Consider the following 452,676-nt stretch of genomic DNA (forward strand, 5'->3'; position numbering starts at 1 on the left):
ATGACGGGTTATAAGTTGTGAAACGTTTTCTGAGAGTAAGCATATTCGCCGGCAGCGTGCTGTTGCTGACTGGCTGCGGCAGTATTATCAGTCGCACCATGCCCGGACAAGGGCATGGCAATCAATACTATCCGGGGGTACAGTGGGACGTGCGCGACAGCGGCTGGCGTTTCCTGAAGATCCTTGACCTGCCGCTGTCGCTGGTTATTGATACGTTATTGCTGCCAATGGATGCGCAGCATGGGCCTTACGAGTAAGGGATCAGGCCCAGCGATCGGAGTCGCTGTTATCATCTTCCCACTCTGCGGCAGCCGCTTCGCCTTCTTCAGTATCAATGGGCGGCTCAAGCTGGAATTCACCCTCATCCCATTCATGCAGCGTGTTTTCCGGCAGCCACTCCTGACGCAACTCTACTTCATCAAAATCGCCGTCCCAGATCGCCTGGGCCGCTTCGCCGGTACGTACCGGATGGAATTCCCCTGGCTCGCTTTCGTCAGCGAAGAATTCTGCCTGCCACATAATATCGCCATCCTGCATCACATATTTTTGCAGGCCGAACTGGCTGACAGACGCATCTTCTCCTTCCATTTCCGGATGATTGGCGAGAAATTCTTCGCGCGCTGCGTCAATGGCCTCTTCCAGGGTACCGTACATGCTCATCTGTTCTCTCCTTGCCTGTTTAACGGGATTCCAGAGAAGGATAGTCCAAAATCGGGAGGGGTAAAAAATCTGAGGAGTAAAGTCGGCCCGGCCAGCGGGAAGTTCCTTTTCCCGCGCGGCGAGGTTAATGCATTTTCTGCGGGAAGTGCAGCACTGGTCTGACCGTCTCCCTGATAACCGGCGCGGAGTAGCGAATACAGCATTTAATACAGGGTTTCACTTTCTTAAAATTGATCCGGGCGATAGATAAGGCCTGATTGAGATTATATAAGGTACCGATGAAGATTACTTCCTCCTTTTCAGGCAGTCTTTTACACTCTTTCCGATGCAGATAATGATAATTGTCCTGATCGGTGCCGATCGTTACGTAATAATAGATGCCTTTATTCATTTTGTGGATTCCTGCGAGAGATTTGCTGTGTGTAATCTTATTTTTATTTTTTTGAAAGTCAGGCAATTACCTGACAAAAGCGAAAGTACCCATAATAAAAACATTATACAAATTCCATAATGATATAAGAAATCATTTAAAGCTATTATTCCTGTCTATAGATAAAGTGCAATAAGACAATGCCTTGTAAAATAAGTTAAAATTCCTGCACTGATTAGTGACAGGAATGAATTTTATTAAATTAAATAAGAAAAGCCCTGGAGGAAATAAATTTCAGCGCCAGCAGCTATAATTTTGATATATTAATATTAAAATGCTGTTTCATGTAAAAATCAGTCTGTTAACGGATGTTACGGTAAAAAGAGTTAACCCTGTTTAACTGTTTTTCATGTTATTCTGTATTTGATAAGCCCTGCTTTATTTAACTCTGGCTGCAATCCATTATTCATCATCAGTAATAACTGGTTCATAGCAGGCGATCCTGCTGAAATGAGAGGAATTAACAGCGTAGCGAGGGAATTCTGACGCGGTATGGTAGTGGATCTGAAAAGAAATTGATAAGGTTTCAACACTTTTGTGTAAAGCCGGACAAAAAACAGTTGCCCGGCTTTAGCATTAATAGCGTGAAGGCTCGCCTTCCGGGCGGGTTTTAAAACGGCGATGTAACCACATATACTGTTCCGGCGCTAACAAGACACCTTCTTCTACTACCTGATTCATGCGCGTGGCGGTGGCCAGTTCGCTTTCCAGCGGCATGCTGGCGGCAACGTCCGGCATGATCATCAGCTCATAACCCTGGCCGTGCGGCAGACGACGCGGCACGAAAGGCACAACTGCGGGCTTTGAGCTGCGGATAAGCACATAGCTGCCCACCGTGGTAGCAGCCTTTTCAACGGCAAAGAAGGGGGCAAATACGCTGCTGCGTGGGCCGTAGTCGTGATCCGGCGCATACCAGATGATGTCGCCGCCTTTTAGCGCACGGATCATCCCTTTGAGGTCTTTACGGTCCAACATACTTTTATTGGAACGCATGCGGCCCCAGGTTTGCAGCCAGTCGAGCAGCTTGTTGTCGTTCGGACGGTAAACACCGATGCCGGGGTTGTGGATGCCAAAAATGCGCGCGCCCAGCTCCAGGGTCAAAAAATGCATCCCGATAAGCAAGACGCCTTTTCCTTCTTCACGGGTTTTCGCGATATGCTCCAGGCCGGTAGCGCGGCACCACTTATTGATGCGCCAGTCGGGCCAGAACCAGGCCATCCCGGTCTCAATCAGACCCATGCCGACCGATTCAAAATTGTGCTTCACCATCGATTCACGTTCGCTGACCGGCATGTCAGGGAAGCAAAGCTCGAGGTTGCGTCGGGCAATCTCAACACGGCGTTTCATAAAGCGCATCCCCAGACGGCCAATTCTGCAACCCAGCACATAGAGCAGAGGGTAGGGCAGCAGTACCAGAATGTAGAGCGCAGAAATGCCCAGCCAGGTTAACCAGTAGCGGGGATGGAGGAGTTCACGATTGAATTGTGGCAGTTGGGTCATAAGAAATGGATGTATCCTGCTTGGCGCACCGGGCGCGTTTATCCTGTTGATATTTCCTATTGTGCCAGCTTTTTCCCCACTCTTAAATAAAGCTGAATCCGCCTGCAGCAGCAGGCGGATAACGATCACGATTTAAAGATGCCTTTTACGCCATGCGGCTCGCTGCGCCAGTACTGCTCAGGACCCTGCACCTGTGCGCCCAGTTTGGCGGCGGCGTGCCAGGCCCAGTGCGGATCCCACAGCATTGCGCGCGCCAGCGCGACGGCATCAGCTTCATGCTGTTGCAGTATCGATTCAGCCTGCTCCGCGTCGGTAATCAGACCCACGGCGATAACCGGCATTTTCACCGCCTGCTTAATGGCAGTAGCAAACGGCACCTGATAGTTAGCGCCTACCTTGATCTGCTGCTCAACAGAGAGGCCGCCGCTGGAAACGTGAATATAGTCGCAGCCCAGCGCATCAAGCGCTTTACTGAGCGCCACAGATTGCTCGATATCCCAGCCGCCCTGCGCCCAGTCGGTGGCTGAAATGCGCACGCCTACCGCTTTATGACGCGGAAGAACGCGTCGCACTTCCTGGTAGATTTCCAGCACCAGACGCATACGGTTTTCCAGCGATCCGCCCCAGCCGTCCGTGCGCTTGTTAGAGAGCGGTGACAGGAACTGATGCAGCAGGTAGCCGTGGGCGGCATGAATTTCCACCAGATCAAAGCCCAGCCGATCGGCGCGCTTAGCCGTCTCAACAAAGGCCTGTTTGATCTCGGCGATGCGCTCTTCGGTCAGGGCGACGGGTGTGGTATCGGAATCGGAAAAGGGCACGGCAGAAGGGGCCGAGGTCAACCAGCCACCCTGTTCTGGCGTCAGATTTTTCCCGCCGCGCCAGGGCACATCGCTGGAGGCTTTACGTCCGGCATGAGAGATCTGGATACCCAGCGGAATTTTACTCCATTGGCGAATGTCGGTAACCACCTGCGCCAGCGCCTGTTCGCAGGCATCATCATAAAGTCCCAGATCCTGCGGCGTGATGCGCCCATCCGCTTCTACCGCAGTGGCTTCCGCAATCAGCAGCCCGGCGCCAGAGAGGGCTAACTGGCCGAGGTGAATGCGGTGCCAGGACGTTGCGCGCCCCTGTTCGGCTGAATACTGACACATCGGCGCAATAATAATACGGTTTTCCAGCGTCAACCCGCCTAACTGCAGGGATGAGAACAGCTGACTCATGGCGTCTCCTTTGTTTTCAAGGGCAATAAAGAGTGTGCAAACATACAGCCTTGCAGAGATCGCCCGATCAGGCCATGTCGTTTTGTGCGTTTGGCAACAATTTTCCACCTGCGCTTTGCTTCAGCGCGGAATCAGGTATGATGTGCGCGCAAATTTTTCTTATTGATAACAGGAACGAACACCATGCCAGTGTTACATAACCTTGTTTCCAATAAAGAGCTGAAAGCGCGCATGCTGGCTGAAACCGAGCCGCGTACCACAGTCTCTTTTTACAAATATTTCCACATTGCCGATCCGAAAGCGTTCCGTGACGCGCTCTATCTCGAATTAACCAAACTTAAGGTTTTCGGTCGCGTTTACGTCGCTCATGAAGGAATTAATGCCCAGGTCAGCGTGCCTGCCAGCCTGTATGAGCAGATGAAAGCCACGCTTTATGCTTTCGATCCGGCACTGGACAACCTGCGCATGAACATTGCGCTGGATGATGACGGTAAATCTTTCTGGGTGCTGCGCCTGAAGGTGCGCGATCGCATCGTGGCGGACGGTATTGAGGATGAGAGCTTTGACGCCAGCGACGTGGGTGGCTATCTGAAAGCGGCTGACGTCAACGCCATGCTGGACGATCCCGATGCGGTATTTGTCGATATGCGCAACCACTACGAATATGAAGTGGGCCATTTTGATAACGCCATGGAGATTCCGGCGGATACCTTCCGCGATCAGCTGCCGATGGCGGTGGAGATGCTGAAGGAGCAGAAGGACAAGAAGATCGTCATGTACTGCACCGGCGGTATTCGTTGTGAGAAAGCGAGCGCCTGGATGCGCCATAACGGCTTCGACAACATTTATCACATCGAAGGGGGCATTATTGAGTATGCCCGCCGCGCCCGTGAGCAGGGTTTACCGGTACGTTTCAAAGGCAAAAACTTTGTTTTTGATGAGCGTATGGGCGAACGTATCTCTGATGATGTGCTGGCGCACTGCCATCAGTGCGGCACGCCCTGCGATACCCATGTAAATTGCGTAAATGACGGTTGTCATCTGCTGTTTATTCAGTGCGCGCAATGTGCGGAAACCTTTCAGAACTGCTGCAGCCCGATCTGTATGGAAGAGTCTTCTCTGCCGCCGGAAGAACAACGCGCCCGCCGCGCTGGCCGGGAAAACGGCAATAAGATTTTTAATAAGTCGCGTGGCCTGTTAAATATGACCATTCCTGCGCCGCTGAAGAAATAACAGAACGCGCCTGAAGCGTAACTTCAGGCGCGTTTTACTTTGCTGTTACTGACGAACCCCTTCCAGCGAGATCATCAGCTCTACCTTTTGCGATGCGGGTCCTAAATCTTTCGTGATATTAAAATCTTTCAGGTTAATTTCGCCTTCCGCTTCAAAACCAGCACGGTAACCGCCCCAGGGATCTTTCCCCTGGCCTAATAATTTCGCTTCCAGCGTGACCGGTTTGGTGACGCCGTTCAGCGTCAAATCACCGATAATATCGAGCTCATCGCCATCTTTTTTCACCGACGTCGATTTAAAGGTCGCCTGAGGATATTTGCTGGCGTTGAGAAAATCAGCGCTGCGCAGATGCTTATCACGCTCCGCATGGTTAGTGTCGAGGCTGTTAGTATTGATAGTGACATTGACTTTATCGGCGGCGGGATTATTTTCATCAAAGCTAAAGCTGCCGTCGAAATCTTTAAACGTACCGTAAATCCAGCTATAGCCTAAATGCTGAATGCGAAACTGAATAAAGGCGTGTTGACCTTTTTTATCAATACTGTAATCGGCAGCCTGTGCCGATAAAGAACCCAGCAGCAGGGCGGCGCCGGTCAGGGCGAGCAAGCTTTTTTTCAGCATGGTTATTTCCTTTTCAGAGGTTAAGGGATGCGGTGGTGTCCCAACATCCTTTTCAGGGTAATATCGCGATCGATGAAATGATGTTTCAGCGCGGCCAGACCGTGCAGTACAGAAAGCACGACGACGCCCCAGGCGAGCCAGAGATGAATCTCTCCCGCCAGGTCCGCCTGTTCTCCGGCGCCGCTGATCAGAGCAGGCAGATCAAAAAAACCAAATACCGAAATGGGTTGGCCGTCTGCGGTAGAAATAAGATAGCCGCTGATCAGAATGGCCAGCAGCAGGCTGTAAAGCAGCCAGTGCATGGCTATTGCGCTGTAGCGTATCAGCGGGGTATAGCTTTCTAACGCCGCAGGTGGCGGCGACAGGATGCGCCAAATCAGACGCATAATAAGCAGCATAAACAGGATTACGCCGACGCTCTTATGGATCTCCGGTGCGTTGTGATACCAGCTGTCGTAATAACCCAGACCGACCATCCATAAACCCAGCGCGAACGTGGCGTAGATGGCCAGCGCCATTAACCAGTGCAGCAAAATTGAAAAATGCCCGTATTCATGCGATGAATTGCGCCATGTCATAATAATTCTATCCGCTGAAATAAATAGTAATAAGGATCTACATAATGAAACAGGAATGCAATCATGCTTACTTTTCTATAAATAATTTTTTTTGCGGGGAAAGATTTGCTTAATACAGGGCGTTAATTTCAGTAAAACTGAACGGGAGGAGGCGGCAGAAAAAAAGAAAAGCCAAAATAGCGCGGAAGCGGAGAATAAATCAGCGGTTAAATGCTGATGTGTCAGATTAAGCCAACTAATGTCAATTTTTGTAAAACAAAGGGACGCTGTGAAACACAGCGCCAGCCGGAAACTATTTAGCGAAACGGGAAAGCGAGAACGGGGAAAGATTAAACGCGAAAGGTTTATCCTGGGCAAACTGAGCGGCTATTTCACCCAACACGCTGGCAAATTTAAATCCATGCCCGCTCAGGCCGGTAATGATAAGTCGATTCGCATCGTCCGGCAGCGTATCAATAATAAAATCTTCATCAGGCGTATTATCGTAGCTACAGGCTTCGCCGTGAAGACAGACGCCGATACCGGGCAGGAACTGGCGTAGAAAGCCAAAGGCTTCACTGCCGTCCGCCGCAATGGCGCCAAAGGGTTTCCGGTCTGAGGGTTGCGTCATCACCTGACCGCCATTGTGGCGACCCACCTTGAGCGCATTATTTTCCGCCGGAAAGCCGTAGAACTGGTTGCCGTCCGGCATTTCTACCGCAAAGCCGGGGAAGTGATTGTTTTCACTATAGCGTCCGTCCGCCTGATGCCAGGCGAAAACTTTACGTACCGGCGTAACCGGCAGTCCCGGAACCAGCTGGCCGACCCAGGTTCCGGCGCTAATCAACAGCTTGCGCGCCCGGAAAACGCCGTCAATGGTGGTCACCTGCTGCAAATCGCCATGGCGGGTAATTTGCGTAACCGGACAGTTGAATAGCTGCGCACAGCCCGCTTTTTCCGCCAGCTGAATCCAGCTGCGTACCGCCTGCTCACATTTCAGATAACCCGATTGCGGCTCAAACACGCCAATATAACCATCCGGCACGCTGAACTGGGGCCAGCGCTTACGCACTTCATCAGCCTGCAGTATCTGCACTTTAAGCTGCCAGGTTTTGGCGCTGTCGATAACATTTTGAATAAAAGAGGAAGTGACGGGCGCCAGGTTCAGCACGCCGCTGCGGTGCATAATGCGTTCGCCGCTCAGCTTTTCCAGCTCATCCCAGAGCGCCTGCGCGCGCAGCACCAGCGGGACATAGCGTTCGCCTTCACCATAGGCGTGACGAATCAGGCGCGTTTCACCATGGTGCGTGCCCTGTTGATGGGGAGGATGACCGCTGTCGATCATTAATACATTTAAGCCGGCCTGCGTGGCATAAAAACCGGCGGCTGCGCCCACCGAGCCGCTACCCACCACAATCAGATCATAAATCATTGCGCCTGAACTCCTGAAACAGTCATATCGATCAGCAGCATAGCAAAAGATAGCGCCCATGAAAAAGGCACCCTGCAGGGTGCCTTAATCGCGATGCAATTTAATGCTTTTTATTATCACGATCCAGTAGGTCGGTTGACTCTATTTTTGCAATGCCAGCTTCAAGAATGGAGATAAACTGTCTCGCTACATCCGTTGTCAGCCAGTAAGTTGGCCCGACGTCGGCATCTTCTTCTTTCTGATCTTGTGATGATACTGAGTGCAGGCGGATCATCATAGCATCGTAGCTGTCAACGGTACTGATATCCCAGCCTACCAGGGGGTGGGTCTGGATGACATCTTTATTTATATCCATTATAACCTCCTTATTACTCGTTAAACGAAGTGTATGTTGAGGTTCAATGCGGCTTTTCTTCAAAGAGCGAGTTAATTATAACATGGAACAGGCTGATCATTAGATAAAAAATGCGTTGAGCAGAAAGGCAGCAAAATTAATTCTTTTCCAACGCCGCTTTCACTGGATAAAAAAGGCCTGTCAGCGCAGGCTTTTCTGTCGGGAACACGTAATAAAAGGATAAAAAAAACGTCATGAAAAAAGATTACAATAAACGATCAGGACAATTCTTAATTGCGCTACCAAAAAAACAATATTACGCCATCAGGTAGTCACGACAAAACAATTACGCTTCCGGGAGTTGCTGCGTCCCTGTGCGCTTTTGAATCTCTTCCGCCAGGTGAGAAAAATGGTGCTGAAGCGGCTCATCATAATTCTGATTTTGCGCTTCCAGTTGCAGATGATGAACAAGCAAATGATGCGCGCGATCGTCAAGACAAAAGCACAGGTTGGTGAAAACATTTTCCAGCACCGTCAGACGACGTTGTTGTTCGCCAATCAGTGCCAAAAGTTCACCAAAGGTCATCGCCTCTTCCGGTTTATCGGTAGTCATGAAAATACACCTCCTGTTAAGCAGAACGAGCGTCCAGATAGGGGATCCTTTGGACAGTCTAGATGCAGCTGCTTTTTCTGGCGAGAGGGGACAAAAACAAAAAAGCCGGATGGCGACACCCGGCAAAAACAGCGCAGCGGCAGTTAATCAGTAATGAACCAGTCATCAGCGCTTTCCCAGGTTTCCTGCAGAATGTCGCTGACCTGATCGCGTAGCTCTTTATTTCCCCCCATCACCGTCAGGTTATTGGCGCTGGCATATCTGACGCTGACGCGATTATCGCTTTCGGGAAAGTGTTTATCGATTCGTTTGGCAAGTTCCTGGGTTAAGGCTTCGATCGCGCCTGCAGGAAGAGGTCGGGTTTTGGCAACGGTAACTTCGACACGCATAATAGCCTCCGGTAGATATACTGTCTATTTGTACAGTATAAGCTGCGCGGAGGCAAGCGAATTTAAGGGATCAGACTTTGACGCGCCAGTTCAGCGTTTCACCGGCCAGGAACGGCACCAGGGTGTCGTCGCCGAGGCTAACGGACTCTTCCACACACCATGGCTCGCGTACCAGGGTGATGGTGCCTTCATTCAGCGGCAGGCCGTAGAAGCGCGGACCGTTTTCTGAGCAAAAGGCTTCGAAATGCTGCAGGGCGTTCATCTCTTCGAATACCGTGGCGTAGGCCGGGAGGGAAGAAGGGGCATTGAACACGCCGGCACAGCCACAGCTCGCTTCTTTACGATGACGCAGATGGGGCGCGGTATCGGTGCCCAGGAAAAAGCGTGGATGACCGCTGGCAATCACGTTGCGCAGCGCTTCCTGATGCACATTACGTTTCAGAATCGGCAGACAGTAGAGGTGCGGACGCACACCGCCCACCAGCATATGGTTGCGGTTAAACATCAAATGTTGCGGCGTGATCGTCGCACCGAGCAGATCGTTCGCCTCTTGCACATAGGCCGCCGCTTCTTTGGTAGTGATATGTTCAAACACCACTTTCAGCGCCGGGAACTGTTTACGTAGCGGATCCATGACTGAATCGATAAAGCGCGCTTCGCGGTCGAAAATATCGATGTGGGCATCGGTAACTTCGCCATGAATCAACAGCGGCATGCCGATTTTCTGCATGCGCTCCAGCACGCTGGCGATAGCGGCAATATTGGTCACGCCGTGGCTGGAGTTGGTGGTGGCATGCGCCGGATAAAGCTTGGCGGCGGTAAAGACGCCACGCTGAAAGCCGCGCTCCACCTCGTCGGCATCCAGCGAATCGGTGAGATAGCAGGTCATCAGGGGCGTAAAGCGATGTTCTGCGGGCAGAGCAGCGAGAATACGGTCGCGATAGGCTTCAGCCGCCGCGACGCTGGTTACCGGCGGCACCAGGTTCGGCATGACGATAGCACGACCGTTCACCGCGCTGGTAAAGGGCAACACGGCCTTCAGCATATCGTCATCACGCAGATGGATATGCCAGTCGTCAGGGCGGCGGATAGTGAGTTGCTGAGGTTGTGCAGTCATCAGTGAAGCTCCGGCTTGAAAGGAAACGAATGGCACGTTTTGGCCGGGTACCAAGCATAAGCATTCAGGCAACCGTTTGCACCTGCTTTTTACATCAGCCGCTGAAAACCGCGCCGGAGGACGCGGTATAAAAAGAATTTAATCGGTAAAGGGAATAATCAGCTCTCCCGGCTTCACTTCCAGCGCTTTGGCGAAATTTTTCGCCAGCGCTTCGGTCGTGCTGCGATCTTCGCTCAGCACATAAGCGGGCTTCTGATTAAAATAGCTCTTCAGCGACTGGTTAAGATAGGGCGTCAGGGTTTGCAGCACCGGCTGCATTTTTTTCGGCTGTACCTCGGCATCGACAATCTCCAGGTCGCGCAGGTAGATTGCGCCCTGCTGCTTATCAAACACCGGTTGCGCTTTCATCTTCAGCTGCATCTCCGCCTGTTGCGGACCAAACAGCGAGCTAACGTTGATGCTGGCCTTGCCGGAAAGGGTGATCTTGCCCGGCTCTTCCCGGCCAATCTGGCTGCTGAGGTTGCTGAGGACGATATGCGCATTCACCAGCCCGGCTACGCCAATATCTTTCTCATAGTTGTTACGCTTTTGCAGCGCCTGGTTCACTTCCTGTTCCGTAATGGTGTACTGGGTCAATGGGTTACAACCGCTTAACAGCACGGTAAACAACAGGGCGAACAGCCCAAAACAAGCCTTTGTCATGAATTCCTCTAAACCTGAACAATCCTGTAAAGAGGCGATAGCTTGCCTGAGAGGCGGGCGGGTGTCACGAGATGCGAGATGAGAAACGCCGCAACGTTTCTCATCGGTTGAGTGAAAAATCAGATCGCAATGGAGGAGAGCAGGTTTACCTGCGTCTGTTTAGCCATGTTGTCGCGATAATCCGTTACGCGGCTTGGCCAGTCGATACCGGCAACCAGGGTCAGCGAGCGCAGCAGCGGAAAGAGCTGAATGTCATCTTCCGACAGCTCGCCATTCACTGCATTCGGCTTGACGATCAGCTTGTCGAGCTGACGTAAATCGCCGCTGACGTTTTTGATCAGGCCGGGCGAATGCTGTTGCAGCTCGGCAAAGTCGCCGATAGTGGCCTGTTTTTTGCTGCGAAAATAGTTGCGCGCTTCCGGCGTGGCGAACTCTGCAAACTGCGCTTCAGCAACGCGCGGCAGGATCAGCTTGTTGACGTAGCTGTTCATATGGCGCAGCCAGTCGCTGATAGCGGGATTGGTTTTGCCGGTAATCAAGGGTTCGCCATCCAGTTTGTCGACGTAACGGACGATATCCATGCTTTCCGCCATGGCGCTGCCATCTTCTTTTTGCAGAATGGGCGCCATTTTCTGCCCGATTAGCTTCCCGGGCGTTTTTTCGTCATCGTTCAGCATCACTATCAGCTCAACCGGCAGGTTTTTCAGGCCGAAGATCATGCGCGCCTTTACGCAGAAAGGACAGTGATCGTAGATATAGAGTTTCATCCCGCTTCTCCTTATTGATGTCCGTTACCGCAAGATGAAAATTCACCCTGATTTACAGACCAGCAAAAAGTATGGAAGAGAACACCCTGGAGGGCAAACTCAGTTGCTGAGCAGCGCAGGGCCCGCCGTGCGCGGTTGAAACTGCCACCAGAGCGCCAGCAGCGTCGCCAGGCCGATAGCGCTAAGCAATATCCACGGTAAGCCGGGCAGCGCCAGCTGCTGGCCCAGATCGAACATCCAGCCGCCGCCGCTGTAGCCGACCATCCCGCCAAGCGCCAGACCCAGGCGGCTGAAGCCCATATAGCTGCCGCGGGCACGTGAGCTTGCCAGCGAGGCGCTTAGGGTTTCCCGTGCCGGTTCAGCGATAATCGAGCCGAGATAGAACAGGGCGATCAGCATAAACAGCGCGGGCAGCGTGCTGGCGAGGCCGACAGGCAGCAGGCTGAAGCTCATCAGGAAGAGTCCTGTCATCAGGCGCTGTTCAAGGCGAAAACGTTTTTCGCTCCAGCGCGCCAGCGGATAAAGCAGCGACAGCGACAGCAGCGCCTCGATGGCATACATCCATTTCACCGCTGCAGGCGTGCCGGCGATCTGATTGACCATAACCGGCAACATCAGCATCACCTGTACCGCCAGAATGTAATAACCGGTCAGGGTAAAAACGTAAAGGCGAAAACGCTTGTCCTGCCAGACGCGCTGCAGCCCGGCGCGCATGGCGATGCGCTCGGTGGAGATACGCCAGGCGGGCAGCCACCAGAAGTTGAACAGCGCTGCGGCAACAAACACTCCGGCGCCAACCCAGCAGACGAAGCGAAAATCCCAGGCGAGCAGCCAGCTGCCGATCAGCGCGCCGATCACTGCACCCGCGCTGTCCTGCATCATCAGCAGGGAGAAGAAGCGTCCGCGCTCGCGCGCAGGCACCAGCTTCACCACCAGCGCGCTGCGCGGCGGATCGAACAGCGTGCCGCCCAGGCCGGAGAGCAAACAGGCGAGCCACAGTACCCAGGGCTCCTGCGCCAGCGCCATGCAGGCGAAACCGGCGGCGCGCATCAGCATGCCGATCACCACCAGTGGTTTCGCGCCGAAGCGGTCAGCAATCGCGCCGCCAAACATGCCCAGCCCCTGTTGAATCAGCTGACGTAAGCCGAGAGCGATCCCTACCGTCAGGGCCGCCCAGCCAAGCTGATCGACAAAATGCACGGAGATGAGCGGGAACACCACGAAAAAGCCCAGCACCACCAGCATGTTATCCACTAACAAAAAAATCTTACCAAGGCGTCGTGCCTGCGCAACCCGAGACATGCTGTTTCCTGAGCAATGGGGAGGAAAAGAGACCAGTTGGTCTATTTTCCTCCGCAGCCAGCGGGAATGACAGCAGATCCAGGATGATATTTTTTCATCGAAACGGCCACTTTATAGAAGAAAATCAACCTCTTTTTCATACAAGAAAGCGTAACGTTTTACCGCAGCACAGGGGACGGTTATAGTGAAGAGAGATGAATTTGCCAATCGCACCTCGTGAGGCGGCTGACGGGTTCATTAATATCTTTTATCAGCCACCGATTTCAGGAGTAATGATGTTTGGCTATCGTTCTGCCGCGCCGAAGGTGCGACTGACCACCGACCGGCTGGTGGTGCGTTTGGTACACGAGCGCGACGCCTGGCGTCTGGCTGATTACTACGCGGAAAACCGCGTGTTTCTCAAGCCCTGGGAGCCGGTACGCGATGAAAGCCACTGCTATCCCTCCGGCTGGCAGGCGCGCCTCGGTCTGATCAATGACATGCATAAACAGGGATCGGCCTTCTATTTTATTCTGATGGATGCCAATGAAACGGAAGTGCGCGGCGTGGCGAACTTCAGCAACGTGTTGCGCGGCTCGTTTCATGCCTGCTATCTCGGCTATTCGCTCGGCGAAAAATGGCAGGGTCAGGGCATGATGTTTGAGGCGCTGCAGGCGGCGATCCGTTATATGCAGCGCCAGCAGCATATTCATCGCATTATGGCCAACTACATGCCGCATAATCAGCGCAGCGGCGATCTGCTGGCGCGCCTCGGGTTTGAAAAAGAGGGCTACGCCAAAGATTATCTGTTGATAGACGGGCGCTGGCAGGATCATATCCTGACGGCGCTGACATATCGGGAATGGACGCCGGATCGGCGTGGTTCATAGCAGTGAGACTCCTAAAATGAAGATGGCATTATCGCCGCAGGCGCTGCGCGTGATCGGCTGCCTGCTGGAGAAGCAGGTCACAACGCCGGATCAATATCCGTTATCCCTTAACGGCGTGGTCACCGCCTGCAATCAGAAGTCGAACCGCGAACCGGTGATGAATCTCAGCGAAAGCGAGGTGCAGGCGCAGCTGGACGCGCTGGTGAAAAAGCACCTGGTCACGGCAAACAGCGGTTTCGGCCAGCGTGTCGCAAAGTATGAGCAGCGTTTTTGCAACTCCGCCTTCGGCAATCTGCGTTTTTCTCCCGCTGAGGTGGCGATCCTGACTCTGCTGTTTTTGCGCGGGGCGCAGACGCCCGGCGAGCTGCGTACGCGCAGCGGCCGTCTGCATGAGTTTGCCGATATGAATGAGGTCGAGCAAGCGCTGGAAGGTTTGCAGGCGCGGGAAGAGGGGCCGTTTGTCGCCCGGCTGCCGCGCGAACCCGGCAAACGGGAAAGTCGCTATATGCACCTGTTTGGCGATGAAGCAGCGCCGGAAGCAAACGAAGCGATGGAAAACAGCACGCCGCGCGCTGACGATCTGACCGCCCGCGTCGCCGCGCTTGAAAACGCTGTTGCGCAGCTGCAATCGCAGCTGCAACAGTTGATAGCAGAAAAAGGAGCCTGAGATGCCATTGCGAATCGGTGTGGTAGGGTTGGGCGGCATTGCGCAAAAAGCCTGGCTGCCGGTATTAACCCAGGCGGAGAGCTGGCAGCTGGCAGGCGCTTTTTCACCCAACCAGGCCAAAGCCAAACCGCTGTGCGACAGCTACCGCATGCGCTGTTATGACCGGCTGGACGCGCTGGCCGCCGACTGTGACGCGCTGTTTGTGCACAGCAGCACCGCCAGCCACTATGAGGTAGTAAAGGCGCTGCTGCTGGCGGATAAGGATGTCTGCGTAGACAAGCCGCTGGCAGAGACGCTGCGTCAGGCGGAGGAGCTGGTGGCGCTGGCCGATCGGCGTAAGCGCAAGCTGATGGTGGCGTTTAATCGCCGCTTCGCCCCCCGTTATCAGCAGCTCAGGGCGGCGATGACTAACCCGGCCTCGTTGCGAATGGATAAACACCGCAGCGACAGCGTTGGTCCGCACGATTTACGCTTCACCCTGTTGGATGACTATCTGCATCTGGTCGATACCGCGCTCTGGCTGGGCGGCGCAGAGGCCAAAACGCTGCACGGTCATATCGAAACCAATGAACGCGGCGAAATGCTCTACGCCGAACACCACTTTGCCGCAGGCAACACGCAGATTACCACCAGTATGCATCGCCGCGCCGGCAGCCAGCGTGAATTTGTCACGGCGATTTGCGACGGCACCCTGATTCAGATAAACGACATGCGCGACTGGCAGCAGGAAACCCAGGGCAAACTGCTGATCGATCCCGTTCCCGCCTGGCAAAGTCTGTTAACCCAGCGCGGTTTTGTCGGCGCGGCGCAGCATTTTATCCAGTGCGTGCAAAATCAGACTATGCCTGAAACCAGCGGCGAACAGGCGCTGTTGGCGCAGCGCGTAATAGAAAAATTGTGGCGTGATGCGGAACAGGAATAACCCCTTGTAACAATCGCCGCTGGTCATTTCCCCGTGTGGCAGTAGACTATCGCCGGGCATCGCCGGATGCCCTTTTAAGTCACTCATTTTGCCGACTCTTTTCAGGATGCGCCGCCAATTATGAATTTATTGAAATCGCTGGCAGCGGTCAGTTCTATGACCCTGTTTTCCCGCGTGCTGGGCTTTGCCCGTGACGCCATCGTGGCGCGGGTGTTTGGCGCCGGAATGGCGACCGACGCTTTTTTTGTCGCCTTCAAGCTGCCTAATCTGCTGAGACGTATTTTTGCCGAGGGCGCTTTTTCTCAGGCATTTGTTCCGATTCTGGCCGAGTACAAAAGCAAGCAGGGCGAGGAGGCGACGCGGCTGTTTATCGCGTATGTCTCAGGCTTGCTGACGCTGGCGCTGGCGCTGGTCACGGTGCTGGGCATGTTTGCCGCGCCATGGGTGATTTTGATTACGGCTCCTGGTTTTGCCGATACGGCGGACAAGTTTGCCTTAACTTCATCGCTGCTGCGCGTCACCTTCCCCTATATTTTGCTGATCTCGCTCGCCTCGCTGGTCGGCGCGATTCTCAATACCTGGAATCGCTTTTCCGTACCCGCTTTCGCCCCGACGCTGCTCAATATCAGTATGATCGGTTTCGCCCTGTTCGCCGCCCCGCATTTCCATCCGCCGGTAATGGCGCTGGCCTGGGCGGTAGTCGCGGGCGGCGTGCTGCAGTTGGGCTATCAGCTGCCGCATCTGAAGAAGATCGGTATGCTGGTGCTGCCGCGTATCAATCTGAAGGATGCCGGCGTCTGGCGCGTGATGCGGCAGATGGGACCCGCTATTCTCGGCGTCTCGGTGAGCCAGATTTCCCTGATCATCAATACCATTTTTGCGTCGTTTCTGGTTTCCGGTTCGGTCTCGTGGATGTACTACGCCGATCGCCTGATGGAGTTTCCCTCCGGCGTGCTGGGCGTGGCGCTCGGCACCATTTTGCTGCCGTCGCTGGCGAAAAGTTTCTCTACCGGCAATCATGACGAGTATTCGCGCCTGATGGACTGGGGGCTGCGCCTCTGCTTCCTGCTGGCGTTGCCCAGCGCCATCGCGCTCGGCATCCTCTCCGGCCCGTTAACTATTGCGCTGTTTCAGTACGGCAAATTTACCGCCTTTGATGCCGCCATGACTCAGCGCGCCCTGATTGCCTATTCGGTGGGGCTGTTGGGATTAATCGTGGTGAAAGTGCTGGCGCCCGGCTTTTACTCGCGTCAGGACATCAAAACGCCGGTAAGGATTGCCATCGTCACCCTGTTGATGACGCAGCTGATGAACCTGGCCTTTATCGGCCCGCTAAAACATGCCGGACTGTCGCTGTCGATCGGTCTGGCAGCCTGTCTGAATGCCGCGTTGCTTTACTGGCAGCTGCGTAAGCAAAAAATCTTCCATCCGCAACCGGGCTGGGCCGCGTTCTTGCTGCGCCTGGTGGTGGCGGTAGTGGTGATGGCCGCCGCGCTCTGGGGATTATTGCAGGTGATGCCCGCCTGGGAAGAGGGGAAAATGGTCTGGCGTCTGCTGCGGCTGGCGCTGGTCTGTGCCGCAGGGGGGGCTGCCTACTTCATTATGCTGGCGCTGATGGGCTTTCGTCTGCGCGACTTCGGCCGCCGCACCAGCGCATAAAAAAAAGCCGCTGGTGTGAGCCAGCGGCTTTTTTCACGCCTTGCGACTCAGGGTCGCATTGCCTTTACCCAGCCCGTCCGGGCCATAAAACGCCTGAGTCTGATGCGGTTTTAACACCGTCAGCGCCTCATCGGTATAACGAATCTGATGCTGCAACAGAATGCCGTTATGCACGTTGGCGTCGCGCAGACGTTGGGTATGCTGCTGGATCGCCTGCCAGCGGCGTGTCATATCACTCTGACCACGGTAAGGCGCCTGCACGCCACTGCTTTTTTCGCTGGTGCGGCGCATCTCATCCAGATAATTCAGCGTCGAGAGCAGCGCGCTTTTGTCTTCAGTAATGCGCTGCAACAGGTTGCTGTTGATGAAACCGGCAGAGAGCTGCTGTTGTTCTTCATTCATCACCTCTGCCAGTGAGGAAAGCACGGCCTGCATCTTATCCAGTGTGGTCAGCAAATCGTTCATGGGGGATTAGTTACCCTGTAAATAAGCCTTGGTATCGGCGATCAGCGCGTCGGCAATCTTACCTGTATCCATTTTAAGGTCGCCGTTACGGATCGCGGTTTTCAGTTGCTCAACGCGCGCCACATTAATGTCTTGCGCGCCGGGCTTGGTTAATTGCGACTGCGCATCGCTCAGACGCACCTGCGCACCGCTCTCGGTGGTAGCCGGGGTCGCGCTCTGGCGTACTTTGCTGCTGCTGTTATCGCTGCTGTCGCGGGTTTGAACAGTGCTAACCGGTTGTAAAGGTTGAGTTCTGTCGATGCTCATAGTCGGGCTCCTGTAAAATCAGACGGATCGTGCCGCCTGCATCAGCGTAGAGTAGTATCAATGTTGCTTTCTCTATCGGCAGAACAACAGGGTTCTTTAGCGCTTTATAGCGATATAAGAATATTCCCATCACCATCGACCCGGCCGCTGACAACCTGGCCGTTCCCCATACGCACCCGCACCGATTGCGCCGTGGTGGCGTTATTCAGCGCGCGTCCCTCACCGCTGGCGTTAAAGCCGTTGCCGCTGGCAATCACAATCACATTCTGTCCCGCCTTGACCCGCCAGGGCTGGCGCAGCATCGACAACGTGACCGGCTGTCCGGGCAGGATATCGCGCATCACCACCGCATCGGCCACCGCATCGCTGTTAAACAGCGCGCGTGACGGCAGGGTATCAAGCCTGCCGCTTTGCAGGCGGAAATCCTGCGCCGTGACGCTGCTGCCGCGGGTTAGCGGGTGGGTCGCCACCAGATAACTGCCGGTCACCTGCACCTGTACCTGCAAATAGCGACGATTTTCCCCACAGCTGGCGGCCACGCTCATATTTCCCCACAGGCGACTGTTGCCCGGCAGGCTGAACTGCGGCGTCTCACAGGCGGGCCATTGGGTATCGGGCGTGCGCACCACCACCGTCATGCCGGCGGCATGTTGCGGATCGCGCGCCTGGAAGAAATGGTTGAGCTGAGCAGTGAGATCGCCGGCACAGACGGGCAGGGCGATCAGGACCAGCAGACTGGCCAACAGGGCTGTGTATCCACGCATGGCGCTATTCCTTAAAGATGATGGCGCTGATTCTACCCAGGCGTGTGTGAATTCAAGGCGAAAAATAACAGTGATTTTAGGCGTTATTCAGACGATGGCTCTTGCTTTTTACCGCTTAAGCTGTCAGCTCGAAATTCTCATACGCGGAGGAAGCATGCTCGACAAACTGGATGCGGCGCTGCAATTCGGTACCGAAGCCCTCAACCTGCGTGCGCAACGTCAGGAAATTCTGGCGTCCAATATCGCCAACGCAGATACCCCCGGCTATCAGTCGCGGGACATCGACTTTGCCAGCGAGCTGAGTCGTGTGATGGAAAACGGGCGCGCTGAAGGGCGCAGCATCGCGCTGAAGGTAACCTCGGCACGGCACATCGAAGCGCAAAACAATTCGCAGCCCGCGATGGATCTGCTCTATCGCATTCCCGATCAGCCTTCGGCGGATGGCAACACCGTCGATATGGATCGTGAGCGTACGCAGTTCGCGGATAACAGCCTGAAGTATCAAACCGATCTCACTCTCATCAGCAGCCAGATTAAAGGCATGATGAGCGTCCTGCAGGGGCAATAAGCATGGCATTGCTGAATATTTTTGACATTGCCGGTTCAGCGATGACCGCGCAATCCCAGCGTCTGAACGTCAGCGCCAGTAACATGGCGAACGCCGACAGCGTCACCGGTCCTGATGGTCAACCTTATGTGGCCAAACAGGTGGTATTTCAGACCGATGCGGCACCCGGCGCGGCGACCGGCGGCGTACGTGTGGCGCAGGTGGTGGACGATCCCACTCCGGCCAAACTGGTCTATGACCCGGGCAATCCAATGGCGGATGAAAAGGGCTACGTGAAGATGCCGAACGTAGATGTGGTGGCGGAAACGGTGAATACCATGTCCGCTTCGCGCAGCTATCAGGCCAACGTCGAAGTCCTGAACACCGTGAAGTCAATGATGATGAAAACCCTGACCATGGGTCAATAACGGAGAATAACGATGGGTATCTCGGTAGGCGTTAACGATTCGCTGGATCCAACCGTACTAAGTTCCAGCAGCAGCACTTCCACCAACAGTGCTGAAGATTTGCAGAACCAGTTTCTGACGATGTTGGTGACGCAGCTGCAAAACCAGGATCCGACCAACCCGATGGATAACAGCCAGCTCACCACGCAGCTGGCGCAAATCAATACCCTGAGCGGGATTGAGAAACTGAACACCACGCTGGGTTCGATCTCCGGTCAGATCAGCACCAGCCAGTCGTTGCAGAGTTCCACGCTGATCGATCACGGTGTGATGGTGGATGGCAGCCAGATTCTGGTCGGCAGCGGCACCACGACGCCGTTTGGCGTGGAGCTGACCACCGCGTCAACCGCGACTACCGCCACTATTAAAGATTCCAGCGGCACCGTGGTACGCACCATCGATCTCGGCGCGCTTTCAGCAGGAGTCAGTACGTTCTCCTGGGATGGCACCCTGACCGACGGCTCTACCGCGCCGGATGGCAAATACAGCGTCTCCATTGCCGCCAGCAACGGCACGGAGCAACTGGTCGCGCAGCCGCTGAACTACGCCTACGTCAATGGCGTGAGCACCAGCGACGGCACCACCACACTTAATCTCGGCACCATGGGCACTACAACCCTGGATGAAATTCGTCAGATTCTCTGATTAACCTTTAAGCAGGAGAAATAACATGTCATTTTCCCAAGCGGTGAGCGGCCTGGGTGCTGCCTCCAGTAACCTCGACGTTATCGGCAACAACATCGCCAACTCCGCCACTGCCGGCTTCAAATCCAGCACCATCTCCTTTGCGGATATGTTTGCCAGTGGTTCAGACGTCGGTCTCGGCACCAAAGTGGCCGCGGTGATCCAGAACTTTAACGACGGCACCACCACCACCACCAGCCGTGGTCTTGACGTGGCGCTGAGCGGCAACGGTTTCTTCCGTATGACCGACACCAGCGGCGCGGTTTACTACTCGCGTAACGGCCAGTTCACGCTGGATGCCGACCGCAACCTGGTAAACACCCAAGGTCTGACCGTGACCGGCTATCCGGCCAGCGGCACGCCGCCGACCATTCAGACCGGCGCCAACCCGGTAGCGCTGAGCATTCCCACCACCCAGATGGCGGCGCGCGCGACGACCAGCGCTTCGCTGGTAGCGAACCTGAACTCCACCGATTCGGTGCCGGACACTACCCCGTTCGACGCCAGCAATGTGGATAGCTATAACGCGAAAAGTACCATGACGGTCTATGACTCGCAGGGTAACGATCATCAGCTGGATCTCTACTTCGTCAAAACGGCCGATAATAACTGGGACGTACATGCGGTTGACTCTACCACCGGCGACAGCGCAGGTGAGTTCGCAATGGCGTTTGACAGCAACGGCAACATGACCAGCGTTACCCCCAACGGCGGCACCGTTACCGCAGGCACCACCACGACCAGCCTGACTATTCAGGGCGCCAATGGCGCGGCGGCTAACCAGACCATTTCGCTGAACATGCTCAACAGCCTGCAGCAGAACACCGGCACCACCACCTTCGGCAACCCAACGCAGGATGGTTATGCGCCTGGCGATCTCAGCAGCTACGCGATCAACGATGACGGCACCATTACCGGTACTTACTCAAACCAGCAAACTCAGCTGCTGGGTCAGATCGTGCTGGCCAGCTTCTCTAACCCGGAAGGTTTGCAGTCTGAAGGCGATAACGTCTGGTCTGCGACCAACTCTTCCGGTCAGGCGGCGATTGGTCTGGCTAACACCGGCACCTACGGTTCACTGACTTCCGGCGCGCTGGAAGCCTCCAACGTGGATATGAGTAAAGAGCTGGTAAACATGATCGTGGCGCAGCGCAACTACCAGGCGAACGCCCAGACGATCAAAACCCAGGACCAGATTCTCAACACCCTGGTTAACTTACGTTAATACGCTAACGGGATTGCTCTATGGATCACGCGATATATACCGCGATGGGCGCGGCCAGCCAGACGTTGGATCAGCAGGCGGTCACCGCCAGCAACCTCGCCAACGCCTCCACGCCGGGCTTTCGCGCCCAGCTCAACGCGTTGCGTGCGGTGCCGGTCACTGGCTGGTCGCTGCCCACACGTACGCTGGTGACGGCGTCAACGCCCGGCGCCGATATGAGCCAGGGCGCAATGGACTATACCGAGCGTCCGCTGGATGTCGCGGTGCAGCAGGATGGCTGGCTGGCGGTGCGTACGGCGGATGGCAGCGAAGCCTATACCCGCAACGGTAACATGCAGGTCAGCCCGACCGGCGTGTTGACGATCCAGGGCAACCCCGTGATGGGCGATGGCGGTCCTATCGCCGTGCCGCAGGGTGCCCAGTTGACCATCGCCGCTGATGGTTCCATCACCGCGCTGAACGCCGGCGATGCGCCGAATGCCACCGTGCAGCTCGGTCGCCTCAAGCTGGTCAGGGCAACGGGCAAAGAGCTGACGCGCGGCGATGACGGCATGTTTCGCCCCTCGCCAGCCGCGCAGGCGCAGCGTGGCGCCACGCTTGCCAACGACGCAACGGTGCAGGTGATGCCCGGCGTACTTGAGGGCAGCAACGTCAAGCCGGTAGAAACCATGGTCGATATGATCGCCAACGCCCGACGTTTTGAGATGCAGATGAAAGTGATCACAAACGTCGATGAAAACGAACAAAAAGCCAACCAGCTGCTGAACATGAGCAGCTAAGGCGCGAGGAAACAAGATGATTCGTTCTTTATGGATCGCGAAAACCGGTCTCGACGCACAGCAAACCAATATGGACGTTATCGCCAACAACCTGGCGAACGTCAGCACCAACGGCTTTAAACGTTCGCGTGCGGTATTTGAAGATCTGATGTACCAGACGCTGCGTCAGCCGGGCGCCCAGTCGTCCGAGCAAACCACGCTGCCTTCCGGTCTGCAGATCGGTACCGGTGTGCGTCCGGTGACCACGGAACGCCTTCACAACCAGGGTAACCTTTCCCAGACCGACAACTCGAAAGATGTGGCGGTAAACGGTCAGGGTTATTTCCAGGTGCAGATGCCTGACGGCACCTCTGCCTATACGCGCGACGGCTCGTTTCAGGTGGATCAAAACGGCCAGCTGGTGACCAATGCCGGTTTCCCGGTACAGCCGGGGATTACCATTCCGGCTAACGCCCTGAGTATTACCATCGCGCGCGATGGCGTGGTGAGCGTGACACAGCAGGGCCAGACTGCGGCGACGCAGGTCGGACAGCTGACGCTAAGCACTTTTATCAACGATTCCGGTCTCGATAGCGTGGGTGAAAACCTTTACCAGGAGACGCAGGCGTCGGGTGCGCCGACAGAAAGCACGCCGGGTCAGAACGGCGCGGGTCTGCTCTATCAGGGTTATGTAGAAACCTCTAACGTCAACGTGGCGGAAGAACTGGTCACCATGATCCAGACGCAGCGCGCTTATGAAATCAACAGCAAAGCGATCAGCACCTCCGATCAGATGCTGCAGAAACTGACCCAGATCTAATCTCGGGCGATAAGGGCCAGCGCAGGCTGGCCCGGATAAATTTTTGAATAAGGTCGTGATTCCGTGGCGAAGCAACTGATTATCAAGCCTGGACATTGGTGGGTCGCAACGCTGCTGCTGACCCTGAACGGTTGTGCGTTAGTGCCGCGCACGCCACTGGTGGAAGGGGCAACCTCGGCTCAGCCGCTGCCCTCTGCGCCGCCGGTGGTAAACGGCTCTATTTTTCAGGGCGTAGCGCCGCTCAACTACGGCTACCAGCCGCTGTTTGAAGATCGCCGCCCACGCAACGTCGGCGATACGCTGACGATTACGCTGCAGGAAAACGTCAGCGCCAGCAAAAGCTCGTCCGCCAACGCCAGTCGCGATGGCAGCAACAGTCTGGCGCTTAACGTGGTACCCACAGGGCTGGCCGGACTGGTCGGCGCCAGCGGTGAGAAGGCGAATCTCGACGCAGAAGGCAAAAACGATTTCGCTGGCAAAGGCGGCGCTACGGCCAACAACACCTTTACCGGCACCATCACCGTTACCGTCAATCAGGTGCTGTCGAACGGCAACCTGAAGGTGGTCGGTGAAAAACAGATCGCCATTAATCAGGGCACCGAGTTTATCCGCTTCTCGGGCGTGGTGAATCCGCGCACCATTAGCGCCAGCAACGCGGTGGTCTCAACGGCGGTGGCCGACGCACGTATTGAGTACGTTGGTAACGGTTATATCAATGAGGCGCAGACCATGGGTTGGCTGCAGCGCTTCTTCCTGAACATCTCGCCGATGTAAGAGGGTACGATGAAAAAAATCACATTGTTAGTCCTGAGCCTGCTGCTCGGCTTGACCAGCCTGGTTGCTCATGCCGATCGCATCCGCGATCTCACCACGGTACAGGGCGTACGTGAAAACCAGCTGATCGGCTATGGTCTGGTGGTGGGCCTGGACGGCACCGGCGACCAGACCACGCAGACGCCGTTTACCACTCAGACGGTGAGCAACATGCTCTCGCAGTTGGGCATTACGGTGCCGACCGGCACCAACATGCAGTTGAAAAACGTGGCGGCGGTAATGGTCACGTCAAAGCTGCCCGCTTTTGCCCGCCAGGGGCAGACCATCGACGTGGTGGTCTCCTCACTGGGTAACGCCAAAAGCCTGCGCGGCGGTACGCTGCTGATGACGCCGATGAAAGGGGTTGATAATCAGGTCTACGCGCTGGCGCAGGGCAATATTCTGGTCGGCGGCGCAGGCGCCCAGGCGGGCGGCAGCAGCGTGCAGGTTAACCAGTTGAACGGCGGTCGCATCAGCGGCGGCGCGACCATTGAGCGCGAGCTGCAAAGTAACTTTGGCAGCCAGAACGTGATCAACCTGCAGCTGAACAACGACGACTTCACCATGGCGCAGCGCATCGCCGATGCGATTAACAGCCGCGGCGGCTACGGCTCGGCCCAGCCGCTGGATGCCCGCACCGTACAGATCCGCGTCTCGCCGAACAACAGCTCTCAGGTTCGCCTGCTGGCGGATATTCAGAACATTGACGTTTCCGTGCCGCTGGAGGACGCGAAGGTGATTATCAACTCGCGTACCGGCTCGGTGGTGATGAACCGTGAAGTGACGCTGAATACCTGCGCCGTGGCTCAGGGTAACCTGTCGGTCACCGTTAACCAGCAGCAGAACGTGAGCCAGCCGGACACGCCGCTGGCGGGTGGACAGACAGTGGTGACGCCGCAAACGCAGATCGATCTGCGCCAGAGCGGCGGCGCGCTGCAACGGGTCAACGCCAGCGCCAACCTGAACAACGTGGTGCGCGCGCTGAATGCGCTGGGTGCATCGCCGATCGAGCTGATGTCTATTCTGGAATCGATGCAGACCGCGGGCTGTTTACGCGCCAAACTGGAAATTATCTGATGGCTGATACGCAATCGCTGATGAATGCGGCGTATGACAGCCGCTCACTGAACGATCTGAAACGCCAGGCAAGCAGCGATCCGCACGGCAAAGCGCTGCAGGTGGCAAAACAGGTCGAAGGCATGTTCGTGCAGATGATGCTGAAGAGCATGCGCGCCGCGCTGCCGCAGGATGGCATGCTAAGCAACGATCAGACGCGGCTCTATACCTCGCTCTACGATCAGCAGATTGCGCAGGAAATCGGCAATCACGGGCTGGGCCTGGCGGATACCATCGTCAAACAGATGCAGCCCGCTAAAGCGCCGGATGAAAAAGCGGGCACCGTGCCGATGAAGTTGGATGACAACTTTATTATCTCCAGCATGGCGCCGGTGCAGCTGGAGCAGATGGTGCGCAAAGCATTGCCGCGTCTGCCGGTGTCGCCAGCGGATCTGCCCGGCGACAGTAATGAGTTTATTGCGCAGCTGGCGCAGCCGGCGAAAATCGCCAGCGAGCAGAGCGGTATTCCCCATCATCTGATTCTGGCGCAGGCAGCGCTGGAGTCTGGCTGGGGCCAGCGCCAGATTCTGACCCGCGACGGTAAGCCGAGCTACAACGTTTTCGGCATCAAGGCCAGCGGCAACTGGCAGGGCGAAACCACCGATATCATGACCACCGAATACGATCATGGCGAGGCGAAGAAAGTGCGCGCCAGCTTCCGCGTCTACGGTTCCTATCTGGAAGCCATCACTGACTATGTGAAGCTGCTAACCAATAACCCGCGCTACGCCGCAGTGAGCAGTGCGCAGACGGCGGAGCAGGGCGCGCATGCGCTGCAGGAGGCGGGTTACGCCACCGATCCGCGCTATGCGCAAAAACTGGTCGGAATGATTCAGCAATTCAAGAGCATGGGCGAGAAAGTGGTCAAAGCCTACAGTCAGGATTTAAGCACGTTGTTCTGATTTTCAGACTCAAGTTTCACTTAAGCACGCCGATAACAAAGAGAGGCCGCGAGCGTTTTCGCGCGTTGGCAACCGCATTGAGACTGCCAGCCCGGTTAACGGGAACTAAGGAACCGAGATGTCCAGCATAATTAACTCTGCCATGAGCGGGCTCAGCGCCGCGCAGGCTGCATTAAGCACCACCAGTAACAACATCAGCAACTACACCGTGGCAGGTTACTCACGCCAGACCATCGTGCTTTCTCAGTCGCAGAGCACCCTGAACGGCAATACATACTACGGTAACGGCGTAACGGTTTCCGGCGTGCAGCGCGAGTACGATGAGTTTATTACCTCTCAGTTGCGCAGCGCCAGCGCCACCAGCAGCGCCGTCAGCACACAATACAATCAAATTTCCAATATTGACGATCTGCTCTCTACCTCGACGACCAGTCTCTCTGACTCGCTGCAAAGTTTCTTTACCAACCTGCAGAACGTGGTGAGTAACGCTGACGATCCGTCGGCGCGTCAATCGCTGCTCAGTGATGCGCAAGGACTGGTGAATCAATTTCAGACCACCTCGCAATACCTGACCAATATGCAGAGCAGCGTCAATACCGATATTTCCTCGAGCGTTGATCAGGTCAATACCTATACCAGTCAGATTGCCGACCTGAACAAGCAGATCGCCAAACTGACCACCGGCGACGGCACGGCGCCCAATGACCTGCTGGATCAGCGCGATCAGCTGGTTAACGATCTGAACAATGTGGTTGGCGTAACGGTTTCCCAGCAGGATGGCAGCTATATCGTCTCCATGGGCAGCATGACGCTGGTAAACGGCAATAAATCTAACGAGTTAGTGGCAATGCCATCCAGCAGCGATCCCACACGTACCACCGTGGGCTACGTGGATAAAACGGCCGGTAACGTCGAAATAGCAGAAAAAACCATCACCACCGGCTCCCTTGGCGGCCTGCTGGCGTTTCGCAGCCAGGATCTGGATACCGCGCAGAACCAGCTGGGCCAGCTGGCTGCCGCCTTTGTTACCAGCTTTAACGAGGTGCATAAAGAAGGCTACGACAGTAATGGCGACGCCGGCACCGACTTTTTCAACATTGGCAGCCCGACGGTATTGAGCAACAGCAAAAACAGCACGGATACTACGGTCACCGCCAGCTGGACTGATACCAGCGCGCTTAAAGCTTCTAATTACACTGTCACTTATGACGGCAGCAACTGGTCGGTTACGCGTCTCTCTGACAACGTGAAGGTGACCCCGACTCAGGCGACCGATGCCGACGGCAATACCACCCTGAGCTTCGATGGCCTTGAGCTGACGGTTGACGGCGCTCCGGCTGCCAAAGACAGCTTCCTCGTCAAGCCGGTACAAAACGTTATTGGTGATATGTCCGTCGCAATCACTGACGAATCGCAAATTGCGGCGGCCGGTGAGCCGGGCGGTGAAAGCGATAACCGCAATGCTCAGGCGCTGCTTGACTTGCAGGATGCCAACGTGGTGAACGGTAATGCGACGCTGGCACAGGCATACGCCAGCCTGGTCAGCACCGTGGGCAACAAAACCAATACACTGGAAACCACCAGCACCACGCAGGATAACGTGGTAACGCAATTGAGCGACCGACAGCAGTCCGTTTCAGGCGTTAACCTCGATGAAGAGTACGCCAACCTGACCAAATATCAGCAGTTCTATATGGCTAACGCCCAGGTTTTGCAAACGGCCAGCACTATCTTTGATGCGCTGCTGAGCGCCACCCAGTAAAGCACGGAATAAGGACTGACTATTATGCGACTCAGTACCAATATGATTTTTAACCAGCAGGTGCGCGGCATCACTGACTCTCAGTCTTCATGGCTGAAAGTGGGTGAGCAGCTCTCCAGCGGCAGACGCGTGACCAACCCTTCTGACGATCCGATTGCGGCGTCACGCGCCGTTGTACTTTCTCAGACCCAGGCGCAAAGCAGCCAGTATGCGCTGGCGCGCACCTTTGCTAATCAGGGTTTGTCGATGGAAGAGAATACCCTCAGCAGCGTGACCAGCAGTATTCAGGACGCGCAGACGCTGATCGTTTATGGCTCCACCGGCACACTGAGCGACGATGACCGTAACTCTATTGCGACCCAGCTGGAAGGGATCCGTTCACAGCTGCTGAACCAGGCGAACAGCAAGGATGGCAACGGGCGTTACATTTTTGCCGGTTATAACACCGATACTGCTCCCTTTGTCGATACTGACGGCAGCGTTAGCTACGTAGGCGGCACGCAGGCGCTTACGCAAAAAGTTGATACCAGCCGCACCATGACCGTGGGTCACACCGGCGATGACATTTTTATGTCCATTACCGGCAATGCCACCGCCGAACCGGACGGCAGCGCCAGTGAAACTAACCTGTTTAACATGCTGGACAGCGCGATTGCCGCACTACGCACGCCACAGGAAGATGCGGATGAAGCCACGCAGCAGACCTTCCAGGACACGATGGACAAAACCAATCGCGGGCTGAGCAACTCGCTGAATAACGTGCTGACCGTGCGTTCTGAAATCGGTACTCAGCTTTCTGAGCTCGATACGCTGGATGCGCAGGGCGACGATCGCGATGTGATTTTAAGTAGCGAGATGAGCGATCTGGTGGACGTGGATTACACTTCCGCCATCTCCAGCTACACCATGCAGCAGACCGCGCTGCAGGCTTCTTATAAGACATTTACCGATATGTCTCAGATGTCATTGTTCCAGCTGAATTCTTAACTGATCTGAATCTTTGAGCGTGCTTAAACCGGGTACGCTTACTTTTCCCACGGGCTTGTGCAAAGCGCGTGGGATTTTTTTTGCTGGCAGATTACAGACAATAAAAAACCCCGGCATGGCCGGGGTTGATACTTAGCGCGATGTGATTAGCGGCTTTCTGGTTTGGTTGCCGGGGCGGTGGCCTGATGGCTGGCGCTATGGCCACCGGCAGCGCCTTTGCCTTCAAAGTTGAACGGCGGACGCACCCAGTCGCTGTGACGAGCCGGTTCAGGCTGCCAGGCGGGCGCAGGCGCTTTGGTCATCGGCGCGGAGGCATAATGCTTCCAGCGTCCGGCTTCCTGCTGCTGCGGCGCGATATCGCGTGCCGCAACCGGCGCATGCGGTTCTGAAACTGGCGGCTGCGGTGCGTCAGCGGCAACCGGCGCGTTGAGCACCTCAGCAACCTGCTCTTCGCTTTCCGGCGTCACGTCAGAAGGCGCCTGCTGCGCGATGGCGACGGCTTCCTCTGGCGCGGCTGCGGGCTGTTCAGGCTGAGCTTGCGCTACCTCTGCTTCCGCGGAGGCGACTTCGCGCGCAGGTTCTGCTTCGGCTGCAATCTCAGCCGCGTGGGCTTGCTCTGCGGCCGGGATTACCGACGGCTCTTCATTAACCGGCACCTCAATCGCGGTGGTGTCATCGGTATTGACTAACGCAACCGGGGTTTCAGCCTGCGGCTCAACGTCATGAACGGCATCGGCTGCATCCTGCGTGGTCAGCGTATCCTGCGGTGCCTCGCTTGCAGCGGGCAGCGCAACGGCGGCTGCCGTTTCTTCACGGCTGTAATCCGGCGCTTCGTTCGTTTCCTGCAACGCAGGTTCAGCGTTTTGCGCAACCGGATAGCGGATCCAGACCTTGCCTGACGCCATTTCCGGCGAGGCGGCAGCCGCTGCCAGTGGCATGGCTGACTGGGTTGGATAACGCTCGTCACGGTAGCGACGACGACGCTGTCCGCTGACGCGCAGATGACGCGGGGAACGACGCGAGCGGCGCGGCATATTGCCGTTTTCACGCGCTTCGTTGTCATCCTGCTCATCATTCGCTGACGGCGCAACGGCTTCCGCGACGACAGGGCGGAGATCTGCGCTATCTGCGTGGGTCGGTTCCGCGCTTGCCTGCGGCTCAGAAGCAGTGACTTCCTGCTGTGCGGCATCCATCACACGCACTTTCTGGCTCAGCTGGCGCGGTTTGCGGCGCGGCAGCGCCTGTATGCGTTCCTCTTCCTCCGCCTGCGGCTCTTCGCTTATCACGGGCTGTACGGCCTGTTCAGCAGCTTTCGCCTCCTGCTGCTGGGCGCGTTTCTCTTCCTGACGACGGCGCTGGCGCTCCGCACGCTGTTCGCGACGTTGCTGCTGCTGCTCTTCACGTTGCTGGCGCGCTTCTTCGCTCAGCGGCGCTGAACGCTCTTCACGCACTTCGGCGACCGGAGCCTGACGTTTATTACGACGATTTTCATCGCGGTTTTCACGAGGCTCGCGCGCTTCACGAGGCTCACGCGCGTCACGTGGCTCGCGTGCTTCGCGATTCTGCGCGGCTTCACCGTTACGCGGCGTGCGTTCACGGCGCGGATTGCGACGGTTGTTACGACGATCGTTACGCTGCGCGTTGTTCTCTTCGCCCGGTTCCGCTTGCTTCTCCTGCGTTTCCGCAGGCGTAGCCGGTGTGGCGGCTGCTGTCTCTTCGCCAGCAAAGAGCTTTTTCAAACCGCCGAACAGACGACCAATAAAACCGCCCGCGGCAACAGGCGCGACTGCGGGTTGCGCAGCGGGCTTAGCGACAGGCTGAGTCACCACAGGCGCGCTTTCAGGCGCCACTTCGGTCGGCGCAGGCGGTGCATCCGGCATCACGAAGGCGGCCAGAGCAGGCTGCTCAGGACGACGACGTTCGGCGTGCTCTTCTTCAGAAGGCATCGCCATTTCCGCTTCGTGCAGTTTCGGCAGGTGGTAGCTGAGGGTTTGCGTCTCTTCGCCTTTGCGTACGCGCAGCACGGAGTAGTGCGGCGTTTCCATACGGTCGTCCGGCACGATAATCGCACGCACGCCGCCCTGACGTTTTTCAATGGCGCTCACCGCTTCACGTTTCTCGTTCAGCAGGTAAGAAGCGACCTGTACCGGCACGATAGCGTGGACTTCTTTGGTGTTCTCTTTCAGCGCTTCTTCTTCAATCAGACGCAGGATAGAGAGCGACAGCGATTCGTTGTCACGGATGGTGCCGGTGCCGCTACAGCGTGGGCAGACATGATGACTGGATTCGCCCAGCGACGGGCTAAGGCGCTGACGTGACATCTCCAGCAGGCCAAAGCGGGAAATATGGCTGATCTGGATGCGGGCGCGATCCTGACGTACCGCTTCGCGCAGACGGTTTTCTACCGCGCGCTGATGGCGGACCGGCGTCATATCGATAAAGTCGATCACGATCAGGCCGCCCAGGTCGCGCAGACGCAGCTGACGGGCAATTTCATCCGCCGCTTCGAGGTTGGTATTGAAGGCTGTCTCTTCGATATCGCCGCCGCGCGTGGCGCGTGCGGAGTTGATGTCGATAGCCGTTAGCGCTTCCGTACTGTCTATCACGATTGAGCCGCCGGAAGGCAGGCGTACTTCGCGCTGGAAGGCCGATTCAATCTGCGATTCAATCTGGTAATGGCTGAACAGCGGGATCTCGCCAGTGTAGAGCTTGATTTTGCTGCTGAAGTCGGGACGACCCAGCGCAGCGATATGCTGACGCGCCAGTTCGAGGACTTTCGGGTTATCGATAAGAATTTCGCCGATATCCTGACGCAGGTAGTCGCGGAAAGCGCGTACGATCACGTTGCTTTCCTGATGGATCAAGAAGGGCGCAGGGCGATTTTCCGCCGCTTTTTTGATCGCTTCCCAGTGCTTGAGGCGAAAGCTTAAATCCCACTGCAGCGCTTCGGCCGATTTGCCGACGCCTGCAGTGCGAACAATCAGCCCCATGCCGTCAGGCAGCTCCAGCGAAGAGAGGGCTTCTTTCAGTTCGGTGCGATCGTCGCCCTCGATGCGGCGTGAAATACCACCGGCGCGCGGGTTGTTAGGCATCAGCACCAGATAGCTGCCCGCCAGACTGATAAAGGTAGTCAGCGCTGCGCCTTTATTGCCGCGCTCTTCTTTATCAATCTGTACGATCACTTCCTGACCTTCACGCAACACATCTTTAATGTTGGGACGGCCATGGGCATTGTAGTTAGCCGGGAAGTAATCGCGGGAGATTTCTTTCAGAGGGAGAAAACCGTGACGCTCAGCGCCGTAATCGACAAACGCGGCCTCAAGGCTGGGTTCAATGCGGGTGATTTTACCTTTGTAGATGTTGGCTTTTTTCTGTTCGTGTCCAGGGCTTTCAATATCCAGATCGTACAGACGTTGTCCGTCAACAAGGGCAACGCGCAACTCCTCCTGCTGAGTTGCGTTAATTAACATTCTTTTCATCGTGACTTACTCGTTATTCTCACATGAGTGACAAAGCTGCGGGCATAGTTACCCTGGACGAGTGTCAACCGATGGCCCCGTGTCTTATCGCAATGACGTCAACCTCACGGTTGTCGGCCGCTCGAGGGGCGCAAATAGAGTCGGTGGCCTGCTTTTCATAAGGAAAAACAGCGCCCGATGGTGGAAATGCCACAAATATTCCGTGAAAACCTGTGCATCCCAGTCTTTCGTCCAGGCCGTAACCCGCAGCCCGCTAAGTGCCTGATTTAACAATACGTCTTACGCCATTGCTGCGTGTCTGTTCAATCCGGCAAAATGACTTATTTCGCTCTTTTTCTGGCCTGAAACTTGTCAGACAAGAAACAACAGCATTATTCCACTGCTAACCTGCATATAGCAAGGCGACTTTTGCCGCCCGACAAACTTTATTTCATCTTAACCCGTTAATTTGCAGGGCTAATAACCGCATTGATGAAAAAGCCATCATTCCGGCCTGTTTTATCATGCGATCAGCAGTGAGTTAAGCACAGAAAAAGGGGTGGCGCTATGCAGAGACACTATTTAGAATCGCCGCCATGAAAACTGAGACTCCCGGCGTACAACATGTCGCCATCACGGCTGAAAATGCCGGACAACGCATTGATAACTTTTTACGCACCCAATTAAAGGGCGTGCCGAAAAGTATGATTTATCGCATCCTGCGCAAAGGCGAGGTGCGGGTAAATAAAAAACGCATCAAGCCGGAATATAAGCTGGAGGCGGGCGATGAAGTGCGCATCCCGCCGGTACGCGTGGCGGAACGCGAAGAGCAGAATTTGTCGCCGAAGCTGAGCAAAGTCGCCTCGCTGGCCGATGCGATTCTTTATGAAGATGAATCTATTCTGGTGCTGAACAAGCCGTCGGGCACGGCGGTACATGGCGGCAGCGGTCTGAGCTTCGGCGTTATCGAGGCGCTGCGCGCTCTGCGCCCGGAAGCGCGCTTCCTTGAACTGGTTCACCGCCTCGATCGCGATACCTCCGGCATTTTGCTGGTGGCGAAAAAGCGCTCTGCGCTGCGTTCGCTGCATGAGCAGCTGCGCGAAAAAGGGATGCAGAAAGATTACCTCGCGCTGGTGCGCGGCAACTGGCCATCCCATCTCAAGGTGGTGCAGGCGCCGCTATTGAAAAATATTTTGCAGAGCGGGGAGCGCGTAGTGCGCGTCAGCAGCGAAGGCAAGCCGTCGGAAACCCGATTCAAGGTGGAAGAGCGATTCACTTTCGCTACCCTGATCAAAGCGAGTCCGGTGACGGGACGTACGCATCAGATTCGTGTGCATACGCTGCATGCCGGTCATCCCATCGCCTTTGACGATCGCTATGGCGAGCGCGATTTCGATCGTCAGCTGACGAATACCGGATTGAACCGTCTGTTTCTGCACGCCGCCGCCCTGACGTTTACCCATCCGCAAAGCGGCGAAACGTTACGGTTCGAAGCGCCGCTTGATAAGGGTCTCAGGCAGTGCCTGGCCGCATTACGCCAGCATAAAGCGTGACGCGCGCGGGCGTTACTCCCGCAGGGGATTAATGCCCGCTGCGCGCAACATGCCGCTGAGCGCTATCAGCGGCAGCCCCACCAGCGTATTGGGATCGCGGCCTTCCAGGCGATCAAACAGGCAAATTCCTAATCCCTCGCTTTTAAAGCTGCCGGCGCACTGCAACGGCTGCTCTTTATTCACGTAGCCGATAATTTCCTCATCCGTTAAGTTGCGGAAGTGAACAATAAAAGGCTCGCAGCACTGCATTAATTGATTTTCGCGTGGGGAATAAAGCGCCAGACCGGTATAAAAAGTCACGGACTGGCCGCTGGCGGCACGTAATTGCGCACAGGCGTTATCCACCGTATGCGGCTTACCCGTGATGGCGCCGTTTATTACGCAGACCTGATCGGAACCGATAATCCAGTGGTGCGGATAACGCGCCGCCAGCGCCTGCGCTTTCGCCACGGCGAGACGCTGCACCAGCGCAGGCGCGGATTCATTCGGGCGCGGCGTTTCATCGACTTCAGGCGCAGCGGTAATAAAAGGCAGGCCCAGTTTATTTAATAAGGCCTGACGAAAAGGCGAGGTGGAAGCCAAAAGAAGTAAAGTCTGCATTTTTTTACGGAATAGATAGCGAATTGGATTCAGTCATTTTAAACTGTGCGCCGCACTGGATGCGAGTAATGGGTGAAAGATGCTGTAAAACGGCCTTTTTCTTTGACTCTATGACGTTACAAAGTTAATATGCGCGCCCTATGCAAAAGGTAAAATTACCCCTGACGCTGGACCCGGTTCGTTCCGCACAAAAACGCCTGGATTATCAAGGTGTTTATACACCTGAACAGGTAGAGCGGGTGGCCGAGTCGGTCGTTAGTGTGGACAGTGATGTGGCATGTGACATGTCGTTTGCGGTTGACAGCCAGCGCCTTGCGGTACTGAAAGGTACTGCCGAGGTGCAGGTAACGCTGTTGTGTCAACGCTGCAACCAGCCCTTCCCGCATCACGTTCACGTAAGCTATTGCTTCAGTCCTGTCTCAAGTGATGAGCAGGCCGAGGCACTGCCGGAAGCCTACGAGCCGATCGACGTCGATGATTTTGGCGAAGTTGATCTGCGGGCAGTGATCGAGGACGAAATCATCCTCGCGCTGCCAGTGGTTCCGGTGCATGATTCTGAACACTGTGAAGTGTCCGAGGCGGACATGGTCTTTGGCAAACTGCCTGCAGAGGCGGAGAAACCAAACCCATTTGCCGTATTAGCCAGTTTAAAGCGTAAGTAATAGGAGTAAGGTCCATGGCCGTACAACAGAATAAACCCACCCGTTCCAAGCGTGGTATGCGTCGTTCGCACGATGCGCTGACCACCGCCACTCTGTCCGTAGATAAAGTTTCTGGCGAAACGCATCTGCGTCACCACATCACTGCGGACGGTTACTACCGCGGTCGCAAGGTCATCGTTAAGTAATTCTTGCGGCTTCGCAAGGCGTTACTTTGATACGTTTGACCCTGGCAGTTGATGCCATGGGCGGGGATTTCGGTCCCTGCGTGACAGTGCCTGCAGCTTTGCAGGCACTGACCTCTCATTCGCAGCTGTTTATCCTTCTGGTCGGCGATCCCGACATAATCACGCCATTGCTTGCTAAAGCGGATTCCTCCCTGTTGGGGCGTTTGCAGGTTATCCCTGCGGAATCGGTTATCCCAAGTGATGCCAAACCTTCTCAGGCGGTGCGCAACAGCCGGGGTAGCTCTATGCGTATGGCGCTGGAGCTGGTAAAAGAGGGCAAGGCTGAGGCCTGCGTCAGCGCCGGAAATACCGGAGCGCTGATGGGGCTGGCTAAATTATTGTTAAAACCGCTGGACGGCATTGAACGCCCGGCGTTGATGTCCGTTTTGCCGCATCAGCAACAGGGTAAAACCGTGATGCTGGATCTGGGGGCGAATGTCGGATGCGACAGCGCCATGCTGGTGCAGTTTGCGGTAATGGGCGCGGTGATGGCGGAAGAGCTGTTGGGCATTGCTCAGCCCCGCGTTGCTTTGCTGAATATCGGTCAGGAAGAGACCAAAGGTCTCGATACGATTCGCGAAGCGGCGGCTATTCTGCGGGAAAGCCCTCAGATCAACTATATTGGTTACCTTGAAGGTAACGATTTACTCACCGGCAAAACAGATGTGTTGGTTTGTGATGGTTTCGTCGGTAACGTCACGCTGAAGACCATGGAAGGCGTGGTAAGAATGTTTCTTTCTCTGCTCCGAGCGTCGGAGGAGGGGAAAAAGCGGTCATGGTGGCTCAGGTTGCCCGGGCGCTGGATTCAGAAACGCCTGACGAAGCGCCTCGGGCATCTCAACCCCGACCAGTATAATGGCGCTTGTCTGTTAGGATTGCGCGGAACAGTGATCAAAAGTCACGGCGCGGCAAATCAACGTGCGTTCGCCGTGGCGATAGAACAGGCAGAGCAGGCGGTGCGGCGGCGGATTCCCATGCGAATTGCCGCGCGCCTTGACGCTGTATTAGCCAGGAGTGACAAAGCCTAGATGTTTACCAAAATTATCGGTACGGGCAGCTATTTGCCCAGCCAGATCCGCACCAATGCCGATCTGGAAAAAATGGTAGAGACGTCGGACGAGTGGATTGTCACCCGTACCGGCATCCGTGAGCGTCGCATTGCGGCGCCGGAAGAGACCGTGGCCAGCATGGGCTTCGCCGCTGCGCAGCGCGCGTTGGAAATGGCGGGGATCGATAGCCAGGAAGTGGGCCTGATTATTGTCGCAACGACGTCGTCAAGTCATGCCTTTCCCAGTTCGGCCTGTATGATCCAGCAGATGCTGGGCATTAATGACAGCGCCTCTTTCGATCTCGCAGCGGCCTGTGCCGGCTTTACTTACGGTCTTAGCGTTGCCGATCAATACATCAAAAGCGGCGCGGTGAAATATGCGCTGGTCATTGGCTCCGATGTGCTGGCGCGTACGCTCGATCCCGCCGATCGCGGTACCATTATTCTGTTTGGCGACGGCGCAGGCGCCGTAGTGCTGGGCCAGAGCGAAGAGCCAGGCATTCTCTCCACGCATCTGCATGCCGACGGTCGCTATAGCCAGCTGCTGTCGCTGCCTTATCAGGATCGCGCCCGCCAGGATCAGCCAGCCTACCTGACGATGTCCGGCAATGAAGTGTTTAAGGTTGCGGTCACCGAACTGGCCCACATCGTCGACGAAACTCTGCGGGCGAATAATCTCGACCGTGAAATGCTCGACTGGCTGGTGCCGCATCAGGCGAACCTGCGTATTATCAGCGCCACAGCGAAAAAGCTGCACATGGGCATGGATAAAGTGGTGATCACGCTTGACCGTCACGGTAATACTTCGGCCGCCTCGGTGCCTTGCGCGCTGGATGAAGCGGTACGTGACGGCCGCATCAAACGCGGACAATTAATTTTGCTGGAAGCCTTTGGCGGCGGTTTCACCTGGGGTTCCGCACTGGTTCGTTTTTGATTGACAGGAATTCAACATGACGCAATTTGCTTTTGTTTTTCCGGGACAGGGTTCACAAACCCCAGGCATGCTGGCCGAGCTGGCTGCTGCTTACCCTGAGGTGGAAGCCACCTTCAGCGAAGCTTCCGCAGCGCTGGGCTACGATCTCTGGCAGCTGGTTCAGCAAGGACCGGCGGAAGAACTGAATAAAACCTGGCAAACGCAGCCTGCGCTGTTGGCCGCCTCGGTCGCGATTTATCGTGTCTGGCAACAGCAGGGCGGTAAACAGCCTGCGCTGATGGCAGGTCATAGCCTGGGCGAATACTCGGCGCTGGTGTGCGCTGGCGTGCTCGATTTCGCCGACGCGATCAAGCTGGTTGAGCTGCGCGGTAAGCTGATGCAAGAAGCGGTGCCGGAAGGCACGGGCGCCATGCAGGCGATTATCGGTCTGGATGATAATTCTATCCGCCGCGCCTGTGAAGAGAGCGCGCAGGGACAGGTTGTCTCGCCGGTAAACTTTAACTCGCCGGGCCAGGTTGTTATCGCGGGCAACAAAGAAGCGGTTGAACGTGCGGGCGCAGCCTGTAAAGCCGCCGGGGCGAAACGCGCTCTGCCGCTACCCGTCAGCGTGCCTTCTCACTGCGCATTAATGAAACCGGCAGCGGAAAAGCTGGCGCAGGCGCTGGAAGCGATCGCTTTTAACGTACCTGCTCTGCCGGTCGTCAATAATGTGGACGTGAAGTGCGAAACCCGCCCGGAAGCGATTCGCAGCGCGCTGGTTCGCCAGCTTTACAGTCCGGTACGCTGGACGGAAAGCGTAGAATTTATTGCCTCACAAGGCGTTACTGCGTTGATGGAGATCGGTCCGGGCAAAGTGCTGACCGGCCTGACTAAACGCATTGTTGACACCCTGACGGCGAGCGCGGTAAATGAGCCGGCCTCATTGTCAGCGGCGCTTGAACAAGAGTAAGAGGATGAACATGAGCTTCGAAGGTAAAATCGCGCTGGTTACCGGTGCAAGTCGCGGTATCGGTCGTGCTATCGCTGAAACGCTGGCCGCACGCGGTGCGAAAGTGGTAGGCACCGCCACCAGTGAAAGCGGCGCCGAAGCGATCAGTGCTTACCTGGGCGATAAAGGTAAAGGACTGATGCTGAACGTGACCGATCCCGCATCGATCGACAGCGTTCTTGAAAAAGTTCGTGCTGAATTTGGCGAAGTTGATATTTTGGTCAATAATGCAGGCATTACGCGTGATAATCTGCTGATGCGCATGAAGGAGGATGAGTGGCAGGATATCCTGGAAACCAACCTCTCTTCTGTCTTCCGCCTTTCCAAGGCGGTGATGCGCGCGATGATGAAAAAACGCGTGGGCCGTATCATCACCATCGGTTCCGTTGTTGGAACCATGGGTAACGCGGGTCAGGCAAACTACGCTGCAGCCAAGGCGGGTTTGATTGGCTTTAGCAAATCACTGGCGCGTGAAATCGCGTCACGTGGCATTACCGTAAACGTCGTGGCGCCGGGCTTTATTGAAACGGACATGACGCGTGCACTGAACGAAGAGCAACGTTCTGGCATTTTGGCGCAGGTCCCGGCGGGTCGTTTAGGCGACGCGCAGGAAATCGCCAATGCTGTGGCATTTTTAGCCTCTGACGAAGCAGCCTACATCACAGGTGAAACGCTGCACGTCAACGGCGGAATGTACATGGTCTGATAATCACGAAAATCAGTTGCATTATTTGCGGTGAAAACCGCAAAATAGCGTAAAATCGTGGTTCGACCAGCCGGGATTTTGTTGCATCTTTTTCAACATTTTATACACTACGAAAACCATCGCGTAAGCGAGTTTTGATAGGAAATTAAATAGTATGAGCGATATCGAACAACGCGTTAAGAAAATCATTGCAGAGCAACTGGGTGTTAAAGAAGACGAAGTGACTAACTCTGCTTCTTTCGTAGAAGACCTGGGCGCTGATTCTCTTGATACCGTTGAGCTGGTAATGGCTCTGGAAGAAGAGTTTGATACTGAAATTCCAGACGAAGAAGCTGAGAAAATCACTACCGTTCAGGCAGCGATCGACTACATCAATAGCCACAACAACGGCTAATGAATATCTTCAGGCGGTCATTCGACCGCCTGAGTTTTATGTCCGTCCCACATAGTTCATATTTTCCCCTCCCTGGAGGACGAACGTGTCTAAGCGTCGTGTAGTTGTGACCGGTCTTGGCATGTTGTCTCCTGTCGGCAATACCGTAGAGTCTACCTGGAGTGCTCTCCTTGCCGGTCAGAGCGGCATTAACCTGATCGACCATTTTGATACTAGTGCCTATGCAACACGCTTTGCTGGCTTAGTACGTAATTTTAATTGTGATGATTTCATCTCGCGCAAAGATCAGCGCAAGATGGATGAGTTCATCCAGTATGGCGTTGTCGCTGGCATTCAGGCGATGCAGGATTCCGGCCTGGTTGTTACCGATGAAAATGCAGGTCGCATTGGCGCGGCAATTGGTTCCGGCATCGGCGGTCTGGGTTTGATCGAAGAAAACCACAGCTCGCTGGTGAAAGGCGGACCGCGTAAAATCAGTCCGTTCTTTGTTCCCTCCACCATCGTAAACATGGTAGCGGGCCATCTCACTATCATGTATGGCCTGAAAGGCCCGAGCATCTCAATTGCTACGGCCTGTACGTCCGGCGTGCATAACATCGGTCATGCGGCGCGTATTATTGCCTATAACGACGCGGATGTGATGCTGGCTGGCGGTGCGGAAAAAGCCAGTACGCCGCTGGGCGTTGGCGGCTTCGGCGCGGCGCGCGCGCTCTCTACCCGCAACGATAATCCTCAGGCGGCAAGCCGTCCGTGGGATAAAGATCGTGATGGTTTTGTGCTGGGTGACGGCGCAGGCATCATCATGCTGGAAGAGTATGAGCATGCGAAAAAACGCGGTGCGAAAATTTATGCTGAGATCGTGGGTTTCGGCATGAGCAGCGATGCTTACCATATGACTTCTCCGCCGGAAAACGGTGCGGGCGCGGCGCTGGCGATGGTCAACGCACTACGCGACGCTCAGCTTATGCCGGAGCAGATTGGCTACGTTAACGCCCATGGCACTTCCACGTCGGCCGGCGATAAAGCAGAAGCGCAGGCGGTTAAGTCTGTGTTTGGCGCGGCAGCTGAAAAGGTCATGGTAAGCTCCACGAAATCGATGACCGGCCATCTGTTGGGCGCGGCAGGCGCGGTAGAATCGATTTTCTCGATTCTTGCTCTGCGCGATCAGGCCCTTCCGCCCACCATTAACCTTGATAACCCGGATGAAGGCTGTGATTTAGACTTTATTCCTCATACGGCGCGTCAGGTCAGTGGACTGGAGTACACGCTGTGCAACTCCTTTGGCTTTGGCGGCACCAACGGCTCGCTGATTTTCCGTAAGGTTTAATCACTTTCTGCTCGTTCTGAGGCCCGCTATGCGGGCCTTTTTTTATTTTCACCACGCCTGCTGAATCTCTCCGCGCATATCGGTAAGCCTGGTCTGACTGAACAGTGAGATACGCAATGATATGGATTAACGGACGCGAACAAGCGACGCTTTTTGCCGGTGACCGCGCGGTACAATTTGGCGACGGCTGTTTTACCACGGCGGCGGTCAACAACGGGCGCATTCTGCAGCTCAGCGCCCATATGCAGCGCCTGCGGGAAGGCTGCCAGCGCCTGCTGATTGGCCAGGTTGACTGGCTGCAGCTCGGGCAGGAGATGCAACAGTTAGCGGAACCGCAGCAGCAGGCGGTGTTAAAAGTGATTATCAGCCGTGGACAGGGCGGACGCGGTTACAGCATGACTGGCTGCGGCGAGGCGACGCGCATCCTGTCACTGGCCCCTTATCCGCAGCACTACCAGGCGCTGCGCAGCACCGGCGTCAAGCTGACCTTAAGCCCGATCGCCCTGGCGCGCAGCCGGCTGCTGGCGGGCATTAAACATCTTAACCGGCTGGAACAGGTATTGATCCGCGCACATCTCGACCAGAGCGATGCCGATGAGGCGCTGGTGCTTGACACTGAGGGCAGGGTGGTGGAATGCTGTGCGGCCAATTTATTCTGGCGCAAAGGCGGCCAGGTTTTTACCCCGAGCGTGGAACAGGCCGGGGTTGATGGCACCATGCGGCGTTATCTGATGGCGCAGATGATGCAGTCCGGTCAAACTTGTCACGTCGTCAGCGTCGGGAAAGACGTGGTTCTGGATGCCGATGAAGTGGTGATCTGTAATGCGCTGATGCCCGTGCTGCCGGTAAGAGAGCTTGACGACAAACGTTATACGGGCAGAAGCCTTTTCGACCTGCTTTACGCCAGCTGCAACAAAATGGAAGCAAAATGACCCGAACAATAAAGTTTATCGCCGCCGCCACGGCGATTTTAGCGCTCGCCCTGCTTTTTAGCGCATGGCAAATCAAGCGCTTTGCCGCAACGCCACTTTCCATTCACCAGGAAAGGATCTATACGCTGCCCGCCGGAACCGGACGTGTGGCGCTGGAAGCACAGCTGGAGAGCCAGCAGATTATTCCACACAGTATCTGGTTCGGCGGCTTGCTGAAGCTGGAGCCAGAGCTGGCGCGCTTCAAAGCGGGTACTTATCGACTGGAAACCGGCATGACGGTACGCGACCTGCTTGAGCTGTTGTCCAGCGGCAAAGAAGCGCAGTTTCCCGTGCGCTTTATCGAAGGTTCGCGCTTGCAGGAGTGGCTTGCTCAGCTGCGCACCGCGCCTTATCTCCGCCATACGTTGAAAGATGATAGCTTCGACACGCTCGCGGCGGCGCTGAAGCTGGATCGCGCCCGACTGGAGGGTTGGTTCTGGCCGGATACCTATCTCTATACCGCGAACACCACAGATGTGGCGCTGCTGCAGCGCGCCCATGAGCGCATGGAACAACAGATTCACAACGCCTGGCAGCACAAAGATGCCAATCTGCCCTATAAGAGCGAAAACGATCTGGTTACTATGGCCTCGATCATCGAAAAAGAGACCGGCGTCAGCGAAGAGCGCAGCAAGGTCGCCTCGGTATTTATCAACCGACTGCGTATCGGCATGCGCCTGCAAACCGATCCCACTGTGATCTATGGCATGGGCAATGCCTGGAACGGTACGCTGACGCATAAAGATCTTGAGACGCCGACCGATTACAATACCTATATCATCAGCGGCCTGCCGCCGGGACCGATTGCGATGCCGGGCAAGGCATCGCTGGAAGCGGCCGCGCATCCGGTAAAAAGCAATTACCTCTATTTTGTTGCCGATGGTAAAGGCGGTCACACCTTTACTACCAACCTTGCCAGTCATAACCGCGCAGTACAGGCATATCGACTGGCCATGAAGGAAAAGAATGAAAAGTAAGTTCATTGTGATTGAGGGCCTGGAGGGCGCGGGCAAGACCACGGCGCGTGAAGCGGTGGTCGACGTGTTAAAGGCCCAGGGCATCAACGATCTGGTGTTTACCCGTGAGCCGGGCGGCACCCCGCTGGCGGAGCAGCTGCGGACGCTGATCAAGCAGGGTATTGAAGGCGAGCAGGTCACGGACAAAGCTGAACTGCTGATGCTGTATGCCGCGCGCGTACAGTTGGTAGAGACTATCATCAAACCGGCTCTGGCGCGCGGCGCATGGGTGGTTGGCGATCGTCACGATCTCTCCTCGCAGGCCTATCAGGGCGGCGGGCGCGGCCTCGATACGCAACTGATGCAGACTCTGCGCGCGGCGGTGCTGGGCGATTTTCGTCCTGACCTGACGCTTTATCTCGATGTCACGCCGGAAATCGGCCTGCAGCGCGCACGAGCTCGTGGCGCGCTGGATCGGATTGAACAGGAATCGCTGCGCTTTTTTGAGCGCACGCGCGAGCGTTATCTGGCGCTGGCGGCAAGCGATCCCACGATTCGCACCATTGACGCGACGCAGTCGCTGGACCAGGTGACGTTGTCACTGAAAGCGACGCTGCAGGCGTGGCTGGCGGAACAGGCGTGATGAACTGGTATCCCTGGCTGAATCAGCCTTACCGGCAGATTATCGCCCAGCATCAGGGCAGCCGTGCGCATCATGCACTGCTGATCCAGGCGCTGCCCGGCATGGGTGATGATGCGCTGATCTGGGGCGTCAGCCGCTGGCTGATGTGCCAGCAGCCGGAAGGGCTGAAAAGCTGTGGCCACTGTCATGGTTGCCAGCTGATGCAGGCCAATACGCATCCCGACTGGTATCGTCTCGAAGCGGAGAAAGGCAAGTCGACGCTGGGCATTGATGCGGTGCGGCAGGTCACGGAAAAACTCTATCATTTTGCCCAGCAGGGCGGCGCTAAAGTGGTGTGGCTGCCCGATGCGGCGCAGCTGAGCGAAGCGGCGGCCAACGCGCTGCTGAAAACCCTTGAGGAGCCGCCAGCCAACAGCTGGTTTTTCCTGACCAGTCGCGAGCCTTCGCGCCTGCTGGCGACGCTGCGCAGCCGCTGCATGACGCTGCACCTTTCGCCGCCCGAGGAAAAACAGAGCCAGCAATGGCTGGCGAAGCAAAGCTCGCTGGATGAAGCGGCACGGCTGGCGGCGCTGCGTCTGTCGGGCGGCGCGCCCGGTGCCGCGCTGGCCTTGCTGGAGACGGTTCCCTGGCAGGCGCGTCAGGCGCTCTGTGCGGCGATTCCCGGCGCGCTTCAGCAAGACATTATGCAACTGCTGCCGGTGCTGAATGGTGAGGACGCCGCTGTGCGCATCGGCTGGCTGTTGACGCTGCTGGTTGACGCGATGAAATGGCATCAGGGCGCAACGCAGTGGTTAACCAACTGCGATCGTACCGATGTGGTCACTGTGCTGACGCAGCACCTGTCCGTCAGCGCGCTGAGTGAAAGCGCGCACCGCTGGATGCAGTGCCGTGAGCGCCTGCTGCACGTACAGGCGGTAAACCGAGAATTACTGATAACCGATCAGCTGTTGGCATGGGAACAACTGATGAAACCCGCCATGATTGGTTAACGCTGGAGAGAATAACTATGTTTATTGTTGATTCCCATTGCCACCTTGATGGTCTGGATTATGAGAAAAATCATCGTGATCTGGATGATGTGATCGCAAAAGCCGCCGCGCGTGACGTGAAGTTTATGCTGGCCATTGCCACTACGCTGCCAGGCTTTCATACCCTGAAGGCGCTGGTGGGCGATCGCGAAAATATCGCGCTCTCCTGCGGCGTCCATCCGCTGAATCAGGAAGCGCCTTATGATGTCGAAGAGTTTCGTCTTCTGGCGGCCGATGAACGCGTTGTTGCGCTGGGCGAAACCGGACTTGATTACTACTATCAGCAGGAAACCAAGGCGCAGCAGCAGGCCTCATTTCGCGAACATATCCGCACCGGCCGCGCGCTGAACAAGCCGATCATTGTACATACCCGTGAAGCGCGTGAAGACACGCTGGCGATTCTGCGCGAAGAAAAAGTGGAAGAGTGCGGCGGCGTGCTGCACTGCTTTACAGAAGATAAAGAGACGGCGGCGAAACTATTGGATATGGGCTTTTATATCTCTTTTTCCGGTATTGTCACGTTCCGTAATGCGGAAGCGCTGCGTGACGCTGCACGCTATGTGCCTCTGGATCGTATGCTGGTAGAGACGGATTCTCCTTATCTGGCCCCGGTGCCTTATCGCGGCAAAGAGAACCAGCCTGCCTGGACCCGTGATGTGGCAGATTACATGGCGGTATTGAAAGGGGTGGATATTGAAACGCTGGCTGCGACCACTACGCAAAACTTTTCGCGTCTGTTTCATATCCCGCTTTCGCGTCTCGGCTCTTGAAAAAATGGTTTAATTCACTCTCTGTAATTAATCATCAAAGCAGCCAAAGTGCTCCGCTTATTGTAGCGGAGCCGGTTTTTTTGCTGAAAAAAAGCACAGGGAAGTCAGAAATTTCCCGCGACTTTGCCGCTTGTAAGAGGAAACGTGATAAGCGTCAAAGTAACACCCGGTGATTTATTTTACCCTTCGTAATAAATCAGAAGGCGCTAAAACGCCACCCCGGTAAAGGTCTTTCCTCTTTACCACGCACTGCGCGAAACGCACTCATACTCAGGAGCTTCAGGCTATGTTTAAGAACGCATTTGCGAACCTGCAAAAGGTCGGTAAATCGCTCATGCTGCCGGTATCGGTTCTTCCGATCGCCGGCATTTTATTAGGTGTAGGCTCAGCGAACTTTAGCTGGCTGCCTGCGGTGGTGTCTCACGTTATGGCGGAAGCGGGCGGATCGGTTTTCGCCAATATGCCGCTGATTTTCGCCATTGGCGTGGCGCTTGGCTTTACCAATAACGATGGCGTCTCCGCGCTGGCTGCGGTTGTCGCTTACGGCATCATGGTGAAAACCATGGCGGTGGTTGCGCCGCTGGTGCTGCATCTACCTGCCGCTGAGATCGAGGCGAAGCATCTTGCCGACACCGGCGTGCTGGGCGGTATTATCGCCGGTGCCATCGCCGCCTACATGTTTAATCGCTTCTACCGTATCAAACTGCCGGAATATCTCGGCTTTTTTGCCGGTAAACGTTTTGTGCCGATTATCTCCGGCCTGACGGCGATTATTCTCGGCGTGCTGCTCTCCTTTATCTGGCCGCCGGTCGGCGCGGCGATTCAAGAGTTCTCTCAGTGGGCGGCTTACCAGAACCCGGTTGTGGCCTTTGGAATCTACGGCGTGGTTGAACGTGCGCTGGTGCCTTTTGGCCTGCATCATATCTGGAACGTGCCGTTCCAGATGCAGATTGGTGAATTCACCAACGCAGCGGGTCAGGTATTCCACGGCGATATCCCGCGCTATATGGCGGGTGACCCGACGGCGGGCAAACTTTCCGGCGGTTTCCTGTTTAAAATGTACGGTCTCCCGGCCGCTGCGATTGCTATCTGGCACTCGGCGAAACCGGAAAACCGGGCAAAAGTAGGCGGCATCATGATCTCTGCGGCGCTGACCTCGTTCCTGACCGGCATCACCGAGCCGATTGAATTCTCTTTCATGTTCGTCGCGCCGATTCTGTATGTTATCCATGCGATTCTGGCTGGCCTGGCATTCCCGATCTGTATTTTGCTCGGTATGCGTGACGGCACCAGCTTCTCGCACGGCCTGATCGACTTTGTGGTACTGAGCGGCAACAGCAGCAAAATCTGGCTGTTCCCGATTATCGGTATCCTCTATGGTCTGGTCTATTACAGCGTGTTCCGCGTGCTGATTGTGAAGCTGGATCTGAAAACGCCGGGTCGTGAAGAGAACGCGATCGAGCAGAGCACGGCGAGCGGCAACGAAATGGCCGGCAAGCTGGTGACGGCATTTGGCGGCAAAGAGAACATTACCAACCTGGATGCCTGTATCACTCGTCTGCGCGTGAGCGTGGCGGATGTGGGCAGAGTGGATCAGGCGGAGCTGAAAAACCTCGGCGCACGCGGCGTGGTAGTGGCTGGCTCCGGCGTGCAGGCGATTTTCGGCACCAAGTCCGATAACCTGAAAACCGACATGGATGATTATATTCGCAGCATGTAACCGCGGTTCATCCTGCTTAAAAAGCCCCGTAAGGGGCTTTTTTTATGCTCAAAGGTAAACGCGCAGGTACTCAGTCAGGCAGAGCAGGGCCATCGCCTGGCCGTAGGGCATTGAGGTCAGCGGCACCTGACGGTAATAGTCCAGATCGCTGCCCATGGCGGTGCCGAAAGAGACCTGCTTCAGCTCGCCGTTGCCGTCAATATTGTTGATTACGCCGCGCAACGCATTTTCCGCCATCGGCAGATAGTCGCGGGAAAGGTAGCGCTTACGCACCGCCTTGAGAATGCCGTAGGCGAAACCGGCGGTAGCGGAGGCTTCAGGATAGCTGTCGGCATCGTCCAGCAGGGTATGCCACAGGCCGCTGCGGTGCTGACAGCGCTGTAACGCCTTGACCTGGCTCTCCAGCACCTGCAAAAGAAAGCGGCGCGTGGCGTGATGCTCCGGCCAGTTCATCATCTCCAGAAAATCGGGAATGGCGATGGTCAGCCAGCTGTTGCCACGCGCCCAGCGCGCATTGGCGAAATTATGGCGACCCGCAAAACTCCAGCCGTGAAACCAGAGACCGGTTTGACGATCCATCAGATATTGCGTATGCAGCAGGAACTGATAACTCGCTTCTTCTACCCATTCATCGCGCTTCAGCAGCTGACCCATTTTTGCCAGTGCCATCACACTCATCATCAGGGTGTCGTCCCATAACTGCTCGCTGTTTTCGCTGTTATAAACGATATGCTGCAGGCCGCCCTGTTCGGTGCGCGGCATCTCATACATTACCCACTCCGCCCAGCGCTCAAGCACTGGCCGCCAGGCGGGGTTGCGCGTCTCTTCGTAGCGGTACGCCAGGGTGAGAAACGGGCAAACCGTATTGACGTTTTTTGTTGGCGTGCCTTCTTCCAGGCGGGCGCTGAACCACTCATCGATGATCTGCAAGGTAGTGCGATCGCCCGTCTGCTGGTAGTAGTGCAACATACCGTACAGCCCGATGCCGTGCGTCCACTCCCAGCCGGACCAGCCTTTGGTATCAATAACGCGACCGTCATCAAGACGCAGCAAAAACTCGCCGGTTTCGTCGTTGATATTAATCAGGTTCTGCGTCAGCTGGTGGATCAACTGCACCAGCTCGCTGCGCGGCAGCAGATAATCGGGTTGGCGCAGCAGCGCGCTCTGTTTCACAGGAAATACAACCATGGTTCACTCCTGACGTTTTAACGTTGAAGATAAAGGCGAAAGTGCCGGACGGGGTGCCGCCAGCGCTGGCGCGGCTGGCTTATGGCGATTCAAAAAACCAATGTTGTTATTGCCCCACAGATTTTCATAAGGCAGGCCCGCCAGCGTTTCCACAATCTCACGTGCCTCCGGCGTAACGCTTTCGGGCATTACCCGGCCCGTCTCCCGCATTTTCAGCGTCTCTGCGCGCAGCACCGCATGCGTATGGAGATCGAGTTTGAAGCGCAGGGAGATAATAAAGCCGCAGATCAGTACGCAAAGGGTGCCGATGCTGAGAATGGCAAGAATGGTATGGCCGACGGCGGGCGCCTGTATCGCCTGGCCAGAGACGAATCCGGCAAGCTGCAACAGGATCCCCACCAGCATGACCGCGCCTGCCTGCGAAGCTTTACGCGTCAACGTCATGATGCCGGCAAAGATGCCTTCGCGCCGCTGGCCGGTAATCACCTCATCCACATCAGCAATGTAGGTGTAGATGTTCCACGGCACATAGTTAATGCCGCCACGGCCCAGGCCCGCCAACGCAGAGATCAGCACCAGCAGCGCGAAGTGGTCGTTCATGCCGCTATACCAGAGCGCGGCGTAAGAGAGCGCGCTCAGGCCGAACAGCGTCACCACCAGTCGGTAAGAGGCAGCGGGTCCCAAGCGAATACAGAGCGGAATCATCGCCATCACCGCAATAAATTGCAGTACCGCCATGGTGCCCATCAGGCTGGAAGCGATCCGGGCGCTCTGCATCAGCACAAACACCACGTACCAGGTGAATACCGCATTAAATACATCCTGCGCGATATAGCCGCCGAGATACATACCGAGATGCTGACGGAAAATACGGATGCGCAGCGTGGAAGCCAGCTCAACATAGAGGCGCTTCAGGCTTTGCGGCAAGGTCAGTTGGCGCTTCTCCTCTTCGGCGCGGCGCGATTCCGCCGAGAAATCCTCTGCCGCGCGCTCCCAGGTAAACAGCCAGACCAGCGTCAGAACCAGCGCGCAGATCACCGAGAACACCAGGCTGGCGTAAAAGAAGGAGTGGGGATTATCTTTGCCGAACCAGCCGATCAGCACGCCCGGCAGAAAGGCAGCCAGAATGGCCGACAGCTGCGCCAGCGCGATGCGCGCGCCGGAAAATTTCGTTTTCTGTTTAAAGTCATCCGTCATTTCCGGCACCAGGGTTTCATAGGGCACCAGAATCATGGTATAGACCACGTCGAACAGCAGATAGGTGAGCAGATACCACCAGAAGCTCATATCGCTAATCCACATCAGGCTGTAACTGAAGACGCAGGGGATGCCAAGCAGAATAAAAAACTTGCGACGGCCAAAGCGTGTGCCCAGCCAGGTAGAGCCAAAATTATCGGTGAGGAAACCCATCAGCGGGCTTACCACCGCGTCCAGCACGCGCGCGGCGGCAAAAATAAAGGTGGCTTCGATGGGCGTCAGCCCGCAGAAAGTGGTGTAGAAATAGAGCAGCCAGGCGGCGGTTAACGCCGTGGTGCCCGCTCCGAGAAAATCCCCGGAGCCGTATGCCAGATAGTGGCCCAGACCAATCTTACGTGAGCGCATCAGGGTACTCCTTGTCAAAAATATGTGTAAATCCCTAATCACTCCGGACATCTCACTCGGATTGGAGAGAAGGTAGAGCGGACAGAAAGGGTAAACCTTCATAATTTGGCAAGGCGGAAAGTCAAAGTGGCAAAAATGCAAAGAAAAGCAGGGCGCAAATCTAATTTTTAAAACACTGTTTCATTTTTTCAGGTTGCTGGCGCGGCAAAACAGGCGACCGGCGATAACCAAACAGGGGAGGAAAAAAGTGGCGCAAACACAGGCGATTGATGAAAGAAATGTGGTCCTGAGGTTGAAAGAAAACAATTTTCTCCCTCATACTCCTTTACTGACATTCAGGCTCAAGGAATTGCATCATGGCTGAAGAAACCATTTTCAGTAAAATTATCCGTCGCGAAATCCCGGCCGACGTGGTTTATCAGGACGAACTGGTCACCGCCTTTCGGGACATCTCGCCTAAGGCGCCTACCCATATTCTTATCATCCCCAATGTACTGATCCCGACCTGCAATGATGTGCTTGAGGCGCATGAGCATGCGTTGGGCCGCATGTTTACCGTTGCGGCGAAAATTGCGCGGCAGGAAGGCATTGCCGAAGATGGCTATCGTCTGATCATGAACTGCAATCAGCATGGCGGACAAGAGGTCTATCATATTCATATGCACCTGCTGGGCGGCCGTCCACTCGGACCGATGCTTTCACACTGATGGCAAAATGGAACCTTGCTATGCGCTTACAGCTGATTAGCCTGGGGTTGCTGCTCAGCCTTGCTGGCTGCAGCAGCGATAAACCGATGATTAACACTTCACAATCCCTGGTGATGGAGTCATCGGTGCTCTCTGCCGGGATCATCACCGATGAACCAACGCTGGCGGAGCGTGACGGTCAGAAGCGCGCGTCCAGCGTGCTCTACAACCAGCGTGAAACGCCGGTTACCGTGCATTACCGCTTCTACTGGTATGACGATAAAGGGTTGGAAATCGAGCCGCAGGAGCCGCCGCAAACGTTCACCGTACCCGCGCACGGCAGTGCAGAGGTGATATCCCAGACGGGAAACCTGACCGCCAGCAAGGTGCGTCTCTATCTCTATCTCTGAGGAGTACTACGTGATTCGCAGTGTAAAACTTTCCGGGGCGTTCTTTTTCGCGCTCCTGCTTTCCGGCTGCGTAATAAAGCAGCAACAGCCTGCGCCGGTCGAACCCACGCAGCCCGCGCCGCCCACCGAGCCGGTGCCGCCGCCACAGCCGCCACAGCCGCAGCCGGGCGAAACCGTGCCGTCGCCGCCAAAACTGAAATCCATTAACTGGGATGCCAGCGTGCAGCCGCTGGTGGCAAATATGCTGCAATCTTCCGGCGTCACGCCGGGCAGCGTGCTGCTGGTGGATCGGGTAAAAAACAGTACCAACGGCAACCTGCAAAGTGAAAAGGCCACCAGCGCCATTCAGAATGCGCTGGCCAACAACGGCAAATTTACCCTGGTGACGGACGATCAGCTGAGCCAGGCCAAGCAGACGCTGGGCCTGCCGCCGGATGACAGCCTCAACTCGCGCAGCAAGGCGATTGGCCTGGCGCGCTACCTGAACGCGCAGTACGTGCTCTACAGCAATGCGCAGGGCGAGGTGAAGGCCCCGACTCTGCAAATGCAGTTGATGCTGGTGCAGAGCGGCGAAATTATCTGGTCAGGCAACGGTGATACAAAGCATTGACCCTGCGCTGCAGCGGCTGCTCGACCACATCCAACCGGCAGCGCAACCTGCCGGTTGTTTTTTGCCGCTCGACGGGCTGACCGGACAGAGCGGCAAAGTGGAAACCGCCGCCGGACCTTTGCTGGCGCGCCGACAGCCGCTGCTGCCGATTCCCTTTGTGAACCGGCAGCGCGAATATCGCATCCTGAAAAAACTGCGGTCTTCCGGTCTCGCGCCGCAGCCGCTGGCGGTGAATCCGCACTGGCTGCTGCTGCGCTGGCAGTCGGGCGCGCTTATCTCTGCGGATGAATTCACTCAGCGGCAGGATGAGGTGATTTCGCTGCTGCATGGTCTGCACCAGCAGCCGCTCACCGGTTACCGGCTCAGCCTGACGCCGCTATTGCAGCACTACTGGCAGCTATGTCAGCAGCGCAACCTGCGTTGGCAGCGCGCGCTGCGACGGCTGATGCGGGAGGGCGAGCCGAAACCGCTGCGCCTGGCGCCCGTTCATATGGATGTCCACTCCGGCAACCTGCTCGCAACGCAGCAAGGGCTGCGTCTGATCGACTGGGAATATGCCGCGGATGGCGATGTGGCGCTGGAAATCGCTGCGCTCTGCGCCGCCGATCCCGTGCAGCAGTCGCGCTGGACAGCGCTTTATGCTGGCGCCGCCAGACTGCCGCTGTGGCAGCTGGAAGCTCAGGTCAGGCGCTGGCAGCCCTGGCTGCGGCTGTTAATGGCGAGCTGGTATCAGCTGCGGGCGGAGCAGAGCGGCGACGCTACGCTGCGTCAGCTGGCCGCAGAGAGCTGGCAATCTATTTAGCCCGTGCGTTCTGACGCCGGGGATCAACAGGAAACAGAATATGACGACATTGTTACCCGGTCCGCTGATGCTGGACGTTGAAAGCTACGAGCTGGACGCCGAAGAGCGGGAAATTTTACAGCATCCGCTCACCGGCGGGGTGATCCTCTTCGCCCGTAACTATCACGATCCGGCGCAGCTGGCGGAGCTGGTGCGCCAGATCCGCGCCGCGTCACATACGCGGCTTGTCGTGGCGGTGGATCAAGAGGGCGGGCGCGTCCAGCGTTTCCGCGACGGCTTCACGACATTACCCGCGATGCAATCTTTTGCCGCGCTGCACGATCTTACCGACGCAGGCGAGCTGGCGCAGCAGGCGGGCTGGCAGATGGCCGCTGAGATGATCGCCATGGATATCGATATCAGCTTCGCGCCGGTGCTGGATATTGGTCACATCAGCGCGGCGATTGGCGATCGTTCCTTTCATGCCGATCCTGCCATCGCCCTGCAAATCGCCCGCCGCTTTATTGCCGGTATGCATGAGGCGGGAATGAAAACCACCGGCAAACACTTTCCGGGGCATGGCGCGGTCAGCGCCGACTCGCATAAAGAGACGCCCCGCGACGAGCGCGATGCGGCCAGGCTGCGTCAGCACGATATGGCGATTTTCCGCCAGCTCATCGAAGAGCAGGCGCTGGATGCCGTGATGCCCGCGCATGTGATCTATACGCAGATCGATCCGCTGCCCGCCAGCGGCTCGCCGTACTGGCTGAAAACGGTGCTGCGCGGCGAGCTGGGATTTGAAGGGATAATTTTCTCCGACGATCTCTCCATGGAGGGCGCCGCAGTGATGGGCAGCTATGCGGAGCGTGCGCAGCAGTCGCTGTCGGCGGGCTGCGATATGATTCTGGTGTGCAACCAGCGTCAGGGGGCGATTGCCGTACTGGATAATTTGACCGAGATCGAAGCTACGCGCGTGCCACAGCTGTATCATCAAGGACGTTACAGTCGTCAGCAGCTTCAGGAGAGCCGTCGCTGGAAAGAGAACCAGCAGCAGCTTAGCGCTCTTCAGGCGCGCTGGCTGGCGCATAAGGCGTCGGGCTAACGCTTAGCCCGGCACGCATTATCATCATCGGTAAGGATAACCATGATCATTTATCTGCACGGTTTTGATTCTACCAGTCCGGGCAACCATGAAAAGGTGCTGCAACTACAGTTTATCGATCCTGACGTCAGGATGATCGGTTACAGCACCCGCCATCCCAGGCATGATATGCAATTTCTGCTGAAGGAGACGGACAAAATGCTGAAGCTCAGCAGCGATGAGCGCCCGTTGATTTGCGGCGTGGGGCTCGGCGGCTACTGGGCTGAGCGTATCGGTTTTCTCTGCGGCATACGTCAGGCGATCTTCAATCCTAACCTTTTTCCTTATGAGAACATGGCGGGAAAAATTGACCGCCCGGAAGAGTATGAAGATATTGCGACCAAGTGCGTCAGTCACTTTCGGGAAAAGAATCGTGACCATTGCTTAACGTTTTTGTCACGTCATGACGAGGTGCTTGACAGCCAGCGTAGCGCCAGCGAGTTGCAAAACTATTACCAAATCATCTGGGACGAAAACCAGACGCATAAATTCAAAAACATTGCTCCGCACCTTAATAAAATTAACAGCTTCAAAACAACGGGTTAGGTGATTTTTCACGCATTTCCCGGCTGATTGTTTTCGTACAATTCTGAGTTTGGTCAGGAGGAATTGATGCAGATCAATTTTGGTATGACCAACTCACCTCAGCATGTTATTCTGCCCCCAGATCGCGATTTAGCTTCGCCAACCTTATGTTAATTAAGGTTTTTATTTAACCTTTTATTAACGACTGGTTTACTTTTGAGGGGGTCTTGTTGACTACATCCATGAAAAAAATCGTTATTGTTGGAGGGGGCGCCGGCGGGTTAGAGCTGGCTACTCAGCTCGGCCATAAGCTGGGCCGCAAAAACAAAGCGGAAATTATTCTTGTTGACCGTAACCACAGCCATTTATGGAAGCCGCTACTGCATGAAGTGGCGACCGGATCGATGGACGAAGGGATTGATGCCCTGAGCTATCTGGCCCACGCGCGCAACCACGGTTTTCGCTTCCAGCTCGGCTCGCTGACCAGTATCGATCGCGAGAGAAAGTGCATTCAGCTTAGCGAAGTGCGTGATGCGCAGAATGACGTGCTGGTGCCGGAGCGCGAAGTGCCTTACGACACCTTAGTGATGGCGCTGGGCAGCACCTCGAATGATTTCGGCACCCCAGGCGTAAAGGATCACTGCATTTTCCTCGACAATCCGCACCAGGCGCGCCGTTTTCACAACGAAATGCTTAACCTGTTTCTGAAGTTCTCCGCCAGCGAAGGGCGTCTGCACAAGGTCAACATCGCCATTGTCGGCGGCGGCGCAACGGGCGTGGAGCTGTCGGCTGAACTGCACAACGCGGTAAAACAGTTGCACAGCTACGGCTATCAGGGTCTGGACAGCGATGCGCTGAACGTGACGCTGGTGGAAGCGGGTGAGCGCATCCTGCCCGCGCTGCCGTCACGCATCTCTGCGGCGGCGCATCATGAACTGACCAAGCTGGGCGTGCGGGTGCTGACGCAAACCATGGTGACCAGCGCCGACAAACATGGCCTGAATACCAAAAACGGTGAGTTTATCGAAGCCGATCTGATGGTCTGGGCGGCAGGCATCAAAGCGCCCGACTTTATGAAAGGGATCGGGGGGCTGGAAACCAACCGTATCAACCAGCTGGTGGTGAAAGATACCCTGCAAACCACGCTGGATGATGACATTTACGCCATCGGCGACTGCGCCTCCTGCGCGCTGCCTTCCGGCGGTTTTGTGCCGCCGCGCGCCCAGTCTGCGCATCAGATGGCCTCGCGCGTACTGGAAAATATTCTGGCCCAGATGAGCGGCAAAACGCTGAAGGCCTATGTCTATAAGGATCACGGCTCGCTGGTGTCGCTTTCACGCTTCAGTACCGTGGGTAGCCTGATGGGCAACCTGATGCGCGGCTCGATGATGGTGGAAGGGCGCATCGCCCGTTTTGTCTATATTTCTCTTTACCGTATGCATCAGATTGCGCTCCACGGATACTTCAAAACCGGCCTGATGATGGTGGTGGGTAGCCTGAACCGGGTAATACGTCCGCGTCTGAAGCTGCACTAATGAATCAGGGCGGGTTTTCCCGCCTTTCACTCTTTTAACCTGCCTTAAGGTCATGACACTCATGTGCTTTTCTTTAGCGTTTCGCTGAAAAGAGCCGGGATCGGAACTCTCCTAAAAGGCCCTCCCGCTTGCTGTTGCCGCTATTTCCTCCATTTTTCTGATGTCGTAAAAGCGGTCCATCTGTAAAACTTCATTTCACGAACACGGCGTGTCGCGCACGCCGGTCATGCCTCAGCTGCACAGGAATTTGCAGCGGCAGGAATGCGCGGTAACAACAATCAGGAGGATATTCCTGTGAATAAATCAATGTTAGCGGGTATCGGTATCGGCGTGGCAGCTGCTCTGGGTGTTGCCGCCGTCGCCAGCATGGATGTGTTTGATGGCGGTCCACAGTATGCTCAGGTGTTGGCTGCGACGCCGATCAAAGAGACGGTAAAATCACCGCGACAGGAGTGCCGCAATGTCACGCTGACGCATCGTCGCGCAGTACAGGATGAGAACCGCATTACCGGTTCAGTGCTGGGCGCGGTCGCTGGCGGCGTGCTCGGCCATCAGTTTGGCGGTGGACGCGGTCGTGACGTCGCGACCGTCGCGGGTGCGCTGGCAGGCGGCTATGCCGGTAATCAGGTGCAGGGCGGTTTACAGCAGCGCGACACCTACACCACCACTGAGCAGCGATGCAAAACGGTTTACGATAAACAGGAAAAGATGCTGGGTTATGACGTGACCTATAAAATAGGCAATCAGCAGGGCAAAATCCGTATGGAAAACGACCCTGGCGCCCGCATCCCGCTGGACCGTAATGGTCAGCTAATCCTGGCTTCTAATCAGGCTTGATTGGGCAAAGATTACGCCGCAAATGCGGCAACACAGCAAAGTAGCAAAGACAAGGCGCATCGATTGATGCGCCTTTTTTGTTGCGGGAAAAACCTCTCTGTCAGGCAGCGTTAGCCTGAAGCTGCTGCATAAATTCCCTTACCCAGCTCATGCGCAGTTTGCGTTCGGCCAGCTCGCGCGAGAATTTCAGACGCGTCGGGCCGTCCAGCTTCCACTGCTGCGGTTCTTTCTGCAACAGGCCGATCAGCCAGGCGGGATCGACCCGGTTCTTCTCGGCAAATTCGAAGAAGCCGCCTTTGTCGCTGGCCTCAATACGCCGCACGCCGAGCGCACGGGCAATCAGCCGCAGCGCGGCAACATCGAGCAGGTTGCGCGCGGGATCGGGCAACATGCCGAAGCGATCAATCATCTCCACCTTCAGCTCCTCCAGCTCCGCTTCGCTGTCGGCGCTGGCGATACGCTTGTAGAGCGAAAGGCGTGTGTTCACATCGGGAATAAAAGCTTCCGGCAGCAGGGCGGGCATGCGCAGCTCGATATCGGTCTGGTTGCTGGTGAGATCCTCCAGCGAGGGTTCGCGTCCCTCTTTCAGCGCGTCAACGGCGTTTTCCAACAGCTCCATATAGAGGGTAAAGCCGATGGTCTCCATCTGACCGCTCTGATCTTCGCCCAACAGTTCGCCAGCGCCGCGAATCTCCAGATCGTGGGTAGCGAGGGCGAAACCGGCGCCCAAATCTTCCAGCGAGGCGATCGCCTCCAGACGCTTCTGCGCGTCGGTGGTCATCGCTTTCGGCGGTGGCGTCAGCAGCCAGGCGTAGGCCTGATGATGGGAACGGCCCACGCGACCACGCAGCTGGTGCAGCTGCGCCAGGCCGAAGTGATCCGCACGCTCGATAATGATGGTATTGGCAGTGGGAATATCAATACCGGTTTCGATAATGGTGGTGCAGACCAGTACGTTAAAGCGTTGATGGTGAAAATCGTTCATCACCCGCTCCAGATCGCGCTCGCGCATCTGGCCGTGACCAATGGCGATACGCGCTTCCGGCACCAGCTCCGCCAGACGCTGAGAGGCCTTTTCGATATTCTCCACGTCGTTGTAGAGGTAGTAAACCTGGCCGCCGCGCAGGATCTCACGCAGGATCGCCTCGCGCACCACCAGCTTGTCATACTCACGCACAAAGGTTTTCACCGCCATACGACGCGCTGGCGGCGTGGCGATGATCGAGAGATCGCGCATACCGCTCATCGCCATGTTCAGCGTACGCGGAATTGGCGTTGCGGTAAGGGTCAGAATATCGACATCGGCGCGCATCGCCTTGATACGTTCTTTGTGACGCACGCCGAAACGGTGCTCTTCATCTACGATCAGCAGTCCCAGGTCGCGCCACTTCAGATCGCTCATCAACAGTTTGTGGGTGCCGATCAGAATATCGATTTTGCCTTCGCTCGCCTGCTCCAGAATCTGAGCCTGCTCTTTGGCGCTGCGGAAACGGGAGAGCATCTCAATGCGCACCGGCCAGTTGGCGAAGCGATCGCGGAAGTTGTCGAAATGCTGTTGCGCCAGCAGCGTGGTGGGCACCAGCACCGCCACCTGCTTGTTGTTTTCCACCGCAAGGAACGCGGCGCGCATCGCCACTTCGGTTTTCCCGAAGCCCACATCGCCACACACCAGACGATCCATCGCCAGCGGCTGACACATATCGCTCAGTACCGCGTTGATGGCGTGCTCCTGATCCGGCGTGGTTTCGAACGGAAAGCCTTCGCAGAACAGCTGATACTGATCGCGATTGTGCTTAAAGGCGTAGCCCGCTTTGGCGGCGCGCTGCGCATAGATATCCAGCAGTTCGGCGGCCACGTCACGCACTTTCTCCGCCGCTTTTTGCCGCGCGCGCGACCAGGCATCGCTGCCCAGCTTGTGCAGCGGCGCGTTTTCGTCGGCGCCGCCGGCGTAGCGGCTGATCAAGTGCAGCGAAGAGACCGGCACATAGAGTTTGGCGTCGCCCGCGTAGGCGAGCATCAGATATTCCGCCTGGATGCCGCCCGCCTCCAGCGTGGTGAGGCCAATATAGCGCCCCACGCCGTGCTCAAGGTGCACCACCGGCTGGCCAGGATGCAGCTCCGCCAAGTTGCGAATCAAAATGTCGGGGTTGATGGTGCGGCGCGTATCCTGTCGGCGGCGGCTGACGCGCTCGCCCAGCAGATCGCCTTCGCAGATCAGCGCGCGCTGTCGCGGCGCGTCGATAAATCCGCGCTCGCTGGATCCAAGCATTAAATAGTGACCGCTGCTTTCGGCATCATCGAGACGATGAATCGACTGCGGCCGCAGCTTGATGCGCGCCAGCAGCTCCTGCAAACTTTCGCGGCGGCCTTCGCTCTCCACCGAGAAGATCACCGGCCCGGTAAACTGCTCCAGGAACTGACGCAGGTTATCGAGCGGCGCTTTCGCCTGCGCCTGTACCGTGAGTTCCGGCAGTGGCTCATAGCCCAGATTGGTATTGGCCGCTTTTTCCGGCAGCAGCTCGTTGCTCATGCGCATACGCGGCCAGGCTTTCAGCTCGGCGAACAGACCATCAGGACGCAGCCAGAGCGTTTCCGGCTCCAGCAGCGGGCGCATCGGATCGACACGGCGATTCTCATAGCGCGCGTTAACATCCTGCCAGAAACGGTTGGCGCTGCCTTCCAGGTCGCCGCAGTTCAGGATCAGCGCGTTTTTCGGCAGATAGCTGAAGAGCGTCGGCAGCGGTTGTTCGAAAAACAGCGGCTGCCAGTATTCGATGCCCGCCGGTAAGGTGCCTTTGCTCACCTGCTGATAGATATGCTCCGCTTCGCGACGCACGTCGAAGGTTTCGCGCCAGCGGCTGCGGAACAGCTCAATCGCTGCTTTATCGCTGGGAAACTCATGGGCAGGCAGCAGGTTAATTGCCTCAACCGCCTCCAGCGTGCGCTGACTATCCACGTCGAACAGGCGCAGGCTGTCGATTTCGTCGTCGAAAAAGTCGATACGGTAGGGCTGGTCGCTGCCCATCGGAAAAAGATCGAGCAGCGCGCCGCGCGTGGCGTATTCCCCGTGCTCCATCACCTGATCCACATGACGGTAGCCCGCCTGCTCCAGCTGCTCACGCAGACGATCGCGCGACAGTTTCTGTCCCTGCTTCATCACCAGCGCATGACCATGCAGGAAGCTGTGCGGACAGACGCGCTGCATCAGGGTATTTACCGGCAGAATCAAAATGCCGCGTTCCAGCGTGGGCAGCTGATAAAGGGTAGAGAGACGCGCGGAGATAATATCCTGATGCGGAGAAAAGCTGTCGTAGGGAAGGGTTTCCCAGTCGGCGAGGTTAGCGATCGGATAATCGGTAAACTGGCGGATCTCATCCTGCAATCGCAGGGCGGTTTGCATATCTGGCGTCACCAGCAGCACCGGGCCAGGATGCCGTTCAATAATGTCGGCACACTCTACCGCATGCGCGGCGCCGATGAGCTGACCCAAATGGCGCAGGTCGCCAGCTTTGGTGGGCAGGGAATAGCGGATCTGTTCGGACATGGGAATTTGACGTTCTCTCCATTTTTTCCAGGGCGTAATGATTCCATATTACGCCCTGTGGATCACCTGCCGCAGCGGAATTTTCCGCCGCGCGGCCTGAACGTCAAAAATAGCCTATTTTGTCGATTGTCGGGTGTAATGCATGCGCGGACGGTCAACATTAGCCCAGCAAAGCTCGTTTTCCAGATGGTAGCTGTGGTTACCATCGTCCCACTTCACGTAATAGCCCGTCGGAACATCGCCCTGTTCAAAGACGTTAACGATTTCACCTTTAATCTCTCCCGATTTGTGTTTCACAATGCTGCCTTTGGGAAATTTGAACATGGTACGCACTCCAGCGCCTGCTGCGCGATAAAGAATCCCTTACGGATAAGGTGAGTGTAGTTTACCTCACAGGCTGGCGAATAAACGTACGATCTGCGTCATCATTTTGTCGCATTTTTATGCAGTCACGCCGCGCTGAAGGGTTTTGACGCAACTTTGCCGCACACTCAGAGGGTTAGAGGTTTCATAAAGCAGGCCGCTCCATTATCATCCTTCTACTTAATTTCAGGCCACTGTCCAGGACGGATTACATGTATCAACCTGTCGCGCTGTTTATCGGTTTGCGCTACATGCGCGGACGTGAATCAGACCGTTTCGGTCGCTTTGTCTCCTGGCTATCGACCATCGGGATCACGCTCGGCGTGCTGGCGCTGGTGACGGTGCTTTCCGTCATGAACGGCTTCGAACGCGAGCTGGAAGGCAATATTCTGGGGCTGATGCCGCAGGCGCTGATCGTTAGCGAGAAGGGCGCCATTGATCCCCAACAGCTGCCGGCGCAAAGCCTGCATCTGAACGGCGTCAGCCGCGTTGCGCCGCTGACCACCGCCGATGTGGTGCTGCAAAGCGCCCACAACGTCTCGGTCGGGGTGATGCTCGGCATCAATCCGGATGAAAAAGATCCCCTGACCCCTTATCTGGTTAACACCTCGCAGAGCGTGCTGCAGGCGGGCCAGTATAACGTCATCCTCGGCGAACAGCTGGCGACCCAGCTTGGTGTTAAACGCGGCGATCGCCTGCGCCTGATGGTGCCTTCCGTGAGTCAGTTTACCCCGATGGGCCGCGTGCCCAGCCAGCGTCTGTTTATCGTGGCCGGTACTTATGCCGCTAACAGCGAAGTCGACGGCTATCAGATTCTGGTCAATCAGCAGGATGCGTCGCGCGTGATGCGCTATCAGCCCGGTCAGATTACCGGCTGGCGTCTGTGGCTGGATAAGCCGCTGGAGGTGGCGAGCCTGAGCCAGCAGACCCTGCCGTCCGGCCTGGTCTGGAAAGACTGGCGCGAACGTAAAGGCGATCTCTTTCAGGCGGTGCGCATGGAGAAAAACATGATGGGGCTGCTGTTGAGCCTGATTGTCGCCGTGGCCGCCTTCAATATCATTACCTCGCTCGGCCTGCTGATTATGGAGAAGCAGGGCGAAGTGGCGATTCTGCAAACTCAGGGGCTGACGCGTCGGCAGATTGTGATGGTGTTTATGGTGCAGGGTGCCAGCGCCGGGATTATCGGCGCGCTGCTCGGCACGCTGCTCGGCGTGCTGCTAGCCAGCCAGCTGAATCACCTGATGCCGGTGCTGGGCCTTTTCCTCGATGGCGCGGCGCTGCCGGTCGCCATCAATCCGTGGCAGGTGGCCACCATTGCCGTCACAGCAATGGTGGTGGCGCTGCTTTCAACCCTTTATCCTTCCTGGCGCGCCGCCGCCGTACAACCCGCTGAGGCTTTACGTTATGAGTAACACCCCCTTGTTACAGTGTCACAACCTGTGCAAACGCTATCAGGAAGGCAGCGTGCAGACGGATGTGCTGCATAACGTCACCTTTTCTGTGCAGCCGGGCGAAATGATGGCGATCGTTGGCAGCTCCGGCTCGGGCAAAAGTACCCTGTTGCACCTGCTGGGCGGGTTGGATGCGCCCACCTCCGGCGACGTGATTTTCAACGGCCAGTCGCTGAACGCCATGTCCTCCTCGGCGAAAGCGGAGCTGCGCAACCGCGAGCTGGGCTTTATTTATCAGTTCCACCATCTGCTGCCCGACTTCAGCGCGCTGGAAAACGTGGCGATGCCGCTGCTGATCGGCAAGCTGAATAAGAGTGAAGCGCAGTCGCGCGCGCTGGAGATGCTGGCGGCGGTAGGGCTGGAGAAGCGAGCGGCGCACCGGCCTTCAGAGCTGTCCGGCGGGGAGCGTCAGCGTGTCGCCATCGCCCGCGCGCTGGTGAACCGACCGCGTCTGGTGATGGCCGATGAGCCGACCGGCAACCTCGATGCGCGCAACGCCGACGCCATTTTCGATCTGCTCGGCGAGCTGAACGTCACTCAGGGCACCGCGTTTCTGGTGGTTACGCACGATCTGCACCTGGCGAAACGGCTGAGTCATCAGATGGAGATGCGCGACGGCCAGCTTAATCCTGAAGTGACTATGGCAGGAGCGCGTTAATGGCTTCATCGTTATCCTTGCTGTTAGGACTGCGCTTCAGTCGCGGCCGCCGTCGCGGCGGCATGGTCTCGCTGATTTCAGTGATTTCTACGGTGGGCATCGCCCTTGGCGTGGCGGTGCTGATTGTCGGCCTGAGCGCCATGAACGGCTTTGAACGGGAACTCAACAGCCGCATTCTGGCGGTAGTGCCGCACGGCGAAATCGAGCCGGTTAATCAGCCGTTCCGCAACTGGCGGCAGCTTATCGCGCCGGTTGAGCAGGTGAAAGGCATTGCCGCCGCCGCGCCCTACGTGAATTTCACCGGGCTGATTGAGAGCGGGGCGAAGCTGCAGGCGATTCAGGTAAAAGGCGTGGATCCCGCGCAGGAGCCGCGGCTCAGCGCGCTGCCGCAATTCGTCCGGGACAATGCCTGGTCACAGTTTGCCGCTGGTAAACAGCAAATTATTTTAGGCGGCGGCGTCGCCAGCTCGCTGAAGGTTAAAACCGGCGACTGGCTGACCATCATGATCCCCAACAATGACGGGGAGAATAAGCTGCTGCAGCCGAAGCGAATCCGCCTGCAGGTGAGCGGTATTTTGCAGCTTAGTGGTATGCTCGATCACAGCCTGGCGCTGGTGCCGCTGGCGGATGCGCAAAATTATCTCGATATGGGTGACAGCGTCACCGGTATCGCGGTGAAAATGCAGGACCCGTTTCAGGCAGTGAAGCTGGTACGTGACGCCGGTGAGGCAACGCACTCTTATGTCTATATCCGCAGCTGGATCGGCACTTACGGTTATATGTACCGCGATATTCAGATGATCCGCGCCATTATGTATCTGGCGATGGTGCTGGTGATCGGCGTGGCCTGTTTTAACATCGTTTCCACGCTGGTGATGGCGGTCAAAGACAAGAGTAGCGACATTGCGGTGCTGCGCACGCTGGGAGCGAAAGATGGCCTGATCCGCGCCATTTTTATCTGGTACGGATTGCTGGCGGGCCTGCTGGGCAGCGTCAGCGGCGTGGTGGTGGGTGTACTGGCCGCGTTGAACCTGACGGCGTTGGTGAGCGGCATTGAGAAACTCAGCGGACATCAGCTGCTGGCGGGGGATATCTATTTTATCGATTTTCTGCCGTCGGAGCTGCACTGGCTGGATGTGGTCTCGGTGCTGGCGACCGCCATCGTGCTGAGCCTGGTGGCGAGCTGGTATCCGGCACGTCGCGCCAGCCGCATCGATCCGGCGCGGGTGCTCAGCGGACAGTAAATAACAGACAATTGTCATCTCCGGCGGTTATTATCGGGCAGGCAACAGCAGCGAAATTAAGGAGCTTTTATGCGCACACCGCGTCGCCGTTTACGACTCGCCCGTGATAAAAAAAATCGGCGTAAAGTGCATCAGCGCTTTCGCCAGCGTATTTTCGAGCGAGACCGTATGGTAGAGCTGGCGGCGCATCCGCTGCCGCATGTGGTGGTGTTGACCGGGGCAGGCATCTCCGCCGAGTCCGGCATTCGCACCTTTCGCGCCGCTGACGGGCTGTGGGAAGAGCATCGGGTTGAGGATGTGGCGACGCCGGAGGGCTTTCGCCGCGATCCGACGCTGGTGCAGGCATTTTATAATACCCGTCGCCGTCAGCTACAGCAGCCAGAGATTCAGCCGAACGCGGCGCATCGCGCGCTGGCGGAGCTGGAGTCCATGCTGGGCGATCGCTTTCTGCTGGTAACGCAAAACATCGACGATCTGCACGAGCGCGCCGGCAGCACGCGGGTGCTGCATATGCATGGCGAACTGCTGAAGGCACGCTGCGCCACCAGCGGGCAGGTGATCGACTGGAAAGGGGATCTTACGCTGGAAGAGCGCTGCACCTGCTGTCAGTTTCCCTCGGCGCTGCGTCCGCATGTAGTCTGGTTTGGTGAAATGCCCATCGGTATGGATCGCATCTATACGGCGCTGGAAAAGGCTAATCTTTTTATCGCTATCGGTACTTCCGGGCATGTTTATCCCGCAGCCGGATTTGTCCATGAGGCGAAGCTGCAAGGCGCGCATACCGTGGAGCTTAACCTGGAGCCGAGCCAGGTCGGCAATGAGTTTGCCGAGAGTCATTACGGGCTGGCCAGTGAAGTGGTGCCTGAATACGTTCACAGCTGGTTGCAGAAGCTGCATAAATAATCGGCTTTGAAAGAAAAGAAAAAAGCAATGAATTCCACCCTGTGGCTGTTGCTAAGGTGCCTGCGCGGGTAACACCGGCAGATCGTAAAGACGCAAAAGACGTCATCCCTGACCGCTCGGCCCGCGCCATCCCTGGCGCGGGACGCTTTACTCTTCTGCCGGTGTTACCCGCGCTTCAGGCTTCTGTGCGCGGTTTACCGTGCTTTAGCTTTTGTGCGGTCTGCTGTGCCTGTCCCACTCTTTGCGCTACTCAGCCTGGCCTCAGTGTCCCGCTTTCAGCTTCTGAAACAGCGTCTCATACTGCACGCTGGCATCGCCGACATCGTTCTGCCATTCGCCGTTTTTGATCACTTCCGCTGAGGGATAAAGTGAAGGATCGTTGGCGACCGCTTCCGGCAGCAGCTTTTTCGCCGCCAGGTTCGGCGTAGGATAGCCGATGGTTTCCGCCACTTTCGCCGCCACATCCGGGCGCAGCAGGAAGTTAATAAGCTTCAGCGCCCCCGCTTTGTTCTTCGCATTGGCCGGAATCGCCAGATTATCCATCCAGAAGATGCCGCCTTCTTTCGGCCAGACCACCTGCAGCGGCGTACCCGCCTGGCGCGCCACGTAAGCGGAGCCGTTCCAGATCATCCCCAGATTCACTTCGCCTTCCATAAAGGGATTGCCGGGATTGTCGGAGTTGAACGCCAGCACGTTCGGCATCAGCTTTCTGAGCTCTTCGTAAGCGGCGTTGATCTCTTTCGGGTCGCGCGTGTTGCCGGAATAACCCAGTTTACGCAGCGCCACCTGGAACACTTCGCGCGCGTCGTCGGTGAGCAGCAGGCTCTGCTTATACTCCGGCTTCCAGAAATCCGCCCAGCTGGTAACGCTTTTCGCATCGATGGCGTCGGTGTTCACGCCAATCGCCGTCGCACCCCAGATATAGGGGATCGAATAGTCATTTTTGGGATCAAACGGCTTATCCAGCAGGTTGGGATCGAGATTTTTGAAATTGCTGAGCTGTGATTTATCGATCTTCTGCAACATGCCTTCGTTGCGCATTTTGGCGATGAAATAGGTTGAAGGCACCACCAGATCGTAAGCGCCATCTTTCCAGGTTTTCAGCTTGGCATACATGCTCTCGTTGGACTCATAGGTGGAGTAGATCACCTTGATGCCGGTCTCTTTGGTGAACTGCTCCAGCAGTCCCGGCGGCACATATTCGGTCCAGTTGTAGAAGTAGAGCGTTTTGCCGTCGTCAGCCTGCGCGCCCTGCATGCTCAACGTCAGCGCCCCAGCCGCCAGCCAGTGAGACCATTTTTTCATCGGTAATCCTCTATTGGGTTTTATCACGAAGCAATAACTGGCTGCCTACCACCAGCAGCAGCGACAGCACCATTAAAATCGTCGCGAGCGCATTCACTTCCGGTGACACGCCCACTTTGACCATGGAGTAGATCTTCAGCGGCAGGATCTCAAAGGTCGGTCCGGTAACAAACGAGGAGACCACCACATCGTCCATCGACAGGGTAAAGCTCAGCAGCCAGCCCGCCGCGACCGCTGGCATCGCCAGTGGCAGGATAACCTTGCGCAGAATGGTGGTTTCGCTGGCGCCGAGATCTTTCGCCGCCTCCAGCATGCGCACATCAAACCCCTTCAGCCGCGAATAAACGGTGATGACCACAAACGGCAGACAAAAGGTGATATGGGAGAAAAGCAGCGACCAGAAGCCCAGCGAGATACCCAGCAGCATAAACAGCACCAGTAGCGAAATCGCCATCACGATGTCGGGCGACATCATCACCACAAACAGCATGCCGCTGACGAAAGGCTTTCCGCGAAAGCGATAACGGTAGAGCGCCACCGCCGTAAGCGAGCCGATCAGCGTGGCGCAGCTGGCGGAGAGTACGCCCATAATCAGTGAATGCTGCGCCGCCTGGATCAGGCTGTCGTTATTCACCAGCAGCGCGTACCACTGCGTGCTGAAGCCCTGCCAGTTAATGCCAAAACGCGATGCGTTAAACGAGTTAACGATCAGGATGATGACAGGAATATAAAACCAGGCGTAAATCACGGCCATAAAGCCGCCGCGTAACCAGCGCGCCATCATTCCAGCTCCACCTTTTTATTCAGCAGGCGCGCGACGCGCCAGTAAAACAGCAGCATCAGCCCCATCAGCAGCGTCATGACGATGCTGGTCGCGGCGCCAAACGGCCAGTCACGAATATTCAGGAACTGGCTTTTAATGATGTTGCCTATCAGCAGGTTTTTTGCGCCGCCCATCAGATCGGCGACGTAGAACAGGCCCATCGCCGGAATCAACACCAGCAGCGAACCGGCGACGATGCCGGGCATGGTGAGCGGCAGAATAATGCGGAAAAAGGTCTGCGTCTTGCTGGCACCCAGATCGCGCGCTGCTTCGAGGAGCGGTTTATCCAGCTTTTCCAGGCTGGAGTAGAGCGGCATCACCATAAACGGTAGCAGGATATAGATCAGACCGAGGATCACCGCTTCCGGGGTATACATAATACGGAACGGCTTCTCGATCACCCCGAGCCAGAGCAGAAACTCATTCAGCCAGCCGCGCGTACTGAGAAAGATCTTCAGTCCGTAGATGCGGATCAGAGAGTTGGTCCAGAACGGCACGATAAGCAGGAACAGCATCAGCGGGCGCAGGCGCGCCGGCAGCTTTGTCAGGCACCAGGCGAAGGGGTAGCCCAGCAGAAGACAGCAAAGCGTGGCGATAATCGCCATATTCAGCGAGTGAAGCAGCACCTCGGCGTAGAGCGGGTCCAGCAGCCGCGTGTAGTTGCTGAAAGTGAACACCATACTGACGAAGCGGGCATCGTCGCGCATCAAAAAACTGGTGACGAAAATCATCAGGTTCGGCAGGAATACAAACAGCGTCAGCCAGCCCACAATCAGCGCGGTAACGATTTTCTGGAAACGATTACGCATCAGCTTCATAAGGCAGCACAACCTCCCAGCTTTCTACCCAGTTCACCGCCATTTTCTGGTTCAGCGAATGGTCAAAATCGGGATCGTCTTCGTTAAAGAATTCGCTGACGGTGACCAGCTTACCGTTTTCCAACTCCAGGGTGGATTCCAGCGTCATGCCTTTGTAGTTGCGCTCACGAACGTAGCCAATCAGTGCTTCGAGATTGCTGTCATCGTGGATCTCCTCGACGCGCAGATCTTCCGGGCGCAGCAGCACATGCAGCTTATCGCCGGGCGTGACCGGGAAAGGGCAAAAAATGTCGCATTCGCGCCCTTCAACCCTGGCGCGCACCCGCTGGCCGTCCAGCAACGCCATCACCTCGGCGTCAAACACGTTAATCTCGCCGATAAAGCGCGCCACGAACAGGTTGGCAGGCTCTTCGTAGATCTCGCGCGGAGTGCCATCCTGCTCAATCTTGCCGTCGCGCAGCACCACGATGCGATCCGACATGGTAAGCGCCTCTTCCTGATCGTGCGTGACGAACACAAAGGTGATGCCCAGCTTGCGCTGTAGCGCCTTCAGCTCGTTCTGCATTTGCTTGCGCAGCTTATAGTCGAGGGCGGAGAGCGATTCATCCAGCAGCAGCACCTCAGGGCGATTCACCACCGCACGCGCAATGGCGACGCGCTGCTGCTGGCCGCCGGAGAGCTGATGGGGACGGCGATCGGCGAAGGGAGCGAGCTGCACCATCGCCAGCGCCTCGTTAACGCGCGTGGTGATTTCCGCTGTCGGCGTTTTCTGCATGCGCAGGCCAAAAGCGACGTTGTCAAACACTGACATATGCGGAAACAAGGCGTAGCTCTGGAACACGGTATTCACATGGCGGTGTTCGGCGGGGGTAGCGCTGATATCCACGCCGTCCAGCACTATCTGCCCGCTGTCCGCCTCTTCCAGCCCGGCGATAAGACGCAAAATGGTGGTTTTTCCGCAGCCGGAGGGGCCGAGCAGGGTAATAAACTCGCCGTGACCGATTGTCAGATTGAAATCGGTGATGATTGACTTGCCGTCGAAAGCTTTACTGATGCCAGAAAGCGTAACCAGCGCCTGCTGCGCGCGTGTTTGCGTCATTTTAGTCACTCAGTGTGAGACCAGAATCAGGTTACAGCATAGCCGCAAAGCGCGACCCGCTATGATGAAGGGCGGGATGATACCTGAAAAACCGGGCAATGCCATGTTTTGCCTCAGTTTCACTATGAAAAGGGTGCAATTTTGCGCACTCGCGTCAAACATCTCACTCTTTTTATCAATGCTGCTTCCTGAACAGGGGCAGAGAAGGCTAACCTGAGTGAATATGACCTGACGCAATTTCGCGGCACAGGCGACGAGCGACAATATTCGACGAGTCTTTTGAGGGATGAACTATGGATCAGCTACTTGAGCGTTTTTTGAGTTATGTGGCGGTAGAAACGCAATCTAAACCCCAGGCGCGTCAGGTGCCAAGCAGCGAAGGGCAATGGACGCTGGCGCGTCAGCTGCAGGAGGAGTTGCTGGCGCTGGGCTTCGTCGATGTCAACCTGAGCGACCACTGCTGCGTGACGGGCACGCTGCCAGCCAACGTCGACTGGCCGACGCCGGTGATCGGCTTTATCTCCCATATGGATACCTCGCCCGATTTCACCGCGAAACAGGTGAAGCCGCAGATTGTGGAAAATTATCGCGGCGGCGATATTGCGCTGGGCAGCGGTGACGAAGTGTTGTCGCCGGTCATGTTCCCGGTGCTGCATCAGCTGATCGGGCACACTTTGATCACCACCGACGGCACGACTCTCCTCGGTGCCGATGATAAAGCGGGCGTGGCGGAGATCATGACGGCGATGGCGCGGCTGGCGAAAAGCGACGTCCCGCACGGTGCCATTCGTGTCGCCTTTACCCCGGATGAAGAGATTGGTCGCGGCGCCAGCCATTTTGACGTGGAAGGGTTTGCCGCCGACTGGGCTTATACCATTGATGGCAGCGGGCTGGGCGAGTTTGAATTCGAGAACTTCAATGCCGCCTCCGCCACGGTAAAAGTCACCGGCAACAACGTGCATCCTGGCTCGGCCAAAGGGGTGATGGTGAATGCGCTGGAGCTGGCGATGCGTTTCCATGCCGAAGTGCCGGCGCAGGAGAAGCCGCAGCTGACCTCGGGCTACGAAGGTTTTTACCATCTGCATCAGATGAAAGGCACGGTCGAGCAGGCTGAGCTGCAATATATTATCCGTGATTTTGACCGTGATAGCTTCGCCGCCCGCAAACAGCTGCTGCAGGATATCGCCAAACGGCTGAATCGGGGGCAGCAGGCGGAGTGCGGCATCGAACTTACCATCACTGACAGCTATTTTAACATGCGGGAGAAAGTCGAGCCGCATCCGCAGATTATCGAGCTGGCGTTACAGGCGATTCGTGATTGTGGCATCGAGCCGGAAGTGAAGCCGATTCGCGGCGGAACCGACGGCGCGGCGCTCTCTTATCTCGGGCTGCCCTGTCCGAATATCTTTACCGGCGGCTACAACTACCACGGCAAACATGAGTTTGCTTCGCTGAATATCATGGAGAAAGCGGTGCAGGTGATTGTGCGTATCGCCGAGCTGGCGGGGCAGAAAAAAAACACTACAGAATAAAAGATTAACGCTTGCCCCTGGCCGCAGCGTCCAGGGGCAAGCCGAACGCATTACTCTTCGCTGAAGTACCAGTAGCCGCTGTTGACCAGCGCGGCCAGCTGCGCCAATAGCGACGGGTCGTCGAGCGCCTCGCCCAGATCCTCCAGACCAAGCACCTGACGGTGCGCCAGCGCGGCCAGCACTTCAGGGTAAGCACACTCAACGCGTTCGCCGTTGACATACACCGCATCGTCCAGCGTCAGCACGCGCAGACCGCCCAGACGCGTCAGCTTGTCGCCCTGCTGCAACGCATCGTAGATCTCATCGGGCTGATAGGGCGGCTCCGGTGGCGCGATATCCAGTTCATGGCGCGACTGGGAGATAAACTCGCCGAACCAGCGATTGAAATGCTCTGGCTGATTAAGCACGTCCAGCATGGTCTGACGCAGGCCGTCCAGCTCCTGCGGCAGAATCTGTGAAGGGCAGTCACGGGTCGGCACCTGCGGATCGCTGTAGCGCAACCCACCCAGCTCATGGGCCAGAACATAGTCGGCAAAACCGCTGATCAGCTCGCGACCGCTCGGCGCGCGGAAGCCCACCGAGTAGTTCAGCGCGTTTTCCAGCGAGTAGCCTTCATGAGGGAAACCTGGCGGAATATAGAGGATATCGCCCGGCTCCATCTCTTCATCGATAATGGCGTCAAACGGCTCTACCTGCAGCAGATCGGGATGGGGGCAGTGCTGCTTCATCGGCACTTTTTCACCCACACGCCAGCGACGGCGGCCGGTGCCCTGAATAATAAACACGTCATACTGATCGAGATGGGGACCCACGCCGCCGCCCGGCACGGCGAAAGAGATCATCAAATCGTCAATACGCCAGTCGGGCAAAAAGCGGAACGGACGCATCAGCGCGGCTGACGGCTCATGCCAGTGGTTAACCGCCTGCACCAGCAGCGACCAGTTATTCTCGCCCAGGTGATCGTAACTCTCAAACGGGCCGTGGCTCACCTGCCATTTGCCCTCTTCGTGGCTGACGAGGCGGCTATCCACCTCGTTTTCCATCGCCAGCCCGGCCAGCTCATCGGGAGAGATAGGATCAATAAAGTTTTTAAAACCACGTTTTAACACCACCGGGCGTTTTTGCCAGTAGCGTTGAATAAAGTCGGGCCAGTTAAGATCGAGCTGATAGTCCATAAAAGCGTTCCGGTAAGGGCAGTAAATGCCTGCAAGTATAACAGCCCGCGCGGCTTTCTACTCGCGGCGATGTTCCACTTCCTGGCGCTGGAAGATCACTTCCATGCGTGCGCCGCCCAGTGAACTGGTGGTCGCGACGATCTCGCCCGCATACTGCTCAAGGATATCGCGCGCGACGGCCAGTCCCAGCCCCTGGCCGGGCCGCAAGGTATCGGCGCGCTGACCACGTACAAAAATCAGATCGCGCTTACTCTCAGGAATGCCAGGACCGTCATCCTCAATAAACAGATGCAGCGCTTTGTCGGTCTGTCGGGCGCTGACCTCAACAAATTCCAGGCAATATTTGCAGGCGTTATCCAGCACATTCCCCAGCACCTCCATAAAGTCGTTCTGATCGCCAACAAACAGCAGTTCAGGCGAGATATCCAGCGTAATGGAGATGCCTTTGCGCTGGTAAACCTTGTTCAGCGCCGAGCAGAGACTGTCGAGCAGGGCCGAGACGGAGTGAAAATCGCGCTGCAGCGGGTTGTGATCCGCCTGCATGCTGGCGCGATGCAGGTAATAGCCGATCTGCTGGGAAATACGGCTGATCTGCTCCAGCATTACCGGTTCCGCCTGTTCAATGGTCAGCGCTTTGCCACCTCGCAGCGAGCGTAGTGTGCTTTGCAACACTGCCAGCGGCGTTTTCAGGCTGTGCGTGAGATCGGAAAGCGTGGTGCGATAGCGCGTATAGCGCTGTCGCTCGTTGAGCAACAGCAGATTAAGATTGCGCACCAGGCTGCGCAGCTCCTGCGGCGGATTGTCGTCGAGGTTCTCACGCTGGCTGGTTTCCAGTTCGCGCACTTGCGCAGTGAGATGACCAATGGGCTGCAGACTCCAGTGCGCCGCCAGCCAGAGCAGGGGAATAATCAATATCAAATTGACCGCCAGCACATAGCTGAACCACGACCAGACCACGTCGGAGTGCTGCAGCTCCTGCGGAATGGAGTCAATCACCACGATAGTCAGCGCTGGCAGATTGGTGGTGGCATCGTAACGATTCACCGCCACCGAATGGGTAAAAGTGTCGTCATTGTCGGTGTCCCAGGCGTGCAGCGCGCGCTGCGCGGCCTGGTCGTTGCCCATCGCCGCCAGACTGGTGCGGTTGCTGGTGTCGATCTCATAGAAATCAGGCTTCAGCAGCCATTCGCGGCGGATTTTTTTACGAATCGCCGGTACGTCGCGCTGTTGCCATAATAGTTTACCGTGCTCGTCGTAGATAAATACCAGCGTAGGGAAATTGAGCGTCATGCGCTCCGGCTGCGCGATGGTCAGCTGATTGTTCTGCCACTGCGCCAGGGTGAAAAACAGATTGCTCTCGCCGCGCATCACGCGATAGGTGTTTTTATCGAAGCTTACGACATAACCGATGACGGCAACCATGCCGTAAGAGAGCGAAAGGATGAGCACAATGGCGGCGGTCGCCATCAGAAAACGGGCGCGCAGCGAGAAAGGTTTAGAGCGTTTAAACCATGACATTATTTAAAGATCGAACCGGTAACCCTGGCCGCGCACTGTGGTGATCACCTCTTGTGCATGCAGGGCCTGGATTTTTTTACGCAGACGCCCCATCAGCACATCGATTGTGTGACTCTCACGCAGTTCAGCATCGGGATAAAGTTGCAGCATCAGCGACTCTTTGCTCACCACTTTACCGGCGTTGCGGATAAGCGTTTCCACAATGGTGTATTCGAAGGCGGTCAGCTTGACCGGCTGGTCATGAATAATCACTTCACGGCGTGAGAGATCCACCTGAAACGGCGGCAGGGAAATCAGCTGTGAAGCATGACCGCTGTTACGGCGCATCAGCGCCTGCAGACGCGCTGCCACCTCTTCTATGTGAAAAGGCTTGGTGACGTAATCGTCGGCTCCGGCTTCCAGCGCTTCCACTTTTGCCTGCCAGCCTTCGCGCGCAGTCAGGACCAGGATAGGCTGGCGCACACTGTCGCTGCGCCAGCGACGGATCAGCGACATGCCGTCTTCATCGGGCAGGCCGAGGTCGACCAGCGCGATATCCGGCGCATGTTCCTGCAGAAAATAACTCGCTTCTTTAGCGTCTTCAGCGGCGTCAACCTGATGGCCCATGTCACGGAGTTGCACCGCAAGGTGATGACGCAGCAGAGCATTGTCTTCCACTACCAGAACACGCATAGGTTTACCTTTAAATCAAAACGGGGGACATAAGATGGGGCGAAGTATAAACAATCTGAGCTAAACAGCAGGTTAACGCAGGCCGACATGTTATCGGCCTGCGGACAGGCTTATTTCAGGTCGTCAACCATCTGAATGGCGCGACCGATATAGTTGGCTGGCGTCATCTGCTTCAGGCGCACTTTCTCCTCTTCCGGCAGATCCAGCCCCTCGATAAAGGCCTGCATACCGGCCGCATCCACGCGCTTGCCGCGGGTCAGCTCTTTGAGTTTCTCATACGGCTTTTCGATGCCGTAGCGGCGCATCACCGTCTGAATCGGCTCAGCCAGCACTTCCCAGTTGTGATCCAGCTCGTCCAGCAGACGGTCGCGGTTCACTTCCAGTTTGGAGATGCCTTTCAGCGTCGCCTGATAGGCGATCAGCGCATAACCCACGCCGACGCCGAGGTTGCGCAGCACGGTGGAGTCAGTGAGATCGCGCTGCCAGCGTGAAACCGGCAGTTTGCTCGCCAGATGCTGCATCACCGCGTTCGCCAGACCGAGGTTGCCTTCGGAGTTTTCGAAGTCGATCGGGTTAACCTTGTGCGGCATGGTGGAGGAGCCGATTTCACCGGCGATGGTTTTCTGTTTAAAGTGATTCAGCGCGATGTAACCCCAGATATCGCGATCGAAATCGATCAGGATAGTATTGAAGCGCGCCATGCAGTCAAACAGCTCGGCAATGTAGTCGTGCGGCTCAATCTGCGTGGTGTAGGGGTTCCAGGTGATGCCCAGCGAGGTAACGAAGCTTTCGCTCAGCTGGTGCCAGTCCACTTCCGGGTAAGCGACCATGTGCGCATTGTAGTTGCCTACCGCGCCGTTGATTTTACCCATGATCTCAATGCGTGACAGCTGGCGCAGCTGGCGCTCCAGGCGGTAGGCCACGTTTGCCATCTCTTTGCCCATGGTGGAGGGCGTGGCAGGCTGGCCGTGGGTGCGCGAGAGCAGAGGGATATCGCGGTATTCGTTCGCCAGGCGTTTGGTTTCGTCAACGATCTGCCGCCAGTAAGGCAGAACCACTTCGCGACGTGCGGTTTCCAGCATCAGCGCGTGGGAAAGGTTATTGATATCTTCGGAGGTGCAGGCAAAGTGGATAAATTCGGAGACGGCGTGCAGCGCCGGGACCGATTCGACTTTCTCTTTCAGAAAGTATTCCACCGCTTTCACGTCGTGGTTGGTGGTGCGCTCGATGGTTTTGATGCGCGCCGCGTCATTTTCGCTGAAATTTGCCACAATCGCGTCGAGGAAAGCGTTTGCGTCGGCGTCAAAAGCAGGAACTTCCTTGATCTCTGCAGTCGCGGCCAGTTTCTGTAACCAGCGAACTTCAACCTCTACGCGAAACTTCAGCAAACCATATTCGCTGAAAATCGCACGCAGCGGGCTGACTTTGTCACCGTAACGACCATCGACAGGTGAGACGGCGGTCAGAGAGGATAATTCCATCAGTGCAACTCCTGAATCATTTAATAAAGCTGTCTTACCGGCTCAGTAAACCGGTGACAGACGGGATAAAATCGTTTTCGCCTCGCGCACCAGGCGCTGGCGAGAGAACATCAACTGCAGGCGTCCACCGCCCACCTGCTGCCATAACACCGCCGAGCGGATTCCGGCCAGCAGCGTGGCGCGCACCTTGCTCTGCACCTGCGCATTTTGCAGCACGGCAGGAGAGCCGGTGACCTGAATGCGCGGGCCGAGAGGGCTAATCACATCCACATAGATCCCCGCCATGGCGCCGGTAATGGTTTGCGATTCCAGTTCGTAATGCGCCAGCTGACGATCCAGCTGACCGATGCGCTGCGCCAGTGTTCCCAGCGCCGCTTTGTTGCTGCTGAGCTTGCGCTCCAGCACCATCAGGCTGAGGGTATAGCGTGTCAGCTCTGCGCCTGCCCCCTGACGGCTGCTGCTGTTCAGCACCGCCATCAGCGTTTCCAGACCGAGGCGCAAGTTCGCCTCGTCGTTGCCGTAAACCGCCAGCGTCGATCCCGGATTGAGGTCAAGCAGGCTGCGCAGCGAAACCTGCAGAGCGTCAGCGTGACACTGTCCCTGATGCGCCAGCTGCTGCACCAGATGCGCCGCCTGGCAAATCCCGGCCAGCGCCAGCGTAATGTCATAATAATTTTTAGCCACGGTTACTCCTGTATACGCGTCGGCAGCGCCGACCTTATGCGGCTACCCACGGCAGGCGCTGTTCAATAATGCCGCCGCCGAGGCACACTTCGCCAAGATAGAACACGGCGGACTGACCGGGAGTGACAGCGGCGACCGGCTCAAGGAAGCGTACTTCAATACGATCCGCATCCAGCGGGATGATTTCACAGTCGATATCGCCCTGACGATAGCGAGTTTTCACCGTGCAGCGCAGCGGGGCGGTCAGCGGCTCGCGATCGACCCAGTGCAGCTGCTGAGCAATCAGGCCTTGCGACATCAGGCGCGGATGGTCGGCGCCCTGCGCCACGATCAGGCGATTGCGCGCCACATCTTTATCCACCACATACCAGGGATCGTCATTGCTCTCTTTCAGGCCGCCAATCCCCAGCCCTTTGCGCTGGCCCAGGGTGTGATACATCAAACCCTGATGTTCGCCAACAATTTTGCCGTCAACGGTTTCGATCTCGCCAGGCTGGGCGGGCAGATAGCGACCCAGGAAATCACGGAATTTGCGTTCGCCGATAAAGCAGATGCCGGTGGAATCTTTTTTCTTCGCGGTGATCAGATCCAGCTGTTCGGCAATGCGGCGCACTTCCGGTTTTTCCAGTTCGCCCACCGGGAACAGGCTCTGGGCAATCTGCTGATGGCTCAGGGTGTAAAGGAAGTAGCTCTGGTCTTTATTGCCGTCCAGTCCGCGCAGCAGGCGGCTTTTGCCTTCCACATCCTGACGACGGACGTAATGGCCGGTGGCGATGAAATCCGCGCCGAGATCTTCTGCCGCGAACTCAAGGAACGCTTTAAATTTGATCTCTTTGTTGCAGAGAATGTCGGGATTGGGCGTGCGTCCGGCTTTATATTCTTCAAGAAAGTGCTCAAAGACGTTGTCCCAATACTCGGCGGCAAAATTGACCTTATGCAGCTTGATGCCGAGCTTGTCACACACTGCCTGTGCATCCGCCAGATCGTCCGCGGCGGTACAATACTCCTCGCCGTCGTCTTCCTCCCAGTTCTTCATGAACAGGCCTTCTACCTGATAGCCCTGCTGCTGCAGTAACCAGGCGGAAACGGAAGAATCGACGCCGCCGGACATACCGACGATCACTTTTTTCTGGCTGTTGTCAGACATGACGCACTCACAATAGGTATAAAAAACTGGCGGCGCATTCTATCACGCGTCGGCGCAGTGCGCACCCTCATGAAACGGCCACTGGAACGCGCCGATCAGATGCAGCGGGTAACGCGCGCCGCTTTGCCATAGTCGTACGCTTTCCGCTACCAGCGGCGATCGCAGGTTAGCCGCCTGGATAATCGCTTCCGGCGTCAGCCACCAGCAGCGATCGATATCGCTGTCCTGCGGCGCGGTGGGTTGTTTTGTCGCCAGGTCAAGCGAGAAAAGAAAGCGCACAAACGGCGTGTTATCGGGTGCGATCCACTGCTGCACGCCTAAAAAATGCTGAACCGGCGCATCAATGCCGGTCTCTTCGCGCAACTCACGTTGCGCCGCCTGCTGCAGCGTTTCATCCGCTTCCAGATGTCCGGCAGGCTGATTCAGGGTAGGGCGGCCATTTATACGCTCTTCAACTACCAGCAGATGACCTTCAGCTTGTACCAGACAGGCCACGGTGACATGAGGTTTAAACATCGATCCTCCCGGATTGTTAACCTGTTGTTATGAAAGCGGCGAGCGATCTCACAGCCGATCGCTGATATCGCGCCATTCGCCGGGCGCGAGATCTTCCAGCATCATGGTCCCCATGGCATAACGGATCAAGCGCAATGTCGGAAAGCCGATATGGGCCGTCATACGGCGCACCTGACGGTTGCGGCCCTCATAAAGGGTGATTTTCAGCCAGCAGGTCGGGATGTTTTTACGCTCGCGGATCGGCGGCTGACGCGGCCAGAGCCAGGCAGGTTCAGGCACTTTTTCCACTCCGGCAGGTAGCGTCGGGCCATCTTTCAGATTAACCCCATCCCGCAACGGTTGCAGATCCGCTTCCTGCGGCTCGCCCTCGACCTGAACAAAATAGATTTTCCCGGTGCGCTTGCCCGGCTGAGTCAGCGTCGCCTGCAGCGCGCCGTCGTTGGTCAGCACCATCAAGCCTTCGCTGTCGCGATCGAGGCGACCAGCGGCATAAATATCCGCAAGGGGGATAAAATCTTTCAATGTGCGCCGGCCCGCTTCATCGGTGAACTGTGGCAGCACATCAAAGGGTTTGTTAAATAAAATGACGCGGCGCGGACCCGTCGGTCGCGGTCTGGCGCGGGCCGGGCGGCTGAATCGTTTATCCTGGTGAATTCGTTGAGAAGTTTTACGCATGGGCTTTGCAGTCAGAAACAATCGGCGCATTATACCGCGAAACTGCGGTGATTGGCGCGGCGGAAATATTCAAGTAGTATTGACGCGCATCTTACAAATCATTAACAAAAAATCGCTCGAAGGAGAGGTTAATGGAAAGCAAAGTAGTTGTTCCGGCGGAAGGTCAAAAAATCACCCTGGATCAGGGCAAACTGGTCGTACCCAATAACCCGATCATCCCTTACATTGAAGGTGACGGCATTGGCGTTGACGTTTCGCCAGTGATGCTGAAAGTGGTTGATGCTGCCGTGAAGAAAGCCTACAACGGCGAGCGAAAAATTTCCTGGATGGAAATTTATACCGGTGAAAAATCTGTAGAACTTTATGGCGCAGATACCTGGCTGCCGCAGGAAACCCTGGATTTAATTAAAGAGTACCGCGTTGCCATCAAAGGTCCGCTGACGACCCCGGTTGGCGGCGGTATCCGTTCACTGAACGTGGCGCTGCGTCAGGAGCTGGATCTCTACGTCTGCCTGCGTCCGGTACGCTACTACAAAGGCACGCCGAGCCCGGTTAAACGCCCTGAAGAGACCGATATGGTGATCTTCCGCGAAAACTCCGAAGATATCTACGCCGGTATCGAGTGGAAAGCGGGCACGCCGGAAGCGGACAAAGTGATCAAATTCCTGCGCGAAGAGATGGGCGTGAAGAAAATTCGCTTCCCTGAGCAGTGCGGTATCGGCGTGAAGCCGTGTTCGGAAGAGGGTACCAAGCGTCTGGTACGCGCTGCGGTGGAATATACCATCACCAACGATCGCGATTCACTGACGCTGGTTCACAAAGGCAACATCATGAAGTTCACCGAAGGCTCTTTCAAAGACTGGGGTTACCAGTTGGTGAAAGAGGAGTTTGGCGGCGAACTGATTGACGGCGGCCCGTGGATGAAGTTCAAAAACCCGAACACCGGTAAAGAGATCATCGTGAAAGATGTGATTGCCGATGCGTTCCTGCAACAGATCCTGCTGCGTCCGGCGGAATATGACGTTATCGCCTGTATGAACCTGAACGGTGACTATATTTCTGATGCCCTGGCGGCACAGGTAGGCGGTATCGGTATCGCACCGGGCGCCAACATCGGTGACGAATGCGCGCTGTTCGAAGCCACGCACGGTACCGCTCCGAAATATGCCGGTCAGGATAAAGTGAACCCAGGCTCGGTGATCCTTTCTGCAGAGATGATGCTGCGTCATATGGAATGGTTCGAAGCGGCTGACCTGATCGTGAAAGGCATGGAAGGCGCTATCGCCAATAAAACCGTGACCTACGATTTCGAACGTCTGATGGACGGCGCTAAGCTGCTGAAATGTTCAGAGTTTGGTGACGCGATCATCGAAAACATGTAATTCGTTTTTACCGCTAACACTCCGGTTTTGGCTCCTAATGCCGGAGTGTTTTCCTTCCTGAAATTTCTTCTGCAAAACTCCTGCAAAACCCTTCTGCAAAACTGTACATAATGTGAGCTATTTTAGACCGCAACTACTGTCCATTCCTTGCCTCTGTCATCGTTGTATTTGTCAGTCTGCAGCTGATTCTTATGCCCTAAAAGCTGTTGAGTGTTAAGCCCTTGTTCGCGATAAAGGCGTTCAGAAAGGGAGCGTTGCTCATGAAAAGTTGGCGGCGTCCCGTTGCTCCATCTCAGGTTTGTTTTATTCCGTGCTTGTTTGAATCCTCCTGTAATAGTGTTGCCCATTACAGGACCGCCACGAACCGCCTGTGCAGTCGTATGGTGGTGGTGGATAATGAATTTACTTACGATACGATCCCTGCACCGTGTGATAATTTCTTCAAGCGTTATGTTGAGAGCTTCACAGCGTAACGAAAGAGGAATCGCCAATTTTGCTCCCGTTTTCATTTGATGAATATGCAGATGACCGTCCCAAATGTCCTTGAATTGCATTTTTGCTATATCGCCTAAGCGCTGACCTGTTACTACTGCAAGCAGCATGGAATTTTGAATATAGTTCGGCATATTTTCTGCGGCCTCAAATATCTTGTGCCATTCTTCCAGGCTTAACCGTTCCCGCTGAATTCTGCTACGTGGTTGTTTTGTTGCGCTGGCAGGGTTATATCCAGGTGGTACTTCCCCGGCGTGTTGTGCTTCTTTATATACATCAATCAAAACCATACGAACTATTTGTGCCATCCGATTCTGGCCTCGCTCTTTATAATCTTCTATAAGTTCTGCAACGTCCCTCACCGTGATCTCATCAATGCCTCTCAGGCCATACGAAGAAACAAACGCTTTTACTGGAGCAAGTTTTTGCTTATATGTGTTTAGCTTTATTTCGCCAGTATTCAATCTTTCATTCTGTATTTTAAGATACTTATCGACCCAGGTTGTGACGCTGATACCTTTGCTTTGAGAACGACTGATTTCGTTTCGGACTTTTAATAGCTGGTTAACTTGTTGTGCAGCGAGGCGATTGTTCGCCTCGGTTGCTATGGTTTTCGCTTCACTTTCGTCAATACCCAGCCCGTGAAATTTACCCGTAACTGGATGTTTATAACGCCAGTAAACCTTTTTTGTGCGAGCATCCATGTAACAGGAGAGGCCGGGAATATTTATATTATATTTGCGCGGTCTGGCCATCTTCGAGAATCCTTTTCAGAAGAGGGTTATCGCTCTCTTTGATAAGTGGTTTTTCAATTCCTATAAAGCGAGCGCTTCTTTCAACACGCCATCTGTTTCCCACTTTTTTTGGTAAAGGAAATATCATCCCGTTCTTGGCATACTTACACAAGGTGGCTTTGCTCGGGATCGGCTCGTCAAACTCCTCCCTGGCCCACGTTGTTAAAGTAACCATGCGTGACACGTTTTTTTCCATAAAGTACTATCCATTCAAATAGGCTGTGTTGGTCTACTGTTTATGCCTCATGTTGTGAGGAAACAGCTGGCGTACAGTTTGTATCATGTTGGCATTCCCGGTTCAGCTTCCGGTGTTCATTGATTAAAGATTGCAGTTCTTCCAGTTCGTCAGGTGACAGAGAAAGAGAGGCAGAATCTTTAAGACCGGAATCGATAATCGCTACTACGCGGCGCGCTTTTTTGATGCTGATTTCCGGCGCGATAATACTCCGGGTTACTTTTTTCTTCCCTGCAGCTGTGGCCGCGGCTTTGTCTTTCTCCAGTACTTTTCCGGCGTTCTCACCGTGCTGTTTCACCCGGTCAACGGCTACGTCGACAGATACCTCTCCGGCCTTAACGCTCTGCTGAACGTCATGATTCGCTGTGCTCAGCGTCAGTAGCTTTTCGACAGTAGGGAGGGATTTATTAACCAGCTTTGCTATCTCCGCCGTGGTCAGGTTAAAGCCCGCCAGCTCTTTGATGACAGCAGACTGCTCAAGCGGAGAGAGCGGCAACTGATTGTTGGATGTTATAATGCGGGCCAGGCGTTCAACATCATTCCCGGTGAAGGGAACAATGTGAATTCTGTTTACCGGCTTACCTGCTGCGCGACAGCGTTCGTAGCAACGGCGGCGGCGGTGACCTTCAACTACCCAAACACCGCCATCATCCTTAGCAATAACTTCCAGAGGAGGGACGATGCCGCCGCCCAGCAGGAATTCAAAAAGCGCATCATCAGCCTGGCGGGTGCGCTCATCATCTTCGCGCTTGTTGAATCCCGGCTTTACATGAATATCATCCAAGCTGATAAACATGCCGGAATCGCTGCGTTTAATGACTCCGGCTTTGATCATCTGTTTAAAAGAATTGGCCATCATTTTTCCTTTTCAATGAATCGTGGCGCGATTGAGTTCCTCTGCCTTACGCTGGGCCTTTAACGGATTTTTTATCACTGTGCCGTCCGGCAACAGCCAGCCGTAAAAAAGCTGGCTCCAGGGTAAGGTGATATGACCTACGGTTATGTCATCATCAGGCTTTCTCATCTGACATTCTCAGCACCTGTTTAAGGCGGTTTGCATACCATTCCCGGTAACGGTATTCGTAAATGTCATCTTCTCGCTGAATCCACATATCCGGAGCTGTAGCGAAAGCTATCGCTTCCCGCATTGCTTCGTTCTGTTCCGCCGATTGCCTTAGCGCCTGCGCCAGCCTGCGTACCAGTTCCCGCTCAACAGGTGGCAGTGTAACGGCAACCTGTACGGCTTCGGCGACGAGCGCGCTTACGTTTGGGTTTCTCATCAACTCTTACCTCTGTAACTTTTACCGGAGCAGGGCGCGTTTCACGGGTCCCGGCATGTGTGCGCCAGTTAGTGCGCATCTGCCAGATAATTATCTGCGTGTAATCACAGCCGTCATCTGGTGTCCAGCGCGCAGGAAAAAGCAGTCCGTTGTTCTGACTTTCTTCGCACATGTTCAATCCCTACCGCACAGACAATGTTTGCGGGCTGCTTTCCAGACGGGCACCGGGAACAGGATTGGTGAACTCTTTCGGCACGGCTTCCCCGCGTTTCTCAAACTCGGCAATCTGCTTTGCCGCTTCCTGCAGGGTTTGTTTGATCTGATCCCTGAGCGGGGTAATGATGATTTCCGTCCGTGCTTCGACAAACTCATCCGGGACCGCATCGATGTTGTCGATAACGAGTCTCTGAACTCCCTTTCGGGCGGTGAAAGTATTGAGGGTGGTTTTTAACGTCTGCCGTTCAGAAATAATCAGGCAGTCCAGCAGATATTTTTTGAGTGCAGCCGCCTGGCGTTCCCAGTGCTTTTTACGTTCGGTCAGGCGGTTGGCTTCACTGGCGCAACCTTCGGCCTGCAGCTCAAACTGACGGATGACTGACATCGTTGCGTCGAATTTATCTTCCAGCATTCCTTCGAGGCCATCGAGCGTATCAGCGATCATCTCGGGGGTAAGCTCACCGCCATCAGTAGCCAGAGCCTGAAGCTTTTTGATCTCGGCGGCGATATCCATTGTCCGGTTGCTCATGATGCTGCCTCCTGCAGTTTCATCAGACATTCAGCTTTGACTTCTTCCAGGCGGCGCAAACGACCCTCAAGGTATTTTGCATAATCGTTGTTGCCTGTTTCCCTGGCAGATTTGAGGTGTGTACTTACGGTGCGGGTGAGCGACGTTGCGATTTTTGACACTTCATTCTGCGTAACGGCATGACGCATCGTCTCAACGTTCTGTTTGAACTTCTCATCGAGTTCTGCGCGTATCCGGGTGGATTCCTCCGCGTTTCTGCTCGCGTTTTTAATATCGAATTCAATCTCGATCTCTTTCTTATACTCGGGCATGTCATACAGGCCGAGCCAGATATCAGCTGAGAACCCGAGCAGGGAGAGGGCTTTCTTGATCGCATCAGTCAGGGATTTTTTCTGTGCTTCGCCGTCGCACTTGATGCCCTTATTTGCGTGGTACAGATAAGGTGTGGCGCCATAAGCTTCGACTTCGCCGCGCACATCCCCTTCAATGAGATACCATAGCCGGATTTTAATGCTGTGATTCTGCTCAGTTATGAGGCTGCCGTCGGCGTCACGCAGTAACCGTTTACCGACAAACTTATTATTTTCATATATGGCCTCGCTCATTGGCGCACCAGGCAACATACGATCCTCTAAAACCTCAAATCCCCAGCCTTCGCCGATTGGGCCGAAAAGCTCTGTCGCACGCATGAACATATACTCGGCGTTGATGGATGTGCCTTCATAACCTGTCCCGTTTAACGGCTTTGTAAAACGTGGATCAGTACGCATCACCTGGCGCCAGATTTTCAGATTGTCGTGTGCTGAACCGTCTTTGTTTTGCAGCTCTTTTTCGAGAACCTCACCGACCTGTTGGAAATTATTTGTGACCTGAACAAACTCTGTTGCCGGCACAACCTTTTCAACGGCAATTACCTGTGCCTCAGCTTCCATCCCCGACGGCTTTCCTGCTGATTCTGCTGAATCAACAGCCATTGCTTCAGCCGGTTCCGCTGTAGCTTCCATAAACCCTGCTGCGTGCTGTGATGACGCTCCTGCTTCTTCATCCTGAATTTCCTTTTCATCCCGCTGCCCACAGGCAAGCGCTACAATCCTCAAATCGGGTTTGGCATGATCCGTTTCAGTCAGTGTCCGGTTGATATAGTCCTGTAAGGCGCCGGGATTATCAGGGATGTCAGCCGGAGCCGTTTTCACGCAACAGATAATCATGGCGCGGGAATAATCGAGAATACCGGGCGTCTGACGGAGCGCATTACTCCACGCGGGAAAAGGCTTTTCCTTGAGACTGACAATGTCGCGGGCACGTTTAAAAATGCTGCTGGAAATGTTGTAGATATCGAAATCCTGAGAACGTCCCATGATGCCCAGAGCTATTTCGAGATCGAGAGTCGAAAAATCATGTTTTAAATCCGGGCTGCGATCCGTTTCCTTGCCTCCGCCAGCCAGCGTGCCGGATGCGGTGCGTAATTTGTCATTACGGTCGCCGCGCAGGTCATTTACCCATTTCTCTGCGAAAGCTTTCATCTGCGGCCAGGTGTCGTTGTGGTCGAAGCAATCGCGCAGATCATGGATCAATTGCAGAATCCGCTCCGGGTACATAGCTGCGGCAGATGGAGTTTTTATCAGCGCCTCAGTGATATGGTCATCAAATGTTTGCGGTGTGTCCTGCATAAGCGCCAGGGCATCCTCAAGCTGTGTCCGCGTAACCTGTGACGTTCCGTAACGAACAAGAACGGCAATGCGCATGACTGAAGACAGATTGTTAAATTCGATCGGTTCCCCAGGTTCATTTGCAGCGGAAACCGCTTCGAGTTCTCTGGTCTGTTCGTTCCAGACGTGTGTATCCATAAAACTGTCGTCCAGAACATTCAGGGCAGGGAGAGGCAGGCCGGGACGGTGAGCATAAATCTTCGGTGCGAAAAAATGCTCGCTGCTTTCCGGCATCTCTTCTTCAAGCTTCACGACTGCCATCGCAGCCGCCATTTTCAGAGAGTTCGCTTCGATGGAAGTCGCAAGAGATTTGGCGCCGTATTTTTCTGCTGCTGTTTTTTTTGCATGATATACAACAACAAATAAAGACATGATTATTCTCCTTTTTCGATAAAAGAATAAATCTCATTTAGTTTATTGAGTGTTTCTTTTGGAAGAATGCGAGTCAGGTTTTCTTTATCGCAATTTTTTATCTGAGCGGTCATTTCCTCTGCTATATCGCTTAAGTTTAAATATCCTTCACTTATTAATATGCGGACATGTTCTTTCAAATCGTTTACTGTTAAAGAGACAGAAGCTTTTTCTCCGTTATGGATAGTAATTGCCCTGAACGACAAAGATATAACTGCCATGATTATTTCCTCAAATGAGGTAATAGGGTGGCCGGACTCGAACCGGCGACCTCCCGCATTGCTGAATTTAAAGGCGGGTGCTCTTCCTCTGAGCTACACCCCCGGCCACTTAATGAATTTCAACGCTAAACACAACGGGCTCCTGACCCGCTCTGGTCGCACGCAGTTTTGCCTCCGCTGCTTCTATCAGGAAAGTTAAATCCGTAATTGCTTCAATAGCACAATAAGGACAATCGTAAACGCCGAGATTATATTGCCCGTCAATAACAACAGTAGTAACACCGTCTTTTTCCAGGTGGATAACACCGCTTACCTTATTGTTGCAGTTGAAGCTTGCAAGCGATTTATTAAGCGGTCTGATTTTGAAATCGTAAACTTTCATATGCATTCCTTATTTAAGATGAGTACTTTCCTGCCGGTTTAGCGGCATATTTTCCCTGGTGTTGCATTTTTAATTGGTCTGGATTACAGACCCGGTAAGAATTGATTTATAAACTTCTGCGTGTGTATCAGTACACCGGATTTGCTCATGAGGTCGATGTAAATACAGCCCTTTATTTGAATTTACTGATGCGCGCCAGAGCTTGCCACGGTATTCAACAAGCATTCCCGGCTTGATTTCGCTGCGCGGAATGACAGTTGTCGCTTTCATTCAAATAGCCTCAGTCAGACTTAATTTTCGTAAGCTGGCTGAGGCGTCAAACGCTGTCGCCAGCTTTCCAACGAATCCCTCTGTATGAGCAGGGCGGTATTTACTCCATGTACTGTTTTTCTTGCCGGTAACGCTGGCCAGCGGAACGTTTGTTAAGTAACTGCTGTGCAAATCAATAAAAACACACTGCCGTCTCGTTCATACGCCTCAGGCTGGCTACTTTGCTCTGGCTGCAACACAGATAACTCATGCGTTTGTCTGGTTGTATTCAGCGGTTGCTGTGTGCTTCTGTAGCTGAATTTACTAAATGCTAAACGGAATGTAAAGTGTTAAGTAAACGCAGAGCGCAAAAAAAACACCGCATCCCGGCAGGAGGCGGTGGTTTCAATCAAAAAAGACTTATTTTAACGGGTTTTGTCGGAGCCTCATCAGTTCGTCAAAAAGCGCATCGTATTCCTGCACTCTTTCATCGGCACTTTGAAGCATCTCCTTTTTGCCTGCGTCAGGCAAACGGCGAAAAAGCTCTATAAGAGTTTTTTCCTGCTCATCGAGTTCGATGACCGGCGCCTCGTCTTTGTTCCCGTAAGGCGTGTCCAAGAAGGAAAGGGGCATACCGTAGTCGCCCTCGATTCTTCTGGCCGCCTTTTCTCCAAATGAGGATTTGCCGTTCATGAGCTGAGACAGATAGCTTTTCTCACGTTCGGGCAGAGATTTTCCGGCGAACCATTCTTTCAGGCGCTGACGCCTTATTTCTTTAATGTCCATTGAAGCATTATTGCTTAGTGTTTATTTGATTAGCAAAAACTTGACGCTTTGGTTTATTTTTTAGTAAATTTGCTTTACCTAAGGAGGGACCATGCATCTTAAAATTTATCTTGAAAATGCGAAACGTGGTGAAGCAACACGCTTAGCCAGGGAACTACATATCTCAACATCATACCTTTCTCAACTAGTGTCAGGTGCGGCGTCAGTATCTCCGGCCCGTTGCATTGAGATAGAAAAAGTGACGGGAGGAGCTGTTACACGAGCCGATATGCGCCCTGACGACTGGCATAAAATCTGGCCTGAATTCACAGTAAGTTAAACCTCAGCAGGCCTGAGATGAGATATTAACACTTCTGCTAAGGAGAGTGTGAAACATGGAAATCAGCAGTCTGGTTGTTCGTAACGTGGCAAACAAGTTAGAAGAATGGGCTGCTGAAATCTCCTGGAAATCTGCAGGCGCAAAGGTAGCGGAGGCATATCATCATTTCGGTCGCGGCGAGCTGTTGCCAGCCGTAAATACAGAGAATGATATTCGTAATGCTGCACAGCGATTGAGGCGCATATTCAGGCGGGAGGGGCAATACCGAAAGATGGCCAGACAGTTGATCCCGGCTGTACTGACTGCAATGCCAGTAATCCGGCGCGCAAAACTGGAACAATCGCTTAACCCTGTCAGGTTAGCTGCGTTAGAAAGCGTAGAAGCCGTAAACGCAGTCCATCTTGGCGCACCCGCGCAACATATTATTCGTGAAAGAGACGAGGCGATCGCAGCTCTTCAGGCAATGCGATTTGCGGTTTTAAGCAGTACCGGCGGACGGTTATCTGCGTCTGCTGGAATATAGACAGGCATAAACATGGCTAATTCATGGCTCAGGTTATGGCATGACATGCCGAACGATCCGAAATGGCGAACTATTTCGAGAGTCTCCGGCGAGCCGATTGCGCTCGTACAGGCAATCTATTTGCAGTTACTCGTGAGTGCGTCACAAAACGTAACGCGTGACGAAAACGGCGTAACGTTACACTCCGTGACGGTAACGAACGAGGATATAGCGAGCGCACTCGACGTGACGGAGCGTAACGTTGAGTCTGTTATTTCTGCCATGCAGGGGCGCGTTTTAGACGGTAACAGGGTTAAAGGATGGGATAAGCGACAGGCTACTTCAGCTAATGCCAGAAACGGCGGAAAGCCTGCAAAATCAGGGGCTGAGCGGGCACGTGAATATCGTGAAAGGAAAAAGCAGCGTGAGATGGGATCACAGAGCGTAACGTCACGTAACGTTACGTCATGTGACAGTAACAGCGTAACGCCACAGATAAGAGAAGATAAGAAAAGAAGAGATATAAATAATAAACCCCCTGTAGTCCCCCACGGGGATGTGACACAGGGATCTGATTGTGACGCGGTTACGCCGACGTTCGAAGCGTTCTGGGAAATTTATCCGCAACGTGCAGGTAGCAATTCAAAAACCAAAGCCCTGAAAGCCTGGGATAACAGGCTGAGTGAGAATATCCCCCCTGATAAAATGATTGCAGGTGCTGCACGTTACGCTGCGTACATCGCCGCAACGAGAAAAACGGGAACCGAATTTGTTATGCAGGCATCAAGGTTTCTCGGTTCAGGCCATCATTTTGAAGAAAATTATTTAATTCCCGGTAATGGTTCCTGTGAAATTTATACCGGTACAAATTATCCAACTCCTGAGGGCTGGAGAAGCGAGTGAATAAATTTTGCTCGTAACTACTCGGAGTTATATTCTTAAAGGGTGAGCGAGATCATGGAAGGTTTTATCAGCTTAATCCGGTAGTTTACTTGCTGTAAACGCACCTGTATTAAAGTACAGCTGGCAGGGAAAAGGTAAGGATGGTATGGCGACGCAACGAAAATTTATGAAATGGATATTTTAAATCATCTTTCATTAGAAATGCCTGAGGAAGGCCGCCTTGTGGTTACCATGAAAAACGGTAAATATTATTCATCAAGAAAACTCAACGATAATGAATATATTGCCAGTTTAAACGTTTTTCTTGAGCTGGCTCAGGCTGCCGGTTACAAGGTTGTTTGTCCTGACAAGTCAGATTATAATAGCAAATAAGGCCTGAACAGCCTGCTGAGTAATTGCTGTGCCACCGGAGGTTATGATGGCGCAGATATATTTAATAAAAACTTCATCAGAATTTCTGGCCCCGGCTAACCCCGGGGCCACAGAATATATACAGGGTTTAAAATCCGGTGTCTGGCTAAACTGCGATGTTCGCCAGGCGCGTAATTATCTTTTTCACAAACGCTTTTTCAGCTTGCTGAAATTTGGTTACGAATACTGGACGCCATCAGGTGGCGCCCTTACACCTGAAGAGCAGCATCTTTTAAACGGGTTCGTCAGTTTCCTGTGCAAAGCTGCGGGCACCGGTTATAAAACCGCTCTGGCTGATGCTGCTGAGCACTACCTGAATGAAGTAACTTATAACCGCACAAAAGATATGGCACTGCTGAAGTCATTCGATGCGTTTCGCGAGTGGGTCACTGTCCAGGCGGGATTTTATAGTGAACATATCTACCCGGACGGCAGCCGTGGACGTCGGGCAAAATCAGTTTCATTCGCTCAGATGGATGAGCCGGAGTTTCGCCAGCTTTATAAATCCGTTCTGAACGTTCTGTGGAACTACATTCTGTTTCGTAAATTCCCTTCATACCAGGCAGCAGAAAGCGCCGCCGCGCAGCTGCTGGAGTACGCGGCATGAGCAAAAAGTTACGCAATGCTGCGCGTGGCCGTGACTGCCAGATACGCATACCGGGCATCTGTAATTTCAATCCTGAAACTACTGTGCTCGCTCATTACCGGCTGGCCGGTACCTGTGGTGCAGGTTTGAAACCGGATGATGAGCAGGGCGCCCACGCCTGTAGTGCCTGCCACGATGCCGTAGACGGGCGAATCCGTACCTGTTTCACCCGTGAGGAGCTGCGCCTGTTTCATGCTGAAGGCGTTTTACGTACACAGGCTTTACTGAGGAAGGAAGCAAAATGATTTATCCCTCTACCTGCGGCAAAGCTGACGGAAAAGAGATACGCCTGCGAACGCTGGAAAGTGTCTGGATACAGGGAAAGCTGAGAATGTGGGGAAGATGGTCCTATATTGGCGAAGGAAAGACAGGCAATGTTTTTAACCAGCTCCTGAGCACGAAAAAGGTAACTAAAACGGCCTTAGCCCAGGCTCAGAAGTACCTGAAAAACTCAGGGCTGAGTAAATCAGAGCTGGCGCTTTACCTCAGTGATTTACTGAGTGCCAGGCAGAAAAGCAGCTTAGCTTACTGTACTGATGCAGAAGCGCTGCTCATTGATCGGGTGATAAGTGGCGTTCTGGAAGAGCACAGGGGCCTGTTATACATCATTCATGATCGCTATATCGGGCGCGGTAAAAGCAAGAAGCAGATGGCGCGGGAGCTTAATGAAAATCATCCTGAATGGTGCCTGAGAACATGCGAAAGCCGGATTGATACCTGGCTGACCTTTGCAGAGTATTTGTTGTATCAGCCAATGTGCGAAGCTTTTGGTGTAAATGTCAAAAGGTTCAGGTAACGATGAGTTTTATTAATAATTATTTTTGTATCAAATGTTTGTGTAAATATAATTTGAATAATGAATATTTAATTATCATTGAATGATGGCTGTCGTTACCGTATTTAATTGATTTTACTAATCGCAATATATAATATTGTGGCGGGTGCTTGAGGCTTTCTGCCTTAAGCATTTGCAGACGGCAGAAAGAGAAAAGCCCCAGGAGACTTTAAATCAACCTGAGGCCCGTCTTTATGTCCAACAACGTAAAGGTAGCCTCTTACGAGCTGAAAAGCAAGGAGAAGCAACCATGAAGCAGCGCAGGGCGATTTTTATCGCCTCTATTCTGATAGCAGCGATTTTTGTTATCGCTTTGGTAATGCGAAAGGATCTCTGTGAGGTCCAGATCAAAACCGGTCTGATAGACGTTGCTGTTTACATGGCTTACGAATCCATTAAGTAAGAGCAACCGGCGGGGAGCAATCCCCGCCACTCTTTATGCGGTTGTGGCATAATCTCAACGCACCCATTCTTTAATATTTAATATGATTAGCCTTCTATTTATAAGTTTGTTATCAAACAGGAGCGATAAAGCAGGTATTGCTTTCTTGCGCGAAAGTTGATTCAATTGCGCTATGCTTCGCAAAGCTGTAAGCAAAAGCGATTAAATACCAACCCTGCTAACGCGGGGTTTTTTTATGTCTGCAAAACGTGCAGTAACTCATTCTCAATTAAAAAAGACTTACTCCGGTGAGTCTTTTTTTTACATTCAGACCGGAGATATTAATGAACCATACACCGCCCGGAGGGTGGGAACAGCTGGAAAACTGGCTGTCAATATATGCCCCATCAATCTATGCGGGACTGACTGCGCTGGGCATTTCTGCACTTTGCGATATACGTTCCGGTAAACCCTGGCTGTACACCGCTACCGGCGCTCTTATCTGTGGCATTTTCGCCGTTGCAGTGTCCGCACTCTTGGAACATATGGGCCTTCCGTATAACAGCGGCGCTTTTGCCGGGGCGCTGGTTGGTTTCGTCGGTGCCGATCGCTTGCGTGATATGGCGCTCGGGCTGGTATACCGGCGCGCAGGAATCGAACGTAAGGAGAATGCGAATGAAACTGAGTGAACATCAGAGAAAGTTTACCCGGATGATCGGGCGGCTGATTACTTGGGCATACGGCAATGGATATGAGCTGACATTTGGTGAGGCTTATCGGACACCCGAACAGGCCCAGCTCAATGCGAGACAGGGAAAGGGCATCGCTAATAGTTTGCATACCCGCCGTCTGGCAGTAGATTTCAATCTGTTTATTGATGGTGAATACCAGACCGACAGTGCGGCTTATGAGCCTCTCGGTAAATACTGGGAATCAATCGGCGGCAGCTGGGGTGGGCGGTTCAGTAAGCCTGACGGAAATCATTTCAGCCTGGCTTATCAGGGCGTTCAATAATTTGTGGTTCAAATTACTTTATGAGGCTTGGTTATGAGAAGATTTATTTTGCAATAAATTTTTCATTTCAAAGCTTCCTGCCTATCATGCGCAAAGCTTCATCGCACATTCGCATTTTCAACACTGAGTAAAGCATGACCAATTTGAGGCGGTTAGGCGTGCCTTTATCAGTAAAAGAAAGTGGTTCTCCGCCCCTAATTTGGATTTGGAATTCGTTAACAGCAAGTAAGTTATCTGGATAGTGTTGGCTGGCGAGAGACGTTAAAGATTCGATTTCGGGATCAGTCAAAGCAAAGCTATCTATCTGATGAGCTCTAACATTTCTAATTTTATTAAATCTTTTAATTAACTTGTTAAGTGATTCACTTAATCCGAAGTTAAAGGCAAGCTGATTTTTTGCTGAAAAGTCTAGGTTAAGATTTTCGCCGAATCCTCTAAATATATTATTGTTTTGGGATGCACATATGCACCAAGCTTCAAGATCTTTTTCAAGCATTAAGTGTAGCCTTAACACTACGCCTATATCATCTTCTGTTTCACAAGCAGCCATGAATTTATCATGTTGACCTGTATGAAGGGTTAAAAATTCAAAGTGAGAGAAATTGAAGGTAAGTGGTTGGCTTGAAATTTCCATCTGTTTATTGCCCTTTGGGTGATTTTTTATATTGCTTACAGGCAAATATATTGCCCTGCCTTGAGTTTTTATAAATAGAAGCTGCTGTTTATATAAGCATATTTACTGGAAAAATCAATTGGGTTTATTGGTTTTGGCAGTAAAAGTACGATAGATATTATTCTTTTTATTTTCCTTAAGTGCCCTCTAGATCATTTGCAATAAAAACAATCAGTTATTGCAATTGCTGATTGGTCTGATTGAAGTTTCATTTGCAATTGCCGATAAATTTTCAACCCTTACTTTTTTGGTGTTAAAGCAATGAATGAAACTGTTGTTACTACAAAAGAAGAGCTTAAGAAAGCAAAGGATAAAAAGGTTGAAATCATCTTAGTTGAAGGTGAGCTGGCCAAAAATCTCAGGAGAAGTAAAAAAATTGGAATAGCAACCGGAGGCTTGTCTGTTGTGGCAGTTGCGGCTTTAGCTGCTTCACTTGCTGCGGCACCTGTCAGTGGTGGTGCTTCTCTTGCAGGATTCGCAGCTGTCGCCCCTACTGCCGCAGCAGCTTTTTCTGGGTTTGAGATATCGGCAATTATTGCAGCATCAGCAATAGGATTAACTCTTCTCATAGCAATTTTCAAAGACTATGAAGAGGTAGAAGCTGGTCCTAACGGAGGTATCAAGCTAAAAAGGAAACAGCGAAAGACTTGATTGCCTGCGAATCAACATTATTGACCTATCAATTTTGGTAAACAGTTTTACTGGAAGCCATTGTATGAGTTGCGATATGCTTTCGGTACACTCTTGTTTACGCTAAATAAAAATCCTAAAAAGGTTTGGACGTGTCTATGAAAAAGAATTTATTGGCAGGGATCCTATCGCTTGCATGTATGGCCAGTTTTAGTGCTCATGCTGATTGGGATGCGAAAGTAGAAGATGATATTTTTTCAGGTGGCAAACAGGCGATGCTTGTAGGAATGATTTCTATGAATAATGGAATCATTTTCGATTGTACCAAAGATTCTTTGAGTATGGCTTATGTTGAAAAGGGTGATTACAAAGCAGCAGAATCTCTCCCTGTCACTATGATTGTTAAGGTTGATTCAAACGACCCGGTAAGCTTGCAGGGTAATTTCTCTAAGCGCAATGATGAATATCTTCAAGCTGCAACTACACAAGATGGGCTTGTAAATATTTTGACTCAGCTCAAACAAGCGCAATCTAAAGTATTAATTGGTCTTAATGTCGAGGCTGTTAACAAAAAGATGAGCTTTAGCGCGGATGCGGTGGGATCAACTAAAGCTGTCACCGATTTCGCTACTGCTTGTGGTATCAAAGTTTAAGTAATATCAAAATCATTCAAACCGCCTTCGGGCGGTTTTTTTATGGCCTAAACATGCTAAAAATGACCAACGTGCCGGTAATTGGCGGCACAGGGAAGAAGGGCATCTGGATGGCAGGTGCTTTCACCATCGGTGTTCAAAAGCACAACGATTGTTTTATCGACCTTACCTCCGACTCAACAGATCCCCGCATAAAATATACCGGCCCGCCACATTTTTACTGGGACAGCGATGGCCATCTGCATCTTTCCGATGAGAATGAATGGCCGGTTGAGTACAAAGATGGACTGCCTATTGGCAGACACGCCCCGGAGCCTGCAGCTGTCAACCTTCAGCCTGAAATGCGTGGAGACACGGCTCGGATTAACGGTAGTACTGGCAACTTCATTTACACCCCTACGTCCGGTTACGCCGTTGCTGAAGGTCCAGACGGTGGCCCTATCGCAAGCGTTAACACGGATGAATTGCTCTACGGCATTTACGACCAGACATCTTCGGCATGGCTTGAAGCGCCTGCTCCGATAACGGATTTGTCGAGCTGGACACGCGTTATTTCTACATTGCGTGCAGAAGGGGCGGTTCGTACTTACGTCGGACGCAGGGACACAGCGAATTATCTTTATGCCCTCTGTCAGTTGCCTGTTGCGGATACCTACACGTTTTCACATTACAGAAAGCTGGGCAGTTCATTACTGACAGGTTTTGTGCAGGTAGAAGCAGGAACTATTGCGACCTCACCGATTCTGACGGGTACAGATAAAGTGACCAGAAACGCCGCAACAGCAATTATTGCGACAGCCGGTATCAACAGGCTGACAGTTAGCTGGAGCGACGGCGCGTCAGATACATACCAGACGCCTGAGGATTCTTTTTCTCTGCCGCTTTCGGCCCATCACTGGGGAACCCGTTACATGCAAAGCATTACGCTGGAGGAATAATGCCAACCACCAATATCACGGTTTATCAGGAATGGGCACTGGTTACAGCCGGTGCCGATACGGCCTTGCTGAGCGCTGTCAGCGGTTACGGTGAGATATGCGAATCAACTGGCACTCCTGACCGTTCCCTTAAAGGACATTACATCGCTGCCGGAAAAGAGGGACCTGCCTACCAGGTTAGCGGAGATATTTATGCCCGCGCTTCGCCGGGTTCAAACAGCCTGGTGCTTGCGCTGACCTGACATCCAAAAAGTACCGTTATCAATTTTCAAATTTGGCTTTCCTGATTCGATATTTTTCAGACCAGAGGATTTTTCTGCGTGAATAACAAAAACAGGCTTCAGGTGAAATACCTGCACTTAGAAGCATTAATACCATACGCACGTAACGCGAGAACACACAGCACAGAGCAGGTCGAACAGCTTGCTGCCAGCATTCAGGAGTTTGGCTGGACCAATCCTGTGCTGGTGGATGAAAGCGGTGAAATCATTGCCGGTCATGGCCGGGTTATGGCGGCGGAGCAGCTGGCGATCGATGAAGTGCCATGTATTACCCTGGCAGGGCTGAGTGACGTCCAGAAACGCGCTTACCGGCTGGCAGATAACCGCCTGCCGCTTAATGCCGGCTGGGATGAATTCCTGCTAAAAAATGAGCTGGTCGATCTGCAGGCTGAAAACTTTGATTTGCTGCTGGCGGGGTTCGATGACCGCGAGCTGGATGATCTGTTGGGTGAGCATCAACCCATCGATTTTGAAAAGGATGAGGATAACGCGGGCGTCGATATCAATTACCTGACATTCAGCCGGAAAAAAATACCGCTGTCAGAAACTGAAGCCTCCGGGCTGATGAACGCGCTGAATGATTACGTTGAAGAAAATGGTTCGTTTTTCGGATTCGTAAATCACCTGTTGGGGAACAGTCATGCTGAAGCTTAACTATGACATCTCCGCGCTACGTGGCGCCGAATATAACCCGCGTTTCATAGGTGAAGAGGATTTATCCGTCCTCGCTGAAAGTATTCAGGTTCTCGGGCTGGTGAAGCCTCTGATAGTCCGGGGCGATCTGCTGGTGGCCGGACACCAGCGAACCCGCGCACTGCGTAAGCTCGGAGTAACCAAAGCTGCCGTTTACGTTCTGCCGGTCGAGACAACTCTTTACGATGAGCTGCGCTTTAACCAGCTGCATAACGGCACCGATCAGGACTCCGGCGATGAAAGGTGTGTGATCACCGGGCTGAGTAATAAATCGGGGTTTTGTGTGGTTCAGCCCCAACAGCTCACAGGTAATTTTCGTTCGCGTATGGCGTATGTCCGCCGCGAAATCTCAGAGATGATCCTCCGTTTCGGTCCCTGGGGCGGTTGTGTGGCTACCCGTTCGGGCGAGGTCATCCATTGCGCTCAGTATGCGCTGGCTTCTCGTAGTGTTAATGCACCGCTGACGGTTTACGTTATTCCTGACGAGAAGAAAGCACTTTACAGAAAGTATCTGCAGCGCACCTACGGGGTATTTAGCTACAACCATCTCGAAAAGCATACCTACGTCCAGACATATGCTCAGATGATGCGCCTGCGTTCCGGCAGGAGCAAAGAAAACCGCTCCCGGCTATATGAAGGGCTGGTTCTTCCCTGGCTTAGTTCGCATCAGGATGGAAGAGCTTTAAGGGGTATCGACTTTGGATCAGGTCAGGGCGATTACGCCAAAAGGTTGCGTCAGGCAGGATTCAATCTGTTGGACGTAGAACTTTTCCGCAGGCTTGGCGCCAGCAACATTTTGGATATCACCAGTATTAACCGGATGATTACTGATATGTGTGATTCGCTGACAGAGCATGGCCTCTTTGACTACGTCATTTGCGACAGCGTACTCAACAGTGTGGATTGCCCCGAGGCAGAAAAAAGCGTCCTGCATTTCATCAGAGGGTTATGTAAACCCGGCGGAATGCTGTTCTTCTCCGGGCGACGGCTGGAGTTTGAACTCGCTGCGTTAAACCTCAAAAAATCTGCCTCAAAAAAATCGAAGCTGTTTTTTCTTGATGAAAATAACTTCACAGCGAAATACAGAAAAGGGCACTGGTTTTATCAAAAATTCCATTCTGAAAAAGACATCATGCAGATCGTTGCTGACTACGACCTGAAACTCATTTCGCTGGTGGACAGTAAATCATCTTTCCAGGTACAGGCTGTTCCTCAGCAGCCATCAAAACCGGACGATTTGAAGAAGGCGATCAGCTATGAGTTCGAGCTTGAATTGCCCGGTAACAAGCGAATCGGGCGTTCAGCTGACGTCCTGAGAGCATTCAAACTGGAGTAATGAATGTCTGACCTGAATTTAGAAAAGGTTCAGGGATGGGCGGCCAGGCGGTTAACAGAACAGCAGATTGCAGATGTACTGGCAATCAATCTGGAGGCGCTGAAAAAGGACAGGGAAAATATACGTCAGTTCAGAGAAGCGATTCGTATAGGCAGGGCCAAAGGCGAAGCGGAATTAAGAGACGCGCTTTACAAGCGAGCTAAAAACGGTGACGCCTACGCCTATACGAAGTTGATGAGGCGAGAGCAAGAGCAGGACAGTAGTTGATGAACACGCCGGATGAGAAAGCAATCGAGCGAGATTATTGTGATGGTGTGCTTTCCCTTCAGGCTATAACGGAAAAGTACGGTATCACCGTAAAAGCCTTACGCTACATGGCCGATAAAAAAGGCTGGAAGCGAATTAAAGGGGCAAAAAAGGGGCAAAAAAATGGGGCAAAAAAAATTTTTGCCCCTGAAAGCGACACCGCCAAAAATAACCATGAACGATCACCTTTTTCAGAGCAGCATTTCCTTTCAAAAAACTCCGTTTCTGCAAAGACTGAAAACGGCTTCGATCCGGAAGAATTCGGGATTTCAGAGCAGCAGGCGATTTTTGCTGAGTATCACGCGGCGGGGAAATCGCTCGTTGAATCTTACCGTCTGGCTGGCTATCAGGCAGAGGGAAACGCAACCTACGCGGCGGCCTCCAGGCTGTTAAGGAATGTTAAGGTCTCGCGGGCTGTTCGTTACCTCAGAGAACGGCGCCAGAAACGCCTTTCATTTGCTGAGGATGAAATTATTCATCAGCTGGTATCCATAGCCAGCGCAGATCCGAATGCACTGGTTCAGTACCGCCGTGTGAATTGCCGTCACTGTTGGGGAGAAAAATTCCTGTATCAGTGGCGCGATATCGATGAGTACGACAGAGCAGCAGAAAAAGCATACCGCAGCGACAAAGCTGAGCCTGAATATGGCGGCATAGGTTTCGTTGCTAATGCCATACCTAACCCTGACTGTCCCCGCTGTTGTGGGGAAGGCGAGGGCGAAGTTTTCATTGCCGATACAGATACCCTGGAAGGCCGCGAACGATACCTGTATGCCGGGGTAAAACAGACAAAGTTCGGCCTCGAATTACAGCTGGCCAACCAGGAAGCTGCGCGCCGTGACCTGTTGCGGTATTTAGCACTGAGGGAAGGCGGCAAAACATCTTTGCCTCCCGTTCCTGAAGAAGATTACCAGTTACATAGTTTGAACCCCGATGAACCACCTCCCGGTAAGCCAGTCCTTTAACGGTTCGGTCAAACTCACGCCAAAGCAGGCAAATATATACGTCTGGGGATGGCAAAAAGAGGCTCGTTTCCGTGATGCAGTCTGTGGCCGACGATTCGGCAAAACTTTTCTTGGCAAAGCTGAGATGCGCCGTGCGGCAAGGCTGGCGCAAAAATGGGACGTCAGTATTGAGGATGAAATCTGGTACTGCGCGCCCACGCTGAAACAGGCTAAACGTGTTTTCTGGCGCCGTCTGAAACAGGCTATTCCGCCGCACTGGCGTGAATCGAAACCCAATGAGACGGAGCTTTCAATAACGCTGATGAGCGGACACGTAATCCGCTGTGTTGGCCTCAACAATTACGACGATCTTCGCGGTTCGGGTCTTTTCTTTGTTCTTGTCGATGAATGGGCCGACTGCCCGTATCAGGCCTGGGAAGAAGTTCTTCGCCCGATGCTGTCGACCTGTCGTTATGCCATTGAGGGTGTCCAATACATCGGTGGCCATGCTCTGCGTATTGGCACACCGAAAGGCTTTAACCATTGTTACGACACCTGGCTGGCTGGACAGGATGGCCGGGAGCCGGATCATAAAAGCTGGCTCTATACGTCCGTTGATGGCGGAAACGTTCCGCCCGAAGAGCTGGAAGCTGCGCGCCGGAAAATGGATCCGCGAACGTTTCGCCAGGAATACGAAGCGTCATTCGAGAACTATCAGGGGGTTGTGTACTACTGTTTCGACCGGCGCCAGAACCATACTGACGACACCGTACAGCGGGGCGACATCCTGCATATCGGAATGGACTTCAACGTCAGCAAAATGGCTGCGGTTGTTTATGTCATTCGTGATGGCCTGCCGCGTGCGGTGGATGAATTTATGAATGTTTTCGACACCCCGGCCATGATTAAACAAATCAAGGCCCGCTATTACGGACACGAAATTGTTGTTTACCCCGATGCGTCCGGTAATAACCGAAAGTCCAGCAACGCCAGCGAATCCGATATTGCTTTATTGAAGACTGCTAACTTCACGGTTCGGGTAAACAACACGAATCCGGCAGTAAAAGATCGCGTCAACTCCCTCAACGCCATGCTGTGTAACACCTATGGCGAACGGCGGATGCTGGTCAATACGCAAAAATGCCCGAAATTTACTCAATCTCTGGAGCGTCAGATTTATAACGATAAAGACGAGCCGGATAAAAAAGCAGGCTTCGATCATCCTAACGATGCAGGCGGATATCCGATTGTATTTCTTTATCCCATTGCGAAAGCCACCGGAACGGTTACCAAACTGCGAATTTAATCATGCCAGATATTTCTACCCCCAATCTCGATTACAACGACATGGTCGAAGCGTGGGATATCAACGATGCCCTTATGGGCGGCACGCTTTATATGCGCCAGCTCGGCGAACGGTATATGCCACGCTGGCCTAACGAAGATAAAGAGGATTACAAAAAGCGCTTAGATGTGGCAACGCTCCTCCCTGCTTACGAAGAAACGATAAAACAGGATTGCGGTCGTGTATTTGCTGAGCCGGTTCAGCTAAGTGAAAACATGCCGGAGCAAATAGCAAACCTTACGAAAGATTTTGATATGTCCGGTACCCGCCTTGACGTCTGGGCACAGGAGCTTTTCAGTCTTGGATTACAGTACGGACTGGCTCATGCGCTGGTGGACTTTCCCCGGATGGATTCAGCGCAAATACGAACGCGTGCAGATGAGCTTTCAAGCGGTGCCCGACCTTATGCCACAATCGTTAATCCGCGGCAGGTGATTGGCTGGCGTTCAGCCATAAAAAAGGGAAAAGAAATTCTGACCCAACTCAGGATCCGGGAAATCGTAGTGGTCGAAGGTGAAAACTTCGAACAAAAAAAGATTGAGCAAATCCGCCACATTATGCCGGGAAAGGTGGAAATCTGGCGCCGGAGTGAAAACTCAGAACGTATCAGCGTGTGGACTAAATACGATGAGTGGAAAACAAGTCGTGAAGATATTCCTCTGGTGACGCTCTACACCAAACGTACCGGGTTTATGCGCGGCAGGCCTCCATTACTGGAGCTGGCGCATCTGAATATCAAGCACTGGCAAAGCCAGAGCGAGCAGGACAACATCATGCATGTTGCGCGAGTGCCTATTCTGGTTACCTATGGGCTGGAAACAGGCCAGGTGCTGACGATTGGCGCATCCAGCGCGACAAATTTCAGCAGCCGTGAAACGCAGGGCGTCGAATATGTGGAACATACGGGTTCGGCTATCGGCGCAGGTAAAACGTCGTTAAATGATTTAGAAGACCAGATGCGCCAGGCTGGCGCGAAGCTGGTGCGCCCGGAGAATACGTCGACAAAATCCGTTGATCAAACCCATGAAGAAAAAATGCAGGTGAGTTCACCGCTTTATACCATGGCAAACTCTCTTGAAGATGCGCTCGATAATATCCTCCAGATTATGGCCGAGTGGGTTGGTCTTGAAAGCGGCGGGAATGTTGATGTTCGTACAGAGCTGGATGTGGCTGAGCAAACTTTCGATGCGTCTGCCGCACAGGCTATACAGTCGTTGCGTCAGGGGGGCGATATTCGCCGGATAGATGCGGTTCGCGCGCTTCAAAAACTGAAAATTATCGATCCGGATGCAAAAGCCGAAGATGTCATTGATGAGCTGCTGAATCCCTCCCCGGATATGACAGGCAGCTGACATGGCGACAATTAATGAGCAACTTCGTGACGAATCCATTGCTCACGCTATCTGGATCAGTCGGTACAGTACCGGTGTCGCTAACCGGATGACAAAGTTACTTAATGAAAGCGACGCAGAGCTGACTTCGCGCTTGCTGATTGCACTGGATAGCCTGGAACCCACCAGCTTTACCGTTATGCGTCTGGAAAGTTTGCTCGCCAGCGTACGTGATATCAATAGAGAGGCGATTTCCTCAATGCAAAGCAGCCTTATGGCTGAATTAGGGCAATTTGTTTCTCATGAAACCGGTTATCAGCTGAGCCTTTTCGATGCGCTTTTGCCAGATGTGGTTAAAAGCCATTTTCCTTTACAGGCTGTCTCGCCAGATATGGTTTATGCCGCGGCGATGTCGCAGCCTTTTCAGGGACGGCTGTTGCGCGAGTGGGCCAGCCAGCTGGAGGCGGACAGAATGGCCCGTATCGTTAACACAGTACGCCAGGGCTATTTGCTCGGCGATACAACCCATAGTATTGCGAAGAAGATGCGGGGACACGCTAACAAAGGGTATCAGGACGGAGCGCTGCAGCTGTGTCGGAGCAATGCTTTCAGCATAGCCAAAACAGCCGTAAGTCATATAGCAGCGGCGGCGCGTAACAGCTTCGCCAACGCTAACAGCGATATCCTGAAAGGTAAACAATGGCTTTCCACGCTTGATATACGCACAACCCGACTTTGTATCGTCCGGGATCGACTTAAGTACACGCTGGACGGTAAACCTTTAGGGCACAAAATTCCTTATTTACAGGGACCGGGGAAAATTCATTTCTGCTGTCGCTCTACCGAAACCTTAATCCTCAAATCCGCTAATGAGCTTGGCATTGATGTGCGCGAGCTGTCAGAGAGCGAAAGGGCAAGCATGGATGGCCAGGTGGCCGCAGATACCACTTACAGTGAATGGTTGCTTCGCCAGCCATTCATTCGTCAGAAACAAATTCTCGGTGAGAAAAGGGCGCGCCTGTTACGTGACGGTGGTATGACGCCGGATGAATTTTACAACGATAAGGGAGAGTGGCTGACGCTGGAGCAATTGCGCATCTACGACAGCAGGGCATTTGCCGACGCGGGAATTTAACCCTCCATTTTGATTACAGGTCGCTCAGGCGGCCTTTTTTATTTCTGCGCTCAGGAAAAAGCGTAGAGCCTGACAAAAAGGTAAGAACATGAAGCTGAAAATAACTGAAATAAACGGCCAGCAGTATGCAGTCGTCGATAATCACGGCAATCCCGTTTATGTGCATGAGGATGGTAAAGAGATTGGGTTTGATGCGACACAGGCTGTCGGGAAAATCACCGCGCTGAATAGCGAAGCGAAATCTCATCGCGAAGCCAAAGAAGCGGCCGAGGCAAAACTCGGGAAATTCAGCAGTATCACTGATCCGACTAAGGCCCTTGAAGCGCTGGAAATGATGGCAAAAATCGACCAGAAAAAACTCATCGATGCCGGTGCGGTTGACCAGGTCAAGGCTGAGATCACGCAGTCTTTTCAGGCGAAACTCGAAGAGGCAGAGAACCGCAGTAAGACCCTTGAAAGCCAGCTGTATGAAGCCAAAATCGGCGGCAGTTTTACAGCTTCAAAATATATTGCCGAGAAAATGGCCATCCCGTTCGACTTTGTACAGGCCCGCTTCGGGCAGGCCTTCAAAATCGAAGACGGCGGCATCGTAGCTTATGACGGCTCGGGCAATAAGATTTACTCCCGCGCTAAGCCAGGTGAGCTGGCCACTTTTGATGAGGCACTGGAATTTCTTGTCGAACAGTACCCGCAGAAAGATCACATCCTGAAGGCCAGCGGCGCCAGCGGTAATGGTTCTCAGGCAAGCCAGCATTCTCTCGGTCAGAAGACCATGAAACGAGCTGCGTTTGAATCCCTCGATGCGACGAGCAAACAAGCCGCTCTCAAAGACGGTATGACCATCGTTGACTAAACAATTTTGCCAGTTTCCGGATGGTGCTGGCGCCAGAGCTGGATAGCTCAGAAACCTGTCTCTTTTTTTATTTCCAAGGAAAATCACAATGTCGAATACCCTCACAGGGTTGATCCCGACTATCTATACCGCTCTGGATACCGTTTCTCGCGAACAGGTCGGTTTTATCCCTTCGGTTGCCCGTAATACCAAAGCGGACGCAGCGGCCAAAGGCCAGACCGTAACCGCACCGGTCGCGCCGGTCGCCACCACGGTCGATATTGTTCCCGGCGCCACCGCCCCAAACGATGGCGACTCGAATATTGGAAACGTTGACGTAAAAATCACTAAATCCAAGATGACACCGGTTAAATGGAACGGGGAGGAACAGCTGGCGCTGGGTCCGACAGGAACCTACAACACTATCCTTGCTGACCAGTTTAAACAGGCGTTTCGCGCATTATCTAACGAAGTTGATGCTGATTTGGGAGCGCTTTATTTCCGTTCTTCCCGTGCCGTGGGCGCCGCTGGCGTCACGCCTTTTGGTATCAAAGACGAGCTGACTGATGCCGCGCTTGCACGGCAGGTACTGGAAGATAATGGTGCGCCTACGACCGACCTGCAGATGGTTCTTGGCTCTACGGCTATTGCAAATCTGCGCGGTAAGCAATCAGTACTGTTCAAGGTAAACGAGTCTGGTACCGATCAGTTGTTGCGTGAGGGGGTGCTGGGCCGTCTGGAGGGATTCAACATCCATAATTCAGCAGGTGTTGTCAGAGTGCCGGCTGCAGCTGCAAAAGGGTATCTGGTCAACGGTAATAAATCAGAAGGTGATGTGCTCATCGCTATCGATACCGGCACCGGTGCCATTCCGGCAGGCTCCGTTGTGAAATTTGAAGGCGACGAGCACCAATATATTGTCGCTGCATCAACCGCAACCTTCATAACGATTGCCGCTCCGGGGCTGCGTAAGCCATTAGCGGACAATACCGCAATCACCGTGCTTGGCGGATTTGCCGCGAATATGGCTTTTGACCGCAACGCGCTGCTGCTGGCATCCCGTACGCCAGCAATGCCTCAGGGCGGCGATACAGCTGATGACGTGATGAACGTTACGGATCCGATATCCGGGATCACATTTCAGATCGCTTTATACCGTCAGTACCGCCAGGTGCGTTATGAGGTAGGTCTGGCGTGGGGCGTGGCTTCCGTCAAACCGGAGCACGCAGTTCTGCTGCTTGGCTGATTATCCGGGGCTTCGGCCCCTTTTTTCATAATGGAGAAAAAAATGGCCGGACTTACTAAAGAGCAATGTGCTTTGCGCGAAGCAGCAAAGCAAGAACAGGCGAAGCAGGAAAATACCAGCACCTCACAGCCACCATTAACACAGGGAGCGAACAACAATTCCGAAAACGGAGCGGGGGAAACCAGCAGCGCCCCGGACGCTGCAAAAGAGTATGGCCAGGATCTGGTCGCTATGTTCATCGATGCCCCTGCTTTTCCTGGCGGGCCGCAAACGGCCGATGTGCATCCTGATGAGGTAGATAACTGGAAATCAAACGGCTGGAAAGAAACATGATTACCTATGTCACTGTTGAAGATGTGGACAGGCTTCTTGGTCAGGAATGGGCTAATGACAGCGCTAAATCAAAAGCTGTGCTCATGGCTAATGCATGGATGAACACATTCAGTCTTCGCGGCTTTTCTCCTGACGATATTCCCGAAAACGTGAAGCTGGCTGGTGCTTACGCTGCATCGGTAGCTGCTGAAGGTAAGTTATTTCAGCAGAAAACAGACTCAGGTGTGCTCACCAGTAAATCGGTGGAAGCTGACGGCGTCGCGGTATCTAAAACGTTCACTGAAATCAGTGCGGCGGATGCCTCGCTGTTACCAGCTGATTTACAGCTTGCGATTGCGCTACTCAAACCCTGGGGAGCAAGCAATTCTCAGTTACGCGTAGAGCGAGGCTGATGATGGGGATACGCGAAGAAATCCAGACGGAAATCGCTGCGGCTTTCAATGAAGAACTCGCCGATGCAGTAGTTGATTTCAGTGCCTGTTATGTCGTTCGCTCAGGCTGGGATCCGGTTACTGAAACCGGCAATGAAACCATAGTCACATATGGAGGCCGGGGAATCCTGGCGGCTTATGCACTCAGCCGGATCGATGGCGTCAATATCCTTAAAGGGGACGTGCGACTCATAGCGCTAAAAAACGAAGTGTCTGCTGTACCGAAGGAAGGTCACACCGTGACAGCCCCGGATCTCATCATTGGCATGCATCAGGCTTATACAATCATATCGGTAAAAGTTGATCCTGCCGCAGCAAGTTACGTCATTCAGTTACGGAGAACATAATGGCTAAGGGATGGAATATCGACCCGTCAGCCTTTGCCGGGCTTGTAAAAGAAGCGGTGGGGAAAAAATTACGCATCATTTCAATTCAGCTTTTAAATGAAGTCGTGATGCGATCACCTGTCGATACCGGGAGATTTCGGGCCAATAATTATGTCAGTGTCGGGGCTGCTGATTTCTCAAAGCTGAGTGAGGCAGACAAAACAGGTACAGAAACCCTTCAACGCGGTTGCGCAGTGATAAATGCCACCAGTCCTTACGCGGTGGTTTATATCCAGAACAATCTTCCATACTCCGAAGCACTTGAGGGTGGTCATTCTCAACAGGCTCCGGCAGGTATCTATGCGGTTTCCTTTCATGGCGTGGTTCAGGCATACAAATGACCTTCACAGAAATAAGAGATGCCGTTATCAGCAGGATTACGGCACAGACTGCTATTCCCGCTGACTCGGTCACTTACCCTAACGGGCCGACATTTAACCCTGCAGGACGCCCAGTATGGGCACGTCTTACCGATGTTCCCGGACTCGCAGGCGTAACTGAGATCGGACAGGGACCGGTTGTGCATCGCACCGGCATTATCATCATTCAGATTTTCGTTCCGGCAGGCTCCGGCACACGGCTCATCACCGAAACGGCTGATCAAATACGTGAATTATTCGAGTTCCGGTCGGATGGCCGTCTCGATTATTTCGCTGTTTCAGTTGTTCCAGCCGGAGAAATTTCAGGTTGGGCGCAGCGTAATCTGCATATCCCTTATCGCGCGCTGTAAAGCGTTCAACTTCAAGGAGGCTCCTGTGAGTTCAGGTGCAAAGGTCGTTACGGCCTATATTCGGGAAAAAACTACAGGTACTACACCTGATTCCGGCTCATGGAATCTGCTTATACGCACCAGCTGGGGCATCGGCCCTAAACAGAACACCAGCGACAATGACGAAATCGGCGGTACGCGTATGGCTCAGGGCAAGAGCACCGGCACAGTCGATGTCAGCGGCGATGTCGGCGCTAAATTTCGCTGGGGACAGCATGACGAGTTCCTTGCGTCATGTTTCGGAGCGGAGTGGGTGAATAACGTACTGACTATGGGCAACGAGCGCATCACATTCAGTATGGCGACCTATGCCTCCGATATTGGTGTGGCTTCTATTGTTCGGGGTTGTCAGATTGGGGCTTTTAAAATGGAGATCCCCAATGATGGTGACGTGACCGCCACAATAACCGTTGCAGGGCTGGGGTGGGATTCAAACGCTGCGGATAAAAGTTATTTCAGCGAGCCGGTAAATGGTTCGGGAGAACTGCGTTATTCCTTCAAAGAAGTAACCAAAATAAGCCTTAATGGCATCGATGGCGGAACTGGCTTTTGTATCGATTCGTTCAATATTCAGTTCGATAACAATCTGCAAACCCAGCGGTGTATTGGTACCGGCACACCCTATGCCGGGGCAAATATTCAGACCACATTTACACCGACAGGCTCGATCACACTTTCCTGGTCGAAAGCAGCATGGGACGTATGGAGCAAAACGCTTACCGGGGCGACTGTACCGTTCAGTTTTACGTTAGCCAATGAAGAAGGTTCTTACATCTTCGACTTTCCTAAAGTGCAGGTTTCGGGCGACTGGCCTGATGGTGGCAATACTGAAATCATTCAGGTGCAGCTTGATATCACTGCTGCGGATGTTTCACCCACTATTACCCGCGCTGCAGCAGTAACCACGCCTGAACGCCGGAACAAAACCAACGCCTCTAAAGCTTAATGCCCCTCATAAATACTTTCGGGGTTATTCAATAACCCTAGGTAAACGACCCAGCACTGCCGCTCATTAAAAGCGGGAACCGTAATTACAGCCTCATGAAGGAAATATTGATGATCATTATCACGCCTGAACTGGATACAAATGGGGAACGATGGATCAACCCGGTAAAAGGGCTTCGCCTCAAAGTCGCATCTATTGAAAACGACCAGTTCAGGTCTCGTAACGCACTCGTTCGGCGCCATATCGATAAACTCGATGTGCATTATAAAGTTGGCACCAGTGAGTTTGATCCGGCTGAAGTGGGAGAAACAGATGCCATTGATGACCTGCTGATTGATACGGCTGCACGCTTCCTGCTGCTGGACTGGGAAGGCGTTGGGATCATGGAAAATGGCAAAGAAAAAGCAATTCCTTATACGCCTGAAAGTGGTATGGCATTTCTTAAACAACGTCCTGAGTTCTACTGGCTGATTTTGGCCGCTGCTGCTGATATCGCACACCGCAAGGAGGAACAAATCAAGGAAACTGTGGGAAAGCGCTCGAAGCGCAAAAATGGCTCAACCTCAATAGCGGTGAGAAGGGCGAAAAAAACAGATGGAAGCGTGAACGGCTAGGTCTGGAGTCATTGCCAGAGCCTGAAATTGATGCGGTCACGGGGGAAATCCTGAAAGCTTATGGTGTTATTTCCCGCTCGCGAAAATTTGCAGGTATGTCTGCCGTTCCATTGCCTTTAACGCTTGCCGACATCGATCGCTATCTTTCGTCGCGCACCTTACTGATTGATCGCCAAGAACTCGACACTGCTATTTTCGCGCTTGATGATGCCTGGCGCGATGAGTGGGCAAAGGAGCAGGCGCAGATAGCGAACAACCCGCAAAGTAACAAATCCGGCTGAAGCCGGTTTTTTATTGCCCGGAGAAAATTATGAGTGAACAGGAATCCAGGCTTGCGATCATTATTGACAGCACTGGCGCAGAAAAAAACGCTGATAGCCTGACTGTTGCCCTTAACAAAATGACGCAAGCCGGACAGGAATCGGTTGCCAGTACACAGCAATTAACGAAAGCGACGGAAGAGGAAAAGCAGGCGCTGGCAAAACTTCGGACCGTAATCGATCCCGTAGGGACGGCAATCGATAATGTGGGCAGAAAATACACTGAGTTAAAAAAATATTTTGATAAAGGGTTAATCGACAAAGAGGAATTCAATTTTTTGAGCCAAAAGCTCAATGAAACTACTGCTGAATTAAGCGGAGTGGCAAAAGCTGAGCGTGATGCTGCAAAAGCGCATGAAGAGCAGCGTGCATCTTTGCAAAGGCTCATCGCACAGCTTGATCCCGTCGGTGAATCCTTTCGTCGTATAGAGCAGCAACAGACAAAGCTGGCAAATGCAAAAGCTAGTGGAATGCTGTCTCCTGAGATGTACGACACATTATCTGGCAAGCTGGCAGAAATGCGCTCACAGCTTGAAAAAACCAACCAACAGATAGCTAAGGGTGCGATTTCGTCAGGTCAGTATAAAAATGCTTTGCGGCAACTACCTGCTCAAATTACCGATGTTGTTACCTCTGTTGCTGGTGGAATGCCTCTCTGGACCGTTTTCATGCAGCAGGGCGGGCAAATCGCTGATTCATTTGGTGGTTGGGGTTCACTACTTAGCATCATAAAAACAGAGCTTCTGGGAATGACGTCAGCCAATGACGAAGCTGCCGACTCTTTGTCAGGAAGTGCTAACAGCCTCGCTGAAAATGTCGAAAACGGAAAGAAATTACTCGGTTTTCTGACTCCGGCCAGGCTTGCACTGGGCGGCACAGCGGCAGCGGCAGCTGCACTTGCCGTTGCTTATTATCAGGGTTCGAAACAGCAAACCGAATTTGCTAAATCACTGGCGCTGACAGGTAATTTACTTGGTACCACAACTGGCCAACTCGCAGATATGGCTGAGAAACTGGCTAAGGCTACCGGCGCCACAACATCCGATGCCGCTAATGTCCTTAATCAGCTGGTAGGCTCCGGCAAGGTTGCAAAAGAATCGCTCGGTGCAGCTGCTGAAGCAATTCTGAACCTCAATGAAGCGGCAGGAATTTCCGTTGAGAAGCTGGTGGCAGATTTTAATGCTATTGCTGAGGATCCGGTTGCGTCTATCAGCAAACTGAATGACCAGTATCACTTCCTGACTCTCTCTGTTTATGAGCAGGTAAAAGCGCTTCAGGAGCAGGGCCGCGAAGAAGATGCAGCACGCATAGCCAGCGAGGCTTTCTCAACAGCCATAAACCAGCGATCGGCTGAAATTCAGGGCAGTCTGGGCTTACTTGAGCGAGCCTGGAAAGCTGTAGCAGATACGGCAAAAAGCGCCTGGGATTCGATGCTTGATATCGGCAGAGAAGGCACCATTCAGGACAGGATTAATTTCTTACAGAACAGCATAGATCAGCTTAACAGCAATTCGAGACCGGGGATTTTTGGGCTGGGTAGCGCTGGTGATGTCGGGGGAAGGGACAAGCAGTTATCTCAGCTTAAAGAGGAATTGCAAAACCTGAAAGCAGAAGCGGCAACGCAAGACGTCCTCAACACTGCTATTTCGGATTACCAGAAGCAGCAGGATAAAGCTATCAAAACCCAGCAGGAGGCTGACAGAGTAAATCAGCAATACCTGACCAATGCACAAAAGCGGGCAAAGGCTATAAAGCAGCAAAATGATTTTTTAAAAGCCGGGGCCGTTACGCAACAGCAGTACGCCAGTAACCTTGCACGCATTAATGAAATGTATAAAGACCCGAAACAGCCGAAGGGCAGGGTATATACCGAAGATGCCGGGGCACGCTTACTGGACCAGATTAAACAACAAACAGCTGCATTACAGGCACAGTATGTGGCATCTCAGAAACTCAGTAGTGCGGCACAGCAGCGTATCAGGTTTGAACAGCAAATTGCTGATATGAGAACCAAAACACATCTTACCTCTTCTCAAAAATCCTTGCTTTTACACTCTGATGAAATCGTCAGCGCTTACAAAGCGCAGGAGGCACTGAGTGACCAGATGAAGACGTTGGACGATTATCAGAAGCTACAGGATAAGGTGAAAGATAAGGAACAACGTAGCAATAACCTGCTGAAGGAACGTCTCGATTTACTGGCAAGGGTGAAGGCTATTGGTCAAGTTAGCGATACGGATATTGCAGCTACCAGAGCCAGTGTTCTTGATAATACTCCGGTTCAACTGCCTTCTGACGTAACTCGTGTAACCGGAAGTCTCATGCCTTCCGGGGGGGAATTATCGGGGTCATGGAGTGGAGTCAATCAGCAGCTTCAGCAAATCAGGCAGGCAAAACAGGCGCTTGATGAATGGCAAAACAATCAGCTGGCTGCTTACCAGCAAATGGATCTGACAACAAGCGAGTACGAACAGAAGATGTATGAGACGCGTAAAACTTACGCTACTCAGTATTCACTTCTTAATGCCCAGGCAAGCCAGATTCAAACGTCTGCCATGCAGTCCATGATGGACAGCATGGTAACAATCACAAAATCCGGCTTCGAAGAACAGTCTGGTATCTACAAAGCAATGTTTGCTGTCAACAAAGCCTTTGCTATAGCCCAGTCGCTGATTTCTATTCAGCAGGGAATTGCGATGGCCGCTGCAAACCCGTTTCCCTACAACCTGGCGGCAATGGCTTCAGTTGCTGCAGCAACAGCAAGCATTGTCACTAATATTTCCGCAATCGCGGGGGTAGGTTTTGAGAAAGGGGGATACACCGGCAATATCGACACCAAATCTGTCGCAGGTGTCGTACATGGTAAAGAATTTGTCTTTGATGCCACATCAACAAAAAAGATAGGCGTTTCAAATCTGGAAAATCTTCGGCGGAATGGCCTCGATGCAACGCTATCCCGTCCCGGTTTCGGTACAGGAGCGCAGAATATTTCCGGAGATAACGTCACCAGTGAACAGAACTTCCACTTCACCGGTGCGCCTATCACGATTAATGGCAACCCTTCAGATACTACTCTTGCCCTGGTGAGACAGGCGCAAATTGATGGTGCGATGCAGGGATATCAGATGGTTGCTGATCATCTTGCATCAGGAAGAGGAAAAGTTTCGAAGGCACTCAGCAGTGGATGGGCAACGCGAAGGAGAGCGAGCTGATGACTGATATTTATTACCCCCATGATTTTCTGCCTATGCCCCAGATGGATGGCTATGGTTTTAAACCCGTCAGTCCGTTGTTAAGAACAAAGATGACATCAGGTCGGGCGCGTCAGCGTCGCCTTTATGTTTCAACCCCCACCGAGGCATCGATTAAATGGCTTTTCACGAACCAGGGCGCTGCGCAGTATTTCGAACTGTGGTATCGCCATATTCTCAATGATGGTGCGTCGTGGTTTTTCATGAAGCTGCAGACGCCTGCAGGTCTGGATACATTCAAATGCAGATTCACTGATATCTATGAGGGACCCACACTGGTTCCACCTTATTACTGGCAATTCACCGCAACGCTTGAAATCTGGGATCGGCCTGTCATTAGCAATGCATGGGCAGAGTTCCCGGATTTTGTTGTTAATGCGGATATTATCGATTTAGCTGTTAACAGGGAGTGGCCGAAAAAATGACAGTTCTTAACCGGCTTTATGCCTCGGCCGGTCGTGAAGTGATTATTGAAACACTTCAGATAAACGTGGATGGCCAGACGTACTGGCTTACCAAAGGATGGACCGATGTTCCTGCAATTCTCGAAAATGGCGTAAAAGTCACTTTTAGCGCCTGTGGAATTGATATCGCTTTGCCAGCGCGTAATGCTGATGGCACGCAAGATCTGAAATTTGCGATCTGCAATATTGACGGCCGGGTATCCGGAGCTATCAGAAACGCCCTTAAAAATCTGAGTAACGCCACACTGACTTATCGCAGCTTCATATCTACTGACCGCTCTGCGCCTGCAACAGCTCCCTGCACACTGGCAATCAAATCCGGATACTGGACTGCGACAGAGGTGCAGATTACCGCTGGCTACATGAATGTCCTCGATACAGCCTGGCCTCGCTATCGTTACACCCTCCCGGCCTTTCCCGGACTACGTTATATCTCGTAAGGTTCACCATGTTTAATCCTGATAAATACCGTTCAGTTCTCTGGCTGAAAGGCGGACGCGTTTATCCTGAACTCGACTGTTTTGGCCTCATTAACGAAATCAGAAGGGATCTTAACCTGCCGCCCTGGCCTGAATTTACCGGGGTGACAAAAGATGACGGCGGGCTTGATCGTGAAGCTCGTGAGCTTATGAAAAGCCTGCGACGCTGCGAACCACACGAGGGTGCGGGCGCAGCCTGTTATTCAGGCAGTACTGTAACCCACGTTGCCGTCGTGGTTAACATCAGTGGCATGCTGCATGTGGCTGAATGCAATCCTGGTCTTAACGTGACCTTTTTACCGTTGAGCCGTTTTATCAGGCGTTTTGTCAAAGTGGAATTCTGGCTGTGACAATCAAAATTTATCCTTCCCGACTTCCTGGCGAACCGCTTGAAACGCATGAGCATGACCGCACTACGCTACATGCCTGGTTCAGAGAAAACGTGACTGATTACAGGCTGGAGCGGGATCATCCTGTAGTTGTTGAGGTAAACGGACATGCTATCGCACCGTCTGCATGGCCTGAATACAGCATCAAGCCTGATGACGAGGTGAAAATTTATCCTGTTCCTTATGGCTCCGTTTTTGTCATTGCGGTTTGGGCCGTTGTCTCAGCAGTGGTCGCAACCACTGCTTATGCCATGTTTGCTATGCAGGGGGAGGGAAACGCGTTCAGCAGTATCGGAAGTGGCAAATCTCTGGAACTTAGTCCTGCAAAAGCTAACAGCGTGGCGTTAGGTGATCCGATTCGTGAGGTTTTTGGTAAATACCGTATTTACCCTGATTACATTATGTCTCCCGTAGGACGCTACGATGCAAACGATCCGGAAAAGTATGTCATGCACCTTTTTCTTTGCCTTGGCGCCGGAACATTTTCTTTTTCTGAAGGGGATATTCGTGTCGGGGCAACTCCGGTTGGCTCGCTAAAGGATAATTTCAGCTACAGGCTGTTTACACCAGATACGAACGTCACCGGGGATTCGCGCACAGAAAACTGGTACACCTCATCAGAAGTAGGCGGAACAAACAGCAGCACAGGTCTTGATATGGGCACCACTGCGCCAGATATGGAGGACATCAATGCGCAGGCTGTGACAGTATCAGGAGCGACGGTATCATTCACAGGATTAACGACAGACGATAACGCAGTCAGTAATAAATTACCTGAGAGCTGGACGGTAGGCGCAACGATTGAACTGGTTGTGCCTGACAGTTTCAGTGTCACCACTGACGGTCAGTTTGATGTTATTTCGGGTAATACCTTGGCGGAAATTGCACCTTATGTGGGTATGCCGGTCGCGCTGACTTATAACAGCATCACCTATACGCTTTTTATTGCCGGTTATACGCCAGCTGCAGAGGGTATCGCAGCATCAGTAACACTGGCTTATGGCAGTGCCACCGGCACGGCTTTTTCAGGTATCCCTAACGGGATACAGCAACTCGCGATTAACCATCTTGGTAATCAATACAAAATTCTCAATATAGATGGCACAAGTCTAATCCTTGCACGCATATATAACGGGGCGGTTGATAACATCTGGCCAGGCTTCAACAGCCGCACGGCGCTTGATTTTCAGGCTACAGGGATAAACGACAGCAATAGTTGGCTCGGTCCGTTTCTGGCTTGCCCGGAAAATGAAAAAACCGACTGCTTTGAGGTTAATTTTTCTTTTCCCTCGGGCATTTGCGGTTTTGACAAAAAAGGGAAAAAGAAAAACAGGACGGTCAATATCGAGCTACAGTATCGCATCTACGGTTCCGGTGAAGGCTGGACAACAAAAGCTATCAACTACACCAATAAATCTATCAACGGACTCGGTTACACGGAAAGGATCGCGTTACGCAAACCGGGGCTGGTTGAAGTCAGATGCAGGCGTACAAACGAGCAGGGTAAAGACAACAGTCGTGACAGCGCATACTGGCAGGCGCTTCGCTCGCGATTGCCGGCGCGGCCGTCTTCTTATGCCGGAGTAACCACGATGGCTGTCAGCGTAGTGACAGGCGGGAAGCTGGCCGCGCAATCTGACAGGCGAATTAATGTTGTGGTTACCCGAAATTACAGGCGAGGTACTGCGCGAACGATTTCTGGCGCGCTTTATCATGTTCTGGATGGGTTAGGCTTACCGATCGATACCCCAACGATTGAATCCCTTGAGGCGTCGTTCTGGACGCCCAGAGCGGAATACTTCGATTACTGTACGGGGCAAGAAAGTACCACCGTGCTCGAAATGCTCAGAAAAATAACCAATGCCGGTATGGGTTATTTTTTGCTGTCAGACGGGCTGGCTTCGGCTGGCAGGGAAGGTATCAAAGCCTGGACCGGAGTTATCAGTCCGCAGGAAACCACGGAGCCGCTTCAGACAGCATTCTCAATGCCCTCTAAGGACGATTTCGACGGCGTGGATGTCTGTTATATCAACGGCACAACATGGGCTGAGGAAACAGTGCATTGCCGCACCAGCGATAACCCCACACCGGAGAAAGTAGAAAGTTATAAGCTGGACGGGGTAGTGGATACCGACAGGGCTTATCGTATCGGTATGCGTCGCCTGATGGGATATAAGCACCAGAAGCTGTCACATTCAATGACCACAGAACTGGACGCGCTCTGTTACCAGTTTATGGATCGTATCGTACTGACTGATGATATTCCCGGCAGCGATACCATAAGCTGTCTGGTCACTGAGGCGAAACAAACTGACTCAGTTATCCGGCTCACAGTGACAGAACCTCTAAACTGGAGTTTCAATAACCCCCGTTGCCTTCTGAGGCTTCAGGATGGACGAGCGACCCCCTTGCTTATACCCGCCAGAGTCGATGAGTTTACACTGACCATACCGCTCACCAGTGAGCTGTATTTCAACGAATGGATTATGGATGATCCCAATATTGAACCGCCCCGACTGATATTCTGCAGCTCTGAACATACCGGATATGATGCGCTAATCAGCGATATCTCGCCTTCGCCTGACGGTACTTGTGAAGTTTTAACAGTACAGTATACCCCTCTCAAATATCAGTACGACGACGCTCACTATCCCGGCGATAAAACCTGAATTATTAATCCGCTTCGGCGGGTTTTCTGTTTATGAGGCACAGATGACAACATACAGAACCGGAAATCCGCTGGGTTCTTCTGCTGCAAAAGATCTTTATGACAATGCTGAAAATCTTGACCATTTTGTGAATGATCTTGATGCGGTCGAATGGGCAGACAGGTTTAACGTGAGACGTCAAACCTGGGCGGGAATGGAAAAAGAATTCACCGTACAGCTGCAGGACCAGGCCAACCGATTTGATACTTTCATTCAGAACTCTGGCTATGAAGTTATCGGTGATTACACTGATGGCCCGTTAACCATCCTGGAATACAACCAGCTAATTCGCTATGAAGGCGAATTGTATAAAGTCACTGCTGCGACGGATCTGCCGTGGACAACGACCGGCAACGACGCAGCGTCATGGGCCATTGATTCAGAGCACTTTGTCTCAGTGGGTGATGCTGCATTGCGGCAAGAGATTACCCGTTACGACGGCCTGAAAATGATTGGCCAGTGTCCAGATATAACAACCCTGAGAACTGTCGAGCCAGAAGCAAACGGCCAAAAAATTTTCGTTAAAGAATACAAGGTTGGCAGTGGTATGGGCGGCGGCGTCTTTGTTGCTGTTGCCAGCGATACCGCCTCAGAAGACGATGGAGGCTACTGGATCGTAACTACCGGCGGCAGACGCTGGAAGCGTGACTGTAGTCCTGAGATGCTGACTGTCGTTCATTATGGCGCGGTGATGGACGGCATCACGGATGACATGCCAGCAGTAAAGCGAATGCATGTCGGCATGCGTAACTTCATGCCCTCCAATACGGTTGGAATTGTCATTCCCGCAGGGAAAATTGCGCTCTCATCCAGTTTTGATGACTCAATAAAAGCAGAGCAGCCAATATTTCGCCTGAGAGGGCCAATGGTCGAAAACGGTGCAAGCCCGCTGACACGGGTTTATTTTCTGGATGCTTTGTCACATACGCCTGTTTTTCAGGTAAATGCACGTCGAATGGAAATCTCAGGTCTGCACCTGATGGGTGCCGGTACAGTTACGCCGTTTTATAAAAATGTTTGTCCGGCTGGCCAGTATATTCGGGTGAAAGCGGTGCGTTGCGAAGGCAATGGCGGGCTGGTCTTTGATGTAATGGACACCATCGATACCAAATTTGACCAGGTTTACTGCTACCGCCTGTCAGGTGGGTTCCTGAGATCGCTCTGGTCAAATACTGTGGCTGGGGGTTGGAACCACTCTACCGCTATAGAAATCACTAACTCAAACTTCACTTCATGTACCACTGTTGAAGCCATTTCTGCCATCAGGGCAACGCAGTCACGCATGGTTAACGTCTGGTTTTCCAGTAATGAATATGCCTTTGACGTCTCACAGGGCGGCTGGCTTTTTGATACAGTCATTCAGGAAGGCTCGAAATACCCGTCAAAAATCAAGTACGCAAAAATTGTGTATATCGACTGCCGGTTTGAGCAGGGGGCAACGCTCAGTGACGCCCTGTCAGGGTATAACCCGGATATGGATAACGGCGCCAGGCTTCCTAACTGGGTATCAAATTCTTTTGACCAGGGTTCCGTTCGGATCAATTCCAACGGCTCCAGATTCAAGTCTGGTTTCGGCTCGCAGTTCACTTACCCGACGACAATTCTTCAGAACGGCAATAATGCCGAAACGTGGTTTTATGTCGGGAAAATGATGTTGCCGGGTCTGGGACGCACAGCGATTGTCAGGTTGGCTGGGGCGAAAGGCTGGGACAGTGCATCCTCTTCAATGGATCGTCCGGGAGGAGCGAATTTTGGTGCGGGTGAGGCAAAGATTTTCATTGAGATGAAACAGCCTAACACTGAACTCACACAGTCTGTAGAAGCGCACTGGCACGGTGAGGGCACTTGCCCTGTAAACGAAGTCAGGATCGTTCACAACTGGCAGACAATCTATCTCTACGTGAAAGTGGCTCAGTATGCACGTTACGTTGGTGTGTTTATTGAAACCAATGGCATTCCCCGTTCCGACACAGGTAACCCGTTTTTCTTTGTCGAATCCAATACCCAGATAACAGATATCAATACTGTCGCGAACGCAGTTGTCGTCCCTTGTCGGTGGGCAATCAATAAAGGTTCTTTCGATGGCAATGGCTTTGGTATGGATCTGGACAGCGGTGACCTGCTGTACTTTTCGAGCAGCCTGCGGGGGACCGCGGCGGCAACCTATATCCAGGCTTATATCAACGGAGAAAAAAGATTCATTCCCTATTACAAAAATACAGGTTCCATTCTTATCCCGCGCTATGCCTATGCGGATTTGCCATCTCCGGCCACGCATGTTTACGGTCTCGTACTGTGTACGAACACCAGACTGAAACCTACAATGCAGCCCCTTTTTTCTGACGGCAGTAACTGGTACCCCGTATCCGATCCCGGTGCATCCTGGAAACCAGTTTGAGGAGCTAAGCATGACAATTACCGCAAAACTGAACCTCATGTCAGATGAAGAGTATGGGGATATCGGGGATGCTGACGAGTGGGGATACCGCGACGTCATATTTGATTTCGCTGAGCTGACAGAAGTTGTTAATGATCAACAGGTATGCACATTCACAATGACCGTTAACGGAACCTTGCTCAACGCCTTGTTCAGTTTAGGTTTTTCCTTAAATGGTGTGGCGTTTTCTGCTGAGCTGGCAGAGGCTGCGCTCGGTGATTACCTTCGAAAAATGCATGTTGCTGCGACTGGTACTCGGAATTGATCGATATAAACGATCGGTAAGCAGAAATTGATCTGTAAAACCATTTTGAATTACTAGCACCATGCAGGTTAATTTATAGCCGCTGTATGAATATTCTCCTGAATAACGGGCATAGGGAAATGCGACGTTCTACTGTTTGGATAATCCTGCTCAGCGGGTGTCTGGTTTTCTGGTTATGTTGCGTCACTGCCTTTTTGCTCCTTTAGATTGATCTCAATACCAGGGTAAGCATAAGCCGACACTTAAGGGTGTCGGCTTTTTTTATAGCTGCAACAGAATATCGATGGTTAAGACGATTATTTCAATACAGTAAACAGATGATGGTAAGAAAAGACTGGCTGATTGCTTAAGACATCACAGAGTTGCATCAAACAAGATAGAACTGGCCAGTTATTTTTTATTGGATCAGGCTTGATGACCAGTATAAATTATCCCCTGCCATCATATGGCCGATGTTCATTACTAAGGAATGGGAATGATTTTATGGATATTTATTCAGGTTCTAATAATAGATTTTCTAGTTATTATGCAGCGATAGGGCAATCTGCCGCTCAGGAACTATTAAGGACGGCTAACATTATTGCTTCTCGCCATATCAGAGACGCCATGCTCAATGTGCGTTTTAGAGAGGAGGTAAAAAGATTATGCGAAAGCAATCTCAATTTAATTCGTAAAGCAAAAACTGAGTCGGAGTGTAAGTTAGCTTTAAATAATCTTCAGAAAGAGCGTGCAAGCATTAAGAAACAAGGCGCAATGCTTTTGTCTGCTTCTCCTAAGACGTACCTTTCCCTTAAATTTAGTCAGGATGAGAAAGGTGCCTGGGGATACGTCATTGATGGAATAACTATCATTATCGGCACGTTGCAATTTGCAGCTGGCTTTGGAGTCGCAGCTGCGTCTCTCGGTACCGGTACTGTTGTTGGTGTTGCATTCGGGGCAATGCTGGTTCTGCATGGTACTAATGGAATTGAGGAAGGATTAACTAACCTGATAACAGGAGAGTCAGATTCCAGCGGATACCTTAAAAAAGGATATGTTTCGGTTGCTAAATTTCTTGGCTTTAGTGAAGGAATCGGTGAAATTTCATATAGCGTAATGGATACCGGCCTTTCACTATACGGCATGGGACGTCTCGTATTGAAACCAGATGCCTGGAGATTATTTAGATCCCTGCCTTCAGATAAGATAAGAGCGATAAGAACTATGAGCGCGACCGAATTGCTTATAGAAACTTACAGTAATGGTCAAAATATAAAGTCAGTATATGAAAAAACAAAAATCAGTAATTGAGTTTTTTTAGTATCCTGGTGGCTTTGTAAGCCAGTTTTGCTGGCGTGAGTATATATAACAGTGTTGAGCAAATCAGCACTGTTATAGAAAATACGATAATTTCACTTTGGTTTCCTGCCATGAATTTGTATATTAAAACTATAAGTAGCATGAATATTATAGATAAAGAAAAGAACAGTCTTTTTTTTAGCTCTTTCAGTAGTGAAAGATAATTGGTGTTATCTTTGACAATATAATCTTGTAAGATACTTATCTCTTCTGCACTAAACCCATTCTCATAAAGTGCATCCTTCCATTCTTGGTTGTTCAACTTGATACCTCCCTAATGTTAGCTTCCTGCCATTTATATAATATAGCTACTTTGACCCTTTATCAACTATATGCAAAGTGAGCCTGATAACTATCTGCCGAAGTAATAATAACTATGGCAAATTTGAGTCCACCGATTCTAAATTATTTCTTTAAACATTATTTAATTTTTAATAATAAGAATAGAAAAGAAGATGAATGCTGTTTCTTAAAAATTTATGAGACGTCTCGCATAAAAAACGGTTTCTATATGAAATACGTCCGTCGTGAATGTATCGTTAAGTCTCTAAACAAAGGAGGTGTTATGAGCGGAGATTTCTCAGAACAGGCATACCAGGCAATGTGTAGTCTGATTGGCTCAGCGGCTTATCAGGTTCTGGCCGAAGGCAGGCAACTTAGCAACGAGTCAATAGCCGAAATGATCCGGTTGCTTTCTGACGATGAACCGGATCTTGCAGAGGATTTTGCTCTCAGCCTGCTACGCGGGTAAGTCTGAACCCGACGGCAGCGCCGGGTCATTACAATTTCGATTCCTGAGTGATATTTTTTGTGCATATTGTTCGAAAAGTATTCATTAAAAAACACCCCCGCAAAACTTCCCCTCAATGCGTTTGCCTTAACTTCGCCGCGTGAAATTAAATTCTCATGTTTATCAATAGTTTTACAATTTCTCATCACCGCTTCGCTTGATCATCATTGGCTTTTGATATTACTGTAAATATATACAGTAATATTATCAGGTCGTTTGTTATGGAATTCATCAGACCAGCAGAACTCCGTGCCGTCATGCAACTGCCGTTGTTTATAGAGCTTGTGCCATGCGGTTTTCCTTCTCCTGCTCAGGATTACATTGAGCAGAGAATCGATCTCAATGATCTCCTCGTTCAGCGTCCCAGCGCGACTTACTTTGTCCGGGTTAGCGGTGATTCCATGATCGAAGCGGGTATCAGCGACGGCGATATGCTGGTTGTTGACAGCTCGATGACCGCAGAGCACGGACATATTGTGATTGCAGCCGTACACGGGGAATTCACCGTTAAACGCCTGCAACTGCGTCCTTCCGTTCAGCTCATTCCCATGAATCCGGCATATCAACCCATCATCATCCGCAGTGAGGATGATCTGGAAATCTTCGGGGTGGTTAACTACATCATCAAAGCGGCGAATTAACTATGTTCGCCCTGGTTGATGTAAACAGTTTCTATGCCTCCTGCGAAACTGTTTTCCGGCCTGACCTGAAAGGCAGGCCGGTTGTGGTGCTTTCCAACAATGACGGCTGTGTAATTGCCCGGAGCGCGGAAGCAAAGCGGATCGGCATCAAAATGGGCGATCCGTTTTTCAAAATGCGAAATGAGCTGCGCCGGCACAACGTGCAGGTGTTCAGCTCGAACTATGCCCTGTATGCGGATATGTCGCTCCGGGTGATGACCACGCTGGAAGAAATGTCGCCCGCCGTGGAAATCTATTCCATCGATGAAGCGTTCATGAACCTGACCGGTGTCAGGAACTGCATGTCGCTGGAGCAGTTCGGCAGGGATGTCCGGGAGCGTGTGCTGAAAGATACACACCTTACGGTCGGGGTTGGTATCGCCCAGACAAAGACGCTGGCCAAACTGGCAAACCACGCCGCGAAGAAATGGACCAAAACCGGGGGCGTGGTTGATTTATCGAATGTTGAGCGGCAGCGGAAGCTGATGCGCCTGGTGCCGGTGGAGGATGTCTGGGGGGTAGGGCGGCGCATCAGTAAGAAGCTGAACGCTATGGGCATCAAGACTGCTCTCGACCTTGCGGAGCAGAGTACATGGATTATGCGTAAGCATTTTAACGTGGTGCTGGAGCGAACAGTGCGGGAGCTGCGCGGCGAACCCTGCCTTGCGCTGGAAGAATTCGCTCCGGCCAAACAACAAATTGTCTGTTCCCGTTCTTTCGCTGGCCGTATCACGGATTATGAGGCGATGCGGCAGGCGGTCTGCGCATATGCCGAAAGGGCAGCGGAAAAGCTGAGAGAGGAAAAACAGTACTGCCGCCAGATATCGGTATTCGTACGCACCAGCCCGCATGCAGCCGGAGAAACCTTTTACGGGAACCAGTCAACGGGAAAGCTTCAGACGCCATCCTGCGACACGCGGGATATTATCAGGGTGGCGATGGATGCGCTGGACAGGATATGGATTGAAGGACATCGCTATATGAAAGCAGGCGTGATGCTGGGCGATTTTTACAGCCAAGGAGTGGCGCAGCTCGATCTGTTCGCTGAAAACCAGCCACAGGCCAACAGCGAAGCGCTGATGCGGGTTGTTGATGGGATCAACCAGAGCGGGAAAGCTAAGCTATGGTTTGCAGGGCAGGGGATACAGAAAGCATGGACGATGAAGCGGGAGATGTTGTCGCCAGCTTATACAACTAAGGTAAAAGATATACCAATAGCCAAATAATACTTTCAGCTATGGGTACGTAGCAGGTCAGGCTCAAGGGCTGTTAGGTCTGCTATGAGCGAGAAGCGGAGGTTGACACTTTCAACCTCCCCAAAACTGATTGCAGAAGGAATGGCTATTCAGTTCTCAACGAATTGTCTTGGAAACGACTCTGCTTTTCAATTCAATGTCCAATCTCGATAACTGGTCATTCACTTTTTTAGAAAGAATCTTATAGTCTTCAGTAACCTGCTCTTGGCTCTTGTTTGCAAGAAAAAATAAGGTACCTGACATCGCTTTCAGCAAGAGAATAGCGTGATCTGTATTACTGAGATCATTGTTATTAGACCATCGGTCTATGGCTTTCTCTGTCAGACTTAACAACGGTTCACGGAATAACCCTGAACCATTGACTATTTTTAATGCTTCTCTTTGAGCTTTGATTCTATTATTAAACTCACTCATGCTTGTCACCAATTATTTTTATTTTTTCTCGCATCCAAGACTCAATTAAGTCTAATTGGGATTTGACTTTTTTAATGTCATCAGCATTCAGGATTTCACCAGTACCTCTGGTACATAGCACTCTGGCCCTTTCAAGTAATTGATAGGTCGAATCACAAACTGGTATGCTGTGAATGCCTAAATTACGCGCAGAATTTCGCGAAAAGTCGGGCCTTACATCGCAATCTAAAGAAAAACATGTCGCAAAATTTCGTATCGACAGAAACACTGAAGATAGATCGAAAACCTCAGTAAGTACAGATGCTTGAATGGAATTTTTAGCGCTGATGAAGATCTCCAGAAACTTTTCACAATCAGCTAAGCCTGAATTATAATTACTCGGTTTACCTAAGTTCCGTAAATAATCAACGCTATCAGGTGAATAAATAAGCATGGATTCCAAAAACAGATGCCAAGCGAATGGATTACCTTCTTTCCAGAGTTCATTTATCCGTTCATACGAGTAAATTGAGTAATCTTTCGGATTAAACCTTTCATCCCGACCGCTGACGATAGCTAGCATGTCAACGTCTGAAAATGAATCAATCTCCCCGCGACATATCGAACCAAAAGCGTAAATATGCATAATTATCGCCTATTGAACCGTTTAATTATTATGGACATAAAGAAACCAAACATAATTAACCTTACTAAAACGACTATTGTCAGAAATGATGCTGAATATTGAGGAGGTAACAATTTCCCCAGAAATATCTGTGGGGAAATTGCTAGCGCGTCAAAATATGAGCTAACTAGTTTTGGGTCACCATAGTTAAGGACGTGATGTGAAGCTATAATACACAGAATAATAATGACAGCCCTGCATAATTTAAAAGCAGACTCTCCGTTTCCCCAGATAAGATCTAGTGCCTTGAACTCAAACCATTCGCCAAACATTTTTAAGCGGTCAAATCCTTTATATTTCTTTCGATAATAAGATTCTTTGGATTTCCATGCCTTATGAAGGTGCGCTCCTGTAGCCTGTAGTTCGATTGCTATAGCTTTGTTTGCTGATTTTGAATCACCTATTTGCTGATAATTCAAGCGTAACGAACGCGCAAATTTGAGTTTAAGGTTGTCCAGTCCAGGGCACCCATTTTCGAGAATGTCATTATCAATGTGAGATTTATCAAAAGTGGCGTACTCAAATTTGCAGCCACTAAAGCTTGAACCCATTAAGTTGCAATTTAAAAATCTGCAACCGGTAAAGTCACAATCCTGAAAACTACAGTTTCTGATGTAGGCAGCATCGAAAATACAGTAGCTGAAGTTCACATTTTTGAATTCAATATTTAATGCAACTAATCGTTCAAATAATTTATTAACAAACTTATCCTTGGCTACTAAAGAGTCAAATCTTTTGTCTGACAGCTTTTCTCTTCCGCTATCTTTTATCATTTTTTTCTCTATAAGATAATAAACTAAACTTTATGAATTATAATGGCTTCTTTGGCTGATTTGAAGCCATGCTGACCTGCTATAGCACCTTCCGCTTTTGGCACAGAGCAGACATGCGCGCAGGGCAAGGTCCGCTTTGAGCGAACGGGAGACGTTTCACTCATGATGACTGAGTATTTCAGTCACATTAAACATAACATCCCGGTCACGCACCGGACGGACGCCGCCTTATCTCAACCCAGAAGTAACGACCAGGAAATGGCTGCGTGGCTTTTCTGATGCTTACCGGTTTCTTTTTCCCGACTGTTTGGTGTAGGTTCATCGTTGGGAAAACCGATAAAACTTCATTAAAATAAAGGGATGATGATGATTAAGCTGACTGGCCGTTTGGTGTGTAAAAGCGCAGAAGAAGCGGATCTTGTTCGCCAGTACCTTCCTGAACACAAGGAACTGACCAGGGAAGAAACCGGATGCGTGTCATTTGAGGTCACGGAAACGGCAGACCCTCTGATTTGGCAAGTTGATGAGCTTTTTACAAACCAGGCTACTTTTGACGCTCATCAGAAAAGAACCAAGGCATCAGTCTGGGGAAAAGAAACCGGCGCGATTGCCCGAGAGTATGAAATCTCCGAGGTTGAATAGCCGTAACGCTTGCGAACTTTTCAAAAAAAGCCGCCCATGGCGGCTTTTTAACACCTGCATCTATAGCTGAATTTACCATAACAGTGCTGTTGCGAATCATGGCTAATACGCTTATAAAATCAGAAATCCATATGGAAATGAGGGCACTATGAATATCTTAATCAGAAAATTACTGCCGCTTGAATGGGCTCATGCTTACAATCTGATTTCACAGCTACGGAATATTTCCAAAGAGAAATTTATCGAAAGCGTCAGAATTCAGACAATGAACGGTTATGAACTTGTTGGCGCATTTGGCGATGATAAAATGCTTGGCTTGATGGGCTTTCGTCCCGTTCATACTCTGGCCAGAGGGTCACACCTCCATATTGATGATTTGGTCGTAGATGAGGCATCAAGAAGCACGGGGATAGGGAAAAAACTGCTGGATTTTGCCACCGCTGAATCAGAAAGCAGGGATATGAACTTCGTGTTCCTCGATGCCCGAAAAGAAGCGATACCGTTTTACGATCGGAATGGTTTTGTGGCTCATACATCACCTTCAATGAAAAAGCCTCTCAGATAAAACCAGATAGCCTGTTCCCGGGCATTTGCCAATGTTGCCCGGACTTAACATAAGACTACTTGCCCGCCCCCGAAAGGCCATCAGCGCGATCCTGCGGCGGGATGGCCGTTTCCGGCACCTTTTCCTGTCCAAAGGATTGGAAAACGCCCCTGATAAGTTTTGCGCATTTGCATAGGCATGCACGGAAGTGAATGGCAGCGGGTTAGAAAAGATATCTATAGCCAATACGCCATTTAAGCAAAATTTCATCACATGTTAGTTAATGTGTGATTTGCTACTTCAGCTTCTCGCACAGAGCGGACATGCACGAAGGAAAAGGTCCGCTATGAGCGAAAAGCAGAAGTTCGAAATTCATCACTGTCGAAGTTGCACTAATCAACAGAGAGCAGGGTACACGATCAACAGCTTGTTTGATTGCTTCAATTTATAAACTCTTCGGGATAAAGCTTACCGTTTATGAACTTCTTTTTTAAGCCATTTCAAACTACTCTAGGGTGTTTGTTAAACCCGTGGGGGATTCAGCTTGGGTTTTGTTTTGTATCTTGAATCTTAAACAATTACTTTCTTATAACAGTGTGTTAAATTTTCGAAAACGAATTCAAAAGACTAAAAGTTTATTATCACTTCTGCATGGAGGTCGTGGTGGTAGAGAAGATCAAACAGAATTCTGGTTCTACGCTTGGCAAACTTTCTGCGCCAACAACGTGGCCGGGTGTTAATGCTCGCCTGCTTGGCTTAGGGGTAGGGCTTCCTATAGCTCCCCTGGATCGTCTGGCACAGTTTAGTGCCGCCGAATTTGAAAGGTTTACACTCGAATGGGCTTCTGAATACTTAGCTGGTCAGCAATATGTTAACGAAGTGCAACAACGTGGCGGGGCGGGAGATAAAGGCAGAGATATTGTTGTATGGCTTGATCCATCTGATGTTGTTCCCCGACGATGGCACTTATATCAATGCAAGCATTATGATGCCAATTTAGGCCTTTCTAAGGCAGGCATCGAAATCGCAAAAGTTCTTTACTATACTTTTATCAAGGACTACACAGTACCTGCAGAATACTATTTTGTTACTCACAGAGGGGTAACATCGCCATTCCAAGACCTTCTGGATGATCCAAAGAAGCTCAAACAGGAAATGCTTTCTGGGTGGACAACTTTCTCAAAGTCAATTACATCGAAACATAGCATTGACCTGACGCCTGACCTTGAAATGTATATCAAGGCGTTTGATTTCAGTATTTTTCATGCAAAACAGCCTATTGAGATACTCACCGAACACAGTGAAACCTCTTTTCATCTTATGGTCTTTGGCGCACCTTTGATTGAGCGTGACCTACCAGCAAGACCTCCATCATCTGTGGCCCCGATTGAGACTGTCTATATTGATCAACTTTTTTCAGTTATCAGCACCGATATTAAAACCCAAGTGCGAGATTTCGCTGATTTTCAATCAAGTATCAGCCATGTAAAACTCTTTGAACGGTCTCGAATAACCTTTTATTGCGCGGAAGGACTAAAGGAGCTCGCCAGAGATCAGATGGCGAATCAAGAATTCTTTAATTCTTTACTGGGAGAGTTTGATGACGGCCTGTATCACTACACTTCAGAGCTAACAGGAACCCCACTCATTCGGTTAAAAAATACTGTCAAGGCCGCTCAGACACTGCAACTTGGTGCGCACCCACTTGCCATTCACGTAACGAGTAAGGATCGTGAAGGTATGTGCCATCAACTAGCCAATACAAACTTGATTAATTGGTGCAATCCATGATCGAAGTGCCAGTAACTGAGGGAAACTTTGAACAAAGACCTTTTAACTCCCCACTAGAGTATGGATTCCGAGCGCTGTTCATATTGTACGCAGCGGACAATGTGGCCCTGGACTTACAAAGGGTAGTTTCATATGACTACCTTCTTGTGCATACCAGCGATGTAATTGGGGGGCCGCAAAGCCTTCATCCAGCAGTCCCTCATCGGGGATCCGAGCTTCTTGTTAAGCGAAGTGCAATTCAGGCAGGGCTGCATTTAATGCTCTCGCGAGAATTAATTAAGGTTGTTTTTGCTTCCGAGGGGATTTTGTATCAGGCTTCTGAATTAACAGAAAGGTTTGTGCAGCTTTTAAAGTCACCATATGCAAAAGAGCTTGCAGAACGTGCCTTCTGGGTAACAAAGCAATTCTCTGAATACACGGATGAAGATCTTGCTTCATATATGTCGCAGAACGTGGGGCAATGGGGTTCTGAATTTGACCGATTGACCGCAATAGACTTACTGGATTTGTAAAATGCTTCGTATAAGAAAAATACTTTTACGCGGAAATGGCGTTCAAGACGCTTATGTGGATTTCAATAAGGGCGCGAACATTCTAGCAGGGGAATCCGATACCGGGAAAAGTTACCTTGTTAGTTGCCTTGACTACATTCTTGGTGCCGAAAAACTCAAGAAAAAACTGAAAGAGGCTGCCGATTACACCCATCTTTATGTTGAGTTCGAAAATGATAAAGAGGGGTTCTTAACCCTCAAACGCGATCTAGAGGGCGGAAAATTAGAGGCACACGATGTCCCGATTCACGACATCAGTGGAGAAGGTAAAACGATTGCCCCTGTCCGTAAAGGAACGAGTCAGGGACCAGACGTGACCTCCATACTTTTCCCTTTCGCGGGGATCAAGGAGGCAAAGTTACGCAAGAATGCTCGTGGCAAAACGCAACGTTTTTCCATCCGAACGCTGGCTCCTATATTTTTAGTGGATGAAGTATCCATCATCGACGAATATTCGCCAGTAACTGGACGCTCCGGTTATGACGACACTGTTCGAAAACGCATGTTTTCATACCTCCTTACCGGCCACGATGATGATGGTGTTGCCGCAGAGGAAAAGCCTGAAATTGTAAAGGCGAGATTGATGGCGAAGCTTGAATTCATACAGGATATGATTCGACCCCTTGATGAACGCTTTTCAATTTATTCTTCTAAGCGCCCATTAACGTCCCCAACAGATGATTTATCAGATCAATTAATCGCCAAGGCGATTGACGAAGTGGAGAGGGCTACAGCCGCTATTTCCGACTTGCACGAGGGAATAAAGAGGGAGACAGCGTTTACGTTAAAAACAGAATCTCAGTTAATGGGGGTAGCTGAAATCCAATCGAGATATAGCCTGCTCAAAGAACGTTACCACTCTGACCTGAAACGACTGGATTTTCTTGCGGAAGGTTCGCACTACTTTACGTCTCTCCAGGAAGTTCCATGTTCTCTCTGTGGCCAAAATTTACCACACTCACACAGTGAGAATGCAAAAACACTGATGAACAGTGATGAAGTCCGACGATCTGCATCAGCTGAAGCCGCAAAAATTCATGCTTACCTTGCAGACCTGCAAAAAGCAATGGGTGACCTTAATCGAAGAAAAGAAGCTCTGGATAAAGACAAAAGTAAGGCATTAGAAAGTTTAGAAGGGATGAAAGACCAGATTAAAAATACTTTTGAACCTATTCTTGTCCTTACCAAAGAAAGCCTTGATATTGCTATTGAGCAGCGAGCCGAAAGAGACGCCGAGTTGATTGATCGGCAACGTTGGCTTGAGTTACTTAAACATCAAAGGGATATAGAAACACTGCTTGAAAACAGTAGTCAACAAAGGCTCGGATGGGAGGGATTACCTACCCATGCACTGGCTGAACTTTGTACAGAAATTGAAACTGTTTTGAAAGAGTGGAAATGGGGTGTTGAGCCTGATGTTTCCTTCAATGAAAAAGAGTATGACATCATTGTTGATGGCCAACCTCGGCAGTCTCACGGTAAAGGTGTTCGTGCCATTCTCTATTCAGCTTTCATCATCGGGTTATTGAAATATTGTGTGGAAAAAGGGCGTCCGCATCCTGGGCTAGTCGTTATTGACTCACCATTAACGAGTTATAAGAAGAAAGGAGCAGCTACGGTATCGGGCTCCGATGAACCCATATCGGCTGGTATCGAAGAAGGCTTCTGGCATTCACTGACCCAGTTGCCAGATACCTTACAAATCATTGTTATTGAGAATAAAGAACCGCCGGTTTCAATCATGAATAACGTTCATTACGAATGGTTTGCGGGTGAGCATGCCAAGGACGAAGAGCGTGCAGCCCTTATCCCAATTCCCCAAAAAAGATAAAGCTATTTGGATCATGTGACTTCGGCTGAGCTGCCTTTGCATTGCAGATATTTAATTTGGGTAAGTTGTAGAAAGCGGTAATTTTTATTACCGCCAGATTGATTTTGCACATACTCAGCTCACATCGCTGCAACTCAGCCTGCGTTGGAACTCCCCCGTCAACTAAGGCAAGCCGCTGTAGAAACTTCCGCTTTTGGCCATAGCAAACTTTCAGGTTCACTATTTCGCAGAACAGCAGACAGCATAGATTAAACAGGAGCTAATGCATTTCAACGCAAAAATTTCCATTAGATCCAAAAATAAGCGTCGCCCTTTGTCTTATTTTTTCGCATAAATGTTTATAATATGGCCTATTTGTCATATTTAATAGCATGGTTTAAAAGAAGTTTACTCGTTGCTTTTATTATGAAGAAAATTCTTAATTGTTTGATTTACTTATAAAAAAATCACGATTCAAAATCCGTTGTGTCCCCCGCAAATAGTTAAACCAGATTGCATATAACTTTAAGCTGGAAGACGCTCAAGCTCTTCTGCAAAACTTGTAGCAACGTATTAATATAAAAGATAATTCATAGTCTGAATTTTTTATGATTTTCATTCCAATTTTTCCAAAAAATACAATATAAAACAATTGTTTGGCTAGTTATAAGCCATGTAATGCTGCGTCATATGGAATGGTTCGAAGCGGCTGACCTGATCGTGAAAGGCATGGAAGGCGCAATTGCTAACAAAACCGTGACCTACGATTTCGAACGTCTGATGGACGGCGCTAAACTGCTGAAATGTTCAGAGTTTGGTGACGCGATCATCGAAAACATGTAATTCTTTTTACCGCTAACACTCCGGTTTTGGCTCTTAATGCCGGAGTGTTTTTCCTTCCTGAAGTTTCTTCTGCAAAACCCTTCTGCAAAACTGTACAAAATGTGAGCTATTTTAGACCGCAACTACTGTCCATTCCTTGCCCCTGTCATCGTTGTATTTGTCAGTCTGCAGCTGATTCTTATGGCCTAAAAGCTGTTGGGTGTTAAGCCCTTGTTCTTTATAAAGCCGTTCAGCCAGAGAGCGTTGCTCATGAAAAGTTGGCGGCGTCCCGTTGCTCCAGTCAATATCTGTTTTATTCCTGTTCAACAATGCAGGCCTGGGGATTGCCGAGCGCCGGGACTGGCGCCATTGTCCGTGCAGTGCTTGCGGCGGTGCCGGGGGTAATGTGTCAGTGCGTGGAGATGCACGCAGCGCTGGCTGAACATCTCAGCGCGACCCTTCCTAAAGCCACGCGGTTTTTCTCGTTGTGGCTAATTCGCCAAACTCTCTCTATGATGGATTTTTTCCCGGGTGTTTATCGGGAACGATCAACGAGTTATGGAAGTACCCTCGCGATGACCTTGTTAAATGACCTCGATCTGCGTCAGCTGGAAGCCTTCTCGGCGGTAATTTCTGCGGGCAGCGTCACCGCGGCAGCCAAAGCGCTGAACCGCTCGCAGCCCGCCGTTTCCCGTCTGATTCAAGAGTTAGAGCAGTCGCTGGGCTACCCACTGTTTATTCGCAATGGCCCGCGCATTCATCCGTCAGAAGAGGCGTTACAGCTGCATCAGTATGTGCAAAAAGCGCTGCTGTCATTGCAGCAAATCCGCTTACGCGCACAAGAGATCGCGCATCAGCAGCATCGTCCACTCAGTATTGCTGCTACGCCCGCGCTGGCTGCCGGATTGCTGCCGCAGGCGCTGGCCGCGCTGAACCTGCAAAACAAAGTGCAAATCATCAGTGAATCTGCCGTACAGACGGCGCATGCGGTAATCACCGCAGAGGCTGACATCGGTTTATGCAGTTTGCCGCTGGAGCATCACGCGGTCGAGCTGCACTGGATTGGGCAGTCGCAGTGCGTGGTTGCGCTGCCGGAAGAAGATGAGCTGGCGGCGAACAGTGAGCTATCGCTGAGCCAGTTGGCAGGCCGCCGTTTAATTGCACCATGGAGCCCGCAGCGCTTACGAGGGCGCTATGAAAAAGCGCTGAAGAAGGTCAAAGCGCCGCTGCTGGAAACCATCGAGACCAACTCGTCGGCGAATATTCTGGGCTGCGTGCGGGCTGGATTAGGCGTGGCGATCCTCGAACCTGTTACTGGTTGGGGCATGCCGCTGGCCGGTGTGGCTATCCGCCCGATTCAGGAAGACATTCCTTACTTCTTTGGCGTGATCACCCCACAAGGCCGCCAGATTTCGAGCGCGGCGCAGGCGCTGGTGGAAGCGTTGGCGGATGCCGCCGCGCAACTGTTGCCGGGGTTTGAACGTCTGACAGCCAGTGAACATCCGCGCATTATGCGAATCATCAACCAGGATTGATATCGGCTAGCATGTCACGGTCACCATAGAGGGTGACCCTCCCGTCTCGCAATAATGTTTGAGGGTACGCGTTAAGGTACAACCGGGCACCACGCTATAAAACAGTCCCTTCACTTTTAATGCTTATAACTTTTTCGGCATAAGATATAAGAAATCTATCGGTCAAATCCTGAGCGCAGTTCTTGACTCCGATTTTGGGCAAGAGGATTATGCGAAAACTTAGCTACTATTATGCAAATTTATAATTGTCGGCTGCCTATTATGCATTTTTCGGATAATAAAAAAGGCAGGTTCATCGGCGCGTTTTAACCGTTTTCGTTCGCTTTCAAGCGATCGCTGATATCAGGGAACTCTCTATGACATATGCCGCCAAAGGTCTTGCCGCGCTAGAAGCTCAGCTTCAGCAGGATCTGGAATTTCTGGAACTGCCCGCCAAATCCTGGGTACCGGAACGCACCTGTCAGGGTGCACCGGTACGCGATGTGGTGGTGATCGGTGCGGGTATGTGCGGTCTGGCAGCGCTCGCCAAATTACAGTTCACCGGCATCAGCAATGTGGTGGCCTATGACGCCGCACCCGCAGGGCTGGAAGGGCCGTGGATCACCTTTGCGCGCATGGAAACCCTGCGCTCGCCGAAAACGCTACACGGTCCGGCACTGGGTCTCGCGCAGCTGACCTTCCGCGCGTGGTTCACGGCGCAGTGGGGCAAAGAAGCATGGCAAGAGCTGGACAAAATCCCTAAGGCGCAGTGGATGGATTACCTGATTTGGTATCGCAAGGTGCTGAATCTGCCGGTGCAGAACAACGTGCGCGTCAGCAATATCTCCCAGGCCGGGGATGTAATTGCGCTGGAGCTGGAGGGTGCCGAAACCGGCCGTGTCTACACACGCCGTTTGGTGCTGGCCACCGGGCGTTCAGGACTCGGCGGTTTTGCCGTACCGGATTTTCTGCAAGGCATTGACCGCCAGTTCTGGGCACACTCCGCCGATGACATCGATTTTGCGGCGTTACAGGGCAAACGCGTTGCGGTGATTGGCGCAGGCGCGTCGTCGATGGATAACGCTGCCACCGCACTGGAGCAGGGCGCTGCAGCGGTCGATCTGCTGATTCGTCGTAAGGAGATGCCGCGTATTAACAAGATGACCGGCATTGGCAGCCAGGGCGTGGTGCACGGCATGCATCAACTGCCGGACGCGTGGAAATGGAAGTTTGTCGAATACACCGCCGCGACACAAACCCCGCCGCCGCGTTCTTCAACCCTGCGCGTATCTCGTCATGACAATGCGCGTTTCTTCCTCGACTGCGGCATTAACGCCGTCAAGCAGGAAGCAGATGGCTTGCTGATTGAAACCACCCAGGGCGTACTGCGCTACGACTTCCTGATCGCCGCCACCGGCTTCACCAACGATTTCCACGGCCGCCCGGAGTTTGCTGCCATCGCGCCGCATATCCGTAGCTGGTCCGACGGCCGCTATCAGCCTGAGATGGGTAATGCGCGTAGCAGCCTGCTGGAAGCGCCGGATCTCGGTCCTTCGTTTGAGTTCCGCGAATTGACGCCAGGTGCCTGCCCGATGCTGGCACACATTCACTGCTTTAACGATGCCGCGATGCTGACGCACGGCAAAGTCTCCGGCGATATTCCGGCAGTGAGCGCTGGTGCCGATCGTCTGGTACGCGGCATTACTGCCTCGCTGTTTGCCGATGACGTCGAGCAGCACTACGCCAACTTACAAGCTTTTAACACCCCTGAATTGCAGGGCGATGAATGGGTGGATTCAACCCCGCTACTAAAACAGGAGAACGCGTTGTGAGCGACGCTATTGATCAAGCAGCCGGATTAACACCAGAAGAGGCGTTGTATCAGACGCGCCGCATGCGTCCCGAATTTGTTGAAGGCGCGGAAGCGTGCCGTCTGTCAGTGCTAACGCCGGAAGACGAACAGGGTTTGCCTGCGGATCTGCGCCTGGCGCTGGCCCAGCGAATGGCGGTATTGAACTACGATGCGCCACTGCAACGTGATTATCAGGCACAGCTGGCGGCTTTAAACCCGTCTCAAGCGCTGCTGGTGCTTGCTGCTGGCGGCATTGTGAGTGAAGAGCCGCTGGCAACTATTGCACGCCATGCCGACATGGTGACACAGCAACCGATTCAGGCTACCGAACAGCATATTCGCTTGCTGGAGCAGGCCGGTTTAAACAATCCGCAAATCGTCGCGCTCTCTGAACTGATCGCCTTTGTTAACTTCCAGACGCGCGTCGCGGCTGGCTTACGTTTGATGAGGTCCGCATGATTCCGTCAGTTAATCTCAAGCCGCTGCACTGGCATCCGTATATTACGCCAGTGGATGTTGAACAGGCGACGCCGGCGCAGCTTGATGCGATGAAAGTGACGCCGTCCAACAAGAAAATCTCAGAGTACGTGCGCACGCTGGTACACGATCCAGAGAGCTATACCGCACGTACCGGATTGTTCAACGCCATTATGTATGTTGAAGGTGGCCTGGATCGCACGGATCGTGAGCTGGGCGCACTCGGTGCTTCAATCGTTAACGGTTGCCGCTACTGTGCGGTGGTGCATGCGCGCCGTCATGCACAGTTGGCCGACAGTGACGCCGTGGTCAGTGCCATCTATTTTGATAGAGCGGATGTGTTAGGTGAACGCGACGCGGCGATCTATCACTTTGCTCGTCGTTTATCGGTCACGCCGTCTGAAGCGACGCCGGAAGATGTCGCCGCTCTGCGCGCCGTCGGCATGAACGATCAGGAGATTATCGATCTGATCCACGCTATCGCCATCTTTGGCTGGGCCAACCGTCTGATGCATGTGCTCGGCCATGCTGACCTGAACAAATAAGGGCTGCACCGGATGCTACAACTCAACAATATTACCCTCGCTTACGGCAGCAATCCGATTTTGAAAGGCGTCGATCTGTCGGTAAAACGCGGCGATGTGGTGTCGATCATCGGGCCAAGCGGTACCGGGAAAACCACGTTGCTGCGCTGCATTAACTATCTGGCGAAGCCGTCAGCCGGGACGATTCAACTCGATCAGATCCGCATGGATTATCAATCACCCGACAAAGCGGCGATCCAGGCGATCCGTCTGCGCACCGCCATGGTGTTTCAGCAGTTTAACGTGTTCAAAAACATGACGGTGCTGGAGAATGTGATGGATCCGCTGATCGTCATCCAGCGTAAAACCAAACAGCAAGCGCGCGACATCGCCGTGCAGGAGTTGGAGCGCGTAGGCCTGGGAGCTAAGCTCGATCACTATCCGTCGCAGCTGTCTGGCGGCCAGTTACAGCGTACCGGTATCGCCCGTGCTTTGGCGGTGCGTCCGGATGTAATGCTGTTTGATGAACCGACCTCATCGCTCGATCCCGAGCTGGTGGGTGAAGTGCTTAAAGTGATTAAAGATGTGGCGTCATCCGGCATTACCTCACTGCTGGTGACGCACGAGATGCAGTTCGCGAAAAGCATTTCGAATCGGATCGTGTTTATGGATCAGGGTGTGGTGGCTGCGCAGGGGACTCCAGTAGAGATGTTTGATAACCCGACGCTGCCGCGCCTTGCCCAGTTCCTCAACTCAGAAAAATCATTCTAATAATCAAAGGAATCAGAGACATGCCTGCAATCAAAACCACATTACGTCGCCTGACCGCGCCTGGCATCATCGCGCTGGCCCTGATCAGCGGTAATAGCTTTGCTGACGCCGTACGCACCATCAAAATCGCCACCGCAGCAGAATCCAAACCGCTGTCATGGGGCGCAATCGGCCATGAGCCAGAAGGCTACGAGCCGGACGTGCTGAAAGCCATCAACGCTAAACTGCCACAGTACAAATTTGTGATGGAAGGCGCGGCGGACATCGCGCAGGAAACCGGCCTGGTGACCGGCAAATACGACATGGCAACGGGCGGATACTACAAAGCGCCTGCGCGCAGCAAACAGTTCCTTATCCCGGATGCACCAATTGGTGCCAGCCTGATGAAGATCTACAGCCGCAGCGATAGCAATATCAACGGCATGAAAGATCTGGTCGGTAAGAATATCGTACCGGTGACCGCAGGCGGTGGCGTATATAAGTTCGTCACCCAGTGGCAACAGGATAACCCGAACGACAAAATCACCATCAAAGCTTCCAGCGCCGGCGTGCCTTACCCGGATCGTCTGAAAGAAGTGCAGAACGGTAAATATGACGCGCTGATCCTGCCTTCAAATCTGGGTGAGCAGACGGTGATCGACAACCAGAAGCTGGCGATCAAAGCCAGTGAGCCGGTGGTGATCAACAACACCTATGTGCTGATCCACCGTTCTGCCGAGAATCAGGCATTGAATGATGACATCACCAAATCCCTGCAAGAGCTGAAGGCAGACGGCACGCTGGATAAGCTGGCGCAGAAGTGGTTTGGCGAAGAAGTTACGAAGTACATGAAGTAACAGATTCACTGCGCCCGGTGTTGAACCGGGCGCATGCTGTCCTTTTTAGCAGGAGTGTTTCACCGTGAATCTATCCTCCATGATTCCAGAACTGCTGTCGGCGCTGCCTTTGACGCTCGGCATCATGTTTGTAGCGATGATTATCGGGTTCTTTCTGGCGCTCATCGCGACGTTTTTCCGCGTGCGCCGTATTCCCGTGATCAGCCAGCTGGCCGATCTCTATGTTTCCTACGCGCGCAGCGTGCCCGTGGTGCTGCAGCTGTTTGTAGCCTTCTACGGCATGCCACTGATTACCGATAACTTTGGCTTTGGCGACTTCTTCACGGCCAACGTGGCGGCGATGATCGGTCTGAGCCTGTATCACGGCGGTTATCTGTCGGAAGTGATGCGCCCGGCGTACCTTGCGGTTGAGCGTGGTCAGCATGATGCCACCGACAGCCTTGGCTACAGCTTCCGCCAGAAAATGCTGCGTGTCATCGGCCCACAGGCCGTGCACTTTGCGCTGCCGGGTTACGGCAATGCAATTATCTATCTGATTCATAACGTGGCGCTGGTGATGTACATCGGTGCAGCAGATGTGATGGCGACCGCGCACCTGATCATGGAACGCGATTACAACCAGTATCAGTTCGGCACCTATCTGGTGTTGGCCGTGCTCTATTCGCTGCTGTGCGGTGTGGCGTGGCTGGTTATCCGCTTCTTTGAACAACGTCATGCGAAGTACAGCTCGAAGTCTGCGCCGCGCGTGAAGTTCACCACCAGCGTCTGAGTGAGGGAGAAAAACCATGTTTGATGCTGAGGTTTTGCTGCCGGACTTCTGGAGCATTCTTGATGCCGTGCCGGTGACGCTACTGATGGCGGTGACGGTGTTTATCTGTTCAACGCTGTTGGGCGGGCTGTTTGCGTTTATTGAGCATCGCCGCATTCCGGTGCTGCGCCAGTTGGTGATCACCTACAAAATCGCCTTCAAAGGCGTGCCGATGGTGGTGGTCATTTTCCTCGCCTATTACGGCTTGCCGCCGGCGCTGCACTTTGTTGCCACGCTGTTCGGCGTGGAGGTCAATGCCCATTCACTGCCGAACTGGGTGATCATCATTGTGGCGCTGAGTGCCTGTGTAGCGGCATTCCAAACTGAAGTGTGGAAAGGTGCACTGAACTCGTTCGACAGCGGACAATCGGATGCCGCCTTATCGCTCGGCTACAGCGGTGGACAGCTATTTCGTCGGGTGATGTTCCCGCAGATTATCGTGGCGGCGATCCCCGATCTGGCGAATGCTTTTATGGTGATCATGAAAGCCCTGTCGCTGGCGTTTGCCATCGAAGTGGTGGATATCTTTGCCCAGGCACAATTAACGGCAGCACTGAACTTCTACTACCTCGAAGCCTTCCTGATTGCGGTGGTGTTCTACATGGTGATTGCATATGTGGTCACTAAGATTGCCGACAAGATTGAGGCAGCGCTGCGCGTGCGCACCTGATGATTATCGCGTTGTAATGAAACGGCAGCCCAATGTGGCTAATGCCGATCAGTTAAGAATCAGTTGAACGATTCAGTGGCTGTGTAAGAATCCGGAAACGATTCGTTTCCGGATTTTTTATGCAGCTCAGTCAGGCCCTTGATAGCGTCTCTCGTGACGATTCTCTCTGTATTCCTCTGAATACGCTTGCGGATTTTCTTGACCCTGCGTTCATCAGCCACTGCCTTGAGGAAGCTGGCACGGTCACGCTCCGTAAGCGCAGACTCACTACAATATGATGGTCTGGTGTCTCATCGGCCTGGCCCTTGAGCGTAAAAAACCTCTTCACGCTATCGTTAATCGCCTTGATATTCTGTTACCAGGAAACCGTCCTTTCGTTGCGCCCAGCGCCGTGGTGCAGGCAAGGCAGCGGCTGGGGACGACGCTGTATTACGGGTTTTTTAACAGAGCAGCGAGCTCTGGAATGTACAGGCTTCTCACCCTGATTAGTGTGGTCTGACGCTATACGCTGTTGATGGCGTTGTCTGCCGCATGCCAGAAAGTCCCGATAACGACAAAGTCTTCGTCCGTTCAGAAACGGTGGCCGGCGCCCGCCTTATCCGCAGGAACGGTTCGCCATGCATCCGGAGTGGCAGTCTCTTCTGACCTGATTAAGATTGCATCAGAGGCAGGCATGACGCTTGATAAGCCACCAGAACCGAATATCGTGCATTCTGGCTTCAGAGGTGAAACATTACGTTCCGCCCCGGTAAACGAGTGTCCTCAATGACTGAATGCCCGGACTATCGATCTCCGGAATCGGTCAGTGTAGCCCTCAGGTGAGGAAGACTCTGCGGATAATTTTGCTGAATAAACTCAATCATTTTCTCCCGCACGTGACAGCGTAAATCCCAGGCGGTAGGGGAGTTCTGCGCCGTCATCAGCATCCTGATCGTCATGGTTTTGTCATTAGTGTCGGTAACCTGAAGCACCTGAGTGTGCTGATCCCAGAGTTTTGTTTCACTGAGTACTTTTTCAAAGTGCTTGCGGAGAGGTTCTAATGGCATGGAGTAATCAAGGTAAAGAAAAACAGAGCCTAAAATTTGTGCATTATTACGCGTCCAGTTCTGGAACGGATTTTCTGTAAAGTAGGTAATGGGCAACACCAGTCGGCGCAGGTCCCAGAGACGCACCACCACATAGGTCAGGTTTATCTCTTCAATCCAGCCCCATTCTTTTTCAACGACCACAGCGTCATCAATTTTTATCGGTTGCGTAAAGGCTATCTGAATTCCGGCAAACAAGTTAACAAGCGACTTCTGTAGGGCAAAGCCAATTATTATTCCGGCAACTCCGGCACCTGCCAGTATTGTTGTGCCAAATCTTCGCACGCCAGGGAAACTGAGTAAAATCAGGGAAAGACAGAACGTCACAAGTATGACGATAGCGACCTTTTTAACATACATTATTTGTGTGCGAATTTTTCGGGCGCGAAAATTATTCGAAAGATTAATGTCATAGCGTATAAATAGCATATCCTGAGCGACATTAATTAATCTAACCAGAACTGAGCAAAATGATAATATAATAAAGACATGCATGATTGTTATAATAAAATTAAGAGATTCAGGTTCAATGTTTACATAATTAGCTCCTGAACTTATTAACAGCAAGGGAATAAAAAGAAACATTGATCCACGAAGGTGCTTTTCAAGTGATTTGAAGAGTTTTCTGTCACGATTTTGCCAGTAGCGGATGAATCTGAGAAATATAAATCGCGCCAGAAAACCCAGTGCGAGCGAGAGAGTGACGAGCAATACTGCAGGCGCCCATGATGGGAAGCCAGATAACTCACCAAATAGCAATGGCATTACTTTCCCTTATATTAAGCCAACAACCTTTCGTTGTCAGACAAGTCAAAAATCAGTAACCATTCTCTTCCAGGTTATCTGCGGATTACCTGAATCACGTGTATGAGTATATGAAAAATCTAATAAACTGGCCTACTCAGAGGGTAAAAATTTCCGGCAATGTTGAGTAAACGCTTCCTGCGGGCGGTAAGCACAGGGTCTCTTCGGTTTACCGCGTTTGCTGTTTCAACGTGTCAGAGTCCGCTTCTGGCACAAAACGGACATGCGAGCAGGGAAAGGTCTGCTTTGAGCGAAAAGCAGACGTAAAGTCATATCCGTTTAAGCTAGTATGCTGCAAACTATCTTCTTAGCATTACCACTTGATGGATAATGTCTTTATCATCATTTGTTTCCAGCCTGACAAAGACTATTGAAAGGATACTGGCATGATAACAGTAGAGAAATCAGATCCGCTTTCTCCAGATTCTCGTTATTTAATAGAAAAACTGTCAGCAGAGCTCGCTTCTATTACTGGTGATAGTGGCAAAAGCACTTTCACCATTACTTCAATGGATGAAGAAAGAGCTCTTTGGGCGTTGGCAAAGGACCGCAAGGGTAATGCGATAGGATGCGGAGCTATTCGACCGTTAACAGAAAACATAGCTGAACTCAAAAGGATGTATTCGGACCGAAGCTCTCCCGGCATTGGTAATGCTTTACTTACTTTTCTGGAAGCATCCGCGAAGAGTTTGGGATATGACGAACTATGGCTTGAAACCCGTCATGTTAACCAAAGAGCCGTAAATTTTTATAAGAAAAACGGATACATACGCATCGAGAATTACGGGCCATACGTAGGACGGGAAGAGGCTGTATGTTTCGCGAAGTCATTGCAAAGCTGACATGAAATTTACTTAATATAAGCTTGCCAGGCTCATCTCCAGCATCAAAACCGCGTATCAAAGTCCGCTTCTGGCACAGAACGGACTTAGCTGTGTCCTGAACAGATTTTGACAGTTTTAGTTAATAGGGGTCCGCTTGGAATTCGGAAATTATCCTACGTTAAGCAGTTTAAGCTTAACGGGTGATTTCTTTCTATTGAGCAGAAACTTCTGACCGTAAGTAATGTAGAGAACTATCAGGATACTGGTTTGTGGTTTTGCAGAGTTTTAGATACGGAAGTATTGAAGTGATTGCCTGAGTGCGTCTACACTGCAAGGACTGTATTAGGTATCTGCGCTCTGCGATAGCCAGTTATCAGGTTAAGCAGTTCCCCAACTGACTTAACCTTCGAAAAACCACCTCCCAGGTGGTTTTTCGTTTTCAGAGCAAAGGATTACGGCGAGATCAAATGGATCTCAAAAATTCCTTAACCCGATGCCCATCATCTACCTTTCCCTGCTTCCTCTACAAAAAATAAGCACAAAACAAACAAGCCACCTTGCGGAAAACTGCTAGATTAATGTTCAATTTTTGTTCAACAGAGTTCGTTCAACATAGTTCGTCCAACACAGGATGCATAATATGAAAGCTATGGTTTATTATGGAGAAAACGATATTCGGTTTGAAGAACGACCAAAACCGGAAATTATAAATCCTAACGATGCTGTTATACGCATGACTAAAACAACCATCTGTGGAACAGACTTAGGAATATTAAAAGGAAAAAACCCGGAAATAGAAGAAAGCTCAAAAAATAAGAACGGGATTTTTAATGGTCGGATATTAGGTCATGAAGGGGTTGGCATAATTGAAGAAGTGGGATCAGCAGTAAAAAACTTCAAAAAAGGTGATAAGGTAATCATATCTTGTATAAGTCGTTGTGGCACCTGTGAAAACTGTCAAAAGCAACTCTATTCCCACTGCAGAAATGGAGGCGGTTGGATAATGGGTTATATGATTGATGGTACACAAGCCGAGTTCGTAAGGACACCTTTTGCAGATAACTCCCTTTATTTATTACCGGAAAGTCTGGACGATGATTCCGGAGTTTTGCTTTCAGATGCTCTTCCAACAGCACATGAAATAGGTGTTCAAAACGGATCAATTAAACCGGGTGATTCTGTCGCAATAGTTGGCGCAGGACCTGTTGGAATGGGGTGCTTGCTGACAGCGTTACTTTATTCTCCATCTCAAATAATTATGATCGACATGGATGAAAACCGTTTGAAAATGGCTAAAGATATGGGAGCAACAGAGGTAATAAATTCAGCAAAAGAAGATGCTATCAAAAAAGTGATGGACCTTACTCAGCAAAGAGGGGTGGATTGTGCAATTGAAGCCGTTGGCATCGAGCCAACGTGGAACATTTGCCAAAATATTGTCAAAGAAGGCGGGCATTTAGCAAATGTTGGCGTACATGGTAAACCTGTGAAATTTTCGATAGACAAACTTTGGATTAAAAATCTAACCATTACCACGGGTCTTGTTAACGCCAACACTACAGACATGTTAATAAAATCATGTTGTTCCGGAAAGCTTCCAACAAAAAAACTTGTCACTCACCACTTCAGTTTCGATAATCTTGAAAAAGCATACGATGTTTTTAAACATGCGGCTGAAGAGAATGCGATGAAGGTTATAATCGACTTCTGATGCAAAGATTGAGAAATAAAATTTGTGGCATCGCAACTGCATTTGCTTATCAAACATATTGCGATGCCACATAATTTATCCTAAAAAGTCTAAAGGTGATTTGCCATAACATCCGTTGGCCGCACCCCCGGTGAGAACCTCAGCGCATTTCGGCCGCCAGCGGACCGTTTCCGGCATCTTTCCCTGTATGTATCATGAAAAACGTCCCTGATGATGCCTGCGTGCGTGCATGGCTACGCACGAAGATAAATAGCGGGCGGTTAGTACAGATATTTATAACCAATACGCCATTTAAGCATAATTTCATCACACGTTAGTTAACCTGTGATTTGCTACTTCAGCGTCTGGCATTAAGCAACCTGGCACAGACTCATAGTCTGCTATGAGCGAAAAGCGGACTTACAGGGCGGGATGAATATTGTTCTGTCGCAATAAATTATTTTGAACTACTTTCCGATCCCTACGTTTTCCATCATGTGGTAGAAGCCATTTCACCGCTTTAGCTTCATTTCCGGGGCAACCTGTGGATTACCCGGACTTACCATAACACCCGTATTAATCCACAGCACTACGTCCACTTTTGGCACTAACCTGTCCGTATGTGAGGTAGTAGTGTCGTCTGAGAGCGAAAAGCTGACATGTTATTGTCGTGTTTTGATCAACACGGGGCAGCAAGGTTGAGTTTGCAAGCTGATCTTGTACAGGTGCTTTCAATTGTAGAGCAACCGATCTACAATTGAGATTCATTACAGGAGAATCGAATGAAAGCATCTGCTGGCAGACCCAGAGAATTCGACCCGAAAGACTTTCTTGACACTGCGCTGGAATGCTTCTGGCAGAAAGGATATCGGGCAACGTCTATGTCTGATCTTATGAAAGCATCAGGCCTGGCAAGCGCCAGTATTTATAAACTTTATCCGGATAAGCGAGCTATCTACCTTGCAGCCTTGCAGCAATATATGGATGAAGGCGTTTCCAGAGGGGGGGAACGTGAAGCGAATTTATCGCCAGAAGCTGCATTGCGTGAAACACTCGAATTTGTGGCTCTGTTGTCATCAGCTCCTGAAGGAGAGAAAGGCTGCTTTACCATAGCTGCCGCCAGCGAGCTCTTACCCGGTGATGAAGAGGTCAAAGGCAAAGTTGTTTATAAATTTACCAATATAATAAAGCAATTAGAAAACATATTAAGCAAAGGACAGGCACAGCAAGTCTTTCGTCAGGATGAAGAGGCGAGAGTAATGGCACTGAATATTTTTATGATGCTGGAAGGGATGCGTGTTTATGGAAAAATTCAGCCAAATATTGAAGAACTTAGAAAGAGTAACGAGTTTATTATCAGATCCGTGCTTTTAAACACATGTGTTGATGACAAGAATTTATCAGTTAAGGCATCAACATGATTGAAGTGGGCACAATTGTTCGGCGTCGAAAAAGAAAAAGGACAATGGTTGTGCTCGAATGCGAGGACGGCATGGCCTTATGCGGTTGGGTCGATAAAGGACGGATTTTCAAAAGATGTTTTCCAGTTTCTCAATTAAAGATATGCGTACCTTATTCAAATTTCTGGCCCCTTACCTGAAAGCACATTGGCAGTGAAATTACTTGTTAGTTGCAAATACTAACATCAGCGTTATCTATTCTAATTGAAAACACAGCACGATTTAAAATCCCTTCGCTGTTGATCGCCTCAATTGCAGCAGCGAGGGGAGCTATTATGATTGAAGTTAAAGTTGGATCTAACCATGTGAAATCAGTTATCAAACCTAACAATACTCCATCAAAATCAGATGGTTACGATGTAGCTAGTTGGTATGGTTTGATTGCGGTTTTTCGGTTAAATCGTTTTATAAACAGAGAGATACACAGCGGATACGAATATAACGCTGCGTCATATGGATTGGTTCGAAGCGGATGACCTGATCGTGAAAGGCACGGAAGGCGCTATCGCTGCCAAAAACATGACCTACGATTTCGAACGTCTGATGGATGGCGCTAAGCTGCTGGAATTTTCAGAGTATGGTGACGCGATTATCGAAAATATGTAATCAACGTCAAAGAGAACACTCCGGTTTTGCCTCTCAACGCCGGAGTGTTCTCGCTTCGTAAAATTTCTTATGTAAATCCCCTTTATAAAACTGTACAAAATATGAGCCAATTCAGACCGCAATTACAGTCCACTCCTTGCCTCTGTCATCATCTATAAATTTAACAGCATAATAACATTCACATATCCATGAGCGATGGTGGTCATGGTTATATGTTAGGGTTATCATCAATCGTTGCTTATTACCTGAAATTATTCTGTTTTACAGAATAAGTAGTAACGCAGTTTCCTGCTCCAATACTAAGTATATTTATTGCTTTTCAAACTATAATTTTAACTGGCTTCCTAAAATAATATCTGCTTCCTGTAAGGTGACATCCAGTCCCGCTGAAGGGGTAAACGTCAGTTCACCAAAAATAACGTTACTATTTAGCAGATAGAAATCAGCCCGGACAAATTTAAAATCAGAAGCTAATTTCATAGCATAGCCTTTCATTTTATTAAAACCATCAGGCATTTCTGGGTAATCATTTTTATTTATTAACTCTATCGTATCCTCGAAAGGAAGAGGATTCCAGTTCATATCAAAATAATAAAATTTAGGCGTTCCTTTTTCTCGCCCTTTGCAAACCATTACCGCGTATGGTTTTCCATTAAAGCAGTAAAACTTATAATCGTCAGGGAAACCGCCGCTTTCATTCTCAATATATTTTTCACATAAAATTTTTCTTTCTATTTTTTTATACTGCGGCTCAATAAAAAGTGAAGAGAAATCCTGCCGTAACCACTTAGTTAATTGTTTGTTTGTTTCTTCAATATCTATTGATGATTTATTATTACATATTATATTATAACCTGCTCCATGATTGCATTTAAGTGCAAACCTTTCGGGTAATACATCATAGTCAATATCTTGTGGATCATCATACACTCCGTATAGTTCATTAAGGATTTCACCACATCCTTTAGATGAAACATACTCCCTGACCTTATATTTATCAGCGCACAATGTGTAAATAGCATTATTCAGTTCGTTGAACTTAAGCCACTGTATTTTTTCATTAAGATTGGTAGGGTTTGTTAAGTCTAGTTTTTTCTTGAATTTAATAAAATAATGAGCTTTAGCACAAGACTTAGGGAAGATGTTAGCGCTGATTTTTAGCGCTGATTTAACTGTTTGTTTTATCATTTTAACTTAAACTCTCTCGGTTTGAAAATGTTGAGGTGCATTTTGATGATTGTTTTATTCTTGAAGAAGTAATTAAGTAAGGTGCAAGATAAAACCTCTACAATCAAAAAACAATATGCAGCGCCATTAATCCCGAATGCATTAATCATTACCCAAGATAATGGTATTGTTAATACACAGCATAAAAACATTTTTTTAGCCAGATAACTGTATCCAGATTCTTTTATCATATATCTATAACAAATTGTTCCTAATGAAGAGAACATTGTGCCAATAATTATTATGGGAATTATATTGACCGAAGCCATATACTTATCGCCATATAATAAGTGTATAAAAAAATTGCCAAAAAGGTAGAATCCGCCTAAAGCAATAAGAGATAGCAGGATTGCAATCCGATTGATTTTAATGAGTAATTTATCAATGGTGATTTGATTTTTTTCACTATATATCTTTGAGAAGAAACTGGTTATTAATGACAGCACAATAAATGACCAGGCGCTTCCTATTGTTAACGCTACGCTATAAATCCCCAGATTAGAGTAGGAAAGTATTTTCGCCAAAAAAATACCAGATATCTGAGTGTATATGTCTGCTGATAAACTTGATAAAATTAACGCCCCTCCGGTATATAACATGTATCGGTTATATATCTCGCCGCCCTTACTATTTTCTTTTATTCTGGTTGTATATTTAAAGTAAATGAGGCGCATGATGTAAGGTATGAGAGGAATTACGATGATGGGTATTGTGAAGTAGTAAACTGGCATTTTAAAGTATGATATGTAGAATCTTATCAACAGAGCAACAGACAGCCCGATTACATTTGTTATTGTATTTATCTTTGATTTTAATTGAGTGTTATTGTAAATGGAAAAGAAGTCCATCACAATATAATATGTGGCAACACAGTTGGCTACACCAAATAAGAATACAATTAAATCAGTAAAAAAATACAGATAAATTAAAACCAGGCTTGATGACAGGAGAAAGAAAACACGGCGTTGATTTTGAGTGTGCATCGCCATTGCGATTCCAGACTTTGTATTTTCGCTCATGCGTTTAAATATAATGCTCTGCCCGCCAAACCATGATAATGTTTGCACGAATATAAAAATCGAGGTTGAAATGTTTATTTTACCAAAGTTATCAGGCCCAATGTACTTTGCCATGAGGGAATTAATGTATATCAACCCAATAATATTGACTGACTTTTCTAGCATGATCCATATTGCGTTAGAGTACATTTTATTTCTCACATACAGATGGTTTTTGATGTTATTATCTTTGATTTATGATCTATCTAAATAAACACTCGCCATTATTTATTGTTTTATACATTCATTTTTATTAAGTTGATAGTGTGACTGTTTATATAAAAATAGTGAAGGCCTTTTTTAATGAATCAGATTAGTGGCAAGCTTTTTCGAATAATGATTCCACTTATAATTAATGTTTATGGTCAGATAATGCGGAAAATGGAACAGTAATCATTGGTTTTTTGTTGGGTGGCGCCAGTATGGCCTGTACATGCATTCATCGTAAAAAGCGAAGAGAGAACGCGCATCATTAACGCCCTGTCAGGTGCATGCGCTGGGCTGCTTATCCATAGCGTGTTTTATCGAATGTCCCAACGGGGGAGGCGGCAGGTTTGGCCCTGGTGTTGGCTGGTCGCGCTCCCCCGTCCACATAATATTTATCGGCAGCGGCTGACAGAGCCACATTATGTTATGTTTAAAAGTGTGATGTCGCGAACATGAAAGACTATTTGTTAAAACAGACGTTTTACCGAGCGCAGAAGTAAACAGCCCGGTAATTATCTGCTATCAGCTACTTAGGTATATAGGACAGGTAACCTGCCACACCGCCCACGCCGCCGTCTTTGGGATGATTAACCCCATCCGTTACCTTTACAGAGGCAAAGTCAAATGGCGATACCTCTTCTATACAGGCGACATTGACACCATATTGTTCAGGATTAGAACGACTTTGATGGAATGTGTAGATACCGCATACTGAACAGAAGTGATGAGCAACTTCTCTGGTATTAAAGCGATACTCAGTAAGCTTATCTTTTCCTTTTATTACATCAATTTTAGTGGCTGATACAACCACGGCGCCACGCATACGGCAAAATGAACAATTACAGCGGCGGACAGTTTCAAATCCGTTAACGAGTTCGACATTAAAAACCACAGCGCCACAATGGCATTGAGCAGACAATTTATCTGGCATGGCAATCTCCTTAGGTTTGTTCGCTGGCATTAGCATTTCATCTGCTTGTGACCCTCCTACAGCTTCAGCGCTTTGTATGCAGCTGGTGCCTGAACGAGTCGAATAAGCAGGGAAGGCCTTATTGGTTCCAGTCTGACCGGATAAGGGTATCTTACAACCTGGTCGATGATGCAACCAGAACGATTCGATACATTTGCATTAAACAATGATTCAACCTGCCGGACCCCGGACTTTAACTCTGCTTCTATCAAAATTTTGCTGGCGAAAATGAAGCTGGAACGCGCGGATTAAATGCTTATCCAGCTTTCGATACCTCACGCTGAGATATCATATCCATAGCGAACCCGTTTAGTGACAATATCAAATCACTGCCCGGCGTGTTTAAAAGGAAAGTATTTAATAAGGTAAAGGTTAACACAGATAAAAAAGCCCCGAGGCCAGACAGGCATACAGTTTTGCCCGAGGCATGTTGAGTCATAAAAGAGCTTGGCTACACCAGTTCTGAAATATATCTTCCTTTTATTTTTATCGCCAAATCCTGACTGCCCTGAACACTTCCTTCTGCTTCAAAACCCTCTTCAGTATCGCTAAAAGTCAGATCTACATCGACATTTCCGCTAATTTCAAAAACGGAAATTACCTGAGCATTATGCTGCTTTACCTGCAGAGTGGTTTTGCCATCATTGATAATTCCCTGACAGGTATATTGGCGATGTAAACAAGTAATAAGCTCACTTAAGAAAAAATATAATTAAAGCGAGCGGGGAATGTGGCAATAATTCCCTGAACGTTAGTTATAGTATTATTTATATCGTTGCCTGACGAATTTGATTCTCTTGTTTAATTGGTTTAATTAGGGCTGTTATATAGTATTGTGGCGGGTGCTTGAGGCTTCTGCCTTAAGCATTTGCAGGAGGCAGAAACATAAAAAAACCGGCGCAAGGCCGGTAAGTGAATCATTTTGAATTCTGGAGGGTCGCTAAACCACAACCTGGGAGTCAGGTTATCTTCCAGATAAGTTCTTTATCGGCAGCGGTTTCATTTTCTTTAGAGACCAGCAATCCAATCCGGGCAGGCGGTCATTTCACGTCTTTTAAATGAGCCTCTTCAGGGATCCGTTCAGGCCACAATAAGGTTTTTCCCTTTTGCTTTCAGCTACTCAATTGCCTTATTCGGCGCGTCTCTGTCGGCAATGGCGATGTCGATTTCTTCGACGGGAAGCATCACGTTGCATCCTTTACGTCCAAATTTTGTGGAATCCTTTACCACGATTACCTGTTGCGCCGCCGCCATCACGGCGCTGATGGTATCGCCTTCGTTAATATCCATAACGTCAATACCATAAAGATGACAGCGCTCAGGCAACAGTCAGACTGTCATCTTCCCTCCCTCGTCTGATCATTCCTTTCAGAAACAGAAATAATTTGCAATATTTAATTTGAATCAAATTACGCTTAATTGTTGAGTACATTAATTTATAGTAAAAAAATGCTTTAAATTGTTAACTATCTGGTTAAAATAAACCTTCATTTTTTCAAATATTGTTCATAGTAATTACTAACATGTCACAAGCAAGTAAGTTCGTTCCCGCTTTATCTCTCATCGCAATGCTTGTCAGTTCACTTGCACATGCCGAAGACACCGAAAAGACCGACGTCCTGTTGATTGGCGGCGGTATTATGAGCGCCTCTCTGGGTACATTACTGGAAGAACTCCAGCCCGACTGGAAACAGCTGATGGTTGAAAAGCTGGATGGCGTCGCGCTCGAATCTTCTAACGGCTGGAACAACGCCGGTACCGGCCACTCCGCCAACATGGAGCTGAACTACACGCCGGAACGTCCGGACGGTTCTATTGATGTCAGCAAAGCGCTTGAGATCAATGAGTCCTTCATGATTTCGCGTCAGTTCTGGTCATCGCAGGTTAAGCGCGGCGTGTTGCAGAATCCACACTCTTTTATCAACTCCACGCCGCACATGAGTTTTGTCTGGGGTGATAAAAACGTCGATTTCCTGACCAAACGCTATGCGGCACTGCAGCAAACCACGCTGTTCCAGGGCATGAAATTCTCTACCGATCAGAATCAGATCAAGCAGTGGGCGCCGCTGGTTATCGCAGGACGCGATCCGCAGCAGAAAGTGGCTGCCACCTGGACGCCGGTGGGTACTGACGTTAACTACGGCGAGATCACCCGTCAGCTGGTGGGCAGCCTGAAGACCAACGACAACTTCAGACTGGAAACCTCTGCGGAAGCGACCGACTTCAAACGCAACAGCGACAACTCCTGGCATGTGACCATTACTGATGTGAAAAGCGGTAAAACGCACGCGGTTGATGCGAAATATGTCTTTATCGGCGCAGGCGGCGGCGCGCTGAAGCTGCTGCAGAAAACCGGCATTCCGGAAGCGGATAACTATGCAGGCTTCCCGGTCGGCGGCTCCTTCCTGGTAACAGAGAATCCGGAGATTACCCGTCAGCATGCCGAGAAGGTTTACGGACAGGCTTCGGTCGGCGCGCCGCCGATGTCGGTACCGCATCTGGATGCCCGTTTCCTGGACGGTAAGCGCGTGGTGCTGTTTGGACCTTTCGCGACTTTCTCCACCAAGTTCCTGAAAAACGGGTCGTTCTTTGATCTGCTGAGCACCACCACCACCAAAAACGTGATCCCGATGACCGATGTGGGCCTGGATAACTTCGATCTGGTGAAATACCTGATTGGTCAGGTGATGTTAAGCGATGAAGATCGTTTCGAGGCGCTGAAAGCGTACTATCCGTCAGCACGTAAAGAGGACTGGAAACTGATTCAGGCGGGTCAGCGCGTACAGATCATCAAGAAAGATGCAGAGAAAGGCGGTGTGCTGAAGCTGGGAACGGAAATCGTGACCGATCAGCAGAAAACGCTGGCTGCGCTGCTGGGTGCCTCGCCGGGCGCCTCTACCGCGGCACCTATCTCCATTAACGTGATGAAAAAGCTGTTTCCGGAGCAGTTTAACTCGCCGGAGTGGCAGAGCAAAATCCGCGCCATCGTACCGAGCTATGGTCAGAAGCTGAACGGCAACGTTTCGCTCACTCAGCAGGTATGGGACGAAACGGCTGCGACGCTGCAGCTGACCAAACCGCCGGTGATTCAGATGCAAAACCGCGAGCAGAAAGCGCCAGAGGCTCAGCCTCAGCAGGCGAAACACGCTGAAAACGCTCAGCATGATATGGCCCTGTAAGCATTTTGCTTAACGAAAAAGCCCCCGCCGTTTAACGTCGAGGGCTTTTTTATTTTATGGCTGACACCCGATCGCTGTCTGCTTTCCGCCCCTATCCACTGCGCAGCGGCGATTAAGCAAGCTGTTAATTTCACATAATTTTTTTCGCAAAATAAAATTGCCTTCACTATCAATCCCTTTACAAATTTTTCCTGCCGCTACGCTTGATCATTATTAGCATTTGATATTACTGTAAATATATACAGTAAATTCATCAGGTCGTTTGTTATGGAATTCATCAGACCAGCAGAAATTCGTGCCGCACTGCAACTGCCGTTGTTCACAGAGCTTGTGCCATGCGGTTTTCCTTCTCCCGCTCAGGATTACATTGAGCAGCAGATCGATCTCAATAAGCTGCTTATCCAGCATCCCAGCGCCACCTATTTTGTCAGGGTCAGCGGTGACTCAATGATTGACGCCGGCATCAGCGATGGCGATATGCTGGTGGTGGATCGCTCGCTCACGCCGGTGCATGGCAACATTGTTGTTGCCGCGGTCGAAGGGGAATTCACCGTAAAGCGTCTGCAACTGCATCCGCGCGTCAGCCTGGTGCCGATGAACAGCGCGTATTCGCCCATTTTAATCAGCAGTGAAGATGCGCTGGAAATTTTTGGCGTGGTGAACTTTGTGATTAAAGCGATAAATTAGCGCATGTTTGCCCTTGTGGATGTAAACAGCTTTTATGCCTCCTGCGAGGCAGTATTCCGGCCCGATCTTAATGGCCGACCAATCGTTGTGCTGTCCAACAACGACGGATGCGTTATCTCGCGCAGCCCGGAAGCCAAACGGCTCGGCATCGCCATGGGCGCGCCTTATTTTAAGTTAAGGGATGAGCTGCGCCGCCACCGGGTTCAGGTCTTCAGTTCCAATTACACCCTGTACGCGGATATGAGCCACAGGGTGATGATAACGCTGGAGGAGATGTCGCCCGCAGTAGAGATCTACTCTATCGACGAAGCCTTTCTGAACCTCACCGGCGTCAGCCGCTGCGTGCCGCTGGAAACATTCGGGCAACAGGTCAGAACCCGGATATTAAAGGATACCGGGCTAAGCGTTGGGGTCGGCATTGCTCAGACCAAGACGCTGGCCAAGCTGGCTAACTATGCCGCCAAGCGTTGGCCCGGCACGGGCGGGGTAGTGGATCTGTCAAACGTTGACCGTCAGCGCAGGCTGATGAGCCTGGTGCCGGTGGAAGAGGTGTGGGGCGTGGGCCGCCGCATCAGCCAGAAGCTCAATCTGATGGGGATCTTCACGGCAAAAGATCTGGCTGAGCAGAGCGCGTGGATTATCCGTAAGCATTTTAACGTGGTGCTGGAGCGCACCCTGCGCGAGCTGCGTGGCGAGTCCTGCCTGGGACTGGAAGAGTTTTCGCCAGCCAAACAGCAAATTGTCTGTAGCCGCTCATTCAGCTATCGCATCACCGACTATCAGGAACTGCATCAGGCGGTCTGCGCCTATGCCGAAAGGGCAGCGGAAAAGCTCCGGCAGGAAAAACAGTACTGTCGGCAGATCGCCGTTTTCCTGCGCACCAGTCCCCATGCGGCAGGAGAGGATCTGTACGCCAACCAGGCGACGGGAAAACTGCTGACGCCCTCTAATGACACGCGCGATATTATTCGCGTGGCGACAGAGGCGCTGGATCGTATCTGGATAGCAGGGCATCGCTACATGAAAGCCGGGGTCATTTTAGGCGACTTTTTCAGCCGGGGCGTGGCGCAGTTCGAGCTGTTCGATGACGTTAAGCCGCAGGCCAACAGCGAGGCGTTGATGTGCGTGATGGACCAGGTTAACCAGAGCGGAAACGGAAAGTTATGGTTTGCCGGGCAGGGGATTCAGCAAAGCTGGGCGATGAAGCGGGAGATGCTTTCTCCGGCTTATACCACAAGGTATTCAGACCTGCTGGTGGTGAAGTGAAAAAACAAACAGGGGAGCGGCTCCCCTGTTTTGTGGCGCAGTGTCAGGCTTATTTACGGCCTAACAGATAGCCGATAAACACACCCACACCGGCTGCAACGGCCAGACCGGCAAACGGGTTGGCCTGCACCTGATCTTTCACGGTGTCAGCAACGTCACGCGCCGCGTAACCCGCCTGTGCGGAATATTTACGTGCAGCACCTTTCACTTTGTGATCGGGTGAATCAGTAGCATCGCCCCAGGTTTCCTGTGCTGCGCCAGCGGCTTCTTTCAATTTATCTTCAGCTTTTCCGTACATCATTATCTCCTTCGCTTTTTGAAAGTTAATTAAAAGCATAGCAAAGTGCGGCCAGGCTGCCGGAGCAAGAGGAGAAAGCGGTGAAAAAAAGCCCGCTCCGGGGGTGGGCGGGCGAGAGTCCATTTACGATTGCGGCTGGCCGACCGGGCCGCTGCCGCCGGGCGCAACTGGCGGCTGTTGCCCGCCAGGCGCGGGCTGCGGAGCGGCTCCGCCCTGTTGAGCACGCGGTGCGCAGGCGGAAAGTGACGCGGCGCTTAATACGGAAAGCAAAATCATTACGATCTGTTTCATAAGGCTCCCGGATGGCGATGAGTGGTCAGATTTTAGCGTATTGGCGAATTGCGGCGGCGGAGAATCCTGTCTACTGTTTCCCATGGCTGGGTGTATGAATGCTCATGTTGACGCCGCTTTATCCACACACAGGAGAAAAAATGAAACGCGATATTCTGAATGAAGACGATTACGATGAAGTGTGCCGGGTAATAGGCGATGCCGTGATTGTGCTGGCTGAGTGCGGTCATGAGACCAAACGGGCCGAGATTACCAGCCTGCTGAAGCGTACGCGCCTGCAGCGCGCCCACAGCGAACGGGACGAACAGCGCATGCTGGAACATGCCATTCGTCTGGTAAAACCTGACGCCTCATAACCGGCCCGGCCCGGTTCCTCTTTTCTCCGGCTGGCCGCTCAGGTTTGCGCAGTGCGCCAGGCGGGATACCAGCTGACCAGAAAATGACGCAGATGATCGAAACACCATTCTGCATCTTCCGCCTGCTGGCAATAAAACTGAATGGTCACCTTCTCATACGACTGCTGGCGCAGGCGCAGCGGCGAGTAACTCCAGTCAAGCACCGAGCGGGCGTAGTTGACCAGCGCATCGGCAGCTATGTTGTGCTCGGTTTCCTGCTCGCCAAGGTAGCACCAGAAAGCGCGATCCAGCTCCAGCACTCCGGCTTTCAGCGCGGCGGGAAATTCAGGACGGATGGCGACATCAAGGAATCCGCACACGGCGTCCGGGCGCTGTTGCCAGTCACAGGCCAGCGTCATAAACATGCCTTCCTGTAAATTCACCTCTTCCAGCAGACGACGCAGATTGGCGGCATGGCGGCAAACGGCGATCTCTTCTATCCGGGCGGTTTCCAGCGTCAGATCGATGCCGCCGGGATTCACCGATCCGTCGGCATTGGTTGTAGCCGGGAAAGGGAAATCGATATAGCCGTTGTTATCCAGACTTTTTTCCATCACGTGATCCCTGTCACTTTACCTATCCCGACAGTAAACCATCTGGCGACAAGAATCATCTGTTACGGACATGTCCAGGTGATCATGGTGTTCTGATAAGGATTAATCAGGCGAAACTGCTTATCGGAAAGACGCTGGGCGTAATAGCCTTCGCGCGTAACGGCAGAGGGGATATATCTGAAACGGTCGAGGGAAGTAAGCGTCCCGCTTTCCACCTTCACCTCATCGCGGCTGACGGAAAAAGAGCGCACCAGATCGTAAATGCGCCCTTGGGTAGAACCCAAAGACTGACCGTAAATAGTCGCGACTTCACCGGGGCAGGTGACGCCTTTGGGCGCTGAACTGCAACCAGCGAGCAGCAAAATCAAAACGATAGAAAAGAGTCGCAACATTATCCTGTACCTGATTCATTCCCTGGGTTTTCAGTGGCGCTAATTTTTCTGTCAAACGTCAATGATACCTTGATCATAGCAGGTCCGGGGTGAGTTCCCATTTGGCTTTTGTTCAAAGGTTAAGCAACAGGAATGTCAGGGAGTGACTTTCATAGCTGATAAACGGTATTCTTGCCAGTGTTGTGCGCCAGGTAAGCAAAAGAAGGGATAAATAATGAAAGAAGAAGAAGCCAGTCTAATGATTATTCGTCATGCGATTGAGAAGCTTGAACCAGAAAAAAAGCAGCAGGTGATGGCCTGCGTGGCCTCGATTCATGAGGTTATGCAAAAATTCGATCCAGAAGATGCTGGTGTGGCGTTGATGTTGGTCGCCGCAGAAGTAGCGGCAGAATAAAGCAACGCCCGCCCGAACGTGACCTCCGGCATCGCAGGATGCGATGCTTCCTTGTTTAGCCCCTCTTAACGATTCATTTCCCCGCTCGGGCACGCTATCCAACGCGATAAGTCCCATCGCTCGGGGAACATTCCTGGATTCAAACGGCTGAGGCTGTGCTACACCTGTTAGAGAGCTAACCCAAGGAGGAAAGATGAAAAAGACGCTGATGCTGGCTTCCACATTGTCACTCGGTCTGCTGCTGGCCGGGTGTGCGAATGACCATATCATGCACACCCATGACGGCCACACCATTGTGACGGTCGGCAAGCCGGTGGTGGATGAAGATACCGGCATGATTTCCTACAAAGATATCTATGGCAACGAACAGCAGATCAACCGTAACGAAATTAAAGAGATGTCTTCGGTTGGAGAATGATTGTTCCGGGCTGGCAGCCTCGTCGGCCCGTTTTCCTTTCTTCCCGACAATCCTGTGTTAAGCTGACAGCGAAAACCCCAACGAAATCATAATAAAACCTCAGCGGAGACCCCAATGAAGGCGACTGTTATTGCCGTTGGCCTGCTGGCTTGCCAGATTGCACCTGCCCACAGCGAAACCGAATTTCAGATCAACTGTCCGGGCCGCCCCACCATGACGGTGTCACGCGCGGCTTACGGACTCAGCACCCTGATGTGGCCGCAGCATCACTTCCAGGTGGCTGCCGGACAGAAACGCACCCGCCTTGATGACGGCGATAAGATTGCCATTACCCGTTTCCGCAATGGCGATCAGTTAATCGCTAACAAAAACAGCGGTGAAATATTTTTTGTCTACAGCGGTAGCGAAGAGCTGCTGCCCTGTAGCCGCACGGAGATGCGTGATAACAGCGTAATGCCGCTGGAACGTTACGACGCCAGCCAGCACGACGCTTCTTAATCCTCAGCCCCCGGAGACGCTATGCAACTGAACGTGACGGATAATCTGACGCATCAGGATCTGGATGAGGTCCGCCTTGGCCTGAATGCCTTTAACAGTAAATTCATTAACATCGACGAGATGAAGTCGATCGGCGTGTTTGTTACGGATGAGCGGGGCAAGAAGCTGGCAGGACTGACCGGCTCCACCAGCGGCAACTGGCTGCGCATCGATATGCTTTGGGTGAGCGACGCGCTGCGTGGCAAAGGAGTGGGTAGCCAGCTGATGCTGGCGGCGGAACAGGAGGCGCGGCAACGCGGCTGTCTCTACGCGCAGGTCGATACTGCCAGCTTTCAGGCGCGTCCGTTCTATGAAAAGCTGGGCTACAGCCTGCGTTTCAGCCTTGATCACTACCCGCGCCATCATCAGCGCCACTATCTGAGCAAAACGCTGTAGTCAGAAAATCGGCCGCTGGCGCAAATCCAGCGGCGACTGCTCCGCTTCATCAATGGCGGCCAGCCATTCCGGCAGAGTAACCGTTTGCCAGGAGAGGTGTCCGCGCGTGGTGGTCATCAGAATCACGTCAGGACGCAGGGTGCGATAGAAATTGAGCGACTGCTCAAGCTCGCTGAGATTACTGTCCGGCACCAGCACGGTAATCCAGCTGTCGTGGGCGCGCGTCACCGTGTCGCCGACAAACAGATAGCACTTCCCCAGCGGGGAATGATAAAGGTAGCTGCAGCTGCCAGGAGTGTGACCGGGCGTCGGCAACAGGTAAAAATCGCCGAAATGCACCTCTTCAGCGGTGAAAACGTCATCGGGCTCCAGAACCTGACTGACGGGACCCAGCGCGCGCGCATGGCAATAAAGCCCGCTGTTAAAACGCTGCTGGATCGCCAGCGCGCCGGGCGCGGCTTCATGCCAGTGGGTTAAATAATGGCGGATCACGCCGCCGGCATCAGCCAGCACTTCCTGGTCCAGCGGATTTTCTACCCGGCCAATCAACAGATTGCCGCGGGGATGGCGCAGCATAAAGCCGTGCATCATCAAATCGTTCACGGTGTCTTCCACCGGAAATTCAGGCGTAGAGATCCACAGATCGTCATACAGCGGCTTCATTGTCGATCTCCTGCGGCCCCAGGCCATTAACGCAGCGTGGGATGTCCGGTTATGCTTATGCGCGCGTCGCCTTCCGTGACCTGAAGTCGGGCGCTGGCGCCCAGCGGCAGCGTCACGGTTTCGGCGTCATGTCCGAATGCCAGATCGGTGATGACCGGGAGCTGGCAGGCGTCGCGCAGGCGCTGCCATACGGTGGAAAAATCAAAGCCATTATCATAGTCAGAGAGCGCAGTGCTGGTGAAGCTACCGGTAATCACCGCGCGCTGACGGGCAAGTATCCCGCTCTGCTGTAGCTGTATCAACATGCGCTCGATGCGGAAGGGGTGTTCGTTAACATCTTCAATCACCAGAATACCGTCTTCAAACTGCGGCAGCCACGGGGTGCCAATCAACGAGCAGATCATCGCCAGATTGCCGCCCCACAGCGTGCCTTTCCATTCACCGCTATCCGTCGTCTGGCTTTGCCAGCTGATAGTGACTGTAGGTGATGTCAGCGCCTGCCAAAAGTGACCTGCGGTAAATTCAGATAAAATCCCGGCGCCGAAATTTCCTGCCAGCATCGGCGCGCTGAAGGTGATCAGGCCGGTTTGCGCCAGCAGCGCCAACTGGATGGCGGTAAAGTCGCTGTGTCCGCACAGCGCGACGGGCTGATTAAGCAGGCGGCGCTGTAGCGCTATGTAATCGATGCGGTCCAGCAGACGGCTGGCGCCGTAGCCGCCGCGCACCGCCAGAACCACATCCGGCAGAACGGGAAGCGACGCCAAATCGTTAATATCCGCCAGACGTTCGGCGTCATCACCGGCGAAACGCTGAAAACGGCGGGTAATGGCCGTAAGGTTTTGCAGCTGATGCCCCTCGGCCTGCAGGCGCGCCACGCCACGCTGCGCGGCGGGCTGATTGTGACAGTAACCTGATGGCGCAATCAGACGTATCGTACGGGGTTCGACCATAACTTTTTCCTGCTGTTGGCGTGCTTCATGCTGGCCCGATAATGAAGAAAAGCGTAGCTGAAGTCACGGCTTCGCCATGTTTTTTATAAAATTCAGATTTTTGGTCATTTTCCCGGAAAACGGACCCGGTATGATGTCATGCGCCGACTACTTTCCGGGAAGTTAACTGATTGAAAATTCGATTGCTTGTGCTCTCAGCCCTGTTGCTGGCTGGCTGTGCCAGTGAACCGACAACAAACGTTGCCACGCAAAAAAATACGCCGCTGACGCAGGCGCCGCCGTCAAATGTGAATGATGCCTGGTCGTTGTTTACCGAGGATGCCGCCAGTCATTACGGCGTTGATGAGAAGCTGATCAGCGCCATTATCAGCGTGGAATCCGGCGGAAATCCCACGGTAGTGAGCCGCTCTAACGCCGTTGGCCTGATGCAGATCAAGGCTTCCACCGCCGGGCGCGAAGTCTGGCGCGTGCGGGGACGCCACGGCCAGCCTTCCAACAGCGAGCTGCGCGATCCGGCGAAAAATATCGATATCGGCACCGCCTATATCAAGCTGTTACAGGATTCTGCCCTGGCAGGCATTCGCGATCCGCTGACCCTGCGTTACGCCACCATTGTTTCTTATGCCAACGGCGCCGGCGCGTTGCTGCGCACCTTCGCGCGCGACCGCGACCGCGCCATCGCGATGATTAACGCCATGACGCCGGATGAGTTTTATCATCATGTGCAGGAAAAACACCCGGCGGCTCAGGCACCGCGCTATCTGTGGAAAGTGACCACGGCCTACAGGACGATTTAACCGCGTCGGGTTTGAGGGGCAGAGCACGGCCCGCCAGGTTGAATACGTTTGCCGCCCCGGTGTCAGCGGAGCGGAAGCCCGCTTATCCCTCCAGCAAGGCCCGTGCAGTAGGATAATCCACAATCAGCACCTTCACATAGCCACCGCGCAGCGCGCCGCGAATGGCGTTGGCTTTCTCTTCCCCGCCCGCCAGTGCCACTACCTGCGGGCAGCGTTTCACCTGCGCCAGCTCCATGCCGATCACCGGATCCTCCTCCGGCCGCAATACCGGCTGACCGTCGGCGTCAAAATAGTGCAGACAGATATCGCCCACCGCGCCGCGCCGCGCCAGCGTGCGCAGCATCTCCTCATCATAATAATTGCCGGAGTTGCGCAGCAGCGGCGACGGCTCCAGATCGCCAATGCCGACGATCGCCAAATCCACCTCTTCAAACTTTTGCAACACCTCCGCCACCTCGGCGTTCGCTGACAGCCGCTGACGCTCATCCACCGAACGCTCAATCGACTGCGATGGCAGCAGCCAGGCCGGGCAGCCCAGCAGCGCCGCCAGATTCTGCGTCAGAATGGTCGCCTGCACATTGCCGTTCGCCCCGACGCCGCCCAGCAGCTGAATCACGCCGCGGCAGGGGGCGCTCAGCGGATGCAGGGCGTCGACCATGGCGCGGATAGTGCCGCTCCAGGAGGAGATGCCGATCAACTCGTCGGCGCGCAGGCGCGTTTCCAGATAATGCGCCGCCGCCGAGCCGATCGCCTGCTTGATCTGACTCGCGGAGGCGTTTTCCGGCACATCCACCACAATCGCCTGAGAAATCTGATAAGCCTGCTCGATCTCTTTTTCCAGCTGCGGAAAAATCGTCGCGGGCTGGACCACGCTAATCTTCACCACACCCTCTTTCACGCAGCGGTTCAGAATGCGTGAAACAAAAGATTGCGACAGTTTCAGCAGCTGCGCGATCTCCGATTGTTTCCTGCCTTCGGCGTAATAAAGGGTGGCGATTTTCACCATCAGCCGCTGTTCATCCTGTTTTGCCATGGTTTTTTTCCCTCTCTGATTCTGCCCGGTATTGTTAACCAGCGCGGGTGAAATAACAACGCAGGTCAATTTGTGATCGTTTTCGCTTTTCCACGATCTGCCATTGGACGCGGCTGATTCACAGGCGCATAGTCATTATGCATATAAAATCGCATTTGAATATTTATTCAAGCGGAGAATAATCAATGAAGCCTTACCTCGTAAAAATTACCCTGCTGGCCTCGCTGTTAGCGCTCTCCGGATCCGCCCTCGCTGCGGAAAAAGGTTTGCTGGCCATTATTACCCCGTCACACGATAACCCGTTCTTTAAAGCAGAAGCCGATGGCGCGCTGGAGAAGGCCAAAGCGCTTGGCTACACCACGCTGGTGGCGTCCCACGATGACGATGTGAACAAGCAGAACCAACTGATTGAAACCGCCATCGCTCGCAAGGCGAAAGCGATCATTCTGGATAACGCCGGGGCCGATGCCACGGTCGGGCCGGTGCAGAAAGCGAAGGACGCCGGAATCCCCACTTTTCTCATCGATCGTGAAATTAACAAAACCGGCATTGCAGTGGCGCAGATCGTTTCCAACAACTATCAGGGCGCACAGCTTGGTGCAGAGAAGTTCGCCAAACTGCTGGGCGGCAAAGGAGATTATGTCGAGCTGCTGGGCAAAGAGTCCGACACCAACGCAGGCGTGCGTTCGCAGGGCTATCACGACGTGCTGGATGACTATCCCGACATGAAGATGGTGGCGCAGCAGAGCGCGAACTGGAGCCAGACCGAGGCCTTCAGCCGGATGGAAACCATGCTGCAGAAAAATCCCAATATCGTCGGCGTCATCTCCGGCAACGACACCATGGCGCTGGGCGCGGAAGCGGCGCTGAAGGCAGCCGGTAAAAGCAATGTGATTGTGGTGGGATTTGACGGCAGCGATTACACGCGCGACTCGATCCTCAATAAAGGCAATATCAAGGCCACCGTGCTGCAACCCGGCTGGGATCAGGCGCAGATGGCGGTGGTGCAGGCGGATTCCTACCTGACGCACGGCAAAGCGCAGAAAGAAGAGAAGCAGCTGATGGACTGCGTGCTGATCGATGAAAGCAACGCGTCGAAGCTGAAAAACTTCAACCTGGCGAAATAGGGCGGAGGGGGCATGAAGGCAACGCGAGCGGGAAACAGGTTAATCACGGCAGTCGTCGTGCTGCTGCTGAGCGGCTGCACGGTGGTGGATCTGGACGCCGACGGCAACCCGATTTTGCCGAAAGATCCCAATGCGAAAGCGAGCTTCAGCAGCCAGACGCCACAGCAAATTGCCGAATCCAACTGGCAGAGCAAAGTGATGGATCCCGCCCGGCAGAAAGGAATGAGCTGGGCGGATATGAAAACCAAAAGCGCCACGGTGAAAGCGGGCGGCAGCGAAAGCGTTTTCGTGCAGGCGAGCGGGACGGTGAGCGCTTTTGATGAGAGCAACAGCCGCGAGCGCAGCCTGACCATGACCATTAACGGCGAGCCGGTGAAGGTCCTTGTCGGGCCAGTGTTGCGCAGCAATGCGATTCGCGATGCGGCGGGGTTTCGCTTTGAGCAGTTTACCAATCAGGTGCAATACGCGCAGCTGACCCGGGCGCTGAACCGGCACGCGGTGAAGCAACTGCCGCCGCTGGATGCCAGCTGGGTGAATAAAAATGCCCAGGCGCTGCTGGCGGTGACCATGGGCCATAACAGCGTTCAGGACGTGGTCGCTGTCAGCCTGACGCAGGGGAACCCCTGATGCGCGACGAAATTATTCTGCATACGCAACAGGTGTCGATGCTTTTTCCCGGCACCCTGGCGCTTGACCGTATCGATTATCGCGTCTGGCGCGGCAAGGTGAATGTAATCATCGGTGAAAACGGTGCGGGCAAATCGACGCTGATGAAAATCCTGGCTGGCGTACAGCAGCCAACCAGCGGAGAGATTTTCCTCAACGGTGAAAAAGTGGCGCTGAGCAGCACGCGCGATGCGGCCCGGCTGGGGATTGGCATGGTGCATCAAGAGCTGAACCTGTTTGAGAACCTTTCGGTGGCGGAAAACATCTTTCTTGGCCGCGAGCTGCAAAAAGGGCTGATGCCGATCAACGAAGCGGAGCAGATACGGCGCACCGCCGCTCTGATGCAGCGCCTCGATCAGCCGATTTCGCCCAAAGAACTGGTCGCCAATCTCAAGGTGGGGCAGCAGCAGCTGGTGGAGATCGCCAAAGCGCTGGCGGAGGATGCCGACATCCTGATCCTCGACGAACCCACCTCGGCGCTGAGTAAAACCGAAGTGGAGATTCTGTTTCGCGTTATCCGTGAGCTTACCAGCCAGGGCGTTACCCTGATTTATATCTCTCACCGGCTGGAGGAGCTGATGGCGATTGGTGACGTCATCACCATTCTGCGCGACGGTCGCTTTCAGGCAGAGGCGAAGGTCAACGAGATTGACGTGCCCTGGATCGTGCGTGAAATGCTCGGCAGCGAGCCGGTCAGTAATTTCCTGCCTTCCGGCCGTGAGTTTGGCGCGCCGGTGCTGGAGGCGGAACATATCACCTGCGTCAGCCCCAACGGCAACACGGTGGTCAATGATGTCAGCTTTCAGGTGCGCGCCGGGGAGATCGTCGGTATTTACGGCCTGATGGGCGCCGGACGCACCGAGTTGTTTGAGTGTCTGCTTGGCAGTCAGCGTAATTACCTCGGCAAAATCTGGCTCGACAGCAAGCCGGTACCGGCGCGGCTGCCGCCTGCTGAGCGTATCCGCATGGGCATGAGCCTGGTGCCGGAAGATCGCAAGCGCGCCGGGATTTTTCCGGTGTCGTCGGTCGCCAGTAATCTCACCATCGCCAGCCTCTGGCGTCGTTTATCGTACCGGTTCGCCATCGGCGAACAGGCGGAGCAGCAGGCGGTGGCGAACACAGTAGGCAATCTGGCAATCAAGGTTTCTTCACCGGAGGTGGCGATCAACGCCCTGAGCGGCGGCAATCAACAAAAAGTGGTGATTGGCCGTTCGCTGCTGACCAATCCGCGCCTGCTGCTGCTGGATGAGCCGAGCCGCGGCATTGACGTCGGGGCAAAAGCAGAGGTGTTTCGCATGATGGTGCAGCTCTCGGAGCAGGGGATTGCGGTGCTGTTTTCTACCTCCGATCTGAAAGAGATCATGGCAGTATCAGACCGCATTCTGGTGATGTCCGGCGGCAAACTTACAGCTGACCTTCCGCGTGAAGCGGCGGAAGAGGCAGCGCTGGTTAAAGCAAGCGCACAGGGGTTCTGAAGATGAAAAGCAACGGTTCCGTGGCGCTCGCCACCCGGCCCGCTAAAGCGTTTAACTCACGCGAAAGCCTGATTTTGCTGCTGCTGAAAATGCGCACCTTTATCGCGCTGATTCTGATCGTAGGTTTTTTTGCCATTACCGTACCGGACTTTCTCGCCGTGGGCAGTCTGGTGATCATGGTTAAACATATCGCCATCAACGCCTTTCTCGCCCTCGGTATCACCTTTGTGATCATTACCGCCGGGATCGATCTCTCCATCGGCGCCACCCTCGGGCTGTGCGGCATGATCGCCGGCTGGCTGATTACCAAAGGGATTGTGCTACCGATGTTTGGCATCGCCATTTTTCCCAGCGTCTGGGTGATCGTGCCGCTGGTGCTACTGGTCGGCGCGCTGGTAGGGGCGGGCAACGGCTGGATCATTACGCGTTACAACGTCGCGCCCTTTATCTGCACGCTGGGCACCATGTATATCCTGCGCGGCGCGGCAATGCTCACTTCTGGCGGTGAAACCTTTCCCGGACTCCAGGGCAATCCGCTGCTGGGCAATACCGGCTTTGACCGCATCGGCGCCGGCTATTTTCTCGGCCTGCCTTACGCCATCTGGATGATGGTGGTGCTGGCGCTGGTGATCGCCTATATCGCGCGCCGTCTGCCTTTTGGCCGTCAGGTTTACGCCATCGGCGATAACGAACGCGCCGCCGAACTCTCCGGGGTCAAGGTGAAGCAGGTCAAGATTCTGGTTTATACGCTTTCCGGTTTCTGCGCGGCGATCGCCGGGATTGTGGTGTCGTCGCAGCTGGTCGCCAGCCACCCGGCTAACGGCACCTCGTTTGAGATGAACGCCATCGCGGCGGTGGTGCTGGGCGGCACCTCGCTGGCGGGCGGTCGCGGCACCATTCTCGGCACCCTGATCGGCGCCTTTGTGATTGGTTTTCTCGCCGATGGCCTGATCATGATGGGCGTCAGCGAATTCTGGCAGATGGTGATCAAAGGGATCGTCATCATCATCGCGGTGATCATCGACCAGATGCAGAACCGCATGCAGCAAAAGGCTGCCGTCGTGGCGCAAAAGGCGCTGATAGAGGAGGGTGAGGCCAAAGGTTAACGGTGGCGGTGCAGGCCCGATTTGCCTGTACCCCTTTTTTTACCCTGTCTGAATAAATATTCATGACTGCTTTAAAATTCAGAGGTGTACTTATGAATCCTTTCAAATTACCGGTAGCCGACCTGGAACGCACGGCGCGTTCCGTGCGCCGCCGCATCATTCAGCTGAATGCCGGCAGTCCGGCAGGCGGTCATACCGGCGCCGATCTTTCTCAGGTAGAGATCCTCACCGCGCTTTATTTCCGCTTCCTGAACTGCGCGCCGGATCGCACCGGCGATCCCGACCGTGATATCTACATCCAGTCGAAAGGACATGCGGTCGGCGGCTATTACTGCGTGCTGGCCGAGGCGGGCTATTTTCCGGAAAGCTGGCTACCGAGCTATCAGCATTCCGATTCCCATCTGCCCGGCCATCCGGTGCGGCAGAAAACGCCCGGCGTGGAGCTGAATACCGGTGCGCTGGGTCATGGTCTGCCGGTTGCCGTAGGCATCGCGCTGGCGGCGAAAAAAGATAACAGCAAGCGGCGGGTGTTTGTGGTGACCGGCGATGGCGAGCTGGCGGAGGGGAGCAACTGGGAAGCGGCGCTGGTCGCCGCGCACTACGGCCTCGATAACCTGATTATCATCAATGACAAAAACAAGCTGCAGCTGGCGGGCAGCACCAAAGAGATCATGAACACCGATCCGCTGCCGGATAAGTGGCGCGCGTTCGGGCTTGAGGTCACTGAATGTAACGGCAATGACATGGCGGCAGTGGTAGAAACTCTGGAAAACCTGCCGGTAAACGGCAAGCCGCAGGTGATCGTCGCCCATACCGAAAAAGGCTACGGCATCTCCTTTATTCAAAGTAAACCGGAGTGGCATCACCGGGTGCCGAAAGGGGAAGAGATTGCGCTGGCGCTGGAGGAGTTAAAAGATGAGTAACGCACAACATTTGGCCAGCGTCATGGTGACGGCCTTTATCGACGCGGTGAACCGCGGTATCGATCTGGTGCCGGTGGTGGCGGATTCCACCTCAACGGCAAAAATCGCGCCCTTTATTAAAGCCTTTCCTGACCGTCTGATAAACGTCGGCATCGCCGAGCAGACGCTGGTCGGCACGGCCGCCGGGCTGGCGATTGGCGGCAAGGTGGCCGTAACCTGTAACGCGGCGCCGTTCCTGATTTCGCGCGCCAATGAGCAGGTGAAAGTGGACGTCTGCTACAACGACACCAACGTCAAGCTGTTTGGTCTGAATGCGGGAGCCAGCTACGGGCCGCTCGCCAGTACCCACCACAGCATTGACGATATCGCCATTATGCGCGGCTTCGGCAACATCCAGATTTTCGCCCCTTCCTGTCCGCTGGAGTGTCGGCAGATCATTGATTACGCCCTCGATTATATCGGCCCGGTCTATATCCGCCTTGATGGCAAAGAGCTGCCGCAGCTGCATGACGACAACTATCAATTTGTCCCAGGTGCTATCGACGAACTGCGCAGCGGTGAGCATATCGCGCTGGTGGCGATGGGTTCGACGGTTCATGAGATTGTTAACGCTGCGGCGCAACTGGCTGAACAGGGGATCTCAGCGGGTGTGATCGCCATTCCATCGATTCGACCTTGCGATATCGAACAGTTGCGCAACCTGTTAAACCAGTACCCGGCGGTGATTACCGTTGAAGAGCATAACGTCAACGGCGGCGTCGGCAGCCTGGTAGCCGAGGTGCTGGCGGAAGGCGGCTGCGGCATTCCGCTGTTGCGTCTGGGCATCCCGGACGGACAGTACGCCATCGCCGGGGATCGCGCCTCAACCCGTGCGCGTCACGGCATTGACGCCGCCAGCGTGGTGAAAAGTGCAGTGCGCATCTGCGCGGGAGCGTAAATATGGCGGGCCCGGTAATTCTGGCAATAGATGAAGGCACCACCAATGCAAAAGCCATTGCGGTGGATCGCGCAGGTCAGGTGGTGGCGCGCGGCAGCTGCGGATTAACGCTGCATCATCCGCAGCCGGGGTTGGCGGAGCAGGATGCGGAAGCGATCTGGCAGGCGGTGAGAGCGGCGGCGGAAAGCTGCCTGGCGGGCTGCGCCAACGCCGAGGTAGTGGCGGTGGCGATCAGCAACCAGCGCGAATCGGTGCTGATCTGGCAGCGGCGCGACGGGCAGCCGCTGACGCCGCTGGTGAGCTGGCAGGATCGCCGTTCAGAAGCCTTTTGTCGCGATCTGCGCGCCGCCGGAAAAGCGCCGCGTATTACCGGCCTGACCGGGCTGGCGGTGGACCCGATGTTTCCCGCCGCCAAGCTCACCGGCATGCTGGCCGCCATTCCCGATGGGCTGGCGCGGGCGCAGGCGGGGGAGCTTTGTATCGGCACCGTGGATAGCTGGCTGAGCTGGAAGCTGAGCGCGGGCGACTGTTTCGTCACCGATCACGCCAATGCGGCGCGCACCCAGCTTTACAGCCTGCACGGCAGCGACTGGGATGAGGAGCTGCTCGCTCTGTTTAACATTCCGCGCGCGGCGCTGCCCGCAATCGTCCCCTCCGCCAGCGCGCAAGGCGTGGTTGCCACCACTGACATTGCCGGTTTGCCGCCGGGCACGCCAATACTGGCGCGCATCGGCGATTCCCACGCGGCGCTACAGGCACAGCGTCGCGGCAGCGAAGAAGTGGTAAAGGCGACCTACGGCACCGGCTCGTCGCTGATGATGTCGATGACGACACCGTTGCTCACCGAGAACGGCCTCAGCACCACCGTGGCCTGGCACGACGGCCTGATCCGTTACGCTTTTGAAGGCAACATCACTCATACCGGCTCCGGCGCGGCCTGGCTCGGCCGCATGCTGGGCATTGACGACCCGCGTCGCCTGACGGCGCTGGCGGAAAGTAGCGCGCATAACCAGGGCGTCTATTTTGTTCCGGCGCTCTCCGGCCTGGGTGCGCCCTGGTGGGATTTGCAGGCGCGCGGCATGGTGTGCGGCCTGACCGATGCTGCCACGCCCGCAGTGCTGGCGCGCGTGGCGCTGGAGTCGATCGCCTTTCAGATTGCGGATGTTTTCTTCGCCATGGAACAGGCGAGCGGTCTGCGGCTGCCTGCGCTCTGCGTGGATGGCAGCGCGACGGAAAATCCCTGGCTGATGCAGCTGCAGGCCGATCTTTTGCAGCGGCCATTGCTGCGCGCGCCTACGGCGGAGGTCTCTGCGCTCGGCGCGGCGCTGCTGGCGGGAAAAATGCTCAGCTGGTGGCAGCAGGGCAGTGATATGGCGGCGTTGCAGGGCGGCAGCGTGATCGAACCGCGCGAGGATCGCGCCAGGGAGATGCAGGAAAACTATAAAGGCTGGCTGGATGCGGTAGCGCGCTGCCGCTATCAGCCGCTATAACCCATTCGCGGAGCAAAGCAATGTCACATCATCCTCAACAGTTAACCTTTGGCGTCATTATCGGCAATCGCGGCTTCTTTCCCAGCTATCTGGTCGGCGAAGCGCGGCAGCAGGCGGTGGCGCTGTTCGACAAACTCAATATCCGCACCGTGATGCTGGACGAGACGCAAACCAACCTCGGCGGCGTCGAGACGCGCCAGGAAGCGAAAACCTGCGCGGAACTGTTCCGTCAGCACCGGGATGAAATCCACGGCATTGTGGTGCTGCTGCCTAACTTCGGCGACGAAAAAGCGGCGGCGGAGGCGATTCGCCTGTCAGGTCTCAACGTGCCGGTGCTGATCCAGGCGGAAGAGGATAATCTGGACAAAATGGGGCTGGCCACGCGGCGTGACAGCTTCTGCGGCAAAATTTCGCTCTGTAACAACCTGCGTCAGTACGGCATTCCCTTCTCCCTGACCAGTCAGCACGTCTGTGCGCTGAGCAGTGAGATTTTTATGCAGGATCTGCAACGTTTCAGCCAGCTCTGCCGCGTAGTGAAAGCGATGCGTCGCGTGCGCGTTGGCGCCATCGGCGCACGTCCGGCGGGCTTTAACACCGTGCGCTACAGCGAAAAGCTGCTGGAGAAAATGGGCATTGCGGTGGAAACCCTCGATCTGTCCGAGATTTTTAGCCGTATCAAGCTGCTGCGCGATGATGATATTCGCGTGGCGGAGAAGCGCCAGATTCTGGAGGATAACGCCGATGCGCGCGCCATTCCGTCAGAGAAACTGCATACCATGGCGAAGCTGTTTGTGGTGATCGGCGAGTGGATACAGGCGAACGATATCGATACCACCGCCATTCAGTGCTGGACCTCGCTACAGGAGAATCTCGGCATCAACGTCTGTTCCATTATGAGCGTGATGTCGGGCCAGCTGATGCCCAGCGCCTGCGAAGTGGATGTGATGGGCGCGCTGTCGATGTATGCGCTGGCGAGCTGTTCGCTCAGTCCCGCCTCGCTGGCCGACTGGAACAATAATTTCGGCGACGATCGCGACAAATGCGTGCTGTTTCACTGCGGTAACTTCCCCAGCGCCAGCCTGGAGTCGCCTACTGTCGGCACGGCGGATATCATCGGCACCACGGTGGGCAAGGAGAATACCTGCGGCGCGGTGCACGGACGCATGAAGTCGGGCAATCTTACCTATTTTCGCCTCTCGACCGACGACTTTACCGGCGAGATCAAAGCTTACGTGGGCGAGGGGGAGTCAGTGGACGATGCGCTGGACACCGTGGGCTGTCGTGCGGTGATCCGCGTGCCTCAGCTGGAGTCGCTGCTGGCCTGGATCTGTAACAACGGCTTTGAGCATCATGTGGCGATGAACCACTCTTCAACCGCCGCCGTGCTACAGGAAGCGTTCAACACCTATCTGGGTGTCAGTTGCTATCATCATCGCTGAAAACAAGGGGCTTTATGCCCCTTGTCGTCGGGTCTCAGAGGATGAGCTTAGCGGCGCGCAGCGGCTATGCTCTCTGCTGAAGCGCTTTCGTTGGAGGCGTTTGCCAGGTTGATTTTAGGCAAGGTTCCGCCAGTGAATTCAATACGACGCATAGGGAAGGCAAAGCGGATTTCCATCTCTTCAAGCCGCTGCATCAGCTGCACATTGATTTCCTGCTGAATATCCATGTATTTGTTGTAGTCCGCGTCCAGCACGATATAGACCACCTCAAAAGTCAGCTGCGATTCGTCAAAAGAGAGAAAATGGGCGCGATCGAAGCGGGTCGTCTCAATGCCTGTAATGATCTCTTTCACTACACCGCCGATTTGTCGCACTTTTTCCGCTGGCGTACTGTAATTAATGCCGAATTTAAACACAATGCGGCGTTGCTGCATGCGTTTGTAATTATGGAGCGTCTGCTGCAGCATCTGGGTATTAGAGCAGACAATCTGCTCGCCGCTCAGGCTGCGTATCCGGGTGGTTTTCAGTCCGATATGCTCAATCGAGCCGGCAACATCGCCGAAAACGACGAAATCGCCGATTTCAAACGGCTTATCAAAGCCAATTGACAGCGAGGCTAACACGTCGCTGAGCACGGTCTGAACCGCCAGGGCAATCGCAATACCGCCAACGCCGAGGCTGGCGACCAACGCGGTGATATTAATCCCCATATTGGACAGGATGGCGAGGAACATCATTACCCATACCAGGGTGCGCAATACAATGCCAAGGATAACTATCGTTACCGGATTGCGTACCTGTGTCGGGTCATGCAGCATAATCTGGAACCAGAGCCGGATGCCGCAGTTGATCCAGAGCGTAATTTGCAGGATCAGAGCGACGAACCAGCCATGGGAGATGGCTGCACGCCAAAAGCCGGATAAATCAATAAACTTTATCGCTATCAATAGCGAAAATATCAGTAACAGCGTCTGGCTGGTGCTGCGCAATATTTCTACCGCGAGGGTGTAAAGACGCGCATGACGGCTGGTGCTGAAATGGGCGAGACGGCTGGAGACAAAGCGGATAATGCTGCGCAATACCCAGTAAATAACCAACGTGGCGCCGATGACGATGGCGATATTAATCCAAAAGGTTTCATTAAAAAGCAGGCGAGTAAATGTCTGCGAAGAAAGCCAGTTTGCCATTGGGGAAGTGCTCCTTACTGGTGAGCCGGGTTATAAAATGTAACAGGAGGGGGAAAGCATAGCCTGGATGCGCGACGGGCGTCACGCATCCACGGGAAGAAAGCGCTTACTGAAAACGGTTAGCCTTATCGCGCGCCAGACGTTCAAGGGAAAAAATGACCTGCTGAAGCTGACGCGCCTGCACGGGTTCGATAATGGTAAAGCGAAAGCTGAGGCGCGGCGTGACCCGGGTTTCATTTTTGCCGCTTATCACGCTGCGTTGACCTATATGCTGCAGCTGCGCCTCAACTTCAAACTGACCATATTCGCCCAGCTCGACGCGCAAATTTTTAAATTTATCGCCCGTTTTGAGGTCTTCCGGCAGCGCTTCGTCCACCAGCACGCCCACGCCGCCCAGCGAGAGATCCTGCAGGCGAAAACGCACCGTGCGGCCGTCCGGCCATGTGCTGTGACACCAGAATACCGGCTCCAGCGGCGCCATCACGCGAAAGAACTCACGACGCTGAATTTGCCACAGCAGGTCGGGCAGCGGCGCGCTGAAGGCGGGCAGTCCCTCATGTTCAATCGATTCCAGTTCGCTAAGGGAAAATTCGACCTTGGCGCCCTGCGTTTCTGCAGCAATGTTAACCTCGCCGCTCTCCTGTACCTGATGGTTCATCAGATTATTGCTGCCCAGATCGAACAGGATCCGATCTTCATCGGCAGCCAGCAGCTGGCTGATGAATTGACCGCGCGCAAAACTCACCATTATCGGCGTTTTATAGCGCAACAACTCCTTCATAACGCCAAGGACCGCCAGGGTGCCTCGTTTGAGGTATTGTTCATTATCGGCTTCTTTCACATCCTGCTCCACACGATTCGCTTGCTATTCGGATTCCATTGCTACCCGTCCGTTATCGGCGTGACGGCGGGGAACTTTAGTTTGCTAATTATTGTTTTTCTTGCCTTAAAACAGCAGAACAGAAATTCCCGTCTATACTTAGCGCTGTAAACAGCTTGATTATTCAGGCTTTCACGGCAGGAGTGGGATTATGTGGTCGAAACGTGAGTTGAAAGAAAATGCAAAACACGCACAGGCGCGTTCCCGAGACTGGAGCGACGACATGCGCGATGGCCTGGATAGTGCCGCGCATTGCTCCTGTGCCTGGATGAAAAAAAATCCGTGGGCAGGCGTGGGGGTAGGTGTCGCGCTTGGCCTGGTTGTCGGTATGTTAATCACGAAAAAGTAAGGAGTAGTAATATGGGAATTCTTTCATGGATTATTTTCGGCTTAATCGCAGGTATTCTCGCCAAATGGATCATGCCTGGTAAAGATGGCGGCGGCTTCATCGTGACCATCATTCTGGGTATTATTGGTGCAGTTGTGGGTGGCTGGATCAGTACCTTCTTCGGCTTCGGCAGAGTGGACGGATTTAACTTCGGCAGCTTTGTTGTCGCGGTAATCGGCGCTATCGTGGTGCTGTTTATCTACCGCAAAGTACGAAGCTAAATTAACGCCGCGTGCGGACTGAATAACAAAGGGGAGCCATGGCTCCCCTTTGTTGTTTCTGACGTTCAGCTATGTAAAACGATGCCGGCGCGAACCGGCACCGAATCGGGCCTATTTCGCCGCGGTTTCCGTCGCGACGGCTGAGGTTTGCGGAATATCTTTCGCGCTGTCGCAGGTTTTCTCTTTCGGACAATATTTATCCAGCAGCATCAGGGTCACGCCGTTGGTCCAGCCAAAACCATCCTGCAACGGGTATTCACCGCCGCCGCCGCCGCCGAGGTTTTTGCCTTCTACCACATATTTCTCCACCAGCTTGTGCTCTTTGTCATAGGTGGTCTGCACATTATTCAGGAAGCGCAGACCAATTTCCTGCGCCAGCTGCGGCTTCTGATAATTCTCCAGACCTTTTACCGCCACCCATTGCAGCGGCGCCCAGCCGTTCGGGGCATCCCATTGCTGGCCGTTATTCACCGTGGTGGTGACGAGTCCGCCCGGTTTCAGCAGCTGCTTTTCCACTGCCGTGGCGGTGCGTGCCGCCTGTTTGTCGGTTGCCGCCTGCATATAGAGCGGGAACAGGGCGGCCGCAGTCAGCTGGTTATGCACCCGTTTTTTCTGCCAGTCATAATCGGCGTACCAGCCCTGTTTTTCGTCCCACAGGTAGCGATTGATCGCGGCCTGACGCTTCTCCGCCCGTTCGGCATACTGCTGCGCTTTATCGCTCTGTTTATCGAGCTGATATGCTTTGGAGAGCGTTTTCTCCAGATGGAAGATCAGGCTGTTGAGATCCACCGGCGCCAGCTGCGTGGTGCGAATCGTCGACAGGTTATGGGCATCGGTAAACCAGCGTGAGCTGAAGTCCCAGCCGGAGGCGGCGCCCGAGCGCAGCTCGCGGTACATCTCCTGCTTGTTGCGCTCCGGCGCTTTGTTCGCGGTTTTTATGTCGTCCAGCCAGGATTCAGTGCGCGGCGCGTCGCGCATATCCCAGTAGCGGTTCAACAGGGTGCCGTCCGCCAGCTTGATAACCCGTTTGCTGGCGCTGCCGGCCTGCATGCTGTCGCTGTCCGCCATCCAGTAGTCATACTCTTTCTGCAGCTGCGGCAGATAGTGGGTATAGGCTTTATCTCCCTCGTGGGTCGCCAGCAGATCTACCATCAAACTGAAAAACGGCGGCTGCGAACGGCTGAGGTAGTAGCTGCGGTTACCGTTGGGGATATGGCCGTAAGTGTCCAGCTCCCAGGCAAAGTTATCGAGCATATCCTGCACGCGATCCCAGTGACCGCTCTCGGCTAGGCCCAGCATGGTGAAATAGCTGTCCCAGTAATAGACTTCGCGGAAGCGTCCGCCGGGCACCACATAAGGTTTCGGCAGCGGCAGCAGGGAATCATACTGACCGGCCGTTTTGGCGGTACGCGTCAGCACCGGCCAGAGGCCGTCAATATGCGCGCGCAAGCTCTGCCCGGCCGGAGGAACGTATTTTTCACCGTTAGCGGGCAGGGTAAAATTGGTGTAGACGAAGCGTTTCAGATCGAAGCTGCTTTGATTCTTTTGCATCTGCCAGTCGGCAAGAATTGAAGAGGGATTATATTTCGGCACCGCGTCGGCGAAAGTTTTCTGATCCGGAAAAAATTGTGCCTGCTGCACGGCATTAAACAACGGCCCTAAACGCACATCCGGCGGCTGGGGCTGACTGTTGAGCATGCGATCTTCATCCGCAGCCTGCGCCATTAGCGCGGGCGCGGCAAGCAGCGCGGCCAGCACCAGCTGCGCCATCCCATGTTTTTTTGCTTGAGTTGTTACGGCATTTCTTGGCATCGGTTTTTCTCCTTGTCCGAAAAGGCGATCGGTAACTCATTGACCACCCAAACAACTTTAGCCCTAATCTGATAAATTAGCTGGTAACGAGCCTGGAAATGTGAGGCAGTCTGGATTAATCGCGCTTCGCTGGTGGCTGAAAGGGCGCAGTGCATCGGGTAAAAAATAGCGGCGACGTTTTTCTTGCCCTGGAAGAAATTTTGCCGGAGGCTGAAAGAAAAAAGGAGAAAGCAATGGAGATCATCTGGTATCACCCGACGTTTGATGAACAGGCATGGATTAACGGTTTGCAACGGCGTCTGCCGCAGGCCAACGTGCGGCGCTGGCAGCCGGGCGACAATGCGCCTGCCGACTATGCGCTGGTGCGTTCGCCGCCACCGGAAATGTTGCAGGGTCGCCGCGATTTACAGGCGGTGTTTGCGATTGGCGCTGGCGTGGACGACATCCTTTTACAGCTTCAGCGCTACCCCGATATGCTCGCCCCCGGCGTGCCCCTGTTCCGGCTGGAAGATACCGGCATGAGCCTGCAAATGCAGGAGTATGCTGTCCACACCGTGCTGCGCTGGTTCCGCCGTTTCGATGATTATCAGCTGCAACAGCAGCAAGCTCTCTGGCAGCATCTGCCCGGCTATCAGCGCGACAGCTTCACTATCGGCATTCTGGGAGCGGGCGTGCTGGGCGCCAGCGTCGCCGCCAGCCTGCGTCCCTGGGGCTTTCCGCTGCGCTGCTGGAGCCGCAGTGCCAAAGCGATCGCGGGCGTGGCCAGTTTCCATGGCGCGGAACAGCTGCATGATTTTCTCGCCGACAGTCGCGTACTGATTAACCTGCTGCCCGCCACGCCGGAAACCGCGGGCATTATTAACCGCGATCTGCTGCAAAAGCTGCCAGACGGGGCCTTTGTGCTCAACCTGGCGCGCGGCGCGCATCTGGTGGAAGAGGATCTGCTGGCGGCGCTGGATGAAGGTAAAATCAAAGCGGCGGCGCTGGATGTCTTTCAGCGCGAACCGTTGACGGAAGATCATCCCTTCTGGTCCCATCCGCGCGTGGCAATCACGCCGCATAATGCGGCTGTCACTTTGCCAGAGGAAGCTATGGATTACATTGCCGGTGCGATTCGCCAGCTTGTTGCTGGCGGGGAGCCGAAAGGCCGCGTCGATTTAACCCGCGGCTACTGATTGTTCATTCAGGCAGGGCGCAACCGGCCTGCCTGCTTTTCAGGAGAAAATTATGTACCCCGTTGACCTACATATGCACACCGTGGCCAGCACGCACGCCTACAGTACGCTGCATGATTATGTGGCACAGGCGAAGCAGAACGGTCTGAAGCTGTTCGCCATTACCGATCATGGCCCGGACATGGCCGATGCGCCGCACTACTGGCATTTCGTGAACATGCGTATCTGGCCGCGCGTGATTGACGGCGTCGGCGTGCTGCGCGGCATTGAAGCCAACATCAAAAACCTGCAGGGCGAGATCGACTGTTCAGGCCCGATGCTCGACGCGCTGGATCTAATCGTGGCTGGTTTTCATGAGCCGGTGTTCGCGCCGCGTGATAAAGCGGCGCATACCGACGCGATGATTGCGGCGATGGCAAGCGGCCTGGTGCATATTATCAGCCATCCGGGCAACCCGAAGTTCGACGTCGATATTCCGGCGATTGCTGAGGCGGCGGCCCACTATGATGTGGCGCTGGAGATCAACAACTCCTCCTTTACCCATTCGCGTCCGGGCAGCGAACCTAATTGCCGCGCCATTGCCGAGGCGGTGCGCGATGCGGGCGGGCGTCTCGCCTTTGGCTCCGATTCCCATACCGCCTTTACCTTGGGCCATTTTGAGCATTGCCTGCGCATTACGCGCGAAGTGGATTTTCCGGAAGCGCGCGTGTTAAATGTCACGCCGCGACGCCTGCTCGATTTTCTCGAGAAGCGTACCGGCAAACAGATCGCTGAATTTGCCGATTTTTAATCTCTTGCCTCAAGGAAGGTTGTTGTATGAATGAGTTCTCTATCCTCTGTCGGGTTATCGGCTCGCTGTTTAATCGTCAGCCGCAGGACCCGCTGCTGGTGCCGCTGTTTACGCTGATGCGGGAGGGGAAACTGCAGGCGCAATGGCCGCTGGAGCAAGATGAGCTGCTGAACCGCCTGCGCGAAAACAGCGATCCTCAGGTGCTGGCGGCGGATTACAATGCGCTGTTTGTCGGCAGCGAATGCAGCGTGCCGCCCTATGCCTCACAGTGGGACAATGGTCGCTCAGAGGCGGATATCCGCGCCTTTCTGACCTCACGCGGTATGCCGCTGAGCGACGCGCCCGCCGATCATTTTGGCGTGCTGCTGCTTGCCGCCTCCTGGCTGGAGGATCAGTCGGAACAGGATGAGTCTGCCGCCCAGCTGGCACTGTTTGATGACTATCTGCTGCCGTGGTGCGGCGCCTTCCTTGGCAAAGTGGAAGCGCATGCGACCACTGCGTTTTACCGCACGCTGGCGCTGCTGACGCGCGAAGCGATTCAGGCGATGCGCGAGGAGCTGGCGGAAGAGGGGGAATAACATTAAAAAAGCCCCGCAGGGCTTTTCTGTTATGTCTCAACTGCAGGCCAGACTGTCTCCGGCCAGTGCGCCCGGATAACCGCTCTTGCCTGCGCCAGCTGCTGCTCCGCGATGGTGATTTTTTGCTGTGCCACCACGGCGCCAGGCTGCTGTGTGAAAGCCCGCAAATGGTCTGCATCCGGCAGCATTGGCAGCGGTTTGCCGGAAAGAATATCCATCGCCTGTGCTTCCAGCGAGAGCGCCCCGGCCAGACTGGCCAGTCCCGACAGTTTCTCCTGTGCCTTTTTCTGTCTGATAACAAAGGCGACCCCGCCCGCGAGGGTGGCCGCGCCCACCACGGCCCCGGCCACCAGTAGAGGTGACAGCGGCTTGTTGCTGGTCTCGCCAGAATAAATCATCCGGTAGCGGAAGTAGCTGCTCCAGGGTTCACGGGCGCCAGAAGTACTGTGCATAAACCATGCGCGGGAATCGTGTACCTGGTCATCAAACAGTGCCCGCACCTGTGCTTCCGGCAATGCTGCATTGCCAGCTTCGTTGGCAGCAGAAAAAAGCGTTTTAAGGCGGACCTCACCAGCGGTTTTCATGCGCAGCCATTCCGCGTACTCATCGTCGGTATTCAGCAGAAAAAGCGTGCTTTGCAGGGCATAGACCGGTTCAAAGTACCATTCCTGCGTATGGCTGCGCGAAAGGCCCTGATAATCCTCGCGGAACTCCTCTGCGGCCTGACGCCCCCAGCGCCGCATCGAAATCTTTTTCTCCCTGAGGAAGCAGCGGAAACGTTTCTTTTGTCATGCCAGCCAGCATCTCCCGGCGTGCCTGCTCGATTTTTTTCTGTTTTGCTTCGCGGGCCGCCAGGGAGGCCCTGCGCACCACCGGATCGCTGTCTCTGTCCCGTCCGCCAGCGGCAGACTCACGGTAAAAAGGCTGGGTTTTGTAAGTACCGCGGGCATAGCGGTCGATACGCCAAGCGGTGAGCCAGCCCATCTGCGCTTCTATGGCCTGCTCCAGACTGACCGGTGCGCGTACCGGCTGATAGTCTGTTACCTGTTGATCGCTGATGTTTTTCGCAGATGGCGGGAGGCTGAGAGTCAGCGTACGCCACGCGTTAAAACGCCTGACAAGGTCCGGGGAAATCTCATATTCCAGGGCGACATCTTCCGGCATAACGCGCCACTCATCGCTTTTCAGAGTATCCGGCAGCGCGTTCTGTCTGACCTTTAGCGGCGCACCCACGGCAAACGCCGCCGCATACATCTCGTGCAGGGCGGCTTGTGACAGCAGCAGACCGTCATCAGGTCCGGCGGCTTTTCCCTGATCGCCCGGTGGGTAGCCGCCGCCAATATCCGAATGCATGCCGGGGTAAAGCACCTCCATGCTGCGGGTGGGATACTGTCCGCCAGTGCGGCGGAGGGAGTCGAGCGGGAAGCAGAGGCGCTGTTCATGAGCAGAGACCAGATGGAGACAGTGCTTTATCAGGCCGCCGTAGCGCTCATCGTCCGGCAGCGCCTGGCTGCCGTCAGCCCAGCCCATATGCCCTTCCGCAACCGGAGCCAGATGGGGAACGCCCACCGAGGCCACCGTGTCTAGCAGGCCGAGAAATTCAATGCTGAGCGGGATTTTCAGGCCGCCGGCCGCCAGGCACTGCTCCGGCTTTTCTTCGTCTGCCTGCGGTTGCGGCAGCAGCGCGCAGAGCCAGTCGACAAACGTGCGCGCCGCAGCCGCGCCACGGGAGAAACCGTATATATAGAGCTTGATACCCAGCAGTTTCATTTGTCCCGGCCCGGCGGGATTCAGGGCTCTGCGCAGGGTTTCTGCCAGCTTCTGCTCCTGCAGGAGACGGTAAAACTCCTGACGGCGGTTGCTGCTGCCGGTCAGCCCGAAGGTAGCGATGGTAGTGGCCATCGCCCGGACGGCGCGCCAGCAGACCCCGTCATCCATTTTTCCCAGGCCTGTGGTGCGCATCAGAGCATCAATAATGCGCAGCAGTGCCCAGTTAATCCGGTCTTCGCCGCGCAGGGCGGTCGTCAGTCCCGCCAGGCTGAAATCAGGCTCTGAAATTTCCGGAAAAGGGGTACCCATACCCGGCAGATAGTATTTGTAGTAGCGGTTCCCGGCACTTCCCGGCATATCCGTTAGCATCAGGTTTTTGCTGCCCAGCCCGCCGGCATGCCCCTGGCCGATGGTGGCACGGAACAGGCGGGCAATATTGGTCGGGTGTTTCGGGTTGGCAGTGTAGAGATCGTGGTTCAGGTTATTGCCGGTGCTGTCAAAGAACAGGCTGATATGCAGGGTCTTGCAGCAGGGCGGCGCGACGCGGCGGCCTGCTGCCCGGCACAGCTCATCCCGGTACGCCTGCTCCAGACTGTCCTGCTGCTGGCAGTTCTGGCCGACCAGCGTGGCATGAGACGGAAGCCTGCCCAGCTCGGGGAACAGGGGCGGGTACCAGACCCGATCAGGATTTACTTCGGACATACGGCGGGCTCCTTCATCTGCAGAGGCTCTTTAACCGGATAATCCGGATAACCGTAGAGGGCGCAGCTGGTGGTAACTTTTACCTGGTCGCAGGGAAAGAAATGCACGGTAATCCCGCAGGTTTTCTGCCCGGTATAGTCCGGAAGCGGGACGATGCGGGTGTGCTTTTTACTCAGCGCCCTGATTTTTTGATTCCACGCCTGTTTTTTCTCGAAATAAATCATACATTCTTCGTGCCAAGCTTCCGGGCTCTGCCCGTGCTCCACCGGTCTTTTGGGTTCGGGTATGGAGGGTACATCGCTGGCGTAAGCCACGCCGGTTTCCCAGTCAACCCTGACCGTCATGCCGGGTTTCCACTGCTTCGGCGCACCGAAGCAGCAGCCTCCGCCGCCCTGAAACGGGCCGATGGTATCAAGGCCGGACTGTCCGTTAACGCTGAAGCGATTAATGGCCCATTTAGTGTGGTTGATGGCCTCGATGGTACCGCCGATGGCGGACGGGCTGCTGACTGCCAGCAGACAGAGACCGGACAGCAGAGTAACGCGAATTTTTTTCATTTTTCATTTCCTTTTGTCAGCCGGAACGGCGGAATCCTCATCAGAGTCTGATGATTAATATCCTTATAGATGGCAGGGATTTTGTGGTTGAGTTGCGCGTAAATCAACCTTTTTCAGCAAGGCTTGCTTATCCGGACCGGCGTTGTGCTGATGAGATCAACCAGTCGGGAAAATCCCGACTGAGTCAGGAGAAAAAAGGGTGGTTCACAGGAAAACGTGAATACTTTTCTGTCTGACTGTGGCGGAAGAGGGCGAATAATCCTACCAGCGTGGCGCGCTGCTGCCGAGCGGCGTGCCGGGCGAGGCACAGACCAGCGCGGTGCCGGAAAGATACGCGGCGGCGCGCAGGCGCTCGCCGATCCCCCACGGCGTGATCTCCACCGGCGCTAAGCTATCATGTCGCGCGGGCTGAATGCCTGTTTGCGAGGCGTCTGCGGGATAGCGGTGCTGCTGCAATAACAGCGCGGTGCGCGCCAGCGAGAGCTGCGCATGCCAGCCGGTATGCTGCTGGCGGCGCTGGCGCAATCCCTCCAGCGCCGCCGCCGCCATCAGATAGCCGGTAGCGTGATCCAGCGCCTGTACCGGCAGTGGCGTGGGTGTATCAACGCCTTGCCACAGCATACCCTGATGCGCGATACCGCAGCCCATCTGCACCAGGCTGTCGAAGCCGCGCCGGTTGCGCCACGGACCATTCCAACCCCAGGCGTTCAGGCTGACATCCACCAGGCCGGGGGCGATTGCCTGGCGCGTCTCTGCATCAAAACCCAGCGCTTCCAGCGCATCGGCGCGCAAGCCATGTACCAGCACGTCCGCCTCTTTCAACAACCGGCGAAAGGCTTCCCGTCCCGAAGCGGATTTCAGATCGAGGCGTGCGCAGCGTTTACCGTTGGTTACCTCCTCCTCCAGCGTCGGCTCTTCCCAGTCGGGCGGATCGAGACGCAGTACCGTGGCGCCGAGGCTGGCAAGAAAGCGCGTCGCTACCGGCCCGGCAATAATACGCGTCAGGTCGAGCACTTTTACTCCGAGCAGGGGACGCGCGCGGGGAAATCGCCAGTCAGGCTGCGGGCCTTCGGGACAGACGCGGGCGGCAATCAGCGGCGTCCGGCTTACCGCCTGGCCCTGCGGATGCTGCTGCCATTCCGCCTCGCTGCGCATCATGGCGGCGCAGCCACCTGCATCAATCATCGCCTGCTCCAGCTCTGCTTTATTCCAGCGGGCAACAGTGTGTTTTAACGCCGCGCGATCGGCATGCTGTCCAAGCACGCGTTCCATGGCGGCGCGATGGTGTGGCGCATTGGTGTGCAGACGAATCCAGCCGTCGGCGCTGGCGTAATCTCCGGCAAAAGGATCCCAGAGCGCAGGCGCAGCACGATTACGCGGCTGGAAGCTGTGCTGAAACCAGCGTGAGGCGAGCCGCACGTTGATGTTCACAGGGCCGGGGGAAGCGATAAGATCGGCCGCAGCCTGCGTAGCCAGCGCGATGCTGGTCGCCGCCAGTTCGCTGACCGCAAATGCCGAGGGAAAGGTCGCAAAATCGTGAAAGTGCAGAGTGGGCATGGGTTCGCCAGAACCACGCAATCCCTGCCACATCTGTTGCCAAAGGGAAGCAGCAAGCTGATGATCCATAAGGAAGCTCCAGAAATAACCGTTCCTGAAGCATAGCAACCAGCGCAGATTAACGCCGACGCATACGTGGAAAACGCGCATGCATACGCAAATTGCGCAGGTTAATAACCGCAATGGCGGTGCCGAGGATCACCAGCAGCGCGCCGATAATTTTGAAGCTGTTCAGGCTGTCGCCCAGCACGACAATACCCATCAACACCGCCAGCACCGGCGCCAGCAGCGAATAGGGCATGATCAGATTGACGTTATATTTTTTCAGCAGCCAGTACCAGACGGAGTAGGCGACGATCGACGAGGCGAGAGCGCTGTAAAGAATGCCGAACCAGCCATGCCAGCCCGCCTGCATCAGGGCGCTAATCTGATGTGACTCCAGCGTCCAGGAGGCCAGACCCACAATCGGGATCGCCAGAAAGGAGATCCAGCCGGTCAAGGTCAGCGGCTTAATCGGCGGCGATTTTTTCACAATCAAATTGCTGATCGCCCAGCCGGTGGCGCTGCTGAGCAGCAGGCACAGCACCCACCAGGTCGGAATGGTCGGACTGCCTGACAGTACCACCACGCCGCTCAGCGAAATCATAATGCCGATCAGCTGCACCAGCGAGAGTCGCTCTTTCAGCACGATCATCGCTAACAGCATGGCAATCGGCGTGCCGAGCTGCACCACTACCGCGCCGGTACCGGCGTCGGTGTAGCGCATGCCGAGAAACAGCAGCGAGAAATGCAGAAAACCGAAGGTAAAAGCGAGGATCAGCAGCCAGGGAAACTGCTGGCGCGTGATGCGGCAAAAAGGGATCAGGACGATGGCGACCACCACAAAGCGCATCCAGGTGAGAAACAGCGGCGGCAGTTCCAGCAGGCCCCATTTAATCGCTACGTTATTAAACGCCCAGATCGCGACCACCATCAGAATCAGAAAAAAATGTCGCAACGCCACTGTCTCATCCTTAGCTGTTTTAACCGTGCTGCTGTCATGATGGCATGAAGAAGAGGCAGACAGGTACGGGTGTGTAAAATTTTTTTGCTTATGATTAGCGCGGAAAAGTATAAGACTTCGCGTCAGATTGCTGTCACACTGATGTTCCGAAACGCTCACCTGCACAGGATACGATTCGGTATGACTAACGCCCACGCCTTACCCCTTGCCCTTATTCAGCTTGAAGTTCCGCCGCCACAGGTTATCGCGCAAATCGGCGAGCAGCCCGCGTGGTTTATCGACGCGCTGGCACTGGAGCCAGACGAATACCTGATTATCCGCCCTCATCTGGGCGACGCGCTGCCCGATTTTCAGCAGATCAGCGGCGCAATACTCAGCGGCTCCTGGTCGATGGTGACCGATCACGCCGAGTGGAGCGAGCGAACCGCCGCCTGGGTACGCGCCGCGATCGAACATGCGCTGCCGCTGCTTGGCGTCTGCTACGGCCATCAGCTGATGGCTTATGCGCTGGGCGGCAAAGTAGGCGATAACCCGAACGGCTGGGAGCGCGGTCTGACTGAGCTGCAGCGCACGCCGCAGGGAGAAAGCGATCCGCTGACGGCGGCCTTGCCCGCCCGGTTCAGCGCCTGGCTCTCTCATCGTCAAACGGTTATCAGCCCGCCACCGCAGGCGAAAGTGCTGGCGACGTCGCAGCAGGATGGCTGTCAAATCCTGCGTTATACGCCACAGGCGTTCTCGGTACAGTTTCATCCGGAATTTACCCGCCGCATTATGAGCGTCTGCCTGCCGCAGGATGTGGCGGACAGCGGTGCGGAGCTGCAGGGCGCCGACTGGGCGCGCAGGCTGCTGGAGAGCTTCCTGCAACAGGCGCGTCCACAGGCGGGCCATGCTCAGGGAGCGTAAAACCGCTTAACCTTCCTTCTTCAGGCTTCCCGGCAGAAGCCTGATTCTCTCCTGAAGCGCTGATTTCCTTCGATGCGGTCACAGTTTCTTGCGTTGCGATCTGACAGGCTGGCAGCTATCGGTCATGTTAATAGCGAGTTTCATGTTTGTTACGAAAACTATGCTTCAGCAAGGAGAATTCCCATGCGTTATGCCGCACCCGGAGAGCAAGGTTCTTTGATTACCCTGCAAAAGCGTTATGGCAACTTTATCAATGGTGAGTTTGTGCCGCCGGTTAACGGACAATATTTCGTCAACACCTCGCCAGTCAATGGATCGCCAATCGGTGAATTCCCGCGCTCGGACCGCGACGATGTGGATAAGGCGCTGGATGCCGCCCACGCCGCCGCCGCCGCCTGGGGTAAAACCTCAGCTCAGGCGCGCGCGCTGGTACTGTTAAAAATTGCTGATCGGCTGGAAGCCAACCTCGAATATATCGCCGTCAACGAAACCTGGGATAACGGTAAGCCGGTTCGCGAAACGCTGGCGGCGGATCTGCCGCTGGCGGTGGATCATTTCCGCTACTTTGCCGGTTGCGTGCGTGCGCAGGAAGGAAGCGCGGCGGAGATAGATGAATTTACCGCCGCCTACCATTTTCATGAGCCGCTCGGCGTGGTGGCGCAGATTATTCCGTGGAACTTCCCGCTGCTGATGGCGGCGTGGAAGCTGGCGCCCGCGCTCGGCGCCGGTAACTGCGTAGTACTCAAGCCAGCGGAGCAGACGCCGCTCTCCATTACGCTGTTTATGGAGCTGATCAGAGATCTGGTGCCGCCAGGCGTGGTGAACGTTATTCATGGCTATGGCAAAGAGGCGGGAGAAGCGCTGGCGTCTCATCCGCGTATCGATAAGGTTGCCTTCACTGGCTCAACGGCGACCGGCGGCCATATTCTTGAGCTGGCGGCGAAAAGTCTGATCCCTTCGACCGTGGAGCTGGGTGGTAAGTCCCCCAATATTTTCTTTGAAGATATTATGCAGGCGGAAGAGAGCTTTATTGACAAGGCGGCGGAAGGATTGGTATTGGGCTTTCTGAACCAGGGCGAAGTCTGTACCTGTCCGTCACGCGCCCTGGTGCAGGAGTCGATCTTCGAGCCCTTTATGGCGGCGGTGATGAAACGCGTCAAAACCATCAAGCGCGGCGATCCCATGGATACCGAAACCATGGTGGGCGCGCAGGCGTCACAGCAGCAGTTTGATAAAATTCTTTCTTATCTGGAAATTGCGCAGCAAGAGGGCGCGGAAGTGCTGCACGGCGGCGGCATTGAAAAGCTGGAGGGGCATCTCGCCAGTGGTTACTACATTCAGCCGACACTGCTGAAGGGCAGTAACGATATGCGCGTTTTTCAGGAAGAAATTTTCGGGCCGGTGGTAGGCATTACCACCTTCAAAGATGAGGCGGAAGCGATCGCCATCGCTAACGATTCCATTTACGGCCTGGGGGCAGGCGTCTGGACGCGAGATATTAACCGTGCCTATCGCGTAGGACGGGCGATCAAGGCGGGTCGCGTCTGGACTAACTGCTATCACCTTTACCCGGCGCATGCCGCCTTTGGCGGCTACAAGAAATCGGGTATTGGTCGTGAAACCCATAAAATGATGCTTGATCATTATCAGCAGACAAAAAACCTGCTGGTGAGCTACAGCACCCAGCCGCTCGGTTTCTTCTGATTTCCCTGTGTCGCAGGCAGTCTCTGACTGCCTGTTTTTTCTTGTGCGGCGGAATTCACAAAAATGAAAAGCTGCTGTGTCACAGTGCAGCCTCTGTCAAAGGTGAGAAAAATTTACGGTAATTAAGCCCCGTCTTATGTCGATCAGGCGTAGCGCCTTCTACACTGCAAAAACCTTCACATAAGGAGACTGAACATGCCCCCATTTTACGACAATCTGAATTTGCACGATGAAGTGCTGGATGCCGTTGAAGAGAGCATTATCGCGGTTAATCTGCCGGAGCCTCAGGAACATAGTGTGATAAGTCAGCAAAGCGCCGGTTCACTGCTGGTAAAAGCACATGAAGCGCAGCATACCCAACAGCAGGAAGCGGTGCGTCAGCTGGAAGAGCGCCACAGCTATTGGTAAACAATCGCACCGGAAGGTGCGATTTACTTTTGTTCTCCTTCGAAGCCCTCATAAATCGCAACGCCTGGTTAACGCTACGTAACCTGGTGCAAATTTTCTCACCAATAAACCCTGTTAAAACCCTCTCAATAATAAAACCCTGTCGCGCTACAAAGGATAAATACTTTATAAAATAAACCATCTTTATTTCTTTTTCAGTTGCTTGCATTTCAGTTTTCTGTTTATTCGAGGTACTGCCAGTTATAACGAGATATAGTCTATTGGTAAATATTTAAGAGAGGTGCCAGGTAAAAGTCTGATAATAACCAGTGGTAAATAAAATCGTGGTAAATATGGAGGGGTTGAAAAGCATCTAATTGAGATGAGGATGTTATGGAAACCAAAAGAATTCCCAGAAAAATACACCAGGTATATACCGGCGGCTATACAGCATTAAGCGACGATGTAAAAGCTTGCATGGACAATCTGGCTAAAAACAACAGCGGCTGGGAGCACCATTTTTACGATGAAAACGCGATGGTTGCATTTATTTCCAGATATTATAGCGATCGATACCTGAATGCTTATTTAAAGCTGGATAAGCGCTATGGCGCAGCCCGTGCGGATTTTTTCAGGTATTTAGTGATCTATAAAATGGGTGGCGTCTACCTGGATGTGAAAAGCTCCTGTACAACGAAGCTGGATGACATTATTCAGCAGGATGATGAGGTCATCCTGTGTCATTGGGATAACGATGCGGGCGGTAAGCATCCAGGCGTTGGCATTAACAAGGAGATGAAAGGCATGGATTTTGGCGAATACCAACAATGGAATATTATCTCTGTGCCAGGCTCTCACGTTATGAAGGCCGTTATTGATAATGTGATGTTTAATATAGAAAACTACAATGCGTATAAGCTGGGGGTTGGCTGGAAAGGCGTATTAAATACCACGGGTCCGTTTATTTATACTAACGCCATCAACAATGCCAGAGGGAAAGATAAAATCAGGATAGTAAGAAAAAGTGAGGATATCGGTCTGGTTTTCCGTGCGACTAATTCCAGTCCGTCATCTTATAAACATTACTCACATCTTTCTTATCCTGTTTCTGACAGAGGATTGATCTGGTTTGCCTTTTTTGCCCCTTACTGTTTGTGTCACTTTATGAAAATTAAAATGGCGAATGCCAGGAATAAATCGAAATAAATTCTGGTCTGATGGGGTTCCGACAGAAAATTGTCCGAAAATGATGTTAATCAGCGCTGCTGTATCGCTTCCAGTAGCGGGCAAATTTACCCACGAAAATACCAGCAAACAGGCCATAAATTCCGCCTTCCGCCATGCCGAAGGTAGTATTTGTCAGAAGAGAAGGATGCATATAGGTTGCTGCTCCCAACGCGTACTTGGCAAAAAATGTGGCAAGGATCAGCGGCAGCACGCTGTAGTCAGCCTGTCGGTAAATAATGCCTTTTGGTCGGTGAACCTCAAAGGCTATATTTCTCAACAGATTCCAGCCTGCCACTACGCCACAGCTAAACGTCAGGAGCCAGGCCAGCAATATGGCGGCGTCCATACCGAACCGACGAAATATTTCCACCAGCCCAAGAATCAGCATGATGGAAGGGAGCATCGCGAGGCCGCGCAATGTAACCTCGCGTGGCTGCCTTGCTTTGAAACCCTTTATCACCAGGTAGACAAAAAGCACTAACACCCAGGCGGGGGTATGTACGAAGAATTGATTCACAGTGTTCATGACATTCTCCGCTTTATTGGTCGCCCGTGGCAGAATTCAGCTTGCGCTGCCTGTAGCAAAAAAGCGGGCTCCGGCATGCGGCACTGAAGGTATGAGCTTACAGAAGGGCATAAAAAAATCCACGCGGCTGCGTGGATTTTGAGCGTCAGGTTCCGTCCTGGTGAAACTTCCGGCTGTGTTTTATCATAAAAGTCAGCCCGAAGCGTAATTACCAGGCTTTAATCGCATCGCCTTTATAAACTTCCTGCGCTTTTGCCGCTACCTCGTCAGACTGAAACGCTTCTTTCAGCTTCTCAATTTTTTTACTCTCTTTGTCTTCTGCGCGGGCAACGATGGCGTTTACATAAGGCGAAGCGCTGCCTTCCATAAATAAGCCATCACGCGAGGCAGATAAACCCGCCTGCGCAGAGAAATTAGTATTAATTACTGACAGGGTCACATTCGGATCGTCAAGAGTTCGCGTTAACTGCGGCGTATCCACTTCGACCAGCTTCAGCTTTTTGGGATTTTCGGTGATATCCAGCGTGGTGGGCAAATAGCCTACGCCCTGTTTGAGCTTAATTAAGCCCTGAGACTGTAACAGCAGCAGGGTACGGCCCAGCGTGGTAGCTTCATTTGAAATGGTGATAGTTGCGCCATCCGGCAATGCTTTTATGTTCTTGATTTTATGTGAATAGGCTGCGATAGGGAAAACAAAGGTCTTGCCGATAACAACAAATTTATAGCCGCGTTCTTTCGATTGATCTTCCAGATAAGGCAGGCTCTGGAACGCATTAGCATCCACATCTTTATTATTTAGCGCCTCGTTAGGCAACACGTAATCATTGAAGGAGATAACCTCAACGTCGAGATTGTATTTGTCCTTAGCGACTTTTTGTACTTCCTGCCAGATCGCCTGATCCGGCCCGGTATTGATCGCCACTTTGATTTTATTATCGTTATCGGGTGAGCAGGCGGATAACCCTAAAACGGAGATGGTGATTAACGCCGCAAACAGTCCTTTTTTCATGAATCAATTCTCTTCAATATGGGGAAACGCCAAAAGAGTAGTCTAACTGTTTGCTCATGTACACGTACTCTCAGATATAACTTATAACTACCCTGATAAAACGAGGCGAAAAAACAAGCAAAGCGCAGTCTGCGATATACTGTATGTTGCCAAATAGCAGTATTTGGCAATATGCGGAGATGCAGAATGCCCTTTTTCAGAAAAGAGCAAAATTATTGTTATTCATCAAAAACTAATCGTTACGGTAAATGCGTTATAAATGCACCAGGGCAACCCTTCAATATTTTCGGGCACAAATAGACCGGATGTAGAAAGGGGGATATGTCCACTGGTAGCGCGAAGTCGATTTGTGGGCATCATATTCCGGCGACCTGACGGTAACTGACAAGCCCCTCTTTTCATCGCCCTTCCTAGTCTATTTGCATGAACTGCTTCGCTAAAGTTCATGTATCCTGTCACCAGCACCCACTCGTTTTCAGGCTTCTGAAGAAGCGTTCCATCGGGCTGTTATTCCAAGAGTTTCCCCGTCGGCTCATACTCTGCTTGATCCGGTAACGCCACAGTAACTGCTGGAGCATGATCGGCACCAAAAGAAACCCCAATCAAATTAAGAGAGAACAAAGGGATAACACTGTATGGTAGATATTCGCCAGCACAAGCCGCTATTCTTTTGCGAGTATTTTCTTTCCAGTAGATGGCCTGCCTGTGCCTGGCCCAGACCCTCGTCGTTTCACTGACATTGAATAACGTCGAAAAAGCGTGATCATATTGAGGCAGGATGAATGCAGATAGAACCCTTACCGCCGCTTAACACGCTGATCGCCTTTGAGTGTGTGGCGCGCTATGGCAACATTTCCCGCGCCGCTGAAGAACTTAACCTGACGCAAAGTGCCACCAGCCGCCAGATTTTGCAGTTGGAGGAGATGCTGGGCTGTAAACTTTTCACCCGCACCCAGCGCCGTGTCTTGCTGACACCGCGCGGCGAGGCCTATGCTACTCAGGTGCGCCAGCAGCTCTCCGCCTTGTCTCATGCCACCGCAGAAGTCATGGGCTGGAATGGTCTGCCGCAGGTGACTATCGCCTGCACCAGCGCTATGGGTTACCTGTGGCTGGCACCGCGCCTCTCCGCGTTGCATCGTGAATTACCCGATCTGCAAATCCGTATGAAGATCTCTGACAGCTTCGCCGATATGCGCTCATCCGAGTTCGATTTGGCCATCTTCTATCTGCGCGAAGCGCCACCGGGCTTTCACGCCAGCCCGCTGTTTGACGAAATCTGTTATCCGATGTGTGCCCCAGCCTTTCTGCCGCGCCTCGCTGCCAGCCCCACGGCAGAGTCGCTGCTGCAACATATGTTACTGATTCAGGACGATCCGCAGCGTGAATGGACCAGCTGGAGTGACTGGTTCGCCTCGCAAAATGTGCTGAGTTTTGTCCCGCGCCAGACGTGGCGGGCAAATAATTATCCGTTTCTGGTGCAAACAGCTTTGCGCGGAGACGGGATATTACTCGGCTGGGAAGGGCTGGTGCAGGATCATCTCAATCGTGGCGAGCTGGTGCCCGCCCATTCGGGAAAACTGGCTGCCAACGGAAAATGTTTTCTGCTGATCCCCCAAGACCGCTATCTCAAGCCGATCGTGCGCCATGTAATCAGCTGGCTGCAACAGCAACATCAGACGGAAATCCTGGCATTATAAGCAAATGGTGACGCAGCAGATTATTTTACGCGCCACCATTTCAGTGGAATATAAGCTATCTAATATTCAGTCATAGCTTTTTTTTATATTTAGAAGTACAGAAAAATAAAAAGCAACAACGCATATTCTCCTGCATTATTGCTGGGTATCCATTGGCGGAATTTTATTTTTCACCGCGATACGACGGCGGTATGAAGAATGCATACCGATCAGCGTAAAAATTAACCACATCGTCTGAGAAATAACCATTGCTAAATTAAAATCGTGACTGAGAGAATAGAGCCCGCAAACCCCTCCCACGATGTTAAGACCAGCATAAATCGCTGAATCAATAAGCAATTTACGCAGCTGAACCAGTGCGTATGCCAATAAATAACAAAAAACGCCAGTCAGCCCAACTATCGTATGCAGTTCCACATGCCTTTTCCCTGGTGTTGATTAGTGATCGGGAAATTATCTTTTTTGTGGGTGTTCTGCTGCGCATTTTTCGCATAGTCTGATACGAAAATCTCATACATCAGGTTTTATAGGTTTTGATATAAATCAGAAATGACTGCGCTCAGGCTCAGGCTCAGGGTGATAAGTAAAACAGGGTAAATAACAATGGAGAAAAATAAATGAAAGACGACCAGGCAGACTTTACAAAATATCTTCAGGGCGCAAATTTGAGCCGCCGTTCATTTATCAATACTGCCGCGCTGATTGGCGCTGGCACGGCATTATCGCTTTCCCCTTTTTCTGGCTTTGCCGCCGAAGCAATACCAAAAAAAGGCGGCGTGCTGAAACTCGGTATGTCCGGCGGTAACACCAGCGATTCGCTCGACCCAACGTTGTATAGCGACTGGGTACCCCTGAACCAAGCCTACATGCTGATGAATGGCCTGATTGAGATTGATGAGAACAACAAGGCCACGCCCGAGCTGCTGGAAAGCTGGAGTGCCCAGCCCGGCGCGCATGAGTGGACCTTTAAAGTGCGCCAGGGCGTCACTTTCCACAACGGTAAAACCCTGACCGTGGAAGATATTATCTACTCAATCAACCTGCACCGTGGCAACCAGTCACGCAGCGCCATCAAAAGCCAGCTGGCGAGCATCACTGAATTGAAGAAAAGCGGCGATAACGAAATTATACTGAAACTCGACAGCGGCAACGCCGATCTCCCTTATCTGCTGGCGGATTATCATCTGGTGGTGGTGCCGGATGGCTTCACCGACTGGAAACACCCGATTGGCACTGGCGGATTTGTCTTTGACCAGTATCAGCCTGGCGTACGCTCATACTTCAAACGCAACCCCAACTACTGGAAACCGAATCGCGTCTTTGTTGATGCGGTGGAAGTGCTGGTGATCAACGATGCCACCGCCCGTACTAATGCGCTGATTTCCGGCCAGGTACACGCCATCAACCGCGTGGATTTCAAAACCGTCGACTTCCTGAAACGCAGCCCGGCACTAAGTATCGTGCGCTCGTCAGGCGGTCAGCATTTTACCTTCCTGATGGATTGTCGCGTAGCCCCGTTCAATAACAATGACGTGCGCATGGCGATTAAGTACGGTATCGATCGTGAAAAACTGCTCGCTACTGTACTACGCGGTTACGGCTCGCTGGGTAATGACCATCCGATCGCGAAGACCGATCGCTTCTTCAACAAAGCCCTGCCGCAGCGTGCTTACGATGCCGACAAGGCCAAATTTTATCTGAAGAAAGCCGGACTTAGCACTCTACCGCTGGAACTCTCCTCCTCCGATGCCGCCTTTGCCGGTGCGCTCGATGCCGCTGCACTGTTCCAGGGGCAGGCCGCGCCTGCCGGGATTCAGGTCAGCATCAAACGTCAGCCCGCCGATAGCTACTGGGACGACGTATGGATGAAAGCGCCATTCAGCATGGGTTACTGGGGTGGACGCCCAACCGCCGACCAGATGTTCTCTACCGCGTGGCAATCCACCGCCAAGTGGAATGACACTCACTGGAAGAACGAGAAGTTCGACAGCCTGTTACTTCAGGCCCGTTCGCTGCTGGATGAGCAAAAACGTGCCGAAATCTACGGTGAATTACAGCAAATTGCCAGCGATGATGGTGGCGCGATGATTCCGCTGTTTGGTGACTATCTCGACGCCGTCAGCAAAAAAGTGGGTGGAGTGCAACCTCATCCGATGTTCAACTTTATGGGTGGCCGCCTGGCGGAACGCGTCTGGCTGGAGTCGTAATGAAAAAGCAGATTCTTCATCGCCTGCTGCTGGGCCTGTTGACGCTATGGCTGGTGTCAGTGCTGATTTTTGTCGGCACCGAATTGCTGCCCGGCGATGTCGCCAGTGCCATTCTCGGGCAAAACGGTACACCGGAAACCATCGCTGCGCTGCGCAGCCAGCTTGGGCTGGATCAGCCCGCCATCTGGCGCTACCTGCACTGGCTGGACGGCGTGCTGCATGGCGATCTCGGCAACTCGCTGGCGAACAACCAGCCGATCAGCGCCGAATTGTTGCCACGTCTCGCCAACACGCTGTTCCTCGCCGGTTATGCCGCCCTCATCGCCATTCCGCTGGCAGTGCTGCTCGGTATTGCCTCCGCTGTGTGGCGTGGCTCGTGGTTTGATCGCCTGGCCAACTCGCTGACGCTGCTGAGCATCTCAGTGCCGGAATTTTTCGTTGGTTATTTGCTGGTGATCCTCTTCGCCATCCGTCTGGCGTGGTTTCCCAGCTTGGCGCTGGTGGGGCCGGATGATGGTTTTCTCGCGCGGTTATATGCCTGCACCCTGCCAATGCTAACGCTGGTGCTGGTGGTACTGGCCCATATGCTGCGTATGACGCGCGCCTCGGTGGGAGCGGTGATGTCGAGCAGCTATATCGAAACCGCGCTGCTGAAAGGGCTGTCGCGCTGGCGCATTGTGCTGGCCCATGCGCTGCCGAATGCGCTGGCACCGATTATCAACGTGATTGCTTTTAATCTCGCCTATCTGGTGGTTGGGGTGATTTTGGTTGAGGTCGTGTTTGTTTATCCGGGTATCGGGCAACTGATGGTGGATGCCGTGACCAAGCGCGATCTGCCGGTAGTGCAGGCCTGCGGACTGTTGTTTGGCGGCACTTATATTGTGCTCAACACCGCCGCCGATCTGCTGGCGATCGGGTGTAACCCACGACTGCGCCATACGAGGTAAGCGATGAAAAAATTGAAAATCCGCACGGTGCCCCTTTCCGCCATGCTCGGTCTGGTGATCATTGCCATTAACCTGATCGCCGCGCTGTTCGCCCCCTGGCTGGCCCCGCACAGCGAAACCGCCCAGATCGGCGATATATGGATGTTGCCATCCACTGCGCTGCCACTCGGCACCGACAGCCTTGGACGCGATATGTTGTCGCGCATTCTGTTTGGCGCGCGCACCACCATCGCCATTGCGCTGGCGATCACCGCCATGTCGTTTGTGGTCGGTATTCTCACCGGCTTCATGGCGGCGATTTACGGCCGCTGGGTAGACGTGGTGCTGACGCGCATCGTTGATACGCTGATGTCGATCCCGGTGCTGATTCTGGCGCTGATTGTCTTGTCGGTGCTCGGCACCTCAATTCCGGTGCTGGTTGGCACCATCGCGTTGCTCGATGCCACGCGTGTTTACCGACTAGCACGTCTGGTGGCACAGAGCATTGTCTGTCAGGAATATGTTGAAGCGGCGCGTCTGCGTGGCGAAGGACTGGGCTGGATCGTGCGGAAAGAGATTCTGCCCAATGCCATTCCACCGCTGCTGGCTGAGTTCGGTATGCGCTTCTGCTTCACCTTTCTGTTTATTGCCGGGCTGAGCTTCCTCGGACTGGGTATTCAGCCGCCGTGGGCCGACTGGGGCAGCATGGTACGCGACAACGCGCAGGCGATTAACTTCGGCCAGCTGGCGCCGCTCTATCCGGCTGCCGCCATCGCCCTGCTGACCATTGGCGTCAATCTGGTGGTCGACTGGCTGCTGGAACGCAATAACCTCTCGCTGGGGGAAGAAGGATGATCCAACCGATTCTGGAAATGCGCCAGCTGCGCATTGAAACCGAACAAGGTATTCCGCTGGTACAGGATATTTCGTTGAGCCTGAAGCCCGGCGAAGTGCTGGGTCTGATTGGTGAATCCGGTGCCGGTAAATCTACCATCGGCCTTGCCGCTCTCGGCTATGCTCGTCCCGGCTGTCGCATTGCCGGCGGCGAAGTACGCATCGCCGGGCGGAATATTGTGCCACTTTCCAGTAAAGAGAAGCGCGACATTCGCGGCAAACGCGTCGCCTACGTGGCGCAGAGCGCTGCCGCTGCCTTTAACCCGGCGCTGACTATCGGAAAACAGGTATGTGAAGGCCCGATTCGTCACGGTCTGATGAATGCCACAGAAGCGCAGGCGTGGGCGGTGACCTTGTTCCGCGCGCTGGATCTGCCTGAGCCGGATACCATCGGCCAACGCTATCCACATCAGCTCTCCGGCGGCCAGTTGCAGCGCGCAATGGCGGCGATGGCGATGTCCTGTAAACCTGATTTGCTGGTAATGGATGAACCGACCACCGCGCTGGATGTCACCACGCAGATTGAAGTGCTGGTGATGCTGCGCAAGCTGGTACGCGAGTTCAACACCGCCGCGCTATATATCACCCATGATCTGGCGGTGGTGGCACAGATTGCCGACCGTATTATGGTGCTGCGTCAGGGCTGTGAAGTGGAGTGTGGCGCTACGGCGGATATTCTGCAAAAACCGCAGGAAACCTACACCCAGCGGCTGGTATCGGAGCGCGCCCATGCGCTATCGCCGGTTCATGCCGATAACGCGCCTCAGGGCCAGTTGCTGACGCTGCAAAATCTTTCCACCGGTTATAACGGCAAAACCGTGGTGCACGGGGTGTCGCTGAATATTGCTAAAGGCGAGACGCTGGCGATTATTGGCGAGTCAGGCAGCGGCAAAAGCACTCTGGCACGGGCGCTGTGTGGTTTGCTGGGCGATACCGCTGGTAATGTCACCTTTGCCGGTCAGACGCTGGCGAACCGTTATCAGCAACGCGATAAAGAGACGCTACGTCGCATCCAGATGATCTATCAGCTGCCGGATGTTGCCCTGAATCCGCGTCAAACCATTTTGGAGGCCATTGGTCGTCCTGCCGCCTTTTATTTTGGATGGGATAAGCGTCAGGTACGCGCTCGCGTGGAAGAACTGCTGCGTCTGACCGAGCTGCCACTCACCCTGATCGACCGCTATCCTGGTGCCTTGTCCGGCGGGCAGAAGCAGCGTGTCTGCATCGCCCGCGCGCTGGCTGCCGAGCCGGAGTTGATTATCTGCGATGAAGCCACCTCCGCGCTCGATCCCCTGGTGGCGGAGGAAGTGCTGAATCTGCTGCGTCGTTTGCAGGAGCAACTTGGCCTGTCGTATCTGTTTATCACCCACGACCTCAGCACGGTGAAACGCATCGCGCAGCAGGTAGCGGTGATGTATCAGGGCAACGTGGTGGCGCAAGGGCCGACTGAACAGGTGTTCAGCACGCCGATGCACAGCTATACCGAGAAACTGCTGACCTCTGTGCCGGAAATGCGCCCAACCTGGCTGGATGAGATACTGGGCCAGCGTCAGTCAAAAGCAATTGCAGGAGCATCATGAAAACTCTCATAACGCAATTTCCCCACAGCGTCAGCGTGACGGAACATCTGTGGATCCCCCTGAAAGATGGCACTCGCCTGGCGGCCCGTATGTGGTTGCCACTTTCCGCCAGCCAACAGCCGGTGCCCGCCATTCTCGAATATATTCCGTATCGCAAACGTGATGGGACCCGGACACGCGACGAACCGATGCACGGCTACTTCGCCGGGCAGGGCTATGCGGTGTTGCGCGTGGATATGCGTGGCAGCGGTGAATCTGACGGCCTGCTGGCGGATGAATATCTGTTGCAGGAACAGGAAGATGCGCTGGAGGTGATCGATTGGATCAGTCAGCAGATGTGGTGCAGCGGTGCAATTGGCATGATGGGCAAATCCTGGGGCGGCTTTAACTGCCTGCAACTGGCAGCGCGCCGCCCGCCCGCACTGAAAGCCATTATCACCGTCTGCTCTACCGACGATCGTTACAATGACGATATTCACTACAAAGGCGGCTGTCTGCTGAATGACAACCTGTGGTGGGGCGGCATTATGCTGGCCTATCAGAGCCGTCCGCAGGACCCAGAGCTGGTGGGGGACCGCTGGTATCAGGACTGGCTGAATCGGCTGGAAAATATGCCGTTCTTCCCGGCACTGTGGATGGAGCATCCGCTGAAAGATGCCTACTGGAAACATGGCTCGGTGGGCGAGGAGTGGTCAGCGATCCAGTGCCCGGTACTGGCGGTGGGCGGCTGGGCCGACTCCTACAGCAACGCGGTGTTCCGTCTGATGGATAACCTTGAAGTGCCGCGCAAGGCGATTATCGGACCATGGGCGCATATCTATCCGCAGGACGGCACGCCGGAACCGGCCATCGGTTTTCTACAGGAGGCGGTCAGCTGGTGGGATCGCTGGCTGAAGCAGGAAGAGAATGATGTGCTGGACAGCCCGCGTGTGCAGGCGTGGCTCAACGATAGCCAGCGTCCTGATTCGCAGCGTCCGCAGGCGTTCGGCGAATGGATCGCCATCGACGGCGCGACCGACGAAGTATCTGAGCCGCAGCGCTGGCATCTGCGCCCCAGTACTCTGGCAACCACCCCGCTTGCGCACGACAGCTGGCAGGCGATCTGCACGCTGCAAAACCACGGACTGTTCGCCGGTGAGTGGATGGGAGCGGGCGTATTGGGCGAAAGTCCAAGCGACCAGCGCATGGACGATGGGCTGGCAGAGAGCTTTGACAGCGCCCCGCTGAGCGAAAGCCTGAGCATCTATGGTTTTCCGCAGTTCAGCATCACCCTCAGCAGCGATAAACCAGCAGCGATGCTGTACGTGCGCCTGTCCGATGTGGCTCCGGATGGTGCTTCAACCCGTGTGACGCACGGTTGGTTCAATCTCAGCCATTTGCAGGGGCAGGATAAGAACGTGCCGCTAACACCGGGCGAAGTCGTGCAGGTACAGGTGCAGCTGGACGGTATCGCCTGGCGCTTTGCTGCCGGACATCGCCTGCGCATCTCGCTGGCGACTACCTTCTGGCCGATGATATGGCCGATGGCGGAAGTGGCAACCCTTAACGTCAACCTTGCCAGTTCCGCGCTTGATCTGCCGGTGTGTCGCCAGGTTGAACCCATTAGCGGACCGAACCCACAGCCGGAAACTGCAGCCAATACGCCGCTGTCGCTGCTGTCGCCGGGCCGGGTAGAGCGTGAATTGCGTTATGACGTAGTGCACGACAGCTGGGAAAGCGTTACCCACGGGGTAGGCGGCGTGTTTGGCGAAGGGGTATATCGTTTCGATGATATCGATACCACCGTCGACCATAGCCTGCGCCGTCAACTGACCGTGCATAACCAGGATCCGCTCTCGGCCCATTATCTGTTGACGCAAAGCATGAAAATCGGGCGTGAAGGCTGGTGGACGGAAACCGATATCGTGCTGGAGATGCGTAGCGATCTGACGCATTTCATCATTAGCGGTGAGATGGAAGTGCAGCACAACGGTGAAACGGTATTCGCCCGACAGTGGGATCGCCGTATCTCGCGGTGATTGCCAGTGCGATTTTAAGCACGGTCGGCATTCATGCGCACAGTTAAATATAAAGGGCGTCATTCTTTTGGGAATAACGCTTTTTTTCTCGTACACGTCATTATTTATTGCGTAGATATTTCTCGCTGTTCACCCAAGCGTGATCTTTCTCCCAGGTAAATATCCACAGACGTACCGGTCCGGCCATCACGTTCATTAAAGGGCTGCTGGGCCACGTCCGCCATGATTTTGGCGAGCCATAAAAGAGAGCTTCCTGTGGTCCGGCTTGCATGTGGACTATAAGCACCGCTCCAGCCGAGGCTTTTTAAGTAGCTGACGCAGAGAGTGCGCTTTCATTGGACCTTGTGGATTATCTCTGCCCGGAAAGAGATGCCGCCTGTGTCCGGTTAATCCCTGTAGCGTTCTGAGCATTTTTACGGTTAAGGAGGGAAGGGGAATAACGTGTTCTCTGCGAGCTTTCATGCGCGTTGCCGGAATAGTCCACTGGGCGTTATCACGATCGAATTCTGCCCATTCCGCTTCGGTGTTTCTTTCGGCTTGGCAGCGCGGCATTGTGTATCAATGAGCATAGCGAATCCTTGTCTATTCCTTATACCACTATTGCGCTCACCGAAAATGAAGATGGAAACTGATTGTACTCACGCCTGTACTCATTTTTGACTGCGCTTTCATGAGATTTATTAAGACACCATGAAATGGAAAATCCACGCAGTAGCGTGGATTTTATAGATTTTCTCAATGTTCATGAGGTGCAGTGAAACCTCATGAGACGAAAACTTTTATTTAGACGTTGAACAAAAAGTTCATCACATCGCCATCTTTAACAATGTACTCTTTGCCTTCAGAACGCATTTTACCCGCCTCTTTCGCACCCTGTTCACCTTTATAAGCGATGAAATCATCAAAGGCGATGGTTTGCGCACGGATAAAGCCTTTCTCAAAATCGGTATGGATTTTACCTGCGGCCTGCGGGCCGGTTGCCCCTACCGGAATAGTCCAGGCACGGACTTCTTTCACGCCAGCGGTAAAGTAGGTTTGCAGGTTCAGCAGGGCATAACCGGCGCGAATGACACGGTTCAGGCCCGGCTCTTCCAGACCCAGCTCCGCCATAAATTCGTCGCGCTCTTCATCGTCCAGCTCAGCGATATCTGACTCAACCGCGGCGCAGACCGGCACCACAACTGAACCTTCCTGCTCGGCGATAGCACGTACCTGATCGAGATAGGGATTGTTCTCAAAGCCATCTTCATTGACGTTAGCAATGTACATGGTGGGCTTCAGCGTCAGGAAGCTAAGGTAGCGGATAGCCGCTTTCTCATCGGCATCAAGCTTCAGCGAGCGCAGCATGCCGGCGTTTTCCAGGTGCGGCAGACATTTCTCCAGCGCAGCCAGTTCAACTTTGGCATCTTTATCGCCGCCTTTGGCCTTTTTCTGCACGCGCTGAATGGCGCGCTCGCAGGTTTCCAGGTCAGAAAGCGCCAGCTCGGTATTGATAATGTCAATATCCTCCGCCGGGTCAACTTTGCCGGATACGTGGATAATGTTGTCATTTTCAAAGCAGCGCACCACGTGACCGATCGCTTCCGTTTCGCGAATGTTGGTCAGGAACTGGTTGCCCAGGCCTTCGCCTTTGGACGCGCCTTTTACCAGACCAGCGATATCCACGAACTCCATGGTGGTCGGCACGATGCGCTGAGGCTTCACGATCGCGGCCAGCTGATCAAGACGCGGATCGGGCATAGGGACGACGCCCGTGTTGGGTTCAATGGTACAGAAGGGGAAGTTAGCCGCTTCGATGCCCGCTTTGGTCAGCGCGTTGAACAGAGTGGATTTACCGACGTTCGGCAGGCCCACGATACCGCATTTGAATCCCATGGTTGAATCACCTTTATTACTGGCTGTGCAAAGCATGCTGAGACGCTTTGACGGAAACGAAATAGAAAATTTCGCGCATTATACAGAATTATGGCTGCAATGGCGTGGAAATCACGGCCGCCTTCAGCCCGCTTTAAAGGCGTGCAGCCGGTTCATCGCTTTCAGGCGATCGTCCTTCAACCAGAGTTCCGTACAGCGCGCTGCTTCGTCGATGGCGTCGTCAATTAACTTTTGCTCGCTCACCGGCGGTTTACCCAATACGAAACCGGTGACTTTGTTGCGATCGCCCGGATGACCAATGCCGATACGCAGGCGATGAAAGTTATTGTTATTGCCCAGCTTGCTGATGATATCTTTCAGGCCGTTGTGGCCACCATGGCCGCCGCCCTGCTTGAACTTCGCCACGCCAGGCGGCAGATCCAGCTCATCATGCGCTACCAGAATTTCCTCCGGCGCGAAGCGGTAAAAGGTTGCCATCGCCGCCAGCGCTTTTCCACTCAGGTTCATAAAGGTAGTGGGAACCAGCAGACGCACATCCTGGCCCGCTATATTCAGGCGCGCGGTATAGCCAAAAAATTTAGCTTCTTCTTTTAATGACTGATTATGGCGTTCAGCCAGTAAGTCGAGATACCAGGCGCCGGCATTGTGCCGCGTGGCGGCGTATTCCGCACCGGGATTGGCGAGACCCACAATCAGTTTAATACTGCTCACGGTGATTATCCTGCGCTTATCAGAAAGGGCGTTAGTGTACTTCGGGAAAGAAAAGATGACAAAGCCTGCGAGTATGACTTTATTACGCAAGGTGATTAATTGTTTTCTATCGAAATCAAGGCGCTTGCAGTAAAGTTGTGTCAAATTTTGTTGCGGTTGTGTGATCGCTGGCGCAATTTTGCCGCTGGTCATCACCTAAGCTTATGGAGCGTTAACTTTATGTGCTGTTCTTAGTCTTGCTTATCAAAGGGAGGAGACCCATGAAACGTCATCACACACATTTCCTCGGCAATGCTTTGATGATCCTGGGATTAGTGACCATGGTGGGAGGCATCGGTTATTCCGTTATCAATCAGCTGCCGTCGCTTCACCTGCCGCAGTTTTTAGCTCATGGCGCCATGTTCAGCATTTTTATCGGTGCGCTGCTCTGGCTGGCAGGCGCGCGCGTTAGCGGTCGCGAAAGAGTCGAGGATCGCTATTACTGGCTGCGTCATTATGACAAACGCTGCCGTCGCGCTTCACATCACAACCAGCGTCATGGCTGAGTCTCAGATAAAGCAGTGAGCGGCACCATTAGCGATAGATAGTACTCCGTACGGTTACGGCCGCTCGCCTTCGCCCGATAAAGCGCCTCATCTGCTCGCGCCATTAATACCGTGTAACGCTGCTCCAGCTTGTTGCTGGTAGCAAGACCGATACTGACGGAATAGTTGATAGCGTTTGGCTGCGACAGCTCGGTTCGGATACGAATTTGCTCACACAGCGCCAGTGCCTGACACTCGTCCAGCGGTAAAACCGCAGCAAATTCCTCGCCGCCAAGACGGGCAAAGTACGCCTCTTTCGGCAGCGTTCTTCTTACCACTTCACAAAAGTCGATCAAAATCCGATCGCCCTGTTGATGGCCGAAACGGTCATTGATGCTTTTGAAGTGATCCAGGTCGAACAGCACGGTGGTAAAAGGCTGCTGCAGGCGAACGCAGCGCGTAGCCAGATTTTCCGCCTGTTCCAGCAACGCGCGTCGGTTCCCGACACCGGTTAAAGGATCGAGTAACGAAGCCTGCATATGTCTGTTCTGGGTGCGTTCGTTTACCATCGCCATGATGGTAAAAATCAGGCCGATGACGAACAAAATCGACTCCAGAATGACATTGACAGAGAAACCACTGCCGCCAATCGCGCCATGCAGCGGGCTGGGCAACGCATCGTCAAGAAAGATACGCGCTATATGAAACAGTACGTGGATCCAGAGCAGCAGCTGGGCAGGCCAGAAGGTCACCTTCAGCGAGTCGCGGACGCGCCATAACAGGCGGATCAGCGCGCTGGTGTAAATCACGCAGAGCAGACAGATAACGATAACCCGCTTCGGCTGCGAATAATAAAAGTCAGGGAAACAACAGAGTAGCGCCCAGAGCAGGGCGCCCGCCAGCCAGCTATAGCCAAGCTTTTTACCACAAAACGAGCGAAAGGCATTCAGCAACATGCCGTAACCCAGCATGATCAGCGTATTGCCTGCGGCGACAGGCAAAAATTGTAAACCGGCGCTGCGCAGGCTGCTGAGAAACACGGCCAGCAGGGTGGCGGTCAGAGCGAGGCAGGTAAAGCCAAGCGTGTGATCGCAGTGAGAACCCAGCCAGGCGAAAACCAGAATGATATTGAGAAACCCCAGAACATAGAGCTCACAAATAAAGAGTGTGTAGATGTCGAGAGCCATGATATGCAGGTTTCCCAAAAATAGGCGTGCAAAATACCACTAATAATTTTGTGGATGAAGCATTAATTTTGGTTAAAAAGAAAACAATGAATGGCGTTGAACTTAATACGTGTTATCGCAGGAACAGCTGAAAAGAGAGGGGCTTAACCGGCAAAATGCGCCAGCGGAAGCAAGACAGAAAAAAGCCGGGCGCGAGGCCCGGCTTTTTTTGATTAATGCTCGAACATCGCAGAGATGGATTCTTCGTTACTGATACGACGAATCGCTTCCGCCAGCATGCCGGAGAGTGTCAGGGTGCGCACGTTCGGCAGCGCTTTTATTTCGTCAGAGAGCGGAATGGTGTCACAAACCACCACTTCGTCAATCACGGAGTGACGCAGATTTTCAATCGCGTTGCCCGAGAAGATCGGGTGCGTGGCATAGGCAAAGACGCGTTTGGCGCCGCGCTCTTTCAATGCTTCCGCGGCTTTACACAGCGTACCGCCGGTGTCGATCATATCATCAACCAGTACGCAGTCGCGGCCGGCAACGTCACCGATAATGTGCATTACCTGAGAAACGTTCGCGCGCGGGCGACGTTTATCAATAATGGCCATGTCGGTGTCGTTCAGCAATTTGGCGATAGCACGCGCGCGCACCACGCCGCCGATGTCAGGCGAGACGACGATAGGATTTTCCAGTCCGATCTGCAGCATATCTTCCAGCAGGATCGGGCTGCCAAATACGTTATCAACCGGGACATCAAAGAAGCCCTGAATCTGTTCTGCGTGCAGGTCAACCGTCAGAACACGGTCAACGCCAACGCTGGAAAGGAAGTCTGCCACTACTTTAGCGGTAATCGGCACGCGCGCGGAGCGCACGCGGCGATCCTGACGAGCATAACCAAAGTAGGGGATCACTGCGGTAATACGACCAGCAGAAGCACGACGCAGCGCGTCGACCATCACTACCAGTTCCATCAGATTATCGTTAGTTGGTGCACAGGTGGACTGGATGATGAAAATATCACCACCGCGTACATTTTCATTAATTTGTACACTTACTTCGCCATCGCTGAAACGACCGACAGCGGCGTCACCGAGGCTGGTGTAAAGGCGGTTGGCAATACGTTGTGCTAGTTCCGGGGTGGCGTTACCAGCAAAAAGCTTCATATCAGGCACGAGAAGAACCTCAGGCTTTGCGTCCAGAGAATGAACGGCTCTACGATAACCGGCGCATACCGTAGGGCCTGTCCATACGGGTGTGTTGATGCAAGCGGCGCAGTGTCTGGAACAGGGTGACACTGTCACGCACAGGCTTAACCCCCGACAAGTTTACGCTGTAGCGGCGAGACATTAACGCCTCGGGCGACAAATCCACGTACCCATGACGGGGCAACTTCAAGCACCTGACGGGCGGCTGACTCGGTGTCAAATTCGGCAAACACGCAAGCGCCAGTGCCAGTCAGGCGCGACGGCGCGTATTCTAGCAGCCAGGAAACAAGCTCATCAACCTTACGAAAACGTTTTCTTACCACTGGCTCACAATCATTGTGAAAAGGCAGCTGCAAAAGCACAGGTAATGAGCGAATCGGCGAATCTCTTGTCAGGGCTGGATCGTTAAACACCAGCGGCGTCGGAATACTGACGCCAGGGTGCGCAACAAGATACCACTTTTCCGCGGGTTCTGCAGGTTGTAAAAGCTCGCCCACGCCTTCGGCGAAAGCGGCATGCCCCTTAATGAATACCGGCACGTCGGCACCGAGACGCACGCCGATTGCGGTCAGTTCATCGCTGTTCAGACCGGTTTGCCAGAGATGGTTAAGCGCTACCAGCACCGTTGCGGCGTTGGAGGAGCCGCCGCCGAGACCGCCGCCCATCGGCAGACGTTTCTCAACGGCGATTGCGGCGCCGGCGTCCGCCGGCAGGCTGTGGCGCGCCCGCGCTGCGTCCACCAGCGCCAGCGCCGCCCGCACAATCAGGTTCTGCTCATCCGGCACGCCCTCGACCGGCGTCAGCAGCTGAATGCGGCCGCTACGGTCCGGAGTGATATGCAGCGTGTCGCCGTAATCGAGAAACTGAAACAGCGTCTGTAAATTATGATAGCCGTCAGGACGACGGCCGGTAACGTAAAGAAACAGATTCAGTTTTGCCGGGGAAGGCCAGGTGGAGATCATTGAACGGTCCAGTTATCCATACGCAGTTTGATGCGCTGGTCGCCTTCGCGCAGCTCCAGATTCGCCGGCAGCGGCGGTGTCACGCTGCTGTCGTAGCCCTGGATGGTCATCTGCCACTGCTGGCCGTTACGGCTGTAATTGGCGCTGCGCAGCTGATACTTGTCGTTCAGGCTGTAATCGGCAGCGTCGCCCGGCAGTCCCATCATCCACTGACGCAGGTTAGCCAGCGGGATATCCATGCCGGTGAGCTGAGAAATCATCTTCTCGGCATCGTTGCTGACGTAGCGTTTGCCTTTGTTATCCACCAGCTGCACCACCGAACCCTGGGCATCCAATTGCAGCTCGGTGCTGCCCAGCGGGTTGGTCAGCAGCAGGCGATAGCGATCCGGCGCGGTCTGCTGCCAGTTAAAGCGCGCATAGACTTTTTGCTTGTCGGAAAGGTAGGCGAAGGCGCCGCGTGTCTGGTAATGGGTTACTTTCTCTACGGCCTGCTGGTGCTGCTGCCACTGCGGGGACGTGATAGCCGGGCCGGGTCCCTGGGGTTTGTTGATGCTACAGGCCGCCAGCAGCACGCTGGCAAGGGGTAAAAGGCGCAATAAACGGCGCGGGGGCAATTGCATCACGTGGTCATCTCCTCAGACACGTTTTTAATACGTAACAGATAACGCTAACCATCCGCATTTAAGCCGTCAATGCTATTCAGCGGATAATTGCGCAGGATCAGGTAAATCTTATTACAGTCATAGTCTTTGTATGGCTTTTCTTGATCTACCGCATCTTGTAGAATGCGCCTCACAAAACCCTGACGAAATTGGGACATCCCAACCAGAATCACCATGACGCTGCTCGCTCTCGGAATCAATCATAAAACGGCACCAGTCGCTCTGCGCGAACGGGTCTCGTTCGGACCAGAGACGCTGGAACAGGCGCTTAACAGCCTGTTATCTCAGCCTATGGTGCAGAGTGGCGTGGTTCTCTCCACCTGTAACCGGACCGAACTGTACCTTAGTGTAGAGCAACAGGCGGATCTGCAAGAAAAACTGGTGCGCTGGCTGTGCGACTATCACCATTTGCAGGAAGATGACGTTCGGAAAAGTCTTTACTGGCATCAGGATAACGCCGCCGTCAGCCATCTGATGCGTGTTGCCAGCGGACTCGACTCGCTGGTGCTGGGCGAACCGCAAATCCTCGGCCAGGTGAAAAAAGCGTTTGCCGACTCGCAGCGCGGCCAGGCGCTGACCAGCGAACTGGAGCGTATGTTCCAGAAGACTTTCTCCGTGGCGAAACGCGTGCGCACCGAAACAGAAATCGGCGCCAGCGCGGTCTCCGTCGCCTTTGCCGCCTGTACCCTGGCGCGTCAGATCTTTGAGTCGCTCTCCGGGGTTAACGTGCTGCTGGTCGGCGCGGGCGAAACCATCGAGCTGGTGGCGCGCCATCTGCGCGAGCATCACGTTAAAAAGCTGATGATTGCCAACCGCACCCGCGAGCGCGCCGAGCGCCTGGCGGATGAAGTGGGCGCTGAGGTGATTGAACTCGCCGATATCAGTACCCGTCTGGCCGAGGCCGACATCATTATTTCCTCTACCGCCAGCCCGCTGCCGATTATCGGTAAAGGCATGGTGGAGCGTGCGCTGAAGGCGCGTCGCAACCAGCCGATGCTGCTGGTGGATATTGCCGTACCGCGTGATGTCGAGCCGGAAGTCGGCAAGCTGGCTAACGCCTATCTCTACAGCGTGGATGACCTGCAGGCGATCATTGAGCAGAACATGGCGCAGCGCAAAGCGGCGGCGGTTCAGGCGGAAGATATTGTGATGCAGGAGAGCGGGGAGTTCATGGCCTGGCTGCGTGCCCAGAGCGCTGTGGAAACCATCCGCGATTACCGCAGCCAGGCGGAAGAAATTCGCGCCGAGCTGGAATTACGCGCCCTGAGCGCGTTGCAGCAGGGTGCCGATCCGCAGCAGGTGTTGCAGGAGCTGGCCCATAAGCTGACCAACCGTCTTATTCACGCCCCAACCAAATCACTCCAGCAGGCCGCTCGCGAAGGCGACACCGAACGCCTGCAGATTTTACGCGACAGCCTCGGCCTTGAGTAGGCTGTCCTTACCTGTCACGGGATACACTCAATAACATGAAGACGTCTATTGTTGCCAAACTGGAAGCGTTACAGGAGCGCCACGAGGAAGTGGAAGCTCTGTTAGGCGATGCAGGCGTTATTGCCGATCAGGAGCGCTTTCGTGCGCTGTCGCGCGAATATGCCCAGCTCACTGACGTGACTAACTGCTTTCGCCAGTGGCAGCAGGTTCAGGAAGATATCGGGACGGCGGAAATGCTGCTCGACGACGCAGAAATGCGCGAAATGGCTTACGACGAGCTGAAGCTGGCCCGCGAACAGAGTGAAGTGCTGGAGCAGCAGCTACAGGTGTTGCTGCTGCCGAAAGATCCCGATGATGAACGACCCTGCTTTGTGGAAGTGCGCGCCGGTACCGGCGGCGACGAGGCGGCGATTTTTGCTGGCGATCTGTTTCGTATGTACAGCCGCTACGCCGAAGCGCGCCGCTGGCGCATTGAGATCATCAGCGCCAACGACGGCGAGCATGGCGGCTACAAAGAGGTGATCGCCAAAGTGGTCGGCGACGGCGCCTATGGCCGATTAAAATTCGAGTCGGGCGGACATCGCGTACAGCGCGTGCCGGAAACCGAATCCCAGGGGCGTATCCATACCTCCGCCTGTACCGTCGCGGTGATGCCGGAGCTGCCGGAAGCGGAGTTGCCGGATATCAATCCGGGCGATTTGAAAATTGATACCTTCCGTTCCTCAGGAGCGGGTGGTCAGCACGTTAACACCACCGACTCCGCTATCCGCATCACTCACCTGCCCACCGGGATTGTGGTGGAGTGTCAGGATGAACGTTCGCAGCATAAAAACAAAGCCAAAGCACTGGCGGTGCTGGGCGCGCGCATCCGCGCGGCGGAAATGGCGAAGCGTCAGGCGGCGGAAGCTTCCACGCGTCGCAATCTGCTGGGCAGCGGCGACCGTTCCGATCGTATTCGGACCTATAACTTCCCGCAGGGGCGCGTAACCGATCACCGCATTAACCTGACGCTTTACCGTCTGGATGAAACCATGGAAGGCAAGCTGGATACGCTGATTGAGCCTATCGTGCAGGAATATCAGGCCGACCAGCTCGCTGCGCTGGCCGGGCAGGAATAATGGATATTCGGCACTGGCTTAAGCAGGCGGTCGCCACGCTTTGCGGCGGCGAAAGCCCGAAGCGCGATGCCGAAATCCTGTTATCTCACGTCACCGGTAAATCCCGCAGCTGGCTGTTCGCCTTTGATGAGACGGTGCTGAACGCTTCTCAGCTGGCGGAGCTGGAAACGCTGATCGCCCGGCGCGCCAGAGGCGAGCCTATCGCCCATCTGGTCGGCGAACGGGAGTTCTGGTCACTGCCGCTGCGCGTCAGCGACGCCACGCTGATTCCCCGTCCGGATACCGAACTGTTAGTTGAGCTGGCGCTCGCCCGCCTGCCTGCGTCACCCGCCTCGCTACTCGATCTCGGTACCGGCAGCGGCGCGATTGCGCTGGCGCTGGCCAGCGAGCGTCCCGACTGCCAAATCACCGGCGTCGATCGTATTGCGGCGGCGGTTGAACTGGCGCAGGAAAATGCTGCCCGCCTGCATCTCAGCAACGTCGCCTTTGCCCTCAGCCACTGGTTCCGCGATCTGCCTGCCCGCCGTTTCGACCTGATTGTCAGCAATCCTCCTTATATTGATGCGAAAGATACGCACCTGCAACAGGGCGACGTCCGCTTCGAGCCGCTAAGCGCGCTGGTGGCGGAGGAAGAAGGACTGGCAGATTTGCGCGCCATTATTGAGCAGGCGCCGGGCTGGCTTGCGCCCGGCGGCTGGCTGCTGCTGGAGCATGGCTGGCAACAGGGCGAGCAGGTCCGCGTCCTGATGCAGCAGCACGGTTACGGCGCGGTCGCCACGGAAAACGATTATGGCGGCAACCCGCGCGTTACGCTTGGACACATACCTTTATAAGGAAACAAAATGGCTGCTTATTATCCGCTGATTAAACAGTTACATATTCTGACAGTGGCGATCACCATCGTGCTTTTTCTGCTGCGATTCGTCTGGCAGCGCAGCGGCTCGGCGATGCTGACCCGCCGCTGGGTACGCATTGCGCCGCACATCAACGATACGCTGCTGCTGCTCACCGGCGTGCTGCTGGTGGTCATCACCCATTTCTATCCTTTCACTCCGCAAGGAAGCTGGCTGACGGAAAAGCTGTTAGGGGTTATTATCTACATCGCTTTAGGTTCTGTGGCGTTAAGCCGTCGCCCGCGTTCTGACCGCACACGCTGGATCGCGTTTGCTATAGCGCTGCTGGCTTTGATCATAGCCATCAAGCTGGCGGTGACGAAAATGCCATTTTTGGGGATAGTATGACCTCGGTTGAACAACTCGATTTTACTCAGACGCCGCTGTGTCAGGCGGTGATCAGCGCGACAAGCGCAATTCGTGACGACTTTCCCATCCAGGATGTGCAGCGGCAGCTGGCGGAGCTGGTGGAAGAGGCGAGGCGTTACGTGGCGTCTGAACAGGACGCCGATTTGCAGCTGGGCAAGCTGCTGGAACTGTTTTATCGCCACTGGGGTTTTGGCGGTGCGGGCGGCGTCTACAATTTATCCGATGCGCTCTGGCTGGATCACGTTTTGAAAACGCGGCAGGGCACGGCGGTTTCGCTCGGGGTTATCCTGCTGCATATCGCGGAGCAGCTTGAGCTGCCGCTAATGCCAGTGATTTTTCCTACCCAGCTGATTCTGCGCGCCGACTGGCTCGACGGCGAAATGTGGTTGATCAACCCGTTCAACGGCGAGACGCTTGATACCCATACGCTGGAAGTGTGGCTCAAGGGCAATATCAGCCCTACTGCCTGCCTGTATGAGGACGATCTCGACGAAGCGCAGACGGCGATGGTCATCCGAAAAATGCTGGATACGCTGAAAGCCGCACTGATGGAAGAGAAGCAGATGGAGCTGGCGCTGAATGTCAGCAACGTACTGCTGCAGATCGACCCGGACGATCCTTATGAAATTCGCGATCGCGGTTTAATCTATGCACAGCTGGAGTGCGAGCACATTGCGTTAAGCGATCTCGCCTATTTCGTTGAGCAATGTCCTGAAGATCCGGTCAGCGAAATGATCAAAGTGCAGATTCACGCGATTGAACAGAAACAGGTGACGCTACATTAAGCGCACGTACAGAAAAGGAAAGGGCATGACACAGAAAGTAGTGAGTATTGGTGACATCAAGGTCGCAAACGATCTGCCGTTTGTACTTTTTGGCGGTATGAACGTACTGGAATCATACGATCTCGCCATGCGCATCTGCGAACATTACGTAAAAGTTACCGATAAGCTCGGTATCCCTTACGTTTTTAAAGCCTCTTTTGATAAAGCTAACCGCTCTTCCATTCACTCTTACCGTGGCCCCGGCCTGGAAGAGGGCATGAAAATTTTCCAGGCGCTGAAGCAGGCTTTCGGCGTAAAAATCATCACCGACGTGCATGAAGCCTCTCAGGCGCAGACGGTGGCCGACGTGGTGGATGTAATTCAGCTGCCAGCCTTCCTTGCGCGTCAGACCGATCTGGTGGAAGCGATGGCGAAAACCGGCGCGGTGATTAACGTGAAAAAACCGCAGTTCGTCAGCCCCGGTCAGGTAGGCAATATCGTCGATAAATTTGCTGAAGGCGGCAACGACAAGGTTATCCTGTGCGATCGCGGCAGCAACTTCGGCTATGACAACCTGGTTGTGGATATGCTCGGCTTCAACGTGATGAAGAAAGTGAGCAACAACAGCCCGGTGATCTTCGACGTAACCCATGCGCTGCAAACGCGCGATCCGTTCGGCGCTGCTTCCGGCGGTCGTCGCGCGCAGGTAGGCGAACTGGCGCGCGCCGGTATGGCGGTAGGCATTGCCGGTCTGTTTATCGAAGCGCACCCGGATCCGGAACACGCGCTGTGCGACGGTCCTTCCGCGCTGCCGCTGGACAAGCTGGAGCCGTTCCTGGCGCAGATGAAAGCGATCGACGATCTGGTGAAAAGCTTCCCGGAACTCGATACCAGCAAATAACCGCCGCATAAAAAAAAGAGCGAGAAATCGCTCTTTTTTTCGTCCTGAAAATCGTTTACAGCATAATCGTCATCAGATAACCCATGAACAGCGCCAGATGGGCCGCGCCGTTCAGCACGTTGGTGCGCCCGGTCGAAAAGGAGATATGACAAAGGATCAGCACCGCGCTCATCATCACCATGTGCGGTGGCTCAAGCCCGAAAATCAACTGCTGGCCGGTCAGGGTGGCGATCAGGGTCACCGCAGGCACGGTCAGGGAAATCGTCGCCAGCACGGAACCGAAAAAGAGATTCATTGCGCGCTGCACCTGATTCATCAACACCGCTTTGATAGCCCCCAATCCTTCCGGCGACAGGATCAGTAGCGCCACCAGAAAGCCGGTAAACTGCTCCGGCGCGTTCAGCTCAGTAAGCAGATGCTCCAGCGGATTGGCGTTCATTTTCGTCACGCTGATTACCGCAATCAGATGCACAATCAGCCAGGCCGTATGCCACAGGCTGCTGTGCGCCGAAGGCTTGCCGTGGTGCGGATCGCCATCGTCGCTCTCATCCTCATGCTCGTAAACAAACAGGCTCTGGTGGGTTTTGGTCTGAATAAGCAAGAAAACGCCATACATCGCGGCGGAGATAGCCGCGATCAGCAGCGCCTGCGCCGTACTGAAATTGCCGTCCGGCAGCGCGTTGGGAAACACCAGCACCAGAATCGCCAGCGGGAAAATGGCAATCATATATTGTTTCACGCCTGCCAGGTTCACGTACTGGGTAGCGAATTTGCGCCCGCCCAGCAGCAGCGCAAAACCCACCAGTCCGGCGGTCACGATCATGATGATGGAATAAAGCGTATCGCGCATCAGAGCAGGCGCGGCATCCCCGGTCGCCATCAGGGCGGAGATCAGGCTGACCTCCAGGATCACCACCGACAGGCTCAGGATCAGTGAGCCATAGGGTTCGCCCAGGCGATGCGCCAGCACGTCGGCATGGCGAACCACGCTGAAGGCGCTGCTGAGAATTGCCACCAGCGCGAGCAGGTTGATGCCGATCACGATCGGCAGAGAAGTTTGCCCGCTGAAAAACCACAGCACCGTTAGCGCCACCGCAGGTAAAATCAGCGAATACTCAGTATGTCGGGTTTTCTCATGCGTCACCATTTACCTTCCTCTCCGGCTAAACAGAACAAACGGGGGTTGAAATCGCTTCCTTGCCCGTTAAAGCATATGCGATTCATCGCGTTTCGCAGTGTACCCCGGCGATAAGTCATTAATGAGATATTTACCGCTTTTTACTTAGTTGTATTTTTGTTATCTAATTCGTATAAAATCATATTATTAATAATTTTTTTATAAAAATCATGTTGTTAATTTTTATTTATTTTCTTTTGCAGGGTTTTTTTTAGGTTTAAAAAGAGATTATTTATGTAGATATGGCTGTTTTAAAATTAAATGATGCAGTAGCGAGTGAAAACGATGGCTTGCAAATTTCTACTGATAAACCAGGCTTGAAAGGTCTGCATAAAAGGAGGAAATATGCCTTACAAGTCAAGAAGCGAGTTGCCTGACAACGTCAAAAACGTGCTGCCGACCCATGCGCAGGAGATCTATCAGAAAGCCTTTAACAGTGCCTGGGACGAATACAAGGACAAAGAGGATCGGCGCGGTGATGAGTCGCGTGAAGAGGTAGCGCATAAGGTTGCCTGGGCCGCCGTGAAGCACGAGTATCAAAAAGGGGATGACGATAAATGGCATCCGAAAAAGTAGGTTGCTGAGTCCACGGGTCGATACGCCTCGACCCGTTTTTTGATCGCACCCGCGAAATATCGTAAATCGCCTCAAGCCTTTTGCCTTATGGCCGATGCTGTTTATGACACTTTTTTTATCTGTGATCGGCTTCAAACTTGAAAGCGCTGGCAAAAATGGATTAAGGTCGTTTTATGTCGCGTCGCGCTTGGGGTTTCTGCCCGTTGTTGCACCGGAGATAAACCAGCAGGGAAGATGTTGTGGTTGAGGAGGTTAACTTGCTAACCCGGGAATTCTTGTTAAAAGCGGATTGTAAAACATCTTTTGGCGACATCGAAGACGCATTGCTGTGGAGCTGTGAGCAGCGCGCCGCCTCGCTCGCCGCCACACTGGCCTGCCGTCCGGATGATAGCCCTGTATGGATTTTTGGCTACGGTTCGCTGATGTGGAATCCCATCTTCGAAGCGGAAGAGGTGGCCGCCGCGACCCTGGAAGGCTGGCACCGCGCTTTTTGCCTGCGGCTGATCGCCGGACGCGGCACCTCTTCCCATCCGGGGCGAATGCTGGCGCTGAGAGAGGGAGGCAACACCAGCGGGCTGGCGTTTCGTCTGCCGGAGGAGCGCCTGCATGAAGAGCTGGAGCTGCTCTGGAAGCGTGAAATGGTGACCGGCTGCTATCTGCCGACCTGGTGCGAGCTGCTGCTGGATGATGGCCGCAGCGTGACCGCGCTGGTATTTATCATGGATCCGCGCCATCCGCTCTATGAGTCTGACGCCTGCGCCGGCACCATCGCCCCGCTCATTGCGCGCGCCAGCGGCCCGCTGGGGACCAACGCGCAATATCTGTTCTCGCTTGAGCAGGAGCTGGAGAAGCGGGGTATGGCGGATGAAAATCTGACTACGCTGGCGCATCAGGTACGTCAGCTACAGTCCTGCCACAACACCCTGCTGGGTTAAATAGCGCGGGCGACGGCGATCGCCCGCTATTGACCCGGATTGATAAGCCAGGTGCCGGGCTTATCGATATTCAGCGTCTGCGTATGTATGCTGTTACCGGCATGCACCTCGATGCGGTAGCTGCCCGCCGCCAGATTCAGCGAGGCATAACCGCTGTTGCCCGGCTTCACATTTAGCGTTTCGCCATTGAGCACCAGATTTTCGCCGTTTTTCAGCCTGAGATAGACCGTCGCCAGCGTCGGCGTGCTGCTGGTCACGGCTGGCGGCGGTAATGCCGGTTTAGCTGGCGCCTGGGTAGAGGCGATCGGACGATCCGCCTGCTCAGGCGAGGCGGGTTTACGGTTAACCAGCAACACGACCGCGAGCACCGCCAGCAGCGCGACGCACGCTGCGGTCAGCAGGCCGGGGGAGAGACGACGCACGTTGCGCGGCGTAAAGGGTTCGGGCGCGGGAGCGGTGTGATTCACCGCCATCATCACCGGCTCCGGCGCGACTGACGGCTCCTCTTCCTGTGGCAGCGGCTCTGTCGGCACCGGGAAGCTGTTCACTAACTCCTGCACGTCGCTCACCGGTAGATCGATCAGGGCGGCAAATTCATCAATATTTTGCGGCCGGTCGGCGGGCTTCATCGCCAGCGCGCGATCGATAGCATGCAGCAACGGCAGCGAATAGCCTTCCGGTTGCAAATTCACCAACGGCTGATAATTATCTTCGATGCAGCGCACCACGCTGACCGGCGGCGGATTACCGGTAATCAACGTATGCAGTACGGCGCCCAGCGCATAAATATCGGTCCAGGGCCCCTGGTCATCATTTCCCTCTTCGCTGTACTGCTCCATCGGCGCGAAGCCGGGTTTCAGCATAATTTCCGTTTCGTCAGAGAGGTTGCCAATTTCTTTGCGGGCCGAGCCGAAATCAAGCAGCACCGGCAGCTGATTCTCCTGGATCTGAATGTTATCCAGTGAAATATCGCGATGCAGGTAGCCCGCCTGATGAATGGTATTGATGGCGCCGAACAGCGGCGGCAGCAGGCGACGAATCCAGGCTTCTGATATCGGCTCCGGACTGGTTTGCTGCCACTCTTTCAGCGTCATGCCGCTGTAGTAGAGCGTGCCCATATAGGCGGTGCCGTTCTCTTCCCAGAAGCGCAGCACATGCAGCAGGCCGGGATGATTGAAACGCGCCAGCAGGCGCGCCTCCTGAATAAAACTGTTCAGGCCGGCGTTAAACAGCTTGTGAAAACGTTCGCTGCGCAGTTCCAGCGAAAGATCCTGCGCGCGGCTGGCCAGCGAGAGCGGCATATACTCTTTAATCGCAATGGTGCGTTCCAGCAGGTGATCCCAGGCACGATAGACAATGCCGAAGCCGCCGCCGCCGATCACCTCCTTGATTTCAAACTCGTTGAAACGGTACCCGGCAGGCAGGGCGTTGGGCACCTTTTGATTTTCATTTGCCGACATAGTGAACTCTCTGTGCACGACCTGAATGCCAGGCGGCGATCGCTGATTAATTGATGTTACGCCAGGCACCGATAGCGGGATCGGCGAGATCCGCATGCAGGGTGTCGATCAGTAACACATTCACTTTTTGCTGTGGCATAACGTGCGCCGACCAGACGCCGCGTAATGTTTCCACCCGTTTTTTTATCGCATCAACATTGTTTGCTGCGTTTTTATCCATCTTGATCAGCAGCTGGCCGCTGAAGCGCCACAGGTGCTGACGGCTGTCAAACGGCAGCACCAGCCAGCTATCGGCCGCATCCGGACGCGTAACGATCATGCGCTGATTGTTTACCGCCACCACTTTCAGCGAGTTCCCGCTGATGGTCAGGTTGGCGATCGGGTATCCCTGGTAGAACGTCACCGGCAGCGTGGTCGATTTTCCTTCGCTGACCAGCTGAAGCTCGCTGTTTCCTTCCAGCCAGCCTGCGGTTGTGCAATGTAGCGTGCCGCCATCGGGAATAAACAATGACTGGCCGTTTTCATCCCACCAGGTGCGGAAATGGCAACCGTTGGGCAGATCGAACGGCTGTAGTGGCGCGCTGTTGGCCGGACGCGCCAGATCCAGCGGGGCGGCGTTACCGGCGTTGGCGCTGGCGGTAGCGTCCGCCATCACGATAGGGCGCCACTCCTGCAATTTGCTGGCGCTGCCGCTGGCCAGCACGCCGCCTTCACTATCGGTCATCTGCCAGGGCAGCTCTTCCAGTTTGCCGCACTGATTAGACAATAGCGTACCGACGCGCGGCAGGAAGGTAGTCAGCACCTGCGAATCTTTGCTCTTGCCGGAAACGATGCGCAGATGCAGCGTATCCTGGCACCAGTCTGCGGGGGCGTTACTCACCACGTTATCGATATAGACTTCAAGAGCAAGGCTGGGCGAATAGACCACGCGGTAATCTTCCGCCTGCGCGCCGAAGGCCGTCATCAGAGTTGCAATCGCGGGCAACCAGATTTTCATAATATTTCCCTGAAATTAAAAACGGGGCGGTAAAAAGCGTGCCGAATCCGCCTGTGTGTAAAGCAGCGTGGCCTCCTGCGGCTCGCCGACCCAAATGGCCAGCGCACTGAGGTTGTCACTTTTTACGCTGCGGTTAACCGCGGCCTGCATCAGGGCTAACCACTCCTCACAGGCGTTCACCATCCGCAGCGCTTGCTCCATTTCATCCGTGGTCAGGTTGAGCCAGAAACCATCGGTGCACACCAGAAACGCATCGCCATCCTCCAGCGGTAAGATCTCGCTGAAACTTACCGGGCGTTGCGGTTCCGCTCCGAGCGCATTATAGAGTAAATTGCTGTTAATACCGGTATTTTCATAACCCGCATCTTTAAGCTGCTGCGCCAGACTGTGGTCGCGCGTTACCTGATGGAGCACCCCGCGACGAAAGTGATAAACCCGGCTGTCACCGGCGTGCGCCCACCATGCCAGCTGCCGTTCACGATCAATAAACAGCGCGGCAAGGGTGGTGCTCATGCGGGAAAAATTCGGATTTATCGCCTGCGTCTCGCGCAGCACCTGCTGGCAGTGAACAATCGCTTCCTGCGTCGTCTGCGGCGAAAAATGGACGCTGTGACTTAACTGATTCAGCAGGGTGTCCCGCACCAGCTGCGCAGCCCGATCGCCGCCAGGCAGACCGGCCACGCCATCGCATACCAGAAAACAGGCGCGGCTTTCGTCGATCTGCGCGCCGGTGCGATCCTGGTTTTCTGCCCGCTGGCCCTGCTGGCAATGATCGGAGAACTCAATTTTCATGTCTCATCCGCCCGGGTCTGGGAATCTTTATACTGGTTAACTTCCATGTCATAAGCATGCAAAAAGGCTTCGCCAAACAGGGTATGGAAGTCATCCTCAATTTCACCGGCGGTGCGCTGATAGTTACGGATAAAGTAATCCCAAAGCGCGGCCTTGCGCATAGCGGAGAAGGGCAGCCGTGGCACCATGCCGTCCGCTTTGGCCTGCTCCTCCAGCTGCTGTGGATTAAACGATTGCAGCATAGCGGCAATGATGGCGCGGATCCCGGCGATCATTCCTAGCTGGTGCGCCTGAAGATCCACCAGCGCATCGCGTACCGCCTGCTCTGGCGGCATAAAGCCGGGCATCTGGCTTTGGTAGATCTGCATCAGCACCGTTTTGCCGGAGGGCAAAATTTTAAACGGATTGTTGGCTTCGTTGAGGATCATGGTCATTTCCGCCTTCACACCGCGCTTGAGAATCGAGCGCGACGACAGCAGCGCGACCGTGCCCTGCGAAAAGAGGCTGAGCATACGGCCGGTAATGCGCATCTGCTCTTCGTTGATGGGCGTGGCGTGACCGTTATTCAGCCCCATGCCTTCCAGCAGCGCGGCGATCAATTTTTCATCTTCGCAGGGCGCGCTGCTGGCGCGGCGCGGCGCATCGCCGGGCAGGGGATCGATACCCAGACGCGCGCTGGTTTGCCGCTCCTGACGGGCCACCGCGTTTTCGCTCTCCGGATGGGCTACGACCGGCGTTTCCGGCGCAAGGATGCCCAGCGGATCCCCGGGTATCTCGGTGGCGTCGAACAGGGAGAGCGGATCGTCCTGTGCGGGGCGCTCAAAGCCCGGCTGCTGCACTTCAAGCTGATATTCGCCGATAGTCAGCGCATCGCCGTGCTGCAACAGCACCTGGCGACCACGCTCCAGCGGCTGACCGTTGAGCACCACCGAGGTGACGCTGCCGTGGTTGGTGAGACGGCATTCACCGTCCGGCGACAGATGAACCAGCGCCTGCAGACGGGAAATGGCACGCGTTTCATCCGGCAATACCAGATCGTTATTCTGGCTACGGCCAATGGTGCCGCCGGGAGGCTGAAACACAAAGGTTTTCACCGGCACATCCGTATTGCACTGCACAATGGTAAATTGCATGAGTCATCCCGTATTAAAAGGGCAAACGCAACGGCCCCTACTCAAACATCGGCGGGTAAAGTCCGTTACGGCCCGGCTGCGCGCCTGCCGCCGGGTTAAATAACAGTGAAAAAAGCTGCGCCGTGAGGTTGCCGCTATGCTTGTGGGTCGCATGGGCAAAACCGTCGCTGCGGTTACTCCACCAGTAGCTGATGTGCTGCTGGGGATCGAAACGCTCGGCGACTTCACGCCAGCTGAGCGTACAGGGCAGATCCTGATAGCCAATCACATCCATAATCGCCGACTGCCGTTTTTCCGGCACCATCAGCGGCGGCAGCGCCCGCAGGGCCTCATCGAGCCGATCGGCGCTCTGCTGCTCGCGCACGGCGTGAAACAGCGTGGCGCCAAGATCCTGAAACCAGTCGCCGGAAATGGTGAGCTGCGCCGGATGCCACTGGCTGAGGGAGAAGGTTTTAACCGCCAGCAGGGGCCAGGCGCGTCCCACGCGATCGCAGCTGGGCAGCAAGCAGCCCATCTGTACCTGCTGCAAACCTGGGGTGACCGGCAGAACAAAATTCCACACCGGCGCGCGCAGAAAGCGGGCGGTAGAGGCAGCTTCCTGATGATGCCAGTGCACCAGTCCCTGCTGAAACCAGTGGCTCCAGAGCGCGACTTTTTTTTCCGTCAGGCGCTGACGTAAAAAATCACCGGTCGACGGCAGCTTGCCATACCAGCCGGGAACATTGCGATCTGGCATAATCACCTCTTATCACTCACCGTGGCGGGCCAACCCTGCTGCAGAAGAGAATGGCGCGGCAGCCAGGGTATGATCAACCGTGCCCGCGTTTTTCAGATTCTCTGCCAGTTTACGCATCATCAATGCATTGTCGCGCGCATAGGGCGACGACTGGATCTGCTGATCAAGCAATTGGCTGAGATGCCAGTCCAGCTGTTGCAGGTCGCGCGCGCTGACGTTATCCGACAGGTTGCGCTGCAAATTCTGCATCAGCCAGCCGCGCAGAAACTCGCCGTCGTAATTGCGCGGCTGGTAGAGCATCTGGTAGGCGCGCAGCGCGCTACGGCTGTATTCGTTATCGCCGCCTTTATCATTACGCAGCAGGTTTGTGATTTGCTGCGCCACGCGCGGCAACAGCAAAGACTTAAGTGCATTTTGATAAAGCACCCAAGCCGCATCGCTCACCTGGTTGCCGCGATAGAGTCCGACGCGCATGGTAAGCGGCGGATTATCGAGCGAAAAACGGTCCGAGAGCGGCAGTTTCACCAGGCTATTCAGAAAGGGTAGCAGATCGAAAATATTATCCGCAGGCTGATGAATGACCTGCTGACTTTGCTGCGTCAGGGCGGGGATGCGGGAGGCGACCTGCTCAAGGTAACGCTGATTCTGGTAATAACTGGTGAGCCACAGGCCAGTCAGGATCAGCAAGGCTCCCGCCAGCACGCCGTAGCCGATCCAGTGAAAAAGCTGATTGCGATATTCCCAGTGGCGGTTGCTGCCGGCGAGGCCGCGTTCTTTGAAGATCAGCTCGCTCAGCAGATCGCGAATAAAAAAGCTCTGTTCCTTGTTGCCGGGAATCGGGCTGGCGCGGTTGACGCTGTCCCAGGCGGCGATAGTGTGCTGGCCTGCCTGCGGCAGCTGGAGCTTGCGATTCAGCTCGCCCATGATGCGGTCAAAGGGCAGACCCTCCTGAGTGCCGCTGGTAAAAAACAGCCCGCGCGCCGACCAGGCTACTTCATCCTGATCGCCGGAGAACACAATGTCGAGGTAATCCTGCAACAGCGGGCGCAGCGAGGCGAACTCCTGCGGGAAGAGAAAGCAGTCGGCGCGGCGGGCGAAGTCGCGATCCTGCGCCATATGGCTTGAGAGCTGTAGCTGAAGCTGCTGCTCCAGCTGGCGGAACTGCGGGCTGAAGCTGCCCTGCCAGTTATCTTTCTGCGGTTTGCCCGGCTCCCAGGGAAAGGTAAAGCCCCAGATGGCGTCACGCTGGCGCTTCTCCAGCGCGCCGAAGTAACTCATAAAGCCCTTCAGCAGATCGGTTTTGGTGACCATGACGTAAACCGGAAAATGGATCCCGGTCTGCTGGTGCAGCTCCACCATGCGCTGACGCAGCGCCTGCGCCTGGGCGACGCGCGCTTCGGCGGAATCGCTCAGCAGGTCGGCCACGCTGATGGTCATAATGACGCCGTTGATCGGCTGGCGGGCGCGGTAGCGTTTCAGCAGGTTGATAAAGCTGTGCCATTCGCTGGCGTCGCGCACGCGCTGGCTCTCCTGCAGGGTATAGCGGCCTGCGGTATCGATCAGCACCGCGCTGTCGGTAAACCACCAGTCGCAGTGGCGGGTGCCGCCGATGCCGCGAATAGCGGTTTTCCCCAGGCTGTCGGTGAGCGGAAACTCGAGTCCGGCGTTAAGCAGCGCCGTGGTTTTACCCGCGCCGGGCGCGCCGATCACCAAATACCAGGGCAGCTGGTAGAGATAGTGCGCATTGAAACGCGCCAGCCAGTTGCCCTGTTGGCGCCGACCAAACTGGGTGCGTTTCAGCAGCACTGCCGCCTCATTGAAGCGCTGGGTCAACAGCTCCTCGGTGGCCTGCATTTCCGAGACGTCGTCAATGCTGCTCTGCTGCAAATTCGTCAGCAGTTTGCTGTTGAACCAGGCGCGGTAAAGCGAGGGGATGAGCTGAAACAGTATCCATAAAAAGTAAAGCAGGCCCACTGCCAGCTGACGGGGAAAGGTCGGCTCAAGCGGGCGGGTTTCGCCCCAGCTCCAGAGCGGGCCGAGTATCCACAGCACGCAGCTGAGCGCGGTGATGCCGACAAAACTCCAGAACAGACGATGGGTAAGCAGATTCAGTAGCGAGGCGCGCATTACTGAGCTCCCTGATGATTGCCGAGGGTTTCCGGCGCGGCAAAAAGGGTAATTTCAACGCGGCGGTTGCGCGCGCGGTTTTCATTGCTGTCGTTGGGCAGCAGAGGATTGCTGTCGCCGCGTCCTTCCGCTCTGATCGCATGGCTGTTCGCCATCTGGCTGTTGAGTATCTGCGTCAGGGCGCGGGCGCGGGCAAAAGAGAATTCGTAATTAGAGGCGAAACGGCTACCGTCCACCGGAAGGTTGTCGGTATAGACCGATACCAGAACGGTGCCTTTTACCGATTTCATGGCGCTGGCGACCCGCGCCAGTAGGGCGCGGCCCACCGGATTGATCACCGTGCCGTTGGCGGCGAACAGCTTGTCTGCCGGAATGATCACCTTGCTGCCGAAGGCGCCGTCGCTGACTTCCAGCTGGCCGGCGGCAATCACGTCATTCAGGCGCTGGTGAAGATCCAGCAGCGCCTGCGGAGAGGAGGGGCGACGGCCTACGGCGATTTGCGGCAGCGGCGTCTGATAAATATCACGCAGCAGCGGTTCGGCAGCGTTGCCCAGACGCCAGTTCAGGCCGCTGTAAATCAGGCAGGCGATCAGCGTGGCGACGGTGGCGCAAGCCCAGAGCGGCACCATCGGACGCGACAGCGAGCTGGCGTGGGGATGAACCTCCACCAGTTCATTTTGTGGTTCATCACGTCGCGCGCGCGCCTCATTGATCAGACTCGCCAGGCGTTTGCGGATGTTTTCAACCTGATGCGCGCCGCCTTCATTGCCGCGATAACGGCCTTCATAGCCCAGCAGCAAACAGTAGTGAATCACCTCCAGCAGCCAGAGATGTTGCTTTGGACTTTGCGAAATGCGCGCCAGCAGCTGGAAAAATTTTTCCCCGCCCCAGCTCTCATTATGGAAGGTGACCAGCATACCGTTGCCTGACCAGACGCCGCGCGTGCCCCAGGGCGTTTGCGCCGCGGCTTCATCCAGCACGCTACAGAGACAGTAACGCGCCCCGATAATCATTTCGAAGGGCAATCCCAGCTTTTTGCAACGATTCTCAAAGCGTCGAATCTCATCAATAAGCAACTGGCGCAGCCCGGCCGGATCGTCATGGGTCGCCGCCTGACGAATCTGCACGACCGCGTTCAGCAGGGGAGCGGCCGCGCTGAGTAAAAGATTATCGGTGCCCGTTGTCGTTGCATCACTCGCAAGAAGTTCCAGAGTCATTAAATGTCGCTCTTCATGACAACGGCGGGGTCTATTGCCCGCGTCGATGGTCTGGCCTGCGGGCAATATGCGCCTGATTTCATTTTTAGTCTAAGATCCAGGTCGCGGTATTATTGGTTCTGCACGCCTTGCTGGCGCCGCCAACGTCGACGCAGACCTGTTTCGTCCGGCGCGGACGCGGGCGGTCGCTGCGTACGGTCGCCTCGTAACGGCTGCTCTCCACGCCGGCTTTCAGCGGCACGTAACCAATCATCGGGCCGTCGGTGGTTTCTGAGATGGCCAGCCAGTGATTTTCCACGCTGCCCAGCACCACGAAAGGCTTACCGTTCTCCAGATAGCGTACCAGGCTACCGCTATAGTCTGGCTGAGTCATGACCGAAGCATTATAAAGCGCGCGCCAGGTTTCATTCACCGGCGTGAATTCTTTTGGCGCCGCCACAGCGTGACGGTGTACCAGCTTAACGCCATTTACTTCACTTGTTACTAACGTGTCGTCAGTGACCGGCGGCGGCGGCGCTTTACATCCCGCCAGGGTCAGCACAACAAGCAGCGTTAAAGCGAGACTCTTTTTCACCATGTTCCTCGTGATTTCATCAGCGTAACTGCATGATTAGCGATAAAACCGGCGTCTTTGCGCACAGGGGAAGTCCCGTGTTACGCCAGGTCGCGGTTACAACATTGACTAAAAATCGGTCAAATTACAGAAAGATAGTACTGCTCTCAGTCTACCTAAGACTTTTGAGAATTCAAACTATTGCGCCCTGGCAAAAGCCGTGCTAACAGCCTGAAACCTGCTGCCGTCCGGCTTTCAAGAAATCGCTTACCTGCGCGATAGTTAAAGCGAATTAATTTATCTGAATTCGCCCTTTTCTTAACAGGATGGACGAAAAACGTCTGAGAAACCGTCAACCAGTGAAATGCTTAAATATTATTGAACTTTTTTGCGGGTCGAAGAAAGCGGGCGGCGGAAAAAAGGCGTGGAAAATTCAGAAATATTTTGGAAACCGTTTTTCCGCGTAAGCGGCACGGCTTTTGCTTCATATCCTTTATTTGCTATGGAGCAGGTTATGCCCGGTGCCCTCGACTATTTACAGGCCTGCCATGAAAGCGATGTCGCCAGTCTGCAACGCCTGTTACGTACCGGCGAGCTGATCACCACGGTCAGTGAGCTGATCCATCAGCTACAGCGTGAGCGCGGCGCGTCCAATATTTGGCTCTGCTCGGCAGGGCGACTTTTTGCCGACGAGCTGGCGGCGCGGGCGACAGACGTTGCTGAGAGCCGCCAGCGCTTCCTGCGCGCGCTGCCGCCGGTAGAGGCGCAGCCGGGCTACAGCCGTTTTTATAATCTGATCGCCGCTGCGCTGCAGGCGCTGGAGAATCTGCCGACGCTGCGTCAGCAGGTCGCCACTCAGCAGCTGCGCCATGCCGATGCGATGGCCGCTTTTAGCCAGATTATCCGCACCCTGTTGAATCTGGTGTTTGAAGCGGCGGATACCGCCAGCGAGCCGCAGATTTCGCGCGCGCTGATAGCGCTGTTCAGTTTTATGCAGGGCAAGGAGTTAGCCGGGCAGGAGCGCGCAACCGGCTCTGCGGGTTTCGCTGCGGGTTTATTCACGCCGGAGCAGCGCGCGCGCATGGTAGCGCTGATAGAGGCGCAGGAGCAGAGCTTCGCCACCTTCAGCCAGTTCGCGGAAGGCGCCGCGCTTCAGCGCTGGCAGGGGGTTGCGCAGGCGGTGAGCGAAGTGGAGCGGCTACGGCGTATCGCCTGTACCGGCAGCCACACCGACGAGAACGGCGCGCTGCGCTGGTACACCTTGCTCACCGAGCGGCTCGATCAGATGAAAATCATTGAGGATGCGCTGGCGACAACATTGATGCAGCGCTGCCGCCAGGCGATTGATGAGGCGCAGCGGTCGGCGCAGCGGCAGGCGCCTGAGGCGGATCAAAGCTTTGCGCTCTGGGTAGCGGGCGCAGAGTGGCTGGAAGGCGAGCAGGGCGCGCTCGACAGCGCGGGTCTGGCGCCGCAGTTGGGACGTTCAGTGCTTTCGCTGGTGCGTGAACAGGCGCAGCGCTTACAGATGCAGGCAGATGAGCTGGCGGCAATGCGCGCCACCCTGGATGAGCGGCGCGTGATCGATCAGGCGAAAGCCTGGCTCATGCAGCAGCACGGCTACAGCGAAGAGAACGCCTGGCAGACGCTGCGCAAAAGCGCCATGAATCAGAACCGGCGCATTATCGATATTGCCCAGGCGATCCTCGCGGTGGCCGCTACCCTGAAGGGATAACCCGAACCAGGTAGATGCACAACCATTGTGCGTATTTTGCGTCAGTGAGGTGCGCCGGGGTGGGTTAAAAAACCGGTGCGCGGCGGGAAAGGGCGGTCAGATCGTAAAGTCGCCGTAAATCCATCCCTGGAGGCTCGGCCCCGTCATCCATGACGGGGACGCTTTACTCCTCTGCCCGCCCTTTCCCTTGTTACGACTCCGCTGCGGTTTGTTTAAGAAGAAGTAGAGGTTCTGGCACAGCTCTTGCAATTCTTTCCTCACATTGTGCATTTGTTTCGCCAACGGCGGTGAGACCAGTGCTTTGGATAAAGGCGTCCATCCGCATGCTCAGGCATGTCGGAGGACGCCTTTTTTTATTCTCTTTTTTCAGGACGCCAATGATGAGCAAAACGCGTTTTTCAGGGTCACGTCGTCAGTTTCTGGTTGCCAGCGCCGCGGTCAGCGGAACCTATCTGCTGCCTGGCCTGCGTAACGCGGTCTGGGCTGCCGGTTCCGATGCACCGGAAAAAACCAGCGTGCGCGTCGGCTTTATTCCGCTCACCGACTGCGCGCCGGTGGTGATGGCGGCGGTCAAAGGCTTCGACAAAAAGTACGGCATCAGCATCCAGCCCAGTAAAGAGGCGAGCTGGGCCGCAGTACGCGACAAGCTCACCTCCGGTGAACTGGATGCGGCCCATGCGCTTTACGGCATGATCTACGGGCTGCAACTCGGCGTAGCCGGACCGCAGCACGACATGGCGAACCTGATGACCCTGAACAACAACGGTCAGGCGATTTCGCTCGCCAACCAGCTGAAAGAGATGAAGGTCACCGACGGAGCGAGCCTGAAACAGGCGGTCGCGGCGAAACCCAAAGGCAGCTACACCTTTGCCCATACTTTTCCCACCAGCACCCACGCGATGTGGCTCTACTACTGGCTGGCCAGTGCCGGTATCGATCCCTTTGAGGATGTGCGTACGGTGGTGGTGCCGCCGCCGCAGATGGTGATGAACATGAAGATCGGCAATATGAGCGGCTTCTGCGTCGGCGAACCCTGGAATCAGCGCGCCATCAGCGACAACATCGGCTTCACCGCCGTCACCAGCCAGCAGATCTGGCCCGATCACCCGGAAAAAGTACTTGGCACCCGCGCGCAGTGGGTGCAGGAAAACCCCAACAGCGCCCGTGCGCTCACGGCGGCGGTGCTGGAAGCGGCGCGCTGGATCGACGCCTCTGATGAGAACCGGCGCGAAACCGCCCGCACTATCGCCGCGCGGGCTTACATCAATACCAAAGTTGAAACCATTGAAGGGCGCATGCTCGGCCAGTACGAAAACGGCCTCGGCCAGAAATGGCAGGATGCGCACGCGATGCGCTTTTTCCATGACGGCGCGGTCAGCTTCCCGTACCTCTCCGACGGCATGTGGTTTCTCACCCAGCTGAAACGCTGGGGCATGCTCACCCAGCACCCGGATTACGCGGGCGTGGCGCGCAAAATTAACCGTATCGACATCTACCAGCAGGCGGCGACCGCCGTTGGCAACGTTGCGCTGCCTGCCAGTGAAATGCGCAGCAGCACCCTGATCGACGGCAAGGTTTGGGATGGCACCGATCCCGCCGCTTATGCCGCCAGTTTCGCCATTAAACGTTAAGTGAGGCCGCGATGAAAACTGAAGCTCGCATCACCGAGATAAACACCCACGCGTCCGCCAGCGGCGCAACCATCATTCCGCTACAGGTCACGCCGAGACCCGCCGCGCGTCGGCGTCTGCTGCGTCCGCTGCTGCAACGGGCGATCCCCGGCTGCTGTGGCCTGTTGCTTCTGCTGCTGGTGTGGCAAATCGCCGCCATCTGCAGCAAAGGTTTTCCCACGCCGTATGCCACCTGGCAGGCGGCGCTGACCCTGTTCGCCGATCCCTTTTATAACGAGGGGCCGAACGATCAGGGCATCGGCTGGAACGTCCTCGCTTCGTTACAACGCGTGGCGATCGGCTTCGGGCTGGCGGCGCTGGCAGGGATTCCGGCAGGCTTCCTGATTGGCCGCTTCACCTTCCTGGCGCGCATGTTCAATCCGATTATCGCGCTGCTGCGCCCGGTCAGTCCGCTCGCCTGGCTGCCGATTGGTCTGCTGCTGTTCCAGCGTGCCGAACCGGCATCCAGCTGGACCATCTTCATCTGCTCTATCTGGCCGATGGTGATCAACACCGCCGAAGGGGTGCGGCGTATTCCACAGGACTACCTCAACGTGGCGCGCGTGCTGAACCTCTCCGAGTGGACCGTGATGCGCAAAATCCTGTTTCCGGCGGTGCTTCCCGCCGTACTGACCGGCGTGCGCCTCTCTATCGGTATCGCCTGGCTGGTGATTGTCGCGGCGGAGATGCTGACCGGCGGCCTCGGCATCGGCTTCTGGATTTGGAACGAATGGAACAACCTCAACGTGGAAAACATCCTGATCGCCATTGTGATTATCGGTGTGGTCGGACTGCTGCTGGAGCAGGGCTTGATGCTGCTGGCGCGTCGTTTCAGCTGGGATAAATAAGGGGCATCCGATGAATAACATTATTCGTGTACAGCAGGTCAGTCAGCGTTTCGACACCGCCAGCGGTGAATTCCTCGCGCTGGATAACGTCAGCTTCGACATCCGGGAAGGGGAAACCCTGAGCCTGATCGGCCACTCCGGCTGCGGCAAATCGACCCTGCTTAACCTGATCGCCGGACTCACTGCCCCCAGCAGCGGCGTGCTGCTCTGCGATAACCGCGAAATCAGCGGACCGGGGCCGGAGCGCGCGGTGGTGTTTCAGAACCATTCGCTGCTGCCCTGGCTTACCACCTACCAGAACGTGGAGCTGGCAGTAGATCAGGTATTCAAAGCCAGCATGAGTAAGGCGGAACGCAGCGACTGGATCGAACATAACCTCAACCGCGTGCAGATGAGCCACGCCATGCACAAACGACCCGGCGAGATCTCCGGCGGCATGAAGCAGCGCGTCGGTATCGCCCGCGCGCTGGCGATGAAGCCGCGCGTGCTGCTGCTTGACGAGCCGTTCGGCGCGCTGGATGCGCTGACGCGCGCCCATCTTCAGGACAGCGTGATGCGCATCCAGCAGGAGCTGAACACCACTATCGTGCTGATTACCCATGATGTGGACGAAGCGGTGCTGCTCTCCGATCGCGTGCTGATGATGACCAACGGCCCGGCGGCGCATGTGGGCGAGATTCTGGAGATCGACCTGGCGCGTCCGCGCTCGCGCGTGGCGCTGGCGGACGATAAGCGCTACCACCAGCTGCGCCAGCAGATCCTGCATTTTCTCTACGAAAAACAGACAGCGGCGTAAGGAGCGGGCGATGGCGGAGCAACTGCTGGTGATTGGCAATGGCATGGCGGGCATGCGCATGGTGGAAAGCCTGCTGCAACGCGCGCCCGGACGCTATGCGATCACGGTGATCGGCCGCGAGCCGCAGGTCAATTACAACCGCATCATGTTGTCGCCGGTGCTGAGCGGGGAAAAGCCTTTTGCCGACACCGTCATTCATTCGTTGGCATGGTATGCGCGCCATCAGGTGCGGCTGCTGACAGGAGAGCCGGTGTTGCAGGTCGATCTCTCTCGCAAACGCGTTACGACCGCGCAGCGCAGCCTGCGCTGGGACCGGCTGGTGTTCGCCACCGGTTCGCAGCCTGTGATGCCCTTGATTCCCGGCATCACGCAGCCGCAGGTGCTCGGTTTTCGTACCTTGCAGGATGTGGAGCGGATGCAGGCGGCCAGCGGACCGGTGGTGGTGCTCGGCGGCGGGCTGCTGGGGGTAGAAGCCGCCGCAGCGCTGCGCCAGCGCGGGCGCGACGTCACGTTGCTGCACCGTAACCCGTGGCTGCTGGATCGCCAGCTTGACGCCACTGCTGGCGCGCTGCTGGCGGAGATATTGGCCGGGCGTGGCATTCGCTGTGAAACCAACGTGTCGCTGGCGGCGATTCATCGTGACACTGTCACCTTAACCAGTGGCCGCGAGCTGGCGGCGCAGCAGGTGATTATCGCCATCGGCGTGACGCCGGAAACAGCGCTGGCGCAGGCGGCTGGCCTGCCATGCGCACGCGGTATTCAGGTCGATCGTCAACTGCGCACGCCGCACGCTGGAGTTTATGCGTTGGGAGAATGTTGTGAGATCGGCGGAGAAACCTTCGGCCTGGTTGCGCCCTGCCTGGCGCAGGCTGAGGTGCTGGCGGCGCAGCTGGCGGACAGCCCGCTGGCCGATTTTCACTATCAGGAGCAGGGCACGCGTCTGAAGGTTACCGGCATCGAGCTGTTCAGCGCCGGAGACATTCAGGAACGCGCCTCGCTGCGCAGCTTTGATCCCGTCAGCGGTCACTACCGCCGTTTGTTTATCAATCAAGGCCGCCTGTGCGGCGTGCTGCTCTGGGGCGACAGCCGCCAGGCCGCGCCGCTGCTGGCCAAACTTCAGGATGCCGAAACGGTCAGCAGCAATGCCCTTTTCGGCCAGGATGAAAACCCGACGCAGCCGCAGGCTGCAGGAAGCGATGTAATGAATAAACCTGTTTTGGCAGTTGTGGGTCACGGCATGGTCGGACACCACTTTCTTGAGCAACTGGCGGAACGCGAGCTGCATCTGCGCTATCACATTGTGGTGTACGGCGAGGAGCCGCAGGTGGCTTACGATCGTGTGCACCTCTCCGAATACTTCGCAGGCAAAACGCACGCTGAGCTGTCCCTGGTAAGCGACAATTTTTTCGAGCGCTACGGCATTGAACTGCGCAGCGATTGCGAAGTGGTGGCGATCGATCGCCAGCGCCGCACGCTGCGTGACGCCGCAGGCAACGAGCTGGCCTGGGACAAACTGGTGCTGGCGACCGGCTCCTTCCCCTTTGTGCCGCCGATTCCGGGGCATCAGTCGCCGCGCTGTTTTGTCTACCGCACGCTGGCGGATCTCGACGCTATCTCCGCCTGCGCGCGTCAGGCGACGCGCGGCGTGGTGATTGGCGGCGGTCTGCTGGGGCTGGAAGCGGCGAACGCATTGAAACAGCTGGGACTGGAAACGCATGTGGTTGAGTTTGCCCCGCGCCTGATGGCGGTGCAGCTGGACGAAGGCGGCGCGCAGATGCTGCGGCGCAAAATCGAAGCGCTGGGCGTCAGGGTTCATACCAGCAAGCAGACGCAAAATATCATCACCCACGAAGATGGCAGCGTGCAGCTCAGTTTTGCCGACGGCGAGACGCTGGAGAGCGATCTGGTGCTGTTTTCCGCCGGCATTCGCCCGCGCGACCAGTTGGCGCGCGACGCGGGCCTGACGCTGGGCGAGCGCGGCGGCATCAGCATTAACGATCGCTGCCAGACCAGCGATGAAGCGATTTACGCCATCGGCGAATGCGCGCTGTGGAACAACCAGATTTTCGGCCTGGTGGCGCCGGGCTACCAGATGGCGCGCACGGCGGCGGGCGATCTGGCTGGTGAAACATCCGCGTTCAGCGGCGCCGACATGAGCACCAAACTCAAGCTGCTGGGCGTAGAGGTCGCCTCTTTTGGCGATGCCCATGGCCGCACGGCGGGCAGCCAGAGCTATCACTGGACCCACGGACCGAAAGAGATCTACAAAAAGCTGGTGGTATCAAAAGATGGCAAAACGCTGCTGGGCGGGGTGCTGGTGGGCGACAGCGCCGACTACGCCACGCTGTTGCAGATGATGCTGAACAAAATGGCGCTGCCTGCGGAGCCGGAAAGCCTGATCCTGCCGTCGCTGGCAGGCGCACCGTCTAAAGCGCTGGGCGTGGCGGCGCTGCCGGACGCGGCGCAAATCTGCTCCTGTCACAACGTCTCCAAAGGCGATATCTGCACGGCGGTGAGCAGCGGCTGCGGCGACATGGCGTCATTAAAAAGCTGCACCAAAGCCGCCACCGGCTGCGGCGGCTGCGCGGCGCTGGTGAAACAGGTGATGGAGTATCAACTGGAGAGCCTTGGCGTGGAGGTAAAAAAGGATATCTGCGAACACTTCGCCTTTTCCCGCCAGGAGCTATACCACCTGATCCGCGTTGGTGAGATTAAAACCTTCGATGCGCTGCTGGCGCAGCACGGGCGCGGCCACGGCTGTGAAGTCTGCAAGCCGCTGGCGGCCTCGCTGCTCGCCTCCTGCTGGAACGACTACCTGCTGAAGCCGCCGCATCTGCCGCTGCAGGATACCAACGATCGTTACTTCGCCAACATCCAGAAAGATGGCACCTATTCCGTGGTGCCGCGCGTGGCGGCGGGCGAGATCACGCCGCAGGGGCTGATCGCCATTGGCGAAGTGGCGGCGCGCTTCAATCTCTACACCAAAATCACCGGCGGCCAGCGTATCGATCTTTTCGGCGCGCGTCTCAACCAGCTGCCGGCCATCTGGCAGATGCTGGTGGAAGCCGGATTTGAAACCGGTCACGCCTATGGTAAATCGCTGCGCACGGTGAAATCCTGCGTCGGCTCTACCTGGTGTCGCTACGGCGTACAGGACTCTACCGGCTTCGCCATCGATCTGGAGAATCGCTACAAGGGACTGCGTGCGCCGCACAAAATCAAAATGGCGGTGTCCGGCTGTACGCGTGAATGCGCCGAAGCACAGAGCAAAGATATCGGCGTCATCGCCACCGACAAAGGCTGGAATCTCTATGTCTGCGGCAACGGCGGCATGAAGCCGCGCCATGCGGATCTCTTCGCCAGCGATCTCGACGATGAAACGTTGATCCGCTACGTCGATCGTATTCTGATGTTCTACGTGCGCACTGCGAATCGTTTGCAGCGCACCAGCGTCTGGCTGGACAACATGGAAGGCGGACTCGACTATCTGCGTCAGGTGGTGATCGACGACAGCCTCGGCATCGCCGCGCAGCTGGAGCAGGAGATGCAGCAGGTAGTGGCGAGCTACCAGTGCGAGTGGAAAACCACGCTGCAGGACCCGGCGCGCCTGCAGCTCTTTACGCCGACGATTAACAGTACGCAGCCCGATGAGACGCTGCACTACGAAGCGGTGCGCGGCCAGCGGGTTCCGGCTCAGTCTGCGCGGATTCCGGTAATGGCGCTGCCCGCCGAGCCGTGGAGCCTGATCTGCGACCTCGACGCCATTCCGCTGAACGCCGGGATTGGCGCGCGGCTTGGCAACCAGCGTATTGCGCTGTTCCGCTTTGGCAACGATCTCTACGCGCTGGAAGATATTGAACCAGGCACCACGGCAAGCGTGTTGTCGCGCGGGATTCTCGGCGACGTGCAGGGCGAGCCAGTGGTGATCTCGCCGCTTTACAAACAACGTTTCCGTCTGCGCGACGGCCAGAGCCTGGATAACCCGGCGCTGCAATTACGCTGCTGGCCGGTGAAGCTGGAGCAGGGCGCGATTTGGGTAGCGCAGCAGTGCATTGATGAGATGGCGGTGGCCTCGTGAAAACCACCTGCCCGTACTGCGGCGTGGGGTGTGGCGTCAGCGTCACGCCGCAGGGCGATCAATCTGCGCGGGTAGAGGGCGATGGCGATCATCCGGCTAACTTCGGGCGGCTCTGCGTAAAAGGCGCGGCGCTGGGGGAAACGTTACAACATACAGGGCGGCTGCGCTGGCCGCAGGTCGGGGGGCAGCGCGTCAGCTGGGATGCGGCGCTGGACGCGGCGGCGGAAGGGCTGAAGCGGATTATCGACCAGCATGGCCCGCAGGCGGTGGCGTTTTACGCCTCGGGACAGCTGTTGACTGAAGATTACTACGTCGCCAACAAGCTGATGAAAGGCTTTATCGGCGCGGCCAACATCGATACCAACTCCCGGCTCTGCATGGCCTCGGCGGTGGCGGGCTATAAGCGCGCCTTTGGCGCAGATGCGGTGCCGTGCTGCTATGAAGACTTTGATCACGCCGATCTGGTGGTGCTGGTGGGTTCCAATGCCGCCTGGGCGCACCCGGTAGCTTATCGTCGGCTGGAGCAGGCGAAACAGCGGCGGCCGGAGATGAAGATCGTGGTGATCGATCCGCGCCGTACTGCGACCTGCGACATTGCCGATCTCCATCTGGCGCTGCGTCCCGGCAGCGACAGCGCGCTCTTTACCGGCCTGGTTAATTTTCTTGCCCACCATCAGGGTATTGATGAAACCATGCGGCCGTACATGGAGGGGCTGGAGGAAACGCTCAGCGCCAGCCGCCCGTGGGATAAGGAAGCGGTTGCCGCCTGGTGCCAGCTTGAGCCGGATAACGTTACAACATTCTGGCAATGGTTTCTCAATCAGCCGCGCGTGCTGACGCTGTGGTGCATGGGCATTAACCAGTCCGCCAGCGGCACTGACAGCAACAATGCCATTATCAACGCCCATCTGCTGAGCGGGAAAATCGGCGCTCCCGGCTGCGGGCCGTTCTCTCTGACCGGCCAGCCAAACGCTATGGGCGGACGTGAAGTAGGCGGCCTGGCGAACCAGCTGGCGGCGCACATGGGCTTCAGCGAGGCGGAATGCGATCGCCTGCAACGCTTCTGGGGCAGCGATCGTGTGGCGCGTCAGCCGGGTCTGACCGCTGTCGCGCTGTTTGAGGCGATCGCGCGTGGCGAGGTGAAAGCGGTCTGGATCATGGGCACCAACCCGGCGGTCTCTATGCCGCAGGGCAACCGGGTCGCGCAGGCGCTGGCGAACTGTGAGCTGGTGATCGTCTCGGAAGTCACAGAACAGAGCGACACCGCTGCCTTTGCCGATATTCTGCTGCCGGCGCAGGGCTGGGGCGAGAAAAACGGCACGGTGACCAACTCCGAGCGGCGCATCTCCCGCCAGCGCGCCTTTGTCGCGCCCGCCGGGGAGGCACGTCCCGACTGGTGGATGTTGGCGCAGGTGGCGCAGAGGCTGGGCTACGGCGACGCTTTCGCCTGGCGCCATCCGGCGGCGATCTTTCGCGAACACGCCGCGCTCTCCGGCTTTGAAAACAACGGGCAGCGTGCCTTTGATATCAGCGCGCTCGCCAGCCTGAGCGATACGCAGTGGGAAGATTTACAGCCGGTGCAGTGGCCGGTGAACGCCAGTGCGCCGCAGGGCACGGCGCGACTGTTTGCCGATCGGCATTTTTTCTATCCCGACGGCAAGGCGCGCCTGTTGCCGCTCGATCCCCGACTGCCGCAGGTGGCGCTGAGCCGCCACTATCCGCTGCTGATGAACACTGGCCGTATCCGCGATCAGTGGCACACCATGACGCGCACCGGTTCAGTGCCGCGCCTGATGCAGCACATTGACGAACCTTTTATCGCGCTGCACCCGCAGGAGGCGCAGCGTTACGGCCTGCGCAGCGGCGATCTGGCGCGCGTGCAGTCGGCGCACGGCTGGCTGGTAGGGCGCGTGACCCTGGATAGCGGTCAGCCGACCGGCTCGCTGTTTGTGCCGATGCACTGGAATCGCCAGTTCAGCGCGCAGGGCCATGTCGATGCGCTGGTGGCGGCGCGCTGCTGTCCGATCTCCGGTCAGCCGGAGCTGAAGCAGACCGCGGTACGGCTACAGGCGCTGCATCCCGCCTGGCAGGGCTGGCTCTGGCAGCCTGCACGCATAACGCCGCAGCAGGTGAGCTACTGGGCGCGCGCGCCGCAGGCGGGCGTGCAGCGCTATACGCTGGCGGGAAAGGGTTCGCCGCAGGCCTGGCTGGAAGCGCAGTTTGCGCTGGCGGGGATGCAGTTGCAGTACGCCGACGCGGGTGCCGCGGGCTACCGGCTGCTCGCCTGGCGCGACGGCGCGTTGCAGCTGGCGTTTTATGCCGCGCCGACCCTGCCGGTTATCGATCGGGCCTGGGTGGCGCAGGCGTTCAGCACGCCGCCGCAGAGCGCGGAAGAGAGACACGCGCTACTGGCGGGGCAGCCCGCGCAGGGCGTTCCACAGGGCCGCATCGTTTGTAGCTGCTACGGCGTGGGCGAGCAGGCGATTTTACAGGCGGTGGCTGAAGGCTGCCGTACCCCCGCCGCGCTGGGAGCGGCGCTGAAGTGCGGCACCAACTGTGGTTCCTGTCTGCCCGAACTCAGGCAGATCATTGTTACTCAGCAGGTCGAGATGGCCGGAGAAGAATCATGACGATAGCGATCGAATCCCTGGATAAATTACTTGCCCCGATGCGCGGCGATTGCGCGGCGGGCAGCGTCTCACTGGTGGGTGCCGGGCCGGGCGACGTAGAGCTGTTGACGCTGAAAGCGCTGCGTCTGCTGCGCAGCGCCGATGTGGTGGTCTACGATCGGCTGGTCAGCGCGGAGGTGATGGCGGAAGTGCCGCCGCAGACGCTGGCGATCGACGTCGGCAAACGGCCCGGCTGCCACGGCATGAAGCAGGCGCAGATCAACCAGTTACTGGTGGATCTGGCGCGCAGCGGGCGTCAGGTGGTGCGTCTCAAGGGCGGCGATCCCTTTATTTTTGGCCGTGGCGGCGAAGAGATGCAGTGGCTGCAACAGGCGGGCATTCCTTGTCAGGTAGTGCCGGGCATCACCGCGGCGGTGGGCTGTGCGGCGGCCACCGGCATTCCCCTGACTCATCGTGATTGCGCGCAGTCGGTGCGTTTTATTACCGGCCACAGTAAAACCGGCGAGCCGGATTTATCGGATGCCTCGCTGGGCGCGACGCAGCAAACCCTGGTGTTCTATATGGGACTGAGCGGCTGCGTGGCGATTGCTGACCAGCTGCGGGCGCACGGACGCGCTGGCGATACGCCGGTCGCCATCGTTGAGAACGGCACGCGCGTCACGCAGCGGGTTATTACCACCACGCTGAGTGAACTGGCAAACACGGTAGCGCGCGAGCAGCCGCAGTCGCCCGCGCTGCTGATGGTGGGCGAGGTGGTGCGGCTGTATCGGCCAGAGAGTCTTAGCGCAGCGGCGTTGGCCTCCGCAGGCTGACCATCAGATCGCTCTGCGCTGCGCCACTGCCAGCGGGGCTACCAGCACCTGCACGCCAAGCGCTTCGAAAGCGGCGATCTGCGCGTTGCTGATGCCGCTGTCGGTAATCAGATAGTGGATATGGCTCCAGTCGCAGGGCAGGGCAAACATCGATACCTTGTCAATTTTGCTGGAGTCGGCCACCACATAGACCGTGTTCGCCGATTTGATCATCGCCATTTTCACTTTGATATCGGTTTCGCTCGGATAGCTCAGGCCCAGGCGCGGCGAAATACAGGCGGTGGCGAGAAACAGCTTTTCCGCCAGCACGTTCTCAAAAAAGCTGGCGGCCTTTTCGCCCGACGTCGAGAGGGTGGGAAACTTAAAGGTGCCACCAGTCAGCAGAATGTTGATGCCGGGTTCGCCGCCGAGCTTCAGGGCGATATTCACCGCCGTGGTGATCACCGACAGCCGCCGGATATGATCCAGCGAATCGGTGATCGCCGTGGTAGTAGTGCCGGAATCGAAAATCACCGTGTCGCCATTTTCGATATATTGCGCCGCCAGTCGGCCTATCGCGTCCTTCTCATCAAGATGCGTCTGGCGCTCCAGCAGCAGCGCGCCGGTATTCTGTTTGCCGGTCATCAGCGTTGCGCCGCCATGATAGCGCTGGACAAACCCCTGTTTTTGCAGGATACGCAGATCGGTGCGAATGGTCGCTTCCGTCAGGCCGAAGGCTTCGGTCAGCGCCTTTACCGTCACCGTGCCATCCTCACGGATCATCTCCAGAATCTTCTCCCGGCGTAGCTGCATATCAGCCAGCTGTTCGGTTTTGCTTTTCAATCGAAATGCTCCCTATTTTCAATCGTGGTTCGTTACTGGCGAAAGAGGGTCTGTGGCTGAGTTTACCCCGCCGATCAGGGGATTGCGAGATGGCGCGCGCAAACTTTAATTTTCAAACGAAAATGATTGTGCTGTAGCTGTTTGAAAGCATTAGGGTTGACCTTCCGATTCCTTCTCTTAACTCATCCGCTTCGTCAGATGATTCACGTTTTTTCAGGTACATAGCGAAAAAATTTCTTTTTTGTACGAAATTTGATCTCACCCACATACGCTTGCGATTCGATAGCATATATTTTTGTTCGAAAACCAATGCAAGATAAAGCGCACCGCGTTGCTCTGTTTGCGTGTCGCTAACGGATTTGATGAGGAGAAAGGGTGGATGAGTAACGACTATGACGTAAACCTGCGCTACGGCGTGGACACCAGTCTTGACCTGAGCGGCAAAGTCGCCGTTGTCACTGGCGGACTCGGCGGCATCGCAATGGCCAGTAATGAGATGCTGCTGGAGAAAGGCGCAAGCCTGGCGTTGCTCTATCCGCCGTTTGAGGCGGAGAAAGTGGAAAGCGTGCGTGACCAGTTTGACGCCGCCCGCGTGCAGTTTGTCTGCTGCGACGTCACCGATCCCGCGTCAGTAGAGCAGGCGTTCAGCGAGGTGGAACAGCATTATGGCCATATCGATATTCTGGTGAACTGCGCCGGATACGTGATGCTGCAACCGGTGCTGGAAACCGACTTTGCCGAGTGGCAGAAACAAATCGCGGTTAACCTCACCGGTCCTTTTCTCTGCGCCCAGGCGGCGGGAAAACGCATGGTGCAGGCGGGCAACGGCGGCAAAATCATCAATATCGCCTCGCAGGCCGCCTCTATCGCTATCGACAATCACGTCGCCTACACCTCCGCCAAAGCGGGCCTGCTCGGCATGACCAAAGTGATGGCGAAAGAGTTCGCGCCGCACCGTATTAACGTCAACACCCTGTCGCCCACCGTGGTGCTGACGCCGATGGGCGAAAAAGCCTGGCGCGGCGAGAAAGGAGAACAGATGAAAACCCTGATCCCGCTGGGACGCTTCGCCTACACCGATGAAATTGCCGCGGCGGTGCTGTTTTTCGCCAGCAACGGCAGCGACATGATCACTGGCGCCGATTTAATGATCGATGGGGGCTTCACCATCTGGTAAGCAAAAAAACCGTCACCCTGCCATAACGATAATTGAGAGAACATCACCATGAAAATCCGCTTCCTGATGTTAAGTATTGCCGCCGCCACGCTCTTTTCGCAGGCCAGCCTCGCGGCGGAAAAAGGCACCATTATGATTATGGTGAACTCGCTGGATAACCCTTATTACGCCTCTGAAGCCAAAGGCGCGAATCTGAAAGCGCAGGCGCTGGGTTACAAAACCAGCGTGCTGTCGCACGGCGAGGATGTAAAAAAGCAGAGCGAGCTGATTGATGCCGCCATCGGCAAAAAAGTACAGGGCATCATTCTGGATAACGCCGACTCTACCGCCAGCGTCGCGGCGATTAAAAAGGCCAAAGACGCCGGTATTCCGGTGGTGTTGATCAACCGTGAAATCCCGGTGGACGACGTGGCGCTGGAGCAGATTACTCATAACAACTTCCAGGCTGGCTCCGACGTGGCGAACGTCTTTGTCGAGAAGATGGGCGAAGCGGGTAAATATGCTGAGCTGACCTGTAACCTCGCGGACAACAACTGCGTTACCCGCTCCAAATCCTTCCATCAGGTGCTGGACCAGTACACCGACATGCAAAGCGTGGCGCGCCAGGATGCCAAAGGCACCCTGATCGACGGCAAACGCATCATGGACAGCATCCTACAGGCGCATCCGGATGTGAAAGGGGTAATCTGCGGCAACGGCCCGGTGGCGCTGGGGGCGATTGCCGCGCTGAAGGCAGCCAACCGCAATGACGTAATCGTGGTAGGCATCGACGGCAGCAACGACGAGCGCGACGCGGTAACAGCGGGTTCGCTCAAGGCCACCGTGATGTTGCAGGCGCAGGCGATCGCCGCGCAGGGCGTGACCGATCTCGATAACTATATCCAGAAAAACGTCAAGCCGGAGAAACAGCGCACCATGTTCCGCGGCATCCTGATCACGCCGGAGAATGCAAAGAACGTGCAGGACTTTAACTACAAGTCGTAAACCGCAGTCGCGCCCGCCCGGCGGGCGCAGAGGAGAAGGTGATGTCGAGACGACTCGGGCTGGCGCTGACGGTATTGATCCTCAGCGGCTGCCGTATTGTGTCGCAGCAGGAGCTGGCGGCGCTGAAAAATCCCCCCAATCCCAACATGTCCAACATTGCGCAGACCTGGCAGCAGAAGCTGGTGCCACAGGTGGCGCAGGAGGCGAAGCCGTTGGCAGAGATCATGAAGGATCTGCAGTCGGCAAAAGATTTTGATGACGCCTGCAAGCGCTACGGCTACCGCAGCCAGAGCGAAAATCCCTGTGTTTTCCCGGTGCGCGTCACCGGCGAAGTCACGGCGGTTAACAGCAAATCGCGCAGCGGCAAGATGACGGTAAAAGAGGCGAGCGGCGAAGCGGTCACGGTGCAAACCGGCCCGATTATTCGCGGCACCGCGCTGCGCGACGCCTATAAAGGGGCCAGCTATCAGGACTTCAACGATCAGGTGCTGTTTGGCGACTATGGCCGCGCCATTAACCAGCAGGCTTCCGAGATGATGAAGACCTTTGCGCCGAAAGTGGGCGACAAGGTGGATATTGCCGGGGTCTTCAGCAGCTGGGACATTCCGCAGCGCGCGCCCGATATCACCCCGGCGCAGATTAGCCGCCAACCCTGAGGAGCGAAGCATGGCTGAGCAACAACAAATGGTCGCGCCGGATGCGCTCCCGGAAGTGATTATCGAAACGCGCAACCTGTCGCGCGTCTATCCGGGAGTGACCGCCCTGGATGATGTGAACTACCGCGTTTACCGCAACAAGGTCAACGTTCTGATTGGCGAAAACGGCGCCGGCAAATCCACCATGATGAAGATGCTGGCCGGGGTGGAAACGCCCTCTTCAGGCGAGATCCTGCTGGATGGCGAGCCGGTGACGCTGGGCTCGACCCATCAGGCGGAGAAGCAGGGCATCAGCATTATTTTTCAGGAGCTGAACCTGTTTCCCAATATGAACGTAATGGACAACATCTTTATCGCCAATGAGTTTTTCCAGCGCGGGGTGATCAACGAAAAGTACCAGTACCAGCTGGCGAAATCGCTGCTGGAACGGCTGGAGCTGCATGTGGATCCCCTTGCGCCGCTGGGGGAGTTGGGCATCGGCCATCAGCAGCTGGTGGAGATTGCGCGCGCGCTGTCAAAAGATACGCGCGTGCTGATTATGGATGAGCCCACCAGCGCCCTCAGCCAGTCGGAGGTCAGGGTGCTGTTTAACGTCATCGCCCAGCTGAAGCGGCGCGGCGTGACCATTATCTATATCTCGCACCGGCTGGAAGAGCTGATGGAGATTGGCGACCACATCACCATCTTTCGCGATGGCCGCTTTATCAGCGAGCGCGAGGTGCGCGACGCCAGCGTGCCCTGGATCATCGAACAGATGGTCGGCGACAAGAAAAAGCATTTCGATTACAGCCCGGCTGCTCAGGGCGAGGTGGTGTTGCAGGTGGAAGGGCTGACGGCGCTGCATCAGAACGGCGGCTACCGGCTGAACGATGTGAGCTTTGCGCTGCGCAAAGGCGAAGTGATCGGCATCTACGGGCTGCTGGGGGCCGGACGCACCGAGCTTTTTAAGGGGTTAATCGGCCTGATGTCTTGCCAGCAGGGCAGCGTCACGCTGAACGGCGAGCGCCTCGACAAGCGCAATTTCCAGCAGCGACTGAAGCGGGGCATCTCTCTGGTGCCGGAGGATCGCCAGGCGGAAGGGGTGGTGCAGCTGATGTCGATCACCGCCAACATGACCCTGACCGATCTCAGCCTGCGCGGGTTCCGCCGCGCCCTGCGCCTGCTGCGTCCCAAGAAGGAGCAACAGCGGGTAGATGAAATGATTAACCACCTGGCGATCAAGGTCAGCGACAGCGATCTGCCGATCACCTCGCTGAGCGGCGGCAACCAGCAGAAAGTGGTGCTGGGCAAGGCGCTGATGACCGGACCGCAGGTGGTGCTGCTGGATGAGCCGACGCGCGGCATCGATGTCGGGGCAAAAACCGACGTCTACCACCTGATCGGCAGTCTGGCGCAGCAGGGGCTGGCGGTGATGTTCTCCTCGTCTGAGCTGGATGAGGTGATGGCGCTGGCGGATCGCATTCTGGTGATGGCAGACGGACGCATCACCGCAGACCTGACACGCAGCGACGCCACGCGGGAAAAACTGATTGTCGCCTCGACGCCTCACGATTGAGGATGGCCGGAGAGAAAAAATGAACCAGAAATATTTGTTCTATATGTATCTGCTCAAGGCGCGCACCTTTATCGCCCTGCTGATTGTGGTGGGGTTTTTCAGTGTGATGGTGCCGAATTTTCTTACCACCTCTAACCTGCTGATCATGACCCAGCATGTGGCGATTACCGGCCTGCTGGCAATCGGCATGACGCTGGTGATCCTCACCGGCGGCATCGATTTGTCGGTGGGGGCGGTGGCGGGTATCTGCGGCATGGTGGCGGGGGCGTTGCTGACCAACGGGCTACCGCTGTGGGGCGGCAATACCATTTTCTTTAACGTGCCGGAAGTTATCCTGCTGGTGGCGTTATTCGGCATCATCATCGGTTTTCTCAACGGCGTGGTGATCACCCGGCTCGGCGTGGCACCCTTTATCTGTACCCTCGGCATGATGTACGTGGCACGCGGCGCAGCGCTGCTGTTTAACGACGGCAGCACCTACGCCAACCTTGTCGGTATGCCGGCGCTGGGCAATACCGGTTTTGCGCTGCTGGGTTCCGGCACGTTGCTTGGCGTTTATCTGCCTATCTGGCTGATGCTGGCCTTCCTGCTGCTCGGCCTCTACCTGACGCGTAAAACCCCGCTGGGGCGCTATATCTACGCCACCGGCGGCAACGAGTCCGCCGCGCGTCTCGCCGGGGTGCCGATTATCAAGGTAAAAATCTTTGTCTACGCCTTCTCCGGGCTGTGTGCGGGGCTGGTGGGGCTGGTGGTCGCCTCGCAGTTGCAGACCGCCCATCCCATGACCGGCAATATGTTTGAAATGGACGCCATCGGCGCCACGGTGCTCGGCGGCACCGCGCTGGCGGGCGGTCGTGGGCGCGTCTCCGGCTCGATTATCGGCGCATTCGTTATTGTGTTCCTTGCCGACGGCATGGTGATGATGGGCGTCAGCGACTTCTGGCAAATGGTGATCAAAGGGTTGGTGATCGTCACCGCCGTGGTGATCGACCAGTTCCAGCAACGTTTACAAAGCAAAGTGGTGCTGCTGCGTCGTCATGATAAAAAGCAGCAGTCGACGCCGCTTTCTGAAATCAGACATGGCTAACCGGAGGAAAGATGACGCGCGATTTTAGTGGAAAAACGGTGGTAATTACCGGCGCCTGCCGGGGTATCGGCGCAGGCATTGCAGAGCGCTTCGCCCGTGACGGCGCCAGCCTGGTGATGGTTTCCAACGCCGACCGGGTGTTCCAGACGGCGGAGACATTACAGCAGCAGTACGGCAGCGACATCCTGCCGTTACAGGTGGACGTGACCGATGAGGCGCAGGTTCAGCAGCTTTACCAGCAGGCGGCAGAGCGTTTCGGACGCATTGACGTCTCTATCCAGAACGCCGGGGTAATCACCATCGATCGTTTTGACAGCATGCCGAAGCAGGATTTCGAGAAAATACTCGCGGTAAATACCACCGGCGTCTGGCTTTGCTGCCGTGAGGCGGCAAAGTATATGGTGAAACAGAACGCGGGCAGTTTGATCAACACCTCGTCCGGGCAGGGGCGGCAGGGCTTTATCTATACGCCACACTATGCCGCCAGCAAAATGGGGGTGATCGGCATTACCCAGAGCCTGGCGCTGGAGCTGGCGCCCTGGCACATTACCGTTAACGCCTTCTGCCCCGGCATTATCGAGAGCGAGATGTGGGATTATAACGATCGCGTCTGGGGGGAGATTCTCAGCACAGAGAGCAAAACCTATGGCAAAGGGGAGCTGATGGCGGAGTGGGTGGAGGGAATCCCGCTGAAGCGCGCCGGTCAGCCTGCCGATGTCGCCGGGCTGGTGGCGTTTCTCGCCTCGGAGGATGCCCGCTATATCACCGGACAGACCATCAACGTGGACGGCGGACTGATATTTTCCTGACCCGCTCACCCGTGCGACTCTTCCTGGTTTTGAGACGCCTGCGGGCGTCTTTTTTATGCGAAAAATGCAGTTAACTCCGTTATTTCAACGGGTTATTAAGAGAAGGCCAGAGCAGGACGTGCCGCTGAGAACCTGAGGCGGTTCCTGCTAAGCGGCAGAAGTATGTTAAGGTTAGCGTTGACTATTTTGTGAGACGTCCTTTTTTGGTCATAAAAGAGTTAACTGACGCTGCCTATGCCATCAACACTGACACGCCATGCTTTGCGACGCTTGCCACTCGCCACCGCGGCGCTGTGGCTGATCCTTCCTGCCGCCCGGGCGTTTTCGCCTGAAGGCGCGGTGCCTGACGCCCCGTTTGACGATCCCGCCCGTTTTCTGCAGATGACCGCCAATTTGCCTGCGTTGGGCTATCAGGAGCAGAGCGAATCCCTGAGCAAACAGCTGGCGACCATCGCTAAAAGCATCGGCGAGGCGAGCCAGAATAACGACAGCGATACCTCTTTTGGTCAGCAGGCGGGGATCTGGGCGTTCAAGCATTTTCGTGACGAAGTGGCGCAACGTGTGGAGAACGAAGGGCAGTCGCTGCTCTCGCCCTATGGCACGGCGCAGCTGGATCTCAGTGTCGATATCAACGGCAACTTCAACGGCAGCGGCGGCGAGCTGCTGACGCCCTGGTCGGACAATTACCGCTATCTCACCTTCAGCCAGCTGGGATTGCATCAGTCGGATAGCGGTCTGCTGGGCACGGCGGGCTTAGGCCAGCGCTGGGTCGCAGGACACTGGCTGCTTGGCTATAACGCCTTTGTGGATCGCCTGCTGGATGACGGTTCGCAGCGCGCCTCGCTGGGCACCGAGGCCTGGGGCGATTTTCTGCGCTTCTCCGCCAACTATTACACCCCGCTGTCGGGCTGGGATAGCGCAGGCGACCAGACGCAGCAGCGCATGGCGCGCGGTTACGACCTCACCACGCAGGGCTATCTGCCGTTTTATCGTCAGCTGGGCGTGTCGGTAAGCTGGGAGCAGTATCTCGGCGATAACATCGATCTGTTTGACAGCGGCAGCGGCTATCACAATCCTTCAGCGCTGTCGCTGGGCGTCTCTTATACGCCGGTGCCGCTGGTGACGCTTTCCGCAACGCATAAAGCGGGCAGCGGCGGCGAGACGCAGGATCAGCTCGGACTGAAGCTCAACTACCGCTTCGGCGTGGCGCTGAGCCAACAGCTCTCCGCTGATAATGTGGCTGCCGCCCGCTCGCTGCGCGGCAGCCGTTACGATAGCGTGACGCGCAGCACTGCGCCGGTGCTGGAGTTTCGCCAGCGCAAAAATCTGTCGGTATTTCTCGCCACGCCGCCATGGCAGCTGAACGCGGGCGAAAGCCTGCCGCTGAAGCTGCAAATTCGCGCGGCAAATCCCATCAGCCAGGTAAGCTGGCAGGGCGATACCCAGGCGTTGAGCCTGACGCCGTCGGCAGACAATAACGATCCCCAGGGCTGGAGCATCATTATGCCGCAGTGGGACAGCACGCCGGGGGCTAGCAATGAATATCATCTGTCGGTCACGCTGGAAGATAACAAGCAACAACGCGTCACCTCTAACTGGATCACCTTGAAGCTTCAACCGCCAGTAGAATTGCCAACGCCGGATGGAAATAACTTCGACCTGATGGCACCGTCACCCGCCACGCTCTGAAACAGGGCATAACGGCAGTTTCGCATCAAAAACATTGCACCAGCACGAGGCGCGTTGCGCCATTCTGGTGCTTCCGCTGCGCCTTATTGGCAAGAAATCCCATCAACGATCACAAAAGCAATATTTCATTTTGTGAATGCATAATTCCGCTGTTTTATCTTCGGCGAAGGCGGCGCTGCCTGAGCGTTATTCACTTTTTATGCATTAAATATGAATAGCGACAGGTTTTAAGTTATTGATATTTGGTGGCACAGATCCTTTTATGCATTTTTCCCCTTGGCTGGCACGCTAACTGCAATCTACAGTAGAGCTGCAATTATTACTTTGTTAACAATTTTAAAACAATAAATTCACCCATAAAGCAATGCGAGGTTGCTATGTCACTGCCTGTTTCACGTCACGATTTTGATCAATGGATGATGCCTGTCTACGCGCCGGCCGCCTTTATACCGGTGCGCGCTGAAGCATCGACCGTCTGGGATCAGAATGGCAAAGATTATATCGACTTCGCGGGCGGCATCGCGGTGAATGCGCTGGGTCATGCCCATCCTGAACTGCAGCAGGCGTTGCAGGAACAGGCGGCGCGTCTGTGGCATACCGGCAACGGCTATACCAACGAGCCGATTTTGCGTCTGGCAAAACAGCTGATTGACGCCACCTTTGCCGATCGCGTGTTCTTCTGTAACTCCGGGGCGGAAGCGAACGAAGCCGCGCTGAAGCTGGCGCGCAAGGTGGCGCACGATCGGTTTGGCCCGGCGAAAAGCGGTATCGTCGCCTTTAATAACGCCTTTCATGGCCGCACGCTGTTTACCGTCTCCGCTGGTGGCCAGCCCGCCTATTCCAAAGATTTCGCCCCGTTGCCCGCCGCGATTTCCCATGCGCCCTTTAACGATCTCGGGGCGGCGGCCAGCCTGATCAACGATGAAACCTGCGCGGTGATTGTGGAGCCGATTCAGGGTGAAGGCGGTGTGTTGCCCGCCGATCCCGCTTTCCTGCGCGGCCTGCGCGAACTCTGCGACAAACATCAGGCGCTGCTGATTTTTGATGAGGTGCAGAGCGGCGTGGGTCGTACCGGATCGCTCTACGCCTATATGCATTATGGCGTGACGCCCGACGTGCTGACCAGCGCCAAGGCGCTCGGCGGCGGCTTCCCGATTGGCGCAATGCTGACGCGGGAAGATCTGGCGTTAGTGATGGGCGTCGGCACCCACGGCACCACCTACGGCGGTAACCCGCTGGCCGGTGCGGTGGCGGGCAAGGTGATGGCGCTGATCAATCGTCCTGAAGTGATGGAGGGCGTGGCGCTGCGTCACCGCTGGTTCGTCGAGGGGCTGAACGCCATTAACCAGCGGCTGCATCTGTTCAAAGAGATTCGCGGCCTCGGCCTGCTGATTGGCTGCGTGCTGAACGATGATTTCGCCGGTAAGGCGAAACAGTTCAACCTGGCGGCGGCGGAGCAGGGCGTGATGGTGCTGATCGCCGGGGCCAGCGTGGTGCGTTTTGCGCCGTCGCTGATTATCAGCGAGCAGGAGGTGAAGCTGGGGCTGGAGCGCTTTGAGCGCGCCTGCGCAGCCGTAGTGAGAGGAACCGCTTCATGATGATTATTCGTCCCGTCGAGCGCGACGATTTGCCGCATTTGCTGCGGCTGGCGGAGAAAACCGGCGGCGGGTTGACCTCGTTGCCGGTCGACACCGCCACCCTGCAGGCGCGCATCGAGCGCTCCATCCAGACCTGGCAGGACATTCTGCCGCGTGCCGAGCAGGGCTATGTTTTTGTGCTGGCGGAAAGCGAGAATAATCGCGCCGTTGGCATCTGCGCCGTTGAAGTGGCGGTTGGCCTGCAGGATCCCTGGTATAACTTCCGCGTCGGCACTCAGGTTCACGCCTCAAAGGCGCTGGAAGTCTACAACAATCTGGCCACGCTTTCGTTGAGCAACGACCACACCGGCAGCAGCGAGCTTTGCACGCTGTTTCTCGATCCCGACTACCGCGACGGCAAAAACGGCTATCTGCTGTCGAAGTCGCGCTTTCTGTTTATGGCGAACTTCCGCGACCGCTTTATGGATCGCGTGGTGGCCGAGATGCGCGGCGTCAGTGATGAGCAGGGGCACTCGCCGTTCTGGGAGAGCGTGGGCAGCCGCTTCTTTTCCATGGCGTTCAGCGAAGCCGATTTTCTCAGCGGCACCGGGCAAAAAACCTTTATTGCCGAGCTGATGCCGAAGCATCCGCTCTATATCCACTATCTGTCGCCGGAAGCGCAGGCGGTGATTGGCGAAGTGCATCCGAAAACCGCACCGGCGCGCGCGGTGCTGGAAGCTGAGGGTTTTCGCTATCGCAACTATGTCGATATCTTCGACGGCGGCCCGACGCTGGAGTGCGATATCGATCAGATCCGCGCTATCCGCCAGAGCGCGCTGCAACAGGCGGAATTGGGCGACCCCGATGTCGCGCTGCCGCTCTGCCTGGTGGCGAACAGCGACTATCGCCAGTTCCGCGCGGCGCTGGTGCCTGCCGATACGCGCAGTGACCGCATCATACTCAGCGCCGCTCAGGCGGACGCCCTGAAATGCCAGCCTGGCGACAGCCTGCGCGTAGTATCACTTCATCCCGAGGAAAGAAAAGCATGACGCATCTGATTAATGGCCAGTGGCTGACCGGCAGCGCAGAGGCGTTCAGTAAAACCGATCCGCTACAGGGCGAAATCCTGTGGCAGGGCAAAGCAGCCTCATCCTCACAGGTTGCGGCAGCCTGCGAAGCGGCGCGTGCCGCCTTTCCGGGCTGGGGCCGTCGTTCTTTTGCCGAACGTCAGGCGCTGGTGGAGAAATTCGCCGCGCAGCTGGAGCTGAATAAAGTCGCGCTGGCCGAAACCCTTGCTCAGGAAACCGGCAAGCCGCGCTGGGAAGCCTTAACCGAAGTGCAGGCGATGATCAACAAGGTGGCGATCTCCATCAAGGCTTACCACCAGCGCACCGGCGAACAGGCGACGGGGGAAAGCTCGCTGCGTCACCGCCCCCATGGCGTGCTGGCCGTATTCGGTCCCTATAATTTCCCCGGCCATCTGCCGAACGGACATATCGTGCCTGCGCTGCTGGCGGGGAACTGCGTGGTGTTTAAGCCGAGCGAGCTGACGCCGCTGACGGCGGAGAAAACCGTGCAGCTCTGGCTGGCGGCGGGCATCCCGCCGGGCGTGCTCAATTTGCTACAGGGCGGGCGCGAAACCGGACAGGCGCTGGCCGCTGACGCGCAGATCGACGGCCTGCTGTTTACCGGCAGCGCCAGTACCGGCTATCAGCTGCACCGCCAGTTTGCCGGGCAGCCGGAAAAAATGCTGGCGCTGGAGATGGGCGGCAACAACGCGCTGATCGTGGAAGATCCGGCGGATATTGATGGCGCGGTGCATATCGCCATTCAGTCCGCCTTTATTACCGCCGGTCAGCGCTGCACCTGCGCGCGCCGTCTGCTGGTGAAGCGCGGCGCCGCTGGCGACGCCTTTCTGCAACGGCTGGCGGCGGTGAGCGCCAGGCTGCAACCCGGCGCCTGGAATGCCGAACCTCAGCCCTTTATGGGCAGCGTGATTTCATTGCAGGCGGCGCAGCAGATCTACAGCGAATGGCAGAAACGCGTGGCGCTCGGTGGCAAGGTGCTCCTGGAGATGCGCTGGCCCGATGCGCAGTCGGCGATCCTGACACCGGGGATTATTGACCTCACCGGTGTGAAAAACCTGGCGGACGAAGAGGTGTTCGGCCCGCTGCTAAGCGTGATTCGCTATGACGATTTCGATCAGGCGATCCGGCTGGCTAATCAGACCCGCTATGGTCTCTCCTGCGGGCTGATCTCCCCGTCGCGCGCGCAGTTTGACCAGCTGCTGCTGGAGGCGCGCGCCGGGATCGTCAACTGGAACAAACCGCTGACCGGGGCCGCCAGCAGCGCGCCTTTCGGCGGTATCGGCGCGTCGGGCAACCATCGCGCCAGCGCCTGGTATGCGGCAGATTACTGCGCCTGGCCGATGGCCTCGCTGGAATCCCCGGAGTTAACCCTGCCGGGCAGCCTGTCGCCGGGCCTCGATTTCTCTGCAACGGGAGACGTCTGATGAACGCCTTTGAAGCAAATTTTGACGGGCTGGTGGGACTGACGCACCACTACGCCGGACTCTCCTTTGGTAACGAAGCCTCAACGCGCAATCAGTATCAGCATTCGAATCCGCGCCTGGCGGCGAAGCAGGGGCTGCTGAAAATGAAGGCGCTGGCGGATATGGGCTTTGTGCAGGGGGTGATCCCGCCGCACGAGCGGCCAAACCTGTCGGCGCTGCGTCAGCTTGGCTTCAGCGGCAGTGATGAGCAGGTGCTGGCGCAGGCGGCGCAACGGGCGCCGAACCTGCTTTCGGCGGCCAGCTCCGCCTCGGCGATGTGGGTTGCCAACGCTGCGACGGTCTCGCCTTCTGCGGACAGCGCCGATGGCCGCGTCCATTTCACCGTCGCCAATCTGAACAATAAATTTCACCGCGCGCAGGAAGCGCCGCAGACCGCCGCCCTGCTGCGCGCCATCTTCCGCAGCGATAGGCACTTTCAGGTGCACGATGCCTTGCCGCAGGTGGCGATGTTCGGCGATGAGGGCGCGGCTAATCATAACCGCTTTGGCGCTGGCTATGGCGAGCCGGGCGTACAGCTGTTTGTTTATGGCCGGGAAGAGTTAAACAGCGGACTGATACCGGCGCGCTACCCGGCGCGTCAGACGCGGGAAGCCAGCGAAGCGGTGGCGCGTTTAAATCAGCTCGCGCCGGAGCGCACCGTTTTTGCTCAGCAAAACCCGGCAGTTATCGATCAGGGCGTGTTTCACAACGACGTCATCGCCGTCAGTAACCAGCAGGTATTGTTTTGCCACCAGCTGGCGTTTTTACATCAGGCCGATCTGCTGGCCGAACTGCGCGAGCGGGTGCCGGGCTTTACGGTGATTGAGGTGCCGGAAGATCGCGTTTCGGTGAGCGACGCGGTGAAAACCTATCTGTTTAACAGCCAACTGCTGAGTCGCCCCGACGGCAGCATGATGCTGGTGCTGCCGGAAGAGTCGCGCCAGCACGCGGGCGTCTGGCGTTATCTCTGCGAGATGGTGGAGAGCGGCGGGCCAATTCGCGAGCTGAAGATCTTCGATCTGCGTGAAAGTATGTGTAACGGCGGCGGCCCTGCCTGTTTGCGGCTGCGCGTGGTGCTGACAGAAGCTGAGCGGCAGGCGGTTAATCCCGCAGTACTGATGAACGACCCGTTGTTCGCCACGCTCAATCAATGGGTCGATCGTCACTACCGCGACCGGCTGTCGCAGGCCGATCTGGCCGATCCCCAGCTGCTGCGGGAAGGACGTGAGGCGCTGGACGAGCTGACGAAGCTGCTAGACTTAGGCAATGTTTATGCATTTCAGCGCTGAGCGAGGCGGCGGCCATCTTTGCCGTAGCTTTCGTCCGGCTCACGGAAAGAGGAGAAAGAATGCAGGATTTTTTACAACAAACATTGTCAGGTACAGCCCCTGCCGTGCAAAAAGGCGAAAATGCCTTTTTGCGCTGGCAGTGGTGGGATGAAGGCATTCTGGAGCTGGTGCCGAAAACCCCGACGCGCCAGGCGCTGGTGCTTTCCGCCGCGATTCACGGCAACGAAACCGCGCCGGTTGAAATACTCAATCTGTTGCTGACGCCGCTGCTGGCGGGAGAAAAACCGCTGCTGCCGCGCGTGCTGGTGCTGCTGGGCAATCCCCCCGCGCTGCGCGCCGGTAAACGCTATCTGCATTACGATCTGAACCGGCTGTTTAGCGGCCGCTGGCAGCAGATCGTCGATGGTGATGAGGCGCGGCGCGCGCTGCGCCTTGAGCAGGCGCTGGAGCAATTCTGGCAGGCCTGCGGCGCGGATGAGACGCGCTGGCACCTCGATCTGCACACCGCGATTCGCGGCTCTTATCATGCGCGCTTCGGCGTAATGCCCCTGAATAGCCAGCCCTGGCCGGACGATTTTTTGCACTGGCTGGCGGCGGCGGGGCTGGAGGCGCTGGTGTTTCATCGCGCGCCGGGCGGCACTTTTACCCACTTCAGCTGCGAGCATTACGGCGCTGCCAGCTGCACGCTGGAATTGGGCAAGGCGCTGCCGTTCGGGGAAAATGACCTGAGCCAGTTCAGCGCCGCTTATCAGGCGCTGGCGGCGCTGTTGTATGGCGAGACGTTGCCGGTGGTACATGAGTCGCCGCGTCATTATCGGGTGGCGCAGCAGATTACGCGTCACAGCGATCGCTTTGTGCTGCATATGGGTGCCGAAACCCTGAACTTCACCGCCTTTCCTCAGGGCACGCTGCTGGCGGAAGATGGCGACACGCGCTACTACGTGCAGCAGGCGCGCGAGTATGTGCTGTTTCCCAATCCCAGCGTGGCGAGCGGCCTGCGCGCCGGATTGATGCTGGTGGAAGAGGGAGAGCAGACCCAGGCGCTGTCGTTGTAAAGCCCAACCGCTAACGGCGTAAGCGTTTTCTGTCAGGGATGACGGGCCGGGTAAACAGCGAAGCGTTAAGCATGCGCGTTTTTTCCTTCCGCAAAGCTGTCAGAACCGTTACACTCCTCCACGATTTCTGCAAATTCCGTTTAAAATTCATAAGTTTTTGCAATTCCTCACGCATTTCTTCTTATTCTCTTCATGATTGGCTGATTTTTCTCTTTTATGCTTTCAGGGCTTTACTCAGCCTCTGAGTAGTTGACGTTCAGCGTCGTAAACTTGTTTCCGTAGACGCGACACAGGCTGTCGTCATAAAACCGAAAAGTAAGGACAATAAGATGCGTAAACTGACTTCCCTCTTTCTTGCTACCACCCTGGCTATGGGTGCTGCCAATATCGTCCACGCTGCGGCAGACAACCTGACGCCGCCGACAGGCAGCGAAAAACCGATGCACCGTCCGCCGATGCATCACGGCATGAACATGATGTTTAAAGGTCTGAACCTGACCGAGGCGCAGAAAACGCAGATGCGCGACATTATGAAAGAGAGCCATAAAGAGATGAAGCGCCCGTCGCTGGAAGAGCGTCGCGCCAACCATGCGCTTATCGCTTCCGACAGCTTTGACCGTGCCAAAGCTGAAGCGCAGGCCGAGAAAATGACTGCCAATGCGAAAGAAAACGCGCTGGCGATGATGGAAACCCAGAACAAGCTCTATAACGTGCTGACGCCGGAACAGAAAAAGCAGTACAACGCTAATTTTGAGAAACGTCTCACAGAGAAACCGGTACATGACGGTAAAATGCCGCCACCGCCCGCTGAATAATCACTGATTAACCACTGAGGTTTGAGACCGCCGGCGTTGTCCACAGCATAAATGCTATGGGCAGCGTCGGCGGTTTTGTATCAGAAGGTACCGGTGCCGCCGTCGGAACACCAGACCTGGCCAGAGGTGAAGCTTGCTTCAGCCGACGCCAGCAGCACATAGAGCGGCGCGATTTCCGCCGGCTGGCCCGGACGACCATAGGGCGCTTCCTCGCCAAACTTCATCACTTTTTCCATCGGCTGACCGCCGCTTGATTGCAGAGGCGTCCAGTACGGACCCGGCGCCACGGCGTTAACGCGGATGCCTTTCTCCGCCAGCTGTTTCGCTAACCCTTTGGTAAAGGCGACGATCGCCGCTTTGGTCTGCGCATAGTCGAGAAGAATGGCGCTGGGCTTGCCCGCCTGCACGGAAGAGGTATTGATAATCGCCGAACCTGGCTGCAGATGCGCCATCGCCGCTTTGGTGATCCAGAACATCGCGTAGACGTTGGTTTTAAACGTCTTATCAAAAGATTCGGTGGTAAGTTCGGTGATCGACTCCACGTACTGCTGACGGCCCGCGTTATTCACCAGAATATCCAGTCCACCTAACTGCATCGCAGCGTCGTTGACCAGCTTCTGACAGAAAGCCTCATCGGTAATGTCGCCAGGAAGAGCGATCGCCTTACGCCCCTCGGCACGAATCAGCTCGATAACTTCTTTGGCGTCAGATTCTTCTTCCGGCAGGTAGTTGATGGCGACATCAGCCCCTTCGCGCGCGTAGGCGATCGCTGTTGCACGGCCAATACCGGAATCGCCGCCGGTGATCAGCGCTTTGCGTCCGGTTAAGCGACCGCTGCCTTTATAGCTCTGTTCGCCATGATCGGGGCGGGGCACCATTTTACTCGCCAGGCCCGGCGGATCCTGCGGCTGGCGCTCGAACGGCGGTTTAGAATAGGCTTCGAGCGGATTTTTACCTGAAATTCCTGAAGAGTCATGTTGTGACATCCTTCCTCCTTATCTCATTGATAAAGTGCCCAACAAACAGCGACACGGTATTTAAACACTAGTCGCTTATGCTGTAATAAGCACAGCGGGAAGAGGAAAAATTACAAAGGCAGCACGGGATACTGACCGGCCAGCAGGGGGCGACAGAGAATTTTGTAGCCGTCGTGGTCGAAGCCTTCCGGGGCACGTTTCAGGCTGCGCGCTTCGTCAATATTGTCGACCGATCCCAGATAAAACCAGTGATCGATGACATGGATCTGCGTCTGCAGCTTGCCTTGCTCTACCAGCCCTACCGGGCCTTGCCAGGGCCAGCAGACCACGCGTACATGCTCCAGCGCCGCGATCAGACGCGCGTGATGCGCTTCCCGCGTCTCTTTGCCACAGCAGGCGCCAGCGCAGCGCTTCAGCGCGGCACGAAAGCAAGGGCGACCGGCGCTCAGCGATTCCAGACCCAGCAGGCCATGACAGAGCTGATGTTCATCAGCCAGTGACTTCAGGGTTTCAAGCGCCGCGCGGCGACTGCGGAACAGGCCGTAAAGATCGGGCGAGTGAGAGAAATCCAGCTCTTTGGCATACACCACCTGCGGCTTGTCGCTGCCAATCTGTAGTGAACAGAGCTGGCGATTTTTGCGCAAACGCTTATTAAACAGCGGCTGTTGGGTTTTGATCATCTGCGCTTCCAGCAGCAGCGCGCCCAGATCTCCCGCGGTGGGGATCCAGCTGATGCGCCGCGCCAGCCGCAGCATCTTCGCCTCATCCGTGGTGCGAAAATGGGACATCACGCGCGTGCGCAGATTGATGCTTTTGCCAATATAAAGCGGCATGGTTTCGCTTTCGCCATGGAAAGTGTAGACGCCGGGCTGGTTGGGCAAGCCTTCCAGCCACTGACGCAAATGTTCGGGGTATTCATAAATTGCCGCCGCATCGAACTCCAGGCGGTGGGTGGTTGCACGTCTGCTCAAAACAGGCTCCGTTTACTGGTTGCCTGTACAGTGTATCAGTGCGTTCAATTTCTCGCCAGCCTCCTCAGCGTTGCCGCGTGGCCAGCCAGCAAATCAGCGATCCCAACGTGATCATCATTACGCCCTGCCAGAAGGCGAGTGAGGGGGTGAGCTGTAGCCAGAGCGCGGCAAGCAGCGCGGAGAGCACCGGAGTGAAGTAGGAGGCGCTGGCGAGCAGCGTCAGGTTTCCGTGCTGAATACCGTGATTCCATGCCGAGTAGGCGATGGCGGTGGAGAAACCCATAAACAGCACCTCCAGCAGCGGAACCAGCGAGAAGTGCATTTCGCTCAGCGAAGCCGTGAAGTAAAACTTAATCCAGAGCGCCAGCGCAGTGATCAGGAAGAACAGGGTGATGCCGCTTTTGCCCGCCGCAAAGCGCCGCGTCAGATTGTTGTACAAGCCCCAGGCGATGGCGGCAAAAAAGGCCAGCGCATAGGCGAGGGGGTTGCTGAGAATATTTTGCCACAGCAGCGCCGGGGACCAGGCGCCGTCGCCTTTCATCACCCAGACGATCCCCAGCAGCGACAGCAGCATGCCCGGCCAGAGCCAGACGCGAAAGCGCTGCTGATTCAGCGGAATGGCAAACAGAATGGTCAGGCAGGGCCAGAGATAGTTAATCATCCCCAGCTCAAGGGACTGGCTGCGGCTGTTGGCAAAGCCTATCGCCAGCGCCAGGCTGATTTCATAGCCCACAAACAGCACGCCGCCGCCCCAGAGATAGACGGGCGGCAGCTCGCGCACGCGCGGCAGGCCGCGTGTCGCGCAGAGCAACAGCGCGGTGGTGCTGTAAACCAGGGCGGCGCCGCCGGTCGCGCCAAAGGCTTCGCTGATGCTGCGCAGCAAGCCGACGGTGGTACTCCAGAGCAGAATGGCGCTGAGGCCGATAAGCGTCGCGCGTAACAGGGTTGCAGGCATGAAAAGGCTTTAGGTGAGGAAAAGGAAAAATTCTCTCTCCCGCAGGAGAGAGAAACGCGGAACGGTTTATTTTTTCCAGAAGTCGTCAAATACTGTGACCGGCGGGCGACGCTTGTGCTCGGTTTTCAGATACCAGCCTTCAATGGTTTTCGCTGCGTCGGCGTCGATCTGCTTGCCTTCCAGATAGTCATCGATCATCTGGTAGGTCACGCCCAGCGCCACTTCATCCTGCAGGCCGGGACGATCGTCCTCGAGATCGGCAGTAGGATGTTTCAGATAGAGGTGCTCCGGACAGCCCAGCGCTTTCAGCAGCTGTTTTCCCTGACCTTTGTTCAGACGGAACAGCGGATTGATATCGGTACCGCCATCACCATATTTGGTAAAGAAGCCGGTGACCGCTTCCGCCGCATGGTCAGTGCCTACCACCGCGCCAGACGTCATACCGGCAATACTGTACTGCGCCTTCATGCGCTCGCGCGCTTTCTCGTTGCCGCGCACATAGTCGGTGAGCGTAATGCCCGCCTCCTGTAAGGCGCGCTCGCTGGCGAGCACCGCTTCTTTGATGTTCACCACCAGCGTGCGGTCGGGCTGAATAAAGTCGAGCGCATCCTGACAATCCTGCTCATCCGCCTGTACGCCGTAAGGCAAACGCACGGCGATAAAGGTGTAATCCTGATTGCCGCTCTCTTCACGCAGTTCGCGGATTGCGGTTTGCGAAAGCTTACCGGCCAGCGTCGAGTCCTGACCGCCGCTGATGCCCAGTACCAGGGTTTTCAGCGCCGGATTACTTTTCAGGTAGGATTTCAGAAAGTCAACGCTGGTGCGGATCTCTTCCTGTACGTCGATATTGGGTTTAACGCCAAGGGCTTCAATGATTTCCTGCTGCAGTGACATGAACCTCTCCTTAAATCAGTGGCCTGACGGCACGGTGCGAATCCTTTAAAGCTAACGCGCATCACGCGAAACAACAAGGTGGAGCCACTGTTGTTTCGCATTATATGATGCAAAATCAGGCGTTTTTTGGTTTTTTCGCCAGCAGCAGGAAGGTTGCAATCGCCAGCATAAAGCAGCCAAAGATGGTGGCGGTCATGCTCAGCACCGAGGTACCGCCGATGCCGGTCACCGGCACGCTGACGGCGCCCAGGGTAAACATGGTAACGCCAATCACCGCTGAGGCGCTACCGGCACGATGGCCCTGGCTCTGCATCGCCAGCGAAGAGGCGGTAGTGGCGATGACGCCGTTGCTGGCGATGGTAAAGAAAAGCGTGACCAGCACCAGCGGCAGCGGCGCGCCGCTGATGCCCGCCAGTAACAGACAGGTGGAGGCGCAAAAGGCCAGCGTCAGGCCGCCCTTCAGCACGCGGTATTCGCCCCAGAGCGGGCAAAGGCGGGCGCTGGTTTGCGAAGCGATAATCAGCCCGATGCCGTTAGCGGCAAAACAGAAGCTGAACGCCTGCGGCGACAGGCCGTAGATCTGTTGCAGCACAAACGGCGAGGCGCCGATATAGGCGAACATGCCGGACATCATAAAGCCCTGCGTCAGGCAGAAGCCCATAAAGGGGCGATGGCGGATCACCTGACCCAGTGCCGCCCAGGCGGAGAAGATCGATCCCTGACTGCGACGTTCCGGCGCCAGGGTTTCATGCAACTTCCAGCGCGCCAGGAAAATCAGCAGCATGGCGATGATCGCCAGCACCAGGAAAATGCCGCGCCAGTTCAGGAAGGTCATCAGCAGGCCCCCCAGCACCGGCGCGCCAATGGGCGCGAGACCGTTAACCAGCATCAGCAGGGCGAAAAAACGCGTCAGCTCGTGACCGGAATACATATCGCGCGCCACGGCGCGGGAGAGCACCGCGCCGCCTGCACCGGCGAGGCCTTCAAACAGACGCGCCAGCAGCAGCTGATGAATATCTTTCGCCAGCGCGCAGCCGATTGACGCGATACAAAGCAGCACCAGCGACAGCAGCATCGGACGAAGCCGGCCAAATTTGTCGCTCATCGGGCCGAACAGCAGCTGGCCGGCGCCCAGCCCCAACAGTCCCGCCGTCAGGCTGAGCTGTGCGGTAGCGGTTTCGGTATGCAGATCGCGCGCCAGTTCCGGCAGAGCGGGTAAATAAAGATCGATACAAAGCGGCCCGAGCGCGGCAAGCAGCCCGAGCGTGATGGCGTAAACCAGCCGGTTAGCATGTGCAGGTGTCATGTGTCCTCTTTCCTGACTAAATCGTGAATGAATCATTGCTGAAGGGTTTAAAGCGTGGCCGCTGACGCTTTCTGCGGCGTCAGTCGACGAAAGGCGGCATCGCCTTTGAACTGAGAGTTTTAACTGCGTTTATTCTCGCGGGCGATTATACGGAGGCGAACGATAGCTAACAGCTTTTTTTACCAAAAATTAACGCATCCGCGCAGCCGGCAATGGAGCCATAAACTTGATAAATCTGGATTTATGTTCCAGGCTTAGTTTCACACGGACAATACATGAGGAATAACAAGATGAATAAAGTGATGGGATGTGTTGCTGCTGCCTTGACCCTGGCTGCGCTGTCTGGTTGTACGGCTTATGATCGTGCGGAAAGTTATGTTTCTAAGCCGGTGGTAAAAGATGTGAAAAAAGGCATGACGCGTGAGCAGGTACGTCAGATTGCGGGCCAGCCTTCCACGGAAATTACCATGGTACACGCGCGCGGTACCTGCCAGACTTATGTACTGGGTGAGCGCGACGGTAAAATGCAGACCTACTTTGTCAGCTACAGCGATACCGGCCGCGTAATGAATTACGGCTTCCAGAGCTGTAAAGATTACGATACCGATCCGCAGGTAAATCAGTAATCCTCGTCAGAACAGTAAACGGCCAGTCGTAGCGACTGGCCGTTTTTATTTGCGCGCCCCTTACAGACCGTTAGGACGCGGCACTTCGGTATAATCGCCATCAATCTGGCGCTGATAGTAGTGACCATCCTGCACGTAATAACGCTTGCCGTTAAAATCCAGCACACGCATTTCGCGCGCGGGTTCTGCTGCGGGCGGCTCTACCACCACATAGTTGTCACCCTGGCGCTGATAGTAGTTGCCGTTCAGCATATAGTAGGTTAATCCCCCAATCAGCACCCCGACGGCTGCGTCAGGCAGAAAGCGCAGCGGCCCGCCGCCGCCGCCGCCCCAGTGACCGTGCGGGCCGGGACCCCAGCCGCCCGGATGAGCGAAAGCGATAGCTGGCGTAATCAGGGTTAACGCCAGCAGAGAGGCGATAACTTTTTTCATGGATTGTTCTCCTGCAGTGACTCTGAGCAGGATTCGCCTTTATCAGAAAAAACTCAAGCAGAATAACTGCGATTTTTCCGCCGTTTACCATGCTTAACGCTTTCTTAACGAAGCCGCCATGATAAGGGAAAATTGTGGAGAAGCGGGGCGCCTCGGCGCCCCGGTTTCAGGCTTAAGCGGGCACGCTTTGCGCCTTCTGGCTGCGGGACCAGATGCGATGCGCGGCGAGCGCGGTAATGAATTCGCTCATCAAAACCCCTTCCGCTTTTACATCATCCACCACGCCTTCTTCTTTCTCATCATCAGCAAGGCCAAACTGTGATTTGAAACGGCGCGCATCGCCGCTCAGTCCGATGACTTTCAGATGCTTATAGGCTTCCAGCAGGTAATAGCGCGCGTCGCCGTTAAGCAGCAGCGCGTCGATATTGCCGTCCGGTACGATCACCGCATCAACGGTGACCGAGGGCAGTCCGGTAAAGGTCGCATCAATCTGAATGTCAGAGCCGTCATCGGCGCGTACCTGACCCATATGGGCGGCGATCAGTTTACCATGCACCCCGTGGGCCTTGAGTTCCTGCAACACCGCCAGCACGTCAGCCGCCTTTACGCCATCGCTGATCAATAGCGCCACCTGGCGACCTTTGATATTGCCGCTCGGCACGGCATAGAGGCTCAGGCTGGGATCCTTTTTCAGCCCGTTGACATCTTTTGGCGGGGCGATATGCATCAGCTCATCGGGCAGCTCGATACCCAGGTTCTCCGCTACCGCATGGGCCAGCGAGACGTCAATATGCGCCAGATGATCAAGCACACGCTCGCGGATATAGGCGCGGCCTACTTTGCTCAGCTCGAAAGAGAAGGCAGCGATGATGTGCTGCTGCTCCACCGGCGTCTGGCTCAACCAGAACAGGCGCGGCTGCGAATAATATTCGCCAAACGACGGGCTACGATCGCGCACCTTGTGGCCTTCAATGCGCTCCTGGTAGCTTTCAAAGCCGCCACGATGGGGCGCGGGCGGCGTCTCACGCGGCCAGTTATCATTGATCGAATTGGGTTCGTAGTTGGCCGGGTTGGTATCGATCTCCATGCGATGCATGCCCTGGCGCTGAAAATTATGGTACGGGCAGACCGGACGGTTGATCGGGATTTCGTGGAAGTTTGGTCCGCCAAGACGGCTGATTTGGGTATCGGTGTAGGAGAAGAGGCGGCCCTGCAACAGCGGATCGTTGGTAAAGTCGAGACCGGGCACGATATGACCGGGGTGGAACGCGGACTGCTCGGTTTCGGCAAAGAAATTATCGGGATTGCGGTTCAGCACCATTTTGCCCACCAGCTCCACCGGCACCAGCTCTTCCGGGATCAGCTTAGTGGCATCCAACAGGTCGAAATCGAATTTGAACTCATCTTCTTCCGGGATCAGCTGTAGCCCCAGCTCATATTCCGGGTAATCGCCCGCCTCAATCGCTTCCCAGAGTTCGCGCCGATGGTAATCGCCGTCGCGCCCAATCAGTTTCTGTGACTCGTCCCAAATCAAAGAGGCTTTGCCCGCTACCGGCTTCCAGTGGAAGCGCACAAAGGTCGCTTTGCCGGCGGCGTTAATCAGACGGAAAGTATGAATGCCAAAGCCTTCCATGGTGCGATAGCTGCGCGGAATGCCGCGATCGGACATCGCCCAGATAACGTTATGCAAGGTTTCCGGCTGCAGCGAAACGTAATCCCAGAAGGTGTCGTGCGCCGTCGCGCCCTGCGGAATCTCATTGTGCGGTTCAGGTTTTACCGCATGAACAAAATCGGGGAATTTATGCGCGTCCTGAATAAAGAACACCGGCGTGTTGTTGCCGACCAGATCGAAAATGCCTTCTTCGGTGTAAAACTTGGTGGCGAAACCGCGAATATCGCGCACGGTATCGGCCGAGCCGGCGCCGCCCTGCACGGTGGAGAAGCGAACAAATACCGGGGTGATTTTTTGCGGATCGCGCAGGAAGTCCGCTTTGGTGATGTGGCTCATGTCACGATAGGGCTGAAAGTAACCGTGAGCGGCTGAGCCGCGCGCGTGCACGATGCGCTCAGGGATACGTTCATGGTCAAAGTGCGTGATCTTCTCACGCATGATGAAATCTTCCAGCAGCGTTGGCCCACGCGTACCGGCACGCAGCGAATTTTGGTCGTTGGCGATGCGCGTGCCCTGATTCGTGGTCAGCGGCGAATTTTCGTCACTGGTTTTGCGGTCGGCATCAAGCTGATCCAGCTTGGCATTACGGATATCGGGGGCTTTGATACTGCCGGGGGCGGTTGGCTGCTTGCCGGGGGCGCTGGGCTGCGGTTCAGGCTTATGCGAACCATCTTCCGGCGCCAGGGAATCGAGGCCGGGCTTCGCTGATTCTGGTCCCGTAGCCGGCGCCCTGTGGCTCAATTCCTTGTTATCGGTTTGTTTCGACATGGTGCGTTGCTCCCTTGTTCGGGTCGGGTTTTAGACTCCATTAACTATAGAACAGCGTCGCGCATACGCCCGATCAAAGCAGGGATAATGAGAAAATAGCCGGATAAAAACAACGGGATAAGTGAGGCGGCAGCGAGCAGATTCAGACGTAAAAAAGCAGGCATGTCACTGCCTGCTGGTGAGATTTAAACAGGCTTAACGGTGAGCCAGTTCGCTCTGCTCATTGTTTTCAAGCAGGCTTTTATCCGTCAGACCGAGCCAGCGGCTGGTCAGCGAGCCTGCCGTCATCGCACCGTTAACGTTTAGCGCGGTGCGGCCCATATCGATCAGGGGTTCGATGGAGATCAGCAGGGCGACCAGGGTCACTGGCAGTCCCATGGCTGGTAGCACAATCAGCGCGGCAAAGGTCGCGCCGCCGCCGACGCCCGCCACACCGGCGGAGCTCAGCGTGACGATACCCACCAGAGTAGCAATCCACAGCGGATCGAACGGATTAATGCCCAGGGTCGGCGCAACCATTACCGCCAGCATGGTGGGATAGAGTCCGGCACAGCCGTTTTGGCCGATAGTGGCACCAAAAGAGGCAGAGAAGCTGGCGATCGATTCCGGCACACCCAGGCGACGCGTCTGGGTTTCCACATTCAGCGGAATGCTCGCTGCGCTGGAGCGGCTGGTAAAGGCAAACGTGATCACCGGCCAGACCTTGCGGAAGAAACGCTGTGGGCTAATGCCATTGATCGCGAGCAGAAGAGCATGTACGCCAAACATGATCGCGAGACCAAGATAGGAGGCAACGACGAAGCTGCCCAGCTTGACGATATCTTGCAGGTTCGATCCGGCGACCACTTTGGTCATCAGCGCCAGCACGCCATAAGGGGTAAGCTTCATCACCAGGCGCACCAGCTTCATGACCCAGGATTGCAAGGTCTCGATCGCCAGCAGTACGCGCTGTCCTTTCTCGCGATCGTCCTTCAGCAGCTGCAATGCCGCCACGCCCAGGAAGGCGGCGAAAATCACCACGCTGATAATCGAGGTTGGATTTGCCCCGGTGAGATCGGCAAAAGGGTTTTTCGGCACAAAGGAGAGCAGCAGCTGCGGCACGGTGAGATCGGCCACTTTGCCCACGTAGTTGCTTTGAATCGCGTTCAGGCGAGCGGTTTCCTGCGCGCCTTGCACCAGACCTTCGGCGCTCAGGCCAAACAGGCCGGTAACAAACACGCCGACCAGCGCCGCAATGGCGGTGGTGAAAAGCAGTACGCCGATCGTCAGCACGCTGATTTTACCCAGCGACGCGGCGTTGTGCAGACGCGCCACCGCACTGAGAATCGAGGCGAAAACCAGCGGCATGACGATCATCTGCAGCAGCTGTACATAGCCGTTGCCAACAATATTGAACCAGCCAATCGACTCTTTCACTACGGCGCTCTCTGCGCCATAGATAAACTGCAGCGCCAGACCAAAAAGCACGCCCAGCACCAGGCCGGTTAACACTTTTTTCGACAGGCTCCATGTAGTACGGCCGCTGCGGGATAACAGCAGCAGCAGCGCAACGAAAGCAACAATATTAAGAATGAGGGGAAAATTCATTCTGTCTCTCCAGAGGGGTTATTCCACGTCAGGCTGCGGTGCAGATGACATGGGGTTTTTCAGCTCTTTCCGAGCGTGACGGAATGGCGGCATGTTAACAGCCGGAAAAGGGCAGGCTTATATCCAAATGGAATGGCTTATAACTTATGTTGCTGATTTGCTTGTTTAATGTCCGATTTGCGCGTTTACTAACCGACTGACGCCGTTTTGCAGCGAATCAAACAGCTGAGCAGGCCAGCCGTTTGCACCAAAAGGTAGCGCGCCCGCCGGAAACCACAGGGCAAAGCCTACCAGCGCCATACATAGCACGCGCTCAAGCTGGTTGCCTTTCTGTGTTCTCAACAGCGGCAGGCGAAAGCGCCAGCGGCACGGCCAGAGCAAAGGCACGCCAGCGGGCGTGAGCATATCGGCGGCGATATGGCTCAGATAGCCCAGGGTCATTCCCTGTAAAACATCGGCAGGCACCGGCCAGCTGGCGGGCACGTTAATCTGAAACAGCCACACCCCTGCCGCCACTGCCAGTAAACTGTGGGTGAAGCCGCGATGGCCGAAGGCGCGTGCAATGGGATGGGAGAGCCATTTCAGCCGCTGGCCCAGTACTGATTTAGGATGATCGATATCAGGCAGCAGACAGGTCAGCAGCGTGGCGGGGATGAGATGCCACCAGTCAGCGTCAGCCAGCACCGGGGTTAAGTCGGCGCGCTTGGCAAAGATAGCGCTGGCAATGGCGAATATTACGTGGCCTTCGGCCGTCATGATAAAACCTGGCTGCAAAAACTGTCGATGCATCCAGTATAGGGATTTATCCAGTAAATGAGAATATGTGACGCTGTAACGAAGAATTAATTTTTGTGGAGAAAAAATAACATCGGACGCCCGTGGGACGCCCGTGATACAGGTAGTTTAGCGCGCCAGCCAGCCGCCATCCACCGCCAGCGTGTAACCATTAACATAATCAGAGGCGGATGAGGCGAGAAAAACGATCGGACCCATCATATCATCAGGATTTCCCCAGCGGCCTGCCGGGATACGTGCAAGGATCTCTTCGCTGCGCGACTCATCGTTACGTAACTGCTCGGTATTGTTGGTTGCCATGTAGCCCGGCGCAATGGCGTTAACATTAATGCCATATTTTGCCCACTCGTTGGCCATCAGGCGCGTCAGGCCCATTACCGCGCTCTTCGAGGCGGTATAAGAGGGAACGCGGATCCCGCCCTGGAAGGAGAGCATTGAGGCGATATTGATGATTTTGCCGCCGTTGCCCTGGCCAATAAACTGACGCGCCACCTGCTGAGAAAGAAAGAACAGAGTTTTGCTGTTGATATTCATCACATCATCCCAGTCCTGCTCGCTGAAGTTCAACGCATCTTCGCGGCGGATGATGCCGGCATTGTTGACCAGAATGTCGATTTGCCCGGCAGCGACTACCGCCTGCTCCACAATGCGCGCCGCCTGCGCGGAATCGGTCAGATCGGCCTGAATGGCATAAAAACGACGACCCAGCGCCTCGACGCGCTGCGCGGTTTCATCGGGATCGGCGCGGTTGACGCCGATGATGTCGCAACCCGCCTGCGCCAGACCGATCGCCATGCCCTGGCCCAGTCCCGTATTGCAGCCGGTCACCAGAGCGACTTTTCCTTCCAGATTAAATGCGTTCAGTATCATACCCTCTCCTCAGACTCAGCGTAATTCGCTGACCTTGACGTGATCCATGTCATCGAAAACCTGATTCTCGCCTGCCATGCCCCAGATAAAGGTATAGCGTTTGGTGCCGACGCCAGCGTGAATCGACCAGCTGGGGGAGATGACCGCCTGTTCGTTGTGCACCAGCAGATGGCGCGTCTCTTGCGGCTCGCCCATCATATGAAACACCGCGGTTTCCTCATCCATATCGAAATAGAAATAGACCTCCATGCGGCGTTCATGGGTATGGCAGGGCATGGTATTCCACAGGCTGCCTGGCTCCAGTTTCGTCAGCCCCATGGTGAGCTGGCAGGTGGGCAGTACGTCCGGCACGATAAATTTATTAATGGTGCGACGATTGGAGGTCGCCGGGTCGCCAAGAGTGGCAGGCGACGCCTCCTCCAGGGTGATTTTTTTATCAGGATAAGTGGTATGGGCTGGCGCGCTGTTGTAGTAAAACTTTGCCGGCTGTTCGGGGTTGGCGCTGCGAAACAGCACTGTCTGCGCCCCTTTGCCCACATACAGCGCCTCTTCATGACCGATTTCCCAGATTTTGCCATCCACATCGATCAGGCCAGGACCGCCGATGTTAATCACGCCCAGTTCCCGGCGCTCGAGGAAATAGCTGACGCCAAGCTGTTGGCCCACTTCGCTGCCGATGGAGACGCTTTGCTGCACCGGCATCACGCCGCCGATGATGATGCGGTCGATATGGCTGTAGGTCAGGGTGTAACTGTCAGCCTCAAAGATTTTTTCGATCAGGAATTCACGACGCAGGGCGGCGGTATCCAGTTGTCTGGCGTGTTCGCTATGAATGCTTTGACGGACGTCCATCTCAGACCTCTCTTGCAGAATGGGGAACAAATCACCCCTTGTCGGGTGCGTTGAGGCATCTTAGGCAGGACGGGACGTGAATTCAATAAAAATGAAACAGTGTTTTATTTGTTTTGCTGGCGCGATCAAACTTGTGGTCGGCAGGCAGGAAAACCCCGCTGCAGGCAGCGGGTCGGGGATCAGAGGCCGAGATGGGCAGCGGTAAGCTGTGCGAGCGAATCCAGCTTCACCTCCGCCAGCGCCCAGCGCGCGTCGTCACGGTATTCGGCGGCGGGCACCACGATGGAGCGCATGCGCGCCGCTTTGGTGGCGATCATACCGTTGAAAGAGTCTTCCAGCGTGACGCAGTTGAGCGGGTCAATATCCAGCTTTGCCGCCGCATCGAGATAAACCTGCGGGTGCGGCTTGCTGTATGGCAAAGCTTCGGCGGAGGCGAGGGCGGAAAAATAGCGGCGCAGATTAAACATCTCCAGCACGCGCTCCAGCATATGCAGCGGCGAGGCGGAGGCCAGCGCAATCTTCAGACCCTGCTGCTGACAGAGTTGCAGCGCCTGTTCCACGCCCGGTAAAATCGGACGCTTCTCTTCAACCAGCGCCAGCGCCCTGGCAATAATGCGATCCGTTACCTCCTGCTGGCTCGGGCCGCTCCAGGGCAGGGTTTCGTACCACATGCGCACCACCTGATCAATACGCAATCCCAGGGTATCCGGCAGCTCATTGCGGCGCGAAATATCGACCTTCAGAGCGGATAAAACATCCAGCTCAGCCTGATCCCAAAGCGGTTCAGAATCGATGAGCAATCCATCCATATCAAAAATGGCGGCAAGAACAGGGCGGTGATATGACATACAGCGGCTCCATGTGAAATTTGTCTTACCTTAACATGGAGGAAGGGGAACGGGCAGCGCTGGCAAACTGAGGCTATGATTTTACGCAGCCTGCTCTTTTTCAGGAAAAAAGTTGCCGGGGCAGGTAGAATTACAGCGAAACTTTTAAGGTCAAGGAGACACCATGACATACCAACAGGCTGGCCATATCGCCATCCTTAAGCGAGTGGCTGGCTGGGTGATTTTTATTCCGGCACTGCTGTCCACGATCATTTCACTGCTCAGCTTCATGTTCAAACACAGCGAGAAACAGCCGGGAATTAATGCGGTGATGCTCGATTTTGTCCATGTAATGATTGATATGATCCGCTTTAATACACCCTTTCTGGGGTTTTTCTGGCGCAATTCACCGGTACCGGAGTTTCACGGCCAGGCCAATATCGGTTTCTGGATTATCTATATTCTGATTTTTGTCGGACTGGCGCTCCAGGCGTCGGGCGCCCGCATGTGGCGCCAGTCGCGTCATATCAAAGAAGGCATTGAAGATCAGATGATTCTTGAACAGGCGAAAGGCAGTGAAGCACGCACCCGCCAGCATCTCGAAGAGAAGATCAAAGTGCCGCACCACACCATTTTCCTGCAAATTTTCCCGCTCTATATTCTTCCCGTCATCATTGCAGTGGCCGGCTATTTTCTTTTGTCGCTGCTGGGCTTTCTTTAAATCAGGTCAGGCCGGTTTGGCCTGACTTTTGTTCGCTTCATCATCATCCAGCAGTTGGCCTATCGCCAGCTGCGCTTCCTCTAACCAGCTGCCGCCAAAAACATTGGCGCGATTGAGCAGGTAATAGAGCTGATAAACCGGCTGACGTTGGGAAAAACCGGCGGGCAGCGGCCAGACAGACTGATAACCTTCATAAATCTGACGCGGCAGGTGGGAATACCAGCTCAGCATCGCTAAATCGCATTCGCGGTCACCCCAGTAGCAGGCGGGATCGAAAATCCACGGCCCGCCAGCGCTGCCGGCGCAATTGGCTGGCCAGAGATCGCCATGCAACAGCGAAGGTTGAGGATGATGCGCATTCAGCGCGCGCTGCACGCAGGCGACAATCAGATCGCTGTCGCCATACTGAACGCCTTTCTCTTCCGCCAGCTGCAGCTGCCAGCCGATGCGCTGCTCAGCAAAAAATACCGACCAACGGCGTAGCCAGCTGTTGGGCTGTGGCGAGGTGGTGATGTTATTATCGAAATCGAGACCAAACTGCGGCTGTTCGCTCCATTGATGCAGATGCGCCAGCTGCTGACCCAGCTGAAAGGCGTTCTCTTCGTCAAGCGGTTGGGGAGGAATATACTCCAGCGCCAGAAAGCTGTAGTCGCGGTCATTGCCGACGCCATACACTTTAGGCACGCGAATGGTGTTGGTTCGTTCCAGCAGCGCCAACTGGTCCGCTTCCCAGGTAAACAGAGAAAGCATATCGCGACCGTTGCACTTGATGAAAATTTCATGCTCACCGTAGCGAATATGCCACGCGGGATGGACATCGCCGCCAGGGAGTTCATGACGCTGAGAGATTTCGGCATCGCCCAGCTGTTCACTTAACAGACGACTAATGGCTGACCACATCGGGTTATCCTCTTTATTCGCTGCGTAAGCACAATTGTAACGCTTAAATATTCACCAAAACCAGCGTTGCGTACAGCCTGATAGCGCTTTTTACAAAACAATGGATTCAGGATTGCTGTTTCAGAAAGGCTTCCAGTGTGGTGACCTCTACTTGCGGTTTTGCAGCCAGAACCATTTCGCCCAGGCTCTCTGCTTGCTGCCTGATTTCATCTTCATTAAGGGCGCTGACAAAACCAAAACTGTTAGTGCCGAGCTCATGAGATTTTCCTTCTTCATCGTTTAAGGTTGTGGTGAAGCCGCCATTGGCCATCGCGCTGTTAAGTTCAAGAATATCGCTCAGGCCATGTTCATGATAATGAAAGGTGACAACGTAACGCATTACGCTTGCTGCATTCATGATCGACCTCATTGTTAAGAAACAGGTTTTAGCGTAGCCCACCCGTTAGCTCTGAGCGAATTTTAAGCAAAAAGCGATGGGTAAACAATTAAATACAATGTGGATGCCGCCCCGAAAAGGCAATTATTGCGTTCAGACAATTCTTGTTGCAATTCAGCTGTGATTTTTTTAACTGCATCTTATAATGCGCACCGTTAATGGGAATAATCTCATAACTGAAGCGGAAGTAGCGCATAACCTGACTTTTGACGCGATTACATACTTTTTTACAATACTTACCATAAATTGCGTTGATCGGCTTGCAAAACCCTTCAGACTCTCCTTTTTTTAAACTTGTTGTACGGATCACATTTAATGAAAGCGTTAATAAAGCTCTCTGCTGTTCTTTTGCTCTCTTCGGGCGCTTTTTGTCACCAGGCATTTGCGGATAATAATGTCTTCACATCAATGGACGATCCTTCCAGCGCGAAAAAACCGTTTGAGGGTAGCGCATCGGCGGGTTACCTGGCGCAATCGGGTAATACCACCAGCTCGTCGCTGACCGCGCAAACTAATATGACGTGGTACACGACCAATTACGCCTACAGCCTGTGGGGTAACGCGGCGAATACCTCTTCTAACGATGAACGCTCTTCCGAAACCTACAATATCGGTGGCCGTACCCGTTATAATATGAACAGCTCCGATTACCTGTTTGGTCAGGCGAGTTGGTTAAGCGATCGCTTTAACGGTTATGATTCCCGCGACGTGCTTACCGCCGGTTACGGTCGTCAGATTCTGAACGGGCCGGTGCACTCGCTGCGCATGGAATTTGGTCCGGGCGTGCGTTACGATGATTTCCATGACGGCGGTAGTGAAACCAAAGCGCTGGGTTACGGCGCGCTGAGCTATCAGTGGCAACTCACCGACACCACCAAATTTATTCAGGGTCTCTCTGTGCTGAGCACCTTCGGCGAAGATACTACCCTGAACTCTGAGACCGGCCTGCAGGTGGCGATCAACGATCACTTCTCTCTGAAGATGGCGTATAACGTGACCTGGAACAACAATCCGCCGGAATCGGCGCCGGATCGCACCGATACCAAAACCTCCATTATGCTCTCTTACGCAATGTAAGAGTGCCTGGGGTACGCCAGTAGGCGTATCATGGAGAACGCCCGCAGTCTGGATTCTGGTCCGCTGCGGGTTTTTTTATTCTGCGTCATTGCGTGCCAAATCGATAAAAAGTCGCTTCTTTTCCGGGTTTTGCTGCCTGCTTAAAGCTGTTATCATCTTCAGCGCTAAAAATACCTGGCGTCATTCCGACAATGTGGGTCTGACATTACGCCAGGCAGATTCTCTCAATCAATGTTGCATGTAGGCTTTGGTGTGGCTTACCACTGCAATTAAGGATATGAAATGCCTGTAATTACTCTTCCTGATGGAAGCCAGCGTTCCTTTGATCGTCCCGTTAGCGTGATGGATATCGCGCTGGATATCGGCCCTGGCCTGGCAAAAGCCTGCATTGCAGGGCGTGTGAACGGCGAGCTGGTTGATGCGGTTGATCCCATTACCGAAGACGCTTCCGTTGCGATTATCACCGCGAAAGATGAAGCCGGTCTGGAAATTATCCGTCACTCCTGTGCGCACCTGTTGGGTCACGCGATTAAACAGCTGTGGCCAGATACCAAAATGGCTATTGGTCCGGTGATTGATAACGGGTTCTACTATGATGTAGATCTCGATCGCACGCTGACCCAGGAAGATATCGATCTGCTGGAAAAGCGTATGCATGAGCTGGCAGAGACCAATTACAACGTCATCAAGAAGAAGGTGAGCTGGCAGGAAGCGCGTGACGTTTTCGCTGCCCGCGGCGAGCTGTATAAAACCACCATTCTGGATGAAAATATCAGCCACGACGACCGTCCTGGCCTGTATCATCATGAAGAATATGTCGACATGTGCCGCGGTCCGCACGTGCCGAACATGCGTTTTTGCCATTTCTTCAAGCTGCAGAAAATTTCCGGCGCTTACTGGCGCGGCGACAGCAACAATAAAATGTTGCAGCGTATCTACGGCACCGCCTGGGCCGATAAGAAGCAGCTGAATGCTTATCTGCAGCGTCTGGAAGAGGCGGCGAAGCGCGATCATCGTAAAATCGGCAAGCAGCTCGATCTTTATCACATGCAGGAAGAAGCGCCGGGCATGGTTTTCTGGCATAATGACGGCTGGACCATTTTCCGCGAGCTGGAAGTCTTTGTGCGCAGCAAGCTGAAAGAGTATCAGTACCAGGAAGTGAAAGGTCCGTTTATGATGGACCGCGTGCTGTGGGAAAAGACCGGGCACTGGGAAAACTACAAGGAAGCGATGTTCACCACTTCGTCAGAGAACCGTGAATATTGCATCAAGCCGATGAACTGTCCTGGCCATGTGCAGATCTTCAACCAGGGGCTGAAATCCTACCGCGACCTGCCGTTACGTATGGCGGAGTTCGGCAGCTGTCATCGTAACGAGCCGTCAGGCGCGCTGCATGGCCTGATGCGCGTACGCGGCTTTACTCAGGATGATGCCCATGTTTTCTGTACCGAAGAGCAGGTGCGCAGCGAAGTAAACAGCTGCATCCGTATGGTGTATGACATGTACAGCACCTTCGGCTTCGAAAAAATCGTGGTGAAACTCTCTACGCGTCCGGAAAAACGTATCGGCAGCGATGAGATGTGGGATCGCGCCGAGGAAGATCTGGCCGCTGCGCTGAACGAAAATGAGATTCCATTTGAATTTCAGCCGGGTGAAGGCGCTTTTTACGGCCCGAAAATCGAGTTTACCCTGTATGATTGTCTCGATCGCGCCTGGCAGTGTGGTACAGTTCAGCTAGACTTTTCCCTGCCGAAGCGTCTGGACGCCACCTATGTGGGTGAAAATAACGATCGTCAGACGCCGGTTATGATTCACCGCGCTATTCTCGGGTCGATGGAGCGCTTTATCGGTATTTTAACCGAAGAGTTCGCTGGTTTCTTCCCAAGCTGGCTGGCACCGGTGCAAGCCGTGGTGATGAATATCACCGACAGTCAGGCAGAATATGTCAACGAATTGACGCGCAAATTACAGAATGCGGGCATTCGTGTTAAAGCGGACTTGAGAAACGAGAAGATAGGCTTTAAAATCCGCGAGCACACATTACGTCGCGTCCCTTATATGTTGGTCTGCGGTGATAAAGAAGTGGAAGCCGGCAAGGTAGCCGTGCGAACCCGCCGTGGCAAAGACCTCGGGTCGATGGATGTGGATGTGTTTGTTGAGAAGCTGCAACAAGAGATTCGCAGCCGAAATCTTCACCAATTGGAGGAATAAGGTATTAAAGGCGGAAAACGAGTACAACCGACGCGTCCGAATCGTATCAACGGTGAAATCCGCGCCACAGAAGTGCGCTTAACAGGCGTTGATGGCGAGCAGATTGGTATTGTCAGTCTACGTGAAGCTTTGGAAAAAGCTGAAGAAGCGGGTGTTGATTTAGTCGAAATCAGCCCGAACGCCGAACCGCCGGTTTGCCGTATTATGGATTACGGCAAGTTCCTCTATGAAAAGAGCAAATCTTCTAAGGAACAGAAGAAGAAGCAGAAAGTTATCCAGGTTAAGGAAATCAAATTCCGTCCTGGTACCGATGAAGGCGACTATCAGGTCAAACTACGCAACCTGATTCGTTTTCTGGAAGAAGGCGATAAAGCCAAAATCACGCTGCGTTTCCGCGGTCGTGAGATGGCGCACCAACAGATCGGTATGGAAGTGCTTAACCGCGTGAAAGAAGATCTGAGTGAACTGGCAGTGGTCGAATCCTTCCCTTCGAAGATCGAAGGCCGCCAGATGATCATGGTGCTCGCACCCAAGAAGAAACAGTAGGCCTTCAAGTGACAAAACCGCGCAGCCTTCGCGCTGTGCGGCTTTTGCTCCGCCTGTCTGGGTCATTTTATTAACAATGCGAAGTGGATATTTGTAAAAATGCCAAAGATTAAAACTGTCCGTGGCGCGGCTAAGCGCTTCAAGAAGACCGCTTCTGGCGGCTTCAAGCGCAAGCATGCGAACCTGCGTCATATTCTGACCAAAAAATCAACCAAGCGTAAACGTCACCTGCGCCCGAAGGGCCTAGTTTCTAAAGGCGATCTGGGTCTGGTAGTAGCCTGCCTGCCGTACGCATAATTTAATTTTTTTCATCAGAATATAGAACAGGAGAGCTCACATGGCTCGCGTAAAACGTGGTGTAATTGCCCGCGCACGTCACAAAAAAATCTTAAAACAAGCTAAAGGCTACTATGGTGCACGTTCGCGTGTTTACCGTGTTGCCTTCCAGGCTGTTATCAAAGCTGGTCAGTACGCATACCGCGACCGTCGTCAACGTAAGCGTCAGTTCCGTCAGCTGTGGATCGCACGTATCAACGCTGCGGCGCGTCAGAACGGTATCTCTTACAGCCGTTTCATCAATGGCCTGAAAAAAGCGTCCATTGAAATTGACCGTAAAATCCTGGCTGACATCGCTGTATTCGACAAAGTGACCTTTACGGCACTGGTTGAAAAAGCGAAATCAGCTCTGGCGTAAGTCAGATAAAAAAGGGAGCTTGCTCCCTTTTTTATTGCCTGCAACCTGCTTAAATGATTGACATTTATCCCGATGCGCATTTCAATAGTGCCGTTGAAATGATGACAAGGTAACGCAAGCATGCACGCTGCTATTTTCCGTTTCTTTTTTTACTTTAGCACCTGACATTCAGGGGCTTTTGCGCATAAGAAAAGAAACGAAAAATCGCGCTGAAAGCCTCCCTCGTGGAGGCTTTTTTGTTTCTGGCGAATCACATTGGATCTTAAGGTCCCAACGAGAACAGACCAGCCTGACTGGAAGAAGAGGAAACCATGTCCCAACTCGCAGAACTGGTGGCCCGCGCCACGGCCGCCATCGACGAGGCGACGGATATCGCCGCCCTTGACGCCGTGCGCGTCGAATATCTGGGTAAAAAAGGGCATCTTACGCTGCAGATGACGACGCTGCGCGAGCTGCCTGCTGAGGAGCGTCCGGCTGCCGGGGCGGTGATTAACGAAGCCAAACAGCAGGTACAGGAACGTCTGAACTCCCGTAAAAACACGCTGGAGTCGGCGGCGCTGAACGCCCGTCTGGCGGCTGAAACCATTGATGTCTCTCTGCCAGGCCGTCGTGTGGAAAACGGCGGGCTGCATCCGGTCACCCGTACCATCGATCGTATCGAAACCTTTTTCGGCGAGCTGGGCTTTGCGGTCGCGACCGGACCGGAAATTGAAGATGACTACCACAACTTTGATGCGCTGAATATTCCCGGCCACCATCCGGCGCGCGCCGACCATGACACCTTCTGGTTCGACGCCACACGTCTGCTGCGTACGCAAACTTCTGGCGTGCAGATTCGCACCATGAAAAACCAGCAGCCGCCGATCCGCATTATCGCGCCGGGCCGCGTTTACCGTAACGATTACGACCAAACTCACACCCCGATGTTTCATCAGATGGAAGGGCTGATTGTCGATAAAAATATCAGCTTTACCAACCTGAAAGGCACGCTGCATGACTTCCTGCGCAACTTCTTTGAAGAAGATCTGCAGGTGCGTTTCCGTCCTTCCTATTTCCCGTTTACCGAACCCTCAGCGGAAGTGGATGTGATGGGCAAAAACGGCAAATGGCTGGAAGTGCTGGGCTGCGGCATGGTGCATCCAAACGTGTTGCGCAACGTCGGCATCGATCCGGAAGTTTACTCAGGCTTCGCGTTCGGCATGGGGATGGAGCGTCTTACCATGCTGCGTTATGGCGTGACCGATCTGCGCGCTTTCTTCGAAAATGATTTACGTTTCCTCAAACAATTTAAATAAGGGCAGGTTATCCAATGAAATTCAGTGAACTCTGGTTACGCGAATGGGTAAATCCAGCCCTGGACAGCGCTGCGCTGGCTGAACAGATCACCATGGCCGGTCTGGAAGTGGATGGCGTGGAGCCGGTTGCCGGCGCGTTTCACGGCGTGGTTGTCGGCGAGGTAGTAGAGTGCGGACAGCACCCGAACGCCGACAAACTGCGTGTGACCAAAATCAACGTCGGCGGCGATCGCCTGCTGGATATCGTCTGCGGCGCGCCGAACTGCCGTCAGGGCCTGAAAGTGGCTGTGGCGACCGTTGGCGCCGTACTGCCGGGCGATTTCAAAATCAAGGCGGCGAAGCTGCGCGGCGAGCCGTCGGAAGGCATGCTCTGCTCGTTCTCCGAGCTGGGTATTTCTGACGATCATAGCGGGATAATCGAACTGCCGGCCGATGCGCCGATCGGTACTGATATCCGCGATTACCTGAAGCTTGACGACAACACCATTGAAATCAGCGTCACGCCAAACCGTGCAGATTGCCTTGGCATTATCGGTATCGCCCGTGACGTTGCCGTGCTGAATGGCCTGCCGCTGACCGCGCCTGAGATCGCGCCGGTTGCCGCGACGATCAAAGATACCTTCCCGATTCGCGTTGATGCGCCTGCTGCCTGCCCGCGCTATCTTGGCCGCGTGGTTAAAGGAATCAACGTAAAAGCGAATACGCCGCTGTGGATGAAAGAGAAGCTGCGCCGCTGCGGCATTCGTTCTATCGATCCGGTGGTGGATATCACTAACTACGTTCTGCTGGAGCTGGGTCAGCCGATGCACGCTTTCGATCTGGATCGCATCGATGGCGGCATTGTGGTGCGTATGGCGAAAGAGGGCGAAACCCTGACCTTGCTGGATGGCAGCGTAGCGAAGCTGAACAGCGATACTCTGGTGATTGCCGATCACCACAAAGCGCTGGCGATGGGCGGCATCTTTGGCGGCGAGCACTCTGGTGTGAGTGAAGAGACGCAAAATGTGCTGTTTGAGTGCGCTTTCTTTGATCCGCTGGCGATTACCGGTCGCGCGCGCCGTCATGGTCTGCATACCGACGCCTCGCATCGCTACGAGCGCGGCGTCGATCCGGCGCTGCAGCACAAAGCGATCGAGCGCGCCACTCAACTGCTGCTGGCAATCTGCGGCGGCGAAGCGGGTCCGGTTATCGACCAGACCCACGCCGATTCGCTGCCTCCACGCGCTACCATTACGCTGCGTCGCGAGAAACTGGATCGTCTGATTGGTCACGTGATTGCTGACGATCAGGTCAGCGATATTCTTCAGCGCCTGGGTTGTGACGTTACCGTTGGCGATGGCGAATGGAAAGCGATCGCGCCGAGCTGGCGCTTTGACATGGCGATTGAAGAAGATCTGGTGGAAGAAGTTGCGCGCGTTTACGGCTACAACAACATTCCCGATGTGCCGGTTCAGGCTGGCCTGGTGATGACCCAACATCGCGAAGCCGATCTCTCTTTGAAGCGCGTCAAAACCTTGCTGGTGGATAAAGGCTATCAGGAAGCAATTACCTACAGCTTCGTCGATCCTAAAATACAAACGCTGCTGCATCCGGGTGAAGAAGCATTGATTCTGCCAAGCCCGATCTCCAGTGAAATGTCCGCAATGCGCCTGTCGCTCTGGAGCGGTCTGCTGAGCGTGGTGGTCTATAACCAGAACCGTCAACAGAGCCGCGTGCGCCTGTTTGAAAGCGGCCTGCGCTTTGTGCCGGATACACAAGCGGATTTGGGCATCCGTCAGGATCTTATGCTGGCAGGCGTGCTGAGCGGCACCCGTAATGAAGAGCATTGGGATCTGGCGCGTCAGGCTGTCGACTTCTATGATTTAAAAGGTGATTTAGAATCGGTGCTGGAGCTGACCGGTAAACTGGACGAAATTAGCTTCCGTGCGGAAGCTAATCCGGCGTTACATCCGGGTCAAAGCGCAGCAATTTACCTGAAAGATGAACGAATCGGATTTATCGGGGTGGTTCATCCGGAACTGGAACGTAAGCTGGATCTCAACGGACGCACCTTAGTCTTTGAACTGCTTTGGAATAAGGTCGCAGACCGCGTCCTGCCTGATGCGCGCGAGATTTCTCGCTTCCCGGCAAACCGCCGTGATATCGCTGTTGTAGTGCAGGAAAACGTGCCCGCAGCAGATATCATTGCAGAGTGTAAGAAAGTTGGCGTAAATCAGGTAGTTGGCGTAAACTTGTTTGACGTGTACCGCGGTAAGGGTGTAAACGAGGGTTATAAGAGCCTCGCGATTAGCCTGATTTTGCAGGATACCAGCCGGACACTCGAAGAAGAGGAGATTGCTGCGACCGTAGCTCGTTGTGTTGCAGCATTAAAAGAGCGATTCCAGGCAACCTTGAGGGATTGAACCTATGGCGCTTACAAAAGCTGAAATGTCAGAGTACCTGTTCGAAAAGCTTGGTCTGAGCAAACGTGATGCAAAAGAGCTGGTAGAACTGTTTTTTGAAGAAGTCCGCCGCGCTTTGGAAAACGGTGAACAGGTCAAACTGTCTGGATTTGGTAATTTCGACCTGCGCGATAAAAACCAACGTCCGGGGCGAAATCCGAAAACGGGGGAGGATATCCCGATTACTGCCCGCCGCGTGGTGACTTTCCGTCCGGGACAGAAGTTAAAAAGCCGTGTCGAGAACGCTTCACCAAAAGAAGACTGATGCATTTCAGAATTTCAAAAGGCCGCTCAGCGGCCTTTTTTATTGCGGTGCAGGTAATGCCGGCACGCATCCTTAGCTTTCTTTTTGCTGCGATCTCACTACAATCAAATCTCTGTTTTCTCAGTGAATCCTTCTGCTATGACGCTGCTGGATCATCTTGCTCGCCAGTCTGACCGCCGCGCTAAACGCGGAGTGATTGCGCTGAGCCTGCTGCTGCTGCTTCTCTTTATTCTCAGCCTGTGCGCAGGCGACAGCTGGATTTCTCCTCTGCGCTGGTTCAGCGCCAGCGGCGATCTCTTTGTCTGGCAGCTGCGTCTGCCAAGAACGTTGGCGGTGGTGCTGGTCGGCGCGGCGCTGGCGGTTTGCGGCGTGGTGATGCAGGCGCTGTTCAATAATCCGCTGGCGGAACCCGGACTGCTCGGTGTTTCGAATGGTGCCGGCATCGGCCTGGTGCTGGGGGTAATGCTGGGCAGCGGTTCGCTCTGGAGCCTGAGCCTGGCGGCGATGGCGGGGGCGCTGCTGATTACCCTGATCCTGCTGCATTTCGCCCATCGCCAGCTCTCCGTTGCCCGCCTGCTGTTGACCGGCGTCGCGCTGGGCATCATCTGTAGCGCTATCATGACCTGGGCGGTCTACTTCAGCACCAGCCTCGATCTGCGTCAGCTGATGTACTGGATGATGGGCGGCTTCAGCGGCATCGACTGGCGCTACCGCTGGATGATGCTGGGAGTGTTGCCGGTGACGCTGGCGCTGATCGCCACCGCGCGCGTGCTGAATTTGCTGGCGCTGGGCGAACTTTCGGCGCGTCAGCTTGGCCTGCCTCTGCTGTTCTGGCGCAACCTGCTGGTGCTGGCAATGGGCTGGCTGGTGGGCAACAGCGTGGCGATGGCAGGAGCCATCGGCTTTGTCGGTCTGGTGATCCCGCATCTGTTACGGTTGAGCGGAATCAACGATCACCGTTGGCTGCTGCCCGCCTCGGCTTTGGCAGGGGCAGCTGTGCTGTTAGGGGCGGATATTATCGCCCGGCTGGCGCTGTCATCCGCCGAGTTACCCATTGGCGTGGTTACCGCCACCTTGGGTGCGCCGCTGTTTATCGTGCTGTTACTGAAATCTTCACGCTAGCTTTGGCTGGCTCTCTTAATCAACACAGGTGAACTATGAGCATTTTTCAGACTGAACTGGAAACTCTTGATGGGGAAAAAACCACCTTAGCGCAGTGGCAGGGCAAGGTACTGTTAGTGGTGAACGTGGCGTCGAAATGCGGCCTGACGCCGCAATACGAGCAACTGGAGCAGCTGCAAACCGCCTGGCAAGAGCAGGGGTTCAGCGTATTGGGCTTTCCCTGCAACCAGTTCCTGGAACAGGAGCCGGGCAGCAACGAGGAGATCAAAACCTTTTGCAGCACCACCTATGGCGTCACCTTTCCGATGTTCAGCAAGATGGAGGTGAACGGGCCGCAGCGTCATCCACTCTATACGCAGCTGGTCGCCGCGCAGCCGCAGGCGCTGGCACCGGAAGGCAGCGGTTTCTATGAACGTATGGCGAGCAAAGGGCGTGCGCCAAAAGCGCCGGGCGATATTCTGTGGAACTTTGAAAAGTTTCTTATCGACCGTGAAGGCAAGGTGGCGCAGCGATTCTCGCCCGATATGACGCCGGACGATGCCATCATTCAGCAAAGCATTAAGCTGGCACTGGCAAAATAGATGCTGATGAGGCTGCAGGGCGTAGCCGTTCCCGGACGGCTTGCCCCTTTTTCCGCCACGTTGCCGGCCGGTCAGCTGCTGCATCTGGTCGGGCCAAACGGTGCAGGCAAAAGCACAGTGCTGACGCTGCTGGCCGGTCTGCTTGCCTTCCGGGGCGAGATCGATTTTCTCCGGCAACCCTTAACCCGCTGGACGGCGCAGGCATTGGCGCAGACGCGCGCCTGGCTGCCGCAGCAGCAGGCGCCGCTCAGTCAGATGCCGGTTTTTCACTATTTGCAACTGCATTTGCAGGCCAACAGCGACGCGCTTCACAAAGATGCCGCGCTGCGTGCTGTGCTGGAGGAACTTCAGCTGATGGATAAGCTGAAGCGCCCACTGACGCAACTGTCCGGCGGCGAATGGCAAAGAGTCAGGCTGGCGGCAGTGGCGCTGCAAATCGACCCGGCGATCAATCCACAAGGGAAACTGTTGATTCTGGATGAACCCATGACGGCGCTGGATGTGGCGCAACAGAAAGCGGCAGACGACGTGATCGCGCGTTTGTGTAAAGCCGGCATTACCGTGATCGCCAGCGGGCACGATCTCAATCACAGCCTGCAGCAGGCAGACAGCGTATGGCTGATGCATCAGGGCGCGGTCGTGGCGCAGGGCAATGCCGCGACGTTACTGACGCCGGAGCGTCTCTCGCCAATTTATCAGATCGCTTTTCGCCAGTTTGAGCTGGATGGACACTCGCTGCTCACCGTGCTGCGTTAGGCGATGCGCGCCGCTTGCCAGCCTGGCCGCTTTCCCGCTAAAGTAGCGGCGGTTGCGGGTTACGAAGGATTGCTTCTCATGCGGATTGGATTACTGATAGTCGTGCTGTTGCTGGCGGGCTGTAGCCACCATGCGCCACCTCCCAACGCCAGACTCTCTGATTCCATTACCGTGATTGCGCAACTCAACGATCAGCTCGGCGAGTGGCGCGGCACCCCTTATCGCTATGGCGGCATGGGACATGGCGGCGTTGACTGTTCCGGCTTCGTTTATCTGACCTTCCGCGATAAGTTCGATTTGCAGCTGCCGCGCACCACGCGCGCGCAGAGCGATATCGGCACGCGCATTGATAAAGATGAGTTACTGCCGGGAGATTTGGTGTTTTTCAAAACCGGCAGGGGTGAAAACGGCCTGCACGTCGGTATTTACGATACCGATAATGCCTTTATTCATGCCTCTACCAGCCAGGGTGTGATCCGCTCGTCACTGGATAACGTTTACTGGCGTAAAGCGTTCTGGCAGGCGCGTCGCATCTGAATTTCCTTTTCTTTCGGGTTTACAGAAAAGCCGCTCTCAGAACACTTCCGATGCGGCATCTTAAATCAAATTACTCTTGTAATTACCTGGTATTATAATTGGTACTTTACTTGCGGCGTCATTAATACTAACAATAACGCTGCAATTTAACGGTCTGACTAATGCAAAAGCGGCTATTTGGCTTAAGTGAATTACGGCGCGCTCGGCATCGGCTTTACAGCAGTGATATCCATCTCTGCGGTAATTTGGTACTATTGCCTGTGCTTTTTGGTTGTTATACGATGCGTCACTTGCCACATTATCTGGCTGAGAAAAATGAAAATTCATTTAACTGCCGACTACAGGTCGGAGACATTTTTTAATCCTGTTTATTTATTTACAGGCCAGCTTACTGCGGTTGAATTAGCGACGCAGTATGTGCATGACCATGCGCCCGTTACGCTACCGCAGGATCTCCTTTTACCGCAGCTCGACGAGGCTCAGCACCTGCGTCTGTTGCAGAGCCAGATCGCCCTGCTTGAGCAGCATCAGGCATTTTTCGAACAGCACCAGGTAATGGCGCTGATGCGTATTGATGATGTTATGGCAGCTACCATACTTGAAAGCGAATTTCTGCTGCGTAAATTACTTCTGCTGCCTTTTTTAGTTCTTGACGTAAGTGAAACGTTTCCGCAATTAGCTCAGGGAAAAAAGAATCCGTTATTAAATGCGCTTAGTCAAAATTTCCGCTTATCCCTTTCGCAATTCGGCGCCGGAAAATCACCGGCAACGGCAGTGTATGATAATCTTTTTACCTGCCTCAGGCTGGATAAAGATTTTATTCATTCGCTCGCTACACGCGCCTCTTTTTTACCTTTTATTCAGGTTATTCTCGATAATTATAACTCTCATGTTGATCACATTATTATTTCCGGCATTGATGATGTTTCTATGCTGGATAAAGTCGCCGCGTTGCCCGGCGTTTATCTGCACGGGAACCTGTTCCCGACGGTTAAAGCCGACGCCCTGTGTGAACTGGTGTTCCCACCCAAAATGTTGACGTCCCCACGCCCTTAATCATCGCCTCGCCTGTCTAATTTCTGCCGCTGGCATTACACTGGGTAGAATAATCAGATTGTTACCGAAACGACGTTGCTGTTGCGCCCAGGGCAAAAACAGCGCGTATCGGGAGGCGCTATGCAGTTTACAAATACCTGGTATCACGAACTGGCGGGCTGCTACAGCGCGCTGAAACCCACGCCGCTGGACGGCGGCCGCTTGCTTTATCACAACGCGCCGCTGGCGGCGGAAATGGCGCTGGACGCTGAGTTATTTGTCGGACAAGGGAGCGGTGTCTGGTACGGACGCGATCTGCTGCCCGGCATGCAGCCGCTGGCGCAGGTTTACAGCGGCCATCAGTTTGGTGTCTGGGCAGGGCAGTTAGGCGACGGGCGCGGTATTCTGCTGGGCGAGCAGCAGTTACAAAACGGGCGCAAGCTCGACTGGCACCTGAAAGGCGCCGGGCTGACCCCTTATTCCCGGATGGGCGATGGCCGTGCGGTGATCCGCTCGACGGTGCGTGAATTTCTCGCCTCGGAAGCGATGCACTATCTGGGAATCCCCAGTACGCGCGCGCTGAGTATCGCCATCAGCGATGAGCCGGTGCGGCGTGAAACCACCGAGCGCGGCGCCATGCTGATGCGCATTGCGGAAAGCCATTTACGTTTCGGTCATTTCGAGCACTTTTTCTATTCCGGTCAGCAGGAGAAGGTTCAGCAGCTGGCCGACTACGCCATACGTCATCACTGGCCCGAGCTGGAGCAGGAGGCCGATCGCTATCTGCTCTGGTTTACCGATATCGTGAAGCGCACCGCCAGCATGATTGCACTCTGGCAAAGCGTCGGCTTCGCTCATGGAGTAATGAATACTGACAATATGTCGATTCTCGGCCTGACGATAGATTACGGCCCGTACGGTTTTCTCGATGACTATCAGCCTGACTTTATCTGCAATCACAGCGACTATCAGGGCCGCTACGCCTTTAATAACCAGCCGATGATTGGATTGTGGAATCTTAACCGGCTGGCCCATGCGCTTTCAGGACTGTTGAGCGTGGAGCAGCTGAAGCAGGGGCTGAGTGTTTATGAACCTGAGTTGATGCGCGTCTGGGGTGAACGTATGCGCGCCAAACTGGGACTGCTCACCGCCGATGAGCAGGACAATGCCATCCTGAGCGATCTGCTTGCGCTGATGGCGCAGGAGCACAGCGATTACACTCTGACCTTTCGTCGGCTGAGCAACACGCAGCAGCAGGAGAGCCGTTCCCCGCTACGCGATGAGTTTATCGATCGTGACGCCTTTGACAGCTGGTATCAGCGTTACCGCATGCGGCTGTTGCAGGAAGAGCGTCAGGATGAGGAGCGGCAACGCGTGATGCAGGCGGCCAATCCGGCGCTGGTGCTGCGTAACTATTTGGCGCAGCAAGTCATCGATGAGGTTGAGCAGGGCGAAATCACGCAGTTGCAGCATCTGCATCAGGCGCTGCAACGGCCTTACACGGAGAATCCGGCATGGGCCGATTTAACGCGCCGTCCGCCGGACTGGGGGAAAAAGCTGGAGGTCAGCTGTTCCAGCTAAAGCGTGCAGGTCGTCAGAAACGGCTTGCTACTGCATCCGCCAACAGCGCCAGCACGCTGGCGCTATCTTCCCAGCCGAGGCAGGGGTCGGTAATCGACTGGCCGTAAACCAGCGGCTGGCCGCCGATCACTTTCTGGCTTCCTTCCTGTAAAAAGCTTTCAATCATCACGCCCGCTACGGCGGTTGAACCGTCGCGAATCTGTTGCGCAACGGCTTCCGCCACGTCGCGCTGACGACGATGCTGCTTCAGGCAATTGCCGTGGCTAAAATCGATAACCAGCTGCTCTGGCAGGTTAAACTCACGCAGGCTCGCCGTTGCCGCCGCAATATCTTCCGGATGGTAGTTGGGCTGTTTGCCGCCGCGCAAAATTACATGCCCGTGTGGATTGCCGCTGGTCTGATAAATTGTCATCAAACCGTTTTTATCGGGCGACAGGAACATATGGCTGACGCGGGCGGCGCGAATCGCATCTACCGCAATGCGCACATTGCCGTCAGTGCCGTTTTTAAAGCCAACCGGGCAGGAGAGCGCAGAGGCCATTTCCCGATGAATCTGGCTTTCGGTGGTGCGCGCGCCGATAGCGCCCCAGCTAATTAAGTCAGCGATAAACTGGCCGATCACCATATCGAGGAATTCGGTCGCGGTCGGCATGCCCAGCGCGTTGATCTCCAGTAGCAGCTGGCGCGCAATCCCGATGCCGCGATTGACGTCGAAGCTGCCGTCAAGATCGGGATCGGAGATCAGTCCCTTCCAGCCCACAACAGTGCGCGGCTTTTCAAAATAGGCGCGCATCACGATTTCCAGCCGATCCTGATAGCGTTCGCGCAGCAGGTTCAGGTTGCGGGCATATTCCAGCGCCGCCCGCGGATCGTGCAGGGAGCAGGGACCGATAACCACCAGCAGTCGCTTATCTTCACCCGTCAGGATACGGGCGATGCGCTGGCGGGCGGCCGTCACGTTTTCGGCAATCGCCGGGGTAATCGGGTGCTGCTGCGCGAGAGCCGCCGGCGTCACCAGACTGCTAATGCGCGCGGAGCGCAGTTCGTCTGTTTTATTCATCGTTTTCTCTGAATGCTTTTCTTCGCAACGGCGGAAATACCGGGAAGTGATGATGGCCACAATAAACCATTAGCATGCAAATTCAATCCGTTGCAGGATAAAAGAAAGCAAAGCGCACGGCAGCCAGTCTTTACAACCGCGCCCGCTGCCGTGGCGGGGATCAAAACATGCGACGCGTCAGGCCCATAATGTCGAGAATTTTCGTCGCGATCTCTTCTACCGAATAGTTGGTGCTGTTGAGATAACGGATCTGGTGGGTGCGGAACAGCGCTTCCACTTCACCCACCTCAAGCCGACACTGGCGCAGCGAGGCGTAGCGGGAATTCTCGGCGCGCTCCTGACGAATCGCCGCCAGACGTTCAGGATCGATAGTCAGACCAAACAGCTTATGCTGATAAGGGCGCAGCGCTGTCGGCAGTTTTAAGTTATCCATATCGTCGGCGATAAACGGATAATTGGCGGCACGTACGCCGAACTGCATAGCGAGATAGAGACTGGTGGGTGTTTTACCACAGCGCGACACGCCCAGTAAAATTACCTGAGCATCATCCATGCCGCGTAAAGAGATGCCGTCATCATGCGCCAGCGCGTAATCGATAGCGGCAATACGCGCGTCATACTTGCCGAGATTATTGGCCGTCAGGCCGTGGGTACGGTGCGCTTCCGGAGCAGGCGCGACACCCAGCTCCTGCTGTAGCGGGGCGACCAGCGCCTGCACGATATCCTGACAAAACCCGTCGCTCTGCAGAATAATCTCACGTACCTCTGGCGTCACGATAGAGAAGAAGACCAGCGGCCTTACGCCGCTTTTCTGGCAGAGCGCATTGATCTGCGCTTTTACCGCCTGCGCCCGCTGCACATTTTCGACGAAGGGTAAGGTTACGCTGTTGGTGCCAACCGGAAACTGCGACAGCACCGCATGCCCCAACACTTCGGCGGTAATGGCGGTGCCGTCGGAGATATAAAAAACGCTTCTTTCTGTGGTCATATTCATAATGACTCCTGCGGTCAGCTTCAGCATAACCGGCATGGTGAGAACAGACGAATCGGTAATTAACGATAAAATGAAAAATCCATACTATTATCTTTTGAAGTTTTCACTTTTTATTCAGATTGCACCGAAAACATTGTGGCAAAATGAAATGGCGTTTCTTTTTTGCCATTTTCTTTTACGCAAAGCGGCCAGATTTATTTGCGCAACGCCGTTGTGCCGTGTAATGCCATAAATGCCGCAATTATTAAAGACACCAACAGCTTAATCACAATTTATCCCGTTGCGCAACAGCAAAAATGCACGGGTAAAATTCTGAATTTTCCTTTATTTCCGTGCTTTAACGATTCAACTCTTACTCTTTAATTGCCGCCTGTGCCAGGCTGATTTTGCAAATAGCAATTTGTTCCATAAGCCCCCATTCATTCTCAAAAGGATAATCTCAATGTCCAATAATGGCGAACAGCCGCTAGTGCTCTGGTATAACCAGCTTGGCATGCATGATGTTGATCGGGTTGGAGGGAAAAATGCCTCTCTGGGTGAAATGATTACCAATTTGTCGTCGCTGGGCGTGGCTGTGCCCAATGGCTATGCGACAACATCCTATGCCTTTAATCAGTTCCTCGATCAAAGCGGGTTGAACCAGCGTATTTATGAACTGTTGGATAACACCAATATTGATGATGTTGACGAATTGGCGAAGGCCGGCAAGCAGATCCGCCAGTGGGTGGTGGAGACTCCCTTTCAGCCGGAGCTGGAAGCGGCAATCCTTGAGGCTTATCAGCAGCTCTCCGCAGATGATGCTGAGGCATCATTTGCCGTGCGCTCTTCCGCCACGGCGGAAGATATGCCGGATGCCAGCTTTGCCGGTCAGCAGGAAACCTTCCTAAACGTACAAGGTATCGATGCGGTGATGACGGCGGTGAAACATGTTTACGCCTCGCTGTTTAACGATCGCGCCATCTCCTATCGTGTTCATCAAGGCTACGATCATCGCGGCGTCGCCTTGTCTGCCGGCATACAACGCATGGTGCGCTCCGACCTGGCGGCCTCCGGCGTGATGTTTACCATTGATACCGAATCGGGTTTCGATCAGGTGGTATTTATCACCGCCGCGTTGGGTCTGGGTGAGATGGTAGTGCAGGGCGCGGTTAACCCCGATGAGTTTTACGTCCATAAACCCACGCTGGCGGCCAACCGTCCGGCGATTGTGCGTCGTACCCTGGGATCGAAAAAATTGCGTATGGTCTATGCCGATTCTCAGGCCCATGGCGAGCAGGTAGCCATAGAGGACGTTCCGCTCGAGGAGCGTGATCGCTTCTGTCTGACTGATGATGAAGTGCAGGCGCTGGCGCGTCAGGCGGTGTTGATTGAACAGCACTATCAGCGACCAATGGATATCGAATGGGCGAAAGATGGCCACACCGGCAAGCTGTTTATCGTGCAGGCGCGTCCGGAAACCGTACGATCGGGCGGACAGGTAATGGAGCGTTACAGCCTGCAGGGCAAAAGCAGTATCGTGGTGGAAGGGCGCGCAATTGGCCATCGTATCGGCGCCGGTGAGGTCAAAGTGATCAATGACATCAGCGAAATGAACCGCATCGAGAAGGGTGACGTGCTGGTCACGGACATGACTGACCCGGACTGGGAGCCAATCATGAAAAAAGCGGCGGCCATCGTCACCAACCGTGGCGGGCGTACCTGTCATGCGGCGATTATCGCCCGTGAGCTGGGGATCCCGGCGGTAGTAGGCTGCGGCAACGCCACGGAGCTTTTGCAGGATGGCCGTAAAGTTACCGTCTCCTGCGCCGAAGGCGATACCGGCTATGTCTACAATGACCTGCTCGATTTTGAAGTGATCAGCTCGCAGGTGGATAAAATGCCCGATCTGCCGCTGAAGATTATGATGAATGTCGGTAATCCGGATCGCGCCTTCGATTTTGCCTGCCTGCCCAATGAAGGCGTCGGGCTGGCGCGCCTGGAGTTCATCATCAACCGCATGATCGGCGTGCATCCCAAGGCGCTGCTGACGTTTGACCAGCAGCCTGCTGAACTGCAACAGCAGATCCGCGAGATGATGAAAGGCTTTGACGATCCGGTTGAGTTCTATATTGCCCGTTTGACCGAGGGCATTGCGACGCTCGGCGCGGCCTTTGCGCCGAAACGCGTGATTGTCCGTCTCTCCGACTTTAAAACCAATGAATATGCCAACCTGGTAGGCGGCGAGCAATATGAGCCGCATGAGGAAAACCCGATGCTCGGCTTCCGTGGCGCTGGCCGCTACGTGGCGGACAGCTTCCGCGACTGCTTTGCGCTGGAGTGCGAAGCGGTAAAACGGGTACGTAACGAGATGGGATTAACCAACGTGGAAATCATGATCCCCTTTGTGCGCACCGTTGCTCAGGCGGAAGCTGTGGTGGATGAGCTGGCGAGGCAGGGACTGAAGCGCGGCGAAAACGGCCTGAAGGTAATCATGATGTGTGAAATTCCTTCTAACGCGCTGCTGGCGGAGCAGTTCCTCGCGCACTTTGACGGCTTCTCCATCGGCTCGAACGACATGACGCAGCTGGCGTTGGGCCTCGACCGCGATTCCGGCGTGGTTTCCGCACTGTTTGATGAGCGTAATGAGGCGGTAAAAGCGCTGCTCTCTATGGCGATCAAAGCGGCGAAACAGCAGGGTAAATATGTCGGTATTTGCGGACAGGGACCTTCCGATCATCAGGATTTCGCTGCCTGGCTGATGGAGGAGGGTATCGACAGCCTGTCGCTGAACCCTGACACGGTAGTGGAAACCTGGCTGAGCCTGGCGGAGCTGAATAAAGCTGAGTCAGCCTGAAGCGGCGCAACGGCTAATGAAATAGCTTCTCCTTTCACCGGCTGATTATGAAAAAAATTTGCGGGGCGCTTTAGCCCCGCTTTTTATACCTGTAGAAAATTAAAGAAATCAGGCGTTTTTTGCTTTCTTAAAATTTTTATTTAGTTAGCCAAAGTCAATGCGGAGATTGAAGCGCAGCTATCGGTGAAGCGCGGACGCGAAAATTCTCTCACGCGCCTGACATTTAGAGCGCCGGTGCGGGGAATCTTAAAAAATAGTGATATCAGGACATTAGTGGGCATTATCCCACCTGATGGCAAACTGATGAGTCTGATGCCGATTGATGATCAAATGGTCATTGAAGCCAAAGTTTCACCCAGGGATGTCGCTTTTATCCATCCGGGACAAAAGGCGCGGGTAAAAGTCACAAATTATGATTATTCCATCTATGGTGGACTGGAGGGCAAGGTGGCGATGATTTCACCGTATACCCTGCAGGATGAGGTTAAGCGCGATATCTATTATTACCGGGTTTATATTCATACCAGGCGTAATCAACTCGTCAAGAAACAAAATAAAATCTTCCCTGTCTTTCCGGGAATGATTATTACGGTTGATATCAAAACAGGCGAGAAGAGCGTGCTGGATTATTTAATGAAGCCGTTGAATAAAGCCAAACAGTCGCTAAGAGCAAGCCAGGGCGAGCGACGCAGCAAAAGCTGGCACTGCCTGTATTGTCCCAATCGCCGCTGATCAGCAGGAAGACGAGAGCGTCCGGCATGGGTTGACACGCTCTTGAAACAGGGTGGATAAAGCAGGAAAAGCTACGGCACGCTGTGTAACCTTTGCGGGAAAGGTTTAAAACCGACCGCTGCAAAGCGGGTTTATTACGCTGCGAGGCTGATTTCAGATAAAAAAAAGCCCATCACAGGGGATGGGCAAAGACTACACACAGCAATTCTTCACTTTACTCAGGGGAAGATGGTTGTTTAAAAATCAGGGGGTTGATTTCAAACATATGACTCATGTTATTCACAGCCGCCCCCGCAGTCTTTAAGAATCCTCTTATTAGTTTAAAGCCAATTATATTTTGTCACCGGGTTTAACCCATTTTCAGGCTTATTCAGTGCAAAAAATAATCATTCCACGACACAAACAGGCGATAAGCGCTGAAATCTGCGTTTTTTCTTAAAAATCGTTAATGAAAAAATTTACTACAGCGATGCAATTAAGAAAGGCGGTTAATCCACTTTAACCGCCTTGAGGAGAGATCAGGGATGGATTTCTTCTTCGTGCTCGGCCAGCTCTTCCACCACCGTTTGCGGGCTGTCTTGCGGCGCGGGCGCTTCATGCATCCAGACGGAAACCAGCCGGTAGGAGACGGCCAGCACCACCGGACCGATAAACAGCCCGATCATGCCGAACGCCACTAAACCGCCGATAACGCCGGAAAGAATCAACAGCATCGGCAAATCGGCGCCCATGCGGATCAGCATCGGACGCAACACGTTATCCAGCGTACCGACGACGCAGCTCCAGACCAGCAGCACGGTGCCCCAGGTAGTATCGCCGCTCCAGTAGAGCCAGATGATCGCCGGGACCAGAACCGGTAACGGACCGAGCTGCACCAGACAGAACAGAATCATCAGCACGGTTAACAGCGTGGCGTAGGGGATGCCCGACAGCGCCAGGCCGATACCGCCCAGCACGCCCTGGACCAGCGCCGTCACCACCACGCCCAACGCCACGGCGCGGATCGCCTGACCCGCCAGCAGCACCGCGGCGTCGCCGCGTCGGCCAGACATGCGAAAGGCGAAGTGACGAATGCCGTTACCCACCTGTTCGCCACGCCAGTAAAGCAGCACGCTGAACAGCAGCATCAGACCCAGATGCACCATAAAGCGGCCAAAATGTCCTGCCTGCGCCACAAAGAAACCCGTGGTGCGACCAACATAAGGCTGCAGCTTGGCCATCAACGCGGAACCGCCGCCAGCAACCAGCTTTTGATAGCTGGCGTAAAGTTTGTCGCCTGCCAGCGGAATATCATTCAGCCAGGTAAGATGCGGCAACTGCATATGGCCCGAGGTGACCCAGGCGATCACCGGCGCGCTGTTGTCAATCAGGCTGTTAACCAGCAGCGTGATAGGAAGAATAAACACCAACAGCAAAATGATAGTCATGGCAATCACTGCCAACGTACGGCGTCCCCACAGCCAGCTCTGCAGTTTGAGCATCATCGGCCAGGTGGCGATAACCACCATGCTGGCCCAGGCAAAGCCGAGAATAAAAGGCTGAACGACCCAGATACAGGCGACGATCATTAACAGAATGAACATCAGGGTGAACAGTATTTGCGGTAAATCCTTACCCCGTTGCAGGTTTTTCATAAAAAATTATCGACCTCAGTTGAATCCTTTACCCTGTAGGCATAACAGGCCCGATGTAATGATGGGGTATTTCCTGCCGTTAGGACAGAGGCAAGTTGCAGGGTTTTTTGCCTTTTCTGAAAAAACAGCGGGCACGCTAAAAATGTGTTAAAACGAGAGATTCTATAAAATAGATTGACGCAAACGTTTCCAACATCTCGGTCACCCAATAATGATCCCACAGATTTCTCAGGCGCCAGGCCTCGTTCAACTGGTGCTGACATTCCTGCAGGCGCTCAAAGAGCAGGGCTTTACCGGCGACACCGCCACCAGTTATGCCGATCGCCTCACCATGTCCACCGACAACAGTATTTATCAGCTCCTGCCGGATGCCGTCCTCTTTCCCCGATCCACCGCTGACGTGGCGCTGATTGCGCGCGTGGCGGGCGAAGCGCGTTTCGCCAGCCTGGTGTTTACCCCGCGCGGCGGCGGCACCGGCACCAACGGCCAGTCGCTGAATCAGGGCATCGTGGTCGATATGTCGCGCTACATGAACCGCATCCTCGAGATCAATCCTGAGCAGGGTTGGGTGCGGGTTGAGGCGGGCGTGGTAAAAGATCAGCTCAACGCCTGGCTGAAGCCCTATGGCTTCTTCTTCTCGCCGGAACTCTCAACCAGCAACCGCGCGACGCTGGGCGGCATGATCAATACCGATGCTTCCGGCCAGGGTTCGCTGGTTTACGGCAAAACGTCCGACCATGTACTGGGGCTGCGCGCGGTACTGCTGGGCGGCGATATTCTTGATACGCGTCCGATGCCGGTGGCGCTGGCGGAGAGCCTGGCGCAGGAGCAGACGCCGGAAGGCCGCATCTATCAAACAGTGCTCGGACGCTGCCGCGAGCAGCGTCAGCTGATTCTGGAGAAGTTTCCTAAGCTCAACCGTTTCCTGACCGGCTACGATCTGCGCCATGTGTTCAGCGACGATATGCAAACCTTTGACCTGACGCGTCTGCTTTGCGGCGCGGAAGGCACGCTGGCCTTTATCAGCGAGGCGCGGCTCGATATCACGCCGCTGCCGAAAGTGCGTCGGCTGGTCAATATCAAATATGATTCATTCGACTCTGCGCTGCGCAACGCGCCCTTAATGGTAGAGGCGAAGGCGCTGTCGGTGGAAACCGTTGACTCGAAAGTGCTTAACCTGGCGCGTGAAGATATTGTCTGGCACTCGGTGCGTGAGTTTATTACCGATGTTGTCGATAAAGAGATGCTGGGGCTGAACATCGTCGAGTTTGCCGGCGATGACGGCGCACTGATTGAACAACAGGTCGCCGCGCTCTGCGCCCGTCTTGATATGCTGATGGCGCAGCAGCAGGGCGGCGTGATTGGCTGGCAGCTCTGTAACGATCCCGCTGGTATCGAGCGCATCTACAATATGCGTAAAAAGGCGGTGGGGCTGCTGGGCAATGCCAAAGGACGCGCCAAGCCGATTCCCTTTGTGGAAGATACCGCCGTGCCGCCGGAAAACCTGGCGGATTACATTGTGGATTTCCGCGCGCTGCTGGACAGCCATGGCCTCAGCTACGGCATGTTTGGCCATGTGGATGCCGGGGTACTGCATGTGCGTCCGGCGCTGGATATGTGCGATCCGCAGCAGGAGATGCTGATGAAGCAGATCTCCGACGAGGTGGTGGCCCTGACGGCGCGCTACGGCGGGCTGTTGTGGGGGGAGCACGGTAAAGGTTTCCGCGCGCAATATAGCCCGGCCTTTTTCGGTGAGACGCTATTCAACGAGCTGCGCCGCATTAAGGCTGCCTTCGATCCCCATAATCGCCTCAATCCGGGCAAAATCTGCACCCCCGCCGGCAGCAAAGAGCCGATGATGCAGGTTGATGCGGAAACGCGCGGCAGCTGGGATCGCCAGATTCCGCTCACGGTGCGCAACGACTGGCGCGGCGCGATGGAGTGCAACGGCAACGGCCTCTGCTTCAACTTCGATGCGCGCAGCCCGATGTGTCCGTCGATGAAAATTACCCGCAACCGCATTCATTCGCCGAAAGGACGTGCGACCCTGACGCGCGAGTGGCTGCGTCTGCTGGCGGACCAGGGTGTTGATCCGCTGGCGCTGGAGCAGGCGTTGCCCGAGCAGCGCATTAGCCTGCGCGGCTTTATTTCACGCACGCGCAACAGCTGGCACGCGAAAAAAGGCGAGTATGATTTTTCTCACGAAGTGAAAGAGGCGATGTCGGGCTGCCTGGCCTGTAAGGCTTGTTCAACCCAGTGTCCGATCAAAATCGACGTGCCGAACTTCCGCTCGCGCTTTTTGCAGCTTTATCACACCCGCTATCTGCGGCCGGTGAGCGATCATCTGGTTTCAGCGGTAGAGAGCTACGCGCCGATGATGGCGAAAGCGCCTGGCGTGTTTAACTTCTTTCTTCGCCAGCCCTGGATGCGCGAGCTGAGCAAAACCCATATCGGCATGGTCGATCTGCCGCTGCTCTCGTCGCCGACGCTGAAGCAGCAGCTGGCCGGTCATCCCGCCATGAGTATGACGCTGGAACAGCTGGAAGCGATGGATGCAGCACAGCGCGCCAGGGTAGTGCTGGTGGTGCAAGATCCCTTTACCAGCTATTACGAAGCGCAGCTGGTCACCGATACGGTGAAACTGATCGACAAGCTCGGCTTTCAGCCGGTGCTGCTACCCTTTTCCCCTAACGGCAAGGCTCAACATGTAAAAGGCTTTCTGCAGCGCTTTGCCCGTACCGCCAGCAAAACCTCAGAGTTCCTGAACCGCGTGGCGAAGCTGGGCGTACCGATGGTAGGCGTCGAACCCGCCACGGTGCTCTGCTATCGCGATGAGTATCGTCAGGTACTGGGGGAGAAGCGCGGCGAGTTTCATGTTCAGCTGGTGCAGGAGTGGTTGCAACAGGCGGTTGCCGGACGCGAGCGCCAGCCCGCCAGCGGCGAGGCCTGGTATCTGTTCGCCCACTGTACGGAGGTCACTGCGCTGCCCGGCACGCCGGATCAGTGGCAGGATATCTTTGCGCGCTTCGGCGCGAAGCTGGAAAATATCAGTGTGGGCTGCTGCGGGATGGCGGGCAGCTGGGGCCATGAAAGCAAAAACCTCGACAATTCCCTCGGCATCTATGCGCTCTCCTGGCATCCGCAGCTACAGAGACTGCCGCGTCAGCGCTGTCTGGCGACCGGCTATTCCTGCCGCAGCCAGGTGAAACGCATAGAGGGGAACGGCATGCGCCATCCGTTGCAGGCGCTGCTTGAATTGCTCTGAGGCGAATTTAACGCGACGTCACGTCATGGCTGAATTAAAATATCCAGCCTGCGTGACGGACGAAATCGCTTTGCAGCCCGGTCGCTTTATCCCATTCGCCGCTCAGCGCTAACTGATGGCACAGCCGGGTAAGTGACAGACGCGCCAGCTGGTAAGCTTGTATGCGAAATAACCGATCGCGCTCGCTGTTGCCCATTTCCTGCACCAGGCGCTGGTGAAGCTTGCCCAGCGCGTGCAGATAACTCTGGTCGTCGCCGTTGAGCTGGCAAATTTCTGCCATATCCATGCAGGTGTCATTAAACTTGCGCAGCCGATCAATGGTACAATCGGCACGGTTGAGTTTTGCCTGCGCCAAATAGAAATCAACGGTGATGTCGCGTATCGAGAACGTATATTGGTCGATTTTATGTTGCAACCAGGCCGAGACACTTTGCGTCATGAAGCTACCCCAGGTGTGTAATGATAATTATTATCATATTCAGCTGTGTCAGGATTGCAATTGCTGCGTCACTATTTTATCGATTTACTTAGCCTGTTAATAAAATTGGTAATAACATTCTCTTCACATCAAGAAATGGCGTAACCTGTCAGCGTGCCGGTTTGGCAAAAACGGCGAAAATTTTTTTTGCGGAAATTTAATGAGTTACACGAGTTGCCCCCCTTCATTTTCTCTCTCCGCAAAGCCGGGTGAAGGGTCTATGCTTAATAAAGCATCAATCAAAAACAGCACAAGATGAATATCCCTGCAAAACAAGAGGTTGAAGTGATACCCGATATCACTACCATAGGGGGATAGCCTGAAAAGGCCCAGACTTATGAGGTATCAAAATGGCATCTGTTAATCCAGCCACCTTTTCACCCGATGAGTTCGTCTGGAAAGGGCTGACTCTGACCGAAACCGCCGCGAAGCAGATTCAAACCCTGGTGTCGCAGGATCCTGAAGTTAAAGGCCTGCGCGTGGGCGTGAAGCAGTCTGGCTGCGCAGGTTTTGGTTATGTTATGGACCTGGTGAAAGCACCGGCCGATGACGACCTGCAGTTCACGCAGTATGGCGCAACCCTGTATGTGCCGCTCCAGGCAATGCCGTTTGTCGACGGCACCGAAGTGGATTTTGTCCGCGAAGGCCTGAACCAGATTTTTAAATTTAATAACCCTAAAGCTCAACACGCCTGCGGGTGCGGTGAAAGCTTTGGCGTCGAGTAAGTGAAATATGTCACGACACAGCGAAGCATCTGACGATGTACAAATGTGGGACGGTAAGCTCAATTACAAAGAGGGCTTCTTTACCCAGTTGCAAACCGACGAGCTGGCGCACGGAATCAGCGAAGAGGTAGTGCGCGCCATTTCGGCAAAACGTAACGAGCCAGAGTGGATGCTGGAGTTTCGTCTCAAAGCCTATCACGCGTGGCTGGAGATGGAAGAGCCGCACTGGTTGAAGGCGCATTACGAGAAGCTCGATTATCAGGATTACAGCTACTACTCCGCGCCTTCCTGCGGCAACTGCGACGACACCTGCGCTTCCGAGCCAGGTGCTACTCAGACCTCTGGCAGCGAAGCGGCGAGCGATTATCTGACGCAGGAAGTGGAGAACGCCTTTAATCAGCTGGGTGTGCCGGTGCGCGAGGGCAGAGAAGTGGCGGTTGACGCCATTTTCGACTCCGTCTCCGTGGCGACCACCTATCGCCACAAGCTGGCCGAGCAGGGCATCATCTTCTGTTCGTTTGGCGAAGCGATTCACGATCATCCTGAGCTGGTGAAGAAATATCTGGGTACCGTGGTGCCGCATAACGATAACTTCTTTGCTGCGCTGAACTCGGCGGTTGCGTCAGACGGCACCTTCGTTTACATCCCGAAAGGGGTGCGTTGCCCGATGGAGCTTTCTACCTATTTCCGTATCAACGCGGCGAAAACCGGTCAGTTCGAGCGCACCATTCTGGTGGCGGACGAAGACAGCTACGTCAGCTACATCGAAGGCTGCTCGGCGCCGGTGCGTGACAGCTATCAGCTGCATGCGGCGGTGGTAGAAGTTATCATCCACAAAAATGCCGAAGTGAAATACTCCACGGTGCAGAACTGGTTCCCTGGCGGCGAGGGCGAAGGCGGCATCCTGAACTTCGTGACCAAGCGCGCGCTTTGTGAAGGCGATTACAGCAAAATGTCCTGGACGCAGTCCGAGACCGGCTCCGCCATTACCTGGAAATATCCGAGCTGCATCCTGCGCGGCGATAACTCCATCGGTGAGTTTTATTCCGTGGCGCTGACCAGCGGTCGTCAGCAGGCCGATACCGGCACCAAGATGATCCACATTGGTAAAAACACCAAATCCACCATTATCTCGAAGGGGATTTCGGCGGGTAAAAGCCAGAACACCTATCGCGGCCTGGTGAAAATTATGCCGACCGCCACCAATGCGCGTAACTTCACCCAGTGTGACTCGATGCTGATCGGCGCGGATTGCGGCGCGCATACTTTCCCGTATGTGGAAACGCGCAACAATACGGCGCAGCTGGAGCATGAAGCAACCACTTCGCGTATCGGTGAAGATCAGCTCTTCTACTGCCTGCAGCGCGGGATCAGCGAAGAAGATGCCATTTCGATGATTGTGAACGGCTTCTGTAAAGACGTTTTCTCTGAGCTGCCGCTGGAGTTCGCAGTGGAAGCGCAAAAATTGTTGGCGATCAGCCTTGAACACAGCGTGGGCTGACGGCCCTCAGACGCGTTGCCGTACAGCAATGTGAAGGAAAAAGTATGTTAAGCATTAAAGATTTACAGGTTAGCGTTGAAGACAAAGCGATTTTGCGCGGACTGAACCTTGAGGTGAAGCCGGGTGAAGTGCACGCGATCATGGGTCCGAACGGATCGGGTAAAAGTACGCTTTCAGCAACGCTGGCTGGCCGTGAAGATTATGAGATCGCCGGCGGCTCCGTGGAGTTCAAAGGGAAAGATCTGCTCGAACTGTCGCCGGAAGAGCGCGCAGGCGAAGGTATCTTTATGGCGTTTCAGTACCCGGTTGAGATTCCGGGCGTCAGCAACCAGTTTTTCCTGCAGACTGCCGTTAACGCGGTGCGTAAATACCGTGAGCAGGGCGAGCTGGATCGCTTCGATTTCCAGGATTTCATCGAAGAGAAAATTCATCTGCTGAAAATGCCGGAAGATTTGCTGACCCGTTCCGTTAACGTCGGCTTCTCCGGCGGCGAGAAAAAGCGTAACGACATTCTGCAAATGGCCGCGCTGGAGCCGGAACTCTGCATCCTGGATGAAACTGACTCCGGTCTTGATATCGATGCACTGAAAATTGTCGCTAACGGCGTGAATAGCCTGCGTGACGGCAAGCGCGCCTTTATCATCGTGACCCACTACCAGCGTATTCTGGACTACATCAAGCCAGACTATGTGCATGTGCTTTCGCAGGGCAAAATCGTGAAATCTGGCGACTTTACGCTGGTGAAACAGCTGGAGGAGCAAGGCTATGGCTGGCTTACCGACGACGAGTGATAACGCCCTGCAACAGTGGCACCATCTGTTTGAATCACGCGGCGAGGTTCGCTCGCTGCAGGCTCAGCAGCACTGGCAACAGCTGATGCGTCTCGGCTTGCCGACGCGCAAGCAGGAAAACTGGAAATATACGCCACTGGATACTCTGCTGGCGCAGCAGTTTGTCCTGCCGCAGCCGCAGAATCTGAGCGAAGAGCAGGTGAACGCGCTGGCGCTGCCGATTGACGCGGTGCGTCTGGTTTATGTTGATGGTCGCTTTCAGTCTGCGCTCAGCTCGCGTGAGTTTGACCTGTTCGACATTCAGCACGTTCAGGCGTCTGAGCGCCGTCCGTTGCCCGCGCCGGTACAGCCGGAAGTGTTCCTGCATCTGACGGAAAGCCTGGCGGAAGAAGCGACCACCATTCGTCTGGCGCGCGGCAAAGCGGCGGCGCGTCCGCTCTACTTGCTGCATATCACCAGCGGACAGGATGCCGGCATGAATACCGTGCATCATCGCCACCATTTGCAGCTGGAAGAGAGCACAGAAGCGCAGGTGATTGAGCATTACGTCAGCCTGAACGACGCGGCGCACTTTACCGGCGCGCGTCTGACCATGACGGTGGCGGATAACGCTCGTCTGGTGCACACCAAGCTGGCGTTTGAAAGCGCGAAAAGCTATCACTTCGCCCATAACGATGTGGTTATGAGCCGTGATGCGCAGGTCAGCACCACCAGCTTCCTGCTGGGTGCGGGCTTATCGCGTCACAACACCAGCGCGCAGCTGAATGGCGAAAACAGCAATCTGTCGATCAATAGTCTGGCGCTGCCGGTGGATCAGGAAGTGTGCGATACGCGCAGCTACCTGGAGCACAACAAAGGCTACTGCATGAGCCGTCAGCTGCACAAAACCATCGTGCGCGACAAAGGCCGTGCAGTATTCAACGGCATGATCAAAGTGGCGCAGCATGCGTTGAAAACTGACGGACAGATGACCAACAACAACCTGTTGCTGGGCCGTCTGGCGGAAGTGGACACCAAGCCGCAGCTTGAAATCTATGCTGATGACGTCAAGTGCAGCCACGGCGCCACCATCGGTCGTATCGACGACGAGCAGATGTTCTATCTGCGCGCGCGCGGTATCGATGAAGCGTCGGCGCAGCGCATGATTATCCATGCTTTTGCCGCAGAACTGACGGAATTGCTGGACGATAACGTTCTGCGCCAGGCGGTGCTTGATCGTATCGCTCTGCGTTTTCCCGGAGAAACATCATGAATTTCGATCTCGAGCGCATCAGGGCGGATTTCCCGATCCTGAAGCGTGAGGTCAACGGACATCCGCTGGCCTACCTTGACAGCGCGGCCAGTGCACAACGTCCGCTGGCGGTGATCAATGCGGAAAGTCACTTCTATCAGCACGGCTATGCGGCCGTGCATCGTGGCATTCACACGTTGAGCGCCCAGGCGACAACCGACATGGAAAACGTGCGTCATCAGGCGGCGCGTTTTCTGAATGCAACGTCGCCGGAAGAGATCGTGTTTGTGAAGGGCACCACCGAAGGGATTAACCTGGTCGCCAACAGCTGGGGCGGCAGTCAGCTCCAGTCGGGTGACAACATCATTATCACGGCGATGGAGCATCACGCGAATATCGTGCCGTGGCAGATGGTGGCAGAGCGCACCGGCGCCTCAATCCGCGTGCTTGAACTGACGGAAAATGGCGAGCTGGCGCTGGAGCAGCTGGCGTCACTGATCGACAGCCGCACCCGGCTGCTGGCGGTGACCCATGTTTCCAACGTGCTCGGCACCATTAACCCGGTGAAAGAGATCGTCGCGCAGGCGAAAGCGGCGGGCGTGGTAACGCTGATCGATGGCGCGCAGGCGGTCATGCACCAGAAAGTGGACGTGCAGGATATCGATTGTGATTTTTACATCTTTTCCGGGCACAAGCTGTACGGTCCTACCGGCACAGGCATACTTTATGGCCGTAAAGCGCTGCTGGAGATGATGCCGCCCTGGGAAGGCGGTGGCTCGATGATCGATATGGTGATGTTGCCAACCGGTACAACTTACGGCAAAGCGCCGTGGCGTTTTGAAGCGGGCACCCCGAATACCGGCGGCATTATCGGTCTGGGTGCCGCGCTGGCCTACGTTAACACCATAGGGCTGGATACCATTCATCAGCGTGAAGAGATGCTGATGCGCTATGCGCTGGATAAGCTCGCCTCGGTGCCGGATCTGAAGATTTACGGCCCGCAGACGCGTACCGGCGTGATCGCTTTTAACCTCGGCAAACATCACGCTTACGACGTTGGCAGCTTCCTTGATCAGTACGGCATCGCCATTCGTACCGGCCACCACTGCGCCATGCCTCTGATGCGTCATTATGATGTGCCGGCGATGTGCCGCGCCTCCTTTGCGTTTTATAATAGCGAGGAAGAGGCCGATCGTCTGGCGGCTGGTCTGACGCGTATTCATCGTCTGCTGGGCGGTTGAGCAGGCAATAAGGGAGGAACCGATGGCAAACCTGCCAGAAAAAGAGAAGCTGGTTCGCAACTTTAACCGTTGCGCCAACTGGGAAGAGAAGTATCTGTACATTATTGAATTGGGCGACAAGCTTCCGGAATCGTCTGAAAGCTTGTACCAGCCTGAGAACGCCATTTCCGGCTGTCAGAGCCAGGTCTGGATCACCATGCATCCCCAGCCTGACAACACCATCGCCTTTCAGGGCGACAGTGATGCGGCGATCGTTAAGGGGCTGATTGCGGTTGTGTTTTGCCTCTATCAGGGCCTGACGGCGCAGGAAATTGTGGCGCTGGATGTGCGTCACTGGTTCGAACAACTTGCCCTTACGCAACACCTCACGCCCTCTCGTTCGCAGGGGCTGGAAGCGATGATCCGCGCCATTCGCGTTAACGCTCAGGCGCTCAGCTAAGCTACACTTCCCGACACACCTCGTTGCGCTAAACGAGGTGTCTGTTCTTTATCCTACAAAGAGAATTTCGCATGAAACCAGCCTTACGTTTGGCCGGTGCATTGCTGCTGTCCGGCTTAGGACTTTCTGCACCTGCGCTTGCCACGGAATATCCCTTACCGTCAGAGAACAGCCGTTTAATCGGCGAAAACACGCTCACCGTCGTACCCGATGATAAACGCCCGCTGGAGGCGATTGCGACGAAATACAAAATCGGTCTGTTGGGGATGCTGGAAGCCAATCCCGGCGTTGATCCCTGGCTGCCGAAGGCGGGTACGCAGCTGACCATTCCCCAGCAGATGCTGCTGCCCGATACGCCGCATGAAGGCATCGTGGTGAATCTGGCGGAACTGCGTCTCTACTACTATCCGAAGGGGGAAGACAACGTCATTGTTTACCCGATTGGGATTGGTCAGCAGGGCGCGGCAACGCCAACCATGGTCACCAGCATCCGGCAGAAAATTCCCAATCCCACCTGGACCCCCACGGTGAATATACGCAAGCGCTATGCGAAGGATGGTATAACCCTGCCGGGGGTAGTACCGGCAGGGCCGGATAACCCGATGGGGCTGTTTGCGCTGCGTCTGGCGCGCGGTACGGGCCAGTATCTTATCCATGGCACTAACGCCGACTTCGGCATCGGCATGCGCGTCAGCTCCGGCTGTATTCGTCTACGACCGGACGATATCGAGGCGTTGTTTAACAGCGTCCCGAAAGGCACGCGCGTGCAGGTCATCAACCAGCCGGTAAAATATGCCATTGAGCCGGATGGAAAACGCTATATCGAAGTGCATCAGCCTCTGTCGCATAGCGAAAAGGACGATCCGCAAACCATGCCGATTCCCCTCAGCAAACAGCTTAAGCAGTTCCTGAACAGCAGGGAGAGCGATACGGCGTTGATCAAGGCAGCGCTGGAGCGCCGTTCAGGCATGCCGGTGCTGGTGAGCAGTGGCGAGCCTGCGGAAGCCGATACGCCGATGCCAGCGGTGATGCAGGAACAGCAGCAGGGCGCGCTGCCCGTGACGCTGGGAGAGGCCTCAGGCGAGGCGGCGGCAACACCATAAGTGTCGTTCAGGACCAGCGGAGATTACAGCGGAGAGATAAAAAAAATGGCGCCCAAAGGCGCCATTTTCAATACCAGAACTCTTACTTACGGTAAGAGTGAGCCTGGTTGTCCAGACGCTGGTTAGCACGAGCTGCGTCATCTTTAGCAGCCTGCACGTCAGAACGCACTGCGTTCACGTCGTTGCTCAGCTGGTCAACTTTCGCGTTCAGAGTCTGAACGTCTGAAGACAGCTGGTCAATTTTAGCATTGCTGGAGCAACCAGCCAGCAGAGTTGAACCCAGGATTACCGCGCCCAGTACCAGTTTAGTACGATTCATTATTTATACCCTCTAGATTGAGTTAATCTCCATGTAGCGTTACAAGTATTACACAAAGTTTTTTAGGTTGAGAATAAATTTTTGATGAGAAGATGCTTAAACTTGATCGTTCGCTCAAAGATGCAGCGTTTCAGAAGAATAGGTAAAAAAATTTAGCTAAAACAGAGGGATTTAATCGGATTAACCTTAATTTTAGCATGGCCTGAATCGTTATTTTCGATTGAATTTTCTTGATTATGTATTGCGCACGGAATAAAAAAAGCGCCGTTTTAAGGCGCTTTTAATTAAATTTCAGTTGAAATTAGAGTACGTGAACAGAGGCGGTATTGGTGGTGCCGCTTGGTACCAGCGCACCGGAAACCATCACCACGATATCGCCTTTCTGACCATAGCTGCTTTCCAGCGCCGCTTCTTTACCGATGCGGTAAAAATCATCGGTAGAGGCAATTTCAGTCACCAGGCGGGTTTCAACTCCTTTGCTCAGGATCAACTGACGCGCCGTAGTCGCATTGGTCGTCAGCGCCAGAATGGTGGCGTTCGGGAAATATTTACGTACCGCTTTGGCAGACTTGCCGCCTTCCGTCGCCACCACGATCAGCGGCGCTTCCAGCTTCTCAGCGGTCTCAACCGCACCGCGGCAAACCGCTTCGGTGATACGCAGCTTACGGCTATCGTTCAGCGTGTCGATGCGGGATTTCATCACGCGATCGGTACGCTCGCAGATGGTCGCCATGATCGTCACCGATTCCAGCGGATAACGCCCTTTGGCGCTTTCGCCGGAAAGCATCACGGCGTCGGTGCCGTCAAGGATGGCGTTGGCGACGTCGCCCGCTTCCGCACGGGTAGGGCGCGGGTTTTTGATCATCGAGTCGAGCATTTGGGTGGCGGTGATCACCACTTTACGTGCCTTGTTGCACTTTTTGATCATCATTTTCTGGGCGAAAATTACTTCTTCAACCGGAATTTCCACGCCGAGGTCGCCGCGCGCCACCATGATGCCGTCAGACGCTTCCAGGATCTCATCAAAATTGTTCAGGCCTTCCTGGTTTTCAATTTTGGAGATGATCTGAATATGTTCGCCGCCATGCTGCTTCAGGTGCTCACGAATTTCCAGCACGTCAGAGCGTTTACGGATAAAGGAGGCGGCGACAAAATCCACACCCTGCTCGCAACCAAAAATCAGGTCACGTTTGTCTTTTTCCGCCAGCGCCGGAAGCTGAATTGAGACACCCGGCAGGTTAACGCCTTTGTTCTCGCCGAGGTCGCCGTTGTTCAGCACCTTACACACTACGCTATTTTCGGTGATCTCAGTGACTTCCATGCCGAGAAGGCCATCGTCCACCAGCACGGTGTTGCCGACTTTCAGGTCGGCGGTGAAACCGGCATAGGTGACAGCAACGCGTTCGCTGTTGCCGATCACCGACTGATCGGTGGTAAAGGCAAATGTCTGGCCCGCTTTCAGGGAGACGTCGTTGCCGCCTTCCAGCTTCATGGTACGGATTTCCGGGCCTTTGGTATCCAGCAGGATCGCTGCCTGACGACCGGTTTTTTCCATCACCGCCCGCATATTGGCGATGCGCTGGCCATGTTCGGCGTAATCACCGTGAGAGAAGTTGAGACGCATAACGTTCATGCCGGCTTCCAGCAGTTGGGTCAGCATCTCTTCAGATTCGGTTTTCGGACCGATAGTACAAACGATCTTGGTCTTTTTCATGACAGGTTATCTGTAAGTTGTGATGGATGATAAAGGTCTGGATTCGATGGCGCTGCATCGAAATGAAAATTCATCAGATATCGAAACGGGTGGTACAGAGTTAAGAATAGGTGACGGAGGCAGAGCATGCAGTGGAAGTTGTGCGGTTGCGCCGGGAAACCGGTAAGAAGGCGTTGCGCAAATTATCTGAGTTATCACCATGGGCACGCTGTCGCTGAAACCTTTCGAGTGGAACAACGAGCAACATTATAGTCGCTAAGTATTCGAAAACCAATTAAAAAGCGGAACGCAGGCACGAGGGAGATCAAGAAAACAGCAGATTGCGCAACGGGAGAAAAAAGAGTGGTGCGTTCTAATGGACTCGAACCATCGACCCCCACCATGTCAAGGTGGTGCTCTAACCAACTGAGCTAAGAACGCATTGAAAATTTGGTGCGTCCGAGTGGACTCGAACCACCGACCCCCACCATGTCAAGGTGGTGCTCTAACCAACTGAGCTACGGACGCACTTGGTGCGTTCTAATGGACTCGAACCATCGACCCCCACCATGTCAAGGTGGTGCTCTAACCAACTGAGCTAAGAACGCAACGCGCTGTCAGGGCGACAGCGGGGACGAATATTAACGGCAGGCTGGAAGGCTGGCAAGGGGAAAAATGCTTTTTTCGTGATGAGTGACCAGCAACTGTGCTATCGGTTGGTTTTTTGGCCGCTGCGGGCCTTTTCAGGCCCGCTCAGGAACTTAGCGTGCGGCGCGCGCGAGAATCACCTGCGCAGGCAGCCGCTGCAAACGGCGAATTCGCCAGATCATCATCACCGCCGCGGAGGTCAGACCGATGATAAAGCCGCACCAAAAGCCGGCAGGACCGAGGCGCGGAAAGACCCAGTCGGTGAGCGCCAGAATATAGCCGCTGGGCAGGCCCAGCACCCAATACGCGATAAAGGTGATAAAGAAGATTGAGCGCGTATCCTTATAGCCGCGCAGGATACCGCTGCCGATCACCTGTATCGAGTCGGAGAACTGATAAATCGCCGCCAGCAGCATCAGATGCGCGGCCAGCGTTACCACCTCCGGATTGTGGTTATAGAGCAGGGCGATCTGATGCCGGAAGATCACGGTAAACAGCGCGGTAATTGCCGCCATGCTGATCCCAACGCCCTGCGCGGTCCAGGCGGCAACCTGAGCTTCTTCAGCCGAGCCCTGGCCGAGACGGTAGCCGACGCGAATGGTGGTCGCCACGCCCAGCGACAGCGGCAGTACAAACATCAGCGAGCTGAAGTTTAACGCGATTTGATGACCGGCCACGTTCACGATGCCCAGCGGCGACACCAGCAGCGCCACCACGGCAAACAGCGTGACCTCAAAAAAGAGCGCGAGCGCCACCGGCAAGCCCAGCGTAATGAGACGCCACAGCACCGGTCGTGACGGCGCGGACCAGGCGCTGTGTGGATGCAGATCGCGCATGCTGCCCATGCGTCCTACCCAGTAGCGCATCACAATGAACATCACCCAGTAAACCGAGGCGGTGGCGACGCCGCAACCCACGCCGCCCAGCGCCGGCATGCCGAAATGGCCGTAGATGAAAATATAATTCAGTGGAATATTCACCAGCAAGCCGAGAAAGCCCAGCACCATTGCGGGCTTGGTTTTCGCCAGCCCTTCGCACTGGCTGCGCATCACCTGGAAAAAGAGATAGCCGGGCGCGCCCCACAGCAGCGCGTGCAGGTAGCCCTGCGCTTTTTCTGCCAGCCGGGGATCGATATCGTGCATCGCCTGAATCAGGAAACCTGCATTCCATAACACCACCATAATCAGCAGCGAAACAAAAAAGGCGAGCCAGTAGGCCTGACGCACCTGCTCCGCGATGCGATCGCGACGACCGGAGCCGTTAAGTTGCGCAACAGTGGGCGTCAGGGCGAGGATTAAACCATGGCCAAATAAAATTGTGGGCAGCCAGATAGAGGTTCCGACAGCAACGGCGGCCATATCCGTGGCGCTCACCGCGCCGGCCATAATGGTATCCACAAAGCCCATAGCGGTTTGCGCCACCTGCGCAATAATCACCGGGATCGCGAGGGCCAGCAGCTGACGCGCTTCTGTTAAATACTTCTGCACGTTTACACCTGTATTAATATATAGGGAAGAGAGTAAGGGGAAATTCCCAATGAAAGAACGGCATAGTGTAACGGCGCTCTTTCGATTCGCCAATGATTGGCCGCACGATATTTCTAATGCTGATGTAAAGTCCGGCTTACCGGTAAAATAGCAACCCGGTTAAGCTGTGTTAAACTACGGCAAAATTGGCAGAGGCGACGATTATGTTTACAGGTATTGTGCAGGGCACTGCAGAAATTGTGTCCATCGAAGAAAAACCGCTGTTTCGCACCCATGTGGTCAAACTGCCCGCAGAGCTGTTGCCGGGTCTGGCGCTGGGCGCGTCCGTGGCGCATAACGGCTGCTGCCTGACGGTCACCGCCATTGATGGCGATCGGGTCAGTTTCGACCTGATTAAAGAGACGCTGCGCGTGACCAATCTGGGCGATTTACAGCCGGGAGATATCGTCAATATCGAGCGTGCGGCAAAATTCAGTGATGAAATCGGCGGCCATTTAATGTCCGGCCATATTATGACCACCGCGGAAATCTGCAAAATTATCCAGTCTGAAAACAACCGCGAGGTATGGTTTAAAATTCAGGATGCGGCGCAGATGAAATATATTCTGCATAAAGGTTTCATTGGCATTGATGGTATCAGTCTCACCGTGGGCGACGTGACCAAAAGTAAATTTTGCGTCTGGCTGATCCCTGAAACGCTGGAACGCACAACGCTGGGCGCGAAGAAATTAGGCGACCGGGTTAATATTGAAATCGATCCTCATACGCAGGCGATTGTGGAAACCGTTGAGCGCGTTCTGGCACAGCGAGAGGCGGCAGCGGCGGCGCTGCTGGCGGAAAAGCCGGAATAATAAAAATTCAGCAGCAAAAAAGGCGCCGCAGCGCCTTTTTTATTATCAGCTTTCAGCGAAATTAGCGCGCCACGCGCAGACCGCCTTCCGCGCCGCGGCTGAATACCACTTGCCAGAGCTGAATATCCCGTGCACGGAAAGCGCCCGCGCAGGCGTTGAGATAATAGGTGAACATGCGTTTAAAACGCTCGCCATATTTCTCTTCCAGCTGCGGCCAGGCTTCCAGAAAGCGATTGTACCAGGCCATCAAGGTAGTATCGTAATCAACGCCGAAATTGTGCCAGTCTTCCATAATGAAATGGGGTTCGCTTGCTTCGGCAATGTGTTTTACCGACGGCAAACAGCCATTAGGGAAAATGTATTTATTGATCCAGGGATCGACACTCATATCGGTTTTGATTGCGCCGATAGTATGCAGCAGGAACAGGCCGTCGGGTTTTAAATTACGATCGGCCACGTCAAAATAGGTCGCGTAGTTTTTGGGACCGACATGTTCAAACATTCCGACAGAAACGATACGGTCAAACTGCTGGTTCAAATCGCGATAATCCTGCAGCAAAATCGTCACGTCCAGACCTTCACAGCGCTGCTGCGCCATTTTTTGCTGCTCGGCAGAGATGGTCACACCGTGAACCTTCACGCCGTAGTTGCGCGCGGCGAACTCTGCCAGACCGCCCCAGCCGCAGCCGATATCGAGCAGCGACATGCCGGGCTTCAGTTCCAGCTTGCGGCAGATCATGTCGAGTTTCGCTTCCTGAGCCTGCTGGAGGGTTTCCGCCTCTTTCCAGTAGCCGCAGGAGTACTGCATAAAAGGATCCAGCATCAGCGCAAAGAGATCGTTGCCTAAATCGTAATGCTCTTTGCCCACTATCCAGGCGCGCTTTTTCGATTGCAGGTTGGTTAAACGTGCGGCGGCAATACGTAACGTATCTTTAAAATGGTGGGGAAGTTGCTCATCAAGCTTATGCTTCAGCACCCGATAAAAAAACATATCGAGTCTTTCACATTCCCACCAGCCATCCATATAACTTTCGCCGAGGCCGAGCGAGCCTTCCTGCAATACACGCTTAAAAAAATCGGGATTTTTGACCTGAATATCCCAGGGACGTGTGCCGTTTACTTCGATATCCGCCTTTTCCAGCATTTCATGGGCGATGCGATACCAATGGTTTTCTTCAAGGCTCACTTCTTCTATACACGATGAACTCATAGCTTCTCCATCACCTGTCCGATCGATCTGAACCTGAGAAATAGAATAGTCAATTTCTCCAGGGTTGTGAGAAAACTCACGGAAAATCCGTGCGCTTGATATCCGACGTTTTACAGAGGATTGAATTTGAATAAAAAGGTCTGGCACAACAGGGGAGAATATCGTGCAGACGCCATCCCACGACAAAGTCGTCTAAAACGAAAAAATTATGTTATTGATTTATTGCATATTTATTGACGGGAATGAGTATATTCTCACTCCCGTCAATATTCAACGATTTATTGTTAGTTTGCTAATTAGATGCTTTTTGCCTTGCCTGATGATTATCCTGGCAGGCGGAAGATAATGAGGCAACATCAGATTGTGCGCCGCCATGACGCTGCCAGAAGTAACCGGCCAGCGCCAGCAGAATGGTGGTCGCCATAACCACAGTGGTGATCTGCAAAGGCTGCGTTAATCCGGCCGAGACGACGAGGCTCGCCAGAAAGCAGAGACCCAGCTGTAACATATTTTGCAGCGCTGCGGCCTTACCTGTTGCCTGCGGAAAAGGCAGCAGCGCGCTGGAGACCACGATCGGATAGATAGCGCCGTTTGCCAGCGCCATGCCGCAGAAGGGCAACAGCAAAGCCACCAGCCCGCCCTGGCCGCTCAGCGCCACGGCAAAGATCGACAAAATGCTCAGGCTGTAGATCAGTAGTAGCCAGGGCAGCAGCTGACTGCCGGTAAGGCGACTCAGCAACGCGCGACAGCCGAATCCGCCAATCAGAAAAGCGATGGTCTGTGGAATATAGCTGAGGCCGATGTCGCCCGGTGAGAGCCCCGCCTCCGCCAGAATAAAGGGCGAACCGGTCAGCCAGGCGAAAAAGCTGGCAGAGCAGGCGGCATAAATCAGAACGTTGCCGCTGTAGACCGCGGAGCGGAGCAGGGTTAAAAAACCGGACTGCGGGGCAGTGACGGCGGATTCAGCGCGTTTTACCGGCAGGCGCAGCGTCGCGACAACCAATGCCAGCGTCAGCAGCAGCAAAGCCATAAAGATGGCGCGCCATGAAAAATGATTGAGCAGCCAGGCGCCCAGCAGCGGCGCCAGCGCCGGTGAAAGCGCAACCAGCGGCATAATAGTGGCAAACACTTTATTGGCATGCGCCTGCGGATAGCGATCAACTACCAGCGCCTGCCAGCTCACCGCTGCCGCGCAAACACCCACCGCCTGCAGAAAACGCAGCGCCAACATCAGTCGGGCGTCGGCGACCCATAGCATACCGCCACAGCCCAGCGCAAACAGCAGCAGGCCAGCCAGCAATACCGGCTTACGGCCAATGCGATCGGAAAGCGGTCCCCAGATCAGCTGGGCAAAGGCGAAACCGCCCAGGAACAGGCTCAGGCTGGCGCTGATCGTGCCGGGGACGGTGTTGAAATCGTGCTGCATTGCGCCGAAGGCGGGCAGATACATATCGGTTGCCAGAAAGCCGAGCATACTCAGCAAGGCGAGATAGAGCAGAAATCCTTTTGAAGTCAGCATGTGATTCTCGGTAAAGGTTAAACGCCGCAAAGTGTAAAAGGATGCGCTACTGCTTGTGAAACGTTAATATTTGCGGGTTGCTGTTAAAATTTTTGAAGAGAGCTTATGTGGTCTGAGTATGGTCTTGAGGTGGTGGATGCCGTGGCGCGTACCGGCAGCTTCAGCGCAGCGGCGCAGGAACTGCACCGCGTGCCTTCGGCCGTGAGCTATACGGTGCGCCAGCTGGAGAGCTGGTTGGCAGTACCGCTGTTTGAGCGGCAACACAGGGAGGTAGTACTGACCCCGGCTGGCGAGCATTTTGTGCGCGAAGGGCGCGCTGTTATCAAAAAAATGCTCGCCACGCGGCGGCAGTGTCAACAGCTGGCTAACGGCTGGCGCGGTCAGCTCAGCATCGCGATAGACTGCATAGTCAAGCCCGCCCGCACGCGCCAGCTGGTGAAGGATTTTTACCGTCACTTTCCCGATGTTGAACTGCTGATCAGCTATGAGGTATTTAACGGCGTCTGGGATGCGCTGGCTGACGGGCGTGTGGATGTGGCGATTGGCGCCACCCAGGCGATTCCGGTTGGCGGACGTTTCGCCTTTCGCGATATGGGAGCGCTTAACTGGCGCTGCGTGGTGAAAAGCGGCCATCCGCTGACGCAACTGGCGCAGATTGAGGATGAGGCGCTGCGCGCCTGGCCTTCGCTGGTGCTGGAAGATACATCGCGCGCGCTGCCGCGCCGCAATACCTGGACGCTGGACAATCAGCGGCGGCTGGTGGTGCCGGACTGGCAAACCGGACTGGCGTGCTTGCTGGACGGTCTGTGCGTGGCGATGGTGCCGGGGCATCTGGCACGGCCGCTGCTCAGGTCAGGAGAAATCACCGAGCTGACATTGCCCGTGCCTTTTCCGGAGAGTCCCTGCTGCGTCAGCTGGTCAGAACAGCGCGCATCACCCGCGCTCAGCTGGCTGTTAAGCTACCTGGGCGATGCGCAAACATTGAATCAGGAGTGGCTAAGCGAGATTTGAGGCGGCGCTTAGCGACGGTAATCCCGGAAGGGGCCATCCGCTACCGAACGGCGTTCGATCAGGGTCGGATTGACTTCAATCGTCTGAGGCTCTTCACGCTTGCTGGTAATGCGATCCAACAGCATCTCCAGCGCCTTCTCACCCAGCTGGGCTTTTGGCTGGTGCACAGTGGTCAGCGCGGGCGTAAAGTAACGCGCGTTGCGCACGTTGTCGTAGCCGATGACCGAAATATCCTGCGGTACGCGCAGCCCCAGCTCATCGGCGGCGCAAATCGCCCCCATCGCCATAATGTCGCCGCCGCAGAATATGGCGGTCGGACGCTGTTTCTGGCTCAGAATTTGCTGCATCGCCTGATAGCCTGATTCCGGCTCGAAGTCGCCCTGTACCGTCCATTCAGGGCGCAGCTGAATACCCGCTTCATTTAATGCCTTCACGAACCCGGCATGGCGTCCACCGCCGGTGTTGCGCTCCATCTGGCCGGGAATGGCGCCGATATCGCGGTGACCGCGCTCAATCAGATAACGACCGGCAAGGTAGCCGCCCTGAAAAGCGTTATCCAGCACGGTATCGGTGAAGTCACCGCGCGATTCACCCCAGTCCATTACCACCATGGGAATGTTGCGGTTCTCTTCCAGCATTTTCAGCAGGTCGTCGGGATATTCTGAGCACATTACCAGCAGCCCGTCGACGCGCTTTTGCGCCATCATCGACAGATAGGCGCGCTGCTTATGCAGGTCGTTGTGGGCGTTGCCCAGAATCAGGGTATAGCCGCGATCGAAGCAGTGATTCTCCACCGCCTCGATAATTTCCGCAAAGTAAGGCGCTTCACTGGAGGTAGCCAACAGACCCAGCGTTTTGGTGTGGTTCACTTTCAAACTACGCGCCACGGCGCTGGGCGAATAGTGCAGCTCTTTAATCGCGGTCCAAACGGCGTTGCGCGTCTCTTCAGCAACGAAACGCGTTTTATTGATGACGTGAGAAACGGTGGTGGTAGAAACACCCGCGCGTTTTGCCACATCCTTGATTGTTGCCATGAAAACGATACTCCCGGCTTATCGCAACCTACTGATAAGTATAATGTTAAACGTTTGCGTCCGCTAAAGGTATTTCACGCCTTTTTTGTCTGGTTTGTCGTCTGTGAAGTGACGTTCCGGCAGATAAAAACGCCATTTTAAATAGAGCGGACGGCATAGCGTTGCTGCTGTTGCGCAACGAAAGGGCGAATTCTAGCAAGGCTGAATCGATAAAACGAGATTTTTACCGGGCGCTATGAGAAAATGACAATAACCACACACTTTATAAGCGTAAAGGAGAGCAAATGAACACTGATTTAAGACTGGCGCTGACCACCACCGTGGCGGCATTGCTGATGATCGTGGCTTTCAGCTTCACCGCCATCATGCACTGAGCGTAAAAAAGCCGGGCAAGCCCGGCTTTTTCAGCGAATCGTTTTGGGGGTCATCACCCGACGGGCGCCGACATAGTGTCGCTGCCAGTAATCTTCGCCCAGCGCGCTGATTTGAATATCTTTACCGGTGCGCGGCGACTGAATGAATTTGCCATTCCCGAGATAGACGCCGACATGGTCGGCTGCGCCGCGATTGTTTATACGGAAAAACACCAGATCGCCTTTCTCCAGCGCCTCGCGTTTTACCGGCGCGGCATCGCGCAGATGATACATTTCATTGGCGGTGCGCGGGATCTTGAATTTTACCACATCCTTATAGGCGTACCACACCAGACCGCTACAGTCGAAACCGGTATGGGGTGAGGTGCCGCCCCATTGATAAGGTTTGCCCAACTGGCCCATCAGCTTATTCATCGCCGTTTCACGCGCTTTTTGATAGCGCAGACGGTGGGTTTTGCTCATTTTGATGGTGGTGAGATCGCCCGTGATAACCTGGTCCTGGCCCTGACGCTGGTGGCCATAGCGTTTACGGGATGTCGGCACGCTTTTTTTGTTTGCCGCGTGCAGCGTGGCGGTTTGAGTTTTTTTCGGCTTTTTTAGTGTCGACTTCACAACGGGCGAGAGGCGAGACTTTTTCGCCGTGGTTTTAACGGGACGACGTTTGCGCCGCTCATCGTCGCGCGCACTCTTTTTTTCCGCCTTGTGCAAACTGGCATTAACAGGTACCTGCGGCGAAGCCGAGGCCACATTAAAGAACAGCTGCGCAATAGCCAGTACAAAAAGCGTAATCAGTAAACGCATAGTCCGGTTACAGGTTCAGTGCACCACAGGAAAATCTGGCGCGAAAAAAGTTGGAATAATCTGATCCGCGATCAGAGCCGAAACAATTCTAATCCAGATTTTTTGCAAAAGGTAAGGTCTTTTTCGATTAATCTGTTAGCGTCTGCACATTGCAGTGAAAATAAACAATTTCAGACGGTTAACTCAACAAAACTATTGCTAATTATTAATCGAACGAGGCCGCGCTCCGCCAGCAAAAAATTATTTTCCGCAAATCCGCTTAACAAAGATGGCTGTTTGTCTTCACCCTGAGCAAAATGTCGTTTTCAGTGTAAGGGTGAAGTCGCTACAATAAACAAACACGAAGTGAGGAATTAAGGAAGGCAATTATGAGTACTGTTGAAAAAATCCAGCGCCAGATCGCAGAAAACCCGGTTCTGCTTTACATGAAAGGTTCACCGAAACTGCCAAGCTGCGGTTTCTCTGCGCAGGCGGTACAGGCTCTTTCTGCCTGTGGGGAACGCTTCGCTTACGTGGATATTTTGCAGAATCCCGATATTCGCGCCGAGCTGCCGAAATATGCTAACTGGCCAACCTTCCCGCAGCTGTGGGTTGACGGCGAACTGGTTGGCGGCTGCGACATCATCGTTGAGATGTTTCAGCGCGGTGAGCTGCAGCAGATTATCAAAGAAACCGCTGAGAAACATAAAGAAGCGGAATAAAATCAGGGCCGACATCATGTCGGCCTTTCTTTTTTGCGTCGCGTTACTGCGCGTTTTCGTCAGTTGACGCTTCTTCCATAAAGGGCAGCGGCCAGCCGCCCAAACGTTTCCAGCGGTTCACCAGTTCACAAAACAGCGTGGCGGTCTGCTCGGTGTCATAGAGCGCTGAGTGCGCCTGAGTGCTGTCAAATGCCATTCCTGCCGCCTTGCACGCTTTCGCCAGCACCGTCTGACCCAGCACCAGCCCGCTCAGCGCGGCGGTATCAAAAGTAGCGAAGGGATGAAACGGATTACGTTTCAGACCGGTACGCTCGGCAGCGGCCATCATAAAGTTGTGATCGAAGGTCGCATTGTGCGCCACCATAATGGCGCGATTGCAGCCGCTATCCTTCATTCCTTTACGCACCAGCTTAAAAATCGCGTGCAGCGCGTCATATTCACTGACCGCGCCGCGCAGCGGATTGCCTGGATCGATTCCGTTAAACGCCAGCGCTTCAGGATTTAAATTGGCGCCTTCAAAGGGTTCGACGTGAAAATGCAGCGTCTGGTCGTGATGCAGCCAGCCATCCCCATCCATTTTCAGCGTAACGGCCGCCACTTCCAGCAGCGCGTCGGTCTGTGCGTTGAAGCCGGCGGTTTCCACGTCGATAACCACGGGATAAAAACCACGGAAGCGTTGATGGAGGGCGTTCTGTTGATTCGATTCAGACATCAGGATCTCATTGGTGAAATAAGGCAGCGCGCATTATGGCAAAATTTAGCAGGCGGTGCAGCAGAGAAGCAGAGAAGGGCGTTTCAGCCTGCCGCATCGGGGCAGGCTGAAGCAGTGGCTTAGTTGCCCAGGCCGTGACCGGCGTGTTTGTTCTCGATCAGCTCGATTTTGTAACCATCCGGATCTTCAACAAACGCAATGATAGTGGAGCCGCCTTTTACCGGGCCCGCTTCACGCGTCACTTTACCGCCTGCGTTACGGATGCGATCGCAGGTGGCCGCGACATCATCCACGCCCAGCGCAACGTGACCATAGGCGTTGCCCATATCGTAACTTTCCACGCCCCAGTTATAGGTCAGTTCAATAACTGCGCCTTCGCTCTCTTCGGTATAACCCACAAAGGCGAGCGTATATTTATATTCGCTGTTTTCGCTCTGACGCAGCAGGCGCATGCCAAGAATCCGGGTATAAAAATCGATCGAACGTTGCAGGTCGCCGACGCGCAGCATGGTGTGAAGTAAACGCATAACATCCTCTTTTTATTAAAACGTCATCAGGGATGACACAAATGCTAATTATAGCGATGAATAACCGCAAAGAATAATCACTGCCGTAACAGGGCGTTACGGCAGAGAAACTTACAGCGTGGGGTAGTCGGTATAGCCTTCCGCACCACCGCCGTAAAAGCTTTCCGGGCGCTGCTCGTTCAGCGGCGCGTCCTGACGCAGACGTTCAACCAGATCGGGATTGGCGATAAAATTACGGCCAAAAGCCACCGCATCGATCAGACCACGGGCGATCAGGTCATCCGCTTTTTCGACGCTGTAGGCGCCAGCGCCGACAATGACGCCGGGGAAACGATCGCGCACTTTCTCACGGAACGCCTCGCTGTAGGGTTGGCCGCCAGCCCAGTCCGGCTCGGAGAGATGCAGGTAAGCCAGCTGGCGTTTTGCCAGCTCGCCAATGTACCAGAGCGCCGCTTCCTCTTCGTCAGGACCATTGCCGACATTCTGGAAAGTGCCGACAGGGGAGATACGGATGCCGATGCGATCCGCTGACCAGCCGGCAATCGCCGCATCCACCACTTCCAGCGCGAAGCGGCCACGTTTTTCAATGCTGCCGCCATATTCATCATCACGCTTATTGGCATCAGGCGACAGAAACTGATGCATCAGATAGCCGTGCGCCGAATGCAGCTCCAGCAGATCGAAATCCGCTTCGCGGGCGTTTACCGCAGCCTGACCAAAATCCGCCACGATCTGATGAATTTCCGCCACGCTCAGCGCGCGCGGATCGGAGGTATCTTCACGGTAAGTGTTGCCTTGCTCATCACGCAGCGAAGTGCGCGTACCGGCAGAAAGTGCGGTAGGAGCAACCGGCGCCAGGCCTTCCGGCTGCAGCGAACTGTGTGAAATACGGCCGGTGTGCCATAACTGCACGGCGCTGTGACCGCCAGCCTGATGAATCTCTTGGTTGATCGCTTTCCAGGCGGCGATTTGCTCAGAGGTGTGCAGCCCAGGGGCGCCCGCATAGCCTTTCGCCTGGAAAGAGATCTGCGTGGCTTCAGTGATAATCAGGCCGGCAGTGGCGCGCTGGCGATAATATTCGCCCATCAGCGGCGTCGGGATATCACCCGGCTCGATGCTGCGCAGGCGCGTCAGCGGAGCCATAAAAATACGATTGGGTACAGTGATTGCGCCCACTTTTAGCGGACGGAAGAGCTCGGTGCTCGCCATGATGACTCCTTTGTAATAGACCGGTCGTCTGCGAACCGCGCTTTTTTTTGATGCTGCTCTGAGAGCAGCGGTTCGCTGTAACAGGTCAGCCTAATAGACCAGGTAGTCTATTGCAAGGTCGTGCCGCTGTTCTGGCACGAATGGATAAGGTCGAGCGCGGGCTGATAAAGCTGCGTCTGGACATTGAACATGCCGAGCAGCGTGTGAAAAAGATTATCCTGCGACACCGGGCTGGCGGCAGCCTGCTGGCGTAAACAGTGTTGATCGATATGGAACGTTTGCGCGTAATCGTCCGACATCCATAGCAGCAGCGGAATGTGGGTCTGCTGTGAGGGGGCGAACAGATAAGGCGTACCGTGCAGATACATGCCGCTTTCTCCCAGCGATTCGCCGTGGTCGGAAAGGTAGAACAGCGCCACATTATCTTTGTTGCGCCAGGTTTTCAGTAGATCGATGGTTTGGCTCAGCATCTCATCGGTATAAAGCAGGGAATTATCATAGGTATTCATCAGCGCCTGATGATCGCAATCCTGAATCTGATTGCTGTCACAGGTCGGCGTAAAGCGTTTAAAGGCGGGGGGATAACGCCGATAGTAAGCCGGACCGTGGCTGCCCATCTGATGCAGAACGATAAGGCCGTCACTGTTCATCCCCTTAATTACCTCGTTTAGCCGATGCAGCAGCACATCGTCCAGGCAGTAGCCGTCGTGGCAATACTGGTTAAGTTGCCACTGCGTCATATCGCTATGAGGGACGCGATCGCAGACCCCTTTGCAGCCGCCATCGTTCTCGCGCCAGAGGACGCTGACGCCAGCGTGCGCCAGCACATCCAGTAATCCTTCCTGATGATGCGCCAGGTTGGCGTCATAATGCGTGCGCGTCATGCCGGAGAACATACAGGGCACGGAAATCGCGGTTTCGGTGCCGCACGAACTGGCCTGCGGATAATAGATAACCTGCTGCTTTTTCAACTGGGGCGTGGTTTCCCTGGCGTAGCCGCCCAGCGAAAAGTTTTCTGCCCGTGCGGTTTCACCCACCACCAGGATTACCAGCGTCTTTTTCTTCTCAGACATAATCAGCGGCCCTTTCCGGGCATCCTGGCCGATCTTCACCAAAGCCTGACTGCCCTGAAACCAGCGCTCATCAATATAGTGTCCGCTGCCGCTGACGATATTGGCTGGCGTAATCATCTTCACCAATCCTTTGTTGTTGCGTATCAGCGAGGCGTAATCTTTATAAAACAGCGCCGCCACCAGGAAAATCACCAGCAGAGCAGCAAAGGCGGCGATCAGGCGAACAGAGAGACGCCACCACCACGAGCGGCCCGGAATGATGCGTACCGAGAAAAAGATCGCCGCCGGAATCAGGCCCAGCAGCAGCATCCAGAGCAGATAGCGCAAACTCAACAGCGCAACAGATTCCTGCAGATTCGTTTCAAAAACGTTCTGAATCATGTTGGTGTCGATAACAGTGCCGAAGCTGTACATAAAGTAGTTGGCGGCGGCGCTGGTCAGGATTAGCAAGAGCAGTAACGGTTTACGGATACCGGGCAGGGCGACGAGATTGAATATCAGGCAAAACGCGGCAGCCAATACCAGAGGCAGTGAGGCGGCAAAAACATAATCATGCAGGGTAGTGAAAGTAATGCGCTGCCAGGCATGCAGTAAAAACTGTGCATTCAGCACCAGGGCAAAAAAAAGCGCCGCGACAACATTAAACAGCCATTCGTGACACTGTAACTTAATCGGAAGTCGCATAACAGTTCTGAGAAAAGAGGAAGTATAATCAGCTTAGAACGAAAAGCTTTGGGAAACCTTAACCCATGCTCAACAGCCTGTATCAAAGAGATAACGCAACAGGACCCCGGCTAAAGAAAGAATGCGGGTATCGCACTGAGAAGCAAAAAGGCGCGAGCCCCGGCACGATTCAGAGTTTCTCTTTGTATAAACCTTGCACAGAAACGATAAGCTGGTTTCAATGAAGTGATCATTTTATTAACCGGGAGTACAGGTGGCCGAGCAACTTGAGTTTTTTCCCGTACCCAGCCCGTGCAGAGGCATCTGTGAGTCAGACGCCCGCGGCTACTGTCGTGGCTGTCTGCGTAGCCGGGAAGAGCGTTTTGACTGGATGCGCTACAGCGATGCGCAAAAGCGTGAGGTGCTGAGGCTATGTCGGCAGCGCTGGTTGCGGCTGCAGCGTCATGCGAAACAGGAAGAGGATAATATGCCCGATCAGCCTTCGCTGTTTTAATCAGGATCCGCACCGATCGCTTTCCGTTATACTCCCTGTCAACTTACATCGTCTTAACATCTAAACCGGGAGATTGACTTATGGTACAACGGCTTCCCATTGCCCCGCAGGGTCCGGCATTTTCTGAATTTGTTATGGGTTACTGGCGTCTGATGGAATGGGCGATGACGCCCACGCAACTGGTGGCGTTTATCGAACATCACCTGGAGCTTGGCGTTACCACGGTTGATCATGCTGATATTTATGGCGACTACCGCTGTGAGGCGGCGTTTGGCGAGGCGCTGCGTCTGTCGCCAGGACTGCGTGACAAACTGCAAATTGTGACTAAATGCGGTATCGCCACGCGCGCAAAGCCGGAGCACCAGATCGGCCACTACATCACAAGTCGCTCGCATATTCTCGCCAGCGCTGACAATTCGCTGCGCCACTTCAATACTGATTATCTTGATCTGCTGTTAATCCATCGTCCCGATCCGTTGATGGACGCCGACCAGGTGGCGGAAGCTTTTATCGCCCTGCATCAGAGCGGAAAAGTGCTGCACTTTGGCGTATCCAACTTCACCCCGGCGCAATATGCTCTGTTACAGTCACGCCTGCCTTTTACCCTGGTCACCAATCAGCTGGAGATTTCGCCGATCCAGCAGAGTCTGCTGCTGGATGGCACGCTGGATCAATGCCAGCAGCTGCGTATTCGTCCCATGGCCTGGTCGTGTCTCGGCGGCGGGCGTCTGTTCAGCGATCCGCACTATCAGCCGCTGCGTGACGAGCTGGAGCAGGTCAGAGAAGAAATCGGCGCCGCAACGCTGGAACAGGTGGTCTATGCCTGGGTGATGAAGCTACCATCGAAACCGCTGCCGATTATCGGTTCGGGTAAAACGGAGCGCATCAAAGAGGCGGTCGCTGCGACGTCGCTTAGTCTGGATCGCCAGCAGTGGTTCCGTATTCGCAAGGCGGCGCTGGGATTTGATGTCCCCTGAAGCGTAAAACTACGTCAAAACCAGGCGCAGCGCAGCAAAGCGATCCAGGCTTAAAAGGAAATCCAGAATCTGAAAGGAGACGCCATGAAAGCTTCGGTTATTGTTGCTGCAAGCCTGTTTTTTTGTCTGGGGGCGCAGGCTGCCTCCACCGAGGTTACGCTCCACAAGGTGACTCCGGAAGGCACAGGTGCTGATATCGGTACGGTAAAGATGGAAGAAACGCCTTACGGGCTTGAATTTACTCCGCAACTGCACGGCTTGCCGTCAGGCATCCACGGTTTTCATGTGCATGCTAAAGGCAGCTGCGAGCCGGGAACCTCCGAGGGCAAAACCGTGGCGGCGGGCGCGGCGGGCGGGCATTTTGATCCGGCCAACAGCGGAAAACATGCTGGTCCTTATGGTAACGGCCATCTCGGCGATCTGCCGGCGATTTACGTGACCCGTGAGGGCAATGCCACCTATCCGGTGCTGGCGCCGCGTCTGAAAAATGTGCAGGAGATAAAAGGCAAAGCGCTGATGGTACACGTGGGCGGCGATAACCATGACGATCATCCGAAACCGCTGGGCGGCGGCAGCGCACGCTTCGCCTGTGGCGTAATTTAACCTCTCCGGGAGGCAAATCCATTGCCTCCTGTCTTTGCTTCTGCTTTAACCCGATATTATTTCCGTTTACCTGCTGGCTATATCATCCTTTACCGTTCAGGCCTATGATATTGATAACAGGCAAAAAGAGTGACGTTAAGCGGGACAAGGGAAGAGGACAATGAGAAAAACGGGCGCATTGATGCTGTGTCTGCTGCTGGTGGGTTGCGACAGGCCAAACGATACGCAGTTAATAACCGAAACCGGCAGACAGCTACAGCGCACCATTGATACCAATCCGATGCGCAACGCCTGTGAAAAAATAGCCAAAGGACGCGAATGGCTGAGCGACAAAACCGTGCATCGGCTGGAACAGAAAGGATGCCAGCATGTATTGCGTAGCGCCACCGAAACCAACTTTACCAACACCCAGATCTATCGCCACTCCATGACGATGGTTTGCGGCGCCATTGTGGGGAAAAGCTTTACCGGGGAAGATATTTCCCGCCGCTTTATCTTTTCGCCGGAAGAGAATGCGTTGGTGATCGAACCGACGTCGAGTCACGATAAAACCCGTTTTGAAGATCACAAAACGCTGCAGCAGCTGCAAAGCGATTTTGAACGCCAGCAGGCGCAATATTGTCACTAAAGGGGCGGGCATACTCACGGCGCGATCGATTTTAGCAGGGCCAGACGTTACCGTGTAACTTTTGCAACTGACGATGCGCTGTTCAGCCTGATTTAGCGGTTTTGGCTTAAAAATGCGGGGATTAACATCAGTTGTTGCGCCTGCTATTTGTATTTTGTCCTGTAAACTCGCAAAATAGTGTAAAATCAGGGTCGATAGCTAGCAAGCTAATTATAAGGAGATAAAATGGACACGCCTATTGGAACGGATTTGGCTCGCCTGGTGCGCATCTGGCGCGCGTTGATTGATCAACGGCTTAAGCCGCTTGAACTGACTCAGACGCACTGGGTTACCTTACACAATATTCACCAACTGCCGCCGGAGCAGTCGCAAATTCAGCTGGCCAAAGCGATCGGCATTGAACAGCCGTCGCTGGTGCGTACGTTGGATCAGCTGGAAGAAAAAGGGTTGATTACGCGTTCAACCTGTACAAACGATCGCCGGGCTAAACGCATCAAACTCACCAGGCAGGCAGAACCCATTATAGAAGAAGTGGAAAATGTCATCGATGCCACGCGTGATGACATTCTGGCGGGCATCAGTCGCGAAGAGATAAACCAGATGGTTAATCTTATTGCCCGGCTCGAGAAAAACATTCTCGAACTTCAGCACAAAGAGAAATAAAAAAAACCGACGCACAGGCGTCGGTTTTTTATTTGTTGTTAGCGAGGAGAAACGGTGACCTGACTGCCGTTTGACGCCAGTACCACGCGTTGGCCGACAGAATAGCGACTGGCGGCCTGTTTCTGCACGACCATAATGGTATTGCCGTCATCCTTACGGATCTCCAGCTCAACACCATCTGTTTTATTGACCGCGCCCTGTACGCCCTGACCCGCAACGCCGCCCAGTACCGCGCCGCCAGCCGTCGCCAGACTGCGTCCCGAACCGCCGCCGATGGTATTACCCAGGAAGCCGCCTAACACGGCGCCGCCAATAGCGCCAATCACGTTGTTTTCATCGCCGCCCTGGATTTTCACCGGGCGAACAGAAACCAGTGTACCGTAAGAAACGCTCTGCACCTGTTTGGCTTCGTTGGCACTGTATACATCCCCGGAAAGCGTGTCGCTGTTAGTACAGCCTGCCAGCATTACGCCTGTGAGTGCTACGGCTGCTAAACGCTTGATCATCAGAAGCTCCTTTATCCAAAAATGCGCCGGTTTTCGCCATATTCTCTGATGAGTATAAGACACAAATCTGGCAGTTTACGCTCTGCCCGAATAAAACACGGCTATGCCGAAGCATAGACTATCGGGCTTCAACAATAATTCAACTATGCTGAAAATGTTTTCCCTGCGGAAAAACGCGGCGTGAGTAACAAAAAAACGGAATTTAATCATAGAATTAGCCTGTGTTATTTGCCAGGCTTATAAATATGATTCTCTCTTCCGTTGGGAAGTAAGGTAACGCAATGAAATCAGGACGTTATATCGGCGTAATGTCGGGCACCAGCCTGGATGGCGTGGATGTGGTGCTCGCCGTAATTGATGAGCAAATGGTGGCGCAGCAGGCGAGCTATTGTCATCCCATGCCGCTGGCGCTGCGCCAGGAAATACTGGCTGTTTGCCAGGGGCAGCCGCTGACGCTCTCAACGCTGGGACAGCTTGATACGCGTCTTGGCAAACTTTTTGCCGAGGCGGTGACGACCCTGATGCAGCAGCAGGCGCTTGATGCCGAGGATATCGTCGCCATCGGCTGTCATGGTCAGACCGTCTGGCATGAGCCAGTCGGCGACGCGCCTAATACCTTGCAGATCGGCGATAACAACCAGATTGTGGCGGCAACTGGCGTCACCGTGGTAGGTGATTTCCGTCGGCGCGATATGGCGCTGGGCGGACAGGGCGCTCCGCTGGTGCCTGCCTTCCATCAGGCGCTGTTAATGGATGCTTTTGAGCGGCGTATGGTGCTGAATATTGGCGGCATCGCCAATTTATCGCTGCTGCTGCCTGGCCAGCCTGTGCGCGGCTTCGATACCGGGCCAGGCAATATGCTGATCGACGCCTGGATATGGCGTCATAAAGGGCTTCCTTATGACAAAGACGCCAGCTGGGCGCGCAGCGGACAGATTATTGCGCCGCTGCTGCAACAAATGTTAAGCGATCCCTGGTTTGCTCTGCTGCCGCCGAAAAGCACCGGGCGCGAATACTTTAATCTCGGCTGGGTTGAGCGGCAACTACGCCATTTCCCCGGCCTGGCACCGCAGGATGTTCAGACAACGCTGACGGAGCTGAGTGCCATCAGCATTGCGCAACAGGTGATGCTGCACGATGGCTGCGATCGTCTGCTGGTTTGCGGCGGTGGTAGCCGAAATCCGCTGCTGATGGCGCGTCTTGCCGCTCATCTTCCCGGCACCGAAGTGGGCACTACCGACGCGGCGGGCATCAGCGGAGATGACATGGAAGCGCTGGCGTTTGCCTGGCTGGCGTTTCGCACGCTCTCCGGCCTGCCGGGCAATTTGCCCGCCGTCACGGGCGCCAGCGGCGAAAGCGTGCTGGGCGCCATTTTTCCAGCGAATCCTTTTTTCGAGCGCTGAACACTTTTATTAACCAAAGAACACCAGGCTTCTGGTCACTTTTTCTATTTCACCTTTATGAAAAGAGCCATAAAAAATTAAACACATAAAATTCAGAATAACACTATCTGGTATGACCACTTGGTAAAACATTATCGCTTTAGGCTAAGCTTATCTTGTTCGAACTTTGGATTGCTTTTTTGTTCTGTTTATTACCAGGAGGTTTTATGAACAACGTTATCCTGAGCATGCTCGCCAAAATTTCCATGATGGATGCCGAAGCTAAACTTCTGGCTGCTCGTGTAGAGGCGCAATCCCTGATAATGAGCGCATTAGTATTAACTATTGGGCAAAATGGGGGGCTTGCCGAGCTTATTAGTAGCGTGAATAAAGCGATTAATTCAATCGTGACCGACCCGGAAGAGACTTACAAGCCTGAGGCTGAATTGCTTCTGAAAGAGTTCAATGAAATCATTAAGGTTTCTCAGTCTATTGCCAATGAGAACTCTTTTCTTAATTCCGGCAAGTCAGGCCCGTTTGAAGCGAAAGCTTAATAATGACGCAAAGGCTACCACGAAAAGATAACTTACAATTTGAACAATGAGTTTACTGATTATGTAATTAACCAGGGGGCTTCTGGCCTGGCCAGAAGCGTCTCATTATAGTAATAAGTGTTATTTGTAAAAAAATTTTCTGCATCCCGCTTTTTGATACGCTACAGCATTGTCAGAAGGCTGTTTAAGCTAACTGAACGGCTCTCTTCTTATTTTTTCATTACGCCGGGCTAAACAGCCATACCTGAATCCAACGCTCTCCAATTAAAAACCGCATTCCTCGCAGAATTTTTCACTGAACCAGTGGTAAGCAAAATCTATCAGCGCTATACATAAATGATAATTATTATCATGAGCTGTTTGCCTGAAGGAGCTGTTGTGGAAGCTGATTCTACAGAATTTATTACTGCGGACTGCTGTATTGTCGGGGGTGGTCCGGCAGGGCTGATGCTGGGATATCTTCTTGCCCGCGCGGGCCTGCGCGTGGTAGTGACTGAAAAGCATGCTGATTTTCTGCGCGATTTTCGGGGCGACACCATTCATCCTTCCACCCTGGAAATCATGCATCATCTTGGCTTGCTTGAGGCGCTGCTGCAGCTGCCGCACCAGCGCGCAGAAAAGCTTCAGGCGGAGGTGGCGGGGCAGGAAGTGACCATGGCGGATTTCTCGCGCCTGCCGGTGCAGTGTCGCTTTATCGCCTTTATGCCGCAGTGGGATTTTCTGAATTTTCTGGCTGATAAAAGCAGTCAGTTTCCCTGTTTTACGCTGCTGAAATCCACCGTCTTTGATGACTTCATCTGTGAAAATGGCGTTATCAAAGGCATCACAGCGGTAAGAGAGAAGCGTGTTATCAGAATCCGTTCTCAACTGGTTATCGGCGCAGACGGTCGTCATTCCGCCGTCAGGGAAAAAGCGGGGCTGACCAGCCGGGAATTCGGCTCGTCAAAAGACGTTATCTGGTTCAGGTTAAGCAAACAACAGAACGATCCCAAATGGGGAATGGGGCATAAAGGCCCCCGGCAAAATTTTATCATTATCGACCGCGGCGATTACTGGCAATGCGGTTTTACTATCCAGAAGGGTCAGTTTGACGCACTACAAGCGGCGGGGCTGGCGGCTCTCAAGCAACATGTCGCGGCCGTTGCCCCATTCGATGAAAGACGTATGGCGGAAATCAGCGCATGGGACCAGCTTAAGCTGCTCTCTATCCGTATCGATCGGCTGGATAAGTGGATGAAACCCGGTGTGCTTTGCATCGGCGACGCCGCGCACGCGATGTCGCCCATTGGCGGGGTCGGCGTGAATCTGGCGATTCAGGATGCGGTCGCCACTGCCAATTATCTGACGACACCGCTGTTAAAAGGCGATGTGCAGCTGAGCGATCTGGAAAAAGTGCAGAAACGACGCCAGTTTCCTACCGTGGCGACGCAGTTTTTGCAGATCAAAATGAGCAGCAACAAGGGCAAATCAACACGCAAAAGCAACATGCCCACGATTATTCGCCGCTTTCCCGTGTTGCGCTTTGTGTTTGGCCGCCTGATTGGATTAGGTTTCAGAACGGAAAAACCGAAAAGCGTTGTCTGAGCGTACGCTTTGATTGTCCAAATGTTTCGTTTTGCGATCAATGATCTGAATAACCGCGACGCTCCCTTACTTCAGATATATTCCTTCATATAATGCTCACTACGATCGCTAAGGAGAACCGGTTATGATGAGAAGCGTATCCATTGTGGCTGTGCTGCTGCTTTCAGGCTGCGGCATGATGAATAAACAGGCCGAGCAGCCGAAAACCCTGCGTTACACCTGCGGCACGCTGCCGCTCACCGTAACCCAGGATAACGCGCAGCAGCAGGTCAGCTTTATTATGGATGGCGTGCCGTTAACGCTGAAGCAAACTCTGTCCGCTTCCGGCACGCGCTACAGCGACGGCAACTATGTTTTCTGGTCTAAAGGCAACGGCGCCTTTATCGAGCGTAACAATAAAATTGTGGTCAACGATTGCCAGCTGCAAAGCGGCGGCTGAAACGTTGAAATCACGGAGAGCCCAGGCTTATCCGGCGAAAATGAAGAGCTGAAATCATGAGCGAAAGCGACAATCTGCATCATATTGCCCATCTGCGGCGTGAATATACGCGTGGCGGGCTGCGCCGTAAGGATCTGCCCGCGGATCCCCTTGAGCTGTTCGGGCTTTGGTTAAGCCAGGCTTGTGAAGCGCAGATGCCTGACCCCACGGCGATGACGGTAGCGACCGTTGATCAACAGGGCCAGCCGTATCAGCGCATCGTCCTGCTCAAGCATTATGACGACGACGGCATGCTGTTTTACACCAATCTCGGCAGCCGCAAGGCGCTACATCTGGCGCAAAATCCGCGCATTTCGCTGCACTTCCCGTGGCATTTTCTTGAGCGTCAGGTGATGGTGCTGGGAGAGGTGGAAAAGCTCACGCCGCTGGAGGTGCTGAAATATTTCCAGAGCCGTCCGCGTGAAAGCCAGATCGGCGCCTGGGTGTCGAAACAGTCAAGCCGTATCTCCGCGCGCGGCGTGCTGGAAGGTAAGTTCCTAGAACTCAAGCAGAAGTTCCAGCAGGGCGATATCCCGTTGCCCAGCTTCTGGGGTGGATACCGCGTTAAATTCCACACCATGGAGTTCTGGCAGGGCGGCGCGCATCGTCTGCACGATCGTTTTATCTATCAGCGAGATGCTGAAGGCTGGAAAATCGACCGTCTCGCTCCCTGATCCTGAAGTTTAGTGCTTTTCAGCGCTGGCACAGAAAGCGTCGGCGCTTTATGCTATGTGCCTTCTTTTTTTACTTCCGCATCTCAGCGGAAAGCTGTGTACCAGCATAGGTGCAGTCTGATCAATTTGGAGTCAGTGATGACCAGCAGTAACCTGATACAACAATTGCAAGAACGGGGCCTTATCGCCCAGGTAACGGACGAGGAAGCGTTAGCAGAGCGACTGGCGCAAGGGCCAATCGCGCTCTATTGCGGCTTTGATCCGACTGCTGACAGCTTGCATTTGGGCCATCTGGTGCCGCTGCTCTGCCTGAAACGCTTTCAGGACGCAGGACATAAGCCGGTTGCGCTGGTGGGTGGTGCCACCGGTCTGATTGGCGATCCCAGCTTTAAAGCAGCAGAACGCAAACTTAACACCACGGACACCGTGAACGAGTGGGTCGAAAAAATCCGCCAGCAGGTTGCCCCTTTCCTTGATTTTGACTGTGGCGACAACAGCGCCATCGCCGCCAATAACTACGACTGGTTCGGCGGCATGAACGTGCTGACCTTCCTGCGTGATATCGGCAAGCACTTCTCTGTTAACCAGATGATTAACAAGGAAGCGGTAAAGCAACGCCTGAACCGTGACGATCAGGGGATCTCGTTCACCGAATTCTCTTACAACCTGTTGCAGGGCTACGATTTCGCCTGTCTGAACAAACTGCACGGCGTGGCGCTACAGATCGGCGGTTCCGATCAATGGGGCAACATCACCTCCGGCATCGATCTCACGCGTCGTTTGCATCAGAATCAGGTATTCGGTCTGACCGTTCCGTTGATCACCAAGTCTGATGGCACCAAATTCGGTAAAACCGAAGGCGGCGCGGTCTGGCTCGACGCGAAGAAAACCAGCCCGTATAAGTTCTATCAGTTCTGGATCAACACCGCGGATGCGGATGTTTATCGCTTCCTGAAATTCTTCACCTTCCTGAGCATTGAAGAGATCAACGCGCTGGAAGAGACTGACAAAAACAGCGGCGCCGCGCCGCGCGCGCAGTATGTGCTGGCCGAGCAGGTCACGCGTCTGGTGCATGGTGAAGAGGGGCTGGCGGCGGCGAAGCGTATCACCGAGAGCCTTTTCTCCGGCTCGCTGAGCGAGATGAACGAAGCGGATTTCGAACAGCTGGCGCAGGACGGCATGCCAACCATCACGCTGAGTGCGGATGACGATCTTCAGCAGGCGCTGGTGAATGCCGGACTGGTGCCGTCGCGTGGACAGGCGCGCACCATGATCGGCTCCAACGCGGTCGCGGTTAACGGCGAAAAGCAGTCCGACGCCGAGTACCGCTTCACCGACCAGGATAAATTGTTTGGCCGCTTCACGCTGCTGCGTCGCGGTAAAAAACATTACTGTCTGGTGAACTGGAAATAATCGCTTCAGGGCCGGATTCCGGCCCTTTTTTATGGCAAGGCATTTGGTGACTTATGAAAAATATTCTCGCAATCCAGTCTCATGTTGTTTATGGCCATGCCGGCAACAGCGCCGCCGAATTTCCCATGCGTCGCATGGGCGCTAACGTCTGGCCATTGAATACCGTTCAGTTTTCCAACCACACCCAGTACGGTCACTGGACCGGCACGGTGATGCCCGCCACCCATCTGACGGAGATCGTGAAAGGCATTGCCGATATCGATCGGCTAAAAACCTGCGACGCGGTGCTGAGCGGCTATCTCGGCTCGGCCGAGCAGGGCGAGCAGATTCTGGAGATCGTGCGCCAGGTCAAAGCGGCCAACCCCAATGCCTGGTATTTCTGCGATCCGGTGATGGGTCATCCGGAAAAAGGCTGTATCGTTGCGCCCGGCGTGGCGGAGTTTCACTGTAAGTCCGCCTTGCCGGCCAGTGATATCATCGCCCCTAATCTGCTGGAGCTGGAGATGCTCAGTGGAAAAACGGTCGCGAATATCGACGAATCGGTCGCCGCCGCGCGCGAGCTGATCGCGACAGGACCCAAAGTGGTGCTGGTGAAACACCTGGCCCGCGCCGGACGCCGCAGCGATCGTTTTGAAATGCTGCTGGTGACCGCCGATGAAGCCTGGCATATCAGCCGTCCGCTGGTGGACTTTGGCGTGCGTCAGCCGGTAGGCGTCGGCGACCTGACCAGCGGCCTGCTGTTAGTCAACCTGCTGCATGGAAAGGGACTGCAGGAAGCGCTTGAGCATGTTACCGCAGCGGTGTACGAGGTCATGCTGACCACCCACGCGATGGGCGAATATGAACTCCAGCTGGTTGCGGCGCAGGACGCGATTGCGAAACCGACTCAGCATTTCGCCGCAGAGAAGCTGTAACTCCCGTCGGGCCGACGGATATCGGCCCGGCATCGCTCAACGGCTCAGCTTAATCCTTCCGCTCTCAGTGCCGCCTGCACGGCGGGCCGCTCGCTTACTCGCTGAAACCAGGTTTCCAGCGCATCCAGCCCGCTCAAATCGAGTTTTACCGCCTTTGCCCAACGCACTATCACATAGAGATAGGCGTCGGCGATGCTGAAGCGCAGCCCCATCAGCCAGTGCTTCTCCTGCAGCGCGCTATTCACATAGTGAAATTTCTTTTCTAACTGCTGACGCACCAGCGGCTTGTACGCTTCCGGCGTGTCGGGTCTGAAAAGCGGCGTAAAGGATTTATGCAGCTCGGTGCCGATATAACTCAGCCACGCCAGCGTCTGATAGCGTGTCAGGCTGCCAACCGGGGCCAGCAGATGGCGATCCGGCTTCTGGTCCGCCAGATATTGCACAATCGCTACCCCCTCCGTCAGCACCGTACCGTCGTCAAACTGTAGCGTCGGCACCTGACCTTTGGGATTGATTTGCCAGTAATCCTGTCCCTGCTCGGTTTTTTTGTTGACCAGATCCACATTAACCTGAGTGAAATCGAGTCCGCATTCGCGCATAACGATATGGGGAGAGAGTGAACAGGCGCCTGCCTTGCAATAAAGCTTCATGATGGGATCCTCGCGTGACTAACCGATCTTAGCAGCATAATTCGCTGGCGCGAATTTACCAGTGACCGGGATCGGGAAAGCCATTTTCTGGTATTGGGCAAGGGGGGAAGAGCGCATAAAAAAGCCGGGAATCTCCCGGCTTAGTGATATCAGCTTTTCGCATCGGCTTTGCGTAAGCCGGGCTGCGGATCATTTTGCGTCATGCGGTTGAGCAGCGGCGCGGTGACCAGCATCAGCAGCGCGATCACCGCCGTGGCGATGCCGATCTGCTGGAAGACCTGGCTATAGGTGCTCAGCGACACCAGTGGGTCGGTAACATTATCCGGCACCGCCATCAGGTTGGCGACCTTACCGGCAATCACTGCCGCACCGGCGGTAGTCAGGAACCAGGAACCCATAATAAAGCCCATCAGACGCTGCGGCACCAGCTGCGCCACCATCGCCAGACCGAGGCCGGAGATCATCAGCTCACCGATACTTTGCAGCGCGTAGCTTAAGATCAGCCAGTTAACGGAGACGATACCCAGTTCGTTGGCGAATTTCGCCCCCAGCGGCAGCACCAGGAAAGCGCCGGAGCAGAGCACCATGCCGATAGCAAACTTATGCGGCATCGGCAGACGATCGCCCAGTTTGTTATACACGGCGGCAAGAATCGGGCTGGCGAGCATAATCCAGAAGGGATTCAGCGCCTGGAACTGTTCCGGCTCAAAGGCGATACCAAGAATGCTGTGCTCGACGTTGCGAATGGCAAAGAAGTTCAGCGAGGTCGGCATCTGCATATAAAGCACAAAGAACACGATCGCTTCCACCATCATCAGAAAGGCGACGATCATTTTACGACGCGGCGCGCCATGCAGCGAAAAGGCTTCTTTGGCAAAAATCAGCACGATGCCCAGCGCAATCACCGCCAGCGTAATGCGCGCGATGGATTGATGATGCAGCAGCCAGGCGGCCAGCGCCACCAGCACCACAATGCCCGCCAGGGTTGCCAGCAGTTTACTCACCTGTAGCGGCGCGAAGTCTGGTTTTGAACCAAAATTCTTCACCAGACGTTTGCAGAACAGGAAGTTCAGCAGCGTAATCACCAGACCTACAACCGAAAGCGAGAAGGCCACACTCCAGCCATATTTCGCCGCCAGCCAGGGCGTCAGCATCATTGAGAAGAGCGAGCCGATGTTGATCGACATATAGAACATGGTGAATGCGCCGTCGAGACGCGGATCGTCTTTCTCATAGCAGGTCGAGAGCAGAGAAGAGGGGTTAGCCTTAAACAGCCCGCTGCCTACCGCGATGGTCGCCATACCGAAATAGACGATATTGGTGTGATGACCGGAGAACGCCACCAGCGCGTAGCCGATCGCCAGCACCAGCACGCCGAGCACAATCACGCGTTTGGTGCCCAGCACCTTGTCGCCCAGCCAGCCGCCAATCGCCACCAGGCCATAAACCATGGCGCTGAACGAGGAGAAGAGCGTTATGGAATCAGATTCAGACATACCCAGCTGTTTTACCAGATAGACCGCCATGATCGCTTGCAGACCGTAGTAGCCGAAACGTTCCCAAAGCTCAATGGAGAAGATCAGGTAAAACGCTTTTGGCTGTCTGAACGCATTGAGGCTGACCGCCTCATCAGTGTGTTTGTTTGCAGTTGACACTTGTACCTCAGTTTTTTCATGCCTGTTTCGTGACAGGAATTAAGTCGTCGTCATGACAGATTTCCATGCGCGACCTTGTTATACGATGGGAAAAACGGCGCCTAATTTGGCTGATTAAGAGCAGCAGGGCAAGAATTTTTTACTCGCTGCAATACCGCACGCTGGCAGGGTTTAAGAGGTAAATGCACAGTAGTAAACGGTTATAAATTCCATTAAGAGGGATTATATCAGAATAAACGGTGGGTTTGCAGGCGTCGCGAGGCAACAAGCTAACATTAACTACCACAGGCGTTTTCTAAAGCAGGAATGATTATCGGAAGAATAAAAAACAGGAAACTATCGTCACAAGGGCGGAAAAACTGGCATAAAAAGCGGAAAAACAGGCTGAAGCGCGGTATTTAGCTGTCAGGCAGACAAACCCTTGATCTCAGTCACAAAATAATGAATTAATTTTAATGATTAAAAAAGAAAACGTTTGCGTGCCGCCGCTTCGCCCGATTAAATTCCAACGGAAATGCCATCTGACCGGATTTCAGCTGAAACGGGAAGACAGAAGAACACAGGGTTGCCTGACTTCAGGCTGCACAGTCTAAAGGCGGAAAGCGGCGGGTTGGTAGCCGGCCTGTTAACGCTCCGGCTATCGGGTCAATCTGTTCAGGCGATCTGCCGACAATGACGACAGAGCGTCTCCGCCTCAGTCGTACCTAACACGCGTTTCAGAAAATCCTGGGTGCGTGCTTCCCTGGGCGCGCCCAGCACAGCTTCAGCCGGGCCTTCTTCCACAATCCGCCCGCTGTGTAAAAAGCAAACGCGGTCGGCCACTTCGCGCGCAAACTGCATTTCATGCGTGACGACCACCATGGTCATCCCTTCGCTGGCCAGCTTGCGCATCACGCTAAGCACTTCTCCCACCAGCTCCGGATCGAGGGCAGAGGTCGGCTCGTCAAAAAGTATCGCCTGAGGTTGTAACGCCAGGGTGCGCGCAATGGCGACGCGCTGCTGTTGTCCGCCTGAAAGCTGCGTGGGCCAGGCATTAATCTTGTCTGCCAGCCCCACCAGCGCAAGCAGCTCTTTACCCCGTTTTTCCGCTACCGCGCGCGACTCGCCATTTACATAAATTGGCCCCTCCATCACATTTTCCAGCACGGTGCGATGGGGAAACAGATTAAAGCGCTGGAAAACCATGCCAATCTGGCGACGCAGGTCGTTAATGCTTTTGTCATGGCTGGCGACACGCTGGCCCAGCACGCGAATCTCGCCTTCTTCGTAGGTTTCAAGACCGTTGATACAGCGTAACAGCGTCGATTTACCCGATCCCGACGGCCCAATCAAACAGACCACTTCGCCTTTTTTGACGCTGAAGCTTACTCCTTTCAACACTTCAACATGCGCAAAGCGCTTATGAACGTCCACAATCTCAATCATCTCAGACTCCTTTTACCTGGCGGGTTTCCAACCGTTTGGTGAGCGCCATCAACGGCAGGCAAAGCACCAGATAGAGTAGGGCGACCAGGGTGTAAACCGTGGTGTTATCGAAAGTCGAGGCGGCAATCAGCTGTCCCTGACGAGTCATTTCCGTCACGGCAATGGTTGAAGCCAGTGCGGAATCTTTCAGCATCATTACCAGCGTATTGCTGTAGGGCGGCAGCGCAACGTGAAAAGCCTGAGGCAGCACCACGCGACGCATCGCTTTGGCGAAACTCATGCCTATTGAACGGGCCGCTTCAAACTGTCCGCGATCCACGGACTCAATACCGGAACGGAATATCTCGGCAATATAGGTGGAGAAACAGAAAGCGATACCGATAACGCTGGCCTGAAATGAAGTGAGCGTAATGCCGATATCCGGGAAAACAAAGTAGATATAGAAAAGCACCACAATCATCGGCAGACCGCGGGTGATATTAATAATCACCGAGACCGGCCATGAGATTATTTTCCAGGAACTCATTTTGGCTGCCGCCCACAATAATCCCAGCGGGGTGCTGATAACCAATGACAGCAGGGTGATGGAAATGGTCATCTCGGCACCCTGAAGCAAAAAGGGTAAATAGGTGTGGATGCTACTCCAGTCCATAATGTTCTCCTCTGCCTTTGTCTGTTGCGAAACCGCTACGGCCCCTCTTCATTTAAATGAATATCACGCGCGACTACGCTGCTGTCAATCCGATAATCCGTTTATTGCATAGGCTTTGCTTATTACCGGATGATTTTCTTTATTTTATTTTATTAACAATGAGTTAGCTAAAAAATAAAATGAAAGTGATTTTTTTAATTAAAAGGTTGACAGCGAGACCATGAAATTCATTATATTGAAAAGCCGGCCTTCCTTATTTTTCACGTATCCACGAAAGGAGTTTTTCATGCAGCAACCTGTTTTGAAACTTAACCGAGTCAGTCGTGGTTTTGCGGTGGCGCTATTGATGGTATCCGGTATGAGTGCGCAAGCGGCAGTCCTGACGGCGGGTTCGCCCCCCTCAAGCGCGCCTACCACTTTCCTTGATACCAAAACAGGCAAGATTGAAGGTTTTATGCCTGACGTGGCGCATGAGGTAGCCAGACGCCAACATCTGGACGTAAATTTTACCGCTGTGCCCTTCGCGACGCTGATCCAGTCAGTGATGGCAGGAAAAATCGACATGATCGTTGCGGGCATGACGCCGACTGAACAGCGTGCAAAACGCATCGCCTTTTCACAGGATGTGACGGCATTCGGCGCCGGGCTGATTGTCCGGGATGATAATAAAAAAACCTATCACTCCTGGAAAGATCTTAAAGGCGAGGTCGTGGGCAGCATGACCGGAACCGACTATTCGCAGAAGCTGATCGAGAGCGGGATCGCGAAAGAGGTAAAACTCTATGACAGCCCGGCCGATATGACGCGTGATATTTCGCTTGGCCGCGTCGCTGCCGGAATGAATGACTATCCCATTATCAAAGCTCAGGAAAAAGCAGGCAGTATGAAAGGGATGCATGTGGTTGACGGCTATCAGCCTGAATCTGTTTCCCCCATGGCCTTTGGCGTGAAAAAAGGCAATGACGCCCTGTTAGCAAAAATCAATGCGGCGCTCACCGAGATGAAAGCAGACGGCACGCTGGCCTCCCTGAAAACAAAATGGAATATGCCGTAGCAAAATCAATTAACGCCGGGAGTTCAACCTGTCAGCAGTAAAAAATTTAATAAAGCATGCGTATTCTTTATTTTATTGGCCAAAGGTTTTCTCCCGGCAGGTAACGTTGAATGAACGAAACGGAACAGGATAACAAGACAAATTCGCTGGAAGCGGATATTGGCGTGCGGTTAAAGCAGATGCGCAAAGCGCGCAATATGACCATCAGCGAGTTAGCCGCTTTAGCTGGCGTCTCAGCGGGAACCATCAGTCAGATTGAACGCAATCTTACGAATCCCACGGTCAGGATGCTTGAGCAGCTGCGGCGCGTGTTCAACGTACCGCTGATGGCATTTCTGGAGCCGGAGACGTTACCCGTGCGCGGCGCGGAACACTATGTGCGTCGGCAATCTGACCGTCCGCATTTTCATGTGGGGAAAAAGGGGATCGCCAAAGAGATGCTCTCCCCGCAGGGGGAGCACGATATCCAGTTTATGCTGATCGCCATTCCATCCGGCGTACGTTCCGATGAAATGCTGATTGGTTACGGTGAAAAGGCGGGCTTATTAATCAGCGGCGAACTGACGCTGGAAATAGAGGGTGACGAAACGGTGCTTTACCCCGGCGACAGTTTTCAGTTCAAAAGCAATCTGATGCATAACGTTTTTAACCACACCGATGCGGAAGCGCAGGTGTTATGGATTATGCATATCAAGCCAAACAATCACCTTTAGGCGGTGGCGTTCCGATTTTCAACCCAGGCCCGCACCCGCTGTCGAGGCGAATTCATTTAATTAAGGTTGGTCTATGCGCGTTAAAATCAATGCTGTCGCGAACAGCCCTGTTTTTCCTGAAGCGGTGGACGTTATCGTTATCGGCGGCGGGATTGTGGGAACCTCAATCACCTATGAGATGGCAAAGCGGGGGATTTCCGTTGCGCTGTTTGAGAAAGGGGTGATCGGCGGAGAGCAGTCGAGCCGGAACTGGGGATGGGTAAGACAACAGAACCGCGACCTGTTTGAGCTGCCGCTGGCGATGTACAGCCTGCAGCGCTGGGAAGAGCTGGGCAGTGAAATCGGTATCGACTTAGGATTCCGACGCACCGGCATTCTTTACGGCACCACCCAGGAAACCGATCTGGCACGCTGGGAAAAGTGGGGGAAACAGGCGCAGGCAGTAGGCTTTCACAGCCAATTGCTCTCAGCCAAAGAGGCACGCGAGCGTATTGGTGGCAGTACTTCGCCCTGGATCGGCGGCGTCTGGTCGCCGACTGACGGCAAGGCAGAACCTTCTCTGGCCGCTCCGGCGCTAGCGACTGGCGCGCAAAACCTGGGCGCCAATATCCAGCAGCAATGCGCGGTGCGCGGTCTGGAAATCAGCGCCGGGCGCGTCGCCGGCGTCTGGACCGAGCGCGGTCTGGTGAAAGCCGGTACGGTAATCTGCTGCGGCGGCGCCTGGAGCACCCGTTTCTGCCAACGGCATGGCGTTGAATTACCCAGCGCCAATATTCTTGGCACGGCGTTTAAAACCACAGTCGCGCCGGAGGTGGTAAAAGGCTGCTTAAGCACGCCCAATCTCGCCTTGCGCCGCCGCCTCGACGGCGGATACACGGTTTCCATGCCGGGACGTGGCCGCCTCGATTTAGCGCCGCAAAATTTGCGTTATGCCGCCAAATTTTATCCGATGTACCGCAGCAAGCTGGCGAAAAAACTCAAGTTCCGTCTGAACGGCTCTTTCTTTTCCGGGCCGGAAGCCTCAGGCTCCTGGGCGTTTGATGGGGTTTCGCCGTTTGAGAAAATTCGTGTGCTGGATCCCGCGCCGGATGCGCAAATCCTGCGCGAAGCGATCGCGGAAATCGAACGTGAATTGCCTGAGCTGCGTGGCATTGCTGTGGATCACGCCTGGGCGGGATGGATTGACACCACGCCCGATCTGGTGCCGGTAATCGATAAAGTGGAGAAATTGCCGGGCTTTGTGATCGCCTCCGGCTTCAGCGGTCACGGTTTTGGCATCGGTCCTGGCGCTGGCAAGCTGGTCACGCAGATGGTGATGAACGAACAGCCTTACACCGATTTTGCGCCTTATCGCCTGAGTCGTTTCCAGGATGGCAGCGCGATTCGTCAGCCGCAGATGATGTGATGGCGCCGCGCACTGACGGGGCGACCTGCTGCCCCGTCAGTGCGCTATTCCTGTTTGTCGTCGTATTCGCAGAGATCTTCAATCAGACAGGATCCGCAACGCGGTTTACGCGCCACGCAGGTATAGCGGCCATGCAGAATCAGCCAGTGATGGCAGTCCACTTTGAACTCTTTCGGCACCACTTTCAGCAGCTTCTCTTCGACCTGCTCAACGTTTTTGCCTGGCGCAAAGCGGGTACGGTTGCTGACGCGGAAAATATGGGTATCCACGGCAATTGTCGGCCAGCCAAAGGCGGTATTCAGCACCACGTTGGCGGTTTTACGTCCTACGCCCGGCAACGCTTCCAACGCCTCGCGACTCTCAGGTACCTCACCGCCGTGCTGCTCCACCAGGATGCGGCAGGTTTTGATCACGTTCTCCGCCTTGCCGTTATATAGCCCGATAGTTTTGATCTGCTCTTTGACGCCTTCCACCCCTAAATCCAGCATTGCCTGCGGCGTATTGGCCAGCGGATAGAGTTTGGCCGTCGCTTTATTGACGCTCACATCGGTCGCCTGGGCGGAGAGCAAAACGGCAATCAGCAGCTCAAACGGCGAGGTAAAATTCAGCTCGGTAGTGGGATGGGGATTATTTTCCCGCAGCCGACTCAGGATCTGAATGCGCTTCTCCTTGTTCACATAACCTTCCCGGTGTTTCCCTGTGGTTCTGGCTGCGGCGCGCTGGCTTTGCGTGCGGCGCGCTGTTTCAAACGCTGATCGATAACATATTTCCCGGCCAGCATCATGCCCAGCCCGATAAAGGCGCCGGGCGGCAGCATCGCCAGCAGCATCGGCGAGTCGAAGTGCACCACTTCAATACGCAACGCTTTCGCCCAGGGACCAAGCAGCTGATCGGCACCGTTAAACAGGGTGCCGCTGCCGATAATCTCACGCAGCGAACCCAGCACCAGCATGGCGCAGGTGGCGCCCATGCCGATGGCGAAACCGTCCAGCGCCGCCAGATGAACCGGGCTCTTCGAGGCGACAGCTTCGGCGCGGCCCACCACGATGCAGTTAGTGACAATCAGCGGGATAAAGATGCCCAGCGACTGATACAAACCGTAAGCATAAGCGTTAATCAGCATCTGCACGCAGCTCACCACTGAGGCGATGATCATCACATAGATCGGAATACGGATATCTGACGGCACCCAGCGACGCGAGGCGGAAACGGCGCTGTTGGTAATCGTCAGCACCAGCGTGGTCGCCAGGCCGAGTCCCAGGGCATTGGTGGCGGTCGAGGTCACCGCCAGCAGCGGGCAAAGCCCCAGCAGCTGCACCAGCGCGGAGTTATTCTTCCACAGGCCGCCGATCAATAAATTCTTAGCTTCACTCATTGGCATCTCCACAGTCAGGTAGCGAAGAGAGTTTCGCCGGGAGGGTTTCCATAAACAGGGCGGTGCGTTTGGTCGCATTCACCACGGCACGCGGAGTAATGGTAGCACCGGTAAACTGATCGAAATCGCCGCCATCCTTTTTAACCGCAAAATGTTTGTCATCGGGGCCGTGCACGATTCTGCCGCTAAAGCTCTTGATCCAGCCCGAGACGCGTAGCTCGATCTTATCGCCCAGGCCCGGCGTTTCGTGATGTTCAACCACACGCACCCCCAGCACCTTGCCGTTGAAATCGGCACCCACCAGCATCTGAATCGCACCAGAATAGCCGTCGGGCGCAGTGGTCTCAAGGGCGGCAGCCACCGGCGCATCACCTTTGCGCGCGATAAACAGGTGATGCGGCTTGTCGTTGCCCAGCGCAGCGTCAGTGACAACGTAACACTCTTGCTGCATAGGATTATCATAAAGATCGGTCGGCACCACCTGATCCAACAGATTCTTCTGCTGTAACAGGGTTTGATGTTCAACCGTGGGTTTGGTTACTTCATTGACCACCGCAGTGAGACCGGTAGTAATCGCGGCGAACAGCGCCAGCGTCACGCCGTTTTTACGAATAGTATCCAGCATCAGCTACTCCTTGCGATGGCCGTAAACGCGCGGCTGGGTGTAATAGTCAATCAGCGGCACGCAGATATTGGCCAGCAGCACGGCGAAAGCGACGCCGTCCGGATAGCCGCCAAAGCTGCGAATCAGCCACACCAGCAGACCAATCAGTGCGCCATAAATCAGGCGACCTTTGTTGGTGGTCGAGGCGGTTACCGGGTCGGTAGCGATGAAAAAAGCGCCGAGCATGGTCGCGCCGGAGAACAGGTGGATCAGCGGCGAGGCGAGGGAGCCGGGGGAAAGCAGCCAGCCCAGGGTGGCACAGACCGCCAGCGACAGCAGGACGCTCGCCGGGATATGCCAGCGAATACTGTTTTTCCACAGCAGAAACAGGCCGCCAAGCAGATAACCTGCGTTGACCCACTGCCAGCCGAGACCGGCGATCACGCCGCTGTAGATTGGCTGCGCCAGCAGCTGATCCGCGCTGTGACCGGCGCGCAGTCCGGTTTTAAAGGTATCCAGCGGCGTTGCCTGACTGACGCCATCCACGCCCAGCTGGAGCTGCTGCATCGACTCGCCGGCCAGCGTGTGATTGTGGAAGATCATACTCAGGGAATCAAGCAGGCCAGGCTTCACCGCCTGCAACGCGTCGGGCGGCAGCCAGCTGGTCATCTGTACGGGGAAGGAGATCAGCAGCACCACATAACCCACCATTGCCGGATTAAAGGGGTTCTGACCCAGCCCGCCGTAGAGCTGTTTGGCAATGACGATCGCAAAGGCGGTGCCGAGCACGATCAGCCACCAGGGCGCCAGCGGCGGCAGGCTGATGCCCAGCAGCAGGGCCGTCAGCAGCGCCGAGTTGTCCGCCAGATTGGGCACGATCGGCTGCTTGCGCACTTTCAGAATCGCGGCTTCGGTCAGCCAGGCGGTCAGCGCGGCGAGAATTACCTGAATCAGGCTGCCGCAGCCAAAGAAAAACCACTGGGCGGCCATACCCGGCAGCGCAGCCAGCAGCACCAGCAGCATGATATTGCTGGTACTGCGGCGGTTATGGGTATAAGGGGAGCTTGCAATACGAAATGCCATTTAATCCTCAAGCGTCGAATGCTGCTGCGCCTTGCGCGCTTTTGCGCGGGCTACAGCGGCGGCAACTGCCGCTTTACGTGCATCTTGTTGTTGTTCTTGTTCAGGTTGCTGCGAGCTGGCTGTTGCCTGCTGTGCGGCGGCTTTCTTCGCTTTAGCGCGAGCAATAGCGGCCTCAACGGCAGCCTTGCGCGCATCTACCGGTTCAGCTTCAGATGCTGGCGCCACGCTTTCGGCTGGCTGTTGCGCGGCGGCGGCTTTTTTCGCTTTAGCGCGGGCAATAGCGGCTTCCACGGCGGCCTTGCGCGGATCTACCGGTTCAGCCTCAGATACTGGCGCCACGCTTTCGGCTGGCTGTTGCGCGGCGGCAGCTTTTTTCGCTTTAGCGCGGGCAATAGCGGCTTCCACGGCAGCCTTGCGCGGATCTACCGGTTCAGCCTCAGATACTGGCGCCACGCTTTCGGCTGGCTGTTGCGCGGCGGCAGCTTTTTTCGCTTTAGCGCGGGCAATAGCGGCTTCCACGGCGGCCTTACGCGCATCTACCGGTTCAGCTTCAGCCGCTGGCGCCACGCTTTCGGCTGGCTGTTGCGCGGCGGCGGCTTTTTTCGCTTTGGCGCGGGCGATGGCGGCTTCCACGGCGGCCTTGCGCGGATCCGCAGTTTCGGCAGCCGGTTCCATGCTCTCAGGCTGCGGCGCGGCTTCCGCTTTTTTTGCTTTGGCGCGGGCGATAGCGGCCTCAACGGCCGCCTTGCGCGGATCTTCCACCTGACGGCTCAGCGCCTGGGTTTCAGACTGTTTTTCGGCCTGCTGTGCATAGGCCTGGGCTTTACGCGCCTCGCGGCGGGCAATCAGCGTCTCCTCATCAGGCTGATCGACAGCTGCGCGCTTCTGCTTCACGCGCTCCAGCGCGGCGGAAACCTCAGCGGGTTCGCTGGCGGATACGCGGCGTTTCGCCTGCTCATGGCGGGCTTCACGCGCCAGTTTTTCCCGCTCGAGACGCGCCTGACGCGCCTCGAAGCGCGCTTTTGCTTCGGCGGTGCGTTTCGCTTCCAGATCGATAGCGCGCAGTTCCGCCTTCTCCTGGCGGTAATACTGCACCAGCGGAATATTGCTCGGACAGACGTACGCGCAGGCACCGCATTCGATACAGTCATCGATGTGATGCGCGCGCGCCTTATCGTGATCGCCGCCCTGGCTGTACCAGAAGAGCTGCTGCGGCAGCAGGTTGGCCGGACAGGCGTCGGCGCAGGCGCTGCAACGAATGCAGGACTGTTCAGGTTCGTTATGACCCATCTCGCTGGCGGAAGGCGCCAGAATGCAGTTGGTGATTTTCACCACCGGCACATCCAGCGAGGACAGGGTAAAGCCCATCAGCGGCCCGCCCATAATCACCATCTGGCCGGAGCCGGGCGTGAAACCCGCCTGATGCAGCAGGTGGCTGACCGGCGTGCCGATACGGCCCCAGACGTTGCGCGGCTGCGCCAGCGCCTCGCCGGTCAGCGTGACCACGCGTTCCGTGATCGGCTCACCGTCGATAATGGCGCGCTTCACCGCCCAGGCGGTGCCGACGTTCTGCATCAGCACGCCGATGTCAGAAGAACGGCCGCCGTGCGGCACTTCCAGCCCGGTAAGGATTTTGGTTAGCTGTTTGGCGCCGCCGGAAGGATATTTGGTCGGAATCACGCGCAGCTGCAAATCACGTTCGCTGCCGAGCGCTTTTTTCAGCGCGCCGATCGCCTGCGGTTTATTGTCTTCGATGCCAATCAGCACGCGCTCCGCCTGCAACACCCAGGCAAGAATCCGGCAGCCTTCCAGCACCTCGGCGGCGCAATCCTGCATCAGACGATCGTCAGCGGTAATATAGGGTTCACACTCGGCGGCATTGATAATCAGGGTCTTGACGCCGTTAAGGCCGCCTTTCAGCTTGGTAGCGGTAGGGAAACCGGCACCGCCCAGCCCGGCGACGCCAGCATCGTGGATACGCTGTACCAGCGCGGCGCGATCCAGCAGGCGATAGTCGGGCAGCGTCTCGCGTTCGATCCAGCGATCTTCCCCGTCCGGGGTAATAAAAATACAGATTTCCGACAGACCCGACGGGTGCGCCGTCATGTGGGGTCCGATAGCTTCCACCACGCCGGAGGTGGGCGCATGCACCGGCAGCATCCGACCGTTGCCGAAAGTCAACGGCTGGCCGCGCAGCACCTTGTCGCCCGGCGCAACGCAGATTTCGCCTTCATGACCAATGTGTTGTTTCAACGGAATGATAAAGCGATCGGCCAGCGGCAGCTGACTGAGCGGCGTACTGTTGGACTGGGTTTTCATTTCCGGCGGATGGATGCCGCCCTGAAAATCCCAAATCTTCTCTTTGCGTAACAGACTGAACAGATTAAGCATGTGTTTCTACCGGGATAACCCGTACAGGAATGGTTTCAAGGTCCCACTTCCAGTTCGCCGTCGTGGTGGCAACCGGGCGCATTTCGATGCAGTCGGTAGGACAGGGCGCCACGCAGAGGTGGCACCCGGTGCAGACGTCGCTCAGCACGGTGTGCATGGCGCGCGTTGCGCCCACGATCGCGTCCACCGGGCAGGCCTGAATACATTTGGTACAGCCGATACAGTTCGCTTCGTCAATCCAGGCCACGGTGCGCACCGGCGCTTTCACCGTTTCGTCACCGTCAATTGGCTGCGGCTCCACGTTCAGCAACGCCGCCAGCTTCAGCATGGTCTGCTCGCCGCCGGGGGCGCATTTGTTGATCGCTTCGCCATTATTCCCCACCGCGTCGGCATAGGGACGGCAGCCAGGGTAGCCGCACTGGCCGCACTGGCTCTGCGGCAAAATGGCGTCGATCTGCTCGACGATCGGATCTTCTTCCACCTTAAAGCGGCGCGAGGCGTAACCCAGCAGGGCGCCAAACACCAGGCTAAGGGCACTTAATACGGCAACAGCAATCCAGATAGCGCTCATCAGAATTTCACCAAACCCGTAAAGCCCATAAACGCCAGCGCCATCAGGCCGGCGGTAATCAGGGCGATAGAGGAACCTTTAAAAGGCGCGGGCACGTTAGCCAGCACCAGACGTTCACGCATCCCGGCGAACAGCACCATCACCAGCGAAAAGCCAAGTGAGGCGCTGAATCCATAAAGCGCGGCCTGTAAAAAGGTGTGATTCAGGTTAACGCTTAGCAGCGGCACGCCCAGCACCGCGCAGTTGGTGGTGATCAGCGGCAGAAAAATCCCCAGCAGACGATAAAGCGACGGGCTGGTTTTGCGCACCACCATTTCGGTGAACTGCACGGTAACCGCGATCACCAGGATATAGGCCATGGTGCGCAGATAAACCAGATCCAGCGGCATCAGGATCAGGTGATTGACCAGCCAGGCGCAAATCGAGGCCAGGGTGATCACAAATGTGGTGGCGAGTCCCATGCCAATTGCCGTCTCCAGTTTTTTGGAAACGCCCATAAAGGGACAGAGGCCGAGAAACTTCACCAGAACGAAGTTGTTCACCAGCACTGTGCCAACAAAGAGAAGTAAATAATCGGTCATTGTTACGCCAGGGAGTCGGAAAGCCGCTTATTATCGGAGATCAGGGGTCTTATCTCAACCTCATCACCCCTTTGGGTGAGACAGACCGCACTCAGAATTAAATTCTTGACGATTCTTACGCCATTAGGGCTGGATAAATGTCTGTTTTACCCGTTGAGAACGTTTGAAGTAGGGGGCAAACACCGCAGCGGCCAGCAGGGAAAGCAACAAAGTCTGAATCGCTTTTCCGTCTGAGACCGGGGTAAAGGCAAAGGTTTTCAGCGCCAGCAGCACGGTAACCAGCAGCCAGATAATATAATGGCGCGGCAGCCGACGCGAACGTTTACAGAAAATCCACATCACCCAGATGCTGTAGAACCAGACGGCGGCGGCGGTGAGCAGAGAAACCGCCCATTGCGTCATCAGCACGCTGCCATGGGAAAAGAGCGTGACGCGCCAGACCGGATTAAACAGCGGGCTCAGATACATCGCCACCACCAGCGCACAGGTCAGCATTGTCATAATCAGCCACGCCAGCGGCAACAGCAGCCAACCGGCAATGCGTGGCGCAGTAACCTGTTCAGTCATAAACCCTTTCCTAATATTCAGAGACGAAGCAGGAGAGAATATCATGTCCAAACAGGTCACGCCCGCGGTGGACAGCAAAACATCAGAAAAAACGCAGAGAGGAAGAGATTATACCACGTAGCGCCAGACCGATTTTGGCACGCAGCCTAAATCAAATAACCGTCCACCCGATGCCAGCTCAGCACGACGGTGATCGGCAGCGCGGTACATATTCATGATTTCCTTATCATCAGTCAGAGAATAATTAAGGTGGTCGTAGAGTTTTTCCAGACTTTCCAGATTATTCACCTTACGAAATTTAAGCAGGTAATCTTGCGCAGTCATGATTGCCATAATGAGAAAATAAAGGAGAGCACAAGTATAGGGAGCGGTCGGGAAGAGTCCAGAGCCTGCAGGTAAAAAAGTCAAAAATCAGAATTCGGTACGTTTACTTTCGCCGCTTTTGCCTGATTTTCCCTCTATAAGCCCGATTTTTACCCTTTATCCCTCCTGATAGTCCGATAAGGTGAATCCTTCGACAGGATAATTGTGCGGCTAATCACAAAACTGACGATTAATACGAAGCGAAAGGAATAACCAATCTTTACGCTGTTTTGTAATCGCTTTCAGCAGGGTTGCGCATAAGCGATTCTCTTTATTGTGTTTATTTTCAGGCTGCTACTGATTTATTCAGTTAATTAATCCATAAGCTTTGTCGCAAAATAAAGCGTTAAAGCCGCGTAACTCCTTTAAATTGCTCTGAATTGTGAAGCGTGTCGACATTACGCAGGCAGTTTTAGTCCAGGCTGTAGGGGCTTTTGTACCTGTCCTGCACACTCCCATCAGAGGAATAAAAATTATGTGGAAACGTTTACTTTTAACCACCCTGGTCGGTGCTGCACTGTCCGGCCCGGTGCTGGCTGCCGATATGACCGTCGGGTTCTCCCAGGTGGGGTCGGAATCGGGCTGGCGCGCCGCCGAAACCACAGTGGCGAAAAACGAGGCGGAAAAACGCGGCGTCACGCTGAAAATCGCCGATGGCCAGCAGAAGCAGGAGAACCAGATCAAAGCCGTGCGCTCTTTTATTGCTCAGGGCGTGGATGCCATTTTCATCGCGCCGGTGGTGCAGACAGGTTGGGAGCCGGTACTGGAAGAAGCCAAAGACGCCAAAATTCCGGTGATCCTGCTTGACCGCGCCATTGTGGTGAAAGACAAGTCGCTTTACATGACGGTGGTAACGGCCGACAACGTGCTGGAAGGCAAGCTGATTGGCGACTGGCTGGTGAAAACCGTGGGCAGCAAACCCTGTAACGTGGTAGAGCTGCAGGGCACCGTGGGCGCCAGCGTCGCCATCGATCGCAAAAAAGGCTTTGCTGAGGCGATCGCGGGTCATCCGAATATTAAAATTGTCCGTTCACAGTCCGGCGACTTTACCCGCAGTAAAGGCAAAGAGGTCATGGAGAGTTTCATCAAGGCGGAAAACAACGGCAAAAACATCTGCATGGTTTACGCCCATAACGACGACATGGCGATCGGCGCCATTCAGGCGATCAAAGAAGCGGGCCTCAAGCCGGGCAAAGATATTCTTACCGGCTCGATTGACGGCGTACCGGATATCTATAAAGCGATGCTGGCTGGCGAAGCCAATGCCAACGTAGAGCTGACGCCGAATATGGCCGGACCGGCCTTTGACGCGCTGGATAAATACAAAAAAGACGGCACCGTGCCGCCGAAAATCATCAAAACAAAATCGACGCTGTTCCTGCCGGCGGACGCGCAGACAGAGTTGGACAAGAAAAAAGGCATGGGCTATTGATCGCGCCGCCCTTCGGGGCGGCTTTTTTCATGATGCGAGGCTTCGGCATGAGCACACCCAACGAAGAAATGCTGTTAACCATTAGCGGCGTCAGTAAAGCCTTTCCTGGCGTGAAGGCGCTGGATAATGTCTCCTTCGACGTGCGCAAGGGCGAGATCATGGCGCTGCTGGGCGAGAACGGCGCGGGCAAATCGACGCTGATTAAAGTCCTTACCGGCGTCTACACGCGCGACGCTGGTATCATTACCCTGAACGGCACGGCGATTACGCCGCACAGCACTGCCCAGGCGCAGGCGATGGGCATCGGTACCGTCTATCAGGAGGTGAACCTGCTGCCCAATATGTCGGTGGCGGATAATCTTTTTATTGGCCGCGAGCCACTGAGACTGGGCATGGTGGACCGCAAGCGCATGGTGCGCGACGCGCAAAAGCTGATGCGCGATTACGGCTTCGAACTGGATGTTACCCGTCCGCTCGGTCACTATTCCGTGGCGATGCAGCAGATCATCGCCATCTGCCGCGCCGTGGATCTCTCTGCTCAGGTGTTAATCCTCGACGAACCCACCGCCAGCCTCGACGCCAACGAAGTGGAAATGCTCTTTACCCTGATGGCGCAGCTGAAAGCCAAAGGCATGAGCCTGATTTTCGTCACCCACTTCCTTGACCAGGTTTACCGCATCACCGATCGCATCACGGTATTGCGCAACGGCACCTTTATCGCCACGCGCGATACCGCTACGCTGCCGCAGCTGGAGCTGATCAAGCTGATGCTGGGCCACGAGCTGCTGGAAACCGCACTGCAACGGCAGGGCAGCACGCTGCGCAGCAGCGAGCCGGTGGTGGCGTTCAGCGACTACGGTAAAAAAGGCACCATTGAGCCGTTCAGTTTGCAAGTGCGGCCGGGCGAGGTGGTCGGCCTCGCGGGTCTGCTGGGGTCGGGACGCACCGAAACCGCCGAAGTGCTGTTTGGCATCCGACGGGCGGATCGCGGCACGGCGACCATTAAAGGCAAAGTGCGCAACATTCGCACTCCGGCGCAGGCTTCGCGCCTCGGCATGGGCTTCTGTCCGGAAGATCGTAAAACCGACGGCATCATCGGCGCCGCCTCGGTACGCGAGAATATTATCCTGGCGCTGCAGGCGCAGCGCGGCTGGCTGCGGCCCATTCCCCGCCGTGAGCAGCAGCAGATTGCCGCACGCTTAATCAAAAGCCTGGGTATTCGTACGCCTCATGCGGAGCAGCCGGTTGAGCTGCTCTCCGGCGGCAACCAGCAGAAAGTGCTGCTGTCGCGCTGGCTGGTGACCAAACCGCAATTTCTGATTCTGGATGAGCCGACGCGCGGCATTGATGTCGGCGCGCACGCCGAAATCATCCGACTGATCGAGTCGCTCTGCGCCGACGGGCTGGCGCTGCTGGTGATCTCCTCCGAGCTGGAGGAGCTGGTGGGCTATGCAGATCGCGTGGTGATCCTGCGCGATCGTCAGCAGGTGGCGGAAATTCCGCTGGAGAAACTGTCGGTATCGGCCATCGTAAATGCCATTGCTGACGGAGGGGCGCAACATGCTTGAATCTCATCTGACGCCGGAGAAGCCGCGCATGCTAAAACGTAAGCTGCCGCCGGGTATGCCTCAGCTTGCCGCGCTGATTCTGGTACTGGTGGTTGACAGTCTGGTGGCGAATAACTTTTTCGCTATCCATTTGCAGGATGGCCGCCTGTTCGGCAGCCCGATCGATATCCTTAACCGCGCGGCGCCGGTGGCGCTGCTGGCGATTGGCATGACGCTGGTGATCGCTACCGGCGGCATCGATCTGTCGGTCGGGGCGGTGATGGCGATCGCTGGCGCCACGGCGGCCACGCTGACGGTGGCGGGCCATAGCCTGGCTTTCGTCATCCTGGCGACGCTCGGCACCGGATTGCTTTGTGGCTTATGGAACGGCGTGCTGGTGGCGTTGCTGAAGATCCAGCCCTTCGTCGCCACCTTGATCCTGATGGTAGCCGGACGCGGTGTGGCGCAGCTTATCACTCAGGGCCAAATCGTCACCTTCAACAGCGATGCGCTGGGCTGGTTCGGCAGCGGCTCGCTCTGGCTGCTGCCGGTGCCGGTCTGGATCACGTTATTGCTCGCGCTGCTGGTCTGGCTGCTGACGCGCAAAACCGCGCTCGGCCTGTTTATCGAGGCGGTAGGCATCAACCTGCGTGCGGCGCGTAACGCCGGGGTTAACGGCTGGCTGGTAGTGATGTCCACCTACGTAATCAGCGGACTCTGCGCGGCGGTGGCGGGCCTGATCGTGGCGGCAGATATCCGCGGCGCCGATGCCAATAATGCCGGACTCTGGCTGGAGCTGGACGCCATTCTGGCGGTAGTGATTGGCGGCGCATCGCTGATGGGCGGGCGCTTTAACCTGATCCTGTCGCTGATTGGTGCGTTGATTATTCAGGCGATGAATACCGGCATTCTGCTCTCTGGTTTCCAGCCGGAGCTGAATCAGGTGGTGAAAGCGGTAGTGGTGATGTGCGTGCTGCTGCTACAGTCGCCGCGCTTTATTGCGATGCTGAAAAAGGGGCGTAAATTATGATTAAACGACATCTTCCGCTGATGATTACGCTGCTGGTGTTTGTTGCGGGCTATCTCTTCTGCCTGAGCCAGTTTCCCGGCTTTGCTTCGACGCGGGTGATCTGCAATATCCTCACCGATAACGCCTTTCTCGGAATTATCGCCGTCGGCATGACCTTTGTGATCCTTTCCGGCGGAATCGATCTTTCCGTGGGCGCGGTGATCGCTTTTACCGGCGTGTTTCTGGCGCGGGTGATTGGCGATCTTCATCTTAACCCGTTGCTGGCTTTTGCCATGGTCCTGCTGATCGGCGCGGCGTTCGGCGCAATGATGGGCTGGCTGATCGATGCGCTGAAAATCCCGGCCTTTATCATTACGCTGGCAGGGATGTTTTTCCTGCGCGGTTGTAGCTATCTGGTGTCGGAGAACTCGATTCCGATCGATCATCCGCTCTACAGCACGCTTTCCAGCCTGGCCTGGAAAATCCCCGGCGGCGGACGGCTCAGCCTGCTGGCACTGATTATGCTGATTGTGGTGGCGGGCGGCATTCTGCTGGCGCACCGCACACGCTTCGGCAATCAGGTTTACGCCATTGGCGGCAGCCTGACTTCGGCGCAGCTGATGGGCGTTTCTACACGCGCCACCATCGTGAAGATCTATATGTTGTCCACTACCCTGGCGACGCTGGCGGGCATCGTTTTTTCTATCTATACCTCTGCCGGCTACGCGCTGGCGGGGCTGGGCGTGGAGCTGGACGCGATCGCGTCGGTGGTGATTGGCGGCACGCTGCTTTCAGGCGGTGTCGGCACAGTGCTGGGAACGCTGTTTGGCGTGCTGATTCAGGGATTGATTCAGACCTGGATAAACTTTGACGGCACGCTTAGCTCCTGGTGGACCAAAATCGCCATCGGCATTCTGCTGTTTGTGTTTATCGCGCTGCAACGCCTGCTGACCATGATGTGGGATCGCCAGCAGAACGCGCCGGTGAAGCGCGTCAGCGCCTCCTGAAGTAAAACGCACATAAAAAAGGCGGCTGATTCAGCCGCCTCTCTTTTTACTCCCCTATCATCATCTCATTAGCCGGTAATACGCCTCGTTCCAGCGCAGCGCATCCTTAAAGGCGGGCAGCTGCGTCTGTTCGTCAATCACCAGCACCTCAATGCCGTGCATCTCGCCGTAGAGATACATATCATCCAGATCCAGCGCCTGGCTGAACACCGTATGGTGCGCGCCGCCAGCCAGAATCCAGGCTTCCGAGGCGACAGGCAGCGACGGCTGAGCGCGCCACAGGGCGCGCGCTACCGGCAGTTTCGGCAGCGGCTTCGGCTGTTCAATGGCATCCACCACGTTCACCAGCAGACGGAAGCGGTCGCCCATATCGATCACGCTGGCGTTGACCGCACGGCCCGCCGGAGTGGAGAAAATCATGCGCGCCGGATCGGCCTTGCCGCCAATGCCGAGGAACTGCACGTCAATTAACGGCTTCTCTTCTTTGGCGATCGAGGGGCAGACTTCCAGCATATGTGAGCCGAGCACCAGGTCGTTGCCGGGCGAGAAGTGATAGGTGTAATCCTCCATAAAGGAGGTGCCGCCGGGACGATCGCCCGCCAGCACTTTAAAGATGTGCAGCAGCGCGGCGGTTTTCCAGTCGCCTTCACCGGCAAAACCGTAACCCTGACCCATCAGACGCTGAACCGCCAGGCCCGGCAGCTGCGTCATGCCATGCAGCGTCTGGAAATTGGTGGTAAACGCCTGGCAGCCTTCCGCTTCCAGAAAGCGTTTCATCCCCAGCTCAATGCGCGCCGCATCGAGCACGTTCTGGCGTTTTTCACCGTTCACCGCCGCCACGGCGCTGAAGGTGTAGAGGCTCTCGTACTCATCGATCAGCGCATTGACATCGCCGTCGCTTACCGCGTTGATCACCTCGACCAGATCGCCCACGCCCCAGCCGTTTACCGCATAGCCAAACTGGATCTGCGCGGCGACCTTATCGCCCTCGGTAACCGCCACTTCACGCATATTGTCGCCAAAACGCGCTACCTTCAGCTGCTGGCTGGCCTGTTTCGCCGTGGCCGCACGCATCCATTTCCCGATGCGCTGCTGGCTCTGCGCGTCCTGCCAGTGCCCGGTCACCACGCTGTGCTGCAAGCCCATGCGCGCGCCGATAAAGCCGAACTCGCGGCCGCCGTGCGCCGTCTGGTTGAGGTTCATAAAATCCATATCCATGCTGTCCCACGGAATTTCCGCGTTGAACTGGGTATGGAACTGCAGCAGCGGCTTATGCAGTACGCTCAGGCCGCCGATCCACATTTTGGCGGGGGAGAAGGTATGCAGCCAGGTGATAATGCCGACGCACTGGTTATCGTGGTTTGCTTCGCGACAGAGCGCCAGCGCCTCATCCGGCGACTTCACCAGCGGCTTCAGCACCAGACGCAGCGGCAGCGCGCCGCCCTGATTCAATCCATCCACCACCTGTTGTGCATGGTGCTCCACCTGGCGCAAGGTTTCCGCCCCGTAGAGGTGCTGTGTACCAATCACAAACCACACGCTGAGCGCGTTGTACTGTTCCATAAAATAACTCCTTTATTGAGCGGACGTTGTGGGTGCGGCGTAGAGCGGTTCTGCCGCCACGCACCATTGTTGATAGCGCTGATAGAGTTCTTCGTAACGCGCCACGCGCGTGCTGTCGGGTTGCAGCGTCACCTCAATCGCGCTGGCCATTTTCTGCTGCGCGTCCGGCACGTTGCTATAGATCCCGGCGGCCACCGCCGCGAAGATCGCTGCGCCCAGCGCGCAGCATTCGTCGGAGGCGACAATATCCAGCGGGCGGTTCATCACGTCGCAGCAGGCCTGCATAATGGCCGGGGATTTACGGGCGATGCCGCCCAACGTCAGGATGTTCTCCACCGGGATCTGCTGCTGTTCAAAGCACTCCATAATGGCGCGTGCGCCAAAGGCGGTGGCGGCAATCAGCGCGCCAAACAGGGCGGGGGCGTCGGTGCCGAGATTGAGTCCGGTAATGACCCCTTTCAGACGCTGATTGGCATTGGGGGTGCGACGACCATTAAACCAGTCCAGCACCACCGGCAGATGGTCGAGCTGCGGGTTCGCCGCCCAGGCGTCGGTGAGCTGTTTCAGCAGGCTCTGCTGCAACGTGGCGAGCTGCGGCTGCAGCTCGGGGTGCGCCTGCGCCGCCTGTTGCAGCGGCCAGCCGAGCAGGCGACTGAACCAGGCGTAGATATCGCCAAAGGCAGATTGTCCGGCCTCGAAGCCGATGGCACCCGGTACCACGCTGCCGTCCACCTGTCCGCAGATGCCTTTAATGGCGCGTTCGCCGACCGTTTGCGCATCGGCAATCAGGATATCGCAGGTAGAGGTGCCGATGACTTTGACCAGCGTGTAGGGCTGCGCACCTGCGCCCACCGCGCCCATATGGCAGTCAAAAGCGCCGCCGCTCAGCACCACGTCGCCGGGTAAGCCCAGCCGTTGCGCCCATTCTGGCGTCAGCGTGCCCACCGGCAGCTCGGCGGTCCAGGTTTGTTCGAACAGCGGAGAGTCGAGATCGCGCGTCAGCAGCGGATCCAGCGCGTCAAGAAAGGCGGCGTCCGGCAGGCCCTGCCATTCCGGATGCCAGAGAGATTTATGCCCGGCGGCGCAGCGGCTGCGGCGAATCTGCTGCGGGGCGATGGTGCCGCTCAACAGCGCCGGTACCCAGTCGCACAGCTCGACCCAGGAGACGGCGGCTTCACGTACTGCCGCATCCTCACGGGAGATGTGCAGAATCTTGGCCCAGAACCACTCCGAGGAGTAGACGCCGCCGATATAGCGGCTGTAATCGGTAAAGCGGCCGCTGTGGCAGAGCTGATTAATCGCCTCCGCTTCTTCAATCGCCGTATGATCTTTCCACAGCACAAACATCGCGTTCGGGTTGTCGGCAAACTCCGGGCGCAGCGCCAGCACGTTGCCGTCGCGGTCAATGGGGGCGGGCGTCGAGCCGGTGCTGTCAACGCCGATCCCGACGACAGAGGCACGCTGTTCCGGCGTGAGTGCCGCGACCACGCTGACGATCGCCTGTTCAAGCGCATCAATGTAGTCCTGCGGATGGTGACGAAAACGGTTAGCGTGCGGGTCGCAAAACAGACCCTGCTGCCAACGCGCATAGCTGACCACTGCTTTTTCCAGCTCGCGGCCGCTGTGGCAATCCACTGCCAGCGCACGTACCGAGTCACTGCCAAAATCCAGCCCAATCGTAATGGCTCCAGCACGCATCGGGATTCTCCTGTGTGAGTAAATTGCTCACTATCCTGAGATTCCTTACGCGCGAGGGTTAGTCATCACTGGCTGAGAATATGCACTTTTCTGTCGTCCAGCAGGCTTTCGTGATCCACCGCAAAAGTTAACGTGCGGTTAAATTTGCTGAATATATGGAATTTTTTGCCGTAGTTCTGCGATGTGATACCGCTCTACATTTTTATGCCACATTCCCGCTAAAACTAGCCCAGCGTTTGCACAGGCTTTGACCAAAATGCCACCTAACGCGCTGATTTTTGGTTTTTACTGAAAGCATATTTCGTTTGGTAACGTTTACACCGTTTCGTAACAGCATCGATAAAACATCACTGAGCCGGAGAGCATCATGCATAAATTCACTAAAGCGTTCGCAGCCATCGGTCTGGCAGCGGTTATGTCACATTCCGCTATCGCCGAAACGATGAAGCTCGGTTTTCTCGTGAAGCAGCCAGAGGAACCCTGGTTCCAGACCGAGTGGAAATTTGCGGACAAAGCCGGGAAAGATTTGGGATTCGACGTGATCAAGATTGCCGTGCCCGACGGTGAGAAAACGCTGAACGCCATCGACAGCCTGGCCGCCAGCGGCGCGAAGGGTTTTGTGATCTGTACGCCGGATCCAAAACTGGGGTCCGCTATCGTGGCAAAAGCGCGCAGCTATGACCTGAAGGTGATTGCCGTTGACGATCAGTTCGTCACCGCCAAAGGCAAACCCATGGACACGGTGCCGCTGGTAATGATGGCCGCCACCAAGATCGGCGAGCGTCAGGGGCAGGAGCTGTATAAAGAGATGCAAAAACGCGGCTGGGATGCGAAAGAGACCGGCGTCATGGCGATTACCGCCAACGAGCTGGATACCGCGCGTCGTCGTACCGGCGGCTCAATGGCCGCTCTGAAGGCGGCGGGCTTCCCGGAAAAACAGATTTATCAGGTTCCGACCAAATCCAACGATATTCCGGGCGCGTTTGATGCCGGTAACTCGCTGCTGGTACAGCACCCGGAAGTGAAGCACTGGCTGATTGTTGGCATGAATGACAATACCGTGCTGGGCGGCGTGCGCGCTACCGAAGGTCAGGGCTTCAAGGCGGGCGATGTGATCGGTATCGGTATTAACGGCGTGGATGCGGTGAGCGAACTTTCCAAAGATAAGGCCACCGGCTTTTACGGTTCGCTGCTGCCCAGCCCGGACGTACACGGCTATAAGAGCAGCCAGATGCTTTACGACTGGGTCAGCAAAGGCAAAGAGCCGGCAAAATTCACCGAGGTTACCGACGTGGTGCTGATTACCCGCGACAATTTCAAGACTGAGCTGGCGAAGAAAGGGTTGATGTAAGCGCTCGTAGCGGGTTTGGGGAAGCACAGGCAGATCGTACAGACGCTGTGAATTCATCCCTGGAGGCTCTGCCGCGGCATCCATGCCGCGGAAGCTTTACTCCTCTGCCAGTGCTTCCCCGCACCTTTGACAACGGTGCGGTTTGTTAAACATGAATTGTCACAACCATTACGGAGTTACCATGAACACCGAACAAGCCTTTCTGTCGTTTCATGGCATCAGCAAAACGTTTCCTGGCGTCAAGGCGCTACAGGATATCTCGTTCTCCTGTCGCGCCGGTGAAGTGCATGCGCTGATGGGAGAGAACGGCGCGGGGAAATCGACCCTGTTGAAAATTCTCAGCGGCAGCTATCAGCCCAGCGCGGGCGAAATCCGCATCAAAGGGCAACCGGTCAGCTTTACCCACACCACCGACGCGCTGGATGCCGGCGTGGCGATTATCTATCAGGAGCTGCATCTGGTGCCGGAGATGAGCGTGGCGGAGAACATCTATCTCGGCCAGATCCCGCATCGCAGAGGGCTGGTAAACCGCAAGCTGCTGCGTTATGAAGCGGGCCAGCAGCTGAAAAATCTCGGCATGGATATCGATCCTGAGATGCCGCTGAAATATCTCTCGCTGGGACAGTGGCAGATGGTGGAGATCGCCAAGGCGCTGGCGCGCAACGCCAAAATTATCGCCTTTGATGAGCCGACCAGCTCGCTCTCCGCGCGCGAAATCGAACAGCTGTTTCGCGTTATTCGCCAGCTGCGCGAGCAGGGGCGCGTGGTGCTTTATGTGTCGCACCGCATGGAGGAGATTTTCGCCCTGAGCGACGCGATCACCGTGTTTAAAGATGGCCGCTACGTGCGCACCTTCGACGACATGAAAAACACCCATCACGATGCGCTGGTGCAGGCGATGGTGGGGCGCAACATCGGCGATATCTACGGCTATGCGCCGCGCGAGCTGGGTCCGGTGCGCTTGCAGATCGACAATGTGGAAGCGCAGGGCGTGCGTAAGCCGATCTCGCTAAACGTGCGCGCCGGCGAGATCGTTGGCCTGTTTGGCCTGGTCGGCGCGGGCCGCAGCGAACTGATGAAAGGCTTGTTCGGCGGCACCCGGCTGCGTGGCGGCAGCGTGACGCTGGACGGCAAAAGGCTGAATATTCGTCAACCCATCGACGCCATCCGTGCCGGTATCATGCTTTGCCCGGAAGATCGCAAGGCGGAAGGCATTATTCCGGTGCATTCAGTGCGCGACAATATCAACATCAGCGCGCGTCGTCACAACCTCACCGCAGGCTGTTTGATTGATAACCACTGGGAAGCGAAAAATGCCGACAGCCATATCCGCTCGCTCAATATCAAAACGCCCGGCGCAGAGCAGCTGATCATGAACCTCTCCGGCGGCAATCAGCAGAAGGCGATTCTGGGCCGCTGGCTGTCGGAGGAGATGAACGTGATCATGCTGGATGAGCCGACGCGCGGTATCGACGTGGGTGCCAAGCACGAAATCTACAACCTGATTTATCAACTGGCGAAGAAGGGCATTGCGGTGCTGTTTGCTTCCAGTGATTTGCCGGAGGTGCTGGGCCTCGCCGATCGCATTATCGTGATGCGCGAGGGCGAAATCGCCGGTGAACTCTCTCATGAGGATGCCACTGAGCAGCAGACGCTGAGCCTGGCAATGCCGAAAACCTCGCAAACGGCCGCCGTGGCCTGATCAAGGAGTACAACATGGCTTCATCCACAACTTCAAATACCCCGCCGGTACCGCAGCGCAGCGGCCTCCGGTTTGGCCGAATCTGGGACAACTTCGGCATGCTGGTGGTGTTCGCCTTACTGTTTATTGCCTGTACGATTTTTGTGCCCAACTTTGGTTCTTTTATCAACATGAAAGGGCTGGGACTGGCGATGTCGATGTCCGGCATGGTGGCCTGCGGCATGCTGTTCTGCCTCGCCTCCGGAGATTTTGACCTCTCCGTCGCCTCGGTGATCGCCTGTGCTGGCGTGGTTACCGCCGTGGTGATCAACATGACCGAAAGCCTGTGGCTTGGCGTCGCGGCGGGACTGGTGCTGGGGATGCTCACCGGCTTCGTCAACGGCTTCGTGATCGCCAGACTCAAGATCAACGCGCTGATTACCACGCTGGCAACGATGCAGATTGTGCGCGGCCTGGCCTACATTTTCTCCGACGGTAAAGCGGTAGGGATCGAAGATGAGCGCTTTTTTGCGCTGGGCTATGACAACTGGTTTGGCCTGCCGGCGCCGATCTGGCTCACCATCGCCACCATGATTATTTTTGGCTTTTTGCTGAATAAAACCACCTTTGGCCGCAATACCCTGGCGATCGGCGGCAACGAAGAGGCGGCGCGTCTCGCCGGGGTACCCGTGGTGCGCACGCGCATTATCATTTTTATACTTTCCGGGCTGGTTTCCGCCGCGGCGGGCATTATTCTCGCCTCGCGCATGACCAGCGGCCAGCCGATGACCTCGCTGGGCTATGAGCTGATTGTGATCTCCGCCTGCGTGCTGGGCGGCGTGTCGCTGAAAGGGGGCATCGGTAAAATCTCCTACGTGGTGGCCGGCGTCCTGATCCTTGGAACCGTGGAGAATGCGATGAATTTATTGAATATCTCGCCATTCTCACAGTATGTGGTGCGCGGTTTGATATTGTTAGCAGCGGTGATCTTTGACCGCTACAAACAGAAGCACAAAGCAGCGTAAAACGATTCCGGGCCGGAATCACAGCGATCCGGCCCGTTCCGTCGCGCCATCAGGGCTGCGTCGGGGTTGCAAAGCGAAGCGATCAACAATGCGAGGGCACTATGTACCACCGTCAACTGCCAGTGGCGCAGCAAAATCCCTTATTGCCGGGTTATCCTTTCAGCGCCTGGCTGGTGGCGGGTCTGACGCCGATAAGCGCCGACGGCCCGCTTGATTTCTTTATTGACCGACCGCTCGGTATGAAAGGCTACATTCTTAATCTCACCATTAAAGGCAAGGGACGGGTTTTCGACGGCGAAGCGGCATTTGACTGCGAGCCGGGCGACATGCTGCTGTTTCAGCCGAAAACTGCCCATTACTATGGCCGATCGCCAGACAGCCCGTGCTGGTTCCACCGCTGGGTCTATTTTCGTCCGCGCGCCTACTGGAACGACTGGCTGCAATGGCAGGATGAGTCGGAAGGCGTCGGGCGGCTGCGGCTGCCGGAAGCGCTGCGCGGCGAGTTCGATCGGCTGTTTGCCAGCATTGAGCAGACCCATAACTCGGGCCGACGTTTTGCGGAAGAGCTGGCGATGAACCTGCTGGAGCGTCTGCTGCTGCGCGCGGTAGAAGAAGATCCGCGCAGCCATCAGCAGATTCGCGATCCGCGCGTGATTGAAGCTTGCCAGTATGTAACGAACCACCTGGCGGGCGAGGTAAAAATTGAAGATGTCGCGCGCCACGTTTGTCTGTCGCCGTCACGGCTGGCGCACCTGTTCCGCGAGCAGATGGGCGTGAATCTGCTGCGCTGGCGCGAAGATCAGCGCGTTATCCGCGCCAAGCTGCTGCTGCAAACCACCCAGGAGCCGATCGCTTCAGTGGGGCGCGAAGTGGGTTATGACGATCAGCTCTATTTCTCGCGCGTGTTTCGCAAACGGGTCGGCGTCAGCCCCAGCGATTTTCGCCGCCGCAGTCTGGATGCGCACGATATGTTGGTAGAGCAGGAGAGCTGGGAGATGCCTCGCAGCGCCATCTCCTGACTTTTCAGGGCATTCCACCTTGTCCTCGTCGGCTGATTCGTCTTAAATCAGTCGGTAAAGCGAACAAGAGGAGTAAGAATGAGCGACAAACTACGGGTTGGACTGGTGGGATATGGTTTCGCCAGCAAAACATTTCATGCTCCACTGATTGCGGGAACGTCTGACATGGAGCTGGCGGCTATCTCCAGCAGCGACGCCGGTAAAGTACAGGCGGACTGGCCTTCGGTAACGGTAGTGGACGATCCTCAGCGACTGTTTGACGATCCCACGCTGCAACTGATTGTTATCCCTACGCCGAACGATACCCATTTCCCGCTGGCGAAAGCGGCGCTGAATGCCGGTAAACATGTGGTGGTGGATAAGCCGTTTACCGTGACGTTGTCACAGGCGCGCGAGCTGGATGCACTGGCGAAAGCCAAAGGCCTGCTGCTCTCGGTATTCCACAACCGCCGCTGGGACAGCGATTTCCTGACGTTGAAATCACTGCTGGCGGACGGGACGCTGGGCGAGGTGCGCTATATGGAGTCGCATTTTGACCGCTTCCGTCCGGAGGTGCGTCAGCGCTGGCGTGAAATGAAAGGGGCGGGTAGCGGCATCTGGTACGATTTGGGACCGCATCTGCTGGATCAGGCGCTTCAGCTATTCGGCTCGCCGGTGGCGATTAACGTCGACCTGGCGGAGCTGCGTTCCGGCGCGCAAACCACCGACTATTTTCATGCCGTGCTGACCTGGCCGCAGCGCCGCGTGGTGCTGCACGCCAGCATGCTGGTAGCGGCGGAAACCCCGCGTTATCAGGTACACGGCACGCGCGGCAGCTACGTGAAATATGGTCTCGATCCGCAGGAGGATCGTCTCAAGGCAGGAGAACGTCCGCCGCAAGAGGCGTGGGGCTATGATATGCGCGACGGCGTACTGACGCTGGTTGAGGGCGAAGTGATGGCGGAGAAAACGCTGCTGACGCTGCCAGGCAACTATCCGGCCTACTACGCCGCTATTCGTGACGCCATTAACGGCAACGGCAGAAACCCGGTAACGGCGGAAGAGGCGATTCAGGTGATGGAGCTGATTGAGCTGGGGCTACAGTCGGCGGAGAAACGGCAGACGCTTTCGCTGAAATAAGCGCTGAAAAACAGAAAAGGCGGGTTAACCAACCCGCCTTTTTTATCGCAGCGCGTTAAAACGCCGCCGCTATCCCGCTACCTTCTGGCGAAGCGCCGCTTTCTCCTGCTCGCTTAAAAAGGCGATGGTCAGGCCATTTTCCTGCGCCTGGCGAATCTCCTCGCGGCTCAGGCCCGCATCCGGGGCGGCCGACTGGTATTCATGTGCCAGCTCTATACCCTGTACCGCAGGATCGTCTGTGTTAATGGTGGCCAGAATACCGTGCTGCAAAAAGCGCTTCAGCGGATGGCGCACCAACGACGAAACCGTGCTGGTCTGAATGTTTGAGGTCAGGCAGGATTCAATGCCAATCCGATGCTCAGCAAGAAAATCCATCAGCGCCGCATCTTCAATCGCCTTCACGCCGTGGCCGATACGCTCGGCGCCCAGCTCACGAATCGCCTGCCAGATGCTCTCGGCACCGGCCGCTTCCCCGGCATGGACAGTGACGCGAAAACCGGCGTCGCGGGCGCGGTTAAAATGGCTGAGGAATTCGCTGCCGGGAAAGCCCAGCTCATCACCGGCCAGATCCACGGCGGTAATGCCATCGCGGTGCGCCAGCAATCCCTCCAGCTCACGCAGACAGGCTTCTTCGCCAAAGGTGCGGCTCATGATGCCAATCAGACGCACCTCGATATCGTGCTGCTCGCAACCCGCCCGGATGCCATCAATCACCGCTTCCACCACGCCCGTTATCGGCAGGTTGTGATTCATCGCCATATAGCCGGGCGAAAAACGTAGCTCCGCATAATGAATGCCGGCGCGCGCCGCATCTTCGACGTTTTCCAGCGCGACACGGCGGCAGGCATCGAGATCGCCCAGCACCTTCACGCCCCAGTCCAGCTTTTGCAAAAAGCTGACCAGGTCGGGTTGCGCTTCAGTGACCTGTACATGAGGACGCAGCGAGTCGAGATCTCCGGCAGGCAGGGCAAGATTAAACTGGCGGCCTAAATCGAGAATGGTTTGTGCACGTATATTGCCATCAAGATGACGGTGAATATCGGTGAGGAGAAGCTTGGGATCGATCATGGCGCACTCGCTTTTTGGAAACAATAAGGTGCAAAGAAGTATAAAAACTTCTTGCGCAACAACGCCAGCAATTTGCGCAAACCTGACGCCGAATGCTGCGAAAATATGCGGAACGTGCCGCTTGTTCTGCTGCCTTTTGTCAAATAAATGTGATATTTCCTCGCGTTACGCTTTCTTTTTTGGCATATGCGTTCCAGGCTTGTTGGGGTGCTTCAACTCGTAACACATACCAGGAGAAAGCTATGTTCCATCATTCATCTAAACTTCAGTTCCCAGTCCGAGTCGAAAAACCCGATCCGGAATTTGCCATGCTGTTACAGCAGGCCATTGGCGGTGTAGAAGGCGAGATTCGTGTAGCAATGCAATATTTCTTCCAGGCGATGGGCGCACGCGGCGACGCCAGAATCAAAGATCTGCTCATCTCTACCGCAACGGAAGAGCTTGCTCATATTGAGATGCTTGGCCATGCGGTCGCACTCAACCTCGAAGGCGCGCCGGTTTCCTATCAGGAAGCTTCGGCAAAAGATCCGGTGGTTAACGCCATTCTCGGCGGTATGAACCCGCGCCATGTGCTCTCATCCGGCCTGTCGGCGATGCCGGTGAACGCGAACGGCGTGCCCTTTGATATGAGCCATATTTACGCTTCCGGCAATATCGCCGCAGACATGCTGGCGAACGTCACAGCGGAAGCGACCGGACGCGTGCTGGCGACCCGTCTGTACAATATGACCGAAGACAAGGGCATGAAAGAGTTCCTCTCATTCCTGATTGCACGCGATACCATGCACCAACAGCAGTGGCTGGCGGTGATTGAAGATATGGGCGGCCTCAGCGCTTCGCTGCCGATCCCGAACAGCTTCCCGCAGTCTGAGGAGGCGCAGGAGCACTCTTACTACTGCCTGAACACCTCGCTGGATAAACCGCTGCCGCAGGGCCGCTGGTGCCAGGGTCCCGCTTTCGACGGCGTGGGCGAATTCACTGCTAAAGAACAGCCGGATATTCTGGGTGAAGAGCCGAATCTGGGCTATGCCCGTCCCGGCTCCGGCGCGCAGTCAGAGCAGATGGGTGGAAGCGTCCCACCGACGCTGAAATCTGAACCCTGATTGAGTTTGGTGTCAGAAAAGGCTGCGCTGAGGCGCAGCCTTTTTCTTTTAGGCTGGCCGTGATTCAGCAGAATGTGACATTAGCGGCAAGAGTAAAATTTCCCGCTTTCAGGACCATGGTCAGCAATTTACAGCGGTAAGACCCTTCTATACTTTCTTTACCCTTGTTGGGTTCCTGGAGGTCACTATGTCAGAACGCCCCGATCCGCTCGATACTTTACCTGGCGATGAGCCGGTGCCGCAAACGCCAGATGACATTATCGATGATGAAGATGATGACTACGACGATGATGATGAGCCATTATCGGATGATGAAACCGGGCCAGACCCAACCAGAGTTATTTGATGCCGCTGACCGCCTTGCACAAGGCGGTTTTTGCTTTCTGCCACAGCTAAGTGATTCCTTTGCTATGCTTTTTTAACTGACAAAGGAGATAAATATGGCGTTAACCGTAGATAAACAGCAGTCACGTGAAGGAGAAACCCTCTACACCGCACGCTGTCTGGAAAAAAGTTATCACTTTGAAATTACCGGTCGCGGCGGCAGCGCTGCCGAAGCGGAGCAGGACTTTCTGGCTAAAATCGCTGAGCTGCGCACCCGGCTCGATGAAGTTTCGCAAATCAGCCAGGCGTCGGCGTAAAACAGCGGGGCAATAAAAAAGCGGCCCGCAGGCCGCCAGGGATGTTGCTCCACGCTTACTGCGGCATCCCTTCGCTGGTCGGCAGGCCGAGCATGTAGCGCGACAGGAACTGATCCAGCGCCATTTTTTCGCTATTCATTGTGACCTGGCCGTTAGCGTACTGCAGGCTGGTAACAATATTGTTATCCTGCTGCTGGGTCAGACGGAACATCTGGCCCATCGCCGCCAGTCCTTTTACCTGCTGATCCGCCAGCTTCTGGGCATCCTGATCCTGATAACCCTCCGCCAGGCCAACGTGGCGCATCACTTCCGTCGCCATTGGCATACTGATGGTCAGCTTGCCGTCCAGGGTTTTCAATACCCGATCAACCATGGCGCTCAGGGTTTGCGGCTCGCCGCTCACGGTAGCGGGATCGTTGAAATTCGCGGTGAGATTAAAGGTACTTTCGCCTTTATCATTTTTCCAGCTCAGCGGGGCGATGCTGACCGAAGGCGAGCCTTTCAGCAATATCGGCAGATTCTTCATCAGAATCTCGTGCATGCCCTGCTGATAACGAATCGGATCGTCCGCCATGCCCTGCTGATTGAGCAGATCCTGTATCTGCACGTTGTAGTTGTCCGAGAAGGTTTTCACTGCCTGACCATCAAATTTCGACAGCTTCATCGCCAGCTTCGCTTCACCGAAGTCCTGATTCTGCAAACGAACATTCCCTACCTGATAATCGATCTGGCCGCCGATTTTGCCCTCATGGTTATCAAACGAGGAGGTGCCGTTCAGCTTCTGCAGGATAAGCGCATCCTGACCATTAATGCTGGCGTTGAGCTTCTCCAGCGCGAGGGTTTGGTCGCCTACGCGCACCCCTTCAGGACTCAGGTGGGTGTTGCCGCTCAGCTTCACGCCGTTCAGGGTAAAGAGCACCGGCAGGCCCATTTCGTTTTTCGTGGTAACCGCCACGCTGTCGATATTGCTCTCAATAGCGACCTTATCGCCGTTGCGGTCTGCGCTGACGTTAATGGTGCCGCCGTTAGTGGCCAGACGCTCGCCGCTCTGCGCATTCTGGTAGTCAACCGGCAGCACGCGCAGCGCCGTATCCGTTGCGCCGCCGTAGCCGATGCGCGTATCCGCCGCGATCAAGGATTTGCCTGCGGTCAGCTCAAATAACCTTTTCACCGCCGGGGTATTGTCCAGTTCGCTATGCACCGACGCCATGCTCGGAATCAGAATAAAACGTTTCAGCTGGGCAAAGGGAAAAGGACCGTGATCGATAGTTTCATTCAGCACCACGCTCTGGCCTGGCTTCAGCAGGGCATTATCTTCCGTTTGCGAGTTGGCCTGAATCACCAGTTTGGTATGGCTGCTGAAGATGCCGCGCTGGTAGTCCTGATAGCTGAGTTTCAGGCGACTGTTTGGCGACCAGGCGTTAAGCCGGGCATTGGCATTTTGCACCAGCTCATCCATATGATTCTCAAGTTGCTTACCGGTGAACCAGGCTACGCCCGTCCAGATAATGCCGAGCGCCACAACCACGCCTGCGGCAATTTTGGTCTTTTTCATCGCTGAGTCGTCCTTATCCATGAATCCGCTTTCGCCGCTGGTCAGAGAGCGGCGGGTGAAGAAAAACGCCCGCGGGCGTTGTTAAGCTAATAGTTTGAAATAATAGCAGTTAACCCACAGAGCGTCAGCCGCTTCAGGATAAGTCATTAAATACGCGCGCCAGGCGACCGCGTCCACTGACAGCAACGGGGGCTTCACTGGCGGCCACGAAGCAGGATTCGCCCGCCCGTAGCGTCAGTTGTTTGCCTTGTTTCGCTACCTGCGCCTCGCCCTCAATGCAAAACAGAATCGCGGCGCTCTGCTGGTCGATCTCCTGCGGCTGCGGCTGCAGGGTATGAATGGCGAAGGCGAAATCCTCTACCGGAACCGGGAAACGTAATATGTCGCCTTGCTGCTCAGCGCGGGTCAGCAGCCGATCGGCAGCAATGGCATGAAACTTCAGGTTCGCCAGCAGTTCGGGGATATCGATATATTTGGGGGTCAGACCGGCGCGCAGCACATTATCCGAGTTGGCCATCACCTCCAGCGCCACGCCGTTGAGATAGGCGTGCGGCGTTTCGGCAAACAGGAACATCGCGTCGCCCGGCTGCAGGGTAATCACATTCAGCAGCAGCGGGGAGAAGAGGCCGGTATCATCAGGATAGACCGCCGCGAGCGCCCGGACGGTATCCCAGGGTTCGCCCTGACGGCCATGACAGACCGCTTTCAGCACATCCAGCGCCAGCGATTTTTCTTCGCCCTGCAGCGACAGCAACGTGCTGAACAACGCCGCGAGGTTCGCTTCATCGCCATGCTCAAGAAAATGGGCAATCTGGCGATGGGCGCCCGCGACTGGCTCCAGCAGAGAAATCATGGAAGGCAGTTCGCGAAAGCCGTTTAATGCCTGAAAAGGCGTCAGGGCATAGACCAGCTCCGGCTTGTGGTTGGCATCTTTGTAGTTACGTTCGGCGGCGGCGAGAGGAATGCCCGCCGCGTTCTCTCTGGCGAATCCCGCTGCTGCCGCGGTTTTGCTGGGATGAACCTGAATCGAGAGCGGTTGCGCCGCGCTAAGCACTTTGAACAGGAAAGGCAGCTCGCCAAAACGGGCAGCGACGGCGGCGCCGAGCATCGCCGCTTTATCTTCAGCAATCACATCGCGCAGCGAACGCGTTTCGCCAGCAATTTCAACGGTGGAGGGGCTTTTTGGATGCGCGCCCATCCAGAGTTCGGCCATCGGCTGTTGGCCAGAGTTGGCGATGCCGTAGAGTTCCGTCAACGCCGTTGTGCTGCCCCACGCATAGTATTGCAGCGGATTGTTCATTTTGTGCATGCTGTGTCCTTGATAACTGTCATTTCCGGCGGTTATTAAAACAGAAATCATCCAGGGAAATACATCAGAAATGTAATAAGGACGACCGGCTCGCATAATGTTAAATTATTGTATGTCACTATCTTGCCCGCCCGGATCACCCCTCGGGAAATCGCGTTGGGCGATCACTAAATAAAACCGAGCTAAAGGAGACGTAGTAATGGCAGCCAATCGCATTGAAAAAGATTCAATGGGGCCCATTGATGTAGCGGCTGATAAATTGTGGGGCGCACAGACTCAGCGCTCGCTGGAGCACTTCCGTATCTCGACAGAAAAAATGCCCACCGCGCTGGTGCATGCGCTGGCCCTGACCAAGCGCGCCGCCGCCACGGTGAATCGCGACTTAGGTCTGCTGCCGGCCGAACGCGCCGATGCGATTGTTAAAGCGGCGGATGAGGTATTGCAGGATCTGCACAGCGAAGAGTTCCCGCTGGCCATCTGGCAGACCGGTTCCGGTACCCAGACCAACATGAACATGAATGAAGTGTTAGCTAACCGCGCCAGTGAAATTCTGGGCGGCGAGCGCGGCATGTCGCGCCTGGTACATCCGAACGATGACGTGAATAAAAGTCAGAGCTCCAACGACGTTTTCCCTACTGCCATGCATGTCGCCGCGGTGATTGCGGTGCGCGAGCAGCTGATTCCGCAGCTCAACGTGCTGAAGAAAACCCTGAGCGAAAAGTCTGAAGCTTTCAAAGATATCGTCAAAATCGGACGTACCCACCTACAGGATGCCACGCCGCTGACGCTGGGCCAGGAGATTTCTGGCTGGGTAGCGATGCTGGAGCATAACCTGAAGCACATTGAGCAGAGCGTGCCGCACCTGGCCGAGCTGGCGCTGGGCGGTACGGCGGTAGGTACCGGTCTGAACACGCATCCGGAATATGCAGTGCGCGTCGCCAAAGAGCTGGCCGAACTCACTAAACAACCGTTTATCACCGCGCCGAACAAGTTCGAAGCGCTGGCGACCTGTGATGCGCTGGTGCATGCGCACGGCGCGCTGAAAGGCCTGGCGGCATCGATGATGAAAATCGCCAACGACGTGCGCTGGCTGGCATCAGGCCCGCGCTGCGGCATCGGCGAAATCGCTATCCCGGAAAACGAACCGGGCAGCTCTATCATGCCGGGCAAAGTGAACCCGACCCAGTGTGAAGCGATGACCATGCTTTGCTGTCAGGTGATGGGTAACGACGTCGCTATTAATATGGGCGGCGCTTCTGGCAACTTTGAGCTGAACGTTTTCCGTCCGATGGTGATCCATAACTTCCTGCAATCGGTGCGTCTGCTGGCGGACGGCATGGACAGCTTTAACCATCACTGCGCCATCGGTATCGAACCGAACCGCGATCGTATCAGCCAGTTGCTGAACGAATCCCTGATGCTGGTCACCGCGCTTAATACCCATATCGGTTATGACAAAGCGGCCGAGATTGCGAAAAAAGCGCATAAAGAGGGACTGACGCTGAAAGCGTCGGCGCTGAAGCTGGGCTATCTTACTGAAGAGGAGTTCGATGCCTGGGTGCGTCCGGAAGAGATGGTTGGCAGCATGAAGCAGTAACGCTTTATGCAGATAATCAACAAGGCCAGCCGATGCTGGCCTTTTTTATCTGCTCAGCAAAGGAGTCCACAGGATGGAGACGCTACCTGTTTTACGCCGTGCGGCGCTCTGGGCATTTATCGCCTTTCTGCTCATTCACAACGACCTTGCCTGGAGCTGGGGCGCGCTGATCACCGGTCTGCTCGGGCCGGCAGGGTACAGCAGCGGCTGGCTGAACGATCTGATGATGCGCCTGCTGCCGTTTATCGCGCTGGCGGCAGGCTGGACGGTGTGGTTAAGGCGTCAGGCGAAGCCGCTACTCCTGACGAGCCAGATGGTGATGATACTGCTCTCGCTGCTGGGCTGGTTTCTGCTTAACCTGACGCTGCAATATCTCAGCGTGCGTTTGGCGCTGCTACGCAGCCACGACAGCATCTGGCCCGGCGACGTGAATGCGTTGCTGCATCAGACCTGGGCGGGCTATTTCAGGGCTACGGCCTGGAAACATGCGCTGGTGCTGATCGCCTGTACCAGCGCTTTGCTGCGCGACGTCAGAACGGCTGATCGCACCAGAGATGCAGACGGGGAATAAGCAGGTAAAGCTGTTCGGCGGCCGGTTTATAGCGGTAGTTAATCGCATCCGCATTGTAATTGAGCAGTTCGCCCAGTACCGGAACCCGGCTGCGATCGCGACACATCACCAGAATCGGGGAAGGGCAGGCGAGCTGGGTCTGCTTCTTCTCATCGGCACGCCAGACGCGGGCGACGGGCTGCACCTTAACGGGCCGCTTGATTTTCAGCCGTACCGAGTCGGGCAGGGATCGCACCAGCGCCAGCTCTTCCTGCACTTTTTCTGCCCACTGCTCCCGTGACCAGGGCGCCTGCGAGCGACCCGCCTTGAGGCTTTTCTCCAGCTTCTCGATGACTTCTTTACGCTGCATGTTCTTGATGATGTTTTTATTCGCCCAGCCGAAGCGCAGGCTGTCCGGCGCATCCACCAGGGTGATAGAGCGGTAGGCATTCAGGGTGATCAATCCGCGCAGGTGCTGATGAACAAATTCGAAACGCGCTTCGCTCGGCAGGCCCGACTCCACGGTAATCATATGTTCCAGCCGCGCCTTCAGGCCGTTGATTTGCGCCACGCGCTGTTCCAGCAGCGCTTGCGCCGCATCGTCGCACTCCAGACACAGCGCGCCGGGCAGGCGAACCGCCGCTTTGGTGCTTAGCTTCTCGGATTGATGCTGAATAAACAGGCGTCGGAAGTGGGTGAGTGCCATGGATCGTGCGGCGCTGCCAAGGTGCTGCTCAACCGCAATCTGGTTGATGGCTTCATGTTCACGGCCTTTTTCCACCTCGGGCAGGCTGAACACGCGGGCAACCAGCAGCGGCAGAGATTCAATATCCTGCTGGAGCTGCGCCAGTTCGCTCTCCAGTTGATTCATGCAGTCATGCATATCGCTAATCAGATCGTAACGCACAGGGATGCTCCATCTAGTTACAACATACCTAATCTGGCATCTCTTTATGCATAATGCAAGTCAGGCATTACAAGAACTTTTATAGTTACAACATGCAAATAATAAACCCTCCAATCAACAATGTGCCCCACCAGAAAGCAAAGCAGTATGAAATTTCTGTCTGGCCATGGCGGTTAGCGGTTTTTCCTTATGTAGTAACATGTTATAAAAAGGCCTTATGTGGTTATCAGGATCGGAACGTGGAGCAACAAACAAAACCCGGCACGCTCGCCATTATTTTGCTGGGCATAGTACAGATTCTGTCGTGGGGCGGTTCCTTTTATTTAATGGCTGTAATGGCTGCGCCGATAGCAAAAGAGACCGGCTGGTCACAGCAGTGGGTCTACGCCGCGCTTTCCACCGGGATTCTGGTTTCGGGTTTGCTGGCACCTCTTAGCGGACGCATTATCGCCCGTTCCGGCGGTCGCCTGTTGCTTGCGTTGAGCGGGGCAGTGATGGCGTTGGGACTGGTGCTGATGGGCATCAGCCATACGCTGACGCTTTTCCTGTTCGCGTGGGTAATTATTGGCATCGGGATGGCGATGGGCCTGTACGATGCGCTGTTTGCTGTGCTGGGAACGATATATGGCGGCTTCGCGCGCGGCGCCATCACTGGCATCACCCTGATTTCCGGCTTTTGCACTACCCTGGTCTGGCCGGGCACCGCCTTGTTGATCCACTGGCTCGACTGGCGCGGCGCCTGTTTCGCCATTGCCGCGCTGCTTTGTCTCACCGTATTCCCCATCTATCTTTACGCCTTGCCTGTGGTGCAGGGCAACGTGCAGAAGCGGGCGCGCGGCGACAAATCGCAGCCGGTCGCCATTGCGCCGCGTTTGTTCTGGTTGCTATGCGCCATCTTTACTCTGGCCTCGGTAATCATGACCGCTATTTCAGTACAGCTGATCACGCTTTTACAGGCCAATGGCTATTCGCTGGCCGCCGCGCTGGGCATCAGCGCTATCCTCGGCCCTTGTCAGGTCGGTTCGCGTATCGTGGATATCGCCTTTAAGCGCGGACATCCCATCTGGACAACTTTTTTTTCCGTGGGATTCGTGGCCATCGGGCTGATACTGCTGGCCATCTTTCCCCATATGGCGCTGCTCAGCATGGTGCTTTATGGCGCAGGAAACGGCCTGCGCGCCATTGTGCGTGGAACTTTACCGCTTACTATGGTCAAACCGGAAGAGTACGCCGTGGTGGTGGGAAGAATGGCGCGCCCGGCTCTGATTGGGCAGGCGCTGACGCCTTTAGCGGGTGGCTATGTTTTTGAAGTGCTGGGTCCGTCCGCCACGCTCTGGCTGCTGTGTGGGCTGGCGGTGGTAAATGTGATGCTGGTTATAATGCTGAAAAAAGCGCTGCCGTCACGTCCGGTGCTGGCATAAGCGGCAGAAAAGGGCGCAACCGTGAAGTTGCTCAAGATAAGCCGAACCGGTTTGGTGAATACGTGCCATCCTGTGCGCTCCGGCTTCTAAAAAGCAACAGTGTTTGTTATATTTATTGCTCAATGCTTATTCACCGCCGCGGTAACAAATACAATAAGATGCGCCGCAACTCAGGAAACAGAAATGCTTGATTACCGCTTCCCGACAGCTTTGCAGATGGTTTTGAGCGTAGCGATGGCGGAGCAGATGGGAAAACGCTCTACCAGTGCCATCCTCGCCTACGGCCTTGAAGCCAATCCCAGCTTTATACGTAAGTTAATGGTTCCGCTAACGCGCGACGGCATTATTGTCTCGACGCTGGGACGAACCGGCTCGATTCATCTTGGTCGTCCGGCCGATCAGATCACGCTGCGTGATATCTATGTCTCCGTGATTGAAGATAAAAAACTTTGGGCATCGCGACCTGACGTCGCGCCGCGCTGTTTAGTCAGCGCCAACGTCTGCTGGTATTTCAAAGCCATTGCGAACGAAGCCGAGCAGGCGTCGCTGGACGTGCTGGAAAAACGCACCGTGGCGGATGCGCTTAACGAACTTAAACAGCGCGACACCAGCAACTGCACACCCTTGCCCGAACCTGACATTGAAGATCTCTGTAAAAAGGGCCGCTGATGCGGCCCTTTTTATTTTATGCGGTTTGCAGCGTTGTCTCAGGCGCCTTGCGCGTCACCCACTTACGCAGCGTGACATAGAATACCGGCGTCAGAAACAGGCCGAACAGCGTGACGCCCAGCATGCCGGAGAACACGGTAATGCCGGTGACGCCACGCACTTCAGCGCCTGCGCCTTCACCTAAAATCAGCGGCACGGTACCGGCGATAAAGGCGATAGAGGTCATCACGATGGGCCGCAAACGCAGACGACACGCCTGTAGCGCCGCTTCCACAATCCCTTTCCCTTGCAGCTCCAGCTCACGGGCGAACTCGACGATAAGAATGGCGTTCTTGCAGGCCAGCCCCATCAATACCACCAGCCCGACCTGGACGAACACATTGTTATCACCGCCGGTCAGCCAGACGCCGACCAGGGCGGAGAGCATGGTCACCGGGACGATCAGAATCACCGCCAGCGGCAGCGTCCAGCTCTCATACAGCGCGGCCAGCACCAGGAAAGCCAACAGCACGGCCACCGGGAAAACAATCAATGCTGTGTTGCCCTGGCTGGATTGCTGAAAGCTGAGATCGGTCCATTCGATATTCATTCCGTTTGGCAGCAGTCCACTGGCCATCGCTTCAACTTTCTTCATCGCCTGCGCCGAGGAGAGCACGCGCGGATCGGCATCGCCAATCAGGTCTGCCGCCGGATAGCCGTTGTAGCGAATCACTGGATCGGGACCATAAGTGGTAGTGATATGCACCATGCTGCCGATGGGAACCATCTCGCCGCGATCGTTGCGGGTGCGCAGGTTGGCGATATCCTCCACGCTGTCGCGAAACGCCCCGTCAGCCTGCGCCATCACGCGCCAGGTACGACCAAACAGGTTAAAATCATTAACGTAAGAGGAGCCGAGGTAGGTTTGCAGGGTGGCGAACAGGTCGGTGAGCGAGACGCCCTGCGCCTTGGCCTTATCGCGGTCAACCTGCACATCCAGCTGCGGCACGTTGGCCTGATAGGAAGAGATGGGATATTGCATGCCCGGCGTCTGCATCACCCCGCCGGAAAGGGTATTGATGGCGCTTTGCAGTGCCCCGTATCCCAGCCCGGCGCGATCCTGCACATACAACGAATAACCGGACCCCTGGCCCAGCCCGAGAATCGGCGGCGGCATAATCGAGAAGCCGAACCCCTGTTGCAGGCGGCTGATTTTCGCATTGAGCTCCGCATTAATCTCCACGGCGCTTTTGTTACGCTCGCGGAACGGCTTCAGGCCGAAAAACACCGTGCCGGTATTAGGGGTATTAGTAAACTGCAACACGTTCAGGCCAGGAAACGCCACGGCATATTCGACGCCTTGAGTTTTCATGCCGATCTCGCTCATCGCGCGGATCATCTCATCGGTGCGCGCCAGCGAGGAGCCTTCCGGCATTTTCACGCCGCCAATCAGATAAAGCTTGTCCTGAGTGGGGATAAAACCGCCCGGCACAGTGTGAAACACCCAGCCGGCCCCGGCCAACAGCAGCACATACACGGCAAATACCGCGCCGCGCCGGTGTAGCGTTTTGGCCACCACGGACTGATAGCCATCTGAGCTGCGCTGGAAAAAGCGGTTAAAAGGTCGGAAAAGCCAGCCGAGCAGACGATCGATCAGGCGCGAGGGCAAATCCTTTGGCGCCCGATGATCGCGCAGCAGTTTCGCCGCCAGCGCCGGGGAAAGGGTCAACGAGTTAATGGCGGAAATCACCGTTGAGATAGCGATAGTCACCGCGAACTGCTTATAAAATTGTCCGGTGACGCCAGAGAGAAACGCCATCGGCACAAACACCGCGCAGAGCACCAGGGCAATGGCGATAATGGGACCGGATACCTCGCGCATCGCCTGATGCGCCGCCTCGCGCGGCGTCAAACCCTCTTCAATGTTACGCTCAACGTTCTCCACCACCACAATGGCGTCGTCCACCACAATACCGATCGCCAGCACCAGCCCGAACAGACTCAGGGTATTTAGCGAAAAGCCGAGCAGGTAGAGCACGCTGAAGGTGCCGACGATGGAAACCGGCACCGCCAGCAGCGGAATAATCGATGCGCGCCAGGTTTGCAGAAACAGAATCACCACCAGCACCACCAGCGCCACCGCTTCCAGCAGCGTCTGAACCACCGCCTTGATGGAGTCGCGTACAAAGATAGTAGGATCGTACGGCGCAGCCCACTGCACATCTTCGGGAAAGCGGGTCGCCAGTTCATCCATTTTTGCCCGCACGGCGTTGGAAAGATCGATGGCGTTAGCTCCCGGCGCCTGAAAAATACCGATGCCGACAGCATCTTTATTGTTCAACTGCGAGCGCAGGGCGTAGCTGCCGGAACCCATCTCAATGCGCGCCACGTCGCGCAGCCTGACTAATGAACCATCCTCAGAGGATTTCAGAATAATATCGCCGAACTGCTGTTCCGTTTGCAGGCGGCCCTGAGTGTTGATGCTGAGCAGAAAATCGCTCTGTTTCGCCAGCGGCTCGGCCCCCAGCTGACCGGCAGAGACCTGCACGTTCTGCTCCTGCATCGCGCTCACCACATCCGAGGCGGTGAGGCCGCGCGCGGCTACCTTGTTGGGATCAAGCCAGACGCGCATCGCATATTCGCCCGCGCCGAAAATCTGTATCTGGCCTACGCCCGGCAGCCGCGCCAGCTCATCCTTTATTTTCAAAGTGGCGTAGTTGCGCAGGTAAAGAGAATCATATTTGCCGTGCGGCGAGAAAAGATGCACCACCAGCGTCAGGGTCGGCGACTGTTTCTGTGTGGTAATGCCGAGACGACGCACATCTTCCGGCAGCCGCGCTTCCGCCTGCGCCACGCGGTTTTGCACCTGCACCTGCGCCTGATCGGGATCGGTGCCGGGACGAAAGGTCACGGTAGTGACCAGCACGCCGTCGGATCCGGCGACCGACTTCATATACATCATATTTTCCACGCCGTTTATCGCTTCCTCCAGCGGCGTGGCGACCGAATCGGCGATCGCTTTCGGGTTAGCGCCGGGGTATTCGGCGCGCACCTGCACGCTGGGCGGCACTACGTCGGGATATTCACTGACCGGCAGCAGCGGAATGGCGATCAGCCCGGTGACAAAAAACAGAATCGACAGCACGGCGGCAAAAATCGGCCGATCGATAAAAAAGCGGGAAAAGTCCATAGTCGTGGTCCCTGGCGAGATTAGCGAGCAGTGGCGGCGCGCATGGCGACCTGCCGCGCAGTAACAGTCATTCCGGGCATAAAGACTTTTTGCACTCCATTGACGATCACCCGATCGTCCGGCTTCAGACCCTGCTCAATGATGCGCAATCCGTCCGCCATCGCGCCGGGCTGAATATCGCGGCGCTGCGCTTTTCCCTGCGCATCCAGCACATAGACATATTTGCGATCCTGATCGGTCAGCACCGCCTTATCGTCGATCAGCAGCGCCTGAAACTCGGCGCTGCCCGGCAGGCGCACGCGCGCAAAGAGACCGGGAGTCAGCAGGCGCTGCTGGTTATCAAGCAGGGCGCGCATGCGGATGGTGCCGGTGCTGGCGGTGAGCTGGTTATCGAGAAAATCGACGCTGCCACGGTGGGGGAAATTCTCTTCGCCCACCAGCGCCACCTCCACCGGCAGGGTGCTGCGATGCTGCCCCTGACGCGTCATCGACTGATAGTGCAGATAAGTGCTTTCATCCACGTCGAAGTAGACGTACATGCGATCCTGCGAAACCAGCGTGGTGAGCACGCTGGCGCTGTCGCCTGCGGTGACCAGGTTGCCTGCGGTGATCATCGCCCGGCTGGCGCGGCCAACGATAGGCGCGATCACGCGAGTAAAATCGAGATTAAGCTGTGCCATATCTACCGCCGCCGCCGCAGAGAGCACCTGCGCCTGCGCCTGGCTGGCGGCGGATCGCCGTTGTTCCCACTGTTCGCGGGAAACCGCCAGCGAGCCGATCAGCTTTTCCGTGCGCGCCGACTCGCTGCGTGCGAGGCTTGCTTCACTGCGCGCCCGTGCCAGCTCCGCCTGGGCCTGCTCCAGCGCGGCGCGCCACGTGCGGTCATCAATGGTAAACAGCACCTGACCTTTTTTTACCTCTTCACCTTCGCGGTAATTCACTTTATCGATGTAGCCGGTGACGCGTGGCCGCAGCTGAACGCTCTCCACCGCTTCCACGCGGCCGTTGAAGCTATCCCACTGGCTCACCGGTTTAACAATCACGCTGGCAACGCTGACTTCCGGCGGCGGCGGGGCGTTTTGCGCCACGCCATCATCACAGCCAGCAATAATCCCCGTCAGCAGCGCCATTCCCAGCAGGCCTGAAACCTGACTTACCCAATTCATATGCAGCTTCATAATCATGATTCCGCTTGTCAAAAGTGACGGCCCTGCGGCCGAAAGTGTAATTTGAACGAATACATTTATCGCAGCGATTGTAGGAACAGCCCTTCAATAACTGCAAGAATATCTGATACACTTTATGTGCGGTTTTGTCCGGCACGCTGCGCTTGTTGCAACGGCAAGCGGAAAGCCCCTACGGGAAGTGCGGCATTTAATGCAATAATAGAACTTGCATTTAGTGTCATAGTCAGTCACCTTTAAAGTGTAACTGCAACAGATACTAATACTGTTCGTCATAACGACGGGAGAAAATGGGATGATGAGCGACGCATTTATTCACGATCTGATTAGCTGGATCGACAACAATATTGAAGCCCGACTGGATCTCGACACCGTGGCAGAGCGCGCGGGATACTCCAAGTGGCACCTGCAACGCATGTTCAAAGAGCACACCGGGCATCCGCTGGGTGAGTATATCCGGGCGAAAAAACTGAAAAAATCGGCAGATCGGCTGAGTAATAGCAACGAACCTATCCTCAACGTGGCTATTTCTCTGGGATTTGACTCACAGCAGTCCTTTAACCGCAGCTTCAAGCGTCAGTTCGGCGTGGCACCGGGCGCATGGCGACGTCACAGCACGCAGCCGCAGATTATGCAGTAGTCCCCGCTGGGGCCGGCATCGCCGGCCCGCGTTATATGCAGCCGGGAAAGCTGCTATCATCTGCATCCTTTTCTCAGGGATGCCACTATGTCGAAAAAACTCTGGATTGGGCTCATCATTGTCCTGGCGGTCTGCTGGGCGGGGCTTAAACCGCATTTCAAACCGGCTTCAAGCTCTGCCGGAGAATCCATCAGCGCGCTGACCGACGCCACGCGCGTGGCCAGCTGGCTACAGCAGCATCATCAGCTACCCGATTATTACATCAGCAAAAACGCGGCGCGCCGTCAGGGGTGGGATGCCGGGAAGGGCAACCTTTGCGAGGTGCTGCCGGGCAAGGCAATAGGCGGCGATCGCTTCAGCAACCGTGAAAAACGGTTGCCTCAGCAAGCGGGACGTCAGTGGTATGAGGCGGACGTCAATTACCGCTGCGGTCATCGCAATGCGGATCGTCTGCTGTACTCCTCGGACGGACTGATTCTGCTCACCACCGACCACTACCGCAGCTTTAAAAAGGTACCGTAACCATGCTGATTATTACGCTCGATTTTCGTCAGCTGGAGGATCGCCAGGATCTTTACCGGCAGCTTATTCGCCAGAGCAACGGGCCTTTTACCTTTGGTAACAATCTTGATGCGCTCTGGGACTGGCTCACTGGCGGCATGACGCTGCCAGCGCATATCCGGCTACGGCATCTTGCGGAGCATGCGGATCCCACGCAGTTTTATGAGGTGATTACCCTGATGCAGGAAGCCGTCGCATCCCTCGACGGCGAATTGCAGGTGACGCTCGATTAATTGCGCAGCGGCTTCAGCAGCGCGTTGAGCACCTCGCGCGCCTCAACCGGCAGCTCGCCGCCGCCGGTAAAGCCGTTGTTTTCCACGATCAGGGTATTCAGCCCAACCAGCCAGTCATAAATATAGAAGGCGGTATGGTTAGCTGGTGCCGCCGAGAGCCGCGTCAGTCGCTGACCGGCAGCAAAATTGACGCTGGGGGCAGGCGGGCGAGAAAAAATCTTCTGGCCGCGATTCACGCGGCTGGCGGGCCGTTCCGCTTCCGGACGCTGCAAAAAGCCGAGCCAGGCGACAAAATCCCCCAGTACCGTCATCGCGCGCGACACCTGACGATCGGCGCGGGCGTCGTGGCTCGCCTGCTGTGCGTCCGGCTCGTGCAGCGCCTGCTGCAATTTTTCCGCGATACCGAGGCGGAAACTGGCGGTAATCAGCTCCTCGACCAGCATCTCCAGCGTGGCCTTATCAATATTCAGCAGCGTCAGCAGACCGGGATTTTCCGGCAGCTGGCGCAAGTGGCCGAGCCACAGCGTCAGTACCTGCTGGCCGAAACGTTGCTCAATGCTCTGGCTCTGCTCGGAAGCGATGCGTTCCGCTTCAAAAGGGGAGTCGCTGAAAAGATCGAATTCAAAACCGATGCCGAAATGGGGCTGGGTGGAAGCGGGGGCCGTGGCCGTGAAGCGTTCGCCGCTCTCCTGCGGCATCAGCCAGAGCTGACGCAGCGCATCACGTGCGGGCTGTAAACGCTCCAGCAGTTCGCCGTGCAGACCCGTACGATGCTGCAAACATTTCAGCAGGGTATCGGCAATTGCCTGTTTTTTTGCTGCCTGCTGGGCATTGGCTTCCGTCTCGGTCCAGGGGGCCAGCAGCCGATCCACCACCGCCGTTTGCAGGTGCGTCAGCTGGGCTGCGAGTTTTTCCCGGCGACCTTCCGGCTGCATTTCGCTGCTCAACCATTCGCTCATGCGCTCCACCCCGGCACGATCCAGTGCCAGCATCGATCCCCAGCTCTGGCCGGGTTGACCAATCTGGCGCTGTACCGCCTCATCAACGTTATGCTGCTGATGGCGCGCGTCCCAGGCGGTGATCGCCCAGATCAGGCGCGGCTTTTCGCCGCTCTGCAACGCGGGCTGGTGAAGGTGCCATTCACGCAGCACCTGGCTGGCGAGTTCGGCATCCTGACGCTGGCTGGCGGCAGTACAAACCAGCAGTAAATCAATTCCCTGACGCTCGGCATACCAGCCGGGCAGCAGAGCGCGCTTCATTTCCAGCAGGCTGGCGCGTAGCGGATCGCGTGCCGTCAGCAGACGACGATCCTCCGCCACGTTTTCATCCATCGGCACGCCGGGCGCTGGCAGTTCCAGCATATCGGCGTCATCGTAGAGCGCCTGACGCGGCGTGGAGCTGAGCGGGATCACCAGTTCACGGGTCAGCAGCATCAACGTGCCCAACGCCACGGTTTGTGGTTTGCCGATGCGCAGGCCTGCTAACGGACAAACGTCGATCGGCTCCGCCGTATCGCTTTCCGCGCCGCTGGCGATCAGGCGCTCCGCCGGTAGCTGTGACGCATCCACCAGCAGGCTAACCGGCGCCAGCAGACGCTGGCAGTTACGCAGCTGATGGCGCTGATGCACCAGCATGCGCCAGGTTTCCGTGAGTTCAGGCTGCTGCGGCCAGAGCAGAGCGAACAGCTCGGCGCGATCGTCAACGCTGAGCCAGGGAGCAAGCTCAATCGCCTGCGGCCAGAAATGGCGATCCAGCAGATCGCGATGAGGACGGTTGCGTCGGCACCAGGCCCAGAGAGCGACCAGCGCATCGCTTTCCAGCCCGGCAACGCCCTCCGACACCTTGTGACGCTGTAACTTTTTCAGGGTGCTTTCGATCTGGCGCACATCGGGTATCGCAGCGGCATCGGCCACGCCAGTCAGCAGTCGCAGGATTTCCGCCTCGTTCAGCAGCTCCAGCTCCACCGGCCACTGTTCGGAAAGCGGTTCCCGCTGATGACTGAAGCGCGTGGCGGCAGCAAAATCCAGGTTGCCCGGATTGATATGGCTGAAATAGTTCAGGGATTTCTCGCCCAGTCGGGTGATGAGCTGGCCCTGGGCGTCGGCGACCATTTCGCTCAGCAGCCAGGCTTTTCCCGCCTGTGACTGGCCATACAGCGCCAGCGTCGCCGGGCGCGCCAGCTGTTGAGCCAGCGTCGCCGCCTGAAAACGGGCGCGGCGCAGCTTCACGGTCAGGGTCTCCGCCTCCAGCGCCAGGCGCGGCGTATGTTGACGGTAGCTTTCCACCCAGCTCAGGCTGCCGCTCAGGCTCTCCTGCAAGGCGGTCAGGCGTTTGCTGAGCAGGTTTTGCGGTTGTTTTGCTCTGACAGTTCTCATTTTTTATAGACGCTCCCGCTGTCAATCCAGTATTGCGCGTTGGCATTGCCCGTCGCGGAGAGGGTGTTCAGTTTCAGGCTCAGCTGCTCAAGCGGCACGCGCGTGCCGTCATCGAGACGGGCATCGCTCAGCACAAAGCGCTCCGGGCCGAGCGCGTCCGGGCCGGGCTTCACTGCCAGCTTGACGCGCAGCACGCTTTCGCCTGCTACCTTGCGCGCCAACGCCGCGTCAGTGATCGACAGACTGTAAAGCGGCGAGGCGGGCCAGCGGTCGTTATCGAGCTGACGGAAGCCGAGGCAGACATTGCCGCGAATGCGGAAGCTGGCTTTGCGCTCCAGGCCGTAGCAGCTGTCGTCCAGGTCGATCTCGCTGTAACAGAGATTATCGTCGCTGAGCGCCTGGTTTTCATCCAGCATGCCGAGATAACGAATAGTGGAGTACGGCTCGAAATCACCGGCGCGGAACCAGAAGCTGCTCAGGCGCAGATCCAGCGCCAGCAGGCAGAGCATGGCGCCCACCGCGGCGGTGGATTTCGGATTGTCGATGCGCCCCTGTTTGTTAAAGGGATACCAGTCGCTGGTGTGATAGCCTTCCAGCGAAAGAATGCGGCTGCCCGGCAGCGGTTGCAAATGGCGCACCAGCGCCTGAATGCCGGGGAAGCGCGACGGCCTTCCGGTCAGCAGCAGCACGTCGCACTGATAAAGGGAAACCACTTCACACATCGCACGCAGCGCCGGAATAATGGTCATACGGTGCTGTAAAAATTCCGCATGCAGCTGCGCCAGACTTACCACCAGCGGAACCTCAAGCAGGTCGAAGCGGGCATCGCTGCCCAGCGCGCGCTGAATTTCGCCGTTGATGAAGCCGAGCACCGCATCGCCGGGCCGCTGCGGCAGCAGCTCGCCGAACAGCGCGTTGATCTCCGCATGGCTCTCCAGCGGATCCCAGCTTTCATAGCGCTCCAGCACCGCCTGCGCCAGCGGAATAAAGAGTTGCAGCGTCGCCTGCTGACGCAGGGTCGCCTGTCCATCCATGCGGCTGTCGTAGCCGAACAGCCGGGTCATTACCGGTTCCGCCAGGCTGAGGCCCGCTTTCTGTAGCGCGCTTTGCAGCGCAGGCAGGATCCAGATCTGAATCACATCCAGCAGAATGTCGTCGCCGGCCACCTTGAAGCCTTCACGGAACAGCAGGCGCGGGGTAATTTTAACGTTGTTGCCCTGGCCGTCATCGAGGCGATATTGCGTAATGGCGAGGTCGGTGGTGCCGCCGCCAATATCGATCGAGGCGATACGCAGGCTTTTACCCGGCAGCTCGTCACTATCCAGCGGACGATCCGGGCGCACCATGCTGGAGAAAAAGGCTTCTGCGCGTCCGGCAAAGTTCACCTGGGTCTCGTTAAACAGCCAGACCATCTGACCGCAGGTCGCTTCATCCCACTCCATCTGCACGTCCGGCACCGGTTTGCGGCAGCGGCGGATGCTTTCTTCGGTAAACGGCTCATCCGCAGCGTGCCAGCCTTCCGCTTTCCATACCAGCGCGATCGCCTCCTGCATGCGGCGACGGAAAATTTCACGCTCCGGCTTCGGCATCGCCGACGGCAGCGTCAGAATCACATGGCGCAGCTGGCGCGGCGCCAGGCTCTGCGGCATCCGCTGACGCTGGGCCGCGCTGTTCATCTGCATCATCGCCTGCGCCAGCAATTCGCACAGCATAAAGGTCATCAGCGAGCTGCGGCTGTAGTGGGCGGAAAACACCGGCAGGCGTTCGTCGATCGGCAGCGCATAAAGCGGCTGGCCTTCATCATTCACCAGCGTGGTGAAAGGGGCGGCGCTGGCCATCGGCTCGTCGGCATTGCCGGTCTGATTAAAGCGCCAGCCTGGCTGATAGCGCGCTTCGTCCCAAAGGTAGCGACGCGGGCTGGAAATTCCGGTGGTGCCTTCGGTTCCGGCGCGTTGCAGCGCGAGGCGGCTCGCTTCGCGCCCGACGCGGGTCAGCGACGGCCAGAGAAAAGCATTTTCACGCCCGCTCTCCAGCGAGAAGTTAGCCTTGCCGAAGCGCGCCTCGGCAAACTCCACGCGGCTGTCGAACATTTCGTTGTAGACCCGATGCGGCTGCGACAGATCGCGCAGCTGCAATTCATAGGTCTGTTTCAGGCCGTTGCTCTCTTCAGCATGATCTTCCACCAGAATGCCGCAGGTGTGCGAGTTGCCGACATCAAGAATGATATCGACGTTCACCGCCGGGGCCTGCAGCGTGGCGGCCTGAATATGGATCTCGTCCAGCTTCAGCTGTTCGCCCAGCATCTCCAACAGGTTGAGGTAGTGCGCCTGATATTCGAACTCACGCAGCGCCTGCACGATCTCCTGCTCGCGGCGCGCTTCGTGCAGCGTGACGCGGTCGGTAAAGGTTTCGCGCAGCCAGCCGTCAACCCAGGTAAGGTCAAGAAAACCGCCCAGCTCATAGTTGTGCCAGGCGAGGGCGAAATTCACGCCGTTCTGCGCGTCCGCCGCGCTCAGGCCGAGCGTTTCGCCGCCTTCATCAGCGGCCGCCAGGCGGGTGTCAAACGCCACCGAGACGCGATGAGTGTTGCCTGCCGCATCGGGCTGATCCAGCGCGACAAGGCGCATGCGCGCCCAGTTCTCCGGGCCGCCGATAAAACGGCGCGGCGCGGTGTAGCGCAGCACTGGCAGCGGCAGCCAGCAATCGGTAAGCAACGCCAGCGAGGCGGCGAGTTCGATATCCGACTCCGGACGCACCACTTCCGGCGCGCCGCCGTCGGCGGGATAGAGCAAAAATTTGCCGCTGTTGCCATCCACGTTCAGGCGCAGCAGCGGGCCGTTTGCGGTCTGGCGCACAAACTGGCGGCGGGCATCGCGCGCCGCCAGGCGCAGGCCAAAATCAAGAAACTGAACACCGCTGTCTTCAATCAGCGTGATTTTTTGTTTTTCGTCGATCAGGGGAGCCAACATGGTTACTTACTCTCACGCTTAATCGTCATCGGGAATACCTGGTCGTCACTGTAGCGGGCTTCGCAGCTGGCCGCGCCTTCGCCCTGTTTGCAGAACAGCTGCGGCATACGGTAGCGCGAGCCGTCGCTGCAACGTGCCGGGTATCGGCTGCGAATCACCAGATTACCGGAGCTCATCAGCCCGGTGGTGATATCTGCCTTACAGCGAATGCCGTCGCCCTGGATCACCAGCGCGCTGCCTTTGCCGTTTTTAAACTGATAACGCAGGCTGGGCGGCTTGCCGGTGGGCAGTTTGGTCTCCAGCAGGGTAACGCGCCAGCGGCCATCAAGAAACTTTGTCGATCCCACGCGTACTGCGTCAGGCGACATCACCAGATCGTCCGCTTTAGCGGGCGCTGTGGGCAAAGGCGGCGTCTCGACGTTAGCAAGGGTAGCAGAAGGCGCAGGTTCAACGCTGACCGTGGCGCTGGCTACCGGCAGAGTCTGCGCCAGCAGGATGGCGGACGCCATGACCGCAGGCGGCTGTGCGTGCTGCGGTGTGGAAACAGGCTGCGGCGCAACGGCGGGCGCTACCGGCTCAGGCGAATGTAGCAGCAGCGTGACCGCGGCGGCGGCGGCGATCGCCACCGGTGGCAATGCCCACCATCCGCGCACGACGCGGGCGCGGGCGCGACGCGGCTCGGCGGCAAGCACCGGCGTCGGTTGTTCAGCTGCGGGTTCCGGCAGCGGCTCAGGCTCGACGACTGGCACCACTTCCGGCTCCGGCGCGTCGGCAGGCTGGTTGAATTCAGGCGGCAGCAGCGTGGGCAGATCTTCATGCAGCGTTTCACGCAGGCAATCGAGCGCATCGGCACGCGAACGCGCGTCCAGATCGACAAATCCCCAGAAGGTGATGACCGGTTTACCGTCTACCAGGTAGACATATTGCTGATCGGGAAACTGAAAGCTTTTGCTGAGCAGGGCGCCGAACAGACGCATGGCGGGATTTTCCGCATTGCGCGCGTTTTCACTGAGCGTGGCGACATCCTGCTGGTTAAGGGTCAGCTGCTGTAATGCGCTGCGACGTTCATGGTCGCTGGCGGCGAGCCAGGATTTTACCCGGCCGCTGAAGGGCGCATACCAGTCGAGACGGTCGCCTTTGTCGTTCGGCTGTGGGATGGCAAAACAGTTTGCCAGCGTGGTTTGGCGGCGCAGCCGCAGAGTTTCGCGAATTTGCAGCGCAGAAGCATAAACCGGCTGGCCATTTTCACCCAAAGCCAGTACCGCATCCAGTTTGCCGCTGCGAAGAAATGTTTTTGCCACCGGTATTGGCCCTTATCTGAGGTTGTCTGAGGCAGAAAATCGTGTGTTATCGGCGATTGAGCTGATTTTACGTCGGGCAATCACCAATCAAACGGCGGAAAAAGGGGATAAATGGGTGGGTTTTACCGGGCTAATCGGTTGCCTGGCGATTAATTGCGCAGCGGCGCGCCGCCGCCGCTTGTGATCCATTCAGCTCGCCGTCGGACGCGACAGCAGCAGATGCGCCGCCATTCCGCCAACCAGTCCCCAGAACGCCGCGCCAATTCCCAGCAACGAAACGCCGGAGGCAGTGATGAGAAAGGTGATCAGCGCGGCATCGCGCTGATGGGCTTCAGCCAACGCCCGTTGTAAACTTCCGCCCAGGGTCGCCAGCAGCGCCAGTCCGGCCAGCGTCTGGATCAACACCAGCGGCAGCGCGCTGAACAGCAGGCCAATCAGCGCGCCGAACAGCCCCGCCAGCAGATAAAAACCACCCGCCAGCGCCGAGGCGATCCAGCGACGGCGCGCATCGGGATGAACGTCTTCGCCCATACAGATAGCGGCGGTAATCGCCGCCACGCACACCGAGAAGCCGCCAAACGGGGAAAGCAGCAGGGCGGTGATACCGGTCCAGCTCATCAGCGAGGAAACCGGGGGCGTATAGCCGTGCGCCTGCAAGTTGACGATACCTGGTGCATTTTGCGACGCCATGGTAACGAGGAAATAAGGCAGCCCGATGCCGATTAGCGCGGAGAGGGTAAAGTGCGGCATTACCGCGTGGGGCAGAACAAAGCTTACCGCCTGCGCGGGAAAATGCAGGGTGCCCTGCCAGAGCGCCATCGCAACGCCCGCCAGCAGGGTGCAGAGAATGGCATAACGCGCCAGCCAGCGGCGACTGAGCAGCCAGGCCAGGCACATGCTGCCGCATAAGACGAAATGACTTTGTAGTCCGGCAAAGGCATCCAGCCCGAAACGCAACAGAATCCCGGCCAGCATCGCGGCGGCAATTGCCTGCGGGATATGGTTCATCACGCGGGCAAACAGCCCGGTTACGCCGCTCAGCACAATCAGCGCATTGGCGAAAATAAACACGCCGATCGCGTCGTTGAGTGAAATGCCGTGAAAGCTGGTAGCCAGCAGCGCCGCGCCTGGCGTCGACCAGGCGGTAAGGATCGGCATGCGATACCAGAGCGACAACCCCAGCGAGGTGATCCCCATCGCTACGCCCAGCATCGAGAGCCAGCCGCCAATTTGCGTCGGGCTGGCACCTGCCGCCTGCGCTGCCTGAAAAATAATCGCCGCCGAGCTGCTGTAGCCGACCAGCACAGCGATAAAGCCCGACACCAGCAGGGGAAACGAGAAGCCGTGACGTGAAGTAAGCGTATGCATCGCAGAAATCCGGTTGTGCGTTATAACGCTCAGGGTGCCATAGTGCGCTATAGCGCACAAGTGCTACACTGCCGGTTTTGCATCAGGAGGAACGATGGAAACTCTGCATCACCATCTCAGTAGTGCCCTGAAGCAGCTGCGTCAGGCCAATGGCTGGAGCCTCGCGCTGGCGGCGGAGCGCACCGGCGTCAGCAAAGCGATGCTCGGACAGATTGAACGCGGCGAATCGAGCCCGACGGTGGCGACCCTGTGGAAAATCGCTACCGGTTTTAACGTGCCTTTTTCCTTTTTTATTCACGACAACGACGCGGGAACCGGCGCGGGAAAGGCTTACAGCCAGCAAAATGCCCGGATGCAGGTCACTTCGCTGCTACCCTATGATCAGCGGCTACGATTCGACCTGCTGGCGGTGGAGCTTGCCCCCGGCGCGCAAAGCGACTCCTCCGCCCATGAAGCGGGCGTGACCGAGCAGGTGGTGGTGATACAGGGGGAGCTGATGTTGGCAGTCGCCGGACAATGGCATCATCTGCGTGAGGGTGAGGCGTTTCAGTTCGCCGCCGACGTGCCGCACAGCTATCGTAACCCGCTGCAGATGCCGCTGCGCTTTCACAGCCTGATTCACTATCTGCGCCGCGGCTGATCTTACAAATTGATACGAAGGTAAACTACCCAGTTTGCCTGACTATTTATATACTGCCGCGCAAAATGCAAGAGGAGGAAGCCATGAGCGATGTGACATCTTCCGCTGCGGCGCTGCGTACGGTGATCGGCAAGCTGGGACGCCGTCTGCGTGAATCTGCGCCGCCGGGCGATCTTACCTGGTCACAGGTGGCGGTGCTGGGTTATCTGGTGCGCGACGGCGAGATGACGGTAACCGAACTGGCTGCCGCCGAAGGGGTGCGTACGCAGTCAATGGGGGCCACGGTCGCCAGCCTGTTGGAGGCGGAGATGATTGTGGGCGAACCCGATCCCGCCGATGGCCGCAAGACGCGCTATTCGCCAACGGAGCGCAGCCTGCAGCTCATCGCCAGCAACCGGGCGATGCGCGATGACTGGCTGCTACAAATCATCGAAACCCGGCTTTCATCAGAAGAGCAGCAGCAACTGCTGCACACCATTCCCTTGCTGCAACGAATTGCCGACCAATAAATCCTGAGAGGAATAAACATGGCTGTAACCACGCTTGATGCAAAAACCGCCCTGATCGTCATTGACCTGCAAAAGGGGATTGTCGCGCTGCCGGTCAGCCACGATCCGCAACCGGTGATCGCTCTTTCCGCCAGACTGACGGATGCTTTCCGGGCGAAAAACCTGCCTGTGGTACTGGTAAATGTTGCCGGCGGCGCGCCGGGCCGTACCGGACAGCCGCGTCATGCTGGCGAACTGCCTGCCGACTGGGCGCAGCTGGTGCCGGAAATGACGCCGCAGTCGGGCGATCTGACCATTACCAAATATACCTGGGGCGCGTTTCACAACACGGCGCTGCACGATGAATTGCAGCAGCGCGGCGTAACGCAGGTGGTTATCTGCGGTATCGCTACCAGCATCGGCGTGGAATCCACCGCGCGTCAGGCCTATGAATTAGGTTACAACGTCACGCTGGCGACGGATGCAATGACCGATCTTGATATCAACACCCATAACAACAGCGTTGAGCTGATTTTCCCGCGTCTGGGCGAAACCGGCACCACCGATGAAGTGCTGGCGCTGGTTAACGCGCTGTAAGAAAAAAAGGGCCGAAACTTTCAGTAAGTTCGGCCCGTTTAATCTATTCCCAGGGGTTCAGCAGCGCGACGCCCATCCCTTCAAAGTCCCGCGTATTGCGGGTCACCAGAACCATGTCATGCCGCCATGCCGTCGCGGCGATCCATGCATCGCACTCGGATCGTCTGTCCGGGACATGCAGACGCGCGCAATAGAGCGCGATTTCCGCATCCATCGGCAGGGTGCGTTCAGCAAACTCACGCAGCACATGATGGCTGAACCAGTGACGTAGCAGCTGGGCCTGAAGTTTATCTTTTCGTTCATGCTTCAGGATACCTTTTTCGATCTCCATCAGCGTGAGCGCAGAAATAAACATATCGCCTGCATCAACGCTTTCAGCCCAGCGTACAACGTTGGGATCGATCTTCAGCGTCCCTGCTTTTCGTAATTCGGAAATCACGTTGGTATCCAGTAAATAATGCATCAGAAATCCACATCCCGGTGTGTAATGAGTGCACGTTCAGGTTCAAAGTTGATATCAGCCACCTCAGGCATGGCGAGCGCGCTGAGTATGCTGCGCTGACTGCCGTTCAGCTTTTTATAAGCTTCATAGGTTAACAGCACATGGGCAGGCTGGCCGCGATCGGTAATATAAACCGGGCCGATTTCAGCCGCTTTTTTCGCGCGCGATACTTCCTGGTTGAAAGCCCGGCTGGTAAAAGTCGTAACAGGCATAACGCCCCCTCTTTTGTAGCAACGTAACTACATTAATCTACTTCAGCGCAGAAAAAAGAGCAAATTTTAAACGATTACTGAAACGCGTAGCTCAGGGTTAATCCCACGCTGTAGTTTCTGCCCGGCGCCGGTTCGAAGTAACGGCCATTGCTTTCATTTACAATCACCGAACCCACGTAATTGCGGTCAAAAAGATTATCCACGCGGCCAAAAAGATCCATCGTCCAGTTGCTCACCAGCCATTTATAGCCGCTAGTCAGCGCCGCCACGGTATAAGAGGGAGCCTGTGCGTCGTTAGCGTCATCCGCCTCGATATGGCTCATGTAGCGCAGCTCCGCCCCTGCGTACCAGCCCTGTTCCGGCGCGTACGCCAGTCCTGCATACGCCATATTGCGGGCGATGCCGGGGATACGGTTGCCGTCGCAGCTGTCATCGCCGCAGGCGTTGCTACGATAGCGCGCGTCCAGCAGGGTATAAGCCATCTTCAGCCGCCAGTCCCAGCCGAACTGCTGATCAAAGCCCAGTTCCAGACCGCGACGTCGCGTTTCACCGGCGTTTTTGTAGGTGGTGCGGCCGCCGCTGCTGCTGTCCGCTACGATCTCATCCTGAGTATCGGTCTGGAACAGCGCAGCGGTGAGCAGACCGTTGCCGAGACGTTTTTTCGTACCCAGCTCCAGGGTATCGCTGGTGGCGGGTTTCAGGCCGATGTTCAGGCCCGATTCACCGCCAGAGCGGTAAGAGAGTTCATTAATGGTCGGCGTTTCAAATCCGCGCCCGGCGGAGAGATAAGCATTCCAGCCGTTATCGATCGCGTATTTCAGCGAGGCGGCGGGCAGCCATTTGTGATAACGCGCATCGCCGCTGTCGTCGCCGTTCGCCAGATAATCGTCATTGGAGTCGAAGTTCACCGTGCTGAAGCGCACGCCCGCATCCAGCGACAGCTTATCGGTCAGCTGCCAGGCAGTTTGCAGGTAGGGATCGAGATTCCACATCAGGTTGCGCTCGTTGCGGCGCAGATTGCCCTGAGTGCCGTAATCGGTCACGCCGTTGCTGACGGTGAAGTTCTCGTAGCCTTTGCGCCGTTCGGTCATGGTTTCATAATCCAGCCCGCCGGTGAAGGTGACCGGCAGCGTCAGCAGCGTATCGCGATGCGTCCAGCGCGTATCGATGCCCTGATAATGACGGGTCAGATCGATCACACCACCAGGGTGGCTGGGATTGCTCTGTACGCTGGCAGGAATCGACTGGAACTGGGTAGTTTCGCGGATACCGGCATACATCATCACGCTGAGATCGTCATTTTTACTCATTTGCCGCTGATAGTGCAGGCCGCCTTGCGTCTGGTCCACGGTTTTACGCGTGTTATAGAGCGTGACGTTGCTGACTACCTGACGCGGATTCTCATGCCACTGATCTTCCGTCAGCCCGCCCGGATCCTGCGCTTCGACGTGTACGCTGTTAAACAGCAGCGTCAGGGTACTGACATCATTCAGCCGCACACCGAGCTTCGCATTGCCCAGATTTTTCTGCGCTGCGCTGTGGTCGCGATAGCCATGGGTAGTAAAGCGCGAGGCAGAGACGGTGTAATTCACATCGCCCGCCTGGGTGCCGTCGCCGGTCGCGCCGCTCGCCTTGACGCTGTTGCGCCAGCTGCCGTAGCTGCCGTACCAGCTGCCTGCTTCCAGCGTGGTGGGCTGCTGGCCGGTTTGCGTTTCGACATTGATCACGCCGCCGGATGCGTTGCCGTAGAGCGCGGAAAAAGGCCCGCGCAGTACTTCCACATGATCCACCGAGTTGATATCAATGTTGGAGGTCTGTCCCTGTCCGTCCGGCATGGTGGCCGGGATGCCGTCCACATACATGCGCAGTCCGCGTACGCCGTAGGTGGAGCGCGAACCGAAGCCGCGCACCGAAATCTGCAAATCCTGCGCGTAGTTTTGTCTGTTCTGGATTTGCAGGCCGGGAACGCTGCTGAGATTTTCAGAAAGGTTCACGCGCGGCGCGGCCTGACGCATTTCATCACCGCTGACCACGCTCACCGCCGCTGGCGTATCCAGCTCAGAAAGACCGCTGCCCGCCGGTGCCGCGTTAACTACCAGAGTATTGCTGGCCTGATCGGCGGCCAGTACGCCAAACGGCAGCATAACCAATAAAGGGAGCGGTGCGTGACAACGTAACGTAATTTTCATAGTGAAAGACCGTAAAAAAGAGAAGAAACGAACCATCAGGAACATTATGGCGCGCAGGTTAATGTTTTGTCACATATATGAAAAGCACAACATCAAGGATTTTGCGGCGGCCAGGGTGAAAAAAGCCAGACCGGGGCAGCCTGGCGGCGGAAACTGAACGATAAGGTCGCTATTCAGGCATGGCAAAAGTTTTAAACAGCGGCTTCGCTTCCTGCACGCGCGTCAGCGCTTCAAGCGCGGGAAAACTGGCCGGCACATAGCTGCCGGGCAGCATGCGCTGGATAAAGGTCCAGACCACGGCGCTGGTGAGCGTAAAGAGATCGGTTTGTTCAGCCGGGTGAGCGACGGCCAGCGTTTCCCACTGACGGCAGGCGGCTCCCAGTTGACCATGAATACGATCCAGCCAGGGCTGATGCTGTTTCTCTTCCGGTCTGAGGCGATGCTCATAAACAATCTGCACCGCTTTGTCACAGGCGGCGAGAGCGAACGAAACGCCGCTTAACGCGCGCGCCCGTTGTTCCGTCTGTAACGGCAACAGTGCATTTCCCGCCGTTGCCGACGCCTCAAAATGCTGAATAATCAGCGACGAGTCCATCAGCAGCGTGCCATCATCAAGGCGCAGCGTGGGTGCTTTGACCACCGGGTTTACCTGCTGAAAGCGGGCAAAATCGGCAAAGACCGACAGCGGCACCAGCCCGAACTCTACCTCCAGCGCGCGTAGCGCAATTGCCGTACGGCGCACGTAGGGCGAGCCGAGCGTTCCAAATAACTCCATAATCACTCCTGATTTTATGAGATAAGCGACTACTATAGCGCGTGATGAGGTGTGGATGCGCTCAGGCTGCAACCTTATGCGTTGTCACACACGCTTACGTTTTTTTCTCCACAGCAGCGCGTGCCTTTGCTTTAGTAATCAAAAACTCAGGCGACGCCTGCGTTACAAATGCGTCATGCCAGTCATAATGACAACAACATCACCATGAGGGAGTAAACATGAGTCAACAACCAACGGTTGCGGTGCTGGGCCTGGGCGCAATGGGCCACGCTTTTGCCGCCAACCTGCTGAAAAAAGGCTTTACCGTACACGGCTGGAACCGGACGCGGGCGCGTGGCGAGGATCTGGAGAACGCCGGGCTGAAGCTGGCGGAGGGTCCTGAGCAGGCGGTCGCTGACGCGGAAGTCGTTATTGCCATGCTGGCTGACGGCAACATCACCGAAAGCGTGTTTAAGCAGATTGAAAAATCCCTGAAGCAGGGCGCTATTGTGTGCCAGATGGGCACCATCGGCACAGAAAAAACCGATGCGTTGATCGCCCATCTTGCCAGCGCACGCCCGGATGTGATTTATATTGATGCGCCCGTTTCCGGCACCAAAGCGCCGGCGGAAAACGCCCAGATCCTGATCCTCGCGAGCGGCGATAAAGAGAAAGCGCAGGCGCTGGAACCGGTTTTTGCCGCCATCAGCAAAGGGGCGCAGTGGCTTGGCGAGGCGGGGGCCGGATCGCGCATGAAGCTGGTGATTAACAGCTGGCTGATTGGCCTGATGCAGAGCCTGGCGGAGAGCACCCGGCTGGCGGAAGAGTTTGGTTTCAGCACCGACGATCTCTGGAAGGTGCTGGATGGCGGACCGCTGGCGGCACCTTACGCCAAAGTGAAGCTGGGAATGATCGAGAGCGGCGACTTTACTCCGCAGATGCATCTGATCTGGGCGCTGAAGGATGCGCGTCTGGCGCTGGATGCGGCGAACCACAGTCAGCTTCCGGCACTGAAAAATATCGCCGACCTATGGCAGCAAGCGGTTGATGCGGGCTACGGCGAGCAGGATCTGTCGGTGATTTACCAGTATCTGAAAGATCGTTAAGCCTCAGCCGCCGGTCCGTTCAGGCTGGCGGCGTCTTAAACCCTTAACCCTTCGCGTTATGCATTTCCCCGCTAACCACATGCAGAATCGGCATCTGTGTTTTTGCCGTTCCGGTTTAGGCTGATGCCTTTCACCTTTAGCGGGAAACCTATGAACAAACTCTCTTTTCTGGCCCTTAGCCTGCTGCTGAGCGGGGTCGCCGCACAGGCGGAAACCGTAACGCTGCGTATCGCCGATCAAAAAGGCAATATGCACGCGGAAATGGAAGCGGCGCGCCAGCTTGATAATCTCTCTTATCGCATCGAATGGGCAGAGTTTCCCGCCGCCGCGCCGCTGGCGGAGGCGCTGAACGCCGGTGCGGTGGATGCGGGAATTATTGGCGACGCGCCGCTGCTGTTTTCCATCGCGGCGGGTTCGCAGGTGAAAGCGGTGGCGGTAAGCAAATCCCAGCCCACCGGCACCGCGCTGGTGGTCGCGCCCGATTCGCCGCTGAAAAACGCCGCCGATCTGAAAGGAAAAAGCATCGCCACCGGGCGCGGCTCGATTGGTCATTTTCTTGCGCTCAAAGCGCTGGAGCAGGCGGGCGTCAGCGCAGACGCGGTAACCTGGCGTTTTCTCACGCCTGCCGATGCGCGTATCGCGCTGGTGAACGGCTCGGTGGACGCCTGGGCAACCTGGGATCCCTATACCGCGCTGGCAGAGGAGACCCACAGCGGGCGCGTGCTGGTCTACGGCAATGGGCTGGCGACCGGCAACAGTTTTCTTGCCGCCACCAACGCGGCGCTTAACGATCGGGCGAAGCGCGCGGCGTTGCAGGATTACCTTAGCCGACTTGCCGCCGCCGATCGCTGGGCGAACGATCATGTTGATGACTATTCCGCCACGCTGGCGAAAATCATCGGGTTTCCGCAGGCGGCGGCGAAAAAAGCTTTCTCGCGCCGCCAGTCGCACTGGCAAAGCATCGACGAGGCCACTATTCAACAGCAGCAGGAGACCGCCGATTTTTATCAAAAAGCGGGGCTGATCCAGAAAGCTCTCGACGTCAGGCCGACCTTTTATCGTGGGTTGCAGATTGCGCAACCGTAGCGAAACGTGCGCTTGCATTTGGCGAAACCCCGGCTGGCGCGTAGCATAGCCGGATGTTGTCTCGCCTGTTGCCGCCGCCTATGCTGCCTCTGTTTGATGGTCATAACGATCTGCTGCTGAACCTCTGGCTGCACTATGCCGACGCGCCCGCCGAGGCCTTTTTTAACGCCATTCCGCGCGGCGATCTCGATTTCCCCCGCATGCAGCAGGGCGGCTTTGTGGGCGGCCTGTTCGCTATTTTCGTCCCGCCCCTCAGCTATGTGGAAAAAATGGCCCCCGAACGGCTGGCTCAGGCGCCGGATGGGTTGTCCATCATGTGGCAGCAGCTGGCGATTTTGCAGCAGATTGAGGCGCGCTCTGAAGGGCGCGCCAGGATCTGTCGCAGCGTGGCGGAAATTATTCAATGCCGCGCTGCGGGCGTGCTGGCAATGGTGGCGCACATCGAAGGGGCGGATGCGCTGGATGGCGAGGGTGAGGCGCTGGCGGCGTTTTATAATGCCGGGGTACGCAGCATCGGCCCCTTCTGGAATCTGCCGAACCGCTTTGGCGCAGGGGTAACCGGCGCTTTTCCGGGATCGCCGGACAGCGGCGCAGGGCTGACGCCGCAGGGCGAAGCGCTGATTGCGCAGGCCAATGGGCGTCGCATGTTGATCGATGTGTCGCATATGAATGAAAAAGCCTTTTGGGACACCGCGCGCCTTTCCAGCGCGCCGCTGGTGGCCACGCACTCCAACGCGCATGCGCTTTGCGCACAGCCGCGCAATCTCACCGATGCGCAGCTGGAAGCGATTCGCGTCAGCAACGGCGTGGTTGGGGTAAATTTCGGCAACGCCTTTTTACGTCCCGACGGTAAACGCGATGCCGACACGCCGTTAACAGAAATTGTTAAACATCTGGATCATTTGATCGCGATAATGGGCGAAGATCATGTGGCCTTCGGCTCCGATTTCGACGGTATCTCGTTGCCAGAGGCGTTGGGCGACGTTAGCGGGCTGCCGCGTTTGTTCGCGGCGTTGGAGCAGGCGGGCTATAATAATCATTTGCTTGAGAAGCTGGCAACGGGGAACTGGCTGCGGGTACTGAAACAGATTTGGGGCGAATAGTGCCAAATCCTTACGTATTCCGGGTTGATCTCCGTGAAGCATTGGCGCACCATCTGCCGGCAAAAATTGTTAGCAGGCTAGCTGATAGTCTGCTGCAAGGTATTAACCCTTCATTCACACCAAGAGGAAGAGCATTATGTGGAAAAAACCTGAGTTTGTTGACTTACGTCTGGGTCTGGAAGTAACGCTGTATATCTCCAACCGTTAAGACTTCTGCCCGCCATTCGTGCGGGCATTTTATTTCGCTTCCCGGTTTTCCTTCATGTATATAAAAGTCCTCGGATCCGCCGCTGGCGGAGGTTTCCCGCAGTGGAACTGCAACTGCGCAAACTGTCAGGGTGTGCGTAACGGCACCATTCAGGCCACGGCGCGCACGCAGTCGTCAATTATTCTCAGCGATAACGGCGAAGATTGGGTGCTCTGCAACGCATCGCCTGATATCAGCCAGCAAATCGCCCATACGCCAGAACTGATAAAAAAGGGTGTGCTGCGCGGTACCGCCATTGGCGCCATTATCCTGACCGATAGCCAGATCGATCACACCACCGGACTGCTGAGCCTGCGTGAAGGCTGCCCGCATCAGGTATGGTGCACGCCGGAAGTGCACGGCGATCTCACCAGCGGCTTTCCGGTGTTTACCATGTTGCAGCACTGGAACGGCGGCTTGCAACATCATGCCATCGAGCCGCTGACGCCGTTTCGCGTCGATATTTGCCGCAACCTGCAATTTACCGCGATCCCGATTCTCAGCAACGCGCCGCCTTATTCACCGTACCGCGACCGGCCACTGCCGGGTCATAACGTGGCGCTGTTCATTGAGAACACACAAAACGGCCAGACGCTGCTTTATGCGCCCGGCCTGGGCGAGCCGGATGCAGTGATTATGCCGTGGCTGCAAAAAGCAGACTGCCTGCTGATTGATGGCACCGTCTGGCAGGATGATGAGCTGCTCACCACCGGTGTCGGGAAAAATACCGGCAAAGCGATGGGCCACCTGGCGCTGGCTGAAGAGCAGGGGCTGATGGCGCTGCTTGCCGCGCTGCCGGCAAAACGCAAAATTTTGATCCACATTAACAACACCAATCCGATCCTGAACGAACAGTCACCACAGCGTCAGTACCTGCAACAACAGGGCATTGAGGTGAGCCAGGACGGTATGGCGATTAACCTTCAGGACTAAGCGATGCAGATTACTGAGACTCTGACGCCGGAAGCTTTTGAACAGGCGCTGCGCGCCAAAGGCGCCTATTACCATATTCACCATCCGTACCATGTCGCTATGCACAACGGCCAGGCGACGCGCGAGCAGATTCAGGGCTGGGTCGCCAACCGCTTCTATTATCAGACCAATATTCCACTGAAGGATGCGGCGATCATGGCGAACTGCCCCGATCCGGCCACGCGACGCAAATGGGTACAGCGCATTCTGGATCATGACGGCAGCAACGGCCATGAGGGCGGGATTGAGGCCTGGCTGCAGTTGGGCGAGGCGGTAGGGCTGGATCGCGACGCGCTGCTCTCCGAAAAGCACGTGCTTCCCGGCGTGCGTTTTGCGGTAGATGCCTACGTTAACTTTGCCCGCCGCGCGAACTGGCAGGAAGCGGCATGCAGTTCGCTGACCGAGCTGTTCGCCCCGCAGATCCACCAGTCACGCCTGGAGAGCTGGCCGCAGCACTATCCCTGGATCAAAGAAGAGGGCTATTTCTACTTCCGCAGCCGTCTGAGCCAGGCGAACCGCGACGTGGAGCACGGTCTCGCGCTGGCGCTGGAGTTCTGCAACACGCCGGAGAAACAGAACCGGATGCTGGAGATTCTGCAGTTCAAGCTCGATATTCTCTGGACTATGCTGGACGCCATGACCATGGCCTATGAGTTACAGCGTCCCCCTTACCATACGGTCACCGATAAGGCGGCCTGGCACACAACCCGACTGGTATAAATAATGAAAGAGAACACAATTCCCGCGTTTCGTCGCGGCTACCGCCTGCAGTGGGAACCGGCGCAGGAGAGCCATGTGGTGCTCTATCCGGAAGGGATGGCCAAACTGAACGAAACCGCTACCGCTATTCTCGAACTGGTGGATGGCAAGCAGGATGTGGCGGCGATTATTGAGACGCTGAATACGCGTTTCCCGGAAGCGGGCGGCGTGGATGATGATGTAAAAGCCTTCCTGCAGGCGGCGTATGAGCAAAAGTGGATACAGTTTCATGAACCCAATTAAACCCGGCGTTAACCCGCCGCTGTGGCTGCTGGCGGAGTTAACCTACCGCTGTCCGCTGCAGTGCCCCTACTGCTCTAATCCCCTCGACTTTGCCGAACAGGAGAAGGAGCTGACCACCGAACAGTGGATCGAGGTGTTCCGCCAGGCGCGCGCCATGGGCAGCGTACAGCTCGGCTTTTCCGGCGGCGAGCCGCTGACGCGTAAGGATCTGCCTGAGCTGATTCGTGCCGCGCGCGACCTCGGTTTTTACACCAATCTGATCACCTCCGGCATCGGCCTGACGGAGAAAAAGCTCGATGCCTTTAGCGACGCCGGGCTCGATCATATTCAGATCAGCTTCCAGGCGAGCGACGAAACGCTGAACGCCGCGCTGGCGGGATCGAAAAAAGCTTTTCAGCAGAAGCTGGAGATGGCGAAAGCGGTGAAGGCGCGTGGCTATCCGATGGTGCTGAACTTTGTGCTGCATCGTCATAATATCGACCAGATCGATAAAATCATCGAGCTTTGCCTTGAGCTGGAAGCGGATGACGTTGAGCTGGCGACCTGTCAGTTTTATGGCTGGGCGCATCTGAATCGTCAGGGCTTGCTGCCGACGCGTGAGCAGATCGCCCGCGCTGAAGCGATCGTGGGCGAATACCGCGAGCGCATGGCCGCCAGCGGCAATCTTACTAACCTGCTGTTTGTTACCCCGGACTATTATGAAGAGCGGCCAAAAGGGTGCATGGGCGGCTGGGGGGCGATTTTCCTCAGCGTGACGCCGGAAGGCACCGCGCTGCCGTGCCACAGCGCGCGCCAGCTACCGGTGCAGTTCCCGTCGGTGCTGGCGCAGAGCCTGCAGGATATCTGGTATCACTCCTTCGGCTTTAACCGCTACCGGGGCTTCGACTGGATGCCGGAGCCGTGCCGCTCCTGCGACGAAAAAGAGAAGGATTTCGGCGGCTGCCGCTGCCAGGCCTTTATGCTGACCGGCAACGCCGATAATGCCGATCCGGTATGCAGCAAATCGCCGCATCATGACAAGATTCTCGAAGCGCGCCGCGAAGCGAGCTGCAGCGATATCAAAATCGCCCAGCTGCAGTTCCGTAACCGCGTTAACTCTCAGCTGATCTATAAATCTCCGCCAGGCTGATGTCGCTGGCATCGCGCAGTTTGGCATCGCGCAGTTTGGTTTTGCCGGGTGGGTTGCAGCTGCATCTGCTGCATCAGCCCGCGGCCCGTCAGGCGGCGGCGCTGGTGCAGATCGCCGCGGGCAGCCATCACGAACCCGACCGCTGGCCGGGGCTGGCGCACCTGCTGGAACATCTGCTGTTTACCGGCAGCGCCGCCTTTCCCGATGACCAGCGGCTGATGCCCTGGGTTCAGGGCGCGGGCGGCCGTGTCAACGCCACCACGCTGCAACAGCGAACAGCCTTTTTCTTTGAGGTCGCCGCGCCGCAACTGGCGGAGGGGCTGGCGCGCCTGATGGATATGGTAGCGGCGCCCTTATTCGCACCCGCTGCTATTCAGCAGGAGGTAGCGGTGATCGATGCGGAGTATCAGCTGCTGCAAAGCCATGCGCAGACGCTGAGCGAAGCGGCGCTGCTGGACGGCGTGGCGCAGCCCGCTGAGTTTCATCGTTTTCACATCGGCAGCCGGGCATGCTTTGGTGAGCAAATCGACGCGCTGCGCGCTGCGCTGCGCAGCTTTCATCAGCAGCACTATCACTGCGGCAGGATGCAGCTCTGGTTACAGGGACCGCAGTCGCTAAATGAGCTGGAACAGCTGGCGCGCCGTGCCACGGCAATGCTGCCAGCCGGCTCTGTGCCGGTTATGTCGCCGCTGCCTCAATTGAAACCGATGCGGGACAGCCTGCTGCGCCTTGCCGGTCCTGAGCACTTCTGGCTCAGCTATCTGCTGCCTGATAACGAGTCGGCTAATCGTGACGCTGTCACGTTATTGCGCGAGTTTGCTCTTGATGATGCGCCCGGCAGCCTGCTGGCAAGGCTGCGATCGCAGGGTTTGTGCGATGCGCTGAGCATGAAATGGCTTTATCTGGCTGATAACGCCTGCTGGCTGGCGCTGGCGTTTGAGGGAGAAAGCCTGACGCCTGACAAGGCGAGGGAAACGGAAGCGGTCTGGCTGGCGTGGCTACAGGCGTTGCGCCACAGTTCCCCGGCGCAGCGCGCGCACTATGGCGATCTGGCGCAGGAACGTTTTGCTCGCCTTGCTCCTCTCGATCAGCTGCGTGAACGCGCCTTTGGCTTTACGCCCGGCAATGCGGGCGACCTCAACGCGCTTATCTCAGCATTAAGCGCCGATCACGCGACGCGCCTGTTTAGCGCGCCGGGCATTGAAGGGGAGCTGTATTGCTCGCAGGGGTTAACCTTTCATCGTCAACACTGGCAAAGACGGCCCGCAGACCAGGTTGAACCCGATTTTCGCTTTTACCCGCTTGAAGCGGTTTTTGCTGAACCCGCACTGCCGCCCGCGGCGCAGCCGCTGCTGCACTGCGAGCAAGGTAAGCAGCCCGCTACGCTCATCCTGCGTCCCGAATTCTTTCACAATTTTTCTGCCGCTGAAGGAAAAGCCAGGGCAGCCCAACTGCGCCCCTATTTCGGCACGCTGCGCCATCTGGGCAGCGAAGGCGAGTTCAGCGCGCGCGAAGGCGTTTGGCAGCTGACGCTGCGCCTGCCGGAGCAGCACAGACTCTGGGCGGTGAACGAGGCGCTTACCGAGCTGGCTAAACCTCTAAGCGAAAGCAGAGCGGTGCCGGAAGAGGGGATCGCGATTCGCACGCTGCTGGCACAGCTGCCGGAACAGCTCCACGCGTCGCAACCGATCGATCGCTGGCGCGCCGTGCTGACAGGCGGCGATGCGGCACTGCATCAGGCGCTGGCGCGGCTGCTGAGCGCCTTTCCCGTGACCGTTAATGCGGCGCAGCGACCTGACGCATGGCCGCTGTTGCGGGCACTGCGGCGCGTCGCGCATGTCAGTGATGAGCAGGCGCTGCTGTTGTTCGTGCCGCTGCCCTCGCAGGATGATTTGACGCTGGCGACCGCGCGGGCGCTGGCTTTGCTTTACGAACCGCAGTTTTTTCAGCGCCTGCGCGTGGAACAGCAGGTCGGTTACGTCGTCAGCTGCCGTTACCAGCGCTGTGGGGATCGTGACGGCATCCTGTTTGCGTTGCAGTCACCTGACCAACCGCCCGCCGCGCTGCTGCGCCACTGCAAAAATTTTCTGCGCAGCTTCAGCAGCGTTATTACCGCTACCGATCTCACCCGCCTGCAATCCCGCCTCACCCCTTTTCTTCAGCCGCAGCAGGACGCGGACGTGGCGCTGCGCGCGCTGCGTCAACATACCGGACTGCCGGTACTGACGGAGGCGGCGATCCAGGCGCTGACGCCCACCGATCTGCATCAACTGCATCAGCGTATGATGCGGGAGCGACATCGCTGGCTGGCGTTGTTCTGCGGCGGGCGCATCGCACCAACAGAATAATCACGCTCAGATATTGCTGAATTAATTTGACCGTTATCGCCAAAACTCTTCACTATGCGCGCGCCGTTTCTTCACGCAAACTCAGCGGGTTATTACATCGTGAGAGGAAATTACTGTGAAAAAAATGAAACGCCTGGCACTGCCGCTGTTGGCTGCTGCTGCTCTGTATGCACCGTTAACCCAGGCGGCTGCGATGCAATACCAGCTCAATCCGGAGCATACCTCCGTGATCGTGACCTGGACCCATTTTGGTTTTTCTCATCCGACCGCGGACATTGCCAACACTACCGGCACGCTGGTGTTTGATAAAGATCATCCTGAGCAGTCAAAAGTTGACGTGAAGCTGCCTGTTACTCAGATTGACAGCCACGTTGCGGCGCTGACCAAAGAGTTTAAAGGCGCAGAATATTTTGACGTCGCGAAATATCCTTCCGCGACCTTTCACAGCACCCGCGTCGTCAGCAAAGGCGACAACAAGTTTGATGTTGAAGGGAACCTGACGCTGAAAGGGATCACCAAACCGGTTACGCTGCATGCCACGCTGAACCAGCAGGGCGAGCACCCGATGGTGAAAAAGCAGGCGATCGGGTTTGACGCTACCGGCACCATTAAACGTTCTGACTTTAAGCTGGATAAATATGTTCCGGCGGTGAGCGATGACATCACGCTGACCATTTCTACCGAAGCCTACGCCAAATAACGGCGCAGAAGCGTAATAAAAAATCCGCGTCATGAAAGGCGCGGATTTTATCGGCTTAAACTAAATCAGCGGTGCACGCGCAGTTTGGCAAAGAAAGTAATGCAGTAAAGCGCGCAGAGGCCAACGACAATATAGATAATGCGGGAAAGTATTGCCGCCTGACCGCCAAAAATGGCCGCCACCAGATCGAACTGAAACAGTCCTACCAGCAGCCAGTTCAGACCACCAACAATCAGCAGAACAAGTGCAACCACATCAAGAGTTTTCATAAACTTCTCCTGTCAGGAACATGGGTTTTTGCAGGTTCAGGCCATAGATTGTCTGTTAAAAATTTCGGAACGAATAAAACGAATTCACTATTATTTCTGCGTTCAGAAAAAGCGTAGAAGCGCGCCTGATAAAGCGCAAATTTATTAAAAACAGATCGTGACGGGAAAAGCATTTTTATTTCAGCTAGTTGACAAGCAAAATAATGCAATACGCAATGGCAGTTTATTTACGCTGCGCTTTATAAAATAATAAAACAAGATGGGGCAAAATTATCGCCCCGATAAACTCAGGCCCAGAATTTCTTTTTACTGGTTTTACCAATGCCGGGATTACAGCTGTTGGTAGGGTCCAGCTGCCGCCAGTGCTGCTCATGCTCGCAGGAGGCGTGATAAAGATGGCCGACATTGTGTTCTGCGGGATATTTCGCGCCGCGCTGCTCCAGGTAAGCGATAACCGCCTGCTTGAACTGTTTCGCATCCACACCCGGCTTCAGTATGTAATCCTGATGGTTAACGAAACAGAAGAAATGACCGCAGCAGGAGTCGATCTGCACCTGCTGGGCCAGATGCGGCGGCAGGATCAGACGCCATTCGGTATCATTTCGACGTAGCGCAACGTCAAACGCCACCAGACGTTCGTCCGGCAAGTAGCCCAGATAGTCGCAGTAAGAGATGGTGCAGCCGCCCACGCCGAAACGCACCAGAAAGGCATCTGCCGCTTCGCGCGCATCGCACAGGAAAAAGTCGCCGCGCCGCTGGTGGAAAAACTCACCCAGCAGCTGGTTCAGCTCCGCTGTCTGATGCGCTTCCACCTTGATCATCAGATGGTGCTCAAAACGTTTGTGGTAATCCAGGATGCGTGAGGCGATAAAGCGCGGCGTGATCTGATTAAAAAATTGCAGCAGCTTATCGACGAAGTTACGCGGTAAAAATTTCAGATGGCTGACGCGCACGTCCCACTTCGCCTTATTCGCCATCAGCGTCGGCAACGCCTGCGGGCCCAGCTTGCGGATCGCCAGATACATATGTTTGGCATAGCGCACGGTTAAATCAAAGGCGTTGCGGTGGATATATTCCGCCTGCAACGGCAGCTCCTGCATTTTCTCCAGCAGAAACCGGCGCAGCGCTACCAGCTCCTGCTCATCATCGGTGCCGATATAGAAAGTATTGGTTTGCTGGCTCGCCTCGAAGGTCGGCAGACGCACGGCGAATACCACGACCTTACCGGCGCAGCCTGCGCTGTCATGCAGATAACGTACATCGCCGTTGTAGCGCGACGGGCTGTCCGCCGTCACGTCGCGCAGTTGGCTGGCGTAATCATCTGCCCAGATTTTTCCCGCCCACTGCGCATGATCGCCGGTGGTGTAGTCGCGCTGCTCCAGCCGACGCAACATCTCTTCCGGCGCATCGCCCAGCGCAATCCCCAGATGATTCACCATCTCCAGCCTGCCGTCAGGATGAATACGGGCAAACAGCGATTTTTCCGTAAAGGCGGGGCCACGTCGAATCAGCGAGCCGCCGGAATTATTACAAATTCCGCCCACCACTGAAGCGCCGATGCAGGAGGAGCCGATAACCGAGTGAGGCTCGCGCCCCAGCGGTTGCAGCGTCTGCTCCAGTTCGGTGAGCGTGGTGCCGGGAAAGGCGATAACCTGACGCGCATCGTCGATTACCTGCACGCCCTTGAGCTGGCGAGTGCTGACAATCACCACATCGCGATCGTAATCGTTGCCGTCAGGAGTCGAGCCGCCGGTGACGCCGGTATTCGACGCCTGCATAAGTATGATAGCGTCGCAGGCCACGCAGATCTGCATGATCTGCCAGAGCTGAAGCAGGGTTTGCGGCAGGACAACGGCCAGCGCATCGCCACGGCCTACGCGAAAACCTTTGGTATACCAGGCTTTGTCATCCTGATGAGTTAAAAGCTGTTTAGCGCCAACCACATTTTTCAGCTGGCTAATCATATCCTGCGGGGAAGTCATCTGTTCTCTTCTGAGGTGGTTTCAGTGCCGCATTATTGGACAGGTTTCACATAAGCAAAGTCAATCGCTCTGGATGCGGAATTACCTTCATGGTGCAAATTCTTTTATTCCCTTTATATTTTTGTGGATAACACCGAGGTTATTTTTTGCGGTCATTGCCTGGCGACCAATAAAAATGAGGTGATAGTCACATTTCTGTATTAACAGGAAAAAAGCGCCGTACTGTGAAAAGAAATCAGAAACAGACAAAGTAAAAAGCCCTTTTAACCTGCTGATATTTAACTATAAATAGAAAAAACCATTATGCGTATTTTTGTGATTAAGATCGCAAAATTTGGCGTATCTAACCCTCTGTCAATGCCATCCGCGATCTAATCCATGTCAGTTTTGTGATCTCTCCTGCAAATATAAGCCGATACGAACGTAACAATGATTATCAGCAGCCCGTGATTAAGGATATTTGATGATGAGAATCGGAATGGTAATCAGCGGTGGCGACGTCACCGGTATAAATAATTTTATTTTCCAGATCGCGCGACTGGCGCAGGCGGAAATGGTGTTATTTAACGGCGGTATTCCGGGCCTGCTGGAGAATCGTCATCAGGAGGTTAGCCAGCGCGATTTAGTGGATTACGCTATTGCCGCCATTCCGGTGATTCAGTCAGGAAGAACCCAGAGAAAATTGGTACGCAGCGAATATGAAACCATTGCCAGACAATTAAAATCGCTGCGTATTGATGTATTAATTATGGCTGGCGGCGACGGATCGCTGCAATTTCTGCATATCCTGAGCGAATTTGGCGTGAACTGTTTTGGCGTCGGCATGACGATTGATAATGACGTCAGCGGCAGCGACTACACCATTGGTTTTTCTACCGCCTGCGAACAAGTTCTAAAAGAGGTGGCAAAGCTGCGTAATACTGGCCGGGCGTTGACCGGGCGCGTTTTTATGGTTGAGCTGCTGGGCGGTTATTGCGGTGAGTTGACGTTACAGTCCGCGATTAAATCCAATGCCGATTTTGCGCTAATCCCCGAATATCAGATTGCTGCTCAGGAACTGGCGGCGCGTATTACGCAGCGCCTGAGCGAGCAGAACAGCGTGATTATTCTCTGCTCGGAAGGCTATACGCGCGAATATTCGCCGGGATTTCAGGGCGCTATCGATACCTTAATTAAACAGCTGGAGCCGCTGATCGGAGTGCGTATTCGTAAAACCATCATCGGTTACGGCCTGCGTAATGGCGAGCCTACCTGCGAAGAGATTTTTCAGGGCACCATCATGGCCAGTGAAGTTGTACGTTGTATTCAGTCCGGAATGCGTAATAAAGCGGTAATTATTAATGGCAGCAACAAGCCCATTCCAATTGATTTGATGAGCATAAAAAAACGTCTGGTCGATACCGAAGGCGCGCATTACAAACTCGCCAGACAACTTAATATTCTGTGAGGAGATAACCATGCTGAAAATACTTTGTGTCTGCGGATGTGGTCTGGGTTCCAGCTTTGCCATTGAAATGAGCGCAAAGGCGGTATTAAAAAAACTGGAGATTGAAGCGGATATCGATCACACCACCATTTCCGAAGCGAATGCTTTTAAGTCAGACATGATCCTGACGCAAAAAGCCTTTGCCGATGTGCTAAATGCCGACGCCAGCCCGGAAGAGATGAAGCGGGTGATTATTCTCAACAAGCTGACCGATAAAGCGGAAATTGAGCAAAAAATCGTAGCGTTTATGAAAGAGCGTAATTTAAAGGTTGCCAACTATGAATAGTGTGATCAATTTTCTGGTGAAAGATTTACTGGGACAGGCATCGATTCTGATCGCCTGTATTGCCCTGGTAGGTCTGCTGCTGCAAAAGAAATCCACGGGGAAGGTGGTGGAAGGCACCTTTAAAACCCTGCTGGGATTCCTGATTATGATGGCCGGCATTAATATTATTGTCGGCACCTTAACGTTCCTGAATACCATTTTTACCCACGGTTTCGGCATGCAGGGTTATATCACCGACGTCGCCGCCATTGCCGGATTAGCTAACCGCGAACTGGGGTCGGAAGTGGCGTTGACGCTGCTGGTGATCTTTATCGTCAATATCATTATCGCCCGCATCACGCCGTTCAAATATATCTTTCTCACCGGTCAGGCGCTGCTGTGGATGGCGACCATTGGCACGGTGATTGGGTATAAAGCGGGGCTGACCGGCTTACCGCTGATCCTTACCGGCGGCATTTTCGGCGGCATCATGGCGGTAGTCATGCCTGCGCTGGCGCAGCCGGTGGTGCGACGCATTACCGACTCGGACGACGTGGCGCTTGGCCATTTCTGCACCATCGGCTATCTGGTTCAGGCTGCGGTGGCGAAAGTGGTAGGGAAAGGATCGCGTTCCACGGAAGATCTCAAGCTGCCGGACAACTTCAAGTTTCTGCAGGATACCTATCTGGCGATGGCGGTGGTGATGGTGCCGATGTACCTGATCCCGGCGGTGGCGGCAGGTCCCGCCTTTATCGCTCAATACAGCAACGGCATGAACTACCTGATGTACGCCTTTATGCAGGCAATGCAGTTTGTTGCCGGCGTGTTCGTGCTCTACAGCGGCGTACGCCTGCTGCTGAATGAACTGGTTCCGGCGTTTCGCGGTATCGCCATGCGCATTGTGCCGGACGCTAAGCCCGCGCTTGATTGCCCGGTGCTGTTTCCCTACGCGCCCAACGCCGTAATTGTCGGCTTTCTTGCCACCACGCTTGGTTCGGTAATCGGCATGATCGTCTTTCCGATGTTTGGTCTGGCGATGATTCTGCCGGGGCTGCTGACCAATTTTTTCGCCGGCGGTACGGCGGGGGTGTTCGGCAACGCGCTGGGCGGACGACGCGGCGCTATCATCGGCGGCATCGTGCATGGTCTGTTTATTACCCTGCTGCCTGCCATCCTGGTGCCCATGCTGGAGAGCTATGGATTTACCGGCGTCACCTTCAGCGATTCTGATGTTATCAGTACCGGGCTGGTGCTGGGTCACGCCTTCCAGAATAACTGGCTGTTCGTCGCGCTCTTTATTGCCTTTATCACGTTAATCGCCTGGTTCGTTAATGGTAAATCGACCCGGCCCCATGAGGAAAAAGTCCATGAAACTTTATAATTTCACCGAGCTGTTACAGGTGGCAAAACAACGGGAATTTAAAGCGTTGGGATCCTTTAATCTGCACTGTCTGGAGATGTTGCCCGCCTATTTCAAAGCGGCAGAGAAAACCAACAGCCCATTAATGATTCAGATTTCGACCGGCACGGCAAAATATCTCGGACATAAACTGCTGGTGGATGCGATTCGCTCGCTGGCGGAAAGTAAAAATGTCCCGACCTGTTTGCATCTGGATCACTGTTCCGATCTGGCCGCCATTCAGACCGCCATTGAAGCGGGATTCAGTTCGGTGATGTATGACGGCTCGCATCTCGATATGGAGGAGAATATCGCCAACACCCGCAGAGTGATTGATATGGCGCGGCCGCTGAATGTGTCGGTAGAGGCGGAGCTGGGCGCAATTGGCGGCTCGGAAGATGGCAAAGCGGTGGCGCTGGAAGATATTTCATTTACTACCGTGGAAGATGCGAAGCGCTTTGTGGACGCCACCGGCGTGGACATGCTGGCGATCTCCATCGGCACCGTGCATGGTCTTTATACCGGTAAAGCGCAGATTCAGCATCAGCGTCTGGCGGAGATCACCGAGGCGACGCACATCCCGCTGGTGCTGCACGGCGGCACCGGCGTCAGCGACGAAGATATGCGACTGGCGGTGCGCAGCGGTATCGACAAGGTTAACGTCGGTACGGAAATGAATGTGCAGTGGGTGAACCAGTGCAAGCAGACCTTTGAAAAAGGCAAAGTGAACGACAGCGTGCGTAATTTTCTGGTGCCTGCCAACGATGCGGTCACTGATGTGTTAGTGGAAAAAATTCAGCTGTTTCGTTAACCGGCGCGCCCGTTAATTCACCATCTGATAAGCCCCGACCCCGTTCGGGGCAGGAGACGCTATGTTTGGATTTCTGAAAAAAAGTGCAGAAAATAAGCGCCAGGCGGAAAATGAATATGATCTTCAGGCGCAAGCGATTTCGCAAAAAATAAGCGAAATGGAAACCGCTCTGAATAACAATCCACGCGATAGCGAGACGCAAAAGCAATTAATGCTGGAATATAACCGAGCGTTAACCCTATTTGCCAAAAGCCGCGGCTGGCGTAATGAGATCGATCCGCTGTTTGTGAAAATTGACGATCTGCGCAATACCATCCGTAAAAATATCTGAGGAACTGTGATGTCAATAAAACAGTTATTAATGGAAGCCGACGCCATTCAGGTAGGTATTCAGGCAACGGAGTGGCAGCAGGTCATTACGCTGGCCGCGCAGCCGCTGGTACTGGGCGGCTATTTGCAATCCACCTATGCCGATGCCGTGATTGCCAATACGCTGGAACATGGCGCTTATTACGTTTTTGAAGAGGGAATTGCCATTCCCCATGCGCGCCCGGAGAGCGGCGTGCTGAAAAACTGTTTCAGTATGGTATTGCTGGCGGAGCCGATCTCTTTCCAGGGCAGCGATAAGGCGGACATTGTTATCCTGTTTGGCGCGTGCGACAGCAATGCGCATATCGAAGAGGGCATTCGCGCCATCGTGGAGCTGCTCGAGAGCGATGAGACGCTGGCGCGTCTGCGTCAGGCCTGCAACCCGGCGGAGGTGATGGCGATCTTATGAATATGCTGAATAAGCCGTGCCAGGAGAAAAGCGTCATCCTGGTGAATGGCATTCCCGCTTCGGGCAAAAGCACGCTGACGCGCATTATCGCCAATCGCTTCGGCTTTCCGGTGCTGACGCTGGATAGCCTGAAAGAACCTTTTATGGCCGCCTTTGCCCCGGTAGATCGCCAGCTGAATCGCCAGCTCGGCTGCGCCGCCTATCAGGCGATCTGGCGCATCGTGGGGCAGGCACCGCAGAGCAGCGTGTTTGTTATCGATGCCTGGTTTGGCTTTCAACCCAGGGCGGTGCTGGAGCAGGGATTGCGCGACGCAGGGGTGGAGCGGGTGCTGGAAGTGTGGCTGGCGATTACGCCTGACGAGGCGGTCAGCCGCTATCAGGCGCGCCTGACGCAGCGTCTCGCCGGGCATCCCGGCGCGGAGTATCTGCCGGAACTGCGGCGGCTGGCGGAACAGGCCACGCCGATGGCACTCGGGCCGCTGCTGGAAGTCGATGCCAGCGGCGAAACGGATGAAGAGACGCTTTGTCGCTGGCTGCTGCGCCATCTGGGTCAGGGCGACTACACTTATGCTTTATCTTTGCACAGGGATGGGACAAGCGATGAGTCAACCTCCTTATCTGCAACCCGGCGAGGCGGCGGTGCTTTATGATGGCACCTGCCGTCTCTGCAACGGCTGGGTTCATTTTTTACTGCGTCATCATGTGGCGCGCCAGGTCCGTTTTGCCGCCGTGCAGAGCGAAAAGGGCAAAGCGCTGCTGCGCTGGGCCGATATGCCGGAGGATAATGTCAGCACCATTGTGCTGATCGCCGATGGCCAGGTCTGGAAACGGGCGCAGGCGATTTTTCGCGTGATGCGTCAGGTGCCGCAGCCGTGGCGCGCGCTCAGCGTGCTGCGCTTTTTCCCCGATGCGGTCAGCAACTTCTGTTATGACCGCATCGCGCTGAATCGCTACCGCCTGTTTGGTCGCTACGACAGCCAGCAGCATATCAAACCCGACTACCCCGGTCGTTTTCTTGAGGATGAGGAACAGCCCTCTCATTCCACCTGAATCGCCTTACTCTGCGGACAGGAAATCTTCGCGCTGGGGCGTAAAGGTATCCAGCAGCGTCCCGGCTTCCAGGCAGACGCAGCCATGCACCACGTTGGGCGCTTTATAGAGCGTGTCTCCGGCGCTGACCTCTTGTGTCACGCCATCAATGGTGAATGCAAAGCGGCCGTAAAGCACATAGGTCAGCTGCTCATGGGGATGATGATGCAGCGGACCCTGGGCGTTCTGCTCAAAATTCACCTCAACCGCCATCATGCCGCCGCCGTGGGCCAGAATGCGACGCGTTACGCCGTTGCCTAAATCTTCCAGCTGCGTTTGGGACTTATAAATAAACATATTGCTGCCTCAGGATTCATGATTATGGATAACGTCGCCGTTATGTGATTTGTTTCACAGCATGACGCGCAATTACCTCATGCAATGTAGCCGCTTTTGGATAAAATGAAACGGTGTTTCATTTAAATCTGAAAGGAAGATCATGAAAATTGCGTTAATGATGGAAAACAGCCAGGCGGCGAAGAATGCAGTGGTGCTGAAGGAGTTGGAAAGCGTGGCACAACCGCTGGGCCACCAGGTTTTTAACGTCGGCATGAGCGACGATCAGGATCACCATCTTACCTATATTCACCTTGGCATCATGGCCAGCGTGCTGCTGAACAGCAAAGCGGTGGATTTCGTGATTGCTGGCTGCGGTACCGGGCAGGGCGCGCTGATGTCGCTGAATATTCACCCCGGCGTGGTCTGCGGCTACTGTATCGATCCTGCCGATGCTTACCTTTTTGCCCAGATCAATAATGGCAATGCGCTGTCGCTGCCGTTTGCCAAAGGCTTCGGCTGGGGTGCGGAACTGAACCTGCGCTTTATTTTTGAAAAAGCGTTCAGCGGTGCAAAAGGAGAGGGTTACCCGCCTGAGCGCAAAGCGCCACAGGTACGTAACGCCGGTCTGCTCAATCAGGTCAAGGCGGCGGTAATCAAAGAAAACTATCTCGACACGCTGCGTGCTATCGATGCGGAACTGGTGCGTACTGCCGTCAGCGGTCCGCGCCTTCAGCACTGCCTGTTTGAACATGGGCAGAATGAGGAAATTATCAGTTTTGTGCGCCAGCTGACCGCCTGAATAAATTTGAGATTTTCCTGATCAAATAAAGCTGGTCGCAGACATAATACGGCCAGCTATTTCTTACTGCCTGAATAAATAATCACAGTCTGCGACTGTGTTTGCCGCTGCGTTAATTTCGTCTGACATAACCAAATAAGCTGCTCCGCCAAATCCGCCGCTTGGTTTACTTTTACAAAATCTCATCATTTTAAAAATCATTAAAATACAATAAGTTAATCATGTATATGACAGCATCTTGATCAAGGTCACGTCGCGCTTGTTGCAAAACCCCGAATTCTTTCCAATAAATTAATATGTTCTTTATTAAAGATGTTTTCGCTGAAATATCGGTTTTCATTAGCATGAAAGCTATCAGCTTTTTATTTTTTGATACTGGAGAGCTATATGTTTCGTCATGTCAAACAAATGCAATATACCGTGCGCGTTGATGCGCCAAACCCTGGCTTAGCCAATTTATTACTGGAACAGTTTGGCGGACCACAGGGCGAACTGGCCGCTGCCTGCCGCTACTTTACCCAGGGTTTAGGGGATGAAGATCCGGGCCGTAAAGATATGCTGCTCGATATCGCTACCGAAGAGCTGAGCCATCTGGAGATCATCGGTACGCTGGTCGGCATGCTCAACAAAGGCGCGAAAGGGGATCTGGCTGAGGGCGTTGAGAAAGAAGCGGACCTTTACCGTTCGCTGACCAGCGGCGGCAACGGCAGTCATACCACGGCGCTGCTGTATGGCGGCGGCCCGGCGCTGACCAACTCGGCTGGCGTGCCCTGGACAGCGGCGTATGTCGATACCATCGGCGAAGTCACCGCCGATTTGCGTTCCAATATCGCCGCCGAGGCGCGCGCAAAAATTATCTATGAGCGACTGATTAACCTGACCGACGATCCGGGCGTGAAAGATGCGCTGGGCTTCCTGATGACGCGCGAAGTGGCTCATCAGATCTCCTTTGAAAAAGCGCTCTATTCCATCCGTAACAACTTCCCGCCGGGCAAACTGCCGCCGATCGAACAGTATGCCCATAACTACTACAACATGTCCGAGGGCGGTGAAATCCGCGGCAGCTGGAATTCGGATGAAAACTTCAACTATGTTTCCGATCCGCAACCGGCGGTGGATGGCGGCGACGGCATGGCGAAAGTCACGCTGCCGGACAGCCAGAACACTAACGTAGAAAACATGGCTATCCGTACCCAGTCCGATCCTACCGTCGATCCGGTGACCGGCGCGGATCTCGGTGCTGGCGACGCCAAACCGGTGCCGAAAGCCTGAGTCCTGACGTGCCTGTCTCCGGCAGGCACGTTTCCCTGGCAGTGAAAGGAGGCGATTTGCGTATTCATCATCTCAACTGCGGCTGTATGTGTCCCGTTGGCGGCGCCCTGTACGATGGCTTCAGCAAAGGGGCGCTGGCCCATCTCGCCTGCCACTGTTTGCTGCTTGAAACGGATCGTCATGGCCTGGTGCTGGTCGATACCGGATTCGGCCTGCAGGATATGCAACGACCCGCAGAGCGGCTCTCTGGCTTCTTTCGTTTTATGAACAATATTCGCCACGATGAATCGCTGACTGCGATAAAACAGATTCAGGCGCTGGGCTTTCGTCCCGAAGATGTGCGCCATATCGTGCTAACCCATCTCGATTTCGATCACGCGGGCGGCATTACCGATTTTCCTCATGCGCGCATTCATCTGCTGCAAAAAGAGCTGGACACGGCTACCGCCCAGCAGGGCTGGTTGCGGCGTCAGCGCTACCGCCCCCAGCAGTGGAACAGCGACAACGGCTGGCGCGGCTATCCGTCGGAAGGGGAAAGCTGGCTCGGCTTCAATGCGGTGCGCGCCATTGACGATCTCAGCGATGAGATTTTGCTGGTGCCTCTGCCGGGCCACACCCTGGGCCATGCGGGCGTAGCAATTCGTCACGGCGATGGCTGGATGCTGCATGGCGGCGACGCCTGGTTCTACCGGGGTGAGATGCATCAGGCGCAGCGCCATTGCACTCCCGGACTGCGTTTTTATCAGTGGCTGATGCGTAGCGATACCGTGGCCTGGCAGCATAATCAACAGCGCCTGCGCGAACTGTCGCTGAATAATTCAGCCAACCTGACGATGTTTTGCAGCCATGACGCGCGCGAGCTGGATCAGCTACGCCTGAACCCTTGACGATAACTTTCTGTCAGCTTTTCCGTCATTTTAACTAATCTTTACGGGCACCTTACAAAACTGACACGGCAATGGTCCGCCGTCGCAGTCTGTTGGATGACCTCTGGAGACGGAAATGAAAAAAGATACTCGTTCAGGAAACTCGGCCATCGCCGTGGCGCTGTATGAATTATTCAATCCTGTTCCTCTCGGCTTTTTTGTCGCCGCCTGGATTTTCGATATTATTTACCTCAAAAGTTTCGCTTTGATGTGGACGCATGCTGCCAGCTGGCTGATTGTTATCGGTCTGCTGATCGCCATTATTCCGCGCCTGATCAATCTGGTGCAGGTGTGGATAGGGCACAGCTATTCGCAAGGCTCCCCGATCAAAATCCACTTCTGGCTGAACCTGCTGGCAATTCTGCTGGCGATTCTCAATGCCTTTGTCCATAGCCGCGATGCCTATGCGGTGGTGCCGATGGGCGTAATCCTCTCGACGCTGGTAGTGGTGCTGCTGCTGCTGGGCAATGTCCAGCTCGCGTTACGTCAACACGCTGCGTATGGAGAAGCCAAATGAAAAATCCTAACCGTGCGTTGATCGCCGTGGCGCTGACCGTCTTGCTGGCTGGCTGTGATAACAGCGCGCAACTCGATCCGCAGAAGCAGATGGGGGCAAATCCTGAGCTGACGCAGGCGAAAAATTTCTTTATGCCACCGATGCAGGTGCCTGAAGGCGTGCCGTGGAAAGCAGGCGAGATGCCAAAAGTCGCGAACGGACTGAAAATCGAGAAAATTGCTGAAGGCCTGATGCATCCGCGCCAGGTTTATGTGCTGCCGAATAATGATGTGCTGGTTGCCGAGGCGAATGCCCCGTCTGGCACTAAGAATCAGCCGAAGCAGCTGATCATGGGGCTGGTGCAAAAGTCATCGGGCAAAGGCGGAACCGGGGGGAATCGTATTACGCTGCTGCGGAACGTTAACGGTAAATGGGAAAAACACATCTTCATTGAAAATCTCCATTCGCCCTTCGGTATGCAACTCATTGGCAATACCCTTTACGTCGCCAACGCAGACAGTCTGGTAAAATTTCCCTATCAGCAGGGCGAAACGGAAATCCGTACGCCGGGCGTAGAGGTAGCCGATTTACCGGGCGGTCCGATAAACCATCACTGGACCAAATCGCTGCTGGCCAGCCCGGACGGCAGCAAGCTCTACGTGGGAATTGGCTCCAACAGTAATATCACGGAAAACGGCATTGGCGCCGAATACCGGCGCGCGGCGATTTTAGAAGTGGATACCGCCAGCGGGGCGAGCCGCATCTATGCCAGCGGGCTACGTAACCCCACCGGAATGCAATGGGAACCGCAGAGCGGCAAGCTCTGGGCGATCGTCAACGAGCGCGATGAGATTGGCTCCGACCTGGTGCCGGACTATTTCACCTCTGTGCAGGAAAATGGTTTCTACGGCTGGCCTTACAGCTACTACGGCCAGCATGTGGACGAGCGTGCGCAGCCGCAGCGTCCTGACCTGGTGCAAAAGGCGATAAAGCCTGATTATGCCATCAGCTCGCACGTCGCGCCGCTGGGCCTGCTGTTCTACACCGGTGATAACATGCCGCAATATCGCGGCGGCGCCTTTATCAGCGAGCATGGCAGCTGGAACCGCTCGCCGCTCAACGGTTATCAGGTGGTGTGGGTGAAATTTGAAAACGGTCAGCCGACAGGACTGCCGCAACCGGTGATAACCGGCTTCCTGAGCGATGACCAAAAACAGGTGCATGGCTTACCGGTGGGCCTGGCGATGGATAAGCAGGGCGGCGTTATTGTTGCCGACGATGCCGGTAATATTGTCTGGCGCATCAGCGCAGTAGAGTAACGCGTCAATGCAGTTGAGAATAAAAAAAGGATTTGGCCTGCGCCAAATCCTTTTATTTTGCGTCCGGCCATCGGGTGGTAACCGTTGGCAGAACAGGGATGCTCAGCATTCCTCACCTTTTAATTTTAAAGAGTGGGCGAGAGGTTTTCAAGTTTCGCTATTTTACTGTATGCTTATACAGGTGTTGGATGCGCGGGCAGGGTACCGTTGTTAACTGGTCCTCCCAGGGGCAGGTTTCAAAATCCCGGCAGGTAACAGGTGGTGCTGGCCTGTAGCTTTCGCAACGAGTGCCGCTCAGCATTCCTCACAAAGTGCTCAGGCACCCGGCGGGTGGAGTAAAGGCTCCGGGCGCTGAAAGGCGCGCTCCTGAAGAGGAGAAGGAAAGTGATGGAACTGATTAAGATCATTCTGGAGTTAGTCCGAATCATCTTGCAGATCATCGTTGCCCTTATGCAACTGACCGGCCACGCCTGTTAGCCGGAACTTGAAACAAGGCGGAGCTAACCCCTCCGCCTTTTTTCGCTCTGGAGCAGGGGGCTCAGGGAACAAACACCGCACGCACGCAGCCATCTTCTTTGTGTTTAAACATCTCGTAGCCGCGCGGCGACTCTTCCAGCGTAAAGCGGTGGGTGGCCATGATCGCCGGATTAAGCTCGCCCTTCGCCACATGCTCCAGCAGGCGCGGCATGTAGCGCTGACCATGCTGCTGCGCGGTGCGGATGGTGAGACTTTTATTGATCATCAGCCCCAGCGGGAATTTATCCATCACGCCGTAAACGCCGAGAATCGAAATGTTACCGCCCTTGCGGCAGCTGTAGAGCATCTGACGCAGCGCCGCGCCGACGTCGGTTTCCAGATGCAGAAACTGCTTGGTGCGGTCATAAACCTGGCTTAATCCCTCACCGCGCGCCTCCATGCCTACCGCATCGATGCAGCTGTCCGGCCCGCGTCCGCCGGTCAGCTCCAGCAGCGCCTCATGCACATCCTCTTTGCTGTAATCGAGCGTAATGGTATCGCCGTTCTGCTGCCGCGCCATTGCCAGCCGCTCCGGGTAGCGATCGATGGCGATCACCTGATGCGCCCCCATCAGCCACGCGGACTGCTGCGCCATCAGCCCGACGCCACCACAGCCCCAGACCGCCACGGTATCGCCAGCATGGATATTACAGAAGTCCGCGCCCATATAGCCGGTGGGCACGGCGTCAGAGAGAAACAGCGCCTGCTCGTTGCTGACGTTTTCCGGCACCACAAAACAGTCATTATCCGCGAACGGTACGCGCACATACTCCGCATGGGACCCGGCGTAGCCGCCGAAAGCGTGGCTGTAAGCGTAGATGCCGCCGGTGGCATGACCGAGCACCGACTCGCCCTGTTCCCAGTGCGGATTGGTATTGTCGCAACAGGAGGGCAACTGGTGCTGGCAATACCAGCAGGAGCCGCAAGAGATAAAGGAGGGCACTACTACGCGATCGCCGCGCCGGATGTTGCGTACCGCGCTGCCCACTTCTACCACTTCGCCCATAAACTCATGGCCGAGAATGTCCCCTTCGTGCATGGTCGGGATCAGGCCGTCGATCACATGCAGGTCGGAGCCACAGGTGGTGGTCAGCAGTACTTTGATAATCGCATCGTGCGGATTGAGGATGCCCGGATCGGTCACGGTTTCCACTTTCAGATCGTTTACGCCATTCCAGCAAAGAGCTCGCATCATACCTCCTTATTATCTTTGTGCTGCGCATGACGGCCAGCCGGCTGGCTGTACAGCGTGGGTATCTCACCGGTTTCGGCAAGGCTTTTAAAACGATGCAGCGCCTTGCTGGCAACCTCTTTTGGAAAGATGTCGAGCATTGAGGTCATCTTTTTCCCCAGCTTACCGCCGGGCGGATTGAAGCGCAGCGTCAGAGCGATCTCCGTTCCCCATTCGCCAGGGGCGGCGCTCAGCTCCAGCTGTCCTTCATTGGGCACATCCGCGCCGTCCAGCGCCCGCCAGGCGATCAGACGCCCCGGCTCGACCTCCGTAATACGGCTCTCCCAACGCCAGGTTTTCCCCATCGGACCCTCAACCTCCCAGCGGGCATCGCTGTGGTTAATCACTTCGACGTGCGCAAAATGCGCCATCACGCGTGGTAGGGTGTCGGGCTGTAGCCAGAGCGCGCAAAGCTCGGCGGCCGGGCGGCCAATGGTTATCCAGCGACGCAGCACTAAATCGCGATCGTCATTTACCACGGCTAAATTTGCAGTTGAGTCGGTCAAGTCGCCTCCTTTCCCCGGCACGGGGAACCAGTAAATTCATGTTGAATCGGAACAATTTGAGTAAAGCACAGGGCAGAGAAACTGCGAGCGAAGCGGGAGAGAGGAGGCTATAAGCAAAAGCGATTATCCTGCGCTGCGGTTCTGTTTGATACTGCTCAGGAAAACAAAGGGCAGCGCGGCGATTGCCTGAGGCGTCTCCGGCTGCAAAGCAGGCTTTTTCTTTCAGGAGTGCGTTATGCGGATTGCCGTTGTGGGTGGTGGTGTCATTGGCGCTTCCTGCGCCCGTTTCCTGGCGCAGTCGGGTGCCAGCGTGACCTTGTATACCGAGTCAGAACTAACGTCCGGCGCATCCGGGCGCTCCCTCTCCTGGCTGAACGCCTCCGGCCCCTGGCCCGATCACTATTTTCATCTACGTATGGCGGGCATCGACCGCTACCGCACGCTGCTCAGCCAGCATCCCGACATCGACTGGATCCGCTTCGACGGCGGTATTTTTTGTTCAGATGAGCAGGAGATTCGCCAGTGGCACCAGGCGGAGCGCGCCCACGGCTATGACTCCCACCTCTGTGACGCAGATCAGATCGCCGCGCTGGAGCCGTGCGTCAATCCTGAGGCGCTGAGCCGCAAGGTGATGGTCAATCCGGGCGAGGGCTGGGTCAGCCTGCCTGCGCTAATCGACTGGCTGATCGCCAGTTTCAGCGCGTACGGTGGCGAGCTTTGCTGTAACGCGGGCAAAACCGCGCCGGTAACCGGAGAAGATGGCGCTGTCCGCGGTATCAAGTCTGAACGTTACGGCGAGGTAGCCTTTGATAAAGTGGTTATCGCCTGCGGGGCGAATACCCCGGCGATAGTCACTGAACTCGGGTTTCCTCTGCCTGACGGCAACGTACTCTCGATGGTCGCCTGGAGCCAGCCGCAGGCGCGACTGCCGCGTAAGGTATTCAATACGCCGCGCGTGGCGCTGCGTCCGCATCCCGGCCAGGCGCTGGCGATCGATCACAGCTGGTATGCCGATGAGATTCATGAGGACGAAGCGGGGCACTGCACGGTGCCGGAGTCGGTGCTGACCCGGCTGTTTGCCGAAGCGGATGCCTTGCTCAACCCCGACGCGCCGTTGCAGGTTGCCAGTTACAAAGCGGGCTGGAAACCGGTTCCCGCCGACGGCTTTCCGGTGCTGGGTGAGATCCCCGGCGTGCCCGGCGCCTGGGTTGCTTATACCCATTCAGGCGCTACGCTGGGGCTGATTATCGGCGAGCTGTTAAGTCTTGAAATCTTAAGCGGCGTCCATCATCCGATGCTGGCTGCGTTCCGTCCTGCGCGTTTCCAGGCTGATGCCGTACAGGAGAAGTGAGATGAAAAAATTATTGCTGACGTTAAGCCTGCTCGCCGGGTTCTCCACGCTGAGCGCAATCGGCGCGCAGCCGTTAACCATGGGGATCGATCCGACCTTTCCGCCGTTTGAATCCAAAGATGCCCAGGGCAAGCTGGTGGGTTTTGATATCGATCTGGGCAAGGCGATCTGCGCCCGTATCCAGCGCGAGTGCCAGTTTGTGGAGCTGCCTTTTGACGCGCTAATCCCGGCGCTGAAAGCGCGCAAATTCAGCGTGATCCTCTCGTCGCTCTCCATCAACGACGAACGGCGACAGTCGGTGGACTTTTCCGTCCCGCTCTACACTTCGCCGGTCTGGCTGGTTGCCCCGGCGAAGGCAGGGCTGAGCGACGATCTCACTAAGCTGGCCGGGAAGCGGATCGGCGTCCAGCAGGGCACCATATTTGAAAGCTATGCAAACCAGCACTGGCGCGGAAAGGGTGTGGAAGTGGTGGCCTATCAGAATGACGATCAGATCTATTCCGATCTCGCGGCGGGCAGGCTGGATGCCGCGCTGGATGATGCGATTGTCGCCAGTTCAATTTTTCTCAGTAAGCCGCAGGGCGCCGGATTCGCGCTGAACGGCAAGGAGATCTATCAGAAATCGCTGTTTGGTCAGGGCACCGGCATGGGCTTCCGCAAGGGCGAGGATCAGGCGCTACAGGCGCAAGTGAACAAGGCGATTGCCGATATTCGCGCCGACGGCACCTTTACCCAGCTGAGTCAGCGTTATTTCAAAGTGGACGTCTCGCCAAAAAGCTAGCTGATGCTGCCTGGCCCGGCGCGCCTTGTGATGCTGGCTTACACTCAATCAGTGGTGACTGAGAAAGGAGAGCCGCATGTATACCCTCTATGGTGCGCCGGGCTGGGGCTCGGCAATTACCGAACTGATGCTCTGCCTCTGCCGTGAGCCTTATCACTGGGTTGATGTCGAGGGCTTTGACCAGCCGGGCGCGCAGCGCGACAGGCTGATGGCGCTGAATCCGCTCTGTCAGGTGCCGACCCTGCAAAAAACCGACGGCAGCATCATAACGGAAAGCGCCGCTATCGCCCTGATGCTGGCGGATCGAAATCCCCATCTGATTCCGGCGGCGGGCAGCGCCGTCCGCGATCGCTTTTATCACTGGCTGGTCTGGCTGGTGGCAAACGTTTATCCCACTTTTACCCTGGGTGATTATCCCGAGCGCTGGACGCAGCAGGGCGCTGCGGAGTTGGTGGAGAGCAGCGACCGCTACCGCGAACGCTGCTATCTTTGGCTGGAGGGGCAACTGGACAACAGCGCATATCTTTTGGGTGACAATGTCACGTTGCTCGACGCTTATCTGCCGCCGCTGACCTGCTGGAAGCCCCGTCAGTCCTGGTTCGCTACGCAAACGCCAACGCTCTGGGCCATTGCGCAGCGGGTAAGCAGACGGGAAGAGTTAAAAACCGTGATTGAGCGTAACGGATTACAGGCCGCCTGACGACGGCCTCTGCTTCATCGCCCGGGCGCGTGCCAGCGCGTGTTTAAACTGCCGGGCATCTTCCCGCAGCCAGCGGCGCGACGAGAGCGGCGACACAGTGACGGCTTCCGGCAGCGGCACGCCGTCCAGCGTACCCTGGTTGCAGATCGCCCTGACCAGCAGTCGCTCCTCTACCTCTGCGTAGCGTGCCATCTGATGTACGTTCATCGATTGCAGTCTCATCGTTGCCTCCTTTGGCCGGGTGACGGCCCTGCGTGAAAATTTGGCTTAAGTCAATTCTTAGCCACCCGAGAGAAGCGCTTCTTGATCTGGATCAGGGTGCCGTAATTTTTGCAGGAAAATTCCTACAGCATGGCGGTTATAACACCACGCTGGCGAAATGCTGTGGATGCTCCAGCATATCGGCAACGATTTTCAGATTCTCTTCGCAGACCTCACGCGACCAGGCGCCGCCAAGGCAGAGACGCAGCGCATCGGGCGGATTGTTATCGGTGCAGAAGGCTGCGCTGGATACGGCGCTGACGCCTTGCTCACGCAGTTTTACCGCCGCGTCGGAAGGGTTCCAGCGCAGCGATTTTGGCAGCGGCAGCCAGAGGTGAAAGCCGTCGGGATCGGCTTTGTAGTGAAACTGCCCGAGATGACGCGCGGCGAGCTGTTGGCGAATGCGTGCCTCCTGGCGGATAGCCAACAGCACCCGATCGGCGGTGCCGTCGCCAATCCACTGGCTGGCCAGCGCATTGGTCACCGGACTCGACATCACCGTCAGCGCGCGCAGCGCGCCAGCCAGCAGCTGGGTTGCCCGTTTGCCAGGGCCTTTAACAAAGGCGATGCGCAGGCCTGGGCCAAAACATTTTGACAGGCCGGTCACATACCAGGTGAGTTCCGGCACCAGCTCGGCAAAGGTGGGCAGAGTGCGCGTCGGCAGTGCCGCATAGGCATCATCTTCAATGATCGGTACGCTGTAGCGCAGCGCAATATCCGCCAGCGATTCACGCCGCCGCAGCGGCAGTGTCAGGGTGGTGGGATTTTGCAGGGTCGGATTAAGATAGAGCGCGCAGACGTTACCGAGCTGACACTGATTTTCAAAGGCGCGCGGCAACACGCCATCCTCATCGCACTCCAGCGCATGTAGCGGTATATTCAGCTGGCTGGCAATCGCCTTCAGGCCGGGATAGACGAGGTTACTCAGACACACCGCGCCTCCTTTGCGGCTCAGCAACGTCATCAGCCCCACCAGCGCGCTGTGGATGCCAGGGCATACCAGTACCTCCTCGCTCTCTACCCGCGGCAGGCATTTTTCCAGCCAGACGATCGCCATATTTTTATCTTCCTGCGCGCCGCCAAAATCCTGATAGCGCAGCAGGCTATAAATATCGCGTTGGGTGAAGAGATTCAGCGCCCCGGCGCGGATCGCCTCGGCGATATCAGGCGCTTCCGGCTCGATAGGAGCATTCATCGTCATCTCATAACTGCTGCCGCCGCTGAGCGGAATCGTCGGCACTTTGCCGCGTATAAAGCTGCCCATGCCGGGGCGGGAATCGATCAAACCCCGGCGCTTCGCCTCGGCATAGCCACGCGTCACGGTGGTGTAATTGAGCGACAGAGCAACCGCCAGCTCGCGCAGCGGCGGCAGCCGATCGCGTGCCTGAAATTCACCGTTGTTGATTCCTTCTGCGATCAGATCGGCAATCAGCAAATAGGCAGGACGTTGCGACTGACGGCTGAGATGCTGCGCCCAGCGTGCATAGATAGCGTTAATCATGGCATGGCTCCTGGCAAAGACGTGAGGGCCACTATAAAGCGAGCAATGTTTAATCAGCAATCTTTTCATACATTGATTGCATCATTGATTGCATGATGATTTTTATTGTGTGCATTTATGGTGCAGGAAAGCATCAAACAGGTGCATTTGCGCGCATTCAGCCACCGTTCAACCGCAGGTTAAAAAGGCAGCGGAAGCTGGAAAAAATATTTTTGGCGGGAAAATGAGCAAATGATGGAGCATTGATTGCATCGTTGATTTTTATGCTGGCACGGCGGTTGCTGAGGTTAGGTTACGCGGCTGCACATTTTGCACCGCAGCGGGGAGCTAACAGCTCCTGACTCAACCCATAGCCATGCGGAGCACACCATGCCAACAGTGACTTTACCCGCCCATAAAACCGGTGATTTTTTGGTCGACTACGAAGAGAAAGTGTTCGAAGACGTCAAGGCGGAGCCGGGCCAGAAAGCCCTGGTAACCTTCCATACCGTGGCGTTTGAAGGCTCCATTGGTTTCGTCAATATGTTGCAGGCGACCCGTCTGCAACGTAAGGGTTTCGAAACCTCGATCCTGCTTTATGGTCCCGGCGTCACCCTGGGCGTACAGCGCGGTTTTCCAACCCTGGGCGCGGAAGCCTTTCCGGGACATCAGAACTACAACAATCAGCTGACTAAATTTATGGCCGAGGGCGGCAAGGTGTACGCCTGCCGCTTTGCGTTACAGGCGCTTTACGGCCACGGCGAACCTTCACTGATCGAGGGCATTCGCGCCATTAACCCGCTGGACGTGCTCGACCTTAAGCTGCTGCACACGCGCGATAACGCACTGATTATCGATACCTGGACCATGTAAGCGGAGGCGCGGAAATGGCAGAGTCACGCAGCGTGCGCGCTGCCGCGGTACAGATTGCGCCAGATCTCCATGAGGCCAGCAAAACGCTGGCCCGGGTGCTGGATGCCATCGACGAGGCGGCGGTGAAAGGGGCAGAGATCGTGGTCTTTCCCGAGACCTTTGTGCCTTATTATCCCTATTTCTCCTTTATCACCCCAGCGATGACCGCCGGTGCGGCCCATCTGCGCCTTTACGATCAGGCCGTTGCGGTGCCCGGCCCCATTACCCATGCGGTGGCAGAGCGCGCCCGGCTGCGCGGCATCGTGGTGGTGTTGGGGGTGAACGAGCGCGATCGCGGCACGCTCTACAATACTCAACTGGTGTTTGACGCCAGCGGCGAGCTGGTGCTGAAGCGCCGTAAAATCACACCGACCTATCACGAACGTATGATTTGGGGACAGGGCGACGCATCGGGCCTGAAGGTCGTGGAGACCGCCGTGGGCCGCGTCGGCGCGCTGGCCTGCTGGGAGCATTACAATCCGCTGGCGCGCTATAGCCTGATGGCTCAGCACGAGGCGATCCATTGCAGCCAGTTTCCCGGCTCGCTGGTGGGGCCGATTTTCGCCGAGCAGATGGAAGTCACCATTCGCCATCACGCGCTGGAGTCGGGCTGCTTTGTGATCAACGCCACCGGCTGGCTCACTGAAGCGCAGATTGAAGAATTGACCCCCGATCCGGCGTTGCAGAAGGGGCTGCGCGGCGGCTGCCATACCGCCATCATCTCGCCGGAAGGACGTCATCTGGCGCCGCCGCTGACGGAAGGCGAAGGGATCCTCATCGCCGATCTTGATATGTCCCTGATCACTAAGCGCAAGCGCATGATGGATTCGGTTGGACACTACGCCCGGCCGGAGCTGCTCAGCCTGCATATTAACGATCGTCCTGCCCAATACATGGTGCATGCACCGCAACAGCCAGGAGAGGAAGATGAGCGACGCCAGCCTGTCCAGACAACAACTGATCACTGAATTGCTGACCCAGGGGGTGAAGGTGATTAACCCCTCGGCGCAACATGTCAGCCGCCACGGCGGCGCCGGGCCATCGGATCACCAGGCGGTGACGGTAGATGGCGTTACGGTAATGGTGCCGATCTACACGCAGAGCGCGCATCGTTCGCCATGGCAGATGGAGCATAACGGCGAGCACAGCCGCCTGCTGAAAAATGCCATTCCGGTGCGCGAGATTAGCGTTGCGCAGCGACCGCGTTTTTACGATTTGCACACTGCGGACGGTATTCCTTACTCCCACATTGCGACGCTGCACGGCACCGACGTGCTGGCGACCACGGTGCTGCAAACCTGCATCCGCTATGAGAATCGCGTTAAAGCGTGCCAGTTCTGCGCCATCGGCCAGTCGCTGGCGGCCGGGCGCACCATTGAGCGCAAAACGCCGCAGCAGCTGGCGGAGGTGGCGAAAGCGGCGGTGGAGCTGGACGGGGTGAAACATATGGTGTTGACCACTGGCACCCCTTCCGGCAGCGATCGCGGCGCGCGTCTGCTGGTGGAGAGCGCCAGAGCGATCAAGGCGGCGGTGGATCTGCCGTTGCAGGGACAGTGCGAACCGCCAGGGGATGCAGTCTGGTTTCAGCGCATGAAAGAGGCGGGCATTGATGCGCTGGGCATGCATCTGGAGGCAGTGACGCCAGAAGTGCGGGCACGCATTATGCCCGGCAAGGCGCAGGTAACGGTGGATCAATACCTGACCGCCTTTGCCGATGCGGTGGCGGTGTTCGGACGCGGGCAGGTAAGCACCTATATTCTTGCCGGTCTGGGCGATACGCCCGAGGCGATTTTATCGCTGTCGCAAACCCTGATCGATCTCGGCGTTTATCCCTTCGTGGTGCCTTTCGTGCCGATCAGCGGTACGCCGCTGGCGCAACATCCAGCGCCGGACGCCGCCTTTATGGCATCGATCCTTCAGCCGCTGGGCGCCATGCTGCACGTCGGCGCGCTGCGCTCCAGCGAAATCAAAGCGGGCTGCGGGCGCTGCGGCGCTTGCTCCTCACTCTCCAGCTTCGAGCAGGCCATAGCCTGAGGAGGGCGTATGTTCAGCTATGCCGGATACACCATCAAATGGGTCACTTTACCCTGGGAGCGTGAGCAGGCTTACGCGCTGCGACGTGCGGTTTTTTGCCGCGAGCAGGGGCTGTTTGAGGGGAGCGATCTCGATCAGATTGATGAGCAGGCGCATCTGCTGGTGGCGCTGGGCAGCTGCGGCGGCTGGCATGAGGAGGTGGTGGGCACGGTGCGCATACACCAGACGGAGCCGGGCATCTGGTTCGGCTCGCGGCTGGCAGTAAACGATGGCTTTCGCCGTCAGGGCCAGCTTGGCCCAACGCTGATTCGCCTCGCGGTCAGCAGCGCGCACGCCCTCGGTTGTCAAGCTTTCTACGCCCATGTGCAGCATCAGAACGAGCCGCTGTTTCGTCGTCTGCACTGGCACACGCGGGATCGTCTGATGCTGCGCGGCGTTGAGCATGCCTTTATGCAGGCCGATCTCGCACACTATCCCCCCTGTTACGATCCGCTCAGCGGCATGGTGCTGAACGGCAGACAGAAAGCCTGTAGCGTCGACCTGGCGCCGGTGCTCACCGGAGGTGCGGCATGACCCCCTCGCTCTCTGGGCTGCTGGCCGCGCTGCGCGAACAGAGCGGCATTGCCCACAAACGCGACATCCAGCGCGTGGCGGAGGCGCTGCGCAACAGCTGGCCGCACGCGTTTCCCAATGGCGACGACAGCGCCGTTATCGCTGATGAGCAAGGACCGCTGTTGCTGGCGATGGAGGGGTTCATCAATGAATTTGTCGCCGCCGATCCCTGGTTTGCTGGCTGGTGCGGCGTGATGGTGAATCTGAGCGACATCGCCGCGATGGGCGGCAGGCCGCTGGCGATTGTCAATGCGCTCTGGAGCGCCGGCGAGACGCAGGCGGAGCAAATTCTGGCAGGCATGTGCGCGGCGTCCCGAACCTATCAGGTGCCCATCGTCGGCGGCCATACCAACCTGCGCAGCAATCAGCCGCAGCTGGCGGTAGCGGTTCTGGGGCGAGCGGCGCGGTTGCTGAACAGCTTTACGGTGCGCGCCGGTCAGGATCTGCTGGTCGCCATCAATCTCGACGGGCGCTGGCATCCGCCGGGCCATAACTGGGACGCTGTCACCGGCGCCGATCCGCAACGGCTGCGCGCCGCTCTGGCGCTGCTGCCGGAGATGGCCGAGGCGGGCATTATCGCAGCGGCAAAAGATATCAGCCAGGCGGGCCTGGCCGGCACGCTGGTGATGATGCTGGAAAGCGCGCAGTTGGGCGCGCAATTGAATCTTGATGCCGTGCCGAAGCCCGCTGAATGCGACTGGCTGCGCTGGCTCTGCGCGTTTCCCAGCTTCGGCTTTCTGCTGGCCTGCGAACCGGAGCAGAGCGAAAGGGCGATCACCCGTTTCGCCGCCTGCGGCATCAGCGCGGCGGTTGCCGGACGTTTTCTGCCGGGCCGTCAGCTGATGATAAGTCAGGGCAGCGAAGCGCACTGTTTTTGGGATTTACAGCAAAACCCGTTAACCGGCATGGGCCATTAACCGAGGAGAAGATTATGCCCGCAATGCACTTTATCGTCTGCTGGCCAGACGGCAGTAAAGAGACCTGTTATTCGCCCTCAACCACCATTGAAAAACATTTTCGCCTGAACCATGCCTACAGCGTGGCGGAGTTTGTCACCGTGGCGCAGGCGGCGCTGGCTGAAGCGAGCGATCGCGTGGCGGCGAAGTTTGGCTATCACTGCTCAAGCGCCAGCGATCAGGCGGCGGCGATTACGCAGAAAGCACAACGCTATGGCGCTGACGAGGCGGTGTTTGTCGAAACCATCAGGCCAGTTACCTCTTCCCACTGACGCAGCCAGGATCGAACTCATGCAACCACAACATTTTCCCGTCGTCATTGTCGGAGGCGGCCAGGCTGGTCTGGCGATGAGCTGGTGCCTGACGCAGCGCAACATTCGCCACGTTATTCTGGAGCGCCATCATCTTGCCTGGGCCTGGTGCGAGCAGCGCTGGGACAACTTCTCGCTGGTCACGCCCAACTGGCAATGCAGGCTGCCCGGCTTTCCCTATGATGGCACCGATCCCCACGGCTTTATGGTGAAAGATCAAATCGTCGATTATCTGAAACGCTATGCCGCCAGCTTCGACGCGCCACTACGCGAGGGAATTAACGTCGAGCGGCTGGAGAAACGCGGCGATGGCTTTTTACTCCGTACCTCCGACGGCGACTACAGCGCCGACCAGGTCGTGGTGGCAGTGGGGAACTACCATCGGCCGCGTTTCCCTGAGATTTCCGCTCAGTTGCCTGCGCATATCGCTCAGGTGCACAGCGCGCACTATCGCTCGGCAGATGCGCTGCCAACCGGCGAGGTTCTGGTGGTCGGTTCAGCCCAGTCGGGCGCGCAGATTGCTGAAGACCTTCATCTCAGTGGACGTCAGGTGCATCTTTGCGTCGGCAGCGCGCCGCGCGTGTCACGCTTCTATCGCGGACGCGATGTGGTCGCCTGGCTGGAGGATATGGGGCACTACCGGCTGACGGTGAAAGATCATCCGCTGGGGGAAGAGGCGAGACGCAAAACCAATCACTATGTGACCGGCCGCGACGGCGGACGTGACATCGATCTGCGCGCTTTCGCTTTGCAGGGTATGCGGCTCTATGGTCGCCTGCAGGGATATCGCGACGGCAGGCTTCAGGTGGCGGATGACCTGGCGCGTAACCTGGATGGCGCCGATGCCACCTCGCAAAAGATCAAGGACAGCATTGACGAGTGGATTGCCGCGCAGGGTATCAGTGCGCCGCAGGAGCCGCGCTATCAGCCGCCGTGGCAGCCTGGCACGCCGGTTAACGACATCGATCTCAGCAAGATTTCCGCCATCGTCTGGGCGGTAGGCTTTCATACCGACTTCAGCTGGATCGCGTTGCCCACCTTCAATGAGCAGGGCTATCCGCGTCATCAGCGCGGGGTGTCCGTGGTACCGGGGCTTTGTTTCCTCGGCCTGCCCTGGCTCTGGACCTGGGGATCGGGCCGCTTCGAGGGAGTGGGCGAAGATGCTCGCTATCTGGCGGCCATCGTTGCGCGTGAAGTCTCGCCCGGTGTGGTTTCGCAGGAGGCATCTGATGCTTCCGCTCTGCGTTGACGATCACTTCGCCAGTCAATACTGGACGCAGCAGGCGACGCTGCTGCACTGGTTTACTCCCTGGCAGCAGCTACATGAACATATTGAAGATGGACCACGTCAGCGCTGGTTTGCTGGTGGAGAAACCAATCTCTGCTATAACGCGTTGGATCGTCATTTACCGGCAAAGCGGTCGCAGACTGCCATTATCCATTGCGACCGCGACGGCGTGATCTCACGCATCAGCTATGGCGAACTGCTGGAGCGGGTAGAGGCGCTGGCATGGATGCTGAAACGGCGCGGCGTAGCGCAGGGAGAGCGGGTAATGATCTGCCTGCCCGGCGGTCCGCTCGTCGTGGCCGCAATGCTGGCCTGTGCGCGTATCGGGGCGGTGCATGTCGTGACCTATTCCGGCACGGCGCTTACCCCGCTGATACAGCGTATCCGCGCCTGCGCGCCTCTGCTGCTGCTCTGTAACGACCAAACCGCTGAAGTGTGCCGGCAGACTTCCGGGGTGGAGGTGATCGACTGTAGCGCGGCGGCGCTGTGCCTGGAGCTGGAAACGCTACGGGGACGTGTCATACCTTGCGTCGCGCTGCCCGCCGATGCGCCCTCTCACATTCTGTTTACCTCCGGCACTACCGGCACGCCGAAAGGGATCGTGCGGGACACTGGCGGCTACGGCGTGGCGCTGCTCGCATCGCTGAAACATCTTTTCGCTCTGAAGGAGGAGGAGATTTTTTTCACCTCAGCCGATGTGGGTTGGGTAACCGGCCACAGCTACGGCGTCTATGGTCCGTTGCTGGCGGGGATTACCACGCTGATGGTAGAAGCCGGTGCGCATAATGCGCCGGGTGCACGCTGGTGGTCGCTGATTGCCGAACTGGGCGTAACGCGTCTGCTGACCATTCCCGGCGCGATGCGTTTGGCGCGACGGCAGGGCGTACCCGCGGCGAACCTGAATTCGCTGCGCGGCATCTGGTTGGCTGGCGAGCCGCTGGACAGGCCAACGGAGCAATGGCTGAGCGCGCTCGGTCTGCCGGTTCAGAACCATTACTGGCAAACCGAGAGCGGCTGGCCGATTCTTTCCGGCAGCGGCGATCGGCAGGGCGCAGTCATGCCGCGCAGCGTTGAAATCCTGGATGATGAAACCGGTGCGCCTTGCGCGCCCGATCGGCCCGGCATGCTGGTGGTGCGTCATACTCTTGGTCCCGGCGGGATGAGTACGCTTTGGGGAGATGATGTCGACCACGATCAGCGCTACTGGCGCTACGATCAGGGGCGCTGGATTTACGTCACGCACGATCGTGCAGTGCGTCATATTGATGGCGGCATACAGGTGCTGGGACGTATGGACGATGTGATCAACATTGGCGGCAAGCGCCTTTCAACCGTGGAAATCGAAAGTGCTTTACAGCCTTTAACAGCGATTCAGGAGGCGGTAGCGGTACGACTCAGCCATCCGCTGCTGGGAGAGATGCCGGGCATTTATGTCGTGACGCACAATCTGGATAAAGCGGCGCAGCGGGCGCTGAAAAAAGCAATTATCCGCTGCGTACGTGAAGCCTGTGGACATTTTGCCCTGGTACGCCGCGTCTGGTTTGTCACTTCGATTCCGCGCACCTTCTCCGGCAAGGTAATGCGCAGGGCAATGAACCAGCAAATAAACCGGTAAATGTCGCGTGTTCTTTCAGCGGCAATGAGCAAAAGATGCGACATCTCTTCGGCAAACATTAGAAAATCCTATCAGATCAAAATGTGATTTTCGTCACATTAACCCGCAGTGCTTATCCCTGAAGAAAAAGGCAAAGGAAAAACATAAGTAACGCTTACCTCTCGTGATATTTACGTGTTTTTCAATAAATTTACCTACGTTAAAATAATGTTGAATGCATGTGATTTTATTTTATGTTGTTGATGAACTTTTGAGGATGGGAAATGGTTAACAAAATAACCAGCGTGATCATTGCGATCTTCGGTATCGCGCTGTTGTATATGGGAGGAAAGCTTCTGCTGACAGGCGGCAGTGCTTTCTACGCGCTGATGGGCGTGGGTCTGTTGATCACCGCTATCATGCTGTTTTTACAGAAGCGAAGCGCGCTGACGTTTTACGCCGTGCTGATGTGGATTACGCTGTTCTGGATTATCTGGGAAGCCGGTTTCGATAAATGGCAATGGATCCCGCGCGGCGATCTGTTCGGCGTGATCGGCGTGTGGCTGGCGCTGCCGTGGGTGGTGCGTCCGCTCTATCGCTCTCAGCGCGCCTTCCATCCGTTCCTCGGCACCACGGTGATTGTGATGATTGCGTTGGTGATCGGGCTTTGCTTTTACGATCCTTTACCGCAGGCGGGGACCATCACCAGCCAACGCGCGCCGGCGGATGTCGACGTGGCGCAGAATGACTGGAGCGCCTATGGCGGCACCACCAACGGTCTGCGTTTCTCTGCGCTGAATCAGATCAATAAAGATAACGTGAAGAATCTGCAGGTCGCCTGGACCTATCATACTGGCGATCTGCGCAAGACCGACGACGCCAGTGAATATACCTTTGAGGCCACGCCGCTGAAGGTCAACGGTCTGCTCTATTTCTGTACGCCGCATAACGAGGTGCACGCTCTTGATCCCGAAACCGGCGCGCTGAAATGGAAACATACGCCTGCCGAGGATCGCTCTTATTTGCAGCAGCATCAGACCTGTCGCGGCGTCAGCTATTACGACAGCAGCACAGCGCCTCAGGCAGACACCTCTGCCGCCGCGCCGGCGCTCTGCCGTAAGCGTATCTTCAACGCCACGACCGATGCGCAGCTGGTTGCGCTGGATGCGGACAGCGGCAAAGTTTGTAGCGATTTCGGTAACAACGGCGTGGTCGATCTGCATGCCAATATGGGCAAACTTCGTCCGCATGCGCTGATGGAAACCTCGGCTCCGCTAGTGGCGGGCAACCTGGTGATTGTGGGCGATTCCGTGATGGATAACGGTTTCAACAGCGGTAACCCCTCCGGCGTAATCCGCGCCTATGACGCAATCAGTGGCCGTCTGGTCTGGAACTTCGATCCGGCCAACCCGGAAAATACCCAGCCGATTGCGCAGGATCAGAACTACCCCTACGACACGCCGATCGCCTGGGCGACCCTGAGTGCCGACCTGAAGAATGGCCTTGTCTATGTGCCGTTCGGCAATGCCTCGCCCGATGAGCTGGGAATTGAGCGCGACGCTAACAGCAACACGGAGAAATTCCGTGACACGCTGGTGGCGCTCGATCTGAAAACCGGCGCCTTCAAATGGCGCTATCAGAGCGCGAATCACGACCTGTGGGACCGCGACAATCCGTCTCAGCCGTCACTGCTGGATATCGATTATCAGGGCAAAAAGCAGCCGGTAGTGATTCTGCCGACCAAGACCGGCAATCTGTTTGTGCTGAATCGCCTCACCGGCGAGCCGGTTTATCCGGTTAATCAGGTGAAGGTTTCTACCGAAGGTGGCGTAGCGGGTGAGAAATTTGCCGCCACGCAGCCGGTTTCCAGCCTGAACTTTATCCCACAGCCGCTGACTGAAAAATCGATGTGGGGCATCTCGCCGTTTGACCAGATCTCCTGCCGTATCGATTTCAAATCGCTGCGCTATGACGGCAACCCCTGGACGCCATCCACAGAGAAAGGATCGATTATTTTCCCTGGCAACATCGGCGTATTTAACTGGGGTTCTGTGGCGGTAGATCCGCAGCGCCAGCTGCTGATCGCCGCGCCGGTGCGTCTGGCCTATAAATACACGATGATCAAACGTACGCCGCAAACCGCGACGGAACGTATGTTTACCAAAGATGGCACGCCATACTGGAACGAAAACTTCCACGGCGATTACGCTATCCATATCCAACAGCTGGCGTCGGAACTGGGTATTCCCTGTATCGCGCCGCCGTGGGGTCGTATGGTGGGCGTGGATCTGAAAACCGGTAAAACCGAATGGTTGCGCCGTGTGGGCACCACCAAAAACCTCAGCACCACCTTTTTGCCGGGTCGTTTCCCGATCGGCTTCCCGATGGGGATGGTGGCACACGGCGGCCCGCTGGTCACAGCAGGCGACGTGGTGTTCCACGGCGCGACGGCGGATAACTTCTTCCGCGCCTATGACAGCAGCACCGGCAAACTGCTGTGGCAGACCGAGCTGAGCGCGGGCGCGCAGGCCACGCCTTCAACCTTTATGGGTAAAGATGGCAAGCAGTATGTGGTGATTGCCGCTGGCGGCCACGGTTCGATGGGGACGGAAGAGGGCGACAGCGTTGTCGCTTTCCGCCTGAACTAAACGCAACCTGTATCGATTTTAAAGCGCCCTGCGGGGCGCTTTTTTTTCGCCGCCGCGCAAAGAGGCACATCAGATTAAAACGCGATGGCAGGAGTGGCTATACTTGCCAGCCTTGAATTCGTCATGGCATCAGGAGAGCGGCAATGGCAAAAGTATTTATTATTGGAGCGGCGGGAAAAGTGGGCTTGCGGCTGACAGCGCGGCTCACCGCAAAGGGCCACGACGTTTCTGCACTGCATCGTAAGCCGGAACAGGCAGAGATATTAACCCATGCGGGCGCACAGCCGGTCGTCGGGGATATTCAGCAGCTTCAGCGCGGCGAACTGGCGACACGTCTTGCTGGCCATGACGTAGTGATTTTTACTGCGGGGGCGGGCGGCGCAGGTATCGAACTGACGAATGCTATTGACGGCGCCGGGTTGGATTTGGCGGTCGGCGCGGCGGAACAGGCTGGCGTGCGTCGCTTTATTCTGGTCTCCGCTTTTCCCGATGCTGCCCGTGGCAAAGCGACCTCAGAAGGCTTTGAAAACTACATGCGCGTGAAGCGACTGGCGGATGTGCGTCTGGTGAGTAGTCAGCTTGACTGGGTGATCCTGCGCCCCGGCAGACTGACGGACGAGGCGGGCAGCGGCCTGATTCGCGCCGATCTTGCTATTCCCTACGGCGATGTTTCCCGTGATGACGTGGCTGCCACGCTGACTGCACTGGTGGAAAGCCCGGCGATCAATTATCAAATTATCGAGCTGACCGGCGGAGAGGAAAGTATAGACAACGCGCTGCACCGGCTGGCAACACGCTATGCATAAATGTTGTGACTGTTAAGCAAGCCCGGTAAAAGCCGGGCTTTCTGTCTGCGAAAGGTGAGGCCCTGAAAGGAAGGTTGAATTATTCTAAAGATAAAACGACGGGTGACTGCAATTATTCTTAATGCCTTTTTGCTGCGTTGAATAGTTTGTTATTTTAAAGAAGAACGTCTTATCGTTGTGGGCTATTATTTAACCTGATTTTTCAACTAGTTAATTATTATTTTTTGTTTTGTCTCAAGTTGAATTACCCCAAAAACGGCCACTGAAAATAGAGCTCACTTTTACAAACGTACGTAACAGCGGATAAAGAAACCATTATCGATATTCGCTTTGGGATATTCCTCAGCCTCAATTTTCTCCGGTAGTGTGATATACCTCATGTTACTTTTTACGCTATGCTAAATTCGCTGCTATTAAAGGTTAAATATGTCTATCTTTAACGCTATTTATCGGAAATTACGTTTTCCGTTTAAGTTTCTGCGCGCCGCCATAAAATATCCCGCAGCGAATGCCAGAGTTAAACAGTACCAGGTGATGTCACCGGATGAGACTATCGATCTACTGCTGAAGAATAAAAAGCTGTCAATCTGCCGTTTTGGCGATGGCGAACTGGAAATGACGTTGTATAAAAATATCGGTTTCCAGCCGTTTGATGAACGCCTCTCGGCACGCCTGAAGGAAATATTGCAGCGCGGCGTTACCGATACAGGCAACTGCCTGATCTGTATGCCGGATGCTTACCGCAGCACCAAAAATATGCGCTCTGGCTCCGCGCTGTTCTGGTTTTTCCATAAATCATTTTTCTTCCGCAACTATGAGCCGTTGCTGAGCAAAAAATATCGTTACGGCAATACTTCGGTGACTCGTCCTTATCACGATTATAAAGATAAGAGCCAGGCCCCCATTATCTTCGCTAAATTCAAGCGTCTGATTGCCGACCAGCGTCTGTTGATTGTGGAAGGCAGTGGAACCCGCCTCGGACTGGGTAACGATCTGCTGGACAGCGCCCGTCAGGTCAGCCGTATTACCACATTAAACCGCAACGCCTTTTCTGTGTATGACAATTTATATAACGCAGTTTCAGGCGCGGCGAAAAATTACGATCTGGTACTGATTTCATTAGGACCAACGGCAACGTTACTGGCCTATGATCTGAGCCAGCAGGGCGTGCGCGCTATTGATACCGGCCATATTGATATCGAATATGAATGGATGCGCAGCGCGGCAAAAAACAAAATGAAAGTAGAGGGTAAAAACGTCAATGAAGTAGGCGTGCTGCTGAACGAAGACAATTCGCCGACGGATGAAGCCTATCGTCAGCAAATTCTGTTTCATGTGGGCGGAGCGCCGGAAAGGGTGGTCGTGCCTGACACGACAGGGAAAGCGGTGTGAAGGCGGTGTGTTCCCTCAATATTTCAGACGCTCGTACATTTTATGGGCGTGAGTAAAAATTGAATCTATTATTAGTTACAGCATATTTTAAGAGCTATCTTTACAAACGGTGGCCCATTCACCTAAGCGCATTTCTTACGATAACTGCAAAAATAGCTTAGTAAAACACCCTTCAGAATATCGATCGTGCTACGTGAATTCTGCGAAAAGAGCAAGGGGTTATCCCGACAGAATTCGCGTAGCGTTACCATTTCGTGATCGTTTTTTATCCACCGCGGCACTGAGATCGCTTCATATAATGCTTATTATATGAATTCAGAAAGGATCAAAAAGATCGTCGATTGATCGATATGCGACGCCCTGCAAAAAGCAACAGGGCGCGGCATGCGCTTAAAGAAACAACTTACTCGTCTGCCGGTTCGTCAGCGGGAGGCTTGATGGCTTCCTGACGGATCGATTTCAACAGCTGAATATCCAGAATCACGTAGGTCATGGTAGTAATAAACAGTGAAATCACGCTGCCGATTACGCCGCTGGTGGTAAAGGTAAAGTAGTTATACATCACTACCCAGGTAATACAGATAAAGATCGCCAGTGAAATATTGATCGCAGAAAGCGAGTAATTGCTCGGAATGGGATCGCTGCTCAAAAGCTGACTGTGCATGTTTCTGCCGCAGTAGCGTTCCAGAATCACAATCGCGCGATCCCACTGTTGTTTACGAAATGCGCTGCTGCGGTTAAAAAACAGGAAAAGCAGCGAAACAAAGTAGCCTGAAAAAGCGATCAACACCGGCACGGCATGTAAGGCCCAGGCGATGCTTTTGGGGGCGGTGTCACTGACCGATAAATCGAGCGTTAGCGAGATGCCCAGCACGATATAAAGAAAGACAAACAGAAACAGGAAACAAAGAGTTCGTTTCCATTCGGCGTCCGTTTCATGCGTTTTTTCGCGGTAGGCCACGCTAAGCGATTCGCGAATGCGTTCTGCCTGTGGCGAGTTCTGATCAATATGGTCGGTGGGTTCGGCGAAAAAGGTGTCGATAAACTGCTTATCGCTTTGCTCGATGTTGATACGCATGCTAATCCATGAAGGTTATTGCTGAATCTGTATATTCTAACATTACCCCGGTTAAAACGGCTCATTGCCCGCTTTTTTGTCTTAAGACGATCTCCATCTCAATTCATAGCGTGGTTTTCGCCGCTTCGCGCGCGCCATCAGCGTTGCTAATACAAGGTTTCAGCGCTTGCGCAGGCTTTTATAAGGGCAGGGTGAAGCGATTTATTCGCGGCCAAAGCGCTCATCGAAACGAAAAGGTATCAGAACGGCATCTTTGACAATGTCATTGAATGCCGGATGATCAGGATTGAGCAAATAATTGAATTCTATAGGAGAAAGGGCGCTGGGCACTCGCAGGGCCACAGACTCTTTACTCTCTGTCCACGCATCGCCGAACTGGCGAAGCTCAGCGGGAGCTTCTGCCGCACGCCAGTTCAGCGGAAGTTGCGCCGCATCGATCCATTGAATCAGTTCATCAGGCACATCGATGCTCAGCAAGGTAAAGGCATCTAAAATAGCGGCAGACTGCAGGTGAACCAGCGTTTCCAGCATTGTCAGCGACGCCGCTTCTGAAGCATATACCATTGAAACGCCTACGCTGTTCCAGCGTCCGCCGCCTTCTCTGGCACCATAACCACTCCATGCGGATGCTAAATAGCGAGTTTTTGTCATCCGGTAGAGCTTCACGAATACACACCGTGCTCAAGACGGGTAATCAGCTTAAGAACTTCGTACGCACCGGTTTCAGAGGCGACCAGGTCGGCGGGTTTTTTGTTGCCAAGCGCTCTGACTGGCTCATTCAGCCACTGGCGTGCTTGTTCTTTATTGCCTTCAAATAACTCCACCGCGCGATCCATAACCCGGATGAAGCGTACCAGGCGTTCACTTTGTTCGGCGGTAAAACGATTTTTGAGGCCGCGATTGAAAGTGGTTCCGGGAATGCCGGTCATATGGCGCAGGTCGGCTTGCGTGATATGCGCCCAGGAGACGATTCGGCTGGCAACCGTTCCTTCCAATCCTTTATCGATTTGACCCATTAACGCGCCGCCGTCCGCGCTGTTGAGTCCGGCAAACTGCCACAGACGTTCGGGCGAATGGGAAGAGTGGGATAATGTAAATTGCTTCATGGTTTACCTCCGTTTGGTAATTAAATTATAACCGTATGGTTAGAGGACACAATAGCAACCAGGAGATAGCGGCAGAATAATGGCGCGTTTTGTCGGGTAGTAACAGGAAGGGGCTAAGAGTCTGCCAAAGGTAGTCCGGATTAGCGATCGGATCGCTTATTTAACATAATATACATTATGCGCACTTTAGTGGCGCTCGTCAGGTTTGGATGCCCGGATCACTAAACGCCTCATTTTTATACCGCATTTTTGAACGTTGTTCCGCGGCGTTCACTGCTGGCTACTATCGTTTTTTTACCACTACGTTTTAACGGGTTCAGACAAACGCTTTAACAAACTTTACTCTTATCGACGCCGGAACGCCTTATTTATTAAGGCGCACTAACCCGTCTGTATAAAATCACGCTTCCGCCTGACTCAGTGAAGGAAGTCACATATACGAAACATTCCTTTAACCTCAGATTGACCTTTCAGTCAGCTTCTTTTATACCTTTTGAAAATTATTTCTGCTTAGTGAAATAATTTTCAAGCACTACCCCAGCTCGTTTTTCCGTTGTTTTGCTGTCACGGCTGAGCCAACACTCAACGTTCACGGGGAAAAAGATGAAAAAATTTAAAACCGTTGTGGCCGGGCTGGCGTTTGCTGCCTGTCTGAGTTCCTCCCTCCAGGCCGCAGAAAGCACACCACAGTTTCGCTGTAAACCGGGGGAAACTTATTACATGAACGTGATGGTAACGGGCGTGGAATACTGGTTTCCAGTGTATGAAATGTTCAAACAGGCGGCCCATCAGTTTGGCTGTAAAACCGTCTATGGCGGCACGCCAGCCTATGACGTTAACCAGCAGCTGGCCAGCTTTGAGCAGATATTAGCCCAAAAGCCCGCAGGCATTTTTCTGCATCCCATGAATCCCGATCCTTTTATCGAACCTATTAATCGTGCTGCAGAGATGGGTATTCCCGTGGTGACGTTTGCTGCTGACTCCCCTAACAGTAAACGGGTGGCCTACATCACTTCAGATAATTACCGCGAAGGCAAAGCCGCTGCAGATGAACTCGGTAAAGCGATGGGCAAAGGTGCTGAATTTGCCGTGCTGGAAAACCCAGGCCAGGACAATCACGACCGCCGCGTCAGTTCATTTATTGCGGAAATGAAAACCGCGTTCCCGGACAGCAAGCTGGTAGCGCGTGCAGCAACCAACCAGGATCCTTCTAAAGCCTATAACGCAGTGCTTTCTATGTTGCAGGCCAATCCCAACTTAAAAGGCATCTTTATGCCTGAAGCGAGTTCAGCCATTGGTGCTGCTCAGGCAGTGATTGAGAACGGCGGCAAAGTTAAAGTGATGACGGTGGATGTGAACGCCAAAGTGCTCGATATGATCAAGAGCGGGCAAGTCTTTGGTGCCATTAACCCTAATCAGGGTATTCAGGGCTATATGGGCTTCATCACGCTGTTTTTAGCCGCGCACCCTGAGCTGATCGATCCAATGAACGACGCGAAGCGAAGCGGTGTAAACCCCTTCTCGTTCCCGATTCTGGATAACGGTTATGCGGTTGTCACCAAAGATAACGCTGATGATTTTCGTTGGGATGCCTATCTGAAACGCCGTGGCACCAAAGGCATCAACGAGTAAGGGCTTAGCAATGACAACACCATTACTTGAATTACGCGGCATCAGTAAACACTTCGGTGCCGTAAAAGCGTTGCAGGACGTGGATCTTTGCTTACGGGCCGGTGAAATACATGCGCTGGCGGGTGAAAATGGCGCGGGAAAATCCACTTTGATGAATATCATTGATGGCATCCTGCGGCCCGATAGCGGTGAAATCGTGCTTAACGGACAAGTGGTTTCGATTCGTTCACCGCGTGAAGCGCAACAGTTAGGTATCGGCCTGGTGCATCAGGAGATCGCTCTGTGCCCGGATATCAGCGTATATGAAAACATCTGGATGGCTCATGCCGCCAGCCATCCGGGCATTTTATTGCCGCATAAGCTGTTAAAAGAGAAAGCGCAGCAGGTTATGAACCGGCTGGCCCCGATTCCGGTGACGCAGAAGGTGCGCGATCTTTCGCTTTCTCAGCAACAACTGGTTGAAATTGCTAAAGCATTAACCCTCGATTGCCGCCTGCTAATCCTGGACGAGCCGACGGCGGCACTCACGGAGCCAGAAGCGCAGACGCTGTTTAAAATTGTTCGTCAGTTACAGGCCCAGGGCATTTGTGTGGTTTATATCAGCCACCGTATGGCTGAAATCTTTGCGCTTTGTCAGCATATTACCATTATGCGAGATGGCCGTACGGTACACAGTGCGCCGCTGAGTAGCATGACGCAGGATGAAGTCATTACCCGGCTGGTAGGGCGTGAACTGTCGCAGCTCTACCCTGATAAGCGTCCGGTCAGCCAGCAGTTGCCGCTGCTGGAGGTCAAAGCGCTCAGCGATGGAAAACGCTTTCACAATATCAGCTTCCAGTTACGTCACGGTGAAATCCTCGGCGTTGGAGGCTTAATGGGCGCTGGTCGTAGTGAAATTGCGCAAGGGATTTGCGGTCTGACTGCGGTTTCTCAGGGTGAAATTGCGCTTAAAGGCCAGCCGGTTATCCTCAAAAACTATGCGCAGAGTATTGCGCAGCGCATGGTTTACCTCTCTGAAGATCGCAAAGATGCCGGACTGTTTCTGGATATGCCGATCGAATGGAATATCTCTGCGTTGAACGTGAAAGCTATTAGCCATCATGGCCTGACGCTCAGCCCACGCCGCGAGCGTCAGCAGGCCGAAGCCCTGACTCAGCAGGTCAAACTCAAGCGTGGCAAGCTGAGTGATCCGGTCTCGTCGCTGTCAGGAGGTAATCAACAAAAAGTCGCATTAGCCCGAATATTGTCGATTAAGCCTGAAATCATTTTCCTCGATGAGCCTACACGCGGCGTCGATGTCAGCGCCAAAGCGGAAATTTATCAAATCCTCGCCAGCCTGGCGGCCAATGGTGTCGGCCTGGTGGTGATCTCCTCTGAACTCCCTGAACTGATCGGGCTGTGCGATCGCATCATTGTGATTCATGAAGGGCGCATCAGCGGTGAAGTGACCGGTGACGCCATGACCGAAGAAAATTTAATGCGACTGGCCGCCGGTGTATCCTCTGAAACGGAGGCTCTATGGCACTGAATACCACTCTACCCTCGGCACGTAAATCTCCCGTTTCGCTGCTGGGCGGCATTCACAAACAGCGCGAAATTGGCCTGATTATTATTATCGCGCTGATCTTTATCGTCATGAGTTTTACCTCGCCCTACTTTCTTACCTGGGCAAATATGAAGGCGATGCTGCTTTCATTCTCGATCGAAGGGATCGTTGTGGTGGGTATGACAATCTTACTGATCGTGGGCGGCATCGATCTTTCTGTTGGTGCCGTAGTTTGCCTGTCGATGGTGGTCTCTGGTCAGCTGTTTTTAAATGGTCTCGATCCCTGGCTGGCGAGTCTGGGAGGCATTCTGGCATCGTCGCTGATTGGTTTGCTGATGGGTCTGACCGTCACCAAAATCGGCCTGAGTCATTTTATCGCCTCTCTGGCGGCGATGGTCATTGTGCGCGGCTTGTGCATGATTATTACCCAAGGGACGCCGCTGTCGCTGTTTACCCTGCCTGTCGATTTCAAGTTTATTGGTCAGGGCACGTTATACGGCATCCCCTTCGTGATCATCCTGTTCTTTTTGCTGGTGGCATTGTTCGATTTTCTGCTGCGCAAAGCCACGCTGTTTCGCAAAGTGTTTTATACCGGCAGCAATGAACGGGCGGCCTCCTATTCAGGCATCAATATCAACCGCATCAAGCTTTGGGTAACCGTGCTGACCTCTACACTGGCAGGTGTCGCGGGCATCATTTACATGGCGCGGCTGGGTTCCGCTACACCAACGTTTGGTGTTGGGATGGAGCTAAACGTTATTGCCGCTGCCGTCATTGGCGGTGCCAGTCTGAAAGGCGGTACAGGTTCCATACTGGGCGCGGTGCTCGGTGTAGCACTGCTTTCTATCGTGACCAGCTCGTTAATCCTAATCAACGTTTCTGTCTACTGGCAGGAACTGATCAAAGGTTTAATTTTGCTGACTGCGGTTTCGATCGATCATCTGTTAAATAAATACCGGGCTGGCTAAGCCCACAAAAGAAAGGAATGACAGCCGATGGAATTTGCTAGCGAACATCACGCCTTTCAGAGCACACGTCAAATTTACCAGCTTCTGGTGATGTATTACCTTGACGGAAAAAAACAGTCTGACATTGCGGCGGAAACAGGACTTTCTGTTGCGACCATTAACCGCTTGCTCCGTCAGGGAAAAGAGAGCGGCATGGTGGAAATCACGATTAAATCGCCCTGGCTTTCTGCCCACCAGCTTGAAGCCGATTTGGCCAGACTGGGCGGTTTGCAAGAGGTTGTGGTTGCACCTAACGTTGCGCGTAGCGAGGAACAGAGCCTGCAAATGGTCGGTGCCGCTGCCGCAGATTTTCTGCTGTCACGCCTTAAAGATGGTGATGTGATTGCCATTACCGGCGGCAAAGGGGTCAGTGCGCTGGTTGAAGCGTTACAGCCAGGTCGAAAATATAACGTTCAGGTTGTGCCCGCCCTGGGCTGCGTACAAGGTAAGCACTATACCGACGTTAATCATGTTGCTTCGGAAATGGCGGCACGTCTGGGGGGCCATGCCTGGCAGATTCACGCCCCGCTGTTTACAGACTCCGCTGAAGAGCGAGAGATGCTGATGAGCATCAGCGCCGTCGATCAGGTATTGGCGAAAGCACGCGACGCCACGCTGGCTGTTGTAGGGTTAGGCTCGATTCACAGCGACAGTTCCAGTTATTACGACCTTAATCAGAGCGCCCGTCACGCTTCTGCCCGAATTGAAACCAGCGGGGCGCGCAGTGAATTACTGGCGTGGCTGTTGGATGCCAAAGGTCATCCCGCGCCCTTTGAGGATAACCGCCGACTGGTGGGGCTTACCTTGCCTGAGTTACAGCGCATTCCTTTTACGCTGGCGGTTGCCGCGGGCCGTAACAAGATCGATCCTATTCACTGTGCGCTGCAAGGTAACTGGCTTAAAGCGATGGTGACTGACGAATCTACCGCTGCGGGCGTGCTGGAGCTGGCAGCGTCTGAGGGAGGTCACTATGGCTGAAATGAGCAAGGTGCGGAGCCGCGAAGAACGACTCAGTTATCTGCGACAGCATCGTCAGGTGCCGGTGTTGATTATTGGCGGCGGTATCAACGGCATCAGTACTTTTCGCGAACTGGCACTTCAGGGTATTGCCGCTGTGCTGGTAGAAAAAGGCGACTGGTGTCAGGCGGCGAGCGGCGCGCTATCGCGCATGATCCACGGTGGTTTACGTTATCTGGAAACCGGAGAATTTGCCCTGGTGAAAGAGTCGGTCACTGAACGAGACCGGCTGTTAAAGAATGCACCGCACTATGTTTTTCCTCTCCGCACCACGGTGCCTGTCGATAACTGGGGAGGCGGCATGGTGAACGCAGCCCGGCGGTTCTTCCGTTTAAGTGACAAGCCAACCCGACGTGGCGCACTACTGATCAAGACCGGTTTGAGCCTCTACGATGTTTATACGCGGCAAAATGGCACGATGCCAAAACATGAAGTGCACGGTGAAGCCGCAACCCGCCAGCGTTGGCCAGGCTTTGCTGACTGGGTTAAATACAGTGCAACTTATTATGATGCCTGGATTGCAGCCCCGGAACGTTTAGGCTTTGAACTGGTTGATGACGCAGAACAGGCGAATCCCGACGCGCTGGCGCTTAATTACTGTCAGGTCGTTGCCGCCGATGGCGATCGGGTGACGCTGCAAGACACGCTCAGCAAAGAGACATTCACACTACAGCCTCACGTGGTGGTCAATGCCACTGGCGCATGGATTGATCAGCTTAATCACACGCTCGCCCCAGGCGAAGCCGGGCGGAGGCTGATCGGCGGCACCAAAGGATCGCATTTGATTATCGATCACCCGGCCCTGCTGACCCAACTGGCGGGTGAAATGGTGTACTACGAGAACCAGGAAGGACGTGTCTGCATTATGTTCCCGTGGTTCGGCAAAGTCCTGGTGGGTTCTACCGATATTCGCGTTGACGATCCTGATGCTGTGGTGTGTGAAGAAGATGAGAAAGACTATATTTTACAATCACTGCACTTCGTCTTTCCTGACATTCACGTCAGTGATGACCAGGTGGTTTATACCTTCTGTGGCGTTCGTCCGCTACCCGCCAGCGAGGCGAAAGTCAACGGCCAGATTTCACGCAATCACTCTTTAGTGCTGCTTCAACCTGATGCTACTCACGATTTCCCTACGCTGTGCCTGGTGGGGGGGAAATGGACCACTTTTCGGCGCTTTGGCGAAGAGGCGGCCGATCGCGTTTTGTATCTTCTGGGTGAAAAGCGCACGGTTTCAACCACGGATATGCCGATTGGCGGTGGGCGCGGATTACCGCCTACACAGGATCAACCGGCATGGTTTGAGCGTCTGGCAAACAAAAGCGGTTTATCGCTGCCCCGCCTTTGCCAGCTCGTCCAGCGATATGGCACTCGCGCTGAATCGATGCTGGCGGCAATGATCGCAACTGAGGATCGCCCACTTACGCATCACCCTGATTACAGCGTGAATGAGATCCGCTATCTGATTCAACATGAGCAGGCGCATCAGCTCGACGATTTGCTGATTCGGCGTACGTCAATGGCGATCTGCGGCGAGCTCACATTTGCCCTGATTAACGAAATCGCACAGTTGTTTGCTGAGACGCTGAACTGGACTGAATCGTTCAGCCAGCAGCAGATTGATGAAACCTGTGCCCGACTGGCGCGTTTTCATGGCCTCTCTTCACTTAATCCCACCCTTTTCCAGGAGGAAAATCGTCATGTTATTAACCCATAAAGTGCGCGTCAATCGCCTGTTTAATCACGGCAAATGTCTGGATGTCGCCATCGATCATGGCATTGCCAATGAGCCAGATTTTTTGGTGGGGCTGGAGAATATTGAAAGTGTGATGAAGAACCTGATTGTCGCTCAGCCCGATGCAATTCAGGTGAACTATGGTCAGGCCGATCTGTTACAACAGGTTGAGGGGCAAAAACCGGCACTGGTGATGCGAACCGATGTTGGCAATGCCTATAACATCGCCCGTCATCGGGAAATGTGGGCGGTTTTGCATAATCCTGATGAGCCGATCCTCGCTGCACTGCAAATGGATGCCGCTGCCGTGGTGGTCAATCTTTATCTGATCCCGGATGAGCCAGGCATTTTTAAAATGTGCGTGGAGAATATTGGTCGCCTGCGCCAGGCGTGTGAAAAATATGCCATGCCGCTCATGATTGAGCCATTAGTGATGGCTCCTGCAGGCCAGGGCGCCGCTTACGGCTCAATAGGCGATGTAGAGAAAATTGTGCCGCTGGTACGCCTGGCGCGTGAATTGGGCGCTGACATTATCAAAGCGGATCCAACTGAAAATGTGGAAGATTTTCATCGCGTGGTTGAAGCTGCCCGCTGCCCAACGCTGGTACGCGGCGGGGGGAAAGGTGAATTAGACGCGGTGTTGAATAAAAGCGCGGCGCTGATGGCGCAAGGCGCTTCTGGCATGGTTTATGGTCGTAACGTTTATCAACACGATAATCCTTCGCGTGTGGTAAAAGCCTTGATGGCGATTATCCATAACGGAGCAAGCGGTGCGGATGCATTGGAAATTTATCAGCAAGGTTAAATCTACTGGCGCTTAAGCGGTGCGCCGTCTCTGAATGAATGACGGAGTCGGATATGAAGATCCTCGGTATTGATGCCGGTAATACCATGATAAAAGCCGTGCTGTTTGATTTGAGCGGGCACATTTTGTCCGTGGCTGAATGCGCGGGCGAAACCCATCAGCCACAAGAAGGATATGCAGAACGCCCCGTAGAAGATATCTGGCATGGTGTCAGCCAGGCAGTCAGTCGTTGTCTGCAACAGGCGGGTAGCCTGGCGAGCGATGTAATCGCCGTCGGCGCGTCAGGTCACGGCAATGGTTTATATGCTCTCGACCAGCAGCAACAACCGCTCATTGGTATTCAGTCGATTGATCATCGCGCTCTCGCTATTGTGCATCAGTTGGAAGCCCGGGGTGATGACAAACAGATTTACCAGCTCTCACTCCAAAAACCTTGGGCAGCAGCCACACCGGTTTTGATCGCATGGATCAAACAGCATCGCCCGGATCTCTGGGATCGCACTGCCCATGTGCTTTGTGCCAAAGATGTTATCGCTCATTTCCTCAGCGGCAGCATCAGTGCTGATTATTCAGATGCAGCGGGGGCTGGCTTAATCGATTACCGCCAGCGCCAGTACAGCCGCGAATTGCTGGCTCTTTATCATATTGAAGATGCCCTTTCCCGCCTTCCTGTGCTGCGTGAATCTTGCGACGTGGTGGGAAATGTGACGCCTGAAGCCGCCCGCCTGACCGGTTTGCCCGTGGGTATTCCGGTGGTTGCCGGTATTTTTGATGTGGTCGCCAGTGCTATTGGGTCTGGTGTGGTAAAAAGTGGCGAAGCATCGATTGTGGCGGGTACATGGAGCATCAATCAGGTGGTTGTTGATAAGCCGGACTATTTGCGACCGATATTTATGAATTCAATCATTGAAGGCGATCGCTATATGGCGATTGAGGCCAGCGCCACTTCAGCCGCCAATCTTGACTGGTTCCTGCGTGAATTTGATGATGGACGTGCAGGCGAAGGAGCAGCACGAAGCAGTAACAGCGTGGCGCATGTCGAGCCGAATGCACAATTGCCGCTTTACCACCCTTACCTCTACTCCGGTCGTAAATCGGAACCGGCTAAAGCAGGATTCTATGGCCTGGGCGGCTGGCATACCCGGGCGGATATGCTGTTTGCCTTGTTCGAAGGCGTGACCTTTGCGCATCGTGCTCATATTGATCGCCTGCGCGCCGCAGGCATTCCCTTTACCCAGGCAACCCTTTCCGGCGGTGCTGCACGCAGTTGTATCTGGCCACAAATGTTTGCCGACGTACTTGGCATTCCTATCCGCGTCTCTGAATGTAAAGAGACAGGCGCACTTGGCGCAGCATTATGCGCAGGCGTGGGGGTTGGCGTGTGGAAAAATCTGACAGAGGCGGCACAACAGGCAGTACAACTTACTCCCGACCTGTTTTTACCGCGCCCGGATCGCCATCAGTTTCACAGCGCACGCTACAAGATATTTAAGAAGCTGGAGATATTGATGAGTGAAATGTGGCAGGAGGCAAGCTAATTATACCCTGCCCGCCGAAGCCAGTAAGCCCGGCGGGCAGTGCTTTTATCGCAAGGCATCAAGTATTTGATACGCTGCTTTAACGCGCTTAGCAATGGGATAGTTTTTATTAGCCAGCATGACGATGCCGGTATTTTGTTCCGGAATAAAAGCGATAGACGCGCCGAAGCCATTTGTCGCACCGGTTTTATGAATCCAGGAAGCCCGATCAGAGAGACGCACCGGATGATGGCCTGCGCTGTCAGCAGCGGATCGATGGTTTTTTTACCAGCGCGGTCACCTGCTGGGATGTCAGATCTTGTGAAGCGGCAGCCCAGCCCGAAGAAAGCGTAAGCAATAAGGTATAACTCACAAGTGTTTTCATTAGTGAGTATACGTTTTATCCCTGAATTAAATTACTTGCACTGTGCAGCACATGATTGTACGCATATCTGCGCTTGTGTACTGCATGCACCAGCATCACGCGTATTGCAGTGCGAACGCTCGACATAGCAATTTGCCTGGCAACTCGAGAGGTCACATTTAGCCGCAACAGGCGTGAGCTGCACAATGGGCGCGCGTGGAGGAAAAGAAACCGTAGCTTGTGCATAGGCACTGCTGGCCAGAACACTGGACAGCAGCAGGCTGAGGATGAGTTTCATAATCGATCTCCAAATGAACGGTGCATTAATTATGGGCAATGCAACACGTTGCGTCTGAGAAATCTTGTTAAATTGAGATCATCGGCGGATGTAACCTGAATTCGGTTACGCCACGGCAGTAGATATCATTCAGTTTGGTGATATAGCGTTTGGGACAGTGCTGTTCCTTGATGCGGCTAATCGCGGCCTCGCTTTTACTGTGCAGCACATCAGGATCATCAACGATCTCCATTAGGGTTTTCTTTAATGCGCTAATTAAAGCAGCGCGTAACTGATCCTTTTCAGTAACGCTGGTTACGCTGTACTCTCGATCCGCATTTAATGCTCCGCCGATACACCAGCCCGCACTCAGCGGATTGATTTCAGGTAACGCACGCACATTGCTGGTAATCACCGGACAGCCGTTAGACTGCATCTCCAACACGGAAAAGCCGTATGTTTCTTGCCAGGTTGGCAGCAAACCGACGTCGCTCTGGCGAAACAGCGCCATTAACGCCCCATTATCCAAACGTGTTTTATGTTTGAAGCAGCGGTATCGCGAGATACGATTTTCAATGCCACGATAAAAATCTTGGTTGTCCTGATATTGCTGATGCGCAACATTATGGTGTTTAGTGAGATCGCCTATCAGATGCACTTCAATTTGAGCATCATCAATTTTTTTTTCATCCAGCAGTTCCGTTATCGCCAGCACCACTTCGGCCCCGCCTTTACGGTAAAATTCGTTTCCCGCAAATACCAGACGCAGTTTCCCCGGTTGGCGCGGCATTTTTTGCTGACAATAAAGCGTTTGCGGTGGATGTAACACCACAGTTTTAGCCCGCATACGTTTAGCAACTTCTGGCATATGTTCAAATAATTTCATCTGAATATTTAAGGTAGCGTCTGAAATCGCAATCAAGCCAAGGCAATTATCTTTCAAGAGTGCCGGAATCAATCTTTTCAGTTCAGGATTATCTCGCTTGTCAACGCCTGCAACTGGCAGTACGCGCGGCAGTTCAGTTTCAAAGGTTGCCAGCCATCTATGTCTGGTTATCGCCACTTCATTAAACAAATGTAAAATATCTGGCCGTTTTGCAGTAAAAAAAGGAAAAGGTATAAAAACGAACGATTTATTTTTTTTAAGTAATCGCGTGCGAATCGGGTTAACAAAATAATATAAGTTCCACTTTTTTAGATTGGTATATTTGTTTCCCGGGTTAACTAATATATTACGCTGCTCCGGATATTGGTTGTTGGTTATGCCGACTTTCATACTCTACTTCCGAATTTATAGAATGCCCTACCATGATCTATATCACGGGCTAGAAATGCAGACACCTGCGAAAGTTCCTAAATTAACTTGCTGTAAAGAATTACCAGAAACATTAATGAATCAGAAATTAAAGTATTTCCTTTTTCTGAGGCGCTACAATAAGAATTAACTTACCTGTTACTTCTGTAGTATTTTTTATCTAGCTATAACTATCTGATTCTAATGGTGTCTTTATCTGATGAATTATTCTTACTTTTTCAAAAGACCAGGCGCAACCGGTGCTTAACCTTATTATGGCAGGAGAAATGGCAGAAATTTAGGTGATAATATTTAAACTAATCAATACTGCTTAAATAAAAACGAAAATAAAGTTTATCGCTGTTAACCGTTCTGCTTTATAGCCTTATACCCTTCACATGAAACAAAAGGTGCAGAAAGCGGCATAAATGGAGATTTCTGCACTAATTTGGTTCAATAAGATGTCCTTCAAGGGTGCAAATAGTGCCCTTATCCGACGCTCTGATTTTACTATATTCCATATAAAACATATGATTGATTGTTTATCTGGCACATTTCATCGCACCTAATCCGCTTGGCACAAAAGTTGCAGATAAATCATTAGGTTGAAAGGAGATGAAAATGAAAGCTATCGTAATTGGTGGTGGCATTGGCGGTATGAGTGCAGCCATTGCGCTGGATCGTGCCGGATTTGAAACTGCCGTGTTTGAGGCGGTAAAAGAGATCAAGCCGGTAGGCGCGGCGATTTCCATCTGGCCGAACGGCGTGAAATGCCTCAACCTGCTTGGCATGCGGGAAAAGCTGCGCGCGCTGGGTGGAAACATGGCTAGCATGGCTTACAACGACGGCCATACTGGCGCAACCCTGACGCGCTTCAGCATGACGCCGCTGGTACAACAGGTGGGTGAATTCCCCTATCCTGTCGCCAGGGCAGAGTTGCAGGCGATGCTGCTCGACCATTACGGGCGCGAGCGTGTGAGCTTTGCCAAACGCGTTGTGCGGGTTGAGCAACATAACGATGGCGTCACCGCCTGGTTTGAAGATGGTACTCAGGCCAGCGGCGACTTCCTGATTGCCGCTGACGGCACCCATTCGGTGATACGTCGCTATGTGCTCGGCGAAACCCTGGAACGTCGCTACGCCGGATATGTGAACTGGAACGGGCTGGTGACGAGAGATGAATCGATCGCCCCCGCCGATCAGTGGACAACCTTTGTCGGAGAAGGAAAACGCGTTTCGCTGATGCCGGTCAGCGACAACCGCTTCTACTTCTTTTTTGACGTGCCGCTGCCGAAGGGCCTGGCGGAAGATCGCGCCACGCTAAAAAGCGATCTACAAAACTACTTCAGCGGCTGGGCCGAGCCGGTGCAAAAGCTGATTGCCGCTATCAACCCTGACACCACCAATCGCGTCGAAATCCACGACATCGAGCCTTTCAGTGAATTTGTGAAAGGTCGGGTCGCATTGCTGGGGGATGCGGCGCACAGCACCACGCCCGATATTGGTCAGGGTGGCTGCGCCGCAATGGAGGATGCGGTGGTGTTGGCCTCAACCCTGGCGTCGCATTCGCTGGGCATTGAAGATGCGCTGCTGCGTTATCAGGCGCGCCGCGTGGATCGCGTGAAAGATCTGGTGCTGAAAGCACGTAAGCGTTGCGATGTTACCCATGCGAAAGATCCGGAGGTCACTGCCGCCTGGTATCAGGCGCTGAAAAGCGAAACCGGCGAGCGCGTGCTGGCCGGTATGTGCGATACCATTGAAGGCGGGCCGCTCGGCTAAAGAAATAACGCCTGTTCATTGAGCAGGCGTCATTTGATTTACTCCGCCAGACCGCGATTTTTCAGCATCGGCCCGATTTGCGGCTCATGGCCGCGCCAGGCCAGATAAAGCTGTTGCAGATCGCTGCTGTTGCCACGTGACAGAATCATCTGGCGAAAGCGCTGACCATTTTCCCGCGTCAGGCCGCCATTTTCTACAAACCACATATAGCCATCATCGGCCAGCATCTGCGTCCAGATATAGGCGTAATAACCGGCTGCATAGCCGCCGCCCCAGATGTGTTGGAAATAGCTGGAGCGATAACGCGGCGGCACGGCGGACAGATTGATCTTATCCTCCGTCAGCGCCTGCTGTTCGAAGCTATCTACCGCGTCCGGCACCTGCTCTGCGCTGAGGCTGTGCCAGTGAAGATCGAGCAAGGCCGCCGCCAGCAGCTCCGTCATGTCATAGCCTTTGTTGAATTTCTCTGCGCGCATGATCTTCTCATGTAACGCTTCCGGCATCGGCTCCCTGGTTTCGTAATGATGAGCGAAGTGTTTAAACACCTGCGGCTCGCTGGCCCAGTGCTCGTTGAACTGCGAAGGAAACTCCACAAAATCGCGCGGGGTTGCGGTGCCGGACAAGCTCGGGTAGCGCTGTTCGGCAAACAGGCCATGCAGCGTATGACCAAACTCATGAAACAGGGTGATCACTTCGTCCCAGCTTAACAGTACCGGCTCGCCTGCGGGCGGCTTGGTGTAGTTACAGACGTTATAGATAACCGGTTTACTGTTCAGCAGCGTTGACTGATTAACGAAGTTGCTCATCCAGGCACCGCCGCCTTTATTGTCGCGCTTAAAATAATCGGTATAGAAAAGCGCCATCGGCGTGTCGTCGGCATCGAAGATCTCATAGACACGCACGTCGGGATGATAGACCGGCAGATCGTAGCGCTCCGTGAAGCGGATACCGTAGAGCTGGCTGGCGGTCCAGAACACCCCTTTTTCCAGTACGCTATTCAGCTCGAAATAAGGGCGAATCTGCGCTTCATCCAGATCGTAACGGGCATGTCGCACCTGTTCGGCGTAGAAGTTCCAGTCCCAGGGCGCCAGAGTAATGCCGCCCTGCTGCTCATCGATGGTGTGCTGAATGTCTGCGGCTTCACGTCGGGCGCGCGCCGTGGCGGCCGGAACAATATTGCGCATAAAGTTCAGCGCAGCATCGGGAGTTTTTGCCATCTGATCCTGCAGCTTCCACTCTGCATAGCTGCTGAAACCCAGCAGCCGCGCCTGCTCTGCCCTGACCTGCGCCAGACGCAACACCAGCTGGCGCGTATCGTTATCGTCGCCCTGTTCTGCCCGATTTACCGAGGCATTATAGAGCGCTTCGCGCGTGGCGCGCGACTGCAACGCCTGAAGCGCTGGCTGCTGGGTGGTATTTTGCAATACCAGCAGCCAGGCTTTCTCCAGGCCGCGCGCTTTCGCCGCTTCCTGTGCAACCAGCAGATCGCCATCGCTCAGGCCTGCCAGCGCGGCGCTGTCGTTAATCACCAGCGCGCCCGCTTTCGTCGCCGCCAGCAGCTTATTGGTGAAACGGGTGCTCAGGCTGGCCGCTTCCTGATTCAGCGCTTTCAGCGCGGTTTTGCTCGTCTCGCTCAGATTCGCGCCCGCCAGCTGAAACTGTTGCCAGACCACCTCCACCAGCCGCAACGATTCCGCGTCCAGTTGCAGAGTATGGCGCTGCTGATACACGGCGTCGAGACGGGAGAACAGCGTGCCGTTCAGCTTAATATCATCTTCCAGCGCGGTAAGCTGAGGCGTAATTTCCTCATCCACCTGTTGCAGATAGTCACTGGTATTGGCGGAGGTCATGGCACCAAACACCAAATTCACGCGATTCAGCAGCTCGCCGCTGCGTTCCAGCGCTTCGTAAGTATTGGCAAAAGTGGGCGCCTCGGGATTCTCGGCGATATGCGCCACTTCCTGACGCTTTGCCGCAATGCCAGCCTGTAATGCCGGCATAAAGTCCTGTTCAGTAATATGTTCAAACGGCGGCGCCTGATAGGGCAAAGTGCTGGGGCTTGAGAAAGGGTTCTGGTTTGTGTTCATTTTCATCACTCCTGATAGCCGCAAAAGGCTTATGCTAACAGCTTAGTCCCCTTTTACTGCGTCCTGCTGATAGATACTGATGATCTCGCCTGCAATAGCCACTGCGATTTCGGCGGGAAGCTTGCCTTTCACATCCGGCAGACCAACGGGACAGCGCATGGTGGCAAGCTGCTGTGCGGTAAAGCCTTTCCCTTCCAGCCGGTAATCGAAGCGCTGCCGCTTGGTCTGCGAGCCGATCACGCCGAAATAGCGATAGTCGCCACGGCGCAAAATCGCCTCGCACAGCGCGAGATCAAGGGGATGATGATGGGTCATCACAACAAAATAGCTGGCGGGCGCAGCGTTATGCACCGCGTCAAGGGGATCGTCAGGCTGATGGACGGTGACGTCAGGCGGCACCACGCTGAATTGCTCCGGGCGGCTATCGATCCAGTGCACGTGACAGGGTAACGTCGCCAGCAGGTTTACCAGCGCCTGCCCCACATGGCCTGCGCCGAACACGCAGATCTGCGGCTGAGCCTGCAGCAGCGGCTCAAACAGAATGGTCGTCATGCCGCCGCAGCACTGCCCCAGGCGCGCGCCCAGCGAAAAGTTCTCGCTATGAGGCGTCTGACGTCCCGTGGCGATCATCTCGCGCGCCATGGCGATGCACTTAAACTCCAGATGCCCGCCGCCAATCGTCAGGAATGACTCCTGCGCGGTGACCACCATTTTACTGCCGCTGTCGCGCGGCACCGAACCGCGCTCGCTCAGCACGGTGATCAGTACGCAGCTCTCGCGCTTGTCCCGCAGACGGTGCAGCACACCGATCCAGTCATGGTAAATCATGGGCGACCTCAGAAAGCCTCTCTACGCCCCAGAATACCCTTTCCGGCGTGGCGGGCGCATCAAGCTGCGGATGCAGTTGATAATCCGCCACGCTGGCAACCGCGTCCTGCAATGCGCACCACACGGCGATGCCGAGCATAAACGGCGGCTCGCCTACCGCTTTTGAATGAAATACCGTGTCCTGCGGATTTTTCCGGTTCTCCACCAGCGTCACGCGCAGGTCAGGCGGCACATCGCCGATCGCCGGGATTTTATAGCTGGCAGGCCCGTCGGTGAGCAACTGGCCCTTATCGCTCCAGACCAGCTCTTCGCAGGTCAGCCAGCCCATGCCCTGCACAAAGCCACCCTCAACCTGACCGATATCGATGGCCGGATTCAGCGACGCGCCCACGTCATGCAGGATATCGGCGCGCAGCAGACGATACTCGCCGGTCAGTGTGTCGATCACCACCTCACAGCAGGCGGCGCCGTAAGCAAAGTAGTAGAAAGGCTTACCGCGTCCGGCTTCGCGATCGTAATGGATGCCCGGCACGCGATAATAACCGGTGGCCGACAGCGGGACCTGGTTAAGCCAGGCCATCTGCGCCACGTCGGGAAAGGTGTAATGCTTGTCGCCGACGCGCACGATGCCGTTGCGAAAGCTGACCGCGCTGGCGTCGCACTGATGCAGTTTGCAAAGCATCTCCGTGAGCCGGTCGCGCAGGATCTGCGCCGCATTCTGCGCCGCCTTGCCATTCAGATCGGCGCCGCTGGAGGCGGCTGTCGGCGAGGTATTGGGCACCTTGCCGGTATCGGTGGCGGTAATCTGGATCTGATCCACCTCGATTTGCAGCACTTCCGCCACAATTTGCGCCACCTTGGTGTTCAGCCCCTGTCCCATCTCGGTGCCGCCATGATTAAGCTGTACCGTGCCGTCGGTGTAGATAAGGATCAGCGCGCCAGCCTGGTTAAGAAAGCTGGAGGTAAAGGAGATACCGAATTTCACCGGCGTCAGCGCCAGGCCGCGTTTCAGGAACGGGCTTTGCGCGTTGAACGCCTGAATCGCCGTGCGGCGCGCCTGATAGTCACTGCTGGTTTCCAGCTGCTCCGTCATCTCCTGCAACAGGTTATCTTCGACCTGCTGATGGTAATGAGTGATGTTGCGCTCGGTTTTGCCATAGTAATTGCGCTTGCGCAGCTCAAGGGGATCGAGCCGTAACTCACGGGCGATATGATCCATGATCTGTTCAATCGCCACCATGCCCTGCGGGCCGCCAAAGCCGCGATAGGCGGTGTTGGAAGCGGTATTGGTGCGGCAGCGGTAGCCGGTCACCCGCGCATCGCCAAGATAGTAGGCGTTATCGGCATGAAACATAGCGCGGTCAACTATCGAGCCGCTGAGATCCAGCGAATAGCCGCAGTTGCCCGCCAGATCGATTTTCACGCCGCAGAAGCGGCCCCGATCGTCAAAGCCGACATCATACTGCACGTAAAAAGGATGACGCTTGCCGGTAATGCGCATATCGTCCCGGCGGGCAAGGCGCATTTTCACCGGACGTCCGGTCTGACGTGTCGCCACGGCGCACAGGCAGGCGACGCCCGCCGCCTGGGTCTCTTTGCCGCCAAATCCGCCGCCCATACGGCGCATATCAATGGTCACCTTGTTCATGGTGATACCCATTACCGATGCCACCAGCTTCTGCACTTCGGTGGGGTTTTGCGTGGAGGAAAAAACCTGCAAGGAACGATCCTCGCCGGGGATCACCAGCGCGGTTTGCGTCTCCAGATAGAAATGCTCCTGACCGCCAATATGGAAAGCGCCCTGAATACGGTGCGGGGCGCGCGCCAGCGCCGCGTCGGCGTCGCCACGGCGGTGAACATGCGGCTCCTGCACAAAGCTGCCGCGTTCAAAGGCGGTTTTCACATCCAGCATCGGCTCCAGCACCTCATATTCGATAATGGCGGCGTCTGCCGCCCGGCGCGCCGCCTCGGGGGTTTCGGCGGCCACGGCAATAATCACCTGGCCGAGATAATCAACCCGATCGCGCGCCAGCAGCGGATCGCCTGGCTCCAGCGGGCCGACATCGTTTTCGCCAGGCACATCCTGCCAGGTCAGCACGCTAACCACGCCGGGAAGGGCGTAACAGGGCTGAACGTCGAGACGAACGATGCGCGCATGAGCATGTTCACTCAGGCGCGGCACCAGATGCAGCAGGCCGGGCAGTTCCGGCTTGTCGTCGATAAAGATCGCCTCACCGGAAACATGTTTATCCGCGCTTTCATGCTTGTTGCTGCGCCCGACGCCAGACTGAATGCCATTGTCATACTGCGCTTTGACCACCTCTTCGGCGACTGCGGGACGGTTATGAGACATAACGGGATACCTCGGTGATGGTCAGTTCGCCGGTGTGGCGATGATAAAAGCGCCGCAGCAGGTTTTTCGCTACCTGCAAACGGTAATCGGCGCTGGCGCGAAAATCGCTCAGCGGCTGGAAATCTTCCGCCAGCGCGGCACAGGCCCGCGCCAGTGTGTCGGGAGTAAGCGGCTGCCCCTGTAGCGCCGCTTCGCAGGCGCGGGCGCGTTGCGGGATCGCCGCCATACCGCCAAAGGCGATACGCGCCTGCATCACCCGGTTTTGCTCAATCTGTAGATTAAAGGCGGCAAACACGGCGGAAATATCATCATCCAGCCGTTTAGAAACTTTCCAGGCGACAAAATCAGGTGACACTGTCACCAGCGGGATACGTACCGCCCGGATAAACTCCCCTGCCTGAAGCGCGGTTTGCCGGTAGCCGAGGAAAAAATCCTCCAGCGGCAGCGCGCGCAGGCGTTCGCCCTGCTGCAACAGCAACGAGGCATTGAGCGCCAGCAGCATCGGAGGCGCGTCGCCTATCGGCGAGGCGTTGCCAATATTGCCGCCCAGCGTGCCCTGATTACGGATCTGCAATGAGGCGAAACGCTGTAGCATCTCGCTGAAGGCGGGAATATGCTCGGACAGAAACTGATAACAGTGAGTCAGCGAAGCGCCAGCGCCCAGCTCAATTACCTCACCGTCCAGCCGACAGATTTTCAGCGCCTCCACCTGTTCCAGCGCAATCAGCGTGGGTATGGCGCGGTAGTGCTGAGTGATTTGCAGACTGAGGTCGGTACCGCCCGCCAGCAGTTTCGCCTGCGGGTGGGCCTGAAAGATGTGGGCCAGCTGTTCAATCGTTTTCGGAATAAAGCAGCGTTTGTCGCCTGAGGCAATGGTTTGCATCTCATTGTTGCTTAACGCCTGCAGACGCTGAGCAATATTGGCCTGATTCTGGTTAAAACTGTCGCAGGCGGGCTGTTCACATGCCTGCTGCGCCGCCGCCATAATGGGGCGGTAACCGGTGCAGCGACACAGGTTACCCGCCAGCGCCAGCTCCGCCTGATGGCGATCCCAGCCCGCGCTGTTCTTTTGCAGCGTAAACAGGGACATCACAAAGCCCGGCGTACAGAAGCCGCATTGTGAACCGTGGCAATCCACCATCGCCTGCTGCACGCTGTGCAGGTCGTTGCCCTGGCGCAGATCCTCGACGGTAATAAGCTGCTTGCCCTGCAGACTGCTGACCAGCGTCAGGCAGCTGTTCACCGTTTCATAACGCATTTCCCCGTCCACTTCTTTTCCCAGCGTCACGGTACAGGCACCGCAGTCTCCCGATGCGCACCCCTCTTTGGTACCACTGCGGCGCTGTTTGCCGCGCAGGTAGTTCAGTACCGTCAGGTTGGGATCGATCTCCTGTTCGGTGACCAGCGTATTATTGAGCAGAAACTGAATCATGCGGCCCTCTCTTTTTCTTCGCGCTGCCATACCGGCTGACCGTTTACCCAGGTCTGCGCAATATTGCGGTCGTCGCCCAGGGTCATCAAAACAAAAAGTTTTTCCCAGATATCTTTGCTGTTGCTGATACGCAGCTGTTGCAATGGGGAAACTGCCGGATCGAGCACCACGAAGTCCGCCTCTTTCCCCGGATTAAAGTTGCCGATAGCGTTATCGAGATCGAGCGCATGGGCGCCGCCGAGCGTGGCGTGATAAAACGCTTCGCAGGCGCTGAGCTTGTACTGCTGCAGCTGGCACACTTTGTAAGCTTCGCCCAGCGTTTGCAGCAGGTTAAAGGTGGTACCCGCGCCGACATCGGTACCGATGCCCATTTTTACGCCCTTTTGCCAGCAGCGTTGCAGGTTAAACAGCCCGCTGCCGAGAAACAGATTCGAGGTCGGACAAAAGGCGATGGAGGATTGGGTATCATGCAAACAATCCCACTCTTTATCCTCCAGATGAACGCAGTGAGCGAACACGCTGCGGCGGCCGGTAAGCTGATAGTGGTGATAGACATCCAGATAACCTTCCTGCTCCGGGAACAGGGATTTAACCCAGGCGATTTCCTGTGGGTTTTCGCTCAGGTGGGTATGCAGCCAGGTATCGGGAAACGCGGTACGCAACTGCTGCACTTTCTCCAGCAGCGCCGGGGAGGAGGTCGGCGCAAAACGCGGCGTCAGGGCGTAGCTCAGGCGGCCACGATTGTGCCAGCGCTCAATCAGCTCACGCGTTTGCTGATAGCTGGTCTCCGGGGTTTCCGTCAGGTAATCGGGCGCGTTGCGATCCATCATTACCTTACCGGCAATCAGACGCATATTCAGCGCTTCAGCCGCGCCAAACAGCGCATCCACCGACTGCGGATGCACGGTGCCAAACACCAGCGCGGTAGTGGTGCCGTTGCTTAATAGCTGATGCAGAAAGAAAGCTGACATCTGCGCCGCGTGTTGCGGACAGTGATACTGGCTCTCGACCGGAAAGGTATACTGATTCAGCCACTCCAGCAGCTGTTCGCCGAAAGCGCCGATCATCTCCGTCTGCGGATAATGAATATGGGTATCGACAAACCCCGGCACTATCAGCTTACCGCGCAGATCGATAACATCCGCGTTGCCGCATCCCTCTTTCCACGGCTGCAGGCTGACCACGCGGCCCGCTTCGATGATCAGCAGACCATCCTCAATATAGCGGGCGCAGTCAGCTATCGCTTCCGCCTCTTGTGCGGTTGCGCTGAAATCAAAAAAGGATGCGCGAATCGCTTTCACAGCTGTTACGGACATTGGGATTCCTTTAGTGAGAAGGTACGCGCCTTCTCATCTGTTATGGCAGGTGAATATCTGAAGAATAAACTGCAAGAGCTGTGCCAGATCCTGAATTTAAAAATAACTATTAAAATCAATAAATTAATGAGTTTGTGGGCATTTTATTTATCAGCTGATTATTAATCGAGTGCGCAATCGGTTGCTTTCACGGGCAAACGGTTGCCTGGCGGCAAAAATCAGATAAGCCGGATTTTTCATCATGCTTTTTGCATGGGAACGTATTTTTTCTGCACGCTATGGGTGCGCCTTGCACCATAAACGCGCGTAAAGCGTTGCGGAAAAATGCTGAAACCGCCCGCATGCGCTTTTGTCGAGCAGGAAAGAAATGTTAATGCTATGGTGAGTCAGACGAACCTGAAAACGTTTAAGGAACAGTGAGATGATAATTTTTGTTACCGGTGCCACCGCCGGTTTTGGTCAAAGTATCACCCGCCGCTTCATCGCCAACGGTCACAAAGTGATCGCTACCGGGCGTCGTAACGAGCGTCTGCAGGCGCTGAAAGAGGAGCTGGGTGATAATCTCTATACCCTGCAGCTCGACGTGCGCAATCGCGCCGCCATCGAAGAGGCGTTCGCCAGCCTGCCTGCGGAATGGCGCAATATTGATGTGCTGGTGAATAACGCCGGTCTGGCGCTGGGTATCGAACCTGCGCATAAAGCGAACATCGACGACTGGGAAGCGATGATCGACACCAACACCAAAGGCCTGGTCTATATGACGCGCGCCGTGTTGCCGCAGATGGTAGAGCGCAACATCGGGCACATCATTAACATCGGTTCCATCGCAGGAAGCTGGCCCTACGCTGGCGGCAACGTTTATGGCGCGACCAAAGCCTTTGTGCGCCAGTTTAGCCTGAACCTGCGTACCGATCTGCACGGCACCGCCCTGCGCGTGACCGACATTGAGCCGGGCCTGGTAGGCGGCACTGAATTCTCTAACGTGCGATTCAAAGGCGATGACGGTAAGGCGGAGAAAGTCTATGAAGGCACCACCGCTCTGACGGCTGAAGATGTTACCGAAGCGGTTTACTGGGTAGCGACGCTGCCGAAGCATGTCAATATCAACACGCTGGAGATGATGCCGGTGAGTCAGACCCTTGCCGGTCTGAAGGTACATAAAGCGGACTGATCGCCCGGACTCATGCAGGCCAGCGCATCGCTGGCCTTTTTTATGCTTTTCCCCAGCCCGCGACAATAATCAGCATGCCGCTAAAGGCGACCAGCGCGCCGGTCCAGTCCCAGGCGCTGAGCTTTACCCCTTCCACCACGCGCAGCCACAGCAGCGCGGTTAGCACATACACTCCGCCATAGGCCGCATAGACGCGACCACTGGCTGTGGGATGCAGAGTTAACAGCCAGACAAACAGTGCCAGACTCAGCGCCGCAGGCAGCAGCAGCCAGACGGAAGCGCCCTTCTTCAACCACAGCCATGGCAAAAAACAGCCAATGATTTCGGCCAGCGCGGTGATGAAAAAGAGCAGCGCGGTTTTAATCAGCATCTGAAGTCTCACTGAAATCTAAACAATTAGCCCACCGGTGGTGAGCGCAGAAGCGGCGATGGTATACTAATTAACTATGACGCAACAGCCAGAGCGTCCCGCTGCGTCAGCCCAACCCGAGGAAAGCATGATGAAAAAGAGAAACGTAACATTCCTGTTGGCCCTGCTGCTCTCCGGCAGCGCACTGCTGGCTTCGCCGCTGACCCAGGCGAAAACCGATCGTCTGATCATCGACAATGGCAATAACGCCATGAGCAACGAAGAGGCGCGTCAAAGCCAGGAGCAGTGGAACGATACGCGTATGCTGCGTAACAAGGTAAACAGCCGCGTGACGAAAGAGTTTGATAAATCCGATCGCGCCTTCGATACCCGCGATGCCTGTGAGAAGAGCTATAACGTCAACGCCTATTGGGAACCCAATACCCTGCGCTGTCTGGATCGCCGTAGCGGTCGCCCCGTTACGCCCTGAGGAGCCACTCCTGCTATAGTTAAGGCGGGCGCATAACATAAGGATACCGTGATGAAAATACGCACCGGGATGTTACTGACAGCGTTACTGGCCGCTCCGCTGCTGGCGCAGGCTTCCTGCGAGACCGTTAAGGCAGATATCAGCCAGAAGATAATCAACAACGGCGTACCGGAATCGGGCTTTACGCTGGATATCGTCCCGAACGATCAGGTCGATCAGGCTGGCGGCCAGGTGGTAGGCCATTGCGAAAACGATACGCAAAAAATTGTTTATAAGCGTTTGACGCGCGACGGTGACGAAAACGTTCCGGCCAGTGCAGGCAGCTCGCAGGACGCGCCCGCGCAGCAATAGCTTCTCCTTCAGGGCGACCTTGGTCGCCCGCTTCTTTTATTCTTTGTCCTCCGGCCGGTGGCTGTGCGGCATAGCCCAGGCGACCCACAGCGTCATCAGCGCAATAACCAGCGCGACGATAAAGACCCAGTGCAGCGATAGCGCAATCTGATGCACCAGCTGTTGCAACGTGCTTTCCGGCATTGATTGCCGGGTTTCCGCTGACATAATCTGCTGCACCGGATCGCTCGCCTGCGGCAAACGATGGGCGAGATTCAGATTCAGCACCGCGCCCATCAGCGCCGTGCCGATGGCGGAACCCAGCATCCGGCTGAACATAATCGACGCAGTACAAATGCCACGAATCTCATAATGCGCATGATTCTGTACCGACACCAGGAAAGTGGTGCTGGACATCCCCATGCCGGTACCAATCACAAAAGCGGTAAAGCCCGCCTGAACGATGGAGCTTTCGGCGCGCAGCAGCAGCAACAGCGCGCTGCCCGCAATCAGCAGCAGCGCGCCAAGCTGTGCGGTAAAACGGTAGGAGGTGCGCAGCATCAGTCGACCGCTCAGAGTACTCGCCAGCGGCCAGCCGATGGACATCATCGCCAGCGCGCTGCCCGCCTGTAGCGGCGTGCCGCCGGTGATGCCCTGAATCCAGGTAGGCAAAAAGGCGCTGATGCCCATCATCGCCGCGCCGATGATCAGATTGCCCGCATTGCCCGCCACGATGATGCGACTCTGCCAGATAGCCAGCGGAAACAGCGGCGCATCGGCGCGCTGTTCGTTGCGCTTGAGCAACACGCCTGCCAGCACAGCGAACAGCAAGAACAGCAGCAACCAGTAACCCAGCATTTCAGCCTGCAACAGCGCGATCAACAGCGCACTGACGCAGAGCATCAGCCAGCAGCTTCCGGCCAGATTCAGGGACGTCTCATCCTGCTGTTGCCGGTCCGGCAGCCAGCGCGCCAGCATCAGCATCGACACCAGGCCAATCGGCAGATTTACCCAGAACACCACTGACCAGCTGAAATGCTGCACCAGCCAGGCGCCGGTCAGCGGGCCAACCACGGCGGCGACGCCCCAAACGCTGGAGAGCCAGCCCTGAACGCTGGCGCGCTCGCGCGCCGTATAGATATCGGCAACAATGGTTGAGGTGATCGGCATAATGGCACCCGCCCCCAGCCCCTGAAAGGCGCGGAACAGAATAAGCCAGGCCATGCTGTGCGCGAAACCGCACAGCAGCGAGCCGGTAAGAAACAGCGAGGCGCCGATAAAAAACATCTTCTTGCGCCCCCAGATATCCGCCAGCCGACCATAGAGCGGCACGCTGACCGCCTGCGTCAGCAGGTAGATAGAAAAGACCCAGCCAAATTGGGCGAATCCGCCGAGATCGGCAACAATGGTCGGCATTGCCGTCGCCACAATGGTGACCTCAATGGCCGCCATAAACATCGCCAGCATACAGGCGATAAGGATCCAGTGGCGGTGACCGGTTTGCACTTGCGCACTCTCTGTCATGTTTATCCTTGTGTTTTACTGCTCAGTTTAACCTCAAATTCCACCGGCAGTTTCCTGAACGTGCTGAATATTTGTGACGTTGTCACTAGAAGGCCGCTATTTTTTCTCTTTTTGCCTGTTTCCAGTTCTGATGCGGCTTAAGCCGCTGTTCAACCGGGTTCAGAGATTCCGAATTTACCGCCAAAAACTGGCATTTTTAGCGTAGCGCTGCTATAGGTTTTGGGCAACTTTCTCAGTTTTCACTGGAAAAGCGCTGAAAAGTAGCAATTTTATCTGCAATTCACGGCAGTCACGGTATTGGAAGCGGCACACACCTTAGTCGCTTTTGTCGTCCTGTCACCTTCAGGCATAACAAGAGACGAAATATACAGGTCTCAACGACATCTCCGGGAGAGTCATTTCATGCAAAATTCTACGCTGGCTAAGCGTGCCGGGCTGGCCGTTTTGTCCATCGTCGTTATCGTGGGGCTGCTGATCTGGGGTATCGGATGGGATACCGTTCAGGCGCGCAAGGTTGATTTGCTGTACCTCGGT

445 protein-coding genes, 3 tRNA genes, 1 other RNA gene, 12 pseudogenes and 1 other annotated feature (1 of these 462 cut by a window edge) are annotated in these 452,676 nt (G+C 55.1%); of the genes and pseudogenes, 286 read left to right on the forward strand and 175 right to left on the reverse strand.

From position 1 onward, the window contains the following. Positions 1 to 17 precede the first annotated feature (17 nt). Complete coding sequence (locus ABU178_RS07895; protein ID WP_397213591.1) at positions 18 to 257, forward strand: YceK/YidQ family lipoprotein; 240 nt, start codon at positions 18 to 20, stop codon at positions 255 to 257. 4 nt (positions 258 to 261) lie between these two features. Here ABU178_RS07895 and ABU178_RS07900 read toward each other — a convergent pair whose 3' ends face one another. The 4 genes from ABU178_RS07900 to ABU178_RS07915 form a co-directional block, all read right to left on the reverse strand. Further along, positions 262 to 660 carry a MysB family protein gene (locus tag ABU178_RS07900; protein ID WP_397213593.1) on the reverse strand — a complete coding sequence of 133 codons (399 nt, stop codon included), beginning with the start codon at positions 658 to 660 and terminating at the stop codon, positions 262 to 264. A gap of 124 nt (positions 661 to 784) precedes the next feature. Beyond that, the gene (locus tag ABU178_RS07905; RefSeq protein ID WP_397213595.1) at positions 785 to 1,051 is read right to left on the reverse strand and encodes a hypothetical protein; all 267 of its coding nucleotides are present in this window, start codon (positions 1,049 to 1,051) and stop codon (positions 785 to 787) included. 615 nt (positions 1,052 to 1,666) lie between these two features. Continuing rightward, complete coding sequence (locus tag ABU178_RS07910; protein ID WP_397213597.1) at positions 1,667 to 2,590, reverse strand: Kdo(2)-lipid IV(A) acyltransferase; 924 nt, start codon at positions 2,588 to 2,590, stop codon at positions 1,667 to 1,669. A gap of 125 nt (positions 2,591 to 2,715) precedes the next feature. Continuing rightward, the gene (locus tag ABU178_RS07915; protein WP_397213598.1) at positions 2,716 to 3,810 is read right to left on the reverse strand and encodes an NADH:flavin oxidoreductase/NADH oxidase; all 1,095 of its coding nucleotides are present in this window, start codon (positions 3,808 to 3,810) and stop codon (positions 2,716 to 2,718) included. Between the two features lie 183 nt (positions 3,811 to 3,993). Here ABU178_RS07915 and trhO point away from each other — a divergent pair, with 183 nt between their 5' ends. Then, positions 3,994 to 5,043, forward strand: a complete 1,050-nt coding sequence (gene trhO / locus ABU178_RS07920) for an oxygen-dependent tRNA uridine(34) hydroxylase TrhO (RefSeq protein WP_397213600.1) — start codon at positions 3,994 to 3,996, stop codon at positions 5,041 to 5,043. Between the two features lie 45 nt (positions 5,044 to 5,088). On the opposite strand, the gene ABU178_RS07925 is transcribed toward trhO, so the two are convergent. From ABU178_RS07925 to mdtH, 10 genes are all read right to left on the reverse strand, one after another. Beyond that, positions 5,089 to 5,661: a YceI family protein gene (locus tag ABU178_RS07925; protein WP_397215743.1), complete on the reverse strand. Its 573-nt coding sequence runs from the start codon at positions 5,659 to 5,661 to the stop codon at positions 5,089 to 5,091. A gap of 23 nt (positions 5,662 to 5,684) precedes the next feature. Continuing rightward, on the reverse strand, positions 5,685 to 6,242 hold the full coding sequence (locus ABU178_RS07930) for a cytochrome b (RefSeq protein WP_397213602.1): 558 nt from the start codon (positions 6,240 to 6,242) through the stop codon (positions 5,685 to 5,687). A 292-nt stretch (positions 6,243 to 6,534) separates the two neighbouring features. Further along, complete coding sequence (gene solA, locus ABU178_RS07935) at positions 6,535 to 7,653, reverse strand: N-methyl-L-tryptophan oxidase (protein ID WP_397213604.1); 1,119 nt, start codon at positions 7,651 to 7,653, stop codon at positions 6,535 to 6,537. Between the two features lie 100 nt (positions 7,654 to 7,753). Then, positions 7,754 to 8,008, reverse strand: a complete 255-nt coding sequence (gene bssS, locus ABU178_RS07940; protein WP_397213606.1) for a biofilm formation regulator BssS — start codon at positions 8,006 to 8,008, stop codon at positions 7,754 to 7,756. A gap of 325 nt (positions 8,009 to 8,333) precedes the next feature. Continuing rightward, positions 8,334 to 8,600, reverse strand: a complete 267-nt coding sequence (locus tag ABU178_RS07945) for a hypothetical protein (RefSeq protein WP_397213608.1) — start codon at positions 8,598 to 8,600, stop codon at positions 8,334 to 8,336. A gap of 143 nt (positions 8,601 to 8,743) precedes the next feature. Beyond that, entirely contained in the window at positions 8,744 to 8,989 is a 246-nt protein-coding gene (dinI, locus tag ABU178_RS07950; protein ID WP_397213610.1) for a DNA damage-inducible protein I, read from the reverse strand. A 70-nt stretch (positions 8,990 to 9,059) separates the two neighbouring features. Beyond that, positions 9,060 to 10,106, reverse strand: coding sequence for a dihydroorotase (gene pyrC, locus ABU178_RS07955; protein ID WP_397213612.1), 1,047 nt, complete (start codon positions 10,104 to 10,106; stop codon positions 9,060 to 9,062). Positions 10,107 to 10,244: 138 nt separating this feature from the next. Then, positions 10,245 to 10,808, reverse strand: a complete 564-nt coding sequence (locus ABU178_RS07960; protein WP_397213614.1) for a lipoprotein — start codon at positions 10,806 to 10,808, stop codon at positions 10,245 to 10,247. 119 nt (positions 10,809 to 10,927) lie between these two features. Further along, entirely contained in the window at positions 10,928 to 11,575 is a 648-nt protein-coding gene (grxB, locus tag ABU178_RS07965) for a glutaredoxin 2 (RefSeq protein ID WP_397213616.1), read from the reverse strand. Positions 11,576 to 11,674: 99 nt separating this feature from the next. Next, positions 11,675 to 12,877, reverse strand: a complete 1,203-nt coding sequence (mdtH, locus tag ABU178_RS07970; protein WP_397213618.1) for a multidrug efflux MFS transporter MdtH — start codon at positions 12,875 to 12,877, stop codon at positions 11,675 to 11,677. A gap of 275 nt (positions 12,878 to 13,152) precedes the next feature. Between mdtH and rimJ the strand changes: the two genes are divergently transcribed. From rimJ to murJ, 4 genes are all read left to right on the forward strand, one after another. Continuing rightward, the gene (gene rimJ / locus ABU178_RS07975) at positions 13,153 to 13,746 is read left to right on the forward strand and encodes a ribosomal protein S5-alanine N-acetyltransferase (protein WP_397213620.1); all 594 of its coding nucleotides are present in this window, start codon (positions 13,153 to 13,155) and stop codon (positions 13,744 to 13,746) included. A 16-nt stretch (positions 13,747 to 13,762) separates the two neighbouring features. Further along, the gene (locus tag ABU178_RS07980) at positions 13,763 to 14,413 is read left to right on the forward strand and encodes a DUF480 domain-containing protein (RefSeq protein ID WP_397213622.1); all 651 of its coding nucleotides are present in this window, start codon (positions 13,763 to 13,765) and stop codon (positions 14,411 to 14,413) included. A 1-nt stretch (position 14,414) separates the two neighbouring features. After that, on the forward strand, positions 14,415 to 15,335 hold the full coding sequence (locus tag ABU178_RS07985) for a Gfo/Idh/MocA family protein (protein ID WP_397213624.1): 921 nt from the start codon (positions 14,415 to 14,417) through the stop codon (positions 15,333 to 15,335). A gap of 120 nt (positions 15,336 to 15,455) precedes the next feature. Continuing rightward, the gene (murJ, locus tag ABU178_RS07990) at positions 15,456 to 16,994 is read left to right on the forward strand and encodes a murein biosynthesis integral membrane protein MurJ (protein ID WP_397213626.1); all 1,539 of its coding nucleotides are present in this window, start codon (positions 15,456 to 15,458) and stop codon (positions 16,992 to 16,994) included. A gap of 33 nt (positions 16,995 to 17,027) precedes the next feature. Here murJ and flgN read toward each other — a convergent pair whose 3' ends face one another. The 3 genes from flgN to flgA all read right to left on the reverse strand — a co-directional run bounded on the left by flgN (position 17,028) and on the right by flgA (position 18,529). Next, the gene (flgN, locus tag ABU178_RS07995) at positions 17,028 to 17,459 is read right to left on the reverse strand and encodes a flagellar export chaperone FlgN (RefSeq protein WP_397213628.1); all 432 of its coding nucleotides are present in this window, start codon (positions 17,457 to 17,459) and stop codon (positions 17,028 to 17,030) included. Positions 17,460 to 17,465: 6 nt separating this feature from the next. Next, positions 17,466 to 17,765 carry a flagellar biosynthesis anti-sigma factor FlgM gene (gene flgM, locus ABU178_RS08000; RefSeq protein ID WP_397213631.1) on the reverse strand — a complete coding sequence of 100 codons (300 nt, stop codon included), beginning with the start codon at positions 17,763 to 17,765 and terminating at the stop codon, positions 17,466 to 17,468. 104 nt (positions 17,766 to 17,869) lie between these two features. Next, positions 17,870 to 18,529, reverse strand: coding sequence for a flagellar basal body P-ring formation chaperone FlgA (gene flgA, locus ABU178_RS08005; protein WP_397213633.1), 660 nt, complete (start codon positions 18,527 to 18,529; stop codon positions 17,870 to 17,872). Between the two features lie 154 nt (positions 18,530 to 18,683). Between flgA and flgB the strand changes: the two genes are divergently transcribed. The 11 genes from flgB (at position 18,684) to flgL (ending at position 28,610) form a co-directional block, all read left to right on the forward strand. Then, on the forward strand, positions 18,684 to 19,097 hold the full coding sequence (gene flgB, locus ABU178_RS08010; protein WP_397213635.1) for a flagellar basal body rod protein FlgB: 414 nt from the start codon (positions 18,684 to 18,686) through the stop codon (positions 19,095 to 19,097). A 2-nt stretch (positions 19,098 to 19,099) separates the two neighbouring features. Continuing rightward, positions 19,100 to 19,504 (forward strand): flagellar basal body rod protein FlgC, encoded by a 405-nt coding sequence (gene flgC / locus ABU178_RS08015; protein ID WP_397213636.1) that lies wholly within the window; start codon positions 19,100 to 19,102, stop codon positions 19,502 to 19,504. A gap of 12 nt (positions 19,505 to 19,516) precedes the next feature. Continuing rightward, positions 19,517 to 20,188: a flagellar hook assembly protein FlgD gene (gene flgD, locus ABU178_RS08020; protein ID WP_397213637.1), complete on the forward strand. Its 672-nt coding sequence runs from the start codon at positions 19,517 to 19,519 to the stop codon at positions 20,186 to 20,188. A gap of 25 nt (positions 20,189 to 20,213) precedes the next feature. Continuing rightward, positions 20,214 to 21,452 carry a flagellar hook protein FlgE gene (gene flgE, locus ABU178_RS08025; protein ID WP_397213639.1) on the forward strand — a complete coding sequence of 413 codons (1,239 nt, stop codon included), beginning with the start codon at positions 20,214 to 20,216 and terminating at the stop codon, positions 21,450 to 21,452. A 20-nt stretch (positions 21,453 to 21,472) separates the two neighbouring features. Further along, positions 21,473 to 22,231: a flagellar basal body rod protein FlgF gene (locus ABU178_RS08030; RefSeq protein ID WP_397213640.1), complete on the forward strand. Its 759-nt coding sequence runs from the start codon at positions 21,473 to 21,475 to the stop codon at positions 22,229 to 22,231. A gap of 16 nt (positions 22,232 to 22,247) precedes the next feature. Next, entirely contained in the window at positions 22,248 to 23,030 is a 783-nt protein-coding gene (flgG, locus tag ABU178_RS08035) for a flagellar basal-body rod protein FlgG (protein WP_397213642.1), read from the forward strand. 63 nt (positions 23,031 to 23,093) lie between these two features. Beyond that, positions 23,094 to 23,804, forward strand: a complete 711-nt coding sequence (locus ABU178_RS08040; RefSeq protein WP_397213644.1) for a flagellar basal body L-ring protein FlgH — start codon at positions 23,094 to 23,096, stop codon at positions 23,802 to 23,804. 9 nt (positions 23,805 to 23,813) lie between these two features. Next, positions 23,814 to 24,920 carry a flagellar basal body P-ring protein FlgI gene (locus ABU178_RS08045; RefSeq protein WP_397213646.1) on the forward strand — a complete coding sequence of 369 codons (1,107 nt, stop codon included), beginning with the start codon at positions 23,814 to 23,816 and terminating at the stop codon, positions 24,918 to 24,920. Further along, positions 24,920 to 25,861 (forward strand): flagellar assembly peptidoglycan hydrolase FlgJ, encoded by a 942-nt coding sequence (gene flgJ, locus ABU178_RS08050; protein WP_397213648.1) that lies wholly within the window; start codon positions 24,920 to 24,922, stop codon positions 25,859 to 25,861. Before ABU178_RS08045 ends, flgJ begins: the two co-directional genes overlap by 1 nt. 118 nt (positions 25,862 to 25,979) lie before the next feature. Continuing rightward, positions 25,980 to 27,623: a flagellar hook-associated protein FlgK gene (flgK, locus tag ABU178_RS08055; RefSeq protein WP_397213649.1), complete on the forward strand. Its 1,644-nt coding sequence runs from the start codon at positions 25,980 to 25,982 to the stop codon at positions 27,621 to 27,623. A gap of 24 nt (positions 27,624 to 27,647) precedes the next feature. Next, positions 27,648 to 28,610 carry a flagellar hook-associated protein FlgL gene (gene flgL, locus ABU178_RS08060; protein ID WP_397213651.1) on the forward strand — a complete coding sequence of 321 codons (963 nt, stop codon included), beginning with the start codon at positions 27,648 to 27,650 and terminating at the stop codon, positions 28,608 to 28,610. A gap of 146 nt (positions 28,611 to 28,756) precedes the next feature. On the opposite strand, the gene rne is transcribed toward flgL, so the two are convergent. Beyond that, positions 28,757 to 32,089, reverse strand: a complete 3,333-nt coding sequence (gene rne / locus ABU178_RS08065) for a ribonuclease E (protein ID WP_397213653.1) — start codon at positions 32,087 to 32,089, stop codon at positions 28,757 to 28,759. Positions 32,090 to 32,664: 575 nt separating this feature from the next. On the opposite strand from rne, the gene rluC reads away from it, so the two are divergent. After that, on the forward strand, positions 32,665 to 33,621 hold the full coding sequence (gene rluC, locus ABU178_RS08070) for a 23S rRNA pseudouridine(955/2504/2580) synthase RluC (RefSeq protein WP_397213655.1): 957 nt from the start codon (positions 32,665 to 32,667) through the stop codon (positions 33,619 to 33,621). Between the two features lie 12 nt (positions 33,622 to 33,633). Here the strand turns inward: rluC and ABU178_RS08075 are convergent, their stop codons facing one another. Next, positions 33,634 to 34,221: a Maf family protein gene (locus tag ABU178_RS08075; RefSeq protein ID WP_397213657.1), complete on the reverse strand. Its 588-nt coding sequence runs from the start codon at positions 34,219 to 34,221 to the stop codon at positions 33,634 to 33,636. 140 nt (positions 34,222 to 34,361) lie between these two features. Here ABU178_RS08075 and yceD point away from each other — a divergent pair, with 140 nt between their 5' ends. The 14 genes from yceD (at position 34,362) to ptsG (ending at position 46,592) form a co-directional block, all read left to right on the forward strand. Next, complete coding sequence (gene yceD / locus ABU178_RS08080) at positions 34,362 to 34,883, forward strand: 23S rRNA accumulation protein YceD (protein ID WP_397213658.1); 522 nt, start codon at positions 34,362 to 34,364, stop codon at positions 34,881 to 34,883. Positions 34,884 to 34,897: 14 nt separating this feature from the next. Then, complete coding sequence (gene rpmF / locus ABU178_RS08085) at positions 34,898 to 35,068, forward strand: 50S ribosomal protein L32 (protein WP_013025362.1); 171 nt, start codon at positions 34,898 to 34,900, stop codon at positions 35,066 to 35,068. A gap of 26 nt (positions 35,069 to 35,094) precedes the next feature. Continuing rightward, entirely contained in the window at positions 35,095 to 36,135 is a 1,041-nt protein-coding gene (gene plsX, locus ABU178_RS08090) for a phosphate acyltransferase PlsX (protein ID WP_397213662.1), read from the forward strand. Beyond that, on the forward strand, positions 36,136 to 37,089 hold the full coding sequence (locus ABU178_RS08095; protein WP_397213664.1) for a beta-ketoacyl-ACP synthase III: 954 nt from the start codon (positions 36,136 to 36,138) through the stop codon (positions 37,087 to 37,089). A 16-nt stretch (positions 37,090 to 37,105) separates the two neighbouring features. After that, positions 37,106 to 38,038: an ACP S-malonyltransferase gene (fabD, locus tag ABU178_RS08100; protein WP_397213666.1), complete on the forward strand. Its 933-nt coding sequence runs from the start codon at positions 37,106 to 37,108 to the stop codon at positions 38,036 to 38,038. A 10-nt stretch (positions 38,039 to 38,048) separates the two neighbouring features. Then, the gene (gene fabG / locus ABU178_RS08105; protein WP_397215745.1) at positions 38,049 to 38,783 is read left to right on the forward strand and encodes a 3-oxoacyl-ACP reductase FabG; all 735 of its coding nucleotides are present in this window, start codon (positions 38,049 to 38,051) and stop codon (positions 38,781 to 38,783) included. A gap of 154 nt (positions 38,784 to 38,937) precedes the next feature. Further along, positions 38,938 to 39,177 carry an acyl carrier protein gene (acpP, locus tag ABU178_RS08110; protein WP_312242668.1) on the forward strand — a complete coding sequence of 80 codons (240 nt, stop codon included), beginning with the start codon at positions 38,938 to 38,940 and terminating at the stop codon, positions 39,175 to 39,177. A gap of 85 nt (positions 39,178 to 39,262) precedes the next feature. Beyond that, a complete protein-coding gene (gene fabF / locus ABU178_RS08115; RefSeq protein WP_397213668.1) occupies positions 39,263 to 40,504 on the forward strand; it encodes a beta-ketoacyl-ACP synthase II in 1,242 nt (413 codons plus the stop codon). Positions 40,505 to 40,620: 116 nt separating this feature from the next. After that, a complete protein-coding gene (gene pabC / locus ABU178_RS08120) occupies positions 40,621 to 41,436 on the forward strand; it encodes an aminodeoxychorismate lyase (protein ID WP_397213669.1) in 816 nt (271 codons plus the stop codon). After that, positions 41,433 to 42,452 carry an endolytic transglycosylase MltG gene (mltG, locus tag ABU178_RS08125; protein ID WP_397213670.1) on the forward strand — a complete coding sequence of 340 codons (1,020 nt, stop codon included), beginning with the start codon at positions 41,433 to 41,435 and terminating at the stop codon, positions 42,450 to 42,452. Before pabC ends, mltG begins: the two co-directional genes overlap by 4 nt. Next, the gene (gene tmk, locus ABU178_RS08130) at positions 42,442 to 43,074 is read left to right on the forward strand and encodes a dTMP kinase (protein WP_397213672.1); all 633 of its coding nucleotides are present in this window, start codon (positions 42,442 to 42,444) and stop codon (positions 43,072 to 43,074) included. Before mltG ends, tmk begins: the two co-directional genes overlap by 11 nt. Then, positions 43,074 to 44,063 (forward strand): DNA polymerase III subunit delta', encoded by a 990-nt coding sequence (gene holB / locus ABU178_RS08135; protein WP_397213674.1) that lies wholly within the window; start codon positions 43,074 to 43,076, stop codon positions 44,061 to 44,063. Before tmk ends, holB begins: the two co-directional genes overlap by 1 nt. A 17-nt stretch (positions 44,064 to 44,080) precedes the next feature. Beyond that, positions 44,081 to 44,872, forward strand: a complete 792-nt coding sequence (locus ABU178_RS08140) for a metal-dependent hydrolase (protein ID WP_397213676.1) — start codon at positions 44,081 to 44,083, stop codon at positions 44,870 to 44,872. A 286-nt stretch (positions 44,873 to 45,158) separates the two neighbouring features. Next, positions 45,159 to 46,592, forward strand: coding sequence for a PTS glucose transporter subunit IIBC (gene ptsG, locus ABU178_RS08145; protein ID WP_397213677.1), 1,434 nt, complete (start codon positions 45,159 to 45,161; stop codon positions 46,590 to 46,592). A gap of 48 nt (positions 46,593 to 46,640) precedes the next feature. Here ptsG and bglB read toward each other — a convergent pair whose 3' ends face one another. Further along, positions 46,641 to 47,780 (reverse strand): beta-galactosidase BglB, encoded by a 1,140-nt coding sequence (gene bglB / locus ABU178_RS08150; RefSeq protein WP_397213678.1) that lies wholly within the window; start codon positions 47,778 to 47,780, stop codon positions 46,641 to 46,643. A gap of 3 nt (positions 47,781 to 47,783) precedes the next feature. Further along, complete coding sequence (locus ABU178_RS08155; RefSeq protein WP_397213680.1) at positions 47,784 to 49,382, reverse strand: MFS transporter; 1,599 nt, start codon at positions 49,380 to 49,382, stop codon at positions 47,784 to 47,786. Between the two features lie 356 nt (positions 49,383 to 49,738). Between ABU178_RS08155 and hinT the strand changes: the two genes are divergently transcribed. The 8 genes from hinT (at position 49,739) to ABU178_RS08195 (ending at position 55,907) form a co-directional block, all read left to right on the forward strand. Beyond that, the gene (gene hinT / locus ABU178_RS08160) at positions 49,739 to 50,089 is read left to right on the forward strand and encodes a purine nucleoside phosphoramidase (protein WP_312241006.1); all 351 of its coding nucleotides are present in this window, start codon (positions 49,739 to 49,741) and stop codon (positions 50,087 to 50,089) included. Between the two features lie 20 nt (positions 50,090 to 50,109). Next, a complete protein-coding gene (locus tag ABU178_RS08165) occupies positions 50,110 to 50,478 on the forward strand; it encodes a YcfL family protein (protein WP_397213682.1) in 369 nt (122 codons plus the stop codon). A gap of 10 nt (positions 50,479 to 50,488) precedes the next feature. Beyond that, positions 50,489 to 51,088, forward strand: coding sequence for a penicillin-binding protein activator LpoB (lpoB, locus tag ABU178_RS08170; protein ID WP_397213684.1), 600 nt, complete (start codon positions 50,489 to 50,491; stop codon positions 51,086 to 51,088). Then, positions 51,075 to 51,890, forward strand: a complete 816-nt coding sequence (thiK, locus tag ABU178_RS08175; RefSeq protein ID WP_397215747.1) for a thiamine kinase — start codon at positions 51,075 to 51,077, stop codon at positions 51,888 to 51,890. Before lpoB ends, thiK begins: the two co-directional genes overlap by 14 nt. Before the next feature lie 40 nt (positions 51,891 to 51,930). Then, on the forward strand, positions 51,931 to 52,971 hold the full coding sequence (gene nagZ / locus ABU178_RS08180) for a beta-N-acetylhexosaminidase (RefSeq protein WP_397213685.1): 1,041 nt from the start codon (positions 51,931 to 51,933) through the stop codon (positions 52,969 to 52,971). Between the two features lie 42 nt (positions 52,972 to 53,013). Beyond that, positions 53,014 to 53,556, forward strand: a complete 543-nt coding sequence (gene ycfP / locus ABU178_RS08185) for an alpha/beta hydrolase YcfP (RefSeq protein WP_397213687.1) — start codon at positions 53,014 to 53,016, stop codon at positions 53,554 to 53,556. A 221-nt stretch (positions 53,557 to 53,777) separates the two neighbouring features. Further along, a complete protein-coding gene (locus ABU178_RS08190; protein WP_397213689.1) occupies positions 53,778 to 55,070 on the forward strand; it encodes an NAD(P)/FAD-dependent oxidoreductase in 1,293 nt (430 codons plus the stop codon). A gap of 294 nt (positions 55,071 to 55,364) precedes the next feature. Continuing rightward, on the forward strand, positions 55,365 to 55,907 hold the full coding sequence (locus ABU178_RS08195) for a glycine zipper 2TM domain-containing protein (RefSeq protein ID WP_397213691.1): 543 nt from the start codon (positions 55,365 to 55,367) through the stop codon (positions 55,905 to 55,907). Positions 55,908 to 56,007: 100 nt separating this feature from the next. Here ABU178_RS08195 and mfd read toward each other — a convergent pair whose 3' ends face one another. Both mfd and ABU178_RS08205 read right to left on the reverse strand, forming a co-directional pair. Next, positions 56,008 to 59,451 carry a transcription-repair coupling factor gene (gene mfd, locus ABU178_RS08200; protein WP_397213693.1) on the reverse strand — a complete coding sequence of 1,148 codons (3,444 nt, stop codon included), beginning with the start codon at positions 59,449 to 59,451 and terminating at the stop codon, positions 56,008 to 56,010. Between the two features lie 114 nt (positions 59,452 to 59,565). Further along, positions 59,566 to 59,775: a hypothetical protein gene (locus tag ABU178_RS08205; protein ID WP_397213695.1), complete on the reverse strand. Its 210-nt coding sequence runs from the start codon at positions 59,773 to 59,775 to the stop codon at positions 59,566 to 59,568. Positions 59,776 to 60,026: 251 nt separating this feature from the next. Between ABU178_RS08205 and lolC the strand changes: the two genes are divergently transcribed. From lolC to cobB, 4 genes are all read left to right on the forward strand, one after another. Next, a complete protein-coding gene (lolC, locus tag ABU178_RS08210; protein ID WP_397213697.1) occupies positions 60,027 to 61,226 on the forward strand; it encodes a lipoprotein-releasing ABC transporter permease subunit LolC in 1,200 nt (399 codons plus the stop codon). Continuing rightward, a complete protein-coding gene (gene lolD, locus ABU178_RS08215; RefSeq protein WP_397213699.1) occupies positions 61,219 to 61,923 on the forward strand; it encodes a lipoprotein-releasing ABC transporter ATP-binding protein LolD in 705 nt (234 codons plus the stop codon). Before lolC ends, lolD begins: the two co-directional genes overlap by 8 nt. Further along, positions 61,923 to 63,167 (forward strand): lipoprotein-releasing ABC transporter permease subunit LolE, encoded by a 1,245-nt coding sequence (lolE, locus tag ABU178_RS08220; RefSeq protein ID WP_397213701.1) that lies wholly within the window; start codon positions 61,923 to 61,925, stop codon positions 63,165 to 63,167. The genes lolD and lolE overlap by 1 nt, the downstream gene beginning before the upstream one ends. Positions 63,168 to 63,236: 69 nt before the next feature. Further along, positions 63,237 to 64,070 (forward strand): Sir2 family NAD+-dependent deacetylase, encoded by an 834-nt coding sequence (gene cobB, locus ABU178_RS08225; protein WP_397213703.1) that lies wholly within the window; start codon positions 63,237 to 63,239, stop codon positions 64,068 to 64,070. A 261-nt stretch (positions 64,071 to 64,331) separates the two neighbouring features. Here cobB and potD read toward each other — a convergent pair whose 3' ends face one another. The 4 genes from potD to potA are packed head-to-tail and all read right to left on the reverse strand — an operon-like array spanning position 64,332 to position 68,115. Continuing rightward, positions 64,332 to 65,375, reverse strand: coding sequence for a spermidine/putrescine ABC transporter substrate-binding protein PotD (potD, locus tag ABU178_RS08230; RefSeq protein ID WP_397213705.1), 1,044 nt, complete (start codon positions 65,373 to 65,375; stop codon positions 64,332 to 64,334). Between the two features lie 10 nt (positions 65,376 to 65,385). Further along, positions 65,386 to 66,159 (reverse strand): spermidine/putrescine ABC transporter permease PotC, encoded by a 774-nt coding sequence (gene potC / locus ABU178_RS08235; RefSeq protein ID WP_397213707.1) that lies wholly within the window; start codon positions 66,157 to 66,159, stop codon positions 65,386 to 65,388. Next, the gene (gene potB / locus ABU178_RS08240) at positions 66,156 to 67,016 is read right to left on the reverse strand and encodes a spermidine/putrescine ABC transporter permease PotB (RefSeq protein WP_397213708.1); all 861 of its coding nucleotides are present in this window, start codon (positions 67,014 to 67,016) and stop codon (positions 66,156 to 66,158) included. The genes potC and potB overlap by 4 nt, the downstream gene beginning before the upstream one ends. Then, entirely contained in the window at positions 67,000 to 68,115 is a 1,116-nt protein-coding gene (gene potA / locus ABU178_RS08245) for a spermidine/putrescine ABC transporter ATP-binding protein PotA (protein ID WP_397213710.1), read from the reverse strand. The genes potB and potA overlap by 17 nt, the downstream gene beginning before the upstream one ends. Before the next feature lie 293 nt (positions 68,116 to 68,408). Between potA and pepT the strand changes: the two genes are divergently transcribed. Continuing rightward, positions 68,409 to 69,647, forward strand: coding sequence for a peptidase T (gene pepT, locus ABU178_RS08250; protein WP_397213711.1), 1,239 nt, complete (start codon positions 68,409 to 68,411; stop codon positions 69,645 to 69,647). A gap of 50 nt (positions 69,648 to 69,697) precedes the next feature. On the opposite strand, the gene ABU178_RS08255 is transcribed toward pepT, so the two are convergent. The 8 genes from ABU178_RS08255 to rluE all read right to left on the reverse strand — a co-directional run bounded on the left by ABU178_RS08255 (position 69,698) and on the right by rluE (position 77,545). Further along, on the reverse strand, positions 69,698 to 70,822 hold the full coding sequence (locus ABU178_RS08255) for a ribosomal protein uL16 3-hydroxylase (protein WP_397213713.1): 1,125 nt from the start codon (positions 70,820 to 70,822) through the stop codon (positions 69,698 to 69,700). Positions 70,823 to 70,879: 57 nt separating this feature from the next. Then, positions 70,880 to 72,340 carry a two-component system sensor histidine kinase PhoQ gene (phoQ, locus tag ABU178_RS08260; RefSeq protein WP_397213714.1) on the reverse strand — a complete coding sequence of 487 codons (1,461 nt, stop codon included), beginning with the start codon at positions 72,338 to 72,340 and terminating at the stop codon, positions 70,880 to 70,882. A 3-nt stretch (positions 72,341 to 72,343) separates the two neighbouring features. After that, the gene (gene phoP, locus ABU178_RS08265; RefSeq protein WP_397213716.1) at positions 72,344 to 73,012 is read right to left on the reverse strand and encodes a two-component system response regulator PhoP; all 669 of its coding nucleotides are present in this window, start codon (positions 73,010 to 73,012) and stop codon (positions 72,344 to 72,346) included. Positions 73,013 to 73,122: 110 nt separating this feature from the next. Continuing rightward, positions 73,123 to 74,493 (reverse strand): adenylosuccinate lyase, encoded by a 1,371-nt coding sequence (gene purB / locus ABU178_RS08270; RefSeq protein WP_397213718.1) that lies wholly within the window; start codon positions 74,491 to 74,493, stop codon positions 73,123 to 73,125. 42 nt (positions 74,494 to 74,535) lie between these two features. Further along, positions 74,536 to 75,177 (reverse strand): high frequency lysogenization protein HflD, encoded by a 642-nt coding sequence (hflD, locus tag ABU178_RS08275; RefSeq protein WP_397213720.1) that lies wholly within the window; start codon positions 75,175 to 75,177, stop codon positions 74,536 to 74,538. A gap of 34 nt (positions 75,178 to 75,211) precedes the next feature. Then, positions 75,212 to 76,324 carry a tRNA 2-thiouridine(34) synthase MnmA gene (gene mnmA / locus ABU178_RS08280; protein ID WP_397213722.1) on the reverse strand — a complete coding sequence of 371 codons (1,113 nt, stop codon included), beginning with the start codon at positions 76,322 to 76,324 and terminating at the stop codon, positions 75,212 to 75,214. A 42-nt stretch (positions 76,325 to 76,366) separates the two neighbouring features. Next, a complete protein-coding gene (locus ABU178_RS08285; protein ID WP_397213724.1) occupies positions 76,367 to 76,840 on the reverse strand; it encodes an NUDIX domain-containing protein in 474 nt (157 codons plus the stop codon). A gap of 48 nt (positions 76,841 to 76,888) precedes the next feature. Beyond that, positions 76,889 to 77,545, reverse strand: coding sequence for a 23S rRNA pseudouridine(2457) synthase RluE (rluE, locus tag ABU178_RS08290; protein ID WP_397213726.1), 657 nt, complete (start codon positions 77,543 to 77,545; stop codon positions 76,889 to 76,891). A gap of 101 nt (positions 77,546 to 77,646) precedes the next feature. On the opposite strand from rluE, the gene icd reads away from it, so the two are divergent. Then, positions 77,647 to 78,897: an NADP-dependent isocitrate dehydrogenase gene (gene icd / locus ABU178_RS08295; RefSeq protein WP_397213728.1), complete on the forward strand. Its 1,251-nt coding sequence runs from the start codon at positions 77,647 to 77,649 to the stop codon at positions 78,895 to 78,897. Positions 78,898 to 79,019: 122 nt separating this feature from the next. Here icd and ABU178_RS08300 read toward each other — a convergent pair whose 3' ends face one another. The 11 genes from ABU178_RS08300 to ABU178_RS08350 all read right to left on the reverse strand — a co-directional run bounded on the left by ABU178_RS08300 (position 79,020) and on the right by ABU178_RS08350 (position 86,201). Next, positions 79,020 to 80,144 (reverse strand): phage integrase Arm DNA-binding domain-containing protein, encoded by a 1,125-nt coding sequence (locus ABU178_RS08300; protein WP_397213730.1) that lies wholly within the window; start codon positions 80,142 to 80,144, stop codon positions 79,020 to 79,022. Beyond that, positions 80,122 to 80,367 carry an excisionase gene (locus ABU178_RS08305; protein ID WP_397215749.1) on the reverse strand — a complete coding sequence of 82 codons (246 nt, stop codon included), beginning with the start codon at positions 80,365 to 80,367 and terminating at the stop codon, positions 80,122 to 80,124. The genes ABU178_RS08300 and ABU178_RS08305 overlap by 23 nt, the downstream gene beginning before the upstream one ends. 52 nt (positions 80,368 to 80,419) lie before the next feature. Then, positions 80,420 to 81,274 (reverse strand): ParB/RepB/Spo0J family partition protein, encoded by an 855-nt coding sequence (locus tag ABU178_RS08310; protein ID WP_397213732.1) that lies wholly within the window; start codon positions 81,272 to 81,274, stop codon positions 80,420 to 80,422. A gap of 12 nt (positions 81,275 to 81,286) precedes the next feature. Further along, positions 81,287 to 81,442: a DUF1317 family protein gene (locus tag ABU178_RS08315; RefSeq protein ID WP_397213734.1), complete on the reverse strand. Its 156-nt coding sequence runs from the start codon at positions 81,440 to 81,442 to the stop codon at positions 81,287 to 81,289. Next, entirely contained in the window at positions 81,429 to 81,698 is a 270-nt protein-coding gene (locus ABU178_RS08320; protein WP_397213736.1) for a hypothetical protein, read from the reverse strand. The genes ABU178_RS08315 and ABU178_RS08320 overlap by 14 nt, the downstream gene beginning before the upstream one ends. 181 nt (positions 81,699 to 81,879) lie before the next feature. Continuing rightward, entirely contained in the window at positions 81,880 to 82,473 is a 594-nt protein-coding gene (locus tag ABU178_RS08325) for a siphovirus Gp157 family protein (protein WP_397213737.1), read from the reverse strand. After that, positions 82,440 to 84,524 (reverse strand): hypothetical protein, encoded by a 2,085-nt coding sequence (locus ABU178_RS08330; RefSeq protein WP_397213739.1) that lies wholly within the window; start codon positions 84,522 to 84,524, stop codon positions 82,440 to 82,442. Before ABU178_RS08330 ends, ABU178_RS08325 begins: the two co-directional genes overlap by 34 nt. Before the next feature lie 2 nt (positions 84,525 to 84,526). After that, entirely contained in the window at positions 84,527 to 84,784 is a 258-nt protein-coding gene (locus tag ABU178_RS08335; protein WP_397213741.1) for a hypothetical protein, read from the reverse strand. A gap of 109 nt (positions 84,785 to 84,893) precedes the next feature. Continuing rightward, complete coding sequence (locus ABU178_RS08340) at positions 84,894 to 85,166, reverse strand: DNA breaking-rejoining protein (protein WP_397213743.1); 273 nt, start codon at positions 85,164 to 85,166, stop codon at positions 84,894 to 84,896. 69 nt (positions 85,167 to 85,235) lie between these two features. Then, entirely contained in the window at positions 85,236 to 85,436 is a 201-nt protein-coding gene (locus ABU178_RS08345) for a cell division protein FtsZ (protein ID WP_397213745.1), read from the reverse strand. A 399-nt stretch (positions 85,437 to 85,835) separates the two neighbouring features. Then, positions 85,836 to 86,201, reverse strand: coding sequence for a hypothetical protein (locus ABU178_RS08350; protein WP_397213747.1), 366 nt, complete (start codon positions 86,199 to 86,201; stop codon positions 85,836 to 85,838). Between the two features lie 91 nt (positions 86,202 to 86,292). Between ABU178_RS08350 and ABU178_RS08355 the strand changes: the two genes are divergently transcribed. The 10 genes from ABU178_RS08355 (at position 86,293) to ABU178_RS08400 (ending at position 91,213) form a co-directional block, all read left to right on the forward strand. After that, the gene (locus ABU178_RS08355; RefSeq protein ID WP_397213748.1) at positions 86,293 to 86,520 is read left to right on the forward strand and encodes a transcriptional regulator; all 228 of its coding nucleotides are present in this window, start codon (positions 86,293 to 86,295) and stop codon (positions 86,518 to 86,520) included. A gap of 55 nt (positions 86,521 to 86,575) precedes the next feature. Then, positions 86,576 to 87,043: a toxin YdaT family protein gene (locus tag ABU178_RS08360; protein ID WP_397213750.1), complete on the forward strand. Its 468-nt coding sequence runs from the start codon at positions 86,576 to 86,578 to the stop codon at positions 87,041 to 87,043. Positions 87,044 to 87,055: 12 nt separating this feature from the next. Beyond that, positions 87,056 to 87,925, forward strand: a complete 870-nt coding sequence (locus ABU178_RS08365; RefSeq protein ID WP_397213752.1) for a phage replisome organizer — start codon at positions 87,056 to 87,058, stop codon at positions 87,923 to 87,925. Positions 87,926 to 88,096: 171 nt separating this feature from the next. Beyond that, complete coding sequence (locus tag ABU178_RS08370; RefSeq protein ID WP_397213754.1) at positions 88,097 to 88,297, forward strand: hypothetical protein; 201 nt, start codon at positions 88,097 to 88,099, stop codon at positions 88,295 to 88,297. Between the two features lie 46 nt (positions 88,298 to 88,343). Next, a complete protein-coding gene (locus tag ABU178_RS08375) occupies positions 88,344 to 88,943 on the forward strand; it encodes a DUF1367 family protein (protein ID WP_397213756.1) in 600 nt (199 codons plus the stop codon). After that, complete coding sequence (locus ABU178_RS08380; protein ID WP_397213758.1) at positions 88,940 to 89,227, forward strand: DUF1364 domain-containing protein; 288 nt, start codon at positions 88,940 to 88,942, stop codon at positions 89,225 to 89,227. The genes ABU178_RS08375 and ABU178_RS08380 overlap by 4 nt, the downstream gene beginning before the upstream one ends. Next, a complete protein-coding gene (locus tag ABU178_RS08385) occupies positions 89,224 to 89,778 on the forward strand; it encodes a DUF1133 family protein (protein ID WP_397213760.1) in 555 nt (184 codons plus the stop codon). The genes ABU178_RS08380 and ABU178_RS08385 overlap by 4 nt, the downstream gene beginning before the upstream one ends. Before the next feature lie 145 nt (positions 89,779 to 89,923). Further along, a complete protein-coding gene (locus ABU178_RS08390; RefSeq protein ID WP_397213762.1) occupies positions 89,924 to 90,220 on the forward strand; it encodes a Hok/Gef family protein in 297 nt (98 codons plus the stop codon). Between the two features lie 323 nt (positions 90,221 to 90,543). After that, entirely contained in the window at positions 90,544 to 90,888 is a 345-nt protein-coding gene (locus ABU178_RS08395; protein ID WP_397213764.1) for a phage holin family protein, read from the forward strand. Further along, on the forward strand, positions 90,875 to 91,213 hold the full coding sequence (locus ABU178_RS08400) for a M15 family metallopeptidase (protein ID WP_397213766.1): 339 nt from the start codon (positions 90,875 to 90,877) through the stop codon (positions 91,211 to 91,213). The genes ABU178_RS08395 and ABU178_RS08400 overlap by 14 nt, the downstream gene beginning before the upstream one ends. A 67-nt stretch (positions 91,214 to 91,280) precedes the next feature. Here the strand turns inward: ABU178_RS08400 and ABU178_RS08405 are convergent, their stop codons facing one another. Then, positions 91,281 to 91,847: a hypothetical protein gene (locus tag ABU178_RS08405; RefSeq protein ID WP_397213768.1), complete on the reverse strand. Its 567-nt coding sequence runs from the start codon at positions 91,845 to 91,847 to the stop codon at positions 91,281 to 91,283. 300 nt (positions 91,848 to 92,147) lie between these two features. Between ABU178_RS08405 and ABU178_RS08410 the strand changes: the two genes are divergently transcribed. The 29 genes and pseudogenes from ABU178_RS08410 to ABU178_RS08550 all read left to right on the forward strand — a co-directional run bounded on the left by ABU178_RS08410 (position 92,148) and on the right by ABU178_RS08550 (position 118,638). Beyond that, entirely contained in the window at positions 92,148 to 92,537 is a 390-nt protein-coding gene (locus ABU178_RS08410) for a hypothetical protein (protein WP_397213771.1), read from the forward strand. Positions 92,538 to 92,674: 137 nt separating this feature from the next. Further along, positions 92,675 to 93,169 (forward strand): hypothetical protein, encoded by a 495-nt coding sequence (locus ABU178_RS08415; protein ID WP_397213773.1) that lies wholly within the window; start codon positions 92,675 to 92,677, stop codon positions 93,167 to 93,169. Continuing rightward, on the forward strand, positions 93,151 to 94,107 hold the full coding sequence (locus ABU178_RS08420; RefSeq protein WP_397213775.1) for a hypothetical protein: 957 nt from the start codon (positions 93,151 to 93,153) through the stop codon (positions 94,105 to 94,107). The genes ABU178_RS08415 and ABU178_RS08420 overlap by 19 nt, the downstream gene beginning before the upstream one ends. Then, positions 94,107 to 94,349, forward strand: a complete 243-nt coding sequence (locus ABU178_RS08425) for a hypothetical protein (protein WP_397213777.1) — start codon at positions 94,107 to 94,109, stop codon at positions 94,347 to 94,349. The genes ABU178_RS08420 and ABU178_RS08425 overlap by 1 nt, the downstream gene beginning before the upstream one ends. Positions 94,350 to 94,427: 78 nt before the next feature. Continuing rightward, complete coding sequence (locus ABU178_RS08430; RefSeq protein ID WP_397213779.1) at positions 94,428 to 95,042, forward strand: ParB/Srx family N-terminal domain-containing protein; 615 nt, start codon at positions 94,428 to 94,430, stop codon at positions 95,040 to 95,042. Continuing rightward, the gene (locus tag ABU178_RS08435) at positions 95,029 to 96,417 is read left to right on the forward strand and encodes a methyltransferase domain-containing protein (RefSeq protein WP_397213781.1); all 1,389 of its coding nucleotides are present in this window, start codon (positions 95,029 to 95,031) and stop codon (positions 96,415 to 96,417) included. The genes ABU178_RS08430 and ABU178_RS08435 overlap by 14 nt, the downstream gene beginning before the upstream one ends. A gap of 3 nt (positions 96,418 to 96,420) precedes the next feature. Then, entirely contained in the window at positions 96,421 to 96,684 is a 264-nt protein-coding gene (locus ABU178_RS08440) for a hypothetical protein (protein WP_397213783.1), read from the forward strand. Continuing rightward, entirely contained in the window at positions 96,684 to 97,688 is a 1,005-nt protein-coding gene (locus ABU178_RS08445; RefSeq protein WP_397213785.1) for a terminase small subunit, read from the forward strand. The genes ABU178_RS08440 and ABU178_RS08445 overlap by 1 nt, the downstream gene beginning before the upstream one ends. Next, positions 97,657 to 98,973 carry a phage terminase large subunit family protein gene (locus tag ABU178_RS08450; protein ID WP_397213787.1) on the forward strand — a complete coding sequence of 439 codons (1,317 nt, stop codon included), beginning with the start codon at positions 97,657 to 97,659 and terminating at the stop codon, positions 98,971 to 98,973. Before ABU178_RS08445 ends, ABU178_RS08450 begins: the two co-directional genes overlap by 32 nt. A 2-nt stretch (positions 98,974 to 98,975) precedes the next feature. Beyond that, complete coding sequence (locus ABU178_RS08455; protein ID WP_397213789.1) at positions 98,976 to 100,364, forward strand: DUF4055 domain-containing protein; 1,389 nt, start codon at positions 98,976 to 98,978, stop codon at positions 100,362 to 100,364. Between the two features lies 1 nt (position 100,365). Further along, entirely contained in the window at positions 100,366 to 101,478 is a 1,113-nt protein-coding gene (locus ABU178_RS08460; protein ID WP_397213791.1) for a hypothetical protein, read from the forward strand. Between the two features lie 88 nt (positions 101,479 to 101,566). Further along, complete coding sequence (locus tag ABU178_RS08465; RefSeq protein ID WP_397213793.1) at positions 101,567 to 102,331, forward strand: DUF6651 domain-containing protein; 765 nt, start codon at positions 101,567 to 101,569, stop codon at positions 102,329 to 102,331. Positions 102,332 to 102,419: 88 nt separating this feature from the next. Next, positions 102,420 to 103,556, forward strand: a complete 1,137-nt coding sequence (locus ABU178_RS08470) for a P22 coat - protein 5 family protein (RefSeq protein ID WP_397213795.1) — start codon at positions 102,420 to 102,422, stop codon at positions 103,554 to 103,556. A gap of 42 nt (positions 103,557 to 103,598) precedes the next feature. After that, positions 103,599 to 103,889 carry a hypothetical protein gene (locus tag ABU178_RS08475; RefSeq protein ID WP_397213797.1) on the forward strand — a complete coding sequence of 97 codons (291 nt, stop codon included), beginning with the start codon at positions 103,599 to 103,601 and terminating at the stop codon, positions 103,887 to 103,889. After that, positions 103,886 to 104,281 (forward strand): protein singed, encoded by a 396-nt coding sequence (locus ABU178_RS08480; RefSeq protein WP_397213799.1) that lies wholly within the window; start codon positions 103,886 to 103,888, stop codon positions 104,279 to 104,281. The genes ABU178_RS08475 and ABU178_RS08480 overlap by 4 nt, the downstream gene beginning before the upstream one ends. 2 nt (positions 104,282 to 104,283) lie before the next feature. After that, positions 104,284 to 104,667, forward strand: coding sequence for a glutamate 5-kinase (locus ABU178_RS08485; protein WP_397215751.1), 384 nt, complete (start codon positions 104,284 to 104,286; stop codon positions 104,665 to 104,667). Beyond that, complete coding sequence (locus ABU178_RS08490; RefSeq protein WP_397213800.1) at positions 104,667 to 105,047, forward strand: HK97 gp10 family phage protein; 381 nt, start codon at positions 104,667 to 104,669, stop codon at positions 105,045 to 105,047. Before ABU178_RS08485 ends, ABU178_RS08490 begins: the two co-directional genes overlap by 1 nt. After that, positions 105,044 to 105,436: a phage tail terminator-like protein gene (locus ABU178_RS08495; protein ID WP_397213802.1), complete on the forward strand. Its 393-nt coding sequence runs from the start codon at positions 105,044 to 105,046 to the stop codon at positions 105,434 to 105,436. The genes ABU178_RS08490 and ABU178_RS08495 overlap by 4 nt, the downstream gene beginning before the upstream one ends. Positions 105,437 to 105,461: 25 nt before the next feature. Then, positions 105,462 to 106,421 (forward strand): phage tail tube protein, encoded by a 960-nt coding sequence (locus ABU178_RS08500; protein ID WP_397213804.1) that lies wholly within the window; start codon positions 105,462 to 105,464, stop codon positions 106,419 to 106,421. A gap of 110 nt (positions 106,422 to 106,531) precedes the next feature. Next, a pseudogene (locus ABU178_RS08505) lies at positions 106,532 to 106,957 on the forward strand (hypothetical protein); the annotation flags it as partial. Positions 106,958 to 107,046: 89 nt separating this feature from the next. Continuing rightward, complete coding sequence (locus ABU178_RS08510) at positions 107,047 to 107,316, forward strand: hypothetical protein (protein ID WP_397213806.1); 270 nt, start codon at positions 107,047 to 107,049, stop codon at positions 107,314 to 107,316. 29 nt (positions 107,317 to 107,345) lie between these two features. Further along, positions 107,346 to 109,439, forward strand: a pseudogene (locus tag ABU178_RS20370) (phage tail length tape measure family protein); the annotation flags it as partial. 1,127 nt (positions 109,440 to 110,566) lie between these two features. Continuing rightward, a complete protein-coding gene (locus ABU178_RS08520) occupies positions 110,567 to 111,031 on the forward strand; it encodes a hypothetical protein (RefSeq protein ID WP_397213810.1) in 465 nt (154 codons plus the stop codon). Continuing rightward, positions 111,028 to 111,510, forward strand: coding sequence for a DUF1833 family protein (locus ABU178_RS08525; RefSeq protein WP_397213812.1), 483 nt, complete (start codon positions 111,028 to 111,030; stop codon positions 111,508 to 111,510). The genes ABU178_RS08520 and ABU178_RS08525 overlap by 4 nt, the downstream gene beginning before the upstream one ends. Before the next feature lie 8 nt (positions 111,511 to 111,518). After that, the gene (locus ABU178_RS08530) at positions 111,519 to 111,899 is read left to right on the forward strand and encodes a nitrite transporter (RefSeq protein WP_397213814.1); all 381 of its coding nucleotides are present in this window, start codon (positions 111,519 to 111,521) and stop codon (positions 111,897 to 111,899) included. Then, the gene (locus ABU178_RS08535) at positions 111,896 to 114,607 is read left to right on the forward strand and encodes a host specificity factor TipJ family phage tail protein (protein ID WP_449590168.1); all 2,712 of its coding nucleotides are present in this window, start codon (positions 111,896 to 111,898) and stop codon (positions 114,605 to 114,607) included. The genes ABU178_RS08530 and ABU178_RS08535 overlap by 4 nt, the downstream gene beginning before the upstream one ends. Before the next feature lie 43 nt (positions 114,608 to 114,650). After that, positions 114,651 to 117,044, forward strand: coding sequence for a hypothetical protein (locus ABU178_RS08540; protein ID WP_397213816.1), 2,394 nt, complete (start codon positions 114,651 to 114,653; stop codon positions 117,042 to 117,044). 10 nt (positions 117,045 to 117,054) lie between these two features. Further along, the gene (locus ABU178_RS08545) at positions 117,055 to 117,348 is read left to right on the forward strand and encodes a hypothetical protein (RefSeq protein ID WP_397213818.1); all 294 of its coding nucleotides are present in this window, start codon (positions 117,055 to 117,057) and stop codon (positions 117,346 to 117,348) included. A gap of 483 nt (positions 117,349 to 117,831) precedes the next feature. After that, positions 117,832 to 118,638 (forward strand): DUF4225 domain-containing protein, encoded by an 807-nt coding sequence (locus ABU178_RS08550; protein WP_397213820.1) that lies wholly within the window; start codon positions 117,832 to 117,834, stop codon positions 118,636 to 118,638. On the opposite strand, the gene ABU178_RS08555 is transcribed toward ABU178_RS08550, so the two are convergent. Then, positions 118,628 to 118,948, reverse strand: coding sequence for a hypothetical protein (locus tag ABU178_RS08555; protein ID WP_397213822.1), 321 nt, complete (start codon positions 118,946 to 118,948; stop codon positions 118,628 to 118,630). The genes ABU178_RS08550 and ABU178_RS08555 overlap by 11 nt on opposite strands. Positions 118,949 to 119,062: 114 nt before the next feature. On the opposite strand from ABU178_RS08555, the gene ABU178_RS08560 reads away from it, so the two are divergent. From ABU178_RS08560 to umuC (ABU178_RS08570), 3 genes are all read left to right on the forward strand, one after another. Then, complete coding sequence (locus tag ABU178_RS08560; protein WP_397213824.1) at positions 119,063 to 119,437, forward strand: hypothetical protein; 375 nt, start codon at positions 119,063 to 119,065, stop codon at positions 119,435 to 119,437. A 260-nt stretch (positions 119,438 to 119,697) separates the two neighbouring features. Continuing rightward, positions 119,698 to 120,117: a translesion error-prone DNA polymerase V autoproteolytic subunit gene (locus ABU178_RS08565; RefSeq protein ID WP_397213827.1), complete on the forward strand. Its 420-nt coding sequence runs from the start codon at positions 119,698 to 119,700 to the stop codon at positions 120,115 to 120,117. Between the two features lie 2 nt (positions 120,118 to 120,119). Then, complete coding sequence (umuC, locus tag ABU178_RS08570; protein WP_397213829.1) at positions 120,120 to 121,382, forward strand: translesion error-prone DNA polymerase V subunit UmuC; 1,263 nt, start codon at positions 120,120 to 120,122, stop codon at positions 121,380 to 121,382. A gap of 126 nt (positions 121,383 to 121,508) precedes the next feature. Here the strand turns inward: umuC (ABU178_RS08570) and ABU178_RS08575 are convergent, their stop codons facing one another. Genes ABU178_RS08575 through ABU178_RS08585 form a run of 3 tightly spaced genes read right to left on the reverse strand, consistent with a single transcriptional unit; the run spans position 121,509 to position 123,263 of the window. Next, on the reverse strand, positions 121,509 to 121,826 hold the full coding sequence (locus ABU178_RS08575) for a hypothetical protein (protein ID WP_397213831.1): 318 nt from the start codon (positions 121,824 to 121,826) through the stop codon (positions 121,509 to 121,511). Next, positions 121,819 to 122,451, reverse strand: a complete 633-nt coding sequence (locus tag ABU178_RS08580; protein WP_397213833.1) for a nucleotidyltransferase — start codon at positions 122,449 to 122,451, stop codon at positions 121,819 to 121,821. The genes ABU178_RS08575 and ABU178_RS08580 overlap by 8 nt, the downstream gene beginning before the upstream one ends. Positions 122,452 to 122,453: 2 nt before the next feature. Continuing rightward, positions 122,454 to 123,263, reverse strand: a complete 810-nt coding sequence (locus ABU178_RS08585) for a pentapeptide repeat-containing protein (protein WP_397213835.1) — start codon at positions 123,261 to 123,263, stop codon at positions 122,454 to 122,456. A gap of 366 nt (positions 123,264 to 123,629) precedes the next feature. On the opposite strand from ABU178_RS08585, the gene ABU178_RS08590 reads away from it, so the two are divergent. From ABU178_RS08590 to ABU178_RS08615, 6 genes and pseudogenes are all read left to right on the forward strand, one after another. Next, complete coding sequence (locus tag ABU178_RS08590; RefSeq protein WP_397213837.1) at positions 123,630 to 123,905, forward strand: putative quinol monooxygenase; 276 nt, start codon at positions 123,630 to 123,632, stop codon at positions 123,903 to 123,905. A 148-nt stretch (positions 123,906 to 124,053) separates the two neighbouring features. Then, the gene (locus ABU178_RS08595; RefSeq protein ID WP_397213839.1) at positions 124,054 to 124,470 is read left to right on the forward strand and encodes a GNAT family N-acetyltransferase; all 417 of its coding nucleotides are present in this window, start codon (positions 124,054 to 124,056) and stop codon (positions 124,468 to 124,470) included. A 642-nt stretch (positions 124,471 to 125,112) separates the two neighbouring features. Then, positions 125,113 to 126,240, forward strand: coding sequence for an ABC-three component system protein (locus tag ABU178_RS08600; protein ID WP_397213841.1), 1,128 nt, complete (start codon positions 125,113 to 125,115; stop codon positions 126,238 to 126,240). Next, positions 126,237 to 126,752 carry an ABC-three component system middle component 2 gene (locus tag ABU178_RS08605; RefSeq protein WP_397213843.1) on the forward strand — a complete coding sequence of 172 codons (516 nt, stop codon included), beginning with the start codon at positions 126,237 to 126,239 and terminating at the stop codon, positions 126,750 to 126,752. The genes ABU178_RS08600 and ABU178_RS08605 overlap by 4 nt, the downstream gene beginning before the upstream one ends. A gap of 1 nt (position 126,753) precedes the next feature. After that, the gene (locus ABU178_RS08610) at positions 126,754 to 128,622 is read left to right on the forward strand and encodes a hypothetical protein (RefSeq protein ID WP_397213845.1); all 1,869 of its coding nucleotides are present in this window, start codon (positions 126,754 to 126,756) and stop codon (positions 128,620 to 128,622) included. 654 nt (positions 128,623 to 129,276) lie between these two features. Further along, a pseudogene (locus ABU178_RS08615) lies at positions 129,277 to 129,444 on the forward strand (isocitrate/isopropylmalate family dehydrogenase); the annotation flags it as partial. 111 nt (positions 129,445 to 129,555) lie between these two features. Here the strand turns inward: ABU178_RS08615 and ABU178_RS08620 are convergent. Further along, positions 129,556 to 129,744, reverse strand: a pseudogene (locus ABU178_RS08620) (integrase); the annotation flags it as partial. 254 nt (positions 129,745 to 129,998) lie between these two features. Between ABU178_RS08620 and ABU178_RS08625 the strand changes: the two are divergent. The 9 genes and pseudogenes from ABU178_RS08625 to ABU178_RS08665 all read left to right on the forward strand — a co-directional run. Beyond that, complete coding sequence (locus ABU178_RS08625) at positions 129,999 to 130,958, forward strand: LysR family transcriptional regulator (RefSeq protein ID WP_397213847.1); 960 nt, start codon at positions 129,999 to 130,001, stop codon at positions 130,956 to 130,958. Between the two features lie 356 nt (positions 130,959 to 131,314). Then, positions 131,315 to 132,769 (forward strand): NAD(P)-binding domain-containing protein, encoded by a 1,455-nt coding sequence (locus ABU178_RS08630; protein WP_397213849.1) that lies wholly within the window; start codon positions 131,315 to 131,317, stop codon positions 132,767 to 132,769. Continuing rightward, entirely contained in the window at positions 132,766 to 133,248 is a 483-nt protein-coding gene (locus ABU178_RS08635; RefSeq protein ID WP_397213851.1) for a CMD domain-containing protein, read from the forward strand. The genes ABU178_RS08630 and ABU178_RS08635 overlap by 4 nt, the downstream gene beginning before the upstream one ends. Beyond that, on the forward strand, positions 133,245 to 133,811 hold the full coding sequence (locus tag ABU178_RS08640) for a peroxidase-related enzyme (protein WP_397213853.1): 567 nt from the start codon (positions 133,245 to 133,247) through the stop codon (positions 133,809 to 133,811). The genes ABU178_RS08635 and ABU178_RS08640 overlap by 4 nt, the downstream gene beginning before the upstream one ends. A 12-nt stretch (positions 133,812 to 133,823) precedes the next feature. After that, positions 133,824 to 134,561 carry an amino acid ABC transporter ATP-binding protein gene (locus ABU178_RS08645; RefSeq protein WP_397213855.1) on the forward strand — a complete coding sequence of 246 codons (738 nt, stop codon included), beginning with the start codon at positions 133,824 to 133,826 and terminating at the stop codon, positions 134,559 to 134,561. Positions 134,562 to 134,581: 20 nt separating this feature from the next. Next, positions 134,582 to 135,397 (forward strand): transporter substrate-binding domain-containing protein, encoded by an 816-nt coding sequence (locus ABU178_RS08650; RefSeq protein WP_397213857.1) that lies wholly within the window; start codon positions 134,582 to 134,584, stop codon positions 135,395 to 135,397. A 79-nt stretch (positions 135,398 to 135,476) separates the two neighbouring features. Then, positions 135,477 to 136,166: an amino acid ABC transporter permease gene (locus ABU178_RS08655; protein WP_397213859.1), complete on the forward strand. Its 690-nt coding sequence runs from the start codon at positions 135,477 to 135,479 to the stop codon at positions 136,164 to 136,166. A 16-nt stretch (positions 136,167 to 136,182) separates the two neighbouring features. Continuing rightward, positions 136,183 to 136,875 (forward strand): amino acid ABC transporter permease, encoded by a 693-nt coding sequence (locus ABU178_RS08660; RefSeq protein ID WP_397213861.1) that lies wholly within the window; start codon positions 136,183 to 136,185, stop codon positions 136,873 to 136,875. 119 nt (positions 136,876 to 136,994) lie between these two features. Beyond that, a pseudogene (locus ABU178_RS08665) lies at positions 136,995 to 137,463 on the forward strand (transposase domain-containing protein); the annotation flags it as partial. Positions 137,464 to 137,657: 194 nt separating this feature from the next. Here the strand turns inward: ABU178_RS08665 and ABU178_RS08670 are convergent. Further along, on the reverse strand, positions 137,658 to 138,725 hold the full coding sequence (locus tag ABU178_RS08670; protein ID WP_397213863.1) for a mechanosensitive ion channel family protein: 1,068 nt from the start codon (positions 138,723 to 138,725) through the stop codon (positions 137,658 to 137,660). 425 nt (positions 138,726 to 139,150) lie between these two features. Between ABU178_RS08670 and ABU178_RS08675 the strand changes: the two genes are divergently transcribed. The 4 genes and pseudogenes from ABU178_RS08675 to ABU178_RS08690 form a co-directional block, all read left to right on the forward strand. Then, complete coding sequence (locus tag ABU178_RS08675; protein WP_397213865.1) at positions 139,151 to 139,606, forward strand: GNAT family N-acetyltransferase; 456 nt, start codon at positions 139,151 to 139,153, stop codon at positions 139,604 to 139,606. A gap of 622 nt (positions 139,607 to 140,228) precedes the next feature. Further along, positions 140,229 to 141,299 (forward strand): zinc-dependent alcohol dehydrogenase family protein, encoded by a 1,071-nt coding sequence (locus ABU178_RS08680; protein ID WP_397213867.1) that lies wholly within the window; start codon positions 140,229 to 140,231, stop codon positions 141,297 to 141,299. A 761-nt stretch (positions 141,300 to 142,060) separates the two neighbouring features. Continuing rightward, positions 142,061 to 142,699 carry a TetR/AcrR family transcriptional regulator gene (locus ABU178_RS08685; protein WP_397213868.1) on the forward strand — a complete coding sequence of 213 codons (639 nt, stop codon included), beginning with the start codon at positions 142,061 to 142,063 and terminating at the stop codon, positions 142,697 to 142,699. 483 nt (positions 142,700 to 143,182) lie between these two features. Further along, positions 143,183 to 143,344, forward strand: a pseudogene (locus tag ABU178_RS08690) (NADP-dependent isocitrate dehydrogenase); the annotation flags it as partial. A 324-nt stretch (positions 143,345 to 143,668) separates the two neighbouring features. Here ABU178_RS08690 and ABU178_RS08695 read toward each other — a convergent pair. From ABU178_RS08695 to ABU178_RS08710, 4 genes are all read right to left on the reverse strand, one after another. Next, on the reverse strand, positions 143,669 to 144,532 hold the full coding sequence (locus ABU178_RS08695) for an ATP-grasp fold amidoligase family protein (RefSeq protein WP_397213870.1): 864 nt from the start codon (positions 144,530 to 144,532) through the stop codon (positions 143,669 to 143,671). Next, positions 144,529 to 145,779: an oligosaccharide flippase family protein gene (locus ABU178_RS08700; RefSeq protein ID WP_397213872.1), complete on the reverse strand. Its 1,251-nt coding sequence runs from the start codon at positions 145,777 to 145,779 to the stop codon at positions 144,529 to 144,531. Before ABU178_RS08700 ends, ABU178_RS08695 begins: the two co-directional genes overlap by 4 nt. Before the next feature lie 583 nt (positions 145,780 to 146,362). Continuing rightward, positions 146,363 to 146,767, reverse strand: a complete 405-nt coding sequence (locus ABU178_RS08705) for a GFA family protein (protein ID WP_397213874.1) — start codon at positions 146,765 to 146,767, stop codon at positions 146,363 to 146,365. A gap of 1,155 nt (positions 146,768 to 147,922) precedes the next feature. Next, on the reverse strand, positions 147,923 to 148,096 hold the full coding sequence (locus tag ABU178_RS08710; RefSeq protein ID WP_397213876.1) for a hypothetical protein: 174 nt from the start codon (positions 148,094 to 148,096) through the stop codon (positions 147,923 to 147,925). Between the two features lie 233 nt (positions 148,097 to 148,329). On the opposite strand from ABU178_RS08710, the gene mqo reads away from it, so the two are divergent. The 3 genes from mqo to umuC (ABU178_RS08725) all read left to right on the forward strand — a co-directional run bounded on the left by mqo (position 148,330) and on the right by umuC (ABU178_RS08725) (position 151,938). Further along, complete coding sequence (mqo, locus tag ABU178_RS08715; protein WP_397213878.1) at positions 148,330 to 149,985, forward strand: malate dehydrogenase (quinone); 1,656 nt, start codon at positions 148,330 to 148,332, stop codon at positions 149,983 to 149,985. Positions 149,986 to 150,252: 267 nt separating this feature from the next. Continuing rightward, complete coding sequence (locus ABU178_RS08720; RefSeq protein ID WP_397213880.1) at positions 150,253 to 150,672, forward strand: translesion error-prone DNA polymerase V autoproteolytic subunit; 420 nt, start codon at positions 150,253 to 150,255, stop codon at positions 150,670 to 150,672. A 3-nt stretch (positions 150,673 to 150,675) separates the two neighbouring features. Then, positions 150,676 to 151,938 carry a translesion error-prone DNA polymerase V subunit UmuC gene (umuC, locus tag ABU178_RS08725; protein WP_397213882.1) on the forward strand — a complete coding sequence of 421 codons (1,263 nt, stop codon included), beginning with the start codon at positions 150,676 to 150,678 and terminating at the stop codon, positions 151,936 to 151,938. A gap of 49 nt (positions 151,939 to 151,987) precedes the next feature. Here umuC (ABU178_RS08725) and ABU178_RS08730 read toward each other — a convergent pair whose 3' ends face one another. Together ABU178_RS08730 and ABU178_RS08735 are read right to left on the reverse strand one after the other, a co-directional pair. Beyond that, positions 151,988 to 152,236, reverse strand: coding sequence for a glycine zipper domain-containing protein (locus ABU178_RS08730; protein WP_397213883.1), 249 nt, complete (start codon positions 152,234 to 152,236; stop codon positions 151,988 to 151,990). A 123-nt stretch (positions 152,237 to 152,359) separates the two neighbouring features. Further along, complete coding sequence (locus ABU178_RS08735; protein WP_397213885.1) at positions 152,360 to 152,527, reverse strand: hypothetical protein; 168 nt, start codon at positions 152,525 to 152,527, stop codon at positions 152,360 to 152,362. A gap of 140 nt (positions 152,528 to 152,667) precedes the next feature. Here ABU178_RS08735 and ABU178_RS08740 point away from each other — a divergent pair, with 140 nt between their 5' ends. After that, positions 152,668 to 152,883 (forward strand): DUF2767 family protein, encoded by a 216-nt coding sequence (locus ABU178_RS08740; RefSeq protein ID WP_397213887.1) that lies wholly within the window; start codon positions 152,668 to 152,670, stop codon positions 152,881 to 152,883. A 38-nt stretch (positions 152,884 to 152,921) separates the two neighbouring features. On the opposite strand, the gene ABU178_RS08745 is transcribed toward ABU178_RS08740, so the two are convergent. Next, the gene (locus ABU178_RS08745; protein ID WP_397213889.1) at positions 152,922 to 153,476 is read right to left on the reverse strand and encodes a hypothetical protein; all 555 of its coding nucleotides are present in this window, start codon (positions 153,474 to 153,476) and stop codon (positions 152,922 to 152,924) included. Positions 153,477 to 153,538: 62 nt separating this feature from the next. Next, on the reverse strand, positions 153,539 to 153,868 hold the full coding sequence (locus ABU178_RS08750; RefSeq protein ID WP_397213891.1) for a hypothetical protein: 330 nt from the start codon (positions 153,866 to 153,868) through the stop codon (positions 153,539 to 153,541). 214 nt (positions 153,869 to 154,082) lie between these two features. Between ABU178_RS08750 and ABU178_RS08755 the strand changes: the two genes are divergently transcribed. The 4 genes from ABU178_RS08755 (at position 154,083) to ABU178_RS08770 (ending at position 155,613) form a co-directional block, all read left to right on the forward strand. Further along, positions 154,083 to 154,262 (forward strand): hypothetical protein, encoded by a 180-nt coding sequence (locus ABU178_RS08755; protein ID WP_397213893.1) that lies wholly within the window; start codon positions 154,083 to 154,085, stop codon positions 154,260 to 154,262. Between the two features lie 193 nt (positions 154,263 to 154,455). After that, entirely contained in the window at positions 154,456 to 154,680 is a 225-nt protein-coding gene (locus tag ABU178_RS08760) for a YgdI/YgdR family lipoprotein (RefSeq protein ID WP_397213895.1), read from the forward strand. A gap of 114 nt (positions 154,681 to 154,794) precedes the next feature. Further along, positions 154,795 to 155,178, forward strand: coding sequence for a hypothetical protein (locus ABU178_RS08765; RefSeq protein ID WP_397213897.1), 384 nt, complete (start codon positions 154,795 to 154,797; stop codon positions 155,176 to 155,178). Positions 155,179 to 155,199: 21 nt separating this feature from the next. After that, a complete protein-coding gene (locus ABU178_RS08770) occupies positions 155,200 to 155,613 on the forward strand; it encodes a GNAT family N-acetyltransferase (protein ID WP_397213899.1) in 414 nt (137 codons plus the stop codon). On the opposite strand, the gene ABU178_RS08775 is transcribed toward ABU178_RS08770, so the two are convergent. Next, complete coding sequence (locus ABU178_RS08775; protein WP_397213901.1) at positions 155,614 to 156,276, reverse strand: MBL fold metallo-hydrolase; 663 nt, start codon at positions 156,274 to 156,276, stop codon at positions 155,614 to 155,616. 26 nt (positions 156,277 to 156,302) lie between these two features. Next, positions 156,303 to 157,226: a muramoyltetrapeptide carboxypeptidase gene (ldcA, locus tag ABU178_RS08780; RefSeq protein ID WP_397213903.1), complete on the reverse strand. Its 924-nt coding sequence runs from the start codon at positions 157,224 to 157,226 to the stop codon at positions 156,303 to 156,305. 170 nt (positions 157,227 to 157,396) lie between these two features. Here ldcA and emtA point away from each other — a divergent pair, with 170 nt between their 5' ends. After that, complete coding sequence (emtA, locus tag ABU178_RS08785; RefSeq protein WP_397213905.1) at positions 157,397 to 158,023, forward strand: membrane-bound lytic murein transglycosylase EmtA; 627 nt, start codon at positions 157,397 to 157,399, stop codon at positions 158,021 to 158,023. A gap of 82 nt (positions 158,024 to 158,105) precedes the next feature. On the opposite strand, the gene ABU178_RS08790 is transcribed toward emtA, so the two are convergent. Beyond that, positions 158,106 to 159,056 carry a sugar-binding transcriptional regulator gene (locus ABU178_RS08790; protein WP_397213907.1) on the reverse strand — a complete coding sequence of 317 codons (951 nt, stop codon included), beginning with the start codon at positions 159,054 to 159,056 and terminating at the stop codon, positions 158,106 to 158,108. Positions 159,057 to 159,241: 185 nt separating this feature from the next. Here ABU178_RS08790 and ABU178_RS08795 point away from each other — a divergent pair, with 185 nt between their 5' ends. The 8 genes from ABU178_RS08795 (at position 159,242) to ABU178_RS08830 (ending at position 168,219) form a co-directional block, all read left to right on the forward strand. After that, a complete protein-coding gene (locus tag ABU178_RS08795) occupies positions 159,242 to 160,183 on the forward strand; it encodes a D-ribose ABC transporter substrate-binding protein (protein WP_397213909.1) in 942 nt (313 codons plus the stop codon). A 12-nt stretch (positions 160,184 to 160,195) separates the two neighbouring features. Further along, complete coding sequence (locus ABU178_RS08800; protein WP_397213911.1) at positions 160,196 to 160,810, forward strand: DUF2291 family protein; 615 nt, start codon at positions 160,196 to 160,198, stop codon at positions 160,808 to 160,810. Further along, entirely contained in the window at positions 160,810 to 162,324 is a 1,515-nt protein-coding gene (locus ABU178_RS08805) for a sugar ABC transporter ATP-binding protein (RefSeq protein WP_397213913.1), read from the forward strand. The genes ABU178_RS08800 and ABU178_RS08805 overlap by 1 nt, the downstream gene beginning before the upstream one ends. A gap of 2 nt (positions 162,325 to 162,326) precedes the next feature. Beyond that, on the forward strand, positions 162,327 to 163,430 hold the full coding sequence (locus ABU178_RS08810; protein WP_397213915.1) for an ABC transporter permease: 1,104 nt from the start codon (positions 162,327 to 162,329) through the stop codon (positions 163,428 to 163,430). A 92-nt stretch (positions 163,431 to 163,522) separates the two neighbouring features. Continuing rightward, on the forward strand, positions 163,523 to 164,353 hold the full coding sequence (locus ABU178_RS08815) for a transketolase (RefSeq protein WP_397213917.1): 831 nt from the start codon (positions 163,523 to 163,525) through the stop codon (positions 164,351 to 164,353). After that, entirely contained in the window at positions 164,346 to 165,290 is a 945-nt protein-coding gene (locus ABU178_RS08820; RefSeq protein ID WP_397213919.1) for a transketolase family protein, read from the forward strand. Before ABU178_RS08815 ends, ABU178_RS08820 begins: the two co-directional genes overlap by 8 nt. Positions 165,291 to 165,292: 2 nt before the next feature. After that, positions 165,293 to 166,780 (forward strand): FGGY family carbohydrate kinase, encoded by a 1,488-nt coding sequence (locus tag ABU178_RS08825; protein WP_397213921.1) that lies wholly within the window; start codon positions 165,293 to 165,295, stop codon positions 166,778 to 166,780. Between the two features lie 20 nt (positions 166,781 to 166,800). Next, positions 166,801 to 168,219 carry an L-fucose/L-arabinose isomerase family protein gene (locus ABU178_RS08830; protein WP_397213923.1) on the forward strand — a complete coding sequence of 473 codons (1,419 nt, stop codon included), beginning with the start codon at positions 166,801 to 166,803 and terminating at the stop codon, positions 168,217 to 168,219. A 47-nt stretch (positions 168,220 to 168,266) separates the two neighbouring features. On the opposite strand, the gene ABU178_RS08835 is transcribed toward ABU178_RS08830, so the two are convergent. Together ABU178_RS08835 and ABU178_RS08840 are read right to left on the reverse strand one after the other, a co-directional pair. Then, positions 168,267 to 169,406 (reverse strand): mechanosensitive ion channel family protein, encoded by a 1,140-nt coding sequence (locus ABU178_RS08835; RefSeq protein ID WP_397213925.1) that lies wholly within the window; start codon positions 169,404 to 169,406, stop codon positions 168,267 to 168,269. A 106-nt stretch (positions 169,407 to 169,512) separates the two neighbouring features. Beyond that, positions 169,513 to 170,247 (reverse strand): flagellar brake protein, encoded by a 735-nt coding sequence (locus tag ABU178_RS08840; RefSeq protein WP_397213927.1) that lies wholly within the window; start codon positions 170,245 to 170,247, stop codon positions 169,513 to 169,515. Positions 170,248 to 170,437: 190 nt separating this feature from the next. Between ABU178_RS08840 and ABU178_RS08845 the strand changes: the two genes are divergently transcribed. Both ABU178_RS08845 and ABU178_RS08850 read left to right on the forward strand, forming a co-directional pair. After that, the gene (locus ABU178_RS08845; protein ID WP_397213929.1) at positions 170,438 to 170,635 is read left to right on the forward strand and encodes a YqjD family protein; all 198 of its coding nucleotides are present in this window, start codon (positions 170,438 to 170,440) and stop codon (positions 170,633 to 170,635) included. Between the two features lie 11 nt (positions 170,636 to 170,646). Beyond that, the gene (locus ABU178_RS08850; protein WP_397213931.1) at positions 170,647 to 170,895 is read left to right on the forward strand and encodes a GlsB/YeaQ/YmgE family stress response membrane protein; all 249 of its coding nucleotides are present in this window, start codon (positions 170,647 to 170,649) and stop codon (positions 170,893 to 170,895) included. A 111-nt stretch (positions 170,896 to 171,006) separates the two neighbouring features. On the opposite strand, the gene treA is transcribed toward ABU178_RS08850, so the two are convergent. Then, entirely contained in the window at positions 171,007 to 172,707 is a 1,701-nt protein-coding gene (gene treA, locus ABU178_RS08855) for an alpha,alpha-trehalase TreA (protein ID WP_397213933.1), read from the reverse strand. A 233-nt stretch (positions 172,708 to 172,940) separates the two neighbouring features. Between treA and ghrA the strand changes: the two genes are divergently transcribed. The 3 genes from ghrA to ABU178_RS08870 are packed head-to-tail and all read left to right on the forward strand — an operon-like array spanning position 172,941 to position 175,250. After that, on the forward strand, positions 172,941 to 173,882 hold the full coding sequence (gene ghrA / locus ABU178_RS08860; RefSeq protein WP_397213935.1) for a glyoxylate/hydroxypyruvate reductase GhrA: 942 nt from the start codon (positions 172,941 to 172,943) through the stop codon (positions 173,880 to 173,882). Between the two features lie 52 nt (positions 173,883 to 173,934). Continuing rightward, positions 173,935 to 174,672, forward strand: coding sequence for a phosphatase (locus tag ABU178_RS08865; RefSeq protein WP_397213937.1), 738 nt, complete (start codon positions 173,935 to 173,937; stop codon positions 174,670 to 174,672). Between the two features lie 26 nt (positions 174,673 to 174,698). Next, the gene (locus tag ABU178_RS08870) at positions 174,699 to 175,250 is read left to right on the forward strand and encodes a molecular chaperone (protein ID WP_397213939.1); all 552 of its coding nucleotides are present in this window, start codon (positions 174,699 to 174,701) and stop codon (positions 175,248 to 175,250) included. Between the two features lie 29 nt (positions 175,251 to 175,279). Here ABU178_RS08870 and ABU178_RS08875 read toward each other — a convergent pair. Together ABU178_RS08875 and ABU178_RS08880 are read right to left on the reverse strand one after the other, a co-directional pair. Then, positions 175,280 to 177,722, reverse strand: a pseudogene (locus tag ABU178_RS08875) (T6SS phospholipase effector Tle1-like catalytic domain-containing protein). After that, positions 177,710 to 178,279, reverse strand: coding sequence for a DUF3304 domain-containing protein (locus ABU178_RS08880; RefSeq protein ID WP_397213941.1), 570 nt, complete (start codon positions 178,277 to 178,279; stop codon positions 177,710 to 177,712). The pseudogene ABU178_RS08875 and the gene ABU178_RS08880 overlap by 13 nt, the downstream one beginning before the upstream one ends. Positions 178,280 to 178,329: 50 nt before the next feature. Here ABU178_RS08880 and ABU178_RS08885 point away from each other — a divergent pair, with 50 nt between their 5' ends. Continuing rightward, positions 178,330 to 178,515 (forward strand): hypothetical protein, encoded by a 186-nt coding sequence (locus ABU178_RS08885; RefSeq protein WP_397213943.1) that lies wholly within the window; start codon positions 178,330 to 178,332, stop codon positions 178,513 to 178,515. Between the two features lie 25 nt (positions 178,516 to 178,540). Here the strand turns inward: ABU178_RS08885 and ABU178_RS08890 are convergent, their stop codons facing one another. Beyond that, positions 178,541 to 179,905 (reverse strand): CoA transferase, encoded by a 1,365-nt coding sequence (locus ABU178_RS08890; protein WP_397213945.1) that lies wholly within the window; start codon positions 179,903 to 179,905, stop codon positions 178,541 to 178,543. Between the two features lie 49 nt (positions 179,906 to 179,954). Next, positions 179,955 to 180,839: a DMT family transporter gene (locus ABU178_RS08895; protein WP_397213947.1), complete on the reverse strand. Its 885-nt coding sequence runs from the start codon at positions 180,837 to 180,839 to the stop codon at positions 179,955 to 179,957. Positions 180,840 to 181,019: 180 nt separating this feature from the next. On the opposite strand from ABU178_RS08895, the gene ABU178_RS08900 reads away from it, so the two are divergent. From ABU178_RS08900 to ABU178_RS08915, 4 genes are all read left to right on the forward strand, one after another. After that, entirely contained in the window at positions 181,020 to 181,742 is a 723-nt protein-coding gene (locus ABU178_RS08900; protein ID WP_397213949.1) for a glutamine amidotransferase, read from the forward strand. 183 nt (positions 181,743 to 181,925) lie between these two features. Beyond that, the gene (gene exaC / locus ABU178_RS08905; protein ID WP_397213951.1) at positions 181,926 to 183,446 is read left to right on the forward strand and encodes an acetaldehyde dehydrogenase ExaC; all 1,521 of its coding nucleotides are present in this window, start codon (positions 181,926 to 181,928) and stop codon (positions 183,444 to 183,446) included. 195 nt (positions 183,447 to 183,641) lie between these two features. After that, positions 183,642 to 183,854 carry a hypothetical protein gene (locus ABU178_RS08910; RefSeq protein ID WP_397213953.1) on the forward strand — a complete coding sequence of 71 codons (213 nt, stop codon included), beginning with the start codon at positions 183,642 to 183,644 and terminating at the stop codon, positions 183,852 to 183,854. Between the two features lie 372 nt (positions 183,855 to 184,226). Continuing rightward, positions 184,227 to 185,039, forward strand: coding sequence for a glycosyltransferase family 32 protein (locus tag ABU178_RS08915; protein ID WP_397213955.1), 813 nt, complete (start codon positions 184,227 to 184,229; stop codon positions 185,037 to 185,039). A gap of 46 nt (positions 185,040 to 185,085) precedes the next feature. Here ABU178_RS08915 and ABU178_RS08920 read toward each other — a convergent pair whose 3' ends face one another. The 3 genes and pseudogenes from ABU178_RS08920 to ABU178_RS08930 all read right to left on the reverse strand — a co-directional run. Continuing rightward, positions 185,086 to 185,586: a DUF6622 family protein gene (locus tag ABU178_RS08920; protein WP_397213957.1), complete on the reverse strand. Its 501-nt coding sequence runs from the start codon at positions 185,584 to 185,586 to the stop codon at positions 185,086 to 185,088. A gap of 208 nt (positions 185,587 to 185,794) precedes the next feature. Further along, on the reverse strand, positions 185,795 to 186,595 hold the full coding sequence (locus ABU178_RS08925) for a MetQ/NlpA family ABC transporter substrate-binding protein (protein ID WP_397213959.1): 801 nt from the start codon (positions 186,593 to 186,595) through the stop codon (positions 185,795 to 185,797). A 429-nt stretch (positions 186,596 to 187,024) separates the two neighbouring features. After that, positions 187,025 to 187,167, reverse strand: a pseudogene (locus tag ABU178_RS08930) (IS3 family transposase); the annotation flags it as partial. 210 nt (positions 187,168 to 187,377) lie between these two features. Here ABU178_RS08930 and ABU178_RS08935 point away from each other — a divergent pair. Then, complete coding sequence (locus ABU178_RS08935) at positions 187,378 to 188,292, forward strand: LysR substrate-binding domain-containing protein (RefSeq protein WP_397213961.1); 915 nt, start codon at positions 187,378 to 187,380, stop codon at positions 188,290 to 188,292. Between the two features lie 135 nt (positions 188,293 to 188,427). Here ABU178_RS08935 and ABU178_RS08940 read toward each other — a convergent pair whose 3' ends face one another. After that, positions 188,428 to 188,709: a CBU_0592 family membrane protein gene (locus ABU178_RS08940; RefSeq protein WP_397213963.1), complete on the reverse strand. Its 282-nt coding sequence runs from the start codon at positions 188,707 to 188,709 to the stop codon at positions 188,428 to 188,430. Positions 188,710 to 188,909: 200 nt separating this feature from the next. On the opposite strand from ABU178_RS08940, the gene ABU178_RS08945 reads away from it, so the two are divergent. The 5 genes from ABU178_RS08945 to ABU178_RS08965 are packed head-to-tail and all read left to right on the forward strand — an operon-like array spanning position 188,910 to position 195,917. Next, entirely contained in the window at positions 188,910 to 190,499 is a 1,590-nt protein-coding gene (locus tag ABU178_RS08945) for an ABC transporter substrate-binding protein (protein ID WP_397213965.1), read from the forward strand. Next, a complete protein-coding gene (locus ABU178_RS08950) occupies positions 190,499 to 191,446 on the forward strand; it encodes an ABC transporter permease (protein WP_397213967.1) in 948 nt (315 codons plus the stop codon). Before ABU178_RS08945 ends, ABU178_RS08950 begins: the two co-directional genes overlap by 1 nt. Before the next feature lie 3 nt (positions 191,447 to 191,449). Continuing rightward, a complete protein-coding gene (locus tag ABU178_RS08955) occupies positions 191,450 to 192,280 on the forward strand; it encodes an ABC transporter permease (RefSeq protein WP_397213969.1) in 831 nt (276 codons plus the stop codon). Then, entirely contained in the window at positions 192,277 to 193,899 is a 1,623-nt protein-coding gene (locus ABU178_RS08960) for an ABC transporter ATP-binding protein (RefSeq protein WP_397213972.1), read from the forward strand. The genes ABU178_RS08955 and ABU178_RS08960 overlap by 4 nt, the downstream gene beginning before the upstream one ends. After that, a complete protein-coding gene (locus ABU178_RS08965; protein WP_397213974.1) occupies positions 193,896 to 195,917 on the forward strand; it encodes a CocE/NonD family hydrolase in 2,022 nt (673 codons plus the stop codon). Before ABU178_RS08960 ends, ABU178_RS08965 begins: the two co-directional genes overlap by 4 nt. A 100-nt stretch (positions 195,918 to 196,017) precedes the next feature. On the opposite strand, the pseudogene ABU178_RS08970 reads toward ABU178_RS08965, so the two are convergent. The 4 genes and pseudogenes from ABU178_RS08970 to pth all read right to left on the reverse strand — a co-directional run. Next, positions 196,018 to 196,113 (reverse strand): annotated as a pseudogene (locus ABU178_RS08970) (5-deoxy-glucuronate isomerase); the annotation flags it as partial. A gap of 43 nt (positions 196,114 to 196,156) precedes the next feature. Beyond that, a pseudogene (locus ABU178_RS08975) lies at positions 196,157 to 196,442 on the reverse strand (tyrosine-type recombinase/integrase); the annotation flags it as partial. A 258-nt stretch (positions 196,443 to 196,700) separates the two neighbouring features. Beyond that, a complete protein-coding gene (ychF, locus tag ABU178_RS08980) occupies positions 196,701 to 197,792 on the reverse strand; it encodes a redox-regulated ATPase YchF (RefSeq protein WP_397213976.1) in 1,092 nt (363 codons plus the stop codon). Positions 197,793 to 197,915: 123 nt separating this feature from the next. After that, complete coding sequence (pth, locus tag ABU178_RS08985) at positions 197,916 to 198,503, reverse strand: aminoacyl-tRNA hydrolase (protein ID WP_397213979.1); 588 nt, start codon at positions 198,501 to 198,503, stop codon at positions 197,916 to 197,918. Positions 198,504 to 198,763: 260 nt separating this feature from the next. On the opposite strand from pth, the gene ychH reads away from it, so the two are divergent. Beyond that, positions 198,764 to 199,048, forward strand: a complete 285-nt coding sequence (gene ychH, locus ABU178_RS08990) for a stress-induced protein YchH (protein ID WP_397213981.1) — start codon at positions 198,764 to 198,766, stop codon at positions 199,046 to 199,048. On the opposite strand, the gene ABU178_RS08995 is transcribed toward ychH, so the two are convergent. From ABU178_RS08995 to lolB, 4 genes are all read right to left on the reverse strand, one after another. Continuing rightward, complete coding sequence (locus ABU178_RS08995; protein ID WP_397213983.1) at positions 199,039 to 200,214, reverse strand: GGDEF domain-containing protein; 1,176 nt, start codon at positions 200,212 to 200,214, stop codon at positions 199,039 to 199,041. The two genes, ychH and ABU178_RS08995, sit on opposite strands and share 10 nt — an antisense overlap. 212 nt (positions 200,215 to 200,426) lie before the next feature. Next, the gene (gene prs / locus ABU178_RS09000; protein ID WP_397213985.1) at positions 200,427 to 201,374 is read right to left on the reverse strand and encodes a ribose-phosphate diphosphokinase; all 948 of its coding nucleotides are present in this window, start codon (positions 201,372 to 201,374) and stop codon (positions 200,427 to 200,429) included. A gap of 137 nt (positions 201,375 to 201,511) precedes the next feature. After that, positions 201,512 to 202,369 (reverse strand): 4-(cytidine 5'-diphospho)-2-C-methyl-D-erythritol kinase, encoded by an 858-nt coding sequence (ispE, locus tag ABU178_RS09005; protein WP_397213987.1) that lies wholly within the window; start codon positions 202,367 to 202,369, stop codon positions 201,512 to 201,514. Beyond that, complete coding sequence (gene lolB / locus ABU178_RS09010) at positions 202,366 to 202,989, reverse strand: lipoprotein insertase outer membrane protein LolB (protein ID WP_397215755.1); 624 nt, start codon at positions 202,987 to 202,989, stop codon at positions 202,366 to 202,368. The genes ispE and lolB overlap by 4 nt, the downstream gene beginning before the upstream one ends. 216 nt (positions 202,990 to 203,205) lie before the next feature. On the opposite strand from lolB, the gene hemA reads away from it, so the two are divergent. The 6 genes from hemA to kdsA are packed head-to-tail and all read left to right on the forward strand — an operon-like array spanning position 203,206 to position 208,507. Further along, a complete protein-coding gene (gene hemA / locus ABU178_RS09015; RefSeq protein WP_397213989.1) occupies positions 203,206 to 204,462 on the forward strand; it encodes a glutamyl-tRNA reductase in 1,257 nt (418 codons plus the stop codon). 35 nt (positions 204,463 to 204,497) lie between these two features. Then, positions 204,498 to 205,580 carry a peptide chain release factor 1 gene (gene prfA, locus ABU178_RS09020; RefSeq protein ID WP_397213991.1) on the forward strand — a complete coding sequence of 361 codons (1,083 nt, stop codon included), beginning with the start codon at positions 204,498 to 204,500 and terminating at the stop codon, positions 205,578 to 205,580. Next, positions 205,580 to 206,413, forward strand: coding sequence for a peptide chain release factor N(5)-glutamine methyltransferase (gene prmC / locus ABU178_RS09025; protein WP_397213993.1), 834 nt, complete (start codon positions 205,580 to 205,582; stop codon positions 206,411 to 206,413). Before prfA ends, prmC begins: the two co-directional genes overlap by 1 nt. A gap of 9 nt (positions 206,414 to 206,422) precedes the next feature. Continuing rightward, positions 206,423 to 206,821 (forward strand): SirB2 family protein, encoded by a 399-nt coding sequence (locus ABU178_RS09030; RefSeq protein WP_397213995.1) that lies wholly within the window; start codon positions 206,423 to 206,425, stop codon positions 206,819 to 206,821. Continuing rightward, positions 206,818 to 207,627 (forward strand): invasion regulator SirB1, encoded by an 810-nt coding sequence (sirB1, locus tag ABU178_RS09035; protein WP_397213997.1) that lies wholly within the window; start codon positions 206,818 to 206,820, stop codon positions 207,625 to 207,627. The genes ABU178_RS09030 and sirB1 overlap by 4 nt, the downstream gene beginning before the upstream one ends. A 25-nt stretch (positions 207,628 to 207,652) precedes the next feature. Further along, positions 207,653 to 208,507: a 3-deoxy-8-phosphooctulonate synthase gene (gene kdsA, locus ABU178_RS09040; RefSeq protein WP_397213999.1), complete on the forward strand. Its 855-nt coding sequence runs from the start codon at positions 207,653 to 207,655 to the stop codon at positions 208,505 to 208,507. A gap of 55 nt (positions 208,508 to 208,562) precedes the next feature. Here the strand turns inward: kdsA and chaA are convergent, their stop codons facing one another. Continuing rightward, the gene (chaA, locus tag ABU178_RS09045; protein WP_397214001.1) at positions 208,563 to 209,654 is read right to left on the reverse strand and encodes a sodium-potassium/proton antiporter ChaA; all 1,092 of its coding nucleotides are present in this window, start codon (positions 209,652 to 209,654) and stop codon (positions 208,563 to 208,565) included. Positions 209,655 to 210,029: 375 nt separating this feature from the next. Between chaA and chaB the strand changes: the two genes are divergently transcribed. Together chaB and ABU178_RS09055 are read left to right on the forward strand one after the other, a co-directional pair. Next, positions 210,030 to 210,260 (forward strand): putative cation transport regulator ChaB, encoded by a 231-nt coding sequence (gene chaB / locus ABU178_RS09050; protein ID WP_397214003.1) that lies wholly within the window; start codon positions 210,030 to 210,032, stop codon positions 210,258 to 210,260. Positions 210,261 to 210,517: 257 nt separating this feature from the next. Next, positions 210,518 to 211,195: a gamma-glutamylcyclotransferase gene (locus tag ABU178_RS09055; RefSeq protein WP_397214005.1), complete on the forward strand. Its 678-nt coding sequence runs from the start codon at positions 210,518 to 210,520 to the stop codon at positions 211,193 to 211,195. A gap of 26 nt (positions 211,196 to 211,221) precedes the next feature. On the opposite strand, the gene ABU178_RS09060 is transcribed toward ABU178_RS09055, so the two are convergent. From ABU178_RS09060 to ABU178_RS09095, 8 genes are all read right to left on the reverse strand, one after another. Next, positions 211,222 to 212,655 carry a serine/threonine protein kinase gene (locus ABU178_RS09060; RefSeq protein ID WP_397214007.1) on the reverse strand — a complete coding sequence of 478 codons (1,434 nt, stop codon included), beginning with the start codon at positions 212,653 to 212,655 and terminating at the stop codon, positions 211,222 to 211,224. Between the two features lie 46 nt (positions 212,656 to 212,701). Further along, positions 212,702 to 213,652 carry a hypothetical protein gene (locus ABU178_RS09065; RefSeq protein ID WP_397214009.1) on the reverse strand — a complete coding sequence of 317 codons (951 nt, stop codon included), beginning with the start codon at positions 213,650 to 213,652 and terminating at the stop codon, positions 212,702 to 212,704. Positions 213,653 to 213,667: 15 nt separating this feature from the next. Continuing rightward, the gene (locus tag ABU178_RS09070) at positions 213,668 to 214,444 is read right to left on the reverse strand and encodes a PP2C family protein-serine/threonine phosphatase (protein ID WP_397214011.1); all 777 of its coding nucleotides are present in this window, start codon (positions 214,442 to 214,444) and stop codon (positions 213,668 to 213,670) included. Beyond that, entirely contained in the window at positions 214,441 to 215,577 is a 1,137-nt protein-coding gene (gene tagH, locus ABU178_RS09075) for a type VI secretion system-associated FHA domain protein TagH (RefSeq protein WP_397214013.1), read from the reverse strand. The genes ABU178_RS09070 and tagH overlap by 4 nt, the downstream gene beginning before the upstream one ends. Before the next feature lie 37 nt (positions 215,578 to 215,614). Further along, the gene (tagF, locus tag ABU178_RS09080; protein ID WP_397214015.1) at positions 215,615 to 216,313 is read right to left on the reverse strand and encodes a type VI secretion system-associated protein TagF; all 699 of its coding nucleotides are present in this window, start codon (positions 216,311 to 216,313) and stop codon (positions 215,615 to 215,617) included. 12 nt (positions 216,314 to 216,325) lie between these two features. Next, positions 216,326 to 218,440 (reverse strand): type VI secretion system membrane subunit TssM, encoded by a 2,115-nt coding sequence (gene tssM, locus ABU178_RS09085; protein WP_397214017.1) that lies wholly within the window; start codon positions 218,438 to 218,440, stop codon positions 216,326 to 216,328. After that, the gene (gene icmH / locus ABU178_RS09090; RefSeq protein WP_397214019.1) at positions 218,440 to 219,657 is read right to left on the reverse strand and encodes a type IVB secretion system protein IcmH/DotU; all 1,218 of its coding nucleotides are present in this window, start codon (positions 219,655 to 219,657) and stop codon (positions 218,440 to 218,442) included. The genes tssM and icmH overlap by 1 nt, the downstream gene beginning before the upstream one ends. Positions 219,658 to 219,742: 85 nt before the next feature. Further along, the gene (locus tag ABU178_RS09095) at positions 219,743 to 220,234 is read right to left on the reverse strand and encodes an SH3 domain-containing protein (protein ID WP_397214022.1); all 492 of its coding nucleotides are present in this window, start codon (positions 220,232 to 220,234) and stop codon (positions 219,743 to 219,745) included. A 490-nt stretch (positions 220,235 to 220,724) separates the two neighbouring features. Here ABU178_RS09095 and ABU178_RS09100 point away from each other — a divergent pair, with 490 nt between their 5' ends. The 7 genes from ABU178_RS09100 to cobA all read left to right on the forward strand — a co-directional run bounded on the left by ABU178_RS09100 (position 220,725) and on the right by cobA (position 232,776). After that, complete coding sequence (locus tag ABU178_RS09100; protein ID WP_397214024.1) at positions 220,725 to 221,942, forward strand: nitrate- and nitrite sensing domain-containing protein; 1,218 nt, start codon at positions 220,725 to 220,727, stop codon at positions 221,940 to 221,942. A gap of 380 nt (positions 221,943 to 222,322) precedes the next feature. After that, on the forward strand, positions 222,323 to 223,573 hold the full coding sequence (locus ABU178_RS09105; protein WP_397215757.1) for a CmpA/NrtA family ABC transporter substrate-binding protein: 1,251 nt from the start codon (positions 222,323 to 222,325) through the stop codon (positions 223,571 to 223,573). A gap of 11 nt (positions 223,574 to 223,584) precedes the next feature. Beyond that, on the forward strand, positions 223,585 to 224,460 hold the full coding sequence (gene ntrB, locus ABU178_RS09110; protein WP_397214026.1) for a nitrate ABC transporter permease: 876 nt from the start codon (positions 223,585 to 223,587) through the stop codon (positions 224,458 to 224,460). Positions 224,461 to 224,470: 10 nt separating this feature from the next. After that, on the forward strand, positions 224,471 to 225,256 hold the full coding sequence (locus ABU178_RS09115; RefSeq protein WP_397214028.1) for an ABC transporter ATP-binding protein: 786 nt from the start codon (positions 224,471 to 224,473) through the stop codon (positions 225,254 to 225,256). A 10-nt stretch (positions 225,257 to 225,266) separates the two neighbouring features. Beyond that, positions 225,267 to 229,334, forward strand: coding sequence for a nitrite reductase large subunit NirB (nirB, locus tag ABU178_RS09120; RefSeq protein ID WP_397214030.1), 4,068 nt, complete (start codon positions 225,267 to 225,269; stop codon positions 229,332 to 229,334). Further along, positions 229,331 to 231,964: a nitrate reductase gene (locus ABU178_RS09125; RefSeq protein ID WP_397214032.1), complete on the forward strand. Its 2,634-nt coding sequence runs from the start codon at positions 229,331 to 229,333 to the stop codon at positions 231,962 to 231,964. The genes nirB and ABU178_RS09125 overlap by 4 nt, the downstream gene beginning before the upstream one ends. Then, complete coding sequence (cobA, locus tag ABU178_RS09130) at positions 231,961 to 232,776, forward strand: uroporphyrinogen-III C-methyltransferase (RefSeq protein WP_397214034.1); 816 nt, start codon at positions 231,961 to 231,963, stop codon at positions 232,774 to 232,776. The genes ABU178_RS09125 and cobA overlap by 4 nt, the downstream gene beginning before the upstream one ends. A gap of 3 nt (positions 232,777 to 232,779) precedes the next feature. Here cobA and ABU178_RS09135 read toward each other — a convergent pair whose 3' ends face one another. Next, complete coding sequence (locus ABU178_RS09135) at positions 232,780 to 233,598, reverse strand: DeoR/GlpR family DNA-binding transcription regulator (protein ID WP_397214036.1); 819 nt, start codon at positions 233,596 to 233,598, stop codon at positions 232,780 to 232,782. A 379-nt stretch (positions 233,599 to 233,977) separates the two neighbouring features. Between ABU178_RS09135 and ABU178_RS09140 the strand changes: the two genes are divergently transcribed. The 13 genes from ABU178_RS09140 to spy all read left to right on the forward strand — a co-directional run bounded on the left by ABU178_RS09140 (position 233,978) and on the right by spy (position 248,842). Then, complete coding sequence (locus ABU178_RS09140; RefSeq protein ID WP_397214038.1) at positions 233,978 to 234,775, forward strand: GolD/DthD family dehydrogenase; 798 nt, start codon at positions 233,978 to 233,980, stop codon at positions 234,773 to 234,775. 48 nt (positions 234,776 to 234,823) lie between these two features. Further along, on the forward strand, positions 234,824 to 235,759 hold the full coding sequence (locus ABU178_RS09145) for a D-ribose ABC transporter substrate-binding protein (RefSeq protein WP_397214040.1): 936 nt from the start codon (positions 234,824 to 234,826) through the stop codon (positions 235,757 to 235,759). Between the two features lie 41 nt (positions 235,760 to 235,800). Beyond that, the gene (locus tag ABU178_RS09150; protein WP_397214042.1) at positions 235,801 to 236,415 is read left to right on the forward strand and encodes a DUF2291 family protein; all 615 of its coding nucleotides are present in this window, start codon (positions 235,801 to 235,803) and stop codon (positions 236,413 to 236,415) included. 10 nt (positions 236,416 to 236,425) lie between these two features. Next, on the forward strand, positions 236,426 to 237,970 hold the full coding sequence (locus tag ABU178_RS09155) for a sugar ABC transporter ATP-binding protein (RefSeq protein WP_397214044.1): 1,545 nt from the start codon (positions 236,426 to 236,428) through the stop codon (positions 237,968 to 237,970). A gap of 19 nt (positions 237,971 to 237,989) precedes the next feature. Beyond that, positions 237,990 to 239,057: an ABC transporter permease gene (locus ABU178_RS09160; protein ID WP_397214046.1), complete on the forward strand. Its 1,068-nt coding sequence runs from the start codon at positions 237,990 to 237,992 to the stop codon at positions 239,055 to 239,057. Between the two features lie 11 nt (positions 239,058 to 239,068). Then, entirely contained in the window at positions 239,069 to 239,866 is a 798-nt protein-coding gene (locus ABU178_RS09165; protein ID WP_397214048.1) for an SDR family oxidoreductase, read from the forward strand. 234 nt (positions 239,867 to 240,100) lie between these two features. Further along, positions 240,101 to 241,555, forward strand: coding sequence for a YchO/YchP family invasin (locus ABU178_RS09170; protein ID WP_397214050.1), 1,455 nt, complete (start codon positions 240,101 to 240,103; stop codon positions 241,553 to 241,555). Between the two features lie 377 nt (positions 241,556 to 241,932). Further along, on the forward strand, positions 241,933 to 243,153 hold the full coding sequence (locus tag ABU178_RS09175) for an aspartate aminotransferase family protein (protein WP_397214052.1): 1,221 nt from the start codon (positions 241,933 to 241,935) through the stop codon (positions 243,151 to 243,153). Next, positions 243,150 to 244,181, forward strand: coding sequence for an arginine N-succinyltransferase (astA, locus tag ABU178_RS09180; protein ID WP_397214054.1), 1,032 nt, complete (start codon positions 243,150 to 243,152; stop codon positions 244,179 to 244,181). Before ABU178_RS09175 ends, astA begins: the two co-directional genes overlap by 4 nt. After that, positions 244,178 to 245,644, forward strand: a complete 1,467-nt coding sequence (gene astD, locus ABU178_RS09185; RefSeq protein ID WP_397214056.1) for a succinylglutamate-semialdehyde dehydrogenase — start codon at positions 244,178 to 244,180, stop codon at positions 245,642 to 245,644. Before astA ends, astD begins: the two co-directional genes overlap by 4 nt. After that, a complete protein-coding gene (gene astB / locus ABU178_RS09190; protein WP_397214058.1) occupies positions 245,644 to 246,972 on the forward strand; it encodes an N-succinylarginine dihydrolase in 1,329 nt (442 codons plus the stop codon). The genes astD and astB overlap by 1 nt, the downstream gene beginning before the upstream one ends. 59 nt (positions 246,973 to 247,031) lie before the next feature. Next, on the forward strand, positions 247,032 to 248,027 hold the full coding sequence (astE, locus tag ABU178_RS09195) for a succinylglutamate desuccinylase (protein ID WP_397214060.1): 996 nt from the start codon (positions 247,032 to 247,034) through the stop codon (positions 248,025 to 248,027). Between the two features lie 329 nt (positions 248,028 to 248,356). Beyond that, positions 248,357 to 248,842, forward strand: a complete 486-nt coding sequence (gene spy, locus ABU178_RS09200) for an ATP-independent periplasmic protein-refolding chaperone Spy (RefSeq protein ID WP_397214062.1) — start codon at positions 248,357 to 248,359, stop codon at positions 248,840 to 248,842. An 80-nt stretch (positions 248,843 to 248,922) separates the two neighbouring features. On the opposite strand, the gene ABU178_RS09205 is transcribed toward spy, so the two are convergent. From ABU178_RS09205 to ABU178_RS09225, 5 genes are all read right to left on the reverse strand, one after another. Then, the gene (locus tag ABU178_RS09205; RefSeq protein ID WP_397214064.1) at positions 248,923 to 249,828 is read right to left on the reverse strand and encodes an SDR family oxidoreductase; all 906 of its coding nucleotides are present in this window, start codon (positions 249,826 to 249,828) and stop codon (positions 248,923 to 248,925) included. A gap of 101 nt (positions 249,829 to 249,929) precedes the next feature. Further along, positions 249,930 to 250,790, reverse strand: a complete 861-nt coding sequence (gene cho, locus ABU178_RS09210) for an excinuclease Cho (protein ID WP_397214066.1) — start codon at positions 250,788 to 250,790, stop codon at positions 249,930 to 249,932. Between the two features lie 64 nt (positions 250,791 to 250,854). Further along, positions 250,855 to 251,745, reverse strand: coding sequence for an aromatic amino acid DMT transporter YddG (yddG, locus tag ABU178_RS09215; protein ID WP_397214068.1), 891 nt, complete (start codon positions 251,743 to 251,745; stop codon positions 250,855 to 250,857). A gap of 66 nt (positions 251,746 to 251,811) precedes the next feature. Then, complete coding sequence (gene nadE, locus ABU178_RS09220; RefSeq protein ID WP_397214070.1) at positions 251,812 to 252,639, reverse strand: ammonia-dependent NAD(+) synthetase; 828 nt, start codon at positions 252,637 to 252,639, stop codon at positions 251,812 to 251,814. 115 nt (positions 252,640 to 252,754) lie between these two features. Continuing rightward, positions 252,755 to 253,945, reverse strand: coding sequence for a multidrug effflux MFS transporter (locus tag ABU178_RS09225; protein WP_397214072.1), 1,191 nt, complete (start codon positions 253,943 to 253,945; stop codon positions 252,755 to 252,757). A gap of 290 nt (positions 253,946 to 254,235) precedes the next feature. On the opposite strand from ABU178_RS09225, the gene osmE reads away from it, so the two are divergent. Continuing rightward, positions 254,236 to 254,571, forward strand: a complete 336-nt coding sequence (osmE, locus tag ABU178_RS09230) for an osmotically-inducible lipoprotein OsmE (RefSeq protein ID WP_397214074.1) — start codon at positions 254,236 to 254,238, stop codon at positions 254,569 to 254,571. Positions 254,572 to 254,631: 60 nt separating this feature from the next. Here osmE and ABU178_RS09235 read toward each other — a convergent pair whose 3' ends face one another. The 7 genes from ABU178_RS09235 to hxpB form a co-directional block, all read right to left on the reverse strand. Beyond that, positions 254,632 to 255,003 carry a DUF6515 family protein gene (locus ABU178_RS09235; RefSeq protein WP_397214076.1) on the reverse strand — a complete coding sequence of 124 codons (372 nt, stop codon included), beginning with the start codon at positions 255,001 to 255,003 and terminating at the stop codon, positions 254,632 to 254,634. 172 nt (positions 255,004 to 255,175) lie between these two features. Then, positions 255,176 to 257,443 carry a catalase HPII gene (gene katE / locus ABU178_RS09240; RefSeq protein ID WP_397214078.1) on the reverse strand — a complete coding sequence of 756 codons (2,268 nt, stop codon included), beginning with the start codon at positions 257,441 to 257,443 and terminating at the stop codon, positions 255,176 to 255,178. A 195-nt stretch (positions 257,444 to 257,638) separates the two neighbouring features. Further along, positions 257,639 to 259,030, reverse strand: coding sequence for an L-cystine transporter (locus tag ABU178_RS09245; protein ID WP_397214080.1), 1,392 nt, complete (start codon positions 259,028 to 259,030; stop codon positions 257,639 to 257,641). 165 nt (positions 259,031 to 259,195) lie between these two features. After that, positions 259,196 to 259,786, reverse strand: coding sequence for a metal-dependent hydrolase (locus tag ABU178_RS09250; RefSeq protein WP_397214082.1), 591 nt, complete (start codon positions 259,784 to 259,786; stop codon positions 259,196 to 259,198). A gap of 147 nt (positions 259,787 to 259,933) precedes the next feature. Next, positions 259,934 to 260,695, reverse strand: a complete 762-nt coding sequence (gene kduD / locus ABU178_RS09255) for a 2-dehydro-3-deoxy-D-gluconate 5-dehydrogenase KduD (RefSeq protein WP_397214084.1) — start codon at positions 260,693 to 260,695, stop codon at positions 259,934 to 259,936. Positions 260,696 to 260,710: 15 nt separating this feature from the next. Continuing rightward, entirely contained in the window at positions 260,711 to 261,547 is an 837-nt protein-coding gene (gene kduI / locus ABU178_RS09260; protein WP_397214086.1) for a 5-dehydro-4-deoxy-D-glucuronate isomerase, read from the reverse strand. Positions 261,548 to 261,726: 179 nt separating this feature from the next. Next, a complete protein-coding gene (gene hxpB / locus ABU178_RS09265; RefSeq protein ID WP_397214088.1) occupies positions 261,727 to 262,395 on the reverse strand; it encodes a hexitol phosphatase HxpB in 669 nt (222 codons plus the stop codon). Positions 262,396 to 262,558: 163 nt separating this feature from the next. Between hxpB and ABU178_RS09270 the strand changes: the two genes are divergently transcribed. Next, positions 262,559 to 263,095: a YniB family protein gene (locus ABU178_RS09270; protein WP_397214090.1), complete on the forward strand. Its 537-nt coding sequence runs from the start codon at positions 262,559 to 262,561 to the stop codon at positions 263,093 to 263,095. Between the two features lie 6 nt (positions 263,096 to 263,101). On the opposite strand, the gene ABU178_RS09275 is transcribed toward ABU178_RS09270, so the two are convergent. Together ABU178_RS09275 and ghoS are read right to left on the reverse strand one after the other, a co-directional pair. Beyond that, positions 263,102 to 263,995: a fructosamine kinase family protein gene (locus tag ABU178_RS09275; protein WP_397214093.1), complete on the reverse strand. Its 894-nt coding sequence runs from the start codon at positions 263,993 to 263,995 to the stop codon at positions 263,102 to 263,104. 106 nt (positions 263,996 to 264,101) lie between these two features. Continuing rightward, complete coding sequence (gene ghoS, locus ABU178_RS09280) at positions 264,102 to 264,392, reverse strand: type V toxin-antitoxin system endoribonuclease antitoxin GhoS (protein WP_397214095.1); 291 nt, start codon at positions 264,390 to 264,392, stop codon at positions 264,102 to 264,104. 354 nt (positions 264,393 to 264,746) lie between these two features. On the opposite strand from ghoS, the gene ABU178_RS09285 reads away from it, so the two are divergent. The 15 genes from ABU178_RS09285 (at position 264,747) to ABU178_RS09355 (ending at position 278,572) form a co-directional block, all read left to right on the forward strand. Continuing rightward, positions 264,747 to 265,508: a YdiY family protein gene (locus ABU178_RS09285; protein ID WP_397214098.1), complete on the forward strand. Its 762-nt coding sequence runs from the start codon at positions 264,747 to 264,749 to the stop codon at positions 265,506 to 265,508. 282 nt (positions 265,509 to 265,790) lie between these two features. After that, the gene (gene thrS / locus ABU178_RS09290; protein WP_397214101.1) at positions 265,791 to 267,719 is read left to right on the forward strand and encodes a threonine--tRNA ligase; all 1,929 of its coding nucleotides are present in this window, start codon (positions 265,791 to 265,793) and stop codon (positions 267,717 to 267,719) included. Between the two features lie 3 nt (positions 267,720 to 267,722). Continuing rightward, positions 267,723 to 268,265: a translation initiation factor IF-3 gene (infC, locus tag ABU178_RS09295; protein WP_397215759.1), complete on the forward strand. Its 543-nt coding sequence runs from the start codon at positions 267,723 to 267,725 to the stop codon at positions 268,263 to 268,265. A gap of 99 nt (positions 268,266 to 268,364) precedes the next feature. Then, positions 268,365 to 268,562, forward strand: coding sequence for a 50S ribosomal protein L35 (gene rpmI / locus ABU178_RS09300; RefSeq protein WP_081137701.1), 198 nt, complete (start codon positions 268,365 to 268,367; stop codon positions 268,560 to 268,562). 40 nt (positions 268,563 to 268,602) lie between these two features. Then, positions 268,603 to 268,959, forward strand: a complete 357-nt coding sequence (gene rplT / locus ABU178_RS09305) for a 50S ribosomal protein L20 (RefSeq protein WP_007892678.1) — start codon at positions 268,603 to 268,605, stop codon at positions 268,957 to 268,959. 115 nt (positions 268,960 to 269,074) lie between these two features. Next, positions 269,075 to 269,200: a sequence feature (Phe leader region), on the forward strand. Then, positions 269,080 to 269,124 carry a pheST operon leader peptide PheM gene (gene pheM, locus ABU178_RS09310; RefSeq protein WP_123912837.1) on the forward strand — a complete coding sequence of 15 codons (45 nt, stop codon included), beginning with the start codon at positions 269,080 to 269,082 and terminating at the stop codon, positions 269,122 to 269,124. It overlaps the preceding feature by 45 nt. Positions 269,201 to 269,270: 70 nt before the next feature. Continuing rightward, positions 269,271 to 270,254, forward strand: coding sequence for a phenylalanine--tRNA ligase subunit alpha (gene pheS, locus ABU178_RS09315; protein ID WP_397214105.1), 984 nt, complete (start codon positions 269,271 to 269,273; stop codon positions 270,252 to 270,254). Between the two features lie 14 nt (positions 270,255 to 270,268). Continuing rightward, a complete protein-coding gene (gene pheT, locus ABU178_RS09320; RefSeq protein ID WP_397214108.1) occupies positions 270,269 to 272,656 on the forward strand; it encodes a phenylalanine--tRNA ligase subunit beta in 2,388 nt (795 codons plus the stop codon). Between the two features lie 4 nt (positions 272,657 to 272,660). Next, a complete protein-coding gene (ihfA, locus tag ABU178_RS09325) occupies positions 272,661 to 272,960 on the forward strand; it encodes an integration host factor subunit alpha (RefSeq protein WP_017802142.1) in 300 nt (99 codons plus the stop codon). Positions 272,961 to 273,098: 138 nt separating this feature from the next. Next, positions 273,099 to 274,082: a vitamin B12 ABC transporter permease BtuC gene (btuC, locus tag ABU178_RS09330; protein WP_397214111.1), complete on the forward strand. Its 984-nt coding sequence runs from the start codon at positions 273,099 to 273,101 to the stop codon at positions 274,080 to 274,082. A gap of 35 nt (positions 274,083 to 274,117) precedes the next feature. Continuing rightward, on the forward strand, positions 274,118 to 274,663 hold the full coding sequence (locus ABU178_RS09335) for a glutathione peroxidase (protein WP_397214113.1): 546 nt from the start codon (positions 274,118 to 274,120) through the stop codon (positions 274,661 to 274,663). Then, on the forward strand, positions 274,664 to 275,419 hold the full coding sequence (gene btuD / locus ABU178_RS09340) for a vitamin B12 ABC transporter ATP-binding protein BtuD (protein WP_397214115.1): 756 nt from the start codon (positions 274,664 to 274,666) through the stop codon (positions 275,417 to 275,419). Between the two features lie 78 nt (positions 275,420 to 275,497). Next, positions 275,498 to 275,956 (forward strand): C40 family peptidase, encoded by a 459-nt coding sequence (locus ABU178_RS09345; protein WP_397214117.1) that lies wholly within the window; start codon positions 275,498 to 275,500, stop codon positions 275,954 to 275,956. Positions 275,957 to 276,271: 315 nt separating this feature from the next. Next, positions 276,272 to 277,012 (forward strand): EAL domain-containing protein, encoded by a 741-nt coding sequence (locus ABU178_RS09350; protein WP_397214119.1) that lies wholly within the window; start codon positions 276,272 to 276,274, stop codon positions 277,010 to 277,012. Between the two features lie 120 nt (positions 277,013 to 277,132). Then, positions 277,133 to 278,572: a YdiU family protein gene (locus ABU178_RS09355; RefSeq protein ID WP_397214121.1), complete on the forward strand. Its 1,440-nt coding sequence runs from the start codon at positions 277,133 to 277,135 to the stop codon at positions 278,570 to 278,572. Between the two features lie 13 nt (positions 278,573 to 278,585). Here the strand turns inward: ABU178_RS09355 and ABU178_RS09360 are convergent, their stop codons facing one another. Together ABU178_RS09360 and ppsR are read right to left on the reverse strand one after the other, a co-directional pair. Then, the gene (locus ABU178_RS09360) at positions 278,586 to 279,632 is read right to left on the reverse strand and encodes a 3-deoxy-7-phosphoheptulonate synthase (RefSeq protein WP_397214123.1); all 1,047 of its coding nucleotides are present in this window, start codon (positions 279,630 to 279,632) and stop codon (positions 278,586 to 278,588) included. 160 nt (positions 279,633 to 279,792) lie between these two features. Then, complete coding sequence (gene ppsR, locus ABU178_RS09365; protein WP_397214125.1) at positions 279,793 to 280,626, reverse strand: posphoenolpyruvate synthetase regulatory kinase/phosphorylase PpsR; 834 nt, start codon at positions 280,624 to 280,626, stop codon at positions 279,793 to 279,795. Positions 280,627 to 281,068: 442 nt separating this feature from the next. Here ppsR and ppsA point away from each other — a divergent pair, with 442 nt between their 5' ends. Next, positions 281,069 to 283,459, forward strand: a complete 2,391-nt coding sequence (ppsA, locus tag ABU178_RS09370; RefSeq protein ID WP_397214127.1) for a phosphoenolpyruvate synthase — start codon at positions 281,069 to 281,071, stop codon at positions 283,457 to 283,459. A gap of 144 nt (positions 283,460 to 283,603) precedes the next feature. Next, positions 283,604 to 284,191, forward strand: a pseudogene (locus ABU178_RS09375) (HlyD family efflux transporter periplasmic adaptor subunit); the annotation flags it as partial. A 157-nt stretch (positions 284,192 to 284,348) separates the two neighbouring features. Here ABU178_RS09375 and rprA read toward each other — a convergent pair. Next, positions 284,349 to 284,458, reverse strand: an RNA gene (gene rprA / locus ABU178_RS09380) — antisense sRNA RprA. A 251-nt stretch (positions 284,459 to 284,709) separates the two neighbouring features. Beyond that, on the reverse strand, positions 284,710 to 285,825 hold the full coding sequence (gene ydiK, locus ABU178_RS09385; protein ID WP_397214129.1) for an AI-2E family transporter YdiK: 1,116 nt from the start codon (positions 285,823 to 285,825) through the stop codon (positions 284,710 to 284,712). 211 nt (positions 285,826 to 286,036) lie between these two features. Here ydiK and ydiJ point away from each other — a divergent pair, with 211 nt between their 5' ends. Then, a complete protein-coding gene (gene ydiJ, locus ABU178_RS09390; RefSeq protein WP_397214131.1) occupies positions 286,037 to 289,090 on the forward strand; it encodes a D-2-hydroxyglutarate dehydrogenase YdiJ in 3,054 nt (1,017 codons plus the stop codon). Positions 289,091 to 289,124: 34 nt separating this feature from the next. Here ydiJ and ABU178_RS09395 read toward each other — a convergent pair whose 3' ends face one another. Next, a complete protein-coding gene (locus ABU178_RS09395) occupies positions 289,125 to 289,529 on the reverse strand; it encodes a hypothetical protein (protein ID WP_397214133.1) in 405 nt (134 codons plus the stop codon). A gap of 389 nt (positions 289,530 to 289,918) precedes the next feature. On the opposite strand from ABU178_RS09395, the gene sufA reads away from it, so the two are divergent. The 7 genes from sufA (at position 289,919) to ABU178_RS09430 (ending at position 296,599) form a co-directional block, all read left to right on the forward strand. Then, a complete protein-coding gene (gene sufA, locus ABU178_RS09400; RefSeq protein WP_397214135.1) occupies positions 289,919 to 290,293 on the forward strand; it encodes a Fe-S cluster assembly scaffold SufA in 375 nt (124 codons plus the stop codon). 7 nt (positions 290,294 to 290,300) lie between these two features. Next, complete coding sequence (gene sufB / locus ABU178_RS09405; RefSeq protein ID WP_397214137.1) at positions 290,301 to 291,794, forward strand: Fe-S cluster assembly protein SufB; 1,494 nt, start codon at positions 290,301 to 290,303, stop codon at positions 291,792 to 291,794. Between the two features lie 44 nt (positions 291,795 to 291,838). Continuing rightward, entirely contained in the window at positions 291,839 to 292,585 is a 747-nt protein-coding gene (sufC, locus tag ABU178_RS09410) for a Fe-S cluster assembly ATPase SufC (protein WP_397214139.1), read from the forward strand. After that, positions 292,560 to 293,837, forward strand: a complete 1,278-nt coding sequence (sufD, locus tag ABU178_RS09415; protein ID WP_397214141.1) for a Fe-S cluster assembly protein SufD — start codon at positions 292,560 to 292,562, stop codon at positions 293,835 to 293,837. The genes sufC and sufD overlap by 26 nt, the downstream gene beginning before the upstream one ends. After that, positions 293,834 to 295,057 (forward strand): cysteine desulfurase SufS, encoded by a 1,224-nt coding sequence (gene sufS / locus ABU178_RS09420; protein WP_397214143.1) that lies wholly within the window; start codon positions 293,834 to 293,836, stop codon positions 295,055 to 295,057. The genes sufD and sufS overlap by 4 nt, the downstream gene beginning before the upstream one ends. 22 nt (positions 295,058 to 295,079) lie before the next feature. Then, positions 295,080 to 295,496: a cysteine desulfuration protein SufE gene (gene sufE / locus ABU178_RS09425; RefSeq protein ID WP_397214145.1), complete on the forward strand. Its 417-nt coding sequence runs from the start codon at positions 295,080 to 295,082 to the stop codon at positions 295,494 to 295,496. A gap of 71 nt (positions 295,497 to 295,567) precedes the next feature. Then, positions 295,568 to 296,599 carry a L,D-transpeptidase family protein gene (locus ABU178_RS09430; protein ID WP_397214148.1) on the forward strand — a complete coding sequence of 344 codons (1,032 nt, stop codon included), beginning with the start codon at positions 295,568 to 295,570 and terminating at the stop codon, positions 296,597 to 296,599. 82 nt (positions 296,600 to 296,681) lie between these two features. Here the strand turns inward: ABU178_RS09430 and ABU178_RS09435 are convergent, their stop codons facing one another. From ABU178_RS09435 to ABU178_RS09460, 6 genes are all read right to left on the reverse strand, one after another. Next, entirely contained in the window at positions 296,682 to 296,918 is a 237-nt protein-coding gene (locus tag ABU178_RS09435; RefSeq protein ID WP_006118977.1) for a major outer membrane lipoprotein, read from the reverse strand. Positions 296,919 to 297,219: 301 nt separating this feature from the next. Continuing rightward, on the reverse strand, positions 297,220 to 298,632 hold the full coding sequence (gene pykF / locus ABU178_RS09440; RefSeq protein ID WP_397214150.1) for a pyruvate kinase PykF: 1,413 nt from the start codon (positions 298,630 to 298,632) through the stop codon (positions 297,220 to 297,222). A 343-nt stretch (positions 298,633 to 298,975) separates the two neighbouring features. Further along, a tRNA-Val gene (locus tag ABU178_RS09445) sits at positions 298,976 to 299,052 on the reverse strand. A 10-nt stretch (positions 299,053 to 299,062) separates the two neighbouring features. Further along, positions 299,063 to 299,139 (reverse strand) — tRNA-Val (locus ABU178_RS09450). Between the two features lie 3 nt (positions 299,140 to 299,142). Beyond that, positions 299,143 to 299,219, reverse strand: a tRNA-Val gene (locus tag ABU178_RS09455). A gap of 153 nt (positions 299,220 to 299,372) precedes the next feature. Then, positions 299,373 to 300,746: an MATE family efflux transporter gene (locus tag ABU178_RS09460; RefSeq protein ID WP_397214152.1), complete on the reverse strand. Its 1,374-nt coding sequence runs from the start codon at positions 300,744 to 300,746 to the stop codon at positions 299,373 to 299,375. Positions 300,747 to 300,949: 203 nt separating this feature from the next. On the opposite strand from ABU178_RS09460, the gene ABU178_RS09465 reads away from it, so the two are divergent. Next, positions 300,950 to 301,597, forward strand: a complete 648-nt coding sequence (locus ABU178_RS09465) for a riboflavin synthase subunit alpha (RefSeq protein ID WP_397214154.1) — start codon at positions 300,950 to 300,952, stop codon at positions 301,595 to 301,597. Positions 301,598 to 301,658: 61 nt separating this feature from the next. Here the strand turns inward: ABU178_RS09465 and cfa are convergent, their stop codons facing one another. Further along, positions 301,659 to 302,807: a cyclopropane fatty acyl phospholipid synthase gene (gene cfa, locus ABU178_RS09470; protein WP_397214156.1), complete on the reverse strand. Its 1,149-nt coding sequence runs from the start codon at positions 302,805 to 302,807 to the stop codon at positions 301,659 to 301,661. Positions 302,808 to 303,099: 292 nt separating this feature from the next. Beyond that, positions 303,100 to 304,326: a purine nucleoside transporter PunC gene (gene punC, locus ABU178_RS09475; protein ID WP_397214158.1), complete on the reverse strand. Its 1,227-nt coding sequence runs from the start codon at positions 304,324 to 304,326 to the stop codon at positions 303,100 to 303,102. 105 nt (positions 304,327 to 304,431) lie between these two features. On the opposite strand from punC, the gene punR reads away from it, so the two are divergent. Then, positions 304,432 to 305,337: a DNA-binding transcriptional activator PunR gene (gene punR, locus ABU178_RS09480; protein ID WP_397214160.1), complete on the forward strand. Its 906-nt coding sequence runs from the start codon at positions 304,432 to 304,434 to the stop codon at positions 305,335 to 305,337. 8 nt (positions 305,338 to 305,345) lie between these two features. On the opposite strand, the gene purR is transcribed toward punR, so the two are convergent. Continuing rightward, positions 305,346 to 306,371 carry an HTH-type transcriptional repressor PurR gene (gene purR, locus ABU178_RS09485; protein WP_397214162.1) on the reverse strand — a complete coding sequence of 342 codons (1,026 nt, stop codon included), beginning with the start codon at positions 306,369 to 306,371 and terminating at the stop codon, positions 305,346 to 305,348. A gap of 284 nt (positions 306,372 to 306,655) precedes the next feature. Here purR and cydH point away from each other — a divergent pair, with 284 nt between their 5' ends. Continuing rightward, entirely contained in the window at positions 306,656 to 306,745 is a 90-nt protein-coding gene (gene cydH / locus ABU178_RS09490) for a cytochrome bd-I oxidase subunit CydH (protein ID WP_397214164.1), read from the forward strand. A gap of 30 nt (positions 306,746 to 306,775) precedes the next feature. Here cydH and ABU178_RS09495 read toward each other — a convergent pair whose 3' ends face one another. Continuing rightward, positions 306,776 to 307,546 carry a C40 family peptidase gene (locus ABU178_RS09495; RefSeq protein ID WP_397214165.1) on the reverse strand — a complete coding sequence of 257 codons (771 nt, stop codon included), beginning with the start codon at positions 307,544 to 307,546 and terminating at the stop codon, positions 306,776 to 306,778. A 365-nt stretch (positions 307,547 to 307,911) separates the two neighbouring features. Here ABU178_RS09495 and ABU178_RS09500 point away from each other — a divergent pair, with 365 nt between their 5' ends. Next, a complete protein-coding gene (locus ABU178_RS09500) occupies positions 307,912 to 308,247 on the forward strand; it encodes a Grx4 family monothiol glutaredoxin (RefSeq protein ID WP_397215761.1) in 336 nt (111 codons plus the stop codon). A gap of 43 nt (positions 308,248 to 308,290) precedes the next feature. Here the strand turns inward: ABU178_RS09500 and rnt are convergent, their stop codons facing one another. From rnt to eptA, 4 genes are all read right to left on the reverse strand, one after another. Next, on the reverse strand, positions 308,291 to 308,959 hold the full coding sequence (gene rnt / locus ABU178_RS09505; RefSeq protein WP_397214167.1) for a ribonuclease T: 669 nt from the start codon (positions 308,957 to 308,959) through the stop codon (positions 308,291 to 308,293). Positions 308,960 to 309,078: 119 nt separating this feature from the next. After that, entirely contained in the window at positions 309,079 to 309,486 is a 408-nt protein-coding gene (gene gloA / locus ABU178_RS09510; RefSeq protein ID WP_397214169.1) for a lactoylglutathione lyase, read from the reverse strand. A gap of 111 nt (positions 309,487 to 309,597) precedes the next feature. Continuing rightward, positions 309,598 to 310,695 (reverse strand): alkene reductase, encoded by a 1,098-nt coding sequence (locus tag ABU178_RS09515; RefSeq protein ID WP_397214171.1) that lies wholly within the window; start codon positions 310,693 to 310,695, stop codon positions 309,598 to 309,600. A gap of 107 nt (positions 310,696 to 310,802) precedes the next feature. Further along, a complete protein-coding gene (gene eptA / locus ABU178_RS09520; RefSeq protein WP_397214173.1) occupies positions 310,803 to 312,452 on the reverse strand; it encodes a phosphoethanolamine transferase EptA in 1,650 nt (549 codons plus the stop codon). Between the two features lie 253 nt (positions 312,453 to 312,705). On the opposite strand from eptA, the gene ABU178_RS09525 reads away from it, so the two are divergent. From ABU178_RS09525 to slyA, 5 genes are all read left to right on the forward strand, one after another. Then, a complete protein-coding gene (locus ABU178_RS09525) occupies positions 312,706 to 312,945 on the forward strand; it encodes a DUF1289 domain-containing protein (RefSeq protein WP_397214175.1) in 240 nt (79 codons plus the stop codon). An 80-nt stretch (positions 312,946 to 313,025) separates the two neighbouring features. Further along, complete coding sequence (locus ABU178_RS09530) at positions 313,026 to 313,922, forward strand: aldo/keto reductase family oxidoreductase (RefSeq protein WP_397214177.1); 897 nt, start codon at positions 313,026 to 313,028, stop codon at positions 313,920 to 313,922. 84 nt (positions 313,923 to 314,006) lie between these two features. After that, positions 314,007 to 314,525, forward strand: coding sequence for a superoxide dismutase [Cu-Zn] SodC (gene sodC / locus ABU178_RS09535; RefSeq protein WP_397214179.1), 519 nt, complete (start codon positions 314,007 to 314,009; stop codon positions 314,523 to 314,525). 160 nt (positions 314,526 to 314,685) lie between these two features. Then, positions 314,686 to 315,153, forward strand: coding sequence for a hypothetical protein (locus ABU178_RS09540; protein ID WP_397214181.1), 468 nt, complete (start codon positions 314,686 to 314,688; stop codon positions 315,151 to 315,153). 225 nt (positions 315,154 to 315,378) lie between these two features. Then, the gene (slyA, locus tag ABU178_RS09545; RefSeq protein WP_397214183.1) at positions 315,379 to 315,816 is read left to right on the forward strand and encodes a transcriptional regulator SlyA; all 438 of its coding nucleotides are present in this window, start codon (positions 315,379 to 315,381) and stop codon (positions 315,814 to 315,816) included. Positions 315,817 to 315,854: 38 nt separating this feature from the next. Here slyA and slyB read toward each other — a convergent pair whose 3' ends face one another. Beyond that, positions 315,855 to 316,322 carry an outer membrane lipoprotein SlyB gene (slyB, locus tag ABU178_RS09550; protein WP_397214184.1) on the reverse strand — a complete coding sequence of 156 codons (468 nt, stop codon included), beginning with the start codon at positions 316,320 to 316,322 and terminating at the stop codon, positions 315,855 to 315,857. 281 nt (positions 316,323 to 316,603) lie between these two features. Between slyB and anmK the strand changes: the two genes are divergently transcribed. From anmK to pdxY, 7 genes are all read left to right on the forward strand, one after another. Next, positions 316,604 to 317,725, forward strand: a complete 1,122-nt coding sequence (anmK, locus tag ABU178_RS09555) for an anhydro-N-acetylmuramic acid kinase (RefSeq protein ID WP_397214186.1) — start codon at positions 316,604 to 316,606, stop codon at positions 317,723 to 317,725. 206 nt (positions 317,726 to 317,931) lie between these two features. Beyond that, positions 317,932 to 318,258: an anti-adapter protein IraP gene (iraP, locus tag ABU178_RS09560; protein WP_397214188.1), complete on the forward strand. Its 327-nt coding sequence runs from the start codon at positions 317,932 to 317,934 to the stop codon at positions 318,256 to 318,258. Between the two features lie 378 nt (positions 318,259 to 318,636). After that, on the forward strand, positions 318,637 to 319,842 hold the full coding sequence (locus ABU178_RS09565; protein WP_397214190.1) for an FAD-dependent oxidoreductase: 1,206 nt from the start codon (positions 318,637 to 318,639) through the stop codon (positions 319,840 to 319,842). Between the two features lie 124 nt (positions 319,843 to 319,966). After that, complete coding sequence (locus tag ABU178_RS09570; protein ID WP_397214193.1) at positions 319,967 to 320,281, forward strand: MliC family protein; 315 nt, start codon at positions 319,967 to 319,969, stop codon at positions 320,279 to 320,281. Positions 320,282 to 320,337: 56 nt separating this feature from the next. Continuing rightward, positions 320,338 to 320,994, forward strand: a complete 657-nt coding sequence (gene pdxH, locus ABU178_RS09575; protein WP_397214195.1) for a pyridoxamine 5'-phosphate oxidase — start codon at positions 320,338 to 320,340, stop codon at positions 320,992 to 320,994. A gap of 138 nt (positions 320,995 to 321,132) precedes the next feature. Next, positions 321,133 to 322,407, forward strand: coding sequence for a tyrosine--tRNA ligase (gene tyrS, locus ABU178_RS09580; RefSeq protein WP_397214197.1), 1,275 nt, complete (start codon positions 321,133 to 321,135; stop codon positions 322,405 to 322,407). 53 nt (positions 322,408 to 322,460) lie between these two features. After that, entirely contained in the window at positions 322,461 to 323,321 is an 861-nt protein-coding gene (gene pdxY / locus ABU178_RS09585) for a pyridoxal kinase PdxY (protein WP_397214199.1), read from the forward strand. A 44-nt stretch (positions 323,322 to 323,365) separates the two neighbouring features. On the opposite strand, the gene gstA is transcribed toward pdxY, so the two are convergent. From gstA to ABU178_RS09605, 4 genes are all read right to left on the reverse strand, one after another. Continuing rightward, on the reverse strand, positions 323,366 to 323,971 hold the full coding sequence (gene gstA, locus ABU178_RS09590; RefSeq protein ID WP_397214201.1) for a glutathione transferase GstA: 606 nt from the start codon (positions 323,969 to 323,971) through the stop codon (positions 323,366 to 323,368). A gap of 149 nt (positions 323,972 to 324,120) precedes the next feature. Next, positions 324,121 to 325,626 carry a dipeptide/tripeptide permease DtpA gene (dtpA, locus tag ABU178_RS09595; RefSeq protein WP_397214203.1) on the reverse strand — a complete coding sequence of 502 codons (1,506 nt, stop codon included), beginning with the start codon at positions 325,624 to 325,626 and terminating at the stop codon, positions 324,121 to 324,123. 654 nt (positions 325,627 to 326,280) lie between these two features. Then, positions 326,281 to 327,051 carry an amino acid ABC transporter ATP-binding protein gene (locus ABU178_RS09600; protein ID WP_397214205.1) on the reverse strand — a complete coding sequence of 257 codons (771 nt, stop codon included), beginning with the start codon at positions 327,049 to 327,051 and terminating at the stop codon, positions 326,281 to 326,283. A gap of 1 nt (position 327,052) precedes the next feature. Continuing rightward, positions 327,053 to 327,703 carry an amino acid ABC transporter permease gene (locus ABU178_RS09605; RefSeq protein ID WP_397214207.1) on the reverse strand — a complete coding sequence of 217 codons (651 nt, stop codon included), beginning with the start codon at positions 327,701 to 327,703 and terminating at the stop codon, positions 327,053 to 327,055. Between the two features lie 286 nt (positions 327,704 to 327,989). On the opposite strand from ABU178_RS09605, the gene ABU178_RS09610 reads away from it, so the two are divergent. From ABU178_RS09610 to ABU178_RS09620, 3 genes are all read left to right on the forward strand, one after another. Next, positions 327,990 to 328,757 carry an ABC transporter substrate-binding protein gene (locus ABU178_RS09610; RefSeq protein ID WP_397214209.1) on the forward strand — a complete coding sequence of 256 codons (768 nt, stop codon included), beginning with the start codon at positions 327,990 to 327,992 and terminating at the stop codon, positions 328,755 to 328,757. Positions 328,758 to 328,867: 110 nt separating this feature from the next. Then, on the forward strand, positions 328,868 to 329,470 hold the full coding sequence (locus ABU178_RS09615; RefSeq protein ID WP_397214211.1) for a helix-turn-helix domain-containing protein: 603 nt from the start codon (positions 328,868 to 328,870) through the stop codon (positions 329,468 to 329,470). A gap of 73 nt (positions 329,471 to 329,543) precedes the next feature. Further along, the gene (locus ABU178_RS09620; protein ID WP_397214213.1) at positions 329,544 to 330,875 is read left to right on the forward strand and encodes an NAD(P)/FAD-dependent oxidoreductase; all 1,332 of its coding nucleotides are present in this window, start codon (positions 329,544 to 329,546) and stop codon (positions 330,873 to 330,875) included. 44 nt (positions 330,876 to 330,919) lie between these two features. On the opposite strand, the gene nth is transcribed toward ABU178_RS09620, so the two are convergent. From nth to ydgT, 9 genes are all read right to left on the reverse strand, one after another. Next, positions 330,920 to 331,552, reverse strand: coding sequence for an endonuclease III (nth, locus tag ABU178_RS09625; protein ID WP_397214215.1), 633 nt, complete (start codon positions 331,550 to 331,552; stop codon positions 330,920 to 330,922). After that, positions 331,549 to 332,250 carry an electron transport complex subunit E gene (locus ABU178_RS09630; RefSeq protein WP_397214217.1) on the reverse strand — a complete coding sequence of 234 codons (702 nt, stop codon included), beginning with the start codon at positions 332,248 to 332,250 and terminating at the stop codon, positions 331,549 to 331,551. Before ABU178_RS09630 ends, nth begins: the two co-directional genes overlap by 4 nt. Further along, positions 332,243 to 332,875 carry an electron transport complex subunit RsxG gene (rsxG, locus tag ABU178_RS09635; protein ID WP_397214219.1) on the reverse strand — a complete coding sequence of 211 codons (633 nt, stop codon included), beginning with the start codon at positions 332,873 to 332,875 and terminating at the stop codon, positions 332,243 to 332,245. Before rsxG ends, ABU178_RS09630 begins: the two co-directional genes overlap by 8 nt. A gap of 3 nt (positions 332,876 to 332,878) precedes the next feature. Then, complete coding sequence (gene rsxD, locus ABU178_RS09640) at positions 332,879 to 333,937, reverse strand: electron transport complex subunit RsxD (RefSeq protein ID WP_397214221.1); 1,059 nt, start codon at positions 333,935 to 333,937, stop codon at positions 332,879 to 332,881. Continuing rightward, complete coding sequence (rsxC, locus tag ABU178_RS09645; protein ID WP_397214223.1) at positions 333,938 to 336,328, reverse strand: electron transport complex subunit RsxC; 2,391 nt, start codon at positions 336,326 to 336,328, stop codon at positions 333,938 to 333,940. Beyond that, positions 336,321 to 336,899 (reverse strand): electron transport complex subunit RsxB, encoded by a 579-nt coding sequence (rsxB, locus tag ABU178_RS09650; protein ID WP_397214225.1) that lies wholly within the window; start codon positions 336,897 to 336,899, stop codon positions 336,321 to 336,323. The genes rsxC and rsxB overlap by 8 nt, the downstream gene beginning before the upstream one ends. Beyond that, on the reverse strand, positions 336,899 to 337,480 hold the full coding sequence (gene rsxA, locus ABU178_RS09655; RefSeq protein ID WP_397214227.1) for an electron transport complex subunit RsxA: 582 nt from the start codon (positions 337,478 to 337,480) through the stop codon (positions 336,899 to 336,901). Before rsxA ends, rsxB begins: the two co-directional genes overlap by 1 nt. 123 nt (positions 337,481 to 337,603) lie before the next feature. Further along, on the reverse strand, positions 337,604 to 338,047 hold the full coding sequence (locus ABU178_RS09660) for a DUF2569 domain-containing protein (protein ID WP_397214229.1): 444 nt from the start codon (positions 338,045 to 338,047) through the stop codon (positions 337,604 to 337,606). A gap of 108 nt (positions 338,048 to 338,155) precedes the next feature. Further along, on the reverse strand, positions 338,156 to 338,371 hold the full coding sequence (gene ydgT / locus ABU178_RS09665) for a transcription modulator YdgT (protein WP_397214231.1): 216 nt from the start codon (positions 338,369 to 338,371) through the stop codon (positions 338,156 to 338,158). A 514-nt stretch (positions 338,372 to 338,885) separates the two neighbouring features. Between ydgT and ytfQ the strand changes: the two genes are divergently transcribed. From ytfQ to yjfF, 4 genes are read left to right on the forward strand one after another with little or no spacing between them, the layout of a single operon-like run. Next, complete coding sequence (gene ytfQ / locus ABU178_RS09670) at positions 338,886 to 339,842, forward strand: galactofuranose ABC transporter, galactofuranose-binding protein YtfQ (protein ID WP_397214233.1); 957 nt, start codon at positions 338,886 to 338,888, stop codon at positions 339,840 to 339,842. 47 nt (positions 339,843 to 339,889) lie between these two features. After that, positions 339,890 to 341,410: a sugar ABC transporter ATP-binding protein gene (locus ABU178_RS09675; RefSeq protein WP_397214235.1), complete on the forward strand. Its 1,521-nt coding sequence runs from the start codon at positions 339,890 to 339,892 to the stop codon at positions 341,408 to 341,410. Next, positions 341,403 to 342,419, forward strand: coding sequence for a galactofuranose ABC transporter, ATP-binding protein YtfT (gene ytfT, locus ABU178_RS09680; protein WP_397214237.1), 1,017 nt, complete (start codon positions 341,403 to 341,405; stop codon positions 342,417 to 342,419). The genes ABU178_RS09675 and ytfT overlap by 8 nt, the downstream gene beginning before the upstream one ends. Further along, the gene (gene yjfF, locus ABU178_RS09685; protein WP_397214240.1) at positions 342,416 to 343,405 is read left to right on the forward strand and encodes a galactofuranose ABC transporter, permease protein YjfF; all 990 of its coding nucleotides are present in this window, start codon (positions 342,416 to 342,418) and stop codon (positions 343,403 to 343,405) included. Before ytfT ends, yjfF begins: the two co-directional genes overlap by 4 nt. A 60-nt stretch (positions 343,406 to 343,465) precedes the next feature. Here yjfF and araA read toward each other — a convergent pair whose 3' ends face one another. Next, positions 343,466 to 344,968: an L-arabinose isomerase gene (gene araA, locus ABU178_RS09690; protein ID WP_397214242.1), complete on the reverse strand. Its 1,503-nt coding sequence runs from the start codon at positions 344,966 to 344,968 to the stop codon at positions 343,466 to 343,468. Positions 344,969 to 344,980: 12 nt separating this feature from the next. Next, positions 344,981 to 346,666 (reverse strand): ribulokinase, encoded by a 1,686-nt coding sequence (locus ABU178_RS09695; RefSeq protein WP_397214243.1) that lies wholly within the window; start codon positions 346,664 to 346,666, stop codon positions 344,981 to 344,983. A 367-nt stretch (positions 346,667 to 347,033) separates the two neighbouring features. Here ABU178_RS09695 and ABU178_RS09700 point away from each other — a divergent pair, with 367 nt between their 5' ends. The 5 genes from ABU178_RS09700 to ABU178_RS09720 all read left to right on the forward strand — a co-directional run bounded on the left by ABU178_RS09700 (position 347,034) and on the right by ABU178_RS09720 (position 352,861). After that, the gene (locus ABU178_RS09700; protein ID WP_397214245.1) at positions 347,034 to 348,017 is read left to right on the forward strand and encodes an arabinose ABC transporter substrate-binding protein; all 984 of its coding nucleotides are present in this window, start codon (positions 347,034 to 347,036) and stop codon (positions 348,015 to 348,017) included. 181 nt (positions 348,018 to 348,198) lie between these two features. Continuing rightward, complete coding sequence (gene araG, locus ABU178_RS09705; protein WP_397214247.1) at positions 348,199 to 349,719, forward strand: L-arabinose ABC transporter ATP-binding protein AraG; 1,521 nt, start codon at positions 348,199 to 348,201, stop codon at positions 349,717 to 349,719. A 14-nt stretch (positions 349,720 to 349,733) separates the two neighbouring features. After that, positions 349,734 to 350,723 carry an L-arabinose ABC transporter permease AraH gene (gene araH / locus ABU178_RS09710; RefSeq protein WP_397214248.1) on the forward strand — a complete coding sequence of 330 codons (990 nt, stop codon included), beginning with the start codon at positions 349,734 to 349,736 and terminating at the stop codon, positions 350,721 to 350,723. A gap of 101 nt (positions 350,724 to 350,824) precedes the next feature. Beyond that, entirely contained in the window at positions 350,825 to 351,742 is a 918-nt protein-coding gene (araC, locus tag ABU178_RS09715; RefSeq protein WP_397214250.1) for an arabinose operon transcriptional regulator AraC, read from the forward strand. Between the two features lie 78 nt (positions 351,743 to 351,820). After that, positions 351,821 to 352,861 (forward strand): oxidoreductase, encoded by a 1,041-nt coding sequence (locus ABU178_RS09720; protein WP_397214252.1) that lies wholly within the window; start codon positions 351,821 to 351,823, stop codon positions 352,859 to 352,861. Positions 352,862 to 352,930: 69 nt separating this feature from the next. On the opposite strand, the gene add is transcribed toward ABU178_RS09720, so the two are convergent. Next, on the reverse strand, positions 352,931 to 353,929 hold the full coding sequence (gene add / locus ABU178_RS09725; RefSeq protein ID WP_397214254.1) for an adenosine deaminase: 999 nt from the start codon (positions 353,927 to 353,929) through the stop codon (positions 352,931 to 352,933). Positions 353,930 to 354,171: 242 nt separating this feature from the next. Here add and ABU178_RS09730 point away from each other — a divergent pair, with 242 nt between their 5' ends. The 3 genes from ABU178_RS09730 to ABU178_RS09740 all read left to right on the forward strand — a co-directional run bounded on the left by ABU178_RS09730 (position 354,172) and on the right by ABU178_RS09740 (position 355,673). Continuing rightward, positions 354,172 to 355,032, forward strand: a complete 861-nt coding sequence (locus tag ABU178_RS09730; RefSeq protein ID WP_397214256.1) for a manganese catalase family protein — start codon at positions 354,172 to 354,174, stop codon at positions 355,030 to 355,032. A 187-nt stretch (positions 355,033 to 355,219) separates the two neighbouring features. Then, positions 355,220 to 355,378 (forward strand): hypothetical protein, encoded by a 159-nt coding sequence (locus tag ABU178_RS09735; protein WP_397214257.1) that lies wholly within the window; start codon positions 355,220 to 355,222, stop codon positions 355,376 to 355,378. A gap of 94 nt (positions 355,379 to 355,472) precedes the next feature. Beyond that, positions 355,473 to 355,673, forward strand: coding sequence for a hypothetical protein (locus ABU178_RS09740; RefSeq protein WP_397214258.1), 201 nt, complete (start codon positions 355,473 to 355,475; stop codon positions 355,671 to 355,673). A 55-nt stretch (positions 355,674 to 355,728) separates the two neighbouring features. On the opposite strand, the gene ABU178_RS09745 is transcribed toward ABU178_RS09740, so the two are convergent. Next, positions 355,729 to 357,228, reverse strand: coding sequence for a YdgA family protein (locus ABU178_RS09745; protein ID WP_397214259.1), 1,500 nt, complete (start codon positions 357,226 to 357,228; stop codon positions 355,729 to 355,731). A gap of 133 nt (positions 357,229 to 357,361) precedes the next feature. Further along, positions 357,362 to 358,537, reverse strand: a complete 1,176-nt coding sequence (gene manA / locus ABU178_RS09750) for a mannose-6-phosphate isomerase (RefSeq protein ID WP_397214260.1) — start codon at positions 358,535 to 358,537, stop codon at positions 357,362 to 357,364. Between the two features lie 199 nt (positions 358,538 to 358,736). Between manA and fumC the strand changes: the two genes are divergently transcribed. Both fumC and ABU178_RS09760 read left to right on the forward strand, forming a co-directional pair. Continuing rightward, a complete protein-coding gene (gene fumC / locus ABU178_RS09755; protein WP_397214262.1) occupies positions 358,737 to 360,134 on the forward strand; it encodes a class II fumarate hydratase in 1,398 nt (465 codons plus the stop codon). Between the two features lie 73 nt (positions 360,135 to 360,207). Then, positions 360,208 to 360,705 (forward strand): hypothetical protein, encoded by a 498-nt coding sequence (locus tag ABU178_RS09760; RefSeq protein ID WP_397214264.1) that lies wholly within the window; start codon positions 360,208 to 360,210, stop codon positions 360,703 to 360,705. On the opposite strand, the gene tus is transcribed toward ABU178_RS09760, so the two are convergent. Then, positions 360,665 to 361,567 carry a DNA replication terminus site-binding protein gene (gene tus / locus ABU178_RS09765; RefSeq protein ID WP_397215762.1) on the reverse strand — a complete coding sequence of 301 codons (903 nt, stop codon included), beginning with the start codon at positions 361,565 to 361,567 and terminating at the stop codon, positions 360,665 to 360,667. The two genes, ABU178_RS09760 and tus, sit on opposite strands and share 41 nt — an antisense overlap. A gap of 263 nt (positions 361,568 to 361,830) precedes the next feature. Between tus and ABU178_RS09770 the strand changes: the two genes are divergently transcribed. Further along, entirely contained in the window at positions 361,831 to 363,012 is a 1,182-nt protein-coding gene (locus ABU178_RS09770) for an MFS transporter (protein WP_397214266.1), read from the forward strand. 183 nt (positions 363,013 to 363,195) lie between these two features. After that, complete coding sequence (locus ABU178_RS09775; protein WP_397214268.1) at positions 363,196 to 363,681, forward strand: RrF2 family transcriptional regulator; 486 nt, start codon at positions 363,196 to 363,198, stop codon at positions 363,679 to 363,681. A 16-nt stretch (positions 363,682 to 363,697) separates the two neighbouring features. On the opposite strand, the gene oqxB is transcribed toward ABU178_RS09775, so the two are convergent. Both oqxB and ABU178_RS09785 read right to left on the reverse strand, forming a co-directional pair. Then, entirely contained in the window at positions 363,698 to 366,850 is a 3,153-nt protein-coding gene (gene oqxB / locus ABU178_RS09780) for a multidrug efflux RND transporter permease subunit OqxB (RefSeq protein ID WP_397214270.1), read from the reverse strand. 20 nt (positions 366,851 to 366,870) lie between these two features. After that, complete coding sequence (locus tag ABU178_RS09785) at positions 366,871 to 368,016, reverse strand: efflux RND transporter periplasmic adaptor subunit (RefSeq protein WP_397215764.1); 1,146 nt, start codon at positions 368,014 to 368,016, stop codon at positions 366,871 to 366,873. Between the two features lie 313 nt (positions 368,017 to 368,329). Between ABU178_RS09785 and ABU178_RS09790 the strand changes: the two genes are divergently transcribed. The 3 genes from ABU178_RS09790 to ABU178_RS09800 all read left to right on the forward strand — a co-directional run bounded on the left by ABU178_RS09790 (position 368,330) and on the right by ABU178_RS09800 (position 369,468). Then, positions 368,330 to 368,674, forward strand: a complete 345-nt coding sequence (locus tag ABU178_RS09790) for a helix-turn-helix domain-containing protein (protein ID WP_397214272.1) — start codon at positions 368,330 to 368,332, stop codon at positions 368,672 to 368,674. A gap of 87 nt (positions 368,675 to 368,761) precedes the next feature. Further along, positions 368,762 to 369,196 carry a ribonuclease domain-containing protein gene (locus ABU178_RS09795; protein WP_397214274.1) on the forward strand — a complete coding sequence of 145 codons (435 nt, stop codon included), beginning with the start codon at positions 368,762 to 368,764 and terminating at the stop codon, positions 369,194 to 369,196. Between the two features lie 2 nt (positions 369,197 to 369,198). After that, entirely contained in the window at positions 369,199 to 369,468 is a 270-nt protein-coding gene (locus tag ABU178_RS09800) for a barstar family protein (RefSeq protein WP_397214276.1), read from the forward strand. On the opposite strand, the gene ABU178_RS09805 is transcribed toward ABU178_RS09800, so the two are convergent. The 4 genes from ABU178_RS09805 to ABU178_RS09820 all read right to left on the reverse strand — a co-directional run bounded on the left by ABU178_RS09805 (position 369,465) and on the right by ABU178_RS09820 (position 377,481). After that, positions 369,465 to 371,843, reverse strand: coding sequence for a virulence factor SrfC family protein (locus ABU178_RS09805; protein ID WP_397214278.1), 2,379 nt, complete (start codon positions 371,841 to 371,843; stop codon positions 369,465 to 369,467). The two genes, ABU178_RS09800 and ABU178_RS09805, sit on opposite strands and share 4 nt — an antisense overlap. Further along, on the reverse strand, positions 371,840 to 374,812 hold the full coding sequence (locus ABU178_RS09810; protein ID WP_397214280.1) for a virulence factor SrfB: 2,973 nt from the start codon (positions 374,810 to 374,812) through the stop codon (positions 371,840 to 371,842). The genes ABU178_RS09805 and ABU178_RS09810 overlap by 4 nt, the downstream gene beginning before the upstream one ends. 2 nt (positions 374,813 to 374,814) lie before the next feature. Beyond that, the gene (locus ABU178_RS09815; RefSeq protein ID WP_397214282.1) at positions 374,815 to 376,113 is read right to left on the reverse strand and encodes an SrfA family protein; all 1,299 of its coding nucleotides are present in this window, start codon (positions 376,111 to 376,113) and stop codon (positions 374,815 to 374,817) included. A gap of 189 nt (positions 376,114 to 376,302) precedes the next feature. Then, positions 376,303 to 377,481, reverse strand: a complete 1,179-nt coding sequence (locus ABU178_RS09820; RefSeq protein ID WP_397214284.1) for a benzoate/H(+) symporter BenE family transporter — start codon at positions 377,479 to 377,481, stop codon at positions 376,303 to 376,305. 94 nt (positions 377,482 to 377,575) lie between these two features. Here ABU178_RS09820 and ABU178_RS09825 point away from each other — a divergent pair, with 94 nt between their 5' ends. The 3 genes from ABU178_RS09825 to ABU178_RS09835 all read left to right on the forward strand — a co-directional run bounded on the left by ABU178_RS09825 (position 377,576) and on the right by ABU178_RS09835 (position 379,206). Next, entirely contained in the window at positions 377,576 to 378,121 is a 546-nt protein-coding gene (locus ABU178_RS09825; RefSeq protein WP_397214286.1) for a helix-turn-helix domain-containing protein, read from the forward strand. Positions 378,122 to 378,204: 83 nt separating this feature from the next. Then, positions 378,205 to 378,630 carry a MarR family winged helix-turn-helix transcriptional regulator gene (locus ABU178_RS09830; RefSeq protein WP_397214289.1) on the forward strand — a complete coding sequence of 142 codons (426 nt, stop codon included), beginning with the start codon at positions 378,205 to 378,207 and terminating at the stop codon, positions 378,628 to 378,630. A gap of 18 nt (positions 378,631 to 378,648) precedes the next feature. Next, complete coding sequence (locus ABU178_RS09835; protein ID WP_397214291.1) at positions 378,649 to 379,206, forward strand: isochorismatase family protein; 558 nt, start codon at positions 378,649 to 378,651, stop codon at positions 379,204 to 379,206. Positions 379,207 to 379,249: 43 nt separating this feature from the next. On the opposite strand, the gene ABU178_RS09840 is transcribed toward ABU178_RS09835, so the two are convergent. From ABU178_RS09840 to ABU178_RS09855, 4 genes are all read right to left on the reverse strand, one after another. Beyond that, the gene (locus tag ABU178_RS09840) at positions 379,250 to 379,669 is read right to left on the reverse strand and encodes a type II toxin-antitoxin system VapC family toxin (RefSeq protein ID WP_397214293.1); all 420 of its coding nucleotides are present in this window, start codon (positions 379,667 to 379,669) and stop codon (positions 379,250 to 379,252) included. Beyond that, complete coding sequence (locus ABU178_RS09845; protein WP_397214295.1) at positions 379,669 to 379,920, reverse strand: type II toxin-antitoxin system Phd/YefM family antitoxin; 252 nt, start codon at positions 379,918 to 379,920, stop codon at positions 379,669 to 379,671. The genes ABU178_RS09840 and ABU178_RS09845 overlap by 1 nt, the downstream gene beginning before the upstream one ends. A gap of 74 nt (positions 379,921 to 379,994) precedes the next feature. Next, positions 379,995 to 382,109 carry a TonB-dependent receptor PqqU gene (pqqU, locus tag ABU178_RS09850; RefSeq protein ID WP_397214297.1) on the reverse strand — a complete coding sequence of 705 codons (2,115 nt, stop codon included), beginning with the start codon at positions 382,107 to 382,109 and terminating at the stop codon, positions 379,995 to 379,997. A gap of 169 nt (positions 382,110 to 382,278) precedes the next feature. Further along, on the reverse strand, positions 382,279 to 382,884 hold the full coding sequence (locus tag ABU178_RS09855) for a glutathione S-transferase (RefSeq protein WP_397214299.1): 606 nt from the start codon (positions 382,882 to 382,884) through the stop codon (positions 382,279 to 382,281). A gap of 218 nt (positions 382,885 to 383,102) precedes the next feature. Here ABU178_RS09855 and ABU178_RS09860 point away from each other — a divergent pair, with 218 nt between their 5' ends. The 10 genes from ABU178_RS09860 to ABU178_RS09905 all read left to right on the forward strand — a co-directional run bounded on the left by ABU178_RS09860 (position 383,103) and on the right by ABU178_RS09905 (position 392,556). Further along, entirely contained in the window at positions 383,103 to 383,969 is an 867-nt protein-coding gene (locus ABU178_RS09860) for an NAD(P)-dependent oxidoreductase (RefSeq protein ID WP_397214301.1), read from the forward strand. A gap of 123 nt (positions 383,970 to 384,092) precedes the next feature. Next, a complete protein-coding gene (locus tag ABU178_RS09865) occupies positions 384,093 to 385,055 on the forward strand; it encodes an ABC transporter substrate-binding protein (protein ID WP_397214303.1) in 963 nt (320 codons plus the stop codon). Between the two features lie 83 nt (positions 385,056 to 385,138). After that, positions 385,139 to 386,158: a dipeptidase gene (locus tag ABU178_RS09870; protein WP_397215766.1), complete on the forward strand. Its 1,020-nt coding sequence runs from the start codon at positions 385,139 to 385,141 to the stop codon at positions 386,156 to 386,158. A gap of 136 nt (positions 386,159 to 386,294) precedes the next feature. Next, positions 386,295 to 386,366, forward strand: coding sequence for a pyrroloquinoline quinone precursor peptide PqqA (pqqA, locus tag ABU178_RS09875; RefSeq protein WP_010617686.1), 72 nt, complete (start codon positions 386,295 to 386,297; stop codon positions 386,364 to 386,366). A gap of 54 nt (positions 386,367 to 386,420) precedes the next feature. Further along, positions 386,421 to 387,338 carry a pyrroloquinoline quinone biosynthesis protein PqqB gene (pqqB, locus tag ABU178_RS09880; protein WP_397214305.1) on the forward strand — a complete coding sequence of 306 codons (918 nt, stop codon included), beginning with the start codon at positions 386,421 to 386,423 and terminating at the stop codon, positions 387,336 to 387,338. A 3-nt stretch (positions 387,339 to 387,341) separates the two neighbouring features. Beyond that, positions 387,342 to 388,097, forward strand: a complete 756-nt coding sequence (gene pqqC / locus ABU178_RS09885) for a pyrroloquinoline-quinone synthase PqqC (RefSeq protein ID WP_397214307.1) — start codon at positions 387,342 to 387,344, stop codon at positions 388,095 to 388,097. A 3-nt stretch (positions 388,098 to 388,100) separates the two neighbouring features. Next, complete coding sequence (gene pqqD / locus ABU178_RS09890; RefSeq protein ID WP_397214309.1) at positions 388,101 to 388,379, forward strand: pyrroloquinoline quinone biosynthesis peptide chaperone PqqD; 279 nt, start codon at positions 388,101 to 388,103, stop codon at positions 388,377 to 388,379. Then, entirely contained in the window at positions 388,366 to 389,508 is a 1,143-nt protein-coding gene (pqqE, locus tag ABU178_RS09895) for a pyrroloquinoline quinone biosynthesis protein PqqE (RefSeq protein WP_397214312.1), read from the forward strand. The genes pqqD and pqqE overlap by 14 nt, the downstream gene beginning before the upstream one ends. 20 nt (positions 389,509 to 389,528) lie before the next feature. After that, entirely contained in the window at positions 389,529 to 391,856 is a 2,328-nt protein-coding gene (pqqF, locus tag ABU178_RS09900) for a pyrroloquinoline quinone biosynthesis protein PqqF (RefSeq protein WP_397214314.1), read from the forward strand. A 124-nt stretch (positions 391,857 to 391,980) separates the two neighbouring features. Further along, positions 391,981 to 392,556: a YceI family protein gene (locus ABU178_RS09905; RefSeq protein ID WP_397215768.1), complete on the forward strand. Its 576-nt coding sequence runs from the start codon at positions 391,981 to 391,983 to the stop codon at positions 392,554 to 392,556. A 65-nt stretch (positions 392,557 to 392,621) separates the two neighbouring features. On the opposite strand, the gene ABU178_RS09910 is transcribed toward ABU178_RS09905, so the two are convergent. Next, complete coding sequence (locus ABU178_RS09910) at positions 392,622 to 392,825, reverse strand: DUF378 domain-containing protein (protein WP_397214316.1); 204 nt, start codon at positions 392,823 to 392,825, stop codon at positions 392,622 to 392,624. 287 nt (positions 392,826 to 393,112) lie between these two features. After that, positions 393,113 to 394,807: a D-lactate dehydrogenase gene (gene dld, locus ABU178_RS09915; RefSeq protein WP_397214318.1), complete on the reverse strand. Its 1,695-nt coding sequence runs from the start codon at positions 394,805 to 394,807 to the stop codon at positions 393,113 to 393,115. A 466-nt stretch (positions 394,808 to 395,273) separates the two neighbouring features. On the opposite strand from dld, the gene ABU178_RS09920 reads away from it, so the two are divergent. From ABU178_RS09920 to ABU178_RS09955, 8 genes are all read left to right on the forward strand, one after another. Then, positions 395,274 to 396,254 carry a 6-phosphofructokinase gene (locus ABU178_RS09920; protein WP_397215770.1) on the forward strand — a complete coding sequence of 327 codons (981 nt, stop codon included), beginning with the start codon at positions 395,274 to 395,276 and terminating at the stop codon, positions 396,252 to 396,254. A gap of 10 nt (positions 396,255 to 396,264) precedes the next feature. Next, positions 396,265 to 396,579: a PTS sugar transporter subunit IIB gene (locus tag ABU178_RS09925; RefSeq protein ID WP_397214320.1), complete on the forward strand. Its 315-nt coding sequence runs from the start codon at positions 396,265 to 396,267 to the stop codon at positions 396,577 to 396,579. Then, positions 396,572 to 397,939 carry a PTS sugar transporter subunit IIC gene (locus tag ABU178_RS09930; protein WP_397214322.1) on the forward strand — a complete coding sequence of 456 codons (1,368 nt, stop codon included), beginning with the start codon at positions 396,572 to 396,574 and terminating at the stop codon, positions 397,937 to 397,939. The genes ABU178_RS09925 and ABU178_RS09930 overlap by 8 nt, the downstream gene beginning before the upstream one ends. Beyond that, positions 397,926 to 398,768 carry a ketose-bisphosphate aldolase gene (locus tag ABU178_RS09935; protein WP_397214324.1) on the forward strand — a complete coding sequence of 281 codons (843 nt, stop codon included), beginning with the start codon at positions 397,926 to 397,928 and terminating at the stop codon, positions 398,766 to 398,768. Before ABU178_RS09930 ends, ABU178_RS09935 begins: the two co-directional genes overlap by 14 nt. A gap of 61 nt (positions 398,769 to 398,829) precedes the next feature. After that, positions 398,830 to 399,099: a hypothetical protein gene (locus tag ABU178_RS09940; protein WP_397214326.1), complete on the forward strand. Its 270-nt coding sequence runs from the start codon at positions 398,830 to 398,832 to the stop codon at positions 399,097 to 399,099. A 9-nt stretch (positions 399,100 to 399,108) separates the two neighbouring features. Continuing rightward, entirely contained in the window at positions 399,109 to 399,546 is a 438-nt protein-coding gene (locus ABU178_RS09945) for a PTS sugar transporter subunit IIA (RefSeq protein WP_397214328.1), read from the forward strand. Positions 399,547 to 399,548: 2 nt separating this feature from the next. Continuing rightward, positions 399,549 to 400,196 (forward strand): AAA family ATPase, encoded by a 648-nt coding sequence (locus ABU178_RS09950; RefSeq protein WP_397215772.1) that lies wholly within the window; start codon positions 399,549 to 399,551, stop codon positions 400,194 to 400,196. Then, positions 400,147 to 400,596, forward strand: coding sequence for a thiol-disulfide oxidoreductase DCC family protein (locus tag ABU178_RS09955; protein ID WP_397214330.1), 450 nt, complete (start codon positions 400,147 to 400,149; stop codon positions 400,594 to 400,596). The genes ABU178_RS09950 and ABU178_RS09955 overlap by 50 nt, the downstream gene beginning before the upstream one ends. A 6-nt stretch (positions 400,597 to 400,602) precedes the next feature. On the opposite strand, the gene ABU178_RS09960 is transcribed toward ABU178_RS09955, so the two are convergent. Next, positions 400,603 to 400,932 carry a cupin domain-containing protein gene (locus ABU178_RS09960; RefSeq protein ID WP_397214331.1) on the reverse strand — a complete coding sequence of 110 codons (330 nt, stop codon included), beginning with the start codon at positions 400,930 to 400,932 and terminating at the stop codon, positions 400,603 to 400,605. A gap of 142 nt (positions 400,933 to 401,074) precedes the next feature. On the opposite strand from ABU178_RS09960, the gene ABU178_RS09965 reads away from it, so the two are divergent. The 5 genes from ABU178_RS09965 (at position 401,075) to ABU178_RS09985 (ending at position 405,726) form a co-directional block, all read left to right on the forward strand. Further along, on the forward strand, positions 401,075 to 401,713 hold the full coding sequence (locus tag ABU178_RS09965; protein WP_397214333.1) for an RpiB/LacA/LacB family sugar-phosphate isomerase: 639 nt from the start codon (positions 401,075 to 401,077) through the stop codon (positions 401,711 to 401,713). Between the two features lie 387 nt (positions 401,714 to 402,100). Next, on the forward strand, positions 402,101 to 402,985 hold the full coding sequence (locus tag ABU178_RS09970) for a manganese catalase family protein (protein ID WP_397214335.1): 885 nt from the start codon (positions 402,101 to 402,103) through the stop codon (positions 402,983 to 402,985). A gap of 56 nt (positions 402,986 to 403,041) precedes the next feature. After that, positions 403,042 to 403,872, forward strand: a complete 831-nt coding sequence (locus ABU178_RS09975) for an MBL fold metallo-hydrolase (protein WP_397214337.1) — start codon at positions 403,042 to 403,044, stop codon at positions 403,870 to 403,872. Between the two features lie 115 nt (positions 403,873 to 403,987). Further along, the gene (locus tag ABU178_RS09980; protein ID WP_397214339.1) at positions 403,988 to 404,428 is read left to right on the forward strand and encodes a DUF2231 domain-containing protein; all 441 of its coding nucleotides are present in this window, start codon (positions 403,988 to 403,990) and stop codon (positions 404,426 to 404,428) included. Beyond that, positions 404,425 to 405,726, forward strand: a complete 1,302-nt coding sequence (locus ABU178_RS09985) for a PQQ-dependent sugar dehydrogenase (protein WP_397214341.1) — start codon at positions 404,425 to 404,427, stop codon at positions 405,724 to 405,726. Before ABU178_RS09980 ends, ABU178_RS09985 begins: the two co-directional genes overlap by 4 nt. Before the next feature lie 538 nt (positions 405,727 to 406,264). Here ABU178_RS09985 and ABU178_RS09990 read toward each other — a convergent pair. Further along, entirely contained in the window at positions 406,265 to 407,434 is a 1,170-nt protein-coding gene (locus ABU178_RS09990) for a zinc-dependent alcohol dehydrogenase (RefSeq protein ID WP_397214343.1), read from the reverse strand. Next, positions 407,434 to 407,979 (reverse strand): SRPBCC family protein, encoded by a 546-nt coding sequence (locus tag ABU178_RS09995; protein ID WP_397214345.1) that lies wholly within the window; start codon positions 407,977 to 407,979, stop codon positions 407,434 to 407,436. The genes ABU178_RS09990 and ABU178_RS09995 overlap by 1 nt, the downstream gene beginning before the upstream one ends. A 235-nt stretch (positions 407,980 to 408,214) precedes the next feature. Here ABU178_RS09995 and ABU178_RS10000 point away from each other — a divergent pair, with 235 nt between their 5' ends. The 3 genes from ABU178_RS10000 to ABU178_RS10010 all read left to right on the forward strand — a co-directional run bounded on the left by ABU178_RS10000 (position 408,215) and on the right by ABU178_RS10010 (position 410,811). Further along, on the forward strand, positions 408,215 to 409,330 hold the full coding sequence (locus ABU178_RS10000) for an NAD(P)/FAD-dependent oxidoreductase (RefSeq protein ID WP_397214347.1): 1,116 nt from the start codon (positions 408,215 to 408,217) through the stop codon (positions 409,328 to 409,330). Position 409,331: 1 nt separating this feature from the next. Continuing rightward, positions 409,332 to 410,111 (forward strand): transporter substrate-binding domain-containing protein, encoded by a 780-nt coding sequence (locus ABU178_RS10005; protein WP_397214349.1) that lies wholly within the window; start codon positions 409,332 to 409,334, stop codon positions 410,109 to 410,111. A gap of 76 nt (positions 410,112 to 410,187) precedes the next feature. Continuing rightward, positions 410,188 to 410,811 (forward strand): glutathione S-transferase family protein, encoded by a 624-nt coding sequence (locus ABU178_RS10010; protein ID WP_397214351.1) that lies wholly within the window; start codon positions 410,188 to 410,190, stop codon positions 410,809 to 410,811. Here ABU178_RS10010 and ABU178_RS10015 read toward each other — a convergent pair. Both ABU178_RS10015 and ABU178_RS10020 read right to left on the reverse strand, forming a co-directional pair. Continuing rightward, the gene (locus ABU178_RS10015) at positions 410,797 to 411,033 is read right to left on the reverse strand and encodes a hypothetical protein (RefSeq protein WP_397214353.1); all 237 of its coding nucleotides are present in this window, start codon (positions 411,031 to 411,033) and stop codon (positions 410,797 to 410,799) included. The genes ABU178_RS10010 and ABU178_RS10015 overlap by 15 nt on opposite strands. Before the next feature lie 136 nt (positions 411,034 to 411,169). Beyond that, complete coding sequence (locus ABU178_RS10020; protein WP_397214355.1) at positions 411,170 to 412,573, reverse strand: PLP-dependent aminotransferase family protein; 1,404 nt, start codon at positions 412,571 to 412,573, stop codon at positions 411,170 to 411,172. 369 nt (positions 412,574 to 412,942) lie between these two features. Here ABU178_RS10020 and ABU178_RS10025 point away from each other — a divergent pair, with 369 nt between their 5' ends. From ABU178_RS10025 to ABU178_RS10075, 11 genes are all read left to right on the forward strand, one after another. Continuing rightward, on the forward strand, positions 412,943 to 413,425 hold the full coding sequence (locus ABU178_RS10025; RefSeq protein ID WP_397214357.1) for an MSMEG_0572/Sll0783 family nitrogen starvation response protein: 483 nt from the start codon (positions 412,943 to 412,945) through the stop codon (positions 413,423 to 413,425). Between the two features lie 14 nt (positions 413,426 to 413,439). Next, entirely contained in the window at positions 413,440 to 414,432 is a 993-nt protein-coding gene (locus ABU178_RS10030) for a Nit6803 family nitrilase (protein ID WP_397214359.1), read from the forward strand. Further along, positions 414,392 to 415,498 (forward strand): MSMEG_0568 family radical SAM protein, encoded by a 1,107-nt coding sequence (locus ABU178_RS10035; protein ID WP_397214361.1) that lies wholly within the window; start codon positions 414,392 to 414,394, stop codon positions 415,496 to 415,498. The genes ABU178_RS10030 and ABU178_RS10035 overlap by 41 nt, the downstream gene beginning before the upstream one ends. Before the next feature lie 9 nt (positions 415,499 to 415,507). After that, on the forward strand, positions 415,508 to 416,071 hold the full coding sequence (locus ABU178_RS10040) for an MSMEG_0567/Sll0786 family nitrogen starvation N-acetyltransferase (RefSeq protein ID WP_397214364.1): 564 nt from the start codon (positions 415,508 to 415,510) through the stop codon (positions 416,069 to 416,071). Then, positions 416,068 to 417,027, forward strand: coding sequence for a sll0787 family AIR synthase-like protein (locus tag ABU178_RS10045; protein WP_397214366.1), 960 nt, complete (start codon positions 416,068 to 416,070; stop codon positions 417,025 to 417,027). Before ABU178_RS10040 ends, ABU178_RS10045 begins: the two co-directional genes overlap by 4 nt. Positions 417,028 to 417,041: 14 nt before the next feature. After that, the gene (locus tag ABU178_RS10050; RefSeq protein WP_397214368.1) at positions 417,042 to 417,338 is read left to right on the forward strand and encodes an MSMEG_0570 family nitrogen starvation response protein; all 297 of its coding nucleotides are present in this window, start codon (positions 417,042 to 417,044) and stop codon (positions 417,336 to 417,338) included. A 19-nt stretch (positions 417,339 to 417,357) separates the two neighbouring features. Then, positions 417,358 to 418,626, forward strand: a complete 1,269-nt coding sequence (locus tag ABU178_RS10055) for an MSMEG_0569 family flavin-dependent oxidoreductase (protein ID WP_397214370.1) — start codon at positions 417,358 to 417,360, stop codon at positions 418,624 to 418,626. Then, positions 418,607 to 420,280, forward strand: coding sequence for an AMP-binding protein (locus ABU178_RS10060; protein WP_397214373.1), 1,674 nt, complete (start codon positions 418,607 to 418,609; stop codon positions 420,278 to 420,280). The genes ABU178_RS10055 and ABU178_RS10060 overlap by 20 nt, the downstream gene beginning before the upstream one ends. Before the next feature lie 263 nt (positions 420,281 to 420,543). Continuing rightward, positions 420,544 to 422,907 (forward strand): membrane-bound PQQ-dependent dehydrogenase, glucose/quinate/shikimate family, encoded by a 2,364-nt coding sequence (locus tag ABU178_RS10065; protein WP_397214375.1) that lies wholly within the window; start codon positions 420,544 to 420,546, stop codon positions 422,905 to 422,907. A 143-nt stretch (positions 422,908 to 423,050) separates the two neighbouring features. After that, on the forward strand, positions 423,051 to 423,713 hold the full coding sequence (locus ABU178_RS10070; protein ID WP_397214377.1) for an SDR family oxidoreductase: 663 nt from the start codon (positions 423,051 to 423,053) through the stop codon (positions 423,711 to 423,713). 426 nt (positions 423,714 to 424,139) lie between these two features. Next, positions 424,140 to 425,105: a GT-D fold domain-containing glycosyltransferase gene (locus tag ABU178_RS10075; protein WP_397214379.1), complete on the forward strand. Its 966-nt coding sequence runs from the start codon at positions 424,140 to 424,142 to the stop codon at positions 425,103 to 425,105. A gap of 403 nt (positions 425,106 to 425,508) precedes the next feature. Here the strand turns inward: ABU178_RS10075 and ABU178_RS10080 are convergent, their stop codons facing one another. The 3 genes from ABU178_RS10080 to parS form a co-directional block, all read right to left on the reverse strand. Next, on the reverse strand, positions 425,509 to 426,183 hold the full coding sequence (locus ABU178_RS10080) for a RipA family octameric membrane protein (protein ID WP_397214382.1): 675 nt from the start codon (positions 426,181 to 426,183) through the stop codon (positions 425,509 to 425,511). Positions 426,184 to 426,384: 201 nt separating this feature from the next. Beyond that, entirely contained in the window at positions 426,385 to 426,849 is a 465-nt protein-coding gene (locus ABU178_RS10085; RefSeq protein ID WP_397214384.1) for an RES family NAD+ phosphorylase, read from the reverse strand. After that, complete coding sequence (gene parS, locus ABU178_RS10090; protein ID WP_397214386.1) at positions 426,846 to 427,289, reverse strand: type II RES/Xre toxin-antitoxin system antitoxin; 444 nt, start codon at positions 427,287 to 427,289, stop codon at positions 426,846 to 426,848. Before parS ends, ABU178_RS10085 begins: the two co-directional genes overlap by 4 nt. 603 nt (positions 427,290 to 427,892) lie before the next feature. On the opposite strand from parS, the gene ABU178_RS10095 reads away from it, so the two are divergent. The 7 genes from ABU178_RS10095 to ABU178_RS10125 are packed head-to-tail and all read left to right on the forward strand — an operon-like array spanning position 427,893 to position 436,569. Next, positions 427,893 to 428,921, forward strand: a complete 1,029-nt coding sequence (locus ABU178_RS10095; protein ID WP_397214388.1) for a substrate-binding domain-containing protein — start codon at positions 427,893 to 427,895, stop codon at positions 428,919 to 428,921. A gap of 10 nt (positions 428,922 to 428,931) precedes the next feature. Next, a complete protein-coding gene (locus ABU178_RS10100; RefSeq protein WP_397214390.1) occupies positions 428,932 to 430,449 on the forward strand; it encodes a sugar ABC transporter ATP-binding protein in 1,518 nt (505 codons plus the stop codon). Continuing rightward, complete coding sequence (locus ABU178_RS10105; protein ID WP_397214392.1) at positions 430,440 to 431,435, forward strand: ABC transporter permease; 996 nt, start codon at positions 430,440 to 430,442, stop codon at positions 431,433 to 431,435. The genes ABU178_RS10100 and ABU178_RS10105 overlap by 10 nt, the downstream gene beginning before the upstream one ends. 27 nt (positions 431,436 to 431,462) lie before the next feature. Next, positions 431,463 to 432,452 carry a sugar-binding transcriptional regulator gene (locus tag ABU178_RS10110; RefSeq protein ID WP_397214394.1) on the forward strand — a complete coding sequence of 330 codons (990 nt, stop codon included), beginning with the start codon at positions 431,463 to 431,465 and terminating at the stop codon, positions 432,450 to 432,452. After that, complete coding sequence (locus tag ABU178_RS10115) at positions 432,445 to 434,208, forward strand: glycerol-3-phosphate dehydrogenase/oxidase (protein WP_397214396.1); 1,764 nt, start codon at positions 432,445 to 432,447, stop codon at positions 434,206 to 434,208. The genes ABU178_RS10110 and ABU178_RS10115 overlap by 8 nt, the downstream gene beginning before the upstream one ends. Next, on the forward strand, positions 434,192 to 435,031 hold the full coding sequence (locus ABU178_RS10120; RefSeq protein ID WP_397214398.1) for a class I fructose-bisphosphate aldolase: 840 nt from the start codon (positions 434,192 to 434,194) through the stop codon (positions 435,029 to 435,031). The genes ABU178_RS10115 and ABU178_RS10120 overlap by 17 nt, the downstream gene beginning before the upstream one ends. 53 nt (positions 435,032 to 435,084) lie before the next feature. After that, positions 435,085 to 436,569 (forward strand): FGGY-family carbohydrate kinase, encoded by a 1,485-nt coding sequence (locus ABU178_RS10125; protein ID WP_397214400.1) that lies wholly within the window; start codon positions 435,085 to 435,087, stop codon positions 436,567 to 436,569. Between the two features lie 45 nt (positions 436,570 to 436,614). Here ABU178_RS10125 and ABU178_RS10130 read toward each other — a convergent pair. Together ABU178_RS10130 and ABU178_RS10135 are read right to left on the reverse strand one after the other, a co-directional pair. After that, positions 436,615 to 436,773: pseudogene (locus tag ABU178_RS10130) on the reverse strand (serine hydrolase); the annotation flags it as partial. 504 nt (positions 436,774 to 437,277) lie between these two features. After that, positions 437,278 to 438,465, reverse strand: a complete 1,188-nt coding sequence (locus ABU178_RS10135; protein ID WP_397214402.1) for a glycosyltransferase family 4 protein — start codon at positions 438,463 to 438,465, stop codon at positions 437,278 to 437,280. 639 nt (positions 438,466 to 439,104) lie between these two features. Here ABU178_RS10135 and hpxO point away from each other — a divergent pair. Next, the gene (gene hpxO, locus ABU178_RS10140; RefSeq protein WP_397214404.1) at positions 439,105 to 440,262 is read left to right on the forward strand and encodes an FAD-dependent urate hydroxylase HpxO; all 1,158 of its coding nucleotides are present in this window, start codon (positions 439,105 to 439,107) and stop codon (positions 440,260 to 440,262) included. Positions 440,263 to 440,300: 38 nt separating this feature from the next. On the opposite strand, the gene dcp is transcribed toward hpxO, so the two are convergent. From dcp to guaD, 5 genes are read right to left on the reverse strand one after another with little or no spacing between them, the layout of a single operon-like run. Further along, positions 440,301 to 442,349: a peptidyl-dipeptidase Dcp gene (gene dcp / locus ABU178_RS10145; protein WP_397214405.1), complete on the reverse strand. Its 2,049-nt coding sequence runs from the start codon at positions 442,347 to 442,349 to the stop codon at positions 440,301 to 440,303. 42 nt (positions 442,350 to 442,391) lie between these two features. Next, positions 442,392 to 443,177 (reverse strand): xanthine dehydrogenase accessory protein XdhC, encoded by a 786-nt coding sequence (gene xdhC, locus ABU178_RS10150; protein ID WP_397214407.1) that lies wholly within the window; start codon positions 443,175 to 443,177, stop codon positions 442,392 to 442,394. After that, the gene (gene xdhB / locus ABU178_RS10155; protein WP_397214409.1) at positions 443,164 to 445,530 is read right to left on the reverse strand and encodes a xanthine dehydrogenase molybdopterin binding subunit; all 2,367 of its coding nucleotides are present in this window, start codon (positions 445,528 to 445,530) and stop codon (positions 443,164 to 443,166) included. The genes xdhC and xdhB overlap by 14 nt, the downstream gene beginning before the upstream one ends. Then, positions 445,520 to 446,962 carry a xanthine dehydrogenase small subunit gene (xdhA, locus tag ABU178_RS10160; RefSeq protein ID WP_397214411.1) on the reverse strand — a complete coding sequence of 481 codons (1,443 nt, stop codon included), beginning with the start codon at positions 446,960 to 446,962 and terminating at the stop codon, positions 445,520 to 445,522. The genes xdhB and xdhA overlap by 11 nt, the downstream gene beginning before the upstream one ends. Next, entirely contained in the window at positions 446,959 to 448,278 is a 1,320-nt protein-coding gene (gene guaD / locus ABU178_RS10165) for a guanine deaminase (protein WP_397214413.1), read from the reverse strand. The genes xdhA and guaD overlap by 4 nt, the downstream gene beginning before the upstream one ends. 421 nt (positions 448,279 to 448,699) lie before the next feature. Between guaD and ydfG the strand changes: the two genes are divergently transcribed. Then, positions 448,700 to 449,449: a bifunctional NADP-dependent 3-hydroxy acid dehydrogenase/3-hydroxypropionate dehydrogenase YdfG gene (ydfG, locus tag ABU178_RS10170; RefSeq protein ID WP_397214415.1), complete on the forward strand. Its 750-nt coding sequence runs from the start codon at positions 448,700 to 448,702 to the stop codon at positions 449,447 to 449,449. 40 nt (positions 449,450 to 449,489) lie between these two features. Here ydfG and ABU178_RS10175 read toward each other — a convergent pair whose 3' ends face one another. Beyond that, complete coding sequence (locus ABU178_RS10175) at positions 449,490 to 449,819, reverse strand: YnfA family protein (RefSeq protein WP_397214417.1); 330 nt, start codon at positions 449,817 to 449,819, stop codon at positions 449,490 to 449,492. Positions 449,820 to 449,949: 130 nt separating this feature from the next. Here ABU178_RS10175 and ABU178_RS10180 point away from each other — a divergent pair, with 130 nt between their 5' ends. Together ABU178_RS10180 and ABU178_RS10185 are read left to right on the forward strand one after the other, a co-directional pair. After that, positions 449,950 to 450,288: a DUF1283 family protein gene (locus ABU178_RS10180; RefSeq protein ID WP_397214419.1), complete on the forward strand. Its 339-nt coding sequence runs from the start codon at positions 449,950 to 449,952 to the stop codon at positions 450,286 to 450,288. Positions 450,289 to 450,339: 51 nt separating this feature from the next. Continuing rightward, positions 450,340 to 450,639: a DUF1161 domain-containing protein gene (locus ABU178_RS10185; RefSeq protein ID WP_397214421.1), complete on the forward strand. Its 300-nt coding sequence runs from the start codon at positions 450,340 to 450,342 to the stop codon at positions 450,637 to 450,639. A gap of 36 nt (positions 450,640 to 450,675) precedes the next feature. On the opposite strand, the gene ABU178_RS10190 is transcribed toward ABU178_RS10185, so the two are convergent. After that, positions 450,676 to 452,142, reverse strand: a complete 1,467-nt coding sequence (locus tag ABU178_RS10190) for an MDR family MFS transporter (RefSeq protein ID WP_397214423.1) — start codon at positions 452,140 to 452,142, stop codon at positions 450,676 to 450,678. Positions 452,143 to 452,544: 402 nt separating this feature from the next. Between ABU178_RS10190 and ABU178_RS10195 the strand changes: the two genes are divergently transcribed. Beyond that, a protein-coding gene (locus ABU178_RS10195; protein WP_397214425.1) for an ABC transporter permease crosses the window boundary here: on the forward strand, positions 452,545 to 452,676 show its 5' end (the start). The gene runs 582 nt beyond the window's last position; the window shows 132 of its 714 coding nt (coding positions 1-132); it begins with the start codon at positions 452,545 to 452,547; its stop codon lies beyond the right edge, outside the window.

The sequence above is a fragment of the Pantoea osteomyelitidis genome, assembly GCF_044342975.1.
Classification (GTDB): Bacteria; Pseudomonadota; Gammaproteobacteria; order Enterobacterales; family Enterobacteriaceae; genus Pantoea; species Pantoea osteomyelitidis.

What these genes read in the sequence shown, in the direction of transcription:
- ABU178_RS07900 (WP_397213593.1), bottom strand. Translation starts at nt 660, where the DNA reads ATGAGCATGTACGGTACCCTGGAAGAGGCCATTGACGCAGCGCGCGAA.
- ABU178_RS07905 (WP_397213595.1), bottom strand. Translation starts at nt 1,051, where the DNA reads ATGAATAAAGGCATCTATTATTACGTAACGATCGGCACCGATCAGGAC.
- ABU178_RS07910 (WP_397213597.1), bottom strand. Translation starts at nt 2,590, where the DNA reads ATGACCCAACTGCCACAATTCAATCGTGAACTCCTCCATCCCCGCTAC.
- ABU178_RS07915 (WP_397213598.1), bottom strand. Translation starts at nt 3,810, where the DNA reads ATGAGTCAGCTGTTCTCATCCCTGCAGTTAGGCGGGTTGACGCTGGAA.
- trhO (WP_397213600.1), top strand. Translation starts at nt 3,994, where the DNA reads ATGCCAGTGTTACATAACCTTGTTTCCAATAAAGAGCTGAAAGCGCGC.
- ABU178_RS07930 (WP_397213602.1), bottom strand. Translation starts at nt 6,242, where the DNA reads ATGACATGGCGCAATTCATCGCATGAATACGGGCATTTTTCAATTTTG.
- solA (WP_397213604.1), bottom strand. Translation starts at nt 7,653, where the DNA reads ATGATTTATGATCTGATTGTGGTGGGTAGCGGCTCGGTGGGCGCAGCC.
- bssS (WP_397213606.1), bottom strand. Translation starts at nt 8,008, where the DNA reads ATGGATATAAATAAAGATGTCATCCAGACCCACCCCCTGGTAGGCTGG.
- ABU178_RS07945 (WP_397213608.1), bottom strand. Translation starts at nt 8,600, where the DNA reads ATGACTACCGATAAACCGGAAGAGGCGATGACCTTTGGTGAACTTTTG.
- dinI (WP_397213610.1), bottom strand. Translation starts at nt 8,989, where the DNA reads ATGCGTGTCGAAGTTACCGTTGCCAAAACCCGACCTCTTCCTGCAGGC.
- pyrC (WP_397213612.1), bottom strand. Translation starts at nt 10,106, where the DNA reads ATGACTGCACAACCTCAGCAACTCACTATCCGCCGCCCTGACGACTGG.
- ABU178_RS07960 (WP_397213614.1), bottom strand. Translation starts at nt 10,808, where the DNA reads ATGACAAAGGCTTGTTTTGGGCTGTTCGCCCTGTTGTTTACCGTGCTG.
- grxB (WP_397213616.1), bottom strand. Translation starts at nt 11,575, where the DNA reads ATGAAACTCTATATCTACGATCACTGTCCTTTCTGCGTAAAGGCGCGC.
- mdtH (WP_397213618.1), bottom strand. Translation starts at nt 12,877, where the DNA reads ATGTCTCGGGTTGCGCAGGCACGACGCCTTGGTAAGATTTTTTTGTTA.
- rimJ (WP_397213620.1), top strand. Translation starts at nt 13,153, where the DNA reads ATGTTTGGCTATCGTTCTGCCGCGCCGAAGGTGCGACTGACCACCGAC.
- ABU178_RS07980 (WP_397213622.1), top strand. Translation starts at nt 13,763, where the DNA reads ATGAAGATGGCATTATCGCCGCAGGCGCTGCGCGTGATCGGCTGCCTG.
- ABU178_RS07985 (WP_397213624.1), top strand. Translation starts at nt 14,415, where the DNA reads ATGCCATTGCGAATCGGTGTGGTAGGGTTGGGCGGCATTGCGCAAAAA.
- murJ (WP_397213626.1), top strand. Translation starts at nt 15,456, where the DNA reads ATGAATTTATTGAAATCGCTGGCAGCGGTCAGTTCTATGACCCTGTTT.
- flgN (WP_397213628.1), bottom strand. Translation starts at nt 17,459, where the DNA reads ATGAACGATTTGCTGACCACACTGGATAAGATGCAGGCCGTGCTTTCC.
- flgM (WP_397213631.1), bottom strand. Translation starts at nt 17,765, where the DNA reads ATGAGCATCGACAGAACTCAACCTTTACAACCGGTTAGCACTGTTCAA.
- flgA (WP_397213633.1), bottom strand. Translation starts at nt 18,529, where the DNA reads ATGCGTGGATACACAGCCCTGTTGGCCAGTCTGCTGGTCCTGATCGCC.
- flgB (WP_397213635.1), top strand. Translation starts at nt 18,684, where the DNA reads ATGCTCGACAAACTGGATGCGGCGCTGCAATTCGGTACCGAAGCCCTC.
- flgC (WP_397213636.1), top strand. Translation starts at nt 19,100, where the DNA reads ATGGCATTGCTGAATATTTTTGACATTGCCGGTTCAGCGATGACCGCG.
- flgD (WP_397213637.1), top strand. Translation starts at nt 19,517, where the DNA reads ATGGGTATCTCGGTAGGCGTTAACGATTCGCTGGATCCAACCGTACTA.
- flgE (WP_397213639.1), top strand. Translation starts at nt 20,214, where the DNA reads ATGTCATTTTCCCAAGCGGTGAGCGGCCTGGGTGCTGCCTCCAGTAAC.
- ABU178_RS08030 (WP_397213640.1), top strand. Translation starts at nt 21,473, where the DNA reads ATGGATCACGCGATATATACCGCGATGGGCGCGGCCAGCCAGACGTTG.
- flgG (WP_397213642.1), top strand. Translation starts at nt 22,248, where the DNA reads ATGATTCGTTCTTTATGGATCGCGAAAACCGGTCTCGACGCACAGCAA.
- ABU178_RS08045 (WP_397213646.1), top strand. Translation starts at nt 23,814, where the DNA reads ATGAAAAAAATCACATTGTTAGTCCTGAGCCTGCTGCTCGGCTTGACC.
- flgJ (WP_397213648.1), top strand. Translation starts at nt 24,920, where the DNA reads ATGGCTGATACGCAATCGCTGATGAATGCGGCGTATGACAGCCGCTCA.
- flgK (WP_397213649.1), top strand. Translation starts at nt 25,980, where the DNA reads ATGTCCAGCATAATTAACTCTGCCATGAGCGGGCTCAGCGCCGCGCAG.
- flgL (WP_397213651.1), top strand. Translation starts at nt 27,648, where the DNA reads ATGCGACTCAGTACCAATATGATTTTTAACCAGCAGGTGCGCGGCATC.
- rne (WP_397213653.1), bottom strand. Translation starts at nt 32,089, where the DNA reads ATGAAAAGAATGTTAATTAACGCAACTCAGCAGGAGGAGTTGCGCGTT.
- rluC (WP_397213655.1), top strand. Translation starts at nt 32,665, where the DNA reads ATGAAAACTGAGACTCCCGGCGTACAACATGTCGCCATCACGGCTGAA.
- ABU178_RS08075 (WP_397213657.1), bottom strand. Translation starts at nt 34,221, where the DNA reads ATGCAGACTTTACTTCTTTTGGCTTCCACCTCGCCTTTTCGTCAGGCC.
- yceD (WP_397213658.1), top strand. Translation starts at nt 34,362, where the DNA reads ATGCAAAAGGTAAAATTACCCCTGACGCTGGACCCGGTTCGTTCCGCA.
- rpmF (WP_013025362.1), top strand. Translation starts at nt 34,898, where the DNA reads ATGGCCGTACAACAGAATAAACCCACCCGTTCCAAGCGTGGTATGCGT.
- ABU178_RS08095 (WP_397213664.1), top strand. Translation starts at nt 36,136, where the DNA reads ATGTTTACCAAAATTATCGGTACGGGCAGCTATTTGCCCAGCCAGATC.
- fabD (WP_397213666.1), top strand. Translation starts at nt 37,106, where the DNA reads ATGACGCAATTTGCTTTTGTTTTTCCGGGACAGGGTTCACAAACCCCA.
- fabG (WP_397215745.1), top strand. Translation starts at nt 38,049, where the DNA reads ATGAGCTTCGAAGGTAAAATCGCGCTGGTTACCGGTGCAAGTCGCGGT.
- acpP (WP_312242668.1), top strand. Translation starts at nt 38,938, where the DNA reads ATGAGCGATATCGAACAACGCGTTAAGAAAATCATTGCAGAGCAACTG.
- pabC (WP_397213669.1), top strand. Translation starts at nt 40,621, where the DNA reads ATGATATGGATTAACGGACGCGAACAAGCGACGCTTTTTGCCGGTGAC.
- mltG (WP_397213670.1), top strand. Translation starts at nt 41,433, where the DNA reads ATGACCCGAACAATAAAGTTTATCGCCGCCGCCACGGCGATTTTAGCG.
- tmk (WP_397213672.1), top strand. Translation starts at nt 42,442, where the DNA reads ATGAAAAGTAAGTTCATTGTGATTGAGGGCCTGGAGGGCGCGGGCAAG.
- holB (WP_397213674.1), top strand. Translation starts at nt 43,074, where the DNA reads ATGAACTGGTATCCCTGGCTGAATCAGCCTTACCGGCAGATTATCGCC.
- ABU178_RS08140 (WP_397213676.1), top strand. Translation starts at nt 44,081, where the DNA reads ATGTTTATTGTTGATTCCCATTGCCACCTTGATGGTCTGGATTATGAG.
- ptsG (WP_397213677.1), top strand. Translation starts at nt 45,159, where the DNA reads ATGTTTAAGAACGCATTTGCGAACCTGCAAAAGGTCGGTAAATCGCTC.
- bglB (WP_397213678.1), bottom strand. Translation starts at nt 47,780, where the DNA reads ATGGTTGTATTTCCTGTGAAACAGAGCGCGCTGCTGCGCCAACCCGAT.
- ABU178_RS08155 (WP_397213680.1), bottom strand. Translation starts at nt 49,382, where the DNA reads ATGCGCTCACGTAAGATTGGTCTGGGCCACTATCTGGCATACGGCTCC.
- hinT (WP_312241006.1), top strand. Translation starts at nt 49,739, where the DNA reads ATGGCTGAAGAAACCATTTTCAGTAAAATTATCCGTCGCGAAATCCCG.
- ABU178_RS08165 (WP_397213682.1), top strand. Translation starts at nt 50,110, where the DNA reads ATGCGCTTACAGCTGATTAGCCTGGGGTTGCTGCTCAGCCTTGCTGGC.
- nagZ (WP_397213685.1), top strand. Translation starts at nt 51,931, where the DNA reads ATGACGACATTGTTACCCGGTCCGCTGATGCTGGACGTTGAAAGCTAC.
- ycfP (WP_397213687.1), top strand. Translation starts at nt 53,014, where the DNA reads ATGATCATTTATCTGCACGGTTTTGATTCTACCAGTCCGGGCAACCAT.
- ABU178_RS08190 (WP_397213689.1), top strand. Translation starts at nt 53,778, where the DNA reads ATGAAAAAAATCGTTATTGTTGGAGGGGGCGCCGGCGGGTTAGAGCTG.
- mfd (WP_397213693.1), bottom strand. Translation starts at nt 59,451, where the DNA reads ATGTCCGAACAGATCCGCTATTCCCTGCCCACCAAAGCTGGCGACCTG.
- ABU178_RS08205 (WP_397213695.1), bottom strand. Translation starts at nt 59,775, where the DNA reads ATGTTCAAATTTCCCAAAGGCAGCATTGTGAAACACAAATCGGGAGAG.
- lolC (WP_397213697.1), top strand. Translation starts at nt 60,027, where the DNA reads ATGTATCAACCTGTCGCGCTGTTTATCGGTTTGCGCTACATGCGCGGA.
- lolD (WP_397213699.1), top strand. Translation starts at nt 61,219, where the DNA reads ATGAGTAACACCCCCTTGTTACAGTGTCACAACCTGTGCAAACGCTAT.
- lolE (WP_397213701.1), top strand. Translation starts at nt 61,923, where the DNA reads ATGGCTTCATCGTTATCCTTGCTGTTAGGACTGCGCTTCAGTCGCGGC.
- cobB (WP_397213703.1), top strand. Translation starts at nt 63,237, where the DNA reads ATGCGCACACCGCGTCGCCGTTTACGACTCGCCCGTGATAAAAAAAAT.
- potD (WP_397213705.1), bottom strand. Translation starts at nt 65,375, where the DNA reads ATGAAAAAATGGTCTCACTGGCTGGCGGCTGGGGCGCTGACGTTGAGC.
- potC (WP_397213707.1), bottom strand. Translation starts at nt 66,159, where the DNA reads ATGATGGCGCGCTGGTTACGCGGCGGCTTTATGGCCGTGATTTACGCC.
- potB (WP_397213708.1), bottom strand. Translation starts at nt 67,016, where the DNA reads ATGAAGCTGATGCGTAATCGTTTCCAGAAAATCGTTACCGCGCTGATT.
- potA (WP_397213710.1), bottom strand. Translation starts at nt 68,115, where the DNA reads ATGACGCAAACACGCGCGCAGCAGGCGCTGGTTACGCTTTCTGGCATC.
- pepT (WP_397213711.1), top strand. Translation starts at nt 68,409, where the DNA reads ATGGATCAGCTACTTGAGCGTTTTTTGAGTTATGTGGCGGTAGAAACG.
- ABU178_RS08255 (WP_397213713.1), bottom strand. Translation starts at nt 70,822, where the DNA reads ATGGACTATCAGCTCGATCTTAACTGGCCCGACTTTATTCAACGCTAC.
- phoQ (WP_397213714.1), bottom strand. Translation starts at nt 72,340, where the DNA reads ATGTCATGGTTTAAACGCTCTAAACCTTTCTCGCTGCGCGCCCGTTTT.
- phoP (WP_397213716.1), bottom strand. Translation starts at nt 73,012, where the DNA reads ATGCGTGTTCTGGTAGTGGAAGACAATGCTCTGCTGCGTCATCACCTT.
- purB (WP_397213718.1), bottom strand. Translation starts at nt 74,493, where the DNA reads ATGGAATTATCCTCTCTGACCGCCGTCTCACCTGTCGATGGTCGTTAC.
- mnmA (WP_397213722.1), bottom strand. Translation starts at nt 76,324, where the DNA reads ATGTCTGACAACAGCCAGAAAAAAGTGATCGTCGGTATGTCCGGCGGC.
- ABU178_RS08285 (WP_397213724.1), bottom strand. Translation starts at nt 76,840, where the DNA reads ATGTTTAAACCTCATGTCACCGTGGCCTGTCTGGTACAAGCTGAAGGT.
- rluE (WP_397213726.1), bottom strand. Translation starts at nt 77,545, where the DNA reads ATGCGCCGATTGTTTCTGACTGCAAAGCCCATGCGTAAAACTTCTCAA.
- icd (WP_397213728.1), top strand. Translation starts at nt 77,647, where the DNA reads ATGGAAAGCAAAGTAGTTGTTCCGGCGGAAGGTCAAAAAATCACCCTG.
- ABU178_RS08300 (WP_397213730.1), bottom strand. Translation starts at nt 80,144, where the DNA reads ATGGCCAGACCGCGCAAATATAATATAAATATTCCCGGCCTCTCCTGT.
- ABU178_RS08310 (WP_397213732.1), bottom strand. Translation starts at nt 81,274, where the DNA reads ATGGCCAATTCTTTTAAACAGATGATCAAAGCCGGAGTCATTAAACGC.
- ABU178_RS08315 (WP_397213734.1), bottom strand. Translation starts at nt 81,442, where the DNA reads ATGAGAAAGCCTGATGATGACATAACCGTAGGTCATATCACCTTACCC.
- ABU178_RS08320 (WP_397213736.1), bottom strand. Translation starts at nt 81,698, where the DNA reads ATGAGAAACCCAAACGTAAGCGCGCTCGTCGCCGAAGCCGTACAGGTT.
- ABU178_RS08325 (WP_397213737.1), bottom strand. Translation starts at nt 82,473, where the DNA reads ATGTCTGATGAAACTGCAGGAGGCAGCATCATGAGCAACCGGACAATG.
- ABU178_RS08330 (WP_397213739.1), bottom strand. Translation starts at nt 84,524, where the DNA reads ATGTCTTTATTTGTTGTTGTATATCATGCAAAAAAAACAGCAGCAGAA.
- ABU178_RS08335 (WP_397213741.1), bottom strand. Translation starts at nt 84,784, where the DNA reads ATGGCAGTTATATCTTTGTCGTTCAGGGCAATTACTATCCATAACGGA.
- ABU178_RS08340 (WP_397213743.1), bottom strand. Translation starts at nt 85,166, where the DNA reads ATGAAAGTTTACGATTTCAAAATCAGACCGCTTAATAAATCGCTTGCA.
- ABU178_RS08345 (WP_397213745.1), bottom strand. Translation starts at nt 85,436, where the DNA reads ATGAAAGCGACAACTGTCATTCCGCGCAGCGAAATCAAGCCGGGAATG.
- ABU178_RS08350 (WP_397213747.1), bottom strand. Translation starts at nt 86,201, where the DNA reads ATGGACATTAAAGAAATAAGGCGTCAGCGCCTGAAAGAATGGTTCGCC.
- ABU178_RS08355 (WP_397213748.1), top strand. Translation starts at nt 86,293, where the DNA reads ATGCATCTTAAAATTTATCTTGAAAATGCGAAACGTGGTGAAGCAACA.
- ABU178_RS08360 (WP_397213750.1), top strand. Translation starts at nt 86,576, where the DNA reads ATGGAAATCAGCAGTCTGGTTGTTCGTAACGTGGCAAACAAGTTAGAA.
- ABU178_RS08365 (WP_397213752.1), top strand. Translation starts at nt 87,056, where the DNA reads ATGGCTAATTCATGGCTCAGGTTATGGCATGACATGCCGAACGATCCG.
- ABU178_RS08370 (WP_397213754.1), top strand. Translation starts at nt 88,097, where the DNA reads ATGGATATTTTAAATCATCTTTCATTAGAAATGCCTGAGGAAGGCCGC.
- ABU178_RS08375 (WP_397213756.1), top strand. Translation starts at nt 88,344, where the DNA reads ATGGCGCAGATATATTTAATAAAAACTTCATCAGAATTTCTGGCCCCG.
- ABU178_RS08380 (WP_397213758.1), top strand. Translation starts at nt 88,940, where the DNA reads ATGAGCAAAAAGTTACGCAATGCTGCGCGTGGCCGTGACTGCCAGATA.
- ABU178_RS08385 (WP_397213760.1), top strand. Translation starts at nt 89,224, where the DNA reads ATGATTTATCCCTCTACCTGCGGCAAAGCTGACGGAAAAGAGATACGC.
- ABU178_RS08395 (WP_397213764.1), top strand. Translation starts at nt 90,544, where the DNA reads ATGAACCATACACCGCCCGGAGGGTGGGAACAGCTGGAAAACTGGCTG.
- ABU178_RS08400 (WP_397213766.1), top strand. Translation starts at nt 90,875, where the DNA reads ATGAAACTGAGTGAACATCAGAGAAAGTTTACCCGGATGATCGGGCGG.
- ABU178_RS08405 (WP_397213768.1), bottom strand. Translation starts at nt 91,847, where the DNA reads ATGGAAATTTCAAGCCAACCACTTACCTTCAATTTCTCTCACTTTGAA.
- ABU178_RS08410 (WP_397213771.1), top strand. Translation starts at nt 92,148, where the DNA reads ATGAATGAAACTGTTGTTACTACAAAAGAAGAGCTTAAGAAAGCAAAG.
- ABU178_RS08415 (WP_397213773.1), top strand. Translation starts at nt 92,675, where the DNA reads ATGAAAAAGAATTTATTGGCAGGGATCCTATCGCTTGCATGTATGGCC.
- ABU178_RS08425 (WP_397213777.1), top strand. Translation starts at nt 94,107, where the DNA reads ATGCCAACCACCAATATCACGGTTTATCAGGAATGGGCACTGGTTACA.
- ABU178_RS08435 (WP_397213781.1), top strand. Translation starts at nt 95,029, where the DNA reads ATGCTGAAGCTTAACTATGACATCTCCGCGCTACGTGGCGCCGAATAT.
- ABU178_RS08440 (WP_397213783.1), top strand. Translation starts at nt 96,421, where the DNA reads ATGTCTGACCTGAATTTAGAAAAGGTTCAGGGATGGGCGGCCAGGCGG.
- ABU178_RS08445 (WP_397213785.1), top strand. Translation starts at nt 96,684, where the DNA reads ATGAACACGCCGGATGAGAAAGCAATCGAGCGAGATTATTGTGATGGT.
- ABU178_RS08450 (WP_397213787.1), top strand. Translation starts at nt 97,657, where the DNA reads ATGAACCACCTCCCGGTAAGCCAGTCCTTTAACGGTTCGGTCAAACTC.
- ABU178_RS08455 (WP_397213789.1), top strand. Translation starts at nt 98,976, where the DNA reads ATGCCAGATATTTCTACCCCCAATCTCGATTACAACGACATGGTCGAA.
- ABU178_RS08460 (WP_397213791.1), top strand. Translation starts at nt 100,366, where the DNA reads ATGGCGACAATTAATGAGCAACTTCGTGACGAATCCATTGCTCACGCT.
- ABU178_RS08465 (WP_397213793.1), top strand. Translation starts at nt 101,567, where the DNA reads ATGAAGCTGAAAATAACTGAAATAAACGGCCAGCAGTATGCAGTCGTC.
- ABU178_RS08470 (WP_397213795.1), top strand. Translation starts at nt 102,420, where the DNA reads ATGTCGAATACCCTCACAGGGTTGATCCCGACTATCTATACCGCTCTG.
- ABU178_RS08475 (WP_397213797.1), top strand. Translation starts at nt 103,599, where the DNA reads ATGGCCGGACTTACTAAAGAGCAATGTGCTTTGCGCGAAGCAGCAAAG.
- ABU178_RS08480 (WP_397213799.1), top strand. Translation starts at nt 103,886, where the DNA reads ATGATTACCTATGTCACTGTTGAAGATGTGGACAGGCTTCTTGGTCAG.
- ABU178_RS08485 (WP_397215751.1), top strand. Translation starts at nt 104,284, where the DNA reads ATGGGGATACGCGAAGAAATCCAGACGGAAATCGCTGCGGCTTTCAAT.
- ABU178_RS08490 (WP_397213800.1), top strand. Translation starts at nt 104,667, where the DNA reads ATGGCTAAGGGATGGAATATCGACCCGTCAGCCTTTGCCGGGCTTGTA.
- ABU178_RS08495 (WP_397213802.1), top strand. Translation starts at nt 105,044, where the DNA reads ATGACCTTCACAGAAATAAGAGATGCCGTTATCAGCAGGATTACGGCA.
- ABU178_RS08520 (WP_397213810.1), top strand. Translation starts at nt 110,567, where the DNA reads ATGACTGATATTTATTACCCCCATGATTTTCTGCCTATGCCCCAGATG.
- ABU178_RS08525 (WP_397213812.1), top strand. Translation starts at nt 111,028, where the DNA reads ATGACAGTTCTTAACCGGCTTTATGCCTCGGCCGGTCGTGAAGTGATT.
- ABU178_RS08530 (WP_397213814.1), top strand. Translation starts at nt 111,519, where the DNA reads ATGTTTAATCCTGATAAATACCGTTCAGTTCTCTGGCTGAAAGGCGGA.
- ABU178_RS08540 (WP_397213816.1), top strand. Translation starts at nt 114,651, where the DNA reads ATGACAACATACAGAACCGGAAATCCGCTGGGTTCTTCTGCTGCAAAA.
- ABU178_RS08545 (WP_397213818.1), top strand. Translation starts at nt 117,055, where the DNA reads ATGACAATTACCGCAAAACTGAACCTCATGTCAGATGAAGAGTATGGG.
- ABU178_RS08550 (WP_397213820.1), top strand. Translation starts at nt 117,832, where the DNA reads ATGGATATTTATTCAGGTTCTAATAATAGATTTTCTAGTTATTATGCA.
- ABU178_RS08560 (WP_397213824.1), top strand. Translation starts at nt 119,063, where the DNA reads ATGGCAAATTTGAGTCCACCGATTCTAAATTATTTCTTTAAACATTAT.
- ABU178_RS08565 (WP_397213827.1), top strand. Translation starts at nt 119,698, where the DNA reads ATGGAATTCATCAGACCAGCAGAACTCCGTGCCGTCATGCAACTGCCG.
- umuC (WP_397213829.1), top strand. Translation starts at nt 120,120, where the DNA reads ATGTTCGCCCTGGTTGATGTAAACAGTTTCTATGCCTCCTGCGAAACT.
- ABU178_RS08575 (WP_397213831.1), bottom strand. Translation starts at nt 121,826, where the DNA reads ATGAGTGAGTTTAATAATAGAATCAAAGCTCAAAGAGAAGCATTAAAA.
- ABU178_RS08580 (WP_397213833.1), bottom strand. Translation starts at nt 122,451, where the DNA reads ATGCATATTTACGCTTTTGGTTCGATATGTCGCGGGGAGATTGATTCA.
- ABU178_RS08585 (WP_397213835.1), bottom strand. Translation starts at nt 123,263, where the DNA reads ATGATAAAAGATAGCGGAAGAGAAAAGCTGTCAGACAAAAGATTTGAC.
- ABU178_RS08590 (WP_397213837.1), top strand. Translation starts at nt 123,630, where the DNA reads ATGATTAAGCTGACTGGCCGTTTGGTGTGTAAAAGCGCAGAAGAAGCG.
- ABU178_RS08595 (WP_397213839.1), top strand. Translation starts at nt 124,054, where the DNA reads ATGAATATCTTAATCAGAAAATTACTGCCGCTTGAATGGGCTCATGCT.
- ABU178_RS08605 (WP_397213843.1), top strand. Translation starts at nt 126,237, where the DNA reads ATGATCGAAGTGCCAGTAACTGAGGGAAACTTTGAACAAAGACCTTTT.
- ABU178_RS08610 (WP_397213845.1), top strand. Translation starts at nt 126,754, where the DNA reads ATGCTTCGTATAAGAAAAATACTTTTACGCGGAAATGGCGTTCAAGAC.
- ABU178_RS08625 (WP_397213847.1), top strand. Translation starts at nt 129,999, where the DNA reads ATGACCTTGTTAAATGACCTCGATCTGCGTCAGCTGGAAGCCTTCTCG.
- ABU178_RS08630 (WP_397213849.1), top strand. Translation starts at nt 131,315, where the DNA reads ATGACATATGCCGCCAAAGGTCTTGCCGCGCTAGAAGCTCAGCTTCAG.
- ABU178_RS08640 (WP_397213853.1), top strand. Translation starts at nt 133,245, where the DNA reads ATGATTCCGTCAGTTAATCTCAAGCCGCTGCACTGGCATCCGTATATT.
- ABU178_RS08645 (WP_397213855.1), top strand. Translation starts at nt 133,824, where the DNA reads ATGCTACAACTCAACAATATTACCCTCGCTTACGGCAGCAATCCGATT.
- ABU178_RS08650 (WP_397213857.1), top strand. Translation starts at nt 134,582, where the DNA reads ATGCCTGCAATCAAAACCACATTACGTCGCCTGACCGCGCCTGGCATC.
- ABU178_RS08655 (WP_397213859.1), top strand. Translation starts at nt 135,477, where the DNA reads ATGATTCCAGAACTGCTGTCGGCGCTGCCTTTGACGCTCGGCATCATG.
- ABU178_RS08660 (WP_397213861.1), top strand. Translation starts at nt 136,183, where the DNA reads ATGTTTGATGCTGAGGTTTTGCTGCCGGACTTCTGGAGCATTCTTGAT.
- ABU178_RS08670 (WP_397213863.1), bottom strand. Translation starts at nt 138,725, where the DNA reads ATGCCATTGCTATTTGGTGAGTTATCTGGCTTCCCATCATGGGCGCCT.
- ABU178_RS08675 (WP_397213865.1), top strand. Translation starts at nt 139,151, where the DNA reads ATGATAACAGTAGAGAAATCAGATCCGCTTTCTCCAGATTCTCGTTAT.
- ABU178_RS08680 (WP_397213867.1), top strand. Translation starts at nt 140,229, where the DNA reads ATGAAAGCTATGGTTTATTATGGAGAAAACGATATTCGGTTTGAAGAA.
- ABU178_RS08685 (WP_397213868.1), top strand. Translation starts at nt 142,061, where the DNA reads ATGAAAGCATCTGCTGGCAGACCCAGAGAATTCGACCCGAAAGACTTT.
- ABU178_RS08695 (WP_397213870.1), bottom strand. Translation starts at nt 144,532, where the DNA reads ATGATAAAACAAACAGTTAAATCAGCGCTAAAAATCAGCGCTAACATC.
- ABU178_RS08700 (WP_397213872.1), bottom strand. Translation starts at nt 145,779, where the DNA reads ATGTACTCTAACGCAATATGGATCATGCTAGAAAAGTCAGTCAATATT.
- ABU178_RS08705 (WP_397213874.1), bottom strand. Translation starts at nt 146,767, where the DNA reads ATGCCAGATAAATTGTCTGCTCAATGCCATTGTGGCGCTGTGGTTTTT.
- ABU178_RS08710 (WP_397213876.1), bottom strand. Translation starts at nt 148,096, where the DNA reads ATGGATATTAACGAAGGCGATACCATCAGCGCCGTGATGGCGGCGGCG.
- mqo (WP_397213878.1), top strand. Translation starts at nt 148,330, where the DNA reads ATGTCACAAGCAAGTAAGTTCGTTCCCGCTTTATCTCTCATCGCAATG.
- ABU178_RS08720 (WP_397213880.1), top strand. Translation starts at nt 150,253, where the DNA reads ATGGAATTCATCAGACCAGCAGAAATTCGTGCCGCACTGCAACTGCCG.
- umuC (WP_397213882.1), top strand. Translation starts at nt 150,676, where the DNA reads ATGTTTGCCCTTGTGGATGTAAACAGCTTTTATGCCTCCTGCGAGGCA.
- ABU178_RS08730 (WP_397213883.1), bottom strand. Translation starts at nt 152,236, where the DNA reads ATGTACGGAAAAGCTGAAGATAAATTGAAAGAAGCCGCTGGCGCAGCA.
- ABU178_RS08735 (WP_397213885.1), bottom strand. Translation starts at nt 152,527, where the DNA reads ATGAAACAGATCGTAATGATTTTGCTTTCCGTATTAAGCGCCGCGTCA.
- ABU178_RS08740 (WP_397213887.1), top strand. Translation starts at nt 152,668, where the DNA reads ATGAAACGCGATATTCTGAATGAAGACGATTACGATGAAGTGTGCCGG.
- ABU178_RS08745 (WP_397213889.1), bottom strand. Translation starts at nt 153,476, where the DNA reads ATGGAAAAAAGTCTGGATAACAACGGCTATATCGATTTCCCTTTCCCG.
- ABU178_RS08750 (WP_397213891.1), bottom strand. Translation starts at nt 153,868, where the DNA reads ATGTTGCGACTCTTTTCTATCGTTTTGATTTTGCTGCTCGCTGGTTGC.
- ABU178_RS08755 (WP_397213893.1), top strand. Translation starts at nt 154,083, where the DNA reads ATGAAAGAAGAAGAAGCCAGTCTAATGATTATTCGTCATGCGATTGAG.
- ABU178_RS08760 (WP_397213895.1), top strand. Translation starts at nt 154,456, where the DNA reads ATGAAAAAGACGCTGATGCTGGCTTCCACATTGTCACTCGGTCTGCTG.
- ABU178_RS08765 (WP_397213897.1), top strand. Translation starts at nt 154,795, where the DNA reads ATGAAGGCGACTGTTATTGCCGTTGGCCTGCTGGCTTGCCAGATTGCA.
- ABU178_RS08770 (WP_397213899.1), top strand. Translation starts at nt 155,200, where the DNA reads ATGCAACTGAACGTGACGGATAATCTGACGCATCAGGATCTGGATGAG.
- ABU178_RS08775 (WP_397213901.1), bottom strand. Translation starts at nt 156,276, where the DNA reads ATGAAGCCGCTGTATGACGATCTGTGGATCTCTACGCCTGAATTTCCG.
- ldcA (WP_397213903.1), bottom strand. Translation starts at nt 157,226, where the DNA reads ATGGTCGAACCCCGTACGATACGTCTGATTGCGCCATCAGGTTACTGT.
- ABU178_RS08790 (WP_397213907.1), bottom strand. Translation starts at nt 159,056, where the DNA reads ATGGCAAAACAGGATGAACAGCGGCTGATGGTGAAAATCGCCACCCTT.
- ABU178_RS08795 (WP_397213909.1), top strand. Translation starts at nt 159,242, where the DNA reads ATGAAGCCTTACCTCGTAAAAATTACCCTGCTGGCCTCGCTGTTAGCG.
- ABU178_RS08800 (WP_397213911.1), top strand. Translation starts at nt 160,196, where the DNA reads ATGAAGGCAACGCGAGCGGGAAACAGGTTAATCACGGCAGTCGTCGTG.
- ABU178_RS08805 (WP_397213913.1), top strand. Translation starts at nt 160,810, where the DNA reads ATGCGCGACGAAATTATTCTGCATACGCAACAGGTGTCGATGCTTTTT.
- ABU178_RS08810 (WP_397213915.1), top strand. Translation starts at nt 162,327, where the DNA reads ATGAAAAGCAACGGTTCCGTGGCGCTCGCCACCCGGCCCGCTAAAGCG.
- ABU178_RS08815 (WP_397213917.1), top strand. Translation starts at nt 163,523, where the DNA reads ATGAATCCTTTCAAATTACCGGTAGCCGACCTGGAACGCACGGCGCGT.
- ABU178_RS08820 (WP_397213919.1), top strand. Translation starts at nt 164,346, where the DNA reads ATGAGTAACGCACAACATTTGGCCAGCGTCATGGTGACGGCCTTTATC.
- ABU178_RS08825 (WP_397213921.1), top strand. Translation starts at nt 165,293, where the DNA reads ATGGCGGGCCCGGTAATTCTGGCAATAGATGAAGGCACCACCAATGCA.
- ABU178_RS08830 (WP_397213923.1), top strand. Translation starts at nt 166,801, where the DNA reads ATGTCACATCATCCTCAACAGTTAACCTTTGGCGTCATTATCGGCAAT.
- ABU178_RS08835 (WP_397213925.1), bottom strand. Translation starts at nt 169,406, where the DNA reads ATGGCAAACTGGCTTTCTTCGCAGACATTTACTCGCCTGCTTTTTAAT.
- ABU178_RS08845 (WP_397213929.1), top strand. Translation starts at nt 170,438, where the DNA reads ATGTGGTCGAAACGTGAGTTGAAAGAAAATGCAAAACACGCACAGGCG.
- ABU178_RS08850 (WP_397213931.1), top strand. Translation starts at nt 170,647, where the DNA reads ATGGGAATTCTTTCATGGATTATTTTCGGCTTAATCGCAGGTATTCTC.
- treA (WP_397213933.1), bottom strand. Translation starts at nt 172,707, where the DNA reads ATGCCAAGAAATGCCGTAACAACTCAAGCAAAAAAACATGGGATGGCG.
- ghrA (WP_397213935.1), top strand. Translation starts at nt 172,941, where the DNA reads ATGGAGATCATCTGGTATCACCCGACGTTTGATGAACAGGCATGGATT.
- ABU178_RS08865 (WP_397213937.1), top strand. Translation starts at nt 173,935, where the DNA reads ATGTACCCCGTTGACCTACATATGCACACCGTGGCCAGCACGCACGCC.
- ABU178_RS08870 (WP_397213939.1), top strand. Translation starts at nt 174,699, where the DNA reads ATGAATGAGTTCTCTATCCTCTGTCGGGTTATCGGCTCGCTGTTTAAT.
- ABU178_RS08880 (WP_397213941.1), bottom strand. Translation starts at nt 178,279, where the DNA reads ATGAAAAAAATTCGCGTTACTCTGCTGTCCGGTCTCTGTCTGCTGGCA.
- ABU178_RS08885 (WP_397213943.1), top strand. Translation starts at nt 178,330, where the DNA reads ATGATTAATATCCTTATAGATGGCAGGGATTTTGTGGTTGAGTTGCGC.
- ABU178_RS08890 (WP_397213945.1), bottom strand. Translation starts at nt 179,905, where the DNA reads ATGGATCATCAGCTTGCTGCTTCCCTTTGGCAACAGATGTGGCAGGGA.
- ABU178_RS08900 (WP_397213949.1), top strand. Translation starts at nt 181,020, where the DNA reads ATGACTAACGCCCACGCCTTACCCCTTGCCCTTATTCAGCTTGAAGTT.
- exaC (WP_397213951.1), top strand. Translation starts at nt 181,926, where the DNA reads ATGCGTTATGCCGCACCCGGAGAGCAAGGTTCTTTGATTACCCTGCAA.
- ABU178_RS08910 (WP_397213953.1), top strand. Translation starts at nt 183,642, where the DNA reads ATGCCCCCATTTTACGACAATCTGAATTTGCACGATGAAGTGCTGGAT.
- ABU178_RS08915 (WP_397213955.1), top strand. Translation starts at nt 184,227, where the DNA reads ATGGAAACCAAAAGAATTCCCAGAAAAATACACCAGGTATATACCGGC.
- ABU178_RS08920 (WP_397213957.1), bottom strand. Translation starts at nt 185,586, where the DNA reads ATGAACACTGTGAATCAATTCTTCGTACATACCCCCGCCTGGGTGTTA.
- ABU178_RS08925 (WP_397213959.1), bottom strand. Translation starts at nt 186,595, where the DNA reads ATGAAAAAAGGACTGTTTGCGGCGTTAATCACCATCTCCGTTTTAGGG.
- ABU178_RS08935 (WP_397213961.1), top strand. Translation starts at nt 187,378, where the DNA reads ATGCAGATAGAACCCTTACCGCCGCTTAACACGCTGATCGCCTTTGAG.
- ABU178_RS08945 (WP_397213965.1), top strand. Translation starts at nt 188,910, where the DNA reads ATGAAAGACGACCAGGCAGACTTTACAAAATATCTTCAGGGCGCAAAT.
- ABU178_RS08950 (WP_397213967.1), top strand. Translation starts at nt 190,499, where the DNA reads ATGAAAAAGCAGATTCTTCATCGCCTGCTGCTGGGCCTGTTGACGCTA.
- ABU178_RS08955 (WP_397213969.1), top strand. Translation starts at nt 191,450, where the DNA reads ATGAAAAAATTGAAAATCCGCACGGTGCCCCTTTCCGCCATGCTCGGT.
- ABU178_RS08960 (WP_397213972.1), top strand. Translation starts at nt 192,277, where the DNA reads ATGATCCAACCGATTCTGGAAATGCGCCAGCTGCGCATTGAAACCGAA.
- ABU178_RS08965 (WP_397213974.1), top strand. Translation starts at nt 193,896, where the DNA reads ATGAAAACTCTCATAACGCAATTTCCCCACAGCGTCAGCGTGACGGAA.
- ychF (WP_397213976.1), bottom strand. Translation starts at nt 197,792, where the DNA reads ATGGGATTCAAATGCGGTATCGTGGGCCTGCCGAACGTCGGTAAATCC.
- ychH (WP_397213981.1), top strand. Translation starts at nt 198,764, where the DNA reads ATGAAACGTCATCACACACATTTCCTCGGCAATGCTTTGATGATCCTG.
- ABU178_RS08995 (WP_397213983.1), bottom strand. Translation starts at nt 200,214, where the DNA reads ATGGCTCTCGACATCTACACACTCTTTATTTGTGAGCTCTATGTTCTG.
- ispE (WP_397213987.1), bottom strand. Translation starts at nt 202,369, where the DNA reads ATGATCTCCACCTGGCCTTCCCCGGCAAAACTGAATCTGTTTCTTTAC.
- lolB (WP_397215755.1), bottom strand. Translation starts at nt 202,989, where the DNA reads ATGCAATTGCCCCCGCGCCGTTTATTGCGCCTTTTACCCCTTGCCAGC.
- hemA (WP_397213989.1), top strand. Translation starts at nt 203,206, where the DNA reads ATGACGCTGCTCGCTCTCGGAATCAATCATAAAACGGCACCAGTCGCT.
- prfA (WP_397213991.1), top strand. Translation starts at nt 204,498, where the DNA reads ATGAAGACGTCTATTGTTGCCAAACTGGAAGCGTTACAGGAGCGCCAC.
- prmC (WP_397213993.1), top strand. Translation starts at nt 205,580, where the DNA reads ATGGATATTCGGCACTGGCTTAAGCAGGCGGTCGCCACGCTTTGCGGC.
- ABU178_RS09030 (WP_397213995.1), top strand. Translation starts at nt 206,423, where the DNA reads ATGGCTGCTTATTATCCGCTGATTAAACAGTTACATATTCTGACAGTG.
- sirB1 (WP_397213997.1), top strand. Translation starts at nt 206,818, where the DNA reads ATGACCTCGGTTGAACAACTCGATTTTACTCAGACGCCGCTGTGTCAG.
- kdsA (WP_397213999.1), top strand. Translation starts at nt 207,653, where the DNA reads ATGACACAGAAAGTAGTGAGTATTGGTGACATCAAGGTCGCAAACGAT.
- chaA (WP_397214001.1), bottom strand. Translation starts at nt 209,654, where the DNA reads ATGGTGACGCATGAGAAAACCCGACATACTGAGTATTCGCTGATTTTA.
- chaB (WP_397214003.1), top strand. Translation starts at nt 210,030, where the DNA reads ATGCCTTACAAGTCAAGAAGCGAGTTGCCTGACAACGTCAAAAACGTG.
- ABU178_RS09060 (WP_397214007.1), bottom strand. Translation starts at nt 212,655, where the DNA reads ATGTCGGCAAATGAAAATCAAAAGGTGCCCAACGCCCTGCCTGCCGGG.
- ABU178_RS09065 (WP_397214009.1), bottom strand. Translation starts at nt 213,652, where the DNA reads ATGAAAATCTGGTTGCCCGCGATTGCAACTCTGATGACGGCCTTCGGC.
- ABU178_RS09070 (WP_397214011.1), bottom strand. Translation starts at nt 214,444, where the DNA reads ATGAAAATTGAGTTCTCCGATCATTGCCAGCAGGGCCAGCGGGCAGAA.
- tagH (WP_397214013.1), bottom strand. Translation starts at nt 215,577, where the DNA reads ATGCAATTTACCATTGTGCAGTGCAATACGGATGTGCCGGTGAAAACC.
- tagF (WP_397214015.1), bottom strand. Translation starts at nt 216,313, where the DNA reads ATGCCAGATCGCAATGTTCCCGGCTGGTATGGCAAGCTGCCGTCGACC.
- tssM (WP_397214017.1), bottom strand. Translation starts at nt 218,440, where the DNA reads ATGCGCGCCTCGCTACTGAATCTGCTTACCCATCGTCTGTTCTGGAGT.
- icmH (WP_397214019.1), bottom strand. Translation starts at nt 219,657, where the DNA reads ATGACTCTGGAACTTCTTGCGAGTGATGCAACGACAACGGGCACCGAT.
- ABU178_RS09095 (WP_397214022.1), bottom strand. Translation starts at nt 220,234, where the DNA reads ATGGTGAAAAAGAGTCTCGCTTTAACGCTGCTTGTTGTGCTGACCCTG.
- ABU178_RS09100 (WP_397214024.1), top strand. Translation starts at nt 220,725, where the DNA reads ATGCCCGGTGCCCTCGACTATTTACAGGCCTGCCATGAAAGCGATGTC.
- ABU178_RS09105 (WP_397215757.1), top strand. Translation starts at nt 222,323, where the DNA reads ATGAGCAAAACGCGTTTTTCAGGGTCACGTCGTCAGTTTCTGGTTGCC.
- ntrB (WP_397214026.1), top strand. Translation starts at nt 223,585, where the DNA reads ATGAAAACTGAAGCTCGCATCACCGAGATAAACACCCACGCGTCCGCC.
- ABU178_RS09115 (WP_397214028.1), top strand. Translation starts at nt 224,471, where the DNA reads ATGAATAACATTATTCGTGTACAGCAGGTCAGTCAGCGTTTCGACACC.
- nirB (WP_397214030.1), top strand. Translation starts at nt 225,267, where the DNA reads ATGGCGGAGCAACTGCTGGTGATTGGCAATGGCATGGCGGGCATGCGC.
- cobA (WP_397214034.1), top strand. Translation starts at nt 231,961, where the DNA reads ATGACGATAGCGATCGAATCCCTGGATAAATTACTTGCCCCGATGCGC.
- ABU178_RS09140 (WP_397214038.1), top strand. Translation starts at nt 233,978, where the DNA reads ATGAGTAACGACTATGACGTAAACCTGCGCTACGGCGTGGACACCAGT.
- ABU178_RS09145 (WP_397214040.1), top strand. Translation starts at nt 234,824, where the DNA reads ATGAAAATCCGCTTCCTGATGTTAAGTATTGCCGCCGCCACGCTCTTT.
- ABU178_RS09150 (WP_397214042.1), top strand. Translation starts at nt 235,801, where the DNA reads ATGTCGAGACGACTCGGGCTGGCGCTGACGGTATTGATCCTCAGCGGC.
- ABU178_RS09155 (WP_397214044.1), top strand. Translation starts at nt 236,426, where the DNA reads ATGGCTGAGCAACAACAAATGGTCGCGCCGGATGCGCTCCCGGAAGTG.
- ABU178_RS09160 (WP_397214046.1), top strand. Translation starts at nt 237,990, where the DNA reads ATGAACCAGAAATATTTGTTCTATATGTATCTGCTCAAGGCGCGCACC.
- ABU178_RS09165 (WP_397214048.1), top strand. Translation starts at nt 239,069, where the DNA reads ATGACGCGCGATTTTAGTGGAAAAACGGTGGTAATTACCGGCGCCTGC.
- ABU178_RS09170 (WP_397214050.1), top strand. Translation starts at nt 240,101, where the DNA reads ATGCCATCAACACTGACACGCCATGCTTTGCGACGCTTGCCACTCGCC.
- ABU178_RS09175 (WP_397214052.1), top strand. Translation starts at nt 241,933, where the DNA reads ATGTCACTGCCTGTTTCACGTCACGATTTTGATCAATGGATGATGCCT.
- astA (WP_397214054.1), top strand. Translation starts at nt 243,150, where the DNA reads ATGATGATTATTCGTCCCGTCGAGCGCGACGATTTGCCGCATTTGCTG.
- astD (WP_397214056.1), top strand. Translation starts at nt 244,178, where the DNA reads ATGACGCATCTGATTAATGGCCAGTGGCTGACCGGCAGCGCAGAGGCG.
- astB (WP_397214058.1), top strand. Translation starts at nt 245,644, where the DNA reads ATGAACGCCTTTGAAGCAAATTTTGACGGGCTGGTGGGACTGACGCAC.
- astE (WP_397214060.1), top strand. Translation starts at nt 247,032, where the DNA reads ATGCAGGATTTTTTACAACAAACATTGTCAGGTACAGCCCCTGCCGTG.
- spy (WP_397214062.1), top strand. Translation starts at nt 248,357, where the DNA reads ATGCGTAAACTGACTTCCCTCTTTCTTGCTACCACCCTGGCTATGGGT.
- ABU178_RS09205 (WP_397214064.1), bottom strand. Translation starts at nt 249,828, where the DNA reads ATGTCACAACATGACTCTTCAGGAATTTCAGGTAAAAATCCGCTCGAA.
- yddG (WP_397214068.1), bottom strand. Translation starts at nt 251,745, where the DNA reads ATGCCTGCAACCCTGTTACGCGCGACGCTTATCGGCCTCAGCGCCATT.
- nadE (WP_397214070.1), bottom strand. Translation starts at nt 252,639, where the DNA reads ATGTCACTGCAGCAGGAAATCATTGAAGCCCTTGGCGTTAAACCCAAT.
- ABU178_RS09225 (WP_397214072.1), bottom strand. Translation starts at nt 253,945, where the DNA reads ATGACACCTGCACATGCTAACCGGCTGGTTTACGCCATCACGCTCGGG.
- osmE (WP_397214074.1), top strand. Translation starts at nt 254,236, where the DNA reads ATGAATAAAGTGATGGGATGTGTTGCTGCTGCCTTGACCCTGGCTGCG.
- ABU178_RS09235 (WP_397214076.1), bottom strand. Translation starts at nt 255,003, where the DNA reads ATGAAAAAAGTTATCGCCTCTCTGCTGGCGTTAACCCTGATTACGCCA.
- katE (WP_397214078.1), bottom strand. Translation starts at nt 257,443, where the DNA reads ATGTCGAAACAAACCGATAACAAGGAATTGAGCCACAGGGCGCCGGCT.
- ABU178_RS09245 (WP_397214080.1), bottom strand. Translation starts at nt 259,030, where the DNA reads ATGAATTTTCCCCTCATTCTTAATATTGTTGCTTTCGTTGCGCTGCTG.
- ABU178_RS09250 (WP_397214082.1), bottom strand. Translation starts at nt 259,786, where the DNA reads ATGACGGCCGAAGGCCACGTAATATTCGCCATTGCCAGCGCTATCTTT.
- kduD (WP_397214084.1), bottom strand. Translation starts at nt 260,695, where the DNA reads ATGATACTGAACGCATTTAATCTGGAAGGAAAAGTCGCTCTGGTGACC.
- kduI (WP_397214086.1), bottom strand. Translation starts at nt 261,547, where the DNA reads ATGGACGTCCGTCAAAGCATTCATAGCGAACACGCCAGACAACTGGAT.
- hxpB (WP_397214088.1), bottom strand. Translation starts at nt 262,395, where the DNA reads ATGTCATATCACCGCCCTGTTCTTGCCGCCATTTTTGATATGGATGGA.
- ABU178_RS09270 (WP_397214090.1), top strand. Translation starts at nt 262,559, where the DNA reads ATGACATACCAACAGGCTGGCCATATCGCCATCCTTAAGCGAGTGGCT.
- ABU178_RS09275 (WP_397214093.1), bottom strand. Translation starts at nt 263,995, where the DNA reads ATGTGGTCAGCCATTAGTCGTCTGTTAAGTGAACAGCTGGGCGATGCC.
- ghoS (WP_397214095.1), bottom strand. Translation starts at nt 264,392, where the DNA reads ATGAATGCAGCAAGCGTAATGCGTTACGTTGTCACCTTTCATTATCAT.
- ABU178_RS09285 (WP_397214098.1), top strand. Translation starts at nt 264,747, where the DNA reads ATGAAAGCGTTAATAAAGCTCTCTGCTGTTCTTTTGCTCTCTTCGGGC.
- thrS (WP_397214101.1), top strand. Translation starts at nt 265,791, where the DNA reads ATGCCTGTAATTACTCTTCCTGATGGAAGCCAGCGTTCCTTTGATCGT.
- rpmI (WP_081137701.1), top strand. Translation starts at nt 268,365, where the DNA reads ATGCCAAAGATTAAAACTGTCCGTGGCGCGGCTAAGCGCTTCAAGAAG.
- rplT (WP_007892678.1), top strand. Translation starts at nt 268,603, where the DNA reads ATGGCTCGCGTAAAACGTGGTGTAATTGCCCGCGCACGTCACAAAAAA.
- pheS (WP_397214105.1), top strand. Translation starts at nt 269,271, where the DNA reads ATGTCCCAACTCGCAGAACTGGTGGCCCGCGCCACGGCCGCCATCGAC.
- pheT (WP_397214108.1), top strand. Translation starts at nt 270,269, where the DNA reads ATGAAATTCAGTGAACTCTGGTTACGCGAATGGGTAAATCCAGCCCTG.
- ihfA (WP_017802142.1), top strand. Translation starts at nt 272,661, where the DNA reads ATGGCGCTTACAAAAGCTGAAATGTCAGAGTACCTGTTCGAAAAGCTT.
- btuC (WP_397214111.1), top strand. Translation starts at nt 273,099, where the DNA reads ATGACGCTGCTGGATCATCTTGCTCGCCAGTCTGACCGCCGCGCTAAA.
- ABU178_RS09335 (WP_397214113.1), top strand. Translation starts at nt 274,118, where the DNA reads ATGAGCATTTTTCAGACTGAACTGGAAACTCTTGATGGGGAAAAAACC.
- btuD (WP_397214115.1), top strand. Translation starts at nt 274,664, where the DNA reads ATGCTGATGAGGCTGCAGGGCGTAGCCGTTCCCGGACGGCTTGCCCCT.
- ABU178_RS09345 (WP_397214117.1), top strand. Translation starts at nt 275,498, where the DNA reads ATGCGGATTGGATTACTGATAGTCGTGCTGTTGCTGGCGGGCTGTAGC.
- ABU178_RS09350 (WP_397214119.1), top strand. Translation starts at nt 276,272, where the DNA reads ATGAAAATTCATTTAACTGCCGACTACAGGTCGGAGACATTTTTTAAT.
- ABU178_RS09355 (WP_397214121.1), top strand. Translation starts at nt 277,133, where the DNA reads ATGCAGTTTACAAATACCTGGTATCACGAACTGGCGGGCTGCTACAGC.
- ABU178_RS09360 (WP_397214123.1), bottom strand. Translation starts at nt 279,632, where the DNA reads ATGAATAAAACAGACGAACTGCGCTCCGCGCGCATTAGCAGTCTGGTG.
- ppsR (WP_397214125.1), bottom strand. Translation starts at nt 280,626, where the DNA reads ATGAATATGACCACAGAAAGAAGCGTTTTTTATATCTCCGACGGCACC.
- ppsA (WP_397214127.1), top strand. Translation starts at nt 281,069, where the DNA reads ATGTCCAATAATGGCGAACAGCCGCTAGTGCTCTGGTATAACCAGCTT.
- ydiK (WP_397214129.1), bottom strand. Translation starts at nt 285,825, where the DNA reads ATGAAAAACCTGCAACGGGGTAAGGATTTACCGCAAATACTGTTCACC.
- ydiJ (WP_397214131.1), top strand. Translation starts at nt 286,037, where the DNA reads ATGATCCCACAGATTTCTCAGGCGCCAGGCCTCGTTCAACTGGTGCTG.
- ABU178_RS09395 (WP_397214133.1), bottom strand. Translation starts at nt 289,529, where the DNA reads ATGACGCAAAGTGTCTCGGCCTGGTTGCAACATAAAATCGACCAATAT.
- sufA (WP_397214135.1), top strand. Translation starts at nt 289,919, where the DNA reads ATGGCATCTGTTAATCCAGCCACCTTTTCACCCGATGAGTTCGTCTGG.
- sufB (WP_397214137.1), top strand. Translation starts at nt 290,301, where the DNA reads ATGTCACGACACAGCGAAGCATCTGACGATGTACAAATGTGGGACGGT.
- sufC (WP_397214139.1), top strand. Translation starts at nt 291,839, where the DNA reads ATGTTAAGCATTAAAGATTTACAGGTTAGCGTTGAAGACAAAGCGATT.
- sufD (WP_397214141.1), top strand. Translation starts at nt 292,560, where the DNA reads ATGGCTGGCTTACCGACGACGAGTGATAACGCCCTGCAACAGTGGCAC.
- sufS (WP_397214143.1), top strand. Translation starts at nt 293,834, where the DNA reads ATGAATTTCGATCTCGAGCGCATCAGGGCGGATTTCCCGATCCTGAAG.
- sufE (WP_397214145.1), top strand. Translation starts at nt 295,080, where the DNA reads ATGGCAAACCTGCCAGAAAAAGAGAAGCTGGTTCGCAACTTTAACCGT.
- ABU178_RS09430 (WP_397214148.1), top strand. Translation starts at nt 295,568, where the DNA reads ATGAAACCAGCCTTACGTTTGGCCGGTGCATTGCTGCTGTCCGGCTTA.
- ABU178_RS09435 (WP_006118977.1), bottom strand. Translation starts at nt 296,918, where the DNA reads ATGAATCGTACTAAACTGGTACTGGGCGCGGTAATCCTGGGTTCAACT.
- pykF (WP_397214150.1), bottom strand. Translation starts at nt 298,632, where the DNA reads ATGAAAAAGACCAAGATCGTTTGTACTATCGGTCCGAAAACCGAATCT.
- ABU178_RS09465 (WP_397214154.1), top strand. Translation starts at nt 300,950, where the DNA reads ATGTTTACAGGTATTGTGCAGGGCACTGCAGAAATTGTGTCCATCGAA.
- cfa (WP_397214156.1), bottom strand. Translation starts at nt 302,807, where the DNA reads ATGAGTTCATCGTGTATAGAAGAAGTGAGCCTTGAAGAAAACCATTGG.
- punC (WP_397214158.1), bottom strand. Translation starts at nt 304,326, where the DNA reads ATGCTGACTTCAAAAGGATTTCTGCTCTATCTCGCCTTGCTGAGTATG.
- punR (WP_397214160.1), top strand. Translation starts at nt 304,432, where the DNA reads ATGTGGTCTGAGTATGGTCTTGAGGTGGTGGATGCCGTGGCGCGTACC.
- purR (WP_397214162.1), bottom strand. Translation starts at nt 306,371, where the DNA reads ATGGCAACAATCAAGGATGTGGCAAAACGCGCGGGTGTTTCTACCACC.
- cydH (WP_397214164.1), top strand. Translation starts at nt 306,656, where the DNA reads ATGAACACTGATTTAAGACTGGCGCTGACCACCACCGTGGCGGCATTG.
- ABU178_RS09495 (WP_397214165.1), bottom strand. Translation starts at nt 307,546, where the DNA reads ATGCGTTTACTGATTACGCTTTTTGTACTGGCTATTGCGCAGCTGTTC.
- rnt (WP_397214167.1), bottom strand. Translation starts at nt 308,959, where the DNA reads ATGTCTGAATCGAATCAACAGAACGCCCTCCATCAACGCTTCCGTGGT.
- gloA (WP_397214169.1), bottom strand. Translation starts at nt 309,486, where the DNA reads ATGCGTTTACTTCACACCATGCTGCGCGTCGGCGACCTGCAACGTTCG.
- ABU178_RS09515 (WP_397214171.1), bottom strand. Translation starts at nt 310,695, where the DNA reads ATGGCGAGCACCGAGCTCTTCCGTCCGCTAAAAGTGGGCGCAATCACT.
- eptA (WP_397214173.1), bottom strand. Translation starts at nt 312,452, where the DNA reads ATGCGACTTCCGATTAAGTTACAGTGTCACGAATGGCTGTTTAATGTT.
- ABU178_RS09530 (WP_397214177.1), top strand. Translation starts at nt 313,026, where the DNA reads ATGGTACAACGGCTTCCCATTGCCCCGCAGGGTCCGGCATTTTCTGAA.
- sodC (WP_397214179.1), top strand. Translation starts at nt 314,007, where the DNA reads ATGAAAGCTTCGGTTATTGTTGCTGCAAGCCTGTTTTTTTGTCTGGGG.
- ABU178_RS09540 (WP_397214181.1), top strand. Translation starts at nt 314,686, where the DNA reads ATGAGAAAAACGGGCGCATTGATGCTGTGTCTGCTGCTGGTGGGTTGC.
- slyA (WP_397214183.1), top strand. Translation starts at nt 315,379, where the DNA reads ATGGACACGCCTATTGGAACGGATTTGGCTCGCCTGGTGCGCATCTGG.
- slyB (WP_397214184.1), bottom strand. Translation starts at nt 316,322, where the DNA reads ATGATCAAGCGTTTAGCAGCCGTAGCACTCACAGGCGTAATGCTGGCA.
- anmK (WP_397214186.1), top strand. Translation starts at nt 316,604, where the DNA reads ATGAAATCAGGACGTTATATCGGCGTAATGTCGGGCACCAGCCTGGAT.
- iraP (WP_397214188.1), top strand. Translation starts at nt 317,932, where the DNA reads ATGAACAACGTTATCCTGAGCATGCTCGCCAAAATTTCCATGATGGAT.
- ABU178_RS09570 (WP_397214193.1), top strand. Translation starts at nt 319,967, where the DNA reads ATGATGAGAAGCGTATCCATTGTGGCTGTGCTGCTGCTTTCAGGCTGC.
- pdxH (WP_397214195.1), top strand. Translation starts at nt 320,338, where the DNA reads ATGAGCGAAAGCGACAATCTGCATCATATTGCCCATCTGCGGCGTGAA.
- tyrS (WP_397214197.1), top strand. Translation starts at nt 321,133, where the DNA reads ATGACCAGCAGTAACCTGATACAACAATTGCAAGAACGGGGCCTTATC.
- pdxY (WP_397214199.1), top strand. Translation starts at nt 322,461, where the DNA reads ATGAAAAATATTCTCGCAATCCAGTCTCATGTTGTTTATGGCCATGCC.
- gstA (WP_397214201.1), bottom strand. Translation starts at nt 323,971, where the DNA reads ATGAAGCTTTATTGCAAGGCAGGCGCCTGTTCACTCTCTCCCCATATC.
- ABU178_RS09600 (WP_397214205.1), bottom strand. Translation starts at nt 327,051, where the DNA reads ATGATTGAGATTGTGGACGTTCATAAGCGCTTTGCGCATGTTGAAGTG.
- ABU178_RS09605 (WP_397214207.1), bottom strand. Translation starts at nt 327,703, where the DNA reads ATGGACTGGAGTAGCATCCACACCTATTTACCCTTTTTGCTTCAGGGT.
- ABU178_RS09610 (WP_397214209.1), top strand. Translation starts at nt 327,990, where the DNA reads ATGCAGCAACCTGTTTTGAAACTTAACCGAGTCAGTCGTGGTTTTGCG.
- ABU178_RS09615 (WP_397214211.1), top strand. Translation starts at nt 328,868, where the DNA reads ATGAACGAAACGGAACAGGATAACAAGACAAATTCGCTGGAAGCGGAT.
- ABU178_RS09620 (WP_397214213.1), top strand. Translation starts at nt 329,544, where the DNA reads ATGCGCGTTAAAATCAATGCTGTCGCGAACAGCCCTGTTTTTCCTGAA.
- ABU178_RS09630 (WP_397214217.1), bottom strand. Translation starts at nt 332,250, where the DNA reads ATGAGTGAAGCTAAGAATTTATTGATCGGCGGCCTGTGGAAGAATAAC.
- rsxG (WP_397214219.1), bottom strand. Translation starts at nt 332,875, where the DNA reads ATGCTGGATACTATTCGTAAAAACGGCGTGACGCTGGCGCTGTTCGCC.
- rsxD (WP_397214221.1), bottom strand. Translation starts at nt 333,937, where the DNA reads ATGGCATTTCGTATTGCAAGCTCCCCTTATACCCATAACCGCCGCAGT.
- rsxC (WP_397214223.1), bottom strand. Translation starts at nt 336,328, where the DNA reads ATGCTTAATCTGTTCAGTCTGTTACGCAAAGAGAAGATTTGGGATTTT.
- rsxB (WP_397214225.1), bottom strand. Translation starts at nt 336,899, where the DNA reads ATGAGCGCTATCTGGATTGCTGTTGCCGTATTAAGTGCCCTTAGCCTG.
- rsxA (WP_397214227.1), bottom strand. Translation starts at nt 337,480, where the DNA reads ATGACCGATTATTTACTTCTCTTTGTTGGCACAGTGCTGGTGAACAAC.
- ABU178_RS09660 (WP_397214229.1), bottom strand. Translation starts at nt 338,047, where the DNA reads ATGACTGAACAGGTTACTGCGCCACGCATTGCCGGTTGGCTGCTGTTG.
- ydgT (WP_397214231.1), bottom strand. Translation starts at nt 338,371, where the DNA reads ATGACTGCGCAAGATTACCTGCTTAAATTTCGTAAGGTGAATAATCTG.
- ytfQ (WP_397214233.1), top strand. Translation starts at nt 338,886, where the DNA reads ATGTGGAAACGTTTACTTTTAACCACCCTGGTCGGTGCTGCACTGTCC.
- ABU178_RS09675 (WP_397214235.1), top strand. Translation starts at nt 339,890, where the DNA reads ATGAGCACACCCAACGAAGAAATGCTGTTAACCATTAGCGGCGTCAGT.
- ytfT (WP_397214237.1), top strand. Translation starts at nt 341,403, where the DNA reads ATGCTTGAATCTCATCTGACGCCGGAGAAGCCGCGCATGCTAAAACGT.
- yjfF (WP_397214240.1), top strand. Translation starts at nt 342,416, where the DNA reads ATGATTAAACGACATCTTCCGCTGATGATTACGCTGCTGGTGTTTGTT.
- araA (WP_397214242.1), bottom strand. Translation starts at nt 344,968, where the DNA reads ATGGAACAGTACAACGCGCTCAGCGTGTGGTTTGTGATTGGTACACAG.
- ABU178_RS09695 (WP_397214243.1), bottom strand. Translation starts at nt 346,666, where the DNA reads ATGCGTGCTGGAGCCATTACGATTGGGCTGGATTTTGGCAGTGACTCG.
- ABU178_RS09700 (WP_397214245.1), top strand. Translation starts at nt 347,034, where the DNA reads ATGCATAAATTCACTAAAGCGTTCGCAGCCATCGGTCTGGCAGCGGTT.
- araG (WP_397214247.1), top strand. Translation starts at nt 348,199, where the DNA reads ATGAACACCGAACAAGCCTTTCTGTCGTTTCATGGCATCAGCAAAACG.
- araH (WP_397214248.1), top strand. Translation starts at nt 349,734, where the DNA reads ATGGCTTCATCCACAACTTCAAATACCCCGCCGGTACCGCAGCGCAGC.
- araC (WP_397214250.1), top strand. Translation starts at nt 350,825, where the DNA reads ATGTACCACCGTCAACTGCCAGTGGCGCAGCAAAATCCCTTATTGCCG.
- ABU178_RS09720 (WP_397214252.1), top strand. Translation starts at nt 351,821, where the DNA reads ATGAGCGACAAACTACGGGTTGGACTGGTGGGATATGGTTTCGCCAGC.
- add (WP_397214254.1), bottom strand. Translation starts at nt 353,929, where the DNA reads ATGATCGATCCCAAGCTTCTCCTCACCGATATTCACCGTCATCTTGAT.
- ABU178_RS09730 (WP_397214256.1), top strand. Translation starts at nt 354,172, where the DNA reads ATGTTCCATCATTCATCTAAACTTCAGTTCCCAGTCCGAGTCGAAAAA.
- ABU178_RS09735 (WP_397214257.1), top strand. Translation starts at nt 355,220, where the DNA reads ATGTCAGAACGCCCCGATCCGCTCGATACTTTACCTGGCGATGAGCCG.
- ABU178_RS09740 (WP_397214258.1), top strand. Translation starts at nt 355,473, where the DNA reads ATGGCGTTAACCGTAGATAAACAGCAGTCACGTGAAGGAGAAACCCTC.
- ABU178_RS09745 (WP_397214259.1), bottom strand. Translation starts at nt 357,228, where the DNA reads ATGAAAAAGACCAAAATTGCCGCAGGCGTGGTTGTGGCGCTCGGCATT.
- manA (WP_397214260.1), bottom strand. Translation starts at nt 358,537, where the DNA reads ATGCACAAAATGAACAATCCGCTGCAATACTATGCGTGGGGCAGCACA.
- fumC (WP_397214262.1), top strand. Translation starts at nt 358,737, where the DNA reads ATGGCAGCCAATCGCATTGAAAAAGATTCAATGGGGCCCATTGATGTA.
- ABU178_RS09760 (WP_397214264.1), top strand. Translation starts at nt 360,208, where the DNA reads ATGGAGACGCTACCTGTTTTACGCCGTGCGGCGCTCTGGGCATTTATC.
- tus (WP_397215762.1), bottom strand. Translation starts at nt 361,567, where the DNA reads ATGCATGACTGCATGAATCAACTGGAGAGCGAACTGGCGCAGCTCCAG.
- ABU178_RS09775 (WP_397214268.1), top strand. Translation starts at nt 363,196, where the DNA reads ATGCTTGATTACCGCTTCCCGACAGCTTTGCAGATGGTTTTGAGCGTA.
- oqxB (WP_397214270.1), bottom strand. Translation starts at nt 366,850, where the DNA reads ATGGACTTTTCCCGCTTTTTTATCGATCGGCCGATTTTTGCCGCCGTG.
- ABU178_RS09785 (WP_397215764.1), bottom strand. Translation starts at nt 368,016, where the DNA reads ATGAATTGGGTAAGTCAGGTTTCAGGCCTGCTGGGAATGGCGCTGCTG.
- ABU178_RS09790 (WP_397214272.1), top strand. Translation starts at nt 368,330, where the DNA reads ATGATGAGCGACGCATTTATTCACGATCTGATTAGCTGGATCGACAAC.
- ABU178_RS09795 (WP_397214274.1), top strand. Translation starts at nt 368,762, where the DNA reads ATGTCGAAAAAACTCTGGATTGGGCTCATCATTGTCCTGGCGGTCTGC.
- ABU178_RS09800 (WP_397214276.1), top strand. Translation starts at nt 369,199, where the DNA reads ATGCTGATTATTACGCTCGATTTTCGTCAGCTGGAGGATCGCCAGGAT.
- ABU178_RS09805 (WP_397214278.1), bottom strand. Translation starts at nt 371,843, where the DNA reads ATGAGAACTGTCAGAGCAAAACAACCGCAAAACCTGCTCAGCAAACGC.
- ABU178_RS09810 (WP_397214280.1), bottom strand. Translation starts at nt 374,812, where the DNA reads ATGTTGGCTCCCCTGATCGACGAAAAACAAAAAATCACGCTGATTGAA.
- ABU178_RS09820 (WP_397214284.1), bottom strand. Translation starts at nt 377,481, where the DNA reads ATGCATACGCTTACTTCACGTCACGGCTTCTCGTTTCCCCTGCTGGTG.
- ABU178_RS09825 (WP_397214286.1), top strand. Translation starts at nt 377,576, where the DNA reads ATGGAAACTCTGCATCACCATCTCAGTAGTGCCCTGAAGCAGCTGCGT.
- ABU178_RS09830 (WP_397214289.1), top strand. Translation starts at nt 378,205, where the DNA reads ATGAGCGATGTGACATCTTCCGCTGCGGCGCTGCGTACGGTGATCGGC.
- ABU178_RS09835 (WP_397214291.1), top strand. Translation starts at nt 378,649, where the DNA reads ATGGCTGTAACCACGCTTGATGCAAAAACCGCCCTGATCGTCATTGAC.
- ABU178_RS09840 (WP_397214293.1), bottom strand. Translation starts at nt 379,669, where the DNA reads ATGCATTATTTACTGGATACCAACGTGATTTCCGAATTACGAAAAGCA.
- ABU178_RS09845 (WP_397214295.1), bottom strand. Translation starts at nt 379,920, where the DNA reads ATGCCTGTTACGACTTTTACCAGCCGGGCTTTCAACCAGGAAGTATCG.
- pqqU (WP_397214297.1), bottom strand. Translation starts at nt 382,109, where the DNA reads ATGAAAATTACGTTACGTTGTCACGCACCGCTCCCTTTATTGGTTATG.
- ABU178_RS09855 (WP_397214299.1), bottom strand. Translation starts at nt 382,884, where the DNA reads ATGGAGTTATTTGGAACGCTCGGCTCGCCCTACGTGCGCCGTACGGCA.
- ABU178_RS09860 (WP_397214301.1), top strand. Translation starts at nt 383,103, where the DNA reads ATGAGTCAACAACCAACGGTTGCGGTGCTGGGCCTGGGCGCAATGGGC.
- ABU178_RS09865 (WP_397214303.1), top strand. Translation starts at nt 384,093, where the DNA reads ATGCCTTTCACCTTTAGCGGGAAACCTATGAACAAACTCTCTTTTCTG.
- pqqB (WP_397214305.1), top strand. Translation starts at nt 386,421, where the DNA reads ATGTATATAAAAGTCCTCGGATCCGCCGCTGGCGGAGGTTTCCCGCAG.
- pqqC (WP_397214307.1), top strand. Translation starts at nt 387,342, where the DNA reads ATGCAGATTACTGAGACTCTGACGCCGGAAGCTTTTGAACAGGCGCTG.
- pqqD (WP_397214309.1), top strand. Translation starts at nt 388,101, where the DNA reads ATGAAAGAGAACACAATTCCCGCGTTTCGTCGCGGCTACCGCCTGCAG.
- pqqE (WP_397214312.1), top strand. Translation starts at nt 388,366, where the DNA reads ATGAACCCAATTAAACCCGGCGTTAACCCGCCGCTGTGGCTGCTGGCG.
- ABU178_RS09905 (WP_397215768.1), top strand. Translation starts at nt 391,981, where the DNA reads ATGAAACGCCTGGCACTGCCGCTGTTGGCTGCTGCTGCTCTGTATGCA.
- ABU178_RS09910 (WP_397214316.1), bottom strand. Translation starts at nt 392,825, where the DNA reads ATGAAAACTCTTGATGTGGTTGCACTTGTTCTGCTGATTGTTGGTGGT.
- dld (WP_397214318.1), bottom strand. Translation starts at nt 394,807, where the DNA reads ATGACTTCCCCGCAGGATATGATTAGCCAGCTGAAAAATGTGGTTGGC.
- ABU178_RS09920 (WP_397215770.1), top strand. Translation starts at nt 395,274, where the DNA reads ATGAGAATCGGAATGGTAATCAGCGGTGGCGACGTCACCGGTATAAAT.
- ABU178_RS09925 (WP_397214320.1), top strand. Translation starts at nt 396,265, where the DNA reads ATGCTGAAAATACTTTGTGTCTGCGGATGTGGTCTGGGTTCCAGCTTT.
- ABU178_RS09930 (WP_397214322.1), top strand. Translation starts at nt 396,572, where the DNA reads ATGAATAGTGTGATCAATTTTCTGGTGAAAGATTTACTGGGACAGGCA.
- ABU178_RS09935 (WP_397214324.1), top strand. Translation starts at nt 397,926, where the DNA reads ATGAAACTTTATAATTTCACCGAGCTGTTACAGGTGGCAAAACAACGG.
- ABU178_RS09940 (WP_397214326.1), top strand. Translation starts at nt 398,830, where the DNA reads ATGTTTGGATTTCTGAAAAAAAGTGCAGAAAATAAGCGCCAGGCGGAA.
- ABU178_RS09945 (WP_397214328.1), top strand. Translation starts at nt 399,109, where the DNA reads ATGTCAATAAAACAGTTATTAATGGAAGCCGACGCCATTCAGGTAGGT.
- ABU178_RS09950 (WP_397215772.1), top strand. Translation starts at nt 399,549, where the DNA reads ATGCTGAATAAGCCGTGCCAGGAGAAAAGCGTCATCCTGGTGAATGGC.
- ABU178_RS09955 (WP_397214330.1), top strand. Translation starts at nt 400,147, where the DNA reads ATGAGTCAACCTCCTTATCTGCAACCCGGCGAGGCGGCGGTGCTTTAT.
- ABU178_RS09960 (WP_397214331.1), bottom strand. Translation starts at nt 400,932, where the DNA reads ATGTTTATTTATAAGTCCCAAACGCAGCTGGAAGATTTAGGCAACGGC.
- ABU178_RS09965 (WP_397214333.1), top strand. Translation starts at nt 401,075, where the DNA reads ATGAAAATTGCGTTAATGATGGAAAACAGCCAGGCGGCGAAGAATGCA.
- ABU178_RS09970 (WP_397214335.1), top strand. Translation starts at nt 402,101, where the DNA reads ATGTTTCGTCATGTCAAACAAATGCAATATACCGTGCGCGTTGATGCG.
- ABU178_RS09980 (WP_397214339.1), top strand. Translation starts at nt 403,988, where the DNA reads ATGAAAAAAGATACTCGTTCAGGAAACTCGGCCATCGCCGTGGCGCTG.
- ABU178_RS09985 (WP_397214341.1), top strand. Translation starts at nt 404,425, where the DNA reads ATGAAAAATCCTAACCGTGCGTTGATCGCCGTGGCGCTGACCGTCTTG.
- ABU178_RS09990 (WP_397214343.1), bottom strand. Translation starts at nt 407,434, where the DNA reads ATGCGAGCTCTTTGCTGGAATGGCGTAAACGATCTGAAAGTGGAAACC.
- ABU178_RS10000 (WP_397214347.1), top strand. Translation starts at nt 408,215, where the DNA reads ATGCGGATTGCCGTTGTGGGTGGTGGTGTCATTGGCGCTTCCTGCGCC.
- ABU178_RS10005 (WP_397214349.1), top strand. Translation starts at nt 409,332, where the DNA reads ATGAAAAAATTATTGCTGACGTTAAGCCTGCTCGCCGGGTTCTCCACG.
- ABU178_RS10010 (WP_397214351.1), top strand. Translation starts at nt 410,188, where the DNA reads ATGTATACCCTCTATGGTGCGCCGGGCTGGGGCTCGGCAATTACCGAA.
- ABU178_RS10015 (WP_397214353.1), bottom strand. Translation starts at nt 411,033, where the DNA reads ATGAGACTGCAATCGATGAACGTACATCAGATGGCACGCTACGCAGAG.
- ABU178_RS10020 (WP_397214355.1), bottom strand. Translation starts at nt 412,573, where the DNA reads ATGATTAACGCTATCTATGCACGCTGGGCGCAGCATCTCAGCCGTCAG.
- ABU178_RS10025 (WP_397214357.1), top strand. Translation starts at nt 412,943, where the DNA reads ATGCCAACAGTGACTTTACCCGCCCATAAAACCGGTGATTTTTTGGTC.
- ABU178_RS10030 (WP_397214359.1), top strand. Translation starts at nt 413,440, where the DNA reads ATGGCAGAGTCACGCAGCGTGCGCGCTGCCGCGGTACAGATTGCGCCA.
- ABU178_RS10035 (WP_397214361.1), top strand. Translation starts at nt 414,392, where the DNA reads ATGAGCGACGCCAGCCTGTCCAGACAACAACTGATCACTGAATTGCTG.
- ABU178_RS10040 (WP_397214364.1), top strand. Translation starts at nt 415,508, where the DNA reads ATGTTCAGCTATGCCGGATACACCATCAAATGGGTCACTTTACCCTGG.
- ABU178_RS10045 (WP_397214366.1), top strand. Translation starts at nt 416,068, where the DNA reads ATGACCCCCTCGCTCTCTGGGCTGCTGGCCGCGCTGCGCGAACAGAGC.
- ABU178_RS10050 (WP_397214368.1), top strand. Translation starts at nt 417,042, where the DNA reads ATGCCCGCAATGCACTTTATCGTCTGCTGGCCAGACGGCAGTAAAGAG.
- ABU178_RS10055 (WP_397214370.1), top strand. Translation starts at nt 417,358, where the DNA reads ATGCAACCACAACATTTTCCCGTCGTCATTGTCGGAGGCGGCCAGGCT.
- ABU178_RS10060 (WP_397214373.1), top strand. Translation starts at nt 418,607, where the DNA reads ATGCTTCCGCTCTGCGTTGACGATCACTTCGCCAGTCAATACTGGACG.
- ABU178_RS10065 (WP_397214375.1), top strand. Translation starts at nt 420,544, where the DNA reads ATGGTTAACAAAATAACCAGCGTGATCATTGCGATCTTCGGTATCGCG.
- ABU178_RS10070 (WP_397214377.1), top strand. Translation starts at nt 423,051, where the DNA reads ATGGCAAAAGTATTTATTATTGGAGCGGCGGGAAAAGTGGGCTTGCGG.
- ABU178_RS10075 (WP_397214379.1), top strand. Translation starts at nt 424,140, where the DNA reads ATGTCTATCTTTAACGCTATTTATCGGAAATTACGTTTTCCGTTTAAG.
- ABU178_RS10080 (WP_397214382.1), bottom strand. Translation starts at nt 426,183, where the DNA reads ATGCGTATCAACATCGAGCAAAGCGATAAGCAGTTTATCGACACCTTT.
- parS (WP_397214386.1), bottom strand. Translation starts at nt 427,289, where the DNA reads ATGAAGCAATTTACATTATCCCACTCTTCCCATTCGCCCGAACGTCTG.
- ABU178_RS10095 (WP_397214388.1), top strand. Translation starts at nt 427,893, where the DNA reads ATGAAAAAATTTAAAACCGTTGTGGCCGGGCTGGCGTTTGCTGCCTGT.
- ABU178_RS10100 (WP_397214390.1), top strand. Translation starts at nt 428,932, where the DNA reads ATGACAACACCATTACTTGAATTACGCGGCATCAGTAAACACTTCGGT.
- ABU178_RS10105 (WP_397214392.1), top strand. Translation starts at nt 430,440, where the DNA reads ATGGCACTGAATACCACTCTACCCTCGGCACGTAAATCTCCCGTTTCG.
- ABU178_RS10110 (WP_397214394.1), top strand. Translation starts at nt 431,463, where the DNA reads ATGGAATTTGCTAGCGAACATCACGCCTTTCAGAGCACACGTCAAATT.
- ABU178_RS10115 (WP_397214396.1), top strand. Translation starts at nt 432,445, where the DNA reads ATGGCTGAAATGAGCAAGGTGCGGAGCCGCGAAGAACGACTCAGTTAT.
- ABU178_RS10120 (WP_397214398.1), top strand. Translation starts at nt 434,192, where the DNA reads ATGTTATTAACCCATAAAGTGCGCGTCAATCGCCTGTTTAATCACGGC.
- ABU178_RS10125 (WP_397214400.1), top strand. Translation starts at nt 435,085, where the DNA reads ATGAAGATCCTCGGTATTGATGCCGGTAATACCATGATAAAAGCCGTG.
- ABU178_RS10135 (WP_397214402.1), bottom strand. Translation starts at nt 438,465, where the DNA reads ATGAAAGTCGGCATAACCAACAACCAATATCCGGAGCAGCGTAATATA.
- hpxO (WP_397214404.1), top strand. Translation starts at nt 439,105, where the DNA reads ATGAAAGCTATCGTAATTGGTGGTGGCATTGGCGGTATGAGTGCAGCC.
- dcp (WP_397214405.1), bottom strand. Translation starts at nt 442,349, where the DNA reads ATGAACACAAACCAGAACCCTTTCTCAAGCCCCAGCACTTTGCCCTAT.
- xdhC (WP_397214407.1), bottom strand. Translation starts at nt 443,177, where the DNA reads ATGATTTACCATGACTGGATCGGTGTGCTGCACCGTCTGCGGGACAAG.
- xdhB (WP_397214409.1), bottom strand. Translation starts at nt 445,530, where the DNA reads ATGTCTCATAACCGTCCCGCAGTCGCCGAAGAGGTGGTCAAAGCGCAG.
- xdhA (WP_397214411.1), bottom strand. Translation starts at nt 446,962, where the DNA reads ATGATTCAGTTTCTGCTCAATAATACGCTGGTCACCGAACAGGAGATC.
- guaD (WP_397214413.1), bottom strand. Translation starts at nt 448,278, where the DNA reads ATGTCCGTAACAGCTGTGAAAGCGATTCGCGCATCCTTTTTTGATTTC.
- ydfG (WP_397214415.1), top strand. Translation starts at nt 448,700, where the DNA reads ATGATAATTTTTGTTACCGGTGCCACCGCCGGTTTTGGTCAAAGTATC.
- ABU178_RS10175 (WP_397214417.1), bottom strand. Translation starts at nt 449,819, where the DNA reads ATGCTGATTAAAACCGCGCTGCTCTTTTTCATCACCGCGCTGGCCGAA.
- ABU178_RS10180 (WP_397214419.1), top strand. Translation starts at nt 449,950, where the DNA reads ATGAAAAAGAGAAACGTAACATTCCTGTTGGCCCTGCTGCTCTCCGGC.
- ABU178_RS10185 (WP_397214421.1), top strand. Translation starts at nt 450,340, where the DNA reads ATGAAAATACGCACCGGGATGTTACTGACAGCGTTACTGGCCGCTCCG.
- ABU178_RS10190 (WP_397214423.1), bottom strand. Translation starts at nt 452,142, where the DNA reads ATGACAGAGAGTGCGCAAGTGCAAACCGGTCACCGCCACTGGATCCTT.